This is a genomic window from Nocardia sp. NPDC041819, from assembly GCF_055590505.1.
Window position 1 is genome coordinate 972862 of sequence record NZ_JBVJAP010000001.1, and the last position, 458340, is coordinate 1431201.

Annotated in this window: 419 protein-coding genes and 3 pseudogenes (2 of these 422 cut by a window edge); 241 read left to right on the top strand and 181 right to left on the bottom strand. The window is 69.3% G+C overall.

The window, feature by feature from the left end; all coding sequences use genetic code 11:
- Positions 1-1202: the 3' end of a primosomal protein N' gene (locus ACZ6DL_RS04645; protein WP_466049563.1), read on the top strand. 1312 nt of this gene lie to the left of the window's left edge; 1202 of the gene's 2514 nt are visible here — the last part of the coding sequence; its start codon lies beyond the left edge, outside the window; its stop codon occupies positions 1200-1202.
- Between the two features lie 33 nt (positions 1203-1235).
- Here the strand turns inward: ACZ6DL_RS04645 and ACZ6DL_RS04650 are convergent, their stop codons facing one another.
- Positions 1236-2078, bottom strand: a complete 843-nt coding sequence (locus ACZ6DL_RS04650; protein WP_466048973.1) for an SDR family oxidoreductase — start codon at positions 2076-2078, stop codon at positions 1236-1238.
- Between the two features lie 73 nt (positions 2079-2151).
- Between ACZ6DL_RS04650 and ACZ6DL_RS04655 the strand changes: the two genes are divergently transcribed.
- The 5 genes from ACZ6DL_RS04655 to ACZ6DL_RS04675 all read left to right on the top strand — a co-directional run bounded on the left by ACZ6DL_RS04655 (position 2152) and on the right by ACZ6DL_RS04675 (position 6537).
- The gene (locus ACZ6DL_RS04655) at positions 2152-2730 is read left to right on the top strand and encodes a TetR/AcrR family transcriptional regulator (RefSeq protein ID WP_466048975.1); all 579 of its coding nucleotides are present in this window, start codon (positions 2152-2154) and stop codon (positions 2728-2730) included.
- 101 nt (positions 2731-2831) lie between these two features.
- On the top strand, positions 2832-3485 hold the full coding sequence (locus ACZ6DL_RS04660) for a PadR family transcriptional regulator (protein WP_466049565.1): 654 nt from the start codon (positions 2832-2834) through the stop codon (positions 3483-3485).
- A 60-nt stretch (positions 3486-3545) separates the two neighbouring features.
- Entirely contained in the window at positions 3546-4553 is a 1008-nt protein-coding gene (locus ACZ6DL_RS04665; protein ID WP_466048976.1) for an esterase/lipase family protein, read from the top strand.
- A gap of 182 nt (positions 4554-4735) precedes the next feature.
- On the top strand, positions 4736-5317 hold the full coding sequence (locus tag ACZ6DL_RS04670) for a TetR/AcrR family transcriptional regulator (protein WP_466048977.1): 582 nt from the start codon (positions 4736-4738) through the stop codon (positions 5315-5317).
- The gene (locus ACZ6DL_RS04675) at positions 5314-6537 is read left to right on the top strand and encodes an NADH:flavin oxidoreductase (RefSeq protein ID WP_466048979.1); all 1224 of its coding nucleotides are present in this window, start codon (positions 5314-5316) and stop codon (positions 6535-6537) included. The genes ACZ6DL_RS04670 and ACZ6DL_RS04675 overlap by 4 nt, the downstream gene beginning before the upstream one ends.
- Before the next feature lie 93 nt (positions 6538-6630).
- Here ACZ6DL_RS04675 and ACZ6DL_RS04680 read toward each other — a convergent pair whose 3' ends face one another.
- The gene (locus ACZ6DL_RS04680; RefSeq protein WP_466048980.1) at positions 6631-6801 is read right to left on the bottom strand and encodes a hypothetical protein; all 171 of its coding nucleotides are present in this window, start codon (positions 6799-6801) and stop codon (positions 6631-6633) included.
- Positions 6802-7119: 318 nt separating this feature from the next.
- On the opposite strand from ACZ6DL_RS04680, the gene mbp1 reads away from it, so the two are divergent.
- Positions 7120-7365 (top strand): microaggregate-binding protein 1, encoded by a 246-nt coding sequence (gene mbp1 / locus ACZ6DL_RS04685; RefSeq protein ID WP_063052300.1) that lies wholly within the window; start codon positions 7120-7122, stop codon positions 7363-7365.
- 153 nt (positions 7366-7518) lie between these two features.
- Here mbp1 and ACZ6DL_RS04690 read toward each other — a convergent pair whose 3' ends face one another.
- Both ACZ6DL_RS04690 and ACZ6DL_RS04695 read right to left on the bottom strand, forming a co-directional pair.
- Entirely contained in the window at positions 7519-7746 is a 228-nt protein-coding gene (locus tag ACZ6DL_RS04690) for a hypothetical protein (protein ID WP_466048982.1), read from the bottom strand.
- Positions 7747-8011: 265 nt separating this feature from the next.
- Positions 8012-9232 carry an acyl-CoA dehydrogenase family protein gene (locus ACZ6DL_RS04695; protein ID WP_466048983.1) on the bottom strand — a complete coding sequence of 407 codons (1221 nt, stop codon included), beginning with the start codon at positions 9230-9232 and terminating at the stop codon, positions 8012-8014.
- A 157-nt stretch (positions 9233-9389) separates the two neighbouring features.
- Here ACZ6DL_RS04695 and ACZ6DL_RS04700 point away from each other — a divergent pair, with 157 nt between their 5' ends.
- Together ACZ6DL_RS04700 and ACZ6DL_RS04705 are read left to right on the top strand one after the other, a co-directional pair.
- Positions 9390-10274, top strand: coding sequence for a TetR family transcriptional regulator (locus ACZ6DL_RS04700; RefSeq protein WP_466048985.1), 885 nt, complete (start codon positions 9390-9392; stop codon positions 10272-10274).
- A gap of 111 nt (positions 10275-10385) precedes the next feature.
- Positions 10386-11333: an alpha/beta fold hydrolase gene (locus ACZ6DL_RS04705; RefSeq protein WP_466048986.1), complete on the top strand. Its 948-nt coding sequence runs from the start codon at positions 10386-10388 to the stop codon at positions 11331-11333.
- A gap of 7 nt (positions 11334-11340) precedes the next feature.
- On the opposite strand, the gene ACZ6DL_RS04710 is transcribed toward ACZ6DL_RS04705, so the two are convergent.
- Positions 11341-12873: an acyl-CoA synthetase gene (locus ACZ6DL_RS04710; RefSeq protein ID WP_466048988.1), complete on the bottom strand. Its 1533-nt coding sequence runs from the start codon at positions 12871-12873 to the stop codon at positions 11341-11343.
- Between the two features lie 442 nt (positions 12874-13315).
- Here ACZ6DL_RS04710 and ACZ6DL_RS04715 point away from each other — a divergent pair, with 442 nt between their 5' ends.
- Complete coding sequence (locus tag ACZ6DL_RS04715) at positions 13316-14254, top strand: DUF1206 domain-containing protein (protein WP_466048990.1); 939 nt, start codon at positions 13316-13318, stop codon at positions 14252-14254.
- 28 nt (positions 14255-14282) lie between these two features.
- Here ACZ6DL_RS04715 and ACZ6DL_RS04720 read toward each other — a convergent pair whose 3' ends face one another.
- From ACZ6DL_RS04720 to ACZ6DL_RS04745, 6 genes are all read right to left on the bottom strand, one after another.
- Complete coding sequence (locus ACZ6DL_RS04720) at positions 14283-14765, bottom strand: DUF7161 family protein (protein ID WP_466048991.1); 483 nt, start codon at positions 14763-14765, stop codon at positions 14283-14285.
- Positions 14766-14791: 26 nt separating this feature from the next.
- Positions 14792-15007, bottom strand: a complete 216-nt coding sequence (locus ACZ6DL_RS04725; protein WP_466048993.1) for a hypothetical protein — start codon at positions 15005-15007, stop codon at positions 14792-14794.
- A gap of 306 nt (positions 15008-15313) precedes the next feature.
- Positions 15314-17056 (bottom strand): FAD-dependent oxidoreductase, encoded by a 1743-nt coding sequence (locus tag ACZ6DL_RS04730; protein ID WP_466048994.1) that lies wholly within the window; start codon positions 17054-17056, stop codon positions 15314-15316.
- Between the two features lie 50 nt (positions 17057-17106).
- Positions 17107-18564: a flavin-containing monooxygenase gene (locus ACZ6DL_RS04735; protein WP_466048995.1), complete on the bottom strand. Its 1458-nt coding sequence runs from the start codon at positions 18562-18564 to the stop codon at positions 17107-17109.
- Positions 18565-18663: 99 nt separating this feature from the next.
- Positions 18664-19704 (bottom strand): NAD(P)-dependent alcohol dehydrogenase, encoded by a 1041-nt coding sequence (locus ACZ6DL_RS04740; RefSeq protein ID WP_396978884.1) that lies wholly within the window; start codon positions 19702-19704, stop codon positions 18664-18666.
- 23 nt (positions 19705-19727) lie between these two features.
- Positions 19728-20084: a hypothetical protein gene (locus ACZ6DL_RS04745; protein WP_466048997.1), complete on the bottom strand. Its 357-nt coding sequence runs from the start codon at positions 20082-20084 to the stop codon at positions 19728-19730.
- Positions 20085-20415: 331 nt separating this feature from the next.
- Here ACZ6DL_RS04745 and ACZ6DL_RS04750 point away from each other — a divergent pair, with 331 nt between their 5' ends.
- On the top strand, positions 20416-20805 hold the full coding sequence (locus ACZ6DL_RS04750) for an RICIN domain-containing protein (protein WP_466048999.1): 390 nt from the start codon (positions 20416-20418) through the stop codon (positions 20803-20805).
- Positions 20806-20834: 29 nt separating this feature from the next.
- Here ACZ6DL_RS04750 and ACZ6DL_RS04755 read toward each other — a convergent pair whose 3' ends face one another.
- Positions 20835-21749, bottom strand: coding sequence for an SGNH/GDSL hydrolase family protein (locus ACZ6DL_RS04755; protein WP_466049001.1), 915 nt, complete (start codon positions 21747-21749; stop codon positions 20835-20837).
- Positions 21746-22162: a nuclear transport factor 2 family protein gene (locus ACZ6DL_RS04760; RefSeq protein ID WP_466049566.1), complete on the bottom strand. Its 417-nt coding sequence runs from the start codon at positions 22160-22162 to the stop codon at positions 21746-21748. The genes ACZ6DL_RS04755 and ACZ6DL_RS04760 overlap by 4 nt, the downstream gene beginning before the upstream one ends.
- A gap of 122 nt (positions 22163-22284) precedes the next feature.
- Between ACZ6DL_RS04760 and ACZ6DL_RS04765 the strand changes: the two genes are divergently transcribed.
- On the top strand, positions 22285-22848 hold the full coding sequence (locus ACZ6DL_RS04765; protein WP_466049003.1) for a PadR family transcriptional regulator: 564 nt from the start codon (positions 22285-22287) through the stop codon (positions 22846-22848).
- A 37-nt stretch (positions 22849-22885) separates the two neighbouring features.
- Here ACZ6DL_RS04765 and ACZ6DL_RS04770 read toward each other — a convergent pair whose 3' ends face one another.
- The 7 genes from ACZ6DL_RS04770 to ACZ6DL_RS04800 form a co-directional block, all read right to left on the bottom strand.
- A complete protein-coding gene (locus ACZ6DL_RS04770) occupies positions 22886-23863 on the bottom strand; it encodes an NAD-dependent epimerase/dehydratase family protein (RefSeq protein ID WP_466049005.1) in 978 nt (325 codons plus the stop codon).
- 39 nt (positions 23864-23902) lie between these two features.
- Positions 23903-24049, bottom strand: coding sequence for a hypothetical protein (locus ACZ6DL_RS04775; RefSeq protein ID WP_466049006.1), 147 nt, complete (start codon positions 24047-24049; stop codon positions 23903-23905).
- Positions 24050-24142: 93 nt separating this feature from the next.
- Complete coding sequence (locus tag ACZ6DL_RS04780; protein WP_466049008.1) at positions 24143-25525, bottom strand: ABC1 kinase family protein; 1383 nt, start codon at positions 25523-25525, stop codon at positions 24143-24145.
- Between the two features lie 95 nt (positions 25526-25620).
- Positions 25621-26886, bottom strand: a complete 1266-nt coding sequence (locus ACZ6DL_RS04785) for a PucR family transcriptional regulator (RefSeq protein WP_466049010.1) — start codon at positions 26884-26886, stop codon at positions 25621-25623.
- 409 nt (positions 26887-27295) lie between these two features.
- Positions 27296-27925 (bottom strand): TetR family transcriptional regulator, encoded by a 630-nt coding sequence (locus ACZ6DL_RS04790; RefSeq protein WP_466049011.1) that lies wholly within the window; start codon positions 27923-27925, stop codon positions 27296-27298.
- 185 nt (positions 27926-28110) lie between these two features.
- A complete protein-coding gene (locus ACZ6DL_RS04795) occupies positions 28111-28488 on the bottom strand; it encodes a VOC family protein (protein WP_063052280.1) in 378 nt (125 codons plus the stop codon).
- A gap of 250 nt (positions 28489-28738) precedes the next feature.
- Positions 28739-29464: a TetR/AcrR family transcriptional regulator gene (locus tag ACZ6DL_RS04800; RefSeq protein WP_466049013.1), complete on the bottom strand. Its 726-nt coding sequence runs from the start codon at positions 29462-29464 to the stop codon at positions 28739-28741.
- 82 nt (positions 29465-29546) lie between these two features.
- Here ACZ6DL_RS04800 and ACZ6DL_RS04805 point away from each other — a divergent pair, with 82 nt between their 5' ends.
- The 6 genes from ACZ6DL_RS04805 to ACZ6DL_RS04830 all read left to right on the top strand — a co-directional run bounded on the left by ACZ6DL_RS04805 (position 29547) and on the right by ACZ6DL_RS04830 (position 35126).
- The gene (locus tag ACZ6DL_RS04805; RefSeq protein ID WP_466049014.1) at positions 29547-30257 is read left to right on the top strand and encodes a DUF2306 domain-containing protein; all 711 of its coding nucleotides are present in this window, start codon (positions 29547-29549) and stop codon (positions 30255-30257) included.
- Positions 30254-31156, top strand: a complete 903-nt coding sequence (locus tag ACZ6DL_RS04810; protein ID WP_466049016.1) for a hypothetical protein — start codon at positions 30254-30256, stop codon at positions 31154-31156. The genes ACZ6DL_RS04805 and ACZ6DL_RS04810 overlap by 4 nt, the downstream gene beginning before the upstream one ends.
- 141 nt (positions 31157-31297) lie before the next feature.
- Positions 31298-32134 carry an NAD(P)H-binding protein gene (locus ACZ6DL_RS04815; protein ID WP_466049017.1) on the top strand — a complete coding sequence of 279 codons (837 nt, stop codon included), beginning with the start codon at positions 31298-31300 and terminating at the stop codon, positions 32132-32134.
- Positions 32135-32297: 163 nt separating this feature from the next.
- On the top strand, positions 32298-32723 hold the full coding sequence (locus ACZ6DL_RS04820; RefSeq protein ID WP_466049018.1) for a nuclear transport factor 2 family protein: 426 nt from the start codon (positions 32298-32300) through the stop codon (positions 32721-32723).
- A 39-nt stretch (positions 32724-32762) separates the two neighbouring features.
- A complete protein-coding gene (locus tag ACZ6DL_RS04825; RefSeq protein WP_466049020.1) occupies positions 32763-33635 on the top strand; it encodes an alpha/beta hydrolase in 873 nt (290 codons plus the stop codon).
- Between the two features lie 546 nt (positions 33636-34181).
- The gene (locus ACZ6DL_RS04830) at positions 34182-35126 is read left to right on the top strand and encodes an aminoglycoside phosphotransferase family protein (RefSeq protein ID WP_466049021.1); all 945 of its coding nucleotides are present in this window, start codon (positions 34182-34184) and stop codon (positions 35124-35126) included.
- 256 nt (positions 35127-35382) lie between these two features.
- Here the strand turns inward: ACZ6DL_RS04830 and ACZ6DL_RS04835 are convergent, their stop codons facing one another.
- Positions 35383-36399: a helix-turn-helix transcriptional regulator gene (locus ACZ6DL_RS04835; RefSeq protein ID WP_466049023.1), complete on the bottom strand. Its 1017-nt coding sequence runs from the start codon at positions 36397-36399 to the stop codon at positions 35383-35385.
- An 81-nt stretch (positions 36400-36480) separates the two neighbouring features.
- On the opposite strand from ACZ6DL_RS04835, the gene ACZ6DL_RS04840 reads away from it, so the two are divergent.
- From ACZ6DL_RS04840 to ACZ6DL_RS04855, 4 genes are all read left to right on the top strand, one after another.
- A complete protein-coding gene (locus tag ACZ6DL_RS04840) occupies positions 36481-37065 on the top strand; it encodes a VOC family protein (RefSeq protein WP_466049024.1) in 585 nt (194 codons plus the stop codon).
- 155 nt (positions 37066-37220) lie between these two features.
- A complete protein-coding gene (locus tag ACZ6DL_RS04845) occupies positions 37221-38216 on the top strand; it encodes an ATP-binding cassette domain-containing protein (RefSeq protein ID WP_466049025.1) in 996 nt (331 codons plus the stop codon).
- Positions 38213-38977, top strand: coding sequence for an ABC transporter permease (locus ACZ6DL_RS04850; RefSeq protein ID WP_466049027.1), 765 nt, complete (start codon positions 38213-38215; stop codon positions 38975-38977). The genes ACZ6DL_RS04845 and ACZ6DL_RS04850 overlap by 4 nt, the downstream gene beginning before the upstream one ends.
- A gap of 16 nt (positions 38978-38993) precedes the next feature.
- Positions 38994-39809, top strand: coding sequence for an NAD(P)H-binding protein (locus tag ACZ6DL_RS04855; RefSeq protein ID WP_466049029.1), 816 nt, complete (start codon positions 38994-38996; stop codon positions 39807-39809).
- A gap of 232 nt (positions 39810-40041) precedes the next feature.
- On the opposite strand, the gene ACZ6DL_RS04860 is transcribed toward ACZ6DL_RS04855, so the two are convergent.
- On the bottom strand, positions 40042-41217 hold the full coding sequence (locus ACZ6DL_RS04860; protein WP_466049030.1) for a hypothetical protein: 1176 nt from the start codon (positions 41215-41217) through the stop codon (positions 40042-40044).
- Between the two features lie 222 nt (positions 41218-41439).
- On the opposite strand from ACZ6DL_RS04860, the gene ACZ6DL_RS04865 reads away from it, so the two are divergent.
- From ACZ6DL_RS04865 to ACZ6DL_RS04880, 4 genes are all read left to right on the top strand, one after another.
- A complete protein-coding gene (locus ACZ6DL_RS04865; RefSeq protein WP_466049032.1) occupies positions 41440-41973 on the top strand; it encodes a hypothetical protein in 534 nt (177 codons plus the stop codon).
- Between the two features lie 523 nt (positions 41974-42496).
- Positions 42497-43063, top strand: a complete 567-nt coding sequence (gene def / locus ACZ6DL_RS04870; RefSeq protein WP_466049033.1) for a peptide deformylase — start codon at positions 42497-42499, stop codon at positions 43061-43063.
- On the top strand, positions 43063-43986 hold the full coding sequence (gene fmt, locus ACZ6DL_RS04875; protein WP_466049035.1) for a methionyl-tRNA formyltransferase: 924 nt from the start codon (positions 43063-43065) through the stop codon (positions 43984-43986). Before def ends, fmt begins: the two co-directional genes overlap by 1 nt.
- Positions 43987-44336: 350 nt before the next feature.
- Positions 44337-45635: an RsmB/NOP family class I SAM-dependent RNA methyltransferase gene (locus ACZ6DL_RS04880; protein ID WP_466049036.1), complete on the top strand. Its 1299-nt coding sequence runs from the start codon at positions 44337-44339 to the stop codon at positions 45633-45635.
- 122 nt (positions 45636-45757) lie between these two features.
- On the opposite strand, the gene ACZ6DL_RS04885 is transcribed toward ACZ6DL_RS04880, so the two are convergent.
- Together ACZ6DL_RS04885 and ACZ6DL_RS04890 are read right to left on the bottom strand one after the other, a co-directional pair.
- The gene (locus tag ACZ6DL_RS04885; protein ID WP_466049038.1) at positions 45758-46630 is read right to left on the bottom strand and encodes an RNA polymerase sigma factor SigF; all 873 of its coding nucleotides are present in this window, start codon (positions 46628-46630) and stop codon (positions 45758-45760) included.
- The gene (locus ACZ6DL_RS04890) at positions 46630-47052 is read right to left on the bottom strand and encodes an ATP-binding protein (protein ID WP_040867498.1); all 423 of its coding nucleotides are present in this window, start codon (positions 47050-47052) and stop codon (positions 46630-46632) included. The genes ACZ6DL_RS04885 and ACZ6DL_RS04890 overlap by 1 nt, the downstream gene beginning before the upstream one ends.
- Positions 47053-47148: 96 nt before the next feature.
- On the opposite strand from ACZ6DL_RS04890, the gene rpe reads away from it, so the two are divergent.
- A complete protein-coding gene (rpe, locus tag ACZ6DL_RS04895) occupies positions 47149-47805 on the top strand; it encodes a ribulose-phosphate 3-epimerase (protein ID WP_466049568.1) in 657 nt (218 codons plus the stop codon).
- A gap of 6 nt (positions 47806-47811) precedes the next feature.
- Here the strand turns inward: rpe and ACZ6DL_RS04900 are convergent, their stop codons facing one another.
- Positions 47812-48282, bottom strand: a complete 471-nt coding sequence (locus ACZ6DL_RS04900) for a hypothetical protein (protein ID WP_466049040.1) — start codon at positions 48280-48282, stop codon at positions 47812-47814.
- A 564-nt stretch (positions 48283-48846) separates the two neighbouring features.
- On the opposite strand from ACZ6DL_RS04900, the gene ACZ6DL_RS04905 reads away from it, so the two are divergent.
- The 5 genes from ACZ6DL_RS04905 to ACZ6DL_RS04925 all read left to right on the top strand — a co-directional run bounded on the left by ACZ6DL_RS04905 (position 48847) and on the right by ACZ6DL_RS04925 (position 53108).
- Positions 48847-49470 (top strand): riboflavin synthase, encoded by a 624-nt coding sequence (locus ACZ6DL_RS04905; protein ID WP_357115405.1) that lies wholly within the window; start codon positions 48847-48849, stop codon positions 49468-49470.
- Between the two features lie 784 nt (positions 49471-50254).
- Positions 50255-51499 (top strand): bifunctional 3,4-dihydroxy-2-butanone-4-phosphate synthase/GTP cyclohydrolase II, encoded by a 1245-nt coding sequence (locus tag ACZ6DL_RS04910; protein WP_062973658.1) that lies wholly within the window; start codon positions 50255-50257, stop codon positions 51497-51499.
- Between the two features lie 30 nt (positions 51500-51529).
- A complete protein-coding gene (gene ribH / locus ACZ6DL_RS04915) occupies positions 51530-52009 on the top strand; it encodes a 6,7-dimethyl-8-ribityllumazine synthase (protein WP_040867493.1) in 480 nt (159 codons plus the stop codon).
- 2 nt (positions 52010-52011) lie between these two features.
- Positions 52012-52512, top strand: coding sequence for a PH domain-containing protein (locus tag ACZ6DL_RS04920; RefSeq protein WP_466049042.1), 501 nt, complete (start codon positions 52012-52014; stop codon positions 52510-52512).
- 56 nt (positions 52513-52568) lie between these two features.
- Complete coding sequence (locus ACZ6DL_RS04925) at positions 52569-53108, top strand: GNAT family N-acetyltransferase (RefSeq protein ID WP_466049043.1); 540 nt, start codon at positions 52569-52571, stop codon at positions 53106-53108.
- Positions 53109-53215: 107 nt separating this feature from the next.
- On the opposite strand, the gene ACZ6DL_RS04930 is transcribed toward ACZ6DL_RS04925, so the two are convergent.
- Positions 53216-55168 (bottom strand): gamma-glutamyltransferase family protein, encoded by a 1953-nt coding sequence (locus ACZ6DL_RS04930; protein ID WP_466049045.1) that lies wholly within the window; start codon positions 55166-55168, stop codon positions 53216-53218.
- A gap of 150 nt (positions 55169-55318) precedes the next feature.
- Here ACZ6DL_RS04930 and ACZ6DL_RS04935 point away from each other — a divergent pair.
- The 10 genes and pseudogenes from ACZ6DL_RS04935 (at position 55319) to ACZ6DL_RS04980 (ending at position 65776) form a co-directional block, all read left to right on the top strand.
- Positions 55319-56007 (top strand): annotated as a pseudogene (locus ACZ6DL_RS04935) (HAD family hydrolase).
- Positions 56008-56146: 139 nt separating this feature from the next.
- Positions 56147-56575: a hypothetical protein gene (locus ACZ6DL_RS04940; protein ID WP_357954335.1), complete on the top strand. Its 429-nt coding sequence runs from the start codon at positions 56147-56149 to the stop codon at positions 56573-56575.
- Positions 56576-56629: 54 nt separating this feature from the next.
- Complete coding sequence (gene uvrC, locus ACZ6DL_RS04945; protein ID WP_466049046.1) at positions 56630-58639, top strand: excinuclease ABC subunit UvrC; 2010 nt, start codon at positions 56630-56632, stop codon at positions 58637-58639.
- Positions 58640-58752: 113 nt separating this feature from the next.
- Positions 58753-59733, top strand: a complete 981-nt coding sequence (gene rapZ / locus ACZ6DL_RS04950; RefSeq protein ID WP_040867487.1) for an RNase adapter RapZ — start codon at positions 58753-58755, stop codon at positions 59731-59733.
- Entirely contained in the window at positions 59730-60776 is a 1047-nt protein-coding gene (locus ACZ6DL_RS04955) for a gluconeogenesis factor YvcK family protein (protein ID WP_043693713.1), read from the top strand. The genes rapZ and ACZ6DL_RS04955 overlap by 4 nt, the downstream gene beginning before the upstream one ends.
- Positions 60767-61750: a DNA-binding protein WhiA gene (gene whiA, locus ACZ6DL_RS04960; protein WP_043693711.1), complete on the top strand. Its 984-nt coding sequence runs from the start codon at positions 60767-60769 to the stop codon at positions 61748-61750. Before ACZ6DL_RS04955 ends, whiA begins: the two co-directional genes overlap by 10 nt.
- A gap of 206 nt (positions 61751-61956) precedes the next feature.
- The gene (gene gap / locus ACZ6DL_RS04965) at positions 61957-62976 is read left to right on the top strand and encodes a type I glyceraldehyde-3-phosphate dehydrogenase (RefSeq protein ID WP_393229242.1); all 1020 of its coding nucleotides are present in this window, start codon (positions 61957-61959) and stop codon (positions 62974-62976) included.
- 5 nt (positions 62977-62981) lie between these two features.
- Positions 62982-64196, top strand: coding sequence for a phosphoglycerate kinase (locus tag ACZ6DL_RS04970; protein WP_466049048.1), 1215 nt, complete (start codon positions 62982-62984; stop codon positions 64194-64196).
- Between the two features lie 2 nt (positions 64197-64198).
- Positions 64199-64984: a triose-phosphate isomerase gene (tpiA, locus tag ACZ6DL_RS04975; RefSeq protein WP_357032150.1), complete on the top strand. Its 786-nt coding sequence runs from the start codon at positions 64199-64201 to the stop codon at positions 64982-64984.
- 144 nt (positions 64985-65128) lie between these two features.
- Complete coding sequence (locus tag ACZ6DL_RS04980; RefSeq protein ID WP_466049050.1) at positions 65129-65776, top strand: DUF1579 family protein; 648 nt, start codon at positions 65129-65131, stop codon at positions 65774-65776.
- A gap of 6 nt (positions 65777-65782) precedes the next feature.
- Here ACZ6DL_RS04980 and ACZ6DL_RS04985 read toward each other — a convergent pair whose 3' ends face one another.
- Positions 65783-66565 (bottom strand): META domain-containing protein, encoded by a 783-nt coding sequence (locus tag ACZ6DL_RS04985; RefSeq protein ID WP_466049051.1) that lies wholly within the window; start codon positions 66563-66565, stop codon positions 65783-65785.
- 288 nt (positions 66566-66853) lie between these two features.
- Between ACZ6DL_RS04985 and ACZ6DL_RS04990 the strand changes: the two genes are divergently transcribed.
- From ACZ6DL_RS04990 to secG, 3 genes are all read left to right on the top strand, one after another.
- Positions 66854-67798 carry a DMT family transporter gene (locus ACZ6DL_RS04990; RefSeq protein ID WP_466049053.1) on the top strand — a complete coding sequence of 315 codons (945 nt, stop codon included), beginning with the start codon at positions 66854-66856 and terminating at the stop codon, positions 67796-67798.
- Positions 67799-67808: 10 nt separating this feature from the next.
- On the top strand, positions 67809-69407 hold the full coding sequence (locus ACZ6DL_RS04995; RefSeq protein ID WP_466049054.1) for an MFS transporter: 1599 nt from the start codon (positions 67809-67811) through the stop codon (positions 69405-69407).
- A 71-nt stretch (positions 69408-69478) separates the two neighbouring features.
- Positions 69479-69712 carry a preprotein translocase subunit SecG gene (gene secG / locus ACZ6DL_RS05000; protein ID WP_039798855.1) on the top strand — a complete coding sequence of 78 codons (234 nt, stop codon included), beginning with the start codon at positions 69479-69481 and terminating at the stop codon, positions 69710-69712.
- Here secG and ACZ6DL_RS05005 read toward each other — a convergent pair.
- The gene (locus tag ACZ6DL_RS05005) at positions 69699-70835 is read right to left on the bottom strand and encodes a YbfB/YjiJ family MFS transporter (protein ID WP_466049055.1); all 1137 of its coding nucleotides are present in this window, start codon (positions 70833-70835) and stop codon (positions 69699-69701) included. The genes secG and ACZ6DL_RS05005 overlap by 14 nt on opposite strands.
- A gap of 69 nt (positions 70836-70904) precedes the next feature.
- Here ACZ6DL_RS05005 and ACZ6DL_RS05010 point away from each other — a divergent pair, with 69 nt between their 5' ends.
- On the top strand, positions 70905-71738 hold the full coding sequence (locus tag ACZ6DL_RS05010) for a LysR family transcriptional regulator (protein WP_466049057.1): 834 nt from the start codon (positions 70905-70907) through the stop codon (positions 71736-71738).
- Positions 71739-71744: 6 nt separating this feature from the next.
- Here ACZ6DL_RS05010 and ACZ6DL_RS05015 read toward each other — a convergent pair whose 3' ends face one another.
- A complete protein-coding gene (locus ACZ6DL_RS05015) occupies positions 71745-72593 on the bottom strand; it encodes an SDR family NAD(P)-dependent oxidoreductase (RefSeq protein ID WP_466049058.1) in 849 nt (282 codons plus the stop codon).
- Positions 72594-72689: 96 nt separating this feature from the next.
- Between ACZ6DL_RS05015 and ACZ6DL_RS05020 the strand changes: the two genes are divergently transcribed.
- Together ACZ6DL_RS05020 and ACZ6DL_RS05025 are read left to right on the top strand one after the other, a co-directional pair.
- Entirely contained in the window at positions 72690-73637 is a 948-nt protein-coding gene (locus tag ACZ6DL_RS05020) for an alpha/beta fold hydrolase (protein ID WP_466049569.1), read from the top strand.
- Positions 73638-73698: 61 nt separating this feature from the next.
- Positions 73699-74301 carry a DUF7691 family protein gene (locus ACZ6DL_RS05025; RefSeq protein WP_040867476.1) on the top strand — a complete coding sequence of 201 codons (603 nt, stop codon included), beginning with the start codon at positions 73699-73701 and terminating at the stop codon, positions 74299-74301.
- Positions 74302-74328: 27 nt separating this feature from the next.
- Here ACZ6DL_RS05025 and ACZ6DL_RS05030 read toward each other — a convergent pair whose 3' ends face one another.
- From ACZ6DL_RS05030 to tkt, 7 genes are all read right to left on the bottom strand, one after another.
- On the bottom strand, positions 74329-74808 hold the full coding sequence (locus ACZ6DL_RS05030) for an SRPBCC family protein (protein WP_062974903.1): 480 nt from the start codon (positions 74806-74808) through the stop codon (positions 74329-74331).
- 47 nt (positions 74809-74855) lie between these two features.
- Positions 74856-77159, bottom strand: a complete 2304-nt coding sequence (locus tag ACZ6DL_RS05035; protein ID WP_466049059.1) for a transketolase C-terminal domain-containing protein — start codon at positions 77157-77159, stop codon at positions 74856-74858.
- Between the two features lie 216 nt (positions 77160-77375).
- Positions 77376-78131 carry a 6-phosphogluconolactonase gene (gene pgl, locus ACZ6DL_RS05040; protein WP_357954313.1) on the bottom strand — a complete coding sequence of 252 codons (756 nt, stop codon included), beginning with the start codon at positions 78129-78131 and terminating at the stop codon, positions 77376-77378.
- The gene (gene opcA, locus ACZ6DL_RS05045) at positions 78124-79032 is read right to left on the bottom strand and encodes a glucose-6-phosphate dehydrogenase assembly protein OpcA (RefSeq protein ID WP_466049061.1); all 909 of its coding nucleotides are present in this window, start codon (positions 79030-79032) and stop codon (positions 78124-78126) included. The genes pgl and opcA overlap by 8 nt, the downstream gene beginning before the upstream one ends.
- On the bottom strand, positions 79029-80603 hold the full coding sequence (gene zwf, locus ACZ6DL_RS05050) for a glucose-6-phosphate dehydrogenase (protein ID WP_466049062.1): 1575 nt from the start codon (positions 80601-80603) through the stop codon (positions 79029-79031). Before zwf ends, opcA begins: the two co-directional genes overlap by 4 nt.
- A gap of 3 nt (positions 80604-80606) precedes the next feature.
- A complete protein-coding gene (tal, locus tag ACZ6DL_RS05055; RefSeq protein WP_466049063.1) occupies positions 80607-81743 on the bottom strand; it encodes a transaldolase in 1137 nt (378 codons plus the stop codon).
- Between the two features lie 6 nt (positions 81744-81749).
- Positions 81750-83891, bottom strand: a complete 2142-nt coding sequence (gene tkt / locus ACZ6DL_RS05060) for a transketolase (protein ID WP_466049065.1) — start codon at positions 83889-83891, stop codon at positions 81750-81752.
- 809 nt (positions 83892-84700) lie between these two features.
- Between tkt and ACZ6DL_RS05065 the strand changes: the two genes are divergently transcribed.
- Positions 84701-85690 (top strand): heme o synthase, encoded by a 990-nt coding sequence (locus ACZ6DL_RS05065; RefSeq protein ID WP_083863688.1) that lies wholly within the window; start codon positions 84701-84703, stop codon positions 85688-85690.
- On the opposite strand, the gene ACZ6DL_RS05070 is transcribed toward ACZ6DL_RS05065, so the two are convergent.
- Entirely contained in the window at positions 85683-87098 is a 1416-nt protein-coding gene (locus ACZ6DL_RS05070) for an FAD-dependent monooxygenase (protein ID WP_466049066.1), read from the bottom strand. The genes ACZ6DL_RS05065 and ACZ6DL_RS05070 overlap by 8 nt on opposite strands.
- Positions 87099-87182: 84 nt before the next feature.
- On the opposite strand from ACZ6DL_RS05070, the gene ACZ6DL_RS05075 reads away from it, so the two are divergent.
- Entirely contained in the window at positions 87183-87785 is a 603-nt protein-coding gene (locus ACZ6DL_RS05075; RefSeq protein ID WP_466049068.1) for a TetR/AcrR family transcriptional regulator, read from the top strand.
- Positions 87786-87827: 42 nt separating this feature from the next.
- Here ACZ6DL_RS05075 and ACZ6DL_RS05080 read toward each other — a convergent pair whose 3' ends face one another.
- Positions 87828-88793 carry a quinone oxidoreductase family protein gene (locus ACZ6DL_RS05080; protein WP_466049069.1) on the bottom strand — a complete coding sequence of 322 codons (966 nt, stop codon included), beginning with the start codon at positions 88791-88793 and terminating at the stop codon, positions 87828-87830.
- A 61-nt stretch (positions 88794-88854) separates the two neighbouring features.
- Here ACZ6DL_RS05080 and ACZ6DL_RS05085 point away from each other — a divergent pair, with 61 nt between their 5' ends.
- From ACZ6DL_RS05085 to ACZ6DL_RS05095, 3 genes are all read left to right on the top strand, one after another.
- Positions 88855-89205, top strand: a complete 351-nt coding sequence (locus tag ACZ6DL_RS05085; RefSeq protein WP_466049070.1) for a hypothetical protein — start codon at positions 88855-88857, stop codon at positions 89203-89205.
- Positions 89206-89208: 3 nt separating this feature from the next.
- Positions 89209-90012 carry a transporter substrate-binding domain-containing protein gene (locus tag ACZ6DL_RS05090; protein ID WP_466049072.1) on the top strand — a complete coding sequence of 268 codons (804 nt, stop codon included), beginning with the start codon at positions 89209-89211 and terminating at the stop codon, positions 90010-90012.
- 308 nt (positions 90013-90320) lie between these two features.
- Positions 90321-92546, top strand: coding sequence for a serine/threonine-protein kinase (locus ACZ6DL_RS05095; protein WP_466049073.1), 2226 nt, complete (start codon positions 90321-90323; stop codon positions 92544-92546).
- A gap of 12 nt (positions 92547-92558) precedes the next feature.
- Here the strand turns inward: ACZ6DL_RS05095 and pip are convergent, their stop codons facing one another.
- Entirely contained in the window at positions 92559-93548 is a 990-nt protein-coding gene (gene pip / locus ACZ6DL_RS05100; RefSeq protein ID WP_466049075.1) for a prolyl aminopeptidase, read from the bottom strand.
- On the opposite strand from pip, the gene ACZ6DL_RS05105 reads away from it, so the two are divergent.
- On the top strand, positions 93541-93762 hold the full coding sequence (locus tag ACZ6DL_RS05105; protein ID WP_466049076.1) for a hypothetical protein: 222 nt from the start codon (positions 93541-93543) through the stop codon (positions 93760-93762). The genes pip and ACZ6DL_RS05105 overlap by 8 nt on opposite strands.
- A 53-nt stretch (positions 93763-93815) precedes the next feature.
- Here the strand turns inward: ACZ6DL_RS05105 and ACZ6DL_RS05110 are convergent, their stop codons facing one another.
- The 5 genes from ACZ6DL_RS05110 to ACZ6DL_RS05130 form a co-directional block, all read right to left on the bottom strand.
- Positions 93816-94790, bottom strand: coding sequence for a COX15/CtaA family protein (locus ACZ6DL_RS05110; RefSeq protein ID WP_466049077.1), 975 nt, complete (start codon positions 94788-94790; stop codon positions 93816-93818).
- Between the two features lie 66 nt (positions 94791-94856).
- Positions 94857-95648: an ABC transporter permease gene (locus ACZ6DL_RS05115; RefSeq protein ID WP_466049079.1), complete on the bottom strand. Its 792-nt coding sequence runs from the start codon at positions 95646-95648 to the stop codon at positions 94857-94859.
- Positions 95645-96577 carry an ABC transporter ATP-binding protein gene (locus ACZ6DL_RS05120; protein WP_466049080.1) on the bottom strand — a complete coding sequence of 311 codons (933 nt, stop codon included), beginning with the start codon at positions 96575-96577 and terminating at the stop codon, positions 95645-95647. The genes ACZ6DL_RS05115 and ACZ6DL_RS05120 overlap by 4 nt, the downstream gene beginning before the upstream one ends.
- 64 nt (positions 96578-96641) lie before the next feature.
- Positions 96642-98351 (bottom strand): polyprenol phosphomannose-dependent alpha 1,6 mannosyltransferase MptB, encoded by a 1710-nt coding sequence (gene mptB / locus ACZ6DL_RS05125; protein ID WP_466049081.1) that lies wholly within the window; start codon positions 98349-98351, stop codon positions 96642-96644.
- 20 nt (positions 98352-98371) lie between these two features.
- On the bottom strand, positions 98372-99100 hold the full coding sequence (locus tag ACZ6DL_RS05130; RefSeq protein WP_466049083.1) for a TetR/AcrR family transcriptional regulator: 729 nt from the start codon (positions 99098-99100) through the stop codon (positions 98372-98374).
- A 68-nt stretch (positions 99101-99168) separates the two neighbouring features.
- On the opposite strand from ACZ6DL_RS05130, the gene ACZ6DL_RS05135 reads away from it, so the two are divergent.
- The 13 genes from ACZ6DL_RS05135 to ACZ6DL_RS05195 all read left to right on the top strand — a co-directional run bounded on the left by ACZ6DL_RS05135 (position 99169) and on the right by ACZ6DL_RS05195 (position 111660).
- Positions 99169-100029 (top strand): NmrA family NAD(P)-binding protein, encoded by an 861-nt coding sequence (locus ACZ6DL_RS05135; RefSeq protein ID WP_466049084.1) that lies wholly within the window; start codon positions 99169-99171, stop codon positions 100027-100029.
- A 195-nt stretch (positions 100030-100224) separates the two neighbouring features.
- A complete protein-coding gene (locus ACZ6DL_RS05140) occupies positions 100225-100917 on the top strand; it encodes a TetR/AcrR family transcriptional regulator (protein ID WP_466049086.1) in 693 nt (230 codons plus the stop codon).
- A 31-nt stretch (positions 100918-100948) separates the two neighbouring features.
- Positions 100949-101968 (top strand): zinc-dependent alcohol dehydrogenase, encoded by a 1020-nt coding sequence (locus ACZ6DL_RS05145; RefSeq protein ID WP_466049087.1) that lies wholly within the window; start codon positions 100949-100951, stop codon positions 101966-101968.
- A 304-nt stretch (positions 101969-102272) separates the two neighbouring features.
- Complete coding sequence (locus tag ACZ6DL_RS05150) at positions 102273-103082, top strand: helix-turn-helix transcriptional regulator (protein WP_393229338.1); 810 nt, start codon at positions 102273-102275, stop codon at positions 103080-103082.
- Complete coding sequence (gene sufB, locus ACZ6DL_RS05155) at positions 103079-104515, top strand: Fe-S cluster assembly protein SufB (protein WP_063053156.1); 1437 nt, start codon at positions 103079-103081, stop codon at positions 104513-104515. The genes ACZ6DL_RS05150 and sufB overlap by 4 nt, the downstream gene beginning before the upstream one ends.
- Positions 104515-105693: a Fe-S cluster assembly protein SufD gene (sufD, locus tag ACZ6DL_RS05160; protein ID WP_466049089.1), complete on the top strand. Its 1179-nt coding sequence runs from the start codon at positions 104515-104517 to the stop codon at positions 105691-105693. Before sufB ends, sufD begins: the two co-directional genes overlap by 1 nt.
- A gap of 37 nt (positions 105694-105730) precedes the next feature.
- The gene (gene sufC / locus ACZ6DL_RS05165; protein WP_466049091.1) at positions 105731-106507 is read left to right on the top strand and encodes a Fe-S cluster assembly ATPase SufC; all 777 of its coding nucleotides are present in this window, start codon (positions 105731-105733) and stop codon (positions 106505-106507) included.
- Position 106508: 1 nt separating this feature from the next.
- On the top strand, positions 106509-107762 hold the full coding sequence (locus tag ACZ6DL_RS05170) for a cysteine desulfurase (RefSeq protein ID WP_466049092.1): 1254 nt from the start codon (positions 106509-106511) through the stop codon (positions 107760-107762).
- Positions 107763-107765: 3 nt separating this feature from the next.
- Complete coding sequence (sufU, locus tag ACZ6DL_RS05175; protein WP_466049094.1) at positions 107766-108233, top strand: Fe-S cluster assembly sulfur transfer protein SufU; 468 nt, start codon at positions 107766-107768, stop codon at positions 108231-108233.
- Between the two features lie 27 nt (positions 108234-108260).
- The gene (locus ACZ6DL_RS05180) at positions 108261-108653 is read left to right on the top strand and encodes a metal-sulfur cluster assembly factor (RefSeq protein ID WP_051175312.1); all 393 of its coding nucleotides are present in this window, start codon (positions 108261-108263) and stop codon (positions 108651-108653) included.
- Positions 108654-108964: 311 nt separating this feature from the next.
- Entirely contained in the window at positions 108965-109393 is a 429-nt protein-coding gene (locus ACZ6DL_RS05185; RefSeq protein ID WP_393229356.1) for a DUF4189 domain-containing protein, read from the top strand.
- 196 nt (positions 109394-109589) lie between these two features.
- Entirely contained in the window at positions 109590-110918 is a 1329-nt protein-coding gene (locus ACZ6DL_RS05190) for an NAD(P)/FAD-dependent oxidoreductase (protein WP_466049096.1), read from the top strand.
- A 121-nt stretch (positions 110919-111039) separates the two neighbouring features.
- Positions 111040-111660 (top strand): hypothetical protein, encoded by a 621-nt coding sequence (locus ACZ6DL_RS05195; protein WP_466049097.1) that lies wholly within the window; start codon positions 111040-111042, stop codon positions 111658-111660.
- Positions 111661-111693: 33 nt separating this feature from the next.
- Here ACZ6DL_RS05195 and ku read toward each other — a convergent pair whose 3' ends face one another.
- Together ku and ACZ6DL_RS05205 are read right to left on the bottom strand one after the other, a co-directional pair.
- A complete protein-coding gene (gene ku / locus ACZ6DL_RS05200; RefSeq protein WP_466049099.1) occupies positions 111694-112668 on the bottom strand; it encodes a non-homologous end joining protein Ku in 975 nt (324 codons plus the stop codon).
- Between the two features lie 7 nt (positions 112669-112675).
- Positions 112676-113776, bottom strand: a complete 1101-nt coding sequence (locus ACZ6DL_RS05205) for a lycopene cyclase family protein (RefSeq protein ID WP_466049100.1) — start codon at positions 113774-113776, stop codon at positions 112676-112678.
- Positions 113777-114298: 522 nt separating this feature from the next.
- Here ACZ6DL_RS05205 and ACZ6DL_RS05210 point away from each other — a divergent pair.
- Positions 114299-116509 (top strand): MMPL family transporter, encoded by a 2211-nt coding sequence (locus ACZ6DL_RS05210; protein WP_466049101.1) that lies wholly within the window; start codon positions 114299-114301, stop codon positions 116507-116509.
- A 102-nt stretch (positions 116510-116611) separates the two neighbouring features.
- A complete protein-coding gene (locus ACZ6DL_RS05215; protein ID WP_466049103.1) occupies positions 116612-117415 on the top strand; it encodes a hypothetical protein in 804 nt (267 codons plus the stop codon).
- Between the two features lie 40 nt (positions 117416-117455).
- On the opposite strand, the gene ACZ6DL_RS05220 is transcribed toward ACZ6DL_RS05215, so the two are convergent.
- On the bottom strand, positions 117456-118220 hold the full coding sequence (locus tag ACZ6DL_RS05220) for an SDR family oxidoreductase (RefSeq protein WP_466049104.1): 765 nt from the start codon (positions 118218-118220) through the stop codon (positions 117456-117458).
- A gap of 167 nt (positions 118221-118387) precedes the next feature.
- On the opposite strand from ACZ6DL_RS05220, the gene ACZ6DL_RS05225 reads away from it, so the two are divergent.
- The gene (locus ACZ6DL_RS05225; protein ID WP_063053191.1) at positions 118388-120019 is read left to right on the top strand and encodes an ABC-F family ATP-binding cassette domain-containing protein; all 1632 of its coding nucleotides are present in this window, start codon (positions 118388-118390) and stop codon (positions 120017-120019) included.
- Between the two features lie 81 nt (positions 120020-120100).
- Positions 120101-120331 carry a helix-turn-helix domain-containing protein gene (locus ACZ6DL_RS05230; RefSeq protein ID WP_466049106.1) on the top strand — a complete coding sequence of 77 codons (231 nt, stop codon included), beginning with the start codon at positions 120101-120103 and terminating at the stop codon, positions 120329-120331.
- Positions 120332-120726: 395 nt separating this feature from the next.
- Here the strand turns inward: ACZ6DL_RS05230 and ACZ6DL_RS05235 are convergent, their stop codons facing one another.
- The 3 genes from ACZ6DL_RS05235 to ACZ6DL_RS05245 all read right to left on the bottom strand — a co-directional run bounded on the left by ACZ6DL_RS05235 (position 120727) and on the right by ACZ6DL_RS05245 (position 123005).
- Positions 120727-121656: an MvdC/MvdD family ATP grasp protein gene (locus ACZ6DL_RS05235; RefSeq protein WP_466049107.1), complete on the bottom strand. Its 930-nt coding sequence runs from the start codon at positions 121654-121656 to the stop codon at positions 120727-120729.
- A 44-nt stretch (positions 121657-121700) separates the two neighbouring features.
- Positions 121701-122156: a hypothetical protein gene (locus ACZ6DL_RS05240; RefSeq protein ID WP_466049108.1), complete on the bottom strand. Its 456-nt coding sequence runs from the start codon at positions 122154-122156 to the stop codon at positions 121701-121703.
- A gap of 342 nt (positions 122157-122498) precedes the next feature.
- Positions 122499-123005, bottom strand: coding sequence for a cupin domain-containing protein (locus ACZ6DL_RS05245; RefSeq protein ID WP_466049110.1), 507 nt, complete (start codon positions 123003-123005; stop codon positions 122499-122501).
- Positions 123006-123076: 71 nt separating this feature from the next.
- Between ACZ6DL_RS05245 and ACZ6DL_RS05250 the strand changes: the two genes are divergently transcribed.
- Positions 123077-123583: a MarR family winged helix-turn-helix transcriptional regulator gene (locus ACZ6DL_RS05250; RefSeq protein WP_466049111.1), complete on the top strand. Its 507-nt coding sequence runs from the start codon at positions 123077-123079 to the stop codon at positions 123581-123583.
- A 160-nt stretch (positions 123584-123743) separates the two neighbouring features.
- Positions 123744-124538 (top strand): hypothetical protein, encoded by a 795-nt coding sequence (locus tag ACZ6DL_RS05255; protein WP_466049113.1) that lies wholly within the window; start codon positions 123744-123746, stop codon positions 124536-124538.
- A gap of 76 nt (positions 124539-124614) precedes the next feature.
- On the opposite strand, the gene ACZ6DL_RS05260 is transcribed toward ACZ6DL_RS05255, so the two are convergent.
- Complete coding sequence (locus ACZ6DL_RS05260; protein ID WP_040867442.1) at positions 124615-125193, bottom strand: TetR/AcrR family transcriptional regulator; 579 nt, start codon at positions 125191-125193, stop codon at positions 124615-124617.
- Between the two features lie 292 nt (positions 125194-125485).
- The gene (locus ACZ6DL_RS05265) at positions 125486-128305 is read right to left on the bottom strand and encodes an aconitate hydratase (RefSeq protein ID WP_466049115.1); all 2820 of its coding nucleotides are present in this window, start codon (positions 128303-128305) and stop codon (positions 125486-125488) included.
- A gap of 285 nt (positions 128306-128590) precedes the next feature.
- Here ACZ6DL_RS05265 and ACZ6DL_RS05270 point away from each other — a divergent pair, with 285 nt between their 5' ends.
- The 10 genes from ACZ6DL_RS05270 (at position 128591) to ACZ6DL_RS05315 (ending at position 138199) form a co-directional block, all read left to right on the top strand.
- Entirely contained in the window at positions 128591-129163 is a 573-nt protein-coding gene (locus ACZ6DL_RS05270; RefSeq protein ID WP_466049116.1) for an Rv1476 family membrane protein, read from the top strand.
- Between the two features lie 380 nt (positions 129164-129543).
- Positions 129544-130962: an NlpC/P60 family protein gene (locus ACZ6DL_RS05275; RefSeq protein WP_466049118.1), complete on the top strand. Its 1419-nt coding sequence runs from the start codon at positions 129544-129546 to the stop codon at positions 130960-130962.
- A gap of 133 nt (positions 130963-131095) precedes the next feature.
- Entirely contained in the window at positions 131096-132271 is a 1176-nt protein-coding gene (moxR1, locus tag ACZ6DL_RS05280) for a chaperone MoxR1 (RefSeq protein ID WP_466049119.1), read from the top strand.
- Between the two features lie 32 nt (positions 132272-132303).
- The gene (locus ACZ6DL_RS05285) at positions 132304-133257 is read left to right on the top strand and encodes a DUF58 domain-containing protein (RefSeq protein WP_466049121.1); all 954 of its coding nucleotides are present in this window, start codon (positions 132304-132306) and stop codon (positions 133255-133257) included.
- Positions 133254-134255: a VWA domain-containing protein gene (locus ACZ6DL_RS05290; protein WP_040867404.1), complete on the top strand. Its 1002-nt coding sequence runs from the start codon at positions 133254-133256 to the stop codon at positions 134253-134255. The genes ACZ6DL_RS05285 and ACZ6DL_RS05290 overlap by 4 nt, the downstream gene beginning before the upstream one ends.
- 122 nt (positions 134256-134377) lie before the next feature.
- Positions 134378-134680 (top strand): peptidase inhibitor family I36 protein, encoded by a 303-nt coding sequence (locus ACZ6DL_RS05295; protein WP_168434205.1) that lies wholly within the window; start codon positions 134378-134380, stop codon positions 134678-134680.
- Between the two features lie 264 nt (positions 134681-134944).
- The gene (gene fabG1 / locus ACZ6DL_RS05300) at positions 134945-135661 is read left to right on the top strand and encodes a 3-oxoacyl-ACP reductase FabG1 (protein ID WP_040867402.1); all 717 of its coding nucleotides are present in this window, start codon (positions 134945-134947) and stop codon (positions 135659-135661) included.
- Positions 135662-135741: 80 nt separating this feature from the next.
- Complete coding sequence (gene inhA / locus ACZ6DL_RS05305; protein ID WP_466049122.1) at positions 135742-136578, top strand: NADH-dependent enoyl-ACP reductase InhA; 837 nt, start codon at positions 135742-135744, stop codon at positions 136576-136578.
- A 22-nt stretch (positions 136579-136600) separates the two neighbouring features.
- Positions 136601-137662, top strand: coding sequence for a ferrochelatase (locus tag ACZ6DL_RS05310; RefSeq protein WP_466049124.1), 1062 nt, complete (start codon positions 136601-136603; stop codon positions 137660-137662).
- Between the two features lie 69 nt (positions 137663-137731).
- Positions 137732-138199 (top strand): hypothetical protein, encoded by a 468-nt coding sequence (locus ACZ6DL_RS05315; RefSeq protein WP_466049125.1) that lies wholly within the window; start codon positions 137732-137734, stop codon positions 138197-138199.
- Between the two features lie 20 nt (positions 138200-138219).
- Here ACZ6DL_RS05315 and ACZ6DL_RS05320 read toward each other — a convergent pair whose 3' ends face one another.
- From ACZ6DL_RS05320 to ACZ6DL_RS05330, 3 genes are all read right to left on the bottom strand, one after another.
- Entirely contained in the window at positions 138220-138969 is a 750-nt protein-coding gene (locus ACZ6DL_RS05320) for a S1 family peptidase (RefSeq protein ID WP_466049127.1), read from the bottom strand.
- Positions 138970-138992: 23 nt separating this feature from the next.
- Entirely contained in the window at positions 138993-139808 is an 816-nt protein-coding gene (locus ACZ6DL_RS05325; protein WP_393229421.1) for a hypothetical protein, read from the bottom strand.
- A gap of 154 nt (positions 139809-139962) precedes the next feature.
- Positions 139963-140787 (bottom strand): DUF3097 domain-containing protein, encoded by an 825-nt coding sequence (locus tag ACZ6DL_RS05330; protein WP_466049128.1) that lies wholly within the window; start codon positions 140785-140787, stop codon positions 139963-139965.
- A 130-nt stretch (positions 140788-140917) separates the two neighbouring features.
- Between ACZ6DL_RS05330 and ACZ6DL_RS05335 the strand changes: the two genes are divergently transcribed.
- Positions 140918-141349, top strand: coding sequence for an NfeD family protein (locus ACZ6DL_RS05335; protein WP_062974793.1), 432 nt, complete (start codon positions 140918-140920; stop codon positions 141347-141349).
- Entirely contained in the window at positions 141349-142644 is a 1296-nt protein-coding gene (locus tag ACZ6DL_RS05340) for an SPFH domain-containing protein (RefSeq protein ID WP_466049129.1), read from the top strand. Before ACZ6DL_RS05335 ends, ACZ6DL_RS05340 begins: the two co-directional genes overlap by 1 nt.
- A 64-nt stretch (positions 142645-142708) precedes the next feature.
- Here ACZ6DL_RS05340 and ACZ6DL_RS05345 read toward each other — a convergent pair whose 3' ends face one another.
- The gene (locus ACZ6DL_RS05345) at positions 142709-143554 is read right to left on the bottom strand and encodes an SGNH/GDSL hydrolase family protein (RefSeq protein ID WP_466049131.1); all 846 of its coding nucleotides are present in this window, start codon (positions 143552-143554) and stop codon (positions 142709-142711) included.
- A 115-nt stretch (positions 143555-143669) separates the two neighbouring features.
- Here ACZ6DL_RS05345 and ACZ6DL_RS05350 point away from each other — a divergent pair, with 115 nt between their 5' ends.
- Positions 143670-144347: an O-methyltransferase gene (locus ACZ6DL_RS05350; RefSeq protein ID WP_466049132.1), complete on the top strand. Its 678-nt coding sequence runs from the start codon at positions 143670-143672 to the stop codon at positions 144345-144347.
- 10 nt (positions 144348-144357) lie between these two features.
- Here ACZ6DL_RS05350 and ACZ6DL_RS05355 read toward each other — a convergent pair whose 3' ends face one another.
- Both ACZ6DL_RS05355 and ACZ6DL_RS05360 read right to left on the bottom strand, forming a co-directional pair.
- Positions 144358-145350 (bottom strand): zinc-binding dehydrogenase, encoded by a 993-nt coding sequence (locus ACZ6DL_RS05355; RefSeq protein WP_466049134.1) that lies wholly within the window; start codon positions 145348-145350, stop codon positions 144358-144360.
- A 49-nt stretch (positions 145351-145399) separates the two neighbouring features.
- A complete protein-coding gene (locus ACZ6DL_RS05360) occupies positions 145400-146074 on the bottom strand; it encodes a TetR/AcrR family transcriptional regulator (RefSeq protein WP_466049135.1) in 675 nt (224 codons plus the stop codon).
- A 60-nt stretch (positions 146075-146134) separates the two neighbouring features.
- On the opposite strand from ACZ6DL_RS05360, the gene ACZ6DL_RS05365 reads away from it, so the two are divergent.
- Complete coding sequence (locus ACZ6DL_RS05365; RefSeq protein ID WP_466049136.1) at positions 146135-147607, top strand: MFS transporter; 1473 nt, start codon at positions 146135-146137, stop codon at positions 147605-147607.
- 15 nt (positions 147608-147622) lie between these two features.
- Here ACZ6DL_RS05365 and ACZ6DL_RS05370 read toward each other — a convergent pair whose 3' ends face one another.
- Complete coding sequence (locus ACZ6DL_RS05370; RefSeq protein WP_466049138.1) at positions 147623-148351, bottom strand: hypothetical protein; 729 nt, start codon at positions 148349-148351, stop codon at positions 147623-147625.
- Between the two features lie 165 nt (positions 148352-148516).
- On the opposite strand from ACZ6DL_RS05370, the gene ACZ6DL_RS05375 reads away from it, so the two are divergent.
- From ACZ6DL_RS05375 to ACZ6DL_RS05395, 5 genes are all read left to right on the top strand, one after another.
- Entirely contained in the window at positions 148517-148960 is a 444-nt protein-coding gene (locus tag ACZ6DL_RS05375; protein WP_466049139.1) for a DUF4440 domain-containing protein, read from the top strand.
- Between the two features lie 49 nt (positions 148961-149009).
- The gene (locus ACZ6DL_RS05380) at positions 149010-149879 is read left to right on the top strand and encodes an SDR family NAD(P)-dependent oxidoreductase (RefSeq protein ID WP_466049140.1); all 870 of its coding nucleotides are present in this window, start codon (positions 149010-149012) and stop codon (positions 149877-149879) included.
- A gap of 96 nt (positions 149880-149975) precedes the next feature.
- Complete coding sequence (locus ACZ6DL_RS05385; protein WP_466049571.1) at positions 149976-150596, top strand: urease accessory protein UreF; 621 nt, start codon at positions 149976-149978, stop codon at positions 150594-150596.
- Between the two features lie 25 nt (positions 150597-150621).
- Positions 150622-151335, top strand: a complete 714-nt coding sequence (ureG, locus tag ACZ6DL_RS05390) for an urease accessory protein UreG (protein ID WP_393229452.1) — start codon at positions 150622-150624, stop codon at positions 151333-151335.
- A gap of 9 nt (positions 151336-151344) precedes the next feature.
- Complete coding sequence (locus tag ACZ6DL_RS05395; protein ID WP_466049142.1) at positions 151345-151995, top strand: urease accessory protein UreD; 651 nt, start codon at positions 151345-151347, stop codon at positions 151993-151995.
- Positions 151996-152132: 137 nt separating this feature from the next.
- Here the strand turns inward: ACZ6DL_RS05395 and ACZ6DL_RS05400 are convergent, their stop codons facing one another.
- Together ACZ6DL_RS05400 and ACZ6DL_RS05405 are read right to left on the bottom strand one after the other, a co-directional pair.
- The gene (locus ACZ6DL_RS05400; protein ID WP_466049143.1) at positions 152133-153011 is read right to left on the bottom strand and encodes a hypothetical protein; all 879 of its coding nucleotides are present in this window, start codon (positions 153009-153011) and stop codon (positions 152133-152135) included.
- A gap of 87 nt (positions 153012-153098) precedes the next feature.
- Positions 153099-154532, bottom strand: a complete 1434-nt coding sequence (locus ACZ6DL_RS05405) for an NAD(P)/FAD-dependent oxidoreductase (protein ID WP_396978719.1) — start codon at positions 154530-154532, stop codon at positions 153099-153101.
- A gap of 219 nt (positions 154533-154751) precedes the next feature.
- Here ACZ6DL_RS05405 and ACZ6DL_RS05410 point away from each other — a divergent pair, with 219 nt between their 5' ends.
- On the top strand, positions 154752-156248 hold the full coding sequence (locus ACZ6DL_RS05410) for a cytochrome P450 (RefSeq protein ID WP_466049145.1): 1497 nt from the start codon (positions 154752-154754) through the stop codon (positions 156246-156248).
- 18 nt (positions 156249-156266) lie between these two features.
- On the opposite strand, the gene ACZ6DL_RS05415 is transcribed toward ACZ6DL_RS05410, so the two are convergent.
- Entirely contained in the window at positions 156267-157112 is an 846-nt protein-coding gene (locus ACZ6DL_RS05415) for a serine hydrolase (protein ID WP_466049146.1), read from the bottom strand.
- A 165-nt stretch (positions 157113-157277) separates the two neighbouring features.
- Positions 157278-157475 carry a hypothetical protein gene (locus ACZ6DL_RS05420; RefSeq protein ID WP_245660045.1) on the bottom strand — a complete coding sequence of 66 codons (198 nt, stop codon included), beginning with the start codon at positions 157473-157475 and terminating at the stop codon, positions 157278-157280.
- A 259-nt stretch (positions 157476-157734) separates the two neighbouring features.
- On the opposite strand from ACZ6DL_RS05420, the gene recC reads away from it, so the two are divergent.
- From recC to ACZ6DL_RS05465, 9 genes are all read left to right on the top strand, one after another.
- A complete protein-coding gene (recC, locus tag ACZ6DL_RS05425; protein ID WP_466049147.1) occupies positions 157735-161109 on the top strand; it encodes an exodeoxyribonuclease V subunit gamma in 3375 nt (1124 codons plus the stop codon).
- Between the two features lie 223 nt (positions 161110-161332).
- A complete protein-coding gene (locus ACZ6DL_RS05430; RefSeq protein ID WP_466049149.1) occupies positions 161333-164719 on the top strand; it encodes a UvrD-helicase domain-containing protein in 3387 nt (1128 codons plus the stop codon).
- Complete coding sequence (gene recD / locus ACZ6DL_RS05435; protein ID WP_466049150.1) at positions 164716-166614, top strand: exodeoxyribonuclease V subunit alpha; 1899 nt, start codon at positions 164716-164718, stop codon at positions 166612-166614. Before ACZ6DL_RS05430 ends, recD begins: the two co-directional genes overlap by 4 nt.
- A 46-nt stretch (positions 166615-166660) precedes the next feature.
- The gene (locus ACZ6DL_RS05440; protein WP_062976866.1) at positions 166661-167134 is read left to right on the top strand and encodes an RNA polymerase sigma factor; all 474 of its coding nucleotides are present in this window, start codon (positions 166661-166663) and stop codon (positions 167132-167134) included.
- Entirely contained in the window at positions 167134-167742 is a 609-nt protein-coding gene (locus ACZ6DL_RS05445; RefSeq protein ID WP_466049572.1) for a methylated-DNA--[protein]-cysteine S-methyltransferase, read from the top strand. Before ACZ6DL_RS05440 ends, ACZ6DL_RS05445 begins: the two co-directional genes overlap by 1 nt.
- Positions 167743-167864: 122 nt before the next feature.
- A complete protein-coding gene (locus ACZ6DL_RS05450) occupies positions 167865-168530 on the top strand; it encodes a 2OG-Fe(II) oxygenase (protein ID WP_466049574.1) in 666 nt (221 codons plus the stop codon).
- A gap of 6 nt (positions 168531-168536) precedes the next feature.
- Positions 168537-168794 carry an Ada metal-binding domain-containing protein gene (locus ACZ6DL_RS05455; protein WP_466049151.1) on the top strand — a complete coding sequence of 86 codons (258 nt, stop codon included), beginning with the start codon at positions 168537-168539 and terminating at the stop codon, positions 168792-168794.
- A gap of 173 nt (positions 168795-168967) precedes the next feature.
- Complete coding sequence (locus tag ACZ6DL_RS05460; RefSeq protein ID WP_466049153.1) at positions 168968-169981, top strand: alpha/beta hydrolase; 1014 nt, start codon at positions 168968-168970, stop codon at positions 169979-169981.
- Positions 169978-171396, top strand: a complete 1419-nt coding sequence (locus tag ACZ6DL_RS05465; protein WP_466049154.1) for an MFS transporter — start codon at positions 169978-169980, stop codon at positions 171394-171396. Before ACZ6DL_RS05460 ends, ACZ6DL_RS05465 begins: the two co-directional genes overlap by 4 nt.
- Here the strand turns inward: ACZ6DL_RS05465 and ACZ6DL_RS05470 are convergent.
- The gene (locus ACZ6DL_RS05470; protein WP_466049156.1) at positions 171329-173542 is read right to left on the bottom strand and encodes an MMPL family transporter; all 2214 of its coding nucleotides are present in this window, start codon (positions 173540-173542) and stop codon (positions 171329-171331) included. The two genes, ACZ6DL_RS05465 and ACZ6DL_RS05470, sit on opposite strands and share 68 nt — an antisense overlap.
- A 262-nt stretch (positions 173543-173804) precedes the next feature.
- Here ACZ6DL_RS05470 and ACZ6DL_RS05475 point away from each other — a divergent pair, with 262 nt between their 5' ends.
- The 3 genes from ACZ6DL_RS05475 to ACZ6DL_RS05485 are packed head-to-tail and all read left to right on the top strand — an operon-like array spanning position 173805 to position 182343.
- Entirely contained in the window at positions 173805-180224 is a 6420-nt protein-coding gene (locus ACZ6DL_RS05475) for a type I polyketide synthase (RefSeq protein WP_466049158.1), read from the top strand.
- Between the two features lie 28 nt (positions 180225-180252).
- On the top strand, positions 180253-181650 hold the full coding sequence (locus ACZ6DL_RS05480) for a condensation domain-containing protein (protein WP_466049159.1): 1398 nt from the start codon (positions 180253-180255) through the stop codon (positions 181648-181650).
- A 9-nt stretch (positions 181651-181659) separates the two neighbouring features.
- Positions 181660-182343: a DUF3108 domain-containing protein gene (locus ACZ6DL_RS05485; RefSeq protein WP_466049160.1), complete on the top strand. Its 684-nt coding sequence runs from the start codon at positions 181660-181662 to the stop codon at positions 182341-182343.
- A gap of 45 nt (positions 182344-182388) precedes the next feature.
- Here ACZ6DL_RS05485 and ACZ6DL_RS05490 read toward each other — a convergent pair whose 3' ends face one another.
- From ACZ6DL_RS05490 to ACZ6DL_RS05530, 9 genes are all read right to left on the bottom strand, one after another.
- Complete coding sequence (locus ACZ6DL_RS05490) at positions 182389-182601, bottom strand: hypothetical protein (protein ID WP_466049162.1); 213 nt, start codon at positions 182599-182601, stop codon at positions 182389-182391.
- An 80-nt stretch (positions 182602-182681) separates the two neighbouring features.
- Positions 182682-184799: an MMPL family transporter gene (locus tag ACZ6DL_RS05495; RefSeq protein ID WP_466049163.1), complete on the bottom strand. Its 2118-nt coding sequence runs from the start codon at positions 184797-184799 to the stop codon at positions 182682-182684.
- Positions 184796-185995, bottom strand: a complete 1200-nt coding sequence (locus tag ACZ6DL_RS05500; RefSeq protein ID WP_466049164.1) for a peptide synthetase — start codon at positions 185993-185995, stop codon at positions 184796-184798. Before ACZ6DL_RS05500 ends, ACZ6DL_RS05495 begins: the two co-directional genes overlap by 4 nt.
- Positions 185996-186021: 26 nt before the next feature.
- Complete coding sequence (locus ACZ6DL_RS05505; protein ID WP_466049165.1) at positions 186022-187068, bottom strand: NAD-dependent epimerase/dehydratase family protein; 1047 nt, start codon at positions 187066-187068, stop codon at positions 186022-186024.
- Complete coding sequence (locus ACZ6DL_RS05510) at positions 187065-187337, bottom strand: hypothetical protein (protein ID WP_466049167.1); 273 nt, start codon at positions 187335-187337, stop codon at positions 187065-187067. Before ACZ6DL_RS05510 ends, ACZ6DL_RS05505 begins: the two co-directional genes overlap by 4 nt.
- A 5-nt stretch (positions 187338-187342) precedes the next feature.
- A complete protein-coding gene (locus ACZ6DL_RS05515; protein WP_466049168.1) occupies positions 187343-189022 on the bottom strand; it encodes a fatty acid CoA ligase family protein in 1680 nt (559 codons plus the stop codon).
- On the bottom strand, positions 189019-189933 hold the full coding sequence (locus tag ACZ6DL_RS05520; protein ID WP_466049169.1) for a beta-ketoacyl-[acyl-carrier-protein] synthase family protein: 915 nt from the start codon (positions 189931-189933) through the stop codon (positions 189019-189021). Before ACZ6DL_RS05520 ends, ACZ6DL_RS05515 begins: the two co-directional genes overlap by 4 nt.
- Before the next feature lie 8 nt (positions 189934-189941).
- Positions 189942-190994, bottom strand: coding sequence for a 3-oxoacyl-ACP synthase III family protein (locus tag ACZ6DL_RS05525; protein WP_466049171.1), 1053 nt, complete (start codon positions 190992-190994; stop codon positions 189942-189944).
- Between the two features lie 480 nt (positions 190995-191474).
- Positions 191475-192137, bottom strand: a complete 663-nt coding sequence (locus ACZ6DL_RS05530; RefSeq protein WP_393229507.1) for a TetR/AcrR family transcriptional regulator — start codon at positions 192135-192137, stop codon at positions 191475-191477.
- Positions 192138-192240: 103 nt separating this feature from the next.
- On the opposite strand from ACZ6DL_RS05530, the gene ACZ6DL_RS05535 reads away from it, so the two are divergent.
- The 4 genes from ACZ6DL_RS05535 to ACZ6DL_RS05550 are packed head-to-tail and all read left to right on the top strand — an operon-like array spanning position 192241 to position 196606.
- Complete coding sequence (locus ACZ6DL_RS05535) at positions 192241-193116, top strand: metal-dependent hydrolase (RefSeq protein ID WP_391463115.1); 876 nt, start codon at positions 192241-192243, stop codon at positions 193114-193116.
- Positions 193113-194183, top strand: coding sequence for a PDR/VanB family oxidoreductase (locus ACZ6DL_RS05540; RefSeq protein WP_466049172.1), 1071 nt, complete (start codon positions 193113-193115; stop codon positions 194181-194183). The genes ACZ6DL_RS05535 and ACZ6DL_RS05540 overlap by 4 nt, the downstream gene beginning before the upstream one ends.
- Positions 194184-194219: 36 nt before the next feature.
- Positions 194220-195686, top strand: a complete 1467-nt coding sequence (locus ACZ6DL_RS05545; protein ID WP_466049174.1) for a flavin-containing monooxygenase — start codon at positions 194220-194222, stop codon at positions 195684-195686.
- The gene (locus ACZ6DL_RS05550; RefSeq protein WP_466049175.1) at positions 195683-196606 is read left to right on the top strand and encodes a short-chain dehydrogenase/reductase; all 924 of its coding nucleotides are present in this window, start codon (positions 195683-195685) and stop codon (positions 196604-196606) included. The genes ACZ6DL_RS05545 and ACZ6DL_RS05550 overlap by 4 nt, the downstream gene beginning before the upstream one ends.
- 15 nt (positions 196607-196621) lie before the next feature.
- Here ACZ6DL_RS05550 and ACZ6DL_RS05555 read toward each other — a convergent pair whose 3' ends face one another.
- Positions 196622-197305 carry a TetR/AcrR family transcriptional regulator gene (locus tag ACZ6DL_RS05555; protein WP_466049177.1) on the bottom strand — a complete coding sequence of 228 codons (684 nt, stop codon included), beginning with the start codon at positions 197303-197305 and terminating at the stop codon, positions 196622-196624.
- Positions 197306-197454: 149 nt separating this feature from the next.
- Here ACZ6DL_RS05555 and ACZ6DL_RS05560 point away from each other — a divergent pair, with 149 nt between their 5' ends.
- Both ACZ6DL_RS05560 and ACZ6DL_RS05565 read left to right on the top strand, forming a co-directional pair.
- Positions 197455-199026 carry a succinic semialdehyde dehydrogenase gene (locus tag ACZ6DL_RS05560; RefSeq protein WP_466049178.1) on the top strand — a complete coding sequence of 524 codons (1572 nt, stop codon included), beginning with the start codon at positions 197455-197457 and terminating at the stop codon, positions 199024-199026.
- 33 nt (positions 199027-199059) lie between these two features.
- Positions 199060-199890 carry an SDR family NAD(P)-dependent oxidoreductase gene (locus ACZ6DL_RS05565; RefSeq protein WP_466049180.1) on the top strand — a complete coding sequence of 277 codons (831 nt, stop codon included), beginning with the start codon at positions 199060-199062 and terminating at the stop codon, positions 199888-199890.
- A gap of 145 nt (positions 199891-200035) precedes the next feature.
- Here ACZ6DL_RS05565 and ACZ6DL_RS05570 read toward each other — a convergent pair whose 3' ends face one another.
- Complete coding sequence (locus ACZ6DL_RS05570; RefSeq protein WP_466049182.1) at positions 200036-200839, bottom strand: putative protein N(5)-glutamine methyltransferase; 804 nt, start codon at positions 200837-200839, stop codon at positions 200036-200038.
- Positions 200840-200932: 93 nt separating this feature from the next.
- Positions 200933-201802: a YdcF family protein gene (locus ACZ6DL_RS05575; RefSeq protein WP_393230969.1), complete on the bottom strand. Its 870-nt coding sequence runs from the start codon at positions 201800-201802 to the stop codon at positions 200933-200935.
- 485 nt (positions 201803-202287) lie between these two features.
- On the opposite strand from ACZ6DL_RS05575, the gene ACZ6DL_RS05580 reads away from it, so the two are divergent.
- Positions 202288-203151, top strand: a complete 864-nt coding sequence (locus ACZ6DL_RS05580; RefSeq protein ID WP_466049183.1) for a bifunctional 5,10-methylenetetrahydrofolate dehydrogenase/5,10-methenyltetrahydrofolate cyclohydrolase — start codon at positions 202288-202290, stop codon at positions 203149-203151.
- A gap of 9 nt (positions 203152-203160) precedes the next feature.
- On the opposite strand, the gene ACZ6DL_RS05585 is transcribed toward ACZ6DL_RS05580, so the two are convergent.
- The 4 genes from ACZ6DL_RS05585 to ACZ6DL_RS05600 form a co-directional block, all read right to left on the bottom strand.
- The gene (locus tag ACZ6DL_RS05585) at positions 203161-203904 is read right to left on the bottom strand and encodes a DUF8176 domain-containing protein (protein ID WP_466049185.1); all 744 of its coding nucleotides are present in this window, start codon (positions 203902-203904) and stop codon (positions 203161-203163) included.
- Between the two features lie 161 nt (positions 203905-204065).
- On the bottom strand, positions 204066-204713 hold the full coding sequence (locus tag ACZ6DL_RS05590) for a nucleotidyltransferase domain-containing protein (protein ID WP_466049186.1): 648 nt from the start codon (positions 204711-204713) through the stop codon (positions 204066-204068).
- Between the two features lie 56 nt (positions 204714-204769).
- Complete coding sequence (locus tag ACZ6DL_RS05595) at positions 204770-205519, bottom strand: L,D-transpeptidase (RefSeq protein ID WP_466049188.1); 750 nt, start codon at positions 205517-205519, stop codon at positions 204770-204772.
- A 196-nt stretch (positions 205520-205715) separates the two neighbouring features.
- Positions 205716-206150 carry a winged helix-turn-helix transcriptional regulator gene (locus ACZ6DL_RS05600; protein WP_466049190.1) on the bottom strand — a complete coding sequence of 145 codons (435 nt, stop codon included), beginning with the start codon at positions 206148-206150 and terminating at the stop codon, positions 205716-205718.
- A gap of 66 nt (positions 206151-206216) precedes the next feature.
- On the opposite strand from ACZ6DL_RS05600, the gene ACZ6DL_RS05605 reads away from it, so the two are divergent.
- The gene (locus ACZ6DL_RS05605) at positions 206217-207119 is read left to right on the top strand and encodes an NADP-dependent oxidoreductase (RefSeq protein WP_466049191.1); all 903 of its coding nucleotides are present in this window, start codon (positions 206217-206219) and stop codon (positions 207117-207119) included.
- Positions 207120-207146: 27 nt separating this feature from the next.
- On the opposite strand, the gene ACZ6DL_RS05610 is transcribed toward ACZ6DL_RS05605, so the two are convergent.
- Complete coding sequence (locus tag ACZ6DL_RS05610) at positions 207147-207806, bottom strand: cyclodeaminase/cyclohydrolase family protein (RefSeq protein WP_466049192.1); 660 nt, start codon at positions 207804-207806, stop codon at positions 207147-207149.
- Positions 207807-207953: 147 nt separating this feature from the next.
- Between ACZ6DL_RS05610 and ACZ6DL_RS05615 the strand changes: the two genes are divergently transcribed.
- Positions 207954-208991, top strand: a complete 1038-nt coding sequence (locus ACZ6DL_RS05615; protein WP_466049193.1) for an LLM class F420-dependent oxidoreductase — start codon at positions 207954-207956, stop codon at positions 208989-208991.
- 49 nt (positions 208992-209040) lie between these two features.
- On the opposite strand, the gene ACZ6DL_RS05620 is transcribed toward ACZ6DL_RS05615, so the two are convergent.
- Both ACZ6DL_RS05620 and ACZ6DL_RS05625 read right to left on the bottom strand, forming a co-directional pair.
- Positions 209041-209379: an STAS domain-containing protein gene (locus ACZ6DL_RS05620; protein ID WP_062972869.1), complete on the bottom strand. Its 339-nt coding sequence runs from the start codon at positions 209377-209379 to the stop codon at positions 209041-209043.
- Between the two features lie 488 nt (positions 209380-209867).
- Entirely contained in the window at positions 209868-211529 is a 1662-nt protein-coding gene (locus tag ACZ6DL_RS05625; protein ID WP_466049195.1) for an FAD/NAD(P)-binding protein, read from the bottom strand.
- Positions 211530-211735: 206 nt separating this feature from the next.
- On the opposite strand from ACZ6DL_RS05625, the gene ACZ6DL_RS05630 reads away from it, so the two are divergent.
- Both ACZ6DL_RS05630 and ACZ6DL_RS05635 read left to right on the top strand, forming a co-directional pair.
- Entirely contained in the window at positions 211736-212860 is a 1125-nt protein-coding gene (locus ACZ6DL_RS05630; RefSeq protein WP_466049196.1) for a LuxR C-terminal-related transcriptional regulator, read from the top strand.
- Between the two features lie 75 nt (positions 212861-212935).
- Positions 212936-213610, top strand: a complete 675-nt coding sequence (locus tag ACZ6DL_RS05635; protein WP_466049197.1) for a PAS and ANTAR domain-containing protein — start codon at positions 212936-212938, stop codon at positions 213608-213610.
- A gap of 213 nt (positions 213611-213823) precedes the next feature.
- Here ACZ6DL_RS05635 and ACZ6DL_RS05640 read toward each other — a convergent pair whose 3' ends face one another.
- The gene (locus ACZ6DL_RS05640) at positions 213824-214825 is read right to left on the bottom strand and encodes a helix-turn-helix transcriptional regulator (protein WP_466049199.1); all 1002 of its coding nucleotides are present in this window, start codon (positions 214823-214825) and stop codon (positions 213824-213826) included.
- A gap of 62 nt (positions 214826-214887) precedes the next feature.
- On the opposite strand from ACZ6DL_RS05640, the pseudogene ACZ6DL_RS05645 reads away from it, so the two are divergent.
- Positions 214888-215472, top strand: a pseudogene (locus ACZ6DL_RS05645) (DinB family protein); the annotation flags it as partial.
- A complete protein-coding gene (locus tag ACZ6DL_RS05650) occupies positions 215458-215856 on the top strand; it encodes a RidA family protein (protein WP_084499039.1) in 399 nt (132 codons plus the stop codon). The pseudogene ACZ6DL_RS05645 and the gene ACZ6DL_RS05650, both read left to right, overlap by 15 nt.
- A 171-nt stretch (positions 215857-216027) precedes the next feature.
- On the opposite strand, the gene ACZ6DL_RS05655 is transcribed toward ACZ6DL_RS05650, so the two are convergent.
- The 3 genes from ACZ6DL_RS05655 to ACZ6DL_RS05665 all read right to left on the bottom strand — a co-directional run bounded on the left by ACZ6DL_RS05655 (position 216028) and on the right by ACZ6DL_RS05665 (position 219577).
- Entirely contained in the window at positions 216028-217206 is a 1179-nt protein-coding gene (locus ACZ6DL_RS05655; RefSeq protein ID WP_466049200.1) for a DUF3089 domain-containing protein, read from the bottom strand.
- A gap of 143 nt (positions 217207-217349) precedes the next feature.
- On the bottom strand, positions 217350-218111 hold the full coding sequence (locus ACZ6DL_RS05660) for a MerR family transcriptional regulator (RefSeq protein WP_466049202.1): 762 nt from the start codon (positions 218109-218111) through the stop codon (positions 217350-217352).
- A gap of 41 nt (positions 218112-218152) precedes the next feature.
- Positions 218153-219577 (bottom strand): serine hydrolase domain-containing protein, encoded by a 1425-nt coding sequence (locus ACZ6DL_RS05665; RefSeq protein ID WP_466049203.1) that lies wholly within the window; start codon positions 219575-219577, stop codon positions 218153-218155.
- Positions 219578-219883: 306 nt separating this feature from the next.
- Between ACZ6DL_RS05665 and ACZ6DL_RS05670 the strand changes: the two genes are divergently transcribed.
- From ACZ6DL_RS05670 to ACZ6DL_RS05725, 12 genes are all read left to right on the top strand, one after another.
- A complete protein-coding gene (locus ACZ6DL_RS05670) occupies positions 219884-220108 on the top strand; it encodes a hypothetical protein (protein WP_040867268.1) in 225 nt (74 codons plus the stop codon).
- 2 nt (positions 220109-220110) lie between these two features.
- On the top strand, positions 220111-220296 hold the full coding sequence (locus ACZ6DL_RS05675; RefSeq protein WP_466049205.1) for a hypothetical protein: 186 nt from the start codon (positions 220111-220113) through the stop codon (positions 220294-220296).
- Positions 220297-220639: 343 nt separating this feature from the next.
- Positions 220640-221473 (top strand): MlaE family ABC transporter permease, encoded by an 834-nt coding sequence (locus ACZ6DL_RS05680; protein ID WP_040867357.1) that lies wholly within the window; start codon positions 220640-220642, stop codon positions 221471-221473.
- Positions 221474-221475: 2 nt separating this feature from the next.
- Entirely contained in the window at positions 221476-222339 is an 864-nt protein-coding gene (locus tag ACZ6DL_RS05685; RefSeq protein ID WP_466049206.1) for an ABC transporter permease, read from the top strand.
- Between the two features lie 8 nt (positions 222340-222347).
- Positions 222348-223799 (top strand): MlaD family protein, encoded by a 1452-nt coding sequence (locus ACZ6DL_RS05690; protein WP_466049208.1) that lies wholly within the window; start codon positions 222348-222350, stop codon positions 223797-223799.
- Positions 223796-224818 (top strand): MlaD family protein, encoded by a 1023-nt coding sequence (locus ACZ6DL_RS05695; protein WP_466049210.1) that lies wholly within the window; start codon positions 223796-223798, stop codon positions 224816-224818. The genes ACZ6DL_RS05690 and ACZ6DL_RS05695 overlap by 4 nt, the downstream gene beginning before the upstream one ends.
- A complete protein-coding gene (locus tag ACZ6DL_RS05700) occupies positions 224815-225828 on the top strand; it encodes an MlaD family protein (protein WP_466049211.1) in 1014 nt (337 codons plus the stop codon). Before ACZ6DL_RS05695 ends, ACZ6DL_RS05700 begins: the two co-directional genes overlap by 4 nt.
- A complete protein-coding gene (locus ACZ6DL_RS05705) occupies positions 225828-226928 on the top strand; it encodes an MCE family protein (RefSeq protein WP_466049213.1) in 1101 nt (366 codons plus the stop codon). Before ACZ6DL_RS05700 ends, ACZ6DL_RS05705 begins: the two co-directional genes overlap by 1 nt.
- Positions 226925-228046, top strand: coding sequence for an MCE family protein (locus tag ACZ6DL_RS05710; RefSeq protein WP_466049214.1), 1122 nt, complete (start codon positions 226925-226927; stop codon positions 228044-228046). The genes ACZ6DL_RS05705 and ACZ6DL_RS05710 overlap by 4 nt, the downstream gene beginning before the upstream one ends.
- A complete protein-coding gene (locus ACZ6DL_RS05715) occupies positions 228043-229221 on the top strand; it encodes an MCE family protein (RefSeq protein WP_466049215.1) in 1179 nt (392 codons plus the stop codon). The genes ACZ6DL_RS05710 and ACZ6DL_RS05715 overlap by 4 nt, the downstream gene beginning before the upstream one ends.
- Positions 229222-229230: 9 nt before the next feature.
- Positions 229231-229929, top strand: coding sequence for a hypothetical protein (locus ACZ6DL_RS05720; protein WP_466049217.1), 699 nt, complete (start codon positions 229231-229233; stop codon positions 229927-229929).
- A gap of 277 nt (positions 229930-230206) precedes the next feature.
- Positions 230207-231115, top strand: a complete 909-nt coding sequence (locus ACZ6DL_RS05725; protein ID WP_466049218.1) for an oxygenase MpaB family protein — start codon at positions 230207-230209, stop codon at positions 231113-231115.
- A 261-nt stretch (positions 231116-231376) separates the two neighbouring features.
- Here ACZ6DL_RS05725 and ACZ6DL_RS05730 read toward each other — a convergent pair whose 3' ends face one another.
- On the bottom strand, positions 231377-232327 hold the full coding sequence (locus ACZ6DL_RS05730) for a PAS and ANTAR domain-containing protein (protein WP_466049220.1): 951 nt from the start codon (positions 232325-232327) through the stop codon (positions 231377-231379).
- Between the two features lie 248 nt (positions 232328-232575).
- Between ACZ6DL_RS05730 and ACZ6DL_RS05735 the strand changes: the two genes are divergently transcribed.
- From ACZ6DL_RS05735 to ACZ6DL_RS05765, 7 genes are all read left to right on the top strand, one after another.
- Positions 232576-233904: an APC family permease gene (locus ACZ6DL_RS05735; protein ID WP_466049221.1), complete on the top strand. Its 1329-nt coding sequence runs from the start codon at positions 232576-232578 to the stop codon at positions 233902-233904.
- Positions 233905-234114: 210 nt separating this feature from the next.
- The gene (locus ACZ6DL_RS05740) at positions 234115-234660 is read left to right on the top strand and encodes a hypothetical protein (RefSeq protein ID WP_396978618.1); all 546 of its coding nucleotides are present in this window, start codon (positions 234115-234117) and stop codon (positions 234658-234660) included.
- 218 nt (positions 234661-234878) lie between these two features.
- Positions 234879-235895, top strand: coding sequence for a TIGR03617 family F420-dependent LLM class oxidoreductase (locus tag ACZ6DL_RS05745; protein ID WP_466049223.1), 1017 nt, complete (start codon positions 234879-234881; stop codon positions 235893-235895).
- A 118-nt stretch (positions 235896-236013) separates the two neighbouring features.
- Positions 236014-238326: an arylsulfatase gene (locus ACZ6DL_RS05750; protein WP_466049224.1), complete on the top strand. Its 2313-nt coding sequence runs from the start codon at positions 236014-236016 to the stop codon at positions 238324-238326.
- A gap of 478 nt (positions 238327-238804) precedes the next feature.
- Positions 238805-239182: a PepSY domain-containing protein gene (locus tag ACZ6DL_RS05755; protein WP_466049225.1), complete on the top strand. Its 378-nt coding sequence runs from the start codon at positions 238805-238807 to the stop codon at positions 239180-239182.
- A 33-nt stretch (positions 239183-239215) separates the two neighbouring features.
- Positions 239216-239926, top strand: coding sequence for a DUF8020 domain-containing protein (locus ACZ6DL_RS05760; RefSeq protein WP_466049227.1), 711 nt, complete (start codon positions 239216-239218; stop codon positions 239924-239926).
- A gap of 154 nt (positions 239927-240080) precedes the next feature.
- Positions 240081-241088 (top strand): DNA topoisomerase IB, encoded by a 1008-nt coding sequence (locus ACZ6DL_RS05765; RefSeq protein WP_466049228.1) that lies wholly within the window; start codon positions 240081-240083, stop codon positions 241086-241088.
- A gap of 14 nt (positions 241089-241102) precedes the next feature.
- Here the strand turns inward: ACZ6DL_RS05765 and ACZ6DL_RS05770 are convergent.
- Positions 241103-241376, bottom strand: a pseudogene (locus ACZ6DL_RS05770) (AI-2E family transporter); the annotation flags it as partial.
- On the opposite strand from ACZ6DL_RS05770, the gene ACZ6DL_RS05775 reads away from it, so the two are divergent.
- Positions 241306-241587: a hypothetical protein gene (locus ACZ6DL_RS05775; protein ID WP_466049594.1), complete on the top strand. Its 282-nt coding sequence runs from the start codon at positions 241306-241308 to the stop codon at positions 241585-241587. The pseudogene ACZ6DL_RS05770 and the gene ACZ6DL_RS05775 sit on opposite strands and share 71 nt — an antisense overlap.
- An 82-nt stretch (positions 241588-241669) precedes the next feature.
- On the top strand, positions 241670-242737 hold the full coding sequence (locus ACZ6DL_RS05780) for a DUF4185 domain-containing protein (RefSeq protein ID WP_466049229.1): 1068 nt from the start codon (positions 241670-241672) through the stop codon (positions 242735-242737).
- Here the strand turns inward: ACZ6DL_RS05780 and ACZ6DL_RS05785 are convergent.
- The 6 genes from ACZ6DL_RS05785 to mftR form a co-directional block, all read right to left on the bottom strand.
- Complete coding sequence (locus ACZ6DL_RS05785; RefSeq protein WP_466049231.1) at positions 242682-244976, bottom strand: SpoIIE family protein phosphatase; 2295 nt, start codon at positions 244974-244976, stop codon at positions 242682-242684. The genes ACZ6DL_RS05780 and ACZ6DL_RS05785 overlap by 56 nt on opposite strands.
- Entirely contained in the window at positions 244973-245602 is a 630-nt protein-coding gene (locus tag ACZ6DL_RS05790; RefSeq protein WP_466049233.1) for a SpoIIE family protein phosphatase, read from the bottom strand. The genes ACZ6DL_RS05785 and ACZ6DL_RS05790 overlap by 4 nt, the downstream gene beginning before the upstream one ends.
- Positions 245595-246008: an ATP-binding protein gene (locus ACZ6DL_RS05795; RefSeq protein WP_051020806.1), complete on the bottom strand. Its 414-nt coding sequence runs from the start codon at positions 246006-246008 to the stop codon at positions 245595-245597. The genes ACZ6DL_RS05790 and ACZ6DL_RS05795 overlap by 8 nt, the downstream gene beginning before the upstream one ends.
- Entirely contained in the window at positions 245998-246387 is a 390-nt protein-coding gene (locus ACZ6DL_RS05800) for an STAS domain-containing protein (protein WP_039798459.1), read from the bottom strand. The genes ACZ6DL_RS05795 and ACZ6DL_RS05800 overlap by 11 nt, the downstream gene beginning before the upstream one ends.
- Before the next feature lie 12 nt (positions 246388-246399).
- Positions 246400-247305 (bottom strand): STAS domain-containing protein, encoded by a 906-nt coding sequence (locus tag ACZ6DL_RS05805; RefSeq protein WP_039798458.1) that lies wholly within the window; start codon positions 247303-247305, stop codon positions 246400-246402.
- Positions 247306-247444: 139 nt separating this feature from the next.
- Complete coding sequence (gene mftR / locus ACZ6DL_RS05810) at positions 247445-248041, bottom strand: mycofactocin system transcriptional regulator (protein WP_040867243.1); 597 nt, start codon at positions 248039-248041, stop codon at positions 247445-247447.
- Between the two features lie 65 nt (positions 248042-248106).
- Between mftR and mftE the strand changes: the two genes are divergently transcribed.
- Both mftE and mftD read left to right on the top strand, forming a co-directional pair.
- A complete protein-coding gene (gene mftE, locus ACZ6DL_RS05815; protein WP_466049235.1) occupies positions 248107-248808 on the top strand; it encodes a mycofactocin biosynthesis peptidyl-dipeptidase MftE in 702 nt (233 codons plus the stop codon).
- Entirely contained in the window at positions 248805-250037 is a 1233-nt protein-coding gene (gene mftD, locus ACZ6DL_RS05820) for a pre-mycofactocin synthase MftD (RefSeq protein ID WP_466049236.1), read from the top strand. The genes mftE and mftD overlap by 4 nt, the downstream gene beginning before the upstream one ends.
- Before the next feature lie 4 nt (positions 250038-250041).
- Here mftD and ACZ6DL_RS05825 read toward each other — a convergent pair whose 3' ends face one another.
- Entirely contained in the window at positions 250042-250512 is a 471-nt protein-coding gene (locus tag ACZ6DL_RS05825) for a MarR family winged helix-turn-helix transcriptional regulator (RefSeq protein WP_040867239.1), read from the bottom strand.
- A 275-nt stretch (positions 250513-250787) separates the two neighbouring features.
- Between ACZ6DL_RS05825 and ACZ6DL_RS05830 the strand changes: the two genes are divergently transcribed.
- The 3 genes from ACZ6DL_RS05830 (at position 250788) to ACZ6DL_RS05840 (ending at position 254356) form a co-directional block, all read left to right on the top strand.
- Positions 250788-252464: a fumarate hydratase gene (locus ACZ6DL_RS05830; RefSeq protein ID WP_466049238.1), complete on the top strand. Its 1677-nt coding sequence runs from the start codon at positions 250788-250790 to the stop codon at positions 252462-252464.
- 138 nt (positions 252465-252602) lie between these two features.
- Positions 252603-253067 carry a hypothetical protein gene (locus ACZ6DL_RS05835; protein WP_051175285.1) on the top strand — a complete coding sequence of 155 codons (465 nt, stop codon included), beginning with the start codon at positions 252603-252605 and terminating at the stop codon, positions 253065-253067.
- 794 nt (positions 253068-253861) lie between these two features.
- Entirely contained in the window at positions 253862-254356 is a 495-nt protein-coding gene (locus tag ACZ6DL_RS05840; RefSeq protein WP_466049239.1) for a M15 family metallopeptidase, read from the top strand.
- A 96-nt stretch (positions 254357-254452) separates the two neighbouring features.
- On the opposite strand, the gene ACZ6DL_RS05845 is transcribed toward ACZ6DL_RS05840, so the two are convergent.
- Positions 254453-255223 (bottom strand): SDR family NAD(P)-dependent oxidoreductase, encoded by a 771-nt coding sequence (locus tag ACZ6DL_RS05845; RefSeq protein WP_466049241.1) that lies wholly within the window; start codon positions 255221-255223, stop codon positions 254453-254455.
- Between the two features lie 84 nt (positions 255224-255307).
- On the opposite strand from ACZ6DL_RS05845, the gene ACZ6DL_RS05850 reads away from it, so the two are divergent.
- Positions 255308-255622 carry an ArsR/SmtB family transcription factor gene (locus ACZ6DL_RS05850; RefSeq protein ID WP_357124079.1) on the top strand — a complete coding sequence of 105 codons (315 nt, stop codon included), beginning with the start codon at positions 255308-255310 and terminating at the stop codon, positions 255620-255622.
- Between the two features lie 27 nt (positions 255623-255649).
- Here ACZ6DL_RS05850 and ACZ6DL_RS05855 read toward each other — a convergent pair whose 3' ends face one another.
- The 4 genes from ACZ6DL_RS05855 to ACZ6DL_RS05870 form a co-directional block, all read right to left on the bottom strand.
- Entirely contained in the window at positions 255650-259840 is a 4191-nt protein-coding gene (locus tag ACZ6DL_RS05855; protein WP_466049242.1) for a TIGR02680 family protein, read from the bottom strand.
- A gap of 3 nt (positions 259841-259843) precedes the next feature.
- Entirely contained in the window at positions 259844-261262 is a 1419-nt protein-coding gene (locus ACZ6DL_RS05860) for a TIGR02678 family protein (RefSeq protein WP_466049244.1), read from the bottom strand.
- Positions 261262-262974 (bottom strand): TIGR02677 family protein, encoded by a 1713-nt coding sequence (locus ACZ6DL_RS05865; protein ID WP_466049245.1) that lies wholly within the window; start codon positions 262972-262974, stop codon positions 261262-261264. Before ACZ6DL_RS05865 ends, ACZ6DL_RS05860 begins: the two co-directional genes overlap by 1 nt.
- 107 nt (positions 262975-263081) lie before the next feature.
- Entirely contained in the window at positions 263082-264221 is a 1140-nt protein-coding gene (locus ACZ6DL_RS05870; protein ID WP_466049247.1) for an XRE family transcriptional regulator, read from the bottom strand.
- 331 nt (positions 264222-264552) lie between these two features.
- Between ACZ6DL_RS05870 and ACZ6DL_RS05875 the strand changes: the two genes are divergently transcribed.
- The gene (locus ACZ6DL_RS05875) at positions 264553-264858 is read left to right on the top strand and encodes a hypothetical protein (protein WP_083887588.1); all 306 of its coding nucleotides are present in this window, start codon (positions 264553-264555) and stop codon (positions 264856-264858) included.
- On the opposite strand, the gene ACZ6DL_RS05880 is transcribed toward ACZ6DL_RS05875, so the two are convergent.
- Together ACZ6DL_RS05880 and ACZ6DL_RS05885 are read right to left on the bottom strand one after the other, a co-directional pair.
- A complete protein-coding gene (locus tag ACZ6DL_RS05880; protein ID WP_466049248.1) occupies positions 264760-267348 on the bottom strand; it encodes an AMP-binding protein in 2589 nt (862 codons plus the stop codon). The genes ACZ6DL_RS05875 and ACZ6DL_RS05880 overlap by 99 nt on opposite strands.
- 102 nt (positions 267349-267450) lie before the next feature.
- Positions 267451-268335, bottom strand: a complete 885-nt coding sequence (locus ACZ6DL_RS05885; protein WP_039798445.1) for a PAC2 family protein — start codon at positions 268333-268335, stop codon at positions 267451-267453.
- Positions 268336-268500: 165 nt separating this feature from the next.
- On the opposite strand from ACZ6DL_RS05885, the gene metH reads away from it, so the two are divergent.
- From metH to ACZ6DL_RS05935, 10 genes are all read left to right on the top strand, one after another.
- A complete protein-coding gene (gene metH, locus ACZ6DL_RS05890; RefSeq protein ID WP_466049250.1) occupies positions 268501-272097 on the top strand; it encodes a methionine synthase in 3597 nt (1198 codons plus the stop codon).
- 350 nt (positions 272098-272447) lie between these two features.
- A complete protein-coding gene (locus tag ACZ6DL_RS05895; protein ID WP_466049252.1) occupies positions 272448-274259 on the top strand; it encodes a serine/threonine-protein kinase in 1812 nt (603 codons plus the stop codon).
- Between the two features lie 302 nt (positions 274260-274561).
- Positions 274562-275233, top strand: coding sequence for an HAD family hydrolase (locus tag ACZ6DL_RS05900; RefSeq protein WP_466049253.1), 672 nt, complete (start codon positions 274562-274564; stop codon positions 275231-275233).
- A gap of 159 nt (positions 275234-275392) precedes the next feature.
- Positions 275393-276256 (top strand): HalD/BesD family halogenase, encoded by an 864-nt coding sequence (locus ACZ6DL_RS05905; protein ID WP_466049255.1) that lies wholly within the window; start codon positions 275393-275395, stop codon positions 276254-276256.
- Between the two features lie 44 nt (positions 276257-276300).
- Entirely contained in the window at positions 276301-277137 is an 837-nt protein-coding gene (locus tag ACZ6DL_RS05910; protein WP_466049256.1) for a class I SAM-dependent methyltransferase, read from the top strand.
- The gene (locus ACZ6DL_RS05915) at positions 277134-278948 is read left to right on the top strand and encodes a choline/carnitine O-acyltransferase (RefSeq protein WP_466049257.1); all 1815 of its coding nucleotides are present in this window, start codon (positions 277134-277136) and stop codon (positions 278946-278948) included. The genes ACZ6DL_RS05910 and ACZ6DL_RS05915 overlap by 4 nt, the downstream gene beginning before the upstream one ends.
- 102 nt (positions 278949-279050) lie before the next feature.
- Positions 279051-279332 carry a phosphoribosyl-ATP diphosphatase gene (locus tag ACZ6DL_RS05920; RefSeq protein WP_174315390.1) on the top strand — a complete coding sequence of 94 codons (282 nt, stop codon included), beginning with the start codon at positions 279051-279053 and terminating at the stop codon, positions 279330-279332.
- Between the two features lie 44 nt (positions 279333-279376).
- Entirely contained in the window at positions 279377-280228 is an 852-nt protein-coding gene (hisG, locus tag ACZ6DL_RS05925) for an ATP phosphoribosyltransferase (RefSeq protein WP_040867212.1), read from the top strand.
- Positions 280229-280341: 113 nt separating this feature from the next.
- Positions 280342-280476, top strand: coding sequence for a hypothetical protein (locus ACZ6DL_RS05930; protein ID WP_466049259.1), 135 nt, complete (start codon positions 280342-280344; stop codon positions 280474-280476).
- Positions 280476-281675, top strand: a complete 1200-nt coding sequence (locus ACZ6DL_RS05935) for a YeiH family protein (RefSeq protein ID WP_466049260.1) — start codon at positions 280476-280478, stop codon at positions 281673-281675. Before ACZ6DL_RS05930 ends, ACZ6DL_RS05935 begins: the two co-directional genes overlap by 1 nt.
- Positions 281676-281730: 55 nt before the next feature.
- Here the strand turns inward: ACZ6DL_RS05935 and ACZ6DL_RS05940 are convergent, their stop codons facing one another.
- Entirely contained in the window at positions 281731-282642 is a 912-nt protein-coding gene (locus ACZ6DL_RS05940) for a RecB family exonuclease (RefSeq protein ID WP_466049261.1), read from the bottom strand.
- Between the two features lie 75 nt (positions 282643-282717).
- Here ACZ6DL_RS05940 and ACZ6DL_RS05945 point away from each other — a divergent pair, with 75 nt between their 5' ends.
- On the top strand, positions 282718-283551 hold the full coding sequence (locus ACZ6DL_RS05945) for a tRNA (adenine-N1)-methyltransferase (RefSeq protein WP_466049263.1): 834 nt from the start codon (positions 282718-282720) through the stop codon (positions 283549-283551).
- 40 nt (positions 283552-283591) lie between these two features.
- On the opposite strand, the gene ACZ6DL_RS05950 is transcribed toward ACZ6DL_RS05945, so the two are convergent.
- Complete coding sequence (locus ACZ6DL_RS05950; RefSeq protein WP_466049264.1) at positions 283592-284110, bottom strand: WKL family lipoprotein; 519 nt, start codon at positions 284108-284110, stop codon at positions 283592-283594.
- A 178-nt stretch (positions 284111-284288) separates the two neighbouring features.
- Here ACZ6DL_RS05950 and arc point away from each other — a divergent pair, with 178 nt between their 5' ends.
- Positions 284289-286049, top strand: coding sequence for a proteasome ATPase (arc, locus tag ACZ6DL_RS05955; RefSeq protein ID WP_062972891.1), 1761 nt, complete (start codon positions 284289-284291; stop codon positions 286047-286049).
- A gap of 81 nt (positions 286050-286130) precedes the next feature.
- On the opposite strand, the gene ACZ6DL_RS05960 is transcribed toward arc, so the two are convergent.
- Positions 286131-287141, bottom strand: a complete 1011-nt coding sequence (locus tag ACZ6DL_RS05960) for an RNA polymerase subunit sigma-70 (RefSeq protein WP_466049266.1) — start codon at positions 287139-287141, stop codon at positions 286131-286133.
- Between the two features lie 104 nt (positions 287142-287245).
- On the opposite strand from ACZ6DL_RS05960, the gene ACZ6DL_RS05965 reads away from it, so the two are divergent.
- Genes ACZ6DL_RS05965 through ACZ6DL_RS05975 form a run of 3 tightly spaced genes read left to right on the top strand, consistent with a single transcriptional unit; the run spans position 287246 to position 289800 of the window.
- A complete protein-coding gene (locus ACZ6DL_RS05965; RefSeq protein ID WP_396978562.1) occupies positions 287246-287611 on the top strand; it encodes a nuclear transport factor 2 family protein in 366 nt (121 codons plus the stop codon).
- A gap of 37 nt (positions 287612-287648) precedes the next feature.
- Entirely contained in the window at positions 287649-288284 is a 636-nt protein-coding gene (locus tag ACZ6DL_RS05970; protein WP_466049267.1) for a TetR/AcrR family transcriptional regulator, read from the top strand.
- The gene (locus ACZ6DL_RS05975) at positions 288277-289800 is read left to right on the top strand and encodes an ArnT family glycosyltransferase (RefSeq protein WP_466049269.1); all 1524 of its coding nucleotides are present in this window, start codon (positions 288277-288279) and stop codon (positions 289798-289800) included. Before ACZ6DL_RS05970 ends, ACZ6DL_RS05975 begins: the two co-directional genes overlap by 8 nt.
- Positions 289801-289810: 10 nt before the next feature.
- Here ACZ6DL_RS05975 and ACZ6DL_RS05980 read toward each other — a convergent pair whose 3' ends face one another.
- Positions 289811-291895 carry an acyltransferase family protein gene (locus ACZ6DL_RS05980; RefSeq protein ID WP_466049270.1) on the bottom strand — a complete coding sequence of 695 codons (2085 nt, stop codon included), beginning with the start codon at positions 291893-291895 and terminating at the stop codon, positions 289811-289813.
- Between the two features lie 225 nt (positions 291896-292120).
- Here ACZ6DL_RS05980 and ACZ6DL_RS05985 point away from each other — a divergent pair, with 225 nt between their 5' ends.
- Both ACZ6DL_RS05985 and ACZ6DL_RS05990 read left to right on the top strand, forming a co-directional pair.
- Entirely contained in the window at positions 292121-292603 is a 483-nt protein-coding gene (locus ACZ6DL_RS05985; RefSeq protein WP_466049272.1) for a cation:proton antiporter regulatory subunit, read from the top strand.
- A gap of 4 nt (positions 292604-292607) precedes the next feature.
- The gene (locus ACZ6DL_RS05990) at positions 292608-293789 is read left to right on the top strand and encodes a cation:proton antiporter (RefSeq protein WP_466049273.1); all 1182 of its coding nucleotides are present in this window, start codon (positions 292608-292610) and stop codon (positions 293787-293789) included.
- 59 nt (positions 293790-293848) lie between these two features.
- Here the strand turns inward: ACZ6DL_RS05990 and ACZ6DL_RS05995 are convergent, their stop codons facing one another.
- Entirely contained in the window at positions 293849-294580 is a 732-nt protein-coding gene (locus ACZ6DL_RS05995; RefSeq protein WP_357124156.1) for a peptidylprolyl isomerase, read from the bottom strand.
- A gap of 206 nt (positions 294581-294786) precedes the next feature.
- Here ACZ6DL_RS05995 and ACZ6DL_RS06000 point away from each other — a divergent pair, with 206 nt between their 5' ends.
- Genes ACZ6DL_RS06000 through ACZ6DL_RS06015 form a run of 4 tightly spaced genes read left to right on the top strand, consistent with a single transcriptional unit; the run spans position 294787 to position 299452 of the window.
- A complete protein-coding gene (locus ACZ6DL_RS06000; RefSeq protein WP_466049275.1) occupies positions 294787-295623 on the top strand; it encodes a nitrilase-related carbon-nitrogen hydrolase in 837 nt (278 codons plus the stop codon).
- Positions 295624-295637: 14 nt separating this feature from the next.
- A complete protein-coding gene (gene hydA / locus ACZ6DL_RS06005) occupies positions 295638-297059 on the top strand; it encodes a dihydropyrimidinase (protein WP_466049277.1) in 1422 nt (473 codons plus the stop codon).
- 34 nt (positions 297060-297093) lie between these two features.
- Entirely contained in the window at positions 297094-298140 is a 1047-nt protein-coding gene (locus ACZ6DL_RS06010) for a TIGR03842 family LLM class F420-dependent oxidoreductase (RefSeq protein ID WP_466049278.1), read from the top strand.
- Between the two features lies 1 nt (position 298141).
- Entirely contained in the window at positions 298142-299452 is a 1311-nt protein-coding gene (locus ACZ6DL_RS06015) for an aminotransferase class III-fold pyridoxal phosphate-dependent enzyme (RefSeq protein WP_466049280.1), read from the top strand.
- Between the two features lie 9 nt (positions 299453-299461).
- Here ACZ6DL_RS06015 and ACZ6DL_RS06020 read toward each other — a convergent pair whose 3' ends face one another.
- Positions 299462-299968: a nitroreductase/quinone reductase family protein gene (locus ACZ6DL_RS06020; RefSeq protein WP_466049281.1), complete on the bottom strand. Its 507-nt coding sequence runs from the start codon at positions 299966-299968 to the stop codon at positions 299462-299464.
- Between the two features lie 102 nt (positions 299969-300070).
- Here ACZ6DL_RS06020 and ACZ6DL_RS06025 point away from each other — a divergent pair, with 102 nt between their 5' ends.
- Both ACZ6DL_RS06025 and ACZ6DL_RS06030 read left to right on the top strand, forming a co-directional pair.
- Positions 300071-300439 carry an arsenate reductase family protein gene (locus ACZ6DL_RS06025; RefSeq protein WP_466049282.1) on the top strand — a complete coding sequence of 123 codons (369 nt, stop codon included), beginning with the start codon at positions 300071-300073 and terminating at the stop codon, positions 300437-300439.
- Positions 300440-300483: 44 nt separating this feature from the next.
- A complete protein-coding gene (locus tag ACZ6DL_RS06030) occupies positions 300484-301164 on the top strand; it encodes a TIGR00266 family protein (RefSeq protein ID WP_466049284.1) in 681 nt (226 codons plus the stop codon).
- A gap of 19 nt (positions 301165-301183) precedes the next feature.
- Here ACZ6DL_RS06030 and ACZ6DL_RS06035 read toward each other — a convergent pair whose 3' ends face one another.
- The gene (locus ACZ6DL_RS06035) at positions 301184-301753 is read right to left on the bottom strand and encodes an NUDIX hydrolase (protein WP_466049285.1); all 570 of its coding nucleotides are present in this window, start codon (positions 301751-301753) and stop codon (positions 301184-301186) included.
- A gap of 54 nt (positions 301754-301807) precedes the next feature.
- On the opposite strand from ACZ6DL_RS06035, the gene ACZ6DL_RS06040 reads away from it, so the two are divergent.
- Positions 301808-302188 carry a nitroreductase family deazaflavin-dependent oxidoreductase gene (locus tag ACZ6DL_RS06040; RefSeq protein ID WP_466049286.1) on the top strand — a complete coding sequence of 127 codons (381 nt, stop codon included), beginning with the start codon at positions 301808-301810 and terminating at the stop codon, positions 302186-302188.
- Positions 302189-302197: 9 nt separating this feature from the next.
- On the opposite strand, the gene ACZ6DL_RS06045 is transcribed toward ACZ6DL_RS06040, so the two are convergent.
- From ACZ6DL_RS06045 to ACZ6DL_RS06065, 5 genes are all read right to left on the bottom strand, one after another.
- On the bottom strand, positions 302198-303394 hold the full coding sequence (locus tag ACZ6DL_RS06045; RefSeq protein WP_466049288.1) for a L,D-transpeptidase: 1197 nt from the start codon (positions 303392-303394) through the stop codon (positions 302198-302200).
- 446 nt (positions 303395-303840) lie between these two features.
- Positions 303841-304635 carry an AraC family transcriptional regulator gene (locus tag ACZ6DL_RS06050; protein ID WP_466049576.1) on the bottom strand — a complete coding sequence of 265 codons (795 nt, stop codon included), beginning with the start codon at positions 304633-304635 and terminating at the stop codon, positions 303841-303843.
- A 222-nt stretch (positions 304636-304857) separates the two neighbouring features.
- On the bottom strand, positions 304858-305145 hold the full coding sequence (locus ACZ6DL_RS06055; protein ID WP_466049289.1) for a DUF427 domain-containing protein: 288 nt from the start codon (positions 305143-305145) through the stop codon (positions 304858-304860).
- A 66-nt stretch (positions 305146-305211) separates the two neighbouring features.
- Positions 305212-305763 (bottom strand): NUDIX hydrolase, encoded by a 552-nt coding sequence (locus tag ACZ6DL_RS06060; protein WP_466049290.1) that lies wholly within the window; start codon positions 305761-305763, stop codon positions 305212-305214.
- A 108-nt stretch (positions 305764-305871) separates the two neighbouring features.
- Positions 305872-307098, bottom strand: coding sequence for a DUF418 domain-containing protein (locus ACZ6DL_RS06065; protein ID WP_466049292.1), 1227 nt, complete (start codon positions 307096-307098; stop codon positions 305872-305874).
- A 121-nt stretch (positions 307099-307219) separates the two neighbouring features.
- Here ACZ6DL_RS06065 and dop point away from each other — a divergent pair, with 121 nt between their 5' ends.
- The 13 genes from dop to ACZ6DL_RS06130 all read left to right on the top strand — a co-directional run bounded on the left by dop (position 307220) and on the right by ACZ6DL_RS06130 (position 321172).
- Positions 307220-308719: a depupylase/deamidase Dop gene (gene dop, locus ACZ6DL_RS06070; protein WP_040867183.1), complete on the top strand. Its 1500-nt coding sequence runs from the start codon at positions 307220-307222 to the stop codon at positions 308717-308719.
- A gap of 637 nt (positions 308720-309356) precedes the next feature.
- Positions 309357-309551 (top strand): ubiquitin-like protein Pup, encoded by a 195-nt coding sequence (locus ACZ6DL_RS06075; protein ID WP_014986166.1) that lies wholly within the window; start codon positions 309357-309359, stop codon positions 309549-309551.
- Positions 309552-309616: 65 nt separating this feature from the next.
- Entirely contained in the window at positions 309617-310402 is a 786-nt protein-coding gene (prcB, locus tag ACZ6DL_RS06080; protein ID WP_466049293.1) for a proteasome subunit beta, read from the top strand.
- A 2-nt stretch (positions 310403-310404) separates the two neighbouring features.
- Positions 310405-311181, top strand: a complete 777-nt coding sequence (gene prcA / locus ACZ6DL_RS06085) for a proteasome subunit alpha (RefSeq protein ID WP_466049294.1) — start codon at positions 310405-310407, stop codon at positions 311179-311181.
- 219 nt (positions 311182-311400) lie between these two features.
- A complete protein-coding gene (gene pafA / locus ACZ6DL_RS06090) occupies positions 311401-312759 on the top strand; it encodes a Pup--protein ligase (RefSeq protein WP_174186519.1) in 1359 nt (452 codons plus the stop codon).
- A 21-nt stretch (positions 312760-312780) separates the two neighbouring features.
- Entirely contained in the window at positions 312781-313077 is a 297-nt protein-coding gene (locus tag ACZ6DL_RS06095) for a thiamine-binding protein (RefSeq protein ID WP_063053870.1), read from the top strand.
- A 119-nt stretch (positions 313078-313196) separates the two neighbouring features.
- Positions 313197-314192: a helix-turn-helix transcriptional regulator gene (locus ACZ6DL_RS06100; RefSeq protein WP_466049296.1), complete on the top strand. Its 996-nt coding sequence runs from the start codon at positions 313197-313199 to the stop codon at positions 314190-314192.
- Positions 314189-315166, top strand: coding sequence for a helix-turn-helix transcriptional regulator (locus ACZ6DL_RS06105; RefSeq protein ID WP_466049298.1), 978 nt, complete (start codon positions 314189-314191; stop codon positions 315164-315166). The genes ACZ6DL_RS06100 and ACZ6DL_RS06105 overlap by 4 nt, the downstream gene beginning before the upstream one ends.
- A 22-nt stretch (positions 315167-315188) precedes the next feature.
- A complete protein-coding gene (locus ACZ6DL_RS06110) occupies positions 315189-316238 on the top strand; it encodes a 2-dehydropantoate 2-reductase (protein ID WP_466049299.1) in 1050 nt (349 codons plus the stop codon).
- A 64-nt stretch (positions 316239-316302) separates the two neighbouring features.
- Positions 316303-316560: a Sec-independent protein translocase subunit TatA gene (tatA, locus tag ACZ6DL_RS06115; RefSeq protein ID WP_062972818.1), complete on the top strand. Its 258-nt coding sequence runs from the start codon at positions 316303-316305 to the stop codon at positions 316558-316560.
- 98 nt (positions 316561-316658) lie between these two features.
- Positions 316659-317612: a twin-arginine translocase subunit TatC gene (gene tatC / locus ACZ6DL_RS06120; protein ID WP_466049301.1), complete on the top strand. Its 954-nt coding sequence runs from the start codon at positions 316659-316661 to the stop codon at positions 317610-317612.
- 24 nt (positions 317613-317636) lie between these two features.
- On the top strand, positions 317637-320318 hold the full coding sequence (locus ACZ6DL_RS06125) for a DEAD/DEAH box helicase (RefSeq protein WP_466049577.1): 2682 nt from the start codon (positions 317637-317639) through the stop codon (positions 320316-320318).
- A gap of 161 nt (positions 320319-320479) precedes the next feature.
- Complete coding sequence (locus tag ACZ6DL_RS06130; RefSeq protein ID WP_466049302.1) at positions 320480-321172, top strand: DUF4333 domain-containing protein; 693 nt, start codon at positions 320480-320482, stop codon at positions 321170-321172.
- A 412-nt stretch (positions 321173-321584) separates the two neighbouring features.
- On the opposite strand, the gene ACZ6DL_RS06135 is transcribed toward ACZ6DL_RS06130, so the two are convergent.
- On the bottom strand, positions 321585-322550 hold the full coding sequence (locus ACZ6DL_RS06135; protein ID WP_466049303.1) for a 5'-3' exonuclease: 966 nt from the start codon (positions 322548-322550) through the stop codon (positions 321585-321587).
- An 84-nt stretch (positions 322551-322634) separates the two neighbouring features.
- Here ACZ6DL_RS06135 and ACZ6DL_RS06140 point away from each other — a divergent pair, with 84 nt between their 5' ends.
- Positions 322635-323762, top strand: coding sequence for a M24 family metallopeptidase (locus tag ACZ6DL_RS06140; RefSeq protein WP_466049305.1), 1128 nt, complete (start codon positions 322635-322637; stop codon positions 323760-323762).
- A 36-nt stretch (positions 323763-323798) separates the two neighbouring features.
- Here the strand turns inward: ACZ6DL_RS06140 and ACZ6DL_RS06145 are convergent, their stop codons facing one another.
- A complete protein-coding gene (locus tag ACZ6DL_RS06145) occupies positions 323799-324230 on the bottom strand; it encodes a PPOX class F420-dependent oxidoreductase (protein WP_466049306.1) in 432 nt (143 codons plus the stop codon).
- 101 nt (positions 324231-324331) lie between these two features.
- On the opposite strand from ACZ6DL_RS06145, the gene ACZ6DL_RS06150 reads away from it, so the two are divergent.
- The 4 genes from ACZ6DL_RS06150 (at position 324332) to ACZ6DL_RS06165 (ending at position 327791) form a co-directional block, all read left to right on the top strand.
- Positions 324332-325087 carry an SDR family NAD(P)-dependent oxidoreductase gene (locus tag ACZ6DL_RS06150; RefSeq protein WP_466049308.1) on the top strand — a complete coding sequence of 252 codons (756 nt, stop codon included), beginning with the start codon at positions 324332-324334 and terminating at the stop codon, positions 325085-325087.
- Positions 325084-326349 (top strand): precorrin-6y C5,15-methyltransferase (decarboxylating) subunit CbiE, encoded by a 1266-nt coding sequence (cbiE, locus tag ACZ6DL_RS06155; RefSeq protein ID WP_466049309.1) that lies wholly within the window; start codon positions 325084-325086, stop codon positions 326347-326349. The genes ACZ6DL_RS06150 and cbiE overlap by 4 nt, the downstream gene beginning before the upstream one ends.
- 78 nt (positions 326350-326427) lie before the next feature.
- Positions 326428-327045, top strand: coding sequence for a DUF8020 domain-containing protein (locus ACZ6DL_RS06160; RefSeq protein WP_466049311.1), 618 nt, complete (start codon positions 326428-326430; stop codon positions 327043-327045).
- Positions 327042-327791 carry a cobalt-precorrin-6A reductase gene (locus ACZ6DL_RS06165; protein WP_466049579.1) on the top strand — a complete coding sequence of 250 codons (750 nt, stop codon included), beginning with the start codon at positions 327042-327044 and terminating at the stop codon, positions 327789-327791. The genes ACZ6DL_RS06160 and ACZ6DL_RS06165 overlap by 4 nt, the downstream gene beginning before the upstream one ends.
- A gap of 16 nt (positions 327792-327807) precedes the next feature.
- Here ACZ6DL_RS06165 and ACZ6DL_RS06170 read toward each other — a convergent pair whose 3' ends face one another.
- The 5 genes from ACZ6DL_RS06170 to ACZ6DL_RS06190 all read right to left on the bottom strand — a co-directional run bounded on the left by ACZ6DL_RS06170 (position 327808) and on the right by ACZ6DL_RS06190 (position 331562).
- Positions 327808-328338, bottom strand: a complete 531-nt coding sequence (locus ACZ6DL_RS06170) for a PadR family transcriptional regulator (protein ID WP_466049312.1) — start codon at positions 328336-328338, stop codon at positions 327808-327810.
- 57 nt (positions 328339-328395) lie between these two features.
- Positions 328396-328791 (bottom strand): hypothetical protein, encoded by a 396-nt coding sequence (locus ACZ6DL_RS06175; protein WP_062972838.1) that lies wholly within the window; start codon positions 328789-328791, stop codon positions 328396-328398.
- A 32-nt stretch (positions 328792-328823) separates the two neighbouring features.
- Positions 328824-330392, bottom strand: a complete 1569-nt coding sequence (gene cobJ, locus ACZ6DL_RS06180; protein WP_466049314.1) for a precorrin-3B C(17)-methyltransferase — start codon at positions 330390-330392, stop codon at positions 328824-328826.
- Positions 330389-331024: a precorrin-8X methylmutase gene (locus ACZ6DL_RS06185; protein ID WP_466049316.1), complete on the bottom strand. Its 636-nt coding sequence runs from the start codon at positions 331022-331024 to the stop codon at positions 330389-330391. Before ACZ6DL_RS06185 ends, cobJ begins: the two co-directional genes overlap by 4 nt.
- Before the next feature lie 100 nt (positions 331025-331124).
- Positions 331125-331562, bottom strand: a complete 438-nt coding sequence (locus tag ACZ6DL_RS06190; RefSeq protein ID WP_040867149.1) for an Lrp/AsnC family transcriptional regulator — start codon at positions 331560-331562, stop codon at positions 331125-331127.
- A gap of 121 nt (positions 331563-331683) precedes the next feature.
- Here ACZ6DL_RS06190 and ddaH point away from each other — a divergent pair, with 121 nt between their 5' ends.
- On the top strand, positions 331684-332544 hold the full coding sequence (gene ddaH, locus ACZ6DL_RS06195; protein ID WP_466049317.1) for a dimethylargininase: 861 nt from the start codon (positions 331684-331686) through the stop codon (positions 332542-332544).
- A gap of 21 nt (positions 332545-332565) precedes the next feature.
- Here the strand turns inward: ddaH and cobG are convergent, their stop codons facing one another.
- The 3 genes from cobG to ACZ6DL_RS06210 all read right to left on the bottom strand — a co-directional run bounded on the left by cobG (position 332566) and on the right by ACZ6DL_RS06210 (position 335304).
- Positions 332566-333753, bottom strand: coding sequence for a precorrin-3B synthase (gene cobG, locus ACZ6DL_RS06200; protein WP_466049319.1), 1188 nt, complete (start codon positions 333751-333753; stop codon positions 332566-332568).
- Positions 333754-333801: 48 nt separating this feature from the next.
- On the bottom strand, positions 333802-334821 hold the full coding sequence (locus tag ACZ6DL_RS06205) for an alpha/beta hydrolase (protein ID WP_466049320.1): 1020 nt from the start codon (positions 334819-334821) through the stop codon (positions 333802-333804).
- Between the two features lie 117 nt (positions 334822-334938).
- Positions 334939-335304, bottom strand: a complete 366-nt coding sequence (locus tag ACZ6DL_RS06210; protein ID WP_466049322.1) for a hypothetical protein — start codon at positions 335302-335304, stop codon at positions 334939-334941.
- 263 nt (positions 335305-335567) lie between these two features.
- On the opposite strand from ACZ6DL_RS06210, the gene ACZ6DL_RS06215 reads away from it, so the two are divergent.
- From ACZ6DL_RS06215 to ACZ6DL_RS06225, 3 genes are all read left to right on the top strand, one after another.
- Complete coding sequence (locus tag ACZ6DL_RS06215; RefSeq protein WP_466049323.1) at positions 335568-336566, top strand: hypothetical protein; 999 nt, start codon at positions 335568-335570, stop codon at positions 336564-336566.
- A 122-nt stretch (positions 336567-336688) separates the two neighbouring features.
- Positions 336689-337489 (top strand): SAM-dependent methyltransferase, encoded by an 801-nt coding sequence (locus ACZ6DL_RS06220; RefSeq protein ID WP_466049325.1) that lies wholly within the window; start codon positions 336689-336691, stop codon positions 337487-337489.
- 9 nt (positions 337490-337498) lie between these two features.
- On the top strand, positions 337499-337939 hold the full coding sequence (locus ACZ6DL_RS06225) for a nuclear transport factor 2 family protein (RefSeq protein WP_393229839.1): 441 nt from the start codon (positions 337499-337501) through the stop codon (positions 337937-337939).
- A gap of 127 nt (positions 337940-338066) precedes the next feature.
- On the opposite strand, the gene ACZ6DL_RS06230 is transcribed toward ACZ6DL_RS06225, so the two are convergent.
- Complete coding sequence (locus ACZ6DL_RS06230) at positions 338067-339623, bottom strand: MFS transporter (protein WP_466049326.1); 1557 nt, start codon at positions 339621-339623, stop codon at positions 338067-338069.
- A 103-nt stretch (positions 339624-339726) separates the two neighbouring features.
- Here ACZ6DL_RS06230 and ACZ6DL_RS06235 point away from each other — a divergent pair, with 103 nt between their 5' ends.
- From ACZ6DL_RS06235 to ACZ6DL_RS06245, 3 genes are all read left to right on the top strand, one after another.
- On the top strand, positions 339727-340413 hold the full coding sequence (locus ACZ6DL_RS06235) for a TetR/AcrR family transcriptional regulator (protein ID WP_466049328.1): 687 nt from the start codon (positions 339727-339729) through the stop codon (positions 340411-340413).
- 132 nt (positions 340414-340545) lie between these two features.
- Positions 340546-344121, top strand: coding sequence for a cobaltochelatase subunit CobN (cobN, locus tag ACZ6DL_RS06240; protein ID WP_466049330.1), 3576 nt, complete (start codon positions 340546-340548; stop codon positions 344119-344121).
- 172 nt (positions 344122-344293) lie between these two features.
- A complete protein-coding gene (locus ACZ6DL_RS06245; RefSeq protein WP_466049331.1) occupies positions 344294-344818 on the top strand; it encodes a DUF8020 domain-containing protein in 525 nt (174 codons plus the stop codon).
- A 93-nt stretch (positions 344819-344911) separates the two neighbouring features.
- On the opposite strand, the gene ACZ6DL_RS06250 is transcribed toward ACZ6DL_RS06245, so the two are convergent.
- The 7 genes from ACZ6DL_RS06250 to ACZ6DL_RS06280 all read right to left on the bottom strand — a co-directional run bounded on the left by ACZ6DL_RS06250 (position 344912) and on the right by ACZ6DL_RS06280 (position 349887).
- Positions 344912-345871: a helix-turn-helix transcriptional regulator gene (locus ACZ6DL_RS06250; protein WP_466049333.1), complete on the bottom strand. Its 960-nt coding sequence runs from the start codon at positions 345869-345871 to the stop codon at positions 344912-344914.
- 49 nt (positions 345872-345920) lie between these two features.
- Complete coding sequence (locus tag ACZ6DL_RS06255; RefSeq protein ID WP_466049334.1) at positions 345921-347273, bottom strand: cytochrome P450; 1353 nt, start codon at positions 347271-347273, stop codon at positions 345921-345923.
- 116 nt (positions 347274-347389) lie between these two features.
- Entirely contained in the window at positions 347390-347758 is a 369-nt protein-coding gene (locus ACZ6DL_RS06260) for an STAS domain-containing protein (RefSeq protein WP_466049336.1), read from the bottom strand.
- Between the two features lie 337 nt (positions 347759-348095).
- Positions 348096-348353: a DUF4235 domain-containing protein gene (locus tag ACZ6DL_RS06265; protein WP_062972865.1), complete on the bottom strand. Its 258-nt coding sequence runs from the start codon at positions 348351-348353 to the stop codon at positions 348096-348098.
- Positions 348350-348745, bottom strand: coding sequence for a DUF3618 domain-containing protein (locus ACZ6DL_RS06270; RefSeq protein WP_466049337.1), 396 nt, complete (start codon positions 348743-348745; stop codon positions 348350-348352). The genes ACZ6DL_RS06265 and ACZ6DL_RS06270 overlap by 4 nt, the downstream gene beginning before the upstream one ends.
- The gene (locus ACZ6DL_RS06275) at positions 348742-349158 is read right to left on the bottom strand and encodes a phage holin family protein (protein WP_466049339.1); all 417 of its coding nucleotides are present in this window, start codon (positions 349156-349158) and stop codon (positions 348742-348744) included. Before ACZ6DL_RS06275 ends, ACZ6DL_RS06270 begins: the two co-directional genes overlap by 4 nt.
- A gap of 180 nt (positions 349159-349338) precedes the next feature.
- Positions 349339-349887, bottom strand: coding sequence for a TerD family protein (locus ACZ6DL_RS06280; RefSeq protein ID WP_466049340.1), 549 nt, complete (start codon positions 349885-349887; stop codon positions 349339-349341).
- A gap of 369 nt (positions 349888-350256) precedes the next feature.
- On the opposite strand from ACZ6DL_RS06280, the gene ACZ6DL_RS06285 reads away from it, so the two are divergent.
- On the top strand, positions 350257-350982 hold the full coding sequence (locus ACZ6DL_RS06285) for an anti-sigma factor (RefSeq protein ID WP_466049341.1): 726 nt from the start codon (positions 350257-350259) through the stop codon (positions 350980-350982).
- Between the two features lie 40 nt (positions 350983-351022).
- Here ACZ6DL_RS06285 and ACZ6DL_RS06290 read toward each other — a convergent pair whose 3' ends face one another.
- Positions 351023-352126, bottom strand: coding sequence for a glutamate--cysteine ligase 2 (locus ACZ6DL_RS06290; protein WP_466049343.1), 1104 nt, complete (start codon positions 352124-352126; stop codon positions 351023-351025).
- Positions 352127-352236: 110 nt separating this feature from the next.
- Here ACZ6DL_RS06290 and ACZ6DL_RS06295 point away from each other — a divergent pair, with 110 nt between their 5' ends.
- Positions 352237-353187, top strand: coding sequence for an FAD-dependent oxidoreductase (locus tag ACZ6DL_RS06295; protein ID WP_466049344.1), 951 nt, complete (start codon positions 352237-352239; stop codon positions 353185-353187).
- Between the two features lie 21 nt (positions 353188-353208).
- Here the strand turns inward: ACZ6DL_RS06295 and ACZ6DL_RS06300 are convergent, their stop codons facing one another.
- A complete protein-coding gene (locus tag ACZ6DL_RS06300; protein WP_466049346.1) occupies positions 353209-353586 on the bottom strand; it encodes a hypothetical protein in 378 nt (125 codons plus the stop codon).
- A gap of 208 nt (positions 353587-353794) precedes the next feature.
- Between ACZ6DL_RS06300 and ACZ6DL_RS06305 the strand changes: the two genes are divergently transcribed.
- Positions 353795-355066 carry a PucR family transcriptional regulator gene (locus ACZ6DL_RS06305; RefSeq protein ID WP_466049347.1) on the top strand — a complete coding sequence of 424 codons (1272 nt, stop codon included), beginning with the start codon at positions 353795-353797 and terminating at the stop codon, positions 355064-355066.
- On the opposite strand, the gene ACZ6DL_RS06310 is transcribed toward ACZ6DL_RS06305, so the two are convergent.
- On the bottom strand, positions 355000-355779 hold the full coding sequence (locus ACZ6DL_RS06310; protein WP_466049348.1) for a histone deacetylase: 780 nt from the start codon (positions 355777-355779) through the stop codon (positions 355000-355002). The genes ACZ6DL_RS06305 and ACZ6DL_RS06310 overlap by 67 nt on opposite strands.
- A gap of 124 nt (positions 355780-355903) precedes the next feature.
- On the opposite strand from ACZ6DL_RS06310, the gene ACZ6DL_RS06315 reads away from it, so the two are divergent.
- Positions 355904-357070 carry an epoxide hydrolase family protein gene (locus ACZ6DL_RS06315; RefSeq protein ID WP_466049350.1) on the top strand — a complete coding sequence of 389 codons (1167 nt, stop codon included), beginning with the start codon at positions 355904-355906 and terminating at the stop codon, positions 357068-357070.
- Between the two features lie 125 nt (positions 357071-357195).
- Positions 357196-357591, top strand: a complete 396-nt coding sequence (locus ACZ6DL_RS06320) for a PPOX class F420-dependent oxidoreductase (RefSeq protein WP_466049351.1) — start codon at positions 357196-357198, stop codon at positions 357589-357591.
- Here the strand turns inward: ACZ6DL_RS06320 and ACZ6DL_RS06325 are convergent.
- Positions 357588-357851: a helix-turn-helix domain-containing protein gene (locus tag ACZ6DL_RS06325; protein ID WP_062977824.1), complete on the bottom strand. Its 264-nt coding sequence runs from the start codon at positions 357849-357851 to the stop codon at positions 357588-357590. The two genes, ACZ6DL_RS06320 and ACZ6DL_RS06325, sit on opposite strands and share 4 nt — an antisense overlap.
- A 104-nt stretch (positions 357852-357955) precedes the next feature.
- On the opposite strand from ACZ6DL_RS06325, the gene map reads away from it, so the two are divergent.
- Positions 357956-358720, top strand: a complete 765-nt coding sequence (map, locus tag ACZ6DL_RS06330; RefSeq protein ID WP_466049353.1) for a type I methionyl aminopeptidase — start codon at positions 357956-357958, stop codon at positions 358718-358720.
- A 16-nt stretch (positions 358721-358736) separates the two neighbouring features.
- On the opposite strand, the gene ACZ6DL_RS06335 is transcribed toward map, so the two are convergent.
- Positions 358737-359453 carry a VOC family protein gene (locus ACZ6DL_RS06335; protein ID WP_466049355.1) on the bottom strand — a complete coding sequence of 239 codons (717 nt, stop codon included), beginning with the start codon at positions 359451-359453 and terminating at the stop codon, positions 358737-358739.
- Between the two features lie 115 nt (positions 359454-359568).
- Here ACZ6DL_RS06335 and ACZ6DL_RS06340 point away from each other — a divergent pair, with 115 nt between their 5' ends.
- Both ACZ6DL_RS06340 and ACZ6DL_RS06345 read left to right on the top strand, forming a co-directional pair.
- Positions 359569-360117 (top strand): PadR family transcriptional regulator, encoded by a 549-nt coding sequence (locus tag ACZ6DL_RS06340; RefSeq protein ID WP_466049356.1) that lies wholly within the window; start codon positions 359569-359571, stop codon positions 360115-360117.
- A 68-nt stretch (positions 360118-360185) separates the two neighbouring features.
- Positions 360186-360569 carry a PPOX class F420-dependent oxidoreductase gene (locus tag ACZ6DL_RS06345; RefSeq protein WP_466049358.1) on the top strand — a complete coding sequence of 128 codons (384 nt, stop codon included), beginning with the start codon at positions 360186-360188 and terminating at the stop codon, positions 360567-360569.
- A gap of 10 nt (positions 360570-360579) precedes the next feature.
- On the opposite strand, the gene ACZ6DL_RS06350 is transcribed toward ACZ6DL_RS06345, so the two are convergent.
- Positions 360580-361968, bottom strand: coding sequence for a metallopeptidase TldD-related protein (locus ACZ6DL_RS06350; protein WP_466049359.1), 1389 nt, complete (start codon positions 361966-361968; stop codon positions 360580-360582).
- Positions 361965-363488 (bottom strand): TldD/PmbA family protein, encoded by a 1524-nt coding sequence (locus tag ACZ6DL_RS06355; protein ID WP_466049581.1) that lies wholly within the window; start codon positions 363486-363488, stop codon positions 361965-361967. Before ACZ6DL_RS06355 ends, ACZ6DL_RS06350 begins: the two co-directional genes overlap by 4 nt.
- A gap of 180 nt (positions 363489-363668) precedes the next feature.
- Between ACZ6DL_RS06355 and ACZ6DL_RS06360 the strand changes: the two genes are divergently transcribed.
- Entirely contained in the window at positions 363669-364316 is a 648-nt protein-coding gene (locus ACZ6DL_RS06360) for a TetR/AcrR family transcriptional regulator (protein ID WP_245660173.1), read from the top strand.
- On the opposite strand, the gene ACZ6DL_RS06365 is transcribed toward ACZ6DL_RS06360, so the two are convergent.
- Positions 364317-365084 (bottom strand): TSUP family transporter, encoded by a 768-nt coding sequence (locus tag ACZ6DL_RS06365; RefSeq protein WP_466049582.1) that lies wholly within the window; start codon positions 365082-365084, stop codon positions 364317-364319.
- 251 nt (positions 365085-365335) lie between these two features.
- Here ACZ6DL_RS06365 and ACZ6DL_RS06370 point away from each other — a divergent pair, with 251 nt between their 5' ends.
- The 9 genes from ACZ6DL_RS06370 to ACZ6DL_RS06410 all read left to right on the top strand — a co-directional run bounded on the left by ACZ6DL_RS06370 (position 365336) and on the right by ACZ6DL_RS06410 (position 388286).
- On the top strand, positions 365336-366508 hold the full coding sequence (locus tag ACZ6DL_RS06370; RefSeq protein WP_466049361.1) for a sensor histidine kinase: 1173 nt from the start codon (positions 365336-365338) through the stop codon (positions 366506-366508).
- Between the two features lie 135 nt (positions 366509-366643).
- A complete protein-coding gene (locus tag ACZ6DL_RS06375) occupies positions 366644-367303 on the top strand; it encodes a response regulator (protein WP_043698749.1) in 660 nt (219 codons plus the stop codon).
- 92 nt (positions 367304-367395) lie between these two features.
- A complete protein-coding gene (locus ACZ6DL_RS06380) occupies positions 367396-367878 on the top strand; it encodes an FxsA family protein (RefSeq protein ID WP_466049364.1) in 483 nt (160 codons plus the stop codon).
- A 57-nt stretch (positions 367879-367935) separates the two neighbouring features.
- Positions 367936-368190, top strand: coding sequence for a ribbon-helix-helix protein, CopG family (locus ACZ6DL_RS06385; RefSeq protein ID WP_040870117.1), 255 nt, complete (start codon positions 367936-367938; stop codon positions 368188-368190).
- A 40-nt stretch (positions 368191-368230) separates the two neighbouring features.
- Positions 368231-369829 (top strand): amidohydrolase, encoded by a 1599-nt coding sequence (locus ACZ6DL_RS06390; protein WP_466049365.1) that lies wholly within the window; start codon positions 368231-368233, stop codon positions 369827-369829.
- Positions 369830-370753: 924 nt separating this feature from the next.
- The gene (lnt, locus tag ACZ6DL_RS06395; protein ID WP_466049584.1) at positions 370754-372403 is read left to right on the top strand and encodes an apolipoprotein N-acyltransferase; all 1650 of its coding nucleotides are present in this window, start codon (positions 370754-370756) and stop codon (positions 372401-372403) included.
- A 378-nt stretch (positions 372404-372781) separates the two neighbouring features.
- Complete coding sequence (locus tag ACZ6DL_RS06400) at positions 372782-386425, top strand: amino acid adenylation domain-containing protein (RefSeq protein ID WP_466049367.1); 13644 nt, start codon at positions 372782-372784, stop codon at positions 386423-386425.
- Complete coding sequence (locus tag ACZ6DL_RS06405; protein ID WP_466049368.1) at positions 386422-387414, top strand: ATP-binding cassette domain-containing protein; 993 nt, start codon at positions 386422-386424, stop codon at positions 387412-387414. Before ACZ6DL_RS06400 ends, ACZ6DL_RS06405 begins: the two co-directional genes overlap by 4 nt.
- 89 nt (positions 387415-387503) lie before the next feature.
- Positions 387504-388286: an ABC transporter permease gene (locus tag ACZ6DL_RS06410; protein WP_393230996.1), complete on the top strand. Its 783-nt coding sequence runs from the start codon at positions 387504-387506 to the stop codon at positions 388284-388286.
- 70 nt (positions 388287-388356) lie between these two features.
- Here the strand turns inward: ACZ6DL_RS06410 and ACZ6DL_RS06415 are convergent, their stop codons facing one another.
- Complete coding sequence (locus tag ACZ6DL_RS06415; protein ID WP_040779429.1) at positions 388357-388692, bottom strand: RNA polymerase-binding protein RbpA; 336 nt, start codon at positions 388690-388692, stop codon at positions 388357-388359.
- 246 nt (positions 388693-388938) lie between these two features.
- On the opposite strand from ACZ6DL_RS06415, the gene ACZ6DL_RS06420 reads away from it, so the two are divergent.
- Complete coding sequence (locus ACZ6DL_RS06420) at positions 388939-389259, top strand: hypothetical protein (protein WP_466049369.1); 321 nt, start codon at positions 388939-388941, stop codon at positions 389257-389259.
- Here the strand turns inward: ACZ6DL_RS06420 and ACZ6DL_RS06425 are convergent.
- Positions 389231-390313, bottom strand: a complete 1083-nt coding sequence (locus ACZ6DL_RS06425; RefSeq protein ID WP_466049371.1) for a hypothetical protein — start codon at positions 390311-390313, stop codon at positions 389231-389233. The genes ACZ6DL_RS06420 and ACZ6DL_RS06425 overlap by 29 nt on opposite strands.
- 254 nt (positions 390314-390567) lie before the next feature.
- Positions 390568-391278, bottom strand: a complete 711-nt coding sequence (locus ACZ6DL_RS06430; protein ID WP_393229916.1) for a M23 family metallopeptidase — start codon at positions 391276-391278, stop codon at positions 390568-390570.
- Positions 391279-391462: 184 nt separating this feature from the next.
- On the opposite strand from ACZ6DL_RS06430, the gene ACZ6DL_RS06435 reads away from it, so the two are divergent.
- Positions 391463-391783 (top strand): ArsR/SmtB family transcription factor, encoded by a 321-nt coding sequence (locus ACZ6DL_RS06435; protein WP_466049372.1) that lies wholly within the window; start codon positions 391463-391465, stop codon positions 391781-391783.
- Between the two features lie 57 nt (positions 391784-391840).
- On the opposite strand, the gene ACZ6DL_RS06440 is transcribed toward ACZ6DL_RS06435, so the two are convergent.
- On the bottom strand, positions 391841-392827 hold the full coding sequence (locus ACZ6DL_RS06440) for a glycosyltransferase family 9 protein (protein WP_466049373.1): 987 nt from the start codon (positions 392825-392827) through the stop codon (positions 391841-391843).
- A 213-nt stretch (positions 392828-393040) separates the two neighbouring features.
- On the opposite strand from ACZ6DL_RS06440, the gene ACZ6DL_RS06445 reads away from it, so the two are divergent.
- Positions 393041-393631, top strand: coding sequence for an HdeD family acid-resistance protein (locus ACZ6DL_RS06445; RefSeq protein WP_357129958.1), 591 nt, complete (start codon positions 393041-393043; stop codon positions 393629-393631).
- A 174-nt stretch (positions 393632-393805) separates the two neighbouring features.
- Positions 393806-394111: a hypothetical protein gene (locus ACZ6DL_RS06450; protein ID WP_040871783.1), complete on the top strand. Its 306-nt coding sequence runs from the start codon at positions 393806-393808 to the stop codon at positions 394109-394111.
- Between the two features lie 149 nt (positions 394112-394260).
- Here the strand turns inward: ACZ6DL_RS06450 and ACZ6DL_RS06455 are convergent, their stop codons facing one another.
- Positions 394261-394443, bottom strand: a complete 183-nt coding sequence (locus ACZ6DL_RS06455; RefSeq protein WP_466049375.1) for a hypothetical protein — start codon at positions 394441-394443, stop codon at positions 394261-394263.
- A 537-nt stretch (positions 394444-394980) separates the two neighbouring features.
- Here ACZ6DL_RS06455 and ACZ6DL_RS06460 point away from each other — a divergent pair.
- The 3 genes from ACZ6DL_RS06460 (at position 394981) to ACZ6DL_RS06470 (ending at position 397249) form a co-directional block, all read left to right on the top strand.
- Entirely contained in the window at positions 394981-395406 is a 426-nt protein-coding gene (locus tag ACZ6DL_RS06460) for a DUF4383 domain-containing protein (RefSeq protein WP_466049377.1), read from the top strand.
- A gap of 247 nt (positions 395407-395653) precedes the next feature.
- Positions 395654-396076 carry a hypothetical protein gene (locus ACZ6DL_RS06465; RefSeq protein ID WP_466049378.1) on the top strand — a complete coding sequence of 141 codons (423 nt, stop codon included), beginning with the start codon at positions 395654-395656 and terminating at the stop codon, positions 396074-396076.
- 327 nt (positions 396077-396403) lie between these two features.
- Positions 396404-397249, top strand: a complete 846-nt coding sequence (locus ACZ6DL_RS06470) for a patatin-like phospholipase family protein (protein WP_466049379.1) — start codon at positions 396404-396406, stop codon at positions 397247-397249.
- Between the two features lie 96 nt (positions 397250-397345).
- Here ACZ6DL_RS06470 and ACZ6DL_RS06475 read toward each other — a convergent pair whose 3' ends face one another.
- The 8 genes from ACZ6DL_RS06475 to ACZ6DL_RS06510 form a co-directional block, all read right to left on the bottom strand.
- Positions 397346-398782, bottom strand: coding sequence for an aldehyde dehydrogenase family protein (locus ACZ6DL_RS06475; RefSeq protein WP_466049381.1), 1437 nt, complete (start codon positions 398780-398782; stop codon positions 397346-397348).
- Positions 398783-398784: 2 nt separating this feature from the next.
- On the bottom strand, positions 398785-400491 hold the full coding sequence (locus ACZ6DL_RS06480) for a thiamine pyrophosphate-binding protein (protein ID WP_466049382.1): 1707 nt from the start codon (positions 400489-400491) through the stop codon (positions 398785-398787).
- Positions 400481-401407 (bottom strand): SDR family NAD(P)-dependent oxidoreductase, encoded by a 927-nt coding sequence (locus ACZ6DL_RS06485; RefSeq protein WP_466049383.1) that lies wholly within the window; start codon positions 401405-401407, stop codon positions 400481-400483. The genes ACZ6DL_RS06480 and ACZ6DL_RS06485 overlap by 11 nt, the downstream gene beginning before the upstream one ends.
- 41 nt (positions 401408-401448) lie before the next feature.
- Positions 401449-403278, bottom strand: a complete 1830-nt coding sequence (locus ACZ6DL_RS06490) for a flavin-containing monooxygenase (RefSeq protein WP_466049385.1) — start codon at positions 403276-403278, stop codon at positions 401449-401451.
- 56 nt (positions 403279-403334) lie between these two features.
- Entirely contained in the window at positions 403335-404711 is a 1377-nt protein-coding gene (locus ACZ6DL_RS06495; RefSeq protein WP_466049386.1) for an aromatic ring-hydroxylating oxygenase subunit alpha, read from the bottom strand.
- Positions 404712-404740: 29 nt separating this feature from the next.
- On the bottom strand, positions 404741-405601 hold the full coding sequence (locus tag ACZ6DL_RS06500) for an SDR family NAD(P)-dependent oxidoreductase (protein WP_466049388.1): 861 nt from the start codon (positions 405599-405601) through the stop codon (positions 404741-404743).
- Complete coding sequence (locus tag ACZ6DL_RS06505; protein ID WP_466049389.1) at positions 405591-407219, bottom strand: SMP-30/gluconolactonase/LRE family protein; 1629 nt, start codon at positions 407217-407219, stop codon at positions 405591-405593. The genes ACZ6DL_RS06500 and ACZ6DL_RS06505 overlap by 11 nt, the downstream gene beginning before the upstream one ends.
- Positions 407220-407681: 462 nt before the next feature.
- On the bottom strand, positions 407682-408488 hold the full coding sequence (locus tag ACZ6DL_RS06510; RefSeq protein WP_466049391.1) for a FadR/GntR family transcriptional regulator: 807 nt from the start codon (positions 408486-408488) through the stop codon (positions 407682-407684).
- Positions 408489-408609: 121 nt separating this feature from the next.
- On the opposite strand from ACZ6DL_RS06510, the gene ACZ6DL_RS06515 reads away from it, so the two are divergent.
- The 5 genes from ACZ6DL_RS06515 to ACZ6DL_RS06535 are packed head-to-tail and all read left to right on the top strand — an operon-like array spanning position 408610 to position 413854.
- Positions 408610-409779, top strand: coding sequence for an acyl-CoA dehydrogenase family protein (locus tag ACZ6DL_RS06515; protein ID WP_466049392.1), 1170 nt, complete (start codon positions 408610-408612; stop codon positions 409777-409779).
- A gap of 32 nt (positions 409780-409811) precedes the next feature.
- Positions 409812-410753: an acyl-CoA dehydrogenase family protein gene (locus tag ACZ6DL_RS06520; RefSeq protein WP_466049586.1), complete on the top strand. Its 942-nt coding sequence runs from the start codon at positions 409812-409814 to the stop codon at positions 410751-410753.
- A 4-nt stretch (positions 410754-410757) separates the two neighbouring features.
- Positions 410758-411534, top strand: coding sequence for an enoyl-CoA hydratase/isomerase family protein (locus ACZ6DL_RS06525; RefSeq protein ID WP_466049393.1), 777 nt, complete (start codon positions 410758-410760; stop codon positions 411532-411534).
- Positions 411531-412727, top strand: a complete 1197-nt coding sequence (locus tag ACZ6DL_RS06530) for an acyl-CoA dehydrogenase family protein (RefSeq protein WP_466049395.1) — start codon at positions 411531-411533, stop codon at positions 412725-412727. Before ACZ6DL_RS06525 ends, ACZ6DL_RS06530 begins: the two co-directional genes overlap by 4 nt.
- The gene (locus ACZ6DL_RS06535; RefSeq protein WP_466049396.1) at positions 412727-413854 is read left to right on the top strand and encodes an acyl-CoA dehydrogenase family protein; all 1128 of its coding nucleotides are present in this window, start codon (positions 412727-412729) and stop codon (positions 413852-413854) included. Before ACZ6DL_RS06530 ends, ACZ6DL_RS06535 begins: the two co-directional genes overlap by 1 nt.
- Before the next feature lie 37 nt (positions 413855-413891).
- On the opposite strand, the gene bfr is transcribed toward ACZ6DL_RS06535, so the two are convergent.
- The 7 genes from bfr to ACZ6DL_RS06570 form a co-directional block, all read right to left on the bottom strand.
- Positions 413892-414371 carry a bacterioferritin gene (bfr, locus tag ACZ6DL_RS06540; protein ID WP_393229963.1) on the bottom strand — a complete coding sequence of 160 codons (480 nt, stop codon included), beginning with the start codon at positions 414369-414371 and terminating at the stop codon, positions 413892-413894.
- A 58-nt stretch (positions 414372-414429) separates the two neighbouring features.
- Complete coding sequence (locus ACZ6DL_RS06545) at positions 414430-414621, bottom strand: (2Fe-2S)-binding protein (RefSeq protein WP_040871767.1); 192 nt, start codon at positions 414619-414621, stop codon at positions 414430-414432.
- 209 nt (positions 414622-414830) lie between these two features.
- On the bottom strand, positions 414831-416540 hold the full coding sequence (locus ACZ6DL_RS06550) for a class I adenylate-forming enzyme family protein (protein ID WP_466049398.1): 1710 nt from the start codon (positions 416538-416540) through the stop codon (positions 414831-414833).
- Between the two features lie 28 nt (positions 416541-416568).
- Positions 416569-417762, bottom strand: a complete 1194-nt coding sequence (locus ACZ6DL_RS06555; protein WP_466049399.1) for an FAS1-like dehydratase domain-containing protein — start codon at positions 417760-417762, stop codon at positions 416569-416571.
- Positions 417763-417775: 13 nt separating this feature from the next.
- Positions 417776-418759 (bottom strand): acrylyl-CoA reductase (NADPH), encoded by a 984-nt coding sequence (gene acuI / locus ACZ6DL_RS06560; protein ID WP_466049401.1) that lies wholly within the window; start codon positions 418757-418759, stop codon positions 417776-417778.
- Positions 418760-418906: 147 nt separating this feature from the next.
- Entirely contained in the window at positions 418907-419683 is a 777-nt protein-coding gene (locus ACZ6DL_RS06565) for an SDR family NAD(P)-dependent oxidoreductase (protein ID WP_466049402.1), read from the bottom strand.
- Complete coding sequence (locus ACZ6DL_RS06570) at positions 419680-421218, bottom strand: class I adenylate-forming enzyme family protein (RefSeq protein ID WP_466049404.1); 1539 nt, start codon at positions 421216-421218, stop codon at positions 419680-419682. Before ACZ6DL_RS06570 ends, ACZ6DL_RS06565 begins: the two co-directional genes overlap by 4 nt.
- Before the next feature lie 106 nt (positions 421219-421324).
- Between ACZ6DL_RS06570 and ACZ6DL_RS06575 the strand changes: the two genes are divergently transcribed.
- From ACZ6DL_RS06575 to ACZ6DL_RS06590, 4 genes are all read left to right on the top strand, one after another.
- Positions 421325-422500, top strand: coding sequence for a CaiB/BaiF CoA transferase family protein (locus tag ACZ6DL_RS06575; RefSeq protein WP_466049405.1), 1176 nt, complete (start codon positions 421325-421327; stop codon positions 422498-422500).
- Positions 422497-423768 carry an acetyl-CoA hydrolase/transferase family protein gene (locus tag ACZ6DL_RS06580; RefSeq protein WP_466049406.1) on the top strand — a complete coding sequence of 424 codons (1272 nt, stop codon included), beginning with the start codon at positions 422497-422499 and terminating at the stop codon, positions 423766-423768. Before ACZ6DL_RS06575 ends, ACZ6DL_RS06580 begins: the two co-directional genes overlap by 4 nt.
- On the top strand, positions 423768-424535 hold the full coding sequence (locus ACZ6DL_RS06585; protein ID WP_466049408.1) for an enoyl-CoA hydratase/isomerase family protein: 768 nt from the start codon (positions 423768-423770) through the stop codon (positions 424533-424535). The genes ACZ6DL_RS06580 and ACZ6DL_RS06585 overlap by 1 nt, the downstream gene beginning before the upstream one ends.
- A gap of 156 nt (positions 424536-424691) precedes the next feature.
- Complete coding sequence (locus tag ACZ6DL_RS06590) at positions 424692-425003, top strand: 2Fe-2S iron-sulfur cluster-binding protein (protein ID WP_466049410.1); 312 nt, start codon at positions 424692-424694, stop codon at positions 425001-425003.
- Between the two features lie 84 nt (positions 425004-425087).
- Here ACZ6DL_RS06590 and ACZ6DL_RS06595 read toward each other — a convergent pair whose 3' ends face one another.
- The 3 genes from ACZ6DL_RS06595 to ACZ6DL_RS06605 all read right to left on the bottom strand — a co-directional run bounded on the left by ACZ6DL_RS06595 (position 425088) and on the right by ACZ6DL_RS06605 (position 427882).
- A complete protein-coding gene (locus ACZ6DL_RS06595; RefSeq protein WP_466049411.1) occupies positions 425088-425384 on the bottom strand; it encodes a zinc-binding dehydrogenase in 297 nt (98 codons plus the stop codon).
- 79 nt (positions 425385-425463) lie between these two features.
- Positions 425464-426693, bottom strand: a complete 1230-nt coding sequence (locus tag ACZ6DL_RS06600) for an acyl-CoA dehydrogenase family protein (RefSeq protein ID WP_466049412.1) — start codon at positions 426691-426693, stop codon at positions 425464-425466.
- A gap of 34 nt (positions 426694-426727) precedes the next feature.
- Entirely contained in the window at positions 426728-427882 is a 1155-nt protein-coding gene (locus ACZ6DL_RS06605) for an acyl-CoA dehydrogenase family protein (RefSeq protein WP_466049414.1), read from the bottom strand.
- Positions 427883-428022: 140 nt separating this feature from the next.
- Between ACZ6DL_RS06605 and ACZ6DL_RS06610 the strand changes: the two genes are divergently transcribed.
- Together ACZ6DL_RS06610 and ACZ6DL_RS06615 are read left to right on the top strand one after the other, a co-directional pair.
- On the top strand, positions 428023-429324 hold the full coding sequence (locus ACZ6DL_RS06610) for a cytochrome P450 (protein WP_466049416.1): 1302 nt from the start codon (positions 428023-428025) through the stop codon (positions 429322-429324).
- Complete coding sequence (locus tag ACZ6DL_RS06615) at positions 429321-429509, top strand: ferredoxin (protein WP_466049417.1); 189 nt, start codon at positions 429321-429323, stop codon at positions 429507-429509. Before ACZ6DL_RS06610 ends, ACZ6DL_RS06615 begins: the two co-directional genes overlap by 4 nt.
- A 280-nt stretch (positions 429510-429789) precedes the next feature.
- On the opposite strand, the gene ACZ6DL_RS06620 is transcribed toward ACZ6DL_RS06615, so the two are convergent.
- The 9 genes from ACZ6DL_RS06620 to ACZ6DL_RS06660 all read right to left on the bottom strand — a co-directional run bounded on the left by ACZ6DL_RS06620 (position 429790) and on the right by ACZ6DL_RS06660 (position 437885).
- Positions 429790-430593 (bottom strand): NAD(P)-dependent oxidoreductase, encoded by an 804-nt coding sequence (locus tag ACZ6DL_RS06620; protein ID WP_466049419.1) that lies wholly within the window; start codon positions 430591-430593, stop codon positions 429790-429792.
- A gap of 1 nt (position 430594) precedes the next feature.
- Positions 430595-431413 carry an NAD(P)-dependent oxidoreductase gene (locus ACZ6DL_RS06625; RefSeq protein WP_466049420.1) on the bottom strand — a complete coding sequence of 273 codons (819 nt, stop codon included), beginning with the start codon at positions 431411-431413 and terminating at the stop codon, positions 430595-430597.
- Positions 431413-431934: a DoxX family protein gene (locus ACZ6DL_RS06630; protein ID WP_466049422.1), complete on the bottom strand. Its 522-nt coding sequence runs from the start codon at positions 431932-431934 to the stop codon at positions 431413-431415. The genes ACZ6DL_RS06625 and ACZ6DL_RS06630 overlap by 1 nt, the downstream gene beginning before the upstream one ends.
- Positions 431935-431938: 4 nt before the next feature.
- On the bottom strand, positions 431939-432898 hold the full coding sequence (locus ACZ6DL_RS06635; RefSeq protein ID WP_466049424.1) for an alpha/beta fold hydrolase: 960 nt from the start codon (positions 432896-432898) through the stop codon (positions 431939-431941).
- A gap of 16 nt (positions 432899-432914) precedes the next feature.
- Positions 432915-434600, bottom strand: a complete 1686-nt coding sequence (locus tag ACZ6DL_RS06640) for a thiolase C-terminal domain-containing protein (RefSeq protein ID WP_062967635.1) — start codon at positions 434598-434600, stop codon at positions 432915-432917.
- Between the two features lie 79 nt (positions 434601-434679).
- Positions 434680-436038 carry a cytochrome P450 gene (locus ACZ6DL_RS06645; RefSeq protein ID WP_466049426.1) on the bottom strand — a complete coding sequence of 453 codons (1359 nt, stop codon included), beginning with the start codon at positions 436036-436038 and terminating at the stop codon, positions 434680-434682.
- A 10-nt stretch (positions 436039-436048) separates the two neighbouring features.
- Complete coding sequence (locus ACZ6DL_RS06650; RefSeq protein WP_466049427.1) at positions 436049-436243, bottom strand: ferredoxin; 195 nt, start codon at positions 436241-436243, stop codon at positions 436049-436051.
- 14 nt (positions 436244-436257) lie between these two features.
- Positions 436258-437118, bottom strand: coding sequence for a mycofactocin-coupled SDR family oxidoreductase (locus tag ACZ6DL_RS06655; RefSeq protein WP_466049429.1), 861 nt, complete (start codon positions 437116-437118; stop codon positions 436258-436260).
- 59 nt (positions 437119-437177) lie between these two features.
- A complete protein-coding gene (locus ACZ6DL_RS06660) occupies positions 437178-437885 on the bottom strand; it encodes an SDR family NAD(P)-dependent oxidoreductase (RefSeq protein ID WP_466049430.1) in 708 nt (235 codons plus the stop codon).
- 302 nt (positions 437886-438187) lie between these two features.
- On the opposite strand from ACZ6DL_RS06660, the gene ACZ6DL_RS06665 reads away from it, so the two are divergent.
- Genes ACZ6DL_RS06665 through ACZ6DL_RS06680 form a run of 4 tightly spaced genes read left to right on the top strand, consistent with a single transcriptional unit; the run spans position 438188 to position 443238 of the window.
- Complete coding sequence (locus ACZ6DL_RS06665) at positions 438188-439654, top strand: aldehyde dehydrogenase family protein (RefSeq protein WP_466049432.1); 1467 nt, start codon at positions 438188-438190, stop codon at positions 439652-439654.
- 23 nt (positions 439655-439677) lie between these two features.
- A complete protein-coding gene (locus ACZ6DL_RS06670) occupies positions 439678-440886 on the top strand; it encodes a CaiB/BaiF CoA transferase family protein (RefSeq protein ID WP_466049588.1) in 1209 nt (402 codons plus the stop codon).
- A gap of 19 nt (positions 440887-440905) precedes the next feature.
- A complete protein-coding gene (locus ACZ6DL_RS06675) occupies positions 440906-442084 on the top strand; it encodes a Zn-ribbon domain-containing OB-fold protein (RefSeq protein ID WP_466049433.1) in 1179 nt (392 codons plus the stop codon).
- Entirely contained in the window at positions 442081-443238 is a 1158-nt protein-coding gene (locus tag ACZ6DL_RS06680) for a thiolase C-terminal domain-containing protein (RefSeq protein WP_466049434.1), read from the top strand. Before ACZ6DL_RS06675 ends, ACZ6DL_RS06680 begins: the two co-directional genes overlap by 4 nt.
- 70 nt (positions 443239-443308) lie before the next feature.
- On the opposite strand, the gene ACZ6DL_RS06685 is transcribed toward ACZ6DL_RS06680, so the two are convergent.
- The 7 genes from ACZ6DL_RS06685 to ACZ6DL_RS06715 form a co-directional block, all read right to left on the bottom strand.
- On the bottom strand, positions 443309-443605 hold the full coding sequence (locus ACZ6DL_RS06685) for an EthD domain-containing protein (RefSeq protein ID WP_466049436.1): 297 nt from the start codon (positions 443603-443605) through the stop codon (positions 443309-443311).
- A gap of 9 nt (positions 443606-443614) precedes the next feature.
- A complete protein-coding gene (locus tag ACZ6DL_RS06690; RefSeq protein WP_466049437.1) occupies positions 443615-444871 on the bottom strand; it encodes an amidohydrolase family protein in 1257 nt (418 codons plus the stop codon).
- Positions 444872-445149: 278 nt separating this feature from the next.
- On the bottom strand, positions 445150-446523 hold the full coding sequence (locus ACZ6DL_RS06695) for an amidohydrolase family protein (RefSeq protein WP_466049439.1): 1374 nt from the start codon (positions 446521-446523) through the stop codon (positions 445150-445152).
- A gap of 6 nt (positions 446524-446529) precedes the next feature.
- Complete coding sequence (locus tag ACZ6DL_RS06700) at positions 446530-446982, bottom strand: MaoC family dehydratase (RefSeq protein WP_062967614.1); 453 nt, start codon at positions 446980-446982, stop codon at positions 446530-446532.
- A 60-nt stretch (positions 446983-447042) separates the two neighbouring features.
- Positions 447043-448470 carry a FadD3 family acyl-CoA ligase gene (locus ACZ6DL_RS06705; protein ID WP_466049441.1) on the bottom strand — a complete coding sequence of 476 codons (1428 nt, stop codon included), beginning with the start codon at positions 448468-448470 and terminating at the stop codon, positions 447043-447045.
- On the bottom strand, positions 448467-449660 hold the full coding sequence (locus ACZ6DL_RS06710; protein ID WP_466049442.1) for an amidohydrolase family protein: 1194 nt from the start codon (positions 449658-449660) through the stop codon (positions 448467-448469). The genes ACZ6DL_RS06705 and ACZ6DL_RS06710 overlap by 4 nt, the downstream gene beginning before the upstream one ends.
- Before the next feature lie 38 nt (positions 449661-449698).
- Positions 449699-451258, bottom strand: a complete 1560-nt coding sequence (locus ACZ6DL_RS06715; RefSeq protein ID WP_466049443.1) for an AMP-binding protein — start codon at positions 451256-451258, stop codon at positions 449699-449701.
- A 92-nt stretch (positions 451259-451350) separates the two neighbouring features.
- Here ACZ6DL_RS06715 and ACZ6DL_RS06720 point away from each other — a divergent pair, with 92 nt between their 5' ends.
- Together ACZ6DL_RS06720 and ACZ6DL_RS06725 are read left to right on the top strand one after the other, a co-directional pair.
- Positions 451351-452073 (top strand): enoyl-CoA hydratase/isomerase family protein, encoded by a 723-nt coding sequence (locus ACZ6DL_RS06720; RefSeq protein WP_466049445.1) that lies wholly within the window; start codon positions 451351-451353, stop codon positions 452071-452073.
- A 328-nt stretch (positions 452074-452401) separates the two neighbouring features.
- The gene (locus ACZ6DL_RS06725; protein WP_466049447.1) at positions 452402-453004 is read left to right on the top strand and encodes a hypothetical protein; all 603 of its coding nucleotides are present in this window, start codon (positions 452402-452404) and stop codon (positions 453002-453004) included.
- 20 nt (positions 453005-453024) lie between these two features.
- Here the strand turns inward: ACZ6DL_RS06725 and ACZ6DL_RS06730 are convergent, their stop codons facing one another.
- Positions 453025-453633 (bottom strand): TetR/AcrR family transcriptional regulator, encoded by a 609-nt coding sequence (locus ACZ6DL_RS06730; RefSeq protein WP_466049449.1) that lies wholly within the window; start codon positions 453631-453633, stop codon positions 453025-453027.
- A 719-nt stretch (positions 453634-454352) separates the two neighbouring features.
- Between ACZ6DL_RS06730 and ACZ6DL_RS06735 the strand changes: the two genes are divergently transcribed.
- The 4 genes in view from ACZ6DL_RS06735 to ACZ6DL_RS06750 are tightly spaced (each overlapping or abutting the next) and all read left to right on the top strand, a layout consistent with a single transcriptional unit that may run on beyond the window.
- The gene (locus ACZ6DL_RS06735; RefSeq protein WP_466049450.1) at positions 454353-455243 is read left to right on the top strand and encodes an MlaE family ABC transporter permease; all 891 of its coding nucleotides are present in this window, start codon (positions 454353-454355) and stop codon (positions 455241-455243) included.
- Complete coding sequence (locus ACZ6DL_RS06740) at positions 455243-456097, top strand: ABC transporter permease (protein WP_393230061.1); 855 nt, start codon at positions 455243-455245, stop codon at positions 456095-456097. The genes ACZ6DL_RS06735 and ACZ6DL_RS06740 overlap by 1 nt, the downstream gene beginning before the upstream one ends.
- The gene (locus ACZ6DL_RS06745; RefSeq protein WP_466049452.1) at positions 456094-457362 is read left to right on the top strand and encodes an MlaD family protein; all 1269 of its coding nucleotides are present in this window, start codon (positions 456094-456096) and stop codon (positions 457360-457362) included. Before ACZ6DL_RS06740 ends, ACZ6DL_RS06745 begins: the two co-directional genes overlap by 4 nt.
- Positions 457359-458340 carry the 5' portion of an MlaD family protein gene (locus ACZ6DL_RS06750; protein ID WP_466049453.1) on the top strand. The gene runs 56 nt beyond the window's last position, so only the first 982 of its 1038 coding nucleotides appear in the window; it begins with the start codon at positions 457359-457361; its stop codon lies beyond the right edge, outside the window. The genes ACZ6DL_RS06745 and ACZ6DL_RS06750 overlap by 4 nt, the downstream gene beginning before the upstream one ends.

Sequence of the window (458340 nt, forward strand, 5' to 3'; positions counted from 1 at the left end):
GCGCACCGTATCCGCACACGCGTGAGGTGGCGATGTTGCGAGCGCACGAGACCGGTGCGGCATTCGTCGCGGCAGGTTTCGCGCGGACCGCGGAGATCCAGGCGGTGGTCGATTCCGGCTGGGCGCACGATCTGGTCGCCGATCGCGCGGTGCTGCGCAAGGCCGCGCCGCGAATCAGCGCCCCCGGTGACAGCGACGTCGCCCTGGAGCGTGATCCGGTCGCCCGTGCCGTCCGGATTCCCGGCGTCGCCTTCGCGGCCGCCCGTTCCGCGCTGAAGGAGGGGGCGCCGGTGCTGGTGCAGGTGCCACGGCGCGGGTATATTCCCGCGCTGGCCTGCGGGAAGTGCCGCACTCCGGCCCGATGCAGGCACTGCAACGGGCCGCTCGCGCTGCCGGAGACCCGCGGACCGGCAGCGGAAAGCGCCGCCGCCGCGCACAGCCCCGCTTGCCGTTGGTGTGGGATCACCGAGGCCGCGTTCCGTTGCACCACTTGTGGCTCGCGCGCGCTGCGGGCGGTGGTCATCGGGGCGGCGCGTACGGCGGAGGAACTCGGCCGCGCCTTTCCCGGCGTGCCGATCCGTGGCTCCGGCGGCGGCGCCGTGCTCGATACCGTGGAGCCGGGCCCGCAAGTGGTCGTCGCCACGGTAGGCGCCGAACCCTTGGTCCCCGGCGGGTATGGCGTCGCACTGTTGCTCGACGGCTGGGCCTTGCTGGGGCGCGCCGACCTGCGGGCCGCCGAGGACGCACTGCGCCGCTGGATGGCCGCCGCGACGCTGGTCCGCGCGCACGGCCAGGTCATCGTCGTGGCCGAACCTTCGATCCCCACCGTGCAGGCGCTGGTCCGGTGGGACCCGGTGGGCGCGGCGCGTGCGGAGGTCGCGGCCCGGGCCGAGGTCGGCTTCCCGCCCGCGGTCCGGCTCGCCGCGATCGACGGCACCGCCGAGAGCATCGCCGAACTGCTCTCGGCGGCGGATCTGCCCGCGACGGTCGACCGCCTCGGCCCGGTGCCGCTGCCGGACGGCGCTCGCAAGCCCTTCTCCGCCGAGGATTCGCCCGCCGAAGTCGAACGTTTGCTGCTGCGGGTCGAGCGCCGCTCCGGAGCGGCGCTCGCGGGTGCGCTGCGCGCGGCCCAGGCGATCCGCAGCACGCACCGCTCCGACGCCCCCCTTCGCGTGCAGATCGACCCGGTCGACATCGGCTGACGAAGCCACCGGCCATCCGTCCTGCCGTGCGCGTCAGGCGAAGGCCGCCCGATTGCGAACCGCCCACTCGGCGTACTTCGTGGCGGGCCGCCCCAGCACACGCGGCACATCGGGGCTGATCAGCTGTTCGGCGGGTGTCGGTTCGCCGAGGATCGTCAGCGTGTGCTCGACCACCGGTTCGGGCATGAAGTCGAGCATCGCCGAATGGGCTTGCGCCCGAGTCAACTCCATGAATCCGAGCGGCTCGCCCAGCGCCGCACCGAGTGCCTCGGCCTGGGCTCGCGGTGTGGCGAGTTCGGGTCCGGTCAGGGTGTAGACCTGGCCGGCGTGCCGTTCGTCGCGCAATGCCGCCGCCGCGACGGCGGCGATATCGGCCGGATCGATCGAGGGCAGGCCGATGTCGCCGAACGGCGCGGCGACCATACGCTGCGTGCGCACCGAATCCGCCCACGCGTAGGTATTGGAGAAGAACCCGCCCGGTCGCAGGAAGGTCCAGGCCAGGCCGGAGTCCCTGATCGCCTGCTCGTAGGCGACGAGCCGGGCATAGCCCGCCGCGCCGGGGCGGGTGGCTACCCCCTGCGAGGACACGAAGACGACGCGCCGCACGCCTCCGGCAGCGGCGACTTTCAGCACCTGTTCGGGCTCGGGGCCGGCCACCAACTGCTCACCGGTGATCAGGAGGAACAGGGTGTCGGCTCCCGAGAGGGCAGGGGAGAGGCTTTCCGGCTCGCCGAGGTCGGCCCGAACCGACCGGACGCCGTCGGGCAGCGAGAGGTCCACATGGCGGGCGACCGCTGTCACCTCCTCGCCCGCGTCCGACAGCGAGCGCACGAGGGGCGCGCCGATATTTCCGGTGGCTCCGGTGACCACGATCATCGTTACTCCTTAGTTAGTTGACTGACTAAAAACAACGTAGCCGGTCGTGGACGCGTTGTCTACAGTTAGTTGTGTGACTGACTCAGTGACGGAAACCAAGCCGAGTAAGCGGCAGCGGCTGGTCGAGGCGGCCGTGCGGGTGTTCTACCAGCAGGGCGTGGAGAAGACGACGATCGCCGACATCGCCCGCGCCGCCGACGTTCCGGTCGGCAACGTCTACTACTACTTCAAGACGAAAGACCAGCTCATCGGGGCGGCGATCGGCTCGCACGCGCACATTCTCGATGCCGTGATCGCCGCGAGCGACCGCCACGAGACGCCGTCGGAGCGGCTGAAGGCCCTGATCGCGGGCTGGGTCGCCGATCGTGAGCAGACTGTCCGGTACGGCTGCCCGTTCGGCACCTTGTCCTCGGAGTTGGACAAGCGTGGCGACGGATTGGACACCGCGGCCGCCGATGTGATGCGCGTGCTGGTGGATTGGGCCGAACGGCAGTTCGCCGCGATGGGCCGCGTCGACGCGAGGGAGCTCGCGATCGCCTATGTCGCGGCGTATCAAGGAATCTCGTTGCTCACGAACACCTTTCGCGATCCAGAACTCATGGTCACCGAGGGCGCGCGGCTGTCGCGCTGGATCGACTCGCTGGTGAGCTGACCTCCCCGACGGCCCGGTTCCGAAATCGGGGCTTGCGTTCGATGCATTGCCGATATATCGTCGATAGCATGAAACAAACACGAGAGCCTTGGGAGGCTGACATGGAATACCGAGAAGATCGAGAATTCGGCCGACGTGGCCGTGGGCCGCTGCCCGGGCCCGAGGGCTTCGAACACCGGCTGCGCTTCCGTCGCGGGGGACGTCACGGTTTCGGCCCCGAGTTCGGGCCGGGATTCGGTCCCGGTTTCGGCCCTGGCTTCGGCCCGCAATTCGGTCGCGGACGCGGCCGTGGCGGTCGCGGCAGGCGCGGTGACGTACGCGCCGCCGTGCTGCTGCTGCTCGCCGAGCAGCCCATGCACGGCTACGAACTCATCCAGCAGATCCGCGAGCGCAGCAACGACATCTGGAGGCCGAGCCCCGGTTCGATCTACCCCGCGCTCGCGCAACTGGAGGACGAGGGCCTTGTCCTCATCGAGAAGGTCGCCGGGCGCAAGACCGCCAAGCTCACCGAGACCGGTAACGCGTACGTCGCCGAGCACCGGGACGAGCTGGGCGATCCGTGGGCGGACGTGCAGCAGGACGTCGGCGCCCAGGCGATGGACCTGCGCGGACTCGTGGGGCAGCTGATGGGGGCGGTCGCGCAGGTCGCGGCGGCGGGTACCCCGCAGCAGGCGGCGCGTGCGGCGGAATTGCTCACCGAGACCCGCAAGTCCCTCTACCGCATCCTCGCCGAGGACGAGACCCCCGAGAAGTAGGGGAGGCGAAACACCCCGATACCGCGCGCATTTCGAGCCGATCGGAGCGATCATTGTGAGATGCGACAGTCGAGTCGAGCGAAAGCTTGGGGTAGTTCACACTTGCGTCGCGCCGTGCTGGCCCTGGTGGTCGCCGGCGCGGCCGCGCTGGGCCCGGGCGTGGCGTCGGCCGAGCCGCCCGGCCTCCGCCCGCCCGACGTGCCGACGTACCCCGCTCCGCCGCAGTCCGACCACCTCGCCGCCGCGTGGTATCAGAAAAGCCATCCGAGCGCGGTCCCGAGCGGCACCAACGACTTCGGATGCGTTCCCAGCGCCCGGCATCCCCATCCGTTGGTGCTCGCGCACGGAACCGACTCCACAGCGTATTCCGATTGGTCGGGGATAGCGCCGCGCCTGACCGCGGCCGGATTCTGCGTGTTCGCGCTGAACTACGGCGGCAAGCCGGGCGCGGACAGTTACGGTACCGAGGATCTGGTGCTCAGCGCCTATCAGGTCGGCGCGTTCGTCGATCAGGTGCTCGCGGCCACCGGCGCGGGCAAGGTCGATCTGATCGGATTCTCCCAGGGCGCCAATGTCACTCGGTACTACGCCAACAAGCTGGGTGGTGCGCCCAAGGTCGGCCAGTGGGTCGGCCTCGCTTCGCCCACCTACGGCGGTGTGATGTACGGGCTGGTGCCGGTGGCCCAGGCGATCCCCGGCGCTTTGCAGGCGTTCGCCCAGGTGACTTCGCTCGCCGCCGTGCAGCAGGCCGAGGGGTCGCCGATCATGCTCGATCTCAACGCGGGCGGCGATACGGTGGCCGGGGTTCGATACGTGACCATCGGCAGCCGCGTCGACGAGATGATCCAGCCGTTCGAGAACATCGCGCTGCGCGGGCCCGGCGCGCGGAACATCGCCCTGCAGGACCTGTGTCCCGCCGATCTCACCGGGCACTTCCACATGGTGTACGACCCGTTCGTGCAGGAATTGCTGCTCACCGTACTGGCTCCGGACAGTCCGGCGCCGGTGTGCCGGCCGGTCCCGCTCGGCACCGGCATTCCCGAGGTGATCATCGCGGGCAATTCCTGAGGAATCGGCGCGGGCCGTCTCGGTGTGCCCGTTTCGGCCGCAGTGAATGTCCTCGCCATCGACGGTGGCCGAACCGGCCGAGGGCGATGAGAGACCGATCGAGTCGGCCGCGCGACAAGTCCGATCAAACAATGTTTCAATCAGTGATTGAATCGGCGATGGGGACGTGCTTGACTCAGCGCATGCCGAAACAGGTCTCCGAGGCCGCGACCACCCGTGATCGCCTGCTGACAGCCGCCGAACGACTGCTGCTGGAGGGCCGCTACGACGAGGTGTCGGTTCGCGGGATCTGTGCGCAGGCCGGGGCCAACCCGGCGGCGGTGCACTACCACTTCGGTTCGAAGGACGCCCTCGTCGCCGCGTTGCTCGAGGAGCGGCTGGGGCCGGTGTGGGAGGACCGGTTGGCCGCTGTGACCAGCGGGCGCGGGTCGATCGCCGAGGTGGTCGATGCGGTGATCGGGCCGTTCGTCGCGTTGGCCGCCGATCCCGTGGGGCGGTTGCACCTGAGATTGCTGGCGCAATTCGTCCTCGGCAGGCAGGTGACCGAATGGCGGCAGCCATGGTTCCGGATCGATGCGTGGGTCAGCCTGTTGCCCGGTGTGAGCGAGCGTGAGAGCCGCCGCCGATGGATGTTGGCGTTCGACCTGCTCATCATGCGATTCGGCAGTGCGGAGCACCAGGAGATGTCGCGGGAGGCGGTGGCCACCCTCCGGGAATTCGTGGTGGCCGGATTGACCGCGCCGACAGGAGAGAAACAACGATGAACGACGTATTCGCACCGGCCCGGCTCGGACCGATCGCCCTGCGCAATCGGGTGATCAAGGCCGCGACCTTCGAAGGCCGCACTCCGGACGCTCTGGTGACCGATGAATTGATCGAGTTCCATCGCGAGGTCGCCGCCGGGGGCGTCGGGATGACGACGGTGGCGTATTGCGCTGTCGCTCCCGGTGGCCGGACCGACCGGCACCAGATCTGGATGCGTCCGGACGCGGTGCCGGGATTGCGGAGGCTCACCGAAGCCGTCCACGGTGCAGGCGCCGCGGTGAGTGCGCAGATCGGCCATGCGGGTCCGGTGGCCAACGCGGCGTCCAACCGGGCTCCGGCGCTGGCGCCGAGCCGGATGCTCAGCCCCCTCTCGATGCGCATGATGCGCAGTCCCGACGAGAACGGGATCCGTGAACTCGTGGCCGCTCATGCCGGCGCGGCGAAGCTGGCCGAAGCGTCCGGCTTCGATGCGGTGGAGATTCACTTCGGGCACAACTACCTGGTCAGCTCGTTCCTGAGCCCCAAGCTGAACCGCCGCACCGATCGTTACGGCGGAAGCTTGGCCAACCGGGCGCGGTTGGCGCGCGAGATCGCCGCCGCGGTACGGCAAGCGGTGGGCGGCCGGCTCGCGGTGACGGCGAAGCTGAATATGGAAGACGGAGTGCGGGGCGGGCTCACCGTGCCGGAGTCGGTGCAGGTCGCCGCGTGGCTGGAAGCCGACGGCACCCTGGACGCGCTGGAGCTGACGGCGGGCAGCTCGCTACTGAACCCGATGCTGCTGTTTCACGGTGCCGCCCCGCGGCGGTCGTTCGGCGATGTTCTCCCGGTGCCCGCGCGCTGGGGTTTCCGGATGGTCGGCAAGGCGTTCTTGAAGGAGTACCCGTACCAGGAGGCGTATCTGCTCGAGCGGGCGCGGCACTTCCGGCGAGAATTGACCATGCCCCTGGTTCTGCTCGGCGGCATCACGAATCTGGACACCATGCGGCTCGCGATGGCGGAAGGCTTCGAGTTCGTCGCCATGGGCCGTGCTCTGCTCCGGGAACCGAACCTGTTGCAGCGCATCCGATCGGACGCGACGACCCGGTCGGCCTGCGTGCACTGCAACGAGTGCATGCCCACGATCTACACGTGCACGCGCTGCGTGTTCCGTCCCGACCAGCCGCGGGAACCCGTCGAGCTGACGATGTCGGGCATCGGCGGCACCGAAGCACAGGTGTAGCGGTCAGCGGTCGATCCACACGGCGTCGGGCGGGCGGCGCGCGCTCCCGGCGGCCAGGGTGACGACGCGGCGCTTCTCGGTTCCGATGTTGTTTCAGAGCCCGGCGGTCATGGCGGCGGCTGATCCGTCCGGACCGGGCGCTGTCAGCGCGGCGACCAGCATCGCCGTCATCGCGATGTCCATGGCCAGGTGCGGGAACACCGTGACGACGAAGGCGTGACGCGCCGGCGCGGCCGCGCCCGGCGGGCGGAGCACGGCGACCACCACGACCACCGCGTCGAGCAGGAACAGACCGGCGAGAAGCCAGCCGATAGAAGCCGGTTCCGCTGCTCGGGCAGGCCTGGCTCGACGGCAGCTACTGGTTCCCGCTGCCGATTCCGGAGTACAACGACCGCGAACAGCGGCTCACGATGACCCGGTATCGGCAGGGCCCGAGCGAGACCACCCCGCTTCGCTGATGCCGCCCGCCCGCGACCAGGCACGACACGCGCGGCGCCGGTCTTTCTCGGCGAAGACGGTTCGAGGCCGGTCTCCCGGGTATGCGCGAGATGTCAGCTTGTTCCGATATTCCAGGAGGTTGTTGTGGCTGAACATGGAAGCGGTGCTCGTGAAGGCGTCGAAGGCGTCGTCGAAGATGTCAAGGGCAAGGTGAAGGAAGCGGCCGGTACCGTCACCGGTCACGAGGATCTGAAGGACGAGGGCCGCGCGCAGCAGGACAAGGCGGCCTCGCAGCGCGAGGCGGCAGGCAAGGAAGCCGCCGCCGAGAAGGCCAGGGCCGAGGCGGACGTCGACGAGGCTCGCCAGTCCGCGCATCAGCACGGACGGTAATCACCCGTCGGTTCGTCCGACCGCAGACACACCCCGCCGCCGTCAGCCGAGCTGGCGGCGGCGGGGTGTTCGCGGGTGGGTTGGTCATCGAGTCGGCATGCCGCACCGAGGGCGAAAATCGCGCCGGCTCGCGTTCGTGACCGAGCAGCGCTGTCAGGCGTATGGCTCGACGGTGCGCACGTACGCGAGGCCGCCGGCTCGCTCGGCTGTTTCCGGCGCCGCCGCGATGACTACCCGGTTGGCGCCGCCGTCTTCGATGATTTCGGCGCCGGCCTTCTTCAGCCAGTCGAAGAACGCCGACCGGATCGCCATGAGCGTCGCGTCGTCGCCGGGTTCTCCCGCATTCAGCGAGATGAGGTATCGGCGGTCTTGCGCTGGCATACGGCTCTCCGTTCGAACATCCCGAGACGTGGTCGGATCGGTGCGTTCGCCGCTCGTGGTGGCGAGGAACTCCGTTTCGGCGGAACCATGAAGTCCGCATGTTACGCGGTGAGCTGTGGCTGTGATGGCGCGCGCCGCCGAGCGGACCGGCTGATGCTCCGAAACGTATCCGGTCTGGCGTGGGGCTGAAAGACAGTGGATCCGCCTGCCATCCGCATCGGCGGCCGACGGGCGGACTTCGGGCCTCGTCCGGCGGCTCTGCGGATCAGTGCGAAGTGCTGGACCCGTCGGCCGCGGCCCGCCGGGCGGCACCGACGGCCCGCTTGGCGATAGCCCATCGGTGCACCTCGGAGGGCCCGTCGTAGATGCGGAAAGGCCGCACCTCGCGGGACAGGCGCGCCAGCGGCAGGTCGTCGGAGACGCCGAGACCGCCACACAATTGGATGCTCCGGTCGACGATGCGGAAGATCGCCTCGGCGGCGAACGTCTTCGCTATCGAGGTGGCGTTGCCCGCGTGCTCACCGCTGTCGAGTTCCCAGCAGGCGCGCACCAGCAGCGCGCGGGTGGCGGCGATGTCGATCTCGTTGTCGGCGATCATCTGTTGCGCCAGGCCGAGATCGCCGATGCGCGCACCGAAGCCTTCGCGCTGAGCGACGCGCGCGACGGCGATGTCGTGACCGCGCCGCGCCGCGCCGAGCCACCGCATCACGTGCGTCATGCGAGCGGGACCCAGTCGCACCTGGGCGTATTCGAAGCCGCGGTCGACAGCGCCGAGCACCGCTTCGTCGGGAACGAACATGTCCTCGAAGAAGACCTCGCAGTGGCCGCCGATCATGGCCCGGTCGAGCGTGGTGATATGCCTGCCCACACGCAGGCCGGGTGTGTCGGCAGGGACCAGGAACATGGTGGCCCCGCCGCGCTGGCCCGGTTCGCCGGAGGTGCGGGCCATCACGATGAAGAAGCCCGCGCCATCCGCGCCGGTGATGAAGTACTTGTGGCCGTTGATTCGCCAGCCGCTGTCGGCGCGGACGGCCCGGGTGGCCAGGGCCGCCGGATCGGAGCCCGCGCCGGGTGCGGGCTCCGTCATCGCGAAGGCGGAGCGCACCGCCCCGCGGGCGAGCGGCTCGAGGTAGCGCGACTTCTGCTCCGGGTCGGCGATGTGGGCGAGCATGTGCACATTGCCCTCGTCCGGCGCCGCGATGTTGAGCGCGGTCGGACCGAACAGCGAGTAGCCCGCTTCTTCGAACACCGGGGCGCGATCCGACATCGACAGCCCGTGACCGCCGTACTCGACGGGCGCGTGCGGCGCGAAGACGCCGGCTCGGCGCGCCTGCTCGTTCAGCGTGCCGCGCAGCTCGTCACCACCGGCGGCGGTGATGTCGCCGTGGTGTTCGTCCTCGATCGGCAGCACCGTCTCCCGCACGAACGCGCGGGTGCGTTCGGTCAGCGCCCGTACTTCGTCGGAATAGGTCAGATCGATCGGCATCGCGCATTCCTCCTCGACATCCGGAGCCTCGTCATCGGACCGAACGATCGCTCCATCTGAACACTGTCTCACTGGGTGCGATCGGTGTCAAAGTGCCCTGGTTAAGTGTTATCAGCGAGGGAGTGGTCAAAGATTTGGTTCAGTTATTCTGAACACCATGGAAGATGAGGGAACGTCGCCACACGAGGCGATCCGTCGTGCGCGCCGCGCCGCCGGCTTGTCGCTGCGCGAAGTGGCCCGCAGGCTCGAGGTGAGTCCCGCGACGCTCAGCGCCATGGAGACGGGAAAGACCGGAATCTCGGTTGCACGCCTGACCCGGTTGGCCGACGTGCTCGGTGTGCCGGTCACGCATCTGCTCGGTAACATGGCCTCCGTGTCCCGGCCGAGCTGCGACCGGACCGACACCGAGCCGGGGGCACACGGCGGCTGGCGGGACTTCGCTCCGCTGGACGTCGACCCGGTGCTGGCCGCCGCCCTCGCCTCGTTCGTCGAGATCGGCTATCACGGCACGACCGTGCGGGCTCTGGCCCGGCGGGCTGGCACCAGCGTTCCCGGCCTCTACCACCACTACCGCGACAAGCACGAGCTACTGGTGCGCATCCTCGACCTGACCATGGACGAACTGCACTGGCGCGTGCGCGCCGCCCGCGCGGAGGGCCGCGACAGCGTGCACCGGGTGCGCCTGATCGTCGAAGCCTTGGCCCTGTTCCACACCCACCGCCGCGACCTCGGGTTCATCGGCGCCAGCGAGATGCGCAGTCTGTCTCCGGGCGAACGCGTGCGTATCGCCCGTTCCCGCCGTGACATCCAGGCCATCCTGGACGACGCGATCACCGAGGCCCATGGCGAGGGCCGCATCGCCACTCCCGATATCCGGGCGGCGGGTCGAGCCATCGCCACCATGTGCACCGCCATCCCGCAGTGGTTTCGCGAGTCCGGCCCGGCGACGCCGGAGGAAGTGGCCGCACGGTACGGCGATTTCGCCCTGGGCGTGCTCGGGATCCATCCTGCGAACCAGCCGCATCGCTCCCGCCTCACCTAGGTGGCGATCGACACACCCTCGGGGACCGGACACCACCACTCGGGGGCCTGATGCCGGCGGCTGGGACGGCGGACAGTAAGACGTGTCACCGCCGGCGAACCGGAGCATCCCATGTCGATCCCCAGCACAATCCCCACCGCGGCGGAGCGGCGTGCCACGGTCCGGACCGAAGACGGCGTGGCCCTCGCGGTTCGCGAATACGGTCCGCGTGACGCGGATCTCACCGTCGTGTTGCTGCACGGACATTGCCTGCGCACCGAGTCCTGGACCTACGTTCGCGACGCCCTGCTGCGCAGGAACCCCGGCACGCGGGTCGTCTGCTACGACCACCGCGGTCACGGCGAGTCCGCCTCGGCGCCCCGGCAGACCTACAACCTCGAGCAGCTCGGCCGCGACCTGCGGGTGGTTCTCGATGCCGTGGCCCCCACCGGACCGGTCGTCCTCGTCGGTCACTCGATGGGCGGCATGACCGCGCTGACCTACGCCCGCCGCAACCCGCACGAGATCGGCACCCGCATCGTCGGCGTCGCGCTCCTCGCGACTGCTGCCGACGGGCTCGCCGACGCGGGCTTCGGCCGGCTGCTGCGCAACCCGGTCGTCTCCGTCTTCCAGGCGGCCGTCCGCCGTGCCCCGCGCCTGATGCACCACGCGAAGCTCGCGGCCTGCAAGCTCTTCGCCCCGATCATCCGCACCGCGGAATTCGGTGATGGCGAGGTGAGTTCTCGGGTGCTCACCCTGGCCAACGCGATGCGCAACGAGACACCGATCGTCACGATGGCGAGCTTCTTGAGCGACTTCATGGTCTACGACCGAACCGACGCGCTCCCGGTTCTCTCCCGTATCCCCACGTTGGTGCTGTGCGGCGCCGCCGACCTGATGACGCCGCCGTCGCATTCCGTCGCGATGGCCGCCGCCGTCGAGTACTCGGACTTCGTGATGATCGATGGCGCGGGTCACTCCGTGATCCTGGAGCAGCCCGGCCAGGTGGCCGAGGCCGTCGCACGCCTGATGGCCCGGGCCGGTGAGGTCGGCGCCGCCGACCTCACCTACGCCGCCTGAGCGACACTCACACGTACCGCCGGCGGAGTTTGCCCTTGACCAGCTTCCCTGTGGGGGTCCGGGGCAGGTCGTCGGCGAAATCGAAACTCTTCGGCACCTTGTAGTGGGCGATGCGCTCGCGCAGGTAGTCGCGCAGCTCTGCGGCGAGTTCCGGGCCCGGTTCGACGCCCGGCGCCGGCTGGACGACCGCCTTGACGGATTCGCCCATCTCCTCGTCGGGCACGCCGATCACCGCCACGTCGAGTACCCGGGGGTGCAGGGCGAGCGCGTCCTCGACCTCCTGCGGGTAGATGTTCACGCCACCGGAGATGATCATGAAGGCCTTGCGGTCGGTGAGGAACAGATAGCCCTCCTCGTCCACGTAGCCGATATCGCCGGTGGTGGTCCAGGTCGGGTGTTCGGGGTGGACCGCCTCCGCCGTCTTGGCGGGGTCGTTGTGATAGGCGAAGGGGATCTCGTCGCGTTCGAAATAGACGGTGCCGATCTCACCGGTGGGCAGTTCCGCGCCGTCGTCGCCGCACACCCGGATCGTCCCCAGACCGGCCCTGCCGACCGAGCCCGGCTTGCGCAACCACTGCTCGCTGTCGATGAAGGTGGCGCCGTTGGCCTCGGTCGAGGCGTAGTACTCGTGCAGGATCGGGCCCCACCAATCGATCATCGCCCGCTTCACGTCGACCGGACACGGTGCCGCCGCATGCACGGCGACCCGCAGGCTGGACACGTCGTAGCGGGCGCGGACCGCCTCGTCGAGCTTCAGCATCCGGACGAACATGGTCGGCACCCACTGGCTGTGCGTCACGCGGTAGCGCTCGATGGCGGCCAGCGCCTGCTCGGCGTCGAATTTCTCCATGATCACCAAAGTTCCGCCGAGCGCGTGGACCACGCCACCGAAGCGCAGCGGCGCGGCGTGATAGAGGGGGGCGGGGGAGAGGTAGACCGTCTCGGTGTCGAATCCGTAGAGCGGGCCGAAGATCGCGGTATAGGTGTCGCCGGGCGCATCGCCGACCTGCCGGTCCGGCAGGGGCTGCTTGATTCCCTTGGGCCGTCCGGTGGTACCCGAGGAATACAGCATGTCCGCGCCGCGCGGCTGGTCCGGCAGGGGTTCGGGCGAGGCCGCCGCCCGGGCGTCCTCATAGGACTTGTACCCCTGCACCGGGCCGCCGAAGGCGAGGCGGATATCGACCGAGGGGGTCTGCGCCACGATCTGCTCGGCGGCGTCGGCGAGACCAGCCGACACGATCAGCGCCCTGGCTCCGCAGTCGTTGACGATGTAGCTGATCTCGCTCGGCGACAGATGCCGGTTGACGGCGGTGATGTAAAGCCCGGTTCGCAATGCCGCCCAGTAGACCTCGTAGACTTTCGGGTCGTTCCCGGACAGCAGCGCGACATGATCACCTTTGCGCAACCCCGCGTCGTACAGGTGGCGGGCCAGCCGGACCGAGTTCTCCTCGAGTTCCCGATAGGTCAGCACTTCACCGCTCTCGGCGCGGACAACAGCCGGTTTGTCAGGGAATCGGTCGACGTGTGCGCCGGGGTACATGCGGCTCCTCAGTAGAACGGAGCGGTCGGTGCCCGACCGCCCGGCCTGCGCGGGCTCCCCGGATCCTCGGCCGCGCCGGCATCCCCGGTGTCCCGCAGAGCGGTTGCTCTGCCACCGTACGATAGCTGAAAGTAAACGGTGGTTCTGGTTTATTCGGCACAATTCCAGGCGTGCGCTCCGGGGTGGGGCGGCGGTAGCGCCGGAAAGGTCGGGACATGTCGAGCGGATGGACCGGTCGATTTCGGGCCGGAGAGGCGATGAGGAGATCGGCTGCGCTGGGACGCACCGCCTTTCGCGATCCGTCGACGCCGTGCAGGATTATCTGCCTGTCCCGAAGTGACCGCCCAGTCCTGAGCGGCGCTACGGTTTCACGCTTTTCGACGATGTTCGTCCGGTTATTCCACCCGAAGTGGGCAATACGGTCCATGGAGAGGTGAGAATCATGAGCTTGTTCCGAAGTGCTGACAGATATCGACGGCGCCGCACCCGCAGCGGGGGGTACGGCCGGTGGCGCAGCGGTTACGGAAGCGGCTGGCGCAGCCGGTACGGCGGCCGCCGGTGGCGTGACAGCAGGGGTCCGCGCAGGCACGCGGGCTCCGGGGGATTGGCGGGGGCCGCGCGTTTCGGCTTCATCGCCCGCGGAATCGCCTACATCGTCATCGGTATTCTCGCCTTCATGCTGGCGGTCGGCATGGCGCAACATGAGCCGACCGCGGGCGGGGCGCTCGCCGCGCTCGCCGGTAAACCGTTGGGATATCTCCTGCTGTGGATTCTTGCCCTCGGATTCGCCGCCCTGGCCGCGTGGCGGCTGGCGCAGGCTGCCGGCGCGCCCGCGGGGAGCCCGAGCGGACTTCGCCTGCGCGCGCTGGCCATCGGGCTGGTCTACGCCATAGCGTTCTTCGTCATCCTGCGGTTCGTCGTGGACGGCCGGACGCCGCAGCCCGGTGAGGCCGTCGCACGCGACGTGACCGCCCGGATCCTGGCCTGGGACGGTGGGCAAGTGGTCGTCCTGTTGATCGGCTTGGTCATCCTCGCCTTGGGCGTCCTGACCACCCTGCGCGGGCTTCGTCTGGCTTTCGTAGACGACCTGCGGATGGGCTGGATGACCCAGTCGTCCCGTGAAAGCGTGATCTGGCTGGGCCGGTTCGGCTATCTGGCACGGGGATTGATCGTCATGGGGATCGGGCTCGCCGCGGTGGTGGCAGCCGCGAACTACGAGCCGGCGAACGTCAAAGGCGTCGATGCGGTACTGCACGATTTCGCCGGCAGTACCCTCGGTCCTTGGCTGCTCATCCTGGTATCCCTCGGCTTGATGGCGTTCGGGGTCCTGTCGTTCCTGCAAGCGAAATACCGGCGGACCTACGGAGGGGTTCCGGTGTGAATCGGGCGAAAGTAGGCGGCGTCGTCGCCTACCGCCGCTCGGCTTCGATCTCCGAGGCAAGGGCGGATCGCTCGGCCTGTTGCCGAGCGAAGAGTTCAGCGCTGAAGGCAGTCCACGCGTCCTCTTGCTCCGGAGTCGGTTGTGCTGCGTGCACTTCGGATTCGACATCGGGGTGGGCGTCGAGGAACCGGGCGAACAGCGAACCCATCTCCCGGCTGTGCCTGCGATCGAGCTCGATTCGTCGCGGATCCATGCGCGGCCGGTCGTCGCAGAGCGCCAATTGGTCGTACACGACCAAGGCGACGCGGGTGGGGTCATCCTGGGGGTGCACGCGCAAGGTGTGATGGGGGTTCGGCTGGTCATCGATGATCACCACGGTGTCGGTACCGGAGGGAAGGTCCGCGGGCCAATCGATCTCGTCGGTGGCCTCCTCGACGAGCAACCGGGCGAGCCTTCCGCGCAGGCCAGTCTGGTTGTAGCGCAGTGGCGTAGGACCCCGATCTTCGCTCATGTGATGATCGCTCCCGATTCTGATGGCTACCGGTCGCTGCTCGCGGCGGCAGGGTAGGGGTCGGTGATCTCGCGCAGGCGATTCAGCGCTTGCCGCAGCTGCCGCATTCCCTGGGCGCCCAGATGCGCCGCCCATTCCCGCTCGACGCGTTCGGCCACCGAATTGGCGAAACCGGCCGCTCGCCCGCCGCGTTCGGTCAGGCACACGTCCTGATGGACAGCGTGGTCCCACGGGCAGGACATCGCCATCCCGCTCGGACGTACTCTCGACCTTCCCCCGCCGGCCGCCGCTATGGCTATCGCCCACGCGGTCACTCTCGGCAGGCCGGTGTTCGATCGCCGGCGGTTGCGCGGGATCCGCCTGCGCGCCACCGATATCGACTGGTCGTACGGCACCGGGCCCGAAGTCCACGGTCCGGTCACGGCATTGCTGTTGGCGGTCACAGGACGTATCGCGCGGCTGCGCGACCTGGCCGGTGCGGGTCTGGCGCGGTTGACCGAACGCCTCATCAGCGCCTTACCCGGATCACCCGTCCACGATTTCGGTGCTCAGCCGCGTTGGTCGCCGGCCGGTTCGGACCGGACGACCGGCCCTTTGATCTCGACGATCGGCAGCCGTAGCGCGGCAGGCGCATCGGCCGGGACCACCGGATTGCGGGGCGGCACCGGGGCGATGCGCCGGTAGGGCGCGCCGAGCTGCGGACGGGCATCCGGCTCACCCTTGTTCGGCCACAGAGCGGCGGCCCGTTCGGCCTGCGCGGTGATGGTGAGCGAAGGGTTCACACCGAGGTTGGCCGAGATGGTCGAGCCATCGATGACGTGCAGCCCCGAATATCCGTGCATCCGATGGTACGGATCCACGACGCCGGTCTCGGGGGAGTCTCCGATGACGCAACCGCCGATGAAATGCCCGGTCATCGGGATGTCGAACAGGGCGCTCCAGCCGGCGCCCGCGATGCCGTCGATCTTGTCGGCGACCCGGTGGGCCACCTCGTGCCCGGCCGGGAGCCAGGTCGGATTCGGTTCGCCCACACCCTGTCTGGTGGTCATCTTGCGACCGAACAGACCGCGTTTGGTGTAGGTGGTGATGGAGTTGTCGACCGATTGCATCACCAGCAGCCCGATCATCTGTTCCGACCAGCCGCGCGGGTTCTGCAGGTGCAGAGCGTCGCGGCCGAGCTTGCGCATCGTCCGCGCCCACAGGCGCAGCTTCGGGGTGTGCCCGTCCGGATCGATCATGGCGGTGCCGATCAGGCCGATGGCGTTGCTGCCCTTGCCGTAGCGCACCGGCTCGATGTGGGTGTCGTCGTCGGGGTGGATCGAGGAGGTGATCGCCACCCCTTTGGTGAAGTCGGAGTCCTTGCGGCGGCTGCGCACCGAGAGCAGTTCCTCGGAATTGGTGCGCGAGAGCTCGCCCAGGCGCGGGGAGATGTCCGGCAGCGAACCGCGGTCGCGCAGCCGGTGCAACAGTTTCTGAGTGCCCAGGGCGGCTGCGGCGAAGACGACTTGCTCGGCGGTGAACTTGCGGCGCGCCTTACGGACCCAGCGTCCGGTGCGGACAGTGGCGATTTCGTAGCCGCCGCCGGGCAGTGGACGCACATCGGTCACCGTGGTGAGCGCGTGTACCGTCGCCCCGGCCTGCTCGGCGAGATAGAGGTAGTTCTTGACCAAGGTGTTCTTGGCGTTGTGGCGGCAGCCGGTCATGCATTCGCCGCAGTGCGTGCAGGTGCTGCGGGCGGGGCCGACGCCGCCGAAGTACGGGTCGGGCACATCCTGACCGGGCCGTACGCCGTTGCCGCCGAACAGGACGCCGACCGGCGTGCTGCGGTAGGTCGAGCCGACGCCCATCTCCTCGGCGATCTCGGCCAGCACGCGGTCCGACGGCGTTGTCGCCGGGTTGGCCGTGACGCCCAGCATCCGCTTGGCCTGGTCGTAGTGCGGAGCGAGCTCGTCCTTCCAGTCGGTGATGTGCGCCCACTGGCGGTCCTGGTAGAACTTGTCCGGCGGCTCGTAGAGCGTGTTCGCGTAGACCAGCGAGCCACCGCCGACGCCCGCGCCCGCCATGATGAAGGTGTCCTTCAGCAGCGTCAGCCGCTGGATGCCGAAGCAACCGAGTCCAGGGGCCCACAGGTACTTGCGCGCGTCCCAGGAGGTTTCGGCGAACTCGTCGTCGGCGAAGCGCCTTCCCGCCTCGAGCACGCCGACCCGGTAACCCTTCTCGGTCAGTCGCAGTGCGGTCACGCTGCCGCCGAAGCCGGAACCGACGACCACCACGTCGTAGTCGAACGTCATCTGATCTCCACCAGTTGTCGAAGTTGTTGCCGCGGAAGGGGCGGGCCGGGTCAAGCGACTTTCCTCGTTTCGAAGTCCGCGGCGTCGAGCTTGCGAGTGCGCCACCGGTAGCTGGTGACGGTGCCCGGCCAGTTGTTGGTGATCCGCCCGGCCGCGTTGCGATACCAACTCGAGCAGAAGTTCCACGGCGTGCGGTCGAGACGCTGCTGCAGCAGGCGATCGAAGCGGGCTTCGACTTCGGGACGCACCTCGAGCACGTGGCCGGGGCGTTCGGCGAGACCTTGGACGGCCTGGCGGATGTAGCGGGCCTGCGATTCGATCATGTAGACGATCGAGCCGACACCGAGGTTGGTGTTCGGACCGTAGATCAGGAACAAGTTCGGATAACCGGGCATCGTGATGCCCTGATACGCCCGAGCGCCCTGCGACCACTCGTCGGCCAGCTTGCGCCCGCCCCGGCCCGAGATCCGCATGGGCCAGAGGAATTCGGTGCCCTTGAACCCGGTGCCGTAGATGACGGCGTCCACCTCGTGCAGCGCACCGTCGGCGGTGCGCACGCCCTCCGGGGTGATCTCGGTGATCGCGGTGGTCTCCACCGTCACGTTGGGCCGGGTGAGCGCGGGCAGGTAGTCGTTGGAGAACAGCGCCCGCTTGCAGCCGGCCGGATAGTCCGGGGTCAGCTCGGCCCGCAGACCCGGGTCCGCCACCTGACGCCGCAGATGCCGCAGGCCGATCCGCGTCACCAGCTTGCGGATGACCGGCACGTCGACGATGCCCAGGGAGAGGAACTCGCAGAACAGCCAGAACGCGAAGCGCTCGGTGAGGCGGGTGACCGGCAGCAGCCGGAAGGCGCGATGATGCCACGCTTTGTACTCGATGTCCGGCTTCGGCATGATCCACGCCGCCGAGCGCTGGAACAGCGTCAGATGCGCTACCGAGGGCGCGATCGCGGGCACGAACTGCACCGCGCTGGCGCCCGTGCCGATCACCGCCACCCGCTTGCCGGTCAGGTCGGCCTCGTGATCCCATTCGGCGGAATGGAAGGCCGTGCCGCGGAAGCTCTCCACACCGGGAATGTTCGGCAGCGCGGGCCGCGAGAGCTGCCCGACCGCGGAGATCAGCACATCGCAGGTCAGCTGGGCGCCGTCGGCGGTGCGCACGGTCCACCGGCCCGTGGCGTCGTCGAACTCGGCCTCGGTGACCTCGCTGCGGAAGCGGATCTTGGGCAGCAGGTCGTGATCGCGGGCGATGCCGCGCAGATAGGCGAGGATGTCGGGCTGCTGGGAGAATCGCTTCGGCCAGTCGGTGCGCGGCGCGTAGGAATAGGAATACAGCGGCGAGGGGATGTCGCAGCCCGCGCCCGGGTAGGTGTTCTCTCGCCAGACGCCGCCGACGTCCTCGGCCCGCTCCAGGATCGTGAAATCGTGCAGGCCCGCACGCCGCAGTTCCATCGCCATGCCGAGCCCGCCGAATCCGGTGCCGATGATGACGATCGAAGGTGTGCTCATGGCGACAACGCTATGACCTCGACAAAGACCTAGGCCAAACACCTGAGGTCAGAAAATCCACACTTTCGGCCACATCGTCGGCTGGCCCCGCCCTTCGGCTCATCCGTTGGGCAGGATCACCGCGCGCCCGGTGATCTTTCCCTCGTGCAACCGCTGGTAGGCCAGCGGCGCCTCGTCCATGGCGAAGGTCTCGACATGCACCTCGACCGCACCCGCTCGGGCGAGGTCGAGCACTTCGCGCAGTTCACCGCGACTGCCCCAGTACGGCGCCGTCACGCTGACCTCGAACGGCAACACCCCGAAACCGACCGCGACGGTCCCGCCCGCGATGCCGACGATCGTCACGTCACCTTCCATCGCGACGCACGCGGCGGCGGTGGCCGTCGTCGTCGTGGCGCCGACGAAGTCGAACACCGCGGTGGCGCCACGGCCATCGGTGAGTTCCCGGACCCGGTCGGCGGCCCGCTCGTCGGAGGCCACCGCCTCGTGGGCGCCGACGGATCGCGCGAGCTCGAGTTTGTCCGCGCTGACGTCCATCGCGATCACCCGGGCGGGGCTCATCACCCGCAGCAGTTGAATCGCGACGTGGCCCAGCCCGCCCGCGCCGATGACCACCGCCGTGGAGCCCGGCACGAGTTTCGGCAGCGACCGCTTGATGGCGTGATACGGCGTCAAGCCGGCATCGGTCAGCGGCACAGTCCGCACGGGGTCGAGCCCGTCGAGCGGCTCCAGATGGCGAGCGGCATCCACGAGCAGGTACTCGGCGATGGCGCCCGGAGCGCCCAATCCCGGCGGGAAGATGCCCAGTTCGGCCGCACGCAAACAGTAGTTCTCCTTGCCGGTCGCGCACGGCGGGCACATCCCGCAGCCCCACGGCCCGTAGACGGCGACCGAATCACCCACCGCCAAGCCGGTGACCCCGTCGCCGAGGGCGGCGACCGTTCCGGCGCCCTCGTGGCCCAGCGTCAGCGGCAACCGGTACGGGAACTCGCTCTCCGGCCAGGACATCACGGCGATATCGGAGTGGCACACTCCCGCCGCCGAGACCTTCAGCAGCACCTGCCCGGGACCGGGCTCCGGGTCGGGCACGGTGACCAGCTCGGGCGCGGACCCGATGGTCCGGTACTGCAGGGCCTTCATCGTGATACCTCCGTGGCCGTCACCTACAGGAAGGAACTCACGTTGTTCACCTGGTTCGATTGCGTGTAGCCGCTCTGCACGTACTCGCAGCTGAACCCGCCGGAACTGTCCCAGGTGATGGGCGTCGACTCGGTGCCGACGTTCGTTATCCAGAGGATGCAGATCTCGTGCCCGGCCTCGTATTCCGAGCTGGTCTGGCCGGGAGCGAGAATGAACAGCGATTTGGGCTTTTCCCATTCTTGCCGGAAGACCGAGACATACATATCCGTGTCGTTGTACAGCTTGTACCAGCCGGGCGAGCTTCGCTCGGCAGGCGCCCCCTCGGTCAGCGATGACAGAGGTACGGTCTTTCGCTTGGCGTCCATGCCGGTTCCGGTCATCGGTCGTCTCCCTTCGGATCGTGCACGCGGAGTCCGAGAAATCGGCGCGAACGTCGGTGGATGGCAGTGATTCTCGCGCCGCTTCGCAGCATATGAACGCGCAACGGGGGCTTCCCTCACCTTTTTCGGATGAAATAGCGCGCGATTTCGGATCGAGTGGCGGGAGACGACGGCGATCAGGTCACGGCTGATGGAATTCGCTCCGGCGTGGCGCCGATTCTGCTGTACTAGCTCCCGGCGATTCGCCTCGGACGACGACTACGAGATCAGCGCAGCGTCACCGGCGGTGTCGAGCTCGGTAGCGGTGCGCTCACACAGTGAGGACGAGACCATGGCTGAGAAGACTGCCACCACATATCAAATCATCAACTATGAAACCGGCCAAGCACTCGCGGTCGACGGCGGCGCGGAGAGTGTGACCATGCGACAGCGTGCCGCCGACGACGAGGCCCAACTGTGGACGTGCCCGGCCAATCCCGAAGAGGGCGACTTCGACATCGTCAACAAGAAAACCGGCGGGCATCTCGCGGCGAATCGTGCGAATGGGCGGTTGCTGTGCACCGACGAGCATTGGGGCTGGGATATGCCCGAGTTCCCCGAGATATCCCCGATCGCCACCAGTGACGACGAATTCGTCATCGGCGTCATCCAGAACAATCAACCGCAGTTGCTGATCAATCGAGAAAGCGAACGGGAGAAGTGGATATTCAGAAAAGTATGACCGGCGCGGTTTCGCCGCGCCGATCGCGGCTATTCCATCGAGTTCCGGTGGTCGAGAACCGGGCGTAACCGGGGGCGTTTGGCGGTGCGGCCGTCACCGGAGGACCGTCCGGTGACCCGGCGCCGTAGCCATGGGCCGAGAAAGGTCGCCGCCCAGCGCAGTTCGTACGCGGTAGCGGAGACCGGGCCTCGTGCCACCAGTGGTGGCCGCACGGGGCTGGTCCAGCCGTCGTCGGCGCCGGGCAGCCGCAGCGCGTGCGCCAGAGCGTCGGCAATGCGCTGATGCCCGAGCGGACTGTCGTGCAGCCGGTCGGGGCTCCACAGACGGGGATCGGTGACCACGGCGTGCCGCGCCGTTTCGGCGACGACGACGCCGTGGCTCGCGGCCGAGTCGCGGATGCGCAGGTTGAGCGCGGTGACGCGGTTGCTGAACGGCCGGGCGAGGGGGGTGATGCGCGCGATGTCGGGGAAGGTCACCGTGGCCACGACCGCGCCCTGCGCGGTGAGCGCGGCGAACATGGCGTCCAGGTGGCCTGCGACCTCGTCGGCGTCGAATCCCGGTCGCAGGAGGTCGTTGACACCGGCGATGACGGTGGCGAGGTCCGGTCGCAGGGCGAGTGCGGCATCGAGTTGTTCGGCGTGCACCTGCCGGGCGAGTTTGCCGCGGACCGCGAGATTGGCGTAGTGCAAATCGGGATTGTCCTGGGCGAGCCGTTCGGCGAGGCGGTCGGCCAAGCCGCGCACTCCGATCCGGTCGTCGCCGTCGCCGTCGCCGTCGCCGTCGCCGTCGCCGTCGCCGACGCCTTCGGTCTGGCTGTCGCCGAGAGCGACATACCGCGAGTAACCGCCGCGGGTCGCAGGTGTGCGATCGCAGGTACGCTGCAACGCCGCGGCGGTCGGCTCGGCACTGCCCGCGCCGGCCACCACGGCGTCGTAGTCGCTCATGCTCCGCTCGCCTCACCCTCGAGCTGTGCGATGGCTTCGGCCTTGATGCGTTCGAATTGCTCGCCCATCCGCGCGGCCAGGGCCTGTGCGGCCGAAAGCGGGCGCACCATGACGGTGAAGTCGTCGATCTTGCCGTCATCGTCGAAATGCAGGAAGTCGCAGCCGGTCAGCTGCTTCCCGTCGACGGTGGCCTCGAAGACGAACGCGTGATCGCGGCCGTCGGCATCGGCGATCTCGCGTACGTAGCGGAAGTCTTCGAAGACCCGGATCACCGCGCGCAGGATCGCGGCGGTGATGGCCTTGCCCGGATAGGGCTTGAACGCCACCGGACTGGTGAACACGACGTCGTCGGCCAGCAGTGCCTCGATGGCGGCCTCGTCGCGGGCCTCCACGGCTGCCCGGAAGGGATGCATGTGCACCTCTCATACTCAAGAAGTTGAATAGGTGTACTGAACAGTAGTTGCGGCTCACGCAGGATGTCCAGGGGTCGGAGGACAACTAATTGATTATTCGTATCCGGTGCTAGCCTGGGTGGATGGCGCTACGTAACGCGGTGTTGGCCGCCCTGTTGGAAGGCGAGGCGTCCGGCTACGACCTGGCCAAGGGGTTCGACGCTTCGGTGGCGAACTTCTGGATGGCCACGCCCCAGCAGCTGTACAAGGAACTGGAACGCATGGCGGCCGACGGTCTCATCGAGACCCGGATCGTTCACCAGGAGCGCCGCCCCAACAAGCGCCTGCACGCGATCACCCCCGCCGGGCGGGCGGCGCTGCACGAGTTCGTCGCCGAGCCCGCCAAACCGACCGCCATCCGCGACGAGATGATGGTGAAGGTCCAGGGCATGGACGTCGAGGACGCTGCGGCGGTGCGCGCCACGGTGGCCGAGCGCCTGGACTGGTCGAAGGCGAAGCTGGCGCGATACGAACGGCTGCGCACCCGGCTGCTGAACGGCCGCAGCGAACAGGCGTATCTCGCCGAGGCCGAACGAGTCGGCCCGTATCTCACCCTGCTGCGTGGCATCTCCTTCGAACAAGAGAACGTCCGCTGGGCGGAGTTCGCCCTGTCGGTGATCGACCGGCGGATGGCCGCGCACGCGTAGCGATCCGCGACGACGTCCGGACGCCGGACCGCGCGGCTCAGCGGGCGGCGGCGAGTGCCGCGAGGGTCTCCGCGGAGGTATGCGCGGGCTGCCAGCCGAGCTGCCGCTTCGCGCGGCTGGTGTCCATGACCACGGGAGTGCGGACGATGTGCAGCCATTCGAGCGTGGCGGGCATGAACGGGAGGCGGGCGAGGGCGGCGGACGCGGCGGTGGCGGCGACCGCGGGAACGCGCACCGGCCTGCCGCCCAGCGCGGCGACCACCTCGGACAGCGTGAGGGTGCCATCGCCCGCGATGTTGTAGGCGCCGGGCGGCGCCGCCGCAGTCGCGGCCAGCGCGATGGCGGCGGCCACGTCGTCGTGGTGGACGAGTTGCAGTGGGTGGCCCGGGTCGGGAATCACCGGTTTGAACAGCGGGTTCGAGCGGGCCAGAGTGCGCAGTGGGCCGGGAAGTTTCTCCCATGGCAGGTCGTGCAGAGCCGGCGCTTTCGGTCCGGCCACGATGCACGGCCGCAACACGAACACCTCGAGACCGGAGCCGGCGGTGATCTCGGCGAGCGCCGCCTCGCACGCGGCCTTCTGCTCGGAGTAGTAGTGCTCGGGCGAGCCATCGGGCGGCACGTCTTCTGTGATGGGGGAGGGATTACGCGGGTGGTAGCCGTAGGCGGCGACCGAGGACGTGTAGACCAGGCGGCGGACCCGCTCGGCGGCCACCGTCGCCTCGAAGACATTGCGGGTGCCCGCGAGATTCACCCGCGCGCTCTCCTCCCGCGAGCCCATGATCACGAACGCCAGATGGATCACCACGTCGGCATCCGCGACCAAGGCATCCATGGCGGCTCGGTCGAGGATGTCGCCCTGCCGGTACTCGGTCTTGGTCCAGCCGTGTGCCGCGGGGTCGAACGGCCGGCGGGCCATTCCGAGGATCCGGTCGACCGTCGGGTCGAGTTCGAGTGCGGAGACGGCGGAGATGCCGATCTCGCCGGTCGGCCCGGTGACGGCGACAGTGATACCCATGCGGTCGGAATTCCCCGGCCGCGGTGGGTGAAACCGTGCTCAGTCGGGTGGTTCGACGGTGCCCGCCTCTTCGTTCACGTCCTCGTTGTCGGGGGTTTCGCGGGTCTCCAGGTCCAGGTCGTCAGGGTGGGAAGTGTCGGTCTGGTCGCCCAGTTCGGGTGCGTTCTTGTTTCCGGGTTCGGTCACGCCCGTGGGCTACCCATCGGCGTGGACTTCACGCGGAGTGCGCGCGCATATCCGTTGGGTGCCGTACGCGGCGCGGGTCCAATGCCGTGGGGGTCACGCTCGGTGTTCCCGGTCGCGTTGCCACTGCTCGATCGCCTGGCCGATGTCGGTGGTGGCGGGCTCGTGGTAGAGCCACTCCCGCGCGAGTCGATGCCAATTGTTGGTGACGTGGAGCTGGCCGAGCGCGGCGAAGGTGAACAGGTCCGCGCGGCGGGAGAAGACGTGCTCGGCCGGGAGTAGTTGGTGGCGCATACCTTTGAACTCGGCGGCTCGCGGGTCGATGGCGAGGATGACCGCGCCGGTGGCGATCTCGGGGGTGACGGTGATCGGTTCGTCGAGCAGATGCCATCCCGCGGCGGCCCACACATAATCCAGGCATTCCTGTGTGGTGACTCCCGCGTCCGGGTCGATGATGCCGCGTCCGACCCAGGCGTCGTACAGGTCTCGTGCGCGGTGTTCACCGGCGGCCCGCAGACACGCGCGCTCGAAGTCCACGTGCACGGGGTCCATGTGGTCGTAGAGCCCGAAATCGACGAACGCCAGCCTGCCGTCGGCGGCGAGCAGGATGTTGCCCGGATGCGGGTCGCCGCAGAACTCGTTGTCGCGGAACAGCGCACTGATGTAGAAGCGGTAGATCAACTCGCCGAGGCGATCGCGATCGGCGGCTGGCAGTGATCGAATCCGCTGGAAATCACCGCCCTCGACGTACTCGGAGACGAGAACGCTTCGCGTGCAGTGCTCTTCGATGCTGTCGGGAACGGTGATGAAGGGGTGGTCGCGGTAGCGCATCGCTACCCGGTGCTGGGTCCGGGCCTCGCGGGGGTAGTCGAGTTCGTTGCCGATGTTGCGGGCGATCTCGTCCAGCACGGCGGTGTCGGCCGCGCTCGGCAGGACGGTTTTCCACAGCTTGCTGAGCACTTCCAGATTGCGCATGTCCGCGTGGATCGCCGCGTCCACCCCCGGGTATTGCACCTTGACCGCCACGGTGCGTCCGTCGTGTAACCGGGCCCGATACACCTGCCCGATCGACGCCGCGGCGATCGGTGTCTCGTCGAAGTCGGCGAACACGCGCCCCAACGGCCCGAGGTCGTCCTCGATCACCTGCTTCATCGCGGCGAACGGCACGACCGGCGCGCGATCCCGCAGTTCGGCGAGCTTGGTGCGAAACAGTTCACGGTGCGATTCGGGCACGAGGTCGACCTCGAGGACCGACAGCATCTGCCCCAGCTTCATCGCCGCGCCCTTCATGGCGCCGAGCACCGTGACGAGTTGCTGCGCCGTCTGCAACGTCGAGCGCTCGGCGAGAACCCGCCGGGCTTCCTCGGTTCTGCCGATCATCGACAGCCGGGTCCCGACCCCGCGTGCCGCCTGGCCGGCGGCCAGGCCGCCGAGGCGGCCACTTCTCGCCAGGCGACCTTTGGGTACCCGTCCGGCCACCGCATGCACCTCCATGAGCATTCGTGCCGCCGATGCCGCACGTCCGTATTCTTCGCAGCCCGACCGCCGCTCGCCGACCGGTGGCGGGTGCTTCTTCAGGCCGGGCGGCGGGTGCCGGCCGGTACCTCGCTCGGAAGGTCGCTGACGGCCGAGGCGATGAGCGCCGACCGCAGATACCACAGGCCTCTGCCGTCCGCGGGGTCGAAGCCGGTGAGCTGCGCGATGCGCCGCAGCCGGTAATCGACGGTGTTCGGATGAACATGCAGTCGCCGCGCGGTGCGCAAGCGGTGCATGCCCGTGTCGAGATGAGTCCGCAGGGTCTCCAACAGCTCCGGATGGTCCATCAGCGGGGCGAGGTGTGTGCGGAGCTGGTCTCGACCGACGCCGGGGCGGGTCAGTTGATAGTGCAGCGCCAGCTCGGGGAACCTGTACAACCCTGGTCCACGTCCCAGTTGTTGCACCGTGTCCAGCAGTTCGTGCGCTTGGACAGCCGCGGCGGAGACCTCGTCGGGACCGGCGCACACGACGCCGGCGGTGACCGGCACCTGCGCGGCGCCGGAAAGTGTCGCGACGACCTTGTCGAGGTCTATGTCGTCGCCGGGATCGCCGGGCCGGGTACCGGGAATGAGGATGGTTCCCCCGTCGACCGACAACAGCGACAGTGCTCGGTCATCGAACAGGCCCGCGAGAGCGGCCTGGAGGCGGCGGAGTTTGCGCCGCGCGACGACCTGGCTGTCGAGCCGGGGACGGGTTTCGTCGGGATGCGCGGGCACGGCGAGGGCGAGCACGAAATATTGGTCGGCGAGGGGTATTCCGCATTCGCGGGCCATCGCGGATGTCGCGTGCCCGCCCAGCAGCGCCGAGGTCAGGGTGTGCACCGCGGTGTGGTGTTCGGCGGCGATGGCCTTGTATTCGCGGACGTAGGCTTTGCTGACCGTCGACGTCAGTAGATTCAACAGCTCCACTACGGTCGCGGTGCCGGTGGAGATGTCGATGCGATGCGTGGATCCACGCTCGCCGAACAGCAGGCCGAGCCCGAACTTGAACCCCACGTGAACCGCGTGCAGGACGGCGTCGACCGGAATCCCCTCGCGCGCCCATCCGGCTGCGGCGACCTGCAAACAGTCGATGCGGTCCGGCACCGCCTGCCCGTCCAATCGCTGGATGGCCCACTGCATGCACGCACGGACCACCTCGGCGACGTCGGCGCCGACCGCGCCACCCGGCCGCGTGCGGCAGGGCGCCACCGTCTCGGCGACGTGTGCGACCACTTCGCGGGCGAGTCGGTGCACATCGTGCAGCGGCCGGATGACCGGCTGCCCTTCCGGATCGACCGCAGGGTGAGCGATGTCTTCGATCATCACGTGTGACCTCCTTGCCACCGCACATGCGCGGCCACGTCCAAGCTCGAACCGTCCCCGCAGGAGCAATCGTGCTGCGCCTCGGCGTTACCGGTTGTTCACCTCGTCATCAAACGGTAATCCGAGTCCTCGATCAGTTACTACTCCGCTTTCGTCGAGCCGACCGATGACCCCAAAACAGCTCTGAACAGGAGAAACTGGAATGCGGCTGCGGACTGGGGAGTGTTCCGGAGCTAAAGCATGGTGACCCGCTCACTTTTCTCACACCGCACGGAACGTCGTGGACAGCTCCGTTGTCCCATCGGTGATGGCGAAGTGCCGCCCCAGTGCGGTCCTCGAACGGCAGGCGACCGCGCAATGCCATATGCGGCAGTCGGTGAAAATCGTCGCCGTGCCGCGCAGGCATCTGTCACACGGCGGTAACCCTGGTTTCGGCCTCGAGCCAGGCGCCGATCATCCGTCCGGTCATCTCGATTGCCTCCGTGCGGGCATGACTGTCCACATCCAGGGCCGACGCGCGTAGGACCGCCGCGAAGCCGGTGTTGATGAAGACGAACGTCATCACGTCGTACTCGTGATCGTCTCCCGGGCCCAGAATTTGGATCAAAATCACCTTGACCAGCAGACGCAGCCGCGGCTCGAACTCCGGGATACCACTGCTGTAGAACTGCACTCCACCGACCAGCGCGCGAACCAATTGCGCGTTCGCGACCAGTTCCCCGGTGATCACCTGAAGGACATCGATGACGATCTGCTGGATCGATCTCTCCGACAAGTTGAACACCTGCTGCGTGAAGCGCCGCTCGATGGTCTCGAGCAGCCGCTCGAGCAACTCCTCGACCAGGACGGCGCGATCGGCGAAGTAGCGGTAGACCGTCCCGATGCTGACACCGGCCTCCGCCGCGATCCGGTTGGTCGAGGTATTGGCGATACCGCGCTCGCCGAACAACCGCGCGGCCGTATCGAGAATGTGCTCCCTGGTCGCCTTCGCACGCTCCTGCGTCGGACGACGGCGCTGACCGACAGTCTTCGGCGGCATCACGCTCTCCTGCTGATCATGAAAATGAGCAACGCTCATGTTACTGACCGTCAGCGCCTCCGTCGGCGTAACGACGAGGTGGATCCGCAATCTCCGCAATGCCACGCGGAATCCGATGCAGCCGCCGCCGCGACCCCGGCCGGGCGAAACGCAAAGCGCGGGGTCGCAACGATATCGGCGGCAGGTCACAGATATGGCCGGGTGATCATCTCGATTCCGTGCCCGGCGGGGTCGCGGAAATAGACTCCGCGTCCGCCGTGTTCGGTGTTGGTGGTGCCCGGCCGCTGGAAGAACGGGTCGGCCGCGTGCTCGATACCCCGCTCACGCAGCTTGCCGTAGGCCCGTTCGAACAGCTCGTCGTCGACGAGGAAGGCGTAGTGCTGCATCTGGATGTCCTCGACCGGTGGTTCGGCGAACTGCAGCAGCACCCCGTCCTCGCAGAGCAGGTTGGTGAACACTCCCCACGAGGGGGCTTCGGCGAACTCGAAGAGGTCGCGGAAGAACGCCGCGGACTCGTGGCGATCCTTCGCCGCGATGATGGTGTGGTTGAAGCGTGCGGGCATGATTTCTCCTGTCGTGAGCGATCTGTGCAGCGTGTGATCATCACGACGGAGGTGGGGCCCGCGCACCGGCGCGAGGTCCTCGATCGAATGGCTGGTTCGGGCCGTGGACGGCCCGAACGGCGCTCAGAAGAGCGCCGGGTAACCAATCCGTGTGTGGCGCAATGCCGTCCCGGTAGTCATCGCCGAACAGCGTAGCCCATCGGGCGAAGCCGGCCAAGCCTCCGGTTCCCCGGAAGGAGAGCGTGCGGGATCACTCGCGCAGGAGCGCGGCGATGCCGTCGAGCAGCGCCGCTAGCCCGAATGCGAACACTGATCCTGCCCCGGCGTCCGCGCCACGGTCGTCCGGCGAGCCCGCGGCGGCGACCGCCGCCAGGGCGGGAAACCGATCCGGCCCGCCGAATTCGACGAACACGGCCGGATCGAGCACCGGCCCGGTGTGGCCGGCCGTGTCGCGCCCGAGGCCGGGATCGATCTCGAGCCGGGTCACCCCACTGGTGAACGCGCTGACCGATAACAGCGCCTCGGTGACGACCGCCAGGGGCAACCCGCCGTCCAGGAGGGCGCGCATGGCGGCCTCGCCCCAGGCGGCTTCATTCGGTCCCATGAACCGATTGCCGGTGCCGACCACCAGCACCCACGGATGGCGCAGGTACAGCTCCCTGGTCGCGCCTGCCCATTGTCGCAGCGCCGCTCGCCAGTCGTCGGCAGGCAACCGGGGCGGGTCACCCATCACCGCGTCGAACATCAGCGAGACCAGGTCGTCCTTGCTGGGCACATGCCGGTACAGCGACATGGTCGCCGCGCCCAGCTGCTTGGCGACACGCTGCATCGACAGCGCCCCGATCCCATCCGCGTCCGCCACCTCCACGGCCGCGGCGACGATGCGGTGGAGGGTGAGAGCCGGTTTCGGCCCCCGGCCGGTCGGCCGGTGGCCCGACCACAGCAGCCGTGCCACCGGTGGCAGTTCATCGGTCACAGTCCCTCCTTATTGCGTATGGCATACGCTACGCGTAGCTTGTACGCAGTACTTGTCGTCTCGGCTTCCCGGATGGTCCACCATGAGTATTCCGACCCGCCAATCGCCTCCCCCCGTTCCCGCGCCGCCCCGCAGAACCTGGTGGCAACGACCGTGGACGGGACCGCTGCTGGTTCTGGTCTGCGCCTTCGTCGCGTTCTCTTTGCCGCCCTATCTCACCTTCGACCGCTCACTGTCCCGAGTCCCCGATCCTGGCTTCGCGCTGCACTACCCCCTGCTGGTGGCCCATGTCGTCTGCGGTTCGGTGGCGATCCTGGTCTGCGGCTTCCAGGTGTGGCCGTGGTTTCGCCGGACCTATCCCGGACTGCACCGCGGCTTGGGCCGCGTCTATGTCGTCGCCGGGGTACTGCCCGCCGGGCTGATCGGTCTGGTGATCGGGGCGACGAGCCCGTTCGGACCGGTCGCCCGGGTCAGCAACGTGATGCTGTCGGTCCTGTGGCTGCTCACTACGATCGCAGGCTGGCGGATGGCCCGCCGCCGTCGATTCGGCGACCACCGCCGGTGGATGATCCGTAGCTTCGCGCTGACCCTGTCGATCGTGCTCAACCGCGTCCTGGGGGCGATTCTCTTCCTCGTGTTGGATCCCCGCCTCGACACGACCTTCCACGGTGACGAGACACTGCTCGTCCAGACCATCGCAGGCATCGGCACCTGGCTGGGATGGACGCTGTCGCTGCTGATCGCGCAGTGGTGGCTGGAGCGGCGGCCCCGACCGGTGAGTCAGCCGCGATGACCCTGGACCGGTTGGGGCTGACCCCCGACCAGGAGCGGGTGTACCGGTTTCTGCTCCAAGAGCGCAACCGCACGGCGGCGCTCGCACCGGCCGATCACCTCGTGCTCGGTGAACTGCGGCAGCTGGGCCTGCTGAACGACGATCTGTCCGCGGTGTCTCCCGTCACGGCGGTGGACGTACTGGTCCGCAGGCGGCTGAGCGAGGCGCAGCGACAATTCGCCGAACTCGGCGCCGCCTGGGACGCCCTGCGGGAATGGGGGGAGGAACACCGCACCGGCAAGCCGGCGGGGACCGTCGAATTCTTGCCCGGCGGTGCGGAATCCGGGCGGCGCATCCAGCAACTGCTGGCCCGGCAACCGGATGAGTTGCTGTCGATCCAAGCCGATCCACGCCACAGCCCCTTCTGGCGCGTACGAGCTGGATACGAGCGTCAGCTCGCGGCCGGTCTGCGCAGCCGGGTGATCTTCCCGATCGATGCCATGGAAGATCCCGCCCAGGTGGCGCACGCCAGGCGCCGCCACTCCCTCGGCGATCTACACCGGGTGACCACCCAGCAGATCGGTCCCCTCGCGATCGTCAATCGCTCGGTGGTCTTCGTCGCGGCCGGGCCGGGCGAGGACGTGATACAGATCCGCCGTACCAGCCTGGCGCGGTTGCTCGTCGGCGTCTTCGACCGGATGTGGGCGCTCGCGCACGACGTCGCCGAACCACCTTTCTCACCAACGGAATTGCGTGTCCTGCACGCGCTGACCTGCCACGACACCGATGAATCGGCCGCGCGATCGATCAACATCTCGGTCCGCAAGTTCCGCGCGCATGTCGCGGCGGTGATGGACAGGCTCGGCGCCCGAACCCGGTTCCAGGCTGCCCTGCTCGTCAAGGAGAAGGGCTGGATCTGAGGCTGTGCAGCTTCCTGCACCCCGCGGTGCAGCGACTGCTCTTCAAGTGCGACGGTGCGCTGGGTGAAGCTGGGGTTCGCGGGGGCTATCCCCTGGTGGGGCCCGCGTGAGACGGGCTGTGGGTGGAATGAAGGAGGAGCAGTGATCCTGGTGACCGGTGCGACCGGAAATGTCGGCTCGGAAGTGGTGGCGGCGGTGCGCCGGGCCGGGCAGCCGGTGCGGGCGCTGGTGCGCGACATCGACGGCGTCGCGCTGCCGCCCGGAGTGACGGCGGTATCCGGCGACCTCGACGCGCCCGACACCATGTCCGAGGCTGTCGACGGGGCGCGGGCGATGTTCCTGCTGCCCGGCCACGCGAACCTGTCCGCACTGCTGGAACGAGCGAAATCGGCCGGGCTGCAACACGTTGTGTTGCTGTCGAGCGGATCGGCCGAGCTGGTGGATTCGGCCAATGTGGTCGCGCGCTCCATGGCCCGGTCCGAGCAGGCGGTGCGGGAGTCGGGGCTGGCGTGGACGTTCCTGCGGCCGCGCTCGTTCATGTCGAACGCGTTCCGCTGGCTGCCCCAGCTCGCGGCCGGTGACGTCGTCCGCGTGCGGTTCCCCCGGGTGCCGGTCGCGGCGATCGACCCGGCCGACATCGCCGCCGTCGCCGCGCGAGCGCTCACCGACGATGCGTTCGCTGACCGGATCCTGGACCTTACCGGCCCAGCGGCCCTGCGCCCCGCCGACCAGATCGCCATCCTCGCCGAAGTACTCGACCGTCCCCTGGTCTGCCGCGAACTGACCGACGACGAGACCCGCGCCGAACTCGCGGCCACCCTGCCCCCGGAGTACGCCGCGGCCTTCGCCGACTTCTATCTCGACGGCTCACTCGACGAGTCACAGGTCTACCCGACCGTCCGGGAGGTAACCGGACACGAACCGCGCACATTCACCGACTGGGCTGTCGCGCACACCGCCGCGTTCGCTACCGACTGAGGGAAGGATGTCGGACGGGGCCATTCAAACAATTCGCCGGTAGCGGCACCGCGGCCCTCCGCGTCAGGCCACCGAAGGTCGCCGCCCCGATTGCAGCTTCCTGCAGCACACTGTGCAGCCGGTGCTCTACCAGCCGGGCCGGCCGGACGGAGAAGCTGAGCGCATGGATCGTCTCGATGTCATCGACACCTGCACCCGCATGGCCTGGTACACCGATCACCGTGAATGGGACGCCCTCGCAGGCATATTCGCCGAGAAGGTGACGCTCGACTACACCAGTCTCAACGGCGGACAGGCGGTCACCCTGACACCCGGCCAGATCGTCGCCGCTTGGCGGGACACCTTGGGCGGCTTCGCTTCGACCCAGCACCTGCTGGTGAACCATCTGGTCGACATCGACGCAGACAGTGCGATCTGCACCGCGTCGTTCCAGGCGACCCACCGCAAGGCCGAGGCGTTCGGTGCGTCGCTGTGGACCCTGGGTGGCAGCTACCGGTTCGACCTCGTCCGGATCGAGGGCGCCTGGCGCATCCGCGGGGTGGTGATGACCGCCGTGTGGGGCGACGGCAACCGCGGACTCCTGCCCTGACCCACCCTGATCTCGTCGTACGGAAAGGAAGACGAACTGATGAAGGTCGAATTCGACAGCGCCGGTGTGAAACTCGTCGGCAACCTCTTTCTGCCGGACACAACGGGGCCGGTGCCCGGCGTGGTGGTCGCCGGAACCTGGACCAGCGTGAAGGAGATGATGGCCGACCGCTACGCCCGGAGGCTGGCCGAACGCCGCTATGCCGCACTGTCTTTCGATTTCACCGGGTTCGGTGAATCCGGCGGGAAACCGCGCGACGTCGAATCGCCGGACCGCAAGATCGCCGATATCGGTCACGCGGTGGACTTCCTGGCCGCGCACGCCGCGGTCGACGCGGACCGGATCGGCGCACTCGGGATCTGCGCGGCGGCGATGTATATGTCCGGCACCGCCGCCCACGATCCGCGCGTACGATCGCTGGCGCTGGTCGCGCCCTGGCTGCACGACGCCGCCGTCTGTGCGCAGGCCTACGGTGGCGCGGACGAGGTCGCGGCCAAGATCGCGGCGGGCCGCGCGGCACGGACGCGGTTCGAGGCCTCTGGTGCTATCGAGTACGTGCCGGTGGTCGGCAGCGCCGAGGACGGCGCCGCCATGCCCTATCGGATCGACTTCTATCTCGACCCGGCTCGCGGTGGGATTCCGGCCTGGCCCAATCGGTTCGCGGTCATGTCGTGGATCGATTGGCTCACCTACGACTCGATCGCCACCGCGCCGAAGATCACCCAGCCCACCGTCCTCGTGCACAGCGAGGACGCCGCGATACCCGAGGGCGCTCGCCGGTTCCACGCCGGGCTGGCCGGTCCGAAGGACTTCTTCTGGACGCAGGGCACCCAGTTCGACTTCTACGATCAGGAACCCCAGGTGACGGTCGCCGTCGACACGGTGGCGGCGCACTTCGGCCGGACGCTGTGACCTGCCTCCGGGCGGCGCCGCCCCATTTCTGAGCCGGCCGGGCCGGCGTGGCCCTACTGCTCGTCGAGGACGACTCGGAACCCACCGCATCCCGGTCAGGCCCGAGTGGTCGAGTGTCTCGCAGTTGCCGGGCGCACGGGCGTCGGTCGGATGCGGTCCGAGCCAAGTGTGGGCGGGATAGATTCGAATGGTCAACTGTTTGAGCGATCAGATGGTAGGCACGAATACCCCTGAACGAGCCCCGAACCGCCGCAGACCGGTTCGGGGCTTATTCGGATTCCGAAGCCCTTGCGGCTACCAGATCCAAGCCTATTTCGCCGCTGGATGAAACCGCCGCATACGCGCCGTGCGCTATCTGACCGAACTGGCGTCTTCCCAGACCGCACGGACGGCATCGGGATCGAGGATCAGCCCCCGTTCGGTGGCCGCTGTTGAGTGCATTACTCGATGGCTGCGCTATTCGTCGGGCTTTGACGTGCCGGGGTTCCGGAACGTGGTGATCGGCGCGTGGCAATTCTGTTGTGGTGCGGGCAGCCTGGACCAGCGGTGGAAATTGTGTTGCCGAGGGTGATGGTCGAGGTCGAGGATGACGTGGTGGGTGACGTTCCCTTCGATGGTCGCGCTGGGATCGACACCGTGCTGGTCGAGTGCCTGATCAGGACGCAGTTTCCGCAGTGGGGTGGTCTGCCGGTGTCGCCGGTGCCGGTGGACGGCTGGGACAACCGCACCTACCGATTGGACTCGGACATGTCGGTGCGGCTGCCGACCGCGGCAGCCTATGCGCCGGCGGTGGAGAAAGAGAGTGTCTGGTTGCCTCGACTGGCGCCGGTGCTGCCGATCGCGATTCCCACGGTGCTCGCCGTCGGGACTCCCGGGTGTGGATACGCGTTCTCGTGGTCGGTGCGTGACTGGCTGCCTGGCCACACCGCCGACAGGGCCGCCATCGCAGACATGACCGGATTCGCGATCGATGTCGCTGAGTTCATTCGTGCGCTGCAGCGATGCGATGTCAGCGGTGCCCCGTCGGCCGGCGCGCACAGCTTCTTCCGCGGTAGCCACCCAGCGCATTACGACGAGCAGACTCGACGTTGCCTGTGGACGTTGAGTGGACGCGTTGATGTTCGACGAGCTACCGAGATCTGGGATTCCGCTCTAGCGACGAAGTGGAACGAGACCCCGGTGTGGTTCCACGGTGACATCGCTGCTGGCAACCTCCTGATCTCCGGTGGGAAATTGACGGCGGTCATCGACTTCGGGACATGCGGTGTCGGCGACCCCGCATGCGATCTGGTCCTGGCCTGGACGATGCTGTCGGCGGACAGTCGCGCGACGTTCCGCCGGGTGCTCGGCCACGACGACGACACATGGGCGCGGGCGCGAGGCTGGGCCCTGTGGAAGGCCTTGCTCACTCTGACCGAGGCCGCCGACGACCCCGAGCGGGAGAGATCCAGTTCGCGGATCCTCGAGGAGATCCTGGCCGACGATCAGTAGCGGGCACCTGTAGATGTTGCGTCGCTGTCTTGCGGTTGCGTGGTTCCCTGTGGAAGTACAGCTTCCATCCGTTCTCCCGCAGGATCCAGATCGAGCTGCGTGCGGCTGTTCTTTCTGGACTGCGTGTTCTGTAGGGCAACAAGATCACGTTCGGTGCCAGGCGGGCCGCTACGAGGTTGTCGATCGTTGGGGGCACGGAGGTGTCTTGGCTCACTCCCGGGGCGAGGAGCACGGCGGGTAGCGCCGGTACCGAAGATCATCCGGAGTCCTGCGTCCGGTCGCCGATCGAAATGTCGCAGACGAGTCCGTTTCCGACCGCTCGCGTGGCGGCGAGGAGCCTGGATCCCCAGTCCTTCATAAGGTCGGTCGCTTCGGGTGGTCCGTGCACGATGAACGGTGCGCCGATCGAGACGAGGCAGAAGGCCGCCCAGTCCAGGGATTCGGCGGCGATATGGACCTCGCACGATCCGGGGTCGATGGCGGCGACGGTGCCGTAGTGGACGATTTCGGCTCTGACGCGTTCGGCGGAAGCCTGGATGGTGGCGTGCACCCGGTACCTCGACGGCATCGACCCGATCCGGTCGCGGACATACTCCACCGGATCGCCGCCGGGCAGGCGGCGGGGTGCGAATCGTGCGCCGGTGCGGCGTGGTTGCGCGATCCGGTCGATTCGGAAAGTGCGCCAGTCGGTGCGATCGAGATCCCAGGCCACCAGGTAGAGGCGGCTTTCGACATTGACGATCTGATGCGGTTGGACGGTGCGATGCGAAGTGGCCGCGTCGCTACCGCGGTAGGAGAACGAGACGGTATCGGCGTCCCGGCAGGCGAGCGCGAGTGTGGTCAACGCGGTGACATCGTCGATCCCGGCTCGGTGGTATCCATCACCGGCGGGGGTCGCGACGGTCCGCAGACTGTCGATCCGGCGACGGATACGAGTGGGAAGGACCTGGACGATCTTGGCCATAGCGCTCATCGCGGCTTCCGCGGAGGCGGGATGGACTCCGGTGGCGATCTCCTTCAGCCCCAGCACCGTCGCAGCGGCCTCCTCCTCACCCAGGACCAGTGGCGGCAGGCAGGCACCCGCACTGAGCTGGTAGCCACCGCCGGTTCCGCGCGTCGTGACGATCGGATAGCCGATCTCCTGGAGACCGAGCACATCACGCCGGACGGTCCGCTCACTGACATTGAGCCGGCGCGCGAGGTCGGCACCGGACCAGTGGCGACGGCTCTGCAGCAGACCGAGAAGCGCGAGGGTGCGAGTGCTGGTGGACACACCCCGAGGCTAGGCGCACTTGTGGCCATATCCTGTCCGCAACTGCGGCGAATCTGGGGGCACCAACCGAAAGGAGACAGTATGTCCACCACTCCCGCAGTTCCTCCGGCGCCCGCCGGATCCGCGACGGTCGACCCCTTCATCTGGACCGATGACGCGGCAGGTCTGATCGGCTTCCTGGTCGAGGTGTTCGGGGCGATCGAGGTCCCCGAGGCTCGGACCGCCGATACCGACGGCCTGATTCTGCATTCCGAACTGCGAATAGGCGATTCGACGCTCACGATCGCCGACCGCAAACCGGACTGGCCGTATATGCCGTCCTTCGTCCGCGTCTACGTCGACGATCCGGCCGCCACACTGAAACGAGCCGCCGCGCGTGGTGCGCGGATCGTGACCGAGCCGACGGATTTCTGGGGCGACGTACTCTCCCGCTTCGCCGACCCGTTCGGCCACCTGTGGTGGGTGTACAAGCACAATCCGGGTAACGCGTCCTGGGACGAAACCTCGACGGACGGCTCCGGTGAAGACAGTTGGGGGCAGGCGGATTCCACCGAGGACGGCGCGGGTGAGCAGTCCTGGGAGTCGTTCGCGACACCGGAGTTGACCGCCGTTCACTCCTCGCTCATGGAAGCGATGTCGTCGCTGCAGGATCCGCGTACCCGCTGACCCGCCGGGGATGCCCTGCGGCCCGCACTCGGACCGCAGGGCATCGGCCTCCGTACCTCCGGGAGAGATCATTCGATGCTCCCCGTTCGGCTTGTGGCCGTATATCGTCCGGAACCAGAGTTTGGATCGTCCTGTACCCCATCGAGAGGCAGGACGTGATCAACACCCGAAATTTGACCAGGACCTTCTACGGGCCCGGCGAATCAGCAGTCCGCGCGGTCGACGGCATCGATCTGACCGTCGCGCGGGAAGAAGTACTGGCTATCCTCGGTCCCAACGGGGCCGGTAAGACGACCTTGATGCGGATGCTCACGACGCTGCTGCCGCCCACCGGCGGATCCGCGGAGATCGGGGGCCACGACGTACAGCGCGAACCGGCCCAGGTGCGCCGGGTGATCGGATACGTCGGTCAGGGCAACAGCGCGGGACATACACAGCGCGCGATGGACGAGGTGGTGACCCAGGCCCGGATCCACGGACTGGACCGGAAATCGGCGCGGATCCGGGCGGGCGAGCTGTTCACCGCCCTGGGTCTCGACGGCCTCGGAAAACGGAAGTCCCAGGCCATGTCCGGCGGGCAGCGTCGCCGCCTGGATCTGGCGATGGGGTTGGTCCACCGGCCCGCGCTGTTGTTCCTCGACGAACCGACGACCGGCCTGGACCCGCACAACCGGGCCAACCTGTGGGACCACATCGCCCGCCTCCGGGCGGAATCGGGGATGACGATCGTGGTCACCACCCACTACCTCGACGAGGCCGACCAGATCGCCGACCGCGTGGTGATCGTGGATCACGGGCGCATCATCGCCGACGGTTCACCCGAGGCGCTGAAGAGCGAGCACGCGGGCGACAAGGTCACGCTCGAGGCGGGCGACCCGGCCCGGGCCGGCGAGCTGGCCACACTGGCGCGCCGGACCGAGTGCGTGAACCGGGTGACCCATACCGGCACTACCGTCGTCGCCTACGCAGCGAACGGCCCGAAAGCCGTACCGGCACTGGTCACCGCGGCTCATTCGCGCGGCATCGAGGTCGTTTCCGCCGCTACCAGGGTGCCCACCCTCGACGACGTCTTCCTCGAGCTCACCGGACGCAGTCTGCGCGACACCGGCACGGCCGAGCGCGGCAACCACGATCCGGAGGAGACCCGATGACCACCACTGAACCGCGTCGCAATATCGTCGCCGACACCCTGCTCGTCACCGTCCGAGAGCTACGCCCCGTGCTCGGCGATCCGTTCTCGGTAGTCTTCGGCCTGGTCCAACCCCTGTTCTTTCTCTTGCTGTTCGGACCACTACTGACTCGCGACGGGGAGTCGCCCTGGGCTTGGTTCGTTCCCGGAATCCTGGTCATGACCTCGTTGTTCGGTACCGCCGGCACCGGCTCCAACCTCCAGTTCGACCTCCAGAACGGCACCCACGAGCGCCTGCTCGTCACGCCACTGTCCCGGTCGGCCCTCTTCCTGGGCCGCGCGGTCAAGGAATTCCTCCCCCTGATCGCGCAGGCGACCCTGATCATCCTGGTGACCATCCCCTTGGGTCTGCGTCCGGATCCGCTCGGCGCGGTGCAGGGTCTGCTGCTGCTGGGTGTCCTCGGCCTGGGCATCGGCTCGCTCAGTTACGCACTGGCCATCGTCGTCCGGGAACAGGAGTGGGTTTTCTGGACCGTGCACCAGACGTTGTTGTTTCCCTCGATGATCCTGTCCGGCATGCTGCTGCCCCTCGAACAAGCCCCGGGATGGATGCACGCGCTCTCGGCGGTGAACCCACTGACCCACGTCGTGAACGCCGAACGCGAGCTGTTCGCCGGCCACCTCACCTCGGCCGACGTCGGCTGCGGCTGGCTGGCCGCGATCCTCACCGCGGCCATCGGTATCGCAGTGGGTCTGCGCGCACTGACCAAGAGCACCAGCTGACCAGGATAGGACCACCATGGAAATCCTCGTCTGCGGCGCCACCGGACATGTGGGCCGCCACCTCGTCGACGAGCTCCTCACCGATGGCCACCAGGTCCGGGCACTGACCCGCACCCCGCATTCCGCGGACCTGCCACCGGCCGCGCGGCGCGTGCAGGGCGACCTGACCGACGCCTCGACCCTGCACGACGCGTTCACCGGGGTCGACGCCGTCCACCTCATCACCTTCGGCGGAGACGACGGCGCGGATCTCGCCACCGGCCCCGATATCGTCGACCTCGCCCGGCGATGCGGAATCGGCCGCGCCACCGTCCTGGGCGGCTGGTCCCGGACAAGCGTCGAAGACGCGCTGTCGGGCAGCGGTATCGCCTGGACCCGCCTCGAACCCGTCGAGATCATGCTCAACACCCTCGACTGGCTCGACGAAATCCGCGAACACCGCACCGTCTCGGCTTTCGCCCAATGGCCCAGTGCCATGGTCCACGAAGCGGATATCGCGTCGGTCGCCCGCTGCGCGCTGACCCGAGACGGCCACGGCGGCAAAACCTACCGTCTCACCGGCCCCGAGGCACTGACCCCTGCACAACGCACCCGGATACTCGCCGACGCGATCGGAGTGCCGCTCACCCACCGGCAACTCACCGAAGCCCAGGAACGTGACCGTCTGGCCGGCCACGGGTTCGGCGACGACTACGTCGAATTCGGTCTCCGCTTGGCGGCCCACCCGCCCGACGCCGCGGACAAGGTCCTCGACACCGTAGCGACAGTGACCGGCCGATCGACCCGCACATTCGCACAATGGGCCACCGAGCACGCTCGCTTGTTCACCTAGCCAGGACATTCCGGGACCGGCGCCCGCCGCATGGCGCTGCCGGTCCCGGCCAGTTCGCCTGCACCGAGCACATGGCAGGTCAGTGAAGATGACCTGGCAGTCGTGAGTGGCCGCATACCCGAGGTCATCGGGTGGCAGGACAAGTCAGCCACCTCACCGCCGTGGCCTAGGCCGGCCTCACCCGACCCGCGCCGGTGGTCGGCCACGGAGAAGTTCCTGGCGAAGGCCGCGGCTATCCGGGCGGGAGCCGATCGGGGCTGTAAATCCTGATCCAGAGTCTCCATAGTCCCGAGTTATCGCCGATGTTGTTGTCGTTCATGGTCAGCGCGAGCGTCACCGCGCGCGCACCCTCCCATTGCACACAACCACCCTGAGCGCCGACCCAGTGATAGCCCGACTGTCCCTCCCACGTGCCGATCAATCCGTACTTGGGCAGATACGGGGCCGGCCAGTCCTGCGGCGCGGGGTTCTCCACTCCAGCGCCGTCGGGCCCGTAGCTGCCATCCCACGGCCACGAGCCGACCTTGATGGTCGGCCAGGTTTCGCCACTGTCGCCGGGCCTGGGCCCGTAGCCGGGCACGGGCGCCAGCGACCACGTTATATTCTGCGGGTCGACCCGGTAGGACTCGCCAGGAAACAGGGTCACGCGTACGGGTTCGAATCCGGAGTCGGCTCCGAAGTCTCGGGTGACCTCGCGTTCGGCGAGGTTCTTTTCCTTGCACCGCTCGAGCGCGTAGGCCGGGTCGTAGCCGCGGCGCTCGTAGTAGGCCGGGCATTGATCTCCAATACTCGTGCCGATCACCGGGCAGGGGGGTTTCGCCTCTGTGAAGGTGACCACGGTGACAACGAACCCTTCGGAGTTGTCGAACGGTTCGCTGTCGTTCACAGTAAGGTGGAAATCCTGTCGCACGCCGGTCGAATTCGCGTAGCAGGTCGGACCGATACCCATCAGCCGGAGATCGCCCTGCACCCCGCCGACGAGGCCGTAGCGCGAAACGCCCGGGGCGGGGAACTCCGCGCCCGCGGCCACACCGTCACCGTTCGGGCCGTAGCCCGAATCCCATGGCCATCGGGAGGTTTTGACCTTAGAGGTCGGCAATGCAGCGATTCGGATCGCCTCGCCGGGGCCCAGTGACGTGATGACGTTGTTCCACGAGTCGGTGCCGGTGACGACGCGGGTTTGGTCGGTGGTCCAGTAGTCGGGTTCGGGATATTGCTGGCAACGCTCCAGATGCGTGGCAGCCGAAGGGCCCGCGGGCGCGGCGGTCGCCGAAGGCGAAGCCGACGCCGCCGCCGCAATCAGCAACAGCATCACCGCGCACACTCGAGCACGTACCAGTGGTCGGCGTGTTGGTGTCCGGCAGTCAATTGCCTTATGCGAGAGCATTGCCACGAATTCCTTTGCCATGGACAACGTCTCCTCCACCATCCGTGTTCCGCTCCGAATGGTAGAGACACCACCTTCGAGGCGGCGTGAAAGCGCAAAACATACCGGCGACGCGCGAGCATTCGCGCACAGCGCAACAGAGGGGGTATCGGGCATGACGAGCCACCTTCCGGAAACGACTGATCTCCCACCAAGTCCTGGCCATTGACAACCGGCAGAGGTGATCGTTGAAATAGTCCAACGATGATCGAACCCGACCCCCAACTCGAAGAGAAACTCAACGCCGCTCACAGCCTTTATCCGATCGGCGACCATGTGACCGGAGTGGTCACGCTGGTCCCGCGACCCGGCGTCGTCGGTCTGTTCGTCGACTTGGGCCATCCACCCACCGGGTTCGTCGACATCCTGAATCTGCCGTTTTCCGCCGACCAATGGCCGGCTGTCGGCACTGTGACCGAGTTCGAGGTCCTTCAGCACACACGCGGCCAGGTTCGCCTCTGGCCTCTCGATCCCGCCTTCCGATCGAGCTCAACCAGGTTTCCCGTCATGAGCAAGGCCGAATGGTTCGCCGCCAAGAACCGCCACCCCGTCGGCTCCACAGTCACCGCCGAGATCACCGACGTCTTCCCCAGCAACCGCGAATACTCCGTCGCATTCGATGGCCTCTGGTCCGTCCTGTGCTGGTCCGGCACGCCACCCGTCGTCGGCACCACCGCACAGTTCACCGTCGACCGACATCTCGACGCGACCCGAAGAATTCGGCTGCGCAGCGCCTGACAAACCCAGCACCTCGTCATGGCTTGTGCCAGTCATGGTGCAGAGAAGCATCACGGAATCGGGCGCGGCGACGAAGAACTCCTCCAACCGCGGATACGCCATCACATGCTCGGCCAACCACACGCGGGTGTGATCACCATCCAGCTCACACGGGACGCGCAACGCTGCGGCGATACGGTGAGGATATCCCCGGTTTCGGCGCGGCTGCCGTGGGCCACGGGGTCGACTGACCGCCAGGCACGCGCGGGTGCGGTGTAGCAGCGGCGGACCCGGTACAGCGCCCACCGGAAGTGAGCGCGACGGTGCAGCTGTTGATCAGGCGGGATCGTGGATTTAGGTGAGAACCAGGCCAGGTGTCACCGGCAAGCCGTTGACCAGCGCGTTTCCGGGCGGCCGGGCGGAGGGATCGACACCCCGCCCGGACCGCATAGGAGTTCTACCAGCTTCCGGCCGGCGAATCGGGGATTTCCGGGTGTCTCACTAGAATGGGGCGACCGTATTCATCCGCTTTCGGGAGCCAGCCGTGACCATCCAGCCCGTTCGCCTGTTCGGCGATCCCATTCTGCGTGCCCGCGCCGCGGAGGTCACCGCGTTCGACCGCGATCTGCGGCAGCTGGTGACCGACCTGACCGAGACCATGCACGACGACGGCGGGGTCGGGATGGCCGCGCCGCAGATCGGGGTCGGGCTGCGCGTGTTCGTCTACGACACCGGCGACGCTTCGGGGCATCTGGTGAACCCGCAGTGGGAGGTTGTCGGCGACGAAGAGCAGGTCGGACCGGAAGGCTGCCTGTCGATCCCCGGCGTGCGCTACGACACGCGCCGGGCCTTGCGTGTGCGAGCGTCCGGTGTGGACGTCGACGGCGCGCCCGTCGCTTTCGAGGCGGAAGGCCTGCTCGCGCGGTGCGTGCAGCACGAGACCGATCATCTCGACGGGGTGCTGTTCATCGACCGTCTCGACCCGGCCCAGCGCAAGGAGGCGATGCGGGTGATCCGCGAATCCGATTGGTTCACAGCGGGATTGACGGTGCGTCCCGCGCGCTCGATGAGCGGCTCGGGCCGGCCCAACCCGTTCGGGGCCGGCCGCTGATGCGCGTCGTCTTCGCGGGCACCCCGGAACCGGCGGTTCCGTCGCTGCGGCGTCTACTGGAATCAGCGCGTCACGAGGTGATCGCCGTGGTGACGCGGCCGGACGCGGTCGCAGGGCGCGGCCGGAAAGTGACCAGGTCGCCGGTCGGTCAGCTGGCCGACGAACACGGCATCCCGGTGCTCACTCCGCGGCGTCCGTCGGAGCCGGAATTCCTGGCGCAGCTCACCGACTTGGCGCCGGACTGTTGCCCCGTCGTCGCCTACGGCGCGCTGCTGCCCGAGCCGGTGCTCGACATCCCGCGCTTCGGCTGGATCAACCTGCATTTCTCGCTGCTACCCGCCTGGCGGGGCGCGGCGCCGGTACAGGCGGCGATCGACGCGGGTGACGAGATCACCGGCGCCTCCACCTTTCAGATCGAGGCCGGGTTGGACACCGGTCCGGTCTTCGGCATGGTGACCGAGAAGATCACCGTCACCGATACCGCGGGCACCCTGCTGCAGCGATTGGCCGACAGCGGCTCCCGCCTGCTGGAAGCGACGCTCGACGGAGTGGAGGACGGGACCTTGCAGCCCGTCCCGCAGTCCACCGACGGCGTCTCGTACGCGCCCAAGGTCGGTGTCGAAGCCGGGCATGTGCGCTGGGACCAACCCGCCCTGGCCATCAGCAGGCGGATTCGCGCGGTCACTCCGGCTCCCGGCGCCTGGACCGAGGTGGGCGGCACGCGGCTGAAGCTGGGACCGGTCGAGCTGGTCGAGGAGGAGTTGCCGGAACGCGTCATCGAGGTGCGCAAGTCCGGCGTGTTCGTCGGCACCGCCACCACCGCGGTGCGGCTGGATCAGGTGCAGCCGCAGGGCAAGCGCATGATGGCCGCGCTCGACTGGGCGCGCGGCGCCCGCCTGCAGCCCGGCGCGGTGGTCGAATGACGCCGCGCGGCAATCGGCCCGGTGACGACAACGCCCGCGACCGGCGGCGCGACGACCGTGAGTCCGCGCCGAACCGTTCCGGCGAGGCCGGTCGGCCTCGTGCGCAGGGTGGCCCGCGGCAGGACCGCACCGGCGCGGGACGGTCACGAGCGGCCGATCCGCGGGCAGGCAGCGGGCGAGCCGAGGCGCGCGGTCGCGACGAACGGCGGGGCGCCGCGGGACAACGCGCGGCGACGGGCCGGTCGGATCGTTCCACCGCCGGGCGTCCGTCCTCGGGGTCCAGAGCCGCCGCAGGCAGGCGACCGCAGCGTAAAGAGCCCACCGATCCGCCGCGGTCGGCCGCGAGGGATGTGCTGCGAGCGGTTCGGGAGCGCGACGCCTACGCCAACCTCGTTCTGCCCGCGCTGCTGCGGGACCTGGGGTTGTCGGGCCGGGACGCGGCGTTGGCAACCGAACTCGCCTACGGCGCGTGCCGGTCGCTGGGCCTGCTCGACGCGGTGATCGCCGAGGGGGCGGGCCGGCCGATCGAGGAGATCGACGGACCGCTGCTGGACGTGCTCCGGCTCGGCGTCTACCAGCTGCTGCGCACCAGGATCGGTGCGCACGCCGCGGTGGACACCTCGGTGGCATTGGCGCGCTCCGAATTCGGCGCGGGCAAGGCGGGATTCGTCAACGCCGTGCTCCGGCGGGCGGGGGAGAAGACCCCTGAACAGTGGGTGGAGGCGCTCGCGCCCGCCGATCCGGTCGGCCGGCTGGCGTTCGAGTACGCGCACCCGGTCTGGATCGCGCAGGCGTTCGCCGACGCGCTGGGAGCGCGAGCGGGGGAGTTGCGCGAGGTGCTCGCCGCCGACGACGCTCGGCCACTGGTGCATCTCGTGGCCCGCCCGGGCGACATCACCGCGGAGGAACTCGCGCTGGTGACCGGCGGCGAGGAGGGCCGCTGGTCGCCGTACGCGGTCTACCTGGACGGCGGTGACCCGGGCAAGCTCGAGCCGGTGCGCGAGGGCATGGCGGCCGTACAGGACGAAGGCAGCCAGCTGGTGGCGCTGGCGCTGACCAGGGCCGAACTCCACGGACCGGACACCGGTCGCTGGCTGGACCTGTGTGCCGGACCGGGCGGCAAGGCCGCGCTGCTGGGGGCGATCGCCGCGATCGATGGCTTCCGGGTGGACGCGGTCGAGCCCGCCGCGCACCGTGCCGAACTGGTGCGCAAGGCCGTGCGCGACCTGCCGGTGGACATCCACGTCGCCGACGGCCGCGCCAGCGGACTGACCCCGGGCTATGACCGCATCCTGGTGGACGCCCCGTGCACCGGGCTCGGCGCGCTGCGCCGCAGGCCGGAGGCGCGCTGGCGGCGCACCCCCGCGGACGTCCGCGAACTGGTCGTCCTGCAGCGCGAATTACTCTCCGCCGCATGGGATTTGCTGCGCCCGGGTGGCGTCGTGGTGTACTCGACGTGCTCGCCGCATCTGCCGGAGACGGTGTCGATCGTCGCCGACGCGGTGCGCCGCCTCGGCGCCGAGCAACTCGACACCCGCGAACTGCTTCCCGGCGTCACCGATGTCGGGGACGGACCGGGGGCGCAGCTGTGGCCACACCGGCACGGCACCGACGCCATGTTCCTGGCCGCGTTGCGCAAGCCGCGCTGAGCGGCATGCCATTCGTTCGCGCCGGACGCGCGGAACCTGGCCGCGCACTCGGACCATGACGATGACCGGGCGGCACGTGGTGGTCATGGCTGCCGAACCCCCCGGAGGTGGAGGAGGCTATCTCATTCCCGGCTGGACTGTTCCCGCAGACGGGCAAGGGTCTTCGCCAGGATGCGCGACACGTGCATCTGGGAGATGCCCATCTGCTGCGCGATCTGGGTCTGGGTCATCGATTCGAAGAACCGCATCGTCAGGATGCGCCGTTCCCGCTCGGGCAGCCCGGCCAGCAGCGGCCGGATCGCGACGTACTCCTCGACCCGGTCGAACTGGGACTCCTCCTCGCCGAGGGTGTCCAGCAGCGAGGCGTCGGTGTCACGGCCGAGGGTGGCCGCGTCGATCGAGCTCGGCTGGTAGGCGTTGCCCGCGATGACCGCCTGGGTCACTTCGTCCGGATCGACGTCCAGCTCCGCGGCGATCTCCTTCGCCGTCGGTGAGCGGCCGAGGGTCTGGGAGAGACTGTCGATCGCCGCGCCGATGCGTAGGTGAGTCTCCTTGACCCGTCTCGGCACTCGCATCGCCCAGGTGTTGTCGCGGAAATACCGGCGGACCTCGCCCATGATGGTCGGCACCGCGAAAGACAGGAAATTCGAGCCGCGCTCCACGTCGAAACGATCCACCGCGTGCACCAAGCCGACCCGCGCCACCTGGGTCAGATCATCGAACGGCTCACCGCGCCCGCTGAACTTGCGGGCGATGTGGTCGGCGAGCGGAATGCAGCGGCTGATCAGCTCCGCGCGGAGCGCGGCGTGCCGCGCCGTCCCCTTCTCGCTGGCCGCGAGCTGCTCGAAGAGCAATCCGACGTCGTCGTAGCCGGGGACCGTTCCCGCCGCTTCCAGGGTTTCCTCGGCGTCGACGGCGTCGACGGCGTTCTCGGTGGTCAGCGTGTCTGCGTCCTCGTCGCGCTGTGCATCGAACACGGTTTCTTCGTCCGCCACTACGCCTTCCCCCGGACCCGACGGAACTCGACCGTTGTCGGATATCCGGAGATCGCCGCGTCGTACGAATCCTGGGTAGCATCCACCGCGTCGGTGAGGGTGCGCAGCACATGCCAGCCGAAGCTGCGCTGGTCGGGCAGTCCCGGCTTCTCCGCGATGCCCTCCACCCGGACGAGCAACTCGGTGTCACCGACGGTGAACCGGCAGTTCAGGCTCGTTTCCGGGGCGGCGACCGCGATCAGCGTCGAGCAGACCTCGTCGACGGCCAGCCGGATGTCGGCCACCTCGTCCAGCGTGAATTCGCTGAGTAGGACGAGGGTTTCGGCGAGCCCACGCACGATGGGCAGTTGTGTCACCGACGCCGCCACCCGAATCTCCACCGGGGTGCTGTAGAGCCCCTGTTCCGCCGAAATATTGATCACCCTATGCAGGCTACCCACTCCCGCGCTGGGCAACCCCGGCGACCGTTAGACTCCGGCGTTGTGTCCAACCCGACTTACCCGCGTCCGGCCGTTCCGATGATCGCCCCGTCCATTCTGTCCGCCGACTTCGCGCATCTCGCGGACGAAGCGAAGGCCGTCGCAGGCGCCGACTGGCTGCACGTGGATGTGATGGACGCGCACTTCGTGCCGAATCTCACCCTCGGCCTTCCGGTGGTCGAGAGCCTGCTGAGGGCGACCGAGATCCCACTGGACTGCCACCTGATGATCGAGGATCCGGGCCGCTGGGCGCCGCCGTACGCCGAGGCGGGCGCGCACAATGTGACCTTCCACGCCGAGGCGACCGACGATCCGATCGCGGTGGCGCGCGACATCCGCGCCGCGGGCGCCAAGGCGGGGCTCTCGGTGAAGCCCGGCACACCGATCGAGCCGTACCTGGAGATCCTGCGCGATTTCGACACCCTGCTGGTGATGAGCGTGGAACCGGGCTTCGGCGGGCAGTCGTTCATCCCGGAGGTGTTGCAGAAGGCGCGCATCGTGCGGAACCTGGTCGACTCCGGTGAGCTGCGGCTGCTGGTGGAGATCGATGGCGGCATCAACGCCGACACCATCGAGGCGGCCGCGGAGGCGGGAGTGGACTGCTTCGTCGCCGGTTCCGCGGTGTACAGCACCGCCGACCCCGGGGCCACCGTGCAGAAGTTGCGCGATCAGGCGGCCTCGGCGTGGGCGCGCTGATCGGGTCTATCCGGCCCGGGTCCGCCGTGCGGCGACCGCGCGGATCGTCTCGATCATCGCGCTGATCGACGGGCGGCGCGGCCCGGCCTCGGGCGACCGGATCCACACGCGGTAGCCGGTGCGCTCGTCCTCCGGTGAGGGCAGCACCACCTGGCTGCCCGCGCAGGCCACCGCCGCGTACAGGCGGAACAGTTCGGCCGAGACCGCCGGGCTGATCGCGTCGGGCCCGGCGGGTCCGGTGAGGAAGGTCCAGTGCCTGGCCCGCGGATGGTCGACGACCGGGCCTGCGATTCCGTCCTCGACGAGTTGTCGCAGTACCTGCTCGCCGAGTTCGGCGGGCATGGTGACGGCACCGTAGTCGACGCCGATGTGCAGGAGAATGCGATGCGAGCCGGGATCCATCGATGCGGGCAACTGGAATTCGCGCCGATACCGTGAGCAGCGAACTTCAGGCGTCGAATCGAGAAATGTGGTCACACCGCGCCCCTGGCTGTGTCCGACCCAATTTGTTCCACTGTGTTCTCCGGCTTTCTCGAGGAGTGGACATCGTGCGACAGGCTTCCCGGTCGTCCGCCGTATGACCTGGTAGAGCACCCCATCGAACTGTATGGGCGGAACAGTTGAACGCGAGAAGTCGGCCGCGTAACGATATCGCTTCCGCTCTCGTCGGAGCGCGAAATCTGCGTTATAAGCGTGTTTCTTTCGGGTATCGAGCAAGAATCGGCAAACTTCCCCTGGGGTAAATAAATGCGCGCGGTATGCCTGTTACCGCCGAATAATCATCGGATCCCGTGCTCCGCGGTGTTTCGCGGCCTATGTGGGCATATTTCGTTCCATATTCGATGGGACCGGCCGGTTCCGCGCGCCTCGGCCCGCCCGCCGGTCTGCTTACGGTGCGATCGGCGGTGCGCCGTTCCGCTCCGGAGCGCCGCTGTCTCCGGCCGCCCCCGCGTCATTAGGCTGAGTGGGCGCGGGAATATCGGCCGGCCCCCGCGCTGTTCCGCAACCGGACGACAACGACGCGACAGGGAGTCAGGGCACATGTTCACAGGCATCGTCGAGGAACTCGGCGAGATCGTCGCCAGCGAGCAGCTGACCGACGCCGCGCGGCTGACGATCAAGGGCAAGCTGGTGACCTCCGATGCCGGGCACGGTGATTCGATCGCGGTGAACGGGGTGTGCCTGACCGTCGTGGAGGTGACCGGCGGCGACTCGTTCACCGTCGACGTCATGGCCGAGACGCTCAACCGGTCGAGCATCGGCAAACTGGACGTCGGTGCCAAGGTGAATCTCGAGCGCGCCGCGGCGTTGAACAGCAGGCTCGGTGGGCATCTGGTCCAAGGCCATGTCGACGGCACCGGCACCGTGCTCTCGCGCACTCCCTCGGAGAACTGGGACGTGGTGCGGATCTCGCTGCCCGAGAACATCGCCCGCTACGTCGTGCAGAAAGGTTCGATCACCGTCGACGGCATCTCGCTCACCGTCTCCGGGCTCGGCGTCTCCGACGACCCCGCCGAAACCGGCAGCCGGGATTGGTTCGAGGTCTCCCTCATCCCCACCACCCTCTCGCTGACCAACCTGGGCTTCGCCACCGTCGGCACCACCGTGAACTTGGAGGTCGACGTGATCGCCAAGTACGTCGAACGCCTCCAGCAGCGCGGCTGACCGTGACCGCCCCGCTCGTCCCCGCCCATGCCGGACGAGGGCGCGCGGCGGCGAGCGCGCTCCTCCGGCGTCGGCTGCCGGGAAGCGCCGTGCGCGCGGGAGCGGTGATCACTGTCCGGCGCGGTCGCGCCTGCTTCATCCCCGTCGCCGCGGGCACCGAGACCGAGCGGGCATGGTCCGCGCCTCACCCCGCCTCCGAACGAGTCCGACGTCCGCGCTCCGATAGCCGCGAAAGGCCCCCAGTTCTCGGTGCGCACGGACACAAGGGAGACGCGGATCGGCTCACACTCGAGAAGCCCGAACCCCCGTCCCGTCGTAATAGCCTCCGCCGCTCGCCGCCCCACGAAGCGCCGGAATGCGGCGAACATGCGGGTTCGATGAAAGCGACTTTGCGGAACGAGATGAATCTCCCTCCGGTTTCCGCGCGAAGCAAGTCGGCCCAGCTCGCGGCCGAGGAGCCGTCGTACTGCCTACTCACTACCGTCGGCCCGCGCCGGCCCTCCGCCCACGAAGCGCCGGAATGCGGCGAACCTGCGGGTCCGGTGATAACGGCATCGAGTAACCGGCTCAACCACACTCCGGCTTTCGAGCGAAGCGAGACCGAGCATGCGCCGTTCGCGGCCCGGCTCGCGTTTGCGCGACCGCCGCGTCCGCGACGAAGTCGCCAGCGGCGGTCGCGCGAACGCGAGCCACAAAGGGGCCGCGAACACGCCGCGACGCAGTCGCGGCAGATCAAGCACAGTACTGTGGTGGGGCACCTATTTCGAGATGGAGCACAACAGACGTGACCAGGTTCGACAGCATCGAGCGCGCAGTCGCCGATATCGCCGCCGGTAAGGCGGTCGTCGTCGTCGACGACGAGGACCGCGAGAACGAGGGCGACCTCATCTTCGCGGCGGAGAAGGCCACCCCCGAGCTGGTCGCCTTCATGATCCGCTACACCTCCGGTTACATCTGTGTGCCGCTCACGGGTGACGATTGCGATCGGCTGGGCCTGCCGCCGATGTACGCGATGAACCAGGACAAGCACGGCACCGCCTACACCGTCTCGGTGGACGCGCGCGAGGGCGTCACGACCGGTATCTCCGGCGCCGACCGCGCCACCACGATGCGGCTGCTGGCCGACGCCGACGCCAAGGCCGACGATTTCACCCGCCCCGGCCACGTGGTGCCGTTGCGCGCCAAGGACGGTGGCGTGCTGCGCAGGCCCGGCCACACCGAGGCGGCCGTGGATCTGGCGCGCATGGCCGGTTTGCGTCCGGCGGGTGTGATCTGCGAGATCGTCAGTCAGAAGGACGAGGGCCACATGGCCCGCACCGAGGAGTTACGCGTCTTCGCCGACGAGCACGAGCTGGCGCTGATCTCGATCGCCGACATGATCGCGTGGCGGCGCAGGCACGAGAAGCACGTGGTGCGCGTCGCCGAGGCGCGCATCCCCACCGCGCACGGCGAGTTCATGGCCGTCGGCTATCAGAGCATCTACGACGAGGTCGAGCACGTCGCGCTGGTGCGCGGCGACATCAGCGACGGTGAGGACGTCCTGGTGCGGGTGCACTCGGAGTGCCTGACCGGCGACGTGTTCGGGTCGTTGCGCTGCGACTGCGGTCCGCAACTGGATGCCGCGTTGGAGATGGTCGCGGCCGAGGGGCGCGGCGTGGTGCTGTACATGCGCGGTCACGAAGGCCGCGGCATCGGCCTGATGCACAAGTTGCAGGCCTACCAGTTGCAGGATTCCGGCCACGATACGGTCGACGCGAATCTGGAGCTGGGGCTGCCTGCGGACGCGCGCGATTACGGCACCGGCGCGCAGATCCTGGTGGATCTGGGCCTTCGCTCGATGCGATTGCTCACCAACAACCCGGCCAAGCGGGTCGGCTTGGACGGCTATGGCCTGCGGATCACCGATCGGGTGCCGATGCCGTTGCGCGCGAACGCGGAAAACCTGCGCTACCTGCGCACCAAGCGGGACCGGATGGGGCACGACCTGATCGGCCTCGACGAACTCGATCTCGGCGAGACGGCGCACTGAACTGCGAGCAGACCGGAAAGGCGGACATCGATGAGCGGTACCGGGGTACCGACCTTCGCGCTGGCGGACGCCAAGGACCTCTCCTTGGGTATCGTCGCCTCGCGCTGGCACACCCAGATCTGCGACACCCTGGTGGCGAACGCCGAGCGGGTGGCCAAGGAGGCGGGTGTCCAGCAGATCACGGTGGTGCGCTGCGCCGGCGCGATGGAGTTGCCGGTGGTGGCTCAGGAGCTGGCCAGGTCGCACGACGCGGTGGTGGCGCTCGGTGTGGTGATCCGCGGTGACACTCCGCATTTCGAGTACGTCTGCGACGCGGTGACCGCTGGGCTCACCCGGGTTTCGCTGGACGAGGGCACGCCGGTCGCGAACGGGGTCCTCACCACCAACAACGAGCGGCAGGCCCTGGACCGGGCCGGACTGCCGGAATCCCAAGAGAACAAGGGCGAGCAGGCGGCTGCCGCGGCGCTGGACGCCGCGCTGACCCTGCGCGCCCTGCGACAGTCCGCCTGACGATGCCGGTCGTCCGTATCTTCCGCAGGAACGCGGGCTCGGCCCCGGTGGACGGCGACGGGGGCGAGTGGGAGTTCGAGGTGCGTCCCCGCCGTGCGGTGCGGACGGCCCGGATCGCGGCGGTGCTGATCGCGGCCACTTTCACCGTGGGCGGCGTCTGGCTGCGCAGCGGGTCGACCGGCGTCAACTTCCGGGTGGCCGATCAGATCGCGATGATCGGGATCGGCGTACTCGGCGCCGCCGCGGTGCTGCTGTTGACAAGGCCGCGGGTTCGCGTCGGCGCTCGCGGCGTATCGGTGCGAAACATCTTGGGGGACAACGATTTCCCCTGGGACTACATCCGCGGCGTGTCGTTCCCGGACCGGAAGGCCTGGGCGCGCCTGGAATTGGTCGACGACGACTACGTCCCGATGCTGGCGATCCGGTCGAACGACAAGGAGCACGCGGCCCGAGCCATGGCTCGGCTGCGTGAACTCGGCGCGAAGTATTCCGGGAGCAAGTGAGCTGGTGCGGCATTCAGCGCTCGCACGGGTTCGGAAGCTGGTCTAGCCTCGCCGGTATGGAGCCGGGTGCGTTCGTCCTCGCGGCGGCTTTCGCCGACGATCCGCTGATGACCTATTTCTGGCCGGGGTCGCCGCGGCGGCGCAAAGCCCTGCCGCTGTTCTGGGATTCGCGCATCGCTTCGCGCCGGAAGAACGGCCTGGTCGATCTCGCGCACGACGCGGAGGGCAATCTCGCCTGTGTGGCGCTGTGGGAACCGGCGGACGTGGTGGCGCCGACGGCGAAGCCGGTGACCTTGCTGCGAGCCTTGGGGCCGAGCGCGGCGCGCGCGCTGGCCGCCGGGCGGCGGATGGAGCGCGCACGCCCGGCCACGCCGCATCTGTACCTGGCCGCCATCGGGACGCTGCCCGGCGCGCAGGGCAGGGGATTGGCGAGCGCGTTGCTAGAGCGACGGCTGTCGGCGGCCGGGCAGGACGGCTTCCTCATCTCGAATACCCGCGGCACGGTGCCCTTCTATGAGCGATTCGGTTTCGAGCCGCAGGGTGAGCTGCCGCTCGGTCGGGGTCCGGTGGTGTATCCGATGATCCGGCGGAAGTAACCGCCCTATTCCGGCGGCCATGTCGATCCTCGTGAGCCGTGAGCCGTGAGCCGTGAGCCGCACGGGCTCGCCGGGACTCTTCCCAGCGAGCCCGGGACCGGGTCGATTCAGTGGGTGTCGCCGAGGACCGCGCCTTCGCGGCGCGGGTCCGCACCGCCGATCCAGCCGTCCGCGCTGTTGCGTTTGAGGGCGCTCAGGCCGCTGGACTGCGGTGCGACCGAGACCTGATGGCCCAGCTCCCGCAGCCGCACCACGAGCGGGTCGTGGTCGCCGTTGTCGGTGGCGTTGATCGCCGGATGCTCACCGCCGACACCGGTGGACGGGCCGTTCCCGGCGCCGAACGCGACCGCGGAGACCGCCTGCTGCGGATCCAGGCCCCAGTCGAACATGTTGACCAGCGTCTTCACCACGAATTGGATGATCACCGAGCCGCCTGGCGAGCCCGCGACATGGGTCAGCTCGCCGCGCGAGCCGTCGGGGGCCTTGCCGAAGATCAGCGTCGGGCTCATCGAGCTGCGCGGGCGCTTGCCCGGCTGCACCCGGTTGGCCATCGGCACGCCGTCGGCGCCCAGCGGATCGGCGTTGAAGTCGGTGAGCTGATTGTTCAGCACGAAGCCGTCGACCAGATGGAACGAACCGAACGCCGACTCCACGGTGGTGGTCATCGCCGCGGCGTTGCCGTACTTGTCGACCACCGAGATGTGGCTGGTGCCGTGCTCGGGCGGTTGCGGACCCACACCGAGCGGCACGGGGCCGAAGTCACCCGGCTGCGCGGTGCCCATGCTGCGGTTCGGGTCGATGAGCCCGGCGCGCTGCCGCAGATAGTCGCGATTCAGCAGGGTTTGCGCCGAATTGCCGGGCAGCGGCACGAAATCCGTGTCGGCCACGTACTTGTTGCGATCGGCGTAGGCGAGGCGTTCGGCCTCGGAGATGAGGTGTACGGCCTGCGGGTTCGGCTTGCCGCCGTTGCGGTCGATGTTGTCCGGCCGCATGGTGGCCAGGTCGAAGTTCTCCAGGATGCCCAGGGTCGCGGCGACGGCGATGCCGCCCGACGAGGGACTGGGCATGCCGCAGATCTCGTGCTCGCGATAGCCCGTGCACAGCGCGGTGCGCTTCTTCGCCTGGTAACCGGCCAAGTCCTCGGTCGTGATCAGGCCGGGGGTGCGCCCGCCGGAGGATCGGCCCGCGGCCGCGGCGATGTCCCGGGCGATGGCGCCCGTATAGAAGGCCTGCGCGCCCTCGGTGGCGACGGCGCCGAGCGTCTTTGCCATGGCGGGGTTGGTGAGGACGGTGCCCGCGGTCTTCGGACTGCCGCCCTGCTCGAGGAAGTATGCCTTGGCGTCCTCGTCCGCGGCGAGGTCCTTGGCCGATTCCGCGATCTGCCCCGCGAGGCGGGGACTGATCGGGAAACCCTGATCGGCCAGTCCGATGGCCGGGTCGAACAGCTCGCGCCACGCGGTCTTGCCGTGGTCGCGGTGCGCCAGCTCGAGCATCCGCAGCACACCGGGGACGCCGATGGATCGGCCACTGGCCCGCGCGTTCGGTTTGGGCTCGGTGCGGTCGGTGTCGCTGATCCAGCGCAGATAGTTCTCGGTGGCCGCCGCGGGTGCCACCTCGCGCCCGTCGTAGGCGTCCACGGTCTTGGTGTTCGCGTCGTAGTAGAGCAGGAACGCGCCGCCACCGATACCGGAGGCCTGCGGTTCGACCAAACCGAGCACCGTCTGTGCCGCGATCAGCGCGTCCGCCGCGGTGCCGCCGTCGCGGAGGACCTCGCAGGCGGCTTTGGTCGACACCGGATTCGCCGTCGACACCGCGAAGGTATGCGTGCGCACCGGCGTCATGTTCGTGCGATAGCCGCTCGCTATTTCTGGGTTGGTGCTGAGATCCTTGGTGCCACCGCCCGCCGGTCCCGCCGCGGTGGCCGTCACCGGCGTGCCGTTCGGAACCGTCTCGCACACCCCGCCCGCCTGGCTTTCGCCGGACGAACACGCGGTGGCCATTCCGACGGTGAGTGCGAACGCCGCCGCGGCGGCGACCCGACTTCCTCGCTTGTGCCCCATGCCCGGACTCTAACCCCAGGCACCGGCAGCCGCGCCGGTTTCCTTCCCACGGACGAAATCGCCGTGGCCGCAGCGTGTGTCGAGGTCGTCCCGGTGCGACCGTCCCGCGCGAACCGGCGGCGCGATGCGAGCGGTCGGTAGGCTGGCCGGGTGGCGATCGAGGCGGTGCTGTTCGACTTCTCCGGGACCTTGTTCCGCCTGGAGGCCGACGAATCCTGGTACGCGGATCTGACCCGGCCGGATGGACGGGCGTTCGACGTGGACGAGAAGGCCGAGATCATGCGGCGGATGACGGCGCCGGTCGACCACATCGCGGAATTCGACGAAGAGACGCAATACGCGTGGGACCACCGTGACCTGGACCCGGCACTGCATCGCAAGGTGATGATGAAGGTGCTGCGCACGTCGGGTGTGCCCACCGACGAGAGGCCGAACGGCTGTACGCCCGGTTGCTCGACCCGTTGGAGTGGACGCCGTACCCGGACAGCGAGGCCGTCCTCGATCTGTTGGCCGCACAAGGCGTTCCGGTCGCGGTGGTGAGCAACATCCCGTTCGACATCCGTCCGTCGTTCGCCGCGCGCGGCTGGGATCGGCTGGTCGCCACGTTCACCCTCTCCTTCGAGGTCGGCGCCATGAAGCCCGCCCCGGAGATCTTCCATGTCGCGCTGCGCGATCTGGGCGTGCCCGCCGAGGCGGCGCTGATGATCGGTGACAGCGCCGAGGCCGACGGCGGCGCCGAGGCGCTGGGCAGCCGATTCGCGCTGGTGGAGGCCCTGCCCACCGGGGAGCGCCCGGACGCGCTGCTGGCCGCGCTGCGGCGGCACGGTCTCGTGGACTGACGCTCGCGGTCGGTCCGCGCCGCCACCGTCTGGTTCATTTGCCGAACTCCGAGTTGCGCGGGATGTCACCGTGTTACGGTGCGATTCCGGCGTATTCGCAGGATGTGCCGGAGGGTTCGGTACCAACGGAGGTACGGCTGTGAGCTCGGCGTTCTCCGGTGAGGAGTCGTCCGTCGGCGTGGAAACCGCCATGCCGGAGGCGGTTCGGGATGTGCGGGAAGCCGTCGCCGGGATGGCGGGATTCGGACTCGCCTATCCCGTCCTGATGAATCTGACGCGCGGTGGCGACGCGGCCGCCACGGCGTCCACCCAGTTCTGCGTGGCGTGGGCACTGGGTCTGCTCGTGCTCGGATTCGCGGAGGGCGCGCCCGCCGTGCGCAAGCTGACGATCGGGCTGGCACTCCTGCAGGCGGTCGTCGGATGCTGGGCGATCAGGGACTCGGCGACCGTTCCGCCCGTCGTCGCCATCGTCGCGGCGGCGTATTCGCTCGCCACCTCGGCTGCCGTCGTGTACCTGCTGTGCCGCCCGGAAGCCAAGGCGTGGTTCGGGGTCCCGGGGTCCGGATAGTCACGCGCGGCCGCCGTCGGCCGGGCTGTCGGTCGCGGTCGATACGCTGGATGGGTGGCAGATCCAGCGACGTACCGGCCCGCGCCGGGCACGATTCCCGTCGAACCAGGTGTCTACAAATTCCGGGACGCCCATCGGCAGGTCATCTACGTCGGCAAGGCAAAGAGCCTGCGCAGCAGACTGAACTCGTATTTCGCCGACGTCGCCGGCCTGCATCCGCGCACCAGGCAGATGGTCACCACGGCCGCGAGCGTGGAATGGACGGTCGTCTCCACCGAGGTGGAGGCGTTGCAGCTGGAATACAACTGGATCAAGGAATTCGATCCCCGCTTCAACGTCCGCTACCGCGACGACAAGTCCTACCCGGTGCTCGCGGTCACCTTGAACGAGGAGTACCCGCGGCTGTTCGTCTACCGCGGCGCGCGCCGCAAAGGGGTGCGCTACTTCGGCCCGTTCGCGCATGCCTGGGCCATCCGCGAGACGCTCGATCTGCTGCTGCGGGTGTTTCCCGCGCGCACCTGCTCCAACGGGGTCTTCCGGCGGCACCACCAGATCGGGCGTCCCTGCCTGCTCGGCTATATCGACAAGTGCTCGGCGCCGTGCGTCGGGCGGGTGAGTGCCGAGGAGCACCGCGCCATCGTCGAGGACTTCTGCGACTTCCTCGCAGGCCGTACCGATCGGTTGGTCCGCGAACTGGAGCGCCGCATGCACGACGCCGCGGAAGACCTGGATTTCGAGGCCGCCGCCCGGCTGCGCGACGACGTGCAGGCGCTGCGCCGCGCGCTGGAGAAGCAGGCGGTGGTGCTGGGCACGGGCACCGACGCCGACGTCATCGCCTTCGCCGCCGACGAGCTGGAGGTGGCGGTGCAGGTCTTCCATGTGCGGGACGGCCGGGTGCGCGGCCAGCGCGGGTGGGTGGTCGACAAGTCGGGTGACGCGGTCGACGTCCCGGAGGCGGGCGGTGAGCTCGCCGCGCTGGTCGAGCAGTTCCTCACCCAGTTCTACGGCGAGCAGGTCACGGTGGCCGAGCAGTCCGCCGACGAGTTGCTCGCCACCGTGGTGCCCCGCGAAGTGCTCGTGCCCGAGCTGCCGGCCGATATCGAGCAGGTCCAGCAGTGGCTGTCCGGCCTGCGCGGCTCGGCGGTGAAGGTGCGGGTGCCCCAGCGCGGGGACAAGAAGGCGCTCGCCGAGACCGTGCAGCGCAACGCGATGGAGGCGCTGGCCCAGCACAAGCTCAAGCGGGCGGGCGATCTGACCTCGAGATCGCAAGCGCTGCAAGAGATCCAGGACGCCTTGGAACTCGACACCGCGCCGCTGCGTATCGAGTGCGTCGACGTCAGTCACGTGCAGGGGACCGACGTGGTCGCCTCGCTGGTGGTCTTCGAGGACGGTCTGGCCCGCAAGTCCGATTACCGCCACTACACGATCCGGGAAGCGGCGGGCGACGGCCGTTCCGATGACGTCGGCAGCATCGCCGAGGTGACCCGCCGCCGGTTCCTCAAGCTGCGCCGTGAGCGCGACATGATCGAGCAGGACGATCTCGCCGCGACCGGAAGCGACGACGACGCGCTCGACCTCACCTCCCGTCCGGGTATCGATCCCCGCACGGGCCGCCCGCGCAAGTTCTCCTATCCTCCCAATCTGTTCGTCGTCGACGGCGGCGCGCCCCAGGTCGCCGCGGCCGCCGAGGTGCTCGACGAGCTGGGCATCACCGATGTCGCGGTGATCGGCCTGGCCAAACGGCTCGAGGAGGTGTGGGTGCCCGGCGAGAGCGACCCGGTGATCCTGCCGCGCAACAGCGAGGCGCTCTACCTGCTGCAACGGGTGCGCGACGAGGCGCACCGCTTCGCGATCACCTTCCATCGCAGCAAGCGCTCACGCCGGATGACCGCCTCGGCCCTGGACTCGGTGCCGGGGCTCGGCACGGCGCGCCGGACCGCGCTGGTCACCCATTTCGGATCGGTCGCCAAGCTGAAGCAGGCCACGGTCGAGGAGATCACCGAGGTGCCCGGAATCGGGATGGCGACCGCGAAAGCGGTCCTTGCGGCGCTCGAGTCCGAATAGACAGTCGACAGTGCACCGGAAATTTCGGTATCGCGTACGTTGTGTGTCTGCGGCCGATACCTGAACCGGTGCGCGATGATCGGAAGGCACCCCAGACACGGATCCGGTAGGACATGACACGCGTCGAATCGAACAGCAGTGCGGGCAGTCCGCCGACGAGTGCGGGACGAGTGGCTTCGTCCGGCGCCGTCGGCGGAGCGAATCCGCAGGTCGAGGTCGTGATCGTGACCGGGCTCTCGGGCGCGGGCCGCGGCACAGCCGCCCGCGTACTCGAGGACCTCGGCTGGTACGTGGCCGACAACCTGCCGCCCGAGCTGTTCGGGCGGATGGTGGAACTCGGTGCGTCCGCGAAGCCGCCGATCCGCCGTCTCGCGCTGGTCATGGACGTGCGCAGCCGGTTCTTCACCGGCGATCTCTCGGTGGTCACCGAGCAGCTGCGGATCCTCGGCGTGCGCACCAGGGTCCTGTTCCTCGAGGCCTCCGACGACGTGCTGATCCGCCGCTTCGGCTTCGCCCGGCGCAGGCATCCGCTACAGAGCGAGAGCAAGGACGGCACGTTGTCGGCGGGTATCGCCGCCGAGCGGGTGCGGCTGTCCGCCGTGAAGGCCGCCGCCGACCTGGTGATCGACACCACCGAGCTGTCCATCCATCAGTTGCACCGCAAGATGGAGGAGGCCTACGGCGGCGGCGCGCCCAGCGCGTTGCAACTCACCGTGCAGTCGTTCGGCTTCAAGTACGGGGTTCCGCTGGACGCCGACATGGTGTTGGATGTGCGTTTTCTACCCAATCCGCATTGGATACCGGAGTTGCGGGAACACACCGGTCAGGAGACGGTGGTCAGCGAGTACGTGTTGTCGCGCCCCGGCGCGGACGATTATCTGCGTACCTGCCACCACCTGGTCGAGCTGACCACGAACGGTTACCGCCAAGAGGGGAAGCGATACATGACGGTCGCAGTGGGCTGCACCGGAGGCAAGCACCGGAGCGTCGCGATTGCCGAGGCACTGGGCGAGTTGATGAGTGAGGTCACCGGTGGGCCGGAGGAGTCCGCCGACGTGGTCCGGGTCGTCCATCGAGACCTGGGGCGCGAATGACCGGTTGGGAATCCAATCCCAGCATCGTCGCGCTGGGTGGTGGACATGGGCTGTACGCGACACTGACCGCGGTGCGGCGGCTGACCAGGAAGATCTGCGCGGTGGTCACCGTCGCCGACGACGGCGGCTCCTCGGGCCGGCTACGCGCCGAGCTGGGGGTGCTGCCGCCGGGGGATCTCCGGATGGCGCTTGCGGCCCTGGCCGCGGACGCCGACGGTGTCTGGACGCAGACCGTCCAGCATCGTTTCGGCGGCACCGGCGCGCTGGCCGGGCATTCCGTGGGCAATCTGATCCTGGCCGGGCTCACCGAGGTGCTCGGCGATCCGGTCGCCGCGCTCGACGAAGTCGCCCGCATGTTGCGCATCACCGGACGAGTGCTCCCCATGTCGCCGATCGCGCTGGACATCGAGGCGGATGTGTCTGGGCTGGAGGCGGATCCACGGGTGAGCCGTTGCATTCGCGGCCAAGTTGCCATCGCGACCACGCCGGGTAAGGTGCGGCGGGTGCGGCTGATTCCGTCCGACCCACCGGCCAGTCCGGAGGCGACCTCGGCGATCGAACACGCGGATGTCGTGGTGCTCGGGCCGGGATCGTGGTTCACCAGCGTGATTCCGCACGTCCTCGTTCCGGAGCTACGGGAAGCCCTGGTGTACACCAGGGCCCGGAAAGTCCTCGTGCTCAATCTCGCCGCGGAGCCGGGGGAGACCGCCGGGTTCTCCGCAGAGCGGCATTTGCATGTATTGTCCCAGCACGCACCGGAATTCGTCGTCGACGAGGTGCTGGTCGACTCCGGCTCGGTGCCGGAGGGTCGTGAACGGGAACATGTGGCCAGGGCTGCCGAACAGTTGCGGGCACGAGTAACGTTCTCCGATGTCGCCGAAGCGGGAACGGACCGGCATCACCCCGGAAAGCTTGCCGCCGCACTGGATCAACTGATCCGGCAACCTCGGCCGCAAATGGCAGGGCTTCGAGTCGAGGGACGGCACATGGGCCAGGATGTGCGTTCCGGGTTGGGTGGAAAGGAGCGCGTCCCGTGGCGATGACAGCCGATGTGAAAGACGAGCTGAGCAGGCTCACGGTGTCGCAGGTGAGTTCCCGCAAGGCGGAACTGTCCGCTCTGCTGCGTTTCGCGGGCGGCCTGCACATCGTCGGCGGCCGGGTGATCGTCGAGGCCGAGGTGGACATGGGGTCCATCGCGCGCAGGCTGCGCCGGGAGATCTTCGAGCTCTACGGTTACGGCTCCGACGTGCACGTGCTCGGCGCGGGCGGACTGCGCAAAACCTCCCGGTACGTGGTGCGCGTCTCCAAGGAGGGCGAGGCGCTGGCTCGGCAGACCGGTCTGCTCGACGTGCGGGGCCGTCCGGTGCGCGGCCTGCCCGCGCAGGTGGTCGGCGGCAGCATCGCCGATGCCGAAGCCGCTTGGCGCGGTGCGTTTCTCGCGCACGGCTCGCTCACCGAACCCGGACGCTCCTCGGCGCTCGAGGTCAGCTGCCCCGGACCCGAGGCGGCGCTGGCGCTGGTCGGCGCGGCCCGGCGGCTCGGCATCACGGCCAAGGCCCGCGAGGTGCGCGGCACCGACCGCGTGGTGGTGCGCGACGGTGAGGCGATCGGCGCGCTGCTGACCAGGATGGGCGCGCACGGCACCCGGATGGTCTGGGAGGAACGCAGGCTGCGCCGCGAAGTGCGCGCGACCGCGAATCGCCTGGCCAATTTCGACGACGCCAATCTGCGCCGCTCGGCGCGTGCCGCGGTCGCCGCCGCGGCGCGGGTGGAACGCGCGCTGGAGATCCTCAGCGACGATGTGCCCGATCATCTCGCCGCCGCGGGCCGGCTGCGCGTGCAGCACCGGCAGGCGTCGCTGGAGGAACTCGGCCAGCTCGCCGACCCGCCGATGACGAAAGACGCTGTCGCGGGCCGCATCCGGCGGCTGCTGTCGATGGCCGACCGGCGCGCCAAGGAACTGGGCGTTCCGGACACCGAATCGGCCGTCACGGCCGAACTGCTCGACGAAGCCTGAGCCCGCGCTCCGGACGTTCGCCGCGATCCCCGCGACTGGGCCAGTCGCGGGGATCGCGGCGTTTCGACTGCGGGAATCGTGTTGGTCGGGCGTCTGACCAGGCATCCCGTCTCGGCGAATGCCAGGTGCGTGTCGGCGAGGTCACGGCAGGACGTTAGTGTGAGTGGGCATCGGAATGATCCGCTGGAAAGTTGAGGAGCGATAACGTGACTGTCCGGGTAGGCATCAACGGCTTCGGTCGTATCGGACGTAACTTCTTCCGGGCGGTGGAGGCGCAGAAGGCGCTCGGCACCACCGACATCGAGATCGTCGCGGTCAACGACCTCACCGACAACGCGACCCTCGCGACCCTGCTCAAGTACGACTCGATCCTGGGCCGTCTGCCCCAGGACGTCTCGCTCGACGGCGACGACACCATCGTGGTGGGCGACCAGCGGATCAAGGCGCTGGCGATCAAGGAAGGCCCCGCCGCGCTGCCCTGGGGCGACCTGGGTGTCGACGTGGTGGTCGAGTCCACCGGCATCTTCACCGATGCCACCAAGGCCAAGGGTCACCTCGCCGCGGGCGCCAAGAAGGTCATCATCTCCGCCCCGGCCAAGGGCGAGGACATCACCATCGTCATGGGCGTCAACGACGACAAGTACGACGGCAGCCAGAACATCATCTCCAACGCGTCCTGCACCACCAACTGCCTGGGCCCGCTGGCCAAGGTGCTCAACGACGAGTTCGGCATCGAGCACGGCCTGATGACCACCATCCATGCCTACACCCAGGACCAGAACCTGCAGGACGGCCCGCACAGCGACCTGCGTCGCGCCCGCGCCGCCGCGCTGAACATCGTGCCCACCGGCACCGGCGCCGCGAAGGCCATCGGCCTGGTGCTGCCCGAGCTGCAGGGCAAGCTGGACGGCTACGCGCTGCGCGTGCCGGTCCCGACGGGCTCGGTCACCGACCTGACCGCGACGCTGCGCAAGTCGGCCTCGGTCGAGGAGATCAACGCCGCCTACAAGGCCGCCGCGGAAGGCCCGCTGAAGGGCATCCTGAAGTACAACACCGACCCGATCGTCTCCAGCGACATCGTCACCGACCCGGCCTCGTCGATCTACGACGCGCCGCTGACCAAGGTGATCGACAACCAGGTCAAGGTCGTGTCCTGGTACGACAACGAATGGGGCTACTCGAACCGTCTCGCCGATCTCATCGGCCTCGTCGGCAAGTCGCTCTGACGCGCATGGCTGTCAAGACACTCGCGGATCTGCTCGGCGAGGGCGTCGAGGGCCGGGGCGTGCTGGTGCGCTCCGACCTGAACGTCCCCCTCGACGACCAGGGACAGATCACCGATCCCGGCCGTATCATCGCCTCGGCGCCGACCATCAAGGCACTCGCCGAGGCAGGCGCCAAGGTTGTCGTCACCGCGCACCTCGGCCGCCCGAAGGGTGCACCGGACCCGAAGCTCTCGCTGGCGCCGGTGGCCGCCCGCCTCGCCGAGGAACTGGGCCGCAATGTCCAGCTCGCCGGTGACGTGGTGGGCCAGGACGCGCTCGCGCGGTCGGAGGGCCTCACCGACGGCGACGTGCTGCTGCTGGAGAACATCCGGTTCGACGCGCGCGAGACCAGCAAGGACGACGCCGACCGGGCCAAGCTGGCCGCGGCGCTGGTCGAGCTGGTCGGCGACGACGGCGCGTTCGTCTCCGACGGTTTCGGCGTGGTGCACCGCAAGCAGGCGTCGGTGTACGACGTCGCCGAACTGCTGCCGCACTACGCGGGCACGCTGGTCGCGGCCGAGGTCGAGGTGCTGGCCAAGCTGACCGAGAACCCGGACCGGCCGTACGCGGTGGTGCTCGGCGGTTCCAAGGTCTCCGACAAGCTGGCGGTCATCGAGGCGCTCGCGCCGAAGGTCGACACCCTGGTGATCGGCGGCGGCATGTGCTTCACCTTCCTTGCCGCACAGGGCCTTTCGGTGGGCGACTCGCTTCTGCAGGAGGAGATGGTGGACACCTGCAAGCAGCTGCTCGAGCAGTACGCCGACGTCATCCACCTGCCTCGCGACATCGTGGTGGCCGACAAGTTCGCCGCCGACGCGGAGTCGAAGGTGGTACCCGCGCACGAGATCCCGGACGGCTGGCTGGGTCTGGACGTGGGCCCGGACTCGGTGCACCGCTTCGCGGTCCTGCTGACCGAGGCGCGGACCGTCTTCTGGAACGGGCCGATGGGCGTGTTCGAGTTCGAGAAGTTCGCCGCGGGCACCCGCGGGGTCGCCGAGGCAATCGTGACCGCCACCGGCAAGGGCGCGTTCACCGTGGTCGGCGGCGGCGATTCGGCCGCGGCTGTGCGGGCGCTCGGCCTGCCGGAGGACGGCTTCTCGCACATCTCCACCGGTGGCGGCGCGTCGCTGGAGTACCTGGAGGGCAAAGAGCTCCCCGGCATCGCGGTGTTGGAGGACTGAGCATGGCACGTAAACCGCTCATCGCGGGCAACTGGAAGATGAACCTCAATCACCTCGAGGCCATCGCCCTGGTGCAGAAGATCGCGTTCGCGCTGCCGGAGAAGTACTTCGACAAGGTGGACGTCGCGGTGATCCCGCCGTTCGTCGACCTGCGCAGCGTGCAGACGCTGGTCGAAGGCGACAAACTCCTGCTCACCTACGGCGGCCAGGACGTCTCGGTGCACGAGGCGGGCGCCTACACCGGTGAGATCAGCGCGAGCATGCTCGCCAAGCTGGGCTGCACCTTCGTCGTGGTCGGGCACTCCGAGCGGCGGCAGTACCACAACGAGGACGACGCCACCGTGCTGGCCAAGGCCAAGCAGGCGTTGAAGCACGGGATCACCCCGATCGTGTGCATCGGCGAAGGCTTGAACGTCCGCGAGGCGGGAACGCACGTCGAGTACAACCTCGAGCAACTGCGCGGATCGCTGAAAGGCCTTTCGGCGGAGGAGATCTCGAAGATCGTCATCGCCTACGAGCCGGTGTGGGCGATCGGCACCGGCAAGGTCGCCACCCCCGCCGACGCGCAGGAGGTCTGCGGCGCGATTCGCGGGGAGCTGGAAAAGCTCGCCTCGCCGGAAGTCGCGGCAGAGGTGCGCGTGCTCTACGGCGGATCGGTGAACGCCAAGAACGTCGGAGAACTGGTCGCCCAGAGCGACATCGACGGCGCATTGGTGGGCGGCGCTTCGCTCAAGGGTGACGAATTCGCCACGCTCTCCGCGATCGCCGCGGGCGGCCCCCTGCCCTGACCCGGGTCCGACGCGCGACAGCCCGGTATCGCTTCCCGCGGTACCGGGCTGTGCCGTATACGCCGAGAGCGATCACGGATGCCGCGCGAGCGGGAATCGTGCGATGATGTCGCAGCTCTATCCCCCGGCACCGCAAGGATTTTCGTGTCTCTTCGCAAGATGTACACCGCACTTCCGGTCGCGCTGCTCGCGCTGGCCGCTCTTGTCGGTTGTTCCGACGACTCGTCCCGCGAGCACGCGGGGCACGACGCGGCATCGAGCACTGTTGCGGCGGCGGTCGACCCGGAGCGGCAGGACGCGGGGCATCGCAGACTGAATCAGCTCGTCGGGACGTGGAAGGGCGACAAATCCACCTTCGTCGCTGGTGGCACGGCGGACAACCCGGTCCGACGGGAGATCGTCTCGCACTGGGAATGGATCGCCGAGACCGGCAACAACTTCTTGCGGGAGGAAGCCGAGGACGTCCACGGCAGCAGCGCGTACTACCGGCTCGGGCTCCTCGGATTCGGACCGACCGACAACCGCTACGAATGGACGACCGTCGACAGCGTCACGCCGATGACCATGAGCTACAAGGGCGCCAAGGGGAGCGGCACCGACCCCGACATAGTGATGGCCGGTGAATTCACCGATCCGGGCGTGCTCGGCGCGCAGTTCGCAGGCAAGACGATCCCGATGCGCACGGTGATCCGGCTGGAGTCGGCCGACCGGGTGATCATGGAGATCTACTTCACGCCGCCCGGAGCGGCGGAGCTGGTCGCCGACCGCGTCGTGCTCACCAGGCAGAAGTAGCAGGCTTCACTGCGCGTGCAGGACCAGACCCGCGCCGTTGTCGTTGCGCAGGGTCAGCGTGTCGGCGTCCACCGTGGCGGTCGCCGTGCCGTCCAGGGTTCTCAACACGGCTTGCTCGACCTCCATCACCTCCGGCGAGCACAGCATCTTCGTGGTGGCGATCCGGAAGGTGATCCGGGTGCCGGACACCTGGGCGCCGCCGGTCATGCGATTGCACCCGGCGCCGCCGGAGACGCTGTCGTCCTCGGCGATGGTGAGCGTCGGCTGCGCCTCGTCGAGGGCGCGCGAACGGATCTGGCTGTTGTCCGTGATGAGCGCGGTGACCAGCCAAGGCGTGCCCACGATCGGTTTGTCCGGCTGGGCGACCTTCTTGTCGATCAAGCTCACCGTGCGGTCGGGGCTGTGCAGGGTGAGCCGCGAGTCGTCCAGCCGCCAAGTGGGCTGTGAGTTCAGCAGGCCGCTGAGCCACTCGTCGGCGCCGCGCCGATCGTCCTCGCAGGCCATCAGGGTGGTGGCCAGACCGGAGACGTGCAGCACCTGATCGTCCAAGGAGGCCGCGCCGGTGAACTTGTTGCATCCCGCGTCGGCCGCTACCCGGCCCTCGGTGAAGCTGATGGTCAGCGGCCCGCCGCCGGGAATCGGGGTGCCTTCGACGCCGGTGGAGAGAAATGTGCGGCCCATCGGGGTCGGCTCGTCGGCGCTGCGGTCGGGCTCACCGCTCGAACACGCCGCCACCGTGCAGAGGGCGAGCAAGACGAGCGGTCCTGATCGCGCGAAGAGTGCCGCCATGCGGCGATGTTACCGACGACCGGCCGCGCCACCGAGGTCGCGTCGGTCGCCACGGGCTGCCGGTGAACTCGCCCGCCGCCGGAATCAAGACTCATGGGATGACTCACTCGGCCCCGTATTAGTATCTGTGCCGTGCACCGGTGCTTCCCGATCACTCCGCCGCCCGCTTCCTGAGCGAGGTGTAGGCATCCAGCGCGCCGCCGAACGGGTGAGCGCGCTCCTTTCGGCAGCACTGTGCACCTCGCTTCCGCGACCCAATCCCTTCTTGTCGCAGGAGCGCGATCTCTCATGTCCTTCACTGTGTCCACTGCCGCCCGTCCCGGGCTGGTCTACCTCGTCGGCGCCGGTCTCCTATGGGGCACCGGCGGTCTGCTCGGCACGTTGGTGCACCGGGCCACCGGCTTGTCACCCGTCTCGGTGGCCACTTGCCGGCTCGCCGTCGGCGGGCTGCTCCTGGTAGTTCTGCTCGCGGGCACGCGGCGGCCGTGGCCGCGAGGCCCGTTGGCCTGGCGCCGGATCGGCGCGGTCGCCGTGCTCGCGGCGGCGTTCCAGGCGACCTACTTCGGCGCGGTCGCCGCCTCCTCGGTCAGCCTCGCGACATTGATCACGATCGGTATGTCGCCGGTGGTCGTCGCCGGGTTGGAGCATGTCACCGGACGCCACGCGGTGGACCGTCGCCGCGCGGCGACGATCGGCATCGCGGTGTGCGGACTGGCCTTGCTGGTCGGTACGCCGAGCGGTGCCCGCGGTGTGCACGGATTGCTGGTGGGCGCGGCGTTCGCGGCGGTGGCCGCCGCGGCCTTCGCGATGGTCACCGTCCTCAACGCCGTGCCGGTGCCCGGGCTCGACGCGATGACCACCACCGGCCTCGGGTTCACCGGAGGCGCGCTACTGCTGGCGCCACTCGCGGCCACGAGCGGGCTGGCGTTCGACCCGACGCCCGGCAGCATCGCGCTGGTCCTGGTGCTGGGGCTCGCGCCCACCGCGGTCGCCTATACGTTGTACTTCCGCGGCCTCTCGGACACCGGTCCGGGGATCGCCGCGGTACTTTCGCTGCTGGAACCGCTCACGGGAGCGGCGCTTGCGGCGGTGATCCTCGGCGAACGCCTCACGGCGGCGGGCCTGGCGGGAGCCGCGCTGCTGATCGTGGCGTTGCTGCTGGCCGCGACAGCGGCGCGTCCGGCGGTCCTGAGGCCGGACGCGGCGTCGGGGCGGGGGCAGCGCCGCGACTAAGCTTCGGCGAGTGACGATAGCCGCGACGACCCCGATTTCCACTTGGGCGCCGCTGCGTTCACCGGTGTACCGCGCGCTGTGGGTGGCGCAGCTGGTGTCGAATCTCGGCACCTGGATGCAGACCGTCGGCGCGCAGTGGATCATGGTCGACCAGCCCAACGCGGCGGCGCTGGTGTCGTTCGTGCAGACCGCCATCACGCTGCCGGTGATGCTGCTGGCCATCCCGTCCGGGGTGCTCGCCGATCTCGTGGACCGGCGCAGGCTGCTGCTCGGCGCCCAGTCCGCGATGGCGGCGCTGGCCGCGCTGCTCACCGTGTCGACCGCGACGGGTCACACCACCCCCGGCGTGCTGCTCACCTTGTTGTTCCTGCTCGGTTGCGGGCAGGCGCTGACCGCGCCGGCCTGGCAGGCGATCCAGCCCGAACTGGTCTCGCGCGAGCAGATCCCGGCGGCCTCCGCGTTGGGCAGCATGAACATCAATATCGGCAGGGCGGTCGGTCCCGCGCTGGCCGGCGCGCTGGTCTCGTTGTCCGGGCCGACGCTGGTGTTCGCGCTGAACGCCGTGTCGTTCGTGGGGATCGTCGCCGTCCTGACGGTCTGGCGCAGGCCGGCGATCGATCGGCGCCTGCCCACCGAGCGCCCGCTGGCGGCATTGCAGGCGGGCACCCGGTTCATCCGCGCGGCGCCCGCGATCCGCCGGGTGCTGCTGCGGTCGATCCTGTTCATCGCACCCGCGAGCGCGGTCTGGGCGCTGCTGCCGGTGATCGCGCGCGACCGGCTCGCGCTGTCGTCGTCCGGGTACGGCCTGATGCTCGGGGCGCTCGGCGTCGGCGCGGTGCTCGGCGCGGCGATGCTGTCCCGGTTGCGGGCATGGCTCACCCCGACGCAGCGGCTCACCATCGCCGCGATCCTGTTCGGGTCGGCGACGGCGGGCACCGCGCTGTTGCGCGTGGTGCCGGTGGTATTGGTGCTGCTGGTCTTCGCGGGACTGGCGTGGCTGCTGGCGATGTCCACGATGAACTCGACCATGCAGCTGCTGCTGCCCGCCTGGGTGCGTGCGCGCGGGTTGTCGGTGTATCTGCTGGTCTTCATGGGCGGCCAGGCGATCGGCTCGCTGGTCTGGGGCCTGGTCGCCGGCGCGATCGGCTCGGTACCCGCGCTGCTGTGGGCCACGGCGCTGCTCGCGTTCTGCGCGGTGAGCACGGTGTGGCTGCCCATCCGGAACGATCCCGAGGTGCTCGACCTGACGCCCTCGGCGTTCTGGCCGGAGCCGCAACTGGCGGTGGAACCCGATCCCGACGACGGTCCGGTGCTGATCCTGCGCAGCTACGACGTGCCGCCGGAAGACGTCGAGGAATTCCTCGCCGCCATGGCCTTCGTCGGCCGGTCCCGGCAGCGCACCGGCGCGATGGAATGGCGCCTGTATCGCGACGTCGGGGTGATCGATCGTTATGTCGAGGCGTTCGTCGTGCGGTCCTGGGCCGAGCACATGCACCAGCACCAGGTCCGGCTCACCGCGCAGGATCAGCTGCGGGAAGAGGCCGTCGCGAAGTTCGGCGCCGTCGAGGGGGAGCAGGTCACCCACCTCGTGGCGGTCGACCGGCGCTAGGGCGGTGCCCTGCGCGCGGCTGCCGAGTGCCTGATTCGGTGCGGTCGCCTCGACCGCATACACTGTCCGGCATGCGGATGTTCCTGGATATCCTCCTGATCATCACCAGCGTGCTGCTGGTGCTGCTGGTGCTGCTGCACCGCGCCAAGGGTGGAGGTCTGTCCAGCTTGTTCGGCGGCGGCGTGCAGTCCAGCCTGTCCGGGTCCACCGTCGTGGAGAAGAACCTCGACCGCGTCACCATCTTCACCGGCGTCATCTGGTTGATCGCCATTCTCGGCATCGGCCTCGAGATCAAGTTCGCCTGATCCCGGCGGTCACCACGCCCGCCGTGAGCGTCGCCGCGCCGAGCACGACCGCGGCGATGACGAACGCGGCGGGATAGGACGTCCCGAGCACCGGGGCCACCGCCACCGGCCCGAGGATCTGTCCCGCCCCGTACCCCGCGGTCAGCGGCGCCGCCGCGGCACCCTCGGTCAACTCGGCGCCGACTCGCATCGCGAGCATGACGATTCCGACGAACGTCCCGCCGAACAGCGCCGCGGCCGTCACAGCGGCCCAGATCGCACCGGATACGGCCGGGAGCACCGCCGAGACACACTGCGCCCCCAGCACGACGGGTAACAGGAGCGCCGGAGGCCGGCGCCGCGCGGCCCCGGCCCAGAGCACGGTCGAGACCGCCGCCGCCGCGCCGACGACGATCCACATCGCCGAACCGGTCACCGGCCCGCGTTCCGCGCTCACCGCCGCTACCAGGAAGGTGCCGATCACGATGTACCCGAGGCCTTCGAGGAAGTAGGCGACGAGCAGCGCACGCCAAGCGCGCAGGACCCGTGCCGCTCCGCGTGACACGCGCTGCCCCGGACGGATGTCGAGGCGCCGGACGGGAATCAGGAGCGCCGCGGTGAGCGCCGCGGAGATCAGCCATAGAGCCTGCCACGACACCACCGGCCGCAACGCGAGCACCAGCAGGCCGGTCCACGCGATGCCGAATCCGATGCCGCCGAAGACGATTCCCGCCGAGTGCCTGCCGCTGCCGGGTCGGCTCGCGAAACGCGCGCAGGCAACGAAGATCACCGCACTGGCCACGCCCGCGACCAGGCGCAGGAGGGCCGGCAGCAGGATCGGCCCCGGTGCCGCCATGAGCGCTTCGCTCGCGATCAACAGTCCTGCCGACGCCAGGAAGATCGTGCGGCGGCCGAGCTGGGGGCGCCAGGTCAGCAGCAGCGCGCCGAGCAGATAACCGGCGTAGTTCGCGGTCGCGATCAGGGCGCCGTCGTGCGCGGTGAGGCGCTGCGCGTCGACCATGAGCGGCAGCAAGGGGGTGTAGACGAAGCGCCCGACGCCCATCGCGGCCGCCAGGCCGGATGCCGCGGCCACCGCGGGTGCGAGGCCACGGCGCGGGGGCCCGGCGAGGACAACAGTGGTCACCGCTCGACCGTACGAGACCGGGGGCAGCGTGCGGAAATGCTTTCCACGCACGATGTATACGCTCGACGCATGGATATCGAGCTGCGGCACCTGCGGGCGTACCTGGCGCTGTGCGAGGAGGCGAACTACACCCGCGCCGCGACCCGGCTGCACCTGAGCCAACCCGCCTTGACCAGGACGATCCAGCAGTTGGAGCGGTTGGTCGACTGCCGGTTGGTGGAGCGCACGTCACGGCGATTCGCGCTCACCGCGGAGGGCGCGGAACTGCTGGCGCACGCCCGCCGCATCCTGGCCGATGTCGACGGCGTCGCCGCGGAACTGCGCTCGCGCGCCACGCTGGAGATCGGCTTCTCGTGGCTGCTGCCCGACGCGTGGTTCGCCGCGACCCGCCGCCGTTACGAAGAACACGGTGGCCGGATCACCCTGCGGCGCGTGGACGATCCGCTAACCGCACTCGGCGAGCGCACGGTCGACATCGCCATCTACCGCAAGGAGACTCGGCTGCCGCGTCACCTGGCGTCGCGGATCATCGCGACGGAACGGCGGGTGCTCGCGGTGGCCACCCATTCGCCGCTGGCGAACGCGCCCCACCTGTCCTGGTCCGATCTTGCCGATCGGCCACTGGTGGTCAACACCGTGTCCGGCACCACCGATGCGGCGTCCTGGCAGCCGGTCGACCCGGACCGCGCCGTCATCACCTGCACGAACTTCGACGAATGGATCGAATTGGTCGCGGCCGATCGCGGTATCGGTGTCGTACCCGATCTCGCGCGCACCAGGGCGCCGCATCCCGGCGTCGTTTATCGGGACATCCCCGACGCCCCGCCCTCGTACGTGTACGTGGCGTGGCGGGCCAGGCCGGTCCCGTCGCGCTCGGTGCAGCGGTTCCTCGGCGCGCTGTGAACGGAGTCAGTCGACGCGCGGGATGCGCCCGTCGATGTCGGTGAACCCGTAGTACTCGGCGAGATCGGCTACCGGCCAGGGCAACCCGGTGCGGGAGCGACGCCCGGCGTCGGTGGCGAGCGCGACGACGGCGCGGCCGGTGAAGCGCGGCGTCTGCGCGTCACCGAGGTCGAAGGTGCCCTCACCGGGCAGCGTGACCAGCCTGCGGCCATCGGCGCCTGCCGGAACCAGTTGCAGCAGTTCGGTGTCGACGATGCCCGGCCAGAGCGAGACCACGGTGACCTCGGTGCCCGCGAGATTGTGCGCCATGTCGGCGGTGAGCCGGTCCAGGGCGGATTTCGCGACGCCGTACACCGCGTTGTGCATGTACCTGCGCGCCCCTGGCGAGGAGATGTTGGCGATCAGCCCGCCCGATTCGATCAACAGCGGCGCGGCGAAATAGCTTGCCACGTAATGCGACCGGACGCCTACGTCGAACGACTCGTCCCACGCCGCGGGCGGCACCTCCCAGAACGGCTTGCCCAGCCATCGGGCCGCGGCGGGGGAGTTGTAGACGTTGTTCACCAGCACGTCCAGCCTGCCGTGCTCGGTGCGGATCAGCTCGAACAGCCGCTCGACCGCGTCGTCGTCGCGGTGGTCGCACACGAACGGGATGCCGACCCCGCCCGCGGCATCGATTTCCGCGGCTGTGGCGTGTACGGTGCCGGGTAGTCGTCCCTGCGCCGCCGTGCGGCCGGTGACGAACACCGTGGCACCCGCCGCGCCGAGTTCCAGCGCGATCCCTTTGCCGATGCCGCGGCTGGCGCCGGTGACCACCGCGATCTTGCCTTCGAGCCTCTCGGGTATTCCGCTCACGAAACCGGAACATTACCGTGAAACGATAACGTGTTCTAGGTTTTGGAGGCCCGAGTGGAGCTGACGCATCGGTTCGTGACGACCGGCGGGGTCCGTATGCACGTCGCCGAGCAGGGAACCGGGCAGCCGGTGGTCTTCTGTCACGGCTTTCCGCACACCTGGTACATCTGGCACCGCCAGCTTCCCGCGGTCGCCGCCGCCGGGTATCGAGCTCTCGCGCCGGACCTGCGCGGCTATGGTCGCACCGACGTCCCGGCCGACCCCGAGGCTTACACCAATCGCGCGGTCTGCGGTGATCTGCTCGCTCTGCTCGACGACATCGGCGCGGAGCAGGCGGTGTTCGTCGGCTTGGACTTCGGCGCGGCACTGGTGTGGGAACTGGCATTGCGCGCGCCGGAGCGCGTGCGCGGCGTGATCGTCTTGAACAATCCGTTCGCGCCACGTCCGCCGCGAGCTCCGTCGCAGCTGTGGGCGAAGGCTGCGGCTCGGCACTTCCTGCACCTGCACTACTTCCAGACTCCGGGCGTGGCGGATGCGGAACTCGGCGCGCGTCCCCGGGAGTTCCTGGCCCGCGTCTACTACGCGCTCAGCGCCGACTATCACTACCTGGACACCTGGCGCTTCCCGGCCGAGGGCACCGGCTATCTCGATGTGCTGCCGGAGGCGCCCGCGCTGCCGTGGAGCTGGCTGGGCGCGGACGAGCTGGACGTGCTCGCCCGAGATTTCGAACGCACCGGGTTCACCGGCGGATTGAACTGGTATCGCAGCCTGGACCGCAACTGGGAACTCACCGCCGAGTACGCGGACGCGAAAGTCGCTGTGCCCGCCTATTTCCTGTACGGCGACCGCGATCCCGACATGGAGGGCTTCAGTGGCCGCGACCCGCTGGCCACGCTGCGTGAGCACGTCGCCGACCTGCGGGCGGTCACCGAGATCAGGGACGCGGGCCACCTCGTACAGCTGGAGCGGACCGAGCAGGTGAACGCGTTGCTCACCGCTCATCTCGCCCACTTGGCCGCGCATCCGGCCCGGCTTCCGGCCTGAGGTGAAACGCCTTCGGGCTCAGCGATGTTCGTTGTCGGTGGGCACCGCTAATGTTCGGTGAATGAGTTATAGCCTGAGCATCTACGTCGTCGAACTGGACAGGGTCAAGGGCGCCATCGGGTCCCGGGACGACAAGCTCCGGCGGATGATCGGCGGCCGGTTCAAAGCCCAGCTGACCCACGACGACGACTGGTTCGCCGACGAGATCGCGGCCGGCGCGCCCACCCGTTACGAGGCGGTGCGCGCCGTCGTGGACGGCGGTCCGTTCGACCCGGCCTACGGTTTCCAGTACGGCTACGCGTACCAGACGATCTGCCAGTTCTACGGTCGCTTCGTGGACAACCGCTACTTCTCGGCGTTCCGGGGTCGCTGGCTCGACCACATCGACGACGGCCTGGCCACACTCGGCATCAAAGCGGTGAGCGTCCGCGCGTTCATGTACCACTCGCTGCCGCCTTCGCTGCCGCAGCCGGATGAATTGCCCGGTTACGGCGAATGGACGCCCGAGCAGTGCGCCGAAGCGCTCGTGCAGTGGGAGTCGACCACGCCGCCGCAGCGTGAGGAGGTGGACCACGAGGTTCTCGCCGCGATCGAGTCCTGCGTCGAGTGGATCCGGGAGGCGCAGGCGCGTCCCGGCTGGGGCATCGCCGGGTTCTTCTACTGAACCCTGCCCGGCGGGAGGCTCGGTGGTCTAGCGGTATTCCTCCGCCAGCTTCGGGTAGTCCGACCACCGGGGCAACGGTTGGAAATCGAGGTAGGCGGTGAGGCGGTCGAGCAGGTACTGCCAGCGCGGGCCGATCGCGCCCGCGTCGGCGGGGCACACGTGGCGGCGGGTCAGTTCCACGGTGGTGACCACGCCGACCTGGGTCATCCGGACTTCGAGCAGGCAGCCGTCGATGTGCACGACCAATTCGTGCGGCGCCTGGCAGTGGTCGACGCGGACCGCGACCGGGCCGGGGACCGGACCGTCGAACAACTCGATGGTGAGGTTGCCGTTGCCGCCGGAGACGGCCCCGAGCCAGCGGGCGAGCTGGCCGCGCTCGGTGGCCGCCGACCACACGTCCAGTACGGGCTTGTGGAACGACCGCAGGTAGTGCAGGAGCACCAGATCGCCGTCGGTCGTGTGCTCGTGCTCCGGCCGCACCTCGCCGAGCATGGACATCGTGGTCATCGCGAGTCCTTTCCGCTGCTGGTCACCGTCACCTCACTGTATTTCCACTATTCCCCGGTCGAATCGAATTCCGGGGAATGCCGGGTCCCGGCGCGCCGCGGTTCCACGCCGGTCGCGTCGCGTAGAAGCCGGAGGGCGGCGGCGTCGATGCGGTCTTCGTCGAGTAGCACCGTCGCGGCGGCCGGACCGAGCGGCACGAAACTGTCCTCGCTGGTCACACGCGCGAGCCTGCCGGTGAAGCCGGCGTCGATCAGCGCCGCGCACACCGCCTCCGACACACCGCCGCTGCGCCGTGTCTCGTCCGCGACGAGGACCCGCCCGGTGGCGCGCGCGTGCCGCAGCAGATCGTGCACCGGCAGGGGAGCGAGCCAGCGCAGATCGAGCACGCGCGCGCGGATGCCGAGCCGGGCCAAGCGCTGTGCCGCGCGCAGGCTCATCGGCACGCTGTTGGCGAAGCCGACCAGGGTCAGGTCGGCCCCGTCGCCGTAGACCCGAGCACGGCCGATCTCGACATGCTCGTCGGGCGACGGGCGGGCCAGCCAGCCGTCATCGCCCGGATGGTGCAGGTCGCGGGTGTGATACAGCGCGATGGGTTCGAGGTACAGGCACACTCTGCCGTCCACCCGTGCGGCCGACACGCACGTGCGCAGCATCGCGGCTGCGTCGTCGGCGCGGGACGGGGAGGCGAGCACGACGCCGGGGATGTCGCGCAGCGCGGCCACCGAGTTATCGTTGTGGAAATGGCCGCCGAAGCCCTTCTGGTAGGCGTATCCGGCGATCCGCACCACCATCGGATTCCGGTAGCGGCCGTCGGAGAAGAAGGACAGCGTGGCCGCTTCGCCGCGGATCTGATCGGCGGCGTTGTGCAGGTAGGCCAGGTACTGGATCTCCGGGATCGGCACGAATCCGGCCAGCGCCGAGCCCAGCGCGGTCCCGAGGACGCTCTGCTCGTCCAGCAGGGTGTCGAACACGCGGCGGGCGCCGAACCTCCTCCGCAAACCCTTGGTCACGCCGTATACGCCACCCTTGCGGCCGACGTCCTCCCCGAAGACGAGCACGTCGCGGTCGCGCGCCAGCAGGCTCGCGAGCGTGTCGTTGATCGCCTGCGCCAGGGTCACCGGATCACCCTGCGCGGCGCCGTTGCGACGATGCGGCGCATCGAGGTCGGCGATCGCGTGACCGGTCTCCGCATTTCCGCGGCTGCCGCGCCGGAGCACATCGGCGCGCACGAGCGCCGGACGGTAGGGGCCGATCGGGGCGGTCACGGCCGCCGCCGAGGCGAGTCTCGGCTCCGTGGAAACGAGTTCGGCGGTCGCGGCCACGCGGCGGCCCAGGTCGGCGTATCGGTCGAGCAGGTCGGCGGGGGTGGCTACGCCGGACTCGATCAGCAGCCGTGCGGTCGCCAGGACCGGATCGCGAGCGAGATCGGCGGCGATGTCGGCGGGACGGCGGTAGGCGGTTTCGACGTCCGAGCCCGCGTGACCGAGCAGCCGGACCGTCCGCAGATGCAAGAACGCGGGCGCGCGGCTACCCCGCACCCACCGGACGGCAGCGTCGGCGGTGGTCAGCGCGTCGAGTGCGGCGCAGCCGTCCGCGTGGAAGTAGGCCAGACCCGGGCGGTGGCCGTACGCCTGCTCGATCCAATCCGGGGGAGTGGGGACGCTGATCCCGATGCCGTTGTCCTCACAGACGAACAGGACCGGCATCGGAATCCCTTGCCCGGCCGTGTGAATCGCGGCATTGATCGCTCCGGCCGCGGTGGAGTGGTTGGCCGACGCGTCGCCGAAACTGCACAGCACCACCGCGTCGGCGGGCCAGGGACAGGCGACGCCGAGCCGTGCCGCGCGATCGATCGCGAACGCCAGACCTACCGCGCGGGGCAGATGTGACGCGATGGTCGAGGTCTGGGGGATGACGTGGGCGGCAGCGCTGCCGAATACCTTGTGCCGCCCACCGGAAATCGGGTCCGCCGCCGCGGCGACCACGCCGAGCAGCACGTCCCGGATCGGGTCGAGCCCGGGCACGCGCCGGGCCCGGTGCACGAAGAACGCTCCCGAGCGGTAGTGCAGCAGGGCGGGGTCGGTGATCCGCGCGGCGGCGGCCAGGGCGGCATTGCCCTCGTGACCGGACGACCCGATGCTGTAGAAACCGCGCCGGGCGCTGCCGAGGCGGCGTGCCGCGAGATCGAGATGCCTGCTCGTCGCTTGCGCGTCGAACAATTCCAGGCACGCCACGCCCGTGACCGCGACGCCGGGTGCGACCGGCTGATCCGCCGGACGCCCGGGTCGCGGGCGGAGTGCGGCGACGGCGGTGCGCCACCGTTCGTCCAGATCAACTGCCTGCTCGGTCACCGACCGATCATCTCGTAAACTTCGCTGTTCGGCTGGGTTATTCGGCGGTGTTCTTTCGGCTGCCGGGCATAGAGGCGGACAAATTTACGATATTTCCCGGCTCGGCAGCAGCGATGCTGCTGCCCGGTGAGGGCCGGATCAAGCCATGGCGCTCCGGCTCCTAAGGCGAGGCAGCCCGCGCGGACACGGCCACGCCGTCGGCCGGGTGTGGCCTGCTCAGCGCAGTGCGGACGCGGCCTCTTGATCGAGCAGCCAGGTGGTGGAGTCCAGACCGATCGCGCCGGCCGCGGGCACCTCCACCGGCTCCGCGCCGCCGATGGCCGCGGCGACCGCCTCGGCCTTGGCGGCGCCGCCGACCACCAGCACGACGTGGCGGCTGCGGCGGATCGCGGGCAGGGTGAGCGTCACCCGCACCGGCGGCGGCTTCGGCGAATTCGTCACGGCGACGACGAGTTCGTGCTCTTCCCGCACCGCGTCGGTGTGCGGGAACAGCGAATTGACGTGGCCCTCGCCGCCCATGCCGAGCAGGTGCAGATCGAACGCGCCGTGTTCGGCGAGATAGGCGTGCACCGTCGCGGAGTATTCGGCCGCCGCCTCCACCGGATCGGGGTACTCGCCGTCGGAGACAGCCACCGGATGCACCCGCGCCGGGTCGACCGGCACGTGGTCGAGCAGCGCCTGCCTGGCTTGCAGGTCGTTGCGCTCCGCGTCGTTCGCCGGCACGAAACGCTCGTCACCCCAGAACACCTCGACCCGGGACCAGTCGATGTCGCCGGGGGACTTGCGCACCAGCTCCAGCAGGGCGATGCCGGTTCCGCCGCCGGTCAGGACGACCGACGCGGAGCCCCGCTCGGCCTGCGCCGCGACGACGACCGAGACGAAGCGGGCCGCGGCGGCGGCCACCAGCGACTCGGTGTCGAGGTGCACCTCGACGGTGTCGCTGGGGAATGGCGAATCGGTGTGCTCACTCATAGATCACCTTCTCGATTCCGGCCAGCGCTTCCGCATAGGTCTCGTCGGCGTCCAGCCTGCGTAGGTCTTCGGCCAGGCAGTCGCGCGTCTCCCTGCGCGCCAGGGCGATCCGTTGCACCGGTTCACCGGTGCGGGTCAGCGTCGCGGTGCGGCCGGTCTGCGGGCGTTCGATCGCGATGGAGACGGTGGGGCGGTGCAATTCCACCTGCAGCGGGCCGGTGCGGCGGCGCACGGGGCAGTCCAGCCGGGCGGCCAGCCAGCCGGCCAGGATGTCCAGGGCGGGCTCGTCGCGCAGCCCGGACACCGTCACCGAATCCACCGTTTCGAACGGCGGCTCGTCCATCGCCGCGGCCAGCAGGGCACGCCAGTAGGTGATCCGGCTCCAGGCCAGGTCGGTGTCACCGCTGGCGTAGGACTGCAGCCGCTTCTTGATCGCCGCCTGCGGATCGGGCGCGAACGTGGCGTCGGTGATGCGGCGGCCCGCCAGGCGGCCCACCGAGTCCTTGGACGGGAACTCCGGCGCTCCGCGTGGCCACCAGGCGACCACCGGCGTGTCCGGCAGCAGGAACGGGGTGACGACGCTGCTCTCGTGGTTGACCAGTTCGCCTTGCAGCCGCAGCACGATGACCTCGGCCGCCCCCGCGTCGCCGCCCACGCGGATCTGCGCGTCCAGCCGGGTGGCGGCCTCCCGGTCACCGCGCGCCAGCACCACGACGCGACAGGGATGCTCGCGGCTGGCTTCGTTCGCCGCGTCGATCGCGTCCTCGGCCTCGGAGCTGTCGAGCGTGCACACCACCAGGGTGAGCACGCGACCAACGGTGATCACGCCGTTGCTCTCGCGCAACTTCACGATGCGCTTGGTGACCTCGCTGGTCTTGGTCTCGGGCATGTCGACGATCACGGGCGCCGCCATTCCCGCCCGGTGCGGGCGATCATCTCGTCGGCCGATGGCGGACCCCAGGTGCCCGCCTCGTACGGCTCCGGCCTGCCTTCGGCGGCCCAGTGCTCGAGCACCGGATCCAGGATCCGCCAGGACAATTCGACCTCCGCGTTCACCGGGAACAGCGACGGCACCCCGAGCAGCACGTCGAGGATCAGGCGTTCGTAGGCCTCGGGAGAGGACTCGGTGAACGCCTCGCCGTAGGTGAAGTCCATGTTGACGTCGCGCACCTCCATGCTGGAGCCGGGCACCTTCGAGCCGAACCGGGTGGTGATGCCCTCGTCCGGCTGTACCCGGATGACCAGCGCGTTCTGCCCGAGTTCCTCGGTCATGGTCTGGTCGAACGGCAGGTGCGGCGCCCGCTTGAAGATCACCGCGATCTCGGTGACCCTGCGGCCCAGCCGTTTTCCGGTGCGCAGGAAGAACGGGACACCCGCCCAGCGGCGGGTGTCGATCTGCAGCCTGATCGCGGCGTAGGTCTCGGTCTTCGAATTCGGATCGAAACCCTCCTCCTCCGCCAGGCCGACCACGTGCTCGCTGCCCTGCCACCCCTCGGTGTACTGGCCGCGCGCGGTGGTCTCGTCCAGTGGTTCGACGAGCTTGGTCGCGGAGAGCACCTTGATCTTCTCGGCCTGCAACTGCTTGGGCTCGAAGCTGATCGGCTCCTCCATGGCGGTGAGCGCCAGCAGTTGCAGCAGGTGGTTCTGGATCACGTCCCGGGCGGCGCCGATGCCGTCGTAGTAGCCCGCGCGACCGCCGAGGCCGATGTCCTCGGCCATCGTGATCTGCACGTGGTCGACGAAGTTGGCGTTCCAGATCGGCTCGTAGAGCTGGTTGGCGAAGCGCAGTGCCAGGATGTTCTGCACCGTCTCCTTGCCCAGGTAATGGTCGATGCGGAACACCCGCTCCTCGGGGAAAACCCCGTTGACCAGTGCGTTGAGCTCCTGCGCGCTGTGCAGGTCGTGCCCGAACGGCTTCTCGATCACCACCCGTCGCCAGGGTTTGCGCGCGGCGTCCGGCCCGGTCGTCTGCGCCAGGCCGTGCGCGCAGAGCTGATCGAGCACGACCGGGAACATGTTCGGCGGGATGGACAGGTAGAACGCGTGATTGCCGCCGGTGCCGCGTTCCTTGTCCAGCGTGGTCAAGGTGTCGGCGAGCCGGTCGAACGCCGCGTTGTCGTCGAAGCTGCCCTGGACGAACCGGATGCCCTCCGAGAGCTGATCCCAGACCTCCTGGCGGAAGGGGGTGCGCGCGTGCGCCTTCACCGCCTCCAGGACCACCTGGGCGAAATCCTCGTCGGCGTAGTCGCGGCGCGCGAAGCCGACCAGGCCGAAGGCCGGGGGCAGCAGCCCCCGGTTCGCCAAGTCGTAGATGGCCGGCATCAGCTTCTTCCGAGACAGGTCACCCGTGACGCCGAAGATGACCATGCTGCACGGTCCGGCGATGCGCGGCAGCCGTTTATCCCGTTTCTCACGCAGCGGGTTCTGCCATTCGACCGGCTCCGGCCGATCCGTGGGAGCTGCTCCGGCCATCGATCAGCCGTTCCCGGTCGACGCCGACTTCAGCTCGTCGGCGGTGGCGGAAAGCAACTCCTCCCAGGATTTCTCGAACTTGTCCACGCCCTCGCGCTCGAGCACCGCGAACACGTCGTCGAGATCGACGCCGACCGCGGCGAGCCGGTCGAAGACCTCCTTGGCCGCGGCGGCCTTGCCGCTGACGGCGTCACCGCGGATCACGCCGTGATCGGCCGCCGCCTGGAGCGTCTTCTCCGGCAGCGTGTTCACCGTGTTCGGCGCGACCAGTTCGGTGACGTACATCGTGTCGGAGTAGTCCGGGTTCTTGACACCGGTCGACGCCCACAGCGGACGCTGCCGATTCGCGCCGGACGCGGCCAGGTTCAGGAAGGTCGAGGTGTGCTTGCCGCCGTCGAACACGTCCTGGTATTCGGCGTAGGCCAAGTGGGCGTTGGCGATGCCGGCCTTGCCGCGCAGCGCGAGCGCCTCCTCGGTGCCGAGGGCCTCCAGCCGCTTGTCGATCTCGGTGTCCACCCGGGAGACGAAGAACGAGGCGACGGAATGGATCTTGGCCGGATCGTGGCCGGCGACCTTGGCCTTCTTCACGCCTTCCAGGTACGCGCCCATCACCGCGCGGTAGCGCTGGACCGAGAAGATCAGCGTGACGTTCACGCTGATGCCCTCCGCGATCACCGCGGTGATGGCGGACAGGCCCTCCTCGGTGGCCGGAATCTTGATGAACAGGTTGGGCCGGTCGACGATCTTCCACAGCTCGACCGCCTGCGCGACGGTCCGGTCGGCGTCGAACGCCAGGCGGGGGTCGACCTCGATGGAGACCCGGCCGTCCACGCCGTTGGTCGCCTCGAAGACCGGAGCGAACACGTCACAGGCAGCGCGGACGTCGTCGGTGGTGATGGTGCGGATCGCGGCGTCGGCGTCCGCGCCTTGCGCGGCAAGCTCTTTCAGCTGGCCGTCGTAGGCGTGCCCCTGGCTGAGCGCACCCTGGAAGATCGTCGGGTTGGTGGTGACCCCGACGACCGACCGGGTCTCGATCAGCTCGAGCAGGTTGCCGGACCGGATGCGGTCCCTGGACAGATCGTCGAGCCATACGGACACTCCCGCCGCCGACAGAGCGGCGAGATTCTCGTTCTGAGCCATGAGCGCTTATCCCTTCACGTTCTCGAGCGTGCGCTGCGCGGCGGCAACGACGGCTTCCGGAGTGAAGCCGAATTCGCGGAACAGGGTCTTGTAGTCGGCGGAGGCGCCGAAGTGCTCGATCGACACGATCTCGCCCGCGTCACCGGCGAACCGGTGCCACGGCATCGCGATACCGGCTTCGACGACGACGCGAGCGGCGACCGCGGGCGGGAGCACCTCGTCCCGGTAAGCCTTGTCCTGCGCGTCGAACCACTCCACGCACGGCATCGACACCACGCGGGTGGCGATGCCCTGCTCCTCCAGCGTAGTGCGGGCGGCGACCGCGAGCTGCAGCTCCGAGCCGGTGGCGATCAGGATCACTTGCGGTGTGCCCGTGGACGCCTCGGCCAGCACGTAACCGCCCTTCGACACACCCTCGAAACTGGTGCCCTCCAGGATCGGCAGATCCTGGCGGGTCAGCGCCAGCCCGGACGGGCCGTCCTGGTGCGGCGGCTCGGACACCGAGAAGTGCGATCGGTGCTCGCTGCTGTCGCGTTCGAGGATGGTGCGCCAGGCGTAGGTGGTCTCGTTGGCGTCGCCCGGACGGACCACGTTCAGCCCCGGGATGGCGCGCAGCGCGGCGAGATGCTCGATCGGCTGGTGCGTCGGGCCGTCCTCGCCGAGGCCGATGGAGTCGTGGGTCCAGACATAGATCGCGGGCACCCGCATCACCGCCGCCAGTCGGACGGCCGGACGCATGTAGTCGCTGAACACCAGGAAGGTGCCGCCGTACGGACGGGTCGGGCCGTGCAGCGCGATGCCGTTGAGGATCGCGCCCATCGCGTGCTCGCGGACGCCGAAGTGCAGGGTCCGGCCGTACGGGTCGGCCTTCCACATGCCGGTGGAGATCGACTCCGGCCCGAAGCTGGGCTGCTCGGGCATCGTGGTGTTGTTGGACTCGGCCAGGTCGGCCGAGCCGCCCCACAGCTCGGGCAGCACCGGCGCCAGCGCGGCGAGCACCTTGCCGGACGCCTTGCGGGTGGCCATGCCCTTCGGATCCGGTTCGTAGCTGGGCAGATTCGCGATCCAGTTGTCCGGCAGCCGCCGCTCGATCAGGCGGTCGAACAGCGCCTTGTTCTCCGGGTTGGCCGCGGCCCACGCGTCGAAGGACTTCTGCCACTGCGCATGCGCCGCGCGCCCGCGTTCGACGACCTTGCGGGTGTGCTCGATGACCGCGGGATCCACGTCGAAGCTCTTGTCCGGGTCGAAGCCGAGAATCTTCTTGGTGGCGGCCACCTCGTCGGCGCCCAGCGCCGCACCGTGCGCGGTACCGGTGTTCATCTTGCTGGGGGCGGGGTAGCCGATGATGGTGCGCAGCACGATGATCGAGGGCTTGCCGGTCTCGGCCTTGGCGGCCTCCAGCGCGGCCTCGATCGCGACGACGTCCTCGCCGCCCTCGACCACCTGCACGTGCCAGCCGTAGGCCTCGTAGCGCTTCGCGACGTCCTCGGTGAAGGCGATGGTGGTGTCGTCCTCGATGGAGATCTTGTTGTCGTCGTAGACCACGACGAGGTTGCCCAGCTGCTGGGTGCCCGCCAGCGACGACGCCTCGGAGGTGACGCCTTCCTCCAGGTCACCGTCGGAGGCGATGACGTAGACGAAGTGATCGAACGGGCTCGCGCCGGGCGCGGCGTCCGGGTCGAACAGGCCGCGCTCGCGGCGCGCCGCCATCGCCATGCCGACCGCCGAGGCCAGGCCCTGGCCGAGCGGGCCGGTGGTGATCTCGACGCCGTCGGTGTGCCGGAACTCGGGGTGGCCCGGGGTGAGCGAGCCCCACTTGCGCAGGTTCTTCAGGTCGTCCAGTTCCAGGCCGTAACCCGCCAGGTAGAGCTGGATGTACTGGGTGAGGCTGGAATGACCGCAGGACAGCACGAACCGGTCCCGGCCGACCCAGCTCGGATCGCTCGGGTCGATGCGCATGGTGCGCTGGTAGAGCGTGTACGCCAGCGGCGCCAGGCTCATCGCGGTACCGGGATGGCCGTTTCCGGCGTTCTGCACCGCCTCGGCGGCCAGGACCCGAATGGTGTCGACAGCCTTGGTGTCCAGATCCGTCCAGTCGTCCGGGTGGTTCGGCTGAGTGAGGGCGCGGATGTCGTCTGTGATCGACACGACCGAGGTTCTCCTGACATTGGTTCGTCGACGGCGGGTGGGTTCTGACGGCGATGATCGCGCGGCAGCTACGGCATGCTCACCGGGTATACCCAACTACCCTAGATGCGCCCGGTGACCGGCACACCATTAACCCTGTCTTGGTTTCGCGGGGCCCACCGCGCTGCGTGTTCGCAGGTGGGTGTTTCGTCGTCGGCGGTGTGTTCGCGGCCTTACAGGGCCGATATGCGAGCGGGGGACACGCGCCGGTGCGGCGAACGCGCTTCGCCCAGGTGGAGTACGAGGCGAGCCGTGAACCTCCTGGTGGGCCCGCGACCGGCGGTGAGGGAAGTATCGAGCAAGCGACTGCTTTGTGGCATTCGCGGTGACGGCGGAATGAGTTGCTGGGAATGGCCGGTTCGGGCGCGGCGTATTCGCCGCCCGGTTCCGGGGCCGCGGATTTTTCCCGCGCCTCCGGAACGATTTCCGCGCCGTACCGCCGGGCGAGCCGCTCGGGGGCGATTCGAGGGAAGGCGCGGCTGGACACGGCGGACGAGAGTCCTACCGGCGGGTCGCACGCCCTTGGTGAAGGCCGTCCTTCGGGTGCGGCACCGGCGGTACGGCCCGTCACATACGGGCGACGTTGCGCGGGGGCGAGGAAAGGGGCGGGGACGGCGGGGGTCTACCATCCTTTGTAGTAGTAGTCGCGCCGCACCGGTCGGCAGGGGCGCCGGGGCGGACGGAAGTCCGGCGCGGGCTCGTCCGTACCACCGGAACCAGCGCACTGCTGGTCCATGCCGGATGCGATGCACAGCGTGCGAGGAGAGACAGTGCGGATTGGGCAACGGCCGGGTGGCGATGGTGCGCACGGCTCCTCCGCGACGGCGCTGGCCGACCGGTTCACGGGTCCCGGCCTACCGTCCCGGCTGATGCGGCGGGCGCTGGCCTACATCGCGCTGACCAAGCCCAGGGTGATCGAGCTGCTGCTGGTCGCCACGATCCCGACCATGCTGCTCGCCGACCGCGGCACCGTCGACATCCGACTGATCCTCGCGACCCTGTTCGGCGGCTGGATGGGCGCGGCGAGCGCGAACACGCTCAACTGTGTCGCCGACGCCGACATCGACAAGGTCATGAAGCGCACCGCCAAGCGGCCGCTGGCCCGGGAGGCGGTGCCCACCCGCAACGCCTTCGTCTTCGGCGTCGTGCTCGGCCTCGGCTCCTTCGCCTGGCTGTGGTGGCAGGCCAACCTGCTCAGCGGCCTGCTCGTCGTCGCGACGATCCTGTTCTACGTCTTCGTCTACACGCTGGGCCTCAAGCGCCGCACCTCGCAGAACGTGGTGTGGGGCGGCGCGGCGGGCTGCATGCCCGCGCTGGTCGGCTGGTCGGCGGTGACCGGCGGCATCGGCTGGCCCGCCCTCGCGCTGTTCGGCGTCATCTTCTTCTGGACGCCGCCGCACACCTGGGCGCTGGCCATGCGCTACAAGGAGGACTACCGCGCGGCGGGCGTGCCGATGCTGCCGGTGGTCGCCACCGAGCGGACGGTCACCAAGCAGATCGTCGTCTACACCTGGCTGACCGTGCTCACCACCCTCGCCCTGGCGCCCGCCACCGGCGTGATCTACACGGCCGTGGCGCTGGTGGCCGGAGCGTGGTTCCTGCTCATGGCGCACCAGCTGTACGCGGGCGTACGGCGCGGCGAATCGGTGAAGCCGCTGCGGCTGTTCCTCCAGTCGAACAACTACCTGGCCGTGGTGTTCTGCGGCCTCGCGGTGGACTCGGTGCTCGGCTGGGACACCATCGGCAGCTTCTTCAGCTGATCGCGGCGATGTAGCCGTCCGGGCGGACGAGTACCCGGGTGCCCTCGACCGCGGCGTAGGCCGCGTGAGCGTGCCCGTCGACGTCCACCACGTGCGGTCCGGTCACCGGCGTGCCGGGGCGTACCACCGCGTACGCGTCCGGCCCCGCCTCCGCCGATGTGCCGAATGACAGCACCGTCGCGTGCGGCCCGCGGAACAGGTCGAACAATCGGACCGGCCGCCCCGCCTCGTCTTTCAGCGGCGCGTCCGGCGCCCGATCGCCGACCGCCAGCGCGTCGCGCACGGCCGGGTCGCGGTAGCTGATGTCGAGCTGCTGGGTCTCGGGCCCGCGCTCCATCGCGTCTTCCTCGCCGTCGACCAGCTTGTCCAGCAGTTCGGAACTCAGCCCCAGCACCTCGGCGGCGACGGTCCTGCGCTCGGCCTCGTAGCTGTCCAGGAGCGTGTCGTCACCGGCGAGCGAGGCGGCCAGTTTCCAGCCGAGGTTGTAGGCGTCCTGGATGCCGGTGTTCATGCCCTGGCCGCCGGTGGGCGGATGCGCGTGCGCCGCGTCGCCCGCGAGGAACACCCGGCCGTCGCGGAAACGCCGCGCGAGGCGGATGTTCGGCCGCCACACAGTCACCCAGGTCAGGTCGGTGAGGGTGACGTCGTCGCGTCCGCAGTAGCGGTCCACGTACTCCTGGAGCAGTTCGAGGCTCGGCTGCGCGTCGCCGGTCAACGGGGCGGCGAACTGGAACTGACGCCCACCGGGCAGCGGGGACAACGCGATGCCCCGCATCGGCTCGTCGGCGGCGGCGAACCAGTAGCCGAACTCGTGATCGAGCGCGTCGGCGCGCACGTCGCCCAGCAGCATCCGCAGCGATTCGTCGGTGCTGCCTTCGAACGGGATGCCGGCTGTCTTGCGCACGGTGCTCTTGCCGCCGTCCGCGCCCACCAGGTACGCGGCGCGCACGGTCTCCCGCGTGCCGTCGCGTTCCAGCGTCGCGGTGACGCCGTGATCGTCCTGCGTGAAGCCGGTCAGCGCGGTGCCGAGTTCCACCTGCACGCCGAATTCGGCGAGCCGGTCGCGCAGGATGGCCTCGGTGCGGGATTGACCGAGCACCCACAGGTTCGGGTAGGGGACGGCGGGGGTCGGCTCGACCGGCTCGCTCATCCTGCGCTCGGTGACGAACTCGCCGCCGAGGTGCACGCGCATCACCGGTGTCGGCATCCCTGCTGCCAGCACCGCGTCCAAGACCCCCAGGTCATCGAAGACTTCCAGGGTGCGCGGCTGGATGCCGTCGCCACGGGAGCCGGCGAAGAAAGCGGCCGCCTTGTCGACGATCCGGACCGGGATGCCCCGGCGGGCGAGATCGAGGGCGAGGGTGAGGCCGGTGGGTCCGGCGCCCGCGACGAGAACGAGCTGGGTCATGAGGTACTCCTGATGAATTCAGATTCAGTGAATGCAAATTCAGTTTCATGCTTGGTACGTTGCCTTGTCAAGGAGGTGAGGTGGGTGTCGCTGAGTCGCAAGGAGAAGTCGGCCGAGACCGAGCAGGCGTTGAAGGCCGCGGCGCTGCGCTTGTTCGCCGAGCGCGGCTACCTGAACACCAAGATCACCGACATCACGGCGACAGCGGGCCGGGCGGCCGGGTCGTTCTACAACCACTTCGCGAGCAAGGAGGAACTGCTTCAGGCCCTGCTGAACGACTTGGCCGCGGCGGGGGACGAGCGCGCGGAGGGGCCGGATCACAACCCGGATTTCAGCGATCCGGAGTCGGTGCGCTATCACGTCGCCGGGTACTGGACCTTCGCGCGGGAGCACGCGCCCGTGCTGCGCGCGGTGAATCAGGCCGCCCTGGTCAACGAGGAATTCGCGCGGATGGTCGCGCGCTTCGGCATTCAGCAGCGCGCGGACATCGCCGACCACGTGGAGGGCTTCGCCGAGCAGGGGTTGCGGCTGCCGAGCACCGCCGATGCCAGCCTGGCGATGATGTTCCTGCTCACCCAGAGCCTGCTGGCGGCGGTCGAGGAAGGAAACGTCGAATTGACCGACGAACAGGCCGTGGAAGGCCTGACCCGCTTCATCTATCGCGGTCTCACCGGCCGCGACTACTGATGGACCGATGGGCGACCCCTCGGATCGCCCACCGCCCGGAACTCACGGCAGCAGGACGATGGAACCGGTGGTCTTGCGGCCTTCCAGGTCGCGGTGTGCCCGTTCGGCGTCGGCGAGCGGATAGGTGGCGCCGATCCGGATGTTCAGCGTGCCCGTGGCGATGGCATCGAGGATGTCACCCGCGCGCCAGGTGAGTTCGGCGCGGTCGCGGGTGTAATGCGCCAGCGTGGGACGGGTGACGAACAGCGAACCGGCCGTGCTGAGCCGTTGCAGGTCGAACGGTGGCACCGGGCCGCTCGCGCCGCCGAACAAGGCGAGCGTGCCGCGCACGCGCAACGCGGCGAGGCTCGCCTCGAAGGTCGCCGCACCGACGCCGTCGTAGACCGCGGCCACGCCGACGCCGTCGGTGAGTTCGCGCACCCGCTGGGCGAGGTCGTCGCCGTAACGCAGCACCTCGGCGGCTCCTGCCGCGCTCGACAGCTTCTCCTTCTCGTCGGTGGACACCGTCGTGATCACTCGGATGCCGCGCGCGGTCAAGAGCTGGGTCAGGATGAGCCCGACGCCGCCCGCGCCCGCGTGTACCAGCACCGTCTCCCCGGGCTCGGGCCGGTAGATCGACTCGATGAGGTAGTGCGCGGTCATGCCCTGCAACAACGCCGACGCGGCCACGGGCGGGTCGACGCCGTCCGGCACCCGGATGGCGACGGCCGCGGGCACCGCCACCTTCGGGGCGTAGCTGCCCGGCGCGGCGGACCACGCCACCCGGTCACCGACCGCGAAGTCGGTCACGCTCGAGCCGACCTCGGCGACGACGCCGGTGCCCTCCGCGCCCGGGATGTAAGGGACGTCCTGGGGGTAGCGCCCGGTGCGGATGTAGGTGTCGATGAAATTGACGCCGATCGCCTGCGTCTCGACCAGCAGCTGGTCCGCACCGATCCGCGGATCGGGCACGTCGACGTACTTCAGGACCTCGGGACCACCGTGTTCGGAAACCTGAATGGCGCGCATGAGTTCCAGTTCTACACCCGAGCGGCGAGCATGCTGCCTACCGGTCGGTAAACTGCCTGCCATGAGTACCGAAACCGCCACGGCGCCGGCGAAGCTGCCGGGCGCCCTCGTGGAATCCGTCAAGGGATTCGTCGCCGACCACGGCGGATCCGCCACGGCCGTGCTCCAGCCCATCGGCCGCGCGGGCGTCCGCGTCACCTTGGTCGGCTCGGACGGCGTCCTCGGCGACCGGGTCGTCGCGGACCTGGACACCGCCAAGGCATTGATCGACACCATCGACGGCCTCACCGAGGCGGACGAATGGGATCGCGAACTCAGCTCGATCGTCACCCCGCGCAAGGGCCACTGGGCCAAGATGGCGGGCTGGGTCGCCAAGCAGTCTCGCTTTCCCAAGGCGCGCAACGAGAAGTGATCGGTGCGTAGCCGAGTGACGCTGCCCGGCCGCATCGGCGCGGTGCTCGTCGCCGGGTGGACAGCTCTTGTCGCAGCGGCGATTCCGGCGGCCGCGCAGCCATCGGAGACTTCGAACGTGCTGCGCGCCTGCACTCCCGGCGACTATCCGCCCTACTCGATCAGAGATGACGCGGGCGGCTACCGGGGTGTCGACGTCGACCTCGCGCGGGGGTTCGCCGCCCTGCTCGGCCGCCCGCTCGAGTTCGTGCCCGTGACCTGGGCGACGCTGAAGGCGGACTTCGCCGAACGGAACTGCGATCTCGCGGTCGGGGGCATCTCCGACCTGCCGTCGCGCCGGGAGTTCGCCGACTTCTCGATCACCTACGGGACCGACGGCAAGGCCCCGATCACCCATCGAGCGAACGGCGCGGCGTACTCGACCGTCGCGGAGATCAACCGTCCCGGTGTGCGCGTGATCGCCAATCGCGGTGGGACGAACGAGGAATTCGCGCGCAAGAACTTCCCCGAGGCGCAGCTCACTTTGTGGCCGGACAATCTGACGATCTTCGGCGAAGTCGAACAGGGCCGTGCCGACGTGTTCGTCACCGATTCGGTCGAGGGCCGCTACCGCGTGCGTCAGCACCCGGACCTGCAAGTGCTGCATCCCGAAGCGCCGTTCGACTCGTTCGGGAAGGTGCTGCTGGTGCGCAAGAACGATCCGGTCCTTGCGGCGCTGGTGGACGCCTACCTGGCGACCCGGCTCGCGACCGGCGCGGTGGACCGGTTGTTCGAGCAATGGATCGGGCCGAACGCCTCCGTCGGCTGAGTCCGCTCGCCGTCCGGGGAGCGCGCTGGACAGCGCCGAAGTCCCAGGGCTGGCCGACTTCCGGAAGCGTCCGGTGCGCTGACCGGACACTGTGGCGGTGGGGTGGGATGTCTGAAGCGAGCGATCGGCGAATCGTCGGCAATATGACCTGTTTGCCGCATCTCGCGCAGACGCAGCGCCCACCCCTCGCCGGGCGATACGCTTGAACAGGGCCCTTCAACTCAGGGAGCTGATATGGGAGACCTACGAGGCAGGACGCACCGTGCGTAGCCGCCGCATGAACGATCCTGGCTGATTTCGAGCTACCGATGCGTGAGCCGATCGACCTGGTCGATTCAGCCGAACGAACCCGCGCGGCGCTCGCCGCCGTCGTGGCGCAGTTCTCGGAGGCATGGGCGGCCGGCTCCCCGCCCGATCTGTCCGCTTACCTACCCGCCGAGCAAGCCGAGCGGCGCACGATCTTGATCGAACTGATCAAGGTCGACCTCGAGTTCCGCTGGCTGCGCTACCACTTTCCCAAGCGGCTCATCGACTACCGCGCGGAGTTCCCCGAACTGCGCAATGGTCCTTTCCCGGCCGATCTGGTCTACGAGGAATACCACGCCATGCGCCGCGGCGAGCAGGGCGGCGACACCACCGACCGCACCGCCACCGCCACCGCCGCGGAACTCGACCGGCTCACCAGCGACTACCGCAGCACGATGATCGCCCGCCCGAGTGCCCAGGTCGCGCTCGACGCCATCGACGTCGGCGACCAGGTCGACGATTTCGACCTCCTGATGCGGATCGGGGTGGGCGCGTTCGCCCAGGTGTATCTCGCTCGCCAGCAATCGATGCAGCGACTGGTCGCGGTCAAGATCTCGCACAACCACGGCAACGAGCCGCAGACGCTCGCCCAGCTGGACCACGAATACATCGTGCGCATCTTCGACCAGCGGCTCATCGCCGACGACGAGTTGAAGCTGCTCTACATGCAGTACCTGCCCGGAGGGACACTGCTCGACGTGCTGCGGCTGGCGCGCGCGACGCCGCCGCAGCGGCGTGGTGGGCAACTGCTGCTCGATGCCATCGACAAGGTGCTCGCCGACAAGGGCGAGGTCCGGCCCACCGAATCCGCCGTTCGGGCGCGGATCGCCGCACTGACCTGGCCGGAGACAGTCGCCTGGCTGGGCCGCCGACTCGCGGACGCCCTACAGCACGCGTCTGAACGAGGGGTGCTGCATCGCGACATCAAACCCGCAAACGTGCTGCTGAGCGCCGAGGGAAGCCCGAAGCTGGCCGACTTCAACGTCAGCTTCAGCAAACGCGTCAAGGGCACCAGTCCGCTGGCGTACTTCGGCGGATCGCTGGCGTACATGTCGCCCGAACAGCTCGAAGCCTGCCATCCCGGCCTCCCGGTGACCGCGGGGGAACTGGACACGCGCAGTGACATCTTCGCGCTGGCCGTCATGCTGTGGGAATTGCTCACCGGGCGTCGCCCCTTCGCGGACGAAACGTCCGCGGGCGATTCGCAGACGTCGCTGGCCCGCATGATCGAACTGCGGCACAGCCCCGTCGAGCCGGCTTTCCTGTCGGAGCTGCCGCCGGATTGCCCCATGGCGCTGCGCCGCGTGCTGCTGAAGTGCCTGTCGCCCGACCGTGCGGACCGCTATTCGTCCGGTGCGGAATTGGCGCAACAGCTCGACCTGTGCCTGGAGCAGCGGGCCCGCGATCTCGTCTATCCGCCGCCGGACAGCTGGCGCGTGCGACTTTCCCGCTGGCCCACCCCTGTCCTGTGGCTGTCTTCGCTGGTCGGTGTCGGCCTGGCCACGGTCTATATGGCTGTGCACGTGCAGGAATTGATCAGGGAGCGCCTGTCCGATGCCACCAATTGGCAGCTCAACATGGGTGTCTACATCTTCGTTCTCATCGCGGGCCCGCTGTCCATCCTCATCTACGCCTCCATGTCCCGTCATTTGCTCGCGGTGCCTCGCGGCTTGCGCGAGGGCAGACGCTATGACGAGGCACTGCTCGCGCGGGTGCGGTCGCGAACCCTGTTCTGGGGCGATATGTGTGCGCTGAACACCTTCCAGACCGGGATGACGGCGACCGTGACCGGGGTGTTCCTGTGCCTGTGGTTGACCGACCTTCCGGCACGGTTGGTGATCCACGCGGCGATGACCGTTTTCATGGCGGGCGTCATCTCCGTTGCCTACACATTCTTCCTGTCGACGTTCTACATCGTGCGCTGCGTCTATCCGATCTATCTGCGCTACACCCGCACGACGGTGGACGACTCCGGCTATATTCGCGCGCTGCGTCGAAGAACCACGGTCTATCTCGCGGTCACGGCCTCCGTGCCGCTGGTGGGAGTGCTGGCCGGATTCAGCCTCCTCGAACCCGAGGAACTCCCGCTGGTGCGCGATTCGGTCCTGGGATTGTGCGCGGTCGGCGGACTCGCGTTCGTCGCCGTGTACTGGTTGTACCGGACGCTCGACGCGGACCTGCGCGCGCTTCAGCGGGTGGTCAGGAGACCGGCGGCGAGCAACGGCTGATCGGCCGCGCGGCTAACCCTGTCCGGCGAACCGGGCGATCGCCCGCCGGATGGCCGCACCCATGGCGTGGCTGCCGGTGTGCCCGGAATCATCGATGACCTCGAGTTCCGCGTCGGGCCATGCCTGGGCCAGCTGCCAGGCGGTGTACAGCGGGGCACTCAGGTCGAGCCGGCCGTGGATCAGCACGCCGGGAATGCCCGTCAGCCGGTGCACGTCGCGCAGCAACTGGCCGTCCTCCAGCCAGGCCGCGTTGGCGAAGTAATGCGTGCAGATCCGAACGAACGCCATGCGCGCGGCGTCCGGCTTCGCGCTGTACTGCCCCGGGCTGCCGAGTTTTTCGTGCGCGATCACGGCGTCCTCCCATGCGCACCACCGCCGCGCCGCGGACTCTCGGGTGGCGGCGTCGGGACTTTCCACCAGCCGCCGGTAGGCCTCGACGAGATCGCCGTAGCGGTCGGCGAGCGGAACGCCGGTGCGGAAGGTCTCCCACTGCTCGGGCAGCAGCCGCGCGACGTCGCGGTAGAGCCAGTCGATCTCCTCTTGCCGGGTCATGGTGACTCCGGCCAGCACGATCTCGGCGACCCGCTCGGGATAGTGCTGCGCGTAGGCGAGTATCAGCGTCGCCCCCCAGGAACCGCCGTAGAGCAGCCACCGGTCGATCCCGAGGTGCTCGCGCAGCCGTTCCATGTCCGCGATCAGGTGATGCGTGGTGTTGTGCGTGAGGTCGACCGCGGGGTCGGAGGCGTGCGGCAGACTCTCCCCGCAGCCACGTTGATCGAACAGGACGATCCGGTGGATCGCCGGGTCGAAGCTCTTGCGCGATCCGCGGCGCCCGCCGCCACCGGGTCCGCCGTGCACCACCAGCGCCGGCTTGCCATTCGGGTTACCGCTGGTCTCCCAGTAGATCCGCTGGCCGTCCCCGACATCGAGCAGCCCGTGGGCATAGGGCTCGATATCGGGAAAGGGCTGCGGCGCATCGGATCGCGGATCGGGCGTGGACACGACCGATCACGCTACCGCCGAGCGTGGATCACCGCCCGGCGTCGCGAAATCGCCGAGAAAGCTTTCGCAAGAGCACGCGCGCGTGCGCTCCGATCGGCACTGTGTCGAAGTGACCCCTGCCGCGACGCCTGTGGTGTACACGGCCACCGCGCTCATCGACAAGGTGCGTGCTGAAGCTGCGTCGGCCTCGTGCGAACAGCAGGCAGCGCCCTGATGCAGAGTCGTTCACCTGCCGTGGCGTGACGACCAGGGTCGAGCGTGGGTCGCTCAGGCGGCCTGCGGCGCCGGGGCCGGTTTCGCAGCGGCGACCCGCTCCCGGGAGCGCAGCGAGGCCCACAGTGCGGCGGTGGCGGCGGTGCACGCCGCGGCCCCGCCCACGTGCACGACGACCAGCGCCGCGGGGACATCGGTGAAGTACTGCACGACACCGACCAGCGCCTGCGAGCACACCAGGGCGAGCAGCACGAACAGCCGGGTGCGCACGGCGGGTGCGATGCCGACCGCGAACAGGCCGAACGTCAGGCCGACCAGGAGCGCGAGATATCCGACCAGCAACTGCGAGTGCAGATGCACCAGGGTGACGATCTCGACCTGCAACCGCTCGACTTGGCGTTCGATGCTCTTGTCGCCCGCGTGCGGACCGGCTGCGGTCACCAGGGTGCCCGCGACCAGGACGGCGCTGAGCGCGACCCCGGCGAGCGCGGTGAGCCAGCGCAGCGGCGCGGGGGCGCGCACGGCCTCGATGCCGTCGTCGGGCTCGCCGATCTTCGCGTACAGCACCATCGCGAGCCACACCATCACCATGGATGCGAGCAGGTGGGTCGCCACGGTCCACCACAGCAATCCGGTGCGCACGGTGATGCCGCCGATGATCGCCTGCACGACGGTGCCGCCGGGCATCAGCCACGCGTACACCAGCACCTCGCGGCGGCGGCGCGCCCTGGTCACCGCGAGCACGACCGCGGCGGCGCACAGGGTGACCAGGAAGGTGAGCAGCCGGTTGGAGAACTCGACCGCCTGATGGATCGCCGGAACCTCCGACACCGCGACCGGGGTGAAGCTGCCGGGGAAACACTGCGGCCAGGTCGGGCAGCCCAGACCGGACGCGGTGACCCGCACGACGGCGCCGGTCACCGAGATGCCCGCTTGCGAGACGACAACCGCGAGCGCGATCAGTCGCTGCGCTCGCAGCGAGGGCAGTGGCAGCTTGTCGACGAGTCGCAAGAACGCGCGATACAGCACGTCGAAAATGGTAGCCGGGCCGGATCCGGCGGCTCCACCCGGTCTACTACATTTCGTCGTTGAGCCTCAGTGGAAGCGGAACAGACGGGTGGCCGCGACGCCCGACACCACGCCCCATACCGCGAGAACGGCGATCCCGAACCAATCGACACCGGTGTGCATCGCGGTTTCCAGCGCTTCGGCCAGCGCGCCGGACGGCACCAGCCGGGCGAGCACGCTCACCACGGCGGGCAGGTCGTCGGCGGCGAATACGATGCTGGCGACGCCGAGCATGACGAACCACAGGATGTTGGCCAGCGCGAGCACGACCTCGGCTTTCAGGGTGCCGCCCAGCAGCAGGCCCATCGCCGCGAAGGTCGCGGTGCCGAGCGCGATCACCGCCGCGCCCAGCAGCAGCCCGACGGGTTGCGGCCGCCAGCCCAGTGCGAAGCCGATGAGGCCGAGCAGGACGGCTTGCAGCACGACCACGATGAGCACGGCCGCGCTCTTGCCCGCGATGACGCCCCAGCGCGGCAGCGCCGTCGCGCCGAGCCGCTTGAGCGCGCCGTAGCGGCGGTCGAAGCCGACGGCGATGGCCTGACCGGTGAACGCGGTGGACATGACGGCCACCATCATCACCGCGGGCACGATCTTGTCCACCCGGTGCGAGCCGAGATCGCCGAACGGCAGCAGGCTCAGGCCGACCAGCAGGGTGATCGGAATGAACATGGTCAGCAGGAGTTGTTCGCCGTTGCGCAGCAACAGGATCAGCTCGAGCCTGGTCTGCGCGAACAGCATCGCGGCGCGGCTGCTCGGGCGCGGGCCGGGGGCGAAGGTGCCCGGCGTGAATCGGTTGGCGGTCGCGTCGTGCTCGCTCATCCGCGCAGGTCCCGTCCGGTCAGTTCGAGGAAGACGTCTTCGAGGCGGCGCTGATCGATCCGAATGTCGGTGGCCAGCACGTTCATTCGCGCGCACCACGCGGTGACGGTCGCGAGCACCTGCGGATTGATCTCGCCCTCCACCAGATAGGTGCCGGGCGTGGTCTCCCGGGGCGCGAACCCTTCGGGCAGGGCGTTCGCCAGCAGTGCCAGGTCCAGCTTGGGCGGCGCGCTGAACCGCAGCTGCCCCGCCGCTCCGTGCGCGGTGACCTCGGCGGGGGTGCCGGAGGCGACGATGCGGCCGTGGTCGATGATCACCAGCTGGTCGGCGAGTTGCTCGGCCTCGTCCATCATGTGCGTGGTCAGCACGACGGTCACCCCGTCGCGGCGCAGGGCGTCGATCAGCTCCCAGACGATCAGCCGGGCCTGGGCGTCCAGGCCCGCGGTCGGTTCGTCGAGGAACACGATCTCCGGTTTGCCCACCAGCGCGCAGGCGAGGGCGAGCCGCTGCTGCTGGCCGCCGGAGAGGCGGCGGTAGGGGGTGCGGCGGTTGTCCTGGAGGCCGAGCGTGCGCAGCAGCCAGTCCGGGTCGAGCGGATCCGCGGAGTAGGCGGCCACCAAGTCGAGCATTTCCCCCGCTCGCGCACCGGGATACGCGCCACCGCCTTGGAGCATGACGCCGATGCGGGGGCGCAGCCGTTCGGAATCGGCGACGGGGTCCAGGCCGAGCACGCGCACCGTGCCCGCGTCCGGCGCGGCGAATCCCTCGCACATCTCCACCGTCGTGGTCTTGCCCGCGCCGTTCGGGCCGAGCAGCGCGAGCACCCGCGCCGGTTCGACCTCGAACGTCAGGCCGTCCACGGCCGTGGTCTCGCCGTACCGCTTGACGACGGCGTCGACGCTGACCGCAGGTCCGGGAGCTGTGGTCACGACTCCGCCTCGCCGTTCGGCGCACCCGGTGATGCTGTGTAGATGGCTCCCTCGCCACGCTCGGTCACGATGTCACACCGTAGGAGGTGGGCACCTGTGACGGAGCCGACACCCCCGTCTGCCCGCGCCAGGGCAGCGAGTTGCGCGTGATCACGATGAACAGCACCCCGACGATCACGGTGGCGATCGCGGCGCCCACGATCTGGAACACCTCCAGATCGGCGCCGCGCGGCATCAGGATGACGCTCACGATCGCCGAGAACGCCACCGCCGGAACCCGGAACACCGGGCGGGTCGCCCAAGCCGCCATCGGCACGATCGCCCACAGCAGATACCAAGGCTGCACCACCGGGAACAGCAGCACGATCGCGCCGAGCGCCACGCCGAGCGCGCCGACCGGATGCAGCCGCCCGGTGCCGGTGGCGACCAGCATCCGGACGGTGAAGAAGCCCGCGACCACCGCCGCGATCGGGCGGGTGATGCTCAGCAGCGCGGTGGTGTGATCGCCGAGCCCGAGCAGCACACCGCCGAAGCCGGTGATGATGCCGAGCGCCGTCGGCAGCGACATCCAGCTGCGCACCGCGTTCGCGGTGTTCAGCGTGTAGATCCACCCGAAGCCCAGACCGCTCACCGAGCTGATGAAAAGCGTTGTGCCGATGGCGATGGCGCCGAGCATGGCCGCCGCGATGGCGACCGTGCGCAGCGAGGCGCCCCAGCGGCGCGCCAGAGCCATGCCGACGAACCCGAGCACGACGATCGAGGTGAACTTGATCGTCGATGACAAGGTGATGATCATCGCCCCGCTGATCAGCCATGCGTAGGCGCGGCCGTCGAACGGGTGGGTGTCCTCGATGCCGCGCAGACAGAACTCCAGGCCCGCCAGCATCAGGCCGAGCATCAGCGCGTCGTTGTGCACGCCGCCGACCAGATGGAACAGCACCAGCGGGTTGGCCGCGCCGAGCCACAGCGCGCTCACCGGCGCGACGCCGCAGCGCACCGAGAGCCGGGGCAGCGCCCAGACGATCAGCGCGACGCCGCCAAGCGCGAGGATCCGGTGCACCCACACGCCCGCGATGATGTTGTCACCGGTGAGTTCGGCGATGCCACGGCCGATCCAGAGGAACAGCGGACCGTAGGGCGCGGGGGTGTCGCGCCAGATGGTCGGCACGTTGTTGGTGAGGACGTTGTCGATCCCGAGTCCCGCGACCGGGCCTTCCTGATACGGGTCGATGCCGCGCGCGGCGATCTCGCTTTGTGCCAGATAGGAGTAGACGTCGTTGCTGAAGAGCGGGGGAGCGACGCTGAGCGGGATCAGCCACAGCAAGAGCGTGCGGTCCAGCTGCGAGCGGGTCAGCCGGTGGATCGGGGAGCCACCGATGCCGCCGATCGCGAATCGGCCCAGCAGCAGCCAGGCCAGCACGACCACGACGGTGCCGGTCATGCACATGGCCAGCGAGCCGGTATGGGCGCGGGCGAAGATGCCCAGCACGCGGACGCCGGAGGTCGGGTTCTGGTGCACCGGCTGCGCGCCGATGCCGAGCGCGCTGATCGCCATCAGCACCGTGCCCGTCGCGCCCATCAGGCGGATCCGGTCGAGCTGCGCCAGCTCCTTGCGGTCGAGACCGGGCACCTCCGACTCGTCGCTGTGCAGCACCGCGATGGTGTGATCGGCCGCGGGCACGTCGAGTCCGAGTGCCCGGCGCCCGACCGCCAGTGTCCTGCGCCGCGCGCCGTCCAGTACCGCCACGCAACGCAGCCTAGTTGGTGCGCGCATCCCGGTCTGTCGGGCCGATGTCAGCGGGGACGGGGAGTGTGGCCGGTGAGGTTCTCGTCGGTTCGTCCCAGCCATTCCGACAGCAGGGCGCGTTCGGCGTCGGTGAGCATAGGCAATTCCGGTGCGGCGGCTCGGAGTGCGGCCGCGGTGGCGTCGCGGGCGGAAAGTGGTGGGACGTCGGTCAGGATCGCGTGAGTCACCGCCTCGTACATCGCCTCGGCAAGCCCGAGGTCACGGTCGTGCGGGGGGACGGACAACAGGGCCAGGGCGGCCCCGGTCCCGGCGGCGTGGACGAGTTCGACGGCGCGGCGTTCGCCTACTCGGAGCCGACCGGCCGCCGCGACGCGATGCACCCGGGCGCGCAGCACCTGCAGCCCGGCGGCCGCGGCGGGTGAGGCGGTCCCGCGGTGGGGGTCGGTGAGCATCGAGAAAACCGCCGGATTCGTCAGTGCGAAGTCGATGTGCATGTCCCATCCGGCGCGAAGGTCGGCCACCGGGTCGTCCTGGTCGTCGGCACGGGCCTTGCCCGCCACGTAGGTCGCGAAGACGTGCTCGGCGACGGCATCGAGCAACGCGTCCTTGTCGTCGAAGAACCGGTAGATGGTCGGTGCCTGCATGCCCGCCGCATGCGCGACCGCGCGGGTGGTGACAGCGTGCGGGCCCTGTTCGCGCAACAGCCGCCCAGCCACCTCGATGATGCGCTCCCTGGTCTCGTGCCTGCTCGCGCTGCTCGACCTCGACTCTGCCATGCGCCCATCTTAATCGGTGCTAATATCGCCGTTGCTAACAACGATATTATCATCGTTAAGGAGTGGGAATGATCATCGTCACCGGGGGCACGGGACTGCTCGGCTCTCAGATCGTGGATCGGCTGCTCGAGCGGGTACCAGCCGCTCGGGTGGGCGTCAGCGTCCGCGATATCGACCGGGCAGGCGAGTTGGCCGCCCGCGGAGTGCGGGTGCGGCGCGGCGACTTCACCGACCCGTCATCCCTGGCCGAGGCATTCGAAGGCGCAAACCAAGTGCTGATCGTCTCGGCGAACCTGACCGGGGATGCGGCCGTCGCCGCGCACATCGCGGCGATCGACGCCGCACGCGCGGCCGGGGCCGGACGCATCCTTTACACCAGCCATCAGGCCGCCGCCGATGATTCGGTGTTCGAGCCCATGCCGGATCACGCCGCGACCGAGCGCTACCTGGCGGCGACGGGCATACCGTTCACCGCACTGCGCAACGGGTTCTACGCCGGCACGGTCCCGCTCTTGCTGGGCGCGGCGCTGGACACCGGTGAACTGATCGCACCGGCCGATGGCCCCGTCTCTTGGACCGCCCATGCCGACCTCGCCGAAGCGGCGGCGATCATCCTCGCCGACGAGGGCCGGTTCGATGGGCCGACCCCGCCCCTGACCGCACCGGAGGCCCTCGACCTCGCCGACATCGCCGCCATCCTCACCGAACAGAGCGGACGAACGATCCGCCGCGTCGTCGCCGAGGACTCCGAATGGGCCGCTTCCCTGGTCGCTCACGGAGTCCCCGAGGACCGGGCCGCCATGCTACTCGGCATGTTCCGGGCCGCCCGCCGCGGGGAGTTCGCCACTGCCACAGGCGAACTCGCAAGCCTTCTCCAGCGCCCCGCCATACCGGTCCGTTCGATTCTGCAGGCGACCAACACTCGCTGAGCACGACCTACGCGTGGCATGGACCGCGCAGAGTCAGTTGCACTTCTCGGGGACAAGGCGCTGTAGGCGCCCGCCGAATATGCGGCATCCCGGGAGTTCCGGATTCCCCGACTTGGTTCGCGTGACGATCCGTACCGCGTACGGACCCTGGTCGTTCCGACCGGACCTGCTCCGCTCGCGGGGCACAATCGACAGATGGTTTCGGAGTCCAGGCGGCGGATCGAGGTGGCCGCGTCCGGGCTGCTCGCGCGGCACGGGTATCACGGGTTCGGTCTGAAGGCGTTGAGCGAGGCGGCCGAACTGCCGTACGGCTCGATCTACCACCACTTTCCGGGAGGCAAGGAGGAGATCGCGGTCGCGGCGATCACCGGGACCGGCGTGCTGACCGGCCGGATGATCCGGCAGGCGCCCACCGATGTGTTCGCCACCTTGGCCACGCTGTTCGAATTCATGGTCGGCAAGCTCGCGGACTCGGAGTGGACCGACGGATGCCCGGTCGGGACGCCCGCGCTGGACGGTGGCAGTGACGTCGAGGCGGTGCGCTCGGCCTGCGTGCACGCCTTCGAGGCGATGGAGCAGGCCTTCGCCGGGCTGCTCGCCGAGCTCGGCCTCGGTGGGGAGGAGGCGGCCGAGCTGGCGACCACGGTGGTCGCCGCCTACGAGGGCGCCACAATCCTGGCCCGGATCCGGCAGACGGACGCGCCGCTGCGCACGGTGGCGAGGTCGATGGAGCGGCTGATCCGGTCGACTTTCGCGGCAGCGGGAATCGGCGGCCCCCCGCCCGCGCCGCGCCGAGGGGCGGCCACCACCGAGCCCGACACGGCCGCGCGGCCCGAAAAATTTCCGGAATCTCCCGCCCAGCAAGGCGATACGCGAAGGAATGCTTGACTAGAAAGAACGTTCTAGCGACACTCGGACGATGAAGCGTCTGATGCTGACCGGTCCTGGTGCGATGCGCTGGGAAGAACATCCCGAACCAGTGCTGAGCGGGCCCGGTCAGGCGCTGGTGCGGCCCGTCGCGCTGGCCACCTGTGACATCGACCCGGCCGTTCTGCGCGGAGCCTTCCCGCTGCCCGGTCCGTATCCGTTCGGGCACGAGGGAGTGGCAGAAGTCGTCGAGATCGGGCCGGAGGTACGCGGCGTCGCCGTCGGCGACCTGGTGGTGGTGCCGTTCCAGATCTCCTGCGGCGCCTGCCGGGCGTGCGCATGCGGGCGGACCGGGAACTGTGTGAGCCATCCGCGGCTGTCGTCGTTCGGCCTCGGCGCCATGGGCGGGCTGAACTGGGGCGGGCTGTGGGCCGACCTGGCGCTGGTGCCGCACGCGGATGCCATGCTGGTGCGCCTGCCCTCCGGCGTCGACCCGGCCGCGGTGGCCAGCGCGAGCGACAACATCCCGGACGCCTATCGCTCGGTCGGCCCGCAGCTGGCCGACGATCCGGCCGCCGAAGTGCTGGTCATCGGCGGCCCCGCCGCTCCGTCGATCGGTCTGTACGCCGCCGGGCTCGCCGTCGCCCTCGGCTCCGCCCGGGTGGTCTACCTCGACGACTCCGGCCGGCGACTGGACATCGCGAAGTCGCTCGGCGCGGAGGCGATCGAAGGGCCCCGGGACGCGCGGGTGGGGCGGTTCCCGATCGTCGTGGAGGCGGCGGGCGGGGCGAAAGCGTTGCGCGGGGCGATCGAGGCGACGGCGTACGACGGCTGGTGCACGAGCGTCAGCGTCCAAGCGCAGGATGTCGCGCTGCCGCTCTTCGGCATGTACACCCGCTGCTGCACCTTGCACACCGGCCGCGCGCACGCGCGGCCGGTCATTCCCGAGGTTCTCGATCTCGTGGCGACCGGTCGCTTCGATCCGTCGCTGGTCACCACCGCGACGGTCCCGTGGGAGGACTCGATGGAGGCGCTGCTGGAGACGCCGCTGAAATTGGTGGCCGTGCGCTGAACGTCTGTGACGAATCGCACTGCGGACCTTCGCGACCCCGGTGTCCGGTGGCGACGATCACGCCGCAGAGGCGGTCGCGGCGGTTCCGAGTTCGCGCGAACTCGCGCCGGCCGGTTCGATCAGCGTTTTCTCTGCGCAGGTCAGGCGGGAAAGACGGCTTCGGGCCCAGCGTCGCGCCGGTGGACACCTGTCCGGATGATCGGGCGTGACCCTCCGCCGGACCGGAATCCCCGCAGGTCGATCGCGCCGCTGACTCAGGGCACCCTTATTAGATTTCCGGAACGAATTCCGCCACACTGATGTTGTGAAAACCGTGGGTTTGCGGAGGAACGACGAAGGGACTGGTCGCCGGACCGGTGCCGGGTCGGTTGCTGCGCCCGCGGCGGTCGGCGGCGAAGGGCATACCCGAGCGGCCATCGTCCAGCTGCTGCTGGAGGAAGGACCGATCACCGCCACCGCCATCGGGAACAGGCTCGGCCTCGCCCCGGCGGGCGTGCGCAGGCATCTGGACGCCTTGATCGACTCCGGCCGAGCGCGAGCGACTCGATCGGCGCCCTGGCAGCAGAAGGGCCGGGGCCGCCCGGCCAAGCAGTACCAGCTCACCGCGGCCGGACGAGGCGACCTCGGCCACGCCTACGACGATTTGGCAGGGGCCGCGATCCGGCAGCTCGGGGAGATCGGCGGCGAACAGGCCATCACCGAGTTCGCCCGCAAACGAGCACGCACTATCGTGGCCGGGATCGAACCGGTCGGTGAGCACACCACCGAACAAACCGAGGCCAAGGCCGAGGAGATCGCCGAGGCGTTCACCGACGCCGGGTTCGCCGCCACCACCCGCAAGGTGGGCGCGGGCGTGCAGATCTGCCAGCACCACTGCCCCGTGGCACACGTCGCCGAGGAATTTCCTCAGCTGTGCGCGGCGGAGCTCGAGGCGTTCCGGGAGCTGCTCGGCACGCACGTGCAGCGGCTGGCCACGATCGCCAACGGCGACTGCGCGTGCACCACGCACGTGCCGCTGCTGGTCCTGCCCGCCGACCGGACCGGAACTTCAGCACCAACCGCTGCACAGCCCGCAGCGGTACGAACGAACGACTCCGGAAGGAGTGCCGAATGACGACGACCACCGACCAGGTGCAACCGCTCACCCAGGAAGAGACCATCGCCTCGCTGGGCAAATACGGTTACGGCTGGGCCGATTCGGATGTGGCCGGCGCCAGCGCGCAACGAGGTCTGTCCGACGCGGTTGTCCGCGACATCTCGGCGAAGAAGAACGAGCCCGAGTGGATGCTCGAGCAGCGACTCAAGGCGCTGCGCATCTTCGATCGCAAGCCGATGCCGCTGTGGGGATCGAACCTCGACGGCATCGATTTCGACAACATCAAGTACTTCGTGCGCTCCACCGAGAAGCAGGCCGCGTCCTGGGACGAGCTGCCCGAGGACATCAAGAACACCTACGACAAGCTGGGCATCCCCGAGGCCGAGAAGCAGCGGCTGGTCTCCGGTGTCGCCGCGCAGTACGAGTCCGAGGTCGTCTACCACCAGATCCGCGAGGACCTGGAGCAGCAGGGCGTCATCTTCCTCGACACCGACACGGCGTTGAAGGAGCACCCGGAGATCTTCCGGCAGTACTTCGGCACCGTGATCCCCGCGGGCGACAACAAGTTCTCCGCGCTGAACACCGCCGTCTGGTCGGGTGGGTCGTTCATCTACGTGCCGCCGGGCGTGCACGTCGACATCCCGCTGCAGGCCTACTTCCGGATCAACACCGAGAACATGGGCCAGTTCGAGCGGACCCTGATCATCGTCGACGAGGGCGCCTACGTGCACTACGTCGAGGGTTGCACCGCGCCGATCTACAAGTCCGACTCGCTGCACTCCGCGGTGGTGGAGATCATCGTGAAGAAGGGCGGCCGCTGCCGCTACACCACCATCCAGAACTGGTCGAACAACGTCTACAACTTGGTCACCAAGCGGGCCAAGGCCGAGGCGGGCGCGACCATGGAGTGGATCGACGGCAACATCGGTTCCAAGGTCACCATGAAGTACCCGGCGGTCTGGATGACCGGCGAGTACGCCAAGGGTGAGGTGCTCTCGGTGGCGTTCGCCGGCGAGGGCCAGCACCAGGACACCGGTGCGAAGATGCTCCATCTCGCGCCGCACACCTCCTCGACCATCGTGTCGAAGTCGGTGGCGCGCGGCGGAGGACGGGCCTCCTACCGCGGCCTGGTCCAGGTGAACAAGGGCGCGCACGGCTCGAAGTCGACGGTGAAGTGCGACGCGCTGCTGGTCGACACGATCAGCCGCTCGGACACCTACCCCTACGTCGACATCCGTGAGGACGACGTGACCATGGGTCACGAGGCGACCGTCTCGAAGGTCTCCGAGGACCAGCTGTTCTACCTGATGAGCCGCGGCCTCACCGAGGACGAGGCGATGGCGATGGTGGTGCGCGGCTTCGTCGAGCCGATCGCCAAGGAACTGCCGATGGAGTACGCCCTCGAGCTGAACCGCCTGATCGAACTGCAGATGGAAGGAGCCGTCGGCTGATGGCCGTGGAGAACATTGCCGAAGCCGCCGAAGCTCGCACCCCCGCGGTCAACAAGGGCGAAGTCTTCACCTCGTTCGACGTCAACGCCTTCGAGGTGCCTTCCGCCAAGGACGAGGCGTGGCGGTTCACGCCGCTGCGCCGCTTGCGCGGACTGCAGGACGGCACCGCGGTTCGCGACGGCCGCGCGACCGTCGAGATCGCCGCTGCCGAGGGCGTGACGGTCGAGACTGTCGACCGCACCGACGCGCGGCTCGGCGCGGGCGGCGTGCCGTCCGATCGCGTTGCCGCTCAGGCCTACTCGGGCTTCGAGCAGGCCACCGTGGTGTCGGTCGGCAAGGAGATCGAGGTCGCCGAGCCGGTGATCGTCACGATCACCGGTCCCGGCGAGGGCAAGACCGCCTACGGCCACCTGCAGATCCGCCTGGAACCCTTCGCCAAGGCCACCGTGGTCATCGACCAGCGCGGCAGCGGAACCTACGCGGAGAACATCGAATTCGTGCTCGGCGATTCGGCCAAGCTGACCGTGGTCGCGGTGCAGGACTGGGCCGACGACGCGGTGCACGCCACCGCGCACCACGCCAAGCTCGGCCGCGATGCCACCCTGCGGCACATCTCGGTCACTCTCGGCGGCGACCTGGTGCGCCTTACCGGCAACGTCCGCTACGACGGCCCCGGCGGTGACGCCGAACTGCTCGGCCTCTACTTCGCCGACGCGGGCCAGCATTTCGAGCAGCGGCTGCTGGTCGACCACGCGGTGCCGAACTGCAAGTCGAACGTGCTGTACAAGGGTGCGCTGCAAGGCGATCCGCACTCGCCGAAGGGCGACGCCCGCACGGTGTGGGTGGGCGACGTGCTCATCCGTGCCGCCGCCGAGGGCACCGACACCTTCGAAGTGAACCGCAACCTGGTGCTCACCGACGGGGCGCGGGCGGACTCGGTGCCGAACCTGGAGATCGAGACCGGCGAGATCGTCGGCGCCGGACATGCCTCCGCGACCGGCAGGTTCGACGACGAGCAGCTGTTCTACCTGCGCGCCCGCGGCATCCCGGAGGACGCCGCCCGCCGCCTGGTGGTGCGTGGTTTCTTCCACGAGATCATCCAGAAGATCGCGGTGCCCGAGATCCGGGAGCGGCTGGAGGCGGCCATCGAGGCCGAACTCGCCGCCATCGGCGCCTGATCAACGACCCCATACCTGGCAAAGGAATTCGAATTCGATGACCACCCTGGAAATCAAGGACCTGCACGCCGAGGTCGCCAACCCCGACGAGTCCGGCGAGCCGATCAAGATCCTCAAGGGCGTGAACCTCACGGTGAAGTCCGGTGAGACGCACGCCATCATGGGCCCGAACGGCTCCGGCAAGTCCACGCTGTCCTACGCGATCGCCGGTCACCCGAAGTACACCGTGACCTCCGGCTCGATCACCCTCGACGGCGAGGACGTGCTGATGATGTCGGTGGACGAGCGCGCGCGTGCGGGCCTGTTCCTCGCCATGCAGTACCCGGTCGAGGTTCCCGGCGTCTCGATGTCGAACTTCCTGCGCACCGCCGCCACCGCCGTGCGCGGCGAAGCGCCGAAGCTGCGGCACTGGGTCAAGGAGGTGAAGGAGTCGATGAGCGAACTGGAGATCGACGCCGCCTTCGCCGAGCGCAGCGTGAACGAGGGCTTCTCCGGCGGTGAGAAGAAGCGCCACGAGATCCTCCAGCTGGGCCTGCTCAAGCCGAAGATCGCCATCCTGGACGAGACCGACTCCGGCCTGGACGTCGACGCGCTGCGCGTCGTCTCCGAGGGCGTCAACCGCTACAAGGAGCGCGAGAACGGCGGTGTCCTGCTGATCACGCACTACACCCGCATCCTGCGCTACATCCAGCCGGAGTTCGTGCACGTGTTCGTCGGCGGCCGCATCGTCGCCGAGGGCGGCGCCGAACTCGCCGAGGAACTCGACGCCAACGGCTACGTTCGTTTCACTCAGACTGCAACCGCTGGAGCCTGACATGACCGCTACGGTCCGCACCCTCGACGTCGCCCGCATCCGGGCCGACTTCCCGATCCTGAACCGCACGGTCCGGGACGGGAAACCGTTGGTGTACTTGGACTCCGGCGCGACCGCGCAGCGGCCGATCGAGGTGCTCGAAGCCGAACGCGAGTTCCTGATCACCAGCAACTCCGCGGTGCACCGCGGGGCGCACCAGCTGGCCGAGGAGGCGACCGACGCCTACGAGGGCGCGCGGGCCGACATCGCGCGGTTCGTCGGCGTGGACGTGGGCGAGATCGTCTTCACCAAGAATGCCACCGAGTCGCTGAACCTGGTGACCTACGCGCTGGCCGACGACCGGTTCCCGCACCACGTGGGTCCCGGCGACGAGATCGTCATCACCGAGCTGGAACACCACGCGAATCTGGTGCCCTGGCAGGAACTGGCCCGCCGCACCGGCGCCACGCTGAAGTGGTACGGCGTGACCGAGGACGGCCGGATCGACCTGGACTCGCTGGAACTGTCGCCCGCCACCAAGGTGGTCGCGTTCACTCACCAGTCCAACGTCACCGGTGCGGTGGCGCCGGTCGAGGAGCTGGTGCGCCGCGCGAAGGCGGTGGGCGCGCTGGTCGTGCTCGACGCCTGCCAGTCGGTGCCGCACATGCCGGTGGACTTCCGCACGCTGGGCGTGGATTTCGCCGCGTTCTCCGGTCACAAGATGCTCGGTCCCTCCGGCGTCGGCGTGCTCTTCGGCCGCCGAGCGCTGCTCGAGGAGATGCCGCCGTTCATCACCGGCGGGTCCATGATCGAGACGGTCTTCATGGACCACAGCACCTACGCTCCGCCGCCGCAGCGCTTCGAGGCCGGGGTGCCGATGACCTCGCAGGTGGTCGGATTGGGCGCGGCGGTTCGATATCTCGAACGCATCGGCATGGACGCCGTCGCGGCGCACGAGCACACGCTCGTCGGCGCGGCGCTGGAGGGGCTGGCCGGGATCGGCGGCGTGCGCGTCATCGGACCCACCGAGAACGTCGACCGCGGCGGCGCCGTGGCGTTCGTCGTAGACGGCATCCACGCGCACGATGTCGGGCAGATCCTGGACGACGAGGGCGTCGCGATCCGGGTGGGTCACCATTGCGCGTGGCCACTGCACCGGCGTTTCGGCGTCGCCGCCACCGCGCGCGCCTCGTTCGCCGTCTACAACACCGTCGCCGAGGTGGACGCGCTGGTCGCCGCCGTGCGGAAGGCCCAGAGCTTCTTCGGAGTTGCATAAGACATGCGCATGGAGCAGATGTACCAGGAAGTGATCCTGGACCACTACAAGCACCCGCACCACCGGGGGCTGCGCGAGCCGTTCGGGGCCCAGGTACACCACGTTAACCCGACATGTGGCGACGAGGTGACGCTGCGCGTGCAGCTCGGCGACGACGGTGACATCGCCGACGTCTCCTACGACGGCCAGGGCTGCTCGATCAGCCAGGCCGCCACCTCGATCCTCACCGACCAGGTCATCGGGCTGCCGGTGCAACAGGCGCTGAAGGTGGTCGACTCCTACAGTGAGATGATCTCCAGCCGCGGCACCATCGAGGGCGACGAGGACGTGATCGGCGACGGCATCGCCTTGGCGGGCGTCTCGAAGTACCCCGCGCGGGTGAAGTGCGCGCTGCTCGGGTGGATGGCGTTCAAGGACGCCGTCCTCAGGATCGGCCCCGAGCAGCCCGCCGGCGCCGCGGAAGAGAACTGACCGTCCGATGCGAAACGGGGAAGCGTCATGACTGACACACCGGTTACCGACACGACCGAGCAGGCCGCGCCTGCCGCCGAGCTGTCCGAGCTGTCTGCGGAGGACATCAAGTTGCTCGAGGACATCGAAGAGGCGATGCGTGACGTGGTCGACCCGGAACTGGGCATCAACGTCGTCGATCTCGGCCTGGTCTACGGGTTGCGCGTCGAGGAGGACAACATCGCGGTCCTCGACATGACGCTGACCTCGGCAGCCTGCCCGCTGACCGACGTCATCGAAGACCAGTCCCGCAACGCCCTGGTGCGCAGCGGCCTGGTGGAAGACCTGAAGATCAACTGGGTCTGGATGCCGCCGTGGGGTCCGGACAAGATCACCGAGGACGGCCGCGAGCAGCTGCGCGCCCTCGGGTTCACGGTGTAATCGCCAGGACTGGTAGCAGCCGCCGAGCAGCGCCCCGACGGGGTGCTCCGGCGGCTGAGTCGTATCCGCCGCGCGGGCTTCGGCTGTGCCCGCCGATGCCTTCCCGGTCCCTCGTCAGCCCTTGGCGCACTTGGTCGCATCGACCGGGGCTCCGTTCGCGGTGGAGACGTCCGCCGGGATGGGGAGCCGTCCGATGCGCCGGGCGTCGGTGCCGCACACCCGCCCAGGGTGGGAAGTCCGCACTTCGACAAACCGCGTGTGCCCGACGATGATCTGAGCGCTGAGTCGTCCGGAACGGGGAGGATCATCACATGTCGCTGCCGCACAAGGCTGCCCTCGGGCTCGCGGCGGTCTCGGCCGCCACCTGCGCCGTCGTCGGCGCACCGGCGGGTGAAGCGCGCGCGGCGACCTACTATGGAGCGCTGGCGCTTTCGCCCAGCACCGGTGCCGTCGTTTCGGCGGTGGACTACGCGAGCGCCGCCGCCGCCGACACCGCGGCTCGCGCCCAATGCGGTGTGACCGACTGCCAGACGGTCGTGCAGTTCTGGAATGCCTGCGGGTCGGTCGTGCGCGGCGCCGACGGGAAGCACGGATGGGCATGGGGTCCCACCCGCGCCGAAGCCGAACGCCGGGCCATCGAGGTCCTCGGTCCCAGCGCTCCGCCCTTCCCGAGTCTCGGTAGCGCGATTCCTCGGCCCGCGAGCGTCCGATTGACCGCTTGTACGTCGACGGCCGGTTAGCTCACCGGCGCAGAACGCCGGTCGCCCACCCGGTTCCGCTGCGTGCATACCCCGCCGGTGGAGCGCCCGACAACGACGGACGAACCGTGCCATCGGCCGGCCTGAGCCGTCCTTCGCGGGCCGAGGGCCGGATCCCGCGGTTTCGGATCACTCTGGGCGGGAATCGCGTCGGGGAGCTGACGCCGAGGAGGTCTTCGTGCCGGATGGGAACACAGCGGGCCCGCAGCGGGTCGTGATCGTCGGAAGCGGGTTCGCGGGGTTCACCTGCGCCCAAAAGCTTTGCCGCATAGTGGCGAAAGCGAAACGGGACGTCGAAATCGTACTCGTCACACCCAATGACTACCTGCTCTATACGCCCTTGCTTCCGGATGTGGCGGGTGGACTGATCGATCCCCGGTTCGTCGCCATCTCGCTGGCCGATTCGCTGCCACGGGTCCGGCTGGTGGTCGCGAACGCTCGGTCGGTCGATCTGCAGAACAAGACGATCACGGTGGCCGGCGAGCATCATCCGCCGCGGCAGCTGTCCTGGGACCGGCTGGTGCTCACGCCCGGGTCGGTCACCCGCCTGTTCGACATCCCGGGCCTGGCGGAGCACGCGCGCGGGCTCAAGACCGTCGCCGAAGCGCTGTACCTGCGCGAGCAGTTGCTGCGCCAGCTCGAGCTCGCCGACGACGAGGAGGACCCCGAGGTACGGCGGGCGCGCCGCACCGTGGTCGTGGTGGGGGCGTCCTACGCGGGCACCGAACTGATCGCGCAGTTGCGCGCCCTCGCCGACGCCTACGCCGCGCGCCGCGGCTTCGACCCCGCCGAAGTGCGATTCCTTCTGCTCGATACGGCCCAGAGGGTGATGCCGGAGGTCGGCGAGCGGCTCAGCGACAAGGTGCTGCAAGTACTGCGGAAACGAGGCATCGAGATCCGGCTGGAGACCTCCCTGTCGAAACTCGACGAGAACTCGGTCGTGCTCACCGACGGAACGGTCGTCCCCACCCACACGGTCGCCTGGGTGACGGGTGTGACCGGCGCGCCGGTGCTCGGCACGCTCGGCCTGCCGCTGGAGAAGGGCCGCCTGGTCGTCGACGCGAAGCTGGGCGTGCCCGGCCATCCGGACGTGTTCGCGGGCGGTGACGCGGCCGCGGTGCCGGATCTGACCAAGCCCGGCCGGATCACCCCGCCCACGGCCCAGCACGCCACGCGGCAGGGCAAGGCACTCGCCAGGAACGTCGCCGCCAGCCTGGGTATCGGCACGGCCGCCGACTACAAGCATCGCGACCTGGGACTGGTCGTCGACCTCGGGCCGCGCTTCGCGGTCGCGAACCCGATGGGCCTGCGCCTGTCCGGTTTGCCCGCGAAGGCGGTGACCCGCGCCTATCACACCTTCGCCGTGCCGAGAGCGGTGAACCGCTGGGCGATCACGGTCTCCTACCTGACCATCGCGGTGACACCGCGGCCCCTCGCCTTGCTCGGACTGGTCAGCCACGAGGAAGCGAGCTTCGGCAGCAGTGAGGGCATCACCGGGCCTTCGTGAGCAGCAGGAGGCGCCTGAAAGTGCCTCCGCTATCACGCCTGGGATTCCTGCCCTGCCCGCCCGTCGCGTTGCTCGGATCAAACGCGTGCGCGAGACCGCGCACAGCGGAGATGATGCGGAGGTGGACGAGGTGACGTACCGGCGATCGCGAGTCGGGTTGCACGCGATCGCGGAGTTGTTGATCGCCGGGCCGCAGTTCCGAGAGTTCGGCACCATCCGGTTGGGGGTCGTGCGGGGAGGCTTCGGGGGAGTGCGGTGGCCGGTATCCGTGGTCGGGGACGAGCTGGTGTGGCCGGAAGGACGTGCGCGGCTGGCGGGGACCTTTCGGGAGGTCGCCAGGGCCGCGGGTTTCGAACCCGGGCCGCCGGAAGGGGTGTACGCGGCCACCGCGGGCGTCGATCCCGATGCGGTGATCGAGGTCGATCCCTCGGCAGCCGGGCTGATCGAAGACTGGCTGGCGCTGGGTGACAAGGCGTTGCGCTGCCTGGCGCCCGATGTGACACCGGTGCTGTGGCCGGAGCATTTCGACCTGGCGAGCACGATCGATGAGGTGAACTACGGGATCTCGCCGGGAGACGACGCCCATCCCGGCCCGTACGCCTACATCGGACCGTGGACCCCGCGAACCGGCGATTTCTGGAACGCGCCGTTCGGCGCACTCAGGCCGCGCGGCGCGGTGAACACCGTCGCGGCACTGCTGGAGTTCTTCGAAGAAGGCCGGCGGCGCGCGGCGCGGGACTGACTCGGCCCCTCGGTCGCCGCCTCGCTCCGAGACTCAGGCGCCTTTGCGAGCCGGAGCCTTCTTGGCCGCCTTCTTCGCGGGCGTCTTCTTCGCCGCGCTCTTGGAGGCCGTGCTCTTCGATGCGCTGCTCTTGCCCACGCTGCTCTTGGCTCCTGCGCTCTTGGCCGCGGCCTTCTTCGCGGTCTTCTTCGGCTCGGCCTCCGCCCCGTCACCGCCGGCCGTCCGGCGTCCACTGGCCTCCAGGCTGCGCTGCAGTGCGGCGACCAGATCCACCACCTCGGCGTCCATTCCGGCAGGCGCGAGCTCCGGCTGCTCGGGCACCTTGCCGGTGCCGCTGGCGATCGCCTCGTCGAGCAGGCGCTTCAGTTCGATCTGATACTCGTCGGTGAACTGCTCTTGATCGAAGTCGTCGGACATCGCCTCGACGAGCGTCTCGGCCATCTTGATCTCCTGCGGGCGCGGGTCGGCGACCCCGTCGAGGGATTCGAAGTCGACGGAGCGGACCTCATCGGGCCACAGCAGCGTCTGCAGCACCAGAATGCCGTCGCGCACGCGCAGCGCGGCCAGCCTGGTCTTCTGCCGCAGGGTGAAGTTCACCAGGGCGGTGCGTTCGACCTTCTCCAGCGTCCGCGCCAGCAGGACATAGGCCTTCGGTGTGCTGGAGTCCGGTTCCAGGTAATAACTCTTCTCGAACAGGATCGGGTCGATCTGCTCGGACGGCACGAACTGCAGCACCGGGATCTCGTGCTTCTCCGCCACGGGCAGTTTCGCGAAGTCCTCGTCGCTCAGGACGACTTTGTCGCCGTCCGGGGACTCGTAGGCCTTGTCGATCTCGGTGTACTGGACGGATTGGCCGCACACGGTGCAGACGCGGTCGTATTTGATCCGGCCTCCATCCTTGGCGTGCACCTGATGGAATCGGATGTCGTGGTCCTCGGTGGCGGTGTACACCTTCACCGGAACATTCACCAGCCCGAATGCGATCGAGCCCTTCCAGATCGATCTCATGTTCCCATCATGGCCGAAGCCCTTCGACCTCGCGAGCGAACCGGAAACCGAGTGTCGCAACCGCGACACGCCGACGTAGCCGTCCCGGCAGAGCCGCGAAGAGCGAACTCATCGCCGTGACCGTGCCCGCCAGGTCCGTGCGGCCGGACAGATACGCGCGCTGTGCGGCCGGGGGCAGCGTGAAGAACGTGTCGAAGAACAGCGGGAGGTCCTCCGGCGGCAGCGCGAGCAGCGCCCGCAGACCGGCGCTGCGCAACCGGTGGACGACGCGTGCGGTGGCCGGCCACACGTTCTGCCCCGCCGCCATCGCGTCGGCCGCGGCCAGCGTGGCGCCGACGCTGTAACCGGTCGCCGGGTGCAGGAAGCCGCCCGCCGCCCCGAATCCGCTCGGCCCCGGACGGCCTCCCTGGACGGGAAACCGGACGTGCTCCACGGGCTCCTCACCGGTGAGCCGGATGCCCCGCGCGCCGAGCCGGTGGCGCAAGCGGGCGCGCAGTTGCGCGCCCGTCAACGCGGGGCGGCCGGCCAGGCAGGTCTCCTCGAGCAGCATCCGCTCGTCGTCCAGCGGGACGGCGTAGAGGAACGAAGGCGGCGTGCCGGGGGCGGCGCCGTTGTCCGGCCGCCAGTCCATGAACAGCGGGTCGAGACCAGCGCAGCGTCCCGCGTCCACGATGACGCCGTAGGCGGTCTGCTCGGCTCGGGCGGGGGAGCGGGCGAGTCCGCGCGCGTCGATCACTCTGCTGCCGGTGATCGTCGCGCCGGAGGCCGAGGTGACGTGTTCGGGAGCGATGTCGACCGCGCGATCGGCGACGACGTGCGCATCGGACAGGTGCAGCGAGGTCTGCAATCGCGCGGTGTCCAGCACGACGTACGGGCGGTCCAGCCGGTGCGCGCGCGTTCCCCAGGCCAGCGGCTGGGACACCGTCGCCGCGACGACCTCCGGCGCCAGCCAATCCGGCAGTTCGTCGGCCCACGCCGCGTACGTGGCGGTCCACCTGCGCTCCGGCGCGGGATCCAGCACGGTGACCGTGAGCCCGCGCGCTACGGCGCGGTGTGCGAGGGCACGACCGGCGGGGCCGAGGCCGCACACGACCAAGTCGGGCCTCACTTCCCGGCCGTTCGGATTCGCGGGGCTGCGATGCGATGCATGGTCCGAGCCTCTCATCCGCTCGCTCGACAAGGGTGCGGCCACCGCATCGGCCGTGAGTCGGGATCTCGCGAGGCGGAATTCTTCGTGAACACCATCGCGGCGATCCGTCGGCGCCGCCTCCGCGTGGAACCGTGACCGGCCCGGATCGACCGCCGAAACGTGGTGGCGGCTGAATCACCAGCCGAGAGGTGGGCACGGGTACCGGCGAGCGCGACGGCCTCTCCGGTCGTGGGAGCCGAGCGGAGGCGGCGCAGCGCACAGCAGCGACTCGCGCCCACGGAATGTGTTCGCGCTCACCGTAGTTTGTCGCACGTTGCTAGGATGCCGGGGCGCTGGCGCACGCACCCGGCCCCGGTGCCGAGTGCGTGGTGTCGGCGCACCGGTGCGCCGCGGATGGCGCGCCGGCAGGTTGCCGACCGGCGACCGCCGGAGTTCGCAGAGCGAAAGCGGTTCGACCGGAACGAGTTAGGGGTAGACGCAGTGTTCGAACTGACCAGGCGGCGCAGCCGGTGGATCCTCGCTGTGTTCGTGGTGCTCGCACTGGCGATGGGCACGCTGAGCGCGACGCTGTTCGACAAGGTGCAGGGCGGCGGCTACATCGACCCCGGCAGCGAGTCGAGCCGGGCGACCGCGGTGCTGCGCGATACCTTCGGCCAGGCCACCCCGAATTTCGTGCTGCTGGTGCAGACTCGCCGGTCGGTGGACGACGACGCCGCGGCCACCGCGGCGACCAACCTGGTCACCGAGCTGAAGTCGGTGTCCGGCGTCGCGGGCGTCACGTCGTACTGGACCGACAAATCGCCCGCGCTGCGCAGCACCGACGGCACCAAAGGGCTGATCGTGGCCAGCATCCTCGGCGAGGAGGCCGAGGTCGACCAGCGGGTGGGTGACCTCGCCGACCGGTTCGGCGGCGCGCAGGGCCCGCTCGAGGTGCGGGTCGGCGGCTACGCGATGCTGCTGCACGAGACGGTGCAGCAGAGTGAGAAAGACGTAGTGCTCGGCGAATCGATCGCTTTCCCGGTCACGCTGATCGCACTGCTGCTGGTGTTCGGCGGTCTGGTCGCGGCCAGCCTGCCGCTGGTGGTCGCGATGATCACGGTGATGATCACCATGGGCGCGCTGTGGCTGATCGCGAGCGTCACCGACCTCGCGGCGACCGCGACCAACGTCGCCACGCTGCTGGGGCTCGGTCTGGCGATCGACTACAGCCTGCTGATGATCAGCCGCTATCGCGACGAACTGGTGGCCGGTCAGCAGCCCGGTGCCGCGGTGGCCGCGACCATGCGCTCGGCCGGCCGGACCGTCTTGTTCTCGGCCGTCACCGTCGCCGTCGCCTTGTCGGGCCTGCTGTTCTTCCCGTTGCTGGCCGTGCGGTCGATGGGTTACGCGGGTCTGGCCGTCGCGGTGATCGCCGCGACGGTGTCGCTGACCGTGCTGCCCGCGATCCTGTTCCTGCTCGGCGCCAAGATCGACAGCGGCCAGTTGTGGTGGTTCCTGCGCGCCGCCCGTCCCGCGCCCGGCGAGGGAGCCTGGCACCGCCTGGCGCGGTTCGTGATGATGCGACCCGTGCCCATCGGGCTCGCGGTGACCGCCCTGCTGCTCGTGCTGGGCGCGCCGTTCCTCGGTGTGCAGCTCGGCTTCCCCGACGAACGCTCCCTGCCGGATTCGATGAACAACCGCCAGGTCACCGAGATCATCCAGCGGGACTTCGCGGCCACCGAACAGAACGGGCTGTTCGCGGTACTGCCCGAAAGCGCCTACAGCGCCGCGGGATTGGACGCCTACGCCCGGGAGCTGTCGGAGATCGAGAACGTCCGCCGGGTCGACACGGCCACCGGCAGCTACAGCCACGGAGGTCTGCTCGCCGCGCCCACCGCCGCCCACGACGGTTTCCGCGCCGAGAACGCCGCCTATCTCTCGGTGATCCCGGACACCACCGACCCCACGGTGCTCGACCGGATCGCCGACGACGTGCGCGCGACGCCCGCCGCCTCGGAGGTGCTGGTCGGCGGCGTTGCCGCGGCCAACGCGGACGCGATCGGCGCGGTGGTCTCGGCGCTGCCGTACGCGCTGGCCTTCGTCGTGCTGATCATGGTGGTGGTGCTGTTCCTGCTGACCGGAAGCGTCGTGCTGCCGTTGCTGGCGGTGGTGCTCAGCTTCCTGAGCCTGACGGCCACCTTCGGCGCGCTGGTCTGGATCTTCCAGGACGGACACCTGTCGGGCCTGCTCGGATTCACCGTCACCGGCGATCTGCCGCCCACGGTTCCGGTCATGCTGTTCGGCGTGGCGTTCGGTCTGGCCATGGACTACCAGGTGTTCCTGCTGGCGCGCATCCGGGAGGAATACCAGCGCACCAGGTCCAACGCGCTGGCCGTCACTTCCGGACTGGAGCGGATCGGCCGGATCGTCACCGCTGCCGCGGTGCTGATCTCGCTGGTCTTCCTCGGTTTTCTCGCCTCCGACATCACCTTCATGAAGGCGTTCGGCATCGGCCTCCCGCTGGCCGTCCTGGTGGACGCGACCCTGGTGCGCGGCTTCCTGCTGCCCGCCGCGATGGAACTGCTCGGCCACTGGAACTGGTACGCGCCCGGCCCGCTGGGCAAACTGCACCGGCGGTTCGGCATCGACGAGGGGCCTGCCGCTGCGGCGGTCGCGGGACGGGAGGACTGGCTCCAGCCCGCGCGCCTCTGAGCCACGGCGACCGTACGAGCCCGATCGGGTAGGGTCTCTCCGGCAGCTCCGGGGAGGCCCACACAGGGTGGGACGGCTGCCGCGAGTGTGGAGGGCGACCCGATGACCTACCCGTCCGGTTCCGGATTCGGCGGCGGCCAAGGGGACTACGGGAAATCGGACCAGGCGCGGCAAGCGCCGGACTGGGGAAGCATGTCCCCGCCGAGCGCATACCCGATGCAAGCATGGGAGACGCCGCCGCGGCCGCCCGCGCCCGAGCGCCGAACCGGCGTGATCGTCGCGCTGGCCCTCGGCGTGGTCGCCGTGCTGGTGGCGGTCGGTGTCGGCGTATCGGCGAATTCACGCGTGCAGGGTCACGCGCAGGCCGCCGCGTCCGCCGAGGCGACCACCCGCGCTGGTGGCGTCACCAGCACGCTGCCCGCGGCTCCCGCCCCGGGCGGTACGCACCCTTCGTCGGGCAGGCTGAGCTACACCGAATTCGCGAAGGACTGGGACTTCCGGTTCGATCGCGTCGAGTTGCACGCCGACTGGGTCGACGGCCGTGACCATGCCGACTGCCACCCCATCGAGGTGGCGGGCAAGCTCACGAGCCTCGGCTGCGGCTACGCGGCGGAGCTGGTGTACCGCGCCGAAGGCGGCGCGCTCATGCTCACCCAGTTCGTCCTCGGCATGGCCGACCGGAGCCGGGCCGCCGCGGCGAAGGATCGGTTCACCGACGCGGACCTCACCCTGCGTCCCGGCACCTACATCAAGGGCTACGCCACCGGCAAGTGGAAGGATGGCAGCGAGAAGGAATTCGTGGTGGTGACGCTGGCGACGGCCACCGGCGCGGTCGACCCCGCGACCGTCGAGAAGTACCTGCGCTACCGGCACGCCGACACGATCGGCGCACTGGCCTTCCGGTAGCGCGGGTCGGCCCCGATGCGGAGGGCCGTCCCGCCTCGGGTCAGATCCCGCCGGTGGAGAGCAGTCCGCCGTCCACGCGCACCGTCTCGCCGGTGATCCAGGCCGCCTCGTCGGAGACCAGGAAGCCGATCAAGCGCGCCACGTCCTCCGGGCTGCCCAGTCGCTTCATCGGGTACACGCTCGCGGCGCGCTCTTCGTCCGACGAGTACAGCGCGTCGGCGAATTTCGTCTTGATCACGCCCGGCGCGACCGCGTTCACCCGGATCTTCGGCCCGAGCTGCCAGGCGAGTTCCCCGGTGAGATGGATCAGCGCGGACTTGGACGCACCGTAGGCGGCGATCACACCGGTCGAGCGGATACCCGCGACACTGGCCACGTTGACCACGGCGCCGCCGTGATCGCGCATCCACGCTCGGTACGCCTCCTGGATGTAGCCGAGCGCCGCGACCACGTTCACGTCGAAGATCTTGCGCACGGCGTCCAGGTCGGCCTCCATCAGGGAGCCGAAGACCGGGTTGATGCCGGTGTTGTTGATCAGGACATCCAGCGAACCGAACTCCGTGACCGCGCGCTCGACCGCGGCCGCCCGATCCTCGGCGACGCCCGAGTTGCCCGCCAAGGCCACGACCTGGCCCTGGTGGCCCAGCTCGCGCAACTCCGCGGCGGCCTCCTCCAGCGGTTCCTTCTTCCGCGCGGTGATCAGCACGTTCGCGCCGCGGCCGAGCAGCTCCGCCGCGACCGCCTTGCCGATGCCCCGGCTGGCCCCCGTGACCAGAGCGCTCTTGCCCAACAGATCGGTACTCATGGCATCGCACGGTAGCGCAGCCGATCGCATGAGCCGTTACCGCCGTCACATGCGGGGTGCTGGTATGGGGGAGCACCCCGCGGCCCGGGTAAAATCGGTGGTTCTTGTGCGCATCGGGTCGCACAATCGAGCACGCGCCCAGTCCCACGATCCGCAAGGAGAAGTTTGTGATCACCGCGACCGACCTGGAGGTCCGGGCCGGAGTCCGCACCCTGCTGTCCGCTCCCGGACCGGCGCTACGGGTACAGGCGGGCGACCGGATCGGGCTGGTCGGGCGCAACGGCGCGGGCAAGACCACCACGCTGCGCATCCTGGCCGGCGAGGGCGAGCCGTACGCCGGGAAGATTCTTCGCTCCAGCGACATCGGTTACCTGCCGCAGGACCCGCGCGAGGGCAACCTGGACGTGCTGGCCCGCGACCGGGTGCTGTCCGCGCGCGGCCTGGACACGCTGATCCGTGAGATGGAGAAGCAGCAGGCGCTGATGGCCGAGGTCGCCGACGACAAGGAACGCGAGAAGGCGGTCCGCAAGTACGGGCGGCTCGAGGAACGTTTCTCGGCTCTCGGCGGCTACGTCGCCGAGAGCGAGGCGGCGCGCATCTGCCACAGCCTCGGTCTGCCCGACCGGGTGCTCGGTCAGTCGTTGCGCACCCTGTCCGGTGGTCAGCGGCGTCGAATCGAATTGGCGCGCATCCTGTTCGCCGCTTCCGACGGCAGCGGCGGGCGTTCGGACACCATCCTGCTGCTGGACGAGCCGACCAACCACCTCGACGCCGACTCGATCACCTGGCTGCGTGGCTTCCTGCAGAATCACGACGGTGGCCTGATCGTCATCAGTCACGACGTGGAACTGCTCGCCGACGTGGTGAACAAGGTGTGGTTCCTGGACGCGGTGCGCGGCGAGGCCGACGTCTACAACATGGGCTGGAAGAAGTACCTGGACGCACGCGCCACCGACGAGCAGCGCAGGCGCCGCGAACGCGCGAACGCCGAGAAGAAGGCGAGCGCGCTGCGCGCCCAGGCCGCCAAGCTCGGCGCCAAGGCCACGAAAGCGACTGCGGCGCAGAACATGGCCAAACGCGCCGATCGCCTGCTGGCCGAACTCGACGACGTACGCGTCGCCGACAAGGTCGCCCGGATCAAGTTCCCCGAGCCCGCGGCTTGCGGCAAGACGCCGCTGATGGCCGAGAACCTGACCAAGGTCTACGGCTCGCTGGAGATCTTCACCGGCGTCGACCTGGCGATCGACCGCGGCAGCCGGGTGGTGGTCCTCGGGCTCAACGGCGCGGGTAAGACGACGCTGCTGCGTCTGCTGGCCGGAGTCGAGCAGCCAACGGCGGGCGGTTTGGTGCCCGGGCACGGGCTGAAGATCGGATATTTCGCCCAGGAGCACGACACCCTGGACGACAACGCCACCGTGTGGGAGAACATCCGCCACGCCGCCCCCGACGCGGGCGAGCAGGATCTGCGTGGCCTGCTCGGCGCGTTCATGTTCTCCGGTCCGCAGCTCGACCAGCCCGCGGGCACCCTCTCGGGCGGTGAGAAGACCCGTCTCGCGCTGGCCGGTCTGGTCTCCTCGGCGGCGAACGTGCTGCTGCTGGACGAGCCGACGAACAACCTCGACCCGGTGTCGCGCGAGCAGGTGCTCGACGCCCTGCGCACCTACGCGGGCGCTGTGGTGCTGGTGACCCACGACCCGGGCGCAGCGGAGGCGTTGTCTCCGGAACGCGTGATCCTGCTTCCGGACGGGACAGAAGACCATTGGTCGGCCGAATATCTGGAACTTATTCAGCTCGCGTGAGTTTCATCACAAGAACCCGTTGATCATGGCCTCCTGAGTGCTTAGCCTGGAAAGACGCTGCTCGGCGACTCGGAGGAAGCCATGAGCGACAGGCCACAAAGCAAGCCCACATTGGGTAAGGGCACACGCGTCACCGGGAAGTCCCGCGATCGCCTACAAACCCAGCTGAAGAAACAATACGAGGCGGGTGCGAGCATCCGGTCACTGGCGCGGTCCACCGGCCGCTCCTACGGCTTCATCCACAATGTGCTGGTGGAGTCGCATGTGCAGCTCCGCAGCCGGGGCGGAGCCAATCGCCGCAAGGGCCAATAGCGCCGTAACGGCGCGAGGGATTCGCGCCGCGAGGGCCGTCCGCACGTGGGGACACGTTGCCGACGGAAGCAACCGCGCGGTGTGGAGCCCTGCTGCCGCGGACCCTGGTCAGCTGGCCCGGCCACGGATCAGACGCGCTCGGAGCACTCGACCGGATCGACGTCGACGCCACCGAACCGGATGCTGTCTCGCCGAGCTGTTCGGCGGCGTCGAGACCCGGATCGTCGGTTCGCCAGGTGACGACCTTCCGGCCGGTATCGGTCGCAATCGCAACACAATCCGACGCCGGGTGATCCTTGTCGAGCCGGTGTCGTAGTACCGGCCCGCCATGGCTGGTTACCCGCTGGACCGGCACGGGCCTGTGCGAGTGCCCGCGCCCGGCGGGGAGGGCGAACTCAGTAGCCTGCCACCATGCCGTCGCCGTCCACCAGCAGGTTGGCCAGGCTGCGGAAGATCGGCAGACCCGTCTTGATCTCCAGATAGGCGAACTGGCCCTGCGGGTTGACCTCGAGGAAGAAGTACTCGCCGTCGCGGCCGAGCCGAATGTCGAGCACACCGAAGGACAATCCGAGCGCGCCCATCAGCGTGGCCAGTGACTTGCTCACCGAGGCGGGCAGGTGGTCGGGCACGAAATCGACCGACGTGTCCAGCCGGGAGTCGACCTTGCCGACGCCCGCCTGCGAGTCGATGCGCACCGTCCATTCGACGCCGTCCACCCAGACCACCCGCAGATCGCAGGTGGCGTCGATGTAGTCCTGGAAGGTGGTCGGCGCCGAACGGATCGCGTCCAGCCTGGCGAAATCGTCCTCGGAGATGATCCTGGTCTCGGCGAACTCCGCCCGGCTGGTGCCGGTGCGTTTGTAAACGACCGGGCCGGGCCTGGATTCGACGAAGCTGCGCGCCTCGTCCGGATCGTTGGTGATCAGCGTTTCCGGCACCGCGAACCCGGCCCGCAGCGCCGTTTCCAGTTGCACGATCTTGCGTCCCGCGGTCCGGTCGGCCCCCGGGTCGTTGACCCAGTAGGCAGGGATGGACCAGAGCAGTCCCTGGATGAACCCGTCGCACTCGGCCTGGCGAAAATCGTTGTCCGAGGCACGGACACCGGCGGGCACCTGCGCGGGGTGCGGGCGCCGCCACCACACCGACCGAACGTCGTCGAGGCCGATGACGTGCGACAGCGAGCGTGCGGTGCCGAGCCGGTCCAGCCGGAAGCTGCCGGACTCGCGGGGGAAATCACGCAGGTCGAGCTGGATCGGGCCGAGCCCGTAGTGGTCTCGCAGCGTCGCCGCCATCGCGGTGGCGTGTAGATCATCGGATTCGGACACGATCAGGACCGAACCACGCCGGCGTGCGGCCATCCGCCTGCCGCTCAGTCGAGACTGTCGCAGTTGATGCCGTCGTCGCTGCCGTTGATCGATTTGGTCTGGCAGTAGGTGAACGTCGCCCCGCCCGAGCCCGGGCAGTCCACGAGTTGCAGTCGGTCGGCCCAGGTTTCGGTGAGCTGACGCAGCTGCTCGTCACCGAGCGCCTCCGACGGCGACTCCGGAATGGTCATCGGCCGATCGACCAGGTCGATGCGCAGCCTGCGGGTGAAATCGGCGGTGGCGCCCGCGCGGATGTCGACCAGTACCGGACGGCCGTCCTGCTCGGTCCGCGGTGCCGCGGAATCGACCACGCGCAGGACATCGGACCGACTGAACGTCCACGTTCCCTCGGCGACGCGCACGCTGATCTGCCGGTCCGATTCCGCGACCAGCAAACCCTGGAGCGGAGGAACACGGTCATCCTTCGGCGTCGTCCCGGGAAGGTGGATTGCGTCGGTCATAGCCGGTTCTCCGATCTGCTCACGATTTGCCACGACCCCCAAGCGTGAGAGCGATCATATCGCGATGAGGGGCGCTGTCGGCTCGTATCGCGAGATTTCCCGGCCTGTGACAAACCGAATTCCGATTCATAACGGCCGAGTGCCGAAAGTTTTCCGGTAGGCTGGAAATACTTACAGCGCAATCATGGAGCTGTTCTCCCACGCCGCACGGCCGGTGTCCATAGCCCGATGGTGGCGGCTGTGCATTTGTACTTTCGCTCCCCTGGCCGGTCGGGTGCGACCGCTTCGTGAGCGAATCACGTGAATCCGCTCGCGCGCAGTCGGATCCAGGGACCCTGTCTGCTATCGGTCCCGATTCGCGTTGCGCTCCGCCCACCAGGCGGGCGCGTCGATGAAGTGGTTGTCGAACTCGTCTTGGGCGGCAGCGAGATCGGTCATCGTGGACTCGCCCGCGGCGATCCGTTCCAGTAGCCGGAAGTACTCGAAACGCTGCACGCCGGGGGTGAGCGCGATCAGGATCCGCGCCGTGCTGTCCGGTGTCGCGCCGAAGGCGTGCGGCATGAATTTCGGGACCACGATGGAACCGCCCGCGCCGACGGTGACGATGCGGTCGCCGGCCAGCAGTTGCAGTTCGCCCTCGGCGACGTAGAACAGCTCGTCGGAACGCGTGTGATAGTGCGGCGCCGCGCCGTCCGCGCCACGATCCATGTTCACCTCGAGCGTGCTCAGCCCGCCGCCGGCCTCCTCGGCGTCGATCAGCAGGCGCAAAGTAACTGACGTGGTGCGCAGGACTTCCGCGTCCTGCGGCTGCCGGATCGCGACGTCCTTGCGGGGAGCGGGGATGGTCATCGGAGTCTCCAACTAGTTCGGGGATTGATAATTCGCTACCGAACTATAACCTGCCGAATAAGATCCTGTCCATGACCGAGCAAAGAACGGACGCTGTGGACGCCATCGTGGCGCAGTGGGAGCGCGAACGGCCGGACCTCGATCTCGAGGCGATGGGGGTGGTGGGGCGCCTGGGCAGGCTGCTGGTGGTGGCCCAGCGTGAGATCGAGGCGGTGTTCGGCAAGCACGGACTGCAGCGCGGCGAGTTCGATGTGCTTGCCGCGCTGCGTCGTTCGGGCGAGCCGTTCGAACTCAACCCGTCGGTGCTCGCCGACACGCTGATGCTGTCCCGGGCGGGTATGACCGGACGGCTGGACCGGCTGGAATCGGCGGGGCTGGTACGGCGCGTCGCCGACGCGCAGGACCGCAGGGCAGTGCGCGTCGCCCTCACCGCGGCGGGGCGGGAACTGGTCGACACCGTGGTCACCGAGCACACCGCGAACGAGACCAGGATGCTGTCGGTACTCACCGCGGGGGAACGGACAGAACTGGACCGAATCGCGCGAATCCTGCTGACCAGTATGGAACCGAACGCGTAGTCGCGGTAGCTCGCGCACCCCTCGATTCGCCGAATCGCTTTCTACATGGGAGAACTCGGGCTGCGATGAGGTAGCCCGATACTCGTGTCCGCGGGGCGCCGCGGGTCTACCTTGAGATTCCGTGCCGAAGGGGTCGGTGCGGTTGTGCAAGGAGGCCACGATGATCGACATCATCACTCTCCGCGGCACCGGCGAGCCGCGCAACTCCGACGGAACGCCCGCGGGCATGCTGCACGACGTCACGAAACTACTGGACACCGGGAAGTTCAGCTGCTTCGAACCGGATTGGCCCGCATCGGTGGGTCCGGTGCCCGAGGCGTGGGGCCCTTCGCTGGAAACGTCGGTGCGGCTCGGCGTCGCCGCCGGGGTGAAGGCGATCCAGGACTCGCCGAATGTCTGCGGCCTGCTGAGTTATTCGCTCGGCGGTATCTGCGCCAGCCGGATACTGGAGGGCGTGCACGCGGGGAAGTACCAGAACACGAACGGCACGCCGCTGGAGATCGCTTTCGTGGTGAACATCGCCAACCCCCTGCGCCGTGCCGGGCAGTCGGTCGGGAATCTCTGCCCCGCGAACACATTCGGCCTGCACGGACAGCGTGGCGCGTGGCCCGCTTCCGTCGCGGTCCGCGAGTACGCCAACCCCGGCGACATCATCACCGCCTCACCGGGTAATTCGCCGTTGCGCGTCATCGACGTGGGCATCTCGCCGTTCTCCTTCGTGGAGGGCGCCCGCATCGGCGACGTCGCACCGCTGATCTTCGCCGAACTGCTCGAGATCCTGCTGCACGACCCGATCGGCAACCTCGACCGCTACACCGCGGCGGTCCGCGGCGTCGTCGGCTACCTCACCCCGTGGCCCTACGGCCAGCACGTCCTCTACAACCACCAGCACATGCCCGGGACGGACGTCCCGTGGACCACGCACGCCGCCGAGTACATCAATACGACGTACTGAGCCCTTGTCGTCAGCGCGGACGGTCCCCTCTGTCCGCGCTCGTCGTCACTGCCCGCGCCCGAGAATTCCTACCGGCCTAAAGACCCGGAGAGGCGGGGGAGCGGACCGACGCCTCGACGAGATCCAGAACGGCGGAGAGGTTCTCGTTGGTGTGCCCGGAGGCGATCCGGGCGATCAGCCCGTCGAGGACCAGATCGAGGTAGCCGAGCAGGACGTCGGTGGGCACGTCGTCGCGCAGTGCGCCCGCGGCCTTGCGGCGTTCCAGGCGGGCCAGGGTGGCGGCGGTGAGCTCGGCCGAACGCTGGGTCCAGCCCGCGCGGAATTCGGGATCGGTGCGCAGCCGCCGCGCGATCTCCAACCGCGTTCCGAGCCAGTTGAACTGCTCGGGATGGGCGAGCATGTCGCGCATCACCTGCACGATGCCCTGGTTGGCCGCGACGTCGGCCATGCGTTCGGCGTCCTCTTGGGCGAGGGCGAGAAACAGGGCGTCCTTGTCGCGGAAGTGGTGGAAGATGGCGCCCCTGGAGAGCCCGATCTCCTCCTCGAGGCGGCGCACGGTGGCGCCGTCGTAGCCGTATTCGGCGAAGCAGCGGCGTGCTCCGTCGAGAATCTGGCTGCGCCGGGCGGCGAGGTGATCGTCACTGACCTTGGGCATGGGATCCTCCAGCGGGGGATACACGGAACCCCGCGTCGGCGGTGCACCGACGCGGGGGTTCGCACAGTACGAGCGAGGCGAGTAGTGATCCGAACGGCCGTGACGGCGGTGTCCGGAGCACTGACTCGGCAACCTGGGTGCTCATCGATCGGCCGCCGCTCGCGCAATGGCGACTCCGCGAGGAGTGAGTGCTACGAGCGACGTTCGCGCCCGTCTCGTGTTCGCGTGCCGGAAGCGGATGCGCGGTGGGCGCGGGTCTCCGGCGCGCGAACACGAGACTTCGAGAGCGCGATCAGGCCTTGATCATGTTGCGCAGCACATACTGCAGGATGCCACCGTTGCGGTAGTAGTCCGCCTCACCGGGGGTGTCGATCCGCACCACCGCGTCGAAGGTGATCTTGTCACCGTTCTCCTTGGTGGCGGTGACCTTCAGGGTCTTCGGGGTGGCACCCTCGTTCAGCTGGGTGATGCCCTCGATGTCGAAGGTCTCGGTGCCGTCCAGCTTCAGCGACGCGGCCGACTCGCCCGCGGGGAACTGCAGCGGGATGACGCCCATGCCGATCAGGTTGGAGCGGTGGATGCGCTCGAACGACTCGGTGATGACGGCCTTCACGCCCAGCAGGCTGGTGCCCTTGGCCGCCCAGTCACGCGAGGAGCCCGAACCGTACTCCTTGCCGCCGAGCACAACCAGCGGAATGCCCGCGGCCTGGTAGTTCTGCGACGCGTCGTAGATGAACGCCTGCGGGCCGCCCTCCTGGGTGAAGTCGCGGGTGTAACCGCCCGAGACGTCATCGAGCAGCTGGTTGCGCAGCCGGATGTTGGCGAAGGTGCCGCGGATCATCACCTCGTGGTTACCGCGGCGCGAGCCGTAGGAGTTGTAGTCCTTGCGCTCGACGCCGTTGGCCTCCAGGTACTGGGCGGCCGGGGTGCCGGGCTTGATGTTGCCCGCCGGGGAGATGTGGTCGGTGGTGACCGAGTCGCCGAGCAGCGCGAGCACCCGGGCGCCCTTGATATCGGTGACCGGCTGCGGGGTCTGCGGCATGCCCTCGAAGTACGGAGGCTTGCGCACGTAGGTCGACTCGGCGTCCCACTCGAAGGTCTTGCCCTCCGGCGTGGGCAGGCCGCGCCAGCGCTCGTCACCCCGGAACACGTCCTTGTAGTCCTCGAGGAACATGTCGCGGCTGATGACCCGGTCGATGGTGTCCTGGATCTCCTGCGGCGCGGGCCAGATGTCCTTCAGGAAGACGTCGTTGCCCTCGGTGTCCTTGCCCAGCGGGTCGTTCTCGAAGTCGAAGTCCATGGTTCCCGCGAGCGCGTAGGCGATGACCAGCGGCGGGGAGGCCAGGTAGTTCATCTTCACATCGGGGGAGATGCGGCCTTCGAAGTTGCGGTTACCCGACAGCACCGCGGTGACGGTGAGGTCGTTGTCGTTGACCGCCTTGGAGATCTCCTCCGGCAGCGGGCCGGTGTTGCCGATGCAGGTGGCGCAACCGAAGGCGACCAGGTTGAAGCCCAGCTTGTCCAGGTACGGCCACAGGCCGGCCTTCTCGTAGTAGCCGTTGACGACCTGCGAACCCGGCGCCATGGAGGTCTTCACCCACGGCTTGCGGGCCAGGCCCTTCTCGACCGCGTTGCGCGCCAGCAGGGCCGCGCCGATCATGACCGACGGGTTCGAGGTGTTGGTGCAGGAGGTGATCGAGGCGACCACCACCGCGCCGTGATCGAGCACGAAGTCGCCGTACTCCGCGGTGGAGACCTTGACCGGCTTGCTCGGGCGGCCCTCCGCGCCGTTCGCGGCCGACGGCGTGAAATCGGAGCCGTCGTCGGCGAAGGACAGCACGGCCGGGTCGCTGGCCGGGAAGGACTCCTCGACGGCCTCGTCCAGCTTGCTGTGCGGGGTGTCGGCGGCGGGGCCGCTCTCCGCGTCGCTGGTGTAGTTGTGGATGTCCTTGCGGAACGCGATCTTCGACTCCGACAACAGGATCCGGTCCTGCGGCCGCTTCGGGCCCGCGATGGACGGCACCACGGTGCTCAGATCCAGTTCGAGGTACTCGGAGTATGCGGGCTCGGTGTCGGGATCGTGCCAGAGACCCTGCTCCTTGGCGTACGCCTCGACCAGCGCGACCTGCTCGTCGGAGCGGCCGGTCAGGCGCAGGTACTCGACGGTCACCTCGTCGATCGGGAAGATCGCTGCGGTGGAACCGAATTCGGGGCTCATGTTGCCGAGGGTGGCGCGGTTGGCCAGCGGCACCTCGGCCACACCCTTGCCGTAGAACTCGACGAACTTGCCGACCACGCCGTGCTTGCGCAGCATGTCGGTGACGGTGAGCACGACGTCGGTCGCGGTCACGCCGGGCTTGATCTCGCCGGTCAGCTTGAAGCCGACGACGCGCGGGATCAGCATCGAGACGGGCTGGCCGAGCATGGCCGCCTCGGCCTCGATGCCGCCGACGCCCCAGCCGAGCACGCCGAGGCCGTTGACCATGGTGGTGTGCGAGTCGGTGCCGACGCAGGTGTCGGGGTAGGCCTGGCCGTTGCGGACCATGACGACGCGGGCCAGGTGCTCGATGTTGACCTGGTGCACGATGCCGGTGCTGGGCGGGACGACCTTGAAGTCGTCGAACGCGGTCTGACCCCAGCGCAGGAACTGGTAGCGCTCACCGTTGCGCTGGTACTCGATGTCGACGTTGCGCTCGAAGGCGTCGGCCCGGCCGAAGACGTCGATGATGACGGAGTGGTCGATGACCATCTCGGCGGGAGCGAGCGGGTTCACCTTGTCCGGGTCGCCGCCGAGGGTGGCCACGGCCTCGCGCATCGTGGCCAGGTCGACGATGCAGGGCACGCCGGTGAAGTCCTGCATGATGACGCGGGCGGGCGTGAACTGGATCTCGGTGTTCGGCTGCGCCGAGGGATCCCAGCTCGCGATGGCGCGAATGTGATCGGCGGTGATGTTGGCGCCGTCTTCGGTGCGGAGGAGATTCTCCGCGAGGACCTTGAGTGCGTAGGGGAGTTTCTCGGTGCCGGGCACGGCGGAGAGGCGGAAGATCTCGTAGGAGTTGCTTCCCACCTCGAGGGTGCCCTTGGCGCCGAAAGTATCGATACTTGTCGTCACGTCAGCTCCACTCGTCTGTGAGGGCGGCCGCCGACGGGGCTGTGCCGGCGGCCGAGTCTTCGGAGGTGCCCCGGTGCCGCTGAGCGCCGGTTCCTCGCGCCTACGACCTTAACAGTACGCTTGTCCTGTGAAACACCAGGGGCCGGTTCCGCGTGCCGTGCGCGCGAAGTGCGACACTCCGTCGCGTACTGTGCTTTCGAGCCAGCAAGGGGGATCTTGCTCGACCTGCAGTGTTGGATGCCCGTCGCTTCGGTTGCCGATGCGGCTCGACAGACCGGATGGAAGATGACCGCCCCGCACAACTCGGTTTTCACCCCTATGGCCGCCGAATTGCCGCCGAATGTCACCACCGACACCGTGCGCTCGCTCAACGCCGATCTGGCCGACGATCACGTCGCGACGCTGACCGGGAAGGACAAGGCGGAACTGGCCACCATCGCCGCGGAGGCGCGATCGCAGGGAATCCCGCTGAGCATCGTGGTCGTCCCCGGCAATCCAGGACACGACTCGAGCCTACGGGACCTGGCCACCGAGGTGGGCAAGACGCAGCACGGCACTGTCGTCGTTTTCAGCGACGACTGGATCGGCACCTACAGCGACGCGATCAGCCGGGTGCGGCTGGAATGGGCCGAGGACGCGGCGAAGGGTACCCAGGGCAAGAGCGGGGAGGCCGCGAGCATCTTCGTCGCCCGCCTGGAGACGCCGGAGTCGATGTCCTGGACCGCGATCACCGGGACGCTGCTGGTGGGGACGGCGGCGGCCATCGCAGGGCTGTACTGGCTCAAGGTCCGGCGCGCGGCAAACGACGCCGAGCCGGTGCGAGTGGCGAGCGATCGGCGGGCTCCGCAGGGCGAGTAGTCCGAGGCTCGCCCGTTTCGGCTGCGCGATGTCGTCGTCGCCTGCTGTCTGCCTTGCCTGATTCTTCGCTGGATGCGAAGGCTGTCGCAGGTGGGTCTATGGGGATAACCAGCGCTTCCAGTTTCTATTCAGCTAATTTTCCGAACAGTTGGTTCGTTCTATCTGAATGAACCAACGTGCGCGTGTAGCAAATTTCTAGCAAATGAGAAACCGAGCCGCATAGTTGCGTGAATGTTGTTTCGTCGGTGACGCAAGTGTCTTACGGTTCGAATGGTCCCTGATGGGGAATAAGTGTTCCCAGAGGCCATCTGTCGACCACAGTGCGTCATGGTTCGCCTGATGCCCTCGAGGATTACCGGAATCCGGTCCTTGGAGGTGTGATGCGCAACAACGGCGCGCTGACCTACCGGCGCCGATTAACGATCGCTGCAGGGTTGCTGATCTCGGTCGCTGTAGTGGTCACGGCCGGGCCGGTCGTCGCCGTGCCGCCTCCTCCGCCAAATCCCAGCGACGGCCAGATCGCGCAGGCGGGCGCACAGGTCGACGCGGGGGTCGCCGAGGTAGGCACCCTGGTCAACCAGGTCGCCGTCGTCGATCACCAGCTGGGGCAGCTCGACGACGCCGTCGCGCGGCGTCGCGAGGACGTCAACAAGGCGCTGGTGGACCTGCAGGACGCGCGCGACGCCGCCGACGCGGCCGCCGTCGTGGTGGTGGACACCCAAGTCGCCTTGGCCGACGCCGGGGCCAGGGTCGGCCAGGCGCGACGCAACTTCGACCAGTTCGCCACCCAGGTCTATACCCGGCCGGGCTCCGACTCGATGGTCACCTACCTCGCCGCGGCCACGCCGGCGGTCGCGCTGGACCGGGCCCAGCTCCTCGACCTCGTCTCGAAGAACCGCCAGCAGGTGCTCGACGGTCTGCGCCGCGCACAGATCGATCAGGGCAACAAGAACTCCAGCGCCCGGCGGGCGAAGTCGGACGCCGACGCGGCCGCCGCCGTCGCCGCGGCGCGCAAGACCGACGCCGAGCACGCGGTCGCAGCGGCCAAGGCCGAACTCGACCGCCAGACCGCCCAGCGCGACGACCTGCTGCGGCAGCGCCAGGACGCCCAGGGCCGGCTGGATCAGGCGCGTCACAACGTCGCGGGGCTACAGGACCAGCGCGAGGCGTACCTGGCCTGGGACGCACTGCGCAGAGCGGAGGAGGCCGCGGTCCGCGCGGCCGCAGCGGCGGCCGCCGCCCGCGCGGCCGCCGACCGAGCGGCCCAGGATCGCGCGGCCGAACTGGGCGCGGGCAGGCGCCCGCACACCCAGTTGGAGGATTCGCCACCGGCGCGGCGCAGCGCGCCCCGGCCGGACGCGCCGTCGGTCGGGGGTTCGTCGGCGATCGAGATCGTGGTCGATCGGGCCATGTCCCAGCTGGGCGTCACCTACGCCTGGGGTGGTGGCGACGAGGACGGGCCCACGCTCGGCATCCGCGACGGCGGTGTGGCCGACCGCCACGGTGACTACGACAAGGTGGGCTTCGACTGCTCCGGGTTGATGGTCTACGCGTTCGCGGGCATCGGGGTCTCGCTGCCGCACTACAGCGGCTACCAGTACAACGCGGGCACCCGGGTGCCGGTCGATGACCGCGAACGCGGCGACATGCTGTTCTGGGGGCCGAACGGCAGTCAGCACGTGGCCCTGTATCTGGGCGACGGGAAGATGGTGGAGGCGCCGGAATCCGGCGACGTGGTCAAGGTGTCCCCGGTCCGGGAGGGCGGCATCATGCCGTTCGCGGTGCGCATAGTCTCCTGATATCGGACATTCCGGGTACTGTGCGTGGCCGCGGGGCCGCCGAATTCCCATTCTGTCGGGTCCGGTTGCGGCACAGGCGGTGATTACCTGGAATAGTTGTGGCAGCACGCACAGGACCAAGGCGAAAGCGGGGATGTTGGTGACTTCGACGGACGGTGTGAGCGGAGTGAACTCGGCGAAGGACACGCCGGCTTCCACGCCCAGCACCCTCGAGCGTGACGTCCAGACCCTGGAGAAGGCGATCTACGAGGTCAAGCGGGTGATCGTGGGCCAGGACCGCCTGGTCGAACGACTGCTCGTCGGTGTGCTCGCGCGCGGTCACGTCCTGCTCGAAGGCGTTCCCGGTATCGCGAAGACCCTCGCCGTGGAGACCTTCGCCAAGGTGGTCGGCGGTTCGTTCGCCCGGGTGCAGTTCACGCCCGACCTGGTGCCCACCGATCTCATCGGTACCCGCATCTACCGGCAGGGCCGCGAGCAGTTCGACACCGAGCTCGGCCCGGTCGTCGCGAACTTCGTGCTCGCCGACGAGATCAACCGCGCGCCCGCCAAGGTGCAGTCGGCGCTGCTCGAGGTGATGGCCGAGCGGCACGTGTCGATCGGTGGCAAGACCTACCCGATGCCGGACCCGTTCCTGGTCATGGCGACGCAGAACCCGATCGAGAGCGAGGGCGTGTACCCGCTGCCCGAGGCGCAGCGCGACCGCTTCCTGTTCAAGGTCGTCGTCGACTACCCCTCGGTGGAGGAGGAGCGCGAGATCATCTACCGGATGGGCGTCACCCCGCCGGAGGCGAGCCGCATCCTGGCGCCGGAGGACCTGATCCGCCTGCAGAAGGTCGCGGCCAATACCTTCGTGCACCACGCTCTGGTCGACTACGTGGTCCGGGTGATCGCGGCGACCCGCAAACCGGCCGAATTCGGCATGCAGGACGTGGCCAGCTGGATCTCCTACGGCGCCTCCCCGCGCGCCAGCCTCGGCATCATCGCCGCGGCCCGTGCGGTTGCGCTGATCCGCGGCCGCGATTACGTGGTGCCGCAGGACGTCGTCGAGGTGATCCCCGACGTGCTTCGCCATCGCCTGGTGCTGTCCTACGACGCGCTCGCCGACGAGATCAGCCCGGAGGACGTCATCAAGCGCGTTCTGCAGACGGTCGGCCTGCCGCAGGTCGCCCCGCAGGCCGTCGCGCCGAGCGCGCCTGCTGCACCGGCGCAGGGCGCCCCGCAGCAGCAGATTCCGCAGCCGCAGCAGGCCGTTCCCCAGCCGCCTAACGGGCAGCAGTCGCAGCCCGCGGGCACCCTCCCGCCGAAGTGACCTCGGCATCGGATCCGGTTGCGCCAGTGCCGATGTCGCCGTCCCACGCACCGCCGTCCTTCCACGCGGGCGAGCTGACCGACCCGAGGCTCACGGTCGCGCTCAAGACCCTCGAACTCACCGTGCGCCGCAGGCTCGACGGCGTGCTGCACGGCGATCACCTCGGTCTGATCCCCGGACCCGGCTCCGAGCCGGGCGAGGCGCGCGCCTATCAGCCCGGTGACGACGTGCGCCAGATGGATTGGTCGGTCACCGCCCGCACCACCCACCCGCACGTGCGGCAGATGATCGCCGACCGGGAGCTGGAGACCTGGATGGTGGTCGATCTGTCGGCCAGCCTCGACTTCGGCACCGCCGCCTGCCAGAAGCGTGACCTCGCCATCGCCGCCGCGGCCGCGATCACCCATCTGACCAGTGGTGGCGGCAACCGGATCGGCGCGGTCGTCGCCACCGGCGAACGGTTGACCCGGATCCCGGCGCGCGGCGGACGGGTGCACGCCCAGTCACTGCTGCGCAGCGTCGCGACCACCCCGCACGCGCGCGACGGTGTGCGCGGCGACCTGCGCGGCGGCATCGAATCGCTGCGCCGCCCGCAGCGCAAGCGCGGGCTCGCGGTGATCATCAGCGATTTCCTGGGCGACATCGATTGGCAGCGCTCGCTGCGCGCGATCTCGGCCAGGCACGATCTGCTCGCGGTCGAGGTGCTCGACCCGCGCGACCTGTCGCTGCCCGATATGGGCGACGTCGTGCTGCACGACCCGGAGACCGGGCGCACCCGCGAGTTCAGCGTGACCTCCACGCTGCGCGCCGATTTCGCGGCTGCCGCGCAGCGCCACCGTGAGCAGGTCGAACAGGCGCTGCGCAGCTGTGGCGCCCCGGTGCTCACCCTGCGAACCGACCGGGACTGGATCGCCGATGTGGTCCGGTTCGTGTCCACCCGGCGCCACAGCTTCGGCGCCCCGACCGGGCGGGTGCCACGTCAGTGAGTATTTCGCATTTCACCGCACAGATCTGGCTCGGATTTCTCGCCGTCATCGCGCTGATCGCGCTGGGCTACGTCCTGGTGCAGCGCACCCGGCGCAAGCACATGTTGAAGTTCACCAACATGGAGCTGCTGGAGAAGGTCGCTCCCTCGCGGCCGAGCCCGTTCCGCCATGTGGCCGTAGCGCTGTTGCTCGTCGGCCTGGTGTTCCTCACCGTCGCCGCCGCGGGACCGACCGCGGTCAAAAAGGTGCCGCGCAACCGCGCGACCGTCATGCTCGTGATGGACGTGTCGCTGTCGATGGAGGCGACCGACGTCGCCCCCAGCCGCATCCAGGTCGCCAAGCAGGCGGGCAAGGAGTTCGTCGACGGGTTGCCCGAGGGCGTGAACATCGGCTTCGTCACCTTCGCGGGCACCGCCTCGGTGATGGTCTCGCCGACGACCAACCACGAATCGGTCAAGGCCGCGATCGACAATGTCCGCCTCGCCGAGCGCACCGCCACCGGCGAAGGAATCCATACCGCCCTGCAGGCGATCCAAACGCTCGCCACGGTGCTCGGTGGCGGCCAGCAGCCGCCGCCCGCCCGGATCGTGCTCATGTCGGACGGCAAACAAACCGTTCCTAATTTCACCGACTTCGACAACCCGCGGCACGAGTACGTCGCGGCCCGGCTCGCCAAGAGCAAGAACATCCCGATCTCCACCATTTCCTTCGGCACCGCCTGGGGTGTCGTCGAGATTCCGCGCGAGGACGGTTCGCGCGATCGCGTGGAGGTCAAGGTGGACGACGACGCGATGCGGGAGATCGCGCGTTTGAGTGGTGGAGAGTTCTATACGGCGGCTTCCCTGGACGAGTTGACGAAGGTGTACAACACGCTCGAGGAGCAGATCGGATTCGAGCTGACTCGGGGCGACGCGAGCCGGCCCTGGCTGTTGCTCGGCCTCTTGCTCATCGCGACGGGAATCATCACAGGCCTGCTGTATCGGCAACGGCTTCCGTAATCGGAGCGGCGGAAAGACGTTGTCCGCCAACCGAAGCTTCGGTACGCTCAGGCTCGTATCAGTCTGGGGAGGGAGTTTCGATGCGTACTGTAATCGCGTCTGCGGCAGCCATTTTCACTGCGATGTTTCTCGTGGGGGCACCCGAGGCGGCCGCCGCGCCGTCGTGTCCGAACGGGAGCGTCTGTATGTGGACGGGGGCGAACTACACCGGCAGGATGCTCGAGTGGATTCCGGTGGTCGACTCGACCTCGTGTGTATTGACCTACCCGAAGGGCGGCGCCGCCCGTTCGGTGGTCAATCGCAGCGGTCAGTCGCTGACCTTCTGGGAAAGTTCGAACTGCAACGGTCGCCACACGAACGGCGCCACGTCGTTTTCCGATCTCGGATTCGACGCCTACTCGGTGCACTGGTGCAGGCAGTGCTGATTCGGTGATCGACCGAGTCCACGATCGGGCCGTGTGCGTGCGTTCCGCGCGCACACGGCCCGATTTTCGTGTGTGAACCCGCGGCGAAGCGCGACGACATCGGGGGATCGGATCGGGGCCCGACCAGCGCCGGGCGCGGATGTGCCGTCCGCCGGCGTCTCGAACGGGTGACATCGCACGAGCGCCGATGACGGAGCATGTGTCATCACCTCGAGCATCGATGCCCGCTCATGCGTGATCACCTCGACCAGGTAGGTTTAGCCCATGTCGAACACAACGTCACGTTCGGTCCTGGTGACCGGCGGTAACCGCGGCATCGGACTCGCGGTCGCGCAGCGTCTGCTTGCCGACGGTCACAAGGTGGCCGTCACGCATCGTGGGTCGGGGGTGCCCGACGGCCTGTTCGGTGTGAAATGCGATGTGACCGACAGCGAGTCGGTGGACCGCGCCTTCGCCGAGGTGGAGGCGCACCAAGGGCCGGTCGAGGTGCTCGTGGCCAACGCGGGTATCACCGACGACACGCTGCTCATGCGGATGAACGAGGAGCAGTTCACCCGCGTGCTCGACGCCAATCTGACCGGTGCGTTCCGGTGCGCCAAGCGGGCGAACCGCGCGATGTTGCGCGGGCGCTGGGGCCGGATGATCTTCCTCGGCTCGGTGGTCGGCATGAGCGGCCAAGCAGGACAGATCAACTACGCCTCGTCCAAGGCGGGTGTGATCGGCCTGGCCCGCTCGATCACCCGCGAACTCGGCTCGCGGTCGATCACCGCGAATGTCGTCGCCCCGGGCTTCATCGAGACCGACATGACCGCTGACCTTCCCGAAGACATGCGCGACATGGCCAAGAAGTTCATCCCCCTGCAGCGGCTCGGCCAGCCCGAGGACATCGCGGCCGTCGTCAGCTTCCTGGCTTCCGAGGATTCCGCCTACGTCTCCGGCGCGGTGATTCCCGTCGACGGCGGCATGGGCATGGGTCACTGACCACACCGAACGCGTAGCGCGGCCGAGCGCGGCCGCCCGCAGCCAATCCCACATACGAATTTCAGGAGAACCGAGAACTCATGGGCGGACTGCTCGAAGGCAAGACCATCCTGGTCACGGGCATCATCACCGATTCGTCGATCGCGTTCCACGCGGCGGCTGTCGCGCAGGAGCAGGGCGCGAAGGTGGTCATCACCGGCATCCCGGAGCGGCTGCGGCTGATCGACCGGATCGCCAAGCGCCTGCCCCAGGAGGTCCCGCCGGCCATCGGGCTCGACGTCACCAGCGAAGACGATCTCGCAGGCCTGGCCGACAAGCTGCGTGAACTGGCTCCGCAGGGCATCGACGGAGTGCTGCACTCGATCGCGTTCGCACCCCGCACCCTGATGGGGCCGGAGGCACGGCCGTTCCTGGAGGGGCCCGGTCCGGACGCGGCCAAGGCGTTCGAGATCTCGGCGTGGAGCTACGCCTCGCTGTCACGCGCGGTGCTGCCGGTGATGAACGAGGGCGGCTCGATCGTCGGCATGGACTTCGACCCGCGCACGGCGATGCCCTTCTACAACTGGATGGGTGTGGCGAAGGCGGCGCTGGAGTCGGTGAACCGGTACGTCGCGCGGGAGGTGGGCGCCGCCAAGAAGATCCGCTCCAACCTCATCGCCGCCGGTCCGATCAAGACGCTGGCCGCCAAGGCGATCGCGGGCACCGCGACCGACGACGCGGCCAAGCTCAACCAGCTCAACACCTATTGGGACGGCGCGTCGCCGATCGGCTGGGACGTCGACGACCCCACGGTGGTGGCGAAGTCGATCGTGGCGCTGCTGTCGGACTGGCTGCCGGGCACCACCGGCTCGATCATCTACGTCGACGGCGGAGCCAGCCACAACACCTGGTTCCCCGAGGACATGTCCATCAACTGAGCCGGATTCGAGGGGAGACACCGTGGTTCGGACCGCCGACGCGCTGCTGCTGCTGTCCTTCGGCGGTCCGGAGCGTCCCGAAGACGTGATGCCGTTCCTGGAGAACGTCACCCGGGGCAGGGGAGTGCCACGTGAGCGCCTCGAGGCGGTCGCCGAGCACTACCTGCACTTCGGCGGTGTCTCGCCGATCAACGCGCTCAATCGCGACATCATCGCGGCGGTCGCGGGCGAATTGTCCGCCGCCGGCCTGGAGCTGCCGGTGTACTTCGGCAACCGGAACTGGCACCCCATGGTGGAGGACACCGTGGCCCGGATGGCCGCGGACGGCGTCGGCTCCGCGCTGGTCTTCCCGACTTCGGCCTGGGGCGGCTACTCCGGCTGCCTGCAGTACCACGAGGACATCGTCCGTGCGCGTGCGGCATTCGGCGCGGGCGCGCCGGAACTGCTGAAGCTGCGCCAGTACTTCGATCACCCGCTGTTGATCGAGGCGTTCGCCGACGCCATCCGCGCGGCGCGCGATCAGCTCGCGGCCGGGCAGCGCGCCGCGGCGCGGCTGGTGTTCACCGCGCACTCGATCCCGGTATCGGCCGATGCCGCCGCGGGGCCGCCGGCCGACGGTGGGCGGCTCTACAGTCGTCAGGTCGCCGACGCGGCCCGGTTGTGCGCCGCGGCAACGGGTTTCACCGACTACGACGTCGTCTGGCAGTCTCGTTCCGGACCGCCGCAGGTGCCCTGGCTGGACCCGGATATCGCCGACCACCTGGACGATCTCGCGGCCAAGGGGGTCGAAGCCGTGGTCGTCTGCCCGGTGGGCTTCGTCTCCGATCATCTCGAAGTCATCTGGGACCTGGACAACGAGGCCGCGCAGAAAGCCGCCGAGCTCGGCATGGGCTTCGCCAGGGCCGCGACGCCGGGAACCGACCCGCGCTTCGCGAAGCTGATCGTCGAGCTGGTCTCCGAGCAGTTGCGCGGCATCGAACCCCGGCGGCTCGGGTCGGTGCCGGGCTACGGCTGCACACGCGACGGCGAACCGTGTGCCGTCGGCTGTTGCGCGGTTGCGCGCCGTCCCACGACTGGGAATTGAGGCGTCGCGGGCGCGATAGCATCGCCAGCGACCGATCGCCGAATCCGACTTCCTGGGGGGTATCTCTCGATGACCTATGCCGACGTGCTGACCAATGCCGCGCTGCTCGATCCGCACGCCTGGTCCGATGCGAACGTGTGGACTGTGGCGCTCGACGCCACGGAGGCCAGGCGCCGCGGCCGCAGCAGTGGCGGTGGTGGTTTCTCCATCGGTGGTCTGCTGCTGTGCATCGGGGTCGTCGCCGTGGTCATCGGACTCATCATCTGGCTGAGTAAGCGAGGCAAAGCGAACCAGTCCCAGCAGCAGCAGCAGTACCCGCAACAGCAGCAGTTCCAGCAACAGCAGTATCCGCCGGGGCAGCAGTACCCGCAGCCGTATCCTCCGCAGGATTTCTCGGGGCAACAGCAGTACGCGCCGCCGCAGCAGTACCAGCAGCCCTATCCGTCGCAACCGCAACAGCAGTATCAGCAGTACCCGCAGCAGCAGCCCTATCCGCCGCAGCAGCCGTACCAGCCGCCGCAACCGCCGCAGCGGTGAGCATCCCCGACTCGAACGAATCAGAAGTTCGGGGCGGCCAGGCGGGTGTAGACGGTGGGGAAGCCGGGGCGGGCCGCGCCGGTGCCCCAGGAGGTGAGACCGGCGAGACGTCCGTCGACGAGAATCGGTCCACCGCTGTCGTACTGTGCGGTGTCGGCGGTCGGGCTGCCCGCGCAGAGCATGGTGCGCGGGTCGAAGGCCGGACCATAGGCGGTGGCGCACTCCGCGTCGATGGACAGAGGAATGTTCGCGGCGTGCAACCGGGTGTTGGCCTCATCGGTTTCGAAGGTCGCGCCCCAGCCCAGGATGGTTGCGGTGCTGCCGGGAGCGGGTGCGGCGACGGTGATCGTCGGACCGGACTGCGGCTCGTCCAGGGTAAGGATCGCCACATCGTTCTGATAGGCGGTCGTCGTGTCGAGAACGGTGGCACGGAAATCCGGATGAATGCGAATATCCTTCACGTGCACCGTGTTTCCGGTGTGCTCGCGGAGGTCGTCGCGGCCGAAGGTGACGGTGAGCGTCTGCGCGAGCGGACTGGTCAGGGCCACGCAGTGCGCCGTGGTGATCACCTCGTCCGGAGCGACGAGTGCGCCGCCGCAGAACTGGCCGGAAGCGCGGGTGAGGAACAAGGGCGTGCCGATGGCGGCCAGCCACGGGTACTCCGCCGTCGTCGCATCGGTGCCGCCCACGATCGCCGCGGCCGGGGCGTGTAGCGCGAGACCGATGAGCACGGTGAGGGCGGCGGCGCGGCCACGGCGGGAAACTCGCATGTCACACCACCCGCGTCATGATCTCAGCGGCTCTCGCGCGCGGAGGCGTGCACGGCGACCAGGCGCGCGGCGCGGATCGCGTCCCACAGCGGTCGCAGCAGCGATTCCTGCGCGCCGATCGCGCTGGCGGACGTGGGCGCGGAAGCGGGCTCCCGCTGCGCCACCGTGAGGATGGCCGCCACATGATCGGCGGTGTCGAGAATGCGCCTGGCACGCAGCGGGATCGACTCGGGGTAGTCGTGGCGCGAGTAGTCGGCGAGTTCGGCTTCGATGAGTTCGCGCGGATCGGAGTCGACCGTGCCGAGCGACGTGGTGTGCAGTTTCATCAGCGCGTCGGCGGCGTCGCGGACCGCTTCGCGCATCGCGTATTCGGCCTCACCGAGTGACATGTCGGGGCCGGGAGCGGCGGGGATGGGGGTGCTGTAGACGGTCCACTGCAGCGTGTCGTCGTCGGACCACTGCGGGATGAGGCCGGTGCCTTCGGCGCCGGGTACGCCGATCAGAATGCCCTCCTCGGCCTCGACGGCGTCGGCGGCGAACGCCGTGCCGCTGGGAACTCCGCGCACGTCCCCCGGGACGGGCAGCACCAGCCGCAGTTGCGCCCCGGACTGGGCCATCGTCTCGCGAATCACCTTGAGCAGCGCCATGACTCCGCTTCCCGGCAGGTTGCCGTGCGCGGACCAGGGTAGATCGGTGCGGCCGCCGGTGAGCGGGTCGCCCGCCGCGATCGTGTGCTTGGGCGCCCACGCGTGCAAGGCGGCCAAAACGTCGTCGGGCGCGCTGCGGCCGGCCAGCCAGGAGCTCGCCCACACCGTCAGCGTCGCACTTGGAGAGCACATAATTATCGAGCATAAAGGGTGGGCGCTACCGGTGGGCATCCATGCGCGAGGGCATTCGTGAGCAGCGCGGAAACCGGGTCGCCGCGCTGCCCGCGACGAGCGGGTCCGCGCGGATACCGCTCGGCATCTGGTTCGGGCCCTGCTCCCGATCGCGCTAGTCCGGTTCGGTGACGAAATCGATGAGGCGCTCGACCGCGCCGATGAGCGGCGCCTCCAGATCGCGGAAGGAGCTCACCGCGTCGTACACCCGCCGCCAGCCGTCCTGCGGAGTGCCCCAGCGCAGCCGTTCGCAGACGCCGGTCTTCCAGTCCTCGTCGCGCGGCACCCGGGGCCACTGCGCGATGCCGAGGGTGGAAGGGCGCACCGCCTGCCAGACGTCGACGAACGGGTGACCGGTCACCAGGACGTGCGGCCCGAGTCCGGTGGTCAGCTGGGTCTCCTTCGATCCGGTCACCAAGTGGTCGACCAGCACGCCGACCCGCCTGCCCGGGCCCGGCCGGAATTCGGCCAGGCGCGCGGCCAGATTGTCCAGGCCTTCCAGCTGCTCCACGACGACGCCCTCGACGCGCAGATCGTGGCCCCACACCCGCTCGACGAGCGCGGCGTCGTGGACGCCCTCCACCCAGATCCGGCTGCCGCGGGCGATCCGGGCGCGCAGACCGTCGACCCTGGTGGAGCCGGAGGCGGAACGGCTCGGCGTCTTCGGCGGGGCGGCCGTCGGCCGCACCAGCGTCACGGGCTCGCCGTCGATGAGGAACGCGGCCTCGCGCAGCGCGAACAGGCGCACCGCACCGCGCGCGTCCTCCAGCTTGACGAACTCGCCGTCGTAGCTGCGATCGAATCCGACCACCGCGCCGCAGAATCCGGTGGCGGCGTCCTCGACGACCAGGTCGCGATCCGCGGGGACCGTCGGCACCACCCTCTTCTTCGATCGGGGATGTCCGGAGTAGATGTCGCCATACCTGTCACGCCCGCTCACCCGCTTGAAGCTAGCACCGCCGCTGTGGCTTTCGACGCACCCGGGTCACCGCGCGTTCGCGGCCGGAATTCATCGCGAGTACTCGCGAAGGTCGCGCCCGATATCATGATCGGCGCACTACAGTGGTCGTGTGGCCGCAATTTTTTGGCTGGTCGCGGGCGTTCTGCTCGCGGCGGCGGAGATGCTCACCGGCGATTTCACCCTGCTGATGCTCGGCGTCGCCGCGCTGGGCACGGCGGGTGTCAGCGCGGCGGCGGACACCTCGCTCGTGGTGGATGCCATCGTCTTCGCGGTGGTCTCGGCGGTGCTGTTCCTCGGCGTGCGGCCGATCATCCGGCGTCGCTTCGGAACTCCGCCGCCCACGCCGACGAACGTCGACGCGCTGCCGGGGAAAACCGCCCTGGTGCTCGAACAGGTCGCAGCGCACTCCGGCCAGGTGAAACTGGGCGGTGAAGTGTGGACCGCGCGGCCGATGGACACGACCGAAGTCTACGAACCGGGTACGACCGTGTATGTCATGAAGATCGACGGCGCGACCGCCGTCGTCTGGAAAGGGCCTTGATGCCTGTACTGATCGTTGCCGCCGTCCTCGTATTTTTGGTCGTGGTGGTGGTCTTCAAGTCGATCGCGCTGGTGCCGCAGGCCGAGGCCGCGGTGATCGAGCGACTGGGCCGGTATTCGCGTACCGTGTCCGGCCAGCTCACGTTTCTGGTGCCGTTCGCCGACCGGGTGCGCGCCAAGGTGGATCTGCGGGAGCGGGTGGTGTCGTTCCCGCCGCAGCCGGTGATCACCGAGGACAACCTGACCCTGCACATCGACACCGTGGTCTATTTCCAGGTGACCAGCCCGCAGGCGGCGGTCTACGAGATCAGCAACTACATCGCCGCCGTCGAGCAGCTGACCGTCACCACGCTGCGCAACGTCGTCGGTGGTATGACGCTCGAGCAGACCCTCACCTCCCGCGACTCGATCAACGGCCAGCTGCGCGGCGTGCTGGACGAGGCGACCGGGCGCTGGGGGCTGCGCGTCGCGCGGGTCGAGCTGAAGAGCATCGATCCGCCTCCGTCGATTCAGGAGTCGATGGAGAAGCAGATGAAGGCCGACCGGGAGAAGCGCGCCATGATCCTCACCGCGGAGGGCCAGCGCGAATCGCAGATCAAGACGGCCGAGGGCTCGAAGCAGGCGCAGATCCTGTCCGCCGAGGGCGCCAAGCAGTCGTCGATCCTGGCCGCCGAAGGCGAACGGCAGAGCCGCATCCTGCGGGCACAGGGTGAGCGCGCCGCCGCCTTCCTGCAGGCACAAGGCCAGGCCAAGGCCATCGAAAAAGTCTTCGCCGCCATCAAATCCGGCAAGCCGACGCCGGAACTGCTTGCCTACCAGTACCTGCAGACGCTGCCCATGGTCGCGCGCGGTGACGCCAACAAGGTGTGGCTGGTGCCCAGCGATTTCGGCAAAGCGCTGGAAGGGTTCGCCAAGAGCTTCGGCACCCAAGGCGAGGACGGTGTGTTCCGGTACGAACCGCCCGCCTCGGACGGCGCGGAAGCCAAGCCGGAGGACGACTCCGATGTCGCGGACTGGTTCGACACCGCACCCGACCCGACCATCGAGCGAGCCGTCCGGGCCGCCGAGGCGACGGCGCGGACTCCGGTCGAGGGGCTGACACCGACACCGACACCGCCTCCGCAGAGTTTCGAACCGTCGCCGCACCAGCCGGTCATCCCGCCGCAGGAGGCCTTCCCGCCCCAGCAGCAGCAGCCGCAACAACAACAACAGCAGCCGCCGCAGCAACCGCCGGCCCAGCGCCCGGACGACCCGCACGGCGGTCCTTGGCAGCCGCCGGAGAACTTCTCGAAATAACACCACCCGACCCGCCCCGGACTTCCCCCGGTCCGGGGCGGTCGTCTCGGTGCGGCCGAATCGTTCAGCGGGGCAGGCCGGTGGCACGGATCGCGGGGAGGATGACGTCGGCGACGCCACGCATGCCCTGCGGGGTGAGGTGGTAGGGGACGAGTGTTTCGGTGGCGATGACGGGATCGATCCAGCGGACACCGACGGGTGCGCACGCGTCACGGCCCGCCGAGGCGGCACGGGTGTCGACGTAGGTCGCGCCGTGCGCGGTGGCGACGCGGGCGACCACGGTGTCGAGACGATCGAAGGCCGCCTGGATGGGCGCGGCATCGGACGGTCGAAGACCGACCAGCTCCGGACAGCCACCGTCGCGTACATAGGTCGGCCAGCCGTCGACGACGATCGTCGCCTTCGGCGCCAGCTCCGAAACCTGTTGCAACGCGGCCGCATAGGGCGCGGCGATCGCGTCGATGGCTGCATCCCAGTCCGGACCGGCACACCCACCCGCGCCGGAGAGGCCGTAGACATGGCAGGCGACGATGTGCTCTGCCATCAAGGCGTCGTTGGCGCCGATGTGCACCGTGACCAACCTGGTGCCGGGACCGAGGGCCTCGAACTGCGGTGGAATGCCCGGCTGCTGCGCGGCGGCGAGATCCGGGATGCGCGCGGAGTTGCAGGTGCGGTCGTCGAGGCGCAGATCGAGCTCCCGGGCGATGAGCTTCGGTGTGTTCGCGGTCGAGCGGAGGCAGCGCGGCGGGGCGGTGATGTCGAAGTTCCGCACGCCCGTGGTGGCCGCCCCGGAATCGCCCAGCGCGACGTACTCGGCCCCGCCGCCGAGGGGGGCGGCCTCGGCGGAGGCGGTGGCGCCGAAGGCGATCGAGCAAGCGATGACCGCGACGGCCCGCGCAAGATTCGTCATGTCGGATCCTGTCCGTTCCGTTCGTCGGCGCGCTCCCGGGACATGTACGTCTCTGTGCCGAACGCTACCCGGCAAGGTGGGTACGCGGGCGGAATCGGGTGGCAGACTTCCAGGTATGACGACACCTGGATGGGCCGACGTGGACCGCTATCTCGTGGAGACGCTGGTGGCGGATCCCGATTCCGACGCGGCGCTGGCGGCGAACAAGGCGGCCGGCCTGCCCCCGATCGACGTGTCACCGCCGCAGGGGAAATTCCTGCATCTGCTGGCCAGGTCGGTTGGGGCACGGCGGGTGCTGGAGATCGGCACGCTCGGCGGATACAGCACGATCTGGCTCGCTCGCGCGGTCGGGCCCAAGGGCCGGGTGGTCACGCTGGAGTTCGCCGCTCAGCACGCCGATGTGGCGCGGGCGAACCTGGAGCGGGCGGGTGTGGGCGACCGGGTGGAGATCCGGATCGGCGCCGCGCTGGACAGCCTGCCCGTGCTCGCGGAGGAGGACCCGGACCCGTTCGACCTGGTGTTCATCGACGCTGACAAGGTGAACAACTCGAATTACGTGCTGTGGGCGCTGCGGCTGACCCGGCCCGGTTCGGTGATCATCGTCGACAACGTCGTGCGCGGCGGCGCGATCGCCGAGGAGCATTCCGAGGATCCGAACGCACAGGCCAGTCGCGAGCTGGTGGAGTTGCTCTCCGCCGAACCGAGCCTGGACGCGACCGTGGTCCAGACCGTCGGCGGCAAGGGCTGGGACGGCTTCGCCTATGCCGTGGTGAACGGCGACAGCGCCGAGTGAACCCGCTCGGCTAGGGCTCCAGCACCACCTTGCCGGTCGTCGCGCGAGTCTCCAGCGCGCGGTGCGCGGCGGCCGCGTCGGCGAGCGCGAAGCGATGGATCGCGGGGCGCAGCCGGCCTGCGGCCGCCTCGGCCATGGCGCGGTCCTCGAGCACGCGCAGATCGCCGCCTGCACGCGCCGACATCGGCGGGCCGATCACCATCTCCGAGGTGATGCCGCGTTCGGCCAGTTCCTCGGCGGAAAGCCGCACCGGTCCCTCCGCGGCCGACTTGCCCGACCAGCCGTAGACCAGATGCTGCCCGCCCGGTGCGAGCAGATCGATGCCGGTGCGGGCGACGTCGCCGCCCACGGAATCGAACAGCACGTTCGTCCCGTGGTCGCCGACGCGCGCGCGGACCCGCTCGGGCCAGTCCGGCGACAGATAGTCCACCGCCAGGTCGGCGCCGTTGCGGCGCACCCGATCCACTTTCGCGGGTCCACCGGCCAAGCCGACCACCGTGGCTCCGGCGTTCTTCGCGTACTGCACGAGCAAGGTGCCGATGCCGCCCGCCGCGGCCGTCACCAGCACGACGCTGCCGGGCTTCAGTTCGGTGAACTGGAGGATTCCCATGGTGGTCCGCCCGGTGCCGATCATCGCCACCGCCTGCGCCGCGTCCAGGTTCGCCGGGATCTCGTGCAGCCGGGCGGCGTCGGTGACGGCCAGTTCGGCGTATCCGCCGGGCACCGCGCCGAGATGGGCCACCACCTGCGCGCCCAGCAGGCTCGCGGCCACGCCCGCGCCCAGGCGGTCCACCGTGCCCGCGACTTCGCGCCCGGGGATGGTCGGCAGCTCGGGCGCGGGAAACGGCCCGGCCTCGCCCCTGCGCAGCGTTGTATCGACCAGATGCACACCGGCGGCGGCCACCGCGATGCGGACCTGGCCGGGGCCCGGCATGGGATCGGGTACGAGGTCGTAGCGCAAGTTCTCGGCCGGGCCGAAGGCATGGAGGCGAATGGCGTGCACGGTGGCTCCTTGATCGTGAGGTGGTCGCCGGCCAGCCTGCAACATCAACTCAGGTCGAGGTCAACCGATCGCGGCGCGCGGCCCTGGCCTCGAATCCGTCGCAGAGCGCCTCGAGTCCGTCGTAGAGCAGTTCCTCCTGCGTCAAGTGGCGCACACCGCTGCCGGCCAGATCGGTCAGGGCGGAGGGGATCGAATCCTGCGCCGTGCCGTTCAACAGCGTCCGCAGCCCGTTGTCCCCGCCGGGGTCCATGCCTTTGCGTGCCATCAAATCCGCGCTGATCTCCGGCAGCGTCGCTCCGGAGATGTGATTCCACACCGAGAAGGACATGCCGGTCGCCTCGCGGGTGGACACGCCGAGTTCCAGGAAGCCGTCCACCAACCAGGCCAGGCAGGCCAGACTCTGCGGCCCGAAGCTGTAGCGCGGTGTGGCGAAGGTGAGCAGCACCCACGGATGCCGCCGGTACAGGGCCCAGTCGATCTCGGCGGCGATGCGAACCCGGTCGCGCCAGGTCCACCGCTGTCCTTCGGGAGAGGGGTACGGATTGCGCCGGGCCACTTCGTCGGTCATCAGCGCGAGCAGTTCGTCTTTGTTCGCGACGTGGCGATACAACGACATGGCGCCGACCCCGAGCCGTTCGGCGATGCGCCGCATGGACAGCGCGTCCAAGCCTTCGGCGTCGGCGAGCTCGATCGCGGTATCGACTATGGCGGCGCGGTGCAGCATGCGTACACTGTACCCGGAGTCATGCGTACGACGTACGCGCCAGCGAGAGGATGTTCGGCGATGACAGACGTGCAGCCGGTGCGGACCGCACCGTCCACGACCGGCTCGCGCCGCGCCTGGCTTGGCCTCGCGGTGCTGCTGCTGCCGGTGCTGCTGGTGTCGATGGACATCTCGGTGCTGTTCCTCGCGATGCCGATCCTGACGCTCGACCTGGACCCGTCGGCGGACCAGCAGCTGTGGATCCTGGACATCTACGGCTTCCTGATCGCGGGACTGCTCATCACCATGGGCAATCTCGGTGACCGGATCGGGCGGCGCAACATCTTGCTGGTGGGCGCCGCGGTCTTCGGCATCGCGTCGGTGATCGCCGCGTTCGCGCCCAGCGCGGGCGTGCTGATCGCGGCGCGAGCACTGATGGGCATCGGCGGCGCGACGCTGCTGCCGTCCAGCCTGGCGCTGATCTCGAGCCTGTTCCCGGATGCGCGGGAGCGAGCCGCCGCGATCGGCGTCTGGACGGCGTTCTTCGCCGGAGGCTCTGCCGTCGGGCCGATCATCGGTGGCGTACTGCTGCACCACTTCTGGTGGGGTTCGGTGTTCCTCATCAACATCCCGGTGCTGCTGGTGCTGCTCGCCTTCGGTCCGTTCGTCCTGCCCGAACACCGGGCGGGTGTGCGGGGCCCGCTGGACCTACCGAGCGTCGCCCTGTCGATCGGCGGCATCCTGCCGGTGGTGTACGGCATCAAACACGCCGCGACCGAAGGCATCGACGCGCGGGCGATCGTCGTCGCGCTGGTCGGCGTGGTGATCCTGACGGTGTTCGTGCGCAGGCAGCGCCGGCTCGACGAACCTCTGCTCGACCTGCGATTGTTCGCCCGGCCCCAGTTCTCGGTGGCCATCGGCGCCAGTCTGACCGGGATGATGTCGCTGGCCGGGCTGAGCTATCTGACCAGCGTCTACCTGCAGTCGGTGACCGGGCGGACGCCGCTGGCCGCGGCGGTGCTCGGCATTCCGATGGCGATCGCCGTTTTCGTCTGCTCGGTGGGCGGCGCCCGGGTCGGACATCGCTTCGGCGCTCGTGCCACCTTCGTGTTCGCCTTGCTGGCCTCCGCGGCGGGCAACCTGATGCTGCTCGGTGTAGGCGCGCACGACGGGCTGGGGTGGTATCTGGCCGGGTCCACGATCGCCGGAATCGGCTACGGTCTGGCGTTCACCTTGGTGTCCGAGGTGTCGGTGTCCTCGGTGCCGCCGGAGCGGGCCGGGTCGGCGGTCGGCATCTCGGAGACCAGTTTCGAGCTGGGCAACGCGCTGGGCTTGGCGCTGCTCGGGTCGCTCGCGGCGCTGATCTTCCGGTCCGGGGGCGACTACGCGGGGACGCTCGGCGAGACCATCCAGCAGGCCGCCGGTGACGCGGCGCTGGTGGAGGCGGCGCGCGGCTCCTTCGTCGACGGCATGCACGTCGCGGTGGCCGTCGGTGCGACGGCGCTCACCGCGATGGCGTTGATCGCGCGGTTCGCCTCGCCCGGACCGCGCTGAGCCGCGTGGCCGGGATCAGCGGCCGAACACCGCCGCCACGACCTCGGCCGCCCAGCGGTTCATCGGCCGGACGATCGTGCCGTGCACCCATCGGACCGGACGCACCACCAGCGCGTGCCAGACAACAGCGAAGGCGGCGAACGTCGGGCGCAGCACAAAGCGGTACACCGCCCGGCACGGCATCACCACGAGCACGCTCACGATGCGAGCGGCCACCTTCCACCCGTACCGCGCGGTCGCGCGCACCACATTCCACAGCGGGCGGAGCACCCAACGCCATAACCGAGACAGGGGCCAGACGATCAGCCATTCGACGGTGTAGCGGCACACCCAGGCGACGGCGTAGACGATCGGGGACACCACCCACCGCAGCAGCCAAGCCCCAGCTGGGCGAATCACCCTGCGCCACAGGAAGATCTCCACAGCTCGCCGCAGCGGCCGCAGCAGGTAATCCAGCAGGAGGGAGGCCAACGGCGTGAGCACCAAGCCCCACAGCAGATGCTGGAGCACCCAGCCCCACAAGAAGTCCTTCGCGAAGATCCACGCGGGCCGCAGCATCCAGTGCCAGATCAGTTCGGCTAGCGGAACCAGCAGATGCCGTGCGACGTACACGAGCGCCGCTCCGGTGACGCGGCCCAGCAGGCGAATACCCTCCCACAGCAGGCGGATCGGGACCAGCACCACGATCGCCAGCCCGCGTGCGATCCATTGGGCGATCGAGACCTGCGTGTCCGGCGTCGACACGACGTTCCCCCTCGACTGATATGCCGGAGCGCGGCCCCGGCGAAAGATTCTCCGTAGAACCTACATTCGAGCACACTGCTGCTACCGGGCGCGTGAGTAGAAATGCTCGAGCGCACCGGCGCGCCGTCCGGGAGCCGTACGTCGCCCGTGATAAAATTAAATGTCATGTTTTCGCATGATCCCGCGCTCGGCAGTCGCCCCTCCGGGCTCGACATCGAGATGGTCCAGGCATTCTTGCGCCGCTATGACGACTGTGTCTCCGCATCCGACTTCGACGCGCTGCCCGGCTTTTTCGACCCGCAGATCCTGGTCGTCACACCCTCGACGAGCCGGTGCGTCACCCGCGAAGAATTCCTCGCCGCCGCCCGCGCCCGTGTCCGCGGGCTGACGGCTTCGCGCGCAACGCTGGTCACCCAGTCCACCGTCGAACTCGGCGGCCACTACTGGCTCACCTCGGCGCACTGGAGGATGACCCTCGATGACGCCGCCGCCCTCGAGCTCTCCAGCGATTTCCTGGTCCGGCGTACCGATGGCGGCCTGAGCATCGCCGCCTACCTCACCCGCCAGGACTTGCCGCAGCTCATACGGGACAGGTCCCGCACGGACTGATCGCCCGAACGGCAGGTGGCCGCCCTGATCGACGCCTACAGTCGGTTTCGTGAACCACGCCAGGGCCTCGAGCAACGGCAGGCCGATCACCGAACGAGTGGCGACGCGGCTGCTGTACCCCACGTCACGGCCGCGCGAGCAGGCGTTGCGCGCCGCGGTGGGCGGCAAGATCGTGCTGGTCACCGGTTCCTCGCATGGCATAGGCAAGGCCAGTGCGCGCAAGCTGGCCGCGGCGGGCGCGATCGTCCTGCTCGTGGCCCGCTCCGGTGACGAACTCGACCGGCTGGCCGCGGAGATCACCGCCGCTGGCGGTGTCGCGCACGCCTACCCCACCGATCTGACGGACATGGAGGCCGTCGAACGGCTCGGCCGCAGGCTCCTCGACGAGCACGGCCGCCTCGACGTGGTGATCAACAACGCGGGCAAATCGATCCGCCGCCCGATCGCGGAGTCCTATGACCGTTTCCACGATTTCACCCGCACCATCGATGTGAACTACCTCGGCCCGGTGCGCCTGCTGCTCACGCTGCTGCCCGCCATGCGCGCCGGCGGAGCGGGCCATATCGTCAATGTGTCCACCTGGGGCGTGCGCATGCCGCCCGCGCCGCGCTGGGCGGCCTACGGCGCCTCGAAATCCGCCTTCGACGTCTGGTTGCGCAGTGTCGCGGCCGAGGTGGCCCGCGATGGTGTCACCACCACCTCGATCTACCTGCCGCTCGTGCACACCAGGATGAGCGCGCCCACCGACTTCAGCCGTGTCCCCGGGCTGACCGTGGACGAGGCCGCCGACCTGGTCTGCCACGCGGTGACCGCCAAGCCGCGGGAGATCGCCCCGTGGTGGTCGGCCCCGGTGCAGGCGTGGACCGACCTGACCCGCGGCCGCGCCCAGCGCCTCATGGAACGCGCCTTCCGCCGCTGATCCGTGACGACCGGGACGTCCGCTCGGCCCGCCGGGACATAGGATCGACCGGTGCGTGCATCCACTGCGACCGGTCCGGCTGCGTCCGGCCTGACGATGGTGCTCGCGCTCGCCGACTCCCGGCTGCCGATCGGCGGTCACGTGCACTCCGGCGGGGTGGAAGAAGCCGTCGCGTCCGGCTCGGTCCGCGACGCCGCGACGGTGGAGCTGTATCTGCGCCGCCGGATCCGGACGGCGGGACTGGTGGCCGCTTCGCTTGCCGCGGCGGTGTGCGCGGGCGAACTGGATCCGGCGCGCGCCGAGGCGGAAGCCGACGCGCGCACACCGGCCCCCGCTGCGCGGGCCGCATCGCGCGCGCAGGGCCGTGGCCTGTTGCGCCTGGCGAAACAGCTCTGGCCCGGACACGATTGGTCGCCGCTGGGCACCACGCCGCATCTGTCCACGGTCTTCGGCATGGCAGGCGCGGCTGCCTCGGTGCCGCCCCGGGAAATCGCGGGCGTGGTCGTCTACACGACCCTGACCGGCGCCGCCACCGCCGCTCAGCGGCTGCTGGCATTGGATCCCGCCGCGATCGCCGCGTGCACGATCCGGCTGGCAGGCCTGTGCGACCGCGTCGCCGCCGAGGCCGTGACCGGTCTAGCCGCGATGTCCGATCCGCTGCAGGACGTGCTCGCCGAGCGCCATCGGCAACGCGACATGCCCCTGTTCGCGAGCTGAAGCCCAGGAAGAAGGAGACCGCGCCATGCCCCCGCATCTGATCGACGGTGAGCCGCACGACCACGGTCACGATCGGCCGAAACGGACCCGCACGCCCGGAGAGGCGCTTCGCATCGGCATCGGCGGCCCGGTCGGTTCGGGCAAGACCGCGCTGGTGGCCGCGCTGTGCAGGCAGTTGCGCGACGAACTGTCGCTGGCGGTGCTGACCAACGACATCTACACCACCGAGGACGCCGATTTCCTGCGCAGGCACGCGGTCCTGCCGGACGAGCGGATCACCGCCGTGCAGACCGGCGGTTGTCCGCACACCGCCATTCGCGACGACATCACCGCCAACCTCGACGCGATCGAGGACCTGGTCGCCGCCAACCCGCCGCTGGATCTGATCCTGGTCGAATCCGGCGGCGACAACCTGACCGCGACCTTCTCCTCCGGCCTGATCGACGTGCAGATCTTCGTGGTGGACGTGGCGGGCGGCGACAAGGTTCCGCGCAAGGGCGGCCCCGGCGTGACCTTCTCGGACCTGCTGGTGGTCAACAAGACCGACCTGGCGCCGCTGGTCGGCGCTGATCTCGGCGTGATGGAGCGCGACGCGGCGCGGGTGCGCGCGGACCGGCCGACGGTGCTCGTCTCGCTCACCGAGGATCCCGCGGCGACACCGGTGCTGGCCTGGGTGCGCGAGCAGCTGCGCGCGGTCGCCGAGCGGGACCGCGCGGACGAATCCGCCGCCGCGCACTGAGCGCCGCCGGTGCGCACCGAATTACGAATAGTCGCCCACCCGGCGGCCCTTCCGGAGATCCATGCGAGCGGCGGGTTGTCGGCCCGCCGCACGGGCCCGCGAACGGTCCATCTGATCGGCACCGCCGCCACACCGCTGGGCGGGGACGAACTCGACATCGCGATCGTGGTCGCGCCCGGCGCAGAACTGGTGGTGCGCTCCGTCGCGGCGACTCTCGCGCTACCGGGCGCGGCGACGCTGCTGTCGTCCGGACGCTGGCACCTGGAGGTCGGTAGCGGGGGAGCGCTGGATTTCGATCCCGAGCCGATGATCGTCGCCGGTGGCGCGCGCCACCACACGGTCACCACGATTCGGTTGGCCTCCGGTGCCCGGCTGCGCATGCGCGAACGTGTCCAGGTCGGCCGCGCGGGCGAGGACGGCGGCGAGTGGCAAGGAGACCTGATCGCCGACGTGGACGACGTGCCGCTACTGCGCCACCGGTTGGCGCTGGGCGCGGGCACACCGGCCGACGACGCGCTGTCCGCGCCTCGGGCTCTGGAGAGCGAACTCGTCTATCCGGACGAACGCGCCGCGGCGACGACCGGTTTGACGCAGTCCCGGCTGCCGCTGGCGGCGGGTGGCAGCTTGTTCACCCGTACCGGGGCGCTGCTGAACGTCTGATGAACAGACCGTGCAGTCTGTCGATTTCGTCTCGGACAGGTGTAGCCCACCCGAGACATGGAGAAAGAAGGGGTGGGAGCCCGACAGCGTCGTCGGGCTCCCACCCTTTCGGCTCGCTCCTCGGAACTGTCATCCGATCAGCCGTTGGCCGTATCCGCGGTCTCCGAAGCCGGCTCGGCGACCTCCGGAACCGGCTCCGTGGCCTCCGGAGCCGGCTCGGTGGCCTCCGCCCCCGGCGCAGGCGCGCTGAGTGCCCGCGGAGGCGCGCTGAGTGCGTGTACCGCCCCGAGACCCGCGCCGATGCCCGCGCCGATGGCGGACAGCGGGGCGGCCATCAGGGCCGCACCATAAGCGGCGCCGACCGGGCCCGCGGCGAGGCCGATCGGCGCGAACGGCAGACCGATGGCCAGGCCGAGGCCCCCGCCCATGGCCGCCCCGAACAACGCGAACGGGCTGGCGAACACGAAGCCCGCCGCCGCGCCGATCGCGGCGGCGCCCATGGTCTGCCCGGCGACGCGGTCGGACCTCGTGCGCTCCATCCCGATCGAATCGAGGAACGTCGCCATATTGGCCTCGGCCATCGCGGAGCTGTCGTTGATCTGGATCGCCTGCTCCCGGTAGAGCCACTCCGGTGCGTCGACCTGCACGTCACCGAAGCGCAATTTGCCCGAAGGCGGCGCGATCGGCGGCACCGGGGCGACCGGAACGGGAGCGTGCAGCCCTTCCACCGGAGCCAGGTACTGGTGATCCGGCAACGGACGTGCCCACTGCAACGAACTCAGGACGTCGTCCGGGATTCGCAGACCCTCGTACGGGCGCACGTTCGGCGCCTCGGCCGCGGGCCACTGGGCCTGCTCGGTGGAATCCGTTCTGGTCACCGGAGCGGGGTGATCGGGCTCCGCGTTCGCCGTACCGGTTCCCACCAGCGCGAGAACGAGAGGAACCGTCCCCGCGGCGACGATGGAGCCGAGCTTCGGCCGATGCGGTGCGGGTGCTCGGTGCTTGCCTGTGCCCATAGATCACCTTTCATCCGAAGGAGACGTCGACGCCTCACATTCGGATCTGTCGGCGACCTGGATTGGTCGAGCGCGCGACTACACCGGTCAGCCGGCCTTGGCGTCGGTGTGCGCCTTGTCCACGGCGACCCGGCTGTTGGTGGAGGTGCCGAGGGCGGCGGCCAATTGTTCGGCGTCCTCGTCGTCGCCGTTGCTGATCGCCTCCAAGGCCAGCCGGGCGAAGACCCACTGTTCGGTGGCCGCCATCTGACCGCGACTGCGGCCGAGGAAGGTGACGAACCACTGGATGACGGTGATGATCCTGCTGCGGTAGCCGACCAAGTAGTACAGGTGCAGCGCCAGCCAGGCCAGCCACGCGATGAACCCGCCGAACTCGAGCTTGCCCACCTGGCAGACGGCGCTGAACCGCGAGATGGTGGCCATGCTGCCCTTGTTGAAGTACTTGAACGGCTTGCGCTCCTGCGGCGTCTGGCCCTTCAGGCCCGCTTTGATCTGCTTGGCGGCGTAGGTCGCGCCCTGGATGGCGCCCTGCGCCTGGCCGGGGACATTCGGCACCGACATCAGATCGCCGACCACGAAGACGTTCGGGTGGCCTTTGACGGTCAGGTCCGGTTCGACCACGACGCGGCCCGCCCGGTCGACCTCCGTGCCGTCGGACTGGTCGGCGATCATCTTGCCCAGCGGGCTGGCCTGCACACCCGCCGACCAGACCTTGCACGCCGACTCGATGCGGCGGATCGTGCCGTCGGAGTCCTTCACCGTGACGCCGAACGCGTCGACATCGATCACCATGGCGTTGAGCTGGATCTCGACGCCCATCTTCTCCAGTCGTCGTTCGGCCTTGCCGCCGAGCTTCGGCCCCATCGGCCCGAGCACCGCGCCGGCGCCCTCGATGAGCACGACCCGCGCGTCGCGTGGATCGATGTTGTGGAAGGTGCCCTCCAAAGTGCGGTCGGACAGCTCGGCGATCTGCCCGGCCAGCTCGACGCCGGTCGGTCCGGCGCCGACGATGACGAAGGTCAGCAGCCGGTCGCGCTCCTCCTGGGTGGTCGCGAGTTCGGCCTGTTCGAACGCGCCGAGGATCCGGCCGCGTAGCTCCAGCGCGTCGTCGATGGTCTTCATGCCCGGTGCGTAGGTGGCGAACCGGTCGTTGCCGAAGTAGGACTGCTGGGCGCCGGTCGCGACGATCAAGCTGTCGAACGGCGTGACCGTGTCCTGGTCGAGCAGGCGCGAGGTCACGGTGTTGTGGGTCAGGTCGATATCGGTGACCTCGCCGAGGAGCACCTGCGCGTTCTTCTGCTTGCGCAGCACCAGCCGGGTGGCGGGCGCGATCTCGCCGACCGAAAGGATGCCGGTGGCCACCTGGTAGAGCAAGGGCTGGAACAGGTGGGTCGAGGTCTTCGAGATCAGCGTGATGTCGACGTCGGCGCGCTTGAGGTGTTTGGTGCCGAACAGGCCGCCGAAGCCCGAGCCGATCACCACCACCCGGTGCCGGCCGTTCTCGACAGTCTGAGTGCTCATCGTGCTGCTCCTCGATGGACCTTGGGGGTCGTCCCCGGCGGCGATTCCTGACAGCTAAACCGTAGCCGCCGCGCCGGGCAGCGTCACGGCGAGATCCCCGTTCCTGGCGTGTTGCTCCCCGCCGCCGGGCCGGGGCGGGGAGGATCGGCGCGAGGCGAATCGGCCGAGCGGACGAGGTCGAGAGCCTAGGATGGTAACTGTCGTCCAGGGAGGATTGCCATGGTCGCCGGTGACCGTGCGGTCGGCCGAAAGCGCAGCGTGCAGGCCGATTCGGAGAACATCGCGCTGATCGAGGTCCCGCACGGCCATCTGATCGACCGGGCGCTCGGACTGCTGCCGGAACGACGCCAGGTGCTGGCCACCCCGCCGAGGGGCAGCGACGCCCAGCCGGTGCGCGGCGATGCCGGACTGCCCTACCTGGGCCGGGCATTGCACTACATGCGCTGGGGTCCGGCCGAGATGATGGAGCGCTACCGCCGGTACGGACCCGTATCCCTGAACAGCTCGCTCGGCGTGGACCGGGTGCTGGTCGCGGGACCCGACGCGCTGGACGAAGTGCTCGGCCACCGCCGCCGCGACTTCGGCCAGGGCTGGGACTACTTCATCGGCCCGTTCTTCCGCCGTGGCCTGCTGCTGCTGGAATTCGACGAGCACAAATTCCACCGCCGGATCATGCAGCAGGCGTTCACCAGGGACCGGCTCGAGGCGCACCTGGCCGCGCTGACCCCGGTGGTGCGGGAGAGCATCGCACGCTGGGTGCCACGCGAGCGCGACGCCGAACGCACGGTGCGGCTGTATCCGACGATCAAGGAGCTGACCCTCGACATCGCGGGCGAGAGCTTCATGGCCGCCGACGTCGGGCCCCGGCGCAGGCAGTTGATCGACGCGTTCGTCGACTGCACCCACGCGGGACTCTCCATCATCCGGCACTCGGTACCAGGCGGCCACTGGCGGGCCGGATTGCGCGGCAGGAGAGTGCTCGAGGACTACTTCACCGCGATGCTGCCGCAGAAGCGCCGCGCGGAATCGGCGGACTTCTTCTCGGGGCTGTGCCACGCCCGCAGCGAAGACGGCGGCGTCTTCGGTGACGCGGACGTGGTCAACCACATGATCTTCTTGATCATGGCGGCGCACGACACCACCACGACGACCGCCACCGCCGTGGCCTACTACCTGGGCAAGCACCCCGACTGGCAGCAGCGGGTGCGCGCCGAAGTGCTGGACATGGACGCGCGCCTCGGCGACGCGGCGCCCGCCATCGCGGACCTGGAGGCGCTGCGCGACCTGGATCTGGTGGTCCGGGAGAGCCTGCGGCTGATGCCGCCGGTTCCCGGATTGTCGCGCCGCGCCGTGCGCGACACCGAGATCGCGGGTCACTACATCCCGGCCGGCGCCCCCGTCGACCTCGCCTACCAGGTGAATCACCTGCTGCCCGAACTGTGGACCCGGCCCGAGCGCTTCGATCCGGAACGGTTCGGCGAACAGCGGCGCGAGGACAAGTCGCACCGCCTGGCCTGGATGCCGTTCGGAGCGGGCGCGCACAAGTGCATCGGGATGCACTTCGGCACCTTCGAGGTGAAGACGGTGACCGCCGCCCTGGTGCGCGAATACGAGTGGCGGATCCCCGACGAATACCGCATGCCCTGGGGATTCACCACGATTCCCTTCCCCAGGGACGGTGCGCCGATGACGTTGCGCAGGCGCGCGGCCGCCTGAGCGACCGGACCGGCCGGGTCAGCGGCCTGCGAGCAGGATCTTCGCGAGCTCGGTATCGGTCTCGGCACCCTCGGTGTAGCCGCCCGCGTCACCCAGCGAGCTCATGATGGCCAGCGTGTAGCGCTCGCCCGGTCCCGCGAAACCGACCGAGTTGACCACCCAGCCGCCTTGTTCGGCCGACCAGCCGTTCTTGAGCCCGGGACGCATGCTCGCGCCCGCGCCCCATACGCCCCAGTGCTGGTTGGAGTCCACCGCGCGCATCCGGTCGACCAGGTAGTTGCGGTCGTCGGGGTGCATGTGGTTGAGGATGTGGTCCATCAGCCGGTCGAGGTCGGCGGCGGTGCACTTCTGGAACGACCAGTCCGGGAACAGCGCGGTGTTGGTGGGCTGCGGAACCAGCGAGCTCATCCCGTTGGCGCGGAAGGCGTTGTTGAACGCCATCCGGTCGATCCCCGAGTACTTGGTCCAGAGCAGGTCGGCGGCGCCGTCGTTGGAGGTGGCGAGCATTCCCTCCATCAGCCCGCGATCCTCGGGGGTCAGGTTGATGGCGCCGACGCGCGCCCGGTTGAGCAGGTCGGCGGCGATCGCGAGCTTGATGGTGGACGCGGTCCAGACCGCGTTCTCGGCGTTGGCGTTGGCGTAGACGCCGCCGGAGACCCGGTCGCGCAGGACGTAGCCGGTGACACCGGGCCTGCTGTTGAGGTAGGCGTCGGCTTTGGCGATGCGGCTGCTCAGATCGCAGTCGAAGCCGGGCAGGCAGCCCTGCGTGTGCGCGAGCGGCGTCGCGCCCGCGATCGGGAGCGCGGCGGGCAGGCTCGGGGCGATGATCGCCGCGGCGGCGAGGAGACAGGCGGAGGCGGCCACGCGGGGAACGGTTCGGGTGGCGGGGGACGGGTAACGCACGAGGGACCACGATCGCACATCCCGGGTCCGGACGCACGTCTTGAGCTGGGGTCCAGGGTGTGCTATCGCCCGGTCCGGGTGCTTGCGCCGCAGTGTAATTCGCCCATCACCGCTGGCCAGGGCACGTCAGCGGAAGGCGGCGCGCAGTTCTTCGACGGTGCGTCCGTTGAGCCGGTAGCAGTGCTCGAACGCCTCGGTGTGCCGATCCCGGGGCCAGGAGTGTAGGACGACGGTGCGCCCGTAGTGGCGGGAGTTGACGAGCTCCCAGCGGTCACCGATCCGGCGGACCGTGAATCCGCCTCTCGGGACCAGGGGAATCACCATCGCATCCATGAACGCGAACCAGCCTTTCGGTGCAGCTCTCTCGTTCCGCCCCGGTGCAACTCTTACCTCCCCGGTGCAGCACTGTCGCACATCGCCGCGGCGGTCCCCTCGTGACACGGCGGAGTAATCCGTTCTCGTGTGGTCTATTTCACTGGCGTCCGGATGGGGGCGGTGCAGTTGCGCGTCGGTCGCTGGGCGTATAAACGTGCACGAAGTCCGAGGCCAGCGCAGCCGGACACCATCGATCGAGAGGGCGCAGATGCCGCTGCACATCCACCGTGCCGAGCGCGCCGACGTGCTCGCCCGGGTGCTCGCGGGGGTGCTGGCCTCGCCGCAGGCGGATCCCTTCGCTGCCGAGGTGGTCGCGGTACCCGCGAAAGGCGTGGAGCGCTGGCTGACGCAGACGCTCTCGGGGGTGCTCGGCGCGGACGGCTCGGGCGACGGCGTGTGCGCGAACGTCGCGTTTCCCTCGCCCGCGGCGCTGGTCGCCGAAGTGCTGGCCGCGGCGAGCGAGGTCGCGCCCACGGAGGACCCGTGGGCGCAGGAGCGGGCGGTGTGGTCACTGCTGCGGGTGATCGATGCGTCGCTGTCCGAGCCGTGGTGCGCGGTTCTGGCCAGGCACCTCGGCGCACGCGGCACCGCGGCCGGTGAGCACCGGGCCGGTCGGCGCTATGCGACCGCGGCCCGGATCGCCGCGCTGTTCGACAGCTATGCCGCCCAGCGGCCCGCGTTGATCACCGAGTGGGCGGCGGGCTCGGACACCGACGGGACGGGCACCCCGATGCCCGACGACCTGCTCTGGCAGCCGATGCTGTGGCGCGGGCTGCGCGCCGCGATCGGGGCGCCGAGTCCGGCCGAGCGGCTCGAAACCGCCTGCGCGCGGTTGCGGGCCCGGCCGGATCTGGTCGCGCTGCCACCGCGGCTGTCGTTGTTCGGCGTGACCCGGTTGCCCAGCGACCAGCTCGCCGTCTTGGCGGCGCTGGCCGCGGGCCGCGACGTCCACCTGTGGCTGGTGCATCCCAGCCCGGTCCTTTGGTCGGCGCTGAGCGAGCTGCCGACCGCCCGCACCCGGGCCGAGGACCGCAGCGTCACGGCGGTCGCCCACCCGCTGCTGGCCGGACTGGCCCGCGACGTGCGGGAGTTGCAGCAGCGGCTGGCCGTACCCGCCGCCACCGGCTCCGACACCTATCACCCGAGCATCTCCGATCGATCCGAAGACGGTGTCGCGGAGAACGATTCGCCCGCGACACTGCTGCGTGCGCTGCAACGGGGCATCCGGGACGACCGGTGGCCGCCGGTGCCGGGGAAAGCCGCCGCCGACGGCACCGTGCAGGTGCACGCGTGTCACGGCCCCGCACGGCAGGTCGAGGTGCTGCGGGAATGCCTGCTCGGGCTGTTCGCGGCCGACGAGACACTGGAGCCGCGGGACGTGCTGATCATGTGCCCGGAGGTGGAGGCGTACGCGCCGCTGGTGCGCGCGGCGTTCGGGCAGCGCACCTCGGGGACGCCGGAGGCGCAGGCCGACTCGGAACATCCGGCGCACCGGCTGCGGGTGCGCCTGGCCGATCGGGGACGCGGTGTGACCAATCCGCTGCTCGCGGTGATCGCAGCGCTGCTCGAGCTGGCCGACGGCCGGGTGACGGTGACCCAGGTGCTCGACCTCGCGGCCGCCGAGACCGTCCGGCGCCGTTGCGGATTCGACGACGACGATATCGAACGACTGCGCGAGTGGGCGGCCGAATCCGGAGCGCGGTGGGGCATCGGGCAGCGGCAGCGCCAAGCGTTCGGCCTCGCCGATTTCGCGCAGAACACGCTCAACAGCGCGGTGGACCGGATCCTGCTCGGTGTCACCGCGGGCGAGACCTCGGACGATTGGCTGGATCTCGCACTGCCCTTGGACGACGTGGACAGCAACGACGTCGACCTGGCCGGCCGCTTCGCGGAGTTCATCGACCGGCTCGCGGTGTGCCTGCGTGACCTGCGCGGCCCCCGGCCCGCGCACGAATGGGCGGCGGCGCTGGGGCGTGCGCTGGATCTGCTGACCGACGTACCGGACGCGCAGGCATGGGTGCGCACCGAGGCCAGGCAGGAACTCGCCGCCGCCACCGACCACGCGGGCGAGGTGTCGTTGCGGCTGGCCGATGTCGGTGTGCTGCTGCGTTCGCGGCTGGCCGCGCGTCCCACCAGGGCCAATTTCCGCACCGGTGAGCTGACCGTCTGCACGATGGTGCCGATGCGGTCGGTGCCGCACCGGGTGGTGGTACTGCTCGGCCTCGACGACGAGATGTTCCCCCGCGCGAGCGCGGCGGACGGTGACGACGTGCTGGCCCGCGAACCGCTGCTCGGCGAACGGGATCCGCGCAGCGAGGACCGGCAGATGCTGCTGGACGCGATCCTCGCGGCGCGGGACGCACTGCTGGTGTTTCACACCGGCGCCGATCCGGTCAGTGGGGCGCACCGCCCGCCCGCCGTTCCGGTCGCCGAGTTGCTGGACGCGTTGCGCGCTCATGCCGGCGCCGCGGCGATGCCGGGGGTGGTGACGCGGCATCCACTGCAGTCCTTCGATCGCCGGAATTTCCGGGCCGATCAGCCGTTCAGCTTCGACACCGCGGCCTTGGCCGGCGCGTGCGCGGCCGACGGACCCGCACAACCGCGGCCCGCGTTCCTGCCCGCGCCGCTGCCCGCCGCCGACGCGGCGGATGTCGCGCTGGCTGATCTGATCTCGTTCGCCGAGCACCCGGTGCGTGCCTTCCTGTGGCAGCGTCTCGGCCTGCGGGTGCCCGAGCACGAGGAGGACATCGCCGACCGGCTGCCCATCGAACTCGACGGCCTGGCCAAGTGGGAGCTGGGCGAACGCCTGCTCGCGGCCCGCCTGACCGGCGCGGACGCGGCCGGGTTGCGGGCGGCGGAGTGGCGGCGCGGCACCCTGCCGCCCTTCGGATTCGGCGCCGCCGTGCTCGACGAGGTCGAGCACACCGTGGACCGGCTGGTGCGCGCCGCGCAGGCGGACTACGCGGGCCAGGCGCGCGCGGTGGACATCGCGGTCGATCTGGGCAACGGACGACGGCTCACCGGCACCGTGCCCGAAGTGCGCGGCGACACCCTGGTCCGCACCACCTTTTCCCGCTTGGCTCCCAAACACCGGATCGCGGCGTGGGTTTCGCTGCTCGCGCTGACCGTCACGGAGGATCGGTCCTGGCGGGCCGTGAGCACCGGCCGCGGCCAGTTCGGCCGTCCTGCCTGGCGCTGCGAGCTCACCGCGCCCGACGTGCCGGTGGCCGGGGAGATCTTGCGTCAGCTCGTCGCGCTGCGCGACGCGGGCCTGACCGAACCGCTGCCGGTCGCGCCCGCCGCGTCCGCGGTCTACGCCGAGCGCCGGCTCCGTGGCGCGAGCACCGACGACGCGATCGCCGCCGCGGAGCGCGAATTCAACGGCGGCCCCAACGGCCCGGGGCCGTTCGGCGATCACACCGACCGTCACCTGCGCTACGTCTGGGGTCCGGCGCCCCGGCTGGAGGACCTCATGGCCGCGCCCGCCGCCGCGGGCGAGCCGGGGGAGAGCACCCGCTTCGGTGCGCTTGCCCGGCGGATGTGGGCCCCGCTGCTGGCCGCGGAAAACCAGGGCCAGCCGTGACAGAACACGCGGCGGCCGGGCGCCCGCGACGGTTCGGCGCCATGCGGCGCCGAACGCCGGAATACACCGCCCCGGCGCGTGTCGGTCGCGGGTGGACGCACGGGCGCGCGGCAGAATGTCAGCTCGGACAATCGCTTCGGGACCGTGCGGCGCGGCAGGCCGCCGGGGCGAGCGCGAAGGCCGCGGACCGCGTGACCACCGGCCGAGCAGGAGGGAGGCACGCATGACCGTGCAGGAAACCTCCTTCGACGCGGCGGCTTTCGACGCCGACGCGTTCGAGCCGTACGGGCCGCTGCCCACCGGGACGACCGTGCTGGAGGCCAGCGCGGGCACCGGCAAGACGCACGCCATCGTCGGTCTGGCGGTGCGCTACGTCGCGGAGGCCGGGATCGACATATCCCAGTTGCTGCTGGTGACATTCAGCCGTGCGGCGACCCAGGAGCTGCGGGAACGCACGCGCGACCGATTCGTCGCCGTGGCCGCCGGATTGGCCGACCCGGCAGCGGCCCGCGCGCACGCCGACGAGCTGGTCCGCCATCTCGCGCAGGCCGGGGAAGACGAGGTCCGGCTGCGGCAGCGGCGGTTGCTGACCGCCCTGTCGGATTTCGACGCCGGCACCATCGCCACCACACACAGCTTCTGCCAGCGCATGCTCGACGAACTCGGGCTCGCGGGCGAGCACGACCCGGGCACCAGGCTGGTGGAGACCGTCGACGACCTCGTCGGCACCGTCGTCGACGATCTGTATCTGCACCGCTATGCCCGCGCCGAACCACCGTTCTCGGTCAAGGAGGGCCGCACGCTGGCGCTGGCCGCGGTGCGCGACCGGCACGCCGCGCTGGTGCCCGACGGCGCGGCCGGTGAGCGCGTGGCGTTCGCGCGGGCCGTGCGCGCCGAGACCGAGCGCCGCAAGCGACTGGCCGGGCTGCGCGACTTCGACGATCTGCTGGTGCTGCTGCACGAGGTGCTCGCCGATCCGGAGCACGGCCCGCGCGCGTGCCGCCGTATCCGCGCGCGCTACCGGGTCGCCTTGGTCGACGAGTTCCAGGACACCGACCCTCTGCAATGGGACATTCTGCGCAGGTCGTTCCACGGGCACGCCACCCTGGTGCTGGTCGGCGATCCCAAACAGGCGATCTACGCCTTCCGCGGCGCGGAGGTGCTCAGCTACCTGGACGCGGTCGCGCACGCAGACATCCGTCGTGAACTCACCACGAACTGGCGCAGCGACGCGGGACTGCTCGCCGCCCTGGACCATCTGCACGGCGGTGCGGCGCTGGGGCACGAGGAGATCCGCGTGTATCCGGTCGCCCCGACCAGGGGGTGGTCGCGGCTGTCGGGACCCGGTGAACTCACCACGCCGATGCGCGTGCGGTGCCTGCCGCGCACCGGCGCGGGACCGCTGAACAAATCCGGCTTCCCGGCCGTCGGGCGGATGCGCGCCGAGGTCGCCGCCGATCTCGCCGCGGATATCGTCCGTCTGCTCGAATCCGGCGTATTCCTGGATGCCAAAGCGGAAATCGCCTCTCCCGGCGAAGAGTCGGTCGCTCCCGGGGAGACGGCGCGCAGGCCGATCGGACCCGGCGACATCGCGGTGCTGGTGCGCACCCGCTCGCAGATCGACGTGGTGCGCGCCGCGCTGGACCGCGCGGGCGTCGCCTCCGTGCTGGCCGGCGGCATCAGCGTCTTCGCCACCAGCAGCGCCACCGACTGGCTGTGGGTGCTGCGGGCGCTGGAACAGCCGCATCGCGGCGACCGGGTGCGGCTGGCCGCGTGCACGCCGCTGTTCGGCGTGACAGCGGCCGAGATCGATAGCGGCGGAGCGGATCTGGTCGGCCGGGTCAGTGCCCAGTTGCGCGAGGCGGCGCGATTGTTCGCCCGCGCGGGATTCGCGGCCGTGTTCGAGAAGATCTCCACCGAAGCGGGCCTTGCGCAGCGGCTGCTGGCGGTCGAGAACGGGGAGCGGCAGCTCACCGACCTGCGGCATATCGCGCAACTGCTCGATCAGGTCGCGCTCACCGATGGCCTCGGGCTGACCGCGCTGACGCGGTGGCTGGCCGACCGGGTGCGCGATCCCGCCTCCGGCGCCGTCGCCGACCGCAGCCGCAGGCTCGACCGGGACGCCGCCGCCGTCCAGATCGCCACCGTGCACGCGAGCAAGGGGCTCGAATTCCCCGTCGTCTACCTGCCGTTCGCCTGGGACAGCGCCAAGAATCCCTATCCGGCGACGTTGCTGTTCCATGCCGACGACGGCACCCGCGTGCTGGACGTCGGCGGTCCGGATGCCCCGGGATACGCCGAACGCAAGGCACGCAGCGAGGCCGAGGAGGCCGGAGAGGAACTGCGGCTGCTGTACGTCGCGCTGACGCGGGCCATGTGCCAGATCGTCGCGTGGTGGGCCCCCGCGATCTCCACCGCGGCGTCGCCGCTGCACCGGATGGTCTTCGGCCGCGCCGATCGGGACGCCGTCGTGGCCAACCGCGCCGCGGTGCCCGCGGATGCCGTTGCCGCGCAGTCTCTTTCGGCATGGGCGCAGACCGCGGGAGCGGCGATCTCGGTGACGGCGGTCGGCGGGACCGGCGACGTCGAGATCCGGCGCGCGCGCACCGCACCAGGGCAGGGCGCATTGGCCGCCGCGCGCTTCGACCGGGTGCTGGACCAGCAGTGGCGGCGCACCTCGTACTCGGCGTTGACCGCGTCCGCACACGGGGCCGCGCCGGTGGAACCCGACAGCGAACCGGAGGATCCGCGCGGGCCGGGCGACGAGCCCGCGGGCACCTCCCTGCTCGGCGCGGAGCCGGCACCGGCGGGCGCGGCGTCGCTGATGAACGCGCTGCCTTACGGCGCGGAGTTCGGCACGTTGGTGCACGGCGTCCTGGAGCGGATCGACACCGGCCGCCCGGATCTGGCGGCCGAGGTGCGCGACCGGTGCCGCGAGGCGGTGGGCGAGCTGATGGCCGAGATGGATCCGGATGTGCTGGCCACCGCACTGCTGGCGGTGCTGCGCACCCCACTCGACGGCGGCTGCCTGGCCGACATCGCCCCCCGCGACCGCCTCAGCGAACTCGAGTTCGAATTGCCACTGGCGGGCGGGGATCGCGTCGGCGCGGGCTCGGCGACGCTGCGGCATATCGCGGGCTTGCTGCGCGAGCATCTCCCGGCGGACGACGACATGCTCCCGTACGCCGACTTGGCGGCGGCGCTGGAGGACATCCCGCTGCGCGGCTACCTGACCGGCAGCATCGACGCCGTGCTGCGCGTCGCGAGCGGCGCGGAGCCGCGATTCGTCGTCGTCGACTACAAGACCAACCGGCTGGGCACCGGCGATCTCACCGTCGCGCATTACACCCGCGACCGCATGGCCGCCGAGATGCTGCGTTCGCACTATCCGCTGCAAGCGCTGCTGTATTCGGTGGCGTTGCACCGGTATCTGCGCTGGCGGTTGCCCGGCTACGACCCCGCCCGGCACCTCGGCGGGGTTCGATACCTGTTCGTGCGCGGCATGATCGGACCGGAGACCCCCGCCGGATGCGGTGTCTTCGACTGGCACCCACCCGCCGCTCTCGTCGTCGCGCTGTCGGCGCTGCTGGCCGGGGAGGCGGCGCAGTGACCTCGATCCAGGTGGCGCAGCGGGGAACCGGGCTGCTGCGCACGTTCAACGAGGCGGGCGTGCTGTCGGCGGCCGACGTGCACGTGGCGCTGCGGTTGGGCCGACTGGGCCGGGAATCGTCGGAGCCGGTGCTGTTCGCCGCCGCGCTGGCCGTGCGCGCGGTGCGTTCCGGCTCGGTGTGCCTGGAATTGCACCGGATGCGGGAGATCGGCGTCGACGCCGACGAGACCTGGGACGCGGGCGTCGATCCGGCGACGCTGCCGTGGCCGGACATCCCGGCGGTGGTCGCCGCGCTGCGGGTGAGCCCGCTGGTGCTCGGCGGGCCCGCGGGCCCGTTGCGTCCGCTGCGGCTGGTCGAATCCCAGGGGGCGGGCGATTCCGGCCCGCTGCTCTACCTCGACCGCTACTACCGGCAGGAGCAGACGATCCGGCGGGTACTCACCGAGCGCTCCGCGCACCATCCGGTGGTCGATCCGCACATCGTGCGACGCGAGCTGGACCGGTTGTTCGACGCGCAGGCCGGTACCGCGCCGGACCGCCAGCGGCTGGCCGCCGCGCTCGCCGCGACGCACTGGACCACCGTGGTGGCCGGCGGACCGGGCACCGGCAAGACCCACACCATCGCGCGGATCATCGCCTTGCTGTCCGCGCACCGCGCCGCCGAGCCGAAGCTGCCCGCCCTGCGCATCGCGCTGGCCGCCCCGACCGGCAAAGCGGCCGCGCGCCTCCAGGAAGCCGTGCGCGAGCAAGCCGTCTCGCTCGGACTGCCCGAACTCACCGCCGCCACCCTGCACCGGCTGCTCGGCTGGCAGCGGGGACGCAGCACCCGGTTCAAGCACCACGAGTTCAACCGGCTGCCCTACGACGTTTTCGTGGTCGACGAGACCTCGATGGTCTCCTTGACCATGATGAGCAGGTTGCTCGCCGCGCTGCGCCCGGACACCCGCCTGATCCTGGTGGGCGATCCGGACCAGCTCGCCTCGGTCGACGCCGGCGCGGTACTGGCCGACCTGGTCGCCGGACCGGTCGCCGCCACTCCGAATCCCGTCCTCGACGAGATCCTCGGACCGGAGACGACCGCCGATCACGCCGAGGCGTTGACCACGCTGGAGCGCACCCGCCTGCGCGGCGGCATCGTCCGGCTGACCAGGGGCCGCAGGTTCGGTGGCCGGATCGCCGACCTGGCGGTGGCGGTGCGCGCGGGGGACGCGGACACCGCGCTCGAGCTGTTGCGGGCGGGCGGCGACGAATTGTCGCTCGGCGTGCCCGACGAGCTGACCGCGGTGCGCGCCGACGTGGTGCGTGCCGCGGGCGCGGTCACCGCCGCCGCGCTCGACGGCGACGCGGCGGGCGCGTTGAGCGCGCTCGAATCGCATCGCGTGTTGTGCGCGCACCGGCAGGGGCCGTTCGGCGTCGAGCGCTGGGACCGGATGGCCGCGGAGTGGGCCGCCGCCGGGGGAGTGGGCCCCGATGCCCACCAAGGGCCGTGGTATCCAGGACAACCGCTGCTGGTCACCGCGAACGATCACGAGGCGCGGATCTACAACGGCGACACCGGCGTCGTCGTGCGCATGCCCGACGGTTCGCTGCGTGCGGCGCTGCAACGCGGCAGCGAACCGTATCTGGTGCATCCCACGCAGTTCCCCGCGGTGGTCACCGTGTTCGCCATGACGATTCACCGCAGTCAGGGCAGCCAGTACGACACCGTGTCCGTCGTCCTGCCAGAGCCCGAATCGACCCTGCTGACCCGGGAATTGCTGTACACCGCGATCACCAGGGCGCGCAGGCACGTCCGGATCATCGGCACCGACGAGTCCATCCGCGCGGGTATCGCGCGGCGGGTGCTGCGCGCCAGCGGGCTGTCGCGCCGGGAGGGAGAATCCGGGCACCGATGACGGAATCTCACGTTCCCGGCGCCCGCGGCGTCTACCCGGTGTGAGCCTGCCCCCGTTCGAGGAAATAGTGGCCGAATACGGCCCCATGGTGTTGCGCGTCTGCCGGGCGGTGCTCGGCCCGTCCGACGCGGCAGACGCCTGGTCGGAAACGTTTCTCTCGGCGCTGCGCGCGTTTCCCGGTCTCCCCTCGGAGACGAACATCGAGGCATGGCTGGTGACCATCGCGCATCGCCGCGCGATCGACGTCGGGCGAGCGCTCACACGTGCGCCCGTCCCGGCCGAGTCGTTGCCGGAACGTCCCGCCACCGCCCCGGGACCCGCCGACTACGACCCCGACCTCTGGGCCGCCCTGCGGGCGCTGCCCACCAAGCAGCGCCAGGCGGTCGCCTATCACTACCTGGCCGGGCTTCCGCACGCGGAGATCGCCGAACTGCTCGGCAACTCGCCCGACGCCGCCCGCCGCGCCGCCGCGGACGGCCTGAAGACCCTGCGCAAGCTCTACCCGAAGGATGAAGCATGATGGCCACCCTCGACCGCGGCGACGGGTTGTCGCGCGCCCTGACCCCCGACGCCGACCTGCTCGCCACCCTGCACGCGCGACTGACCGCCGACGCCGAAGCGGAGGGCCTGCTCGATGTCGCCTACCGCCTGCTGGACACCCCCGTCGGGACGTTGCTGCTGGCCGCGACGACCGCCGGACTCGTCCGCGTCGCCTACCCCACCGAAGACCACGACACGGTGCTCGCCACGCTGGCCGCCCGGATCAGCCCCCGGATTCTCGCGGCGCCCGCCCGGCTGGACGCCGCGGCGCGGCAGATCGAGGAGTACTTCGCGGGCAGCCGAACGCATTTCGACCTGCCGCTGGATCTGCGGCTGGCCGCGGGATTCCGTCGTCAGGTGATCGAGCACCTGCCCGCCATCGGCTACGGACAGCGCGCGAGCTACGGCGCGGTGGCCGCCGCGGTCGGCAACCCGCGTGCGGTGCGCGCGGTCGGCTCCGCCTGCGCCCGCAATCCGCTGCCGGTGGTGATCCCGTGCCACCGGGTGGTGCGCGGCGACGGGTCCATCGGACAGTACGTCGGCGGCATCACCGCCAAGCACGCACTGCTGAGCATGGAGGCGGCGTGAGCGCGCGCCGCGGCGGCGCGAACCGGGACGGTCACCATCCCGCGGACCTCACACCGCCCGCAGAGCTCGCGGAATCCGGTGCTTCCCCGGCCGAGCGCGTCGAGGCCCAGCCGTGGCGGGCGCTGCTCGAAGAAATCGACGCCCACGGCTGCGCGGCGACCGGACCGATCCTCACCCCGGCCGAGTGCGCCGAGTTCACCACCATGTGGGACGACCTCGCCCGCTTCCGTTCCACGGTCGACATGGCACGTTACCGATTCGGCGAAGGCACCTACCGGTACTTCGCGAATCCGATGCCCGAGCCGATCATGGCATTGCGAGCGGCCTTCTACCGAAGACTGCTGCCGGCGGCGCGATCCTGGGCCGAGCGGTTCGGCGACCCGGCTGTGTGGCCGGACGACTTCGCGGACTGGCTCGACACCTGCCACGCCGCGGGCCAGACGAAGCCGACCCCGATCCTGTTGCGCTACCGCCGCGGGGACTGGAACGCCTTGCACCGGGATCTCTACGGCGAACACGTCTTCCCGCTGCAGGTCGTCATCGGCTTGGATCGACCCGGGATCGACTACAGCGGTGGGGAATTCGTGCTCGTGGAGCAGCGGCCGCGCGCACAGTCGAAAGCGACCGTCTCCGTGCTCGAACAGGGACACGCGCTGATCTTCACCACTCGTGAGCGGCCGACGCGATCCAGCCGAGGGTGGTCCCGCGCCCCGATGCGCCACGGCGTCAGCCGTGTGCGCGGCGGCCTGCGGCACACATTGGGCCTCGTGCTGCACGACGCGCGGTAGCCGCCGGTGTACACGTTGCTCGGCGACGACGGCCTGGCGTATCCCAGCGCAGTGCCGGGACGGTACGGCGGTCATCGCCGCAGCCGGATCTACGGTCGCCTCGACTGCCCGTCCGCCCTGCGGGCCCTCGGTCGTGGAGGCTACCGGCGGCACCGCGTCTTCTTCGCCACCGAGCTCGACGCGCTGGCCGCGGGCTATCGCCCCTGCGCCGTTTGTCTCCCCGAGCGATACGCCGTGTGGAAAGCACCGCACCCGTCTCGATGAGGGGGGCAGCGCAGGGCGGCAATGGCCGCACGCCCGAATTTTGGGAATATTCGGAAATGGCCGCCGAGCGGAATTGGTAAGAGACACAGGATCGCTCGAACATCTAGCGGCCCGGCCGGGCGATGTTATTGACTGCGAATTCGAGCCCTCCTACTCGGGGCCAGGAGTCCGACATGCCCGAATATTTGCAGCGAACAGGCGCGGCGCTCGCCGCGGTCCTCACTTTGGCCGGTGCGTTGATCGCGGGCGCGCGGCCGGTCGGTGCCGACCCGCCGCAGGGCGTCGTGGCGGCAGACGCCTCGCGAATAGTGGAAACGCGTTTCGAATCCGACCGGCAATCGGAACTAGAGGTGTATTCGGCGGCGATGAACAGCACCACGCGGATTCATCTGCTGCGCGCGGCCGATCCGGATGAGCCCGCGCCGACGTTCTATCTCCTCAACGGCGCCGACGGCGGCGCGGACAAGAATTGGCTGGAGGGCACGGATCTCGTCGATTTCTTTCGCGACAAGCAGGTGAACGTCGTCATCCCCTTCGGCGGCGCGGGCAGCTACTTCACCGACTGGCGCAGCGACGACCCGGTCCTGGGCAGGCAGCGCTGGTCCACCTTCCTGACCGAGGAGCTGCCGCCGCTCATCGACGCCACGTTCAACGGCTCCGGAGCGAACGCCATCGCCGGCATCTCGATGGGCGGGACCTCGGTGTTCCAATTGGCCATGGCCGCACCGGGTCTGTACCGCGCGATCGGTTCCTACAGCGGCTGCGTGCGCACCAGCGATCCCGCGGGCCAGGCGATGGTCCAAGCGGTGGTCACCCAGCAGCGCGGCAACGTCGTCAACATGTGGGGGCCGCCGAGCGATCCCGCGTGGCGCGCGAATGATCCGTACCTGCACGCGGACCGGCTGCGCGGCCTCGCCATCTACGTCTCCACGGGAACCGGGCAGCCCGGGTCGATGGACACTCTGGACGGCGTGCACGGCGACATCGCGCACCTGCTCTATCAGCTGTTGTTCGGAGCCCCGCTGGAGGCGGTGGCGAATCTGTGCACGCATCAGTTGCAGGACCGGCTGCGCCAGCTGGGCGTCGCGGCGACCTTCGATTTCCGGCCGAACGGCACGCACTCCTGGGGTTACTGGCAACAGGACCTGCACAATTCGTGGCCGCTGATCGAAGCGGCGATTCGATGACCCGCAAAGAGGCGGCGGTGGCGCTCGGCTCGTTCGGGGCGTGCCTGATCTCGGTCTTCATGCAGATGATCGATGTGACGATCGTCAACACCGCCCTTCCGGTCGTCACGGCGGAGCTGCGGGCGACGCGGTCCGAACAGCTGTGGGTGGTGGCCGGTTACTCGCTGGCGTTCGCCTGCGTGCTGCTCACCGCCGCGCGCGTCGGCGCGATCGCCGGGCGCCGCCGCATGTTCCTGTGGTCGGCGGCGGCCTTCACGGCGGCCTCGGTGTGGTGCGGGATGTCCTCCAGCGCGACGGAACTGGTGATCGCCCGGATCGTCCAGGGTGTGGCGGGGGCGGGAATGGCGGCGCAGACCATCGCCATCATCACCGCGAGCTTCCGGCGCGAGCACCATCAGTACGCCTTCGCGGTGTACGGCGCGACGGCCGGTTTCGCCGGAATGCTCGGCCCGATCCTGGGCGGCGCGCTGATCACCCTCGATCCGTTCGGGCTCGGCTGGCACGCGATCTTCCTGATGAATCTGCCGCTGGGCGTGGTGGCGATGGCGCTGGCCGCGGGGTACCTGCGGTTGGGTCCGGCGACGGATCGGGACCCGCTGGATCTGCGCGGGACCGTGGTGGCCACCGCGGCGCTGTTCGCGCTGCTGTTCGCGCTGTCGGACAGTCAACAGGCGGGCTGGCGTCCGTCGCACGGGATGTACATCGCGGGCGCGCTGGTGCTCGGCGCGGTGTTCGTGGCCCACGAGCGCGCGACGCGCCGCCGCGGCGGCCGCGCGCTGGTGCGGCTGGACCTGTTCTCCGACCGGGGGTTCGCGGTCGGATCGGCGCTGGTGACGATCTTCTTCGGCCTGTTCACCGCGTTCGTGTTCACCGTTTCGATCCTGCTGCAGGACGTGCTGCGGTTCTCCGCGCTGCGAACCGGTCTGGCGATGACACCGTTCGCCATCGGCGCGGGCGCGGGCGCGGTGCTGTCGCCGATATTGGTGAGCCGCTGGGGGATCCGGGCGCTGGCCACCGGAATCGCCGTCTTCGGCACGTGCGTCGTGGTGGGGGTCGGATACCTGTACGTGGAATCAGGGGTGGTGAACTTGCCGTTGGTGGCCGGACCGGTATTCCTCGCGGGCTTCGGGGTCGGGGTGTTCGGGGTGCCGCTTCAGCCGCTGATGCTGGCGGATCTGGACGATCGGGCCATGGGTGAGGCGTCGGGTTTGCTTCCCACCATCGAACAGATCGGCAATTCGGTCGGACTGGCGGTGCTCAGCGCGCTGTTCTTCCGCGCGCACACGTTGTCGGGCAGCATGATCATGCTCTCGGCCATCGCCGCCGCTGCCCTCGGCCTCGCCGTGCTCACGCTGGCGCTGCCGGACCGCGCGCGGGCGGCCGCGAGTCCGTGGAGCTGGTCGACCGCGAACTGAGCGCTTCCCCGCGCAGCACGCCGCGTCGCAGCCAGGACGGAGCCCACCAGCAGGCGTCGCCGAGCAAGCGCATGATCGCGGGCACCAGCAGCATGCGCAGGATCGTCGCGTCGATGAACAGCGCCGTGACCATGCCGAAGGCGATGTACTGCATCATGACCAGATCCGACAGCGCGAAGGCTCCGGTCACCACCAGCAGGATCAAGGCGGCGGCGGTGATGATCCAGCCCGTGCGGGCGATGCCGGCGCGTACCGCCTCGGTGGTGGTCGCGCCCGCCGCCCGCGCCTCCACGATGCGGGCGAGCAGGAAGACCTCGTAATCGGTCGACAAGCCGTAGATCACCGCGACGATCAGCACCAGCACCAGCACCATGATCGGCTGCGGGGTGAAGTCGAGCAGACCCGCGCCGTGGCCCTCGACGAAGATCCAGGTGAGTATGCCGAGCGTGGAGCCGAGCCCGAGCAGATTCAGCACCGCGGCTTTGAGCGGAAGCACCACCGAGCCGAAGGCCAGCACCATCAGCACGGTGGTGACGAGGAAGACGAGCGCGATCATCAGCGGCATCCGGCGCAGCAGCGCGTCGACGCTGTCGCGCTGCTTCGCGGGCTGCCCGCCGATCAGCACTGTCGTGCCCTTCGGCACCGGCATGGAGCGCAGATAGTCGATGGTCGCGTTCGCGTCGTGCGCGTCACGCAGCACCGTCGAGGTGGTGAAGACGTTCGGATGCCCTGGTCCCTGCACCGCGCGCGGGAACGGCGCGATGAGGCCCGGGGCCCGGCCCGCCTGGGCCACCACCCCGTCGACGTCGCTGGTGTCGTGGGTGATCAGCACCAGGTCGACCGGGTTCATCTGGCGCAGCGGGAAGACCTGATCGAAGTGCTGCTGCGCCGTGCGGGCCGGATGCTGCGGCGGCAGGAAGCGCTCGGAGATGCCGCCGAAGGCCACCTCACGCACCGGGGCGATGAGCACCACCAGGACGGCCACCAGCCCAACCGCCACCGCCAGCGGCCTGCGCATCACCCAGCCGGCGACACGGCCCCACGGATTGTCCCGCTCGCGGTCGCTCGCCCGGCGCGCGTGGAAGCGGTTGAAGCCCAGCCGATCCACGCGCCCGCCGAGCACGGCCAGCATGGCGGGCAGCACCGTGATCGAGATCAGCGCCGCCAAGGTGACCGTCACCATCGCGCCGAAGGCGAACGAGCGCAGGAAGCCCTGCGGGAACAGCAGAATGGCCCCCGCCGCGACGACAACGATGATCGCGGAGAACACGACGGTTCGTCCGGCGGTCGCGACCGTGCGCTGTACCGCCGCGGGCACCTCGTGACCGTCGGCCAGCTCCTCGCGGAATCGGCTCACGATGAACAGGCCGTAGTCGATGGCCAGGCCGAGACCGATCATCGAGACCACCGGCGAGACGAAGGAGTTCACCTCGGTCACGGTGGTCAGGGCGCGGATGATCCCCCACGCCCCCAGCACCGTCAGCCCACCGACGACGAGCGGGAGCGCGGCCGCCACCACGCCGCCGAACAGGAAGAACAACAGCACCGCCACGGCGGGAACGGCGAACAGCTCCATCCGGCGCTGGTCGTGGGCCATGGTGTCGTTGAGTGCGGCAGCGACGGGCTGCCCGCCGGCGACCTCCATGTCGATGCCCGGTATCGGGAACTCGCCGGCGACCGTTCGATAGTTGCGCATCACCACCGTGTCGTTGCCGCCGCGAATGGCGACGGAGGCGAAGGCGTAGTCGCGGTCGGGGGAGCCGAAGACATTCGGTAGGTCGAGTCCGGTGTCGGTGGGCCAGTAGCTGGCATTGATCTTGGTGATCTGGTCCGGAAAGCGTTGCGGCAGGCTGTTCAAGTGGCCGACGACCGTGGCGGCGAAATCGGGGTCATCGATCGTCTTGCCCGCCGGGGCGTGGAACAGCAAGAGCACGTCGGCGATGTGGTCGTGGCCGAATGCCTCGTCTTTGAGCCGAGCCGCGCGCGCCGATTCCGAGGTCGGATCGTCCCACCCGCTGACGCTGAGGTGATCGCCGAGGCCGAGGCCGTACACACCGAGGGCGAGCAGCCCGGCGACCAGGACCCCGATGACCGTGAATCGCCGCCGGACGAGCGTATCGGTCCAGCGCGTGAACTCGGCGAACAATGCCGCCTCCTAATCGATGACATCGCATTTCGACGCGGGTTCGAACGGGTGAAAACCTAGCAATATCAATGTCTTTCGCCAGCGCGGAAGTCATAGTTTCGAGATGCCACAAATGGTTCGGCGGGTGAATTGTGAACTGTCCCTGAGTCCGCGACGGTGGGTGTGGTGGCCGTTACGCTGAGGCCGTCGTCAGCTGCGCACACGCTAATTCGTGAATCGCCGAAAAAATGGCGGTCAACTTGATCCGACCCGGAGGATATGCATGTCGGATATCGCAATCGTCGGCATCGGCTGCAGGTTTGCAGGCGGAATCGACTCGCCCGACACCTTTTGGGAATTCGTCCTGGACAAACGCGACGGTGTGGTCGAGATGCCGGCCGATCGCTGGGATTACCGCCGCTACTACGACCCGGAGCCACGCACGCCGGGACGCAGTTACACCAAGCGCGCGGCATTCATGACGATCGATCCGTGGGAGTTCGACCCGGACTTCTTCGGCATCTCCGCTCGCGAGGCGACCGTGCTGGATCCGCAGCAGCGGCTGATGCTCGAAGTGACCTGGGAGGCGCTCGACGACGCCGGGATCGCGCGGCACGCGGCGGGCCGCTCGATCGGCGTCTACGTCGGCGGGTTCGTGGTGGACCAGTCGGTGATCGGCGTGGTCGGCCCTGCCCTGTTCCACACCGACATGCACACCCCGGCCAGCGCGTCCTACACGATGCTGTCCAACCGGATCGCCTACGCCCTCAATCTGGTCGGTCCCGCGCTCACGGTCGACACCGCGTGCTCGTCGTCACTGGTCGCCTTTCATCTCGCCTGTCAGGCGCTGGAGAACGGCGACTGCGAGGTGGCGCTCGCGGGTGGCGTGAACGTCATGCTGCAGCCGGAGACCTTCGTCCTGATGTGCAAGGGCGGCTTCTTGGCCGCGGATGGCCGCTGCAAATCCTTCGACGCCTCGGCCGACGGCTACGGACGCGGCGAGGGCGCGGGCATGGTGGCGCTGAAGAAACTCGACGACGCGGTCCGCGACGGCGACCGGATCTACGCGGTGGTCAAGGCGACCGGCTCCAATCAGGACGGCCGCACCACGGCGATCACCGTGCCCAACGCCGAATCCCAGGAGAACCTGGCCCGTTCGGTGTGCGTGCGCGCGGGACTGGCGCCGAACGAGATCACCTACGTCGAGGCGCACGGCACCGGCACATTGGTGGGCGATCCGGTCGAGTTGCGCGCGCTCGGGCGGGTGTTCGGCGCGCCTGCCGGGCGCACGCGCTCGCTGGGCGTCGGCTCGGTCAAGTCGACACTCGGTCACACCGAGGCCGCGGCCGGTGTCGCGAGCGTGATCAAAGCGGCGCTGGCCATCCACCATCGCACCATCCCGCCGCAGGGCTGGCTCGACAAACCCAATCCCGACATCCCGTTCGACGAACTCGGACTGCACGTCCAGCTGGAAGCGGAGGAACTGCCCGAGGACGCCGAGCCGATGACGATCGCGGTCAACGGCTTCGGCTACGGCGGCACCAACGCCCACACCATCCTGCGGGAGTTCCGCCGGGAACCCAGCGCAACCAACGCGCCCGCACGGCATCTCGGTGTGCTGCCGATCTCGGCCCGCAGCACCGGCGCGGCACGTGCGCTGGCAGGGCGGTTCGCGGATCTGATCACCGCGGGCGCCGATCCCGGCCGGCTGGCCGAGGCCGCCTGGACCCGCATGGCACACCATCAGTACCGCACGGGCATGCTCGTCGGCGAGACCGCCGATCTGGTACGGGATCTCCACCTGTTCGCCGCGGGCGAGGGGCGCGACGCCGCGCGGACGATCGCGGCGCGGACGGCGGAACCGGTGTTCGTGTTCTCGGGCATGGGTCCGCAGTGGTGGGGGATGGCCCGCGAATTACTGAGCGGTGAGAGCGTTTTCGCCGATACAGCCGCGGCGATCGACACGGAGTTCCGCGAGATCGCCGGCTGGTCGATCATCGAGGAACTGCTGCGACCCGAGGAGGAGTCCCGGGTCGCCAGGACCGAAGTGGCGCAACCGGCCAACTTCCTCGTCCAGGTGGCGCTGGTGCGGGAGCTGGCGGAGTACGGCATCCGTCCCGCGGCCGTGGTGGGGCACAGCGTCGGTGAGGTGTCGGCGGCCTACGTGAGCGGCATGCTGTCGCTGCGCGACGCGGTCCTGGTGGCCTATCACCGCGCCCGGCTGCAGGCGACCACCGCGGCCTCGGGTGGGATGCTCGCGGTCGGAATGTCGCCCGAACAGGCCCGCGGACTCGTCGGCGACGACCCGCGGGTGGACATCGCCGCGATCAACAGCGCGAGCTCACTGACCTTGTCCGGCGAAATCGACCGCTTGGACGAGATCGCCGAAAAGCTCACCGAGGACGGTATCTTCGCCCGCCGGTTGCGTGTCGAGGTGCCGTACCACAGCCGGTTGATGGACCCCATCCTCGACGAGCTGCGCGCGGCGCTGGCCGGGCTCGAGCCGAAGGCGCCGATCGTGCCGCTGTACTCGTCGGTCACCGGCGAACGGGTGACCGGCCCCGACTGGAACGCCGAGTACTGGTGCGCGAACGTACGAGAGCCCGTCCGGTTCGCCGACGCGGTCACCGAGCTGATCGCCGCGGACAGCCGGGTCTTCCTGGAGGTGGGCCCGCACCCGGTGCTGTCGGGCAACATCCGCGAGACTCTGCTGGGCGCGGACGTCAACGGCACGACGGTGCCGACACTGGATCGCAAGCAGCCGGATTCGGAGAGCCTGCGCCGCACCCTCATCGGTCTCTACGCCGCGGGCGTGCTCGACCTCGACGAGCTGTTCCCCGCCAGGGACCCCGCCACGCCGCACGTGCCACTGCCGCGTTATCCCTGGCAGCGGACCCGGCTGCATTCGGCGCTGCCGCTGTTCGAGCAGGCGCGCCTGGGCAGCCCCGGCACCTACGCCATGCTCGGCGATCCGGACGTCGAGGGCAGGCCGGACTGGTTGCTTCAGGTCGGCACCGAGCTGCTGCCGTGGCTGGCCGACCACGTCGTCAACGGCATCAAGATCATGCCGGGCGCGGCGTACCTGGACGCCGCGCTGAGCGCCACGGCCTCCCGTCTCGGCGTCGAACGCGTGGCGCTGGAACAGGTTCGGTTCGTGGCCCCGCTCATCATGGGCGCGCCGGACGTGCCGCTGGTGGCGCTGACCGTCGAGGAGGTCAGCGGCCGCTTCCTGATCCGATCGCGTTCGGCGACGGGAACGGCCTGGACGGTGCACGCTTTCGGCCGCACGCTGACCGGCAGCCACAAGCCCACGAAGGTCACGGTTCCCACCCTGGATGTCGGGCTCGACGTCGACCCGCAGATGTTCTACACCGGCCTGGCCGCGGCGGGGCTGCAGTACGGTCCGGCCTTCCGACGCGTCACCTCCGTGCGTGTCGGCGCGGACGCGGTGGTCGCCACTGTCGACGGCACCATCGCCGCGGACTCCGGACACCTCGCCCACCCCGCGGTGGTCGACGCCGCGATGCAGTCCGCGGCCCTGCTGTTCGCGGACGCCAGGATCGATGAAGGCACGCTGGTTCCGGTCGGTGTCGCGGCGGTGCGGCTGGTCGCACCGCTACCCGAGCGGATCACCGTGGTCGCGCGCCGCGATCCGCGGGCCAGGCTGCGCGCCGACGTGGATCTGCTCGACGACGAACACAACCTCGTGATGCGATTGAGCGGCTTACAGATCGGTGCGCTCGCGCCGGGCCAGGATCCGCTGCATCGGATGGTCGACTTCTACTACGCCGAGACGCTGGAACGACGCGATCCGCTCGATCCCGATGCGCTGCCGAAGGACTCGGTGACCACCGTGATCGTCGCGCTGGGCGGCAACTGCCGTCGTGCGGGGCAACTGGCCGCCGCCCTCCCCGGCTCCCGGCTCTACGTGGCAGGCGTCGCGGGCCGCGAACTCGCCGCCGACCTGGCCGCGACGCTGGCGGCAGCCAAGGCGGAGTGCACCGACCGGCTGCACGTCTGCGTGGTCGCGGGGACCGTCGAGGACGATGTCGCCGATCTGTGGACCCTGGAGCGGATCGCGGTGGCCCTCGACGAGTTCGTCCACCCCGAGATCGCCGACGAGGGACCCAAGAGCGTCTTCGGTGAGGGATGGTGTCATGCCACCCTGGTGACCGAACAGGCGTTCGCGCTGCCCGGCAGCCCGATCCCGCCGAATTCGAATCATGCCGCGCTGGCCGGCGCTCGCCGGGTGCTGCTCAACGAGCAGTCGGCGCTGCGCTGGCGGCTGATCGACGTGGAACCCGACACCGAGATCACCGATCTGATCGGGGAGCTGGCCGTACCGGGCGCGTTCTGGAACGACAACCTCGACGAGGTCGTCCTGCGCGCGGGCGAGCGCTGGGCTCCGTTGGTGACCAAGCCGCTGCAGGAGCGCCTCGACACCCTCGACACCGCCGAACCGCTGACCGACCCGGAGGCCAACTTCGCGCTGGAGCTGCCCCGGACCCGGATGCTGTCGGCGTTGGCCTGGCGGCAGTGCCCGCGGCGCGAGCCGGGGCCGGGGCAGGTCGAGGTCCGGATGAAGATCATCGGTCTGAACTACAAAGATCCGCTCAAGGTCATCGGCCTGCTCGGCGAGCGCGAGCTCGCGCCCACCTATTTCGGCACCGTGCCCGGCATGGAAGGTGTCGGCGAGGTGGTGCGCGTCGGCGACGGGATCACCGATCTCGCCGTGGGCGAGCTGGTCGCGATCGCGGCCAAGGGCATGATGCAGCGCTACGTCGTCGTCGACCGGCAGCTGACCATTCCGCTGCCGCCCGACGCCGATCCCGGATACTGCACCAGCACCATCGCCTTCGGCACGGCCGAGTACGCGCTGCTGGATCTGGCCCGGCTGGAGCCGGGCGAGACGGTGCTGATCCACGGCGCCGCGGGCGGTGTCGGCACGGCCGCGATCCAGGTGGCCAAGGACCGCGGGGCACGCATCATCGGCACCGCGAGCACCGACGAGCGCCGCGCCCACGTGCTCGCCCTCGGCGCCGATCACGCGATCGACTCGCGCTCGCTGAACTTCGTCGACGACGTCCTGGAGCTGACCGGCGGCAAGGGCGTCGAGGTCGTGCTCAGCAGCGCGCCGGGGGAGATCCTGCGCCAGAACTTCAACGCCGTCGCGGAATTCGGGCGCATCGTCGAGGTCGGCAAGGCCGACATCTACACCGGCGGACTGCTCGAGATGGCCAACTTCGACAAGAACGTGGCGTACTTCTCGATGGATCTGGACCGCCTGGTCGCCGTCGACGCGCAGCGGCTGACCCGGCTGCTGCAGCGGGTCTACGAGAAGGTGCTCGCGGGCACCTACCAGCCGCTGCCGTACAAGCTGCTGGAAACCGACGAGGTGGGCAAGGCCTTCGAGGAGACCATTCGCTCGACCGGCCTGGCCCGGATCGCGTTGCGCATGGATTCGCCAACGCCGACGGTGCGGCCCTACCTGCCCGAAATCCAGATCGACAGCACCGCGACCTATCTCGTCACCGGCGGGTTCGGTGGATTCGGGATGGCCATCGGGCGCTGGCTGGTGCTGCGCGGGGCGCGGCGGCTGGTCCTGCTCGGCCGCGGCGGCGCGAGCACCGAGGAAGCACGAAGGCAGCTCGAGGCGTGGCGCACCGTCGGCGTCGACGTGGTCGAGGAGCGTGCCGACGTGACCGACCCGGAGGCTGTCGCCACGATCGTCGCGCGGTCCCACAGCGCCGAGCATCCGCTGCGCGGAGTCTTCCACGCCGCGGGAGCCGTGGCCGACAACCGTTTGGCGGCGATGCGATTCGAGGAGCTGGCCAAGGTGTACCGCCCGAAGGTGCACGGCGCCCGGGTGCTGCATCGAGCCGTGGCCGATGCCGGGATCCGGTTGGACATGTTCGTGCTGTGCTCCTCGGGCGGTTCGATGTACGGCATCTACGGCCAGTACAACTACTGCGCGGCCAATGTGGCGGTGGAGTCGCTGGCCGAGGAATGGTCCAGGGCGGGCGAGCGGGCGCTGTGCGTCGGCTGGGGTCACCTGTCGGGTGCGACAGGCGGCATGGCCGCCGACGAGACGGCCCTCAAGTACCTCGATCTGGTGGGCTTCGATCCGATCGACATGGCCGACGCGACTGCCTATCTGGAGCAGACGCTGCGGCTGGGCGACGCTCGCGCGGCGATCATCCCGACCGACTGGGCCAAGCTGACCGGTACTTTCCCGCAGCTGACCCGGACGGGCCGCACGATCGCGCTGGCCCAGTCCTCCGCCAAGGACACCTCCGAACTGGCCCGGTTGCGGGCCGAGGTGGCCGCGATCGAGGAGAACAAACGCGGGGCCTTCGTCGCCCGCAAGATGGCCGAGGAACTCGCCGTCGTCATGGGTGTGCCGGTCGAGTCCATCGACATGACCGTTCCGGTGCCCGAACTCGGGCTGGATTCGCTGATGGCGGTGGAACTCGGCGCGCGGGTCACCAAGACCCTCGGCATCGACCTGATGTCGCTGCAGATGGGCCGATCGTTCAGCCTGGAGCAGGCAGGCCCGAAGGTGGCGGAGCTGATCCTGGCCGCGGATTCCGGTCAGGCGCAGCCGGTTGCCGACCTCGTTCCGTCGATGGCGGGACCGGCGCCGTCCAACGGCGCCGCGGCCGAACCGGTGCCCGCGTTGGCGGGGGCCGAGGCCAGGCCGTGACCGACCGTCGTCGAAACGAGGTGGCATCGTGGTCGGTTTCGGGCTGATCGATGAGTGGGAGCCGGGGCCCGGCAGGCTGGTCAGCTGGGCGGCGTCACCGGAGTCGGTGGCGCGCGCCCGGCGGGCGCCGGTGCACCCGGCCCCGCCCTCGCACCAGCAGGAGCAGTATCTGCGGCTGGCCGATCGGCACGCCCAGGCGGACTTCCGGTACTCGGGACTGTGCCTGGTGACGGCGGAGATCCCGGCAGGCGGCCTCGACCTGGCCGCGATGACGCGGGCGGTGAACGCGTTCCTGTTGCGCCACGACACCTTTCGGACCTGGTTCCGGATCGACTCCGCGGGCACGATCGAGCGTCACCTCGTGCCCGCGCAGGACGTCGAGTTCGTCCCGATCGACTACGGCCGCGTCGACGAGGCCCGGGCCATCCGCGATCACGTCCAGAAGACGACGCCGGGACCCTTCGACTGGGACTGCTTCAGCTTCGGCGCGATCGAACGCGAGGAATCGACCACGGTCTACCTGGCGGTCGATCATCTGCACACGGACGGATTCGGCCAGTACCTGTCCGGATTCGACCTCGCGCTGCTGTATGTGCGCGAAGTGTGGGAAGACGTGGGCATGCTGGCCCCCGCGGCCAGCTACCTCGACTACTGCACCGCCGAGCGGGAGTACACGAGCCGGATGACGCTCGCCTCGCCCGGCGTGCGCAAGTGGCTGGAGCTCATCCGCGGCAACGACGGCGAACTGCCGTCGTTCCCCTTGGATCTGGGCAAGCGCACCGAGGTGTACAACCGTAGCGCGCACCGCACGATCACCCTGTTCGACGAGCACACCGCGCTGCGGTTCGAGCGGGTCTGCCGCGCCAACGGCGCGGAATTCGTCGGTGGCATCTTCGCCGCGGCGGCGCTGGCCGAGCGCGAGCTCATCGACAGCGACTATTACTTCGGCATGACGCCGGTCAGTACCCGCAGCAGCGCCGCGGAACGCGCGTCGGTCGGCTGGTACGTGACGCTGCTGCCGGTGGCCTTTCCGATCGGCGCCACCACCACCTTCGCGCGCGCCGCGACCATCGCGCAGCACGCCTACGAGAACGGCCTGCGCCTGGCCCCCACCTCGTTCCAGCGCGTGGTGGAACTGCTGCCCGCCGACTCCGATCTGGACCTGAAACCGGGCTGGTCCACGCCGATGATCTCGTATGTGGACACCCGGGAGCTGCTCGGCAACGAGTTGTTCGACCTGGGTTCGTGCGGGCTGTACGCCAATCGTGCCGCCTCCGAACAGGTGCTGATCTGGATCAACCGGTTCGCGTCGGAGACCACGCTGAGCGTCATCTACCCGGACACCCCGGTGGCGCACGGCTCCGTCGAACGCTATGTCGCCACCCTTCGGCGCGTGTTCGCGGCGGCGGCCGAGGACACACTGTGAGGAGAACAGGTGCACAGCGCATTTCGTGACCCCGGAATTCCCGACGGAGAGAAGTCCGTCTACATCGCCACCATCGCCGACCGGGCGCCGAAGCTCGACCTGGTCAGCGTGGTCGCTCACGACGGCGACGGCTACCGCTCGATCGTCGAGGCCGGCCTGGGAAACGGGAATTTCGCGATGACCATCGAGCAGCGGTTCCTGCGCTCGGGAGACCGGCTCCGGGCCGAGTACTACCGCGCCGAAACACGCTCGGGCACCACGGTGGTCAGTCGTGAGGAAGCCAACTTCCTCGACACCGTCCATCTGCAGTTCGGTGGCGGGATCGCGCCCTTTCCCGCCGATGTGATGCCGCTCGCCGGTGGCCTGACCCTGCTGCGCGGCCTGGACTTCGCCGAGGGCGCCGAGGAGTGCGTGGATCTGTGGCTGGCGTTCTCGGTGCACATCCCGCTCGGCGCCAAAGTGGAGCAGCGCACCGTCGTCGAGGTACCGGCCGGGCGCATCAGCTGCTGGCAGGTCCGGCTGCGGCCGCGGTTGTCCGGACTGAACATGATGCTGGAGAAGGTGCTCGCCGGATTCCTGCCACCCGCGGTGGCGCATTTCGACGCGGCCCCGCCCCATCGCCTGGTCCGCCTCGGCTTCCCGACCGGCCCGATGCCCTGGGATCCTCGCGGCCTGCTGGAACTTGTTGCCTAGCAACCTGTCGAGGCGCGGCCGAAAGAGAAACGAAGAGCCGCGGTGTCAGCTGATCTGGGTGCCCGACCAACCGAAACCGAAGCTGTGGCCCTCGGAGGAGCAGGACAGGGCGCCTCGTCCACCCCCGGTGCGGCGGGCGCCGCCGTTGGTGAGGGTGCCCGCGATCGGCGGACTGCCCGCGACACCGTGCGATCCGGTGAGTCCGAAGGTGGAGTCACAGGAGGGCTGCGGGGTGCGCGCACCGAGCCGCAGGCCCACAGCGGCGGGGTGCTGTGCCCCTTCGCGGGCCGCGTGAAGTATGCGTCGTGCCCGGTCGGCGAGACCCGATCAGCACCGAGTCATCTCGTGGCCGACGTACGTTCCGGAATGCGGGCGACGGTGGCCGTCACGACGTGGCGGGGGCGGCCGGGCGACCACCAGTTGGCGGGCCCCATCAGCTGGACCAGGGCGGGCACCAGGAGCATACGGACGAGGGTGGCGTCCACGACCAGGGCAATGATCATGCCGAGACCCAGGAAGCGCATGGGGGTCAAGGGGGACAAAGTGAACGCTCCGGTGACGATCACCAGCAGGGTCGCGGCGGCGGTGATCACGCGAGCGGTCTTGACCGTGCCCGCCCGCACCGACGCGGCGGTGTCGGCGCCCGCGTCGTGCGCTTCGACCATGCGCGACAGCAGGAACACCTCGTAGTCGGTGGAGAGCCCGAAGACGACCGCGATGATCAGCACCAGCATGCCCGCGGTGATCGGGCCGGTGCTCACGCCGAGCACGCCGGACAGATGCCCGCCGCAGAAGATCCAGGTGAGCACGCCGAAGGTGGCGGCGAGGCTCAGGAACGCCAGGGCGACCGCCTTGAGCGGCAGCACGATCGAGCGGAACGCGGCCGACAGCAGCGCCATCGTCGCGCCGACCATGACGAGGATCATCCACGGCATCGCGGCGACGATGGAGCGCACGCTGTCCACGGTGGCAGCGGTGTCGCCGCCGACCCACAGCACGGTGCCGTCCGGGGGACTCACCGCGCGCAGGGCGCGGACCGAGGCACTCGCCGCTTCGGTGCGGTCGGTGTCGCGCAGGAAGGCGTGGAAGACGACGAAGTCCTCGGCGCGACCCACCTGGACGACCTGCCGCACACCGTCGATCTCGCTCAGCGCCGCCGCGACCGTGTCCACGGCGGCAGACTGCGGCGGCCCGTCCGTGCCGTGCAGCACGGCGGTGGCCCCGCTGCCCGCCGCGGGAAACTGCGCGGTGAGTTCCTCGACGGCGACGCGCATGGGGCTGTCCGCGGGCAGCGCGCGATGGTCGATGTCGCCCAGTCGCAGCCCGGCCAGCGGCGCCGCGAAGACCAGGAGGACGGCGCCGACGGCCATGGTCACCAGGGTGGGCCGCCGCAGCACGCGATCGACCAGGCCGCCCCAGAACCGGTCGCTGCGATCGCTCGCTCGCCCGGCGCCGATACGCGCGCCGAACAGGGCCAGCAGTGCGGGCAGCACGGTGAGCGAGAGCCCGGCGGCCAGCGCCACCGCCGTGATCGCGCCGACGCCCAACGACCGCAGCACCGCCTGCGGGAAGACGAACATCCCCGCGAACGCGCAGACCAGCAGCAGCGCCGAGAACGCGATCGTGCGCCCGGCGGTCGCGTAGGTGCGCGTGATCGCGGCGCCCGCGTCGTGCCCGTCCGCGACCTCCTCGCGGAACCGGGTGACCAGGAACAGCCCGTAGTCGATGGCCATCCCGAGCCCCAGCAGCGAGGCGATGTTCATCGCGAACGTGCTCACCTCGGTGAGTTCGGCGAGCACGCGGATGGCGCCCATCGCGCCCAGCACGGTCAGGCCACCGACCACGACCGGGAAGGACGCGGCGACGAGCCCGCCGAACACCAGCACCAGGATGAGCAGCGTCAGCGGCAGCGAGATCGATTCCGCCCGCAGCAGATCGTGCTGGGACTGCGCGTTGATCTCCGTGGAGACCGCGCTGTAGCCGGACAGATCGGTCGCGACACCCGGGACGCGCAGTTGCGGTTCGATGTCCGGATACACGCTGACGCGCTGGTTGGCGTCACCGGCCAGATATACGACGGCCAGTGCGTGCCGGTCGTCCGCGGAGCGCAGGAACTGCTTGCGTGCGATTCCGGCGTTCCAATAGGTTTCGATCGGCCGTTGCAGCAGCGCCGGGTCGATCCGCGCCAGCGATTCCCGCACCCGGGGGCCGATGTCGTCGAGCGTCTGGCCCTGCGGCGCGGTGTACCGCACCACCACGTCCGGATTCTGCGGTCCGAAATGCTCGCTCACGAGCCGGTCCACGTGCGCGGATTCGCTGCCGGGATCGATGAACCCGGCCGCCGTCACCTTCTCGGATGCTCCGATGCCGAGCAGACCGGCCAGCAGCATCACCCCGGTCACGACGGCGAGCACCCCCCGCGGCCGGGCGAGCACGAGCCGGGCGAGGGCGGTCATCTCACGGCCGCATCGTGCGGGGCCGACTCGGCTTCCAACCGCGCGGCGATCTTGTCCAGCAGCGCCTCCAGCCGGGGCTCGATGCCCGCGCCGTTGCGGCAGGACACGGTCAGCTCCAGCTTTCCGCGCGACTCGACCATGGCGAACAGCAGCGGCATCGCGCCGCTGTGCTGGGGCAGCAACCGCATGGTCGTCGGCGTCCAGCCGGGCACGGCCATCTCGTCGAGATCGACGCTGCCCATGTGGGAGATGGTGGCCGACACCATGTTCCGGTTCAGCCGTGCCCCGAGCCAGTTGCTGCCGCGCAGCACGCCGCGGATGACGGGGGCCGGGAACTTCGACAGCTTGCCGTTGTCCAACTGGTTCAGTTCGCTTCTCTCCCGCAACCCGGCGCGCATCCGGCCGCTGATCGTCGCCCAGTCCTCGCCGGGCGCCACGTCGAGAAACAGAGGCAATGCCAGGTTCCCGGTCGAGCGCAGCTCGGGAACGTGCCTGCGCAGATCGACCGGAATCATGAAGCGCGACCGGGCCCCCGACTCCGCGGCCAGGACCGCCGCCACCCGTGCGACGATGCCCTTGCCGGTCGCCTCGATCGTGCGGTGGCGCAGCAGCCAGCGTGGGGCCGCCGGATCCTGGCGGCCGTGGCCGGTCGGCGCCCGGAACGTGGGCAGCACCCGGGTCGGTTTGCCCGGCGCGCCCACCCGCGCCACCAGTTCGGCGTCGGCGACCGGGTCGGCCGCGCCGACGGGCGGAAGGCCGCGCAGTGCGCGGAAGACGTCGTCCACCCATATCCGCAGGCCCATGCCGTCCATCGCGCCGTGAAAGGCGCGGAACACGACGGTGGTCCGGTCACCGGTCAGCAGCAGCACCTCGGTGGTCCGCTCCGGGGTGGGACCGATCGGGCTGTCGAGTACCGCGTCGTGTTCGAGCGCGTCGTAGTTCAGCGACCATCCCGGCACGACGCGCACCGTGGCGGCCAGACCGCTGTCCACCCAGTCGCCGCCGTCGCGGACCAAGCGGGCGCCGGGGTCGGCCGCCGAGGCCACGTCGACGGCCCGTTGCAGGGCGGCCGGGTCGAGGCTGCCGTCACCGTGTACGGCGATATGCATGACGAACGGCGGAGTCACCCGCCGTGTGGCGAAGTAGAGGCGTTCGGTGGGTGTGATCTTCCGGCGGAAGACGGGAGCGTTGCTCATGCTGATCTCCGGTACCGAGGTGGCGCTCAGCGCAGATTGCGGGTGAGTTCGACCGCTCCGCCCTGGGCGGGCAGCCAGGCGAGGAACGCGGCCAGTCCGCTGTCGCGGTCCACCACCGGCCGGTAGCCGAAATCGCGTGCGGCGGCGGTGGTGTCGTAGGTGGCGCTGCGGGTCATCAGGGCGACGGCGTAGCGCGAGAGCGGCGGCGACCAGCGCGTCGCGACGGCAGGGATGCGCCAGATCGTCTCGATGACGCGCACCGCCGCTTCGATCACCCTCGGATGGGGTTTCCTGGTCGGCGGCTGGTACCCCAGCCGAACGGCGACCTCGCCGAGGAATCCCCACACGTCGGTCCGCTCGGCGTCGGCGACGAAATACGCCTTGCCGCCGACCGCGTCCGACGCGGCCGCCTTCACACAGGCGTCGACGATGTTGTCGACGTGACACAGCGAGGCGTAGACGGTGCGGCCGAAGGACAGGTCCGGCAGCGTTCCCGCACCGGCCCGGCCGAGCAACCGCACGATGGGACCGGACCGGTCGCCGGCTCCCCAGATCGCGCGGGGGCGCAGCGCGCAGGTGCGGAACCCTTCGGTGTCGGCGGCCAGTACCGCCCGCTCGGCCGCGGCTTTGGTCTCCGAGTACAGGTTCAGGTAGCGCCGGGGATAGGGCACTGATTCGTCGACGTCGATCTGATCGCTGCCGTGGTAGTCCATCAGCGCGCTCGGACTCGAGATGAACACGAATCGCCCCGCCCCGCCGCGCCGGGCCGCTTCGAGCAATCGCTCGGTGGCCCGGACGTTCTCGTTCCAGAACTGCTGCCGGGTACCGCGCTCGTCCACCCGGGCCGCGCTGTGGAACACGATGTCGACCCCACGGGTCGCTCGTTCGAGCGAGGCGGGATCGGTCAGGTCGCCGTAGACCAGCTGGATCTTGTCGACGTCGGCGCCGAGGTCGGTCAGATCGCTGGTGCGCCGCACCAGGATCGACACGTGATGCTCGCCGTCGCGCACCAGCCTGCGTACCAACGCGCCGCCCAGGAATCCGGACGCACCGGTCACCAGAACTTTGCTCATTGCCGTTCCTCCTTGCCGGGCTGGGTTCGCCACCAGGTCAAGCCGAAGACCTGCGTCAGGACCGCCGTCTCGAACCGGCCGCGTCCGGAACCCTCGGCGGCGCGCAGGGCCACCGGGATCTGCGCCGCGTGCACGACGACGCTCAGGAACGCGTCGATCCACCAGGCGGCGCGCAGGATCCGGCCGTCCGGGACGCGGCCGGTCGCGGCGGCGAGGGCGCCGCAGGCCAGATACAGCCACCCCAGGACGGGAACCGCCCGCAATGCCATCGTTTTCATCGTCGGTTGTCCGTTCCGAGCCGCTCGGCCGCCCAGATCGTGAGCTGTTCGCGCCCGATCTTCGCGTTGTGCCGGATGTCCACCGGGAACGACGGGTGAATCAGGAAGTCGTCGATGGTCCTGGTGAGGTCGAACCGCGCCCCGTGGGCCCGCAGCGCGGCCTCGACGACCTGCGCGTCCGCGCCCGGCTTCGGCTCCACGCAGAGCACCGGTCGCTGCGCTCCGCGCGCCCCGACCCCGACCAGCGCCGTGCGGGCCACGCCCGCCACGGTGTTGAAGACTTGTTCGACCTGGACGGTGAACATCGGACCGCGCGCCGTGACCACCCGCTGACTCTTGCGTCCGCAGAACCAGATCCGTCCTTGATCGTCGATCCACGCGAGATCGCCGGTGCGGTGCCAGATCCGGTCGCCGTCGGCGATCTTGCCCAGCATGTTCGCCTGCTCCGGCCAGTAGTACCTGGCGCTGACATTCGGCCCGGCGACCACGAGTTCACCGATCCCGCCGGTGTCCTCCAGCCCGCCCGCGAGCTCTTCGGCCCGGCTCCACGTCGGGATGGCGTCGTCGGTGATGGCGACGATGCGCGCCTGCACCTGGTGGGAGGGCCTGCCGAGGCAGGTTCCCGCCCCGCGGTGCGCCCGTTCGACCAACCCGTCCAGCAGTTCCCTGGACTCGATGGTGGACATCGGCAGTGCCTCGGTGGACCCGTATCCGGCGACGACCTTCGCGTCCTCGCCGAGCACCGCGCGCAGTCCGGCGACGCACCAGTCCGGCACCGGCGCGCCACCGGAATAGATGCTGTCGAGCGTGTTCAGCTCGGCCGGCCGGGTGCGCAGGTGTTCCAGCAGCGGGATCAGCACCGCCGGGGAGGCGAACATGGTTCGCACGCCGAACTTCTGGATCGCGTCGACGACATGTGCGGGATCGGTCGCGCCGACCTTGCTCGGGATGAGCGGCGGCAATACGCAGCGCGAACCCAGGAGCAGATCCAGCACACCGACCAGCGGGAGAGTGATCAGCGAGGCCTCCGGCGCCACCTCGCCGCGCGCCACGTGCACCTGCTCCACCATCGCGGCCAGATTGCCGTGCGTGAGCTGCACGGCCTTGGCTGGTCCGGTGCTGCCGGTGGTGAACGCGATGAACAGCAGGTCGTCCTCGGTGGCCGGTCGGCCCGCGGTGACCGAGCCGGCGGGCGTGCGGCCCCAGTCCCGCAGCGACTCGCCTCGCCAGAACCACCGCCTGCCGACGGTGACGGCGGTGTGGACGCCGCGGAAGCCGCGCCGGAACAGCACGCGCAGCGCGTGCGCCTGCGGGATGCCGATGAACGCCTCGGCGTCCACGGCGCGCAGGCAGCGCAACATCTTTCGCACGCCCATCCCCGGGTCGATCACCACGGCCACCGCGCCGATCTTGAGCAGCCCGAACATGATCGCGTACAGCTCCGGGCTCGGCAGCACCAGCACGATGGTGCGTGTCCCGGTGCCGACACCCGACGCCGCGAGCCGCTGGGCGATCGTCTCCGACCACGCGTCCAGTTCGCGATAGGTCAGGTGCCGGTAGGCCGGCAGGCCATCGGGGCCGACCCCGTCCGCGTAGCGCACGGCCACCCGGGTGGGGTCGGTGCGGACGACCGCACGAAACCGATCGATGGCCTGCCAGTAGGTTCCCGTCGTCACGCAGGCGCCCCGGCGAAGACGGGCAACCGGTAGAGCACCGCCGCCGCCGAAGGACCGGCCCCCGCCGCGACGAACAGCACCTCGCGGTGCTCGGCGAGGGCGTCGTCCGCGACCGCCAGGTCGTAGGCCGCGGTGAGTGCCGCGGTGTGCGGGTCGCCGTCGCGCAGGTCCGGAGTGCGCACCGCGCGCCGATCGATGCCGAGGGCGGCGGCCAGCCTCTTCGGGAACTCCGGGCTCGGCGTCGACGCGATCAACGCGATCCGCTCGAACGAGGCGTGCCCGGATTCGGCGAGCGCTTGCCGCGCGGCGTCGACGGCCACCTCGAGCAGTCGGTCCTCGAAGCCGGGCTCCCGTTCCACGGTCATCGCGCCGCGACCGGTGTTGCCCATGGTCGAGACGTCGACGTAGGCCTCCACGGCGGGCGTACCCTCCCCGGCGACGGTGTGCACCCGGCCGAAGCCGGTCGGCTCGTCGGTGCGCTCGAGCAGTAGCGCCGCGCCGCAGGTGGCGTACGGGAACCGTTCGTCGCCGACCGAGCGAAGCAGCGACGGGTGGGTGTCGCCCGAGACGATCAGCACGTGCTCGGCACTGCCGGTCTCCAGGACGGAGGTGGCCACCTGGATCGCGTTGAGCACGCTGACCGCCCCGTTCATCAGGTCGAACGAGAAGGTGCGCGGGTCGTCCTTGGCGTATTCGAGCCCGATACCCGCTGCCTTCTGGATCAGCGCCGACACCGCCGGTTCGACGGTGTTGGAATCCCGGAAGATGCCCGCGTTGATCAGCAGCCCGACCTGTTCGGGAAGGATCCCGGCACGCTCGAGGCTCCGCTTCGCCGCGCGGGCGCTGTGCTCGACGATGCTGTTGGTGTCGCCGCCCCGGCTGACGCCGGTGGACTTGATGCGTACGCTCATGACCTACCTCAGACCTTCAGCGACGAGATGGTGGTGGACAGGAACCCGGTGACGATGCCGGAGGCCGCGGGCACCAGCAGCAACTTCGATCCCGCGGGGATGTTCTGCTCGCCGAGCTGATCGTGCAGAACGATGAAATGCGAAGTGGTGGAGGTGTTCCCGTACTTCTCGATGACCCGCAGATCCGGCGGCATCGGGCTGCCGAACTCGCGCTCGGCGATCGCGTTCATCCACGGGATGGCCGCGGCGCCGAACTGGTGGTGGATCACGTAGTCGAACTTCTCGTCGGCGAAGGTCCTGCCCTGCGCCGCGAGGAATTTCCGCTGGGTATTGGTACCGAGCAGGAAGCGGTCCTCGTTGTGCATCCGGCGGTTGTCGGTGTACATCGCGATGCCCTGCGTCTTGCCGCTCGGCATGCCCAGACACAGCTGCGCGTATTCCGCCGCGGTCATCATCTCGATGTAGTGGATCATGTCGTTTTCGTCGACCGCCTGGTCCAGCACGATCGCACAGCCGGAATCGCCGACGGACAGCGAAGCGAATTGCGGATCGTATTTCTGGGAAATCTCCGCGATCGCGGTCTCGGCGATCGGAGTAATGGCCTCACCGCTGACCACCAGGCCGTTTCGAACGGCGCCGGACCGAATCATTCGGTCCAGGATGTAGGTGCCGGTGAGCATTCCGGCGCAGGCGTTCGTGATATCGAATGTAATGGCGTTCTTGGCTCCGATAAGGCGACTTATCGAACCCGCGAACGATGGCTCCATGTATACCCGGGTCGCGTGCTTGCTTCGGGTGATCGAGGCGGAGATGACGACGTCGATCTCCTCCGGAGCGTACTTCGACCTGGACAAACAGTCCTCTACCGCCTTGACGGCCAGCGTGAACGAGTCCTCGTGACTTTCCGGCCTGGTATCGCGTACCCGGCGTTCGCGGACGCCGGTGATTTTCTCCAGATCGAACGAAGGCGGTTCTTTCAGCCCGGAAAGCAATTCCGCGGTGGTGACAACTCGGGAAGGCAGATAGGCGCCGATGGATTCGAAGCGAGAATGGGGAGACACGAGCGCTCCTGAAATCGTGGAGAGATACGGTTCCGGATCGACTCTGATCGTCGGTGCGATGAACACTACCCGACGGTAACAACGAATGACTACAGCCATTTCGCATCGCCGTCTGAGACGGAAATCACGGCCAGCAGTACATGTTTCGTGAGGTATCACCAACCGGTGACCGGCTGGCTATGGCTTGCCAGTATGGCTATTCGACCTGCTGATTCGGTTTGTCACCGCATTTCGGGTTCGACGCGGTGCGCGTCGCGCGACGCTCGCGGCGGCGCCGCTTTCGGAATGGCTATCGATCGGCTATTGCCGGATGGTGGCGGTTCGTGAGTCGTCGGCACGAGGTCTCTCTCGCCGGATGTGAGTGACTTCACTGTGCGCCGCGCCTTCGGTGCGGATCGCCTGTCGCTCGATTTGACTTCACGCCGAACAGGTTGTGGCAGAAGGGAAGTCGGGTGGCGCGGTGATCGGCGCGAGGCGGAATCAGGCTTCGGTGCTCAACGCGGAGCGCGCGGTGGCGATTCGCTCGATGACGTCGGCGGCGTGCGCGTCGAAACGTTCACGGGAGACGGGGATTTCGCCGTCGAGCCAGGGCCGGTAGAGGTAGGCCAGTGCGCCGAAGATGGCGCTGGCGTTGAGCGCGTAGTCGTGCTCGTCGGGCACCGGCTGGCTGTAGTCGCCCGCGCTGATGGTCAACGCGATCGGCGCGGTGAACAAGCCGATGAGTTCGTTGGCGCGCGGCATGAGCACGGGGGTGGCCTGCGATTCGATGAACATGATCCGGCCGCGGCGGCGGTCGGCCAGGAGATAGTCGGTGAAGACGCCGACCATGTGGCGGAACATCGCGTCGCGTTCGATGGGCGCGTTGGGCAGCTCGTCGAGCAGCCGGTCGCGCGCGCCGAGGACGACGGTGTCCAGCACGGTGGTCAGCAACGCGTCCAGGTTCGGGAAGCTCTCGTAGAAGTAGCGCTCGGTGAGTCCGGCCTGCCTGCACACCCCGCGCATCGACGTCTCGGCCGCGCCTACGGTCGCCATCAGCTCCGTGCACGCCTCGACCAGCTGTTCCCGGCGCGCGGCGACGCGATCGGCGGGCGATTGCCCGCGCCAGCGGCGCATGCCCGGAATCGACCCGTCGGCTTGGTCCATAGCGTCATCCTCTCATAGGACCGAATTGACATCATGTGATGTTGACAGCACCTGATGTCACCAATACATTGCGAAGACACCGATCGATGACGAGGGGTGCGAGATGGGTTCTGCCGTATACGCCGACCAGACACACGCCATCAACGCGCGCGCGGTGGAATTCGACTTCGCCACGGTGCCGATGCATTACATCCCCGGCGAGGCGATGGCCACCCACATCATCAACGTGATGCACCTGGTGCTCCCCGAGGGTGAGCGCGCGATGGCGCAGGCGCTGGCCGAGGCGTTACCCCTGATCGACGACGAGCGGTTACGCGAGGAAGTCCGCGGCTTCATCGGCCAGGAATCCATGCATGCCAGTTCACACGAGAAGGCGCGCGAGCAATTGGAGCGGCTCGGCCTGGACGTCGGCCCGATGGTCGATCGCGTGAGCTGGCTGGTCGACCGCATCCTCGGCGACCACGGATTGACCGGCCGGGCCAAGCGCGAGTGGCTGTGCGAGCGGCTGGCGTTGTTCGCGGGCATGGAGCACTACACCGCGGTCATCGGGGAGTGGCTGCTCACCAACGACACCCTCGAAGCCAAGGGCATGCACCCGGCGATGCTGGATCTGATCCGCTGGCACGGCGCCGAGGAGGTCGAGCACCGCAGCGTCGTCTACGACGCGTACATGCACGTCGACGGCGGGTACGCGCGCAAGGCGCGGCAGGCGCTCATCGCGAGCGCGGGATTGCTCGTCCTGTTCGTCGTCTCCGGGGGCTACCTGTTCCACAAGGACCCGTCGCAGCACAAAGGACGATTCTGGCCGCTCCAGCTGGCCGGTGCGTCGGTGCGCGGCGTGGTGCCCAGCTTCACGACGTTCTTCACCGAGATTCCGCGTTACCTGCGGCCGGGCTTCCACCCGTCGCAACTCGGCCCGATGGACAACGCGCTGCGTTACCTCGCGCAGTCGCCCGCGGCGCGGGCGGCGAACGCGTGACCGCCGTGGGGGAGCGGTTCCAGCCCGGGGCCGCGCTGCGGTTGATCGGCTCGGCGGCCGACGCCTACAAGCGTCTGTTCGTCGAAAGCGACGCCGCGCAATTGCTTTCGCGCCCTGATCCGGTCCGCCGCACCGGCTACGAATTCGAGGTGGTCGTCGACCGGATCGGGCACGAGGCCGACGGGGTGGTGAGCTTGTGGCTGCGCCACCCCGAGGGCGGTCCACTGCCCGCGTGGACGCCGGGCGCGCATCTGGACGTCTTCTTGCCGTCCGGCCGGCAGCGACAGTATTCGCTCACCAACGACCCCGCCGACCGCGGGTTCTACCGCATCGCGGTGCGCCACATCGCCGACGGCGAGGGCGGATCCACGGAGATCCACCGAGATCTGCGGGCCGGTGACCGGCTGTGCGTGCGCGGTCCGCGCAACGCGTTCCCGCTCGTCGAGGCGCCGTGTTATCTGTTCGTCGCGGGCGGCATCGGGATCACGCCGATCCTGCCCATGGTCGCCGCGGCCGAACGCGCGGCGGTGCCCTGGCGGTTGATGTACCTGGGCCGGTCCCGCTCGCGCATGCCGTTCCTGTACGACCTGGCCCGGTACACCGGCGGCGACGTGGTGGTGCGGCCGGACGACGAGTACGGCGTGCCCGACGCGCGGATGATCTTCGAGCAGACGCCGCCCGGCGCCGCGGTATACGTGTGCGGGCCGCCGCCGCTGGCCGAGGCCGCGCGTGCGGTGCTCGCACTGCACGATCCGACGGCCTCGCTGCACACCGAGCGCTTCTCGCCGCTGCCCGTGCGCGACGGCGAGCCGTTCCGGATCAGGTTGCATCGCAGCGGGTTCGACGTGGAGGTCGCGGCCGACGAGTCCGCGCTCAGCGCGATCCGGCGTGTACTGCCCGGCGTGGCCTACTCCTGTCAGCAGGGATTCTGCGGCACCTGCAAGACACGGGTGCTCACGGGCGCGGTGGACCACCGGGACCGGTCGCTGCTCGAATCCGAGCGCGCGGAGACGATGCTGACCTGCGTCTCCCGGGCGCGCGGCGGCGAACTCGAACTGGATCTGTGAGCTCGGCGGGCTACGCGCCCGCAGCGGAAGGAAGACATGGCTGCGCATCCGGAACACGTGCCAGTCGCGGTGATCGGGGCCGGGATAGCCGGGATCGGTCTGGCGGTCGCGCTGCGCGAAGCGGGCGTCGATGATTTCGTGCTGCTCGAGCGCGCGGATGACCTGGGTGGCACCTGGCGGGCGAACACCTATCCGGGCTGCGCCTGCGACGTGCCCTCCCAGCTGTACTCGTACTCCTTCGCGCCCAATCCGAACTGGTCGCGCACCTACGGCACGCAGCGGGAGATCCTCGCCTACCTCCGGTCGGTCGCGACGCGCCACGACGTGGTGCGGCACATGCGGTTCGGCGTCGAATTGCTCGAGGCGCGCTGGGACGACGCGGCCACCCTGTGGCGGCTACGTACCGGTCGCGGGGACCTGACCGCGGCGGTGCTGGTTTCCGCCGTCGGGCCGTTCAGCGAGGCGCGGATCCCGCGGGTGCCGGGCGCGGACACCTTCGAAGGGACGCAATTCCATTCGCTGCACTGGGATCACGAACACGATCTCACCGGCGAGCGCGTCGCGGTGATCGGCACAGGCGCGTCGGCCGTGCAGTTCATCCCGGAGATCCAGCCCTTGGTGGGCAAGCTGACCGTGTTCCAGCGTTCGGCGCCGTGGATCGTCTCGCGCCTGGATCGCCGCACGCTGCCCGCCGAACGCGCGCTGCTGCGCCGGGTCCCCGCGCTCGGCAAAGCGATCCGCGGTCTCTTCTACACCGGCATCGAAGGCTTCGGTCTGGTCGGCTTCGTGGACAAGCGGTTCCGGCATCCGTACGAGGCGCTGGGCAGACTCCAGCTGCTGCGCCAGGTGCGCGATCCGCAGCTGCGTCGCAAACTCACCCCCGATTACGTGATCGGTTGCAAGCGGGCGATCTTCTCCGACGCCTACTATCCGGCCCTGACCCGGCCGAACGTCGAAGTGGTCACCGAGGGCATCCGGGAGATCCGCGCCCGGTCGATCGTCACCGCCGACGGCGCGGAGCACGCGGTGGACACGATCATCTGGGGCACCGGATTCGGCGTTCCCCCCGCGGTTTTCGATCGGATCCACGGGCTCGGCGGTCGCTCCATCGGGGACCGCTACCGCGAGCGTCCGAGCAGCTACCTCGGTGCGGCCATGGCGGGCTTCCCGAACTTCTTCTGCACGCTGGGGCCGTTCGGGGCGGCGGGCAATCAGTCCGCGATCTATATGATCGAGGCGCAGGTGCGCTATATCGTCGATGCCGTGACCACCATGCGTGCGCGGAACATCCAGCGGATCGATGTGCGCGAGGAGGTGCAGCGAGCCTTCCTCGACGAGGTGACCGAGCGCAGTCGCGACACCGCCTGGCTGACCGGCGGTTGCCGCAGCTACTACCAGACCGCCGAGGGCGGCAACGCCGGTCTGTACCCGAACTGGAGTTTCGAATACCGGCGGCGCACAAGCCGTTTTGATCCGCAGTCCTACCAGTTGCGGGCCGGGTGAGCATCGTGGTCGTCGACCTGCTGCGTCAGCTGCTGTCCCCCCCTGCCGAGCACCGGCTCGATGTGCGCGACCGGGTGGTGGTGATCACCGGTGCGGGCACCGGAATCGGCCGCGCGCTCGCCGAAAAGCTCTACGCCTCTGGCGCTTCGGTGGCGCTGATCGACATCGACCAGGCCGCCGCCGCTGCCGTCGGGCGATCGATGGGGGAGCGCGCGCTGGTCGTGCGCGCGGACGTCTCCGATCGAATCGGGATGCGCGAAGCCATCTCCCGGGTGCGCGAGCGTTTCGGCCGGATCGATGTGGTGGTGGCCAACGCGGGGGTGGCGCCCGAGCCCGCCACGATCCGGACGATGAACCCCGGAGACTTCGATCGGGTCATCGGCATCAATGTGACCGGGGTGTTCAACACAGTGCATCCCGCGCTGGAGGACATCGTCGCCGCGAAAGGGCACGTCGTCGTGGTCTCCTCGGCCGCGGCGTTCGCGCCCGGCATGGCCGGTTCGCCCTACATGGTGAGCAAAGCCGCGGTGGAGCAGTTCGGGCGGGCGCTGCGGGTCGAACTCGCCGCGGTGGGCGCGACGGCGGGCGTGGCGTACTTCGGCATCGTCGACACCGCGATGACGCACGGCACGCTGGACGAGGACGAGCTGGGCGCCGACCTGGGCGCGTTGCTGCCGTGGCCGCTCAACCTGCGCATCACCGTGCGCGACGCGGCGGAATCCATCGCCGACGGCATCGCCCGGCGCGCGGCGCGCACCATCGCGCCGCCGCAGTGGGAGCCCTACGCGTTGTTCCGCGGCGTGATCAACGTGGTGCTGGACAGCAGGCTGGCGCGGGACCCGCGCGTGCACGAACTGATCCACCGGGTCGAACAGCGCGTCATCGACGTCGATCATCCCGTCACCCCGCTTCCGCGCTGACGCGCGCGGGCCGGACTACGGCGCGGCGGGAAAGATCGCGGGCAGCGTCAGCGCGTACTCCAGATCGACGCGCGTGCCGAGCGTCGTGAGCAGCACGCGGATCATCGTCAGGCGCGCCGCCGCGACGGTGTCCGCGTCCGGTTCGGCGCCGGGCGCGGCGCCCGCGGAGATCCGGTAGACCACGTACTCGCACAGGTGCAGCGCCGCGTCCAGGTCGAGCGGGCTCGGCACCGGCCTGCCCAGCTCGGCGAACGTCTCGCGCACCAGATCGCGGATGTCGTCGAGCGCGCGCTCGCGGTACGCCGACACCGGCGAGCCCGGGTCGTGCAGCTCGGCGAACAGCGGCCGCAGCATGGGGCCGTGCCCGCGCGCCCAGTCGAGGTAGGCGTCGATCAGCCGGATACCCAGCTCGACCGGCTCGTCGGTGCCCGCCAGCGCCGCGCGGATGCCGCCGACCAACCCCTCGTTGGAGCTGTCGAGCACCGCGAGCAGCGGTTCGTTCGCGTTGCCGAAGTAGCGGTAGAAGGTCGGCCTGGCCAGTCCCGCCTGCTCGATGATCTGCGCGACGCTCAGCCCACGGGAACCCGTGCGGGTGAACACTTCCGCCGTCGCGAGCACGATCCGGGCGCGGACCTCCTCGGCCTGCTCCTGAGTCTGCGGCGGCCTGCCGCGCCGCGCGGCCGTCGGCTCAGCCTGCATAGTGCCGCCTCACAACGCGGCCCCCGGGATCCCTGTGCGCCACGACGAACAGCTTGACACGAGGTGTGACATAGATATTAATCTAACACCACTGTTCATTTAATGGGGCGCGTCCGCGGCGCGGTCCACCGTCCTCGAGAGGGCCGACCATGACGACCGCCTCCCAACCGGCCACCGCCGACGCGCTGTCCCCGGCACTGGTGCAGCCGTTGCTCGCGCACGCCGTCGCCGGGGGCGCGCCCGCCGTCGAAGTGTTCGCACCCGCGACCGGCGCGAAGATCGTCGATCTGCCGCAGTCCTCCGCCGACGACATCGAGACCGCGTTCGCGACCGCCCGCGAAGCCCAGCGCCAGTGGGCGCGACGTCCGGTGCGGGAACGGATCGCGGTGCTGCGCCGATTCCACGACATCGTGCTGGCCGAGCAGGACGCCATCCTCGACATCGTGCAGACCGAGACCGGCAAGGCACGGGCCCACGCCTTCGACGAGGTCGGCGACGTGGCCGTGAACGCCAGGTACTACGCCTCGGTGGCGGCCCGGCTGCTGGCCACGCGCAAACCGCGCGGGGTGCTTCCCGTGCTCACCCAGGTCGACGTGCGGCATCGGCCCAAGGGCGTGGTCGCGGTCATCTCGCCGTGGAACTATCCGCTGGCGCTGGCCGCCTCCGACGCGCTGCCCGCCCTCGTCGCGGGCAACGCGGTGGTGGCGCGTCCGGACAACCAGACCGCGCTCACCGCGCTGTGGGCCATTGATGCCGCCGTGCGCGCCGGATTGCCGCGCGGGCTCTGGCAGGCGGTGCTCGGCCGCGGATCGGTGATCGGCGGCGAGGTGATCGCCCGTGCCGACTACGTCGACTACACCGGCTCCAGCGCGACCGGACGGACCATCGCCCGGCAGGCGGGCGAGCGCCTGATCGGCTACTCGCTCGAACTCGGCGGCAAGAACCCGCTGCTGGTGCTCGCCGACGCGGACGTCTCACGCGCCGCGAAGATCGCCATCCGGGCCTGCTTCGCCTCGGCGGGACAGCTGTGCGAGTCGATGGAACGCATCTACGTGCACGACAGCGTCTACGACCGCTTCGTCACCGAATTCGTCGGGCACGTCGAGGCCATCCGGCTCGGCGGCGGTCTGGACTACCACAGCGACATGGGATCGCTGACCTTCCAGCGCCAGCTCGACACGGTCGTCGCGCATGTCGACGACGCGGTGGCCAAGGGCGCCACGGTGCTGGCGGGCGGTCGCGCGCGTCCGGACCTCGGACCGTATTTCTACGAGCCCACCGTGCTGGCGGGCGTGCGGCCGGGCATGACGGTGCACCGCGAGGAGACCTTCGGCCCCGTGGTCTCGATCTACCGCGTGAGCAGTGACGAGGAAGCCGTCGAACAGGCCAACGACACCGCCTACGGCCTCAACGCCAGTGTCTGGACCAAGGACACCGCCCGCGGTCGCGCGGTGGCGGCGCGGATCGAGGCCGGCTCGGTGAACGTCAACGAGGGCTTCATCGCCGCCTGGGGCAGCGCCGACGCGCCGTCCGGTGGACTCGGCATCTCCGGCACCGGACGCAGGCACGGTCCCGAGGGCCTGCTCAAGTACATCGACACCCAGACCATCGCGGTGCAGCGAGTCGTGCCGATCGCTCCGCTGCCCGGCATGTCCGAAGCGCTCTGGGCCAAGACGATGACGCTGTATTTCGGCGTCATGAAAGCGCTTCGGCAGAAGTAACTCGCACGACTCACGGATCAGGAAGCGGTACGGATGAAACTGGACACGGTGGCGGGCAAGAGGGTCCTGGTCACGGGGGCCGCGATGGGCTTGGGCAAGCTGTTCGCCGAGCGGGCGGTGCGCGAAGGCGCCGCGGCGGTGGTGCTGTGGGACATCAACGAGGCCGCGCTGAAGGACACCGCCGCCGAGCTGACCGGCCGCGGCAGCGCCGTTCATCACTTCGTGGTGGACGTGGCCTCGCCCGAGGCGATCACCGAGGCGGCGGCCGGCGTGCGCGAGCAGGTCGGCGGCATCGACATCCTGGTCAACAACGCCGGGATCGTGCGCGGCAACAGCTACTTCTGGGAAACGCAGAACCGCGCCGACATCGACAAGACCATGGCGATCAACTCGCTCGCCCCGATGTACGTCACGCTCGAGTTCCTGCCCGCCATGGTCGTCGGAACCGGCGAGGCGCGGGTGCTGACCATCGCCTCCTCGGCGGGCCTGGTGTCCAACCCGCGCATGAGCGTGTACGCCGCCTCCAAGTGGGCGGCGCTGGGCTGGTCGGACTCGGTGCGCATCGAACTGGAACAGGCCGGCCACGAGCACGTCAAGATCACCACGGTCTGCCCGACCTACATCGACACCGGAATGTTCGAGGGCGCCAAGGGCTTCCTGTTCACCCCGATCCTGGACCAGGACAAGGTGGTCGACACCTCGTGGCGGGAGATGAAGAACGGCGCCCCGCTGGTCGTGCTGCCGTGGACCTCGCGGCTGAACAAGGCGATCTCCGGCCTGCTGCCGATCAAGCTGCGTGACCTGTTCCTCGACACGGTCGGCGTCTACCACTCCATGGACCAGTTCACCGGTCGCGAGAAGTAGAGCGCGGCGCGTTCGCCCCGGCGTCCGGAAATCACAGCGGCTTCACAGCGGGGCATGTCGGCACGGCCACCGAGCGGCGCGGTGAACTCCCAGGCCGCACCGCTGGAATGGTGTACGGCGCTTCCTCGACGGGTGGGCGCGGTGGTCAGCGTGCACGGGTGCCGATGACCACGGTCGCGTAGTGCTCTTCGGATGCCGCGACCCGGCCCGCGAGACCGTTCTCCGCCAGCACGGCGAGCGCGGTCGGCGCTTGATCCTCGCTGGACTCCACGAGCAGATGCCCGCCCGGAGACAGCCAATCGGCGGCCTCGGCCGCGACCCGGCGCAAGACGTCCAAGCCGTCCGGGCCGCCGTCGAGGGCGGTGCGCGGTTCGTGGTCGCGGGCCTCCGGCGGCATCCGCGCGATCATCTCCGAGGGCACGTACGGGGTGTTGCAGAGCAGGATGTCGATACAACCGCGCAATTCCCCGGGCAAGGGCTCGAAGAGATCCCCTTCGTAGACCGGTGCGCCGAGCGGGGTGAGATTCCGGCGGGCGCACTCGACCGCGATCGGATCGATGTCGGCGGCCGCCAGCGTGACCGGACGACCTTCGTCGGCGGCGGTCCGAGCCGCCGCCAGCCCGAGCGCGCCGGAGCCGCAGCACAGATCGACCACCACCGGATGACCCGTCCGGGCGTGGATCAGCTCGACCGCGCGGTCGACGAGGAACGCGGTGCGCTGCCGGGGCACGAAGACGCCGGGAGACACCGCCACCCGCAGCCCGTGGAACTCCGCCCAGCCGAGCAGGTGCTCCAGCGGGCTACCGGCGACGCGCTGGGCGACGAGCGATTCCAGCGCAACGCCGGTCTCCGCGGCGGCGGCCGTGAGCAGTCGCGCCTCGTCCTCGGCGAACACGCAGCCCGCCGCCCGGAGCCGGGCGACCACATCGGAATTTCCGGCTGACGTCACCGGGCCATCCTGCCGCGCCCACGCGGGACGCCGCCAACGAATTTCCCCGGCGATCGGGACCGGCGCTCGGCGCGAATCCCGACCTGCCGGTAATCAGCGTGCCGTGCTGAGCTGGAAGGTACGCGTGGCGTCGAGATAGATGCCGCGCTGGCCCGGCTTGCCGGGCGGCGGCAGCTGCGAGACCAGTTGTTCGAGCGAGGTCGTCGCGCCGACGACCCGGGTACCCGCGACGACGAAATCGGCGACGGCACGGCGGATGTGGTTCGGCGAGGTGACCACGATCGCGCTCGTCGCACCGACATCCCGCAGCAGCCTCGTGCTGAACAGCGCGTTCTGCACGGTCGAGCCCGCGCGGCTCTCCACGTGGATGCGCGCGGGCGCTACGCCGTGGGCGACCAGCCAGTCGCGCATGGCCTCGGCCTCGGTGATGCCGTTCTGCGGATTCCCGCCGGTGACGACGATCGGCGACAGCGGAGCGGCGATGGACTGCAACCACGCCGCGGTGAGCCGGTTCACCAGTTCGGGGCGCAGCGCACCATCCGGCAACAGGCCGTAGCCGAGCACGACGATGCCGGTTTGCGGCCCCGCCAGCGCGGGCAGCGGGTTCGGCAGCGTGCCCACCGCGGCGCGCACGGCGCCGAGCACGTTGTCGGTGCCCTGTGCCAAGCCCGGATCGACCACGTGCAGCCGTGCCATGGCGTCCACGAACGCGGGCAGGTCACCGGCGTAGTCGGACCAGATCGCCTGCAGGGCGAGCGCTTCGGCGTCGGCGGGGTCGGCACCGATCAGATTGCGCAGGTCGGCACGGCCCGCGGCGTCGTCGCCGTTGGTGAAGTGGCGCTGGGCGGAGTTGTACAGGGCGTCGGTCTCCGGCGCGGCGTGCGCGGGGACACCGGCCAGGCCGGTGAGCGAGAACGCGGCGAACGACGCCGCGACGAGAAGTTTCCACTGCCTCGAGATCATCACTACAGTCGTCACCTTTCCGCTGTGGAACGGGTTGGCACGTGCTAGCAGTTAGCTGGGGCAAACACGAAATACCATACGGGCGAACTCTTCGTCCAACCGGCAATTTGCGAACGGGCTCCCGCGATGTCGCCCCCGGTGCGCGTGCCGGGGGTGAAACCGGGGCGTTGGTTCGTTTTCGAGGCAGGATCGCGGCGGCCTCTCTCGGATCCGAAGGCATTCGAAACTACTCGAATCACAGTCGCGCACTGGGGAAGTGCCGGGGCGGCTGTCCACTGGCGTCGTCGGCGGCGCGGCGGTGCCGCCACGCCTGCGACCGGCGTGCCGTGGTCGGCGACTGCCGTCCGGCTGCGTGCGCCGTTCGGCCTCGCTGTGGTCGCATGGCCTGATCAAGTCAGGCTCGCCGTGCGATTGCCCCGAGTTTGCACTGCCGGACCCGGGCGGGGGAGGAACGCGCCCGGCCGCGCCCGTTAGGCTGTGTCAACGTGGATACCGTTTCGCTGTCCGGCAAGGAACTCGCCGCCGCCATCAACGACGACACCAAGGCCCGCGCCGCCGCGCTCACCGACGGCGGCGCCGCCCCGCGCCTCGCCCTGGTGGTGGCGAACGACGACCCGGCGAGCACCTGGTATGTGAACTCGCTCCGCAAGGCGGCCGAGCGACTCGGAATAGCCTGCGACACGGTCGATCTCGGTCCCGAGGCGAGCGCTGCGGAGATCCGCGCCGAGCTCACCGCGCGCGGTACGGATTCGGCGACCGACGCGATAATGCTGCAGACGCCCCTCCCGGCGGGTGTCACGCTCGACGACGTGAGTTCCGCGATCGTCGCGTCCAAGGACGTCGACGGCGTCAGCCCCCTGTCGCTCGGCCTGCTCGCGGCCGGGCTGGACGGTTTCGTCCCCGCTACCTCCGAGGCCGTCGTCGAACTGCTCCAACACCATGAGATCCCGCTGACCGGCCGGCACGTCGCGGTCGTCGGCCGCTCGAACGTCGTCGGGAAGCCGCTGGCGCAGCTGCTGCTGGCGAAAGACGCGACCGTCACGGTGTGCCATTCCCGCACCGCCGACCTCGCCGCCGTCACCGCCACCGCCGACGTCGTCGTCGCCGCGGCGGGCCGCATCGGCCTGATCTCCGGCGAGCACGTCCGGGAGGGTGCGGTGGTCATCGATGTCGGCACCAACGAGGCTCCCGACGGCAAGATCGTCGGCGATGTCGACGTCGAATCGGTGCGTGGCAAGGCAGCCGGGCTCAGCCCCGTCCCCGGCGGCGTGGGCCCGGTCACCACGGCCCTGCTGATGCGCCACGTCGTCACCGCCGCCGAATCCGGCCGACCGAGCGGCTCCGCGTGAGGAGCCGCCTCACCCCCGGGCGATGGCGCTGATGAGCGTGCGGCTGCCGTCCTTGGTGGTAGTGACGACCTGCGGGTTGTAGGTGACCGGCTGCTGCCCGGGGCGATGTTCGGTGACCACCACGGTGTACTGACCCGCGAACGCGCCGGGAGTGATCGCCACGCAGTGGGTGGTGCCGGCGGGGATGCTGTCGATGCCGCGCTGGATGGCGTCGGCGGCCTGTACCGCGGCGTCCGCGGTGGTGGTGGCGCGGACCTGCTCGCCGGACCGGTCCACGTAATAGGCGTGCTGGAAGGCGAAGATCACCGCGGGACCGGAATCGAAGCCGCCCACGCCATTGCCCTGGATCCGGTTGCCGACCCGCTCGGCCGGGCACTGAGCGACCGGCGCCGCCGGAGCGGTGGCCTGCGCGGGCGGGACCGGCGCCGCGGCCTGCCGGTCGGAGCCGCCGGTCCCGAACTGTAGGAAGGCCGCGAAGCCGAGCGCGGCGACGCCGAGCGTGCCGAGCAGTGGTACCACCCACCGTCGCGTCTTACGCGGCGCGGGAGAGCGGTCGATCAGTCCCGCGAATTGATCTTCGTACTCGTCCGGACCGGGCGCCTGCGTGTGCACGGGTTCGGTGGGCTGCGCCTGGTCCTGCGGCCGATCCACCCACGTGGCCCACTCGCCGCGGTACTCCTCCCCGGCCGGCGCCTGCCCGGGCACCCCGGTGCCATACGGATTTCCCCGGTCGTAGCCGGGTCGCGCGCTCATCTCCGGTCGATCCATCGCCCCGCCCTTCATCAGGTCCCCGTCAGATTAACCGCATCGCCACGACGCGGGAACGCCCTGCCGCGTTCACAATTGAGCCGTCCGCCAACCGGAGGATACCGGCGGGTCTCCCACGCGGCCTCGAGGTGGCCGGTGGGCGGGTGTCACTTCAGCAGAGCCAGCCATTCGTGTTCGGGATAGTGGTCGGAGACGTAGGCCCGCACCACGGCGCGCTGGGCGGCGCTCAACTTCGGCCAGGTCCGTTCGAGGTCGACGCGGTCTTTCGGCCGGGCCTGTTTCACTTTGAAGATCAGCACGAACTCGGGGTTCAGGTAGCGGATGCCGTCGTCCGCGATCCAGGTCACCTCGTCGAGGGGTGCGACCATGGTCCGATCGCGCCGGTTGACCCAGGAGCCCCGCTGTCCGGGATTCAGCAGGAGGTCGATCAGCCATGGAGACCGTGCGTTCGCCCGCAGCCAGACCTGGTCGGCGCTGTCGGGCAAGGCGGGGAAGCGGTCATCGACGGGGCGAATGCCGTCCGGGCCCGCGGACCAGATGTGCAAGCGGCCTCGTGCCGCGGTGCGCAGAGCGGGCAGATCGGCACGGAACATCGACGCGTCGACATCACTGTGCTCGCGCCGCGTTCCGGTCCATGCGTCGATCGCCCACCCGCCCGCGATCCACCACGGGGCGTCGATGTCGCCGAGGACCTCGCCCACATCGCGCGGCGTGACGAGAGCCCATGGGCCCCAGAGGTCTTGGAACTCGGCTTCCTTCGCGTCACGCGGTGGTGGGATCGGAAACTCGCGCAAAGGATGGCCCTCCCCTCGGGTATGTCGCTAGGACGCTACCCGGCGGAGGGCACCGCTCACCAGTGCGTGACGACCGGATCGCCGACGCCGATCGTGCGATAGACCCATTCGGCGTCGTCGCGGGAGAGGTTGATGCAGCCGTGGCTGACGTTCGCATAACCCTGCTGGTCCACCGACCACGGCGCCGAGTGGATGAAAACGCCTCCCCACGTGAGCCTCTCGGCGAACTCGCCGTTGATGACGTAGCCCTCCGGCGAACTCAGCGGGATGCCGATGGTGCGGGAGTCGAACACGACGGAACGGAACTTCTCCAGCACCGGCCAGGTGCCGGCCGGTGTTTCGTACCCCGGCTTGCCCATCGAGGCCGGCATCGTGCGGACGACGGTGCCGCCGACGGTGACCGTGAAAGTATGCGCCGACATGTTCGCCTCACCGAAAACACCTGCGTTGGTGCGGAATTCCGTGCGCGCACCACCGACCGAGACGAGGACGGTGGCCTCGGCGGGCAGGAACCCGCTCGGCGTCCACACGGCTTCGCGATCGTCGGTCCACGCGAATGTGCCCGGCAACGGCCGGGTCGTTCTGATGTCGATGGATTGTTCCGTCTTCGCGCGATCCGTGACAGGTGCGGCGAACCGAATGGTCACGGGATGAGCCACGCCCACCACCTGGCCGTTCGAGGGTCCGATCGCTGCCACCGGAGGCGTCGGCCGCACGATCATCGTCGCGGCCGCCGCACCCGACCCGAACGCGGCCAGTGCCACGATCACGGTCGCGAGGAACAGGTACCGAATGGCGCTCCTCATGGCGTCCACCCCTTCGAGCTGGTGTGGTAGGCAAGGAACATTTTAGGCCCCCATGATCAACTCGGCCACGGATAGAACCGGTCCATGGTCCGGTTGTGATCGGGGGCAGGCCCACCAATGATCGCGTACCCCACGCCGCCCGTTCGAAACGGCAGCGAGTCGCTCGGGGTGCTGCGCGCGGAGTCCGGCGATCCGGTCAGCGCGTGAGCCCGAGCGGCAGCGGTTGCGGTTCGACTGCGGCTCGCGCGTCGAATTCCGCTCGCGCGGCCAGGATTCGGTCCTGATGCTCGACGGCCCAGACGCCCATGGCGTGACTGATCGCACCGATGCTCGCACCGAGTTCGGTGAGCGAATACTCCACTCGGGGCGGCACCGTGGGGTAGACCGCCCGGCGCACGAGGCCCTCCCGCTCCAAGTTGCGCAGGGTTCGGGTGAGCATCTTCTGCGTGATGCCGTCGAGGCGTCGGCGCAGTTCGTTGAAGCGGATCGGCCCCGCGTGGGAGCGCAGGACGCTCAGCACCAGCATCACCCATTTGTCGGCGAGGACGGCCAGCACTTCCCGCGCGGGGCAGTGATGCAGGTAACTCTCGACCAGGCTGCCGGTCTCCGGCCGGTCACATGCGGTATCCATGGGGAACCTCGGTATCAAGAAGGTGCCTTCTTCCCGAAAGGTACCAGGTGGCCACAGAATCGGTCCATGCTCGCAATCACGCAGTACGCGTTCGGTGGCCCGGAAGTCCTCGAGGTGGTAGAGGTGGATCGGCCGCGACCCGGCCCGGGGGAGGTGCTGGTACGGGTCGCGGCGACCAGCGTCAACGCAGCCGACTGGAAGGTGCGCGCCGGACTGATCGGGAAGCTCGGCGATCCACCGCTGACGCTGGGACTCGATGTGGCGGGTGTCGTCGAGGAACTCGGTGCCGGGGTGGACAGGTTCGCGATCGGCGCTTCCGTGTACGGGATGGTGTTCGGCGGAGCGAACGCGGAATACGTGGTGGCGCAGGCACAAACGCTGGCGGCGGCGCCGAGGAACATCGATCTGGTACACGCGGCGGCACTACCGACGGCGGCGCTGACCGCCTGGCAGGCGCTGGCCGCGCTCGGTGCCGGGGAGCGCGTGCTGGTGCACGCGGCCGCGGGAGGCGTCGGGCATCTGGCGGTGCAGATCGCCAGGCACCGCGGAGCGCATGTGATCGGCACCGCGCGTGCGGTCAACCACGAGTACCTGCGCGGTCTCGGCGCCGACGAGGTGATCGACTACACCGCGGTCGATTTCGGCGCCGCGGTGCGCGACGTCGACATCGTGCTGGATCTGGTCGGCGGTGCGTACGGGTCCCGCTCCCTTCTGGTGCTGCGTCCCGACGGCAGGTTGATCGACACCCAGGGTTCGGACGCGGAAGCAGACCCGCGTTACGAGCGGTTCTATGTCGAACCCTCTGCGGTCTCACTGCGCGAGATCACCACGATGGTCGAGCGCGGTCACCTCCGTGCGACGATCGACCAGGTGCTGCCGCTCTCGGACGCCGCGAAGGCGCACGAACTCGGTGAATCGGGACGGGTGCGCGGCAAGGTCGTACTGGTCGCCTGGAATCCGCCCGCCTGAACGGGCGGCCCCTGCGCGATCGCGCGTCTACCGGCGGACGGCGTGCACCACGTCGGCGTGCAGGGCGTCCGCCCGCGCGGTCAGCTCCTCGATCCGCATCAGGACCGCGGCGAACCGGTCACCGTCGGCGGCGGGCAGCGATGCCACGTTGATCTCGATGTTGAGCTGCGAGGTGGTCGCGGCGGCGCGGCAGGCGTCGGCGGCCGCGCCGATATCGGTGACGACGTTCGGATTCCCGATCGGGAACAGCTCCGCGGCCAGTGACAGCACCTCGTCGGCCTCGTCGACGACCTCGGCGGGCACGCGGGCGGCCTCGATCAGCGCGGCATTGATCGCCGCGGTGCGTGCGGCGAGGTCCTCCGGGGTGTCCTTGGGCAGCTTGTAGGCGGCGCCGACGGCCGTGAATGCGGCGGCGTCGGCGGCGGCCAGCGCGAGCGCGCGCTCGCGGGCGGCGTCGGCCGCTTCGATGATCCGGTCGATCACCGGCCGGTTCTCGGCGTCCTTGGCCCGAGTGGTGTAGCGCGCGACCATCGCGACGAGCGCGGCGCCCTGCGCGGCGTGCAACGCCGCCACCGCGCCGCCGCCCGGTGCGGGAATCTTGGCGGCCAGATCGCCCAGGTACTGCGCGAGGGTGACCTCGCCGGAGGACGGCGCAGTTTCCGTGGACGACGAGCTGGGCTGCGACACGTGCGTATTGCCTTTCGTTCTACGGCGAGGAAGGACTACGAGTAGACGCTACCCCGTGGCGCCGCCGCCTCGGGCGTGACCACGCCTTGCCGGGCTCGCACCCGGCCGGTGCGCGGCCGGGACGTACCCGCCGTTATGTTGAGTGCTATGCGGATCGGATTGAGCATCAACTACTCGGGGGGCTTCAAAGAGGCGGCGGCCGAAGTCGCCGACCTCGAGCGGGCGGGCCTGGACATCGTGTTCGTGCCCGAGGCGTACTCGTTCGACGCGGTGAGCGCGCTCGGTTACCTGGCCGCCAAGACCACCACCCTGCAGCTGGCCTCCGGCATCCTGCAGCTCTACACGCGCACACCGAGCCTGACCGCCATGACCGCGGCGGGCCTGGACTTCGTCTCCGACGGACGCTACGTGCTCGGGCTGGGCGCGTCGGGCCCGCAGGTTATCGAGGGCTTCCACGGCGTGCCCTACGACGCGCCGATCGGCCGCACCCGCGAACTGGTGGAGATCTGCCGGAAGGTCTGGCGGCGCGAGCGCCTGGAATATCAGGGCAAGTACTACCAGATCCCGCTGCCCGCCGACCGGGGCACCGGCCTCGGTAAGCCGCTCAAGCTGATCAACCACCCGGTGCGCGAGCGCATTCCGGTGCTGCTGGCCGCGCTCGGCCCGAAGAACGTGGAACTGGCCGCCGAGATCGCCGAGGGGTGGCAACCGATCTTCTTCCTGCCGGAGAAGGCGAAGGAGGTGTGGGCGGACTCGCTCACCGCCGGTCTCGCCAAGCGCGATCCGGTCCTCGGCGACCTGGACGTCTACGCAGGCCCGGCGCTGGCCATCGGGGACAACGTCGACCCGCTGCTGGAGTTCGTGAAGCCGCATCTGGCGCTTTACATCGGCGGCATGGGCGCCAAGGGCAAGAACTTCTACCACACCCTGGCCACGAAATACGGCTACGGCGCCGAGGCCGACCGCATCCAGGAGCTGTACCTGGCGGGGGAGAAGGAGGCCGCGACCAAGGCCGTGCCGGACCAGCTGGTCCGGGACATCTCCCTGGTCGGCCCGGCCGGCTACGTCAAGGAGCGGATCGCGGCCTTCAGGGAGGCGGGCGTCACGGTCCTCAACGTGGTGCCGATGGCGGCCACCGCCGGCGAGCGCGTCAAGCTGATCGAACAGTTGCGCGAACTGGTCTGAGACAAGGCGCTGCCGCCGTCGACGGGTGCGACGGCGGCAGCGGCGGGGGTCATCTCTGGCGGAGCGCCGCCAGCGCGGCGTCCAGCGTCGAATGCAGCGCGAACACCTGATCCAGGCTGGTCATCTTCAGCTGCCTGCTGGTCGCCGGGCCCTCCGCGACAACCGCGATCGAGGTGGTCGAGCCCGCGCGCTGGTGGGCTGCCACGAGCGTCGCCATGCCCGCCGAGGCGAGGAAGCTGACCGAGGTGAGGTCGATGATCAGGGCCGCGGGCTTGCCGCTGAGAATGGCATCGATCGCGTTCTCCAGCGCGGGGGCTGTCGCCAGATCGACCTCGCCGGCCACCGTCAGCACCGTCGCGCCGTCGTGCGCCGCGACCGTGGTGGTCATCGTGTCCGCGAGGGGATACGCGTCTCCGGAAGTGTTGGTCACAACATCACAACACACAAATCGCGGCAGATTCGCAACCTTTGAGTGTTCATGGAGCTAACGATACCCCGTTGGCCGACCGGCCCGCCCGAGCAGGAGTCGGCCCCGCAGCGGCCGTCGATGGCGGTGCGCGAGCGGATGGGCCGGTGAACGGCGAGACCGCTTCGGCCATCGATGCCCGGACATCGGTGCGGGTGGCCGAACCACGGCTGGAGCTGCCGTCGATGTGCCCGGTGGTGGGCGAGCGCGACGCCGAACTCGCGTCCGATCGAGGTCGGCTTGGTGTGCCCGATCCAGAGTGCACTCACTCTCAGGGCTTGCGCCTTCGCTTCGGAGTCCGGCAAGGGTGGCGGCTCTGGCTCGAGTCCACGAGCCCGGTGTAGACCCGCCTGCGCTCCGCAATCGGTTCGCCAAGATCCGTCCCGCATTCGAGGCTCGGGCGCGGCCGATCATGCGACGGAGGGAATCGTCAGGTGGTTCGCGAGAATCGAGGCTTCGGCGGCGAGGCCGGGGGGATTGGTGGCGATGAACATCGAGTCCGCGGCCAGGTTGCCGAGGGCGTGCCAGGTGGGGTCGGGGTGGTCGCCGACGAGGAGGCGGCGGGTGCCGGACTCGATGCGCAGACCGCCGGTCGGCGCGAGTTCCGCTGCGCCGGTGGCGATCAGTGCGCCGAGGAGCGGTTCGGTCTCCTGCGGTGTGGTGTAGGCGGGTGGGTTGACGGCGTTGAAGACCATGTCGGCGGGCCGGTCGGTGCCGTCGAACACTGTGAAACCACCGCCGGGCCGGGCCGCCGGCTTCGTGAAACCCGGTCGCAGCCGTAACTGCCCGGAATCCAGCAAACGCAGGATGATTCGCGCGTTGTGCGGCACCATCGGGGAGCTGAGACTGCTGATGGTCCGGAAATACCTCTCGCGCAGCATCGTCCGGTCGTGCTCGGCGAGCACGGGCCAGAGGATCGGACCCATGCTCCGGATCGCCATGGTCAGCAGGCGGCGGCCCTGGTGCGGTGAATCGACCGCGTCCAATTGGCGGCGCAGGCGGGTGGCCGGTTCCTCGGTCTCGGTTTCCAGGATCTCGGTGGCGAAGGATTCGAAATCCTGCCCCAGTTCCGCCAGTTCGGCGCGCATGAGTTCGACCAGCCGGATGATGGGGACCGTGCCCTGCCCGGCCAGTTCCAGCGCCCGGGATGGCGTGAGGTGCTTCGGCGCCAGGGGCAACGGCCGCTGCTGGACGTACGGCAGCACGCCGCTGCGGGAAAGGAAGCTGATCGGCCCGGCATGGCCGTGGGCCGTCAGTGCCGCGGCGATGTCGACCGCGGTCAGTCCGCTGCCGATGATCGCGACGTGCGCGCTGGACGCCACATCGGCCGTTGTGGTCGCCAGCGGGTAGGGCTCATTCACATATCCGGGTGCGCCGGCCAATCCGTAATGGTCGCGGGGACGGCCGCTTCCGACACACAGGACGGCGCGGTCCACCGGATGGCTACCGCCGTCGTCGGTGTGCAGCACAGCGCCGCTCTCGCGGGTGAAGCCGGTAACCCGGGCGTTCACCACGCTCACTCGACCGCCGCGGGCGCGCAACCGCGAGATCGCGGCATGCGCGGTCTGCTCCAGATACGCGCCGTAGACACCACGCGGGACGAGGGGAACGCCGAGACCTTCATCGAGGTACTGCTCCAGATCGTCACCGCGCCACCTCCGCTCGACGACGCGCGCGGAGGATGCCTCGACCAGGCCGTCACCGACGTGTCGAGCGGCGTCCTCGTTCGAGTCGAACCGCGAGGGGCCGGCGCGCTCGGTCCGTATAGGGTGTTCGCGGTGCGGCTCCTCCCCGACGAGGGGCGCGCCGGGACGCTCGTCGAGGCGCCCTGCCCCGTTGCCGCGGTCGCGCAGCCAGCGCTCGTAGTGGGCGCGGTCGTCGGCGCGTACCGACATCAGGGCGGGCGGGGCGTTCACCCGCACCGCCTCCAGGTCCGGCTGGTACGGGCGACCGCGCCATATGGCGGGGGAGCCGTCGAACACGGTGATGCTGCCGGGCGCCCGGTCGGCGGCGGCGAGTGCGTCGAGCAACGCGACCGCCGCGGCGCCCGCGCCGATGATGCCGATACGCATGGTTGTGCCTTCTTTCATCGAGGTGCGCAGTGCGCACGGCTGCGGCCTCGTGGCCTTTGCGTGCCGCCTTTGCCGTGCGCTGACCAGCCTCGGCCGCCCCGGCCCGTACCGGCATCCCGCGATCGAGGGAATTTCGCCTCGGGCCTGCGGCTTATCCCTCATATGCGGGATGGCGGGTGAACGGGCACGACAGCAGGATGACGAAGATGACCACGCCAACTCGGCGCGCCGTCGACGCGCTGTGCACCGGCATCGCGCAAGCGCCCGACGCGCACGCGCTGTTCGCCGAGACCTCCGGCCGGTTGCGTCGGATCACACCGTTCGACGCCGCTGTCTGGGTGGCCACCGATCCGATCAACGGGCTGACCACCGCGCCGGTGCGCGTGGAGAACCTGCACGAGGGCGGCTGCGGAACCTATTGGGAATCAGAGCTTTTCGCCGAGCATGTGAACCTCTTCCGCGATCTGGCGCTGGCCTCGGTGCCGGTGGCGGGGTTGCGGGAGGTGACCGGCGACCGGCCCACCCTCAGCCCGCTGTACCGAAGCTTCATGTGCCCGCGCGGTTTCGAGGACGAACTGCGTGCCGTGCTGCGAGTCGACGGGCAGCCGTGGGGGCAGCTGAGCCTGTTCCGGGAGCGCGGCCGCACGCCGTTCCGGGCCGCCGATATCGAGGTGGTCCACGCGCTGTCGACACCCATGGCCCGGCGGCTGCGCAGCTTCGCGCGGTCGTCGGAGCTACCGTGTGCGCCCCTCGCCGACGCGCCCGGCATGCTGCTGTTCGACCAGACCGGCGGGCTGGTGTCACTGAATGACGAGGCTCGTCACCTGCTCGCCCAGATGCCGCCCGGGCCGACGACGCCGACCGCCACCGGCATCGCGCTACCGCTGCCGGTCTGGATCCTCAGCACCGCGGGCCGGGCCCGATCGACCGGTGAGAACTCCCGCATCCGCATCCGCATCCGCTCCAGCACCGGCCGCTGGCTGGTCTGCCACGCCTCCTGCCTGCGCGACGCCGACGGGCGTCCCGGGATGACCGCGATGGTGATCGCACCGGCCAAACCCTCCGAGGTCATGTCCCTGGTGGTCGCCGCCTACGAGTTGACCCCCCGCGAACTGGAGGTCACCGAATTGATCGCCCGTGGCCTGGCCACCAGCGATGTCGCCGCTCAGCTCTTCCTATCCGCGCACACCGTCCGCGACCACGTGAAGGCCGTCTTCGAGAAGGTGGGCGTCGCCAGCCGCGGCGAACTCGTCGCCAAACTCTTCACCGACCACTACGAACCCCTCGCCGCCCGCGACACCGTTCGTGTGCTGGACGCTGGGGCGAGGTAGACGTGCCTGAGCGTTCGCCCGTCCGGCGCGCGAGATTTCTCATCCCCGGCGCCCGAGGGAGGGAATGATCGAGTGGTGACGAAGACGGCGCATCCTGGCAGCGGAAGCCAGGCGGAGACCGCCGACGGCGAGCGGCAGGAGCTGGAGACCATCGGAAGCTTCCGATTCTGGTTCGCCGACCACCGTTGGGAGTGGTCGGATCAGGTCGCGAGGTTGCACGGGTACGCGCCGGGGACGGTGGAGCCGACCACGGAACTGCTGCTGGCGCACAAGCATCCGGACGACCGCGCCACGGTCGCGGAGACGCTGGCCACGGCGGTGCGGACCGGTGAGCCGTTCTGCAGCAGGCACCGCATCATCGATGTGGCAGGCCAGGTGCATCACGTGCTGGTGGTGGGGGATCGATTGCACGACTCGACCGGCGCGACCGTGGGAACCACCGGCTATTACGTGGATCTGACCGGCCGGCTGGACGAGAACCGGCAGGAAGTGCTGAAGGAGACGCTGCCGGAGGTCGTGGCCGCACGGGAGGTCATCGAGCAGGCCAAAGGCGTCCTGATGTTCATCTACGGCATCAACGCCGAGCAGGCGTTCGGGGTGTTGCAGTGGCGCTCCCAGGAGACCAACACCAAACTGCGCGATCTGGCGGCCAAACTCGTCGCCGCGGTCGTCGCGCAGGGCGGCGGGCCGGTTCAGCAGCGCACCCGGTTCGATCATCTGCTGCTGACCGTCCACGAACGACCCGACTGAATCCGTGCGGTCCGGCGTGCAGATTCATCCGCGCCGGCTCGGCTGCAGCCCGACAGCATCCCGTTGACGGCCGTGCGAAGGTCGAGCGCCGGAGCGTGTCGATACCCCGCCCCCTCTTCGGCGGTCCGCTTCCCCGCGCTTTGTCGCCGGTGGGCAATAGGGCCCGCTGTGCTCGTTCGACCGGAGAGCGCAGGCGGCGCCCCGCGAGCCGGTTCACGACTCCTCGACCTCCGGCGGCGGTGCGATCGCCGCCCCGGCCGAGAGCAGCCGCTGCGCCAGCGCGCGACTGCGCCGCCCGAGTTCGGGAGGGTCGAGGATCTCGAAGTCGTGCCCCAGCAAGAGCATGTGCACGAGCACGATGTCGAGGCTGTCGTCGGCGCCGCTGAGCACTTCACAGAGTTCGCTGCCGCGTGGTCGCACCACCGCCGCCGACGCGGGGATCTGCGCGCGCACCGTGTCGGCGCGGGCGTGCACCAGGAAGCGGGCGCGATGCGGGTAGACCCGGCTCGCCACCCCTTCCTGCACGTAGGCCGCCGCCTCGGGCGCCGTGCGGGGGCGGAAACGCCACGTCCGTGCGCACACATCGGTCATCCGGTCCACGCGGAAGCTGCGCCAGTCGTCGCGATCGAGGTCGAAGGCCAGCAGGTACCAGCGGCGGTCGGAGGCGACCAGGCGGTAGGGCTCCACCCGCCGCCGTCGCATCTCGCTCCCGGCGGGGTAGTCGAAGCCCGCCTCCACCTCGTCGCGACAGGCTCTGGCCAGGGTCATGAGCACGCCGGGGTCGACCGGGGCGCGGCCTCCGCCGAAGGACTCCACCGCACCGGAGAGCGCGCGCACCTCGTGCCGCAACCGGGTGGGCAGGACCCGGTCGAGCTTGGCCAGCGCTCGGAGTGCGGCGGCATCGGCGCCCGCGACCGCGCCACCCGCGCCGACCAGCAGCGACACTGCCGTCACGATCGCTTCCTCGTCGTCTAGAAGCAGCGGCGGGAGGTCCTGCCCCCGGCCGAGCCGGTAACCGCCGCCGACACCTTGGTCGGCATGCACCAGGTAGCCGAGCGTGCGCAAGCGCTCGACATCGCGCCGGATCGTGCGCGCTGTGACGCCGAGCCGGTCGGCGAGTTCGGGCCCGGTCCAGACCTCGCGTTGCTGGAGCAACCCGAGCAGCGTCAGCACCCGCTCGGTCGTGCCCCGCTCGTCACCGCTCGCCGCCTCCATGCCGCTCAGCCTGCCAGAAATAGCGGACCGATTCTGTCCGCTGGGCATGTCAGGGTGGCGGCATGGACGCAGACGAACTCGACTGGAACAAGACGTTGCGCGAACAGTGGGAGTTCCACTGGACCCGGCAGCTCCGGCCCCGGCTCCAGGGCCTCACCGACGACGAGTATTTCTGGTCGCCGGTGCCGGACGCCTGGAGCGTGCGGCCGCGCGGCACTTCGACGGCGCCCGTGCAGGCCGGTGCGGGCGATTTCACGATCGACTTCGCCCTTCCCGAGCCGGTTCCCGCGCCGTTCACCACCATCGCCTGGCGACTCGGTCACGTCATCGTCGGCGTGCTCGCCGCGCGCAACGCGGCCCACTTCGGCGCGCAGGCGGCGTCGTACGAGACATGGGAGTACGCAGGCGACGCGGCCACCGCGCTCGACCAGCTCGAGGCCCAGATCGACACCTGGCTGGCCGGGGTGAGCAGTCTTGGACAGGCCGCCCTCCGGGAGCCGATCGGCGCGAAGGAGCCCTTTCCCGAGTTGCCCATGGCCGACCTGGTGCTGCACATCCACCGCGAGCTGATCCACCACCTGTCCGAGGTCTGCCTGCTGCGCGACCTCTACACCCACACCGGCCCCGCCACCATGAGGAGACCCGTGACCACGACGCATCTCGACCCCGAGGAACTGCACCGGAACCCGGCCTTCACGCAGGGCGTGATCGCACCCGCCGCCCGGACGCTGTATGTCGGCGGCCAGCTCGGCACCGACAGCACCGGAGAACTGCTCGACGGCATCGAAGCGCAAACCGTCCAGGCGATGCGCAACGTGCTGACCGTGCTCGCCGCCGCGAACACCGGTCCCGAGCACGTCGTCAAACTCACCATCTACCTGGTCGACGGAGTCGATGCCCAGGTGGGATACGCGGCGTCGCGATCGGTGTGGGGCGATCACCGCACCGCCATCACGGTCGTGTCCACCGCGGGACACGCCCGCCCCGGCGCACTCGTCGAAATCGACGCGATAGCGACAATCCCCGAATAGGACGGACTGCGAGTCGAGCCTGTGGCACCTGTCCGGCGGCACGCGGTGCGACCAGGGCCGGTGGGCGATCGGCGTCGCTCCGGACGGTGTGCGCCAGAACGGTGTCCCCGCCGACCCGCAACGGCTTTTCGCGCTCTTCCGGAGGTTTGCCGGCGGTCGCAGCTCGTACGTTCAGCGATGCCCGGCGCGATGGGCGCTGCTCTGGGACGCCACGATGCGAACCAGATCGCCGAGCGCGATCTCCACGTCGGTGAGGTGCAGACCCCAGGTCGCGTCCGGGACGGGGTACAGCTCGGGGCTGCCCGGTTCGGGAGTCGCCATCAGCGCCGTCGCGGCGTCGTCGCGCACGCACTGGAGCCGGTACTTCTCGGCGGGGACCAGCCACGGCGTCGGCGCGACGACGGCGGACGGCCCGTGGCGAAGCGCCACTTCGACGCCGAGCGGGCTGGGCACCGGATTGCTGCGGAGCACGGTCGCCGCGGTACGAGATTCGTTGCGGCTCAACGAGGCCGGATTGGTGCAGGCGATCTCGTAGCCGGGGCCGTACGGTCGTGGCAGCGGCTCCGGGGTCATCGGGTTGCGGCCGAATCGGCTGTCCGGCGGCGGGGTCGCGCCGAAGGTCTGCCAGGCGAGCACGCATCGCGTCTGCTCCTCGCCGCGGCACAGCGGCAGATACCGGAAGTCGCCGCCCACGTCACCGTGTTCGGGCACCACCACGTTGCCACCCAGCAGGATCGCCGACAGGATCCGGTCTCGTACCGCCTGCTGCGGTTCGATCTCCTCGCGGATCAGTTGGCGCAGCATGCGCGCGCCCTGCGAATGCCCGATCAGCACGACCGGCCGCCCGCTCTCGCGCTCCGCGAGGAACTGCCGCCACGCCCGCAGGACGTCTTCGTAGGCGATCCGCGACATCTGCGCGCGCTGCTCGGGGGTGTAGGTCCGCTCCGTCGCCAAGGCGGTCAGGGTCCGCTGCCGGTACACCGGCGCGAATACCTGACAGACCTGGGAGAATCGGGCCGCCTGCTGCTCGGCGACTGCCCGTACCTCCGGCGTCACGACGGTATCGGAGTTGGGCGTCGGCTCCGATGACACCGTCGGATACACATAGAAGCAGTCCACCCCCGGATCCTCGGCAGGCGCCGGGTCCTCGCGCACATCGGGTCGGCCCGCCTGGCGCACGGTCGTCGCCGTACTCCCCGCGCAGGGATCATCCACCCGATCCGGCCTGCACAACCACACGACACCGGCGTCATCGACGGTGTCTGCCGCCGCGCTCACCGACGACCCCGCCGCCAGTCCGACTCCGCACACGACGGCCGCGACCGCCCGCTGCCACCGACTGTCCCGCATCCCGCACACCTCACTGCTTCCGCGCCCGACCACGAGCGCCGGTCCGCGACACCGCGACCGGTGTTTCGGCGCTCTCGTCGGCGTCAGCCTAACGGCGATCGCACGCGACGGGACCTCGATCGCTCCGCGCGGTTACCGCCGCCTCAGCGGTCTCGAGGGGCGGATGTGCCGCCTCGGACTCCGGCCTCGTCTTTCATGAGCTGGGCGAGGCGGTCCCAAGCCGGTGACGAAGCTCCGGGGAGGGACTGCGCGGCCAATCGGGCCATGGCCGGGTCGGCGACGGGGCGGCTCTCGGATCGGCTGTGGTACTCGGCGAACCAGTTCCGGGTACGGGCCGCGAGGCCGGGGAGGCGGGGATCGTTCGGTGACCAGTCGTAGGCGGCGTCGTGATCGAGATAGAGGGCGCGGAACCCGGAATCGGCGATCAGCTCGCGTTTTTCGGTGATCCACCCGGCGGCGTCGTCGGGGGCGGCTGTTTGCATGAGGATCCAGCCGTCGCGTTCCAGCTGAACCTGGCGCTCGCTGACACCGAGGGCACGCAGGTCGTCGAGATACTCGGCGGCTTCCGGGGAGACGAACAGCCGGTCGCCGCCACGCAACTGGGCGAGTTGGTCACGGGTTCGCCGCAACTGCGCGATGCGGTCTTCGAGGTTGCGGTCGATCTCCGCGACGACTGCGGTGAGCGCGTCCGGATCGGCGGCGAGGAGTCCCTTGATCCGGGCGAGCGGCACGCCCGCATCGGCCAGGATCCTGATCTTCACCAGAACTATGGCGTCGCGGGCGGTGTAGCGCCGGTAACCGGACGAGTCGCGGTCCGGCTCGGCGAGCAGACCGCGCTCGTGATAGTGGCGGACGGCTTTGATGGTCACTCCGGCGTATTTCGCGAGCCGGCCGATCGTGATCATGCCCCACATCCTTCCACCGGGCGCCGATGCGCCGGGAACGGTCAGACCCTGCGGGTCAGGCGACCGCCGCCGTTGCGGAAACGCGCTCGGCCGTCGCGCACGTCGTGGTAGGAGACGAGCAGCAGGCGCAGGTAGCCGTCGAACGTCTCGATGGGGTATCCGGCGGGCGCGAACAGGCCGGGCCGGATCGGCACGTAGCGCTGCGCAGGGGCGGAGGTCCTACCGCCGGCGAACTCGGTGAAGATCCGCTCCTGCGATTCGTCCGCCGGTTCGTAGGTCACCCGCTCCTCGAGCTGACCTTCGACGACGCTCACGTCGACGCGCAGCTGATCGGAACGGTAGGTACCCACGTAGGGAGTCAGATCGATGTCCCGCGCCGATTCGGTGATCAGGGCGGGGATCCGGACGCGCAGATGTTCGCTCAGCAGCCATCGCAGGATCTGATCGTGCAGCATGATCGCGCCCGGTGTATTGCCGTAAGCGGTGAACACCAGGTCGTATTCGGGCACGACGCACAGGATGGACACGCCGCCCGGCGACGCGCCCGACATCGCCAGGACGGTCGTGTCACCGAATGGGTACCGCACCCACCCCAGGCCCATGGGCGGGACGTTCGGGGTGGCCATGTCGTGCGCGACCCGCTGCATCGACGCGGTCGACTCGGGCGACAGGACGCGCGCGCCGGAGGGGGACACACCGCCCGCCGAGTGGGTGCGCCCGAAGGCGAGCAGGTCGGCGACGGTGCCGATCGGCGTGCCACCGGCAGGCCCCCAGGTGTCGGGCAGCATGAACATGCCGGTGGGTCTGGCCGCCATGGTGTCCGGGTCCGGGAAGTGGCCGACAGCGGTGCTGCGCAGGATGGCCCGCTCGGCCGAGGTCGTGGAGTTCTCCATGCCGACGGGTGCGTAGATGTCGCGCTCGAGCAGGTCGGGGAAGGACAGGCCGGTCACCACTTCCAGCAGGCGGCCCGCCACGATCATGCCGCCGTTGGAGTAGCTGAGCTGCTCGCCGGGTTCGAACAGGATGCCGCAATTGCTCGCGAGGCCGTCGACGTAGGTCTTCAGGGCGTCGCGTCCTTCGGCATCCGGGAAGAACAAGTCGGCATCGATGCCGTTGGTGTGCGAGATCAGATGCCGCACCAGGATCTTGTCCGCCGCGCCCGGCGCGGTCAGGGCGAATTCGGGTAGATAACGCACCACCGGCGTGCCGAGGTCGAGAAGTCCGCGCTCGAGCTGCTGGAGGACCAGCGTTGTGGTCAGGACCTTGGTCACCGAGCCGAAGAGGAAGCCCGTGTCTTCGAGCATCGGTGCGCCGGTGGCGATGTTCGCGGTGCCGTGGGCGACGACGATCTGCTCGCCCGCGTGGTAGACGCCGGCGACGAATCCGGGCACATGGTTCGCCGCGCAGAAGTCCGCGGCCTGTTCGCGGATCCGGGTTTCGACGGTGCGCAGTGTGTTGCTGTTCATGCCGACCACCGTCCAACCTTGCCCCTGGGGCAAGGTCAAGGCCGGAGGGTGAAGTCCGGCTCGAACCATCGGAACCGATGACGCCGCACCGGTGGTGAGGCCCTTCGGCCGTCTGTCCGGGAGGCCCGGACCGCGCGATTGCTAGGGAGAATCGTCATCAACATAGTGGGCGCGATCGGCCGACGTCGAGGTCCTATTTCCTGCTCGAATCCGGCACTTAGGCGCCTGATTGCTGGAAATACTTCCGTTCCAATGAGAATTGTGACTAACATAGCTGCGGATCGAAGCGAAAGGATGCATCGACGCATGCTCAAGAGACTCGACCGGATACTCGGTTACGAGATGAAGGTCTCCGAGTTCCTCGGCACCCTCATCATCATCGGCGTTCCCTACGGGGTGGCGGGGGTGATCTGGACGCTCACCCACACCGGCCATCTCCGCGATATGCACGGCATCGACCTGGTGATGTCGTTCCTGGGATCCATCGTGTGCTGGCCGGTGCTCACCTTCTCGAATGTGTGCATGACCTGATGATGGCTGTGGTGTGGCTCATCGACGTTCTCGTGATCGTGGTGAAGATCCTCGGTGGGCGGATGAAGGTGAATCCCGTCCTTCGTGCCGGGATGTGGGTGGCTGTGCTCAGCCTCTTCCTGGCCGGCTGTGCGGTGCTCGTCGCACTGGTGGTGCTACTGCAGCGGTGGTTGGAGGGCCTCGCGTAGCGCGTCACCCGCCTGGTCCATCGGTGGACTAGTAGGAATGTACGATTACTTACCGTCTCGCGGAGGCCCGCTGTGAAGTGGGCATCTGCCTATGAGTCGGGCATACGCTCAGTTCAGGCCGGTGTCATTCGACTGGGCGTCGGCCCGGCGGATACCCGGGGCGGTAGTGGATCACGGAAGAAATAGTCAATCACTTATCCCTTGTATGACGTCTGTGCGGTGTGTAACACTTCACACGCTCCGCGCCATCGAGGGGGCGGCCGCTGGTGCGGCGGACGAGAATCGAAAGGAACGGCCACCAGTGACTGCCTCGCTGCGATCGCCTGCCGACAAGCCACCGCCACTGGAACCGGGCGAGATCGAGAAGTTGGTTGCCGGCGCTTCGGGATTGTGGCGACGCCACCCTCAACGCTCGCTGGAAACGCTGGGCCGTCAAGTCACGCTCGGCCGCGAAGCGATTGTCCAACTGTTCGTTTCGCTGGTCCGGGGACGATTTCCCTACCAGGAGTTCATCAAGCAGTGCGCGTTCATGGCCGGGGTGTCGGCGGCGCCGACGGTGTTCGTGGCCATTCCGATCGCCGTCGTGGTCTCCATCCAGGTCGGCGCTCTGGTGAATCAAGTGGGCGCCACGACATTCATCGGCGCGGTCGCGGGATTGGGCATCATCCGCCAAGGCGCGCCGTTGGTGTCGGCATTGATGGTCGCCGGTGCGGTCGGCTCGGCCATCTGTGCCGATCTGGGATCGCGCACCATCCGGGAAGAGATCGACGCGATGATGGTGATGGGGGTCGACCCGGTACGCCGCCTGGTCGCGCCCCGGCTCGCCGCGGCGGTACTGGTGAGCGTCTTGCTCTGCGGGTTCGTCGTCTTCGTCGGCTTCGCGACCGCCTATATGTTCAATGTGTACGCCCAATCCGGCACGCCGGGTTCGTTCATCAGCTCGTTCGCCTCCTTCGCGGTGGCGGACGACCTGATCATCGCCCTGGTGAAGGCCGCGATCTTCGGCGTGCTGACCGCGGTGATCGCCTGTGACATCGGTCTGCACGCGCACGGTGGTCCAGGCGGTGTCGCCAACGCGGTGAACTCGGCGGTGGTCAGTTCCGCGCTGATGCTGTTCGCCACCAACATCATTCTCACCCAGCTGTACAACACGTTGTTTCCGGCGAAGGTGGTGTGAGGGTGGCGAGCAGCTACACACCCCCGGCGCTGAAACCGCTGCGCACCGTCGGACGAGCCGCGCTGGCGCCGGTGCACGCCAATCAGCGCCTGGGGCACCAGGCCATCACATTCTTCCAGGCGCTCGCCGCCATCCCGTTCGTCCTGCGGCACTACCGCCGTGAGGTGACGCGGCTGACGGCCGATATCGGCTGGGGCAACGGCTCGCTCATCGTGGGCGGCGGCACGATCGGCGTCGTCGTCATCTTGTGCGCGTTCGGCGGGATCATCGTCGGCATGGAGTCGTTCACGGCGCTGAACCTCCTCACGATGTCGCCGCTCACCGGCGCGATCTCCGGCTTCGCCACCACCAGGGAACTCGCGCCCATTCTGGCGACCTTGGCCTTCGCGATTCAAGCGGGATGCAGATTCACCGCCCAACTCGGCTCCATGCGGATCTCCGAGGAAATCGATGCGCTGGAGTCCATCGCCATCCGCCCGCTTCCCTACCTGATCAGCACGCGCATGATCGCCTCCACCCTGACCATCATCCCGCTGTACAGCATCGGTCTCGCGACCGCCTACCTGGCCACCAAGATCACGGTGCTGTTCCTGGGCGGAACGGCGGCCGGTACCTACGATCACTACTTCTTCGAGTTCCTCATCGGCACGGACGTCTTCTTCTCCCTGCTCAAAGTGGTGGTGTTCGTGATGCTGTCGACGTTCATCCAGTGCTACTACGGCTATGTCGCCACCGGTGGCCCGGAAGGTGTCGGGGTCGCGGCCGGTCGTGCCATCAAGATGGTGATCGTCGTGATGGTGTTCGCCAATCTCTTCCTGACATTGACCATCTGGGGTATCGATCCCGGATTCCGGATCTCGGGGTAAGGCCGACAATGATTCTGGACCCCAGTGGCCGCGGACCGAGCGCAAAGCAGTTGACCCTCGCCGGGCTGGCGGTGCTGACCACGGTCGCGGTTCTGCTGTACCTGCTGGCGCTGCGCTACACCGGCTACTTCGAGGACAAGGTGCCGGTGACCATCGTGCTCACCAGTACCGGCGACGGCTTGCCGGGCCGGGCGGACGTCAAGTTCCGCGGCATGGTCGTTGGCCGGGTGGCCGCGGTGGACGTGGTGGCCCGTGGCGCCCGGCAGCAGGCGAGCGTGGATCTGAAGCCCGGTGTGGCCGAGACCATTCCGGTGAATGTGACCGCCCGGGTGATTCCGAACAATCTGTTCGGCGTCACGGCGATCGAACTCGTCGACAACGGGCCGGAACCGAAGACGCTGCGCGCCGGTGCGACCATTCCGGAGGACACCGGCAGCGAGACGGTGGCGTTGCAGACCACGTTGAACGTGCTGCGCAACGTGCTCGACAACATCCAGCCCGAGAAGCTCGGCCGCGTGCTGGCCACCCTCTCGGCGGCGCTGGATCCCTCGGCGCGCGTACCCGGCTCGACGATAGAGCGCCTGGACAACTGGCTGACCGAGATCAGGGCGACCCCTGGCGTCGACGCGCTGTTCGGGGATCTCGGGCGAGCGTCGATCGCATTGAGCCAGTCGGCTCCCGAACTGGTCGGGGTGCTGTCGGAGTCGGTGACCACCGCGCGGACGCTGGCCGAACGGCGAGCGAAACTCATCGACCTGCTGGCCACCGGAAACGCGACGGTCGAAACGGTCAATGCGCTGTTCGCGCGTAATCCCGACGCGGGCAAGTTCCTCGTCGCCGGACTGGACGATCTGTTCGGTGGTCTGGCCAAGGATCCGGAAGCCATTCCCTACACCGCCGCGAACCTCAACGTGGCACTGCAACGGCTGGCCACCACGTTCCACTTCGGCCCGGCCAGACAGATGGTGTGGAAGATGGATGTCTCGTTCACGCCCTTCCAGCAGTACACGGCGAAGGACTGCCCGCACTACGGCGACCAGTACGGTCCCCGCTGCGGCGGAGCCTCCGTCCCGGAGGTGGCGCCGGAGCAGAACTACCCGCCGCAATTGATACCGAAGTGGCTCGATGCGGCAGGGCCCGCACCGGTACCGGCCGCGCCCGCACCACTGGGTGCCATGGGGCTGGTGCTTCCGAGCCTGCCCGCGATTCCCGGTCTTCCCTTCATTCCGGGTCTGCCGTCCATTCCGGGTCTCTCGCCGATGCCGAGTGCCGTCGCACCGCCGGAGCCCGGCACGCAGGATCCCGGCACCACCGCGAAGCCGATCGCGCTGCGCGGATCCGATGCCGTGGCGGCGATCGTCGGAGCACGGCCGACCGTGGCGCAGTACCTGCTGCTGAGTCCGGTGCTGGCCGGCGGATCGGTCTCCGTAGCCGCCGACGACGAAGGGGCGGGTAAATGAAATCAGCCAAGGCCCTCGCGGGATTCAGTGTGTTCGCGGTGGTCGCCGTCGCGCTCACCTTCACCATCTGGTCCACCTTGCAGCGGTCGGTCGACGGCGACACCCATCGCTATTCGGCGATCTTCTCCGATGTGCTGGGGCTGCGCGTCGGCGACGACGTACGCATGGCAGGCGTGCGGGTCGGCCGCGTGGACAAGATCGATTTCACCGACGGCTACCGCGCCCAGGTCGACTTCCGGATCGATGAACGCCAGCATCTCACCACCACGACCAAGGCGCTGGTGCGCTACCAGAACCTGATCGGGCAGCGCTATATCGCCCTGGCGCCGGGCAAGGAGGCGGGCACCGTGGTCGCGCCGGGGACCCGGATTCCCCTGGAGCGAACCGAGCCGTCGTTCGACGTGTCCGCGCTCCTGTCCGGATTCGAACCGCTGTTCAGCGTGCTGCAACCGGACCAGGTCAACTCCCTGTCCGAAACGTTGATCCAGGCCCTCCAGGGCAATCAGGTGTCCCTCGGCAACCTGATCGTGCAGGCATCCCAGCTCGCGGGCACCTTCGGGCAGCGCGACAAGATCCTGGGGGAGGTCCTGGGCAATCTGAGCTCGGTGATCGGTGGTCTCGCGCATCGCAGCGGCGAGCTCGAGACCCTGCTCACGCAGGCCAGGGCGCTGGTGGAGGCCCTCTACTCGCAAGGAGAGAGTCTCAAGCACTCGGTCGACCGGGTAGCCGACACGACCGACGCCCTGACCGGGCTGATCATGCAGGTCAAGCCCGGCCTGGCGAAGGCGCAGAACGACGCCACGACGGGTGTCGCGTTGCTGCTGCTCAACGGCGCCTCGCTGGATCGCGCCGCGGTCGAACTGCCCGCCGTCCTCAACGGCGTCGCCCGCTTCACCAGCAACGGCGCCTACGGAAACGCCTACCTGTGCAGCCTGGACGTGTCTCTGTGGGGTGTGCTGTTGCCTCCCGGACTGTTCTCCCAGGTGGGCGGCAACTCGCATTCGGAGGTGTGCCGATGATCAAAAGCATTCCAGCGCCGGGATTCCTGCGGAATCGATATCTGCGGCTCGGCCTGATCGCGGCGGCCACGGTGGCGGCGCTGCTGATCGGATCGAGTGTCTTGACTCAGGCCCGGCTGGGAGACAAGACCGTCCACGTCGAATTCGCCCAGGCCGCCGGTCTCCGTCCCGGCGCGACGGTCGACGTATCCGGAATCGAGGTCGGCCAGGTGCACTCCGTTCGCCTCGAGGGCACCAAGGTCCTGGTGGATCTGAAGATCCGCCGCGATCTTCGCTTGGGGCCGGACGCGCGCGCGGCCATCAAGATGTCGACGATCCTCGGCCGGTTGCATGTGGACCTGGTGCCGGGCGATGGAAAAGGACTTCCCGGCAACCGCATTCGGATCGAGAACACCTCGGTGCCCTACAACCTGAGCAAGGTCATCCAGGACCCGAAATACAAGAACTCGTTCGAGCGCATCGAGCGCATCGATCCGCAGAAGCTCCGTCAGGCGCTGGATCTGGTCGATCAGCAGATGGGGGAAACCCCGCAGCTGGCCGTGCAGGCGCTCGACAGTATCGGTGCGCTCGCCAAGGTCGTCACCGATCGCAGGGACGAGGTGGATTCCCTGCTGAAGAGCATGGACCAGGTGTCCCAGCTCGTCTCCGACAACCAGAACAGCGTGCTGCTGTTGCTCACCCGCGGAGAAGCGATCGGCAATGCCGTGCGGCAACGGCAGGATCTGCTGAGGCAATTGCTCGACAATGTCGCGGCGCTGTCGAGATTGCTGCAGCAGATGGGTCTGGAGAACAACGGGCAGCTCGCGCCACTGATCCACGATCTGAACACCATGTCGGAGGGCCTGGAGAAGAACCGCGACAACCTGGACCGCCTCTACGAGAACATGCCCATCGCCCTGCGGCAGTTCAACAACGCCGTCGGCAACGGCCCGTACGGCGACGTGTGGGCGCCATGGTTCTTCCCGGACAACTGGCTGTGTTTCGCTCGAGCCGTACAGGGGTGCAACTGATGAGAACACGACGATTCGCCCAGATCGGCGGGCTGATCGTGGCCGCGCTGGTCACCGCGAGTTGCGCGCTGATACCGGACAGCCTGACCTCGCTGCCCAGGCAGTACCTCGGCGAGCACGTGCGCATCAGCGCCGACTTCGAGAATGTCGCCGGGCTCTACGCGGGCAACGAGGTCGCGGTGCTGGGTGTTCCGGTCGGCCGGGTCGACACCGTGGCGGCCAAGGGCAGCTACGTCCAGGTCACCATGAGCTTGGAGAAGGGAACGAAGATCCCGGCCGATGCCATCGCCGCCCTGGTGTCGCCGCAGCTGATCACCAACCGCCATGTCGAGCTCGCGCCCGCCTACGGCGGCGACGGACCGATCCTGGCCGACGGCGCGCACATCCCGCTGGCCAGGACTCGGACACCGGTCGAGCTCGACCGCATCCTGGAGAACTTCGACCAGCTCGGCGCGGCCCTGAAGGGTGACAACGAGAACGGCCCCATGGCAAGCCGGGTCCTGTTCCCGCTCCTGGACGGCAGCGGCGACCGACTGCGCGAGACATTGGACGCACTGTCCTCGGCCTTCGAGGTGACCTTCGCCAACAAGGACCAGATTTCGAACACCATCATCAAACTCAACGAGATCACCCAGATCATCGCCCAGAACGACCAGACCGTGCGCGATTTCAGCGGCCGCCTCACCGAGCTGGTGCAGCTGATGGGTGACCAGGCGCCCGGCCTGCAGGCGGTACTGCAACAGCTGGACCAGTTCGTCACCAACACCGGCAGCCTGGTGGGCGAGAACTCCGATCAGCTCGCCGGTGCGCTGGAGCGATTCACGACGATCACCGAGCAGATGCGCGCCAACGCCCGCGGACTCACCGAGATCGTCGACGTCGGACCACTGCTGTTCGAGAACCTGTCCAACTCCGTCAGCCGGGAGCACCAAGCGCTGCGCCTGCACGCGCTGACCGACAAGGTCCTGCTCGACAACGAAGTCGTGTCGCAGTTCTGCGAGCGGATCCAGATGCGCCTCGACGGCTGCCGTACCGGGAAGATCCAGGACTTCGGGCCCGACTTCGGCCTCACCGCAGCACTTCTGGGGATCACGAAATGATCGGCACGCATGGGCTTCGACGCACCGCGATGGCGGCAGCGCTGGTCGCGACGGTGAGCACGGCGACCGGCTGCACCGTGACGGTGTCCAGTCTGCCGATGCCCAAACCCGGCATCGGCGCCCCGGGCTACACGATTCGCGCGGCATTCCGTGACGCGCTCAACCTGCCCGATCACGCGCACGTGAAGATCGGTGGGACCGACATCGGAGTCGTCACCGCGATCAACACGACCAACTTCATTGCGGAGGTGGAAATGCTGATCAGGGAGGACATCGAACTCCCGCGGGGCACCACCGCCGAACTGCGTCAGGCGACGCCGCTCGGAGACATCTTCGTCGCCATGACATTGCCCGCGGCGGCAGCGGATGGCGCGAATCTGCACGCCGGTGACATCATCGGCACGGAGCACACCTCGGCTGCCGCGTCCGTCGAGCAGCTGATGATGTCGGTCTCGATGCTCATCAACGGCGGGGGCATCAATCAGGCCGCGAAGATCACCTCCGAGATGGATTCGATGTTCGCCGGTCGCGCCACGCAGCTGGCGCACTTGATCAGCGAGATGACCGCCGTCATCGCCGCGCTGAACGAGCGAACCGGAGACATCGACAACACCCTGACCGGCCTCAACGTGCTGACCGGCGAATTGGCCGGACGGAAAGCCGAACTGGGCGCCGCCGCCGACACGTTTCCGGCGTTGTTGGCGCTGTTCGCCGAGAACAACCAGTCCATCGTCGACCTGCTCGACAAAGTGTCGACGACGATGACCGCGCTCGGCGACTTCACCGAGACCACCGGCCCCCAAGCCGTCAGCCTCTTCGACAGCATCCAGCGATTGATGTCGGGTTTCACCCAGATGGGTGACGACCTGAGGGGAACCTTGGACGGCCTGCACACCCTGTACCCGTCGTTGATGGCGAGCCTGGACGGTCCCGCCTTGGCTGTCGCCGCGACGGTGTCCTATCTCAGTGTCGGCGCCTTGACCGATCCCAGCGGAAGCAGGTTGCCCGAGGTCGGCGACGTGCCCGCGTTCATCGGCAGTTTGGCGCAGGTCATCGAGAAGGTGATCGGACGGGTCACCAGTCCTCCGCAACAGCCGCGGCAAGGGGGAGAACGATGAATCCTCCTCTGTGGCAGTGGCTGGTGCGGCACCGCGTCGCGCTCGCCAACCTGGGATTGGTCGTGGTGCTGGTTCTCGGCGCGGTCTACCTCGGCGCGGAAGTCCTGCGGATCAATCCCCTGCCGAGCAACTACGCGGTGACGGTGGAACTCCAGTCGTCGGGCGGATTGTCGGCAGGCAACGACGTCACCTTCCGCGGCACCAGAGTGGGAAAGGTGCGCGAGGTGAAAGTCGCGGGCAGCGGCGTCGCGGCCGTCGCCGAGATCGACTCCTCGGCGAAGATCCCGGTGGGCGGCACGGTCGCCGTCGGCCGGTTGTCGGCGGCGGGCGAGCAGTACCTGGACTTCCGCCCGGACTCCGATACCGGTCCTTACCTCACCGACGGGGCGTTGGTGGAACGCTCCCAGACCACCGTCCCGGTGACGGTGCAGTCGGTGCTCACCAACCTCAGCGGCTTCATCGGCGGCATGAACCCGGACCGGCTGACCATCATCGTCGACGAACTCGACAAGGCCTTGGCAGGCGGTCCCGACCAACTGCGGAACATGGTGTCGGGCATCAGCCGTGCCATGGCCGGGTTGACCGAACTGCTTCCGCAGACACGGCAATTGATCGAGAACCTCGAGGTGATCGCGGAGACGACCTCGCATGCGCAGCCGGACCTCGCGACACTCACGCGCACGGGCGGTGTGCTGTTCGAGCAGCTGACCGCGGCCGACCGAGAGGTGCGTCACCTCCTGGACGAAGGGCCGGTCCAGCTCCGTACCCTCGGCGGTTTCGTCTCCCGCACCCAGGACCCCCTCACCGACCTGGTCACGAACTTCGTCGCGATCACCAAGGCCGCCAAGCTGCGCGCACCGGCCATCTCGGCCCTGTTCCCGGCGCTGCGGGTCGGCTCGGAGGCGCTGGGCATACCCGCCCACGACAACGCCTTCTACACGCTGGTCGACATCTGGCCGCGCCCCACCTGCGAGTACGACACCATTCCCGTCGTGCCCACGGACAAGATGTCCGACACCCGGATCCGGCTCTACAACTACTGCGTCACCAGCGATCCCGCCCTGCAGGTACGCGGTTCGGCGAATGCGCCACGTCCCGACATCCCGGACAACGGGTCGACCCGACCGCCCGGCGTCACCGGCGACGAGCTGTCGCGCCCCGTCCCCGGCAACTAGGAGATCCCGATGAAGAGTGAAGACGCCGAGCCGACCGCCGAAGCCGAGTCGCGCGCGAGCCGATCGGAGGAGCGCGATGCCGAGCCGGTGAAAGCCGGCTCCGAGGACACGACCGCTGAGCGGGTGGACGGCGGCACGGAATCCGAAACGGGCGCCGCGGCGTCCGCCGGTCGTTGGAATCGACTGCGCCGTCTGCCGATCGGGCGTCCGGGGTCGATCGCGCTGCGCTCGGCTGCCGCGATCCTCGTGGGAGTGTCGGTGGCCTGCGCCTGCTATTGGTACATCCAGAACGACAACAGCGAGGACCTGCTGGCGGCGCAGGAGGACGCGCGCGCCGCGGCCTGCCGTTACGCGCCCGTCCTGGCCAACTACGACTCGAAGAACCTCGACGCCTACTTCGCCGCTGTCGGTGACGGCGCCACCGGTGACTGGAAGAAACAGTTCGAGTCCACCAGCGCCGAACTACGTGAGGTTCTCGGCCAAGGCCAGGTCACCTCGGCCACGCGCGACGTGCAGTGCGCGATCCGCGCCGGTGACGAGCACTCCGCGGAAGCGATCGTGATCATCGGCCAGACCATCACCAGTCTGGGCACCAAGGGCAAGCCCGCCCCGGGACAGCTCTCGATGGTGATGCGCCTGGAGAAGGTCGGCGACCGGTGGTTGGTGAACAAGGTCAACTCGCCGTTGGCCTTGCCGCCGCAGCCCTGACCGCGGGGCCGGGCTCGGGTGGAACCCGGCTTCGCGATGTGACCGCAGAGGTGAACCGGACCGTTGCCCGATCCGTTCACAACAAGAACAATCAACCACATCTACTCGTAGAGCTTCGGACAAATAGCTGTACAAGCTGGTGGTTTACTGTTGATACTTGCCACCAAATCGGTAGAATGATCAGTAACATAAATGCTAGGTCCGGTGTTCGGCTGGGGTCGGTGCGACTGATTCACCTGGTCGCGCGACGTGTGAACGCAGATGGAAGGACATCCCGATGACCGCAGTGGCTCCTCGATCCGATCGCGACTACGGTGTGCCGCTGACCAAGGATCGCACCCGGATCGGTATCAGCGTCACGCATCAACCGTTCACCAAGCGGCCCCTCGCGCTCACCGACGCTCTGGACTTCTGGTCCTTCGCAGGCGCCGCGGCGAACGTCGTCATGCAGATGGCCCGGCCGGGTGTGGGTTACGGTGTGGCCGAGAGCAAAGTGGAATCCGGATCGCTGATGAAGCATCCGTGGAAACGCGCGCGTACGACGACGCAATATCTCGCCGTCGCCATCCTCGGCACCGACGAGGAGCGTAAGGCCTATCGCGAAGCGGTGAATGTGGCGCACCGGCAAGTGCGATCGGCGCCGGGAGCGCCGGTCAAGTACAACGCCTTCGACCGCAACCTCCAATTGTGGGTGGCCGCTTGTCTTTACATCGGCTTCGAGGACACCTACCAGCTGTTGCACGGAAGAATGAACGACGAGCAGGCCGAAGCGTTCTATGCCTCATCCTCGACCCTGGGCACCACCCTGCAGGTGACGGAGGACATGTGGCCCGCCACCAGAGCCGAATTCGACGAATATTGGAACACCGCGTGCGAGCAGGTCGTGCTGGACGACTATGTCCGGGACTACCTCGGGAACTTGCTCGAGCTGCGCATGATCCACTGGTATCTACGGCTGCCTTTCCGCAACCTGCTCCGGTTTCTCACCATCGGATTCCTGGCCCCGATCTTCCGGGAACAACTGCGGGTGGAATGGACCGCCGCCGACCAGCGGCGCTTCGAGAACTTGTTCGTGTTCGTGTCCTTCGTCAACCGCTTCATTCCGCGCTTCCTCCGCCACGGCGGATCGCACGGGCTGATGGTCGACCTGCGACGGCGCATCCGCAAGCAGAAGAACCTCATCTGAGGCCGGGGAGCTAAACCATTCGGCCGCTGCGGGACTCGGATTTGGCGATATCGCGTGCTACCCGGTACATTCGTGTGGTCAAGCTACCGAGCGATCGGTGGATAGGCACGAATACCCCCGAGCGAGCCCCGAACCGATGCAGACCGGTGCGGGGCTCGGTTGGTTGACACGGACTGTTGGTTCATACAGGCTTCGGGCAATTCGGGCCTGCGCACGCTTTCGTAGCGGCCTGCTCCGGCGCCGTTGTCCGAGGTCGAAAAATCAGTCCGGCGGTTCTTGCGCCTCATCGGTGGTCAGTTCCGGGGCTATCTCCCGGGTCGCCATTCCACCGTGGCGGTCCTGATCGGTCGGGCCCGGCCTGCCTCCTTTGGGCTCGCCGCTGTTCTGGTCGTCCTTGTCTTTCTCACGTGCCATGGAAAACCCCTTTCCGTGTTGCTTCGATCTACCCGCCCCGGTCAACTTCAATCGGGCGGGGTGGTTATGACCGGCGCGATCATGTCGGCGGTGGTCTCGGATCGGGCGTTCATGCACGGTGAGCAGCACGTGGTCGAAGCGGGTACGCGTCTGCACCCCGGCGCCACCGAAGTCGATCAGCGCGGCAACCAGCTGCTCGGCCACCACGCGCAATTTCGTATTCGTCTCCTGCGAGCGCCAGGTCAGCACGCGGAACGCCTGATCGGCCGAGATCCCGTACACCAGCATCAGGGCGCCCTTGGCCTGCTCGATCACTTCACGAGCGGCCACCATTTCCGGCAGGGTCTCGTCGATGACTTCCTGGCGTTCCTCGTCGACGGTGTCGGTGACATCGATATAGAACCCGGCCGTACCGACCACCGCACCGGTGGAATCACGCATCTGATCTCCCACCACCAGCACGTGGTGCACGATTCCCGCGGTATCGATGATGCGGTGGCGGCCGCTGAACGGCAGCCCGGTTTGCACCGCTGTCGCCAGGGTGTCGGCGACCTCGGCTCGATCGTCGGGATGTTTGTGGGCCAAGAGCAATTCCGTGGTCGGGGTCACCTCACCCGGCGCGTAACCATGTAGGGCCGCGACCTCGTCCGACCAAGTCCAGCGTTGATCGGCGAACCAGAATTGGAAACTGCCCGTTCTCTTCGAGATCGGGACCGTCGGCGCCGGTCCCGATGGCGCGTTGTTCGTCACCGAATCGGTTTTCCCCGGTGCGGAATCGGTATGCGCCACAACCGGCACGGCAGCGCGTGAACCGTCTCACGAGCCACACTCGCGCGTCGATCACGCGCATTCGGCGTGACGCTCGTCGCGGAATCATCGTGCAGCCGTGCCGATTCGAATGCGCCTGCGCTCACCACGGCGCTCTTGGTGTCGCGGCGGGAGGGATCTGTTCGATCTGCCCCGGCGCAACAACGGTGTGAGGATCATCGCGACGGGGCGCCGTCAGCGGGAGCTTCAGCGCCGGTAACGCGGGTATCCGCCGCTCTGTGGTGGATTCTTTGCGACGGGCGGTCAGCACGCGCCTGCTGTTCTTCTTCATCCTCGGTGACATCCTGGGTGCGGGCGTCTACGTGCTGGTCGGGGCCATCGCACGGGAGTCCGGAGGTGCGATCTGGTTGCCGCTGCTGGTGGCGCTCGGTCTCGCCTGCCTCACCGCCGGTTCGTACGCCGAGTTGGCGACCAAGTATCCGAAGGCGGGCGGCTCGGCCCATTACGCGGGCCGTGCGCTCGGGCCTGCGGCCGGGTCGCTCGTCGGGTTCTGCATGCTCGCGGCGGGCGTCGTGTCGGTGGCGGCGCTGAGCAGGGCGTTCGCCGCGGATTATTTGCGCGCCTTGGTGAGTCTGCCCACCGCGCTCGTCGTGGTGGTGTTCCTCACCGGGTTGGCACTGCTCAACGTCTCCGGGATCAAACAGTCGCTGGGCGCCAACGTCGCCGCCACGTTGGTCGAACTCGGCGGGCTCGTGCTGGTCATCGGGCTCGGCGCGTGGGTGATGGTTCGGGGGGACGCCGATCCGGGCCGGCTCACCGAGGTGGGGACAGCGGAGCAGGGGGTTGTCGGCGCGACTCTCGCGGGTGCCGTCCTGGCCTTCTACTCGTTCGTCGGGTTCGAGACCTCGGTGAATCTGGCGGAGGAAGTCGCCGACCCGCGCAGGTCCTATCCACGCGCGCTCTTCGGCGCGTTGCTCACCGCCGGTGGCGTGTACTTGCTGATCGGGGTGGTGGCCGGTGCCGCGGTGCCCACCGACCGGCTGGCGAACTCGAGCGGTCCGCTGCTCGAGGTGGTGCGCCTGGCCGGAGGCGTACCGGACAAGGTGTTCGCGGTGGTCGCGTTGGTGGCCGTGGCGAACGGCGCCCTGCTGACCGGCATAATGTCCTCGCGATTGGCCTATGGCATGGCTCGCGAGGGCCTGCTTCCGCGGGCGCTGGGCCGGATCCTGCCGGGCCGCCGGACGCCGTGGGTGGCGATCGGCGTCACGGCGGCGGTATCGTTGCTGCTCGCGCTGACCGGGGAGGTGGCCTCGCTCGCGGAGACGCTGGTGTTGTTGCTGCTCGTCGTTTTCGCGGCGGTCAATGTGTCCGTGCTGATCCTGCGGCGCGAGGGCGACGAAGCGGAGCACTTCCGGGTGCCCGTCGTCGTGCCTTGCCTCGGGCTGGCCTCCTGTCTGTTCCTGTTCACCCGGATCGACGGTGAGGTGTGGTTACGGGGTGGCCTCCTGATCGGTATCGGCGTGCTGTTCGCGGCCGTGAACGCGATTCGGGCCCGCCGCTCCGAACCGAACGGTCGTGAGGCCTTCCCGGCCCGGCGCGGGGCATGATGATTCGCGGCGACATGACCATGTCCTTGCACGCACCATGAGCCCGGTGGTACACAAAATCTGTGAGTACCTAGGTAGATTTTCTTACGATCACAATCGGTGGCCAGGCGTCGGGCCTGGACGCCATCGCCACGGCGCCATGGGCGCCGATCGCAGTACGGAGATCGGATCGGCAATCCCCACCCGCACCCATCCCGGAGGTTCCCACGCATGACCTATCCAGCGCACGGCGGCTCCTTGCTCGGCAGCAGAGTCCACGGATACACCCCACGTCGGGACAACCCGTTCCCGGCGGCGCATCGCGTCCTCGCCGTACCGGACCGTCCCAGCGAATGGCAGCCGGGAATGCTCTGGTGGGATGCGAGCACAGTGCGGGTGACCTACCCGCGGCCGGAGGCATCCGGACACTGGAATACCGTGCCGCACCTGGTGTTACCGGTCGAAAACGGACGCCTGGCCTTCCGGATCTCCTCGCATTCGATTGAGGCCGGGCACCTGGCACGCGACCGCCGGGTCATCGTGCAGGCGGGTGACTGGCACGGCGAGCCGGCTCTCGGGTCGCGCCAGCACCAAGGTATGGCCGAAATGCTGCGGACCGGACCGCTGGTGGACCAGGTGCGGACCGGCATGGACACCAAATACGGAAGACGGGTCGGCTTGGCGCGCCTCGCGCACAGACTGGCCATGGGCGCGGCTCCCTATGGAGACATCGTGGTCGTGGTCACGCTGCGCGAGAACCGGCTCCCCGGTCTGTGACAGCGCTCGAACCCGCCGTGGCATCGCGGGATATCGGGCTCGCGAGGACTCCGCGGCCCGGGAATCCCGGGAGACCGGCGCCGGTCGGTCCATAGCCCGGTCCGCGGCGCGCGGCGGCGGATTCCCGTCGGACTGGACACGTGCACGGAGTCCTGTCCATACGATGGGGTCGTCGTGCCGCGGAAGGCGTGGCGCGCCGATGACCGACGGAGGTCGAAGTGAAGGTCCATCTACAGGTCACCGGAGCGCCACGGCAGGTCGCGACCGACGCGCGGGAGCTGGCCGAGACCGGGGCCGACGGCCTGTTCACCTTCGAGGGCCCACACGACGTGTTCTTCCCCCTCGTCGTCGCGGCCGGCGCGACGTCGCTGGAATTGATGACGAACGTGGCGATCGCCGGGCCGCGCAGCCCGATGCACCTGGCGCACGCGGCCTACGACCTGCAGGTCTACAGTGAGGGGCGGTTCCGGCTGGGGTTGGGCTCACAGATCCGCGCCCACATCGAAAAGCGCTACGGCAGCACGTGGGGCGCGCCCGCGGAACGTACCGCGGAGAGCGTGGCGGCGGTGCGGGCCATCTTCGCCGCGTGGGAAGGCCGGGCGCCGTTGAACTTCCGCGGCAAGTACTACACGCACACTTTGCTGCCGCCCACGTTCGATCCCGGACCGAACCCCTTCGGTCCTCCGCCGGTGCTGATGGGCGCGCTCGGACCGGTGATGACCCGCAAGGCCGCCGAGGTCGCCGACGGACTGCTGGTGATGCCGTTCAACAGCGAACGTCACTTCACCGAGCGCACCCTGCCCGCCGTCGCCGATGGCCTGCGCCGGTCCGGCCGGACCTCGGACGGGTTCCCGGTGATCGCGCAGGTGATGGTCGCACTCGGACGCACGGAGGAAGCGCTGACCGCCGCGATGGGCGGGGTGGGCTCCCTGATCGCGTTCTACGGGTCCACCCCCGCCTATCGTCCCGTGCTCGAGGTCGAGGGCTGGGAACAATTGCACTCCACGCTCAACGCACTGTCCAAGACAGGCGGTTTCGCCGAGATGCGGGCGCTGGTGACCGACGAGATGGTGCGCACGATCGGGGTGGCGGGCACACCGGAAGAGTGCGCCGCGCAGATCCGCACCCGCTTCGGCGCCGAAATCGAGGAGGTGTGCTGCTATTTCCCGGGATACGCGCCGAACGCGGCGGATGTGGCCGATCTGGTCGAAGCCTTGCACGACCGGAAGGACTGACGCGCGCCGTTAGGGTCGAGGAGCGAAGTTAGCAACACCGGACCATCGCGGTCACCCGTTCGGCGCACGGTGCGCGAAAGCGTGGTGAGCCGGGCGCCGGGTCGCTTTGACTGCACAGATGCCTGTTCCACCCCATGCTCGCGGCTACGAAGACTTCGGCGGCTCGGTCGGTCGCACCGCTACCGATTCGACGCCGGATTGGCGCTATCCGCCCACCGCCCCCGAGGGCGCTCCGAACATCGTCGTGGTGCTGATCGATGACATGGGATACAGCGATATCGGCCCGTTCGGCTCCGAGATCGAGACGCCGACGCTGGACCGGTTGGCGGCGAACGGTCTTCGGTTGACCAACTACCACACCACCCCGCTGTGCTCGCCGTCGCGCGCGTCGCTGCTCACCGGCATCAACGCCCACCGCGCCGGGTTCGGCTTCGTCGCCAACGCCGACCCCGGCTACCCGGGTCTTCGCCTGGAGCTGGCGGACGATGTACTGACGCTGCCGGAGATCCTGCGCAGCAACGGCTACGCCACCTACGCGGTCGGCAAATGGCACCTGGTGCGCGACGCCACGATGAATCCCGCCGCCCACCGGGATTCCTGGCCGACGCAGCGCGGCTTCGACCGGTACTACGGCTCGCTCGAGGGACTCAACTCCTTCTACTACCCGAATCAGTTGGTCTCGGACTCCTCGGTCGTCGATATCGAGGAGTACCCGAAGGGGTATTACCTCACCGACGATCTGACCGACAAGGCCATCGCCTACATCAAGGACCTGCGCGCGCACGACGCCGCCAAACCGTTCTTCCTGTACTTCGCCCACGTCGCCATGCATGGTCCGCTGCAGGCCAAGCCCGCGGATCTGGCCAAATATCGCGGCCGCTACGCGAAGGGATGGGACGAACTACGCCGGAGCCGGTTCGCCGCGCAACTCGCCCAGGGCCTCTTCCCCGCCGGGACGCAGCAGAAACCGCGCAATACCGAACCGGGATACGAGGCGGCGGAGTGGGATTCGCTGACTCCCGCGCAGCAGCGGCGATTCGCCCGGTACATGGAGGTGTACGCGGGCATGGTCGACAGCATCGATCAGAGCCTCGGGCGCATCGTCGGCACGCTCGAGGAACTCGGCGAACTCGACAACACCATCGTGGTCTTCACCTCGGACAACGGCGGCACCGCCGAGGGCGGGCCGGAGGGCACCCGCACCTACTTCGCGGAGTTCGCCCACATCACCGATCCGGACTGGGTCGGCGACGTGCCGCACGATGAGGAACTGATCGGCACCGCGAAGCTGGGCGTCCACTACCCGCGCGGATGGGGGCAGGCGTCCAATACGCCGTTCCGCTTCTACAAGGGCCAGACCTTCGCGGGCGGCGTGCGCGTGCCATTCCTGATCTCCTGGCCGAAAGGACTGCCGCGCGACGACGACGACAACGGTATCCGGCACGAGTACACCTACGTCACCGACCTCGCGCCGACATTGCTGGAGCTGGCCGGGTTGCGGCGGCCCAGCGTGCGCAACGGTCTGCCCGCGAAACAGTTCGACGGCGTATCGGCCGTGGCGACGCTGCGTGACCCACGGGCGGTGTCCGGACACACCGAGCAGTACTCGGAGATGGTCGGGAACCGCGGGTTCTACCGGGACGGGTGGAAACTGCTGTCGCTGTACGAGCCGGGAACCGATATCGACGAGCCGGAGTGGCAGCTGTTCGACGTCCGCACCGATCCGACGGAACTGCACGATCTGTCCGGGCGATTCCCGGAGAAGGTCGCGGAGCTGGCCGCCGCATGGGACGAATCCGCCTGGGCGAACACGGTGTTCCCGCTGGTCACGCGCCAGGATCTGGCCCGGCGGCGGCCGGAGGAGGAGAGCTTCTCGGCCCCCGTCCGGCTGCTGCCGGGCACGCCGACCCTGGAACGGTATCGCGCACAGCGACTGATCGCCTATCGAGACTTCGTCATCGACGCGGAACTCGCCGGCTACGCGTCCGGTGACGAAGGCGTTCTCGTCGCGCACGGTGATCCGCTGGGCGGTTATGTGCTCTACCTCGAGGACGGCCGGGTGACGTTCGGGCTCAACAGCTACGGCCGCTACGACAGCGTCACCACGCGACCACTTGCCGCCGGGGCGCGGCACATCACCGTGCGCGCCACGGTGCGACCACGGCTGCGGTGGGATTTCACCGTCGAGATCGACGGCGTCCAGGTCGCACGGCTGCTCGATCAGGTCCAGTTGGTCGGCATGTCGCCGTGGACCGGAATCTCCGTCGGCGTCGACGCGCGTGGCCCGGTGGCATGGGATCTGCGCGAACGCCGCGGTACCTTCCGCTACACCGGCGCATTGCGCGCGATCACGTACACCCCGGGGCCGATCCAGGTGCCGCGCCGGACCATCGAAGCGGTCGAGCGGGAGGCGGAGTTCGTCGCCGAGTGAATGCCGGACCGTGCATCCCGGTGCCGGTCGGCGGTCCGCTCGGTCGGCCTTGCCGAACAGGCCCGTTGCACGGGCCAGCCCTCCCGGCCCGGCATCTCGGGCTCGACGCCACCTGAACCCCGGGCTGTCACGACGCGGCACCCGATGCCGCGGCCGCCCGGTACCTCGCGCGAAGGCGATTCGGGAAGGTGGGTGCAGTCGGAGGGGATCGAGCGCACCCACCCTCGCGCCTCGGCGTCGGCTGAGCAGCGGGCACGGCCGACGCGGGCTGCGCCGGGACTGACCGACGGAGACGAATGCGAAAACCCCCGGAAACCCCGACCCGAGACCGACCTTAACGCCGCCGGTCCGGCAATGGTGTGAAAACCGCAATTCGCCGTTCCTGAAACGGATTTCAGGTGACTTCAGGCTGCCTTAAGCCGCTGCCTGCGAAGGTGATCCGCATCTTCGGATCACAACTCGCATAGGAGGTTTCAGGATGAAGGCCACTGTTCGCCGGGCACTGTCCGGTCGGCGCGGACTCCTCGCAGGCGCCGTTGTCGCCGCTGTCCTCGTCGGTGGGCCCGTGGCGCTGTACGCCGCCACCGATGATCAGGGGCCCGGCAGGCACCGCGTCGCCGCCTATCTGTCCGATCACGACTGGGAACTCACCGCGGCTCCCGCGATCGGCAGGCAGCAAGCCGTCGACAAGGCGCTCCAAGCCGTGCCCGGCGGCACCGTGGTCTCCGCCGAACTCGACGCCGAGGGGCCGACGACGGTGTGGGAGGTCGAACTCCGCACGCCCGACGGCATCGAGCACGAGGTGACGATCGACGCGACCAGCGGGGCCGTCCTCGGCACCGTGAAACAGGACTGACGGCAGCACAGCGAAGAACGAGGAGCCCCAGACATGGTTTTGCGCAAGATCGCCACGGCATCGACGCTCGCAGTCGCGATTGCCTGCGTCTCGGCCGGACATGCCGTCGCCGCGGCTCCGGACGCCGGTTCGGAAGTCGTCAACTACACCGCCACCACCTCCGCCGAGGGCGTGGTCGTCCAGATCGACTCGGGCTCCTTGCAGGCCGAGAACGGGGTCTTCGCGATCGAGGCGACCGACGGCACACTACTGGCGGGCACGCCCCTGGAGTTCCGTGTCGACGATTTCGTCTTCCCGATCGCGGCCGACATCAGCGGCCGGACCGCAACGCTCACACCACTGTTCGACCTCGAGCACGCGAAATACCGGCCCGTCGCCCTTCCATTCGAGGACTCGGCACACTGGAGGACGCCGTACGAGCGCGAAGTCGCGGCCTTCACCCGGCTGAAGGACACCATCGCGACGGGTGCCGCGATCGGCACCGTCGTCGGCGGCCTGGGCGGCGGCCTCGTCGGATGTGTGCTCGGTGGCATCGCGGGCGCCACGGTCGCGGCCGCGACGATCGTGGGTATGTTCGGTCCGTTCATTCCGGCCGCCGCCGTCGGCTGCCTCGGCGGCATCCTGGCAGTCGGCGCCCTCGGCACGCTCGCCGGACAACTGTTCATCACCGCGCCCGTCGCCGTCGCCGCCCTCGTCCAGTACTTCACCACGGTCAACCAGCCCTTCGTCCCCCCGGCCAAGTAGGTCTCCGGCTGTACGCACCCTCGAATATCGTGCCGCGCCAGGTCGAACTGCCGGGACCTGGCGCCTCGGGCTGTTTCGCCGCTCGGAGACCGGGCAGCTATGAGATATGAGCACACAACCCGCTGCACCCGGCCCCGAGCACCACGGTGACTGAATGCGATTGCGCCGTAGCCGACCGTATGACGGCGGAGTCGAACGTGTCCGGCGCGGACGCGGGTTCGGCTACCGCACCGCGCAAGGTGAACCCGTCGACGACGCGACACTGGAGCGCATTCGCGGGCTGGTGATCCCGCCGGCCTGGCGGAAGGTGTGGATCTGCCCGCACGAGAACGGGCACATCCAGGCCGTCGGTGTCGATGCGGCGGGCCGGCGCCAGTACCTCTACCACGAGCAGTGGCGCAAAGAGCGCGACGAGGAGAAGTTCGACCGGGTCTTGGCGCTGGCCGGGCGGTTGCCGGAGATCCGCGCACAGGTGGGGGAGGATCTCGCGCTGCGTGGCACGGTCCGGCGGCGGGTCGAGGCGGTGGCCATCGATCTGGTGGATCGCGGAGTGTTCCGGGTCGGGGGCGAGGAGTACGCCGAAGAGAACGGCACCCGGGGTGTCGCGACGCTACTGCGTGAACAGGTCCGGGTATCCGGAGAGCGGATGCTTTTCGATTACGTCGCCAAGGGTGGAATCCGGCGACGAGTGAGTGTCCGGGATCCGTCGCTCGCCAAAGCCGTTCGGTCCCTCCTGCGCAGCGGGTCGGACTCCGACCGGCTGTTGGTGTACCGGGAGGGCGGCCGATACGGCGAATTGCGCGCCGACGACATCAACGCGCGTTTCCGGGAACTCGCCGCGTGCGATTGCAGCGTCAAAGACCTGCGCACCTGGCAGGCCACCGTGCTGGCCGCGGCCGCGTTCGGTTCGATCGACCCCCCGGAGGGCGGCCGGGCGCGCAAACGCGCGGTACGGGAGGTCATGGACGAGGTGGCCGCCGCGCTCGGTAACACGCCCGCGGTGGCCCAGGCGTCCTATGTCGATCCACGGGTCGTGACTGCCTTCGAGAACGGCACGACAGTCGCCGCGGCACTGCGGCGCGCCAACCGCGCCGATTCCGCCGATGCGCAGCGGGCGATCATCGACAGCGCCGTCATTCGCATGCTCCGTCGGATGCGGTGAGACCCCGCGCCCGATCAGCGCTCGTCGAGCGAGGGCAGCACGGTCTCGCGCATGATCAGCAACACGGCCGCGGCGACGGGAATCGCCGGCAGGGCGCCGATGATGCCCAGGAGCGCGCCCCCGAGCAGCACCGCCACCACGGTGACGAGCGTGGGCACGTGCGCCGCGCGGCCGATGATGCGCGGCATCAGAACGTAGTCCTCGACTAGGCAACGCGATGAAGAACACCACGGTCGCCACCACGACCGGCAGGGACACGGTCGCCACGACGAGCGCGACGATCACACCGCCGGGCGCCCACACGTCCCGCGAATCCGTTACCGGCGAACACCGTGCATCTTCGATCCGGCGATCGGCAATGGATCTCTCCCACCCGAGGCATCAGGCGCGATGCGGTGGCGAACTGCCGAAACACAAGCTGCGCAGTCGGTTTCCCCATTTCCTTTCGGCCTCAACCGGCCGAAGCAGCAACATCGTAGCCATCGGCGGCCGATACTGAGGGGGTAGCCCGTCCACACCTCGTGGTGATTCCTACGAGCCGATCTGGTAAGCGACGCTCCGAGAATCGACAGGATCCGGCGATGCCCAAGATCAAGAATTTGAATCCGCTCCCGATGGCAGATATCGGCGGCTCGGATCTCTTCATCCCCTTCCGTATGCCGAGTGGCGAAATCGGATACGTCCTCGGCGACAGCTTCTCCGGCACCGAACCGAGAGTCGGAGGCCCGAATTGGCGTTCGCCGATGCTGTTGCGCAGCGATACGCACGATATGTCCTGGCCGATCGAATTCCGGTCGGCGGCGCGGGACGCCCGGCAACTCTGGGATTACGTGCACGACAATCCGCAATACTCCACGATCCTGCCCTGCGACGCGATAACGATCGGCGGCCGAATCTATCTGTGGGTGATGGTCACCCAGGGATTGGCGAACGAGCGATGGTGCGAGATCCGTTATTCCGACGACAACGCGGAGAGCTGGACCGATACCGGGGTCCGGTGGTCGGCCAGCGCCTACGGCGGCAAACGCACCATGATCTCCTGGGAACGCGGCGGCGACGGCTACGTCTACATCATCTCCACCGGTGGGCTCGCGCGGAACAAGAACATGCTGTTGTGGCGAGTTCGCGAAACCCATGCCACGCTGGTCGACCCGGCGGCCTGGCAGGGCTGGGGCTGGAACGGGCAGGACTGGGGCTGGGGCCGGGATCCGGGCGCCGACCCGCGCTTCGGGATCCTGGCCGACGGCACGAAGCTCGGCGAGATCGGATTACGGCGCATCCAGGGGAATTGGGTGATGTCCGGGTTCGACGCCGGAGCCTACGGCGCGTTCGTCAAGGTCGCCGCGAGGATCACCGACAACTGGCGCACCGCCTTGACCTATCGTCCGGTCAAAGGGTCCTTCTGGGCGCCGGGCGGCCCGGATATCGTGCCACGTCTGTACGGATGCTATGTCCATCCGGACAGCAGATTCGACGGCGCGTTCGGGATGATCGTGAGCGAATGGGCGGAATCCGGTATCCCGTACCGGGGCATGCAATTCCGGATATACGGAGTGCGGCCCGCAGTTCCCATCCAATTTGCGGCGCGCACCGTCAGCCGGGAACTCGGCGGTTCGTCCCGCGCAGCGGATTGGCCACCGGGAACGTGATCGCGGGCAGCGTCACCGACATCCGCACGGTCGTGCCCGATTCCGAATGGTCGATATCGAGTTCCTCGGTGAGCGCGCGCATCATATCGATGCCGCGGCCACGATAGCCGGGATCGGATGCCCGCGGCTTCCAACTGCCGGTGTCGGCGACCACGATGACGACGGTGTCGATGTCGCAGGTGGCCGACATCCGCACCCGACCGGCGTCGTTGTTGTTGCGATAGGCGTGCTCGATGCTGTTGCTGCACGCCTCGTTCGCCGCGGCGACCAGGTCGGCGGCCAGGTCGTGCGGCACTGCCGCGGCGGCCAGCCACCCCTTCAGTGTGCGCCGCAGCACAGCGAGTTCGTCCGCGCGCGCGGGTACGTCCAGCCGCAGCGGCGCGGGCGGCTGGCGGTAGACCACCATGGCGACGTCGTCGTCGTAGCCCGCGGCGGGCCGCAGGCGAGAGAGCACGGCGTCGGCCACCTCACGGGGTAGGCGTCCCGAGGTGTCGGCGAGCACCGCGGCGATCTTGGCGAATCCCTCGTCGATGTCCACGCCGCGCTGTTCGACCAAGCCATCGGTGAACAACACCAAGGTGGAACCGGGCGTCAGCGCCGTGGTGGCCTCCGGCCTGCGCGGCGTATCGAACGTCGCCAGCGGCACCGCGCGCCCGCCTTCCAGCATCCGGCCGGTCTTGCCCACGTCGGCGAGGATCGGTGGCATGTGACCGGCGTTGCTGTAGCGGACCAGTCCGCGCACCGGGTCAAGCACGGCGGCGCACACCGTGGTGCACATGGCGCCGGGGATGCGCGCGGCGACGGTGTCGAGTTCCGCGAGCAACTGCGCCGGTCCCGCGCCGCGCAGCAGCAGCGCACGGGCAGCGGTCCGCAATTGGCCCATCACGACCGCGGCCGACAGGCCACGCCCGACGCAGTCGCCGACCACCACGCCGATGGTGCCGTCGCGCAGCGGCACCACGTCGTACCAGTCGCCGCCGATCTCCAGCGGCGGCAGAGCGGGCTCGTAGTGCACCGAGAACCGCGGCGGCAGATCGATCGGGCCGAGCATGGCGCGCTGCAGGGTCAGCGAGGTTGCGCGGGCCTGGTCGAAGTTGCGCGCCCGCTGGACAGCGAGACTGAGATGGCCGATCAACAGGGAGAACAGCGTCCAGTCCGCGGCGCTGATCGCCCGGGGCGCGGCGAAGCGCAACCACATCGCCGCGTCGCCGGTCTCGCCCAGCGGCGCGACGATGCCCTCGGAACTCGGCGCCCCTTCCGGAATGGCCAGCAGGCTGCGCGGCGGCCTGCGCCTGGCCCGATCCAGCAGTGCGCGCGACCGGTCGTCGAGGGAGGCGGCGCCGTCGTGCGACGCGCCGTCGGCGCCCACCCCGGAGACGTACACCTCCGGTACGGCGTTGCGGCTCGGCCACACGGCCACCACGGCGGTCTCCGCGCCCACCGTCCGGCGCACCTCGTCGAGCCCCACGGCGAGCACCTCGACCACACTGGTGGCCGCGCCGACGGCGGTGGCGAGCCGGGATGCGGCTTGGTCGCGCGCCTGCGCGTCGTGTTCGGCTGTGATGTCGCGCAACGTGCCGACGAAGATCCGCTCGTGGTCCTCCGGCTTGATCAGCGCGCTGGTGCTCACCGCGAGCCACACATTCCGGCCGTCGCGGTGGCGGATCGGGATGACGAAGCGCTGCGCCTCGGTACCGAGGTCGGGGTAGCGCGGACCCTCCGGGCTCGACCACGGATGCGGCAGCGCGTAGGGGAGGCCCGCGGCGCCGTAGCCGGTCAAGGCGCCGAAAGCGGTGTTGACCTCGATGATCGTGCCCTGCGCGTCGGCGACGAAGAAGCCGTCCTGTAGCGATTCCACCAAGGCGGTACGGAACGCGTCGCGTCCGGCGAGATCATCGGCGCGGGAACGCTGCTGCTCGTAGCGGCGGGTGCCGTCGAGGTAGCCGCGGGTGGCGATGTCCAGCGGAACGAGGGTCTGCAAGAGGAATTCCAGCGCGGTCTCCGGCAGGCGGGCCCCGGATTCGCCCCCCTCGGCGGAACTGTCCTTCTGCCGCTGTTGCTCCACGTCCTGGACCACCCGGAAGTGGTTCTCGGTGAGATCGAGCAGGCTGATGCCTTCGACCAGGGCGCGCCTGCCCAGTTCGTACCCCTCGGCGAGGCCGGCTTGGGTTTGCGAATCCATGTGCCGCCGTAGCGCGTCGGCGTAGGCGTCCAGAAAGTCGGCCAGCAGGGCGCTCATCTGGCCGCCCCTGCCGCACCGCGGTGCCGCGCCGCGAGCACCAGCGCGTCGTCGGTGTCTTTGGCGTGCCGGGCGAGCATGTCGGCGGTGATGTCGGCGGTGGACTTGGAAAGGTCGATGTCGGCGGCTTCGGTGACGATGCCGTCGGTGGACATCAGCAGCAGGTCACCGGGGCGGACCGCGACGGTCTGCGGTTGGAGGGTCGCCGGAAGGCGATAGCCGACGATGCCCGCGGTCAGCAGGACGGTCGCGTGCACCCGCAGGCCCGCCGGACCCGCGGTCAGCACCTGGGATTCGACATTGCCGACGCCGAGCCAGCGCACCCTGTCACCCTCGTCGAACAGGGCCAGCGAGATCGCCGCCCCCCGAGTGTCGGCCATCGCTCGGTGGCACAGCACCATCAGCACGTCCAACGGTTCGGCGCGGTTCTCCGACAGCACTCGGGTGGCGCGATCGGCCGCGTCCGCCGCGGCGGCGCCGTGCCCGAGTCCGTCGAGGACCGCGAACAGGACGGTACCGCCGCCGGTGTCGAGGACGACGCCGCGGTCACCGGAGACCTGTTGACCGGGCAGTGCGCGACCGGCCACCGCCCACTCGATCCGGCCGATGAACCCGTCGTCATGCACCGTTCGGTACCCACTTCCACATTTCCACCAGCGTGCCGCGACCCGGCGCCGAATCCACGGTCAGCCGGTCCATCAACCGCCGGGCGCCGGGAAGGCCGAGCCCGAGCCCGCGTCCGGTGGAGTAGCCGTCCTCCAGAGCCCGGGCGATGTCGATGATTCCGGGACCCTGATCCTCGGCCTGCACCACCAGGGCTTGACGTCCCTCCCGGTCGTCGACGAGCAAGCGGATCTCCCCGCTGCCCGCGTAACTGGTGATGTTGCGGGCGATCTCGGAGATCGCCGTGGAGATCATCGTGCGGTCGGTCAGGGTGAATCCGAGCTTTGCTGCCAGTTCGCGTCCGGCTTGACGTGCGGTCACGATGTCCCCGGACACCCTGACCGCGATCACCACGTTCTCAGCGGCCACTGTCACGACCGTCTCGCTGGCGACGGGCTGGGATCTTTCGGTCCAACCAGGCGAGTCCCTCTTCCAGATCGAGGGCGGTGTGCATGTCCTCGAAGGTGAGGCCGAGTTGCACCATGGCGAACGCGACTTCGGGTTGCAGACCGACGATCACCGTTTCGGCGCCGCGCAGCTGCGTCATGTGCGCGATGGTACGCAACGATCTCGCGGCGAACGAATCCATGACGTCGATGGCGGTGACGTCGACGATGATGCCGTGTGCCCGATATTTGCTGACCTGTTTCATCAGGTCGTCCTGCAGGCGCTCGGTATCGGCATCGGTCAGTGCGGACTGAACCGACGCGATGAGGTACGTACCCTGTTTGAGAATCGGAACCGGCATGGGGGCGCCTGATCAGCGGCCGTCGCGTTCGGTAACCCGTTCGGTGACGCGGGAAACCTCGTAGCCCAGCAGCCGTTCCGCTTCTTCGATGCCTCCCTGCAGGTCGCCGACCGCGTTCATCTTCGACAGGTCCAGACCGATGGTGACCAGGGTGAGCGCGATCTCCGAGGACAAACCGGTGATGATCACGTTCGCGCCCATCAGGCCGGACGCGTCGACGGTCTGCACCAAGTGGTTGGCCACGGTGGAGTCGATCTGGGGCACACCGGTGATATCGATGACGACCACTTTCGCCCGGTTGGCGCGAATGGCGCGCAGCAGCTGCTCGGTGAGCTGGCGGGCCCGCTGGCTGTCCAGCACGCCGATGATGGGAAGGATCAGCAGCTGCTCACGCACCTGCAGCACCGGCGTGGACAGCTCGCGGATGGCTTCCTGCTGCTGACGGATGACGCGCTCGCGCTCCTGCACGAAGGACACGGTCACGGTGTTGGCGATGCGGTTGGCGGCCGGTTCGTAAGCGTCGAGCACCTTGTTCAGCAGTTCGAAGTCCGACTGGTACTTCTCGAACAGGCTGCGTGCGAGCACGTCGCGCAGCAGCAGCACGATGCCGATGACCTCGTCGGTCTCGACGCCTCTCGGGATGATGCGTTCGGACAGGTCACGCGCGTAGGCCTGCAGCGCTTCCACGCTACCGGTCTCGAGCACGTCGACGTAGCCGTCGTAGATCGATGTCGCCTCGGAGAAGATCTCCTCCGGGGTCATGGCGGTGAGCAGCTGGGCGTCGGCGATGCGGCGGGCCCACTCTTCACGCAGCGCGGTGCGGTTCTGTCGCAGGTGCTCGACGAGCTGCGGCAGCAATTGATCGATCGGTCCCGCGGTCAGGGAATCCGCCGAAAGGCTCATGGACACCTCGGACATGGAAACTCCTGCCCCTTTCGACGGTTGAGTCGGGAAGTTCGTGCGTTCGGCGCTAGCCGATTCCGAGCCTAGTCATACCCCACCCGAGTCACCCGCGAAACCTGCCGGTTGTTCGCCTGATGTTCGAGCACGGCGGACCTCACGGCACCGTAGCGAACCCGCGTTCCAGCGCTGCGAGCGCCTCGTCCAAATACACCGTGAGGTCGGCGTCCGCGCGGGCGAGCCACGCGTCGAAGGCGGCGCGCGCCGCCGCGAGTGTGGTGCGTCCGACGGCGAGCGGGATGAGCCCGTCCTCCGGTTCGCCCAGTCGCCGAGCGGCGAAGGCGCTGACGGTGCGCTCCCAGGTGTCGTAGTGCGCTCCGGCGGTGGCCGACAGAGCGGGGACGGTGGCCGCCAGATGCATGCGGGTGCGCAGTTCGGGGACGTCCTCGGCGCGGTATTGGTTGGCGCTCACCACGACTCGGCGCACGGCGGTCATCATCGGAACGTCGTCCGGCACCGTCGCGAAGGCGGCGCGCAGCGCCGCGACCTCGTCGTCGAACTGCCACCAGAGCACCTCCGCCTTGGTGGGGAAGTAGCGGAAGAAGGTGCGTCCGCTGATGCCCGCCGCGGCGGCGATCTGTTCGACGGTGGTCTCGTCGAAGCCCTGTTCGGTGAACAGCCGCATGGCGATCACTTCGAGTTCGCGTTTGGTGGTGCCCCGTGGGCGGCCGCGCGCGGCCCGGTTCTCCAGCATCGTCTGATTGTGCTCGGCCGCCTCGACCCCTTGATTATGTCAGTGACTGACGATAATCTCGCGGCATGTTGGCGGATCTCACTTGGCCCGAGGCGGGCGCGCGCGCCTCGGCGGGTGCGATCCTGGCCGTCGCGGTCGGCGCGACCGAGCAGCACGGCCCGCATCTGCCGCTGTCCACCGACACCGACGTCGCCGCCGCGTTGTGCGCGCGGCTGGCCGCGGCGCGGACCGACGTGCTCGTCGGACCGGCGATCCCGTACGGCGCCAGCGGCGAGCACGCGGGTTTTCCCGGCACGCTGTCGATCGGGCAGGCGGCGCTGGAACTGCTGATCGTCGAGCTGTGCCGCTCGGCGACCGACACCTTCGACCGGATCCTGCTGGTCAATTGGCACGGCGGCAACATCGAACCGCTGCGCCGGGCGAAGGATCTGCTGCGCACCGAGTCCCGCGACGTGCGCGTATACCTGCCGCGCTTCGACGGCGACCCGCACGCGGGCCGGTCGGAGACGGCGCTGCAACTGGCCCTGGCGCCCGAGCGCGTGCGCGGTGACCGCGCGGTGGCGGGGGACACCCGTCTGCTGAGCGAACTGCTGCCGCTGCTGCGCACCGGCGGAGTGCGCGCGGTGAGCGCCAACGGTGTGCTCGGTGACCCGGCGGGTGCGACCGCCGCCGAGGGCGCGGCCCTGCTCGAGCACCTGAGCACCGATCTGCTCGACCGAACCCGGCTCTGGTGGCCGGAGAACTCCCCGGAAAGGACCGGAACATGAACCCGTGGTTCGAGACCGTCGCCGAAGCGCAGCGGCGGGCGAAGAAGCGCCTGCCGAAGTCGGTGTACGGCGCGTTGATCGCAGGCTCCGAGCGCGGACAGACCATCGAGGACAATCAGCGGGCCTTCGCCGAACTGGGTTTCGCGCCGCACGTGGCCGGGCCGATCGGCGAGCGCGATCAGTCGACGACGGTGCTGGGGCAGCGGATTTCGATGCCGGTGCTGATCTCGCCGACGGGTGTGCAGGCGGTGCACCCCGACGGTGAGGTCGCCGTCGCCAGGGCGGCCGCGGCGCGGGGCATCGCGATGGGCTTGAGCTCGTTCGCCAGCAAGCCGATCGAAGAGGTGATCGCGGCCAATCCGGCCACGTTCTTCCAGTTGTACTGGTGCGGCGGCAAGGACGAGATCCTGCAGCGGATGGACCGGGCGAAGCGGGCCGGGGCGGTCGGGTTGATCCTGACGCTGGACTGGTCGTTCTCGCACGGGCGGGACTGGGGCAGCCCGGTCATCCCGGAGAAGCTGGATTTGCGCACGATGCTGAAGTTCGCGCCCCAGACCCTGGCGCGTCCCCGCTGGCTGGCGACCTATGCGCGGTCGGGCAGCATTCCGGACCTGACCGCGCCGAACATGGCCATCGGTGGCGCCGCGGCGCCGGGCTTCTTCGGCGCCTACGGTGAGTGGATGGGCACACCCGCGCCGGATTGGTCCGATGTGCGGTGGATCTGCGAGCAGTGGGAGGGTCCGGTGCTGCTCAAGGGCGTCATGCGGGTCGACGACGCGCTGCGCGCGGTCGACGCGGGTGTGGCGGCGATCTCGGTGTCCAACCACGGCGGCAACAATCTCGACGGCACCCCGGCCGCGATCCGCGCGCTGCCGGTGCTGGCGGACGCGGTGGGCTCGCAGGTCGAGGTGCTGCTCGACGGCGGCATCCGGCGGGGCAGCGACGTGGTGAAGGCCGTTGCGCTGGGTGCGCGGGCGGTGCTGATCGGGCGCGCCTACCTGTGGGGGCTGGCCGCCAACGGGCAGGCCGGTGTGGAGAACGTGCTGGACATCCTGCGCGGCGGCATCGATTCGGCGCTGCTGGGTCTGCGCAAGGCGCGCGTCACCGAACTGGATCGCTCGGACGTGGTGGTGCCCCCCGGTTTCGAGCGCGCGCTCGGGCTGCCCGAAACCACCGCCGCGGCAAGCGCTCCGGCCGATCACGCGGACACGGCGGGCACACCCGCCTGAGCGGTCAGCTCTCTGCCGCCGATCGGCGGTGATGCGCGAGCAAGGTGTCGTAGATATCGGCCAAGGCGGTCAGCTGCTGGCGGTCGAGGATGTCGATCATGTGCCTGCGCACGCTCTGTACGTGCGCGGGCGCCGCGCCGGTCAGCACTTCGGCGCCGCGCGGAGTGAGCTTGGCGGCGGTGCGGCGGGCGTCGTCGGGGATCGGCTCGCGCACGACCAGCTCCCGCTTCTCCATCCGGGTGATCTGGTGGGAGAGCCTGCTCTGTGACCATTCGAGTGCGGCCGCGAGGTCGGCGAAGGTGAGCCGATGGTCCGGCGACTCGGCCAGATAGGCCAGGACCGAGTACTCGACGTAGGTGAGGTCGGACTCCTTGGTGGAATCCCGCCCGACCGCCGCGGCGATGAGGTCGCGGGTGCGCACGAAACCCAGCCAGGCGCGCATCTCGACGTCATCGAGCCAATGGGGATCGGTCACGATAGCGCTCCAAACTCTGCTGTGTCCCGAGATCGTGGCGCGTCGCGACAGGCGGCGCGCGAACGGTCTGCGCGCGTCCGGACTCGGGCGCCCGGGCGCTTTCTCACCAGACGAGAGGTAGCATCACCGGGGTTGAACGTGCAACCTTTTCGGGCAACTGTCCGAGATAGGGTTGCCTAACCAGCAGTGGGGTGCGAGGTGGTGACTAGGCTCGCGGTGCTCGTGACCAGCCCGGCCGTTCATGGCATCCGGGCCCATGCAAAGGAGTGCGACTGGTGACCGCGCCGGACTTCCGTTATTCAGACCTGCTGCCCATCGGCGCGGACGACACCCCCTACCGGCTGCTCACCACCGAAGGCGTCAGCACGTTCGAGCACAACGGGCGCACCTTCCTGCAGGTGGAACCGGAGGCGCTGCGGCTGCTCACCGAGACCGCGATGCACGACATCAGTCACTTCCTGCGCCCGGCGCATCTGGGTCAGCTGCGCAAGATCATCGACGATCCCGAGTCGAGCGGCAACGACCGCTTCGTCGCGCTCGATCTGCTCAAGAACGTCAACATCTCCGCGGGCGGCATCCTGCCCATGTGCCAGGACACCGGCACCGCGATCGTGATGGGCAAGAAGTCCGAGGGCGTGCTGACCGGCGCCGACGACGCGGAATGGATCAGCCGGGGCGTGTTCGACGCCTACACCAAGCTGAACCTGCGTTACTCGCAGCTGGCGCCGATCACCATGTGGGACGAGAAGAACACCGGTTCCAACCTGCCCGCACAGGTCGAGCTGTACTCCACCGCAGGCGATCCGGCGAACCCCGCCTACAAGTTCCTGTTCATGGCCAAGGGCGGCGGGTCGGCGAACAAGTCGTTCCTGTACCAGGAGACCAAGGCCATCCTGAACCCCACGCGGATGCTGGAGTTCCTGGACGAGAAGATCCGCTCGCTGGGCACCGCGGCCTGCCCGCCGTACCACCTCGCGGTCGTGATCGGCGGCACCAGCGCCGAGTTCGCCTTGAAGACCGCGAAATACGCCTCCGCGCACTACCTGGACAGCCTGCCCACCGAGGGGTCGCTGTCCGCGCACGCCTTCCGCGATCTGGAACTGGAGGAGGAGGTCTTCAAGCTGACCCAGTCCTTCGGGATCGGCGCGCAGTTCGGCGGCAAGTACTTCTGCCACGACGTGCGCGTCGTTCGCCTGCCCCGGCACGGCGCCAGCTGCCCGGTCGCCATCGCGGTGTCCTGCTCGGCGGACCGGCAGGCGCTGGCCAAGATCACCGCCGATGGCGTGTTCCTGGAACAGCTCGAGCGCGAGCCCGCGCAGTACCTGCCCGAACAGACCGATGCCATCCTGGGCGGCGACGTGGTGCGCATCGACCTGAACCGGCCGATGGACGAGATCCGCGCCGAATTGTCCAAATACCCGGTCAAGACCAGGCTTTCGCTGAGTGGTCCGCTGGTCGTCGCCCGCGACATCGCGCATGCCAAGATCAAGGAGCGGCTCGACGCGGGCGAGCGGATGCCGGACTATCTGCGCGACATGGCCGTCTACTACGCGGGCCCGGCCAAGACGCCGGAGGGCTACGCGTCCGGTTCCTTCGGCCCGACCACCGCGGGCCGGATGGACTCCTACGTCGACCAGTTCCAGGCCGCGGGCGGCTCGTTCGTCATGCTGGCCAAGGGCAACCGGTCCGCGCAGGTCACCAAGGCGTGCAAGGAGCACGGCGGCTTCTACCTCGGTTCGATCGGCGGACCGGCCGCCCGGCTGGCACTGGACTGCATCAAGTCGGTCGAGGTGCTCGAGTACCCCGAACTGGGCATGGAAGCCGTCTGGAAGATCGAGGTCGAGGACTTCCCGGCGTTCATCGTCGTCGACGACAAGGGCAACGACTTCTTCGCCGAGACGCAGAAGCCGATCGCGCTGCGCGTGCGTACCCGCTCGAAAGAGCGCGTCTGAGGTCTCCCTCGACCCGCATGCGGCAGGACGCGGACACGCCGATGTCCTGCCGATCACCGGGTTCTCGGCATCGCCGCAGCGGGCACGCTTAGCGAAGTACACCGTTGATTCCGGCACCGATGCAGGTCGAGGAGAGCTATGAGCACGTCCAGACCAGTACCGACGGCGTTGTGTATCACCGAGTCGGCCGCCCTCCGGTTGGCCGATCGCGCTGCCCGAGAGGGAACCAGCTGTACCGCATTGCTCGACCGGCTGATCCGTGAGGGCGTCGACCAACTCGAACACCCCGGGATCGTCTTCCGCGGTCCGCTCGACGATCGCCGCGCCGCGCTCGCCGCGGGCCCGGAGATCTGGGAAGTCGTTGCGCGCCTGCGCGAATTGGGCGGCCCTGCGGAACGCCGGATCGCCGTGCTCAGCGCGAAGTCGAACCTGAACACGGGCAAGATCAGGCTCGCGCTCGCGTACGCGCGGGCGCACGACGGCGAGATCCTGGAACGGATCGCGCGCAACAGGCAAGCGGCGGAATCGATTCGCCGAGGACGCGCGCGGATGGGCGCGCCGCCGTGGCGTTCGAGCGCGCTGAACAGTCCGCCGTACGCGTAGTTCGGCCGGATTGTCCGAGGCACTCGGTCTCCACATAGCTGGGGATGGAATGTGAAATTCCCGACATCTGGATAACCCACCGATTCGCGGGCGGCTGACGACAGGAGTCGACAGCCGCCCGCACTTGTGTTTGCGACGCAGTGGAGTTCGCCGCGCGCGGGCTGTCGGCGACCGCGCGGAGTGCGTTGCCGTGTGGTCGAGTTCAACGCCGGGCGAGGCGCGACATACGGGCCGAAAGGGACACATCGCTTCGCGAAAGTTCTTTTCAACGGCCGGAACTCGACGACCCGCCCACCACGAGACGGCGCAAATCACTCGAAACTCCCACGGATCCCGGCATTTCGGGTGTGGTAGCTCTGCTGGAGCGGATGTGATCCACAGCACTGGAATAGATTGTGGACAGTGCGTCTTCCAAGCCGGGCGAAATGTTTGCTCACCGAGGGTAATTGGGCGCATAACGGACATATCAGATCACTATTATCCCAAGGTGTGGAGTTTTCTGTGGAATTCGCTGAGAGTTGTCCACACGGTGGCCGCGTCCTGTGGAGCGGACTCGCGGGGGAGTGCGGGCTCCTCGTGTCGGGCCGCGTACTCGCAGAAGTACGCTGACCGCCGCGAAGAGGCATCCTTGGCCACGGCGGGAAATGCCGCGGACCCACCCTCGAGCCGCGGCGCTCGATACGGTCCTCGCTCGTGCCGCACGAGGCCGTCCCTGTGATCGGGGCATATCCGGCATAGGTGACCGCAGGCGATAGCATCGGCGCATGGTGCTTGGGATCGCTGGTCGGAGTCGGATGCTGGTCGGTCTATCGGTGGCGCTACCCGCGCTGGTCGCGACCGGTGCGCAGGCGGGGCAGGCGCAGGCCGACGCCGCCGCGGTCATCGAGCAGCGGGGGTCGGTCGGGTCGGCGGCCGGGACCGACGGGCTCGATCCCCCGCTGGCGCTCGCGTACACCCTCGCCGAACGCGAGGCGCACGCGCAGGGTGTGCCCCTGTCCATCACGTCCGGATACCGGACGCCCGCCGAGCAGCAGGCGCTGTGGGAGGACGGTGTGGCGACCTACGGTCCGGACGCCGCGCGCCGGTGGGTGCTGCCGCCGGAGGAGTCCACCCACGTCTCCGGGCAAGCGATCGATGTCGGTCCGCAGCAGGGCGCGCGGTGGCTCGAGGTGAACGGCTACCGATGGGGGCTGTGCCGGACGTTCGAGAACGAGTATTGGCACTTCGAGTTGCAGACGGCGCCCGGCGCGCCGTGCCCGCCCATGCTGCCCGACGCCAGCGTGCGGTAACCGGCGAGGTTCACGTCGGCCACCGTGCCGGCCTGGGCTGCCCGCCGATGATGCGGGTCCGCGGGCGCGCCGATACCGCCCGGCCGGCCGAGCGTGCTAGACCATCGGCTCGGGCGCGGCGGTGATCAGGCCTCCATCGACGAGCAGGTCCTGCCCGTTGATATACGACGCCTCGCCGGACGCGAGGAAGGCGACGGCGTCGGCCACGTTCTCGGCGGTGCCGACGCGACCCGCCGCCACCGTGGCACTGATCGCGGCCTGCGCCTCGGCGGAGACGTTCGCGCGGAACGACGGCGTCGCGATGTAGCCGGGACTGACGGAATTCACCCGGATGCCTCGTGGCGCCAGTTCGGCGGCGAGGCTGCGCGCCAAATTGTGCACGGCCGCCTTGGTCGCCGAGTAGAGGGACGCGCCCGGTACCCCGCGATGCAGCGCCCAGGAGGCGTTGACGACGATCGCCCCGTGCTCCGCCATCAGGGGGAGGGTCTTCTGGATGGTGAAGAACACCCCTTTGAAGTTGGTGTCCACCACGCGGTCGAACTCGGCTTCGGTGATGGTCTCGGTCGGCTGGAACGCCGCGATGCCCGCGTTCGCGAAGACGACGTCCAGCCGTCCGTGCCGTTGCGCCACGGCCGAGACGAGCGTGTCGAGATCGCCGAGGTCGGCCGCGTCGCCGGCCACCGCGAGAACGCGGTCGGCGCCACCGAGCTCCGCGGCCGCCGCGTCGAGGCGGCCCTTGTCGCGGCCGGTGATGACCACGTGCGCGCCTTCGGCGAGCAGGCGTCGTGCGGTGGCCAGGCCCATGCCGCTCGATCCACCGGTGATCAAGGCGATCTTGCCGTCGAAGCGATCGATACCGGCGCCCATGAGAACCTCCCAGAGATAATCTAATTGTACGAATACTCACGTACAGTTCGACTGTATGTCAACTGTCGCGCTAACCTGGTTGGCGTGATCGCGGCACATCCCGAGCGAGCGCAGATCCAGCTGACGAATGTGCTCACCGCCCTGGGCAACCCGCTGCGGCTGCGGGTGGTGCGGATACTGGCCGACGGCGGCGAGCACACCTGCGGCTCGGTGCTGCCGGACGTCGCCAAGTCGAACCTGACCCACCACTGGCGAGTGCTGCGCGATGCCGGAGTGATCTGGCAGCGGCCCTCCGGCCGGGAACTGCTGCTGTCGCTGCGTCGGGATGACCTGGACGCCCGCTTTCCCGGCCTGCTGGACACCTTGCTCGACGCCGCCCGCCGCGAAACAACGGCCTGATCGCCGCCGCTCGGTGATCCCGGACGGCTAAGTCACCGGCGTGAGTTCCAGGCCGCCTTCGATCGTGGTGGGTACCCGGCGGCGATCGGGCGAGCCGAGCGCGGCGGTGAGGTCGGTTCCGTCGTTTTCGGCGAGCAGGTCGCCGCTGTCCCACACCAGCAAGGTCGCGCTGACGGTGTTCTCGGCCGCCGCGTGCGCCAAGTCGTAGTGCGCGCACGCCGGGACGTGCGGATAGGTGATCCACAGGTCGTAGCCGGTCATGAAGAGATCGAGGTCGAATTGCACGCTCAACCCCAGCAATTCACTGCGGCCGTTGTCGTCGACGCCCGCGAACGCCTCGTCCAGCGCCAGCAGGCGCGGGGCCTGCGGGTCGGCCGAATCGAGCATGACGTGCGCCGCGGCGAACAGCGGCAGGTGCAACGACACCGACTGCTCCCCGCCCGAGAGCGCGCTGTGCCTGGCCACGGTGAGTTTGTCCTCGCTGCCGTCGGCGGAGATCAACGTGAACGAGAACACCCGCCAGGTGCGGTAATCCAGCGTCGCGGCCAGGATCTCGGGGTAGGAGCGTTCCGGGTGTGCGGCCCGCGCGGCCCGGATCTCGGCGGCGAAGTGCGCCCGGATCGCCGCCAGGTCCTCCGCCGTCAGCGCCGAGGCATCCCGGTCCAGCAGCTTGCACATCGCCCGCGCCACGTCGGACAGGCTGTCGGCGAGCACCCAGTGCACGCCGATGGTGTTGCCCGAGGACATCCGCCGCTGCTTCATCTCCGCGCCCATTCTGGCGATGAGATCGCGTGCGTCGCTCGTGCGTTCGTGGATCTGCTGGGCCAGGCCGGTCAGCAGAGCATCCTCCAGGATGCGGCGCTCGGCGTCGGTCAGCAGAAGTTCCTGGTCACGGCGCGCGGCGTCGATGCGGGTGGCGAAGTCGGCCAGCGCGGAGACCCCGTGCTCGTCGTGCACCTGGACGACGGTGAGGCCGTCGGCGGCGTCCCATTGCAGCCGGTAATCGCGGCCCGAACCGGCGAGCGCGGCGTCGAATTCCTGCAACGCCGCGGTCACCGCCGTGCGCGTGGACTTGCGCGTCGCCTCGCCCGCGCGCACCGAGGCCGTCGCCGCGGTGAGACTGTCGAACAGCGCGTGGACTTCGTCGGGCAGGACGCGCGGTGCCGCCTCCGGTCCCGCCGTCGAGATCCGGTACAGCAGTTGCTCGGGCGTCGACCACGCCGCGTCGCTGCTGGGCCAGCGGCCCTCGGGCGCCGCGCCGAGCAACCTCAGCAGGTCCGGCTGAGCGTAGGGCGCGAGAGCTCGAACCTCCGCCAGCACCTCGGTGAGCGCGGTGGCGAGAGACTCGTGCGCGGTCCGGTAGGCGGCCTCGGCGTCGCCGACCGCCTCGATGGCCTGGTTGGCGGCCTTGCGGGCGGCTTTCTGCTCGGACTTGGTCGCCTCGATCCGCTGCCGGGCCTGTTCCAGTTCGCGGTCGATATCGGCCGCGCCCGCGCCGAGGGCATCGCGCAGGGTCTCCAGCTTGCGCAGTTGTTCCTGGTAGCCGGTGCGCGCGGCCTCGGCCTCTTCCGTGAACGCCTCGGCCAGGTCGGCGGCCTCGGTCAAGCGGTCGGCGGCCTCGCGTTCGCGCTCCCGTTCCCGTTCGTGGTCGCCGCGCAGCCGCAGCAGTGCCGTGCCCGTGTTCTCGAAGTGCCGGATGGCGGCGGCGAGGGCGTCGATCTCCTGGGCCGTGCGCGGCGTGCGGTGGGTGGTGGCGGCGGCGCGCAGCTTCTTGTCCGCGGCGGACAATTCCGCGACCGCTCGATCGAGATCGCGCTCGGCGTGGGCGGCGGCCTCCGCCCGTGATCGCAGTACGCCTGCGGCCTCGGATACCGCGCGCAAGGCCGTGGTCACCGTGGTCGGGCGCGGAAGCGCCCTGGCGGCGGCGGAGATTCGCGCGATTTCGGCGGTGGCGGCGGCCTCCTGCTGTTCGGCGGCGCGCCGGTCCTCGTCCGCGGCGGCCACAGCCGCGGCCAACTCGGCCGAGCGGAGCTCGCGGCGCCTGGCCCGCGCGGTGGCGCCGATGAATTCGGCGTCGGTCTTGCGGTGCCTGCCGATCTGCACGCCTTGCCGGAACGCGCCGTCCGCTCCGATCGTCACCGGTCCGCTCGGCTCGCCCGCGCCCTCGTGCAGGCCGATGGAGGCGAGCACGTCGGCGACGACCTGCCGCGGCACCGTCATGGTGTCGGAATCGTCTTCTATGACCAGCACGTCGGCGAGTGTGCGACCGTTCGGGCGCTCCGGCGCGGGCAGCGGTACCAGGAACTGATCGGAGTCGTAGCCCGGCGGCAGCTCGGCCTCCGGGCAAACCCAGGCGTCCAGCAGATTCGCGGCGTGCAGTGCGGCCTCGATGCCCGCCGCGGACTCGGGCGTCACGCCGTCCGCGAAGCGCACCAGCCGCCACAGCGGGGCGCCGGGCCGGTCGCCGGTCCGGCCGCGGCGGCCCGCGAATGCCGGTGGCGCGTCGTCTCGCCGGGCCGTCACCCGCTCGTGTTCGGCGCTCAGCTCACCGCCGCGCGCCGCCGCAGCGGCCACGCGGGCGCGTGCGTCCTGGCGGCGGCCGCGAATCTCCTCCAGCAGCGGCTCGGTGCGCTCGGTCAGCACCTCGCCGATGGTCGGCGCATCCGAACCGGCCTCGGCCAGAGCCGAGTTCAGCGCCTCGAAAAGACCGGCGCGCACCGGGGTGTAGACCTCGTTGTGCTCGTCCCACCAGGCGCGCAACGCGGCCGCGGCCTCGGAGCGAGTCAACGCGACCTTCGCCTCGGCGTGCGCGACCTCCGCCGCGGCCGCGTCACGCAGCTCGTTCGCGCGCTCGGACAGCCGCTCGGCCCTGGTGCGTTCGGCGGCGGCGGTCTCCATCGCCCCCACCGCCTTGCGGACCGCGCGCACGTCGGCGTCGCGTTCCTCGGCGTGCCCGCGCACCGCCGCGGTGAGCTGCTCGGCCCGGATCGATTCCGGCAGCGGCGCCCACGCGATCCCCGCCTCCTGCGCGGCGGCGCGCAAGTCGTCCTCGCCGCGGGCGAGCGCGGCCGCGGCGGTGCGCACCGCGGTGCGCGCGCGCTCGGCCTCCACGGTCCGCTGGTCCAGGGTCTGGCGGGCCTTGAGCGCCTTGTCGGCGTGCACACCCGCCGAGGTCTCCAGGCGCCGCACCGCGTCGGCCAGGTCGTCGAGTTGCTGTTTGCCCTCGTAGGCGCTGGAGCGCTGAAGGTTCTCCCGATCGGCGAGGGCCTGCTCGTAGGCGCGGTCGGCGTCCTCGGCGCGGGCCTCGGCGGCGGCGCGCTCGGTGTCCCTGCGCTCACGCAGGGCCGTGGCGGCGAACAGCGCCGTACTGGCGTGGGTCACCGCGTCCAGCCGCACGCGGACCTGGTCGACGTCGGTCTTCGCTTGAACGGCAAGGTATTTGCGGTACACCTCGACGAAGGCCCGCGTCGCGGTGTCGGCGTGCACCAAGCCCTCCAGGGTGCGCCCGACCTCCTCCATATCGCTGAACGACCGGGCGGCGTCCAGGATCAGCTGCTCGTCGAGCGGGCGCAGGCCGTCGGTGAGCGCCTGCGACAGCCCCCGCGGGTCCAGGTTCTTGGCCAGCTGCGGGCGGCGGAGCGTGAGGATCAGATTGATCAGCTGGTCGTAGCGCTGCGTGCCGAGACCGAACATGCGCGCGTCGATGGCGTTGCGATAGTCCACCGGCCGGTCGACGATCGAGTCGGTGCCGATCTGCTCGGCGAGTTGTTTACGGGTGAACGGCCGGTCGTCGGGACCGATCAGGGAGAAGTCGACGCCGACCCGTCCGTCGGCGACGAAATACCAGCGGGTCACCTTGTCCGAGGAACGGGTGGCGCGCATGCCGATGCCGACGGTGACCGCCTCGGGGTCCTCCCAGCGACCGCGCGCGAATTCCATCCAGACATAGGAATAGGCCGAGTCCTGCTTGCGGTAGAGCAGATTCGACTTCATCGTGCGTTCCTCGCCGGCGAACGGATTGAGCCTGCGCGGCTCGATCCGGCCGTCCAGCACGAACGGGAACAGCACCTCCAGCGCTTTGGTCTTGCCCGACCCGTTCGGCCCGCGCAACACCAATCTGCCGTCGGCGAAACAGAACTCCTGGTCGCGGTAGTCCCACAGATTGACGATCCCGGCGCGGGTCGGGGTGAACCGCACTCCGCCGTGAATGAGCGACATCCCTCAGTTCCCTTCCGTGCCGGTACCGTCGGGCCCGTAGGTGTCGGCCGCGGTGACGAACAGTTCCGCGGCCCGCTTGGTGCGGACCGTCACGACCGCGCCACGGTAGCGGGCCAGGGCAGGCAGCACGAGCAGTCCCTCCTCGATCGTCCGGACCAGCCGTAGTCGTTCCAGCAGGGCCACCACCTCTGTGGTGAGGCGCGCGACGTCGGCCTGCCACTGCGCGGCGAAGGTCGTGCCGTACCGGTCGGCCAGTGCCTGCACCGTCTCGCGCAGCCAGGTCCGCTCGATCAGCGGATAGCCGGGCGTGGGCCGGTCCTCCTCCTGGATGTCATCCGGGGGATCGAGATCGTCGGCGGGCGCCGCCGGTGCGCGCGTCTCGGCCAGCGGTGCGAACACCGTGGATTCGGGGATGGCTTCATCGAGCTGGTCGGCCAGGGTCGCATCCGGCTCCGCGACGGCGTGGTGTCGCGGCAACGGGTGGTCGATATCCAATACCCGGTCGGCGATCTCACCGGCCAGCAGTAAGGCGACCTGCGCGAGCGTACCGGTCCCCGGGAAGCGGACGTCCGACAGCCGCCCCGAGGTGTCGATCAGCGCGACCCCCTCGGCACGGCGTTCGGCGCGCAGCCCGGTGAACAGCTCGACCTCCGCCACCAGCCGCTCTTGGGCGAGGGCGGGGCGCTCGTCGGGCGCGAGGTCCTCGGCGTACACCACCGGTTGTTCGACCAGCGCCCTGCGCACCCGGCGCGCGATCTCGGCGCCGGTCGTCCCGGGGGCGGAAACGGTGGTGCCCGTGGCCTCCTCGCCGAGGAGCCCACGCACGCTGTGCAGATGCTGCAATGCCCGCGGCGGCCGGAACAACGCGAAGACCACCGGCCGGTCGATGTCGTAGAGCGCCTCACCGGCATCCGGATCACTGGCCCACCCGCCCGCGTCACCGTCGGCCAAGGCGAGCGCGCCACGCGCGGTCAGCCAGCCCACCGCGTCGACGAACGCGTCGCGGTCGGCGGCCCGGTCGGTGGCCAGCTCCAGGCCGTCCACCCGGCTCGCGTAGGCCGCGACCTGATCGGCCAGCTCCGACAACGTGATCTGGTCCCCGGCCCGCCCCAGTGCGGCGAGCGCGAGGGCCAGGTAGGCGTAGCGGCGGCGGTCGAAGACGCGCTCGGCGGGCGTGCGCGCGGGCCTGCCCGCGTCGAGGCGGTCCAGTATCGGGAAGACGCGTGCCGTCGTCTCGGTGACTTCGAGCCGATAGCCGAACAATTCGGCGAGGTCCTCGCGCAGCTCGGTGGCCCAGCGCCGGATCAGCGGCAGCGCGATCCGGTCCGGATAGGTGCGGGTCACCAGGTGGTTGGCCAGGATGACCCGGGCCGCGCGTTGATAATTGTCCAGCGCGAGTGCATCGATGGTGCGTCCGTGCATCAGCGGCGCTCCCCGCGCGGGCGCGACCGTGCTCCGGTCGTCTGCTCGATCTTCAGCGCCCGGTTGTTCAGCCGCAGCAGCCCGCGGGTGGTGCGCACGACGGTCGGGCCGTCGTGCTCGGACACCGTCAGGGTGACGCCGCTGTCGGAACCGGTGGTGCCCGCCACCCGGCCGCGCACCGGAACCCACGCGGTCGACGCGGCGTCCAGCAACCGCAGCAGCACTTCGGTTTCCCGTTCGTCCAGCACCCGTTCGTGCACGTCGCCGGAAGCCAGTGACCGGGCGGCCTCGGCGCGGGCACGCTGCGCGTCCAATTGTGCCTCGCGCAGGCGCCGGATACCGGCGTCGTTGCGGTGGATGCGGGCGGGCGCACCCGCCGAGGGCGGGCGCCCGGTCTCGGCGAGCGTGCGTGAGATCTCCAACGGCGGTGCGTCCCACCAGGACCGGATCGCCGGGATCACGTCGGCGTCCGGGTGTTCCATCGCCAGGTGGCGCGGCTTGCCCAGTCCGAACACCGCGTCGAACAGCGCGTGGGCGCTGTCCGCGCTCGGCGCCGCGGTGAACCAGCCCGCCAGATGCCGTAGCGCCGACTCCCGGCTGACCCCGCCGCGCCGCGTCTCGGTGACCCGGCGCAGCAACGACAGCACCGCGGCGATGGCGCTCATGGTGGCCTCGCGCAGCCGCTCGGCCTCCGTGGTGCCCGCAGGCTCTCCGCCGCCGGACGCGACGAACCAGGTCCGCAGTCCGTCCCACCTGGCCTGCCAATCCGACCGGCGTTCCTCGATGCCCAGCAGCACTCGTTCGTCGCAACGGGCCGCGCGGACGATCAGGTCCTCGACGCCGGTCTCCTCGATCTCGGCGATCGCCGCCGCCAGCCGCGGGGTGAACCGGGCCAGGTCGAGGCTGAACTCACGCATGTGCGCCAGCAGCGCGTCCTTGTGCGCGAGAAACGATTCGGGGGTGATCTCGGTGGTGCGCACCAGGTCGCCGAGCCCCAGATAGAAGTGCGCAGCGCGGGCGGCCAGGTCGGACAGCGCGGTGTCGAGGCGGCGCAGCGTGCGGTAGACGCGTTCGGCGTCACCCGCCCGGTTGGCCTCGGCCAAGGTGTGCAGATCGGCCAGCAATTCCGGCAGGACCAAGCGCGACAGCGAGGCCTCGTCGAGGCGCGCGCTGAGCACACCGGCGACCGCCCGGTATGCCTGGAATCCCGCCTGGGAGAACTGGTATACGTAATGCCGGTTGCGGTATTCGGCCAGCGTCGCGGCGCGGGTTCCGTCGTAACTGCGCTCCAGCACGCCCCACTGGTGCAGCTGGTCGAGCAGCGGGCCGATCTCGGCGGCCGTCAGGCGTGGGCCCGCCGCCGGGCCGCTGGTCTCCGGGGCTCGGTTCGGCGCGTCGCTCTCCGGTTCCGGATGGCCACCTTCGCGCGGGCCCGCGGACCTTCGCGATTCCCCGGCGTGCTCCGCACCACCGGCCGTCGCGACCGGTTGGTTCGTAGCCACCAGATCGGGCGTGCGCAGCGAATTTCCGTTGCGTCCGATCCACTCCGCGACGTCGTCGGCATGCAGCAGCACCACGTACGCCGCGCGCGCACTGTCGAACGCGCGCAGCACCCGCAGGTAGTCGGCGCGCCGCTCGGCGGTAGCGAAGGAGAACAGCCGCAGCCGATCGTCCCAGCGGGTATCGGCACAGCTGTCAGCGGAGTCGGTCACCGGGAACAGGGTAGTAGCGGGCCGATCGCCGCCCGCACGACGTTCCGGTGTCCGGCGTGGCCGCGTCCGGTTCGGCACCGTTCGCCGCGGTCGCGGAGCGGGCCGGCTCATTCGACGGACATCGAACGCATCTGGTCCAGATACGCGCGCGTGCGCGGGTCGCCGGGGAAACGCTCGATGATCTCGCGCGCGACTTCGCCCGCGATCCACATCAGCGAGGGCAGGGAGCGCCTGCTGCCCGCGAACGCGCGCATGCCCTCGGCCACCGCCAGCTCCAGGTCGCGGTCGCGCACCGCGACCACGGCCAGCGTCAGGTGCGCCTCGGAGACCCGCATCGGGTTGCGCACCGAGCCGTCGGGCCGGGTGGCGTTGCGAATCACTTCGCGCGCGTAGCTTTCGGCGAGCCGATCCTCGCCCGCGACCCGGCAGCAGTCCATCGCGTAGAAATCGAACTTGTTCGCATCGATCACGAAGTGGTTGTCCAGATTCGCCGGATGTTCGAGTCGCTCCAAGATAGCTCGGCCCTCGTCCAGCGCGGTCTCCACCTCGCGCGTATTGCCGAGCCTGGCCCAGGCTTTGGCGCGCTGGGCGGCGAGCTGGACGCCGACGCGCAGGTGCTGGCTTACTTCCAGCGACGGCTGAACGGCCTCGATGACGCCGCGGTAGTTACCCTGGGTCAGCGCGAACCACGCGGTCATTTCCGCCGTCCACGCGGCGATCTCGACGTTCTCCGCCTCCTGCGCCAGCGATTGAGCGGCGCGGCGGGTCGCCTCGGCGGCGGTGCGCCGGCCGAGGTCGTAGTCCACGCAGCCGACCAGCAGCGCGACCCATCCGGCGAGAACGAGGATTTCGCGGTGCTGGGCCAGGGTCAGGCGACCGTCCAGCAACGAGGTGATCCTGCGCAGCCACGCCGTGCCCTCGGCGTGCAGGTCGTGCGGGTCGGCGTAGGAGTATTCGCAGCACAGGCGTTCGGCGGTGATGCGGATGGCCTCCAGCGTCACCGAGGACACATCGGACATCCGCAGTCGTCCGATGAACTCGAGCGTGTCCATGCCCGTCGCCGAGAGCAATTCGTCGTCCCGGTTCGGTCTGGTCTTGGGGAAGAACGCCGCCTGCACCGTGTCGAAGGTGGCGGCGATGATGGGCGCGTAGAAGTCGTCGGGGCGTGATTCGCCCGATTCCCAACGGCGCCAATTGCGTAGGAGAGTACTGTCGGTCGGCAGGTTGTGCGAAGACTTTCCACGCATTACGCGAACAGCGTCGGCTTGCGACCACCCCCTCGCGTCACGCTCGGAGCGCATTCGGACAGCCCAGACGGGTCGATCGTCGGTAGCGGCCACGTCTGTAGTATCGCACCAGTTAACGTTTGGTGGCCCCAAGAGGGCAGGCAGATGTCCGTGTGTTGACAGCTACATTCGCGCCGCCGCATTGTGCATGCTGGTCATGGCGCCAGAAGTTAGCCAGCCCCTCCTGTAAGAGCAACTGCAAGTACATCTGCTCTTGCACGAAGCGCAAATACCCCGTAAAACGGGTGGATCCACATAAGAGAACAGCGATCCCAATCCAACGGAGGTTCGGGTGGAAGCGTTGATCTATGGATACTTGCGTGACGATCTGGCCGATGGCCATAGCAAGGAGCTCGAGGCCGCGATGAGCAGCCTCGCCCGCGAGGAAGGGCTGTGCTTCGCCGCAACATTCCATGAATCGACCGGCGGCGACGGGACGGCTTTCGCCGAACTCACGGCGGAACTCAAGCGCGCGGACGCGCATCATGTGGTGGTTCCCTCACTCGATCACTTTGCCGGTCAGACGATTCCGCGCGACATCCTGATCGCCAAACTGGCCCAGGAGGCGGCGGCGCGGGTATGGACCGTGGAGAGCTGACCGCCGCGACCGAATTGACCGATACCGCACCGATCCCCAGCGTCGCAGCCAGGTAACCGCACCGGTCGCTACCACACCCGCTGCCAGGGAAGCGAGCAGCCCCGCGAGCCGGTGCTGTTCGAACAGCGGGTACACCTGCCAGTGCAGCAGATAGACGAACAGCGATCCGTCGGCCAGCACCGCCGCGCAGACGGCGAGGACGGCGGGAACCCGGACCGCGGACAACCACACCAGTGCGAGCAAGCCCGCCATGATCAGTCGCTCCCGCTCGGGAACGCCGAAATATCCGGGCACCGCCATCAGTACGACGGCACTCACCGTCATCCGCTGCCACATCGACGTCGCCTTCGCCGCCGCCCAGCCGAGCGCGAAGAGCCACACCGCCAGCGGAGAGAACGGGATGTCCTTGGGCGAATACAGACCGAACGCCTGGTATCGGAACACGAGACATATCGCGACCAGCGCCATCGCGAACCAGAACGGCTCGGTGCGTTGCCATCGGTCCACCACGGGCATCCGGATCAGCAGCGCGGCGGCCAGCATGAAGTACACGAGCACTTCGAGAAACCACAGGTGCCCGGCGGTGGCGCTGTCGTGCGGGCCGAGAATCTTGTTCAGCAACAGGACATTCTGCCACCCGTAGTAGTCGCTGAAGGGCAGCGTCAGCGCGACCCAGAGCGCCGTGGGCACCGCGATGGAGCCCGCGGCGCGCAGCGTGTGCCGCAAGCGGGTGGCGGGTGGCGCCGCGGTCACGGCGAACCGTGCGAAGTTGAATCCGGCCACACCGAGCAGCACGTGCGCCGCGCCCCACCGCACGAACACTCCGGCGTGCGCGCTCACGATCAGCACGATGCCGATCGCGCGCAGCAGCGTTCCGGTGTCGAGCGCCCGTCCGAACCTGCTGCGGCCCTCCGGTATCCGCTCCAAGTCCGCCACGGAGGTGTTCGGCCAGTCGGTGGGCAGGCCGCCGAGTGTTCGCTCCAGTCGTGCCGCGGTGCTCACGTAGGTCAGCGAATTGCCGCCGAGATCGACGAACGTACTGTCCGCGTGGATCCGTGCGGGGTCGATGCCCAGGGTGGTGGCGTAGAGGGTGCGGATGTCACGCACCTGCGGCACGGATCCGGCCAGCCGGCGGATCGCGGGATAGTCGGGTTTGCCATTCGGTAGCCGGGGCATTCGCTCGACCGGGCGGATCCGGATGGCGGCGGCGGGCAGGCCGGACAGGCGCGCGGCGATTTCGGTCGGATCGGACCGAGGAGTCTCCACCGCGACGACCAAGTGCGTGTCGTCGTCGGCGCAACACGCCGTGAAACCGGCCGCCGCCAGCCCGGATTCGAGCCGTTCCAGATCGATGCGCAATCCGAAGATCTTGGCGAAGCGGCTGCGCCTGCCGACCACCTGATACAAGCCCTCCGGTGTGCGCCGGGCCAGGTCGCCGGTGCGCAGGGCGTCGAGCGTGCGGCCGAGTGCGAGGTCTGCGGCCGACTTCGCGTAGCCCATCATCACATTGGCGCCGCGATAGACCAGTTCGCGCGGTTCGTCCCCCTCGTCGGCTTCCTCGATCGGCTCGAGGGTGAATTCGCCGCCGGGGATCGGTATCCCGATGCAGTCGGGATGCGCGCTCGCCAGATGTGCGGGCAGGTACGCCATCCGGGCGGTGGCCTCGGTCTGGCCGTACATGACGACGAAGTCCCAGCCGTTCGCCCGGCCGAGTTCGGCGTATTCGCGCACTCGCCGCGGTGCCAGCCTGCCGCCCGCCTGGGTGACGTAGCGCAGGTGCGGCAGGGTCATGCGAGCGAAACCGATGCGGTCGAGCAAATCGATGGTGTATGGAACCGCGGCGAAAGATGTTGCGCGACACTTCCGGAACGCGCGCCAGAAGTCCGTATCCAGCACCGACCGGTCGGTGAGTAGAAGGCTCGCCCCGCGCCACAGATGACTGTGCACCACCGACAGGCCGTAGCAGTAGAACATCGGCAGGGTGGTGGCCGCGCAGTCCTCCGGGCCGATAGCCAGGTACTCGGCGATGGCCGCGGCGTTGGCGCGCAGGTTCCTCGCCGAGAGCCGGACGAGCTTGGGCGACCCGGTGGACCCCGAGGTGCTCAGCAGCAGCGCGAGATCCGGATGCAGTCGATGCGCCGAGCGCTCCCGCACCACGCGGGCGCGGCCTCCTTCGATGAGGACGTCCGGATCGTAGGCGTCCCGCAACTCCGCAGTGATCTGCTCGGTGAGCAACACGACGCAGCCGGCGCTGAGCGCTCCGAGATACGCGACGAGCGAGGCGAGGTCATTGCGCGCGGCGAGCGCGACGAGGCGGCGGGCCGGGCCCAGCTCGGCCGCGTAACCCTCGACCAGCGCCGCGAGCCGAGCGTAAGTGACCTGCCGCGCGGATTCGGGCATGGTGCCGTCCGTGTCCGCGCGGTCGGGGCACCGGACGGCGATCCGCTCGTCGAAGGTGCGCAGACGCTCGACGATCGGATGGACGGTCACCGGCGAAAGTGTAGGAGGCGGCCGTTCCCCGGCCCGAAGGTGGCCCCCTGGCGAACTTCCGGTGAACGGCCGTCCGTCCCGAACGCGCCGCCGCGCCGCCGATCAGAGACCGAAGCTGCCCGGACCTCGTCTGCGCAGGTACTTCTCGAATTCCGCCGCGATGGCGTCGCCGTCGATCTTGGCCATCGCCTCGTTCACGTCGACCGCCGCGTCCCCGCGCTCCTCCAGCGAGCGCACGTACTCGCTGATCTCCTCGTCGCCCACGGTCATCTCGTTGACCGCGGTCTCCCAGTCCTCCGCCTGCTTGGGCAGCTCACCCAGCGGCACCTCGATGTCGAGCACGTCCTCCACCCGGTGCAGCAGCGCGATGGTCGCCTTCGGATTGGGCGGCTGGGAGACGTAGTGCGGTACGGCGGCCCAGAACGACACCGCCGGGACGCCCGCCTTCACGCACTGGTCCTGCAGCACGCCGGTGATCCCGGTGGGGCCCTCGTAGCGGGTCTGTTCCAGGTTGAACCGCTCGGCCGCCTCCTTGCTGTAGGCCGAGCCGGTCACCGGCACCGGCCGGGTATGCGGAGTGTCCGCCAGCAACGCGCCGAGAATGACCACCGTCTGCACCCCGAGCTGCTCGATGAACTCCAGCAGGTCGCCGCAGAAGCTGCGCCAGCGCATGTTCGGTTCGATGCCGCGCAGCAGCACCACGTCGCGGTCGCTTCCGGGCGGCGAGCAGACCGACAGCATCGTCGACGGCCACTGGATTTCCCTGGTCACTCCGTCCACTTGACGCACGGTCGGCCGGTTGACCTGATAGTCGTAGTAGTCCTCGGAGTCGAGTTCGGCCAACGGTTCGGCGTCCCAGATCAGTTCCAGATGCTCGACGGCGCCGCTGGCCGCGTCACCGGCGTCGTTCCACCCCTCGAAGGCGGCGACCAGTACCGGATCCCGCAACGTCGGCAGTTCCGGATCGGGAGTTTCACTGGCGTTCACTCGGTCAGCCTACGGCGTGCGGCGATATGGCGTGTCGTATGACGGCCGGACCGGGTGGCGTGTTTCCGCGAGCGAGCGGCGGCGTCGCGCCGGGCGTGTGGTCCAGGCCACCGAGCCTCGACGCGGTGGCCTGGAACGTCCCCCCTGCCCACTACGCTGGAGCGCATGTCTGCGTCCATCCCCGCCGAGTTCGACACCACGCTACTCGACACGCTGCGCCGCCGTGTCGTCATCGGCGACGGTGCGATGGGCACCATGCTGCAAGCGGCTGATCTGACCCTGGACGATTTCCGCGGGTTGGAGGGCTGTAACGAGATCCTCAACGACACCCGCCCCGACGTCCTGCGCGACATCCACCGCGCCTATTTCGAAGCGGGCGCCGACGCGGTCGAGACCAACACCTTCGGCTGCAATCTGCCCAACCTCGCCGACTACGACATCGCCGACCGGATCCGCGACCTGTCCGAGCGCGGCACCAGGCTGGCCCGCGAGGTCGCCGACGAGATGGGTCCGTCCGCCGACGGTACGCCACGGTACGTGCTCGGTTCGATGGGGCCGGGCACCAAGCTGCCCACGCTCGGTCACGCCCCGTTCGCCGCGCTGCGCGCCGCCTACACCGAGGCCGCCCTCGGCATGCTGGACGGCGGCGCCGACGCCATCCTCATCGAGACCTGCCAGGACCTGCTCCAGGTGAAGGCGGCGGTGACCGGCAGCAGGCGCGCGATGGCGAAGCTGGGCCGCCGGATCCCGATCATCACCCACGTCACGGTGGAGACCACCGGCACGATGCTGGTGGGCAGCGAGATCGGCGCGGCGCTGACGGCGCTGGAGCCGCTCGGCATCGACATGATCGGCCTGAACTGCGCGACCGGCCCGGACGAGATGAGCGAACACCTGCGCCACCTGTCCCGGCACGCGCAGGTGCCGGTCTCGGTGATGCCGAACGCCGGGCTGCCGGTGCTCGGCGCCCACGGGGCGGAGTATCCGCTCACGCCAGAGGAGCTCGCGGTCGCGCTGCGCGGGTTCGTCACCGAGTTCGGGCTTGCCCTGGTCGGCGGCTGCTGCGGGACAACGCCCGAGCACATCCGTCAGGTCACCGCCGCGGTACGCGAGGTCGAACGGGCCCTGCCGCCGATCGCCGAGCGGCGCGCGCCGGTGCACGAGCCGAGCGTGTCCAGCATGTACACCGCGGTGCCGTTCGAACAGGACGCCTCGGTCCTGATGATCGGCGAGCGCACGAACGCCAACGGCTCCAAGGCCTTCCGCGACGCCATGCTGGCCGAGGACTGGCAGAAGTGCCTGGACATCGCCAAGGACCAGACCCGCGACGGCGCGCACATGCTCGATCTGTGCGTCGACTACGTCGGCCGGGACGGCACCCGCGACATGAGGGAGCTGGCCGCCCGGCTGGCCACCGCCTCGACGCTGCCGATCATGCTCGACTCCACCGAGGCCCCGGTGTTGCAGGCCGGGCTGGAACATCTCGGCGGGCGTTGCGCGGTCAACTCGGTGAACTACGAGGACGGCGCCGGCCCCGACTCGCGTTTCCAGCAGACCATGCGGCTGGTCGCCGAGCACGGCGCCGCGGTGGTGGCGCTGACCATCGACGAGGAGGGCCAGGCCCGCACCGCGGCGAAGAAGGTGGAGATCGCCGAGCGGTTGATCGCCGACATCACCGGCAACTGGGGGCTGTCGGAGAGCGACATCATCATCGACACACTCACCTTCACCCTCGGCACCGGCCAGGAGGAGTCGCGCCGCGACGGGCTGGAGACCATCGAGGCCATCCGCGAGCTCAAGCGCCGCCATCCCCAGGTGCAGACCACCCTGGGTCTGTCCAACATCTCTTTCGGTCTCAACCCGGCGGCCCGGCAGGTGCTCAACTCGGTCTTCATGCACGAATGCGTCGAGGCCGGTCTGGACTCCGCGATCGTGCACGCCTCGAAGATCCTCCCCATCAGCCGGATCCCGGACGAGCAGCGCGAAACCGCGCTGGATCTGGTGTACGACCGCCGCGCCGAGGACTACGACCCGCTGCAGAAACTGATGGCGCTGTTCGAAGGCGTCTCCACCTCATCGTCGAAGGCGTCGCGGGCGGAGGAACTGGCCGCGCTGCCGCTGTTCGAGCGGCTGGAGCGGCGGATCGTCGACGGTGAACGAGCGGGGATGGAGGCCGACCTCGACGCGGCCATGACCGAGGTGCCGCCGCTGCAGATCATCAACGAGACCTTGCTCGCCGGGATGAAGACGGTCGGTGAGCTGTTCGGCTCCGGTCAGATGCAGCTGCCGTTCGTGTTGCAGTCCGCCGAGGTGATGAAGGCCGCCGTCGCGTACCTGGAGCCGCATATGGAGGCCACCGACGACAGCGGCAAGGGCCGCATCGTGCTGGCCACCGTCAAGGGCGACGTGCACGACATCGGCAAGAACCTGGTGGACATCATCCTGTCGAACAACGGCTACGAGGTGGTCAATCTCGGCATCAAGCAGCCGATCGCCACCATCCTGGACGCGGCGGTGGACAAGAAGGCCGACGTCATCGGCATGTCCGGCCTGCTGGTGAAGTCGACGGTGGTGATGAAGGAGAACCTCGAGGAACTCAACGCCAAGGGCGTTGCCGAGCAGTTCCCCGTGCTGCTCGGCGGCGCGGCCCTCACCCGGTCGTACGTGGAGAACGATCTCACCGCGGTGTACGAGGGCGACGTGCACTACGCGCGCGACGCGTTCGAGGGCCTGCGGCTGATGGACGACATCATGACCCGCAAGCGCGGCGGCGAAGCGGACCCGGACAGCCCGGAAGCCGTCGCCGAGCGGGAGCGCGCCGCCGAGCGCAAAGCGCGCCACGAGCGCTCCAAGCGGATCGCCGCGGAGCGCCGGGCGGCCGAGGTGCCCGTCGTGGTGCCCGAACGCTCCGACGTCGCGGCCGACCTGCCGGTGCCGGTGCCGCCGTTCTGGGGCACGCGGCTGGTGAAAGGTCTTGCCCTGCACGAGTACGCGGGTCTGCTGGACGAGCGGGCGCTGTTCCTGGGCCAGTGGGGCCTGCGCGGGCAGCGGAGCGGCGACGGACCGAGCTACGAGGAACTGGTGGAAACCGAGGGCAGGCCGCGCCTGCGCGCCTGGCTGGACCGGTTGAGCACCGAAGGCGTGTTGCAGCACGCCGCGGTGGTGTACGGCTACTTCCCCGCGGTGTCCGAAGGCGACGACGTCATCGTGCTCACCGAACCGGAGCCCGACGCGCCGGAACGGTACCGGTTCACCTTCCCGCGTCAGCAGCGCGACCGTTTCCTGTGCATCGCCGACTTCATCCGTTCCCGGGACTACGCCCGCGCCACCGGTCAGGTCGACGTCCTGCCGTTCCAGCTGGTCACCATGGGTCAGCCGATCGCCGACTTCGCCAACGAGCTGTTCGCGGGCGACAGCTACCGCGACTACCTGGAGGTGCACGGCATCGGCGTCCAGCTCACCGAGGCGCTCGCCGAGTACTGGCACCGGCGCATCCGCGAGGAACTGGTGCTCGACGGTCACGCGGTCGCCGAGTCCGACCCGGCGGACGTGCTGGAGTACTTCAAGCTCGGTTACCGCGGCGCGCGTTACTCCTTCGGCTACGGTGCCTGCCCCGACCTGGAGGACCGCGCCAAGCTGGTCGACCTGCTCGAGGCCGATCGTATCGGCGTGGTGCTGTCGGAGGAGCTGCAGCTGCATCCGGAGCAGTCCACCGACGCGTTCGTGCTGCTGCATCCGGAGGCGAAGTACTTCAACGCGTAGGCGTGCGACGCACCGCGAGCCATAGCGAAATGCTCTCGCTCCAAGGGCCTTTGCTACCTGGCCGGATGTCGATTCTCGCGCGAATCGGGTGCGCGTCGGCGCGTCATGGCGCGCGGGCGCGCGGTGTTGACCTGGGCGATCGCCCAGGCCCGCGCCGGGAGGTGGATGTCTGTCGGGTGGATGTGCCATTGTCGAAGGCGTTGTAACTGCATCCGGGGCAGTCGGCGGATGCGTTCGCTTCCCTGCTCAGTGGTGCGAAGCACCTCGGTGCGTACGCCTTCGGAGTTCTTGGCGGGCTTACGCGCGGAGTGCGAAACGGCTAGGCGCGTGAGTAGGAGAGGTACACCACCATGACGGCGGATCGATTGATCGCGGGACGGTACCGGCTCACGGATCCGATCGGCACCGGCGCCATGGGTGTGGTCTGGCGAGCGACCGATGTCCGGTTGCAGCGCGCCGTCGCGGTCAAACAGGTGTTGCTCGGTCCCGGGCTGTCCGGGTCGGCGGCGCTGGAGGCGAAGCGACGTGCCATGCGGGAGGGGCGGATCGCCGCCCGGCTGCACCATCCGAATGCCATCACCGTGTTCGACGTGGCCGAGGAGGACGGCCAGCCCTGGTTGGTCATGGAGTACATGGACGCGCCGAGCCTGGCGACCAAACTGTCGGGCAATCGCACGCTGCCGCCGATCGAGGTCGCCGAGATCGGCGCGCAAGCGGCGAGCGCCTTGGCCGCCGCGCACGACGCGGGGATCATGCACCGGGACGTGAAGCCGGCGAACCTGCTGGTCGCCGACGACGGCACGGTCAAGATCACCGATTTCGGCATATCCCGCGCGGTCGGCGACGTGACGGTCACGGCCACCGGCTTCCTCGCCGGGACGCCGGCCTATCTGTCGCCGGAGGTGGCGCGCGGCGAGGATCCGGAACCGGCTTCCGACGTCTTCGCCCTCGGTTCGACGCTGTACGCGGCGGTGCAGGGCACCCCGCCCTTCGGCGAGGGCGACAACCCGCTCGCCCTGCTGCACGCGGTCGCGCGAGGGGAGATCCCGCCTCCCGAGGCCGCGGGCCCGCTGGGGCCGGTGCTGATGTACCTGCTCGCTCCGTCCGTCGCCGACCGCCCGACCATGCGGGAGGCGAAAGCGGTCCTCGAAGCCGTTGCGGCGGGCCGGGATCCACAATTGCCCGTGTCGGTGACCAAAGTGATTCCCGCCCCCGCCACGGCGACGACCGTCCTGCCCGGCCGAGCCGCTGCCGTATCGCCGGAGCAGCCGGTGGACGACGAGGTCACCGCTGTCGTGCCCTTCGCCGGGCCGAGTCCGTTCCCGCCGCAATCGGTCACGCCGCCGCCGGCGCCGAGGCGGCCAGGGCGGGCGGCGACGTTGCCGGGCGTTCTGCGGGGCAGGCAGCGCGGCCGGTTGATCGCCGTGGAAGTCGCGGCGGTGGTCGGGGTGCTGATCCTGGTCGCCATCATCGCGACGCTGACCACCGTCGACAGCGAGGGCGGCGACGCGGCGACGTCGTCGGCAGTGCCTCCGGCCGCCGGAGCGCCCGAGAACGCGCCGTCGACGGCCGACGCGGCCGGACCGGAGCCGCGACAGGCCCCGGCCCAAGCTCCCGCCCAACCCCCGGCTCAGGCGTCCTCCTCCCCGGCGGCCGCTCCCGTGCCCGGGCCGGCGACCACTTCCGCGGGAGCGCCGCCGCCCCCGCCCGCACCCGGAACCGCCCCGCCCGCGCAGATGACGAATCCCGCGCCGAGCACCACCCCGCCGCCCGGCACCACACCCCAGCCCACCACGTCGAGCCCCGCCCCGACGACCACCGGCCCCACCGCCACCGCGACGACCGCCCCGTCCGGGCCCCCGACGCCCGACCGGATCGCCTCGTTCATCCAGGGCTATTACGGCATGCTGCCCGCCAACGTCTCCGGCGCCTGGACACAGCTCGCCCCTGGATACCAGTCGAAGACCGGTTACGACTCCTACGTGAACTTCTGGGGCTCCATCCGCTCGGTGAGCGTGGGCTCGGTCACGCAGAACGGTGCGAACCGGGCGGTGGTCGCGCTGACCTATACCCTGAAGAACGGCACGACGACCTCCGAGAACCGATGGATCGAGGTCGTCGGGGACAGTGCCAAGCTGCAGATCGCCGCGTCGGGCACCTAGACCGGTTCCTCATCGCGGTCGGCGCCCGCTGTGGGCGACTTCGGCGTGACCGCGCCGATCGGGCGCTGCCTCGGCCCTTGTTCGGGCTCGGCGTGGAGGCGCGCCTGACGGTGCGCTTCGGGCGGCTGCTTCCGCCTCACGCGGCGCGATGGACGAACGCTGGGCAGCACCCGGTGCATCCGGCTGCACGGGTGAGGGGCTTCGCCCGGCGGTACGGTTCGTGGGCCCACTTCGCGGTGGGGCGCGGACGGCCCGCCGAGCCGTGCCGATGACATCGACGAGATCTAGGAGAAGGACCGAACGTGACAGCGCGACTGGCCGGAGTGCTCTGGGACATGGACGGCACGCTGCTGGACTCGGAGAAACTCTGGGACGTCGCGGTGCGTGAACTGGCCCGCGAGCACGGCCGCGAGATGACCGACGCGATCCGGCACGCGCTGATCGGGGCGTCGGGCCCGAACGCTCTGCGGATCATGTTCACCGGCCTCGGCATCGCGCCCACGCCCGACTCGCTGCGGGCGGCGGGGGAGTTCCTGGAGCGGCGGGTGACCGAACTGATGACCGGCCCCATCCCGTGGCGGCCGGGTGCGAAGGACGCACTGGCCATGGTTCGCGCGGCGGGGTTGTCCAGTGCGCTCGTCACCAATACCAAGCGGTCGCTCACGGAATTCGGTCTGGACACCCTGGGACGCGACTTCTTCGACGTCTCGGTCTGCGGCGACGAGGTGGCGCACGGCAAGCCGGAGCCGGATGTCTACCTGCGCGCCGCCGAACTGCTCGGACTCGGTCCGGAACACTGTGTGGCGGTGGAGGACTCGCCCACCGGCGCCCGGGCGGCGCAGGCCGCGGGCTGTGCGCTGATGGTGGTCCCGTGCGAGATCCCGGTGCCGCACACACCGGGGCGGGTGTTCCGGGATTCGCTGATCGGGCTGACCGTCGCGGATCTCGAACACGCTCTGCGCGTACGCCGTTGAGCTGTTCGTGCGATCGACCGCCGCGCCGCCGCGGGCCGACGTAAACCGAGAGTTACTGTGCCGCAACGGGAGTGCGCGCAGATAGTAGGTGTGACCGTGATCACCGGCAATCTCGCCGAATCCCGGGCGTGTCGGCGACGGGTCCACCAAAATGACGCCATGGCAGCGTTGGGCGTACTCGACGAGATCGTAGATATCGCACAGTATCCCCTGGCGGATCCGGACGGGCCCACGCTGCGGGGAGCGGTCCGGCGCGCCCGTGCCGATCTGGCCGACACCGGCTGCACCGTGTTGCGCGGGTTCGTCCGCCCGGAACTCACCGAGACCCTGCGGACGCAGGGTGAGCTGATGGCTCCGCACGCGCACTACGAGGTCGAGCGGGTCAACGCCTACAACATTCCCCTGGACGCCGAACTGCCGGAGAATCATCCGGGCCGGATCGTGCTGGAGCGGGGTAACGCCTTCGTGCCGCGCGACCGCATCCCCGCCGACGCGCTGATCCACCGGCTCTACACCGACGAGCTGTTCCAGCGGTTCGTCGCCGACTGCTTCGGATTGGCCGAATTGCACGAGTTCGCCGATCCGCTCGCCGGCCTGTGCCTCAACGTCGTCGCGCCGGGGATGTCGCATCCCTGGCATTTCGACACGAACGAATTCACCGTCTCGATGCTGACCCAGCCCGCCGAGGACGGTGGCGTCTTCGAGTACTGCCCCGCTATCCGCACACCCGAGGCGGAAAACCTCGACGACGTCCGCGCCGTGCTGACCGGCAACGGCGAGCGTTTCGTCCAGCGGCTCGAACTGCGCCCTGGCGACCTGCAGCTGTTCCAGGGTCGCTTCTCGTTGCACCGCGTCTCACCCGTGGGCGGTGCGCGCCAGCGCCATTCGGCCATTTTCGCCTACACCGATCGTCCCGGAATGGTCGGCACGGTGGAACGTACCCGGCAGTTGTTCGGCCGCGTGCTTCCCGACCACCTAGCCGCCGCGGCCGCTGCCGTGCGGGGCGATCGACTGCTCGACTGAGCCGAACGGCTCGACTGACCGAGCTCGACCCGAGAGGACCGACAGTGCCAGTGCCGTTACACACGACCGGGAAAGCGTCTTTCGACGACATCTACGACCGCCCCGATCCGCGCGCGTACTACGCGCGTATGTCCGATCTGGACTACCGCATTCCGGAACTGGCGAAACCGTTCTTCCAGCAGCAGATTCGGGAGTTCCGCGCCTCCGCGCGGGTCGCCGTGCCGACCGTGCTCGACATCGGCTGCTCCTACGGCGTGAACGCGGCGCTGTTGCGTTTCGAGACCACGATCGGCGAACTGGCCGAGCACTACGCCGTGGCCGACATCGATCGGGCCGGTCTGATCCGGCGCGACCTGGCCCGCGTCGCGGCGCGGGCCGTGGCGGACGACGTGCGTTTCCTCGGCATGGACGCGTCCCGCCCCGCCCTCGACTACGCGCGGGAGGCCGGGCTCCTGCACGACGTGGTGCACGCCGATCTGGAGTCCGGCGAACCGACCGACGAACAGCGCGCCCTGCTGGCGACCGCCGATCTGGTCGTCTCCACCGGCTGTATCGGCTACGTCACCGAGAAGACCTTGACTCGTGTGGCCACCGCGCACCCGCGCAGGCGGCCGTGGATGGCACACTTCGTATTGCGCATGTTCGACTTCGCACCGATCGAGGCGGAACTCGCCGCGCTCGGCTACCGGACCGAGCAGGCGCCGGGGTTGTACGAGCAACGCAGGTTCGCCTCACCGGCCGAGCAGGCGCAGGTGCTGAACACCCTGTCCGTCAACGGAATCGACACGACCGGCCGGGAAGACCGGGGATGGTTGTATGCCAACCTGTACGTGTCCAGGCCGCTGCCGAAACATCACGCCGACACCGAGGACTCGCATTGACCGAACGCACCTTCGCCGCCGACGACCACCTGCCCCGGGTGCCCCTGCCGACGCTGGAGGACAGCTGTGGGCGGTTCCTGCAGTGGTGCGAACCGCTGCTGACCGCCGACGAACTCGCCGCCACCCGGGCGGCGGTCGACGACCTGCTGCGACCCGGCGGGCCGGGGCGCACGCTGCACGCGGCGCTCGCGGAGTACGACGCGACGCCCGGGGTCGGCAGCTGGCTGGACCTGTTCTGGCCGTCGCGGTACCTGGGCAGGCGGGACCGGATCGCCCTCAACGCGAACTTCTTCTTCCTGTTCCGGGACGACACCGCCCTGGCCGCCTCCACCGCCGCCACCCAGGTGGACCGCGCGGCGGGCATCATCTCCGCCGCCGTGGACTACAAGCTGGCGCTGGACCAGGAGACCGTCCCGCCGGTGACCCAGCGCGGACAGCAGCTGTCCATGTGGCAGAACAAGTACCTGTTCTCCGAGACCAGGATCCCCGGCGTGGAGCAGGACACCGTGCGGGTCCCCTACAGCGAGGAATGGCCGGGCCCCTCGCAGGCCCGGCACATCGTGGTGTTCTTCCACGGCAGCCCGTTCCGGATGGACGTGATCGGACCGGACGGAGCGCCGTACTCGCCGGAGGATCTCGCCGACGGGTTGCGCGCGGTACTGAAAGCGGGTGCCCGCCCGGCCCGCACCGACAGCGCCGTCGGGCAGCTCACCACCAAGGCCCGCGCGGAGTGGGCGCAGAGCAGGCAGCGGCTGCTGGCCGAACCGGCGAACGCCGCGGCGCTGGACACCATCGAGACCGCGCTGTTCGCCGTCTGCCTGGAGGACTTCGCCCCGCGCGACGAACTGCACGCCTGCGACGAGCTGCTGCACGGTGACAGTGCGAACCGGTGGTTCGACAAATCGGTGTCCTTCATCGTCTTCGACGACGGCCAGGCGGGCATCAACGTCGAACACTGCGGACTCGACGGCACCACGATCCTCTCGTTCGTGGACGCCCTGCTGGAGACCCCGGTGCAGGAACACGCCACGCGCTCCGGCGCGCAGGCGCAGGGACTTCCCGCGGTGGAGCCGATCGAGTTCGTGCTGGACGAGGCGCAGCGCGGCGATATCGCGGCGGCGGGCGCCGCCTTCGCCCGGTACGCCGCGGAGAACGCCACCCAGACGCTGTCGTTCCCGGACTTCGGCACCACCGCGGCCAAGGCGTTGGGCATCTCACCGGACGCGTTCGCGCAACTGAGCTACCAGCTGGCCCATCGGCGCAGCAAGGGGCTGACCGGCGCCACCTACGAGTCCATCGCGACCAGGCAGTACCGCAACGGCCGCACCGAGGCCATGCGGGTGGTCACCCCGGAGATGATCGCCTTCGTGGACGCGATGCAGGACCCGGACGCGGGCGCCGAGGCCCGGCTCGCCGCGGCGCGGACGGCGGCCGCCGCGCACGTGGAACGGGCCAAGCAGTGCCAGACCGGGGCCGCCCCCGAGCAGCACCTGTGGGAACTGCAGTGGATCCAGCGCCGTCGCGGCGCGGAGCTGGGCGTCACCGACCCGATCCCGCTCTACGACAGCCCGGGCTGGACGATCATGCGCGACGACTACTTGAGCACCAGCTCGGCGCCGTCGGTCAACATCCGCTACTTCGGTTTCGGCTCCACCAGCTCCCGGTGCATCGGCATCGCCTACGTCCTGCTGCCGGACCGCTGGAATCTTTATCTGGCCACCCCGAAGCCGGTCGCCGACCAGATGTACGCCTTCGCCGACCACCTTCGCACGGCGGTCGCCGATCTGCAGGCGTTGCTCGCCGCGAACTAGGCGCCCTCCGCCCGGTTCCTCCGCACCCCGCCCGGGGCGGGGGAGCCGGGCGGTCGCCGTTCCCAGCCATCGTGGGCCGGAGCAACGGGCCCGCATCCGGGTCTGAAACAATGGCTCATCGTGAAGAACTTCGAATCCCTGTTCGCCGAGCTGCAGGATCGTGCGGTCAACCGCCCCGAGGGGTCCGGAACCGTTGCCGCGCTGGACGCCGGCGTGCATACCCAGGGTAAGAAGGTGCTCGAGGAGGCCGGTGAGGTGTGGCTGGCCGCCGAACACGAGAGCGACGAGTCGCTCGCCGAGGAGATCTCCCAGCTGCTGTATTGGGTGCAGGTGCTGATGGTGGGCCGCGGGCTGAAGCTCGAGGACGTGTACCGACATCTGTGACGGCCGTCCGACACCCCGTTTCTCCTCCCGAAAGGACTCCTCCCATGCTGCGCGTCGCAGTTCCCAACAAAGGCGCCCTGTCCGAATCCGCCGTCTCGATCCTCGCGGAAGCGGGCTACCGCAAGCGCACCGATTCGCGTGATCTGACCGTTCTCGACCCGGCCAATCAGGTCGAGTTCTTCTTCCTGCGGCCCAAGGACATCGCCATCTACGTCGGCTCCGGAGAACTCGATCTCGGGATCACCGGACGTGACCTCGCGCTGGATTCCGGCGCGCCGGTGCAGGAACGACTCGCCCTCGGGTTCGGCCGCTCCACCTTCCGCTACGCCGCCCCCGCCGGGCGGGAGTGGAAGGTCGAGGACCTCTACGACAAGCGGATCGCCACCTCCTACCCGAACCTGGTGCTGAGCGATCTGCGCCGCCGGGGCATCGAGGCCGAGGTGATCCGCCTCGACGGCGCGGTGGAGATCTCCATCCAGCTCGGCGTCGCCGACGCGATCGCCGATGTCGTCGGCTCGGGGCGCACGCTGCGCCAGCACAATCTGGTGGCCTTCGGTGAATCGCTGTGCGATTCGGAGGGTGTGCTGGTCGAACGCAAGGACGCCGACCAGGGCGACCGGGCGCGCAACCAGCTCGTCGCCCGGATCCAGGGCGTGGTCTTCGCCCAGCAGTACGTCATGCTGGACTACGACTGCCCGAAGGAACTGCTCGACGAGGCGTTCGTCATCACCCCTGGGCTGGAGTCGCCCACCGTCGCGCCGCTGGCCGATACCGGCTGGATGGCCGTGCGGGCGCTCGTTCCGCGCAAACAGAGCAATGAGCTGATGGACCAGCTGGCCGATCTGGGCGCCAAAGCCATCCTGGCCACCGACATACGCTCCTGCCGCGCATTCTGATCGCCGGATGCGTCCGATACGCCTGATCCGCTCAGGCTGAGCGCAATCGGTGTGCGCTGTGACCGCGTGTTGCTACCGTGCGGCCTCTCGATGAGGAAACGCAAGGAGTCCCCGTGGCACAGTCACCACCCGAGGAGCAGTCGGGCAGCACCTTCACCTGGAACGAGGATTGGCTGGCGGCCATCGCCGGGCTGGTGCTGATCGCGCTGGTCCTGCTCGGCGTGATTCCGGATCGGTTGGTGCCGTGATGGCCGCGACCGGCGCCGAAGCGGCGAAGGATCCGAAAGCGCCCACCGGCGACGGGCTCGGCCCGGACCCGGTGCGGGCCGAGGTCCCGTCCTCGGAAACCGAAGCGGTGCAGGCGGTGTCCCGTCCGTCGGCCGCGGCCATCGCGGCCGGTGTCGCGGTTGTCGTCGTGTTGGGTGCGCTCACCCGATACTTCGAGACGCACGTTCCGCGGTGGGCGGTGGACACTCCGTTCCAGCGGGTCGCCAAGTCGATCGAATACCCGGTGTACGCCATCGCACTCGGCTTGATCGGCAACCTCGTATTGACGAAACTCGCCCTGCGCGATCGGCTTTCGGCGGGCTTCCGCACCGAGTTCTTCATCAAGACCGGCGTGGTGCTGCTCGGCGCGTCGATCAACCTGAAGATCCTCGTCACCGCCGCGGGCCCGTCGATCGTGCAAGCGCTGCTGCTGATCACGGCCGTGTTCGGGTTCACATGGTGGCTGGGCGGGCGGCTCGGCCTGGACGACAAGCTGCGCGCGCTGCTGTCCTCGGCGGTGTCGATCTGTGGTGTCAGCGCGGCCATCGCCGCGGCGGGCGCGGTGCAGGCGCGGCGCGAGCAGATCGCCTACGCGGCGTCGCTGGTGATCGTCTTCGCCCTGCCCTCGATCTTCCTGCTGCCCTGGCTGGCGGAGGTGCTCGGGTTGCCGGACGCGGTCGCGGGCGCCTGGATCGGCGGCAACATCGACACCACCGCGGCGGTCGCGGCCTCGGGCGCGATCGCGGGGGAGCAGGCACTGCAGATCGCCACGATCGTGAAGACCACGCAGAACGCATTGATCGGCGTCGTCGCGATCGCGCTGACCGCGTACTTCACGCTGCGCGTCGAGCGCGTGCCCGGCGCGGTGCGGCCCTCGGCGCGCCAGTTCTGGGAGCGGTTCCCGAAGTTCGTGCTCGGCTTCATCGCCGCCTCGATCATCGGCACGCTGTACCTGCAATCGGCGGACAAGAAGTCGGGCGCGGCGCACATCGCGATCGTCAACGATCTGCGCACCTGGTTCCTGATCTTCGCGTTCGTCTCCATCGGCTTGGAGTTCTCGCTGCGCGGACTGCGCGAAGCGGGCTGGCGGCCGGTCGTGGTGTTCGGATCGGCGGCGGTCGTGAATCTCGCGGTGGGGCTGGGGCTTTCGGTGCTGTTGTTCCACGACTTCACCGCCTGAGGCGACTCGCGAGCGATCCGAGCCGCCCGCCGCGTGCCCGGCCCGGGCCGCGGGATCAGTCCGAGACGGCTTCGGCCAGGGTCTCGTCCGGGGACTCGGCCGCGCCGCCGCTCGGCCAGCCGGGGTAGGGGGGTGGCGTGCCGCCGAACGCCGGGCACAAGGGCTTGTAGTCGCAGTACGAGCACATCCGGCCGGTGTTCGGCGGGAAGTCGCCGGTGCGGCCCGCCTCCAAGATGGCCGCCCACAGCGCGGAGAGCGTGCGCTCGAAGCGCAGCAACTCCTGCTCATCGGGGGCGTAGGTGAGGATCTGCTCGTCGGCCAGGTAGATCAGCCGTAGCTGGGCGGGCACCAGGCCGCGGGTGCGCAGGACCACCAGCGCGTAGAACTTCAGCTGGAACAGCGCCTTGGTCTCGTGCGTCGGCCCCGGTACGCGACCGGTCTTGTAATCGACGACGCGCAGGGCGCCGTTCGGCGCGATGTCGATCCGGTCGACGAAGCCGCGCAGCAGCGCGCCGTCGGCGAGTTCGACCTCCACCCGCGCCTCGCGCGATTCCGGGTCGAAACGCGTCGGATCCTCCAGCCGGTAGTAGCGGCGCACCAGTGCGCGCACCTCGCCGAGGAAGACGTCGAGCCGCTCGCCGGCGATGAGCTCCGCGACCTCCGGCTGCTCGGCGAGCACCCGCGCCCACGCCGCGGGGACCAGGGCCTCGGCGCGCTCGGGCACGCGCTCGGCCGCGGGCAGCCCGTAGAGATCCTCCAGCACGGCGTGGACCACCGTGCCGCGCACCGCGTGCACCGACGGCTGCTCAGGTATCCGATCGATCGCCCGGAACCGGTATTTCAGCGGACACTGCTTGAAATCCATTGCCCGGGAAGGCGACAGCGCGGGCCGGGCGCGGCTCGCCGTCGCGTCGGGCTCGGAGGTCCGCGCGTCGTCGGCAGGGGGCGTGGACACGGGCGAGCACATACCTGGCAGGCTATCCGGCGGTACCGACACGCCGGTGCCGGACAGCACGGATTCCAACCAGCGGAACGGAGATTCATGACGGCCAGACGGACCGGGCCATTCACCATCGGTGACCGGGTGCAGCTGACCGATGCCAAGGGGCGCCTGTACACGGTGGTCTTGGAGCCGGGCAAGGAGTTCCACACCCATCGCGGCGGGATCAAGCACGACAGCCTGATCGGCGCCGACGAGGGCAGCGTGGTGCACTCCACCAACGGCACACCCTACCTCGCGCTGCGTCCGCTGCTGATCGACTACGTGCTGTCCATGCCGCGCGGGGCCGCGGTGATCTACCCCAAGGACGCCGCGCAGATCGTGCACGAGGGCGACGTGTTCCCCGGGGCCCGCGTGCTCGAGGCAGGCGCGGGGTCCGGTGCGCTGACCTGCTCGCTACTGCGGGCGGTCGGGCCGCAGGGGCAGGTGGTGTCCTACGAGATCCGCGCCGACCACGCCGAGCACGCGGTCCGCAACGTGGAGACGTTCTTCGGCGAGCGCCCGGCGAACTGGTCGCTGACCGTCGGCGACGTGGCCGACTACACCGGAGAGCCGGTCGACCGCGCCGTGCTGGACATGCTCGCGCCGTGGGACGCGCTACCGACGGTGTCGAAGGCGCTGGTGCCCGGCGGCGTGCTGATCGTCTACGTGGCCACCGTGACGCAGTTGTCCAAGGTGGTCGAAGCGCTGCGCGAGCAGGAGTGCTGGACCGAGCCGCGCTCCTGGGAGTCGCTGGTGCGCCCGTGGCACGTGGTCGGCCTGGCCGTGCGGCCCGAACATCGCATGCAGGGTCACACCGCCTTCCTGGTCAGCGCCCGCAGGCTAGCCGAGGGCACCGTCACGCCCAAGCCGCAGCGCAGGCCGTCGAAGGGCTGAGCGCGGCAGGGCGGCGACGGGGGTGATCGGCGCCCCGGACTCAGACCGGGACGCAGGGCGCCTGCGCGAAGCCGAGCAGCAGACAGCCGCTCGCATCCGACAGCTTCCAGGTGCCGTCGACATTTTCCCAGGTCAACGGGACGGCCGGGGCGGCGCCGTGCGGCGAGCTGATGGTCACCTGCGCGTTCGCGGTGTGGCCCTGGGTGGTGAGGTCGGCGACGGCGAAGGTCAGCGTGTAGCCCTGCAGGCCGGCGTTCATCTGGTCGATGTTCGCGGTGCGCTTGTCACCGTTGACGATCAGCTTGGACTTCTCCGCGGTGGGTACATTCGGATCGGCGAGCTTGACCAGCATCGCCTGCAAAGTCTCGGCGGTCGGCGCGCCGGTCGCATGGTCGCCGTGATCATGGGTACCCGACGCGGCGGCGCTGACGGTGGCGGAGGTCGCCGCGCTGGTGGAAGAGTCGTCGTCGGAGCCGCACGCCGTCAACGCGCCGGAGATCGCCAGCGCCGCGGCGGCGGTGGCAAGGGAAACACGCAGGGTTCTCGCGGGAAGGAGCATGGTGGCAACCTTTCGGCTCGGGCGGCGAGCAGGCTCGCCGGGGTCGGGTTAGGGCAGGCTAACATGGTGGTCCGGCCGCCGATCGCGGCCCAGATGTGATCACCACGAAACCATGTCGGAAAGCGAGAACGGGTCGCGCCCGGTAGCGTTGATAGACCGGGACTGGGAGGAGCAGCACATGAGCCCCATCGAGAATTCGGATTCGGCGGCCTGGAGAGAGCTCGAGGCGGTACGCGCCGAAGCGGCTGCACTCCGAAGGCAACTCGCCGACTCGCCGGATCGCACACGGGAATTGGAAGCCCGCATCGATTCGCTGACCATTCGCAACACGAAGCTGATGGACACCCTCAAGGAAGCGCGCCAGCAGTTGGTGGCCCTTCGCGAGGAGGTCGATCGGCTGGGTCAGCCGCCGAGCGGATACGGCATTCTGATCGGTGTGTACGACGATCAGACGGTCGACGTGTTCACTTCGGGTCGCAAGATGCGGTTGACGTGTTCACCGAACATCGAGACCTCGACGCTCGAATACGGTCAGACCGTCCGTCTCAACGAGGCGCTCACGGTCGTCGAGGCCGGGCACTACGACGCGGTCGGCGAGATCGGCACCCTCCGGGAGATCCTCGACGACGGACGTCGCGCCTTGGTCGTCGGCCATGCCGACGAGGAGCGCGTGGTGTGGCTGGCCGGCCCGCTGGCGAAGGTCGCCGAGATGGACGACCTGGACGACCCCGATTCCCCCATTCGCAAGCTGCGGCCGGGCGACTCGCTCCTGGTGGACACGAAAGCCGGATTCGCCTTCGAGCGCATCCCCAAGGCCGAGGTCGAGGACCTCGTGCTGGAAGAGGTGCCCGACGTCGACTACGGCGACATCGGTGGTCTCGGCAGGCAGATCGAGCAGATCCGCGACGCGGTGGAGCTGCCATTCCTGCACAAGGACCTCTTCCGCGAGTACGCGCTGCGTCCGCCGAAGGGCGTGCTGCTCTACGGTCCCCCCGGTTGCGGCAAGACGCTCATCGCCAAGGCGGTGGCCAACTCGCTGGCCAAGAAGATCGCCGAGGCGCGCGGTGAGGATGCCAAGGAAGCCAAGTCCTACTTCCTGAACATCAAGGGCCCCGAGCTGCTGAACAAGTTCGTGGGCGAGACCGAGCGCCACATCCGGATCATCTTCCAGCGGGCTCGCGAGAAGGCGTCCGAGGGCACGCCGGTGATCGTGTTCTTCGACGAGATGGACTCGATCTTCCGCACCCGCGGCTCGGGCGTCTCCTCGGACGTCGAGACCACGGTGGTGCCCCAGCTGCTGTCGGAGATCGATGGTGTCGAGGGCTTGGAGAACGTCATCGTGATCGGCGCCTCCAACCGTGAGGACATGATCGATCCGGCGATCCTGCGGCCGGGCCGCCTGGACGTGAAGATCAAGATCGAGCGTCCCGACGCGGAGTCGGCGCAGGACATCTTCTCGAAGTACCTCACCGAGCATCTGCCGCTGCACGACGACGACTTGGCCGAGTTCGGCGGCGACAAGAACCTGTGCATCCGCGCGATGATCGAACGGGTCGTCGACCGGATGTACGCCGAGAGCGAGGACAACCGCTTCCTGGAAGTCACCTACGCCAACGGTGACAAAGAGGTCCTGTACTTCAAGGACTTCAACTCCGGCGCCATGATCCAGAACATCGTGGACCGCTCCAAGAAGTACGCCATCAAGGCGGTGCTCGACACCGGCAACCCCGGTCTGCGCATCCAGCATCTCTACGATTCGATCGTGGACGAGTTCTCCGAGAACGAGGACCTGCCCAACACCACGAATCCGGATGACTGGGCACGCATCTCGGGCAAGAAGGGTGAGCGGATCGTGTACATCCGCACGCTGGTCACCGGCAAGAACGCCAGCGCCAGCCGCGCCATCGACACCGAGTCGAACACCGGTCAGTACCTGTAAGGTTCCGCCGGACCACGAAGGGCCGCGTCTCTCCGGAGGCGCGGTCCTTTCGCCGTTCGTGCCGGAGCGCAATCGCGCCGGTCACGCGGGCGGCGGGCCGGCCGGCAAGTGGTCGGGCAGGCCGAACCGCGGATAGAGAGCGTCGAGGTGGAAACGGGTGATCCTGCCGATGCGGTTGCCCGCGGGGGTGAGCACGATCAGGCCGGCCGGAGTCGCCACCGGTCGCAGTGCGTCGTCGAGGTATGCGCCGAACGCGGGCAGGCCGTTGGCGCCCGTCGGCACCAGGTGGACGCGGCGCGCGCCACTGTAGGCGAAGGAAGCGGACAGGAATTCCGCGATAGCGGCCGGGCCTTGATACTCGTGCGGCGCGGGCGGCATCGAAAGCCACGCGTCGTCGGTGAGCAGCGCGATCACGCCGTCGACGTCGCCCGAGAGGTATGCCGAGGCGAAGCGGCGTGCGAGATCGTGTTCGTCGGGAGCGGCTCGGCGCGGGACTGTTCGACCCCGATGCCGGTCGAGCGACGCCCGCGCGCGTTGCAGCTGTCCCTTGACCACGGTAGGCGTGAAGCCGAGGAGGTCGGCCACCTCGGCGACGGGGAAACCGAGAACATCGCGCAGCACCAGGATCGCGGCTTGGCGCGGCGAGAGTCGCTGCAACCCCGTGACGAAGGCCAGCTCGACCGCTTCGGTGGCCGTGTAGCGGGCCTCCGGACCGGGCGCGGGGTCGGCGATGTCCAGCTTGCTGTCGGGGTATGGCTGCAACCAGCGCACCTCGTCCCGGCGCGTGGGTTCGGGCGGCGAGAACGGTGGCACCGGCTCGGGCGGCATTCGGCGACGGGCGTCGCGCAGCGCGTTGAGGCATCGGTTGGTGGCGATGCGATACAGCCACGAGCGCAGCGATGACCGCTGCTGGAACCCCGGCAGGCCGCGCCAAGCCGCCAGTAAGGTCTCTTGCACCATGTCCTCGGCATCGGTCAACGAGCCGAGCAGGCGGTAGCAGTGCAGTTCCAGTTCGCGCCGGTACGGGTCGGTGAGGATCCGAAACGCCGACTCGTCGCCCGCGCATGCCCGCTCCAGGGTCGTCTGCTGCACGCCGTCGATGGTGCCAGTTCGTCGTCGGACGTTCCATCGGGTCGGTTTCGGGTGTCACTACCTACAGCACGGCGAAGCGCCGATGCTCACCGGAAGGAGACACAATGTCGGAACCCCTCGCTCTGCGGACCTCGCTGGCGTTCTATCGCGCCTGGACCGGACATGATTTCGGCAACGCCATGACCTACGTCGCCGACGACATCATCTGTGACGCACCGGCCGGGCGGATCGCGGGCGCCGCTGCGTTCCGCGATTTCCTCGAACCGTTCAGCCGGATCCTCACCGACTCGACCTTGCTCGCGTCGTTCGGCGATGACCGCACCGCGCTGCTGATGTACGACACCGTGACCGTTCCGGTTCCGAACGCGCCCGGCGCGGAGTGGCACACGGTGGTCGATGGACGGATCACCTATGTCCGGATCATCTTCGACCGGGCGCCGTTCGACGCGGTCCGGGCCGCCGCGCGCTAGTCCGGAGGGGGTAGGTCGCTCGTGCTAAAATTTGGCCATGCGGCCAGAAATTGGTACGGGCGGCCAACGCAAGTCGTTCATCGAGGAGGCGCGGCGCAGGCAGATCATCGCCGCGGCGGTGGAGGTGATCTCCGACCTCGGGTACGCCAACGCCTCGCTGGCGCGGATCGCCGAGCACGCGGGCATCTCCAAAGGCGTCATCTCCTACCACTTCGCGGGCAAGGATGAGTTGATGACGCAGCTGGTGATCCAGCTGTACGTCTCGGCCGCGGAGTACATCGCGCCACGGGTGGGCGCGGCGGCAGGCGCGCGCGAGAGCCTGCTGGCCTACCTCGCGGCGAACCTCGGCTTCATCGAAGCGAACACGACCTACGTGGCCGCGCTGGTGGAGGTCGTGACGAATTTGCGCGACGCGGAGGGCAGACCGAAGTTCGCCTCCGCCGACGGGGAACGCGACATCATCGCACCGCTGGTCGACATCATGACCGAAGGGCAGCGCACCGGAGAGTTCGGCGAGTTCGATCCGCTGTTGATGGCCAAGTCGATCCGCGACGCCATCGACGGTGCGGCCGGGCGCGCCGTGCGAGAGCCGGATTTCGCGATGGACGCCTACTCGGCTCATCTGCGCAGGTTGTTCGACACGGCGACGCGGAAGGCGGGCGGGCATGACTGAAGGGCTGGATCCGCCACGGCGACAGGCGGATTCCGGCGAACCGCTGCCGCCGTTCGCCTTCGGCGGAGTCGGCGCTGTGACGGCGCTCGGCACGCTGGCACTGCTGGCCTCGATCGGGCGGTATGGATTCTTCGGCGACGAGCTGTATTTCGTCGCCGCGGGCCGCAGGCTCGTAGTCAGCTATGCCGATCAGGGGCCCTTGCTGCCCGCGATCGCCCGGATGATGGATCTGCTCGCCCCGGATTCCTTGACGGCGCTGCGTCTTCCGGCCGTATTCGTCACCGTGGCGGCGGTGGTGGTCACCGCCCAGATCGCCAGGGAGTTCGGAGGCGGCCGCGCGGCGCAGGTGCTGGCCACGGCCGCCTACGCCACCTCGCCGTTCCTGCTGGTACAGGGCGATCAACTGGCCACCAACACGATCGACACGGCGCTGTGGGTGGTGGTGAGCTGGCTGGTGGTCCGTTGGGTCCGCACCCGCCGCGACGGCCTGCTGGTCGCCGCGGCACTGGTCACCGCGGTGGACATGCAGGTCAAGTGGCTGATTCCGTTCTTCTGGATCGCACTCGCGACCGGGGTGGTGATCTACGGACCACGTGAGCTGCTGCGCCGCCCCGCGCTGTGGTGCGGCGCGGTCGTCGTCGTGCTGACCGCGGCGCCGAGCCTGGTGTGGCAGGCGGCGCACGGGTGGCCGCAGTTGCGAATGGGTGGGACGGTCGCCGCGGAGCAGGCCACGATCGGCGGGCGCTCCGTCTGGCTGCCGCTGGCACTCGCCGCCGCCGGTCTGCTCGGCGGCCTGCTGCTGGTCTACGGGATGTGGACGCTGCTGCGGACGGAGGCCTGGCGTCCCTATCGGTTCCTCGGACTGCTGCCGATAGTGCTGAGCGTGGCCTTCGTCGCGACGAACGGCCGTCCGTATTACGCGGCGGGCTGCTACGGAGTGCTGATCGCGGCGGGGGCGGTGCGGTGGACCGAGAACCGGCACCGCGCGCGCACGATCGTCACCGTGCCGTTGCTCGCACTGTCCGTCGCCCTGGTGGTGTTCTCCCTCCCACTGCGAGCCCAGAGCGATATCGAACCGGTCGACACGCAAGCCCAGGCGGGCCTGGAAATCGCGCTCTACGGACGATTCGGCTGGTCGGAACTCGCGGCCGGGACCGCGGCGGCCTACCGCGCGCTGCCCGAGCCGGAACGAGCGTCGGCCGTGGTGATCGCCGATTCGTATTGGCAGGCAAGCGCTTTGGACATCGATCGCGCCGTGTACGGCCTGCCCGCCGTCTACAGCCCGAATCGTGGCTTCGCTTACTTCGGCACCCCGCCGGACACGGCCGCGACGGTGCTGTGGGTGGGCGGCGCCGAGACCGACGTGCGCGCGCACTGTGCCGAGGTCACCGCCGCGGGGCAGATCGACGCCCGGCTCGGGTACCCCGGTGTCACCCGGGGCGTCACCATCTGGCACTGTGCGCAACCGCGTGCGCCGTGGTCGCGTGCCTGGCCGGACATGTTGCGGCTGAACTGATCGCCGCGGTTCACCACCAGCCGAGGATCGGTGACAAGCGCCTGCCGAGTTCCGGTGCGAGCGAGCGCGAATAGCTGGCGGTGAGGTGGTGCTCGTCGTGATAGATGAGGATGTTGCCCTCGATGACCGCGCAGACGTCGCGTTCACACAGCGCGTCGGACAGATCCACCGGGAACAGGTTGGGGAACGAGGCGGCGAACTCCAGCGCCGGGTTGGCGGCATTCAGCGCGGCCGCGCGCGGCATGCCGCAGCTGATCCGGTCGCCCTGTTGGGCGAGGCAGTCGATGGCTCGATACCGCACCCCGTCGCGGCGCAGCCATGGTGTGTCGCGGATGGCGATCACGTTGAGTCCACGGTCGGCCAGCCGGGCCCAGACGTCCAGGTAGTCGCCCGGAGTCTCGTCGCCGTCGCCGTCTCGCGGCCGGGTCGCCGTCGTGAAGACCCACTCCGGGCGTTCGACGGCCAAACGGTCGATCACCTCCACCGACCAGTCGCGGCAATCCGGATTCGCTTCGCCCTTGTACATCGGTTCCGCCGCCACCGTCAGCGGGCAGCCCATCTTCAGAAATACCTCGACCCGGAAGGCGTGTTCGCGAGCGAGCAGGTCGAGGGCGGGTACCCAGTGTTCGGCGTGCGAGCTGCCCACCACTGCGACGGTCCGCTCCGCGTGGGCATCCCCGTAGGTGCAGGTGATGACGTCGCGGGTGTCCCAGTCCGCGATGCAGCCGTCGCGAGACGGGTAGGCGGCGTCCGCAGGCGCTTCGTACATGGTCGGACGCATCGGCGCCTCGGGCGTGCTCGCGCCGTCGACCAGCGCCTCCGCGCCGGGATAGTGCACCGGTTCCAGCGCCGTCACCGCCCGCGGCGGATTGGCTCTGGTCGCCACCTGCTCGCCTACCGACACCGCGAGCACCGCGATGCCCAGCGCCGCGACCAGCCGGCCGGTGTGGCGGGGGCGGACGGGTGTCTCGCGCGCCGAGCGGCCGGACCGCATCCGCAGCGGCTCCTCGACGAACCGGTTCGTCAGGTAGGCGAGTACCAGCGACGCGCCGATCACCCCCAGGCCGACGCCGAGTCCGGCGGTCGCGGCTCCGGTCCGCGCCAGCACGAAGATCAGGATCGGCCAATGCCACAGGTACAACGCGTAGGACAGTTCGCCGAGACGGACCGCGGCCGACGCGCCGAGCAGCCGGTTGGGCAGCGGTTGCTCGGCGGCGGTCAGGCCGCCGCCCGCGAGGATCAGCGCCAGCGTGGCACCGACCGGCACCAGCGCGGCGGGACCGGGAAACCGGTCGGCGCCGTCGATCAGCCATCCGCAAGCGAGCACCGTGACCGCACCGAGGACGGCCGCCGCGACCCGCACAGGGCGCGGCGGTTTCAGCCAGGGCGCCACGATCGCGAGCAGGCCGCCGGCCGACAACTCCCAGGCGCGGGCGAAGCTGTCGTAATAATTCCAGCCCTGCTGCACCGCGGTGCCGTGCGCGGCGTAGACGAACGAGGCCACCGTGCCCGCGGCGAGCAGGACGGCCAACACGGGGCGCAGCGCCCCGGGGCGGGCGAAACGCAGGCAGAGGGCCGCCGCCGACGCGACGATTAGGATGGCGAGCAGGTAGAACTGCATCTGCACGGCCATCGACCACAGGTGCTGGAGCGGGCTCACCGACGGATCGGCGGCCAGATAGTCCGACCAGGACAGCGCCAGATACCAGTTCTGGTAGTACAGCAGCGACGCCAGCGTCTGCGCCGCCATCTCGCCCCACTGGGTGAACGGACGCAGCAGCACGGTCGCCGCGACCACGGCTGCCAGTAGCGTCACCAGCGCGGGCAGCAATCTGCGGGCGAGCCTGCCCGCGGTGTGGAGGACGCGGACGGTGCCGGTGGATTCCGCCCCGCGCAACAGCGAGCCGGTGAAGAAGAAGCCGGACAGCACCAGGAACACGTCCACGCCGCCCGAGACCCGCCCGAACCAGATGTGGAACGCCACGACCAGCGCTATCGCCACGCCGCGCAACCCGTCCAGATCGTGCCGGTATCCGCCGGCGCCCCCGTGCTGCCCCGCCGGGGCGACCGCACCCGGCCGGAGGAGCCGGTTCACCGCTCGGGCGACCGTCACCGGACTCGCACGGCACGGTCGCCGCGGCGACGGAATGCGACGGCACGGCAACGGGACGATGTACGGGACACGTCATCTCTCTTACCACGGCCGGTGAACCATGGTCCAACTCACGGGGCCGGTCTATCGTGCGGAAACAGGCCCTTGATACGGACAATTCGGGCACCCGTAGATCGGCCGCCCTCGGCCGGTCGTTAGGGTGGAATCGTGAACGTTGAGGTGACACCCCTGCCGGGTATCGGTGTACGCAAGGATTTTCCGCTGGCCGATACACGACGCCGGATAGGAGTGATCGACCATCGCGACGGCACGATGGACCTCATCGTGAGCAAGCCGGACGACCCCGACGAGACCGAACAGGTACCGCTGACAGCGAAGGAGGCGGCGGTGCTGGCCAGCCTGCTCGGTGCGCCGCAACTGGTCGAGCAGCTGCGCGAGGAACACCGGGAGTTCACCGGGCTGACCACCCGCCAGCTGTCCATCCCGGACCGGTCCCGCTTCGACGGTCGCATGCTGGGCGAGACCCAGATACGTACCCGGACCAAGGCGTCCATCGTCGCGGTGGTGCGCAGCGGGCAGCCCATTCCCTCCCCGGGACCGGACTTCACCTTCACCGCGGGGGACGTGCTGGTCGTCGTCGGCACCGCGGAGGGCCTGGAGGCCGCCGCCAAGATCCTGTTAGACGGCTGAGCGCATGGTGGCACACGAGACCGCGCTCGCGCTGATCCAGCTGGGCGCGGTATTTTTCGGCCTCGGCCTGCTCGGACGGATCGCCGCGCGCATCGGCATGTCGCCCATCCCGCTGTACCTGATCGGCGGGCTGGTGTTCGGCACCGGCGGCCTGGTCGAGTTGCGGCAGGTGGACGACTTCATCCACCTCGCCAGTGAGATCGGCGTCGTCCTGCTGCTGTTGCTGCTCGGCCTGGAATACAGCGCGCCCGAACTTGTCACCGGCATGCGCCGATCGTGGGCCGCGGGCGTGCTGGACCTCGTGCTCAACGCGACGCCGGGTGTGCTCGTCGCGTTCGGGCTGGGCTGGGGGTTCACCGGCGCCATCGCCATGGCCGGCGTCACCTACATCTCGTCCTCGGGCATCGTCGCGAAGGTGCTCAACGATCTGGGCAGGCTCGGTAACCGCGAAACGCCGGTGGTTCTGTCCATCCTGGTGTTCGAGGACCTGGTGATGGCCGGATACCTGCCCGTGCTGACGGCGGTACTGGCCGGTGTGGGCTTCGTCGCCGGACTGAAGACGCTGGGCATCGCCCTGGCGGCGGTCACCGTCGTGCTGATCGTCGCGCTGCGCTACGGCCGCTACGTCTCCGCGATCGTCGACAGTGCCGACCGCGAGATCTTCCTGTTGAAGCTGCTCGGATCCGCGCTTCTGGTGGCGGGCGCTGCCTCCGCGGTCCAGGTATCCGCGGCGGTGGGCGCCTTCCTGCTGGGCATCGCGATCTCGGACTCGACCGCGCACAACGCGACCAAACTGCTGGAACCCCTGCGCGATCTGTTCGCCGCGCTGTTCTTCGTGCTGTTCGGCTTGAGCACCGACCCGGCGAGCATTCCGCCGGTGCTGGGCTGGGCTTGCCTGCTGGCGCTCGTCACCACGGCCAGCAAGATCGCCACCGGCTGGTGGGCGGCCAAGCGGGCCGGTGCGGGCCGCCTAGGCCGGGCGCGCGCGGGCACCGCGCTGGTCGCCCACGGCGAGTTCTCCATCGTCATCGCGGGACTCGCCGTCGCCGCGGGCGCGGTCCCCGCCGAATTCGCCGCCCTGGCCACCACCTACGTGCTGTTGATGGCGGTTCTAGGTCCGATCGCCAGCCGCTTCGTCGAGCCGGTCATGGCGCTGGTGCTGCGGCGGCGTGCCGCCGTGTCCTGACCGGCAGCGGGCTGAACCCGCGGTGGCGACGCCGGAGCGCACCGCCACCGCGGCGGGATTCAGTTCCGTCCGGCGGCGACGGAATTCAGCACGACCTCGACGGCAGGCTCGCCGTCGGAGGAGCCGTCCTTGACGCCCGCGGCGGCGATGGACGACAGAACATCCATGCCCGCGGTGACCCGTCCGAACGGGGTGTAGCTCGGCGGCAGCGGCGCGTCGCGGTAGACCAGGAAGAACTGGCTGCCGTTGGTGCCGGGCCCGGCGTTCGCCATGGCGACCGTACCGGCCGGGTAGGTGGCCCCCGCCAGGTTCTCGTCGGGGAAGAAGTAACCGGGCCCGCCCATGCCGGTCGCGGTCGGGTCACCGCACTGCAGGACGTAGATGCCTTCGGTGGTCATCCGGTGGCACTTCGTGTGGTCGAAGAACTGCTCACCGGCCAGGAAGACGAACGAGTTGACCGTGCGTGGCGCGTGTGCCGCGTCCAGCGCGATGGTCACGGTGCCACAGCTGGTGGTCAGCGTCGCCGTGTATCCGGCGTTGGCATCGATGGTCATGCCGGGTTCGGCGGGCCACTGCTTGCCGTTCGGCTGACCGGCGGCCGGTGCGCCGCAGCCGGCCGGGCCTTGCTCGCGCGCCGGCGCGGGGGTCGCCGAGACGACACCCGTCGCGGACGCCACCAGCGTCACGCCGACGGCGAGTACCCCGAGGATCCGCAGCGATCGCCACGGTAGGCTCCGGCGCCCCGCGCGCCGGCCGTTGACGAGTTCTCGCGCTTGCACTTCGCTGCTCACCGCTGAAAAGCTCCTTCACTCGGGGTTGCGCACCGGACGATGCAGCGCGAATCATTCCATCTCCCCCGCAGTGGTGGGGGAGTACGGCTCGATTTCCGCCCGCCCGGTCGGAGAACAGGGCCTGCGATGGCCGCAGATCGGCCACAAAAATGTTTCCGGCAACTTGTTGGACAACAGAATTAGTTCCCGGTGACGTATAACAAAGCATGGGAATCGTTCGAGCGGCGCTGGTCCAAACGAACTGGACCGGCGACAAAGAGTCGATGCTGAAGGCGCACGAGGCGTACGCGCGCCGGGCGGCCGCGGAGGGGGCCGCGGTGATCTGCTTCCAAGAGCTGTTCTACGGGCCTTATTTCTGCCAGCAGCAGGACACGGGGTTCTACGACTACGCCGAATCCGTCCCGGGGCCGACCACGGAGCGATTCGCCGCGCTGGCGAAGGAATTGCGCCTGGTGATGATCCTGCCGGTGTACGAGCAGGAACAGCCGGGCCTGCTGTACAACACGGCCGCGGTGCTCGACGCCGACGGCAGCTATCTCGGTAAGTACCGCAAACACCACCTGCCGCACGTGCACGGGTTCTGGGAGAAGTTCTACTTCCGCCCGGGCAACCTCGGCTGGCCGGTGTTCGACACCGCGGTCGGCAGAGTCGGCGTGTACATCTGCTACGACCGGCACTTCCCGGAGGGCTGGCGCGCGCTTGCCCTGTCCGGGGCGGAGATCGTGTTCAACCCATCGGCCACCTCGCGGGGCCTGTCCGGCTACCTCTGGAAACTGGAACAACCGGCGGCAGCGGTGGCCAACGAGTATTTCATCGGCGCCATCAACCGCGTCGGCGTCGAGGAGTACGGCGACGACGATTTCTACGGAACCAGCTACTTCGTCGACCCGGAAGGCAAGTTCGTCGGTGACGTCGCCTCCGACACCGACCCCGAGCTGGTCGTCCGCGATCTGGACATGGACCTGATCAAGGTGGTGCGCGATCGCTGGGCCTTCTACCGCGACCGCCGCCCCGACGCCTACGGGCCGCTGGTGGCCCCCTGAGACCGGGGAACGACATGGCGCGCACTTTCATCCACGGCGGCACGGTCGTCTCCGCCACCGGATCGCAGCCGCTCGACGTGCTCGTCGAGGGCGAGACCATCGTCGCCGTCCTCCAGCCGGGCTCCGCCGCGCTTGGCGCGGATCTCGCCGCCTCCGCCGATCGGGTGCTCGACGCGACCGGCAGATACGTCATCCCCGGAGGTGTGGACGGCCACACCCACATGCAGATGCCCTTCGGCGGGACCCAGGCCTCCGACACCTTCGAGACCGGCACCCGCGCCGCCGCGTGGGGCGGCACCACCACCATCGTCGACTTCGTCGTGCAGAAGCCGGGGGAGCGGGTGCAGGACACCCTGGCCGCCTGGCATGCGAAGGCCGCCGGACAGTGCGCGATCGACTACGGCTTCCATCAGATCATCGGTCAGGTCGACGACGAGTCCTTGAAGGGGATGAGCGAATTGGTGGCCGAAGGTGTCACCAGCTTCAAACTCTTCATGGCCTACCCGGGTGTCTTCTACTCCACCGACGGCCAGATACTGCGCGCCATGCAGTCCGCGGCCGAGCTGGGTGCGCTGTTGATGATGCACGCCGAGAACGGGATCGCCATCGATGTGCTGGTCGAGCAGGCGCTCGCGCGCGGGCAGACCGCGCCGTACTTCCACGGCACGACCAGACCGTGGCAGCTGGAGGAGGAGGCCACCCACCGCGCGATCATGCTGGCCGAGCTGACGGGCGTACCGCTGTACGTGGTGCATGTGTCGGCCGAGCAGGCGCTGGCCCAGATCGCCGCCGCCCGCGACGCCGGACGCAACGTCTTCGGCGAGACCTGCCCGCAGTACCTGTACCTCTCGCTCGAAGACCAGCTGGGCGCAGCGGGTTTCGAGGGCGCGAAGTGGGTGTGCTCGACACCGCTGCGATCGAAGGCCGAGGGGCATCAGGACGAGCTGTGGCGCTATCTGCGCACCGGTGACGTCACGACCGTGGGCACCGACCACTGCCCGTTCTGCATGAAGGACCAGAAGGAGCTGGGTCTCGGCGACTTCAGCAAGATCCCCAACGGCATCGGCGGCGTCGAGCATCGGATGGACCTGATGTTCCAGGGCGTCCGGAGCGGGCGGATCTCGCTGGAACGCTGGGTCGAGGTCTGCTGCACCGCGCCGGCCCGGATGTTCGGCATGTACCCGCGCAAAGGAGTGATCAGCCCGGGGGCGGACGCCGACATCGTCATCTACGACCCCGACGGCCACACCAGCATCGGTCTCGGCAAGACCCACCACATGAACATGGACTACTCGGCCTACGAGGGATTCGAGATCGACGGCCACGTCGACACGGTGCTGTCCCGGGGCCGGGTGGTCGTGGACGGCGGCGGCTATCTCGGTCGCGCGGGACACGGCCGGTTCGTCAAGCGTGACCTCTCGCAGAACCTGATCTGACGCGCCTTTCGATCCTCGAAACGGAGAGTGCCGCATGGACATCGGTCTGGTGCTGCAATGCACGCCCCCGGCCTCGCGGGTGATCGAACTGGCGAGGCTCGCGGAGACGTACGGGTTCTCCCACGTCTGGACCTTCGACTCGCATCTGCTCTGGCAGGAGCCGTACGTCATCTACAGCCAGATCCTGGCCGCCACCCGCAAGGTGATGGTCGGTCCGATGGTGACCAACCCGGCCACCCGGGATTGGACGGTGACCGCGTCGACCTTTGCCACGCTCAACGAGATGTTCGGCAACCGCACACTGTGCGGGATCGGCCGCGGTGACTCGGCGGTGCGCACGCAAGGCGGGAAACCCGCCACCCTGGCAACGCTGCGGCAAGCGGTGGAGGTGATCCGGGAGCTGGGCAACGGGCGCAGCGCGCGAATCGATGACACGGTGGTCCGGCTGCCGTGGGCGGCCGACTCGCGGCTGGAGGTATGGGTAGCGGGCTACGGGCCACGTGCTCTCGACTTGACCGGCGCGGTCGCGGACGGCTTCATTCTGCAGCTGGCCGACCCGGACATCACCGCCTGGACCATCGGGCGGGTGCGCGCGGCGGCCGAGCGCGCGGGCCGGGACCCGGCGACGGTGCGGATCTGCGTCGCCGCGCCTGCTTACGTCACCGACGGGACGGACGCGGCGCTGGCGCACGCGCGCCGGCAGTGCCGATGGTTCGGCGGGATGGTCGGCAACCACGTGGCGGAGATCGTCGCGAGATACGGGACGACGGGCGATATTCCGGCCGCCCTCACCGACTACGTCGAAGGCAGGCGAGGTTACGACTACAACCAGCACGGACGCGCGGACAACGTGCACGCCGAGTTCGTACCCGACGCCATCGTGGACCGCTTCTGCCTGCTGGGCACGCCCGACGACCAGCTGTCCCGGTTGCGCGGCCTCGCGGAGCTCGGCGTGGACCAATTCGCCGTCTATCTCCAGCACGACGCGAAAACCGCGACCCTCCAGGCGTACGGTGAATCGGTGCTGCCTCGTCTCGCTCCCCTCGTGACCGCTACCCAGTCCACCGAAGGGAGCGACTAGCGTGGTCGATCATGTCTTCTATCCCTGGAGCGCACAGGCCGAGTTGAACCCGGCTCCCATCACCGGGGCGTTCGGCTCCTACTTCTGGGACGACACGGGCAAGCGCTACCTGGACTTCTCCTCACAGCTGGTCAACGTGAACATCGGTCACCAGCACCCGGACATCGTCGCCGCGATCGTCGCCCAGGCACAGCGGTTGGCGACCATCTCGCCGACCGTCGCCAACGACGTACGCAGTGAACTGGCCCGGCTGATCGTCGAGCGGGCTCCGGGCGAGCTGAACCGGATCCTGTTCACCACGGGCGGCGCGGAGGCCGTCGAACACGCGGTGCGCCTGGCGCGAAGCTACACCGGGCGCACGAAGATGCTCGCGGCCTACCGCTCCTACCACGGCGGCACGGGGGTGGCGATCGGCCTCACCGGGGAACCGCGGCGCTGGGGCGCGGAGCCGACCAACGTCGACGTGGTGCGATTCTTCGGGCCCTACCCGTATCGATCGCCCTGGGGCACGGCCGGTCCCGAAGAGGAGACGGCCGCCGCGCTGGCGCACCTGCGGCAGGTGATCGAGCTGGAGGGTCCGCAGCACATCGCCGGGCTGATCCTGGAGACGGTGGTGGGCACCAACGGTGTGCTCGTCCCGCCGCCCGGTTACCTCGCGGGCGTGCGAGCGCTGTGCGACGAGTTCGGCATCGTCTACATCGCCGACGAGGTGATGGTCGGGTTCGGCCGGGTGGGTGAGTGGTTCGCGGTGCAGGCGTTCGGTGTCGAGCCGGACATCATCACCTTCGCCAAAGGGGTGAACTCCGGCTATGTCCCGCTCGGGGGCGTACTCATGGCCGAACGCATCGCGCAGCGCTACGACCATGTGACGTATCCGGGCGGCCTCACCTACGCGGGGCATCCTTTGGCCTGCGCGGCCGGCGTCGCTTCGATCGCGGTGTTCGAGCGTGAGGGAATTCTGGATCACGTGCGTTCGGTGGGCGCCGATGTGCTCGGAAAAGGCCTGCGTGAGCTGGCGGCTCGTCATCCGAGCGTCGGCGAGGTCCGTGGACTGGGGTTCTTCTGGGCGCTCGAGCTGGTTCGGGATCAGCGCAGCGGGGAACCGCTGATCCCGTTCGCGGCGACGGGCGCGGACGCCGAACCGATGCTCGCGGTCACCGCGGCGGCCAAGGCGCGCGGACTGTGGCCGTTCAACGCGGGCAACCGTTTCCAGATCGCGCCGCCGCTCACCACGACGGCCGACGAACTGCGCACCGGCCTGGAGATCGTCGACGAAGTGCTCGACGTCGCCGACGGTTACGTCCGGAACTGACCCGCCCGCTCAGTGCGGCGTCAGTTCCACCACCACGCCGCCGTGCTGCCAGGTCTGGTAGATGTCGGCCTTGGCGGGGGAACCGTCGGCCTCGAAGCCGATGCCGTTGTATTTCGCGTTCTGCTTGTTGTCCCGTGCGACGATCTCGTAGAGCCGGAGCACGTCGGCCTCGGCGGTGTGGACGACCGGGACGAAGGTGCGCGGTTCGCCGCCGAAGGAACCCCGCACGGGATCACCCGCCCGCAGGTTCTTCACCCACGGACGCAGGGCGGTGCCGATCAGCAGGCTGTCACCGTGCCGGGTGTAGGCCAGCGGCACATCGTAGACCTTCCCGGACTTGCGTCCGACGACGTGCAGGACCATCAGCCGTTTGCCGACGACGCCGGATATGCCGGGCACGCGCAGCAGCGTCCGCACGACCCGATTCATCAGGACCTGGTACGACGGGATGGGTTCGGGACCGGACGTGGTCGGTGTGCCGTAAGGGTTTTCGGACGACGATGCGTGCTCACTCATGCTCCCAGTATCGGAGTACGCGCCGCACTTCGCGGGACGACGTCCGAGATCCGCGATTGGGCACCGGATGGCGGCGGTGGGCGCTCTCGGTACCCTCCGTGTATGACTTCCGGGCGAACAGAGATCTGGCACAACCCGCGGTGCAGCAAGAGCCGCAACGCCACCGCGTTCCTGGACGAGGCCGGTGTCGACTACACCGTGCGGAAGTATCTGGACCAGCCGCCGACTGCCGCCGAGCTGCGTGAGGTGCTGCGGCGGCTGGGCGCCGAGCCGTGGGACATCACCCGCACCGGCGAGCAGACCGCCAAGGATCTCGGCATGGCGAGCTGGGCGCGGACCGCCGCCGACCGCGACCGCTGGATCGAAGCACTGGTGGAACATCCGGGACTGATCCAGCGACCGATCGTGCTGACCGCCGACGGCGGGGCGGCCGTGGCCCGCGACGACGCCGCGCTGCGCGACCTGCTCTGACGGCCGTGCCCGCGGGGCAGGCCCCAGCGGTAGGGTCGGCGGGCATGAAGGTACAACTGCGCCACAGCCCGGCCGCCGCCATCGCGCGCTGCTTCCTCGCGGGTGGCGAGCCGATGCGGGTCGAGAGCGGCGCCATGGTGGCCCATTCGGCGGGAGTCACGTTGCAGGCCAAGGCCGAGGGCGGCATCCTGGCCGGGTTGAAGCGGTCGATGCTGGCCGGGGAATCGTTCTTCGTCTCGACGTTCACCGCGCCGCCGCAGGGCGGCTGGGTCGACGTGGCGCCCGCGCTTCCCGGTGACGTGCTCAATCTGCAGATCGCTCCGGACCGGCCGTTCTTCATCAGCCGCGGGGGCTGGATCGCCAACTCGCACGGCGTGCAGGTGGAGAGCAAGTGGGGCGGTTTCGCCAATCTGTTCGGCGGCGAAGGCGGGTTCGGCCTGCGCGCGCACGGCGAAGGCGAGATCGTGGTGGGCGTGTTCGGTGCGATCGATGTGATCGACTTGCAGCCGGGCGAGCCGATCACGATCGACACCGGGCATGTGGTCGCCTACGACCTGGCGATGAATTTCACCATCCGGCGGGCGGTTTCGGGTCGATCGATCCAGTCGTTGAAGTCCGGCGAGGGCTTCGTCTTCGACTTCACCGGCCCCGGCCGGGTGCTGCTGCAGACACGTAATCCCGGCGCGTTCGCCGCCTGGGCCGGGTCGGCCGCGTCGCCCAGCTGATCACGGCGTCGTGCTGCCGCTACTCGGCGCTCACCAGCAGGTCCCCGATCAGCAGGCGGGTGTCGGGGACGAACGGCCAGTCCGGGTCGGCCAGGCGCGCGCGCAACTCGGCGTCGGTCCACCACCATCCATCGGCGATCTCGTCGGGTTGGTGACGGACGGGGCCGTCGTAGCGCAGTTCGTACGCGTACAGGTGGCATCGCATCGGCCGGCCGTCCCATTCGCCGTCCCAGGAGACCCGCGCCAGCGGCTCCGGGGACAGCTGGGCGGGGTCCGGCGTCACACCCAATTCCTCGGCCAATTCGCGCAGGGCGGTCTCGCGCGGCGCTTCGCCCGGCGCGACCACACCACCGGCCAGGCAATCGTGCATGCCCGCGAAAACGAGCTTGGTGTCGGTGCGACGGTGCACGTAGACGCGCTCGCCGTCACCGGACCGCAGGAGCACACCGGCGCTGGCGTGCCACAATCCCTCGCGATAGACCGTGTCCCGCTCGGCCTCGCCGACCGGGTTGCCCGCCCGGTCGTAGATCGCGATCGACTCGGCCCTCGGATCTCCGGCGTAGGGCGACGCACGATGCGGAGCGGACATGGGGTCGAGAGTAACGTGAACACCGCACGCCACAGGGAGAGAGGATCGCCGCCCATGGTGCTTCCACACGCACTGGCGAATTTCAACCGGCATGTCACCAATCCGACCGCGGGCCTGGTCGCGGGCCGCGCCCCCGGCTTCGGCATCGTGCTGCACAAGGGCCGGAAATCGGGACGGTCCTATCGCACTCCGGTCATGGTCTTCGAGCAGGACGGCGCGTACCGGATCGCGCTGACGTACGGCCGGAATGTCGACTGGGTCAAGAACATCAGCGCGGCGGGCACATTCGCGCTGGAAACCCGCGGTCACGTCGTCGAACTGACCGATCCGGTGATGCGGCGCGACCCCTCCGCGGCATGGGCGCCGGTGGGGGTCCGGCAGGTGCTGAAGACGATCTCGGCGGACTATTACGTCGAGTCCCGTCCGGTGGCGTGAAGGCCGCCGTCAGGCGGGGGCGCCACCGCGGAGCCAGTCGGTCCACGGGATGCTCCAATCGCCGTTGTGCCAGATGTCGAGGGGGTCGCCGCCGGTGTTGCGGACCTCGACGACATCGCCGGGGATGACGAAGTCGTAGAACCACGCGGCGTCGGCAGGGGAGATGTTCAGGCAGCCGTGTGAGACGTTGGTGTTGCCTTGGGCCCACATGCTCGCGGCCAATTCGTGCACGAAGATTCCGTCGTGGCTGATGCGGACCGCGTGGTTGATGCTCGTGCGGTAGCCGAGCGCGGAGCCGGTGGGCAGGCCGTAGCTGGCGGAGTCCATGATGACCGGATCGTTCTGGTCCAGCACGGTGTAGATGCCCGGACGAGTCCAGAACGACATGACTCTGCCGCCGACGACCGCGGTGCCGCCCATACCCATCGAGGTGGGCATGGTGCGCACCAGGTTTCCGTTGTCGAAGACCTCGATTTGTTTGGTGTCGTCGTCGGCGATCGCGACGTGCGCGGGCCCGATATTCAACGAAACCCGTTGATCGCGCGCGCCGTAGCGGCCATCGCCGAGCGCGCGGCCGAAGAGTTCGGCCGCGATCGTGATCCTGGTGCCCGGTGCGTGATAGTGCTCCGGCCGCCAGTGCGCGTTCTGATCGTCGAGCCAGTACCACGCACCGGCGACGGCAGGCTCGGTGATGACCTTCAGGTGGCGTTCCACGGCGGCCCGGTCCACGGGTTCGTCGAAATGGGCGACGAGCACGAAACCAACTCCGTAGCTGTCGTTTTCGGTCAGCTCGACGAGATTGGCGGAGCGCAGGGAGACATCGATGAGTTGTCGCGGTGCCACCGTGGTGCAGGTTGTGGTCGCGGTGATGTCGCCGGTTTCACCGTGAGCGACGGCTTTCGCGGTGTAGGTGTGACCGTAGCCGAGTGGTTCGGCGGTGGTCCAGGACCGATGATCGGGTGCCGGTACGCCCGGCAGCGATCTGCCCGTTTCATCGGTCCATTCGACCGACCGCAGCGTCCCGTCGGTGACGGTGATCGTGCCGGGACTGCGCGCTTCGACATCGTGGGCGCCGGGTGCGGGATCGAACCGGATTGTGGCGGGTACGGGAGGTGGCGCGAGTTCTCGCGTCCACCCCCATCCGGCCAAGGCGAGGCCACCCGCACCGGCGAAGCCGATCAGCAGCCGACGACGTCCCAATGCCACCGTCTATCTCCCTTCTCCGGGGTGCTGGGCCGACCTCTGTCCGCCAGCATGCGGCAGCTGAGCGTCGCCAGGGGCACCGACGCCCAGCATCTCCACCGATCCGCCGCACAACCGATACCGTTCCTCGATCGATCCGGGTTCTCGTAAGACGCTCGACGGTGATCTGCCAGAACCTGCATCAGATGTGCGCGCTGACTCCGCTCACCGGCGGCCTGCCCGGCCACCTCGGGCATCCCCTATTGCGAGCCCACTGCCCTCGGCCACGTCGCAGCACCACGCCGGCGGCGCCCCACGGGTGGGCGACTCCGCCTCATTACCGGTGACGGCAGCAGCTGGTCGAGTGCCGGTGTCGAGGCGGTGGCTGCTGGATCGTCGCATCGGCCGACGCAACGGAGAAGGACGACAGGCGGGTAGGGCGAGCGCGAGCCGATCGCCGGGCGGAAGAGTTACGCGTCCGGGGCCGGTTCGTCGATGTGGCTCAGTACCGAGGGCGGCAGCCCGAAAGTCCGGCGGCAGGTGCGGGTGAGGTCCGCGCCGTCGGAGAAACCCGCGGCGTGCGCGGCGGTCGTGAGGTCGTCCCCGGCCAGTGCGCGGGTCCGCGCGATGTGCAGTCGCAACCAGACGATGTAGCGGCGCAACGGGATTCCCATCTGCTCGGTGAACAGATGGGAGAGCCGGGGCGCCGGAATGCCGAGTTGGCGAGCGACGTCCGAGCCGCGCACCGAGCCCGTGCGCACCAGAGCGGGCAGCAGCTGCAGGGCCGCCGTGATCACCGCGTGCCGCTCGCCCGCGCCGGACGCTCCGTCCTGCGGCAGCAGTTCGTCGACGACGGCGGCGACCTGCGCGGTCAGATCACCGCTTCCGGCCGTGATGCCCAGGGTGTCGGTGCTGTCGGCCCAGCCGTTGAGATGGGCCCTGCGGTCCGCCGCCGCACCGGCGGCGGTCTCGGGATCGAGGTAGACGGCCGTGCCGTGTGCGGCGCCCACGTCGATGCGGTGGGGTGCGTCGGTCGGCACGATGACGTGGGTGCCCTGCCTGCGGACGCCGCTGCCGTCCACCACTACGATCGGAGTGCTCGCGGCGACGATCTGCACCGCGTGGTGCGCGTGCAACTCCGTCGGAGCGATCGATCCGGCGAAGGCCAGGACCCCGGGCCGCAGCAGCGCGGCACCCGCCTGCGATGGTTCGTCCGCTGCGCCCACAGGCGACATCGAGAAGCCGTTGGTGACCAGAGCCTTCATCATGGGATGCTCCCGGCTGAGACACTCGCGCTGAATCCTGGGATGAGCGTATCGGTTTCGCGCGGGCGGTATTCCCGATTCCTCCGATTACCGCCCGCCGCCGGGATCGGGCCTGCGGTGTCGCCGACCGGCCCATCGATCACCGCCCGGACGGCCTCACGACCGGATTCCGGCATCGATCATGAGTTCGCTACTCGATTGCTCGCAGCGAAAGTCCGCCGGTCAGTTGTCGGTCACCTCGACGCCGCGCCAGAACGCGACATAGTCCTTGATCTGTGCCGCCTTGGTCTTCGGCTCCGCGTAGTACCAGGCGGCATCGGTATTGGAGTCTCCGTCGACCACCACCGTGTAGTAGCTGGCGGTGCCCTTCCACGGGCAGTAGGTGTGCGTGTCGGAGGGCTGGAAGAACTCCGGCCGGATGGAGTCCGGGGGGAAGTAGTGGTTTCCCTCGATGAGGATGGTGTCGTTGCTGGTCGCCAGGACGCGGCCGTGCCAAGTTGCCGTTGCCATCCTTCGATTCTGCCCCGATCCCGTGTGTGGTGCGGCGTCCGAACAGGCCGGGCCGCTTCCGGGCGGTCACACCGGACGACCGGGCCGCAACGCGGGCCGGTGCAGCTCGACGGCCAACGCCACGAGTTCGCTCAGGTGCTCGCCGTCGGATTCGGCCCGCCGCATCGCCTCGGCGACCGGGAAAGTGCGCACCTCGAGGATCTGCTCGGCGTCGTCGGGATTGGTCGGCGCGGAATCGAGCACCACGTCGGCGGCGCACCAGAGCCACGCCTTGTGCGGATGGGGCTGCCACTCGCGATGCGGCGCGGCGCTGTTGCTCGTCGCGTGGTGGGCGCCGAACCATGCGATCGGGCCGACCGGGCGCGCTCCCGCCTCCTCGAGCAGTTCGCGGCGTACACACGCGTCGACCGACTCGCCGCGTTCCCTGGTGCCGCCGGGAATCAGCCAGACGTCGCGATCGTCGCGGCACAGGACGATCTCGTCACCGACGAAGCAGACCACGTGGATGTTGGTGACCAGTTCGTCGGACGGGAGCGTGGTGGAGAACCGCACATCCAGATCACCCCATGCCCAGTGGGCCGGGGTATGCAGCAAGGGGTAGCGATCGGCGAGCGTCACAGTAAGACGGTAACGACAGCCGAGCGCCGTGTCCGGCCCTCTCGTCCGCGCCCCGGTGCGACAAGCCCGGCGGCGCAGCCGAGTTCGGCGACGAGCCGGTCGGCATGGTCAGGCCCGGGGGCGTTCGCGACGAACTCGGCGTTCCCGGGCCAGCGTCCGGTAGCTCACGTTCCAGAACCACTCCACCGGCCCTCGCTCGAAGTGGCGTAACCACAGGTGCGCTCCACTCGCGATGATCACCGCCACCAGCAGGTAGACACCGATGGTGAACGGGACACGGTCGCCGGGTGAGACGCGGGTGGCGAGTCCGAAGCCCCAGCCGTAGCAGAGCATCGATGCCACCAGGTTCTGCAGGATGTAGCAGCTGAGCGCGGTGCGGCCGATCTCGGTGAGGCGCCGCCCGGCGAACCCGGCCACAGGATGCCGCAGGTACCACTCGGCGACCGCCGCCAGAATGCCGAGACCGACGAACGGGGCGCTGCCGTAACGAGTGAACAGGATGAGGTCGCCGCCGCCGATGAGGCCGACAGCCGAGTCGATCGGCGCCGCCACGCCGAACCCGAGGATCATCAGCCGCTTCCGGATCCGCCCGCCTTCCGGGCCGAACACCCCGGCCCGAAACAGCCGGGCGCCGGTCAGGAACAGCGCGACCGACATCGCGAAGACGAAGACCGCCTCCACCCGGAACAGCCCGGCGTGGCCGAGCCGGAACATCGCGAGATCCCAGAACGAGCCCTCCGCGTACGGATTCGGGTCCAGCGTGGGACGTGCGGCCGCATCCCGGCGCGGTGCGAACACCAGAGCCAGCGCGATCAGCGTCAACAGCGACGCGTGCACGGCCGCCGCGCCGACCACCCAGCGCCGCTGCGCACGCTCGCCGGTGGCGAGCACGAACGCGACGACGAGGCCGGTCACCGCGTAACCCATCAGGACGTCGAACTCGGCGACGAGGACGAAATTGAGCAGACCGTCCAGCAGCAGTAGTCCCGCGCGCCAGGGGTACTTGCCCGGCCAGCGGCGCCCGGCCGTCGTCGCGGAGCGCTGCTGGATGGCCAGGCCGATGCCGAACATGACGGTGAGCAGCCCGAGGAACTTGCCCTGCGCCGCCTGTTGGAGCACGCGCTCTGTCCACGTCCATCCGCCGGCCTGCCCGCCCAGGTCGTGCAGGTAGCCGACCAACCCCCGCGGGTTGGTCATGATCCAGATGTTGGTGGCGAGGGTGCCCAGAATCGCGATCCCGCGTAGCACGTCCAATGCGACGAGCCGGGTGCGCGCGGGCGCCGATCGGCGCTGTTCGGTGGCCTCCGCGCGGCGGTCGGCGATCGATTCGGACATGTCCCGACTATCGCGCCGACCTGCACCGGGACGAGTCCTCCGGAAGTACCACCTGCGGTATGACATTGGACTCCGCCGGTCGCGACGGGTTGCGACGGGTGCGTCGCATAGGCTCGACAGCATGCAGCGCATCATCGGAATAGAGGTCGAATACGGCATCTCGACCCCGACCGAGCCGTCGGCCAACCCGATCCTCACCTCGACCCAGGCGGTCTTGGCCTACGCCGCGGCGGAGGGCGTGCCGCGCGCGAAGCGCACCCGCTGGGACTACGAGGTGGAGTCGCCGCTGCGCGACGCGCGCGGATTCGACCTGAGCCGGATGAACGGGCCCGCGCCGGTGATCGACGCCGACGAGGTGGGTGCCGCCAACATGATCCTCACCAACGGCGCCCGGCTCTACGTCGACCACGCCCACCCGGAATACTCCGCGCCCGAGGTCACCGACCCGCTCGACGCGGTGATCTGGGACAAGGCGGGCGAGCGGGTGATGGAGGCCGCCGCGCGGCACGCCTCGAGCGTGCCGGGAGCCCCACGGCTGCAGCTGTACAAGAACAACGTCGACGGCAAGGGCGCCTCCTACGGCACCCACGAGAACTACCTGATGAGCCGGGACACCCCGTTCAACCAGATCATCGTCGGGCTCACCCCGTTCTTCGTGTCCCGGCAGGTGGTGTGCGGCTCCGGCCGGGTCGGCATCGGCCAATCCGGCGACCACGCGGGCTTCCAGCTGTCCCAGCGCTCGGACTACATCGAGGTCGAGGTCGGCCTGGAGACCACGCTCAAGCGGGGCATCATCAACACCCGCGACGAACCACACGCCGATGCCGACAAGTACCGCAGACTGCACGTCATCATCGGGGACGCCAACCTGGCCGAGATGTCGACCTACCTCAAGGTCGGCACCACCGCCCTGGTCCTCGACCTGATCGAGGCGGGCGAGGACCTATCGGACCTGCAATTGGCGCGCCCGGTCACCGCGGTCCACACGATCAGTCACGACCCCACGCTGCGGGCAACCGTCGCGCTCGCCGACGGCCGCGAGCTGACCGGCCTCGCGTTGCAGCGCGTCTACCTGGACCGGGTGGTGAAATTCGTCGATCGCACCGGCAACGACGACAAGCGCGTCCAGGACATCATCGAGAACTGGGCGATGGTGCTCGACCTGCTCGAACGCGATCCGATGGAATGCGCCAACCTGCTCGACTGGCCCGCCAAGCTGCGCCTGCTCGAGGGTATGCGCAGCCGGGAGGGTCTCGGCTGGGCGGCCCCCAAGCTGCACCTGATGGACCTGCAGTACTCCGACGTGCGCCTGGACAAGGGCCTCTACAACCGTCTGGTCGCCCGCGGCTCGATGAAGCGCCTGATCAACGAGCAACAGGTCCTCGACGCCATGACCAACCCGCCCACCGACACCCGCGCCTACTTCCGCGGCGAATGCCTGCGCCGCTTCGGCGCCGACATCGCGGCGGCCAGCTGGGACTCGGTGATCTTCGACCTGGGCGGCGACTCCCTGGTCCGCATCCCCACCCTGGAACCGCGCCGCGGCACCAAGGCCCACGTCGGCAAGCTCCTCGACGGCGTGACCACGGCCGCCGACCTGGTCGAACAGCTCACGACGTAGTCTTCGGCAGCGCGTGTCCCGGCCGTCCCACGGGTCGGCCGGGCTACGCGTGTTCGGCGACGCCGGGGACGTTCCGGATATCGGCGATGCTACCGAGGGCGTAGACAAGGCGTCGTACTCGACCGCGGGCCCCGCGTCGGGCGGTCGCGCTACCGGGTGCCCGCTCGCGAATGTTCGGCGGACGCGTTGCCCGCGCACCAGCAAGGGCTGCGAGACACAGGTGCTCGGCCTGTTCGCCGGTCGGTGTGAAGTTGTGGTCGCGGTCGCAGTCCGGCAGGTTCGACGCCGTCGCGCTGAGATTCGATGGCCGACCGATTCGCTACCGCCCGACGCCACCGCACCAGCTCGGCCGCAGGCTTCGAGCGAAGCGAGACCGAGCCTGTTCCGTTCGGGGGCTCGCGTCCGAGTGGCCGCTCGGGCGCGCCATGAGGGCGCCGCGAACACGCAGCGCCGCAGGTGCTGCGAAGCGAATACCGGCCGTGCACCCGCCGCGCCCGCGCGGCCGAGGAGACAGCAAAATAGGCACACTGTCGGTGCTGGTAGGTAGTGTTGAGGAACGAGCACGGACAATGCTCATGATCGGGATCGTGCTCACGATGGGTCCCGGTCATGGTGAGGACAGAGGAGGTCGGCTGCCATGGCACAAGAGCAGACCAAGCGCGCCGGGGGTGGCGACGAGGACGAGGGCCCGGACGGTGTGGATGCCGCCGGTCAGGAGCGCCGCGAGAAGCTGGCGGAGGAAACCGACGACCTGCTCGACGAGATCGATGACGTACTCGAGGAGAACGCCGAGGACTTCGTCCGTGCGTATGTGCAGAAAGGTGGCCAGTGACAGTCGGTGACCCCTCGCGTCTCCACCTGGGGTACGCCCTCTCTTCCTTCTCCGAATATCTCCGCATGCATGCTCCGGACCTGTTGCCTTCCAGCAGGTTCGGACAGGGTGCCGCCGGAATCTCCGGCGGCACTTCCGCGAAGGAGATCGCCCCGCACGGCACCACCATCGTCGCGGTGAGTTATCGCGGCGGTGTGCTGATCGCCGGCGACCGGCGCGCCACGCAGGGGAATCTGCTGGCCAGCCGGGATATCGAAAAGGTCTTCATCACCGACAGCTATTCCGCGGCAGGCATCGCGGGCACGGCGGGCATGGCGGTGGAGATGGTGCGGATCTTCGCGGTGGAGCTGGAGCACTACGAGAAGTTGGAGGGTGTATCGCTGACCTTCGACGGCAAGGCCAACAAGCTGTCGAAGATGGTGCGCGAGAATTTGCCCGCGGCCCTGCAGGGTCTGGCGGTGGTGCCGATGCTGGTCGGCTACGACCTGGGCGCCACCGATCCGGACAAGGCGGGTCGCATCGTGTCGTTCGATGTGGTGGGTGGACGCAGCGAGGAGCGTTTCGGGTACGCCGCGGTCGGTTCCGGCTCGGTGTTCGCGAAGTCCGCGCTGAAGAAGTTGTACGCCAAGGGAATCGATCAGGAGCGCGCGCTGCGCATCGCCGTCGAGTCGCTGTTCGACGCGGCCGACGACGACACCGCGACGGGCGGTCCGGATCTGGTGCGCGGCATCTTCCCGACGGCGATCGTGATCGATGAGGAGGGTGCGGTCGAGGTGACCGAGTCGCGGCTCGCGGAGATCACTCGCGGAATCGTCGCCGACCGCGAGGCCGCCGAAGAAGGGATCGCCTGAGCATGACGTTGCCGTACTACGCGTCGGCCGAGCAGATCATGCGCGACAAGACCGAACTCGCCCGCAAGGGCATCGGTCGGGGGCGCAGCGTCGTGGTGCTGACGTATGACAAGGGTGTGCTGTTCGTCGCGGAGAATCCGTCCGCGACGCTGCACAAGGTGAGTGAGCTCTACGACCGGATCGGGTTCGCCGCGGTCGGCAAGTACAACGAGTTCGAGAATCTGCGCCGGGGCGGCATCTTGCAGGCCGACATCCGCGGGTATCAGTACGACCGGCGCGATGTCACCGGCCGGGCACTGGCCAACGCCTATGCGCAGACCCTCGGCACGATCTTCACCGATCAGCTCAAGCCCTACGAGGTGGAGATCTGTGTGGCGGAGGTGGGCTATCCGGAGCAGGCGCCGCAGTCGGTGCTGTACCGGATCACCTTCGACGGGTCGATCGTGGACGAGCGGGAGTTCGTGGTGATGGGCGGCACGACCGAGCCGATCGTCACCGCCTTGAAGTCGTCCTACCAGCCGGGTCTGGACCTGGCCTCCGCGGTCGGCGTCGCGGTGCGCGCGCTGCAGGCGGGCGTGCCGGAGGGCACGGAGAAGGAGAAGCGGGTCCTGGGCGTCAACACGCTCGAGGTCGCGACCTTGGAGCAGGCGCGTCCGCGCCGGGCGTTCCGGCGGGTCGCGGATGCCGCGCTGGAGCGGCTGCTCAGCCCGGCGGAGGCGACCGAGGCGTCCGAGAAGGAAGCGGAGCCCTCGGCGAAGGACACCCCGCCGGCGGAGTGATCCGCCCGGGCCGACGAGCTCGGCGGCCCGCGAACGACACCTCGTTCGCGGGCCGCGTCGGCATGTCCGCAGCCGGTGTCGAGGTGGGCATCCTTCGGCCGAAGCGGCGTTTCGTCCGGGCAAATTCCGACAAAGCGGGCCAAATCGTTGTGAAGACGTATGCATACGGGTTGTTCGGTGCACCCCGCAAGTCCCGCACATGGCTGTAGTGTCGATGGTGTGCAGCGACGAATTATGGGGATCGAGACCGAGTTCGGTGTGACATGCACCTTCCACGGTCACCGTCGACTGTCCCCCGACGAGGTGGCCCGGTATCTGTTCCGCCGGGTGGTGTCCTGGGGCCGTAGCTCGAACGTGTTCCTCCGCAACGGTGCTCGGCTCTACCTCGATGTCGGGTCCCACCCGGAGTACGCGACCGCGGAGTGCGACAACCTGGCGCAACTGGTGACCCACGACCGTGCGGGCGAGCGGGTCCTCGAAGAGTTGCTGATCGACGCCGAGCAACGGCTGGCCGAAGAAGGCATCGGCGGCGACATCTACCTGTTCAAGAACAACACCGACTCCGCGGGCAACTCCTACGGCTGCCACGAGAACTTCCTGGTGGTTCGCGCCGGCGAATTCTCCCGGATCTCGGATGTGCTGCTGCCGTTCCTGGTCACCCGCCAGCTGATCTGCGGCGCGGGCAAGGTGCTGCAGACGCCGAAGGCGGCGACGTTCTGCCTGTCGCAGCGCGCCGAGCACATCTGGGAGGGCGTCTCCTCGGCGACCACCCGCTCGCGGCCGATCATCAACACCCGCGACGAGCCGCATGCCGACGCGGAGAAGTACCGCCGCCTGCACGTGATCGTGGGCGACTCCAACATGTCCGAGACCACCACCATGCTCAAGGTCGGCACGGCTGCCCTGGTGCTGGAGATGATCGAGGCGGGCGTCTCGTTCCGCGACTTCGCCCTGGACAATCCGATCCGCGCGATCCGCGAGGTCAGCCACGACCTGACCGGTCGCCGTCCGGTGCGCCTGGCCGGTGGACGGCAGGCCAGCGCCCTGGACATCCAGCGCGAGTACTACGCCCGCGCCGTGGAGCATCTGCGCAATCGGGACCGCGATCCCCAGATCGACCAGGTGGTCGACCTGTGGGGCCGCACCCTGGACGCGGTCGAGGCGCAGGACTTCGCGAAGGTGGACACCGAGATCGATTGGGTGATCAAGCGCAAGCTGTTCCAGCGCTATCAGGACCGGTACGGCATGGAGCTGTCCGATCCCAAGATCGCCCAGCTGGATCTGGCCTACCACGACATCAAGCGCGGGCGCGGCGTCTTCGACCTGCTGCAGCGCAAGGGTCTGGCCAAGCGCGTCACCGAGGACGAGGCCGTGGACGCGGCGGTGGACACCCCGCCGCAGACCACCAGGGCCAAGTTGCGCGGTGACTTCATCACCGCCGCGCAGGAGGCGGGCCGCGACTTCACCGTCGACTGGGTGCACCTCAAGCTGAACGACCAGGCGCAGCGCACCGTGCTGTGCAAGGACCCGTTCCGCTCGGTGGACGAGCGCGTCGATCGCCTGATCGCGTCCATGTGACCGGGCGGGCATGATCGAGGCATGATCATCGCCTTCTCCGTCACACCGCTCGGGACCGGCGTCGACGTCGGGCGCGCGGTCGCCGAAGCGGTCCGCGTGGTGCGCGCCAGCGGACTGCCCAACCACACCGATGCCATGTTCACCACCGTCGAGGGCGAGTGGGACGAGGTGATGGCCGTGGTGAAACAGGCGACCGATGCCATCCTCGCCGTAGCGCCGCGGTGCAGCCTGGTGCTGAAGGCCGATATCCGGCCAGGCGTGACCGATGCGATCAGCGCCAAGGTCGAAAAGGTCGAGCGATACCTCGCCGAGGGCTGACAGCGTTTTCGGCCGGCACACTGTCCCTGACGCTGCGAACTGTCGACGTCGCGGCCGAAACAACGCCGAATCGCGCGCCGCCGCGCGGTGGCGCGGGTGCGCAGATTACCCTCTATCGGGTGGCGATATCCAAGGTCGAGCGGCTGATGAATCTGGTCATCGCGCTGCTGTCGACCCGGCAGTTCCTGACCGCTGAGCGGATCCGGGACAGTGTGGCCGGATACGAGGACTCCGCCAGTGACGAAGCGTTCAGCCGGATGTTCGAGCGGGACAAGAACGAACTGCGCGATCTGGGCATTCCGCTGGAAGTCGGCCCGGTGAGCCGGTACTCGACGATCGAGGGCTACCGGATCAATCGCGACGCCTATGAGCTACCCGATATCGACCTGACCGACCAGGAGGCCGCCGCGGTCGCCGTGGCCGTGCAGATGTGGGAATCGCCCGAGCTGGCCGCCGCCGCGGAGGGTGCGCTGCTCAAGCTGCGCGCCGCGGGCATTCACGTGGAGACCGACGTCGCGGTGGCCTCGGTGCCCGCCGTTCCCGCTCGCACCCGAGGCTCGGAACCGGTGCTCGGGAAACTCCTGGCCGCGATCGATGCCGGTCAGGCGGTGCGGTTCGAGCACCGCGGCGCGATCAACGCCCCCTATCTGATGCGCGATGTGGAGCCGTGGGGTGTCGTCACCCATCGCGGCCGCTGGTACTTGGTCGGGCACGACCGCGACCGGGACGCGGTGCGCAGCTTCCGGCTGTCGCGCATCGGCGACGAGGTGACCGCGTACGGCGCCCGCAATGTGGTCCGCAAGCCCGCGGGCGTGGATCTGCGTGCCATCGTCGACCAGGTCACCAGCACCTCGCCGGTCAGCGGGTCGGCCACGGTATGGGTCGCCGAGGGCCGGGGACGTGAGCTGCGCAGGATCGGGCAGGTCGTCGGCGAGCGCAACGTGGGCGGCCGCGCGGGTTCGGTGGTGGAGCTGCCGGTGCGATCGCGCGACTGGCTCGCCCGGCTCATCACCGGACTCGGCCCGGACGCGGTGGTGCTGGCTCCCGAGTCGCTCCGCGCCGATGTCATCGCGCGGTTGCGTTCGGTGTTCGACCGGACGGAGGTGCGGGCATGAGCTCGCGTCTCTCGGTGCGGCTTTCCCGGCTGCTGAACATGATCCCGTACTTCATCGCCCACCCCGGCATCAGCGCCGCCGAGGCCGCCGCCGACCTGGGCGTCACCACCAAGCAACTGATGAGCGACCTCAACCAGCTCTGGATGTGCGGCCTGCCCGGCTACGGTCCGGGTGACCTGATCGACCTGTCGTTCTCCGAGGAGAGCATCGAGGTCACCTTCTCCGCAGGCATCGACCGGCCGTTGCGGCTGACCTCCACCGAAGCGACCGCGCTGCTGGTCGCGCTGCGCTCGATCGTCGACATGCCAGGCATGGTGGACCCCACCGCGGCGCACGCGGCCATCGCGAAGATCGAATCGGCGATCGCGGGTGGCGCGTCCACCGACGCCGACGGGCGATTCCCGACCCCGCCGCAGGAGGCGCCCACGGTGGCGGCCGTGCGATCGGCGCTGGCGCTCGGCCGGGCGCTGCGGCTGGTGTACTACTCCGCCAGCCGCGACGTGGTGTCCGAACGCATCGTCGACCCGATTCGCATCGTTCTCGTGGACGACAACAGCTACCTGCAAGCGTGGTGCAGGCAGGCCGAGGGAGTGCGGCTGTTCCGCTTCGACCGCATCGAGGCCGCGGCCGAGTTGGACGAACTCGCCCGGCCGCCGAAGCATGCCACCGAGGCGACGGCCGGGCTGGACCTGTTCCAGGACGATCCGGCGGTTCCCTCAGCGCGTTTACGAATCCACGCCGACTACGCCTGGGTTCTCGATCAGTACCCGATGCACCGGCTGGCGGTGCATCCCGACGGCAGCTTGGAGGCGACCATGCGGTTCGCCACGCTGGACTGGATGGCCCGCCTGCTGCTCGGTTTCGGGGCGGGCGTCACCGTCCTCGGGCCACCGGAGCTGGTCGCGGCGGTGCGTGAGCGGTCCAACGCCGCGCTGGCCGCCTACGAGGAAGCCGGATTCCTGGGGGCTCGATGAGAAACGAAGAGGCCCTACCGGCATGAACAGTCGTGTGCTGGTGGTAGGCGCGGGCAGCATCGGCAACTTCGTCGGCGGCAAACTCGGCGTGGCGGGCGCGGAGGTCACCCTGGTCGGCCGCAGACGGGTGCTCGACGAACTCGGCTCGTCCGGGCTCCGGCTCACCGACCTCGACGGCGGTGACGAGGCGTTACCCGCGGACCGATTCCACCGCGCCACCGAACCGGATGACGTCGGATCGGCCGATCTGGTGCTTGTCACGGTGAAATCGGCGGCGACAGCGGCGGCGGTGCGCGATCTCGCGGGCAAGATCAGGCCGGGCACCGTGGTGCTCAGCCTGCAGAACGGTATCGGCAACGACTCGGTGATCCGCGAGATCCTGCCGCATTGCGTGGTGCTGGCAGGCATGGTGATGTTCAATGTCGTGCACCATCCCGGCGGCCGTTTCCATCGGGGCACCGAGGGCGGGCTCGCGGTGCGGGACGACCCGGCGCTGGCGCCGTACCTGGATGTGTTCGAGCGGGCGGGACTCGGCTTGCGGCGGTATCCCGACCTGCGCCCGGTGCAATGGGCGAAGCTCCTGCTCAACCTCAACAACCCGATCAACGCGCTGTCGGGGCGCCCGCTGCGGGAGGAACTCGCCGAGCGGGACTACCGCCGCTGTCTCGCGCTGACCCAGCGCGAAGCGCTCGCGGTGATGAACAAGGCGCGAATTCGCCCCGCCCGGCTGACTCCGCTGCCGCCCCGGGTGATGGCCACGCTGCTGACCGTCCCCGACGGCTTGTTCCAGCGGGTGGCCGGACAGGTGCTGGCCATCGATCCGATGGCGCGTTCGTCCATGGCGGACGATCTGGAGCTGGGCCGAAAGACCGAAATCTCCTGGCTGTGCGGTGAAATCGTGGGACTGGGCGCGATGGTCGGGATGCCTACACCGGTGAATCAGCGGCTGATCGAATTGATCGTCGCCGCCGAGCAGGGCGGCAGGCGCGCGTGGACCGGCCGGGAATTGCTCGGCCAGTTGCGGGCCGCCGCGGCGGGCGCCGTGCCCGGACGCGGGGCGAACGAGCGGTGACGGCAGCGTTCGCGCACGTCACGGTCCGGTAGCATCGAGGCATCACAGTCTTGGGAGGTAGATCATGGGCAGTCTGAGCATCTGGCACTGGCTGATCATTGCGGTGGTTTTCGTGATGTTCTTCGGCGCGAAGCGGATGCCCGACGCGGCCCGCAGCCTGGGCCGGTCGTTGCGCATCTTCAAGAGCGAGGTCAGCCAGATGCAGCACGAGAGCAACGCGTCCGACAGCGGCGCGCCGGCTCAGCAGCCCGCACCGCAGCTGCCCGCCGCGCAGCAGTCGCCGCAGGCCACCGAGCCCCGTACCGAGCCGAAGTCGGTCTGAGCGGATCCGCTCGCGCCGGAGTGAGGAACAGCTCACTCCGGACTCAGTGCTGTTGCCGAGCTGAGCGAGGCACGTGAACCCAGGGGCGATCACCAACCATGCGAATCCCGTTCGATCCGCGGCATAGCAAGCGCAGGACGAATCCCGACGGCACGATGTCGTTGGTCGAGCATCTGCAGGAGCTGCGGTACCGGTTGCTGGTGTCGATCGCGGCGGTGATCGCGACGACGGTACTGGGGTTCCTGTGGTACGGGCACGGGTTCCTGGGGGTGGAAAGCCTGGGCGAGATCCTGCGCGGGCCGTATTGTTCGCTGCCCGCCTCGGCCCGAGCGACGTTGAGCCAGGACGGGGCGTGCCGTCTGCTGGCGACCGCGCCGTTCGAGCAGTTCACGTTGCGATTGAAGGTCGGCATGACCGCGGGCGTCGTGCTGGCGGCGCCGATCTGGCTGTACCAGCTGTGGGCGTTCATCACCCCCGGGCTGTATGCCAAGGAACGCAAATACGCGATCGGGTTCGTGTCCTCGGGCACGGTGTTGTTCGCCGCGGGGGCGGTGCTGGCCTATGTGGTGATCGCGCACGCGTTGAGCTTCCTGCTGACCATCGGCGACAACGTGCAGATCACGGCGCTGAGCGGGTCGCAGTATTTCAGTTTCATCCTGCAGTTGCTGATCATCTTCGGGGTCAGTTTCGAGACGCCGTTGCTGATCGTCGGGTTGAACCTCGTGGGAGTGCTGACCTATCAGCGGCTCAAGGCGTGGCGGCGCGGGATCACCTTCGGTTTGTTCGTGTTCGCGGCGATCGTGACGCCGCAGGATCCCTTCTCGATGCTGGCGCTGGCCTTGGCGCTGACGGTGTTGTTCGAAGTGGCGATCCAGTTCTCCCGGATCAACGATCGCCGCAGGGCGCGCAAGGAGCGCGAGGGCCTTGGTGCGTTGTCCGACGAGGAGGCCTCCGATCTGGGCGCCCCGGAGCCGATCGATCCGGCCGAGTCGCTCACCACCCCCGCGGAGAAATCCACACGACCGGTGTCGGACTACTCCGATACGCTCTGACGAGTGACAGATGACCGGTCGCAGATGGGCGAGTTGGCCGTATTTTCCGCCGAGCTGAAGTTCCGGCTGGATCCCTTTCAGCGTGCTGCCTGTGCGGCGCTCGAGGAAGGCCACAGCGTCTTGGTCTGCGCGCCGACGGGCGCGGGCAAGACGGTCGTGGGCGAGTTCGCCGTTCACCTGGCGCTGGCGGCCGGTGGGAAGTGCTTCTACACGACGCCCATCAAGGCGCTGTCGAACCAGAAGTTCGCCGACCTCACCGAGCGCTACGGCCGTGACAGCGTCGGACTGCTGACCGGCGACCAATCGATCAACCCGGGCGCTCCGGTGGTCGTGATGACCACCGAGGTGCTGCGCAACATGCTCTACGCCTCCTCGGACGCGCTGCGCGGACTGTCCTACGTCGTGATGGACGAGGTGCACTACCTCGCCGACCGGTTCCGCGGCGCCGTGTGGGAAGAGGTCATCCTGCACCTGCCTCCGGACGTGCGGCTGGTCAGCCTTTCGGCCACGGTGAGCAATGCCGAGGAGTTCGGCGCCTGGATGGAAACCGTGCGCGGCGACACCGCGGTGGTGGTCGACGAGACCAGGCCTGTGCCGCTGTGGCAGCACGTCATGGTGGGGCGGCGGATGTTCGACCTGTTCGACACCAAATCCACCGAACAGAAGGTGCTCGTCGACGAAGACCTGGTGCGGTTCATCCGCCACCGCGAGGCCGCCGACCGGATGAACAGCTGGGGCCCCCAGCGCAACGGTCGCGGCGGCCCGCGCCGGGATTTCCGTCCGCTGCCGCGGCCGGAGGTGCTCGCCAAACTGGACGAAGAGGGCCTGCTGCCCGCGATCACGTTCATCTTCAGCCGCGCGGGTTGCGACGGCGCGCTCGCGCAGTGCCTGCGTTCGCGGCTCGACCTGAGCCGTCCGGAGGAGCGCGACGAGGTCGACGCGATCATCGACAAGCACACCGGCGATCTGCCCAAGACCGATCTCGAGGTGCTCGGTTACTGGGAGTGGCGCGAGGCGCTGCACCGCGGCCTGGCCGCGCATCACGCCGGGATGCTGCCCGCGTTCCGCCACACCGTCGAGGAACTGTTCGTCAACGGGCTGGTGCGGGCCGTCTTCGCCACCGAGACGCTGGCCCTCGGCATCAACATGCCCGCGCGCACCGTCGTGCTGGAGCGGCTGGTCAAGTTCAACGGTGAATCGCACGCCGAACTCACGCCCGGCGAGTACACCCAGCTGACCGGGCGCGCGGGGCGGCGCGGCATCGACGTCGAAGGCCACGCGGTGGTGCTGTGGCAGCCCGAGGTGGACACCAGCGCGGTCGCCGGTCTCGCCTCGACGCGCACCTACCCCCTGCGCAGTTCCTTCCGGCCGGGCTACAACATGTCGATCAACCTCATCGACCGGATGGGCGCCGACGAATCACGCGCCCTGCTGGAGCGGTCGTTCGCCCAGTTCCAGGCGGACCGGTCGGTGGTCGGGCTGGTGCGCGGCATCGAGCGCAACGAGGCGGCGCTGCGCAAGCTGCGCGACCAGATCGGCGGCGCGGAAGGGGGGTTCCTGGAGTACCTGTCGCTGCGCGACCGGATCAAGCAGCGCGAGCGGCAGCTGACCCAGCAGAGCCGCGCCGACCGGCGAGGCGCCGCGGTGGACGCGCTCGGCGCGCTGCGGCGTGGCGACGTGGTGGCGATTCCCTCCGGCCGCCGCGCCGGGCTCGCGGTGATCCTGGAGCCGGACGCGACCCCCGGCGATCCGCGGCCGCTCGTGCTCACCGAGGACAAGTGGGCCGGCCGGGTGTCGGTCGCCGACTTCCCGGTGCCCGCCGAGGCGCTCGGGCACATGCGGCTACCGCGCCGGGTGGATCACCGGACCGCGCGCATCCGCCGCGATCTGGCTTCCGCGCTGCGCAGCACGGGGATCTCGGTGCCGGGCAGGCCGCGGCGCGGCAGGCAGTCCGCCGCTGCCGACGACCGGGAACTGGCCACGTTGCGCCGCAGCCTGCGCGCGCATCCGGCCCACTCGCGGCCCGATCGCGAGCAACTGGCCCGCGTGGGTGAGCGCTACAACCGGCTGCTGCGCGAGACGGAGGCGATGCGCCAGAAGGTTGCCGCGACCACCAATTCGCTGGCGCGCACCTTCGATCGCATCCTCGGCCTGTTGGAGGAACGCGGATTCGTGCAGGAGAGCGAGGTGACTCCGGACGGACGCAGGCTGGCTCGCCTCTACGCCGAAAGCGACCTGCTGGTCGCCGAATGCCTCAGGAAGGGGCTGTGGCGTGGCCTCGGCCCGGCCGAACTGGCCGGTGTGGTGTCGGTCCTGGTGTACGAATCCCGCCAGGAGGGTGGCTATCTCGGCGCGAGCGGTCCGACGGCGCCGATCCGGCGGGCGGTCGGCGCGACCATCGGGGTCTGGTCCGAACTGCGATCCGACGAGGCGCGGCACAAACTGCCCCCGACCAGGGAGCCCGATCTGGGTTTCGTCGACGGCGTCTACAAATGGGCGCGGGGCGATGGATTGGCCGAGTCTTTGCTCGCCAGCGGTGACCAGGGCGCCCCGCTGTCGGCCGGTGATTTCGTGCGCTGGTGCAGGCAGGTGATCGATCTGCTCGACCAGATCCACGGCACCGCCGATGATCCCGAGGTCGCGGCCACCGCGGCCAAGGCGGTGCGGGCGATCCGCCGGGGCGTCGTGGCGGTGGACGCCGCCTGAGCGGCCTGAGCGTCGGGCGCGGCGGCGGCAATAACAACACGGCGGATTCGATTGTGATTTGATTTCTTTCGCGTACCGACCGTGGCGGAATAGTCGTGTCATGCGACGAGGCCCACGCGGGGGGCTACCGTGTGTACAACGATGCGAGTGGAGGCAAGCAGATGAGCGGCCCGTACGGACCGAACGACCCCGGGGAGGGACGCAACGATCCCACCCAGCAGTGGAGTGGACAGCAGGCGCCGGGCGGAGCCGGTCCCACACAGCAGTGGGGTGGTCAGCCGCAGACCCCGGCCTCCGCCCAGCCGACCCAGCACTGGGGTGAGCAGCAGCAACCGCAGCAGCAGTGGGGTCAGCCGCAGCAGCAACAGTGGGGCCAGCAGCCGCAGCAGCAACAGTGGGGTCAGCAGCCCGCACAGGGCCAGCCGCAATGGGGCCAGCCGCAGCAGGACTGGGGCCAGCAGGGGCAGCAGCCGCAGTGGGGGCAGGCGCAGCAGCCCCAGCCGCAGTGGGGCGCTCCCGGCCAGCAGCCGCCGCAGCAGGGCGGCAAGGGTAAAGGCCTGATCATCGGTCTGTCGCTGCTCGGCGTCGCGGTGGTCGGCGCGATCGTCGCACTCGTGCTCGTGCTGACCGCGAAGGACCAACTGGACCAGGCCGCGGTGCAGGACGGCGTGAAGAAGGTGCTGTCGGACTCCTACGGCATCCAGGACATCAGCGACGTCTCCTGCCCGTCCGGACAGGAAGTCAAGGTCGACGCCACCTTCGAATGCAGCGTGAAGGTCAGCGGCGAGGCCAAGAAGGTGAACATCAAGATCACCAAGGACGACGGCACCTATGAGGTCGGCCGCCCCAGCTAGGGTGCCGGTTTGTCCAGCGCTTGCGGCGCTGGGCGTTCGCGGCCCTTGGTGGCTCGCGTCCGAGCGACCGCCGCTTGCTCCTTCGCTGGTACGCGGCGGCTACTCGGACGAGAGCCGGGCTGTGTTGGTTTGCGAGCGCCCGCGGCACCGGGCGTTCGCGGCCCCTTCTTGCTCGTATCCGAGCGACCCGCCGCCTGCTCCTTCGTCGCCTGCGCGGCGGCCACTCGGACGCGAGCCGGGCCGCGAACCGCGCATGCTCGGTCTCGCTTCTCTCGAAACCTGTCGGGTGTGATCGCGCCGGGGTCGCCTCTCGGACCGTGAGCCGGGCCGCGAACGGCGCCTGCTCGGAGCTTCGCTCGGTCGGGCCGGAGTTGTCGTGCGTAATGCGGTGGGGCTTCCGCGTCTCCCGGATTCAGCTGGGGCGGGCCGCGAGGGCGGTGATCAAGCGCGTGACCGGGCTCTCGGCGTTGTAGGCGGTGGCCAACGCGCGCAGCCGGTCCGGGTCGGCGGGTTCGGCGGGGAGAGCGTCACTGCGGGACAGGGTGACCTCGGCGTCGCGGACCACTCGCACCACCGGCGCGGCGGCCTTCAGGTAGTCCTCGGCGGCGCGCAGCCGGGCGCGCACGCTCTGGGACACGTCGGCATCCGGGTCCTCGACAGCCGCGACCAGCGCTTCGAGGGAACCGAAACGGGAGATCAGCATCGAGGCGGATTTCTCGCCGATGCCCGCCACCCCCGGCAGGCCGTCGGAGGCGTCGCCGCGCAGCGTGGCCATGTCGGCATAGGCCGGGCCCGCGTTTCGCAGCGGTACGCCGTATTTCGCCGACACCTCGGCCGGGCCGAAGAGTTCCGCCTTGGCCAGTCCCCGTCCGGCGTAGAGCACCCGCACCTGGGGCGTCGGCTCGTCTCGTACCAGTTGCAACAGGTCGCGGTCGCCGCTGACCACGATCACCTCGTCGGTGCGCTCCCGGGTGGCCAAGGTGCCCAGCACGTCGTCGGCCTCCAGGCCTTCCGCGCCGCCGGTCGCGATGCCCGCCGCGGCGAGCACCTCCAGGATCATGTCCACCTGCGGGGTGAGCGTGTCCGGAACGGTTTCGGCGCCGGGTGGGGCGTCCGGTGAGGTATCCAACCGGTGTGCCTTGTAGGACGGCACCAGCTCGACCCGATACGCCGGGCGCCAGTCCAGATCCAGGCACACCACCAGCCTGCTCGGTGCGAACTTGGTGATCAGCGACGCCACCATGTCGGTGAAGCCGCGCAACGCGTTCACCGACCGCCCGTCGGGCGCGGTGATCTTGTCGGGGATGGCGTGGAACGCGCGGAACCACAGACTGGCGCCGTCCAACAGCAACAGGGGCCCACCGGCAGCAGAGGTCACGGGCCGAGGCTACTCGCCTGCACCGACAGCGCCCGGGCGAAGTTCGGCGTTCCTCCCACGCGCCCGGCAGGTAACGTCGGACGAATGAGCTCGCATACGGAATCGAGGTTCGCGGCGGACGTCTACGGTGCCCGGCTGGAGCGGGCAGTGGAGTTGATGCGGGCCGCCCATCTCGACGCTCTGCTGATCACCCCCGGGCCGGACCTGCGCTATCTGGTCGGCTCGGCGGCCGAGTCGTTCGAGCGGCTGACCTGTCTGGTGATCCCGGCGGACGGGGCCACGCCGTCGGTCGTGATCCCGAAACTGGAGCTGGCGTCGCTCGAGGGCTCCGCGGCGGGTGAACTGGGCCTGCAAGTGCTGGACTGGGTCGACGGCACGAACCCGTACGGCTTGGTGAAGTCCGCGCTGCACGTCGGCTCCCGGGTGGCCGTGGCCGATGTGATGCCCGCGCTGCATCTGCTGCCGCTGGCCGAGTCGTTCACCGGTCTGCCGGTATCGGCCACCCCCGTGCTGCGCGAACTGCGCATGATCAAGGACCCGGCCGAGGTGGACGCCTTGCGCCGGGCCGGCGCCGCGATTGACCGGGTGCACGCTCGGATGGGGGAGTTCTTGCAGGTGGGGCGCACCGAGGCAGAGGTCGGCCGCGATATCGAAGCCGCGATCCTCGCCGAGGGGCATACCGAGGCGGCGTTCGTCATCGTGGGCAGCGGTCCGCACGGCGCTGACCCCCATCACGGCGTGTCCGAACGCCGGATCGAGGCCGGGGACGTGGTGGTCGTCGATATCGGCGGCCCGGTCGAGCCCGGCTACTATTCCGACTCCACCCGTACCTACGTCCTGGGCGAACCCGACCCGGAGGTGGTGGCCCGGTACGCCGAACTGGAAAGCGCCCAGGCGGCGGCGGTGGCGGCCGTCCGTCCCGGCGTCACCGCGGCCGCGGTGGACGCCGCGGCGCGAAACCCGTTGACCGAAGCCGGTTTCGGGCCCGCTTTCGTGCACCGCACCGGCCACGGCATCGGCCTGTCGGTGCACGAGGAGCCCTACATCGTCGCGGGCAACGACCTCGTCCTGCGGCCCGGCATGGCATTCAGCGTCGAGCCCGGCATCTACTTCCGCGGCGAGTGGGGCGCGCGCATCGAGGACATCGTGGTGGTCACCGACGAGGGCGGCGAATCCCTGAACAAGCGGCCGCACGGCCTCGCGGTCCTGTGATCGACGGCTGAAGGCTCAGCCCTCGCGGCGAAGGTGCTAGGCGCCTGCGCCGTTCCCGTCGGCGGCCGGTGCGACGAGCGTGCTGCTGGACAGGACGCGCCGGACCTGGATGGCGATCACCACACGCGTCGGGTTCTCCCGCGGCACGCGATAGCGGCCCGCGTACCGCTCGACCGCCTCGGTGACGTCGTCCGGGGCGTCGAGCACGGTGGCCGGGCCCTCCAACGTGATCCACCGGATCCCGTCGACCTGACTGACCGCCGCGTATCCGGAGCGGCGCACGTTGCGCACCTTCACCGACCCGTCGTTGGTGATCACGCGCGCGATCCCGGCGTCCTGATCCCAGGTGAACCCCACCGCCACCACATGGGGCGTTCCGTCCGCACGCAAGGTCGTCAGCGTGGCGAGATGCCGTTCGGCGACGAACTCGAGGGCGGCGGGCGACAACTCAGCAGTACTCGTCGGCATCCCCCGACCGTAGCCGTCGGCACACGTCGGCGCCGCACCAGCCCGGCCCGGGACAGGTGAGCGATGACGGGCCGCACCCATGGCAATGAAAGACTGACCCCATGGGAACGCGTGGATTGGCCGACGGCACGGTACTGCTGCTGGGCGGTCGCAGCGAGATCGGCCTCGAAGTGGCGCGGCGGCTGGCGCCCGGGCGCGCGGTGGTTCTGGCGGCCCGGCGCAGCGGTGAGCTGGACGCGCAGCGGGCGCAGATCGCCGCGGCGGGGGCGAGCGAAGTGCACGCCGTCGAATTCGACGCCGACGATGTGGCGACTCATCCTGCGCTGCTGGAGAAGATCGCCGCCGAGCACGGGCCGATCGGCATCGCGGTGCTCGCCTTCGGCGTGCTCGGCGATCAGCAACGCGCCGAGCGGGATCCCGCGCACGCGGCGGCGATCCTGCACACCGACTTCGTCGCCCAGGCGAGTGTTCTCACCACACTGGCGAACCTGATGCGCGCGCGGGGGGCGGGTCAGCTCGTCGTGTTCAGTTCGGTCGCGGGCGTGCGCGTCCGGCGAGCCAACTACGTCTACGGGTCGGCCAAGGCGGGACTCGACGGATTCGCTTCCGGTCTCGCGGATGCCCTGCACGGCAGCGGGGTTCGGTTGCTGCTGGTCAGGCCCGGGTTCGTCATCGGGCGGATGACCGAGGGAATGTCTCCGGCGCCGTTCTCCAGTACTCCCGATCAGGTCGCCGGCGCGGTGGTCGCGGGTTTGCGCCGCGGCGCGAGCCGGGTCTGGGTACCCCGGATGCTGCAACCGGTGTTCTTCGCGATGCGTATGCTGCCGCAACCGATCTGGCGTCGGATGCCGCGGTGAGCGCCACGCCCGCGTCGTGGACCGGCGCGCCGATCGCGGTCGTCGGCATCGGCGCCGACGGCTGGGACGGTCTCGGTCGCGCCGCGCGGGAGGCGGTCGGCGACGCCGAATTCCTGTTCGGTTCCGCGCGTCAGCTCGCACTCGTGCCGCCCACCGTGGCGGCGCGGCGGATGACCTGGCCGTCTCCCTTGCTGCCCGCGCTGCCCGGCCTGTTCGAACGGCATTCCGGCGCGCGATTGTGCGTCCTGGCCAGCGGCGATCCCATGTTCTACGGGATCGGCGCCACCCTGGCCCGGCTGCTGGGCCCGCAGGCGCTGCGGGTGCTGCCCCAGCCGTCTTCGGCTTCGCTGGCCTGCGCCAGGCTGGGATGGGCGCTGGCCGAAACGCCGGTGGTCAGCGTGGTCGGGCGTCCGCTGGCGACGGTGCTGCCCGAGTTGGCCGACCGCAGGCGGCTGCTGGTGCTCAGCGCCGACGAGCACACGCCGCAAGGCTTGGCGCAGTTGCTGGGCCGGAACGGTTTCGGCGGTTCCGAGCTGACGGTCCTCGAGCAACTGGGCGGTTCCGCCGAACGGCACCGCGCCGGAATCGCGAAGCAGTGGGAACATCCGCCGGGCGACCCGTTGAACATCGTGGCGATCACCTGCGCATCCGACCCGGACCAGCCGCGTGCCACGCGCCTGCCCGGGCTGCCGGACGAGTTTTTCGGGGGCGACGGACAGCTCACCAAGCACGAGATCCGGGCGCTGACACTGGCGGCGCTGGCGCCCGCCCCTGGCGAGCTGCTCTGGGATGTGGGCGGCGGTTCGGGCAGTATCGCCATCGAATGGTGCCGGGCGCATCCGGGCAACCGGGCCGTCGCGTTCGAACGGCTCGAGCGCAGGCGGCGGCAGATCTCCGGCAACGCGGACGCTCTGGGCGTGCCGCACATCCTGGTGCGCGGCGAGGTGTGTGCCGAACTCGCCGCCGACAGCGAGATCATTGCTCCCGACGCCATTTTCGTGGGTGGGGGTCTGACTCAGGATGGCCTGCTCGAGACATGCTGGGCGCAGTTGCGCCCACACGGCAGGCTCGTCGCGAACGCGGTGACCGCCGAATCGGAATCGCTGCTGCTCAGCTGGTCAAGTGCCCAGGGCGGCGTCTTGCGGAAGTTCCAGATCTATCGCGGGGAGCCCCTGGGGTCTTTCACCGCTTGGCGCCCGCAGCTTCCCGTCACGCAGTGGTCGGTGGTGAAAACCGCGGCGGCGTTCCCCGCAGAGGGGTGAACACGTTACCGGTCACGCGGTAGGGTCGGGGCCGAGTTCCGGTCACGACCGGAAATCCGATTCCTGTTGGGGAGATAGATGAGATACAAGAAGTTCGCCGCTACCGCATTGCTGGCCGTCGCCGCCACCGGCGTCACCGCCGGTACCTCCTACGCCGCTCCCACGCCGCCCGCGGCGCAGGAACAATCCACGGCCGCGCCCACCGTCACGGGCACGGACCAGGGCGTCGGCTACGCGTTGCAGCTCGCCGACGCGGGCAAGTCGGTCGTCACCAGTGTGACCGGCGGCGCGTTCAGCGTCGACACCGACAACCGGTCGGTCACCCTGAAGAACTCCGCGGGCGAGACCGTCACCAGCATTCCGCTCACCGCGACGGCCAAGGGCCAAGAGGTCAACATCGCGGCGGCCGTCGCCGACGAGGGCAGGCAGCTGACGCTGACCCCGCAGGTCGCGCCGACCGCGAACGCGCCGGTCGCCGCCGAGTTCATCGGCGCGCAGGAGTGGTTCTTCGCCGAGCTGCAGCGCGCCTCGCTCGGCGCTCTGGTCGGCGGCCTGATCGGCGCCGCCATCGGCATCGTCTTCTTCGGTGTCGGCATCCTGCCCGGCGCGGTGCTCGGCGCGCTGATCGGTCTGGCCGTCGCGGGCGGGCCGTCGCTGCTGAACGCGGGTATCGCCTACTTCAGCGGCCAGCCCTGAGAGTTCTGATTCTGGGCGGCACCCGGGAAGCGCGGGAGCTGGCCCATATCGCTTCCGGCGAGCGAGGATTCGACATCGTCTCCTCGCTCGCCGGTCGTGTGCGCGCACCCTTGCTACCGGAGGGCGCGGTCCGCGTCGGCGGTTTCGGCGGCGCCGAGGGACTGCGCGCCTGGCTCGCGGCCGACGAGACGGCCGCGATCGTCGACGCCACCCATCCGTTCGCGGCGGCCATCAGCGCCAACGCGGCGGCGGCCGCGCATGCCTCCGGTGTGCCGCTGGTGCACCTGCGGCGACCCAGATGGGTGGAGCGGCCGGGGGACCGGTGGGTGCGGGTACCCGATCTCCCCGCCGCGGCGAGGGAAGTGGCCGCTCTCGGCGAGCGAGTCTTCCTGACCATCGGCAGGCAAGGCGTCGACGTGTTCGCGGGATCGGTCCGGCAATGGTTCCTCATCCGCGCCATCGACCCGCCCGAAGGCGCGCTGCCGCCGCGGCACGAAGTGCTCCTCGCCCGTGGACCCTTCGCGGTGGAGGACGAATCGCGGCTGCTCGCCGAGCACCGGATCGACGTGCTCGTCACCAAGGACAGCGGCGGTGAGCAGACCGAAGCCAAACTCGCCGCCGCTCGCGCGGCCGGAATTCCGGTCGTCGTCGTGGACCGCCCGCCGCTGCCCGAGGGCACGCCGGTCGTGGAATCACCCGAGCAGGCGCTGAATTGGTTGCGCGACAGGCGAACCCGGCGCTCATGAGGCGGTCTCGCACCGCTCAGTCGCCGAGCAGTTCCGGCAGATGGTCGAACCACTCCAGCACCGCCCGCTCGTAGCGGATCCCGAAGTCCAGTGTGGCGCGGGCGAACGTGGGCTTTCCCGCTGGATCTTCGGCGAGGTACCGCGTGAGCCGCGCCTGATGGATCTCGCGGTTGGCCGCGACGATGCCGTCGAGCCGGCGGCGATCGAGATGCTCACCGAAGGAGAGCGTCAGCAGCAACGGCACCCGGATGGTCTCCCCGCCGGGATCGCGGGCGACCCACTCCAGGAACGCTTCGCGCCCCGCGTCGGTGATGCGATAGGGCGTGCGTTCCCTGGCTCCGGTCTCGCCCTTCTCGACGAGTCCCGCCGCGTCCATCGTGGCGAGTTCCCGGTAGACCTGGCTCTGCGTGATCGTCCAGAAGTCGCCGATCCGGTCCTGGGCCTGGGTTACCAGATCCCATCCCGACATGGGCCCTTCGTGCAGAAATCCGAGCAACGACGCCGCCGTCGAGTTCAGTGGTTTGCGCTTGGTCGCGGTGTTGGTCAACGACTGCTCCCTTCGCTCTCAACATTCCATAGTGGAATGTTACCGGAACGGGGCGGGTCAGGCGTCGCCGGTCAACTTGTCGAGCCGGGCGAGCACCTGTGCCATGCCCTGCTCCAGTCGCGCCTGTCCCTGTTCGAGCTGCGCCTGGCCGTGGGCCAGCGCGGTCTGGCCCTGTTCCAGCCGGATCTGTCCTTGTTCGAGCACGGTGACCCTGCGGTTGAGTTCACCCACATTCTCGCGCAGGTTCCCGACATCCCGGCGAAGCTCGCCGACGGCTTCCCCGACGGTTTCCGCGCGCCGGTCGATCCGGCCGATGCCGTCGAGCGCCTTCCTGGTCAGCGCCGCGAGTTCGTTGAGGACCTCGCCCTGCTCGTCGAGCGCTTGTTCGCTCGCGGTGGCCCTGGCCTCCAAGGCGCGGGCGCGCAGCGTCAGCTCCGGCAGTGTCGCGGCCAAGGTCCCTCCGATCGTCGGTGCGTCTGGCGATCTTACGCGCCGCCGACCGCCGCGTCGTGCGCGCGATCGTAGCGGCGGGAGGTGTAGACCCGTGTGCCCGCGTCGGTCTCGCGCGCCATGGTGGTGGACGCGCCGATGATCAGCAGCGTGCGCATGTCCACCTCGTCGGGGTCGAGGTCGCCGAGCGATACCACCCGGACGGATTCGGTGGGTCCGCCGACGTCGCGCCCGACGACGACGGGCGTGTCCGGCTTGCGATGCTCCAGCAGCAGGTCCCGCATCGCGCCCACCTGCCAGGTGCGTTGCGAGGACGCCGGGTTGTAGACCGCGATCGCCATATCGGCCGCCGCGACGGCGGAAAGCCGCTGCGCCACGACCTCCCACGGCTTGAGCCGGTCGGAGAGCGAGATCATCGCGTAGTCGTGGCCGAGCGGCGCGCCCACCCGGCTGGCCACCGCGTTCGCCGCGGTGAGACCGGGCAGCACCCGGACCGGCACCCCGCTCCACTGCGGATCGCCGGATTCCTCCAGCACCGCCGCCGCCATCGCGAACACGCCGGGATCTCCCGAGGAGACGACCGCGACCCGCGCGCCGCGCTTGGCCAGATCCAGGGCCATGGCCGCGCGCTCGGACTCGACCCGGTTGTCGCTGGCGTGCCGGCGCTGCCCCGGGCGCTCGGGCACCCGGTTCAAGTAGGTGGTGTAGCCGACCAGATCGGTGGCGTCCGCCAGCGCCGCGCGCACCTCGTCGGTGGTCCACTCCGGCGCGCCGGGACCGAGTCCCACCACCACGACCTCACCGACGCCCTCGGTCGTCTCCGCGTCGGCGACCCGCTGCGCCGCGGCCGTCTCCGCTTCGAGGCGCGGCAGCGGCGTGGTCGGTTCGGGGCCCGGCACGAGGGCGATGGCGAAGTAGGGCACCTCCGCGTCGTCGACCGCGCCCGCGTGCAGCACGCGCTGCTGGGTGGTGCTCGCGCGCTCGACGTAGTACGCGCCGGTGAGCCGTCCGGAATCCGAAAGCGCTCGGCGCACACCGGGATAGGTGCGTCCCAGTTTCATGATCGCGGCCGCGTCGGTCGTGCGCAGCCGCCGGGTGAGCTCGTCGACCGGCATGGTGCCGGGCAGCACGGTGAGTACCTGCTCGCCCTCGACCAGCGGGGTTCCCAGCGCTGCCGACGCCGCGCTCACGGAGGTGATCCCGGGGATGATCTCGGCGTCGAACCGGTCGGCCAGCCGCCGGTGCATGTGCATATACGAGCTGTAGAACAGCGGGTCGCCCGCGGCGAGCAGCGCGACCGACCGGCCCGCGGCGAGGTGCCCGGCCAGCCGCTCGGCGGCCTGTTCGTAGAACTCGTCGATCGCGCCCTGGTAACCGCCGGGATGATCGGTGGTCTCGGTGGTCACCGGGTAGACGAGATGCTCCTCCAGTTGACCGGGGCGCATGTACGGCGCCGCGATGCGGCGGGAGATGCTGCGGCCGTGGCGCGCGCTGTGGAACGCGACGACGTCGGCCGCGCCGATCACGGTGGCCGCTTTGACCGTCACCAATTCGGGATCACCCGGTCCGAGCCCGACGCCCCACAGCTTGCCCGGAGTGGTCATTCCTGTTCGCTCGCAATCGCGTTCAACGCGGACGCGGTGATGGCGCTGCCGCCGCGCCTGCCGCGCACCGTGAGGTATTCGACGCCGCCGAAATCGATCAGCGCGTCTTTGGATTCGGCCGCACCGATGAATCCGACCGGGATGCCGAGCACGGCGGCGGGCCGGGGCGCTCCCGCGGCGAGCAGGTCGAGCAGATGGAACAGCGCCGTGGGCGCGTTGCCGATCGCGACGACGGCGCCGTCGAGACGGTCGCGCCACAGGTCGAGCGCGGCGGCGGAGCGGGTTGTGCCCTTGGCCGCGGCCAGCTCCGGCACGCGCGGATCGGCGAGGGTGCAGACGACCTCGTTGTCCGCGGGCAGTCGTTTCCTGGTCACACCCGAGGCCACCATGGTCGCGTCACAGAGAATCGGCGCCCCCGCGCGCAGCGCCGCCCGCGCCGAGGCGACCACACCGGGGGAGTAGGCGATATCCGCGGCGAGATCCACCTGACCGCAGCCGTGGATCATCCGTACGACCACCTGTGCCACATCCGGCGGGAAACCGCTGAGATCGGCCTCGGCGCGGATCGTCGCGAACGAGCGACGGTAGATCTCGGCCCCGTCGGTCAGATAGCTGGCACGTACGTCGGACATGCGGTCCACCCTATGGGGGCGGGTCCGGACAGATCGGTCCGGGTCGGGCGCTCCGCATTCCGGTACCGCCACCGGCTACCGGCGCGCGGGCGCCGCCGGATCAGGTTCGCGGGCGCTCCAGAATCCGGGACATGACGATGGCGCTGCGGGTACGCCCGACCCGAGCGTTCTCCCGGATCCGTTCCACGGTCACCTCGATCTCGGCCATGTCGGTGGCCATCACGTGCACCAGCGCGTCGGCCTCGCCCGCGATCGTCCAGACACCGACCACCTGCGGGATCGGTTCCAGACTGCGTTTGAGTTCGGCCGGGGAGATGTTGTCGCGGTAGTACACCTCGACGTACGCCTCGGTCTTCCAGCCCAGCGCCGCGGGATTGACCAGCGCGGTGAACCCGGTGATCTGTTTGGCCGCGACCAGGCGGTCGACCCGCCGTTTCACCGCGGGCGCGGACAATCCGACCGCGCCACCGATCTCCTGGAACGAAGCGCGGGCGTTCTTCAGCAGTTGCGCGAGAATCCGCCGATCGAGGTCGTCCACATCACACCTTCTCGCTATGGAAGCAATGATTCGCTGTTTTCAGGCCGATATGCGCAACGAATCGTCATTTCTGGCGCAATGCTAGGCCCTCTACCGTCGAATCAGCCGAAAACCCACGCTCATGCCGGGAGTTCCGTTGACCTCTGTAGCCACCCTCCCTGTCGAGTCCGCCGCCCGCCGTTCGTCGCCGCGCCGGTTCGTGATGTGCCGTCCCGATCACTTCGAGGTCGCCTACGTCATCAATCCCTGGATGAATCCCGCCGAGCCCGTCGACCGCGCGCTGGCGCTGACGCAGTGGGAGACGTTGCGCGCCACCTACGCCGAACACGGACACACCGTGGAGGTGGTGCCCGGCATCGCGGGCCTGCCCGACATGGTGTTCGCCGCCAACGGCGGACTGATCGTCGGCGACCGGGCCATGTCGGCCCGCTTCACCCACCCGGAGCGTGCCGCGGAAGGCCCGGCCTACCACGCCTGGTTCGCCGGATACGGCTTGCCGAATCTGGTGGCCGCCGCGGAATGCAACGAAGGCGAAGGTGACTTCCTCCTGGTCGGTGATCGGCTGTTGGCCGGAACGGGCTTCCGCAGCTCGCTCGCCGCGCACGAGGAGGTGTCGCGCCACTTCGGGCTGCCCGTGGTGTCGCTGGAACTGGTCGATCCGCGCTTCTACCACCTGGACACGGTGCTGCTCCCGCTGGACGCCGAAACCATCGCCTACTACCCGCCCGCCTTCAGCCCGGCGGCGCGCGCGGTGCTCGCCGCGCTCTATCCCGACGCGATCGTGGCCACCGACGCGGACGCCGCGGTGCTCGGGTTGAACGGAGTCTGCGATGGTTTCCACGTCTTCCTCAGCAGCGCGGCCACCGACCTGAGCGAAGCCCTGCGCGCCCGGGGCTACCATCCGGTGGGGATCGAGATGTCCGAGTTGCTGAAGGCAGGCGGCTCGGTCAAGTGCTGCACGCTCGAGATCCACGGCAGGTGACCGGCAGGTGCCGCCGGAGAGTCACTCGACGCGATAACCCTCGTCGGTCGCGACGATGTCGGTGACCTCGCCCTGCGGGCGGCCGCACCGGCGGTCGCACCCCGACCAGTGCTGACGCCCGGCCACGGTGACCTCGGTCGCGGACATCGTCCGCGGGCCGTCGGCCGGATCGGCCGACCCGGGCAGCACCCGTCCGGTGTCGACCGCGTCGGCCGCGTCGGCCCGGACGTCGGTATGCGACTTCGCGCAGCCGGGCTGTCCGGCGCAGGCGCTGACCAGCAGCCACGGCGAGTCGGCGTCGAAGATCAAACCCATCGGCGCCAGCACGCGCACCACCTGTTCGGCGGCCCACTCCGCCAGGTCGGTGATCACCAGGCTGCGCCACGGCGTGACGAAGATCGGTCGCTCCACCGCGGCGAGGAACTCGGCGGTGCGGGCGGGCAGCGAGCCGAGGCGCACGCCCGCGCCGAGCCCCACCGATCCGTTGTCCTGCTCCAGCCATCCGATCGGTACGCGATGTCCGGTGGAGAATTCGAGTCTTTCGGCGGTCGGGGACAAGCCGAGGCGATCGACGACGCGTTCGGCGCCGTGTTCGATCTCGTGCAGTCGCCAGCGGCCCGCGTCGTCGCCGCGCAGGTCCAGGAACGCGTGCGCGGCGGCGAGCGCGACGTCCACCGCGTCGGCGGCGCGCAGCCGCAGGCCGCTGTCGCCGCCTGCCAGCAGCAGGGCGAACTCGTCGGTCCCGGTCGCGTGTACTCCGATGTCGGGGCCGAGCCCACTGACATCTCCGCGTCCGTCGTCGAGGGTGAACAGCACCCGGCCGGGCAGGCCGGCCAGCCGCGGCGACGCGAGCAGGCCGGTGTCCAGCGCGGGAACCAGGGGGCGCACGTCCGCGAGGCCGCCGATCCGGCCGGACAGCGGCGAGGCGATGATGTTGCGCACCCGTTCGTGCGTGGTGCTCGGCAGAAGGCCCGCGGCCGCGAGCCGGTCGGTCAGCGTCCCGGCGTCGCGCACCCGGCGTAATTGGACATTGCCCCGGGAGGTGAGCTCGATGTTCCCGTCCGCCAGGTCGAGCGCGGCCTCGGCCAGCGCCTGCACCTGGGCGGGATCCAGGCGACCGCCGGGCACGCGGATTCGTGCCAGCGGCCCGTCGGCGGCCTCGTGCAGCCGCAGCACGCCCGGGCAGGAGTCAGGAGCGCGTCGTGTCATAGCGCATCCAGCCTACGGACGCGCGAGCCCGGCACAGCGAACGGCCGGTCACCCGCCGATCGAACGCACCCAATCGATGACGGCGGCTCGATACTCCGCGGTGTTGCGCGCGAGATTCACCGAGTGCCCGCTGCCGGGCAGTACGTACGTGCGCAGTCGTGCCGCCGGGCCGAAGAACGGCGCTTCGGTGGCGCGCAAGGTCTCGGCATCCGCGCAGACGGCGTAGCCGGGGCCGCAGGAGAGCCGGTCCAGGCTGCCGTTGACGACCAGCACAGGGACGTCGATGAAGTTGGTCATCGGCGGGAGGGTGGAGGTCAAACCGTCGGGATACTCCGTGGGCGAGAAGACTTCCTTGGTCGCTTCGTCGACGGCGAGTACTTCGGGATCGGCCGTCTCGGGGGCGAAGAAGTCGCCCGCGCGGGTACCGGGCCGAGTGGTCAGGTAGCCGGGGTCGTAGCCGCCCCCGGCGAAGCGCGGATCCTCGGCGGCTTGGTGGTAGGTCGAGATCACGCCGAGGACTTCGGGCACGTTGAGTGCGTGGGAGAAGCCGGTGAGCAGGACGCCGTCGACGTCCTGGTACGTGGTCGCCTCCAGGACGTCGATGCCCGAGCTGAGCGAATGGCCTCCGGTGATGACCTTGCCGAAGGGCGGTGCGCCCGCGAGTCCCCGGCGCAGGGCCTGCACGATGTCGTGCAGAGCGCGAGCGGAAACCGTCGCCGTGACCTGCGTGCTCGGCGGCCTGGTGCTCGCACCGTTGCCGAGCCGATCGACCACCAGCGTCGCGATGCCCGCAGCGTTCATCGCGCGCCGGAAGTTGTAGGTCTCCGGCGCGTAGGGGAAATCCCAGTAGGTGTGGTTGTAGTTGGAGCCCGCGATCAGCACCATGACGGTATCGGTGGCGCCCGCGGCGGGAGTGCACAAGGAACCGGCCATTTCCCCGAGCGGCACGGGAAGGGAGACCGCTTCGCAGCCGCCCGGCGCGGTGTCGTCTGCGTGGGCGGTACCGGGTGTCAGGCAGAGCAGTATTGCGGCCGCGGACGCGACGATCGACCGTAGCGAGGTTCGCACGCGACGCAGGCTATGTCCGAATGTCATGGCGCGCAATACCTGTCGCCGACGATTCGTTCTTTTACCCGAAGGAAGTGACAACAGCCGTTGCGGCAATGAATTTCGGGACTCGAGCAGTCAATCGCCCACCGGCGGAACGAGTGTGGCGAAGTCTAATTCGGCTGCTCCGTCGTCGACCGCTCCGGCGACGACCTCGAACGAGCGGGCGTCGAGGGCGGTGCACCCCAGCGCGGCGAGACTGGCGAACCGGTACTCACTGTCGGCTTCGCGCATCGCGTTGTCGAGGTCTTCGCGCGTGTCGTAGATCGTGATCGAGAAGACGGTGTTGTCCTGCCGATCGAGGAAGAAGAAGATCTGCCGGGCGCCGTGATCGGCCATGGCATGCGGCACGATCTCGTGTTGGAGGAACGGCGCCGTCGTCTCCATCGTCTCCGGGTCGATGGGGCAGGCGGCCTTCATCATGCGGGCGTAGAGCTTATTCATGGCCGAATGCCTTCCGGGCCGGAGCCGGTCATGCCTGGTGCCTATCGGCGAATGACGATACCGCACACAATATTCGGTGGCTATCGCATAGTTGATGCCGCACGCGTGCACCCGGCCGCGCCCGATATCGCGTCGGGAGCGCGGATGTCCGGGACGACGCGGTGAACGAGGAGCGTGGGAACATGGATGCGACGAGACAAAGGGCGGGTACGCGAACGGTTCACTTCGTCGGAAGCTTTCCGGCCGACAGCACGGACGTCGCGATGAAGGCCATGCTGGACAGCGCGGGGGCGCGGCTGCGTACCCTGCCGACCGGGGAGACGCGGCGCTACGAGTTCTACATCCAGCCGATCATCGAAGACCTGGTCACCCAGGGTGTCCTGGCGGTGAAGAAGCCGGGGACGTGGCGGTCGAGCCGGGACCGGACGATTCATCGCGTCGCTCGCGGCGCCGAGTTGCGCGGGGACATCATGGATCTCGGATATCTCCGGGAGGCCGAGGACGCACTGCCGATTTTCCGCGAACTGCGTGGCGTGCGCGAGTTGCCCGGCCTCGCGCTCCAGATCGGCATGCCGACCGATTTCACCTTGACGTTCATCGCCATGGGAGCCGCCGGTCTGCGGCGCCATCGCCGAGCCTTCTTCGACGCCACCGTGCGCGAGATCGCGGCCATCCGCGCGCTCGCCGGTGACGACGTCGTCGTGCAGTTGGAGGCCACCGCGGAACTGGTGCTCACGGCCAGGGCGCAGCCGTCGCACCGGCTGGTCGATCGGGCGCTGGGGCTGGGCGAGGGAATCGCCGCGCTGGCCGCGGCCGCTCCCGAGGGGACCCGTTTCGGGGTGCACCTTTGCCTCGGCAGCCTGCGCAACAAAGCCCGGGGAAAGTTGCGTGATGCCCGTCCGCTGGTCGATTTGGCCAATTCCGTCGTCCGGCATTGGCCGCGGGGGCGCATCCTGCAATTCGTGCACGGCCCGGTCGCCGCGGGCGACATACCGCCGTCGGCCGATCCGGAATTCTATGCGCCGCTGGCGGATCTGGCTTTGGCGGCGGGCACCGATTTCTATGCCGGGTTGGTGCACGATGTTCCTACCGAGGCACAGCAGTTGGAGACCTTGCGAACCTTGGAGAATGCGCTGGGCCGCCCGGTCGACGGAGTCGCCTGCGCGTGCGGTCTGGGCCGTCGCCCCCGCCCGGCGGCGGACGTTCTCATGGCGAGGGCCGAGGTGCTCGCGACGGCGACCGGGTTCGGAAAGCAACGGTAATTCACTCTCCCACAGCGCTTTCGACCGGCAAATGTTCGCTGCGCCGGAACGAACGGCGGCGCCGGGAAGGGGCAATTCGTCGCGAACCCGACCGGCGTGATCGAAGAGGTACGGTGTGCGGCATGGAGCGAGCACCGCGTGGCGTCGATCCGAATCTGCCGAATTCCGCCCGGGTATACGACTATCTGCTGGGCGGCAAAGACAACTACGAGGTCGACCGGGTGGTCGCGCACCGCATGCTGTCCATCGCGCCGGACACCCGCACGTTGGCCTGGTTCAGTCGGAAGTTCCTGGTGCGGGCGGTCGAGCTGGCCGCCGAGGCGGGGATCCGGCAGTTCATCGATCTCGGCGCGGGTATCCCGACCTCACCGAACGTGCACGAGGTCGCCCGCAAGGTCGATCCGTCGGCGCGGGTGGCGTACGTCGATTTCGACCCGGTCGTGTACGCGCACTGCGGCGCCCTGCTCGCCGGGGCCGAGGGGGTCACGGCCATGCTGGGCGACGTGCGCAGGCCGGACGACATTGTCGACCGGCTGCGCGACGAAGGGGTGATCGACTTCGGCGAACCGGTGGCGATCACGCTCGTCGGGGTCCTGCACTTCGTGATGGACGACGAGGACCCGGCCGGGATCGTCGCCCGCCTCGGTGCGGCCATGGCGCCGGGAAGCCACCTGGCGTTCACCCACGGCTCCGCCGACAGCGATCCGGACTTCATCACGCAGTCGTCGTCGGATACCGCCAACTCCTCGGCCCAGGTGGTCTACCGGTCTCCGGCCGTGGTGGAATCGTTGTTCCAGGGCTTCGAAATCATCGGTCCCGGTGTGGTTCCGCTGCAACAGTGGCTCGACGACGATCTTCCGGACACCGGACTGGTGCTGCTGGGCGGGATGGTCCGCAAGACCTCGCACGCACGCGCCGACTAAGGTCGCCGTATGTCCGAAATCTCCACGCTCGCCGACCGGCTCGCCATCATCGATGTGATCACCAAAATGTTCGTGTACACCGATCAGAAGCGCTGGGAAGACTTGTCGGCCGAGGTCTTCACGCCGAGCGTGGATTTCGACGGCGGGTTCGGCGGGCCGGTCGGGGAGCGGGCCGCCGCCGACATCATCGCGGATTGGCGCACCGGCCTCGCCGACCTCGACGGCGTGCACCACCAGTCGGGCAACCATCTCATCGATCTGGACGGTGACACGGCGCGCGTGCACGCGGACGCCATCGCGGTGCACGTCAAGAACGCCGCGGTCGAGGGCAAGACCCGCACCTTCGTCGGCAGCTACTCCCTCGGCGTCGAACGCACGGCGGACGGGTGGCGAGTCAACCGATTCCACTACCACCTCAAGGTGATCGACGGGAACGCGGACCTGGTGTAGGTCCGGTGTGTGCGCCGGGGGACCGTTCGGCGCCCCGGATCGGGTTCGCGCAATCGTCTCGCGTGCCGTTGTCACATCGGCGACGGTGTCGTTGTGTTCGGTCGTGCCGCGGCGGCATCGTGAGCTGTCACCGCGGCGTCGTCGGTTGCGCTTCCGGCCGCGCGGCCGCGGGTTTCGCTTCCGCGCGCGACCGTCCCGGCGCCCACACACCGATCGGTATCGCGGCGACGAGGGTGAGAATACCCAGCGCCAGCGCGGATTGCTGGACGCCGTAGACGAAGGCGGACTCGGCGAACTCGGCCAGGGGCGCGGCTTGCGGGCCCACCCGCTCGGTGACCTGGAGCGCCGCGGCCAGTGAGTCGCCGACCGGTTCGCGAATCTGTTCGGGCACCTGCGGCAAGGCGGGCGCGATGCGGGTGCTGTACCCGGCGGCCAGGATGCTGCCCGCGATGGCGATGCCGACCGCCGCGCCCACTTCGCGTGCCGCGTCGTTCACCGCGGCGGCGACGCTGTGTTTCTCCACCGGGGTGCCCGCGAGAATCGCGGCCGTCGCGGGTGCGGTGCACAGTCCGGTACCGCTGCTCATGATCAGGAACGGCCAGAGCAGATCGACGTAGGTGCTGTCGACGTCGAGGCCGGAGAGCGCGATGAGCGCGATCCCGATGATCACCAGCCCGCCGGCCACGGGTAGCCGCAGTCCGGTCCGTTCGGCCAGCCGGGGCGCCACCGCGGAGATCGCCACCATCGGCACGACCATCGGCGCCATCGCCAGCGCCGACATCAGGGGCCCGTACCTGAGGATCAGCTGCAGGAACTGGACCATCAGCAGGAAGGTTCCGAAGCACACGAGGAACTGGAGGGTCACCGCCGCGGTCCCGGAACCGAAGCCGCGATGGGTGAACAGGCGCACATCCAGCAGCGGGTGCGCCACCCGTGTCTCCACCACCACGAACGCCACCGCCGCCGGCACCGCGACGACGGCCGTGCCGATCACCAGCGGATCCAGCCAGCCGCGCTCGGGCGCCGCGATCGCGGCCACCACCAGCGATCCGACGGCCGCGGCCGAGGTGAGCGCGCCCCACAGGTCCACCGCGGGACGTGCCCGGTCGACCGATTCCGGCAGCGTGAACCCCGCGATCATCAGGAGCACGCCCGCGATGCACATGGCGAGCAGGATCGACACCCACGACCACTGCTCGAGCAGCAGGCCCGACCCGAGGATGCCCAGCACCGCTCCCGCGCCGGCCACACCCGCCCACAGCCCGACGGCATTGCTCCGCCGTGACTCGGGAAATCCGGCGGTGATCAGCGACAGCGTCGAGGGCATGACCAGAGCAGCCCCCACACCGGCCACCGTCCGGCCCGCGATCAACCAGCCGGGCGTATCGAGCAGGACGGGCGTCGCCGAGGCCGCCGCGAACACGAACAGCCCGATGATCAGCACGGCGCGCCGCCCGTACCGGTCGCCGAGCGCGCCCGCCGGAAGAACGAGGCAGGCCAGCGCCAGGGTGTACCCATCGATGACCCAGGTGAGCTGCTGCTGACTGGCTCCGGTGGCGGCGGCGATCTCCGGTAGCGCGGTGTACAAAGCCGCCATCGACGCGACGACCAGGGCCACGGTGGCACACGAGATCGTCAACATCCAGCGCTGAGCGACTGACAAACGTCTCGCGGTGGACTCCATGGCGCCTCCCGGCAGAACGGAACTGTCAGTATCGCTACGCTACTATCAGTAGCATAAGTGGGCGGGGTGGCGATAGGCGTCGCGAAGGAGGAATGTTCGACCCATGACCGGTGCCGCAGAACCGCCCCCGCACCACCCTGACCCCGGTGACGAGGTCGATCCGCGCAAGCTGCGCTCCCGGGCCAGGCTGCTCGACGCCGCGACGGCGCTGTTGAAATCCGGTGGGCTGGAAGCGGTCACCGTCGAAGCGGTGACGACCATGTCCAAGGTCGCGCGCACCACGCTGTACCGGCATTTCGACAACGCCGTGCAGTTGCGCGCCGCCACGCTCGAGCGGCTGCTTCCTCCGGTCATCGAGGCGCCGCCGGATGGTCCGCTGCGGCAACGGCTCACCGAATTGCTCAGCAGGCAGGCCGCGGTCGTCAACGAGGCCCCGTTGCAGATGTCCACGCTGGCGTGGCTGGCCACCGGCGAGCGCGGCGCGTCCGATGCGGGTCCGGCGTTCACCTCGCTGCGCCAGCGGCTCATCGAGCAGTACCGCAAGCCGTTCGATCAGCTGTTCGGCGACCCGGAGGTGCGCGCCCAACTCGGCGAATTCGACGTGACGCTGGCGCTGACCCAGCTCGTCGGCCCGATCGTCTTCGCCAGGCTGGTCGGACTCGCGCCGACCACCCCGGCCGAATGCGAGCGGCTCGTCGACGACTTCCTGGCCGCGCGGTCGAGCGACCGCGAACGCCGGACGGTGCAGCGGGGCGGACGCGTGGACGAGCCCGGCCCGAACGGCAGGTAGCATCGGCGTGCTCGGCGGACGACGAGGAAACCGGTGGAAGTCCGGTGCGGTCGCGCCACTGTAGAAAGCCAGACCCTCCCCGGCGAGCAGCGAACCCCCGATGGGCGCGTCACCCGAGGAAGGCTGCCACCCGTGATTGTGTTGTTGTCCACGTCCGACACCGATCTGCTCAGTGCCCGCGCCAGCGGCGCCGACTACCGCTGGGGGAATCCGGCTCGCCTGTTGGTCGACGACCTGCCCGGCCTGCTCGACGGCGCCGATCTGGTGATCGTGCGCATCCTCGGTGGCAAGCGGGCCTGGGAGGACGGGCTGGAGGCGCTGCGCGCGAGCGGGATCCCGCTCGTCGCGCTCGGCGGCGAGATCGCCCCGGACGCCGAGCTGATGGAGTGCTCCACCGTGCCGGGTGGTGTCGCGGCCGACGCGCACAACTACCTCGCCGCCGGCGGCCCGGAGAACCTGCGCCAGCTGCACAATTTCCTGTCCGACACCGTGCTGCTGACCGGCCACGGTTTCGAACCCCCGATCCAGTTGCCCAGCTGGGGCGAACTGGACCGGGTCGCCGCCGGGCAGGCCGACGGTCCGACAGTGGCGGTGATCTACTACCGCGCTCAGCATCTGGCGGGCAACACCGCCTACGTCGACGCGCTGTGCACCGCGATCGAACAGGCGGGCGCGCGGGCGCTGCCGCTGTACTGCGCGTCGCTGCGCACCCCCGAACCCGAGTTGATCGCGACCCTGCGCCGCGCCGACGCGCTGGTGGTGACGGTGCTGGCCGCAGGCGGCACCAAGCCCGCCACCGCGTCGGCGGGCGGCGAGGACGAGGCTTGGGATGTCGGCGCGCTCGCCGACCTGGACGTGCCCATCCTGCAAGGGCTGTGCCTGACCACCGGCCGCGCGCAGTGGGAGGCCAACGACGACGGGCTGTCACCGCTGGATGTCGCCACCCAGGTCGCTGTGCCGGAATTCGACGGACGGATCATCACGGTCCCGTTCTCGTTCAAGGAATTCGACGCCGACGGCCTGTCCACCTACGTCCCCGATCCCGAGCGCGCCGCCCGGGTCGCGGGCATCGCGACACGCTACGCGCGGCTGCGCCACATCCCCGCCGCGCGCAAGCGCATCGCGGTCATGTTGTCGGCCTACCCGACCAAGCACGCCCGCATCGGCAACGCCGTCGGCCTGGACACCCCGGCCAGCGCCATCCGCCTGCTCACCGAAATGCGTGCCGCCGGTTACGATCTCGGCGCACCCGGCGAGATCCCCGGCCTGGACGAGCGGGACGGCGACGCCCTCATCCACGCCCTGATCGCGGCGGGCGGCCAGGATCCCGACTGGCTGACCGCCGAACAGCTCGAGGGCAACCCGATCCGCATCGGCGCGGCCACCTACGCGGCCTGGTTCGACACCCTGCCCGGCGGCCTGCGCGACGCCGTCGTGGAGGCGTGGGGCCCGCCGCCGGGCGAACTCTACGTCGACCGCTCGTCCGACCCGGGCGGGGAGATCGTCATCGCCGCGCTGCGTTTCGGCAATGTCGCGCTCATGGTGCAGCCGCCGCGTGGTTTCGGCGAGAACCCCGTCGCGATCTACCACGACCCCGATCTGCCACCCAGCCACCACTACCTGGCGGCCTACCGGTGGCTCGGATCGCCCGACGGTTTCGGCGCGGACGCGATGGTGCACCTGGGCAAGCACGGGAACCTGGAGTGGCTGCCGGGCAAAACGCTGGGCATGTCGGCCTCATGCGGAACCGACGCCGCCCTCGGCGACTTGCCGCTGATCTATCCGTTCCTGGTGAACGACCCCGGTGAGGGCACCCAGGCCAAGCGGCGCGCGCACGCCACCCTGGTGGATCACCTGATCCCGCCGATGGCCCGGGCCGAAAGCTACGGCGACATCTCACGTCTGGAGCAGTTGCTCGACGAGCACGCCAACATCTCCGCGCTGGACCCGGCTAAGCTGCCCGCCATCCGCCAGCAGATCTGGACGCTGATGCGCGCCGCGAAGATGGACCACGACCTCGGCCTCACCGAGCGCCCGGACGAGGACTCCTTCGACGACATGCTGCTGCACGTCGACGGCTGGCTGTGCGAGATCAAGGACGTGCAGATCCGCGACGGCCTGCACATCCTGGGACAAGCCCCGGCGGGGGAGAGTGAACTCGATCTGGTGCTGGCCATGCTGCGCGCGCGCCAGCTGTGGGGCGGCGAGCGCACCGTGCCCGGTCTGCGCGAAGCCCTCGGCCTGGACGAGTCGGGCGGGGAGGCGCGCGAGCGCGTTGACGCCGTGGAGGACCGCGCCCGCGCGCTGGTCGCGGCGTTGCAGGCGGCGGACTGGTCGCCCGAGGCGGTGGACGGCATCACCGACGACCCCGAGGTGCGCCGGGTGCTGCGGTTCGCGGCCACCGAGGTGGTGCCGCGCCTGCGGCAGACCGGCGTGGAGATCGAGCGGGTGCTGCACGCGCTCGACGGCGGGTTCATCCCGGCGGGCCCGAGCGGTTCGCCGTTGCGCGGCCTGATCAACGTCCTGCCGACCGGACGCAATTTCTACTCGGTCGATCCCAAGGCCGTGCCGTCCCGGCTGGCCTGGGAGACCGGGCAGGCCATGGCGGAATCCCTGCTGGAGCGCTACCGCGCCGATCACGGCGAGTACCCGCGGTCAGTGGGCCTGTCGATCTGGGGCACCTCCGCCATGCGCACCTCCGGCGACGACATCGCCGAAGTCCTCGCGCTGCTGGGCGTCCGGCCGGTCTGGGACGAGGCGAGCCGCCGCGTCAGCACGCTCGAGGTGATCTCGCTCGCCGAACTCGGCCGTCCCCGCATCGACGTGACGGTGCGCATCAGCGGCTTCTTCCGCGACGCGTTCCCGCACGTGCTCGCCCTGCTCGACGATGCGGTCCGCCTGGTCGCCGACCTGGACGAGCCGGGCGAGGCGAACTACGTGCGGGCGCATGCCCAGGCCGATCTCGCCGAACACGGCGACCGGCGGCGCGCCACCACCCGCATCTTCGGCTCCAAGCCCGGCACCTACGGGGCCGGCCTGTTGCAGCTGATCGATTCGAAGAGCTGGCGCACCGACGACGATCTCGCGCAGGTGTACACCACCTGGGGCGGCTACGCCTACGGACGCGACCTCGACGGCGCGCCCGCCGCCGAGGACATGCGCGGCGCGTACCGGCGGATCGCCGTGGCGGCCAAGAACACCGACACCCGCGAGCACGACATCGCCGACTCCGACGACTATTTCCAGTTCCACGGCGGCATGGTCGCGACGGTGCGCGCGCTGACGGGCAAGAACCCGGAGGCCTACATCGGCGACAGTACCCGCCCGGACGCGGTGCGCACCCGGACGCTGTCCGAGGAGACTGCGCGGGTGTTCCGGGCCCGGGTGGTGAACCCCCGGTGGCTCGAGGCGATGCGCAGGCACGGCTACAAGGGCGCGTTCGAAATGGCGGCGACCGTCGACTACCTGTTCGGCTATGACGCCACCACCAACGTGGTAGCCGATTGGATGTACGAGAAGCTCTCGGAGAGCTACGTTTTCGACGAGGTGAACCGGAAGTTCATGGAGCAGTCCAATCCTTGGGCGCTGCACGCCATTGCCGAGCGGCTGCTGGAGGCGGCCGAGCGCAAACTGTGGGAACACCCCGAACCGGACACGCTCGATCGACTGCGGCAGGTCTACTTGGAGACCGAAGGGGAGCTGGAGTAGCAGGACCCACCTTCCCATCATCTCCTGGATGACCGCCGAACAGCTTGGCGGGCAAGACATTTCGGACATTCTCAAGTGCCGGAAATGGTGATGTCCAACGCCTATAATCGCTAGTGTTCCACGGCTGTACCCAGGTAACGACAGATCGAATCTGCTGAGGATGGGAAGGCTCATGAAGTTCAGAGAATTGGTTGCGACCACGCTGCTGACCATTGCCGCCACCGGCGTGACCGCGGCGACGGCGTACGGGCAGGCCGAGATCTACGACCCCGTGGTGAGCGGGAACGAGAGCGGTGTCTCCTACACCACGTCCGTCGCGCCGGACCGGACGAGCGCTGTGGTCACACTCGACTCCGGTACGTTCGCCCGCACGCCGGGGGGGATCGCGGTGCTGGGGCCCGACGGGTCGGTCGTGACCACGGTGCCCACGACCATGGTGTCCATGTTCGGACAGCAGGTCGAAGTGGCGCCCGACATCGATGCGGCCGGAACGACCTTGACCTTGAGCCCCATCGGAGCCGCCATCCCGGAACCGGGCGCGCCGCAGTTCATCGGTGACGCGGGGTCCACATTGGGTGGGGTGGCGATCGGCTGTGCCATCGGGGCGCTGGTCGGTCTCGTGTTCTTCATCGTCGGGGTCTTCCCCGGTTGCGTGGTCGGCGGCCTCATCGGTGCCGCCGCGGGCGCCAGCCGGTAGTGCGGGACTGATTCGCGGGGCGCTGTCGGCCGCGCTCGGTGCCCCGGCATCGAGCGCGGCCGTTTCGTCTGTGCGAAAGCTCGCGATCCCACGTCATTTCCGCCCGGCCGCCCGCCGGAAACGGTCGGCCGTGGCGACCAGGTGTTCGGCGAGCGCGGGGGAGTCGAGCACCTCGAACTCGACATCGGCGAGGCCGAGATACCACGTCAGCATCCGAGGGGAATCCGAACCCACCAGCGCCACACAGTGTTCCGGCCCGTCCGGTATCACCTCCACCGCCGCGGGCAGCCGGGCCCGGATCACTTCCGCCGGGGCGGCCATGCGGACCCGGGCACGGTAGCGCCCCGTGGCGGCGCCCACGCCGCGCTGCACTCGCTCGGCGATCTCCTCCTCGGAGACGGCGCGGGGCGCGAATCGTGGTCCGTACGGAACCTTCGGCGCGATCCGGTCGACGCGGAAGGTGCGCCAGTCGCCGCGCCCCACATCCCACGCGACCAGATACCAGCGACCCCACCAGTGCACCATCCGGTGCGGCTCGACATCCCGGCTGGAGGGTGCGCCGCCATGGCTTTCGTAGTCGAAGCGCAATCGCTCGCTCGCCCTGATCGCGTCCGCGACCGCGGTGAGCACCGCCGCGTCCACGGTGGATTGTCCGTCGCCGGACACGTGCACGGTGGCCGCGGTCAGCGTGTCGACGCGGTGCCGCAATCGGGACGGCAACACTTGCCGCAGTTTCGTCAGGGCCCGCACCGACGTCTCCTCGATGCCGGTGACCGCTCCGTTGGCGGCGGTGACCAGCCCGACCGCCACCGCCACGGCTTCCTCGTCGTCCAGCAGCAGCGGTGGCAGCGCCGATCCGGCCCCGAGCCGGTAACCCCCGGCGACGCCCGGCGTGGCATGCACGGGGTACCCGAGCGTCCGCAGGCGCTCGATGTCGGTGCGCACGGTCCGGGTGGAGACGCCGAGCCGTTCGGCCAGCGCGGGCCCGGTCCAGTCGCGCCGCAGTTGCAGCAGCGACAGCAGCCGCAACAGGCGTGCGGAGGTTTCCAGCATGGCTCGATCATGGCAGCTGTCGCGGAAGCGAGCCTTTCGCGACAGACGATCAGCCGGCCTGCGTCATGCACGGCTCGACGGTGAAGTCGAGCCCGAAATTGTTCAAGGTCACCGGCAGCGGAGCGTCCGGGTTCGGCCGGGGCGTGGACCGCAGCCGGAAGTCGGCGGAGGTCAACAGGTGCGCGAGCAGCGCGCTGGTGACGAACAGCACCAGGTTGCGGCCCGGGCAGTCGGCGGGGCCCGCGCTGAACGGCACCAACTGGGGGTACTGCTCCGCACGGCCGTCGAGCCAGATCTCCGGGACGAACTGGTCGGCGAACGGCAGCAGCTCGGCGTCCCGGTGGAACGCCGCGACCGCGATCATCAGTGCCGCGCCCGCCGCGATGGTGAAGCGCTCGTCGCCGTCGCGCCATTGGGTATCGGCGGTGATGTCGCGCAGCAACATGGGCGTGGTCGGCCACAGCCGTACCGACTCGAGCACGCAGGCGCGCAGATAGCCGCGCAGGTCGACGCGGTCCGGGTCGACGGCATCCGCCAGCGCGCGAGCGTGGTGCTCGGGATGGGTGCTCAGCACCGCCAGCGCCCGGCTCATCGCGATGCCCGCCGCGTCGAAGGCGAACAACCAATGCGGTATCTGCCCCACCGGATCGGTCGCCCCGCCCGCGGGCACCGCGGCGAGTGCCCCGGCGAGGCTGTCCGGGGGAGCGGACTCGACGTGACGGTAGAGCCGATTGGTGAACTGATCGCGCTGCCTGCGATGCGCGGGCGCCAGGAACGACCAATTGCCCGCCGAGCGCAGCCGGGACAGCTCGTCGGTGAGCACCGTGTCGTCGCGGCCCCGCTCACCGAGCACGATCCGTCGCACCAGCCGCCACCACCGCGTGGTGAACTGCCGCGCGTCCAGGTGACCGCGGTGCAGGGCGGACACGATCATCTCGCGTGCCTCCTCCGCGATGGCCTCGGCGAACGGCCCCGCCAGGCGGTGCAGCGGCTCGGCGGACTCCAGCGCCGCCTCGTTCACGGCCCGGCGCTGATCGCGGATCGGGCCTTCGGACAGCAGGACACCGTGCGGCTGGAACTGGCGCAGTGCGGCGCGCTTCTCGCGATTGGCCGGGTGAAACGGCGTCGGCGCGTCGGACAGGACCCGCCCGACGTCCTGCGGGTCGAGAACGACCACGATCCGGCGCCCCGGCACCACCAGCTCAACCGGACCCGCACCGAACTCCCGCCGCAGCTGCCGCACGCGCTCGATCGCCCGCGAATCGGCCCCGGTGCGTTCGAGCAGGCCCAGTACCGGCCGACGTCGCGCGATGACCCCCGAGGCGACCGAGGCGAATCCGAGATCCGCCAGTGCCGCCACCGCGGGCACTCCCACCAGTCGGTGTTCGCGGTTGTCTGCCATACGGCCTCCTCCCGGTGCGCTCAGATCGGCACGGTGCCGACGACCGGGCAGATACCCGGCGAGGCGGGGTCGAAACCGTGGCGGGGTCCGAGCGGCACCGATGCGGTGCCGGAGGCTCAGCTGGGGGCTTGGGTCTCGTCGACTGCCAGCGCGGCCTCGACGGAGTCGAATACCGTGAGCAGACGGTCCAGCGCGGTGACCTCGATCGGCCTGCGCGCCGCGTCGCTGGGGACCACACGCAAGCCACCGGAACCGGTGGCCTCCGAGGCCGCCAGCAGGACGCTCAGCCCGGCCGAGCCGAGGAACCCGACGTTCGACATGTCCACCACGACCGCGGCCGGTGTGTCGCGCAGCGCCTCGTCGAGCGCCGATTGCAAGCGTGGCGCGGACGCCATGTCGATCTCGCCGTGCACGGTGACGACCACCGTGCCCTTCGCCGACCGCACCTCGACCTCCAGCGCCCGGGGCGCGCTTTCGGAACTCACAATCCACCTCCCGTGCCGGCCACGCGTCCTCGGCAGTACGCCACGTCGACCTCCGCTCAGGTTCGCATCTCTTGCGCAGTCGGACACGGCGCAGAGAGCGAGCATTCCGCGGCCAACTTACCCCATCGCGCTCCGGTGCGATCACCCTGTGCGCCGCGTCCCGCCTCAGACCGGGGCGGTATCAGGGGCAGGAGGGCGCTGCCGCGCGGCTACGGAAATCGTCCCCGTGCACAACGAATGCCGCCGCCGTGAGTTCGGGCACCTGAAAGAGTGTCCGAACTCACGGCGGCGGCAGCGGTTTCGAGCGGCGGCGGACTGCCGCTCCGGCACGGTGGCGCTATTCCGGCCAAGTGCCGGTGAGCGATTCGTAACCGCTCGCGCCCGCACGATCGATCGCGGCCTTGACCAGGCCGAACACCGCGCCCTGCAAGGCCGCGGCGAACAGCACCTCGCGCCAGGAATGGTCTCGCGCGGTGGAGGACGGGGCCTGGTCCTCACCGGTGATCCGCGTCCACACCTTGGTGAACACCGCGTTCGCGGCCAGGCCGCCGAGCACGCTGATCACCAGGCCGAGCGGTTTGTAGAGCGTCTTCATCGCCGCCTCCGCACGATCTGCCACACCACCGCCGCGATCACCGCCGCGCCGAGGGCCGCCGGGATCGGGTGGGCGCGCAACGCGCCACCGGCCTGCCTGCCGCGCGCGGCGACCGGCTCGGGCGCCGCCGCCGCCACCCGGTGGGCGAGATCCGCGGCGCCCGTGCGGGCCTGCTGCGCCTTGTCCGCGACGGCGAGCGCCGCCTCGGACGCCACGTGCTGGGTCGCCTCGACAGCCTCGTGCGCCTTCTCCTTGCTCCGCGCGGGCACGTCGAGTTTGTGGCCCAGCTCTTCGACCGTCCTGCCCAATTCCGCTCTGGCCTCGTCGCGGTCGCGCCGCAAGGCCGCGACGTCGTCGGTGGGCTGCCCGGCCCGGGGTCGGCTGTCGCTCATCCCCGCCTCCTGTCCTTGATCACCTCGATGTCCTCGCGCACGCCCTCGACCGCTTCCTGCGGTATCGGCGGCGCCGCGTGCTCCACGCTCTTCTTCCCGGACAGCCCGAGGACCGCCGCGACCACGAGCAGCGCGCCCGCGACGATGAGCGCGGACGCCCAGCCCGGCAGGACCTCGGCGAGGCCGAGCACCGCCGCGGCGACCAACGCCGCGCCGCCGTAGAACGCCAGCAGCGCCGCGACCCCCGCCAAGCCGGCGCCGAGCCCGAACCGCTTGCCCTTCTCCCGCATCTCGACACGGGCGAGCTGCAGTTCGTCGCGGATGAGCCGGGACACCTGTGCGGTGGCGTCCTCCACCAGTTCGGTGACCGACCGAGCGTTCGCGGGCGGCCGAATCTGTGTCGTCTCGGTCATGAGACCTCCTTCGGCATGTCACACCTCCTCCACCGCGACTACCCGCGCGACCGGATTCCAATCGGACATCGGGCCGGTCGGACGCGGCTCGGGTAACGACGCGCGGGGCGGGACGGCCCGCGATCGCCGGGCGCCGACGGTCTCCGAAGCGATTGCGGTGCAAACGAAATCGCTGGGAGGTCACTCGATGTGGGCGCCGATCTGCGGAACGGCATCGACCGGGTGCCGCGCTTGCAAGCCCGCGCCGATGCCCTCGAAGTGCCAGCCGTCACCGGCGCGACGCACTCGACCGAGCACCATGCCGGTGTGCGAACCGCCGCCGGTCAGCTCGTGGCGGGCGAGCTGGGTACCCGCCGCGGTGTCGATCACCCGGCAGTAGGCGTTCGCGATCCGATCGAGCGTCCGGCCGGTGTAGCTGGTGATGAGGAACAGCACGGTGGTGACGTGCGGGGAGAGGCGCGACAGGTCCACGCTGATGACCTCGTCGTCGCCCTCCCCTTCTCCGGTGAGACTGTCGCCGTGCAGGCGGACGGCCCCGTCCGTCGAGGTGAGCTGCTCGTGATACACCACGTCGACGAGCCGGTCCGCGGCGAAGAGCAGGGCCGCGACGTTGAGATCGATCTCCTTGCGCCGGCCGAGCAAGCGCGAACGGGTAGCGGGGTCCCAGCCCAGCGCCACGGTGACGTGCTCGAGCGGGACGTCGCGTTCATCGCGGAGCACGGTGAGCATCGGTATTCTCCTCTGCGTCGGAAAGCGGTCGGGTTCCGCCGTCGAGCGTGGACGTGCCCGGGTCGTAGCGCGCGGCCCTCCGTGCGCCCGGCAACGCCATGACCGAGACGATAGGGACGATTCCGGCGGACGTGCAGCGTACCCGTGTTCGCGCCGGATATGGCGAGAATCCAATCCGCGAGGCCGTTCGCCGCGAAGTCAAGGCATGCGGGTTGGCACAGGGCAGGTGCGCCGAAACCGCGGCGCGGGTCCCACCACGCGCGGTCGTTCGCCTGCGGAGTTCGGAGACGGTTCGCGTGCGGAGATAGCGGCGAGCGCTCTACGGGTGAATGGAGCGCACCCACGGCTACCGACCGGAGGTGAGCGGCGATGACCGGTACCGAGACCTCGCGCGCGGATCTGCTCGACCTGGCGTACCCCTACGCGATGGACGCGGTCGCCGAGATCGAGCGCAGGCGCATCGAAAACCGGCTCGCGAAGACCGATTCCGGCACGGCCGCGGCGTTCGCGGCGGCGGTGCACGGGATCCGGGAGACCCTGGCGGCACTGAGCGCGACCGCCGCGGTGAATCCACCACCGACCCTGGAGTCGAAGATCCTCGGGGCGATCGACGACTCGCGTCCCGGCGCGCGGCGCCGTCGCGAATTCCTCGCCCGCCGCCGCCTCGCACAGTTGGTGGTGGCCGCCGCGGTGGCCGTCGCGGCCGGGGCGGGCGTCGTGGTGGTCACCGAGCGGATCGCGGGGTCGCATGCCGCGGCGGTCACGGCCGACCAGGTCTCGAGACAACCGGACGCGCGTTCCCGGGTGATCGAACTGTCCGTCGGCGGCACGCTGACAGTGCGCACCTCCGACCGCCTCGGCGCGGCCGCGGTCACCTTCGACGCGGTACCCGCGCCACCGCCCGGCCGGGCATATCAGCTCTGGGTCGTGTCGTCCGCGGGTACGCCGCGCTCGGCGGGCGTGTTGACCGGCGTGCCGCCGGCGGGCGTGGCGACCGGATTCGATCCCGCGGACATCGTCGCCGTCACGATCGAACCCGCGAAAGGATCGCCGCGCCCGACCTCGCCACAGATCGCCGCCGTCACACTGGGCTGAGCGTCTTCGAGTCGCCGGAGCCTGCCCGAGACGCCCCTGGCTAATCGCACCCTTCGAGGGTCGCGCGCGCGACCTCCTCGACGACGTCATCGATCTCGCCGCGCACCCGTAGCGCCGCGACCTGCCGATGCGCGCCGTTGCCGCGCGCGAGCAGGTGTGCGAACGCCTCGTCGACGAACTGCCGGTCGCCTGCCTCGTCCAGCGCGGGGGCCACGTGCTCGATCAGCCGGAACAGCAGGTCGCGCGCCGGCGCCACATTGCTGTCATAGGGATCGACACCGTCGCCGTCCAATCCCGAACGGGCGGCTTTCCAATACGCCGCCCGCAGCACTTCGGCGGGGACCGGCGGTGCGATCTGCCCCGCGGCCAACGATTTCCGCGCCGTGACGACGATGGCGCGCACCAGCGCCGCCAGGAGCGCGGTCTCCTCGACCGTGGCGGGGATGTCGCTCACCCGCACTTCGACGGTCGGGAACGAGACCGACGGACGAACGTCCCAGTAGACCATCTGCTTGTCCAGGATGCTGCCGCTGTTGAGCATCATCGCGACCATCGCCTCGTAGTCACGGGCGGACTCGAAATACGGCGGTGGCCCCGCGCTGGGCCAGCGCCGCCACAGGATGCTGCGCCAGCTGGCGAATCCGGTTTCGGTGCCGCGGTAGATGGCCGAATTCGCGGTCATCGCCAGCAGCTGCGGCAGCCACGGCCGCAGGTGGTTGCTGACCTGGACCGCTGTTTCGGCGTCGGGGACGCCGACGTGCACATGGCAGCCCGACAGTCCCTGTTCGTGGGCGAGCATGCCGAAGTTCTCGGCGATGCGCTGGTAGCGCGGCGTATCGGTGACGGGGAAGTCGTGCGGGACGGTGGGCGGGATGCCGACGGCGAGCAGGCGTGCGTCGTTGCGCTCGGCGCAGGCGGCGATATCGCGGCGCAATTCCCGCAACTGCCGGTGCAGTGCGCCGATATCGGTGTGGACCGCCGTACTGGTCTCCACCTGACAGCGCGTCAGCTCGAGTTGCAGGTCGACCCCGATCTCCTCGGCGGTGCGCGCCACTTCCACGTTGCGTGCCAGCGGCGCGCCGGTACGGGGGTCGACAAGCAGGAACTCTTCTTCTACGCCGACTGTCAGGCGCCCATCGTCCATGTGCGGGCAATACCCAGGGTCGCCCCGGCTAGTCAGCCGAAACGCACGGCTCCCCACGGGCGGTGCTGCGGCAACAGCCCCCGCGGGCGGGAGTCGATAATGTCGCCCTCATGCGGATCGTCGTCCTCGGCTCGGGCATCACGGGCCTGTCCACCGCGGCCGAACTGCTCCGGGCGCGGCACGAGGTCGTCGTCGTCAGCGCGGAGCCGATCACGGCGACGACGTCTTTCCTGGCCGCCGCGGTCTGGTTTCCGACCGCCGCCGGCCCCGCCGATCGTGTGCGGGCCTGGGGCGAGATCACTTTCGAGCACTTGGCGGGTTTGGCTGCCGCTGGCGCGCCGGGTGTGCGGATGTGCTCGTCGATGGCGCTGTATCGCGACGAACCCCCGATACCGGCGTGGTCGCGATCGGTGCGCTCGTTCCGGTCGGCCGATCGTGCCGAACTGCCGCCGGGCTACCGATTCGGGTTCCGTTTCGAAGTTCCCTTGGTGGAGATGCCGACCTATTTGCCCTTCCTCAGCGCGCAAGTGGACGCGGCGGGCGCGCGTCGCGTGCCGCGCACTGTGCGACGGCTCGACGAGCTCGCCGACCTGTCGCCGGACGTCGTGATCAACTGTGCGGGCCTGCGGGCCGCCGAGCTGGTCGGCGACCGGGAGGCGTATCCGATCCGCGGTCAGATCGTGCGGGTCGCGAATCCCGGACTGTCCGTCTCGGTCCGCGACGAGGCGCATCCGCTCGGCCGTGCCTACGTCCATCCGCGCGCGAACGACTGCGTGCTGGGCGGGTCCCTGGACATCGGCGAGTGGGACACGGCGCCGGCTCCCGACCTCACTCGATCGATTCTGCGGCGCTGCCGCGATCTGGTTCCCGCTCTCGCGGGCAGCGAAGTGCTGGAAACCGTGGTGGGACTGCGCCCCGGTCGCCGGGAAGTCCGCGTGGAACTCGACACCGCCGCGCTGCCCGGCACGCCCGTCGTCCACAACTACGGCCACGGCGGCTCCGGCATCACCATCGGGTACGGATGCGCGCTGGAGAGCGCGGCGCTCGTCGCCGCGCTGTGAGCGGACCGTGACCCGGTCGGATCAGTTGGCGTAACTGCGCGCCACGACCGAGTTCAGCGCCTCGAGGAATTCGCTGAGAACGCCGGGTTCGACCTGGTCACGCGGGGTGCGTCGCTCGGGCGAATCGGCTACGGGCCCGGCGAGGCCCGCATCGACGCTGTCGCGCAGAACGGCGTGCACCGCTTCGATCGGGATGCCCGCCTGGGCGCACCGGGCGGTCGCGTGCTCGAACCGGCCCAGGGCGAGATTTCCGGCTGCCTCGGCCGCGTCGACCAGCACGAGGGCCAACTCCAGACCCATTCGAATCAGCGCGTCGGGACCACCGCGACGGGTGCCACGATCGGATCTCGCGGACACCTCGGCGATGTCCCGATCTTTTTCGTGCGGGCCGATATTCATGGCCCTCCCTCCGCCCGGCGACCCTGCTGCTACCGACGTTACGACGGGGATCGAAAGAATTCGACCGCGCGAATACGACTTGTGAGGCTTCACAGACGCGCACCGCGCGGTTCGGGTGGTGTCCCCAACCGGGGCCGCGACCCTCGGCACGTCGACCCGGTCAAGTTACCGTGGAGTACTTTCCGTGATCGGGGACTGAAGGAGTCACATGTCCATCACCGATTCGGCAGGCCCGGATCTGACCCTCTCGGGCCGCCCGGCCAGTTCTTCACTGCGGGACGTGCGCAATCTGTCTCGCAAAATGGTCGGCCACTTCATCGAGACCGTCGCGCACTGCCGGACCCTCCCCGGCGAGGCGCTCAACGGCGACATCACCAACATCACCCGCCTGTGCCTGGAACTGGCCGTCAGCATGCTCGACGGCAGCGACATCCCGGAGAAGACCCTGCTGCTGCGCAACGCCGCGGCGGGCTGGGCGCGTGAGGGCATCCCGATCGACACCATCCACCACGCCGTGCACGAAGGGTTCAAGCTCGGCTTCGACCTGATCGTCGCGAACGCGACCGCCGCGGACTTCGACAGCCTCAAGGACATCAGCCGCCGCCTGCTGGAGATCCTGGACACCATCACCTCGACCGTCTCGCGCGCGTATGTGACCGAGTTGCGCGCGGTGGTGGGCGAGCATCACACGGCGGCGCACACCCTCGCCTCGGCCCTGCTCGGCGGACACCCCACCTTTACCATGGCCCGCGAGTGCGGCATCCAGATCGCCGACTCGTATTCCGTTCTCGCGCTGGCGATTCCACCCCATCCGGACGAACGCAATCCGCAACTCGACGGTGCGGTGGTGGCGCGGCGGAAGCTGCGCAGGGTGCAATCCGAACTCGCGACCCGCTGCGGGGAGGCGGTGCTGTCGCTGCTGAGCGTGGACGGCGGCACCGTCCTGCTGCCGTCCGCCTCGCCCGAGGACAAGGCGCTCGACGACCTGGTGGAGGGGCTCGGCCGTGCGGCCCAGGTGCCGATCGTCGCGACAGTGATCGCCGCGGCGCCGGTCGAGGTGCCGACGGCCGCCGACCGCGCCCACGAGCTGCTCGACATGGTGCAGCGGCTGCGCTGGAGACGCGGGCTGTTCCGATTCGACGACCTGGCGCTGGAATACCAGCTCACCCGGCCGGGCCCCGGCTTGGAAACCCTCCGGACGCTGCTCGATCCGCTCGACGAGCACCCCGAACTCCTCGAAACGCTCAAACGGCATATCGGCACGAACCTGAATCGTCAGCGCACCGCGCGATCGCTGCACATCCACACCAACACCGTGGACTACCGGCTCAAGCGCATCGGTCAGCTCACCGGATTCGACCCCGCTCAGGCCTCCGGGGTCTGGTATCTGCGCGCCGCGTTGGTCGCCCGCAGCTACCGGGACAACGAGGACGAGTCGCCGGTCGGGGATTGGACCCGGGCGGCCGCGGTCTCCTCGTAGGTTCGCCGCCGCGGCTCCTTCGCGCCGATCAGTTCGTGAACCGCTTCGGGCGTCCATCGCCGGTCGGCGCCGGGACGAGTGGCGAGATAGCCCGCGGTCGCCCGGCGGGACCAGCCGTGCGCGGCACGCAGACCCGCGGCCAGGTGCCGCAGGTAGGCGGCGGCGGGCGGATTGCCCCGCACGTCGCGACAACGCCACGGTGCGGTGAAGGTGAGCACCGGGTGTCCGCTATGTGTTCCCGTGCAGACCAGAGTCTCGTACCGGCCGGGACCGAGCGTTGTCGTCCCCGTCTCGAGCACCTCGGTCAAGCTCAGCTCCGTGCCAGGGGCGCGATACATCTCCTGCGCCACGATGTCGGAGAACTGGGCGGTGGTGAGCAGGTGGGCGCGCACGGCCATCTCGCCGGGGCAGCCCGGGTCGTAGAAGGCGCGGCCGCCGGTCCAGGTCAGCGATTCGGTGGCGAAATACAGCACGCCCGGCAGCAGGAGGGGGATCGAGCGGATCGGGTCGGCGTGCTCGCGGCAGCCGGGCAGGGTGAGCGCTCCTCCCTCCGGCCTGCCGCCGCGAAGGTAGGTGCGCAGCCTGGTCAGGCTCATATTGGAGCCGTACGCGGCGTACCAGACCAGGTCGCCGCGCGAGCGGCGCCGATCCGCGTCCGATGCCGCTCGGAGTGTCGCCGAGCCGGCTGTGCCCTCGAGATGCCGCGCCATCATGACACCCATTCTCGGCTCTTCGCCGTACCCGCACAGCGCCCGCGGCGCCCGACCGGAAGCCGGTGCGACAAAGTCGGCAGATTGCGGAAGCAAGTCTTCCGCAATGGCCGCGACAGTAGCTCTCATGACGAATACGAAGCAGATCCGGCCTTTCCGCATCGACATTCCCCAGGCCGACCTCGACGACTTGCGGGAGCGGCTCGGCCGGGCGCGCTCGCCGTACGTGGTGCCGGGCACCGAGGGGGACTGGGACCGCGGGATCGCGCCGAACTACCTGCGCGAACTGGCGCAGTACTGGCGTGACGAATTCGATTGGCGCGCGCAGGAGGCGCGGTTGAACGCCCACCCCCAGTTCACCACCGAGATCGACGGGCAGGCCATCCACTTCTTCCATGTGCGCTCGCCCGAGCCGGACGCGATTCCGCTGCTGATCACCCACGGCTACCCCGGATCGGTGGTGGAATTCCTGGAGCTGATCGGCCCGCTGACCGATCCGCGGGCGCACGGCGGTGACCCGGCGGATGCCTTCCACGCGGTGATCCCCTCGCTGCCCGGGTTCGGGTTCTCCACGCCGCTGGCCTCGACGGGGTGGGAGCTGGCGCGCACGACGGAGGCGTTCGCGGAGCTGATGAGCAGGTTGGGTTACGAGAAGTTCCTGGCGCAGGGCGGCGACATCGGCGCGGGCGTCACCGGCCGCCTGGCCGCCACCCATCCGGAGCGGGTGATCGCGACGCATGTGAACAGCGACCCGGGCACACTCGGGCTGGTGGGCGAGCAACTGCCGATGCCGGACGGGCTCACCGGCGACGAGCTCGCCGCCATCGATGCCGAACGGGAGAAGTGGGCCCAGCAGAAGGGATACCTGACGCTGCAGACCACTCAGCCGAACGCCATAGCGGCCGCCCTGACCGATTCGCCCATCGCGCAGCTCGGCTGGATCGCGGAGAAGTTCCAAGCCTGGACCGACCCGGCACGGCCGGTGGGTGAGGCGGTGGATCGTGACCTGCTACTGACCAATGTCAGCATCTACTGGTTCACCCGCAGCGGGGCGTCGGCGGCACAATTCCTCTGGGAGAACGCGCATTCCGGGATGGACTGGGTGATGCCATCCGGGGTGCCGCAGGGATGGGCGGTGTTCGGCACGCACCCGTTGATGCGCCGGGTGATGAATCCGGAGGGGCATATCGAGCATTTCACCGAATACAGCGAGGGCGGGCACTTCGCCGCGGCGGAGCAACCGGAGCTGTTCGTGGCCGATGTCCGCGCCTTCTTCCGCAAGCATCGCGGGTAGCGGTCGAGAGGGCGGCGGAGCGAGCGCGTCGCCGCCCACGTCCGTCGGGGCTACGTGCGAACGCGTAATGGCGAACCGTTCTCCGGTCGGATGTCCGCGCGGGTGTTCGGGAATACCGTTTCCCTATGACGTGGAACGAGATGAGCCAGAGCAAGTTCGTCCTGCTGACCACCTTCAAGAAGGACGGGACGCCGGTCGGCACGCCCGTGTGGGTGGCTCCGGAGGGGGGCCGGATCGTCGTCTGGACCAATCCGAAGACCTGGAAGGTCAAGCGGATCCGCCGCAATCCCGACGTCACGCTGCAGGTCTGCGACGGGCGCGGCCGCCCGACCGCGGAGGAGGTCTTGCCGGGCAGCGCCCGCATCCTCGACGCGGACGGCACGCAACGGGTCCGGGACCTGGTAGCGAGCAAATACGGCCTCATCGGCCGGCTCGCGATTCGCGGCCACAAGCTGCTGCGCGGCGCGGACGCGTCCGTCGGCATCGCGATCGATCCGAGGACGGCAGGCGATCTGCCCTAGGCGGATTCGGCGAGCCCCGCCGAGCGCCAGATGTCCGCGAGATCGTCGAGCGGGACCGCGAGCGCCTGCCCCAACGCGACGACGGTGCCGAAGGCCGGAGAGGGCAGCCGGCCGGACTCGATCTTGCGCAGCGTCTCCGGGGAGATCCCGGCCGCCCGCGCGACCTCGGTGAGTTCGCGGTCCGCGCGAGCGGCGCGCAAGGCGGCGCCGAGGCGGCGGCCTGCCTCGATCTGCGCGGGAGTCAATGGGAGCCGGACCATGGGCTCAGGCTACGGACGGCCTGTGAGCACTGCAAGCGACCCGATTGGTATTAAAATACCGGCACGGCTATCGTGGTATTAAAATACCGATGTACGGAGGATCGATGGTCGAGTTGAAGAGCCCCGCGGAGATCGCGCGAATGCGAGTGGCAGGGCGTTTCGTCGCCGGCGTGCTCGCCGAGTTGCGTGAGCGCGCGCGGGTGGGAGTGAATCTGCTCGACCTGGAAGCCCACGTCCGCGAGCGCATCCGCGAACGCGGCGCGCAGTCCTGCTACTGGGACTACGCGCCCTCGTTCGGGCGCGGGCCGTTCCGCAACACCGTCTGTCTGTCGGTGAACGACGCTGTGCTGCACGGACTTCCGTTCGACTACACGCTGCGCGACGGCGACGTGCTGAGTATGGACCTCGCGGTCGGGATCGATGGCTGGGTCGCGGACGCGGCGACCACGGTGGTGACCGGTTCCGCCGCGGACGAGGACGTGCGGCTGGTGCGGGCCACCGAGGAGGCGCTGTCCGCGGCGATCGTTGCCGCGGTGCCCGGCAACCACATCGGCGATATCTCCGCCGCCATCGCCGCGGTGGCGCGTGCGCACGGCTACCCGGTGAACACCGAGTTCGGCGGACACGGCCTCGGCCGCACCATGCACGAGGACCCGCATGTGCCGAACGCGGGCAGGCCCGGGCGCGGCTATCGGCTGCGGCCCGGACTCACCATCGCGATCGAACCGTGGTTCGCGCGCACGACCGACCGCATCGTCACCGATCCCGATGGCTGGACCATCCGCTCGGCGGACGGCTCACGGACCGCCCACTCCGAACACACCATCGCGATCACCCCGGACGGACCGGAGGTGCTGACCGCGGCGTGAGTGCGCCGACCGGCGGCTATGCCTCCGACAGCCAGGCCGTCAGGTCGTCGGAGGCGCGCAGCTCCCCGGCGATGGACGCGCGTTCCGCGGCGGACAGTTCCATCGCGCGCAACCCGTCGCGGAACTGCTCGGCGCGACCCGGTTCTCCGATCGCGACGGCCAGTTCGGCGAGCGCCGCCAGCGCCCGGGCCACATCCAGCCGCGGCGCCTCGGCCCGGAACCGGCCGAGACCGACTTCGAGCACGCGGAACGCGGCCTTGTCGTCGGTCTTGAAATCACGCAGGATGCGGGCGTTGTCCAGCACTCTGGCCAGCCCGTCCAGCTTCTTCGATCCGCCGTATTCCACTTCCGGGGGTTCGTCGCGCTGGATGTAGATCACCTGATTGCCCGCCGGATCGACCACGGTGAACCGGGACTGGCCCGGCCGGAAGCGGGTGATCCGGGGCAGCCCCTTCGCGGGTACCTTGCCGTAGCGGGTGCGCAGCGCCGCGCTGAATGCCCGATGCCTGCTCGCGACGTCGTCGACCATGACGAGACAGCCCGCGCGTTGGGTGGGGACGTCGCCGTCCTTGGGTGCGGGCACGAAGTGCAGGGCGCAGCCGTGGTCCTCCACCGCGCCGTAGACGTAGGGGCGGGTCTGCTCGTGCGTCACCGTGTAACCCAGCGTTTTGTAGAAATCCAGCGTGCTGGACAGATCGTCGGTCCAGAGCTGCGGTACCGCCGTGTCGGCCATGAAATCCTCCCGATTACCTGCGGTAGTCAATTTTGACTAGCAGAGGGTAGGCCCCTGTACGCCGGGAAGTCAAACTTGACTACCATGCGGTTCGGGGAGGCGAAAGGAGTTCACGATGTCGGTGGTGCGCCTGCTGGTGCTGGGGGTGATGCGCCTGCGTCAGCCCGTGCACGGGTACGCCCTGCGCCAGGAACTGCTGTCCTGGCGCGCCGAGACCTGGACGAATGTCAAGCCCGGCTCGATCTATCACGCGCTGAAACAGCTCACGCGGGAGGGGAAGCTCAGCGCGTTCGCGACCGAGAACAGCGACCAGGGCCCCGGGCGCACGCTGTTCGAACTGACCGAATCGGGCGAGGCCGAATTCCGCAAGCTGATGGACGAGGCACTGATCAGCGTCGACATGGAGGAACTCGGGGCGGGCATCGCCTTCATGGACGCGCTGCCCAGGGCGCACGTCATCGCGAAGCTGCGCGAACAGAGCCGCCGCAGTGCGGCGGTGCGCGCCGATCTACTGGCCATGATCCCGGACTTCCCCGGGCGATACGAAGCACCGCACGCGACCGATCTGCTGGAACTGTGGAGCGGCGTGTTCGCGAACCTGTCGACGTGGACCGAGGGCGTGCTGGCGCGCCTGGAAGCGGGGGAGTACCGGATGCCGGAATAGGTCGTCGGCGAGCAGGCCGCCTTTCCCGCCCAACTCCCCCCGCCGGGATGCGGGATACGCTGCCCCGCATGACGAATTCGCTGGACGCCGTCGCCGAAGCCGACTACGTGCTGCTGACCACCTTCCGTAAGGACGGAACTCCCGTCGGCACCGCGGTGTGGGCGGTGCCCGAGGACGGCAAACTGTACGTCTGGACCGTCACCGACAGCTGGAAGGTCAAGCGCTTGCGCCGCAATCCGGCGGTCACCCTGCAAGCGTGCAACGCCACCGGCAAGCCGCGCGGTGCGGTGATCGAAGGGACCGGACGACTGCTCGACGCCGAGGGCACCGAACGGGTGCGCAAACTGCTGCGCCGCAAGTACTGGCTCACCGGGCCGCTGGTCATCCTCGGCAGCAACCTGCGGCGCGGCAAGTCCGGCACCATCGGCATCGAGATCACCCCCGCTGCCTGACCCGCGCCGATCAGGTCGCCTGGCTGACCGACGACATGTGGAAGTCGGGAATCCGCAAGGGCGGCATGGCGGTCCGGGTGAACCAGTCCTTCCATTCGCGCGGCAGCGTGAGTTCGGTCGCGCCCGCCTCGCTCACCCGCCGGAGCAGGTCCAGTGGGCTCTCGTTGAACCGGAAGTTGTTCACCGCGGCGGTGACCTCGCCGTTCTCGACGAGGTACACCCCGTCCCGGGTGAGTCCGGTGAGCAGCAGCGTCGCCGGGTCGACCTCGCGGATGTACCACAGCGTGGTCAGCAGCAGACCGCGCTCGGTGCGCGCGATCATGTCATCGATCGTGGCTTCCGAACCGCCGGTGAGCAGCAGGTTCTCGCCGGGAACCGTGGCGGGGGCGTCGAACTCGGCGGCGCTGGCGCGCGGATAGATCAGCGCGGAGATCACGCCGTCGCGCAGCCAGTCGACGCGCTCGGCGGGCAAGCCGTTGTCGAACACCGACATCGATTCCGACGACGCGGTCGCCGCCACGAACGGACGGTATTCCAGGCCGGGAGCGTGCGGGTCGGAGTAGAGGGTGAGCGGGATATCGCTCAGGCGCTCGCCGACCCGGGTCCCGCCCGCCCGCGCGAACGCCGTGTGGCCCTCCTGCGCGCCCCGGCCCTCCATCGACCAGGCCAGATAGATCATCAGATCGGCGACGGTGGAGGGCGGAAGCAACGTCTCGTAGCGGCCCGCGGGCAACTCGACCTTGCGCTTGGCCCAGTCCAGGCGGCGGGACAGGTCCGTGAGCAGGCCGGATATGTCGACGTCGGTGAAGTCCGCGGTGCCGACCCCTACCCACGCGCTGGCCAGATCCGCGCCTTCGCCGCGCTTTCCGTTGATCTCCACCGAACCGGTCGGCTGCACGAAGCGGCGGCGGATGCCGGTCGAAGTGCCCAGCCACGTGGTGTGCATCTGATGGTGGGCGAAGCCGTAGAGCCGGTCGGCGCTGTCGAATCCGGCGGCCAGGCCCTCGGCCAGATCGGTGAACACCTCGATGCCGGTGCCACCCGCCGAGGCGGTCCAGTCGTCGTCGGCGGCGTCCGGCTCGAGCAGCGGCATCGCGTCTCGGGCGGGCTCGGCGTCGCGCGCCGCCGCCTCACTCGCCCGCACCACGGCCTCGATATCGCCGGGATCGACACTGGTCGAGGCGATCGTGCCGACCCGGGCGAGGGTGGGTCCCTCGCGGAACACCGAGATCACCGCCCAGTGCCGCGACACCGACGACCCGTTGGTGGTCATGGAGTTCCCGGCCCAGCGCAGCGACGCCTCGTGCTCGTCGCGGACGATCACGATCGCCTCGTCGGCGCGCGACAGCGCCAGCGCCCGCTCCACGGTCGCGCTCGCGGGGAACAGATCGTCGCTCACTGGCCGGCCTCCGTCCGGGTGTTGAGAATGTTCACGCCGCGCACCAGGATCGACGGGCAGCCGTGGCTGACGGCGGCGACCTGGCCTGGCTGCGCTTTGCCACAGTTGAACGCGCCTCCGAGCTGCCAGGTGGACGGTCCGCCGACGGCTTCCATCGCACCCCAGAACTCGGTGGTGGTGGCCTGGTAGGCGACGTCGCGCACCTGGCCTTCCAGCTTCCCGCCGCGGATGCGGAAGAACCGCTGGCCGGTGAACTGGAAGTTGTAGCGCTGCATATCGATCGACCACGACTTGTCGCCGACGATGTAGAGACCGTCGTCCACCCGCGAGATCAACTCCTCGGTGCTGGTGTCGCGGTCCGGATCGGGTTGCAGCGAGACGTTGGCCATCCGCTGGATCGGCACGTGATGCGCCGAGTCCGCGTACGAGCAGCCGTTGGACCGCCGCAGACCCAGGCGCGGCGCGAAGACCCGGTCCAGTTGATAACCGACCAGGACGCCGTCGCGGACCAGGTCCCAGCGCTGTCCCGCGACGCCCTCGTCGTCGTAGCCGACGCTGGCCAGCCCGTGCGATTCGGTGCGGTCGCCGGTCACGTGCATGATCGGGGTGCCGTAGCGCAGCGACCCGAGCTTGTCGGGCGTGGCGAAGGAGGTGCCCGCGTAGGCGGATTCGTAGCCGATGGCGCGGTCGTACTCGGTGGCGTGACCGATCGATTCGTGAATCGTCAGCCACAGGTTGGTCGGATCGATGACCAGATCGGTCGGCCCGGCCTGCACGCTGGGCGCTTTCACCTTCTCGGCCAGCCACTCCGGGATACGCGCGAGTTCGCCGTCCCAGTCCCACACGCCGTCGGCGCCGCTGACGTATTCCCATCCGCGGCCCACCGGCGCGGCCAGCGTGCGCATCGTCTCGAACACTCCCGCCGAGGTGTCCACCGTGATCGCCTCGAGGCTCGGGTGCAGCCGCACCCGCTGCTGGGTGATCGACGAGCCCGCGGTGTCGGCGTAGAAGGTCTGCTCCTTGACCTGCAGCACGCTCGCGGTGACGTGGTCCACCCCGTCGGCGTGCGACAGCCGCTCCGAATATTCCTGCAGCAGTGCCAGCTTCTCGCCGGTCGGTACGGTGAACGGGTCGATGTCGTAGGCCGAGACCCAGCGCGCGTCGGCGTAGCGCGGCTCGTCGGCCAACTCGACGCGTTCGCGATTGAGCGCCCGCAACGTGGTCGCGACGGTGACCGCGGTACGCGCCACCTCGGCGGCGGTGTCGGGTGTCAGCGCGGCGTGCGAGGCGAAACCCCAGGTGCCGTCGACGATCACCCGCACGGCCAAGCCGATTCGGGTGCTGTCGGTGACCGCCTCGACCCGGCCGTCGCGCAAGCGGATCGACTGGGTGACCAGGCGATGCACCCGCAGGTCGGCGTGTTCGGCGCCGGCTGCCGTCGCCGCGGCCAGGGCGGCGTCGGCGAGCGCGGCCAGCGGCAGGTCGAGGAACTCGGCGTCCACGTCTCTGGAAGTCGCGATGCTCACCCGCACCAACCTAGCCGGTGGCGCCGCGCGTGCGTACCGGCGCGGTGATCACACGCCGTGCGAGAATGCATCGCGTGCCGGTTCGCACGGAATGCGCCGCTGCCGCAGGGCGAACGGCGCGCGCGACACTCGTACCTCCGGCGTGTTGCTCGCCGGATGCCGTACTGTGCCCGCGTGCCGCCATCCGCCCTTCGTGACCGCAAACGCGAACGTACCCGCCGAGCCATCCTGGAAGCCGCAGCCGAGCTGTTCGAGACCAGAGGCTACGAGGAGACCACGGTGGCCGACATCGCCGCCGCGGCGGACGTCGGCACCCGCACGTTCTTCAACTATTTCGCCAGCAAGGAAGAGCTGCTCTTCCCGGAATCCGACCAGCGGGTGCGCGCCGCGGTGGCGGCCATCGCCAGCCGGCGACCGGGGGAACGCCCGGTGGAGGTCTTGCTGCGCGCCTTGCGTGCCGCCGGTGACAACCCCGGCGAGCATCTCGTCGACGACCTCTATGCCCGGATCGGCGCGCTGCGCGCCCAGGTGTCACGGACCGTACCCGCGGTGAGCGGCCGCGCCGCGCACGCCCAACTGGTCACCCAGCGCGAGATCGCCAGACAGTTGCACAAGGCGTTTCCCGCCGAACTCGACGAGGTCGGCGCCGCCGCCCTGGTCGGCGCGGTCGTCGGCGCGGTGTCGGGTGCGCTGACCGTGCTGTTCCAGCAGCCGGTGGCCGGTGTCGAGGACGCCGAGCGCCTGCAGCGCAGGATTCACGAGACGACATCGCGGGTGCTGCAACCCTGGCTCGCCACCCAGCGCGCCGAACCGGTGGGCTGATCAGCCGAACTGCTGCCAGCCCAAGCGGATCACCATCCCGATCACCACCACCAGCAGCACGACGCGCACGAACTCGGCGCCCTTGCGCAGCGCCATGCGCGCGCCGACCACGGCACCGAGAACGTTCGCCACGGCCATTCCCGCGCCGAGCGCCCACAGAATGTGCCCCGTGGCCCCGAAGAAGATCAGCGCTCCGGCGTTGGAGCCGCAGTTGATCACCTTCGCCATGGCGGCGGCCCGCACGAACTCGGTTCCGAGCAGGGTCGCGAAGGTGATGATCAGGAACGTGCCGGTGCCGGGACCGAGTAGACCGTCGTAGAAGCCGATCAACCCCGCCGCCAGCGCCACCGTGAGCACGATCTTGCGCCGGGTGGGCGGATGAGTGGCCAAGGTGACGCCGATCGACGGACGCAGCGTCACGAACACGGCGACGCCGACCAGCACCACCATCACGATCGGGACGAACAGTGCGCGGTCGATCAGCGAGACCGCCGCGGCGCCCACCGCGGCCGCCGCCGCGGCGATCGCCGCGGCGGGCAGCAGCACCCGCCAGCGCATCGGCACCTTGCGCGCGAAGGTCAGCACCGAGGCGCTCGTCCCGGCGACCGCGGCGAGCTTGTTGGTGCCCAGCGCGGTCTGCGGCGCGATCCCGGGGGCCACCACGAACAACGTCGGCAGCACGATCAGCCCGCCGCCACCCACCACCGCGTCCACCCAGCCCGCGGCCGTCGCCGCCGTCAACAGAACCGCCCAGTCTCCGATCTCCACACCGGTAGACAACCAGACCCCGGCCTGACCGGGTGTTCCGCCTGCCATCGGTTTCCCGATCCGGACCGGACGCGCGTCGCCCTGGGAGAGATCGGCGCGCGTGCGGCCGCGATATCGTGCGCGGGCACCCTCGGACGCCTCTAGGCCAGGTCTCGACGGCCGTGTCGCGCCGGAAATCGCGCCCACCGTCCGCGACGGAGCCCGGCGCCGGGCCCGCCTGCCTTCCAGCCGGGCGCATCTAGGCTGATCGCGTGCGTCGTTTCAGTCTGTGGCTCCGGGGCAAGCCCGTCGTGGCCGATTCGGTGCTCGCGGCGGTCTTCGTGCTGCTCGAGATCATCGGCGTGGGTAACGCGCACAACAAGCTCGCCTACCTGGCCATCGGGGTGCTGCTCCCGCTGCCGCTCACCCTGCGCCGGGTGTACCCCCGGGCCATGGCGGCCACCACCTTGGCACTGTCGTTGACGGCGACGCTGGTGGGCTTCCTGTCCGAGGACGACGCCGACCACATCGCGATGCTGTCGCACGGCATCATGCTCTACACCCTGGTCGCCTACGTCGGCCGGCGGGACGGACTGTGGTACGGGCTCGGCCTGGCGGTGGATCTCGCACTCTCGATCGTGGCGATCGGGAAACCCTCCGGTTCCGACAGTGTGTTCACCATCATGTTCTACGCCTTGTGCTGGACGCTCGCGGAGTTCATCGGCGCGCGGCACGCCTACGACGCCGAGGTGGCGGCCCGGCTCGCGGTCGCCGACTACGACCGGGAGCGTCGCGCGCACGACGCCGTCGCGGCCGAACGCACCCGCATCGCGCGGGAACTGCACGATGTGGTGGCCCACGCGGTGAGCGTGATCATCGTGCAGGCCGACGGCGCGAGATACGCGTTGCGCCGCGACCCGGACGCCGCCGAACAGGCGCTCTCCACCATCGCGGGCACCGGCCGCGAAGCATTGCGCGAACTGCGCAGAACCGTGGCTCTGCTGCGCACCGAGCACGCTCCCGACCAGTTGCCCCAGCACGGCACCGCGGGAATCGCCAAGGTCGTGGAGATGATGCGGGGCACCGGTCTGGCCGTGGAGCTCGAGCTGACCGGCGAACTCGACGACATCGCCCCCGAGGTCAGCCTCGGCGTGCATCGCATCGTGCAGGAATCGCTGACCAACACGCTGCGGCATGCCGGGCCGCACCCGAAGGCGTGGGTGCGGGTCCGCCGCACCGACGCCGACGTGCTGATCGACGTCACCGACACCGGCGGGGTCCCGCTGCACGAATCGGGCACGCGCATCGAGGGCAGCGGGCTCGGCTTGGTCGGGATGCGCGAACGCGTCGCCGTGCTCGGCGGCAGCCTGGAAGCGGGCCGCGACGCCGACGGAGCCTGGCGCGTGCGCGCCGGCATCCCGCTGCGACCGGTCGCTACGGAGTGAGCCGGGCCACCGGATTCTTCCGCGACGCGTAGAGCGCTGCGCCGCATCGGGTTTCGGCCCCCAGGCCGGGTGCGCGCGAGCCGTCGCGGCACAGGTCGCCCGGCGCGCCGAAGCGGTCACGTTACATTGGGCAACGTGCCGATCACCGTGCTCGTCGTCGATGACCAGGAACTCATGCGGATGGGATTGAAGATGGTGCTCGGCGCGCACCCCGACATCGAAGTGATCGGCGAGGCGGCCAACGGCGCGGCCGCGGTCGCCAGAGCGGCGGAACTGCGCCCCGATGTGGTGCTGATGGACGTGCGGATGCCGGTAGTGGACGGGGTCGTCGCCACCACCCGCATCGTGGAGGCAGGGCACGGCAGCCGGGTGCTGGTGATGACGACCTTCGACCTCGACGAGCACGCGCTCGGCGCGCTTCGGGCCGGGGCGAGCGGATTCCTGTTGAAGGACACCCCGCCGGAGGATCTCGTCTCGGCCATCCGCAGCGTCGCCGCCGGTGACGCCGTGGTCTCGCCCAAGGTCACCAAACGTCTACTGGACCGGCTCATCGCGGAGAACCCGGCACGGACCCGCGACCCGGGCGTGCTCGACGTGCTCACCGCCCGCGAGCGCGAGGTGCTAGAGCAGATAGCGGCCGGACGCTCCAACGCCGAGATCGCCGAACAGTTGTACCTGTCGGAGGCGACGGTCAAGACGCATGTCGGCCGGGTGCTCACCAAACTCGGTCTGCGCGACCGGGTTCAGGCGGTCGTGCTGGCCTACGAGACGGGGCTGGTGCGGCCGGGCGGCTGATGCGAGGCGGATCTCAGCGCCTTATCAGGCGGATCGGGGAGAAAAACCCGGGTGCGGAACGTTGACCGGGTAGATCGTCCGAAAGGATCGCCATGCCCGCCCTGTTGTTCGTGCTGTACGCCGTCGTCGAAGTCGCCGCCCTGGTCGCGGCCGGTCAGCTGATCGGCGTGCTGCCGACCATCCTGGTGCTGATCGCCGGATCGGCCGCGGGCCTGCTGCTGGTCGGCTCCCAAGGGCGGAGGGTTTTCGAGCAGTTCCGCCGGGCCGCGCGGGGGGAAGTGGCGCCCGGGACCGCCGTGGCCGATGGCGCCCTGGTCGCGGCGGGCGGGGTGCTGATGTTCGTGCCCGGCCTGGTCACCTCGCTGTTCGGCCTGCTCCTGCTGCTGCCTCCCACACGAGTCCTGGTGCGCCCCCTGGTGATGGCCTTCGCCGCGCGCCGCTTCCGCAGGCTCGTCGCGGCCGCGCCCTATCGCGGCGTGGTCGTCGACGGAGGCGAAGTGGTCGACGGCGCCGTCATGGGGCAGTGGTACGACGACGGCCAGGGCAACGCACGCCGCGCGATCACCTCGGCCTGAGCGTCGGAGTCGGCGTACCCGGTTCCCTGTCGCGCCGCGAAGGGCTATCGTGGCGCGATGGCCACCGAGCAACTCACCGTAACGGTGAGCGAGGAGCTGGCTGCCGCGGTCAAACGAGCGGCGGCCGCTGCGGGACAGTCGATTTCCGGATTCACGGCCGCGGCGCTGCGGCTGGAGCTGATCGCCGTGGAGGCGGGCTGCCTGCCCCCGGCGGCCGCGGCAACCGGCGGTGCGCCGCCGGAATACGCGGAAGTGATGGCGGTGCTGGCGCAGCCGGAGGATCTGGCGCGCCACCCCCTGCTGAACGGCTGACCGAAACCGCCGGATCGGGCATACGGCAGACTGGTGCCTCGTGAGTACCCAGTTGCTGATCGGCGGCCGTTTCTACAGTGCCAGTTCACCCGACGCCACGGCGATGGCGGTGAGTGACGGCACCGTCGTCTGGCTGGGCGCCGAGCAACCGGGTCGCGCGCTGCACCCGGAGGCCGAGATCATCGACCTCGACGGCGCCTTCGTCGCGCCCGCGTTCGTCGATCCGCACGTGCACGTCACCGCGCTGGGCCTGAAACCGACCGGGCTCGACCTCTCGGCCACCCGGTCGCTCGAGCACTGCCTGCGGTCGCTGCGCGAGTTCGCCGAGGCACACCCCGACGGCGCGATCCTGGGCGACGGCTGGGACGAGACCACCTGGCCGGAGGGACGGCCGCCCACCGTCGAGGAACTCGATACGGCGGCGGGTACGGGCAGGCACGTCTACCTCTCACGGGTGGACGCGCACTCCGCGGTGGCGTCCTCGGCGTTGCTGGACGCGCTGCCCGAACTGTCCGCGACCGACGGATTCACCCGTGGCGAGCCCGTGCGCGCCGCCGCCCATCACGCGGTGCGCGCCGCCGCGCTCGCGAATCTCACCCGGGCGCAACGGGATCGAGCGCGCGCCGCGGCACTCGACCATGCCGCCGCGCGCGGTGTCGTCGCGGTCCACGAGTGCGCGGGCCCGGAGATCGCAGGCCGCGCCGACGTGCGCGAACTGCTCGAATTCGAACACGGTGTCCAGGTCCGGGCCTATTGGGGCGAGGCGGTGGGCAGCGCCGAGCAGGCCCGCGCCCTGATCGACGAACTCGGGGTGCACGCCCTCGGCGGTGACCTGTTCGTCGACGGCTCCCTCGGTTCGCACACCGCATGGCTGCGTGCGCCTTATGCCGACGAATCCGGCTGCGGCCGAAGCTATCTCGACGCCGAGGCGATCGCCGCCCACGTCCGCGCCTGCACCGTAGCCGGTATCCAGGCCGGATTCCACGCGATCGGCGACGCCGCCATGGACGCCGTCCTCGCCGGTGTCGAACGGGTGGTCGCCGAACTCGGCGTCCCGGCGGTCGCGGCGCTCGGGCATCGCGTCGAACACGCCGAGCTCGTCGACGGCGAGCACATCGCCGGCCTGGCGCGCTGGGGTGTGATCGCCAGTGTGCAACCGGGATTCGACGCCGCGTGGGGTGGGCCGGAGGGCATGTACGCCGCGCGACTCGGCGCCGAGCGCGCAGCGGCGTCGAACCCGTTCGCCGCCATGGCCTCCGCGGGCGTCGCCCTGGCGATCGGCTCCGACGCCCCGGTGACCGCGCTCGACCCGTGGGCGGCGGTGCGTGCCGCGGCTGCTCACCGCACCCCCGGCCACGGCCTGTCGCCGCGCGCCGCGTTCGCAGCGGCCACCCGCGGCGCTTGGCGCGCGGGCGGCGTCCGCGACGGGGTGGCGGGCACCCTGGTACCCGGCGCGCCCGCTTCCTACGCGATCTGGGATACCGGTGAACTCGTCGTCGCCGCGGCCGCCGATTCGGTACAGCGCTGGTCCACCGACCCGCGGTCGCGAGTGCCGGGGTTGCCCGCGCTCGAACCGGACGCACCGCTGCCCACGTGCCTGCGTACCGTGCACCGGGGAGTGACGATCTATGCGCGATGAGCGCGCGGCCGCGGAGCCCGCCACGGCTCCCGGCCATTCGGTGCCCGGCCTTCGGGTACGCGAACTCGGCCGGACATTCCCATCTCGCTTACCCTCTACCGGCCCCAGGTCGGCCGAACGGCGGACGCCGTACCTCCAGCCGACGACCGCAGGGCAGCCGGCGTCCAGCCCGGAGCATGCGTTGAGGACAGTCCCAGAAGATGGAGCCCGCCGTGCGGAGTGCGTTTGCCGAAGAGCGGTAACCGGGTTTCTCACTCCTGATCGCCGGGCAGCGGGATGCCTACGCTCGATGACCCGGCGGAACTCGGGCCGCCACCTGCCCGCCGCGGAGCGATACCGCACCGGCACGGGGACCGGTATGGCACTGAGTGCCAGATGGGTGGGGTCGCGGAAGAGCGGCGGTGCGAGCGCGGACGGGACTGCGAGGCAGCGGCCTCGCACGTTCGAGTGGCGAGTTCACCCGGCGCGAATTCGGCCTACCGGTTCGCTGGTTCCGGCCGGGAGTCGCCGGCTTGCCCGGGGAAGTGCGACCGGGAAGCCGACATCGTGGCAGCGACGGTTAACGATCCGGTGGCGGGTGACGATTCTCAGGTGGACGCCCGATCGCCCGGATACGGTCGCGGCTCGCGTGGTTCTGCGCCGCGCTCGGGTCGAGCCGGACGTGCGGCGTGAGATCGCCGCCGGACCGGCTCGGCCCGACCGGTGCGCCGAGGGCTGCCCGGCCGGGCTGCTTGTGGCGACCTCGAGGTTCCGTGTGACGAACGCCACATCATCCCATCGGTGGGGGTTTGCCGAGCGGCGATCCCTCGGTGGGGTGCGTTTTGCGTTGTGCCGGAAGGTCCAACGGCGGTCGGCGGCTGACCGGCGGTCGCCGATCCGATGGCGGGCAGTGGCCCAGTGATGGTGCGAGAGCGAGCGCTCGGGATGGGGCGGGAGGTGTCCGCGGTGTTACGCGGGCATCCGGTGACGGCGCGCTCGGTGGCGGCGATCGTGGCGGGACTGCTGTTGTTCGGCAGTTTTCCGCCCAGGCCGTGGTGGTTTCTCGCACCGCTCGGCGTTGCGATACTCACCCTCGCCGTACGCGGCGACGGTCGGCTGCGGGCGGGCTTCGGCTACGGATTCCTGGCCGGACTGGCGTTTTTCGTGCCGCTGCTACCGTGGACCGGCATTTACGTCGGGCCGCTGCCGTGGCTGGCGCTGTCCCTCGCCTGCGCCCTGTACCTGGGCGTCTTCGGCCTGCTCGGCCGGCTCGTCGGTACGTCGCCCTGCTGGCCGCTGTGGGTGGCATCGGCATGGACGGCGGCCGAATGGGGCAGATCCAGCTTCCCGTTCGGCGGGTTCCCGTGGGGGCGTTTGGCGTTCGGCCAAGCCGACGGTTGGTTCCTGTCGCTGGCAGCGGTCGGTGGCGCCCCGCTGGTCGGGTTCGCGGTGGCGCTCACCGGAACCGCTACGGCGGCGTTGGTCTCCTTGTTCCAGTCCTCGCTTACCCCCGAAGGCAGGCGCGAAACCGGCGCTACCGAGACCGGTCCGCTCGGACCGGGCGCCGCGCGCGGGCCCGCGACCCGACTCGGATACGCCGCGGTGATTCTCACTTTGCTCGTCATGCCGCTCACCGGTTTGCTGCTGCGATCCGCGCTGCCCGATCCGGACGTCGGCGTCCGAAAGGTCACCGTCGCGGCGATCCAGGGCAGCGTGCCGCGCCTGGGGCTGGACTTCAACGCGCAACGGCGAGCCGTGCTGGACAACCACGTCCGGCGCACCGAAGAACTGGCCGACGAAGTGGCGGCAGGCCGCGCGCCGCGCCCCGATGTGGTGATCTGGCCGGAGAACTCCTCCGACATAGATCCGCTGCGCAATGCCGACGCCGCCGCCCTGATCACCGCGGCCTCCGAGCGGATCGGCGCGCCCATCCTGGTCGGTGCCGTGCTGATCAACCAGGACCGGACGACGACCAACTCGGTGATGGTGTGGAACGGCGCGGCGGGCCCGGGTGAGCGCCACGACAAGAAGATCATCCAGCCCTTCGGGGAATACCTGCCGATGCGGAGTTTTTTCCGGCTTTTCTCCGAATACGCCGATCGGGCCGGATATTTCGTACCGGGAAATGGTGATGGAGTTGTGCACGCGGCGGGTATCGACATCGGTGTCGCGACGTGCTACGAAGTGGCCTTCGACCGGTCGTTCGAGGACGCGTTGCGCGCAGGTGCGCAGTTGCTCACCGTGCCGACGAACAACGCGACCTTCGGCGACAGCGAGATGACTTATCAGCAACTGGCCATGTCGCGCATCCGTGCCGTCGAGCACGGCCGAGCGCTGGTCGTCGCGGCCACCTCGGGGGTGAGCGCCATTATCAGCGCCGACGGCGCTATCCGGCAGGAAACCGCGTTATTCGTGCCCGCCGCTTTGGTCGCGGAGCTTCCGTTGCGTGACGACACCACTCTCGCAACACGAATAGGGCCAGCCCCGGAGCGGATTTTCGTTATTCTGACGGCTGCCGCCGCGCTGGCCGCGGTCGCTCGGCGGCGAGCTGCGCGCAGGGCCCGGCCGACGCCCGGTCTTGTCGGCGAACGCTAAATTTTCCCCGCCGACCGGACGTTAACCGTACATTCGGTATGTTCTTGCCCCCATTGTCCCGGAAGTGAAGGTGCGTAATTAAGTTGCGCACTGTTCGCCAGGCAACGGAGGCGCTCGCCGGGGTACCATCGAACGGTCTGGTCAGGGCCCGTTTTGCTTCGGATCGACCTAGTTGAGTCGCAATGTTTGCGGAAATGTAACCAACCAAAGTGGCCTTCTGCCAAGGACGTTGGATGTGACACAAATCCAAAACGTCGGCAATCCGGTCGATGCGACGCTCCGAATCATAGGGCGTGGATCACGTCCTACAGCTGGCGCGCGCGCTTGCTGGGGTGGTGCTCGGGGAGTTGCGTCAACAGCGGCAGAACGGAGTGATTGATGAGTTCATTGGCCACGGATCGCGTCGACCAATGTTCATCCGGCGAGTTCTCTGCACAACCGTTTGCTCTGTCACCCGCACAGACCGCGCTCTGGTACGCGCAGCGCATTCGCCCCGACGTACCGTTGACGATCTCCCAGTACGTCGAGATACACGGCGACCTGGACGAGGGTCGGCTGCTGTACGCGATCGAGCGATTCGGTGCGGAGACCCAGGTGGGTCAAGTTCGCATGGTGGAGATAGATGGCACTCCGTATCAAATCGTCGATCCGGTGCACCGGCCGGGCTGGGTCCGCATCGACCTGCGTGGCGAGGCCGATCCGTACGCGGCGGCGCTGCGCTGGATGCACGAGCACACGAGTTCGCCCATCGACCTGGAACGCGACCCGCTGACCTCCAACGCGGTTCTGCGGATCGGAGACTCCGACTACCTCTGGTACTCGTTCGCCCATCACATCGTCATCGACGGCTACGGCGCGATGAACGCGCTCACCCGCACGGCGGAGATCTACACCGCGCTGGAGAACCGGACCGAGCCGGTCGCCTCCCGGGCGACCCCCCTCGCCGAGATCTACGCCGACGAGGCGCGCTACCACGACTCCAGCCGTTTCCAGAACGATCGCGAGTACTGGCTCGGGCAGCTGTCGGGCGTGGGCGAGCCGGTGAGCCTGGGTGGCGCCCGCCTTGGCACCACCACCCACGACGCGGGCCGCAGGCTGGCCACCGCCGTGCTGAATGACGACCACCATGCCGCGATCGAGGCGGCGACCAGCGCGTGGAACACCACCGACTCGGCGGTGTTCGTCGCCGCGCTGGCCGCGTACGTGCGGTCGGTGACGGGCAACTCGGACGTGGTCCTGAGCCTGCCGGTCTCGGCGCGCACCACGGTGTCGCTGCGCCGCTCGGCGGGCGTGATCTCCAACGTCGTGCCGATCCGGCTGCGATTCGACGAGGCGACCACGATCGGCGACCTGGTGAAGGCGGCCGAGCTGCAGATCACCGGCGCTTTACGTCATCAGCGCTACCGCCACGACGACATCCGGCGCGACAGCGGCTACTCCCGTGACGCGCGCGGATTCTTCGGCCCGATGGTCAACCTGATGCTGTTCCACGACGAACTGCGTTTCGGCAGCCTGGTCGGTTCCATGCACGTGCTGGCCACCGGCCCGGTGGAGGACCTCTCGGTCAACGTCTACAACGGCGCGGGCGGCCGCCTGCACGTCGACTTCGAAGCCAACCCCCGCCTCTACGGCGAGGCAGAAGTGAGCGTGCACCATGCGCGCTACCTGGACTTCCTCGGCCGGTTCCTGGCCGCCGATCCGATGTCGGCCGCCGAGTCCCTCGGCGCGATCACGCACGCCGAGCGGGAACAGGTCCTGCACGGCTGGAACGCCACCACGGCGCCCCGGCAGGACGGCACGCTCGCGAGCCTCTTCGCCGAGCGCGTCGCGTCGGACCCGGACACGGTCGCGCTCGAGTTCGGTGACGAGGCGCTGACCTACGCCGCACTCGACGCCCGCGCCAACCGCCTGGCCCGGCTGCTCATCGCGCGCGGCGCCGGACCCGATACGACGGTCGGTCTGTGCTTGCGCCGCAGCCTCGACCTGGTGGTCGGCATGTACGCCATCGTCAAGGCGGGAGCGGCGTACCTGCCGCTGGACACCGAGCATCCGGCCGAGCGGATCGGGCAGATCGTGCGTCAGGCCGAACCGCTGTGCGTGCTCACGGCGGCCCGCGACGATGTCGAACTGCCCGCGACCGTCACCCGGCTGGAGATCGACACCGCCCGGGTCTCCGGATTCGACGACGCGCCGATCACCGACGCCGACCGCAATGGCACACTGCGTCCCGATCACCTCGCCTACGTCATCTTCACCTCGGGATCCACCGGAAAACCCAAGGGCGTCGGCGTAACTCATGCCGCGATCGTCAACCGGCTGCGCTGGATGCAGCACGAGTATCCGCTCACCTCCGGTGACGCGGTGCTACAGAAGACCCCGGCCACCTTCGACGTCTCGGTGTGGGAATTCTTCTGGCCCTTGCAGATCGGCGCTCGATTGGTGATCGCCGCCCCGGACGGGCACCGCGACCCGGCGTACCTCGCCCGGACCATCTCCGAAAAACGAATCACGACAGCGCATTTCGTGCCGTCCATGCTATCGGTGTTCGTCACCGAGGCAGATCTGAGCGGCTGTGCCTGCCTGCACCGGGTGTTCTGCAGCGGTGAGGCGCTGCCCGCCGCCACCGTGCGGGAGTTCTACGCGGCCTTACCGGCCGCCGAACTGCACAATCTGTACGGCCCGACCGAGGCCGCCGTGGACGTCACCTACTGGGCGTGCCCGCCCGACGCGAGCGTCGTGCCGATCGGCTCGCCGGTGTGGAACACCGAGACCTATGTGCTGGACGACCGGTTGCGGCCCGTCCCGCCCGGCGTGGTCGGCGAACTGTATCTCGCCGGAGTCCAGCTGGCCCGCGGCTACCTGAGGCAACCGTGGCTGACCGCGGACCGCTTCGTGGCCGATCCGTTCACCCCGGGTGCCAGGATGTACCGCACCGGTGACCTGGCGCGCTGGCAGATCGGCCGCTCCGGCGGCGAGCCCGGTGTGCTGGAATATCTGGGCCGCAGCGACTTCCAGGTCAAGATCCGTGGCCTGCGCATCGAGCTCGGCGAGATCGAGGCCGCACTGCTCGACGACCCGAAGGTGGCTCGCGCGGTGTGCGTGGCGCACACCGGACGCACCGGTGACGAGCTGGTCGCCTACGTGGTCGCGGCGAAGCACGAGGACGACGACGCTCCGCTGGACACGGCGGCGCTGCTGACCGCGCTGCGGCACACGCTGCCCGGGTACATGGTGCCCTCCGCGCTGATGGAACTCGACGAGCTGCCGCTGAGCGCCAACGGCAAGATCGATCGCAAAGCGCTGCCCGCTCCCGCGCCGAGTGTGCGGTCGATCCGGCCGATCGCCGAGCCGCGCACCGAGGTGGAGCGGGTCCTCGCGGGCATCTTCGCGGAGGTGCTCGACACCGAGGTCGGCGTCGAGGACAACTTCTTCGATCTGGGCGGCAACTCGCTCATCGCCGCGCGAGCGGTGTCCAGGATCAACGCCGCGCTCGGCACCGCGCTGACCATCCGGGATCTGTTCGAGGCCGCGACGATCGACGCGCTCACCCGTCGCTTCGCCACGCAGACCGCCGACGTCTCCTCGCCGCGGCTGGCGCCCGCCGAACGACCGGAGCGGATCCCGCTGTCGCAGGCGCAGCAGCGGCTGTGGATCCTGAACCGGTTCTCCGAGCATGCCGCCGCGTACAACATGCCGCTGGCGGTGGCGGTGGATGGACCGCTGGATGTGGCCGCACTGCGGGCGGGCCTGGTGGACGTCATCGAACGGCACGAGAGCCTGCGCACCACCTTCCCGGAGTCGCCGGACGGGCCCTACCAGCTGATCCACCCGGCCGAGGCGATCCCGCTGACGCTCGACCCGATCGATGCGGCCGAAGCCGATGTGGCGGAGCTGGCGACCGAATTCGCCGGGTACGGCTTCGATCTGCGCCGTCAGGCCCCGATCCGGGTGGCGCTCTACCGCACCGGCCCGCAGCGGCACGTCTTCCTCATCGTGTTGCATCACATCTGCGGCGACGGGTGGTCCATCGCACCGCTGGCCAAGGACCTGATGACGGCGGTGGCCGCGCGCGCGAACGGTGTCGCGCCGCAGTGGACGCAACTGCCGGTGCAGTATGCCGATTTCGCGCTCTGGCAGCGCGAACTGCTCGGCGACGAGTCGGACCCGGGCAGCGCGCTCAGCAGGCAGCTCACCCACTGGCGCTCGGCGCTGGCCGGCCTGCCCGAGCAGCTCGACCTGCCGCTGGATCGCCCGCGCCCGCTACGCAGATCGACCGTCGGCGGCCGGGTCGAGTTCGCCATCCCGGCCGAGATCCGCCGGGGCGCGATCGAACTCGCGGCCAGCCGGGGCGTGAGCATGTTCATGGTGCTGCACGCGGCGCTGGCGACGTTGCTGTCGCGGCTGTGCGCGAGCGATGACATCGCGATCGGCACCCCGATCGCGGGCCGCTCCGATCCGGCGCTCGACGACCTGGTCGGCATGTTCGTCAACACCCTCGTCCTGCGCACCGCCGTCGACCCGGCGGTCGGATTCGACCGCATGCTCGACGTGGTGCGCGAGACCGATCTCAACGCCTTCGCCAATGCCGATGTGCCGTTCGAGCGGCTTGTCGAGGTGGTCAACCCGGAGCGTTCCCCGTCGCGGCACCCCTTGTTCCAGGTGATGCTGTCCTACGACCACGCGCCGGACCTGCGGATCGATCTGCCCGGGGTGCGCGCCGAGGTGCTGCCGATCGCTTCGGACGTCGCCAAGTTCGATCTGCAGCTGGTCGTCCACGACGATTCGGGCGACGGCCCGCTGTCGGCCGAATTCGGCTATACCACCGATGTTTTCGACCAATCCACGGTGCAGTCGTTCGCCCGCCGGTTCATCGCGGTGCTGGCGGGCGGCGTGGCGGCTCCGGAGCTTCCGGTGGGCGACCTGCCGATCCTGGACCGCAGGGAAACCGAGAACCTCGTGCCCATCGCGGGCGCGCCTGCCGAGCCGCCGATCACCTTGGCCACCTTGCTCACCGCCACCGCGCGCCGGCTGCCGGACGCGGTGGCGGTGCGCTACCTCGGCGCCGACACCACCTACCGCGAACTCGACGAGCGCTCGAACACGCTGGCGCGCGCTCTGATCCAGCACGGCGCCGGGCCCGAGACGGTCGTCGCGATCGCACTGCCGCGCGGTCTCGACGCGATCACCGCGATCTGGGCCGTCGCCAAAACCGGTGCGGCCTATGTGCCCGTCGACCCGAACTACCCGAGTGAGCGCATCGCGCACATGATCGGTGACTCCGGCGCGATGCTCGGCCTGACCGACCCCGATTGCCTGGCTGCCCTGCCCGCCTGGCCCTCGCGAGGCAAACACCGCAAGGGTCAGGTCGACTGGCTGGTCCTCGGCTCCGGCGAACTGACCGCAGAGTCGTCGGGCCGCCCGGCGGACCCGATCACCGACGACGAGCGCCACCACCCGATGCGGGTGAGCCACCCGGCCTACCTCATCTACACCTCCGGGTCCACCGGCATGCCGAAAGCGGTCGTGGTGACCCACGCGGGCATCGCGTCCCTCGCCGCCGAGCAGAACTACCTGTTCGGCATCTCGGACGCGGCGCGTACGCTGCACTTCTCCTCGCCCAGTTTCGACGCCTCGGTGCTGGAGATGCTGCTCGGCTTCGCCGCGGGCGCCACGATGGTGATCGCCCCCTCGGGCATGTACGGCGGCGCCGAGCTGGCCACACTGCTGCGCGATGAGCGGGTCACCCACGCCTTCGTCACTCCCGCCGCGCTGGCCACCGTGCCGAACGAGGGGCTCGACGAGCTGGAGACGGTCATCGTCGGCGGTGACGCCTGCTCGGAGGAACTCGTCGAGACCTGGACCGCCGGGCATCGCATGCACAATATGTACGGTCCCTCGGAGGCCACCGTCGCGGCGACGGCGAGCGGGCCGATGGAGCCGGGCCGCCCGGTGCCGCTCGGGTCGCCCGTCCGCGGCATGCGACTGTTCGTGCTGGACAACCGTTTGCACCCGGTGCCGCCGGGCACGCCGGGCGAGCTGTACGTGTCGGGTCCCGGTGTCGCTCGCGGCTACCACGGACGTTTCGCCCTGACCGCGCAGCGGTTCGTGGCCAACCCGCACGGCAGGCGGGGGGAGCGGATGTATCGGACCGGGGATCTGGTCGTCGTGGAGCGGACGGGGCGGCTGCGGTTCCTCGGACGCGCGGACGACCAGATCAAGATCCGCGGCTTCCGCATCGAACTGCGCGAGATCGACAACGTGCTGCGCCTGCATCCGGGCATCCGGTTCGCGCTCACCGTGGTGCACACCGACGAGCAAGGTCAGGTACGGCTGGCGTCGTATGTCACGGCCGACCGGCCGGTCGAGACGCGGGCGGTGCTGGAGACCGCGCGCAGGCAGCTGCCCGGCTACATGGTGCCCGCCTCGGTGGCGGTGCTCGACGAGATCCCGGTCACCCCCGCGGGCAAGCTGGATCGAAAGGCGTTGCCCGCGCCGGTGTTCGCGGCCGCGGGAACCTCCCGCCCGCCGAGCACCGCACTGGAGCTGGGCGTGGCGGGCGTGTTCGGCGGGGTGCTCGGACGCCCGGTCCTCGGAGCCGAGGACAGCTTCTTCGATCTCGGCGGCAACTCGCTGCTGGCCACCCGGCTCGCCGCCGCGCTGCACGCGGAGTTCGGTGTGGAGCTGCCGGTGCGGTCGGTCTTCGAGGCGCCCACGGTCGCCGGGATCGCCGGGCAACTGGATCGAGCGCCCCGGACGCAGCGGCCGGCGCTGGCGGTGCGGACACCGCGTCCGGGACGTATCCCATTGTCGCTGCCGCAGCAGCGTTTGTGGTTCCTCAACCGATTCGCGCCCGAATCGAGTTCCTACAACATCGCTTTCGTGATCCGCGTCGCCGGTGATCTCGACGTGCCCGCACTGCGCGAAGCGCTCGCCGATGTGCTGCGGAGGCACGAGGTGCTGCGCACCGTCTTCCCGGAGGACGCCGAAGGCGCCCAGCAGGTGGTCCTGCCGGTCGAGCGCGCACTGCCGGAGGTGGCGGTCACCGACATCGACGATTCCGGCGCGAAGGCCGCGCTGGAAGCGCTGGCGCACACCGGGTTCGACCTCACCGGTGAGCCGCCCCTGCGGCTGTCGCTGCTGCGCACCTCGCCCGAGCGCTACCTGCTCGGTGTCGTGCTGCACCACATCGCCGCCGACGGCTGGTCGCTCGGCCCGCTGACCGGGGACCTGGCCGCCGCCTATGCGGCACGGCACGAGGGCGAGGCGCCGTCGTGGACGCCGCTTCCGGTGCAGTACGCCGACTTCGGACTCTGGCAGCGTGCCTGCCTCGGTGAGGAGAGCGATCCGGACAGCGCCGCGGCGACCCAACTGGAGTACTGGCGCACCGCGCTGGCCGACCTCCCCGATCAGCTGCCGCTGCCGTATGACCGGCCGCGGCCCGCTGAGCCGACCCAGCAGGCCGGGACGGTGCGTTTCACGGTGCCGGAACAGGTGCAGCGCGAGCTCGCCGCGCTGGCCCGCGAGCGCGGCGTGAGCAAGTTCATGGTGCTGCGTTCGGCATTCGCGGTGCTGTTGCGCTGCGTCACCGGTGGTCGCGACATCGTGATCGGCACCCCCGTGGCGGGGCGCACCGACACCAAGCTCGACCGATTGGTCGGCATGTTCGTGAATACGTTGGTGCTGCGCTCCGACGTGGATCCGGACCGCAGCTTCACCGACCTGCTGCGCGCGGATCGGGACACCGAGCTGGCCGCGCTGGCGCATGCCGACATCCCGTTCGAGCGCATCGTGGACGAATTCGGCGCCGAAGCCCGCTCCTCGGGCAGGCACCCGCTGTTCCAGGTCGCACTGAGCGTGCAGGACGGTCCGGCGCCGACGCTGGAACTGCCCGGTCTCGCACTGCGCGCGGAGCCGCTGGACATCGCGTCCGCGAAGTTCGATCTGGAGCTGCGCGTCGCGAACGACACCGGCCGACCGGGTTCTATCGCGGGCGAGGCGGACAGCGTTTTCGAATTCGTCTACGCCGCCGAGCTTTTCGACGCGATGACGATCGAGACGCTGGCGGACCGATTCTTGCGCGTGCTCACCGCCGTCACCGGCGATCCGCGCGTGCTGATCCGCGACGTCGACGCGCGCACCGACCACGAGCGCCGTACCCTCGCCCCCGCGCGGGGCGGCCAGGCGGCCCCGCCGTGCACGCTGGCCGAGTACTTCACCGCCACCGCGCGGCGGTATCCACACCACACGGCGCTGTGCGCGGGCACGACGTCACTCACCTATGCCGAGCTCGACCGGCGCTCGAATCGTTTGGCGCGCGCGCTGATCGCGCGCGGGCTCGGTCCGGGGACGCGGGTGGCGCTCGGGCTCATCCGCTCGATCGACTCGGTGGTGACGATGCTGGCGGCGGCGAAGTCCGGCGCGGCGTTCGTCCCGGTCGACCCGAAGTACCCCGCCGACCGCATCCGGCACATGCTCACCGACTCCGGTTGCGCGACCGGCGTCGCGATCACCGCGCATGTGGAGCACCTGCGCGAGGGCGCCCCGGCAGGGCGCGACATCGAGTGGTTGCTGCTGGACCGCCCCGAGTTCGCCGCCGAACTCGAAGGCCACGACGACGCGCCGATTGACGACCACGAGCGTTCGCGCGCCATCCAGGTGGCCGATCTGGCCTATCTGATCTACACCTCGGGGTCGACCGGAACGCCGAAGGGCGTCGCGGTGACCCACAGCGGTCTGGCCAACCTGGCCGACGAGATCCGCGACCGCATCGGCGTCGACGAGCATTCCCGCACACTGCACTTCGCGACGCCGAGTTTCGACGCGGCGATCCTGGACCTGCTGATCGCACTGGGGTCGGGCGCGGCGATGGTGATCTGCCCGACCGACATCTACGGCGGTGACGAGCTGGCCGCGCTGATGGAACGCGAGCGCGTCTCGCACGGCTTCATGACCCCGGCCGCGCTGGCAACGATCGACCACGAACGCTGGCCGCTGCCGCACATGCGGGCGCTCATGGTCGGCGGCGAGGCGGTGGCGCCGGACCTGGTGACGCGCTGGGCGCCGGGACGGGTGATGTGCGATGTGTACGGGCCCACCGAGACCACGGTGGTCATCACCATCTCCGGCCCGATGCGCGCCGGTGATCCGATCACCATCGGCACCCTGGTGCGGGGCGCCCGGGCATCGGTGCTCGACGAGCGGCTGCGCCCGGTACCGGTCGGCGTCCCCGGCGAGCTGTACCTCTCGGGGCATGGCGTCGCGCGTGGGTACTTCGATCGATTCGGCCTCACCGCGACACGTTTCGTGGCCGATCCGCACGGCCCCGCCGGCGCCAGGATGTACCGGACCGGTGACGTGGTGCGCTGGAACGCCTCGGGCGAGCTGGTCTACCTCGGGCGCAGCGACCATCAGGTGAAGCTGCGCGGTTTCCGTGTCGAACTCGGCGAGATCACCGCCGCGCTCGGCGAACACCCGTCGGTGCGATTCGCGCACACCGAGGTGCGCCGCATCGCGGGCGCCGACCGGATCATCGCCTTCGTCCAGCCCGCCGACCGCGCGGCCGGGGTGGACACCGAAGCGCTGCGCGCCTTCGTCGCGCGCAGGCTGCCCACGCACATGGTGCCCTCCGGTGTCACCGTGCTGGACACCATCCCGCTCACCCCCGTCGGGAAGCTGGACGTCAGCGCACTGCCCGAACCGCAGTCCGTCGGCGATTCGACCGGTCGTGCGCCCCGGACCGACGCGGAGCGCTTGGTCGCCGCCGTGATGGGCGAGTTGATCGGGGCCGAGGGCGTGCACGCCGACGACAACTTCTTCGACATCGGCGGCAACTCGTTGCTGGCGACCCAGCTCGTCGCGCGGCTGGCCGCCGCGACGAACGTGCGGCTCGCCGTGCGCGCCGTGTTCGCCACGCCGACGGTCGCCGGACTCGCCGAGCTGCTGGACACGGGTGCCGCGTCCGACGCGGACCGCCCCGCGCTGGTGCGCAGGGAACGCCCGCAGCGCATACCGCTGTCGGCCGCGCAGCGGCGGCTGTGGTTCCTCAACCGGTTCAACGCGGGCGGGTCGAGCGCGGAACAGTCGGCGGGCGCCTACAACATTCCGCTCGTGCTGCGCATGACCGGCGATCTGAATGTCGGCGCGCTGGTCTCGGCGCTGCGTGCGGTACAGGTCAGGCACGAAACCCTGCGCACGGTGTTCCCGGAGACCGACGGCGCGCCCGCCCAGGTCGTGCTCGACCCGGCGGAAGCGGCGATCCCGCTGGTGCGGGTGACCGCGCGTCCGGAGGAGATCGAGACCGCCGTACGGCGTTTCGTCGCACCGGGATTCGATCTGGCCACCACTGTGCCGATCCGCGCGGCGCTGATCTCGGTGCCGACCGGCGCCGACGAACCGGCGCAGCATGTTCTCGTCGTGGTCGTGCACCACATCGCGATGGACGGCTGGTCGCTCGAGCCGATGGCCGCCGACGTCGCGGTGGCCTATCGGGCGGCCTGCGGCGGCGACGCGCCGGACTTGCCGGAGCCGGAGGTGCAGTACGCCGACTACACACTGTGGCAGCAGGACGTGCTCGGCAGCGAGGACGACCCGGACTCGGCGGTGAGCGCGCAGCTGGCCTACTGGCGTCAGGCCCTGGACGGCATCCCCGAGTTGCTCACCGTGCCCGCCGACCGCCCGCGCCCGCCCGCTCCGTCCTACCGGGGCGGCACCGTCGACTGCGCGGTGGACCCGGTCACCCACCGCGAGCTGCAGACGATCGCGGGAAGCAACAACGTCAGCCTGTTCATGGTCCTGCACGCCGCGCTCGCGGTGCTGTTGCACCGGATGACCACCACCGACGACATCACCGTCGGCACCCCGATCGCGGGCCGCGGTCATCCCGCGCTGGACCGGCTGGTCGGCATGTTCGTCAACACGCTCGTGCTGCGCACACGGATCGACCCGGGCGCCCGGTTCACCGACTTGCTGCACGCGGTGCGCGAAGCCGACCTGGACGCCTTCGCCCACGCGGACCTGCCGTTCGAGCGTCTCGTGGAGGTGCTCAATCCGGCCAGGTCCCAGGCGCACCATCCGATGTTCCAGGTGATGCTCTCGGTCCGCAACGAGCCGGTCGGCGGACTGGACCTGCCGGGGATGCGCATCGAGGCCGCCGATATCGACACCGGGATCGCGAAGTTCGATCTCCAGTTCACCCTGACCGAAACGCAGACCGCGCACCGAGATCCGGCAGGCATCACGGTGTCAGTGAACTACGCGCGGGATCTGTTCGACGAACCGACCGCCCAGCGGCTCGGCAAGCGCCTCGCCCGGCTGCTCGCCGCGATCGCCGCGAACCCGACCACCCCGGTGGGCGATCTGGAGCTGCTCGACCCCGCCGAGTGGTCGGGGCTGGCTCCGGTACGCGGAGGGAAACCGGACCGGCCGATCACCTTCCCCGAGGTCTTCGAGCAGGCCGCGAGCGTCGATCGCGCCGCCGTCGCCCTGGTCTCCGACGGTACCGAGGTGACCTACGACGCCCTGGATCGCTGGACCAACCGGCTGGCGCGGGTGCTCATCGCCCGTGGCGTCGGCCCGGAAACCCTGGTGGCGCTCGGTATCCCGCGATCGATCGAGTCGGTGGCGACGGTGCTCGCGGTGGCCAAGGCCGGGGCGGCGTTCGTGCCGGTCGACCCGTTGTACCCGCAGCAGCGCATCACGCACATGCTGTCGGATTCCGGTGCGGCGCTGGGTATCACGCTGGCGGGTTACCGCGGCGAGTTGCCCGAGGGCATGGAGTGGATCGTGCTCGACGATCCGGCCTTCCGTGCGCGGGTGCTCGACGCGCCGGACGCGCCGATCGCCGACACCGAGCGCCTCGCTCCTCTGCGAATCGACAACCCGGCGTACGTGATCTACACCTCCGGCTCCACCGGCACACCGAAGGGCGTGATGGTCACGCACGGCGGATTGTCGAACTTCGCCGCCGAGACCGCCCACCGGTTCGACGTCCAGCCGGGATGCCGCGTGCTGCACTTCGCCACCCCGAGCTTCGACGCCGCGATGCTCGATCTGCTGCTGTCCCTCGGCGGCGCGGCGACCCTGGTGATCACGCCCGGCGGCGTGGTCGGCGGCGACGATCTGCGGCAGGTGTTCGCCGCGGAACGGATCACCCACGCGTTCATCACCACCTCCGCCCTCGGCACGGTCGACCCCACCGGGCTGCGCGAGTTGCAGCACGTGCTGGTCGGCGGTGAAGCGCTGCCGCCGGACCTGGTGACCAGGTGGGCGCCCGGCCGCAGCCTGTACAACGTCTACGGCCCGACCGAGACCACCATCGTCACGGTCATCTCCCAGCCGATGACACCCGGCGAGCCGATCACCATCGGCGGACCCATCCGTGGCGTGAACGCGGCGATCCTGGACGCGCGGCTGCATCCGGCTCCGCTGGGGGTGACCGGTGAACTGCACCTGGCCGGTGACGCGCTGGCCCGCGGCTACCTGAACCGTCCGGGATTGACCGCCCAGCGGTTCGTCGCCAATCCGTTCGGCAAGCCGGGGGAGCGGATGTACCGTACCGGCGATCTGGTGCGCTGGTGGGCCGGGTCGCGCGACCACGGGGCGGCGGTGGATGCCGCGCCGGAGATCGAGTACGTCGGCCGCACCGACCATCAGGTCAAGATCCGCGGCTTCCGCATCGAACTCGGGGAGGTCGACGCCGCGCTCGCCCGTCATGGCGCGGTGGCGTTCTCGACCACCATCGGGCATCGCACCCCGGCCGGCGCGACGGCGCTGGTGTCGTATGTGAAGGCGCGTGACGGGGTGACGCTCACCGCGGCCGAGTTGACCGGGCACCTGGCCGGATTGATGCCGAACTACATGGTCCCGCAGTCGATCATGTTGCTCGACGAGGTGCCGCTCAGCCCGGTGGGCAAGCTGGATCGCGCGAAGCTGCCGGAGCCGGTGTTCACCGCGGGCGAGGGCTACCGCGCACCGTCCACCCCCGCGGAGGAGGCGCTGTGCGCGGCCTTCGCCGAGGTACTCGGTGTGGAGTCGGTGGGCGTCGACGACGGCTTCTTCGAACTCGGCGGCAACTCGCTGCTGGCCACGAAAGTGGTCGCGCACGTGCGAGAGACCGGCATCGATCTGCCGGTGCAGTTGATGTTCGGCGACGCGACGCCCGCGGCGATCGCGGCGCGGCTGGACGGGGCGGACGCGTCCTCTGGCAGCGCGGTGGCGGCGATGCTCGCGCCGGTGCTGCCGATCCGGCCGAGCACCGCGGCGAGTCAGGCGCCGCTGTTCTGCGTGCATCCGGCGATCGGATTGGCATGGTGCTACTCGGGGTTGCTCGCGCACCTCCCTGCGGACCGGCCGGTCTACGGCTTGCAGGCTCCGCACGTCGCGGGGGAGGACAGCTACGAGTCGATCGCCGAGGCCGCGGGTCACTACGTGGCCGCGATCAAGCAGATCCAACCGGAGGGTCCCTACCACTTGCTCGGCTGGTCGCTCGGCGGACTGATCGCCCACGAGATGGCGGTGCAGCTGCAAGAGGCGGGCGAGGAGGTCGCCTTGCTGTCGATGATGGACAGCTACCGGCTGTCCGACGAATTGCTCGCGCACGCGACCCCGAGCGTCGCCGAGATCGTCGGAGAATTCGGCAACGACGACCTCGATGGCGAGATCGATCCGGACATGAGCCTGCGGGACGCGGCCGAACTGCTGCGCGCCCGGTCCGGGCCGTTCGCGGCGCTGACCGTGGAGCATCTGGAGCGGCTCTACGCGGGATACGAGAACGGCACCGTGCTCGCGCACAGCTTCCGGCCCCGGCCGTTCGACGGCGACTTGTTGTTCTTCACCGCGGGCGACGACCCGGTCAACCGGACCGACCCCGACCGACGCGCCGACGCATGGCAGCCGCACGTCACCGGTGCCGTCCATGACCACGAGCTGCGCTGCGCGCACTCCGCGATGACCACGCCTGACGCGCTGGCGGTGATCGGGCCGGTGCTGCGGAGGTGGCTGGAGACGAAGGAGACGCCCAGGTGAGCTTCGCGGTGGAGGTAACCGGCCTGGTGAAGAACTACGGCCGGGTCCGCGTGCTGGACGAGGTCGACCTACGAATCCCCACCGGCACCGTGATGGGCCTGCTCGGCCCGAACGGCGCGGGTAAGACGACGACCGTGCGGATCGTCACCACGCTGCTGAAACCGTCCGCCGGGTCGGTGCGGGTAGCGGGGATCGACGTGCTGCGCGATCCCGCGGCGGCGCGCAAACGGATCGGCCTGTCCGGCCAGTACGCCGCCGTCGACGGCAACCTGTCCGGCTACGAGAACCTGCGCATGGTGGCCCGGCTGTACGGGATGTCGCCACGCCAGGCGTCGGCCCGTGCCACCGAACTGCTCGGCGTCCTCGGGCTCGACTACGCCGCGCACCGCAGGGCCGGAACCTACTCCGGTGGCATGGCCCGGCGGCTCGACCTCGCCGGTGCGCTGGTCGCCCGGCCCGCCGTGGTGGTGCTGGACGAGCCGACCACCGGTCTGGACCCGCGCGGCAGGCTGGACATGTGGCGGGTGATCGGCGAGCTCGTCGACGACGGGACCACGGTGCTGCTCACCACGCAGTATCTCGAAGAGGCCGACCTGCTGGCCGACCGCATCACCGTCATCGATCACGGGCGGGTCATCGCCCGCGGCTCGGCCGACGAGCTGAAGACCTCGATCGGTGGCGACCGCCTCACCGTCACCCTGGCCGCCGGGCAGGCCGCCGAGCCCGCGCTGGTCGTCCTGGCGCAGATCGGCGTCGGCGAGCCCGGCCACGAGGCGGGCACCGACGAGGTGTCGGTGGTGGTCGGCGACGGTTCGCGCACCATGGTGGAGGCGCTGCGCAGGCTCGACGACGCGGGTGTCTGCGTGGTCGACGCGAATGTGCACCGGCCCAGCCTCGATGACGTATTCCTTTCCCTCACCGGCAAACCGGGCGGCGCGCCCGCCGCGGAACCGGAGACCGACGACGTACAAGAGGAGATCATGTCGTGAGCACGGCAATGGTGGGGGAGGCCACCCCGCAGGCGGAGCCGGAGCCGAGCAACGCCGCCGCGCAGCCGACTTCCGCCCCGCGCCTGCGGCTGTTCCGGGACAGCGCGATCGTCGCCCACCGCAATCTGCTGACCATCCTGCGCGTGCCCACGCTGCTGGTGACCGCGACGATCCAGCCGCTGATGTTCGTGTTCCTGTTCGCCTACATCTTCGGCGCCTCACTGGGCGGGGGCCAGTACCGGGAATTCCTGCTCGCAGGCATCTTCACCCAGACGGTCGCGTTCAACGCCGCGTTCACCACGGTCGGACTGGCCGGGGACCTACAGAAGGGCATCATCGACCGGATGCGGGCGCTGCCGATGTCGCGGCTGGCCGTGCTGATGGGCCGCACGCTGTCGGACCTCGTGGTGAACATTTTGAGCCTGGCGGTGATGGTCGGATGCGGGTACGTGGTCGGCTGGCGCATTCACGGCAGCGTCACCGATGCCGTGCTGGCATTCGCGGTGATCCTGCTGTTCGCGTTCGCGATGTCCTGGATCGGCGCGCTGACCGGCTTGCTGTCACCGACCGTCGAGGTGGCGCAGAGCGCCGGGCTGATCTGGCTGTTCCCGCTGACGTTCATCTCCTCGGCGTTCATCTCGGCCGAGACGCTGCCCGGCCCGCTGCGCGCGATCGCCGAGTGGAATCCGATCACCGCGGTCTCGGCGGCGGGACGCAAGCTGTTCGACAACGACTCGCCGCCCACGTTCGTCCCGCCCACCGGCTGGGCCGCCGACCACTGCGTCGAATACGCGGTGGCCTGCTCTGTGGCGATCCTCGTGGTCGCCGTGCCGCTGGCGCTGCTGCGCTACCGCAAGGTGGCCAGTCGCTGACCGGCGTGTGAGACACGAACGGCCGCCGCATCCGACGATGCGGCGGCCGTTTTCCGTGAAGCGCGGACCGTCAGGCGCGGCGGCGGGTCTTGAGCAGTTCGAGGCGCTCCTTGAGCAACTCCTCGAGCTCCTCCTTGCTGCGGCGCTCCAGCAGCATGTCCCAGTGCGTGCGCGGCGGCTTGACCTTCTTGGTCTCCTGGCTGGTGCCCTCGATCAGGACGCCCTCCTGGCCGTTGCGGCACAGCCAGGTCGGCGGGATCTCGGCGTCGTCGGCGAAGGGAACGTCGAATTCCTCGCCGTTGTCGGTCCGGTACCGGGCGATCCGACGCGGAGCCAGGTCGTGGTCGCGATCGGTCTCGTAGCTCACCGCTCCGAGCCGACTGCCTCGGAGTACGCGATCTGCCATGGTGTGCCTCTCCCTGTGTGCTCGAGTCTTCGTGCGCTGCGACCGTGTCCGCACGAGTGCGCGGGGGCACCCGCCGGACCTTACGTACAACGATCGGGCCTGCGCCGATAGTTCCCGACGCGGCCGCGGTGAACCGTTCCATTGTAGTGCCCGCGTCGCGCGGGCCTCGCCACGCCCGATGCCGGGTGATTCGCGGCGGGGGTCGCTGAGCGGATCGTGGGTGGCAAGCGATTAGTGTTCTGCGTCATGTCGCGCCGCTTGTCCTGCCAGTGGTGTGGGCGGGAGATCGTGGAATCGGAGGCCGGCCGCCGTCGCCGGTACTGCCGCCAGTCCTGTCGCCAACGCGCCTACGAACACCGCAACAGCTTGAAGGGAACCGGAATTCCCGACGACGCGGTTGTGCTCAGTGCCCAGGAGGCCGCCGACCTGGCCGATCGCTGGTTCGCGGCCCGCTGCGCCGCCGAGGACGTCGCCACCGCCATCGGGGAGGGCGCGTCGCCCGAGGAGCTGGCCGCGCTCGGCCGGACGCTGGTCGCGCTCACCCGTGACGCGGAACGTCTGCGCTGACCGGCCCCGCTGCCGTGCGGCGGTGTGCCGCGCCGGTGTCTCGGTGGCGGAGATACACCCCGCCGAGCAATGCTCCGACGGTCGCGGCGAGCCCGCCTGCCGCAAGCCAGGTGACCGTGTCCGGGTGGACCAGGGACTGCGCGCGCATCGCCTGCCAGAAGACCAGGGCCAGCAGACCGGCGTACCCGGCCGCGAGCACACCCACGACGGCCGCGCGGGCGCGTTCCGGACGCAGCCAGCGGTAGCGCGGCGCGAGCCAGGTGAGGGTGACGGCCACCACCAGCAGCACCTGGATGCCGTGCAGTCCGACGAAGTGCGGAACGCGCAGGTCACCGCCGACGGTGCTCCAGTGCGTGATCGGCATGCCGCCCATGGCGTCACGCGGCGCGAGATCGCCCGGATCGGCGACGACCGTGTGCCCGGCGGCCAATTCGACGATCCGCCCGGCACTGTCGCGCACGAGCTGCTTTCCGGTGAAACCCATCAGGTAGCCCAGCGCCATGCCGACGACGGCCAGCGCCAGGCCTGCGTGGATGGCCCGTGCCGTCGGGCGGTCCGCCAAACGCTGCCAGGCCAGGATCAGCACGATGAGCAGGTTGGCGAGGAACAGGCCGGGCACGCCGGAGGCGAATACCACCTGACCGATCGAGTTCACCGGGTCGTCCTCGGTGTTGAAGTGGCTGAATGTGCCGCGGGCCGCCTGCAATACGATGAAGCCGACGTCGATGAACCCGGTCACCGCGAACACCGTGCCGAGCCACCAGGTGGCGCGGCTCCCCTTGTGCGGCAACGACAGCAGCCACGCCAGGGTGAGGCTGTAGAGGAAGAACGCGAGGCCGAACTTCATCGGCTTGAGCCAGACCGACTCGCCGAGCAGTTCGCGGTCGTCGACCAGCATCGCCGCGAGGGAGAGCAAGACGAGCGCCGCCATCGCGGCCACCGTGCCGAGCAGCGGTCGATGCAGCCGCGCGCCCATCGCCGCCTTCGTGCTCGGACGTGACCGCGGCGCTGACGACCCGTCCTGGGCCACGGCGAGGAAACGTGTTGTGGACATGGACCGAAAGTAGGAATCGCGCACGCTGTGTGGCGTCCCGCCGCGGCGCTATTCGCGTGTAGTACTTCGGTACCGGGACGCTTTGGCGGGCGCTACCACAGGGGCGGCGGGACCAAGTGCCGCAGCGGGTCTGGAGGGCGAGAGGAAAAGAATCGGGCCGCGAACGCGTCGTTGCGTTCGCGGCCCGTCGCGGGCGACGGCCCTGTCGCCGAATTCATTCGCGAGCCCCTCATGTCCCGCGAGAAAGATCGGGATCAGTCCTCGGGGGCATGCCCCACGTCGATGCCGCGCTCGGCCAGCCAGGGCTGCGGATCGATCTTCACGCCGTCGGGCAGATGGACTTCGTAGTGCAGGTGCGGGCCGGTGGAGTTGCCCCGGTTGCCGACCGTCGCGATGACGTCGCCCGCGCGGACCGGCTGGCCGACGTCGACGAGGATGTCGTTGACGTGGCCGTAGACGCCGACGGTGCCGTCGTCCTGTTGCACCCGCACCCACAGACCGAAGCCGGAGGCGGGGCCTGCCTCGATCACGACGCCGTCGGTGACCGTGGCGATCGGCGCGCCGAGCGGGTCACCGAAATCCAGGCCGGCGTGCATCGCGCCCCAGCGAGCGCCGAAATTCGAGGTGAGCACACCGGCTACGGGGCGGACGGTCTTCGGGCGGGTGAACTCCTGCGCGACGCGGTTCGGGTCCCAGGGCACCGGCGCTGCCTGCGGCGCGGGGTTGTCGGGCGGGGTGAAGAGGGCGAACTGCGCTGTGCCCTCGGCCGGGCGGATCTCGCCCGACGCGATCTTCCCGGCGACGAGCCGGGCGGACGCGTCGGTGTCCGGGTCCTGCTGTGCTGCGGCGATGATGCCGAAGGAGGCGGTGACGACCGCGGAGGCGGCGACCACTCGGGTGACGGTGCGGTCGCGGCGTAACCGGGTCACGCCGCGACGGATCGGTAACGGAAAGGTCACGGGCATGGAGTCGAACGTACGGTAGCTGCCGCACCGGTCCGCTATCTTGTGGCAACCATCACCGGCGATAAAAGCCCAGCTCGATGGTCACGGTGCGGTAACGACATATGGGCGTTGCCCATGCGAGCTGGGGATATGACGCCTTTCCCAGGAGTTGACCGGTGAAACGCCGGACGCCCACACTGTGTGAGTGGCGACTAATGGAGTCCAGGCCTTGACCGCGCTCGCGGACCCGACTCGGCGCGCGATCTTCGAGGCCTTGCCGCAGGCCGCGCGCTCGGTCGGTGAACTCGCGCACGAAGTCGGTGTGACGAGTTCGGCGGTCTCCCAGCATCTGCGTGTGCTGCGCGATGCGCGGTTGGTCATGATGCGGCCGGAAGGCAACCGGCGGCTGTATTCGCTGGACCCGCGCGGCCTCGCCGACGCCCGCGACTACCTGGAGCAGTTCTGGCCGAGTGCGCTCGCTTCCTATTCCACGGCGCTCAGGACGGCCGCGACGGCGGAGGCCTGACCGCGGAGGAACCGGGCGCGGCGATCGGCTCCCCGAATGGCGTCGGGGCGGCGGCGGTCAGCCGACGCGTCGATACACCGCCTTACGGCGGTCGGAGCCCGTGCCGGGCCAGTTGCGCTTGCTCAGTTGCTTGTCGACGGCATTGATCACTTCGGTGACCCCGATCTGCAACAGACCCGGGTCGGGGGCGTCGGCGTCCGGGTCGCCGACGTGGCCGGTCCACAGCACCGCGTGCCGGCCGAGCAGGTGCGCGGGCGGACCGGCCCGCCGGGGCGGGGTGGGGCCGAACAGCAGGACGGTGCGGGTACCGAACGCCGTGGCCAGGCCTACGACCCCGGTGTCCCCGCAGATCACCAGGGCGGCCTCGGCGACGGTGGCGGCCAGATCGATGAGGTTCTGCTCTCCGGCGAGCACCCGGCCGACGGGCAGCCCCGCCCGGGCGGCGATGCCCAGCGCGAGCTGGCGTTCGTACTCGTCGCCGGTGATGACCACTTCGCGCCCGAGCATCAACAGGTGCCGGACCACCGCGGCGAAACGATCGGGCGGCCAGCGGCGGGCCGGTGCGCCCGCGCCGACGTGCACGACCACACAGTCGCGGCGGCTGGTCGTCGACACCGGTGGAACCAGTCCGAGATTGCGGCGATCCGCTCCGATGCCGCCGTACTCCAGCAGATGACACCAGCGGTCCACCTCGTGCATGTCGGGTTCCCATTCCGGGCCGGACAGCTCGGGGAACGCGGCGTTGCGAAAGGAGAGGATGCGTCCGGGCCGGGTCTTGGACAGCGCGACGATGCTTTCGGCGCTCGCGCCGTGCAGGTTGACCGCCAACTCGGGGGGAGGTGCGTCCCAACGAAGGTTGCCCGGATCGGTGGTGGGCGCCAGTGCGTCGACCGAGGCGATCAGATCGACGATCGGCTTCAGTCGCTGCGGGGCCGCCAAAACGATGCGATCGTGCGGTTTGGCCCGGCGCAGTGCGCGGAGAGCCGGGACTGCGGTGAGTAAGTCACCCAGCCCACGCGCCTGCAACACGAGCAGAACCGCCACCCTCTTCTCCTAGCCACCCGAGTCTCACCGAACCCCGACCCACCCGTTCACCCCCGGGGGTGCCAACGAAGAGTCACTCAAAGATGACTACCCGACCGCGTGGGCGGCGAAACGTGAACTCCGGGCAACGCCGCGGTACCGGCTGATCCAGCATGTTGCGGCCCACTGGGCAAATGGTCAGAAAACGCGAGGGGTGAGCTATAGCATCAATGCATGACGACAAACAGCGTGGTAGAGGGTCCCCTGCAGTCTCTTGCCCGCCGTGCGTGGCAAACCATTCTGCTCACCGGCATTCTGGCGGTGATCCTCGGCATCCTGATCCTGGCCTGGCCGGGCATCACCCTGCTGGCGGCAGGCGTCATTTTCGGCGTCTACCTCGTGGTCACCGGTTTCCTGCAGCTGATCGCGGCTTTCGGAGCACCTGGCGGCGCCGGCCTGCGGGTGCTGTCGTTCATCATCGGGGTGCTGTCCATCGTGGTCGGTGTCTTCTGCTTCCGGGACGAATTGGCCTCGATCCTGCTGCTCGGGTTGTGGATCGGCATCGGCTGGCTGTTCCGCGGGATCGCGCTGCTGGTAGCCGCGATCTCCGAACCCGGTATGCCGGGGCGCTGGTGGCAGGTGTTCTTCGGCGTCGTGACCGCGGCCGCCGGCGTCGTACTGATCGTCTGGCCGGTGCGGTCGGTGGCCACGCTGGCCGTCCTGGCGGGAGTGTGGCTGATCATCCTCGGCATCATGGAGATCATCGTGGCGTTCGGGGTTCGCAAGGACACCGCGGCGGTCGGCGCCGCGCACGCCGCCGCCTGATCGCCGAAACGCTCGGCCGGGTGCCTACCTGCGCCCGGCCGGGCGCTGTCGCGTCTCCGGGCGTCTCGACCAGCACGGTTCCGTCCCGCTGGAACTCGTGACAGAATCACAGGCGCATTTTCACGCGACGTCGGCTTCGGGGTTGGTCGACATCGAAAAGAACTGGAGGCACGAATGATTCGTACTGCTGGGTTTGTCGGTGCGCTGGCCCTGGCGGGGGCCGCGGCCATGCTGTCGGCGGGGACGGCGCAGGCCGCGGTCGGAACGCTGTCGATCAACGGTGAGCTGCACGCGGATCCGGTGGGCTGCTTGAACACCGACGGTACCTTCTACACCACGTTCCAGATCACCGTCGTCAACAGCACCGATCGTGCCGTCACGCTGTACTCCGGCCGGGACTGCACCGGCTCCGTGGTCGGCGAACTGCCGGTGGAGAAGATCGGCTACCTGCCCAAGGGTGGCAGCGTCTCCGTCAGCTGACGAATGACCGAGGTGGCGGCCGAGGCGTGACACCGCCTCGGCCGCTTCCTGCTGTTCCGACCCGGCCGCGCGAACACCGCCTCGCCGCCTGATCGCCCGAACTCGCGGACGGCGCCGATCCGGTGTCCCGGATCGGCGCCGTGTGCCGTTCAGCGCGTGCGCGGCCAATCGCTTGCGCTCGGCACCGGGGACTCCGCGGTCGCCTGCACCGGAATCGACGCGGTGGCGGTCGCGCGGCGACGGCCGCGCGGATCCCACACCATCGCCGTTGCCGCTGTGCCCAACAGGACGGCGACGATCATCGCCACAACGCACCACACCAACACTGCCATGCCTCCCGGGCATCACCCATCCGGCTGACAGACTGCGTTGGCTTACCAAGGCGGACAGTTGTTTTCGAATCGTGCACAGTATCGCCCGAGCGAGTGGCCTGCGCGAGTCGGCGGTGGCCGCCGCGCGCCGCGACCGAAGCCGCCATCGACGTCTGCCCGGCCCCTCGCACCAGCGCGGAAGCCGGTTCCTCCGTGCGGCACGGCTCCGGTGTAGTCGGCGCAGGAGACAAGGATCACGGCGCGCCACTGGTGATCTGGTATGTGGGCCGGGTCTCGGTCGCCCGGTGTCGCACCCGTTCGCTGCGCGGCGCGGATTTCCACCATCGGCTCGGCGACCGTGGCGCCGCCAGGTCCGTCCGGGCCGTCGACCACCACGTGCGCCGACTGGCGTGCAGCCTGCCTGTTTGCCCACTTCCCCCTGGGGTAGCACGGGGACGAAGGTACCCACTACCGGCGGAAAGGGTCGGCTCGGCGATGTCTACTACTTCCCCACCAGGCGCGACAACGGATCGGCGGTCTCCTGTTCAGGTCGCCGCCATGGCCGTAGGAGCGGTATTCCTCCTGGTCGGCATCCTCGGATTCATTCCGGGGATCACCACCGACTACAGCGAACTCGACTGGGCGGGACATCACTCCCAGGCTCAGTTGCTCGGTTTGTTCAGCGTGTCCGTGCTGCACAACGTGGTCCATCTGGCTTTCGGGCTCGCCGGAGTGCTGGCCGCACGCACCGCCGCATCGGCGCGCGCGTACCTCATCGGCGGCGGTGTCGTCTATCTGATCCTGTGGCTGTACGGACTCGTCGTGAACCCCGACAGCGACGCCAACTTCGTGCCGCTCGACACGGCCGACAACTGGCTGCACTTCGTGCTGGGCGCCGCCATGATCGCGCTGGGAGTGATCTTGGCGCGGCGGCCCGCGACCCAAGCGCCCGGAGCGGGCAGGCAGTCCGGGATTCTGGAATAGAGCGCGCCCGACCCAGCCCGATCGAGCCGCCCGCGCCGGGATCACAGAAGGCGGTGGAGCGGGAGACCGCCGCTGGGAGATTGCCGCCGAGCCAAGGGATCTCGGGGTCCGGCCACGAGCCCGGCAATGTCGGAGGGGCGGCGATACGCTCTGCCGGAGGCCGTGTCCGGCCCGGAAAAAAGTTGCACTTGCCGCACGCCGCACATGTTGACATCAGCTGCTGTAGACAACATATGATGTCAATACCTTGCTCAGCCCGTTCCTCGATGCGCCGACGCCGCTCGAGCTGTGGGAGTGCAGGCGCTTCGACCACTTCAGCAACGACCGCGCCGAGGGAGTACCGATGAGGGCCAAACCACCCGCGCTGGGATATCTCCGCAAGGACGTCTCGGGCGTGTCCCAGGATTGGGACGAAGCGCAGATGCGGAGTTTGGCGAAGCGGCTGGGTTACGAGCTGTGCAAGACCGTGACCTTCGGCGCCGGTACCGACGCACCGGTCGATCGCCTGGTCGAAGCCGCACGCAGCTTCGGTGTCGACGCGGTCATCGCACCGGGGCTGCAGCACTTCGGCAACGCGGTACCGGCCGAACTCGTCGAGGTGTGCGACCTGATCACGGTCACGCCCCAGCAGACGTACTCCCGCTCGGCGTTGTCGCGCATCTGGGCATAGATCGTCCGGCGCCGGCGAGCCTTCTCCGCCGACGGGCAGGCCTGCGCCGATAGCGATGCGGGTCGCGACCCGAGGTGGCGCAGATCGGTGCGTCGATGATCCGGGCTTCCCGGCCGTGCGACGAGCGGGCCGCGTCGTCGTCGAGGTGGTCCAGGCGCCAGGGTACGTACGGTATTCCGGTGGCGGACGACGGGACAGGCGCCGGGTGCGCGAGTCGGCGTCACGGTCTCGTCGGGTCGGTCACCGGCGCTCATGCGCAGACCTAGTAGTGAATGCGGCCGATCGAGCGCAGGCGGTCGTCGCGACCAGGGCGGCTAGGCTGGCGGTATGTCGGAAACGCTGTCACCCAACGGATTCTCGGTCGCGCTCGTGCTCGGTGGAGGTGGTTCGGTCGGTTTGGCGTGGTTGGCGGGATTGGCTACCGGGCTGCGGGACAGCGGGATCGACTTGGCGCTGGCGGACCGGTTCGTCGGCACCTCGGCCGGGGCGGTGGTCGGCGCTGTCCTGGCCGACGGCGGTGATCCGGCGCGTTTGCTGCGTCCGCCGTCGACGTCGACCTCGGCACCGGTGCAGGCGGATCCGGCGCGGATGGCGGAGATATTCGCCGTCCTGCGCGCCCCCGGACAGGATCCCGCCCAGGCACGCCGCCGGGCGGGTGAGCTGGCGCTGGCCGCGCAGGTGGGTGATCCGGACGAGCACGTCGCGCGCATGGGCGGGCTGGCCGGTGTGGCGCAGTGGCCCGCGCGTGACCTCGTCATCACCGCGGTCGACATCACCACCGGCGAGTTGCGCGCGTGGACCAGGGACGGCGCGGCGTCGTTGCCCGCCGCGCTGGCGTCGAGCACCGCGGTTCCGGGTGTCTTCCCGCCGATTCCGATCGACGGCCGCCACTACATCGACGGCGGGTTGCGCTCCCCGGTGAACGCGGACCTGGCCGCGGGCGCGGACGTCGTGGTGATCGCCGAGCCCTTGGCGCACATGTTCCCGCGCATTCCCAGCGATCGCGAATTGGGTTCGGCCACAGAGGTATCCATAGTGCCCGACGACGACGCCATCGCCGCATTCGGACTCGACGTGTTCGACCCGGCCGTGCTGGCCCCCGCCCATGCGGCCGGTGTGCGCCAGTCCGCCGAGGCGGCGCTGCGACTGAAGGACGTCTGGCCGAACCCCTGACAGACTGCCGAGCCGGCTTCAGCACCAGTACGACAGCGCCCAGCACGGCCACATGCGTCCACCATCCCAGCCACCCGCCCCCTCCCGCGCGCTCCGCTACGACCCGGCTTCTTCCGGTGCGTACCCGAGGATGCCCTTGATCTCCAGGTAGTCGTCGAATCCGAATTCGCCCCACTCGCGGCCGTTTCCGCTCTTGCGGTAGCCGCCGAAGGGGGCGTGGAAGTCGAAGGCGTCGTTGATGGTGATCCAGCCCGACCGGATGCGGCGGGCTACGGAGCGGGCCTGGTTCAGATCGGAGCCCGCGACATTGCCCGCGAGTCCGTACTCGGTGTCGTTGGCGATCTCGACGGCGTGGTCGACGCTGTCGTAGCCCAGGATGGCCAGCACCGGGCCGAAGATCTCCTCGCGGGCTATGGTCATGTCGTTGGTGACGTTCGCGAACACGGTGGGCCGCACGTAGTAGCCCTTGGTGAGTCCGTCGGGGCGGCCGGGGCCGCCCACCACCAGCGTGGCTCCCTCGTCGATGCCCTTATGGATGAACGCCTGGATCTTGTCGAACTGCGCACCGGAGACGACGGGGCCCAGCGCGGCATCCCCGGTGGGGTCGCCCACGCTGAGCTGGGCAGCGGCTCGGCGCGCGGTGTCGATGGCCTCGTCCATGCGGGCACGGGGAACCAGCATGCGCGACAGCGCGCTGCAGGTCTGGCCGGAGTTCATCATCATCGGCCCGATCGCGGCGGCGACATTATCGGTGAAGTCCGCGTCGTCGAGCACGATGTTCGCGCTTTTGCCGCCCAGCTCCTGGGTGACCCGCTTGACGCTGGGCGCGGCATTGCGCGCGATCTCGATGCCCGCGCGGGTGGAGCCGGTGAAGGAGATCAGATCCACGTCCGGATGCGCCGACAGCGGCACCCCGACGCTGGGACCGTCGCCCTGGACCAGATTGAAGACGCCGGCGGGAACGCCTGCGGCATCGAGGATCTCGGCGAAGATCTGCCCGGTGAACGGCGAGCGTTCCGACGGCTTGAGCACCGTCGTGCAGCCGGTGGCGAGGGCGGGGAACACCTTCACGGCGATCAGGCTCATCGGCCAGTTCCAGGGCGTGATGAGGCCGCATACGCCGATGGGCTCCTTGACGACCAGGGTGGCGCCGCGCCGCTGCTCGAAGGCGAAATTCTCCAGGACTTCGATGGCGGTCGACAGGTGCCCGGCCCCGAGATCCACCTGGAATCCGCAGGCCAGCGCGCTCGGTGCGCCCATCTCCTCGGTCAGCGCAGCGGCGAGGTCACCCGCGCGTTTGCCGTACTCCGCGCCGATGGCGCGCAGCAACGCGATCCGTTCCGGCACCGAGGACGCCGACCAGGCGGCAAACGCCTCGCGGGCGGCCGAGACCGCACGGTCCACGTCCGCGGCCGACCCGTTGGCGACCATGCCGCACACCGCTTCGGTCGCCGGGTTCACGACGTCGAAGGACCGCGCCCCGGCCGGGTCGACCCAGGCGCCGTCGATGTAGAACTGGGAATACTCGCGCATGACTACTGTGTCCCTTCCGCGTACCAGGTGCGGAACTCGTCGTAACTCGGCATCTCCTCCGAGTTCGCCTTCGGATCGACGGCGACGTGGATGACGCCCGGTCTGCCGCTGGCGTACGCCCGTTTGATGGCGGGGGCGATGTCCTGGTCGTGGTCGACGAATTCGCCGTAGCAGCCGAAGCCCTCGGCGACCTTGTCCAGGCGGGTGTCGGTGCTCCAGTGCGTACCGGTCTCCAGCGAGCCAGGCCCGAAGAGCCCCTTGTAGACCCCGACTTCGAGGCCCCACGCGTAGTCCACGGCCACCACGCAGACCAGCGGAAGGTTCAGCCGCGCCGCGGTCTCCAGTTCGCCGATGTGGAACAGGAACGACGAGTCGCCGGTGACCAGCATGACCGGCCGCTTCCTGCCCTCGGCCACCGAGGCTCCGATGGCGTAGGGCAATCCGGTACCGAGGTGCCCGAAGTTCTGGTTCCAGATCACGTCGTGCGGCTTGGCCTGCGAATAGGTCCAGCCGAAGATCGTGGTGGCGCCACCGTCGCGGACCATGATGCCGTCGGAGGGGAACACGTCGGTCGCCTCGACGACGAGTCGCGCGGGGTGTACCGGGGACCGCCCCGACGGCGCGGTTTCGGACAGTTCGGCGAGCCGGGCGGCGTCCTGCTCGATCCAGCCCGCGAGCTCGGGCGACGGCGTGCGAGGCGTGTCCTTCAGCGCCTCGACCAGCTGCGGGACGATCGCGCGCAGGTCACCGACGAGCGGTACATCGATGGGGCGATTGACCCCGATGGCCTCGGGATTCTGTTCCACCAGAATCCATTTCCGGTTCGCCTCGTTGGCCGGCCAGTGCCGGCCCACCCCGTAGTGCACGGGTTCACCGATTTCGGTGCCGACGGCCAGGCACAGATCCGATCGCACCACCGCATCGATGGACGACGGCGAGAAGCCGTAAGGGAAGGTGCGGTCCTCGAGTCCCTCGATATACGACGTACCGCCGGAGGTCTGGATAACCGGGCAGGCCATCAGCTCGGCGAGCGCGCGAACCGAGTTCCCGGCGCGCGTGGTGTGCACGCCGTGCCCGACGAGCAGGACCGGCTGTCGCGCCGCGCGGATCAGCCGCGCCGCCTCCTCGATCCGGTCCTGGCCCGCGGTCTGGCCGACGAGCCGATACCGGCTGGGCGGCAATGGTTCCGGAACGTCGAGTTCCTCTTGGATGATGTGCTTGGGCCACTCGATGTAGACCGGCCCGGGTGTTCCGGTGAGTGCCCGGCGCAAGCCCTCGCGAATGATCTCGTCGGTCTGGTCGGCGTATTCGATGCTGGCGTGGTACTTCACCGACGGTGCGAAGAGTTCTGCCTGCTTGACGAATTGGATACGCCCGCGCCGCACCCGCTGCTCGGTGATCCGGGCGCGCTGCCCGCCGAGGAAGATCACCGGCGAATTCTCGACCTTCGCGCACATCATCGCGCCCGCCAGATTGGCGACGCCCGGTCCGAGGGTGCCGATGCACACCGCGGCCTTACCGGTCATCCGCGACACCGCCTCGGCCATGAAACCGGCCGATTCCTCGTGATGCGGCGCGACGACATTCCAGCCGCGTTCCTCGGCGAGGTGGAACATGTGCACGAAATTGGGGTCGGGAATACCGAATATCGTATTGATGCCCTCGGCTTCGAAGAGCTGAAGAATACGTTCGTAGACCTTAACGGGCATGCTGTCCTGCTTCCGTGGCTGACTCGAAACTCTTCCTGATGTGATCGCTGTGCCCCGAGGGAACGGCAGGCAGAATCCAGGAGCCGGTCGTATCGCGGATCGCGTCGATCTGCTCGCCGATCTCTTCGACCGTCCACGAGGGGCGGTAGACCCCAGGGGTCTCGGCGATGTAGGCCCTGGCCACCCGCCCGGCGACCGACACCAGCATCTCGCCGGTGATCGAGCAGGACTCGTGGGCGAGCCAGCCGACGGCCGGTGCCGTCAGTTCCGGTCCCATGGGCGGATAGGACGAGATGTCGAGTCCGTCGGCCAGTCGCGTCACCGCGGCGGGCACGATGACGTTGCCGAGAATGCCGAATTCGGCTCCCTCCAGGGCGATCACATTCGACAGGCCGATCATGCCCGCCTTCGACACGGCGTAGTTGGCCACGCCCTTGTTGCCGTACAGCCCGCCGATGGACGAGGTGAGCACCACGCGGCCGTAACCGGCGTCGGCCATGACCGGGAACGCGGGCCGGACGACGTGGAACGCGCCGCGCAGGTGCACGTCGAGCACCGCGTCGAAATCCTCGTAGCTCAGTTGCCGCAGCGAACCGTAACGGACGTTGCCCGCGTTGTGCACGAGGATGTCCAGGCGGCCATACCGGTCGAGCGCCGTGTCGATGATCGCGCGCCCGCCCTCGGCCGTGGCCACCGACTCGGTGCAGGCGACGGCGGTGCCGCCCGCCGCTTCGATCTCGGCGACCACCTCCGCGGCCGGGTTCGCCTCGACGCTGTCGCCGCGTACGCTGCTGCCGAGGTCGTTGACCACCACCTTCGCCCCCTTGGCGGCGAGCAGCAGGGCGTAAGCGCGGCCCAATCCCCTTCCGGCGCCGGTGATCACGGCTACGCGATCGTCGAATCTGAGTTCTGGCAAGGTGGTCCTCTCACAGGTGCTTCGTGATGGCGGGGGACTCGTCATTCGCCCAGGACGAGACCCTCCAACCGGCCGGTGTCCCGCCAGTCCCGCAGCAGGTCCTCGAGCACGTAGAAGCCACCCCAGAAGGGATCACCGAGGAACGACCGCCCGTTCGGCTCGCCCTCGCTGTTGTAGTAGCCCGGGGTGCATTCCCGGACGAAGTTGCTGTTGTCGAACGAATTGGCCCGGATGGTCGCGATCCACGCCTCCTCGGCCTCCGCGCTGGGCTCCACCGTGGTGGACCCCCGGGCCAGGGCTTCGGAGATGATGTAGGCGATGTGATCGGCCTGCTGCTCGAACATCCGCGTGGTGGAGGCGGTCACCCCGCCCTGGACGAACCCGGTCGCGAAGTGGTTCGGGAACCCGTGCGACATGATCCCGTGCAGGGTGCGGAATCCCGCGCTCCAGTGCTGGTAGAGCGACCGGCCGCCTCGCCCGGCGAACGGCTGGATGGCGAGCCTGCGGTCGATGTCGCTGCTGATCTCGAAACCGCTGGCGAAGACGATGCAGTCGACCTCGTATTCGACACCGTGCGCGACGATGCCCTTCGCCGTGATGCGCTCCACCCCTTTGGTGTCCGAGACGTCGATGAGCGTGACGTTCGGTCGGTTGAACGCCGGCAGGTAGTTGTCGCTGAAGCCCGGTCGTTTGCACAGGTGCCGGTAGTACGGCTTGAGCGCCTCGGCCGTCGCCTCGTCCGTCACGATCTCCTCGACGCGGCGGCGCACACGCTCCATCGCGCGGTAGTCCTCGGCCTCCTTGAGTTCCATGACCTTCAGCGGATTCGTCGCCAGTTCGGCCCAGCCGCCGGTAGCGTCCAGGTGGGCGGCCACATTGCGGGCGACCTCGGTCCAGCCGTCGCAGATCAGGTCCGGCTCACCCGGGGAGTAGAACGCGTAGGCGGCGTTGTGGAAATTCCGCTGCCGCTCCTCCCGCCAGCCCGGCCGCAGCGAGTTCACCCATCCGGGGTCGGTCGTGGTGTTGCCGCGCTCGAAGATGTAGGACGGCGTCCGCTGGAACACGTACAGGTGTCCGGCGCCTTCGGCCAGATGCGGGATCGTCCCGATACCACTGGCGCCGGTGCCGATGATGGCCACCTTCTTGTCGCCGAGCTTGTCCAGGCCGCCCTTCAGCGTGCCGCCGGTGTAGGTGTAGTCCCAGCGCGCGGTGTGGAACGTGTGGCCCTGGAACTGCGTGATGCCTGGGATGCCGGGGAGTTTCGGCCGGTTGTACGGACCCTGGCACATCACGATGAACCGGGCGCGGATGTCGTCGCCCCGGTTGGTCGCGATCCGCCACCGTCCGATCTGCTCGTCCCATTCCAGCGATCGGATCAGCGTGTGGAAGATCGCCTTCTCGTACAGGCCGAAGTGCTTGCCGATGCGCTGGGCGTGTTCGTAGCACTCGTCGCCGAAGGAGAACTTCTCTTTCGGCATGTAGCCGGTCTCCTCGAGCAACGGCAGATAGCAGTAGCTGTCCGAGTCGACCTGGATGCCGGGGTAGCGATTCCAGTACCAGACCCCGCCGAAGTCACCGCCCAATTCGATGATCCGGAAATCGTCCACACCGGCCTGCCGCAACCGGTGCGCGGCGATGAGACCCGCGAAACCGCCACCGAGAATCGCCACCTCGAGCTCATCGGTGATCTCGTCTCGCGGCTCGACCGGCGTGTACGGATCCTCTTCGTAGTAATCCGCGAATTCGCCCTCGGTCAGCAGATATTGCTTCTGTCCCTCGGGCCGCAGGCGCTTGTCGCGTTCGGCGAGATATTTCGCGCGGAGGGCATCCCGATCGACATCGGGCGTAACCGTGGGCTTGCACTCTTGCATTCGGATTCCTGGATCTCTAACTCGGTCATCGGTGGCGGACCGGCGGGTCCCGCTCGTCAGGTCAGATCGCGCGGCTCGCCGGTACCCATGTACTCGGCGAGGTTGCGGTGCAGATTCACCACGCTGCGCTCGCGATAGGGGTTGGGTTTCGGCCCGGAGAAGCCGCGGCTCTTCATGCCCTGCTGGACCGCGGCCATATTGGCGAAGTCCTGCGGTAGGACGGTCCGCCAGCCGGGGTCGCCGACGGGGGTGTACTCCCACTCGGTCCGCGGCTCCTGGCCGGGCGGGAAGAGTTCGAACACAGCGGCCTCGAAGATGCACTTGTCCGGGTCGCAGCCGTAGGGCCGGAACCGGTAGCACAGCATGTTGTTCAGTGCGTGGCCGATCTGGAAGTTGGGGAAGATCTGCCACGCGGTGCCCGCCCTGGCGACGATCTCGGGGTCGACCTTCGGCCAGACCACGCCGCGTGCCTCGTCCTCCGACCGCGCGGTGTCGAGCCAGTAGCGCAGTACTTCGCCGGCCGGGGTGCCCTCGGGCAGTTCGTCGACCAGCCGATTGGCGACGTCGACCAGCGTGCGGGTGGTATTGGTATTGGCGTTCTCCCAGGTGAAGTTCTGTAGCGTGGCGGTGGAGACGCGCGCGTCCGGACCGCTGCCGACGCGCACTTTGGCCTGGTTCTCCTCCATGCCCTTGGGAGCGTCGTAGCCGATATTGCTGTGCTTGCCCTGCGCCCGCGACCATCCGAGGAAAGTGCCGAAGTTCATGAACTCCGGGTGGGTGTAGGGCACGTGGTAGGTCTCCATGAACGCCTCGAAGGCGACCTTCCAGTTGCAGTCGAAGGTCAGCCACCGCCGCCAGCGGTAGCGCATGTTCTCCAGTTCGAAGTGTTCGAGCAGACCGGCCGCGGGCTCGAGGTACTCCCGCAGCGGTTCCGCGCCGGGGTCCATATTGATCCAGATCCAACCGCCCCAGGTGTCGACCCGCACCCGGTTCAGCCCGTCGTTGCGCTCGGTGAGACCGCAGGACCAATCCTCGCGCTCGGCCGCGAAGGTGTTGCGGCCCTCCAGGTCGTAACGCCACCCGTGGAAACCGCACACGAACTGTTTGCGACTGCCGCGGGCGTCGTGCGCGCCATCCGGGGTGTCGATCAGTTTGCGGCCGCGGTGCGCGCACACGTTGTGGTAGGCCCGGATGGTGTCCGGTGCGGTGCGCACGACGATGATCGAATCGTCGAGGATCTCGTAGGTGAGGAAGTCGCCGACCCGGGGAATCTCCTCGACCCGTTCGACCTGTTGCCACACCTTGGCCCAGAGCTTGTCGCCCTCGGCGCGTGCGTATTCCTCCGAGATGTACGCCTCGACGCCGATCGTCATCGGCGTCGACAACGGTTCGGCGGTCGCGGAAGTCGTTGCCCCGTTTGTCGTTTCGCTCATGACTTGCTCCTGGTGATCACTCGGGTGCGTCAGCGGGTGATGGATGCGCGGAAGTTTTCGTCCTCGAGGAACAGCGAGGTGTGGTCATCCCCGAGATGGGTCCACCTGAGGTTCAGGCCGCCGTCCACCAGCAGGGTTTGGCCCGTGACGTAGGTCGACAGATCCGACAGCAGGAACAGGATCGGGCCCGCCTGCTCCTCCGGTCGCCCGCGTCTGCCCATGGCGATGGCCCGGCGGTCGCGCTGGGGATCGTCGTCGACGTAGGTGCGGGAGGCCGGTGTCTCGGTGACGCCCGGCGCGATGGCGTTCACCCGGATGCCGTCCTGGGCCAGCTCCACCGCCAAGGTCCGGGTTGCCGCGACCAGCGCCGCCTTCGCGGTGCCGTAGGCGATATGGAACGGTGCGGTGTTCATGCCGCTGATCGAGGAGAGCGAGACCAGCGAACCGGGCCTGCCTTGTGATTTGAGCTCCGCGGCCACCGCCTGGCTCATGAAGAACATCGTCTCCAGGTTCTGGGCGAACAACGCCCGCCAGTCTTCCCGGGTCACCCGGGTGGCGGGCATCCAGGTGCGCACCGCGGCGCCGCCCGCCACATTGACCAGTCCGTGCAACTCGCCGGGCGCCGAGCGGGCGTGCTCGAGCACGGTCGCGACACCCTCCTCGGTGCCGACGTCGGCCGCGACGGAATGTACGGAAAGCCCTTCCGCAGCAAGGGGTTCGACATGCTCGGCGAGGTTCTCCTTCGAGCGGCTCACCCCGATCACGGTGGCGCCTGCTCTGGCGATCAGGCGTGTGACGGCGGTGCCGATGCCGCCGCCGCCCGCGCCCGCGACGATGACGACGCGCCCGGTCAGTCCGAAGAAGTCGTGTGTGAGGCCGTCATCGGTCATGGCCGGGCCATGCCTTCCCGCGCAGCGCCAGCACACTGCCCTCGGCGTCGGCGGAGAGATAGATCGTGCCGTCCGGTCCGGCGGCGAGCCCCGCGAACGGGCCCATGGGTCCGGAGAACGGGGGAGTGCCGCGCAAGGGTTTGGCGACGACGCCGGGCGGCGCGCCGACCGGGAGGTTCGCGGCGAGCGTCTGCCGCGCCTTGGTCTCGAGATCGACGCGGACCAAGGCTTGCAAACCGGCGTCGAGGACCAGTAATTGTCTGCCGCGCACCAGGATTCCCTGCGGCGTCTCCAGTCCGTCCACCACGGTGTCGACTCCGGCGCCGCTGATCGAGACGATCCGCCCGGCTCCGGATTCGGAGATCAGGGGCGTGCCGTCCGGGCCGAACGCGACACCCATCGGGGCGTTCAGCCCGGAGGCCAGCACGTCGACCTGGCCGGACCGGATCGACAGCACCCGGCCCGCGCCGAGTTCCGCGGCCACGATCATCCCGTTCGCGATTGCCGCGACCCCGTAGAGCTGATCGAACCCGTCGGCGACGATCTCGGGCTCCTCGTCCGTGCCCGGGCGGTAGTACGCGATCTGCCCGGTGGAGGTGGCGCACAGGAACTCGCCCGATCCGACGGCGCTGACGCCGCGTACATAGCCGGGGTTGCCCGCGCTGAAAAGGGAGGCGACCGTGTGCAATCTGCCATCACGCCACACGTAGAAGAAGGTGCCGTCGGCGACGTAGAGATTGCCGTCGTGGCCGACGGTCAGGTCCAGCGGCCACAGCAGGCCGCCTTCCAGGACCGGCCGGGTCCGGCCGCCGGTGAGAATCTCGGTGATCTCGCCGGAGAAGTTCGAGACGAACAGGCGGTCGCCGACGAAGGTGCAGTTGTCCAATCCGGGATCCAGGCTCGCCAGCACCTGACGGTCCCCGGTGCGTGGGTTGATTCGCAGCACCTCGCCGGTCTGCACCTGGGTGGAGACGATGAACCCCGCGGAGTCGAACTTGACCGAGTCGGGCACGCCGAGGTCACCGGCGACTCGTTCGGGCGCACCTCCGTCGGGATCGATCCGCCAGATGTCGTTGGTCCCCATGACCGGGTAGTAGAGGAGACCATCGGGGCCGACCTCCATGGCATTGGGCATCGGCAGGTTGTCTCGCAGGATACGCGGCGCGCCACCGTCCAGCGGCAGCTCCATGAGGCGACCGCCGATCCGGCATTCGTTGACGAACAACCGGCCGTTGTGCACCGTGATGCCGTTGGCGCCCGGCAGATCGTCGCGGATCACGCGGGTGCGCCCGTCGGCACCGCGCACACTGACCCGCGCGTCCATGTACTCCGTGGCGATGAGATTGCTCTCGGGATCGAAGGCCAGGTCGTCGGGGGCGATGATGTCGCTGCCCTTGGCGCTGATGGTCTCGAGGTCGCCGGTGGCGACGTCGAGTGCGCTGATCTGGCTGCCCGCCACCTGGGCGACGTAGATCCGGCCGTCGGCACCCGTCCGCAGGCCGTTCGCGCCGAACAGTCGGCTCGGCGGGGCGAGTCGTCGAACGCTCCACCCCTCGGCGAGGGTTATCGGTGTGGTGGTGCTGTAGCGCGCCCCTCGAGTCAAGGCGGGGCCTCCCATGCGATGAGAAAGTCGATATCCACTGACACAGCCCGGCCCGGCGGTCCGGGCGACGGGAATCCGGCACCCACGGGGGCGGGCCGTGTGTCGTGGGCCACGCTACTTCAATCCTCGTAAGGATAGCAATACTTGATCGGTTGACTACCTCTGAGTAGATTCGCACCAGGGTCGTCGAGCGTCATCGGAGCGTCGCCGCCGAGCGCTCGCTACGACCACGTCAGGGCTGATGGCACTGTGCGCCACGATTTTCCGCTCGAGGGACAGCCCCGGCGGTGGGTTCGGCTGGCGGATGGACGTTCTGCGGCCGACCGGACAGGGTGCTGGCGATAGCCGGAATCGCGCAACCCAATTTTCACACTACGGAAATGCCATTATCGTACAGCGAGCAGGGTGATGCGCAACCGACTTGCTCTTGCCCGGGCGGAGGTGGGGTGACGTGCGCGAGACGGCGGCTCGGCGAACTCAGATCTGCGAGCGCAGACCCGACTGGAGCGCCAGCCGCGCACCGGCGGACGAAGCGTTCACCACTCCGTCGTCGAACCGCTGCAACACGATTGTCTGGGTGGCGGCGAGATGGGTGCGGTACAGGCGTTCGGCTTCGGCGGCCCGTCCCTCCGCGATCTCGCGGGTGATGCGGCGATGGGTGCGCACGGCTTCGGTCGACTCGGCCTCGGAGGGGTATTCCCCGCGCCGGGTCAGCGCCTCCGCCCACGCCTCCTCCTGTGCCGACCACAGCGTGACCAGCGTGCTCACGACATAGCGAATGGTCAGGTTCGGGGTGAACGAGACGATGAGGTCGTGGAATTCGCGAGCGGTGTGGGTGAAGGCGACGCCGTCGTCGATGAGCTCGGCCGACTTCTCGACGTTCTCCGTGAGCGCGGGGACGACGGTTTCGGCGCGGTCGGGCCGCTCGGCGCAGGCGGCCGCGCACTGCGGTTCCAGCGTGCGCAGGCCCGCGGCGAGGTCGCCGAGGGTGACGCGCGCACCTTGCAGGGCCAGGCCGAGGTGATACGCCGCCGACGTCTCGTCGGGCCGGTGCACTTCGGCGCCGCCCACATTGCCCCGGCGGACGGTGACGAGACCCTCGGTCTCCAGGATGCGCAGCGCCTCGCGGATCGAGGGGTAGCTCACCCCGAAGTCCTGGACCAGCTGATCCTGGGTGGGAAGCCGATAGTTCTCGTCGCCGGCCAGGATCCGGGTGCGCAGCTCCGCGGCGACGGTCTCCGCGATACGACGCTGCGGGACCCGGCCGCGTTTGGCGGCCGTCACGCGGTCCACCTCTGGTTGGTCCTCACCGGGCACGCCTTTCCGTCATGGCGGCAGTGTAGTCATCGTGAGATGACCATACAAATATTGCTATCCTTATGAGGATTGAAGTACTGTGCGCCACATGGACTTCGCTATGGGTGAGGCCGCCACCCGCCTCCGGGGTGAACTACGGCGGCTGATTGCCGAAGAGGTCCCCGCCGACTACCTCGGCGCGTTCACCGACGACCCGGCCGATCTGGCTGTCGCTCAGCGTTTCTGCCGGGTCCTGGCCGAGCGGGGCCTGCTGTGCGCGGCCTGGCCCGCCGGGTTCGGTGGCCGCGGCGTCTCGGTGTGGGAGCAGACCGTGGTCCGCGAGGAGATGTGGGCGCACCACGAACCTCGCGGGGCGCAGTACATGGGCGTCAACTGGGTGGGCCCGACCATCATGCGGCACGGCACGGCGGAACAGCAGCACAAGCACCTGCCGCCGATCGCGCGCGGTGAGACGATCTGGTGCCAGGGCTTCAGCGAGCCGGACTCCGGGTCCGACCTGGCTTCCTTGCGGACCACCGCTCGCCGCGACGGCGAGGGCTGGCGTATCTCCGGCCAGAAGATCTGGACCTCCTACGCCACCATGGCGCAGTGGTGTTTCCTGCTCGCGCGCACCGCGACCAGGGCGCGGAAACAGCAAGGGCTCACCGTCTTCCTGGTGCCGATGTCCGATCCGGGGATCGAGGTCCGGCCGATCCGGTCCATGCTCGGCCCGCACCACCTCAACGAGGTCTTCTTCGACGGGGTGCGCGTGACGGAAGCCGATGTGCTCGGTCGGGTCGACGAGGGCTGGTCGGTGGTGCGGGAGGTGCTCGCGTTCGAACGCGTCGGCATCGCCCGCTACGCGCGCTGTGAGCGGCTGTTGCAGGCCGCGCCCGATGTTCTCGGCCCGCGGTGGGAGACGGTTCCGGCCGAATTGCGCGGTCGCTGGGCCCGCATGCTCACCCGGGCGCGGCGGGCGCGGCTACTGGCGTATCAGGTGGTCGCGATGCAGAGCGCCGGGCGGGTCGCACCGGGTGACGCCGCGGCCTACCGCATCGCGGTGACCCGGCTCGATCAGGAAAGCGCGAGTGTTCTGGCCGAACTCGCCGCGTTCGCGGGCTCGGAAGACGAGCACGGGCACCGGTTCCGGCGCGCGGTGGACGACCATTGGCGATACGCGAATGCCGCCACGGTCGCCTCCGGCAGTATCGAGATGCAGAAGATCCTGCTGGCGCGCTCGTTGCTGAGTGGGCCACGCCGGGCGGGGGAGGCCGCATGACCGCCGCGTCGTTCCCGGCGGGCGGCCGGGCGATGACCATCGAACTGTGCGCCGAGGCAATGGAATACGGCAAGCAGGCCGTGCGCGCGTTGCGCGCGGCAGGCGGCGACGAGCTGGTGCGGTGGGCCGAGCGCGAGCCTGCGCGCCGCGCGCACGTCGCGCCGGTGCTCGGCGAACTCGGCGCGTGGGAGCTGGAGCCCCGGCACGATCCGGTCGAACTGGAAGCGGCCGCGGCGCTGTGCCGCAGCGCCGGCTACTGGGCCGCGCCCTATCCGGTCGCGGAGCGGCTGGCCCGCCCCGTCGACTTGGACGTCGACGGGTTGGTGGTGGTGTCGGATGACGAGCCCGCCGCGGCGGTCGCGCATCTCGACCTGCGCTGGGCGGCGGTGACCTTGGACGGTTCCCGAGGCTCGGTGGTGGTGCGACCACCCCGTGCGTCCACGCGTGAGTCGGCGTTCGTGACGGGGCTGGAGGTGTCGCCGGTGGACACCGGCGGCGGCGCCGACCTGGCGTTGGCGCTGGTGCTGCCGTGCTGGACCCTGCTCGGCATGCTCGACCGCGCCGTCGAACTCACCCGGGCCCACGTGCTGGTCCGGGAGCAGTTCGGCAAACCGCTGGCCGAGTTCCAGTCGGTGCAGTTCCAGTTGACCGACGCCGAGGTGGAACGGCGCGGCGTGGATATGCTCGCCCGCTACGCGCTGTGGAGCATCCAGGCCGAGCGCGGCGATGCGCTGATCGACGCGCTGGCTCTGCGTTCCGCGACCCTCGAGGCGACCGAGGCCGTGTTCCGCGTCGCCCACCAATTGCACGGCGCCCTCGGCTTCTGCGACGAGTCGCCGCTGTCCTGGCTGTCGCGTTACAGCCTGCCGTTGCGCCGACTTCCGCTCGGCTCGGTCGCCACCGAGGAGTTGCTGGCCCGGTTGGCCGGCCGCCGCGGTCTGACCGGTTTGTTCTCCGATCCGGGGGAAGGGTGACGCCATGCGCTACGACCTGCCCGATGTGCTGAGCGTGGCCTCCGAAGGGCCCGTGCGTATCGTCGTCATCAACCGCCCCGACGCGCTCAACGCGGTGAACGCGGAGTTGCACCGAGCGCTGGCCGGGGTGTGGCGGCAGTTGGCCGCGGACCGGGAGGCCGCAGTCGTGATCCTCACCGGTTCCGGCCGAGCCTTCAGCGCGGGTGGCGACCTGGACTGGATCAGCTCCTTCCTGGACGACCCGGTCGCGCGGGACGAGAGCATTCGCGAAGGCGCCCAGATCATCGAGGAGATGCTGCGCTTCCCGTTGCCGGTGATCGCCGCGGTGAACGGCGCGGCGATGGGGCTCGGCGCCGGCCTGGCGGTGTTGTGCGACGTCGTGCTGATGTCGGATCGGGCCTACCTGGCCGACCCGCACGTGGCGGTCGGGCTGGTCGCCGGGGACGGCGGCGCCGCGTTCTGGCCGCTGCTCACCCCGATCCTGCGGACGCGGGAATATCTGTACACCGGCGACCGGATCGATGCCGCCACCGCCGTCGAGGTCGGACTGGCTTCGCGGGTCGTCGCCGCGGACGAATTGCTCGACGAGGCCAGGAAACTGGCCGTCCGGTTGGCCGCCCTGCCGCCGGAGGCGCTGCGTAGCACGAAACGGGTGGTGAACATGTACCTGTCCCAGGCGCTCGGTGGTCCGATGCAAGCCGGTTTCGCCGCCGAGGTGGTCACCATGCGGTCACCGGAACACCGGGACCGGCTGCTGGCGTTGCGACAGCGGGCACGGTGAACGGGCACGACCTCGACGGGTTCCGCGGCGAGGTCCGGGACTGGTGCCGCGCGCACGTGCCTGCCGATTGGCGGCGGTCGCAGACCGGCCCCACGGACGTGGAATTCGTCCGTTTCCAGCACGAGTGGTTCCAGCAGCTCCGCCGTGCGGGATACGCGGTGCCGCATTGGCCGCGCGAATACGGCGGCGGCATGTCCCTCCCGCAACAGATCGTGCTGTATCAGGAACTCGCCGCCCACGACGCGCCGCGACTGGTGCTGGCCTTCGTGGCCGTTCACCATGCGGCCGCGACGTTGCTGGCGGCGGGGACCGACGAGCAGCGCCGGCGGCATCTCCCCGCGATCCTGGACGGCGAGATCTGGGTACAAGGCTTCTCCGAACCCGGCGCCGGATCCGATCTGGCGGCATTGCGGACCAGCGCCCGCCGAGACGGTGACGGCTATGTCGTGACCGGGCAGAAAGTGTGGGCCAGCGGTGCGCAATACGCGGACTGGTGCCTGCTGCTGGCCCGTACCGACCCGGGCGCCCCGAAGCGGCGCGGCATCTCCTACTTCCTGCTGGACATGCGCAGCCCCGGCATCCAGGTGCGCCCGATCCGGCAGGCCACCGGGGAATCGCACTTCTGCGAGATCTTCCTGGACGAGGTGCGGATCCCGGCGGACGGGCTGGTCGGCGCGGAACACGCCGGTTGGCAGGTGGCGCAGCAGACGCTCGGCGCCGAGCGTGGCCTGACCATGCTGGAGCTGGCCGAACGGCTCGGCAACGCCGGATTCCGATGGCTCCTCGAAGCGTGCCGGCGAGCCGATCCCGGTGGGCGGCGCGCGGTCGACGACGCGGTGGTGGCCGATCGGCTGGCCGCGCTGGAGATCGAGATCTTCGGATTGCGTGCATTGTGCCGCGACCTGGTGGAGCGGCACGAGGCGGGTGTCGCGGGCCCGGCCGACGCTTCGGTGGTGAAGCTGTACTACAGCGAATTGTTGCAGCGGGTGACGGATTTCGGCACGGAGGTCGGGGGACTGGCCACGCACACGACGCTGCGCAAACCGATGTCCAGCGGCTGGGAGTCGGGCGCCTGGGTGCTCGACTTCGTCGGCTCCTGGGAATGGACGATTCCGGGTGGGACCAGCGAAATCCAGCGCACCATCATCGCGGAGCGCGGACTCGGCCTGCCCCGGGAACCGACGGAAACATGATGAGCGACGAATTCGCCGAGATCCACGACGATTTGCGCGCGGTGGCGCGCGACCTGCTCGGCGAAGCCGATTCCGAGTCGGCGGTCGACTGGTCGCCGATCGCTCGATCCGGGTGGCTCGGTCTGGAGGCGCCCGCCGACTTCGACGGTGCCGGAGCGACTTTCGCCGAGGTCGCCGTGGTGCTCCGAGAAGTGGGCCGGGCGGTCGCCCGTAGTGCCTACCCGTCGGTGGCGGTGCTCGCCGTCGGCGCGCTCGCCTTGCTGGAGCCGAATCCGCGACGGGACGAGCTGTTTCGCGGCACCGTCGCCGGTGCGGTGGTCCCGGTTGTCGCGCTTGCGGGGGAGCGGCGGGCCGGCGCCGAGTCGTCAGGTGCGGTCTCCGCAAACGCCGATCGCACGCTCGTGGAATCGCCGTTCCGGCTGGTGACCGGTACCGGCGGCCTGCGTCTGCACGGTTGCGCCGACTTCGTGCTCGACGCGCCCGGCGCGGACCGGCTGCTCGTTCCCGCCCGCGAGCCCGGCGGCGAGATCGTGCTCGCGGTAGTCGAATCCGGTGCGCCAGGGTCGGTCGTCACCGCGCGACCGGTGGTCGACGCGACCCGCAGCCTCGGGCGCGTAACGGCCGACGACGTCGCGGTGACGCCGGCGGCGGTGTGGCGATTCCGTGGCGACGGAGAGCGCGCCCTGCGGCGGTTGTACGACCGGGCGGCGGTCGCGATGGCCTGCGACAGCCTCGGACTGAGCGAGGCCATGCTCGAGGCCACCGTCGGCTACGCCGAGGTGCGCGAGCAGTTCGGCCGTCCGATCGGTTCCTTCCAGGCCGTCAAACACGCCTGCGCGGACATGCTGGTGCAGGTCACGGTGGCCCGGCAGGTGGTAGCGGCCGCTGTCCGGGCCCAGGCGACGTCGGCGCCGGACGCGGGCGACGTGGCGTCGATGGCCAAGGCGTTGAGCACCGAGACGGCGGTGCGGGTGGCGGGGAAGGCCATGCAACTGCACGGCGGCATGGGCTACACCTGGGACAGCGGGATCCACGCCTACCTGAAGCGGGCCACGCTCGATCGTTCCCTCTTCGGGACGCCCGCCGAGCATCGGAAACGACTGGCCCGGCGATACGCCTCGGCGTAGCGCCGGGCAGCCGTTCGCAGGCGCCCCGGATACCGGGTCAGTGCTCCGGGGTCTCGGTGAAGCGCTGGAGGTACAGCGGCTCGCCCAGCTTCTCCACCAGGTCGAGTTCGGTCTCCAGGTAGTCGACGTGCTGCTCTTCGTCTTCGAGGATGTGCTCGAAGATGCGAGCCGAGGTCACGTCGCCGCGCGACCGCATCAACTCGATGCCCCGGCGAAGCCGTTCGACCGCTTCCAGCTCGATCTGCAGGTCGGCTCGCAATTGCTCCGGCACGCTCTGCCCGATGCGCAACGGATTGAGCTTCTGGTAGTTCGGCAGGCCGTCCAGGAAGAGGATCCGGTCGGTGAGGAGTTCGGCATGCTTCATCTCATCGATGGACTCGTGCCGAGTGTGCCGCGCCAGCTTGGTAAAGCCCCAGTTCTCCTGCATCTTGGCGTGCAGGAAGTACTGGTTGATCGCCGTGAGTTCGGCCGTCAGTTGCTCGTTGAGCAACGCCACGATGTCCTTGTCGCCGTCCATAGCTGCGATCGTGGCACAGATTGTGCGCAGCGGCAGGCAGACCGCCTGGTGTGTCGGATCAGGCGGCCGAGGGTTGCGCTTCGGTCGTCGCGCGGGCGCGGCCGATGACCTCGGCCAATCGCGCCGTGCAACTGCCGCAGCCGGGCTTCCAGCCGCAGGCGTTCTTCACTTGGCGGACACTGTCGGCCCCGGCTGCGACGCAGGTGTGCACGTCACCTTCGGACAGCGCGTTACAGATGCACACGTACATGAAGCCTCACAGCCAGGGTCACCGTTTCACTGAGGTTAGCCTCGACTAACGAGGTAAGCCTCCCCTAATGTATAGCATCCGGGACCGGCCGTGTGAAGCCCGGTGGGTGCGGTGTCGCCGTACCGGGTGTCGCCGGGCGGAGCGACCCGGGGACTGTCGGCGCGGCACCGGACGCGCTGCACGGGAGAAGCCTCGGCAGGCCCGTGGCGCTAGCTGTCGGCCAGCCGTTCGACCGCCAGCTGCCGCAGGTCACTGGACTTGATCTTCGCACTGCCGGTGAGTGCGATGTCCTCCTCGGCGAACAACAGCACCTGTCGCGGCACCTTGTAGCTGGCCAGCCGCTCGCGCAGGAACGCGCGGACCGCGGCGCCGTCCACGGTCGCGTCCGTGTGCGGCACCACACACGCCACCACGACCTCGCCGAGCGTCTCGTGCGGTACGCCGACGGTGCGCGCGACCTTGACACCAGGGAAGCCGGCCAACGCCTCGTCGACCTCCAGCGGGGAGACATTCGCGCCGCCGGTCTTGATGATGTCGGTCAACCGCCCCTCCCAGTACAGCCGGTCCGCGTCATCGAGGTAGCCGCCGTCGCCGGTGTGGAAGTAGCCGTCGCCGTCGAGCGTCTCGTCCAATGCGGTGCCGAGATAGCCGAGCATGAGCGTCGGCCCTTTGACGCAGATCTCGCCGCGCTCGCCGCGCGCCGCGACCGCGCCGGTGAGCGGGTCGACGATCTTGACGGTGTTGCCGGGCAACGGCTTGCCGCTGCTGCCCGCGATTTCGTCCTCGGGTGTATCGGCCGGAAAACAGGTGGTGATGGTGAAGGTTTCGGTGTTGCCGTAGGCGTGCCCGGGCTCGGTCCAGGTGGTCGACACGCGAGGGTGCCGCGCCGCGGGCGTCTTCACGTCCACGAATCGCAGGCTGCTCAGGTCGGTCGTCGACCAGTTGGGCGCGCCTTCCAGTTGCGCCCACTGGTGCGGCCACGCGACCGGGAAGTTCACTCGCTCGGCCCGCATCAACTCCAGCGCCTCGGCGGCGTCGAAGGTCGATTGCAGCACCAGGCTGCCGCCCGCGGCCAGGGTGGCGCCGAGCGCTTGGCCGAAGTTGCCGGACCAGAAGAAGCCGTTGGCGGTCCAGCAGCGCACGTGGTCGTCCGGGCCGAATCCGAACATGCGCCGGAACCGCCACATCTGGATGGCGACGCCGCGGTGCGCGCTGCGGATGCCTTTCGGCTTGCTGGTGGTTCCCGACGAGAAGAACAGCACAGCGGTATCCGCCGGTCGCACCGTGGCGGCCGTCGCCTCGATCAGTGCCTGTGCTTCCGAGTGCCCGCGAGCCAGGAACGTGTGCCAGGAGTCGATCGCCGCATCGGGCACCGGTTCGCCGACCATCGCGAGATGACGTAGGAACGGGTAGGCCGTCGAGCGCAGAGCGCCCGGCGCGGCGGTGCCGACGGCGGGTTCCAGTCCGGTCAGCACGTCGGCGAAATCCTTGTTCGCCACAGACCTTTCGAACAGCAGCATCGACACACCGGACAGCCGCAGCAGGTGGTCGAGTTCCGCGGGGCTGGAAAAGGTGCTGAGGGCGACGGCCACTCCGCCGGCCAGTGACACGCCGAAGACGGCCGAGAGCCACTCCGGCCGGTTCGTCATCAGCACGCCGACCCGGCCGTCCTTGCCGATCCCGCAGGCGCGCAGAGCGCGCGCCACTTCGGTGGCGCGCTCCCACAACTCGGCATAGGTCCAGCGGACGACGCCGGCGCCGGTGTGCGCGACGAGCGCCTCGCGGTCGCCGTACCCGCGGGTGACTTCGCGCAGGAAGCCGGGCAGGGTGAGCGGTCCCAGACCCGGCTCTTCGGACAGCGGCGGTCCGGAGGCGATCGCCACGGCAGGCGCGAGGACGTCGTCGGTGTCGGTGGGCATCGCCTCTCCCGTTTCTTTCCGGTGGCCGTCAGTACGGAAGCTCGACCTCGGCCGTGCAGTCCACCAGCACGCCGAAGTCCTGATTGGTCAGCCGCAGTTTCACCTGCACCAGCGGTACGCCCCAGACCGAATCCGCCTCCTTGCAGATGATCTCGGCGTCGAAGTAGGTCACGTCGCCCTCGAAAGCGGGCAGGCGGAAGTCCGCCTTGCTGTGGCGGAGGATGCCGTCGTGCCCGGCCCAGTACGAGAGGTAGTCGGTGCACCAGGCGCCCATGGTGGCGCCGTAGCCGTAGGCCCGCGCCATCCCGACCTCGCCCGCCTTGTCGGCGTCGATGTGCCCGCGGGAGGGGCCGACGTACAGGCCGTCGCGCTTGCGCGGGTCGATGCGCGCGCCCTCTTCGTCGAAGGCGAACCCTTCGGTCCAGCCCGGATCCTGGTAAACCCAGGGATCATCGATGCCCGCCGGCGCGGTCCAGTGAAATGTGCCCCAGATGTTGAACAAGAAGGCGCGGTACTCGGTGGTGAAGCTCGCGATGGTGTGCGGGCCGATCACCCGGCGCGGCAGCCGATCCCCGACCTTCACTTCGTCGAAGTGCGGTGAGACCCCGGCGCGGTTGGTCAGGATCCACTCGTGCCGCAGCGACTCGATTTCGGCCAGTTCGGCGGCGGCCCAGGTCCGCACCCCGCCGAGTTGGTTGTCGTACATGCCCCGCTTGTTGGCCTCCGACGCCAGATACCGGATGGCGGTGGACCTTTCGCGGGCGACCAGTACGCCATGCTGATTGCGGTGGACGGTGTCGCCGCGGGAGAACATCGTCGGCCCGGCGAACTTCGTCTCCACCACCTTGTAGTCGTGGAATCGCCGGTCCTGGAACAAGGTGTCGCCGGGGCGCACCGGGCAGCCGTAGAACCACCATTCCTCGCCGCCGAAGATCAGGTGGCTGCCGGGGATGTGGCCGACGCAGGCCGGCTGTGCGCCGTGCCCGTAATCCAAAGCGACCGCGATGGATTGGGGTGCCACGATGCCGCCGTATCGCGATTCGCGAGCGAATTCCTGATCCCAGTGCAGCGGATTCGGATAGTCCATCGCCATCACCCAGCGGCGGATGTCGGAGGAACTGCACGGGTCCCACAGTTGGCCGCCGCCCACCGGCTTGCCGACCCGGTGGTCGACGTCGGACAGATCGAGTTCCACAGTCGATTTCATCGATTTCCTGGTCACGGGATGCTCCTGATCAACGATTCACGTCGACGACGATCCGGCCGCGTACGGCGCCGTCGACGAGCCGGCCGGCCGCGGTGGCGGCCTCGCCGAGGGGGATCTCCTGGGCGATGCTGTCCAGGGCGGCCGGGTCCAGGTCACGGGCGAGCCGCGCCCAGGCGTCGAGGCGCCGCTGCTTGGGCGCCATCACGCTGTCGATGCCGAACAACGTGACCCCGCGCAGGATGAACGGGGCGACCGTGGCGGGGAAGTCCATCCCCTGGGCCAGGCCGCAGGCGGCCACCGCACCGCCGTACCGGGTCTGGGCGCACACATTGGCCAGCGTGTGACTGCCGACGGTGTCGACCACACCTGCCCAGCGCTCCTTCTGCAGCGGCTTGCCGCGCTCGGCCAGTTCGGCGCGATCCACCACGGTGCCCGCGCCCAGTTGCCGGAGGTAGGCGGTCTCGGCGGTCTTGCCGGTGGCGGCCGCGACGGCGAACCCGGCTCTGCTCAGCAGCGCGATCGCGATGCTGCCCACGCCGCCGGTCGCGCCGGTCACCAGGATCTCGCCTCGGTCGGGCCGAACGCCGTGGCGCAGCAGCGCTTCGACGCACAGGCTCGCGGTGTATCCGGCGGTGCCGATCGCCATCGCTTGTCGCGCGGTGAACTCGGCGGGCCGGGGCACCAGCCAGTCGCCGTTCACGCGGGCCCGCTGCGCGAGGCCGCCCCAGTGCGATTCTCCGACGCCCCAGCCGTTGAGGATCACGTCGTCGCCCACCGACCAATCCGCGTGGCTGCTCTCGGTGACGACGCCGGCGAAGTCGATGCCGGGCACCATCGGGAACGCGCGGACGACGGGAGACTCTCCGGTGATCGCCAGGGCGTCTTTGTAATTGAGGGTGGAGTGGGCGACCTCGACGGTGACATTCCCCTCTGGCAGCGTCGCTTCGTCCACGTTCGTCAGCGTGACCTTCGGTCCCGCCTCGCCTTTCTCGATCAGAACTGCGGCAAACATGCGGAAGAGTTCCCTTCCTAGAACGGGTGGGCCATCTGAACGTGAATATAAGTTTCCAATTTGGAGAATAATATTCTCTGATGGCGTTGTCATGCTTTCACCGTGAGATTCGGGTGTCAACGTGGAATCACTGTTCGCGCCGTTCGCTCACCGAGCGGTCCAGCCGCCGTCGACGACGACGGTCTGGCCGGTGACGTACCGGGCGGCGTCACCGGCCAGCCAGACGACGGCTCCGACGATGTCCTCGGCCTCCGCCTCGGTCGGCAGGGGAGTGTTACGGCGCAGGTAAGCGGCGCCGCGCTCGTCGTCATAGAGGGTGTCGGTGATCTCGCTGCGGAAGAAGCCGGGCGCGACGGTGTTCACCCGGATCGAATACCGCGCCCATTGCACGGCGAGTTCGGCGGTGAGCCCGGACAGCCCCGCCTTGCTCGCGGCGTAGGACGCCTGCGGGATGCCGGGCACGCCGACCCGGCCGCTGATGGAGGAGACATTGACGATCGAGCCGCGACCCACCGCGCGCATGTGCGGGAACACCGCTCGAGCGAGCAGGAACGGCGCCACCAGGTTGAGTTCCAGGGTCCGGCGCACGGCGTCGAGCGGCTCGGATTCGGCGCGCTCGGTGGTGAACCGGTTTCCGGCCGCGTTGACCAGGATCTCCGGCGGTCCCAGGCCGTCGGCCACCGTGGTGACCACGGCGCCGATGCCCTGCGGCTGGGTCAGGTCGCACACCACGGGGAGCCCGTCGATGCGCCCGGCGAGCTCGGTCAGCCGGTCGGCGCGCCGGGCCGCGACCGCGACGCGGGCCCCGAGCGAGGCCAGCGTTTCCGCGACCGCGGCGCCGAGCCCGGAGGACGCTCCGGTCACGATCGCCACCCGGCCGTCGAGGTCGAACAGGCGCGGGGCGCGCGCGGACCGCGTGGTCACGGCTGCTCCCGCGTCGTGTGCCGCGCGGCGGTCGCCAGTTCGGTGAGCCGCGTTCGCTCGATCTTGCCCATGGCGTTCACCGGCAGCGCATCCACCCGGCTCCAGAACTCCGGCACCTTGTATCCGGCCAGTTCGCGTCGGCACAATCGCGCCAGGGCGTCGAGATCCACCGTGGGATCGGCGCTTTCGATCACCGCCGCGACCCTCTGGCCGAGCCGCTCGTCCGGCACCGGGCACACCGCGACCTTGGCCACGCCGGGGTGCGTCGCGATGACCCGCTCCACCTCCTGCGGGTAGACGTTCGCTCCGCCCCGGATGATGACCATCTTCTTGCGGTCCAGGATCGACAGCCTGCCTTCGGTGTCGACGGTGCCGACATCGCCGGTGGGGAGCGGACCGGGTCGCGGCGGTCGCACTCCATCGCGCTCCCGGTAGCCCAGCATCGGCGTCCACCATCGGGCCCACGGGCCGGTGGCGGCCGCCTTCAGCCGCAGCTCGCCGAGCGAACCGGGCGGTAGCCTGCGGCCGTCGTCGTCGTAGGCGGCGACGTCGTAGTGCGGCAGCACCCGGCCGCTGGCGCCGGGGAACCATTCGTTGCCGGGGGGGTCGATCGAGACCACCGTCGGCGCCTCGGTGAGACCGTAGGTGGCGCGGGGCACCGGCCCGTGCGCGTCGGCGAAGGCCGCGCGCACCGAGTCGGGCGTGTCGCTGCCGCCGCTCCAGACTTCGCGCAACGAGCCGAGATCGAGCCCCGGCCTGCGCGCGAGGTCGTAGAGCTGCGCGGGTGCGCCGTTCCAGACCGTGACGCGATGCTCGGCGATCCATTCGGCAACCCCGTCGGCGTCGCGGCGGTCCATGACGACCGAGCAGCCGCGGGCCTGCGCGGTGAGCAGGGTGGACAGGACCATCAGATTGAGGATCGTCAGCGGGAAGCTGTCGCCCTTGCGCAGATCGGGCCCCCAGCCTCGAGTGGCCGTCAGCACGGCGCCGGGCAGCAGTAGGTTGCGCTGGCTGTGCACCACGGCCTTCGGCTGTCCGGAGGTGCCGCTGGTGAAGGCGATTCCGGCCGGGGCATCGATGTCGTGCTCCACCTGTGGCGCGGGTGCCGCGCGATCCAGCAGTGCCGCCCAATGATCGGGGTCGACCGTACCGGGCGAGTCCACCCGGCAGCGGGATCCGGCGAGTACGACTGCCGGTTCGCACAGGTCGTGCAGGTGCTGCTGTTCGGTCGCGGTCAGCGCCTCGCCGATGCCCGCCCACACCGCACCGATGCGTTGCGCGCCGTGGAAGGCGGCGACGATGTCCAGATCGTTGGGGAGGCAGGCCGCGACGCGATCGCCGGGGCGCACGCCGAGCGCCCAGAGGGCGCCGGCGGCGCGGTGTGCGTGATCGTCGAGTTCGACGTAGGTCCACGCGCCGGAAGCGGCCTCCACCGCCGTGGCGTCGGGGTGGGAGCCGAGCGCGGCGTCCAGTACCTCGGCGATCGGGCGGAGGGCATGCCGAGGGGGTGGGGCGTCGGCGTTGAAATCGTCCACAGCATCCTTGATATCACTATCCTTGCAAAGATTCATCAGATAGGCTCACGGCCGCTGGTCGGATGGTGATCCAGCGGCGGTGGAGGGTGGTGAAAGAGGCGTGGCGATGGAACATCGTGGTCCGCTCGTGGGAGTCCGGGTCGTCGATCTGACGGCGATGGTCATGGGCCCGTACTGCACGCAGATCATGGCCGACATGGGCGCGGACGTGATCAAGATCGAGCCGCCGGACGGGGACAACACCCGCTACATCTCGGTGGGCCCGGAGCGGGGGATGGGCGGCGTCTTCGTCAACGTCAACCGGGGCAAGCGCAGCGTGGTGCTGGACCTGCGATCCGAGGACGGCAAGCGATCGTTGCGCGAGCTCGCCGCAGAGGCCGACGTGTTCATCCACTCGATGCGCGCCTCCGCGATCGCCCGGCTCGGCTTCGCTTACGACGAGGTGGCCGCGCTCAATCCTTCGATCGTCTACACCAATTGCTACGGTTACGGCCGCCGTGGCCGGGATGCCGGCCGTACCGCTTACGACGACACGATTCAGGCCGAGTGCGGACTGCCCTTCGTGCAGGAGCGGCTCACCGGCGCCGCCGGGTACGTCGGCACCATCATGGCCGACAAGATCGCCGGGATGACCGCGCTGTACGCGACCACGATGGCGCTGTACCACCGGGAACGCACCGGGCAGGGGCAAGAAGTCGAGGTCGCGATGTTCGAGACGATGGCCGCGTTCATGCTGGTGGAGCACGCCAACGGGGCCATGTTCGATCCCCCGCTGGGCCCCGCGGCCTATCCGCGCGCGGTGACGCCGAACCGCAAGCCCTATCGCACCGCGGACGGCTACCTGTCCGCGCTGGTCTACAACGACAAGCAGTGGTCGGCATTCGTCGAGGCGGTGCGCCCGCCGTGGGCCGGGCCGGAGTTCGCCACGCTGGAGCGGCGCGCGGCCAGGATCGACATCGTCTACGCCCTTCTCGCCGAAACGTTCCGTGAGCGGACCACGGTCGAATGGCTGGAACTGCTGCGCTCGCTGGACATTCCGGCCGCACCGGTGCGGACGCTGGACGAACTGTTCGACAATCCGCATCTCGCCGACACGGACTTCTTCGAAACCGTGGATTCACCATATGGATCGGTCCGTTTTCCTGGTCCGCCAACATGGTTCTCCCGCACTCCTGGAAGCATCGCGGGACCGGCACCCAGGCTCGGCGCCGACACCGCCGAGGTGCTCGGCCGGTTGCGGCACGCCGCCGACGACCGGCCGAACGGCCGGGTCCAGCGGTGACCGCGCTGCTCGAGGCCGCCGACCTGGACCTGAGCACGATCCTGCGGGCCGGTGACCGCATCGTGGTCGGGCAGGCGTGCGGCGAGCCGGCCACCTTGATCGAGGCGCTCATCGCACAGGGCGGCGCCATCGGCGGGGTATCGGCGTTCATCGCGACGAGCTTCTCCGGTCTGTTCACCCCGGCGGCGACCGATGCCTTCACCTTGTCCAGCATGGGCGCGATCGGCGCGCTGCGATCGCTGACCGAGGAGCATCGGCTCGGCATCGTCCCCTGCCACGTCAGCCGGGTGGGGCCGATGATCGAAGCCGGAATCCTCGGCTGCGATGTGGCTTTCGTGCAGGTGAGTCCGGCCGACGAACACGGCGACCACAGCTTCGGCCTGGTCAGCGACCATGTGGGCGCGGCGGTGGCGGCGGCGCGCGCCGTGGTCGCCGAGGTCAACGACCAAGTGCCTTTCACGCTGGGCGAACGGCTGTCCAGCGCTCGGATCGACTACGCGGTGCGGGTTTCCCGGCCGCCGGTTCAGGTGCCACCCGCCCGGATCGGGCCGGTCGATGAAGCGATCGCCGCGCACGCGGCGGCCTATATCGAGGACGGCGCGGTGCTGCAGATCGGGGTCGGCGCCGTACCCGACGCCGTGGTGCGCCTGCTGCGCGACCGCACCGATCTCGGCGTGCATTCGGGGATGATCGGCGACGGGTTGGTCGATCTGGTCGAGTCGGGCGCGATCACCAACGCGCGCAAAGCCATTGATCGCGGGGTATCGGTCACCGGCGCGCTCGTCGGCACCGAACGGCTGTACCGGTTCGCCGACCGCAATGCGGCGATCCGGATGTGCGCGACCGACTACACCCACGACGCGGGCGTGCTCGCGCGACTGGAACGGCTGGTCACCATCAACTCCGCCATGGAGGTCGACCTGACCGGACAGGTGAACGCCGAACAGAGCGGTGCGTCCTATCTCGGTGGCACAGGGGGCCAGGTGGACTTCGTCCGGGCAGGCGCTCGTTCGCCCGGGGGTCACGCGATCATCGCGCTGCCCTCCACTGCCAAAGGCGGGACGGTCAGCCGGATCACCGCGGCACTGTCCGGGCCGGTCACCACCGCGCGCAGCGACGTGGACGTGATCGTCACCGAATTCGGCGCCGCCGAACTCGCCGGGCGGACGCTGGCCGAGCGCACCCGCAGACTGATCGCCGTGGCGCATCCCGATTTCCGCGACGAACTGGAGCGGGCGGCGCGCGTCGTCCAGCGGAGAGGTTTCTGATGTCCGACGCCGTTGTCTTCGACGCCCGCTCCGACGGGATCGTGATCATCACGCTGAATCGGCCGGAACGGCGCAATTGCCTGGCCCGGGACGTGCGGGAGGGGCTGTTCGACGCCTGGGACCGATTCGAGCGCGATCCCGCGTTGCGCGTCGCGATCCTGACCGGCGCGGGACCGAAAGCGTTCTGCGCGGGAGGGGATCTCGAGGAGATGGTGGCGACCGGTATGACGGTGCCGCCGCGCGAGATGTACCCGCTGCCGTACGACACCATCGAGCTGTCCAAGCCCACTATCGCGGCGGTCAACGGCGCGGCCTTCGCCGGGGGCTGGATGATCGCCCAGGCATGCGATCTGTGTGTCGCGAGCACTGCGGCGACCTTCGCGGTCACCGAGGTCAAGGTGGGTCGCAGTTCGCCGTGGGCCGCGCCGCTGATCCACATGATCCCGCAGCGGATCATGATGGAGCTGCTGCTGACCGGAAAGCCGATCGATGCGCGGCGGGCCTACGAGATCGGACTGGTGAACCGGCTGGCCGAACCCGCGGATTTGCTGGACGCGGCGCTCGAGCTGGCCGCCGAGATCCTCGTGGGCGCCCCGCTGTCGGTGCGGGCCGCGCGGGAGACGGTCATGCTCGCGACCGAGATGGGCCGCTCGGCCGCGTTGCGAGCCGCCCGGCACGCCTCGGTGCGCTGCTACACGAGCGAGGACGCGCAAGAGGGTCCTCGCGCGTTCGCCGAGAAGCGCAGCCCGCGCTGGACGGGCAGCTGACTCGGTCCCCCTGCGCGGCCCTCCTCTTGACCCAGCCGGAAGAACCATGCTACGCATGTGCACAGCATGCTGAGCGAGTGCTCAATCTACGCCCCGGCGGCGCCGGTCGGCGCGACATCGGCGTTGTGCGATCCCCATTGATCAGGAGTGTGCGTCATGGCCGTATCCCCACTGTCCGAGTCGCCGAAGACGGCCACCTGCGTGGCGACCGTCCTGTTGGACGGCGCGCGGTCCACCATCGACGTGCGCGCCGCCGAGACCGTGCTGGAAGCCGCGAAGCGAGCCGGGCTCAACCCGCCGTTCGCCTGTGAGGAGGGCAATTGCGGCACCTGTATGGCGCGGCTCGTCGCGGGCCGCGTCGAGATGCGGGTGAACGACGCGTTGACCGACGAGGACGTGGCCGATGGTTACGTGCTCACCTGTCAGTCCGTTCCGCAGACCCCGTCGGTGACAGTCGATTACGCATGATCCGTGCCGAGGCGCGACTTCTATCGCAGCGCAACGATTGCGGTCGGTCCGCCGGATCCGGCGTCCGTCCACCGGCTGACCGTCCTACAGGTCGACCGGCACCTTGCCGATCGCGCGGCCGTCGGCAACATGCCGCAGCGCGGCCGCCGCTTGTTCGAGCGAGTATGCCGCGCCGATGTGCGGACGGATGTGGCCACCGGCCGGCAGAGCCGCGAGTCCCTCCTCGTTGCGGCGGTATTCGGCGGGATCGAGATCTCGGAACTGGAAACCACCAGCTGTACGCCCTTGATCAGCACAACGTTCAGCGGGATGCGCGGGATGACGCCGGGGTCGATCCGTCCTTAGTCGTCGTGCGGCATGCGTAGTGGTGCGTGATCGCACCAGCCTTCCCGGGGCCGGGGAGGTCCCGCCGTCGGGGTGATCGTCGCCGTCGCACCCCGACGGTATCGCTTCGCGCGGGTCATCGGCCGTGCTTGACCTGGTTGAACGGGACGTCGCGATCGGCGGCGAACTCGCGGGGCATGCCGAGTACGCGCTCGCTGATGACGTTGCGCGCCATCTCGGTGCTGCCGCCCGCCAGGCTCCACGCCGAGCGGAACAGGTAGTCGAGGCCGACCTCGGTCGTGTCGGCCGCGTCGCCTGGGCTGTGGGTGGCCGCGGTGGGCCCGGCGATGCGTACCGCGAGATCCGTTTGCAGCCAGGCATTCTCGGCGGTGAACAGTCGGGTGATGGCGCCGGCGGAGGGGGGCAGCTCGCCGCAGGCGATCGCCCGCGAGATGTGCGCGATGAGCTGGTCGCGTACCACGTTCATGGCCCGCGCCTCGCCGATGTCCTCCCTGGTGCGCGGGTCGTTCCACTGGCCGGTGGCGCGGGCGAGCTCGAGCAACCGGTCGGCCTCGCCGCCCAGATGCGGGCGGGCGCCGCTGGTGTACGGCGAGGTGCCGCCCAGTGCGGCCCGCTCGTGGTAGAGCAGCCGGGACGCGGCGTCCCAGCCACCGTCCACCTGGCCGAGCACCGCCTCCTCGGGTAGCGCGACGTCGTCGAAGAACTCCTGGCAGAACTCGGTCGAGCCGGTCACCTGTTTGATCCGCTGGACCGTCACGCCTTCGGCGCGCACCGGCACCAGGAACATGGTGAGCCCGCGGTGCTTGGTGACATCCCAGTTGGTTCGAGCCAGGCACAGGCCGTAGTCGGCGGCGTAGGCGCCGGAGCTCCAGATCTTGGATCCGTTGAGAATCCAGCGATCGCCGTCGCGCTCCGCGCGGGTGGTGAGCCCGGCCAGATCCGACCCGCCGCGCGGCTCGGACAGGAACTGCGCCAGGATCTCCTCGCCGCGCAGCACGGCGGGCAGGTGCGCGCGCTTCTGCTCCTCGGTGCCGAGATCGAGCAGGCTCGCCGCGCAGATGGCCAGCGTCGGCACGTTCAGCAGCAGCGGCATCTCGTAGGGAAGCGATTCCTCGGTGAACGCCCGCTGGTGGGCGGTGGTGAGGCCGAGTCCGCCGTACTCCGCGGGGAAGCAGATCCCGGCGAAGCCGCCGTCGTGGAGAATCCGTTGCAGTTGCCGGGCGCGGTCCCACGCCTCCTCGGTGTCGGATTTGTATTCCGCGGCGGAAGCCGGGTGCAGGTTGTCGCGCAACCAGGTCCGCGCACGTGCGCGGAAGTCTCCGACGGGCTCCAGATCCGTGGTCATAGCGTCGTTGCCTTTCAAGCGAGTTCGATTCGGTTCACGCGGCTGCCGTGTCGAGCAGATCGGTGATGTGGCGCCGGTGCTCTTCGGGAGTGCCGTAGAGAGCGCGGCCCAGGGTGATGCGGCGCAGATACAGGTGCAGGTCGTGTTCCCAGGTGACGCCGATGCCGCCGTGCAGTTGCACACAGTCCTGGGCGATCACGGGGGCCTTGGCTCCCACGTACGACTTCGCGATGCTGATCGCCTCCTGCGCGCTCGCCGGGTCGTCGTCCCAGGCCGCCGCGGCGGCGGTCGCGGTGGCTCGGCACGCTTCCAGCCACGTCTTGTTGTCGGCCATCCGGTGCTTGAGCGCCTGGTAGGAGGCCAGTTGCCTGCCGAAGGTGTAGCGGTCGAACAACCAGGTCAACGTCGCGGCCAGCGCGGTGTCGGTGGCACCGACCATCTCGGCGGCGGTGAGCGCGGCCGCCGTGCGCGCCTGCGCTCGGATCGCGTCGGCGGCGCCCGCGCCCACCTGCACGGCGTCGGCGGGCACCGGGACGTCCTCGAACGTCACACGCGCGGTGCGGCGGACGAGATCCAGGGTCCACGCCGGTGTGACGCTCACGCCCGGGGTGTCCGCGGGCACCAGCAGCTGAACCGGGCCGTCGGCGCTCTCGGCGGTCACCAGGAACAGGTCCGCCTGGTCGGCCGACTCCACGCGGTCTTTCACACCGTCGAGCCGGTAACCGCGGCCGTCGGGTTCGGCCCTGGTGCACGCGGCCCGGCCGGTGGCGCCGGAGCCGGGGGAGAGCGCGTCGAAGCCTCGGCCCGGTTCGTAGACCGCCCACGTGGCGATCGTCTCGCCTGCGGCGATGGCGGTGAGGGCCTCGGCGAAACGACTCGCCTCCGAGGTGAGCCCGGCCAGGACCGCGTTGGTCGTGACGAACGGCCCGGGCGCGCAGGCGCGACCCAGTTCTTCGGCCACCGAGGCGAGCTCGGTCATCGGCCGCCCGGAAACCGTTCCGCCGCCGAATTCTTCGGGCACCAGCATGGCCGTCCATCCCAGTTCCGCGCCGCGCCGCCACCAGGTCCGGTCGAATCCTGTTCCGGACGCGCCGAGCGCTCGCACGGTACCCACCGGGACGGTGGCCGCGAGGAAATCACGGGTGGTCGACTGGAAAAACCGCTGATCGGCGGCGGGTTCGAGGCTCATGGTTCCGGTCCTTCGGTTGACGCGCAGCGGTGGATATGGAAATCTCATACTCACAGATGAGAGGCTTATTCTCAATCACGGAAGTCGACCGGCAAATCGCGCCGTTGGCGATGCCGGCCGGGCGTCGAAGGGATCGTCGAGTGGTGAAAAACTTCCAGGATCTGGACTTCTTCCTCGGGCAGGAGCTGGTCGCCGATCCGTATCCGTACTTCGACGCGCTGCGCGAGCAGTGCCCGGTGACGCGCGAGAAGCACCACGACGTGATGATGGTGACCGGTTACGAGGAGGCGCTCGAGGTCTACAACGACGTCGAACGGTTCTCCTCCTGCATCTCGGTCACCGGTCCGTTCCCCGGATTCCCGGTACCGCTGGAGGGGGCGACCGACGTCGACGCCCTCATCGCCGAGCATCGGGACACACTGCCGATGAGCGACCAGCTGCCGACCCTCGACCCGCCGGTGCACACCGATCACCGCGCCTTGCTGATGCGGTTGATCACCCCGAAACGCCTGAAGGAGAACGAGCAGGCGATGTGGGCGATCGCCGACCGGATGCTCGATCGGTACCTGGCCGAGGGCAAGGGGGACTGCATGCGCGAATTCGCGGGCCCCTTCACGCTCTACGTGATCGCCGACCTGCTGGGTGTCCCCGAGGGCGATCAGGAGGCGTTCCTGCAGGCGCTGCAACGCGATCCGCACCGCGAAGGCTCCAGCGTCGGCAGCACCGCGGGGGAGAACATGTCGCACAACCCCATCGAATTCCTCTACGCCAAGTTCTCCGACTACGTCGCGGACCGCAGGACCAACCCGCGGGACGACGTGCTGACCAGCATGGCCACCGCGACGTTTCCGGACGGGCGTGAGCCCGAGGTGCTCGATGTGGTCCGGGTGGCGGCGAACCTCTTCTCGGCGGGTCAGGAGACCACCGTCCGGCTGCTCAGTTCGGCGCTGAAGATACTGGCCGAGCGCCCGGACATCCAGCAGTACCTGCGCGAGGACCGTAGCCGCATCCAGAACTTCATCGAGGAGTGCCTCCGGATGGAGAGCCCGGTCAAGGGCGATTTCCGGCTGGCCAAGGTGTCCACGACGGTCGGCGGGACCGAGGTGCCCGCGGGCACGGTACTGATGGTGGTCAACGGCGCCGCGAACCGGGACCCGCGCCGATTCGACGACCCCACCACCTTCGCGGCGGAACGCTCCAATGCCCGCTCGCACTTGGCTTTCGGGCGCGGAGTGCACACCTGCCCTGGTGCGCCGCTGGCGCGGGCCGAAGCGCGGGTCGCCATCGAACGGCTGCTCGAGCGCACCACCGGCTTCCGGATCGACGAGAGCGTGCACGGCCCCGAGGGCGCGCGCGACTACCGCTATCTGCCGACGTTCATCCTGCGCGGGCTCACCTCGCTGCATCTGGAGTTCGACGTCGCGGAGGGCGGGGCCCGATGAAGGTCGCCGTCGACGAGGATCGCTGCCGGGGGCACGGCGTGTGTCTCGGCCTGTGCCCGGAGGTGTTCTCCTTGACCGACGACGGCTACGCCGAAGCCACCGTCGCCGACGTACCCGCGCACCTCGAGGCGCAGGTGCACGAAGCGGTGCGGTCCTGTCCCGAACAGGCGATCGTCATCGAGTGAGCGTGGTGAGCACGCGGATCCCGCACCTGAGATATCGGCGGCGCGCAGCGGCTGAGACGAGTTGCCCGGGCCAAGAGGCCTGTTCGGCACGTGAGAGATAGGCAGGCGGTGCGGGATCAGAGGTCGCGGCCTGCGATCGCACCGGGAAATCCAGCGTACGGGCCGACGGGAGTGCAGCGCGCAGTGGTGGTGCCGCCGCCGCGGCAAGGTAGCCCCTGGCAGCGATGTTTCCGCCGCACCGCCTTCTCGGCACCGCACTGCGGGGGTATCGGCTCGCTGATCAGTTGCGGTCGGTCGCGGGTATGCCCGCGTCGATGGCGGCGTCCAAGATCCCCAGTGCACCGCCCGATTCGGCGACGAGCGCGCGAACCACCGCCACATCCTTGCGGAGGAACTCGCCCACCGAGGCGCGGAATACCTCGACCGCGCCCTTCCCCGCGACGCTGCTGACGGCGCGGCCACCGCTGCTGGCGTGCGGTAGGGCGGCGAGCAGGGTGGCCTCGTCCATACCGAGTTGGCCGCCGAGCCGGACCGCAGCGGCGACCAGCCCGATCTGCGCCGCGAACAGCGCGTTGTTCACCAGCTTCACCCGCTGCCCCGCGCCGAGCGGCCCGACGTGCAGGACCCGGTCGGCGTAAGCCGCCACCACGGGCCGTGCCCGGCGCACCGCCTCGTCGGTACCGCCGAGAAAGACGGTGAGCTCACCGGTCGCGATGCTGTGCGGTCCACCGCTCACCGGTGCGTCCACCACCTCGACAGTCGGGGCCGCCGCCGCGATTTCGGTCACCGTCGCCGGACTGCCGGTCGTGTGCACGATCAGCACGGCCGCGCGCGGCAGCTCCCGCAGCAGGCTGCCGCCGAGGCATACCTCGCGGACCTGATCGTCGGTGAATACGCACACCACCACGGCCTCCGCGGCGTCGGCGGCCTCGGCGACGGTCGCGACCGGCTCGGCCCCGATCTCGGCGAGGGCCGCGCGCGATGCGGCGGATCGCCCGACCGCCCGGACGGTGTGCCCGGCCGAGACCAGCCGCCCGATCATCGGGCGGCCCATCCGCCCGGCTCCCACGAAGCCGATCCGCACGTCAGCGCTGCCGGTCCATCAGCGCGAGGGTGGCGTCGGCAGCGCCGAGCACGATTCCCGGAGTCACTCCCGCCGCGTCGGCCAAACCGGCGACCAAGCCGACGTCCTTGCGGAGCAGATCGCCGGCATGTGCGGCCAGCCGATCCAAGGTGCCACCCGCCGAGACGATGCGGCCCAGCGCGAAACTGTTCGCGGTGCCGTGCGTGATCACTTCGCCCAGCCTCTCAGGGCTGATGCCGAGTTCCCGGCCGAGCGCGAGCGTGCTGGCGGCGGTGGCGAGATTGGCGGTGAACAACAGGTTGTTCAGCAGCTTGGTGGCCTGGCCGGAGCCCAGCTCGCCCAGGTGGACGATCGGGTTCGCGTAGGTCTCGAACACAGGGCGGCCGCGCTCGACGGCCTCGGTGGCGCCGCCTGCCATGACCAGCAGCCTGCCCTCCGCCGCCGCGGGCCCTCCGCCGCTGACCGGCGCGTCGATCACCGTGACCCGCTGCGGCGCAGCGAGATCGGCCAACTCCCGGCAGGTGTCCGGGTGCACGGTGGAGTGCACGGCGATGATCGACCCCGGCGTGAGGCCCGCCAGGACGCCGTCTTGCCCGGTGACCACCTCGCGCACGTCGGCGTCGCCGACCACGCACAGACAGACCAGATCGCTGCGCGCGGCCAGGGCGGCGGGGGATTCGGCCGTCGCGGCCGCCGTGCCCGCGAACGGCTCCAGCGAAGCGGGGCGGCGCGCCCACAAGGTGGTCGGGTAGCCGCCTTCGATGATGCGGCGCGCCATCGGCGCGCCCTGACTGCCCAGTCCGATGAACCCGACACGCATCAGCGCACCTCCTCGGTGACGATCCCCGGCCCGCGAGCGGGCCGGTAGAAGGCGGTCAGCAGTCCCGCCGTCGCCGGCACCGCCACACCGAGTGCGACGGCGCCACCGGCCCAGCCGGTGATCTCGACGCCCGCCGCGTGGTCGAGCGACAGCCACCCGGGCCCGAGCAGGCCCAGCGCCAGCGCGACCACGGCCAGCACGAGGACGTACTCGTAGCCTTCCTCGAAGACGAAGAATCCGTTGGCGCGGTGCGCCAGCAGTCCGGCGACGAGCATGACCGAGATGATCGCCGCGGCGGCGAACGGCGTGAGCAGCCCGAGCACGAGCAGTGTGCCCGCGCCGATCTCGGTGACCACGCTCAGCCAGGCGTGTAGCACGCCGTTGCGCAGCCCCAGCCCGCTGAACCACCGCGCCGTCCCGGCGATCCGGCCGCCGCCGATCCAGTGATTGACGCCGTGCGCGATCATGGTGACTCCCACCACCAGCCGCAACAGCAGCAGCGCGACATCGGTGACCTCCATGGCCTCACCTTTCTGGTCGCGCGTGCGCGCGTCCGTCCAATTGGATTGCGGGACCGGTGAATTCGCCGGTGCGGGCCGCGACGACGCATTCTTCGGCGAAGGCGAGCGCCTTGAGGTGGTATGCCGCCGCCGTGTAGCCCAGGCTGGTGTTGTGCCCGGTGTTGGGTTGTTGATTGAGCACCACCCGCGGCGCCGCGCCGAACAGCGCCGCGATGGCGGTCAGTTCCTCGATGTCGTTGCGCCACACCGTTTCGTGATCGCCCGCGGTGAATCGCACCGGGACCCGCACCTGCCCGGCCAAGCGCGGGAAATCCCGATCGGCCCAGTTGGTGACGATGGTGGCCTCCAGCCGAGGGCCGGGGACGGCGATCGAGGCGCCGCCCACCACGTCGGGGGGATACAACCGCCGCGGTCGCCACAGCAGCGCGCCGAGTCCGGGGGGCCGGGTGCCTTCCGGCCGCGGGCTCCACAGCACTTTCTGGACTTCCGGATGGTGTGTGCGGCCGGTGCCCGCCAACTCGAGGCCGAGCAGCTCGCGGCCGCGTTCGTCACCGGCCATGCGCAGGGCCAGTTCGCATCCCGCCGAGTGCGCCAGCAGGAAGACGCCCGCACCGCGTGGACGGCCGGCGAGCTGCGCTTCGACGGCCCCGAACATCAGATCGACGCGGCGCTGCGGCGGGAGGAGTTCGTCAGCAAACGGACCCGAGGCGCCGTATCCGGGCCGGTCCAGCGCCAGCACGGTGTAACCCAGCCGCCGGCCGAGCCGCAGGAGGGAAAGCTCGGGATGCCCGGGGCAGTCGAAGTACGCCGAGGTGGTGGCGCCACCGTGCAGGGCGACCACTACCGCGCGGGGCGCGGGCGCCTCGGCCAGCAACCCCGACACCGGGATGCCGTCGACATCGGCGACCACGGGTAGCGGTGCGGTGTCGTCGAGGCGGCCGAGGTCGGATTCGGTGAGTGTCATGGCGTGCCCATCACGATCAGGGCTCGGAGCGCAGCAGCATGGCGCCGCCGGGCGTCAGGCCGCCGCTGGAGACGACCGCGACCCGGGCACCCGCCACCTGCCGCTGCCCGCCCGCGCCGCGCAGCTGCACGACCGCCTCGTGCAGGAGGCCCATGCCGTGCGTGCGGCCGTGGGAGAGCTGGCCGCCGTGCGTGTTGACCGGGATCATGCCGTCGCGGGCGATGTTCTTGCCCCCGTCGAGGAAGTCCTTGGCCTCGCCGATCCCGCAGAAACCGAGCGCCTCGATCCAGGACAGGCAGTTGAAGCTGAATCCGTCGTAGAGTTCGGCGACGTCCACGTCCTCGGGACGCAGCGTGGTGCGCGTCCACAGGTGCGCGGCCGGGCCGAGCACCTGGGGTTCGTGGGTGAGCGTGCTCTGGTCCCACTCGACGCGCTCGACGATCTGGGTGCCGACCGCCTCCACCAGCACCGGCGGACCGGGCAGATCGCGTGCGGCGTCGAGCGCCGAGACGATCACCGCCACCGCGCCGTCGCAGGGCACGTCGCAGTCGTAGAGCCCGAACGGGGAGGTGATCGGCCGCGCGGAGAGGTAGTCGTCCATGGTCATCGGGTCGCGGTAGACCGCCGTCGGCTCGAGTTCGGCGTTGGCGCGCTGGTTGAGCGCGATCCAGCCCAGCGTCTCGCGGGTGGTGCCGTAGCGGTGGAAGTGACGCTGGGCGTTCTGGGCCAGCGTGTGCGCGGCGGAGATCGCGCCGAACGGCGTCAGCCAGCTCGTGGTGCGGCCGCCGGACGGCGGGATCCTGCCCGCTTTGGTCAACTCGTTGAAGGTCGACTCCCACACGGTGCGGAAGCACAGCACGTGCCGGGCCAGCCCGGCGGCCACCGCCGTCATCGCCGCGATCACCGACCCGCCCGGCCCGAAGGTCTCGACGCCGCCGTTGTGCCAGCTCGGGCGCAGGCCGAGCGCGGCTTCCAGGGCGGTGACCCCGCCCTCGCCGAAGCCGCCGAGATTCCCGCCGCCCGGATAGGACGCCAGGCCGTCGATGTCGTCGAGCGTCAGGCCCGCGTCGGCGACCGCGCGTTCGCACGCCTCGATCGTCAGCGCCAGCGGCGGCACCATGAGCCTGCGCCCGATCCGGGACATCCCGATCCCGGTGAGCGCGACCTTCTCCTCGAACTTCTCCTGCCGCAGCATCGGCCGCACGTGTTCGGCGAAACGCTCCGGCTCGATCTCGTCCACCGGCAGCGGCGCGGGCTCGGATTGCTCGGCGGCGGGCCGGAACAGCGGCAGCCACACGTCGGCGTCCTGCTGGAAGACCACCTCCATCCGCATGCCGAGGGTCAGGTCGTCCGGATCGGCGTCGACGATGTTGGTGGTCAGCCGGACGCGCGGATCCTCGACCAGCGCCACCTGCGCCACCACGTACGGCGGCCGCAGGCCGGGCACGGCGAAGCGGTGGTTCACCGTGAAGCTCGCCAGGGTGGCCGCACCGGAGACTTCCCGCACGCCGAGATCGTGTCCGCGGCAGTACCGGCACACCGGCTGCGGCGGGTGGATCAACGCCGCGCAGGATCGGCACTCCTGGACGCGCAGCGTGCCGTCGGCGCCCGAGGTCCAGAAGAACTCGGTGTCCAGGCCGAGCAGCGGCAGCGGCCGTCCCGACGGCTCGGCCGTCGCGGGGGTCTGCTCCGTGTCTGCCACAGCGCCTCCTCGTAGTCGTCGCAGCCGGTAGCCGCGTGTGTCCGGTCGGCCACACGCGGCGGGGTCGGTCCGGTTCCGGTCAGATCTGTGCCGCGCCTCTGCGGACGGTCACCGGCTCGGCGAGCCGCTGCTCGTCGCAGACTCGCTGCAGCTTCGCCAGGGTCTGCTCGAGCCCGGGACCGAGCCGGGGGCCCGGGGTGAACTCGGTGGGCAGGTGGCGCATGCCCTGGATCACCGCGATCGTGTCGTAATGCACGGTCTGCTCCGGGATGCACCGGAAGTCCGGCATCCGGTCCAGCACGGCCACCAGCATCCGCTTGAACACCGTGCGGGCGACATTGGAACCGATGCAGCGGTGGATGCCGAGGCCGAAACTGTAGTGCCGGTTGCCTTTCCGGTCCAGGATCAGCTGCTCCGGATTCTCGAACACCGCCGGGTCGCGGTTGGCCATAGCCCACGACAACCAGAGGCGATCACCTTCTCGCAAGGAGGCTCCCGCCACCTCGCAGTCCTCCGCGACGGTGCGCGCGTCGCCGGGAGCCGGGGTGTAGTAGCGCAGGAACTCCTCGGTGGCCGAGTCGAGCAGCAGATCCCTTTCCCTGCCGAGGGTTTCGCGTTCACCCGGATTCTGCGACAACCATTCCAGGGCGTGCGCGGTGAGCGCGGTGGTGGTGTCGAAACCGCCGCCGATGAGCAGGCTGAGCATGCCCAGGATCTCCATGTCCGGCAGCGGACCCCCGTTGACCTGCGCGGAGGCGACCGCGTGGATCAGCCCGGGCCGGGGATTCTCCCGGATCTCGGCGAGATTGGTGAGCAGGTCCAGCCCCATCGTGCGGTGCATCTCCGCGACGCGTGGGTAATCCGGCGAGTCCGGCGGCGTATAGACCGCGGCGTGCACCGGTTCGTTGTAAATGGTCCACTTCCGCAAGGGAACACCCAGCATGCCGAGGGTCAGCACGGCGGGAACGACATTCGCCAGGTCGTCGACGAAATCGATGCGGCCGCTCTCGATCTTCTCGTCGATGGCCGCGCGCACCACCTCGTCCACGAACGGCACCCAACGTCGGACCGCGGCCGGGGAGAGGTACGGGTTGAGCGCCGAACGCAGTTCCCGGTGCTCGGGTTCGTCCATCTCCAGGATGCCGCCGCGGATGCCGCGTGCGCGCGGCGCGGGCGGAATGGAGATTCCCCGGTAGCCCTTGCGAACGCCCTGCGGGTCGTGATCGTTGGATATGTGCGGGCAGCGCGCGAGTTCGAACACCTCCCTGTTGCCCGCGGCCACCCAGTGACCGTCGTAGGTGTCGGTCCAAGCGAGCGGGCACTCGCTCTGCATCGCCTCGGTGATCGCCTGGAAGTTCTCCCGATATTCGGGAGCGTAGCGGTCGAAATGGAACCGGGGTTGCTTGCGTTCGGTATCGGTGACGTTCTCCACGGTCATGGCGCAGCTCCTACTCGGCGATCGAGATCGCGCGTTCCGGGCAGGAATGCACCGCCTCGCGGACCCGATCGAGCTGGTTCGCGGGAACCGATTCGCCGATCGGGGAGGAGTGGCCGTCGATCTCACTGAGTTCGAACGATTGCGGGGCGATCATCGCGCACAGCGTGTGCCCTTGGCAGCGCTGCTGATCGACTCGGACCTTCACGGTTTGTCTTCCTCTCAGACGTGGTAGTCGTACCACTTCAGGTAGCCGCCCGCGTCGACGCGCAACTGCGTGCCGGTGATGTAGCGCGCCTCGTCGGAGGCCAGGAACAGCACCGCGTCGCTGATGTCCTCCGGCTCGACGTAGGGGGTCGACATGGCCTGCTGCACGTGGAAGGCGGGCTCGGCGTCCGCGCGGGTGGGATGCTCCAGGTCGGGGCGGAAGGACCGGTACATCGGTTCGCTCTGCAGCATCGGGGTGTTGCAGTTGGTGGGGTGGATGACGTTGGCGCGGATGTTCTGCGGCGCGATGTGCAACGCGAGCGCGTGAACATACTGCGCGAGGCCGCGTTTGGCGACCACGTAGGCGATCCCGCCGGGATCCTTGCCCGGCTGGTCCACTTTGGACACGTCCATCAGCGCGGCCACCGAGCCGGTGGCGATGATCGACCCGCCCGCGCCCAGATGGGGCAGCGCGACCTGGATGGTATTGATGACGCCGACCAGGTTGGTGTCGATCACGTCGGACCAGGCCTGCCACTGCGGCGTGCCCTTCATGCCCGCGATGCCCGCCTGGGCGATGACGATGTCCAGCCGGCCGAACTCGGCGATACCGCGTTCCAGCACGGCGCGCAGCTGTCCGGCCTCGCGCACGTCGGCCGGTTCGGCGACGATGCGGCGGCCGGTCTTCTCGACCAGCCGCGCGGTCTCGTCCAGATCCTCCTGGCGCGACAGCGCGTACCCGATCGTGTCGATGTCGCGGCAGATATCCACCGCGATGATGTCGGCACCTTCCTGCGCCAGCCGTACCGCATGGCTGCGGCCTTGGCCACGAGCGGCTCCGGTGACGAAGGCGACCTTGCCCTCTACGCGTCCCACGGCAGTCCTTTCGTTCTTGCTTGTCGTGCTGACCCGATGCGCTTGCTGCGCAACGGGTCTCAGGTATTGCGTCCGCCGTTGACGCCGATGATCTGGCCGGTGATGTAACCGGCCTCCTCGGAGATGAGGAACGCGCAGGCGGCGGCGATGTCCTCGGGTGTGCCGACCCGGCGGACCGGGGTCCGCTGGATGTGGTCCTCGACGGAGCCGCCGAGCCGGCGCGCCTCCTCGTTCTTGCGCAGCATCGGGGTGTCGATGAACCCCGGCGGCACCGCGTTCACGGTGATGCCGGACGGGCCCAGCTCCAGCGCCAGCGCTTTGGTCAGGCCGTTGACCGCCGACTTGGCCGAGACGTAGTGCGTCATGAATGGCTGGCCCGAATGCGTGCTCGAGGAGGAGATGTTGACGATGCGCCCCCACCCGGCCGCCAGCATGTCCGGCAGCACCGCTTGGACGCAGTGGAAGACGCCGTTGAGATTGACGTCGATCACCCGCTGCCATTCGGCGAACGAGATGTTCTGGAAGCGCTTGAAGCCGTCGATGCCCGCGGCGTTCACCAGCACGGTGACCGGGCCCAGCTTCGCCCGGATGGCGGTCAGCGCGTCGGCGATCTGCTCCGGTTCGGTGACGTCGGCCCGGTAGGCGAAGTCGTCTTCGGCGGGCGGATTGAGGTCGAGGGACGCGACGTGGAATCCGGTGCTGCGCAACCGCTGTGCGATGCCGAGCCCGATGCCGGACGCCCCTCCGGTGACCACGGCCGTCTTCACGCGTGCGACCCCTCTCCGGTGATCGCGCCGATCGGCGACCGGCGTGCGCGCGGCCGCGTCGAGACCGGGATCCGTGTTGTCGTGTCCACCACAAGAATCTCCCTTCCGATTGCGAGAACCGTACTCTCGTTCAGTTCTCGGACGCAAGAGTCGCGCCGCAGCCGGTGCTCGCTTCCCCCTCCGGGTCGGAGGTGGGATTTTCGAGCCTGTGCAGCTAGGTGATTGTTGCTGCATTCCGCTACCGCGAGTGTTAAATTCTCCAATACTGAGAATCTAATTTCCACTTCCGGCGAGGAGACAGGATGTCAACGCAGGAACAGGCGAGAGCGGTGGCACGGCGGCTGCTGATCGACGGGCAGCTGGTCGAGACCGGGCGCACCCTCGCGTCGCTCGATCCCGCGACCGGCGCGGTGTACGGCTACGCGCCGGAAGCCGGTGTGGCCGAGGCGGACGCGGCCGTCGCGGCGGCGCGGCGGGCCTTCGACACCACCGACTGGGCGACGAACCACGAGTTCCGGGCGCACTGTCTGAACCAGCTGTACCAGGCGTTGCGCGACAACGTGGAGGAGCTGCGGGAACTGACCATCGCCGAAGTCGGGGCGACGCGCACGCTGACCCACGGCAACCAGCTCGAGGTCCCGTTCGAGATCGTGCGCTACTACGCCGGACTCCTGGCGGACTACGCCTGGAGCGAGGATCTCGGCGTGGTCGAGATCCGCGGTCAGCAGCACCGGCGCTGGGTCGAGCTGGAAGCCGCGGGCGTGGTGGCAGCCATCGCCGCCTACAACTACCCGCATCAGCTGGCGCTGGCCAAGCTCGCGCCCTCCCTCGCCGCCGGATGCACCGTGGTGCTCAAGGGCGCGCCCGATACTCCGCTGGCCACCTTGGCGCTGGGCGAGATCATCGCCCGGCACACCGACATCCCGCCCGGCGTGGTGAACGTCCTGGCCTCCTCCGATATCGAGGTCGGCAAGCGGATGACCACCCACCCGGACGTCGACGTCGTCACCTTCACCGGGTCCACGCCGGTGGGGCGCCAGATCATGGCCGCCGCCAGCGGCACCTTGAAAAAGGTGTTCCTGGAGTTGGGCGGCAAATCGGCGATGATCCTGCTCGACGACGCCGACTACACCAAAGCCGCACTGTTCGCGGCGTTCAGCGTGGTCACCCATGCCGGGCAGGGCTGCGCGCTGACCACGCGCGTGCTGGTGCCGCGCCGGGCCCACGACAAGGTCGCCGAGCTGATCGCGGCCAATTTCGCCCACGTCACCTGGGGCGACCCCGGTGATCCCAAAACCTATATGGGCCCGTTGATCAGCGAACGCCAGCGGGACAAGGTGCACGGCATGGTGCAGCGTGCGGTGCAGGGCGGCGCCACGCTCGTGACCGGCGGCGAGAAACTGAATCCGGGCTACTTCTACAAGCCCACCCTGCTGGCGAACGTCGACCCGGACAGTGAGATCGCGCAGGAGGAGGTGTTCGGCCCGGTGCTGACCCTCATCCCCTACACCGACGACCAGGACGCGATACGGATCGCGAACAACTCCATCTACGGCCTGTCCGGCGCGGTGTTCAGCGCCGACGCCGAACGGTCGAAGGCGGTGGCGCGGCGCGTCCGCACCGGCACGTTGAGCATCAACGGCGGCAACTACTTCCATCCCGACGCGCCCTTCGGCGGATACAAGCAGTCCGGCATCGGCCGGGAGATGGGTCGCGTCGGCCTCGAGGAGTTCCTGGAGCGCAAGACCCTCGCGGAGGTGGTCGCGTGAGCGAGCCCGAGCGAGGTGACGCGGTGAGCAAGCCGCTGGAGGGCATCCGGGTGCTCGAGGTCGCGATGTACGGTTTCGTCCCGTCGGCGGGCGCGGTGCTCTCCGACTGGGGGGCCGACGTCGTGAAGGTCGAGCACGCCGTCACCGGTGACCCGCAGCGCGGACTGCGGCAGGTGGGGGCGTTCAAGATCGAGGGCGACCCCAATCCCAATGTGGAGCATGCCAACCGGGGCAAGCGCAGCATCGGGGTGGACATGTCGGTGGCCGAGGGCCGGGAGGTGATCTACGACCTGGCCCGGCGGGCGGACGTGTTCCTGACCAGCTTCCTGCCGCAGGCGCGCACCAAGTTCGGCATCGACGTGGAGGACATCCGCGCGGTGAACCCGGATATCGTCTACGCGCGGGGCAGCGCGCTGGGCCCGCGCGGCGTCGAATCCGGCCGCGGCGGCTACGACATGACCGCGTTCTGGTGCCGGGGCGGTATCGCGGCCACCATCACCCCGCCGGGCTCGCAGGGCATGATCCAACCGCCCGGCCCGGCGTTCGGCGACACCATCTCCGGTACCAATCTCGCCGGCGGGATCGCCGCCGCCCTGCTGAAACGCGAACGGACCGGGCAACCTTCGGTGGTCGACGTCTCGCTGCTCGGCAGCGGACTGTGGGCGATGGGGCACACCGTCGCGTTGTCGGCCAGCCAGGACAAACCGCTGGTGGCCCCGGTGCCCGGCGCCCACGGCGCGCCGACCAATCCGCTGTCGGGGCTCTACGCCACCGCCGATGATCGCTATCTGTCGTTCGTCATGCTGCAACCGGCCAAGTTCTGGGCGGACGTCTGCAGGCATATCGACCGCCCGGAACTGGCCGATGACCCGCGCTTCGCCGACGCGGCGCAGATCGCGGCGCACACCGCCGAGGCGGTGCAGATCCTGCGCGAGGTGATCGAGCAACGCACGCTGGCCGAGTGGAGCGAGCGCTTCGCCACCCTGGCCGGGCCGTGGGCTCCGGTGCAGGACTCGTGGCAGGTGACGCAGGACGCGCAGATCAGGGCGAACGAATATCTGCTTCCGGCAGGGGAGTTGGAACTGGTGTCCAGTCCGGTGCAGTTCGACGTCGGCGCGCCGGAACTGCGGCCCGGGCCCGAATTCGCCGCCCAGACCGAGGAGATCCTGCTCGAACTCGGCCTGGATTGGGATCGCATCATCGCGCTCAAGACCGCCGGCGCGGTGGCCTAGGCGCGGGAAAGAGGGACCGATGCCGTACATCGCATCGCTGGGCACGTATCTGCCCTGCTGGGGTAGCCAGCGCAGCCGGATCGCGGGCGACGACGAGGACGCCGTCACCCTGGCGGTGGAGGCCGGGCGATCCGCCGTCGGTTCCGGCGAGCCGGTGGAACGCGTCGTGCTGGTCAGCCGTGATCTGCCGCTGGTGGAGAGCAGCAACGCCGCCGTCCTGCTGGCCGGCCTGGGATTGGATCCCGAACTGGAGGTCATCGAGCGGCTCGGCGGCGCCCCGGCGGCGCTGGACGCTTTGAGTTCGGCGCGCCCGCGCACCCTGGTCATCGGTGTCGACCTGGAACCGGCGGGCGCGGTGGCGGCCTGGGTGTCCGACCGCGAAGGCCTTCAGGTGCGCACCGCGGCGCGCGTCACGCGCAGCCTGCCGGTGCGTACCCGCAACGCCCTCGGCGCGGTGCACGACTACGGCGATCCCCGGCTGCTGCACGAAAGGGGTCTGGTCGCCTCGCTTTCGGCGGCGTGGCTGGACACGCCGGTGGCGGTGGCGGGCGTCGATCACAAGCATGCGGCGGCGCTGTGCCTGGCCGCACCGCCGCGATTGCCGACGCTGGGCGCCGGCGCCGGACTGTTCGCGCTCGCCGCGATGGCCGACTGGGGCCGAGCCGGCTTGCTGGTCGGCGTGGAGCAGGCCAACCTGAGCGGGGTCATGGTGGTGCCGGGCGCTGCCCGGGTGCGGCGCAACGAACCGCCCGCGCGGGCGGTTCCGGAGGTCGTCGCCCTGCCCGGTGCGGACCTGCCGATATCGCTGGCCGCCTACGAGCGCGCGTTCGAGGCGAAGGTCCGCTGGGAGGCGGGCAGGCACGGTGACAGCGCGGAGCTGGACTTCCCGCCCCGCTACCGGGTGGGCCGGGACGGCAGTCTCAGTACCGGCTACACCCTGGTGCCGCTGCCGCGGACCGGCAGCGTCTACGCCGAGACGACGGTGCGGATCCCGGTGCCCGGGCTGAATAGCCCGTACTCGCTGGTGATCGTGGAACTCGACGACGTCGGCGTCCGGGCGCTGGCCAAGGTCACCGGAGCCGACCCGGGCACGGTGACCATCGGTGATCGCGGGCGCATGGTCCTGCGCCGGGTCGCGGTGCGCTCCGGCGTGCCGGATTACGGATACGCGTTCGAACCGGAACCGGAGGCGGTATGAGGAAAGTGGCCATTGTCGGCGCTGGGATGACGCCCTTCGCCGAACATTTCGCGCTCGGCATCCAAGACCTGCTGCTCATGGCGTTCGCCGACTGCGCAGCCTCGGTCGACAAGGGCCTGCGCACGACGGATCTACAGGCCGCCTGGTTCGGCGCCATAGGCACCACCGGCGGCTTCCCCGCAGGCGTGCTGGCCGATGCGCTGGACCTGCCGGACCTGCCCGTGACGCACATCGACAACTCCTGCGCCACCGGTCACGACGCGGTCCGCAACGCGCTGTTCGCCATCTCCTCCGGCGCGGTCGACGTCGCGCTCGTGATCGGCGCCGACAAGCTGCGCGAGACGGCGCAGAAGGATCTGCTGCGCGAGTGGGAGAACTCGACCAGGGACAACGCCTGGGACTACCAGCTCGGCCTGTTCGCGCCGGCGGGTTTCGCGTTGCACGTCAATCGGTATCTGTACGAGTCCTCAGCGACCCGGGAGCACTTGGCGATGGTCGCGGTGAAGAACCATCGGCACGGCGCGCGCAACCCCAAGGCGCGCCTGCGGTTCGAGATCACGCTGGAGCAGGCGCTGACCGCGCCGATCGTGGCCGATCCATTCGGCGTGTACGACTGCGTGCCGCAGAGCGACGGCGCCGCGGCTCTGGTGCTCGCCGCCGAGGACGTCGTGGACCGCTACACCGACAGCCCGGTGTGGATCCGCGGCGTCGGCCTCGGCCTGGACTCGGTGATGCATCAGCACAAGCGGGACATGACCACCTTCCCCGCGACGGTGCGGGCGGCGCGCGCGGCGTTCGCGATGGCCGGGCTCGCCTCGGCCGACATCGACGTCGCCGAGGTGCACGATTTCTTCACCGGCATCGAGCTGATCAGCTACGAGGACCTCGGTTTCGCCGAGCGGTTCGAGGCGCACAAGCTGGTGGAGGCCGGAGCGACGACGGTCGGCGGCGCCCTGCCGGTCAATCCCAGTGGCGGACTGAAGACGAAGGGTCACCCGCCCGGCGCGACCGGCGTCGCGCAGTGCGTGGAGCTGTTCGAGCAATTGCGCGGCACCGCCGTCAACCAGGTGGACGGCGCGCGAATCGGTCTGGCGCACAACCTCGGCGGGCCGACGGCGGTGTCGGCGGTGACGATCCTGGAGGGGCCGCGCTGAGGCCCGGTCCTGGCAGCGGACAGCCCCGGTGCGGACGGTCTCGACCGTCGTGCACCGAGGCTGTCCCCGCTCAGATCTGTTCCCAGACGGTGATTCTCGTCCGGGTGGGGTCGGCCGCCGGAGTGAGCGCCATGCGTCCGTCGGCGGCGCGCTCGCCGAGTTCGGCCAGCACGGTGTGGACATCGCCGTCGATGTCGTACACGGCGAGGTAGCAGGCCTCACCGGCGTCGCCACGAATCAAGCGGTGGCGAGCGCAGGAGAGGACGCCGGGGACGGCGAGCATCTGGGGGATGTGCGTCCCGGCGTACCACTCGTTGTATTCGGCGTCCATTCCGTCCCGCGGAGTGGAGAAGACCAGCAGCCGCACTCCGCCGCCTCAGCTCGCGCGCTGGGCATACGCCGCGGCGTATTCCTTGCGCGACCTGGTCGAGGTGTCGACGTCGGTCGCGTTCGCCCGCAACGCCCCCACCGTCGCCCGCTCCCTCGGGATGTGCGCGAACGGATCCCAGTTGAAGTGGCGGGTGGCGTTCTGCCAGGTGATCTTGTGGATGTCGGTGTCGTCGGCGCCCGCGGCCCGCAGCTCACCCAGCACGAACTCGGGAGCGTCCGGCCAGACCGAGTCCGAGTGCGGGTAGTCGCATTCCCAGGCGATGTTGTCGATGCCGATGTCGTGGCGGAACTTCAGCGCGGTCTTGTCGGTCACGTAGCAGGCGAGCACGTGCTCCCGGAACACCTCGCTGGGCAGCTTGCCGCCGAAGTCGCGGCGCAGCCAGCGCTGGTTGGTGTAGTGCCGGTCGGAGCGGTCCAGGAAGAACGGGATCCAGCCGACGCCGCCTTCGGACAGCGCGACCTTCAGCTTCGGATAGCTGCGAAAGGCGGTGCCCCACAACAGATCCTGGGCGGCGATCAGCGAGATGCTCGGCGCCAGCACCATCAGGTTGTCGATGGGGGCGTCCTGCGCCAGCCGCAATACACCGAAGCCTTGGCCGATGTGCAGGTTCATCACCGTCTCGTGGTCCGACAGCGCCTGGAACACCGGCGCCCAGTAGTCGAGATCGTGGTAGCTGGGCAGGCCGTCGATGTGCGGCAGCTCCGGCATGGTCACCGAGTGGCAGCCCCTCGCCGCCAGCCGCTCGATCTCGGCCACCGCCAGGGCCGGATCCCACATGGGCAGGATGCCGATCGGGATGAACCGGCCCGGGTAGGCGCCCGCCCAGTCCTCGATGTGCCAGTCGTTGTATGCCGAGATCATCGCGACGGTGATCTCGTCCTGTCCGCCGCGGCTGAGGTGGCCCGCGCTGAAGCCGGTGAACGTGGGGAAACACATGGAGGCGAGGACGCCGTTGGCGTCCATGTCGCGCACACGGGCGTGCACGTCGTAGACCGCGGGCCGCATCTCGGCGTATCCGGCGGGGTCCCTGCCCCACTCCTCGGCAGGCCAGGTGACGACGGCGTTCAGACCGGCCACGCCGGTGGGCCGGTCCCGGTACACCCACCGGTCGATGCCGTTCTCGTCGACGACGACCTTCGGGGCGAATTCGGCCCACTTCTTCGGAACGTGGTTGTCGAACATCTCGAGCGGCTCGACCACATGGTCGTCGATGCTCACCAGGATCATGTCGTCGATGTTCACGGGACTCCTCGCTGATCGCGCGCTGCGCCGGGCTGCGCTCCGGCAGTTCGAGACGATAAATCTTCGAAGAAGAGAATGTCACTCTCGTAGCTCTATTAGACGATACACCTAGGGTCGGGCCGGGTCGACAGGGCGGGGACGTCATCCCGGTGTTTCGTCGACCATCGACGGCTACATACACTGGGGAGTGAATTCTCCACGAGTGAGAATTATGTTTTCACATGAATCGGGGGACACGCCGACCATCGGCACGGTGACCCCGGTACCGCTGGAGCGCGCTAACCGATCGCCACATACACCGCTGTGCCGTCCACCACGGTGGCCGCGACGAGTTCACGGTCCGGCACACCGATCTCTCTCGGCGGCACGCGCAGCAGGGTCAGATCCGCGACCTCCCCGGCGGCGACGGCGCGCGGCACGGTGGGCCGCGCGGGATGCCCGGAGAACAAGGCGAGCGCGGCGGGCAGCGAGATCCGCTCGGCGGGATCGCGTTCGACGGCCGCGCGCACCACCCGCCACGGGTCGGCGTCACCGAACGGGGCGTCGGTTCCGGCCGCCACCGGGACCCCGGCGGTCAGCAGGGAGCCCAGCCGCCACAGGTCGCATCGGTCCTCGGCCGCCACGTCGCGGGCGTACTGCTCGGCGCGCTCGACCGGGAAATGCGGTTGCGTCACCACCGGAACGCGCTCGCGGCGCAACCATTCCATGAGATCGGCGGGCACCATGGCGCCGTGCTCGATCCGGTCACCGGCGAGCAGCCCCGCCTCGTCGAGGGCGGCGATGGTCAAGATCAGCTGCACTCGGGTCACGCAGTGCACCGCGACGGGCCTGCCGGCCGCGTGTGCTGCCCGGATGCGCGCTTCGAAATCCGGCAACGAGGGGAGTGCGGTGTCGTCGAGCAGGATCTTGGTGGGTCCCAGCGAGAATCGCTGCTGCCCGGGATCGGTCACGCCGGGCGGTGCCATGCAGTGCACCCGCTGCCGGATCGCTCCGGCCGTCACCGCCTCGGCCAAGGCGGTGACGTCCTCCTGCGACAGTTCCGGAGTGGCATCGGTATAACCGGTGACGCCCGCGGCCGCGGCCTGGGCGCTGATCAGCGCGGGATCGGCGGAGGTGGGCGGGACCCGCGCGCCGAGCCAGGAATCCAGTCGCCACAGGCGCCCGTTCGCCTCGCCCCGCCGGTCGCGCTCCACCCCCGGCAGCGCGCAGCCGTGTACCCCGGTCTCCCGGCAGCCGCGGGAGTTCAGCACCCAGAGGGCGCCGGATCGGTGCTGGATCCGCACCGGCCGATCCGGGCCCAGGCGGTCGAGCACCGTCCGGTCGAGCGGCCCAGCGACACTGTCGTGGTAGCCGACGCCGCGAATCCACTGTCCCGCCGGTAGTTCGGCGTCCGCCCGGCTCAGCGCCGCGGCGAAGGCGGCGGCATCCCGGACGTGCGGCGGGCCGACCGGCACCGACCCGGCCTGCGCGGCGAGCGCCCGCAGATGGAGGTGATGATCGTGCAGTCCGGGCAGCAACCAGCCGCCGCGGGCATCCAGATCGTCCTCGCCGGGCAGCGGCCGCAATCCGGTGCCGCATTCGACGATGCGCCCACCGCGCCAGCGCACGTCGGTGTGCGGGCTGGCGGACAGCGTGGCGTTACGAATCAGCATGGCCGCTCAGGCCAGGTACCGGACCAGATGCTCGGCGACGCAGGCCGGCTTGTCCGCGCCCTCGGCGATGATCGTCACGGTGCGTTCGGCCTGCACCCCGCCGGGCACATCGGTGACGGCGGTGAGCGTGACGGTGCCGCGCACCCGGCTGCCGACCCGGACCGGGCTGATGAAGCGCACCTTGTTCAGCCCGTAGTTGATCGCCATCCGGGCCGAGCGCACCGACATCAGCTGCTGGCTGATCGGCGCGAGCAGCGCGAGGGTGAGGAACCCGTGGGCGATGGTGGCCCCGTACGGGCCGTCCGCGGCGCGGCCGGGATCGACGTGAATCCACTGGTGGTCGCCGGTGGCCTCGGCGAACAGGTCGATGCGCCGCTGGTCGATCTCGAGCCACTCGCCGGGCCCGAGCACGGAGCCCACCGCGGCGCGCAGGGCGTCGAAATCATGGAACTCGGTCATGCGGGATCCTCTCTGCGGTCGGCGCCTGCACGATATCCGGCGCGCGGGCCGCCGGGTCAGCTACCGCAGTTGGTCCTTCATCACCTTGCCGGTCGCGTTCAGCGGCAGGGCGCGCAGGAAACGCACCGAGCGCGGAACCTTGTAGCCCGCCATCCGGTCCCGGCTCCAGGCGATCAACTCGTCCTCGGTGACGGGGTTTCTCGTCACCACGAAGGCTCGGCCGACCTGCCCGAGCCGTTCGTCCGGCACGCCGACGACGGCGGCCTGCGCGACCGCGGGATGTTCCAGCAGGAACCCCTCGATCTCGGCGGGATAGGCGTTGAACCCACCGACGATGAACATGTCCTTCTTGCGGCCGACGATGCGCAACCTGCCGTCGGTGTCGAGGCTGCCCAGATCGCCGGTGTGCAACCAGCCCTCGGCGTCGATCGCCTCGGCCGTCGCCTCCGGATCGTCCAGGTAGCCCTGCATCACGCTGTAACCGCGGACGAGGATCTCGCCGTCTTCGGCGATCCGGATCCGCACACCGTCGCAAGGCTTCCCGACCGTCGTCGCGATCTGCTCGAAGGTGTCCCCGGGCCTGGAGGCGGTCGCGGTGCCCGCCTCGGTCAGCCCGTATCCGGTCATGATCGACTGGAACGGGAGTTCCTCGCGCACCCGGCGGATGAGTTCGACCGGAATGTCGGCCGCCCCGGTGACGGCCGCGCGCAGCGAGGACAGATCATGCTCGCCCGCGGCCTCCAGCAAGGAGTGGTAGAGGGTCGGCGGCCCGGGCAGCATCGTGATCCGCTCCCGGGCCACCAACTCCAGCACCCGATCGACGTCGAACACCGGCACCGGAAGGATCGTCGCGCCGCGGATGAGCGAAGCGACCAGACCCGCTTTGTATCCGAAGGTGTGGAAGAACGGGTTGACGATGAGATAACGGTCGCCTTCCCGCAGATCGGCAAGATCGCACCACTCCGCGTACAGGCGCAACGTCTGGGCGTGATTCATCATCACTCCCTTGGGACGCCCGGTGGTGCCGGAGGTGTAGACGACGTCGGCGATGTCGGTGCCGGCGACGTTCCGCTCGAAGGGTGCGCCCCCGTCCAGGAAATCCGACTTCACATCGATCACGGGCACATCGGTGGCGCCGGTGTAGTCGGCGCCGAGGAACCCCTGCTGGACCAGCACCGCCTTGGCGCCGCTGCGCCGGATGATGTCGCCCGCCTCCGCGGCCTTGAGGCGCGTGCTCACCGGCACCACGACGCCGCCGGCGGTGAGCAGGCCGAACGCGGCGACGATCCATTGCGCCGAGTTCGGCGCCCAGATCGCCGCGCGGTCGCCTTTCTCGATCCCCGCCGCGGCGAAGGCGCCCGCGGCCCGGCGCACCCGCTCGGCGAGTTCGGTGAAGCCCCACCGCAGGTCCCCGTCGACGACCGCTTCGGCGTCGCCGAAGCGGTCCGCCGCGTCGAGGACCAGCTCGGGGAGGGTCTGCCAGGTCATACCTTCAGCAGCCGCGCCAGGTTGCCGCCCATGATCTTCGCCTGATCCTCCAGCGGCATGTCCTTGATCTCGTTGATGTAGCGCGCAGGCTCGGCCAGGCCCTCCGGGTGCGGCCAATCGGAGCCGAAGAGCACGTGATCGGCGCCGATCGTGTTCGACAGCCTTTGCAGGTCCTCCTCCCAGAACGGGCTGACATAGAGGCTGCGCCTGAGGGTCTCCACCGGATCCTGGAAGCCGAAGCCCTCCGGCGCCTTCTTGTAGACGTCCGACAGCTGTTGCAGCAGCGGTTCCAGCCAGGAGGAGCCGTTCTCGATGACGGCGACCTTCAGTTCCGGGAAGCGGTTCAGCGCGCCGTGGCAGACCCAGGACGCGACGGCGTCGGTAACCGGCCGCCACTGGTTGGTCATCGCGAAGGTGTTGGTCTTGAACGGCAGCATCTCCAGGCTGTTGCCATCCCACTCGGCATCGAAGCGCGAATAGCCGCTGTCCGAGGAGTGCATGGTGACCAGCACATCGTGCTCGACGACCCGCTTCCAGAACGGGTCGAACTCGGGCAGCGCGAACGACCGCATGCCGCGCAGGCCGGGTACCGGGGCCGGACGCACCAGGATCGCCTTGGCGCCGTGCTCGACGACCCAGTCCAGTTCCGCGATCGCCTTCTCGACGATCGGCAGACTGACCACCGGGACGGTGAAGATGCGGCCGGAGTGCACGTAATTGCCGTCTTGGCCCCAGGTTTCGAGCATCCACTGGTTCAGTGAGTGGATCACCGCGTGGATCAGGTCCGGATGGTGGCGCATCCGCTCCTCGACCAGGCTGGCCAGGGTCGGGAACATCAGCGCGCGTTGCAATTGCAGCGCGTCCATGACCTTCAGGCGCTCCACCGGATCGCGAAAGGCCTCGATCGCGCGCATCGGCTCACCGAAGATCTCGCGCCTGCTCTTGCCCTCGGGGTTGCCGTGCTTGAAGTACTCCTCCATGGCGCCGGGCCGGGCCACGACGTCGAAGGTGGGATTGGGGATGTATTCGCTGATCTGGCCGAGCACCGCGATCTTGGTGCGGCCCTTGATCTCGACGTACTGGATGGTGCCCTCGTACTCCTTGGGCAGGTACCTGGTGAGGGCGTCTTTGGTCTCGTACAGGTGGTTGTCGGCGTCGAAGAGCTGGTAGGGCAGCTCGACTTCAGTCATGGAAGCCTCCTTTTCGATTAAGGAGAATGTTATTCTCTTCAGGGTTGTACCGCAACGCCCTCGACCCGGGCGGCCGCCAGATTCGCGCGGACGACGAACTTCTGGATCTTTCCGCTCGCGGTGCGGGGGAAGTCGTCGACGACGTGCACTTCCTCCGGCCACTTCTGCTTGGCCAGTCCGGCGCCGCCGAAGTGCGCTCGCAGTTCGTCGAGGTGCGGCGTGGCCCGCCCCGGCCGCAGGCGCAACACCGCGGCGGTGCGCTCGCCGAGCCGGGCGTCGGGCACGGCGACCGCCACCGCCTCGGTCACGCCGGGCAGGGTGAGCAGTACCTCTTCGACCTCGAGCGCGCTGATGTTCTCGCCGCCGCGGATGATCATGTCGGACTTGCGGTCGGTGATCGTCAGGTAACCGTCCGCGTCCAGCACGCCGATGTCGCCGGTGTGGTACCAGCCGTCGTCGTCGAAGGCCGCCGCGGTGAGCTCCGGATCGGTGTAGCCGAGGCACAGATCCGGTCCGCGGCTGAGGATTTCGCCGTCCTCGGCCAGTCGCACCTCCGCGCCGGCCAGCGGGGCGCCGTCGGTGAACAGCCGTTTCGCCTCGGGGGCGGTCGGGTGCGATCCGGTGATCGAGGGGTGTTCGGTGCTGCCGTAGGAGCGGTACACGGTGATACCGGTCCGCGCCAGACGGGTGGTGATCGCGGCGGGCACCGCCGCGCCGCCCAGCCCCGCGTAGCGCAGCTGGGGCAGATGCTCGGGCGTGTAGTCCGGATGATCGAGCAGGCTGGTGACGTAGTAGGGCACGCCGCCGCCCACCGTGAGGTGTTCGGTGCGCATCAACTCGAGCACTCTGCCCGGATCCCAGACATCGATCAGGTTGATCGGCACCCGGTCGAGCACCGGGATGAGGAAGGCGTTCACCATGCCGATGAAGTGGCCGACAGGCGCTCCGGTGAGCTGGTCGCCACGGTCGGCGGGGTACATCCCGGCCAGTTGCCTGGTCTCGTGGCCCAGCGTCCGATGGCTGTGCACCACGCCTTTCGGGGCGCGGGTGGTGCCGGAGGTGAACGCGATCAGCGCGGGCCCCGAGGGGTCGGCCGGAAGGGTCCCCGGCATGGGCGCCGGGTCGAGCAGCTCCTCGAAATCCTCGCCCACCACGCCGACGATCTGGACCGCGTCGCGCAGGCCGGGGGCGAACTCGGTGTTGCCGAACCGATCGGTGGTCACGAAGACCTTCGGCCGGACCGTCGCCAGGATGTAGCCGACTTCCCTGCGCCGGTAGAAGTGGACGATCGGCACCACCGTCGTGCCGAGGAAGGCCGACGCCCAGAACACCGCCGCCGCCTCCATCCAGTTCGGCAGCTGGAAGGCGACCACGTCGCCGGGACCTACGCCGCGGCGGCGCAACCCGGCGGCCAGCCTGCGGGCGATCTGCTCGACATCGCCGAACGTCCCCGACCACGGCCGCACCGCGGAGTGGATGCGAAACGCGGTGCCGGGCGCGGCGACCAGTCCGCCTGCCAAGAGGTCACCGATCGTCTCGGAGGTCCACCAACCCTCCTCCTGGTAACGCTGGACCAGGTCGACGGGGATCTTGCGCATCGTCGAACTCCTGTCTCGTGGCGGAGCGCCGTGCGAGTGCGTCTATAGTTCTCTCGATAAGAGAATCACATTTCCCTGTAGGAGAACAAGCAATGATCGAGTTCGAGCTGGACGCGGGATTGGCGGTCGTCACCATCAATCGCCCGCACGCCCGCAACGCCATCGCGCCCGGAACGATGGACGAACTGGAGAAGGCGATCGACGCCGCCGCCGACGCCGCCGCCCGCGCACTGGTCATCACCGGGGCGGGGGATCGCGCTTTCGTCTCCGGCGGGGATCTGAAGGAGCTCGCCGCGCTGCGCACCGAAGAGCAGGCCGCGGCCATGGCCCGGCGGATGCGCGGCATCTGCGACCGGCTGGCCGCGTTCCCCGGCCCGGTGATCGCCGCACTCAACGGGCACGCGCTCGGGGGCGGCGCCGAGGTGGCGGTGGCGGCGGACATCCGGATCGCGGCCGACGACATCAAGATCGGGTTCAACCAGGTGTCGCTGGCGATCATGCCCGCGTGGGGTGGCGCCGAGCGGCTGACCCGGCTGGTCGGGCCGGGGCGGGCGCTGCTGCTCGCCGGTTCGGGCGCCATCCTCGACGCGGCGTCCGCCGAACGAGTCGGCTTGGTGGACAAGGTGCTGCCGCGTGCCGGATTCGACAAGGGCTGGCGGGCCGTGGCCCGGTCCCTGGCGAGCGTGCCTGCCGCTGCGATCAAACGGGTGATCGGCGGTGTCCCCGCGGAGGAGGCTGTCACGGAGTTCGCCCGGCTCTGGGTGGCCGACGAGCACTGGCGAGCTGCCGATCGAGTGATGAATCGCGTCAAGTGATTTCAGGTCACGCGCCGGTGGGTGACGCACGGCCGTGAGCCGCCCCGGACGCAGGTGTGATGTAAATCACATAGTGCAAATTTGGAAGGTGATTATCACAGTGGGAAGAACCGATTTACGGTGTGTTCGGTAGGTTTCCGGTGGAGCGGCACGGGCTCCGTCATCAGCCCTGGCGCGCCGTCCGCTCCGGCTTCGACCGTTCGGCTCGACGTGCGGGCGCCGCCGAGCACGGCTTCGCCGATTCCGGTGTCGGCGAGACCGCGTGTGCTCGCGCGAGTCGCGGTCGGACCTGCCCTGAACTGCACGTTCGATTACGGGATGGGTAACCATGGTCAGACGATCCGTCGATTCCATCGACCGAGGTGTTCGGGAACTCCACTCCGTCGCACGCTGGCGAGCCCATGCGCGGCGGCATCCGCTGCGCTACCGCTTGGCGGTCGTGGCGCCGAGTGCGACCGAGGTGATCCGTCACGCGGGCGGCTGGCTGTTCGACCGCACCACCGCCGGGTGGGAGGTGACAGTTCTGGTCGCCGACCACGCGAACGTGCGTCCGCTGCGGATTCTCGGCGCCACGGTGCTCGACCTGGAACAGTCGCTGACCACGCCGGTGCACGACACCTGGCCGACGGCCGTCGCCGTGGCCGCGCAGACCTACCGGTCCGACGGCCGGGTGCGCGCCGGGGTGCTCGACTGCCTCGATCGCGGCCTCACCGAAGTCGCGTTGTGGGGCGTGGACCTGCCCGCCGAACTGGAGCACCGGGTCGATCACATGCAGCATCGGATGAGTGTGGCGGCGCGGGCTTTCAAGTCGTGCGCCCTCACGGCGGCGGGGCTGCCCGCCGAGGCCGTGGGCGTGAGCGAGGCGTTCCGGACCGGTGAACTCCGGCCGCCGGCCTACCGCTGCGAGGTGGACCTGGTTCCGGCACGCTGAACCCGGCCGGTCGCCGCCGGTCAGGCGATGCCCGGCCCGGTGTCGCCGCGCTCGCCCTCTAGCCTGTCGATCTCGCGCTCGACCAGCTCGAAGGCTTCGGCGTGGCCGCCGGACATGCCGAGCGCCCGCTCCAGCACGACCACGCGGGAAACGCTCGTCATCAGCACCGCCATGGCCGCGGGTGGAAAGCGCGTGGTATCGAATTCGTATTCGTTCAGAATTCGCTGCAAAACCTCGGTCTGGATGCTGCGGAAACGCTCCGCGTAGCCGGCCACCGCCTCTCGTATCGCGGGCCGATGATTGGACAGTCCGACGAATTCCATGGTGAAGCGCACCGCCGTCGCGTCGGTGCTGAAATCCCACAGCGCGCGCAGTGGTTTTTCCGTTTTCATCATCTCTGCCTGGAGTTCGAGTCCTTGCTCCGCGCGGCGCCGGAAGATTTCGAGCAGCAGTTCGTCCATGGATCGGAAGTAGTAGTGCACCAGTTGCGGTTTGAGTCCGGCGCGCTCGGCCACCCGGCGGGAGGTCACCGCCGCCCATCCCTCTTCCAGCAGCAGCCGTTCGGCGGCGTCGATCAGGACGCCGCGATTCTTGGCGTCGGGTGCTCCGATCCTGCGGGACGATGGCATCCACCGGCCTCCTTCGGGAATATTCGGTCATCGGATCAATTCGTATCGTAGTACCGGGAGCCGGTTCTATTGACGCATTGTCCCCCGTCGTGCTATGCATGTGCACAGCAGGGTGCTGAGCACCCGCTCGGCACCGCGAATCCGCGCAGGTCGATCCGGCTGCGGTGTACCGATGCCGTGTTGTGTGAGACAGGTGGACGCAGGGTAGTCAGGAGGCTCGTAACGGGGTCACGGTGAGCGGCGGTCGATCGGGGCGCCGATTCCGTGGCATGCGCGCATATCGTCGCGCGTCGACTCGAGTAAAACAATACGTTTTCGGAAACAAATTGCCGTTTCCGCGGAACTTTGACGATTCGAGTGGTGGGGACGCTCCGCCACTCCATTTGTGCTTTCATCATCCTGCCGTTCATCGGTTTTTCGTGCTCGATCGAGTCGCCACAGTCCGTTCGTCCCGCTATTGACTCGTGATGTAACGGCACGCACAATAGCGATGTGACGCTTCGTCGCCGGAGTGAACTCGGGGCGAAATTCGAGTCGGACAGCCGAGCCGACATCCCGGGAACATATTCTCGACGCTCCGGAAGCGTGGCAGTCACTGGACCGTTCGAATGTCCGGCCATTCCTCGTACCGCAGTGCGGGGAGCTCGCGTGGAATAAACCTGTTCCGGATGTACTCGCGCGCTCGTCCACGGATGCCGGCCCGAAGAGTTTCGAGATCGATGATGATTTCCCGCGAGACCGACGCGCGCGAGAACACGCGTGCGGCCGCCGACAGCGGCGCCTCGTCGGCGACCCGGGAGATCACCGCGTGGTTTCGGGGCTATCTGCGCCGTCATCCCGTCACTGCCCTGGAAACCGTCGGCGGCCAGTTCGTGTTGGGCGTGCGCGCACTGCAATACCTGTGCGTGGACATCGTGACCGGACGGTTCGCGTTCGCCGAGTTCGTCCGGCAAGCCGCGTTCATGGCCTCGGCGGCCGTGCTGCCGACGATCTTCGTGTCGTTGCCGATCGGGGTGACGCTGTCGATCCAGTTCGGCCTGCTGGCCGGGCAGGTCGGCGCCACCTCGCTGGCGGGGGCGGCGAGCGGCCTGGCGGTCATCCGGCAAGGGGCGCCGATGGTGGCCGCGCTGCTCATGGCCGCCGCCGTCGGCTCGGCCATTTGCGCGGATCTCGGCTCCCGGAAGATCCGGGACGAACTGGACGCCATGGAGGTGATGGGGGTGTCGGTGGTGCGGCGGCTGGTCGTCCCGCGCCTGGCCGCCGCGGTGGTCGTGGGCGTGTCGCTGACCGGTGTCGTCTGCTTCGTCGGCTTCCTGGCCGGATACCTGTTCAACGTCTTCGTCCAGAGCGGGGCGCCCGGTAGTTTCGTGACGACCTTCGCGTCGTTCGCGACGGTGAGCGACCTGGTGCTGACACTGTTCAAAGCCGTCGTCTACGGCGCCATCGTGGCCGTCGTCGCGTGCGAGAAGGGACTGTCCGCCAAGGGCGGCCCCGCCGGCGTGGCCAACTCGGTCAACTCGACCGTGGTGGCCTCGATCCTGCTGTTGATGACCGTGAACGTCGGCGTCACCCAGCTGTCGATGATCCTGCTGCCCCGGCAGGGGTTGTGATGGCCGCGCCGTACCGCCCGCCGGGGACCCGCGTCGCGCTGCGCGGGCTCGCTCGGCTGGGTACCGCTGTCATGCGGCTCGGGCACATGATGACGTTCTTCCTGCGGGCACTGTTCTCGATACCGGTCATGCTGCGCCACTACCGAACCGAGTTCGTGCGCATCCTCTCCGATGTCACGTGGGGCAACGGTTCGATCGTCGTCGGTGGGGGCACGGCAGGCGTCATCATCGTGCTGGGCGCCGCCGGTGGGGCCATCGTGGGCCTGGAAGGCTACAACGCCTTGCATCTGCTCGGAATGGAGCCGACGGTCGGGTTGATCGCCTCGACCGCCTCCACGCGGGAACTGGCTCCGATCATGGCCTCGCTGGCGTTCGCGGCCCAGGCGGGTTGCCGGTTCACCGCGCAGTTGGGCGCCATGGGCATCGCCGAGGAGATCGAGGCGATGGAGTCGATGGGCATTCGCTCGATCCCGTATCTGGTCAGCACCCGGATCCTGGCCTCGGTACTAGCGATGATCCCGCTGTATGTGGTGTGCCTCGCGGTGAATTATCTCGCGGTGCGCGTGGTGGTCGGGCTGTCCGGAGGGCTGTCCGCGGGGACCTACGAGCACTACTTCCAACTGGTGCTCAACGGACCGGACATCGTCTACTCGCTGCTCAAGGCGGTCGTCTTCGTGATCCTCACCTCGACCGTCCAGTGCTACTACGGCTTCTACGCCGCCGGTGGCCCGCAAGGGGTCGGCATCGCCGCCGGGCGGGCGATGCGCGCGGCGATCTCGCTGATGATCGTCGTCAATTTGCTGCTCACCGTTGCGCTCTGGGGCATCGGCGCCAGCGCGAGGCTCGGAGGATGACCATGTCGATCCTGTTCGAGAAGGACGGGCGCGGCCCCTCGGTGATCTCGCTGCTCGTGCGCGGGCTGATCCTCGTCGTGGTCACCACGGCGGTCGTGACGGTGCTGCTGATGAAATCCACCGGCCGCTTCGACGACAAGGTGGAGGTGACCGCCGTGCTGGAACAACTCGGCGACGGGCTGCCCGCCCGGTCGGACGTGAAGTTCCGCGGCATGCTGGTCGGCACCGTGGCCGAGGTCTCGCCTGCCGCCGGCGGTCCCAACCGGGTGCGGCTGCTCCTGAATCCCGCGGCCGCGGCCGGGATCCCGCGAACGGTGACCGCGCGGGTGGTCCCGAGCAATGTCTTCGCCGTGTCGTCGGTCCAGTTGGTGGAGAACGGTCCCGGCTCCGCGCTGCCCCCGCATGCCGAAATCCGCCAGGATCGCAGTCTGTCGACGGTGCAGCTGCAGACCGCCCTCACCAAACTGCGCGAGATCATCGCGAGCGCGGCGCGGATCGGCGCGAGCAACACCGTGGGCGTGCTGGCCGCGGTGGCGACGGCGACCGACCGCCGTGGCGCCGACATCGTCGCGGCCGGCGCGCAACTCGAGCGCATCACCAGGGAATTCGACGCGCTGCTCACCGCGGACGGCGGGCCGCCGACGCTGACCGTGCTGGCCGGCGCCGTGCGCGCCCTGAACGCCTCCGCGCCCGATCTGCTGGACGCGCTGCACCACGCTGTCCTGCCCATGCGAACCTTCGCCGAGCAGAACCAGCAACTCGTCGGGCTGTTGTCGGCAGGTGGCACGACCCTGTCCTCGGTCGGTGACACGCTGGACCGGCGCACCGACCAGATGGTCACCGTGGTGAATCAGATGGGTCCGGTGCTCGACGTCTTCGCCGACGGCTCACCGGCTTTCGGGCCGATCGTGGTCCGGATCAAGAAGCTGTCCGACCTGTGGTTCACCGAGTTCTGGAACCAGGACAGCCCGCGCGGGCGCGGCAAGTTCCAGTTCCGGTTCACCCCGCACACGCCCTACACCAGGGCCGACTGCCCCCGCTACGGCGAATTGGCCGGAGCCAGTTGCAGCACCGCCCCCACCGCGGCCCCCACCCAGGAACTGCCACCGGCCATGGATCCGCGCACCTACCCGTCCCCACCGGATCTGCCGCCGGACCTCCAGGAGCTGATCCGCCGCGTCCTGAGCGGAGAAGCCGACGGCGCGGAATCACTGCTCGCGCCGTTGCTGGGTGACGGTCCCTTCCCCGGCGGAGGTGCCCGATGAGCTATCGCCGCTCCCTGATCGGCGTCAGCCTTTTCGTGGCCGCCGCCGTCGCACTGCTGTGGGTCACCTTCGTGACGTTGGATCGCGGAATCGACGGCGGGACCAATCCGTACTCGGCGGTGTTCAGCGACGTCAGCGGCTTACGGGTGGGCGACGACGTCCGGATGGCCGGGGTCAGGGTCGGTCGCGTCGACAAGATCGAGCTGGACGGCACGCGAGCCCGGGTGCGGTTCCGGGTCGAGGACGCCCAGAGGCTGTCCGGCAACACCAAGGCGTCGATCACCTACCAGAACGTCATCGGCCAGCGGTACCTCGGCCTCTCGCCTGCCGATTTCGGTGACCCGTCTCCGCTGCGGCCGGGCGGGGAGATCCGGCTCGAGCACACCGAACCCTCCTTCGACATCTCCGCGCTGCTCAACGGATTCGAGCCGCTGTTCGGCGGACTCGACCCCGCCCAGGTCGACAATGTGACCGGTGCCCTGATCAGGGCGTTGCAGGGGGACAACGCGTCGGTGGTGCTGCTGATCGAGCAGGTCTCGACACTGGCTCGGTCGCTCGCCGGACCGGATCAGGTACTGGGCGCGGTCATCACCAACCTGAACCAGGTGGTGGGTGATCTCGCGGTGCACAGCGGGGAGGTGAGTGCGCTCATCACGCGATCGCGCGCGGTCATCGACGGCCTGGCACTGCACCGCGACGAACTGCTCGGCACGCTGAGCACCGCGGCGACCGTGACCGACCGGATGGCGGGCGTGGTCGCGGGCGTGCAACCGGAACTCGACGAAATGCTCTATCGCGAACCGGGTTTCACCCGGCACTTCATGGACAACAAGGAAACCTTCGCCTACCTGGGCTTCAACCTGCCCGCCCTGATGAAGGGCCTGGCCAGGGTGAGCCAAGAAGGCGCTTATCTCGACACCTATCTGTGCAACTTCGGCGTCGACCTGATCCCGAGCCTCGCCACGCTCGTGCCCACGA

Coding starts and splice junctions, on each gene's coding strand:
- ACZ6DL_RS04650 (WP_466048973.1), bottom strand. CDS start 2,078: ATGATCGTGGTCACCGGAGCCACCGGAAATATCGGCGCGCCCCTCGTG.
- ACZ6DL_RS04660 (WP_466049565.1), top strand. CDS start 2,832: ATGGAATACCGAGAAGATCGAGAATTCGGCCGACGTGGCCGTGGGCCG.
- ACZ6DL_RS04665 (WP_466048976.1), top strand. CDS start 3,546: ATGCGACAGTCGAGTCGAGCGAAAGCTTGGGGTAGTTCACACTTGCGT.
- ACZ6DL_RS04670 (WP_466048977.1), top strand. CDS start 4,736: ATGCCGAAACAGGTCTCCGAGGCCGCGACCACCCGTGATCGCCTGCTG.
- ACZ6DL_RS04675 (WP_466048979.1), top strand. CDS start 5,314: ATGAACGACGTATTCGCACCGGCCCGGCTCGGACCGATCGCCCTGCGC.
- ACZ6DL_RS04690 (WP_466048982.1), bottom strand. CDS start 7,746: ATGCCAGCGCAAGACCGCCGATACCTCATCTCGCTGAATGCGGGAGAA.
- ACZ6DL_RS04695 (WP_466048983.1), bottom strand. CDS start 9,232: ATGCCGATCGATCTGACCTATTCCGACGAAGTACGGGCGCTGACCGAA.
- ACZ6DL_RS04700 (WP_466048985.1), top strand. CDS start 9,390: ATGGAAGATGAGGGAACGTCGCCACACGAGGCGATCCGTCGTGCGCGC.
- ACZ6DL_RS04705 (WP_466048986.1), top strand. CDS start 10,386: ATGTCGATCCCCAGCACAATCCCCACCGCGGCGGAGCGGCGTGCCACG.
- ACZ6DL_RS04710 (WP_466048988.1), bottom strand. CDS start 12,873: ATGTACCCCGGCGCACACGTCGACCGATTCCCTGACAAACCGGCTGTT.
- ACZ6DL_RS04715 (WP_466048990.1), top strand. CDS start 13,316: ATGAGCTTGTTCCGAAGTGCTGACAGATATCGACGGCGCCGCACCCGC.
- ACZ6DL_RS04720 (WP_466048991.1), bottom strand. CDS start 14,765: ATGAGCGAAGATCGGGGTCCTACGCCACTGCGCTACAACCAGACTGGC.
- ACZ6DL_RS04725 (WP_466048993.1), bottom strand. CDS start 15,007: ATGTCCTGCCCGTGGGACCACGCTGTCCATCAGGACGTGTGCCTGACC.
- ACZ6DL_RS04730 (WP_466048994.1), bottom strand. CDS start 17,056: ATGACGTTCGACTACGACGTGGTGGTCGTCGGTTCCGGCTTCGGCGGC.
- ACZ6DL_RS04735 (WP_466048995.1), bottom strand. CDS start 18,564: ATGAGCACACCTTCGATCGTCATCATCGGCACCGGATTCGGCGGGCTC.
- ACZ6DL_RS04740 (WP_396978884.1), bottom strand. CDS start 19,704: ATGAAGGCCCTGCAGTACCGGACCATCGGGTCCGCGCCCGAGCTGGTC.
- ACZ6DL_RS04745 (WP_466048997.1), bottom strand. CDS start 20,084: ATGACCGGAACCGGCATGGACGCCAAGCGAAAGACCGTACCTCTGTCA.
- ACZ6DL_RS04750 (WP_466048999.1), top strand. CDS start 20,416: ATGGCTGAGAAGACTGCCACCACATATCAAATCATCAACTATGAAACC.
- ACZ6DL_RS04755 (WP_466049001.1), bottom strand. CDS start 21,749: ATGAGCGACTACGACGCCGTGGTGGCCGGCGCGGGCAGTGCCGAGCCG.
- ACZ6DL_RS04760 (WP_466049566.1), bottom strand. CDS start 22,162: ATGCATCCCTTCCGGGCAGCCGTGGAGGCCCGCGACGAGGCCGCCATC.
- ACZ6DL_RS04765 (WP_466049003.1), top strand. CDS start 22,285: ATGGCGCTACGTAACGCGGTGTTGGCCGCCCTGTTGGAAGGCGAGGCG.
- ACZ6DL_RS04770 (WP_466049005.1), bottom strand. CDS start 23,863: ATGGGTATCACTGTCGCCGTCACCGGGCCGACCGGCGAGATCGGCATC.
- ACZ6DL_RS04785 (WP_466049010.1), bottom strand. CDS start 26,886: ATGATCGAAGACATCGCTCACCCTGCGGTCGATCCGGAAGGGCAGCCG.
- ACZ6DL_RS04790 (WP_466049011.1), bottom strand. CDS start 27,925: ATGCCGCCGAAGACTGTCGGTCAGCGCCGTCGTCCGACGCAGGAGCGT.
- ACZ6DL_RS04795 (WP_063052280.1), bottom strand. CDS start 28,488: ATGCCCGCACGCTTCAACCACACCATCATCGCGGCGAAGGATCGCCAC.
- ACZ6DL_RS04805 (WP_466049014.1), top strand. CDS start 29,547: ATGAGTATTCCGACCCGCCAATCGCCTCCCCCCGTTCCCGCGCCGCCC.
- ACZ6DL_RS04810 (WP_466049016.1), top strand. CDS start 30,254: ATGACCCTGGACCGGTTGGGGCTGACCCCCGACCAGGAGCGGGTGTAC.
- ACZ6DL_RS04820 (WP_466049018.1), top strand. CDS start 32,298: ATGGATCGTCTCGATGTCATCGACACCTGCACCCGCATGGCCTGGTAC.
- ACZ6DL_RS04825 (WP_466049020.1), top strand. CDS start 32,763: ATGAAGGTCGAATTCGACAGCGCCGGTGTGAAACTCGTCGGCAACCTC.
- ACZ6DL_RS04840 (WP_466049024.1), top strand. CDS start 36,481: ATGTCCACCACTCCCGCAGTTCCTCCGGCGCCCGCCGGATCCGCGACG.
- ACZ6DL_RS04850 (WP_466049027.1), top strand. CDS start 38,213: ATGACCACCACTGAACCGCGTCGCAATATCGTCGCCGACACCCTGCTC.
- ACZ6DL_RS04855 (WP_466049029.1), top strand. CDS start 38,994: ATGGAAATCCTCGTCTGCGGCGCCACCGGACATGTGGGCCGCCACCTC.
- ACZ6DL_RS04860 (WP_466049030.1), bottom strand. CDS start 41,217: ATGGCAAAGGAATTCGTGGCAATGCTCTCGCATAAGGCAATTGACTGC.
- ACZ6DL_RS04865 (WP_466049032.1), top strand. CDS start 41,440: ATGATCGAACCCGACCCCCAACTCGAAGAGAAACTCAACGCCGCTCAC.
- fmt (WP_466049035.1), top strand. CDS start 43,063: ATGCGCGTCGTCTTCGCGGGCACCCCGGAACCGGCGGTTCCGTCGCTG.
- rpe (WP_466049568.1), top strand. CDS start 47,149: ATGATCGCCCCGTCCATTCTGTCCGCCGACTTCGCGCATCTCGCGGAC.
- ACZ6DL_RS04905 (WP_357115405.1), top strand. CDS start 48,847: ATGTTCACAGGCATCGTCGAGGAACTCGGCGAGATCGTCGCCAGCGAG.
- ribH (WP_040867493.1), top strand. CDS start 51,530: ATGAGCGGTACCGGGGTACCGACCTTCGCGCTGGCGGACGCCAAGGAC.
- ACZ6DL_RS04920 (WP_466049042.1), top strand. CDS start 52,012: ATGCCGGTCGTCCGTATCTTCCGCAGGAACGCGGGCTCGGCCCCGGTG.
- ACZ6DL_RS04925 (WP_466049043.1), top strand. CDS start 52,569: ATGGAGCCGGGTGCGTTCGTCCTCGCGGCGGCTTTCGCCGACGATCCG.
- ACZ6DL_RS04930 (WP_466049045.1), bottom strand. CDS start 55,168: ATGGGGCACAAGCGAGGAAGTCGGGTCGCCGCCGCGGCGGCGTTCGCA.
- rapZ (WP_040867487.1), top strand. CDS start 58,753: ATGACACGCGTCGAATCGAACAGCAGTGCGGGCAGTCCGCCGACGAGT.
- ACZ6DL_RS04955 (WP_043693713.1), top strand. CDS start 59,730: ATGACCGGTTGGGAATCCAATCCCAGCATCGTCGCGCTGGGTGGTGGA.
- ACZ6DL_RS04970 (WP_466049048.1), top strand. CDS start 62,982: ATGGCTGTCAAGACACTCGCGGATCTGCTCGGCGAGGGCGTCGAGGGC.
- tpiA (WP_357032150.1), top strand. CDS start 64,199: ATGGCACGTAAACCGCTCATCGCGGGCAACTGGAAGATGAACCTCAAT.
- ACZ6DL_RS04985 (WP_466049051.1), bottom strand. CDS start 66,565: ATGGCGGCACTCTTCGCGCGATCAGGACCGCTCGTCTTGCTCGCCCTC.
- ACZ6DL_RS04990 (WP_466049053.1), top strand. CDS start 66,854: ATGTCCTTCACTGTGTCCACTGCCGCCCGTCCCGGGCTGGTCTACCTC.
- secG (WP_039798855.1), top strand. CDS start 69,479: ATGCGGATGTTCCTGGATATCCTCCTGATCATCACCAGCGTGCTGCTG.
- ACZ6DL_RS05010 (WP_466049057.1), top strand. CDS start 70,905: ATGGATATCGAGCTGCGGCACCTGCGGGCGTACCTGGCGCTGTGCGAG.
- ACZ6DL_RS05020 (WP_466049569.1), top strand. CDS start 72,690: ATGCACGTCGCCGAGCAGGGAACCGGGCAGCCGGTGGTCTTCTGTCAC.
- ACZ6DL_RS05025 (WP_040867476.1), top strand. CDS start 73,699: ATGAGTTATAGCCTGAGCATCTACGTCGTCGAACTGGACAGGGTCAAG.
- ACZ6DL_RS05030 (WP_062974903.1), bottom strand. CDS start 74,808: ATGACCACGATGTCCATGCTCGGCGAGGTGCGGCCGGAGCACGAGCAC.
- pgl (WP_357954313.1), bottom strand. CDS start 78,131: ATGAGTGAGCACACCGATTCGCCATTCCCCAGCGACACCGTCGAGGTG.
- zwf (WP_466049062.1), bottom strand. CDS start 80,603: ATGGCCGGAGCAGCTCCCACGGATCGGCCGGAGCCGGTCGAATGGCAG.
- tal (WP_466049063.1), bottom strand. CDS start 81,743: ATGGCTCAGAACGAGAATCTCGCCGCTCTGTCGGCGGCGGGAGTGTCC.
- ACZ6DL_RS05070 (WP_466049066.1), bottom strand. CDS start 87,098: ATGACCCAGCTCGTTCTCGTCGCGGGCGCCGGACCCACCGGCCTCACC.
- ACZ6DL_RS05080 (WP_466049069.1), bottom strand. CDS start 88,793: ATGCGCGCCATTCAGGTTTCCGAACACGGTGGTCCCGAGGTCCTGAAG.
- ACZ6DL_RS05085 (WP_466049070.1), top strand. CDS start 88,855: ATGAGTACCGAAACCGCCACGGCGCCGGCGAAGCTGCCGGGCGCCCTC.
- ACZ6DL_RS05095 (WP_466049073.1), top strand. CDS start 90,321: ATGCGTGAGCCGATCGACCTGGTCGATTCAGCCGAACGAACCCGCGCG.
- ACZ6DL_RS05115 (WP_466049079.1), bottom strand. CDS start 95,648: ATGAGCGAGCACGACGCGACCGCCAACCGATTCACGCCGGGCACCTTC.
- mptB (WP_466049081.1), bottom strand. CDS start 98,351: ATGCGCGCACCAACTAGGCTGCGTTGCGTGGCGGTACTGGACGGCGCG.
- ACZ6DL_RS05130 (WP_466049083.1), bottom strand. CDS start 99,100: ATGGCAGAGTCGAGGTCGAGCAGCGCGAGCAGGCACGAGACCAGGGAG.
- ACZ6DL_RS05135 (WP_466049084.1), top strand. CDS start 99,169: ATGATCATCGTCACCGGGGGCACGGGACTGCTCGGCTCTCAGATCGTG.
- ACZ6DL_RS05140 (WP_466049086.1), top strand. CDS start 100,225: ATGGTTTCGGAGTCCAGGCGGCGGATCGAGGTGGCCGCGTCCGGGCTG.
- ACZ6DL_RS05145 (WP_466049087.1), top strand. CDS start 100,949: ATGAAGCGTCTGATGCTGACCGGTCCTGGTGCGATGCGCTGGGAAGAA.
- sufB (WP_063053156.1), top strand. CDS start 103,079: ATGACGACGACCACCGACCAGGTGCAACCGCTCACCCAGGAAGAGACC.
- sufD (WP_466049089.1), top strand. CDS start 104,515: ATGGCCGTGGAGAACATTGCCGAAGCCGCCGAAGCTCGCACCCCCGCG.
- sufC (WP_466049091.1), top strand. CDS start 105,731: ATGACCACCCTGGAAATCAAGGACCTGCACGCCGAGGTCGCCAACCCC.
- ACZ6DL_RS05170 (WP_466049092.1), top strand. CDS start 106,509: ATGACCGCTACGGTCCGCACCCTCGACGTCGCCCGCATCCGGGCCGAC.
- sufU (WP_466049094.1), top strand. CDS start 107,766: ATGCGCATGGAGCAGATGTACCAGGAAGTGATCCTGGACCACTACAAG.
- ACZ6DL_RS05180 (WP_051175312.1), top strand. CDS start 108,261: ATGACTGACACACCGGTTACCGACACGACCGAGCAGGCCGCGCCTGCC.
- ACZ6DL_RS05185 (WP_393229356.1), top strand. CDS start 108,965: ATGTCGCTGCCGCACAAGGCTGCCCTCGGGCTCGCGGCGGTCTCGGCC.
- ku (WP_466049099.1), bottom strand. CDS start 112,668: ATGAGATCGATCTGGAAGGGCTCGATCGCATTCGGGCTGGTGAATGTT.
- ACZ6DL_RS05215 (WP_466049103.1), top strand. CDS start 116,612: ATGACCTACCCGTCCGGTTCCGGATTCGGCGGCGGCCAAGGGGACTAC.
- ACZ6DL_RS05220 (WP_466049104.1), bottom strand. CDS start 118,220: ATGAGTACCGATCTGTTGGGCAAGAGCGCTCTGGTCACGGGGGCCAGC.
- ACZ6DL_RS05230 (WP_466049106.1), top strand. CDS start 120,101: ATGAGCGACAGGCCACAAAGCAAGCCCACATTGGGTAAGGGCACACGC.
- ACZ6DL_RS05240 (WP_466049108.1), bottom strand. CDS start 122,156: ATGACCGACGCAATCCACCTTCCCGGGACGACGCCGAAGGATGACCGT.
- ACZ6DL_RS05245 (WP_466049110.1), bottom strand. CDS start 123,005: ATGACCATCCCCGCTCCCCGCAAGGACGTCGCGATCCGGCAGCCGCAG.
- ACZ6DL_RS05250 (WP_466049111.1), top strand. CDS start 123,077: ATGACCGAGCAAAGAACGGACGCTGTGGACGCCATCGTGGCGCAGTGG.
- ACZ6DL_RS05255 (WP_466049113.1), top strand. CDS start 123,744: ATGATCGACATCATCACTCTCCGCGGCACCGGCGAGCCGCGCAACTCC.
- ACZ6DL_RS05260 (WP_040867442.1), bottom strand. CDS start 125,193: ATGCCCAAGGTCAGTGACGATCACCTCGCCGCCCGGCGCAGCCAGATT.
- ACZ6DL_RS05270 (WP_466049116.1), top strand. CDS start 128,591: ATGACCGCCCCGCACAACTCGGTTTTCACCCCTATGGCCGCCGAATTG.
- ACZ6DL_RS05275 (WP_466049118.1), top strand. CDS start 129,544: ATGCGCAACAACGGCGCGCTGACCTACCGGCGCCGATTAACGATCGCT.
- moxR1 (WP_466049119.1), top strand. CDS start 131,096: ATGTTGGTGACTTCGACGGACGGTGTGAGCGGAGTGAACTCGGCGAAG.
- ACZ6DL_RS05285 (WP_466049121.1), top strand. CDS start 132,304: ATGTCGCCGTCCCACGCACCGCCGTCCTTCCACGCGGGCGAGCTGACC.
- ACZ6DL_RS05295 (WP_168434205.1), top strand. CDS start 134,378: ATGTTTCTCGTGGGGGCACCCGAGGCGGCCGCCGCGCCGTCGTGTCCG.
- fabG1 (WP_040867402.1), top strand. CDS start 134,945: ATGTCGAACACAACGTCACGTTCGGTCCTGGTGACCGGCGGTAACCGC.
- inhA (WP_466049122.1), top strand. CDS start 135,742: ATGGGCGGACTGCTCGAAGGCAAGACCATCCTGGTCACGGGCATCATC.
- ACZ6DL_RS05315 (WP_466049125.1), top strand. CDS start 137,732: ATGACCTATGCCGACGTGCTGACCAATGCCGCGCTGCTCGATCCGCAC.
- ACZ6DL_RS05320 (WP_466049127.1), bottom strand. CDS start 138,969: ATGCGAGTTTCCCGCCGTGGCCGCGCCGCCGCCCTCACCGTGCTCATC.
- ACZ6DL_RS05325 (WP_393229421.1), bottom strand. CDS start 139,808: ATGTGCTCTCCAAGTGCGACGCTGACGGTGTGGGCGAGCTCCTGGCTG.
- ACZ6DL_RS05340 (WP_466049129.1), top strand. CDS start 141,349: ATGCCTGTACTGATCGTTGCCGCCGTCCTCGTATTTTTGGTCGTGGTG.
- ACZ6DL_RS05345 (WP_466049131.1), bottom strand. CDS start 143,554: ATGACGAATCTTGCGCGGGCCGTCGCGGTCATCGCTTGCTCGATCGCC.
- ACZ6DL_RS05350 (WP_466049132.1), top strand. CDS start 143,670: ATGACGACACCTGGATGGGCCGACGTGGACCGCTATCTCGTGGAGACG.
- ACZ6DL_RS05360 (WP_466049135.1), bottom strand. CDS start 146,074: ATGCTGCACCGCGCCGCCATAGTCGATACCGCGATCGAGCTCGCCGAC.
- ACZ6DL_RS05365 (WP_466049136.1), top strand. CDS start 146,135: ATGACAGACGTGCAGCCGGTGCGGACCGCACCGTCCACGACCGGCTCG.
- ACZ6DL_RS05375 (WP_466049139.1), top strand. CDS start 148,517: ATGTTTTCGCATGATCCCGCGCTCGGCAGTCGCCCCTCCGGGCTCGAC.
- ACZ6DL_RS05385 (WP_466049571.1), top strand. CDS start 149,976: ATGGTGCTCGCGCTCGCCGACTCCCGGCTGCCGATCGGCGGTCACGTG.
- ureG (WP_393229452.1), top strand. CDS start 150,622: ATGCCCCCGCATCTGATCGACGGTGAGCCGCACGACCACGGTCACGAT.
- ACZ6DL_RS05400 (WP_466049143.1), bottom strand. CDS start 153,011: ATGGGCACAGGCAAGCACCGAGCACCCGCACCGCATCGGCCGAAGCTC.
- ACZ6DL_RS05405 (WP_396978719.1), bottom strand. CDS start 154,532: ATGAGCACTCAGACTGTCGAGAACGGCCGGCACCGGGTGGTGGTGATC.
- ACZ6DL_RS05410 (WP_466049145.1), top strand. CDS start 154,752: ATGGTCGCCGGTGACCGTGCGGTCGGCCGAAAGCGCAGCGTGCAGGCC.
- ACZ6DL_RS05420 (WP_245660045.1), bottom strand. CDS start 157,475: ATGGTGATTCCCCTGGTCCCGAGAGGCGGATTCACGGTCCGCCGGATC.
- recC (WP_466049147.1), top strand. CDS start 157,735: ATGCCGCTGCACATCCACCGTGCCGAGCGCGCCGACGTGCTCGCCCGG.
- ACZ6DL_RS05430 (WP_466049149.1), top strand. CDS start 161,333: ATGACCGTGCAGGAAACCTCCTTCGACGCGGCGGCTTTCGACGCCGAC.
- ACZ6DL_RS05445 (WP_466049572.1), top strand. CDS start 167,134: ATGGCCACCCTCGACCGCGGCGACGGGTTGTCGCGCGCCCTGACCCCC.
- ACZ6DL_RS05460 (WP_466049153.1), top strand. CDS start 168,968: ATGCCCGAATATTTGCAGCGAACAGGCGCGGCGCTCGCCGCGGTCCTC.
- ACZ6DL_RS05465 (WP_466049154.1), top strand. CDS start 169,978: ATGACCCGCAAAGAGGCGGCGGTGGCGCTCGGCTCGTTCGGGGCGTGC.
- ACZ6DL_RS05475 (WP_466049158.1), top strand. CDS start 173,805: ATGTCGGATATCGCAATCGTCGGCATCGGCTGCAGGTTTGCAGGCGGA.
- ACZ6DL_RS05495 (WP_466049163.1), bottom strand. CDS start 184,799: ATGACCGCCCTCGCCCGGCTCGTGCTCGCCCGGCCGCGGGGGGTGCTC.
- ACZ6DL_RS05500 (WP_466049164.1), bottom strand. CDS start 185,995: ATGAGCAACGCTCCCGTCTTCCGCCGGAAGATCACACCCACCGAACGC.
- ACZ6DL_RS05505 (WP_466049165.1), bottom strand. CDS start 187,068: ATGAGCAAAGTTCTGGTGACCGGTGCGTCCGGATTCCTGGGCGGCGCG.
- ACZ6DL_RS05510 (WP_466049167.1), bottom strand. CDS start 187,337: ATGGCATTGCGGGCGGTTCCCGTCCTGGGGTGGCTGTATCTGGCCTGC.
- ACZ6DL_RS05520 (WP_466049169.1), bottom strand. CDS start 189,933: ATGAGCGTACGCATCAAGTCCACCGGCGTCAGCCGGGGCGGCGACACC.
- ACZ6DL_RS05530 (WP_393229507.1), bottom strand. CDS start 192,137: ATGGACCAAGCCGACGGGTCGATTCCGGGCATGCGCCGCTGGCGCGGG.
- ACZ6DL_RS05535 (WP_391463115.1), top strand. CDS start 192,241: ATGGGTTCTGCCGTATACGCCGACCAGACACACGCCATCAACGCGCGC.
- ACZ6DL_RS05545 (WP_466049174.1), top strand. CDS start 194,220: ATGGCTGCGCATCCGGAACACGTGCCAGTCGCGGTGATCGGGGCCGGG.
- ACZ6DL_RS05555 (WP_466049177.1), bottom strand. CDS start 197,305: ATGCAGGCTGAGCCGACGGCCGCGCGGCGCGGCAGGCCGCCGCAGACT.
- ACZ6DL_RS05560 (WP_466049178.1), top strand. CDS start 197,455: ATGACGACCGCCTCCCAACCGGCCACCGCCGACGCGCTGTCCCCGGCA.
- ACZ6DL_RS05565 (WP_466049180.1), top strand. CDS start 199,060: ATGAAACTGGACACGGTGGCGGGCAAGAGGGTCCTGGTCACGGGGGCC.
- ACZ6DL_RS05575 (WP_393230969.1), bottom strand. CDS start 201,802: ATGATCTCGAGGCAGTGGAAACTTCTCGTCGCGGCGTCGTTCGCCGCG.
- ACZ6DL_RS05585 (WP_466049185.1), bottom strand. CDS start 203,904: ATGAGCGCGCGACCCGGCTACGACCGGGGAAATCCGTATGGCACCGGG.
- ACZ6DL_RS05595 (WP_466049188.1), bottom strand. CDS start 205,519: ATGAGGAGCGCCATTCGGTACCTGTTCCTCGCGACCGTGATCGTGGCA.
- ACZ6DL_RS05600 (WP_466049190.1), bottom strand. CDS start 206,150: ATGGATACCGCATGTGACCGGCCGGAGACCGGCAGCCTGGTCGAGAGT.
- ACZ6DL_RS05605 (WP_466049191.1), top strand. CDS start 206,217: ATGCTCGCAATCACGCAGTACGCGTTCGGTGGCCCGGAAGTCCTCGAG.
- ACZ6DL_RS05615 (WP_466049193.1), top strand. CDS start 207,954: ATGCGGATCGGATTGAGCATCAACTACTCGGGGGGCTTCAAAGAGGCG.
- ACZ6DL_RS05620 (WP_062972869.1), bottom strand. CDS start 209,379: ATGACCACCACGGTCGCGGCGCACGACGGCGCGACGGTGCTGACGGTG.
- ACZ6DL_RS05625 (WP_466049195.1), bottom strand. CDS start 211,529: ATGCGTATCGGCATCATCGGCGCGGGCGCCGCGGCGGTCGCGTTGCTC.
- ACZ6DL_RS05630 (WP_466049196.1), top strand. CDS start 211,736: ATGACCACGCCAACTCGGCGCGCCGTCGACGCGCTGTGCACCGGCATC.
- ACZ6DL_RS05640 (WP_466049199.1), bottom strand. CDS start 214,825: ATGGAGGCGGCGAGCGGTGACGAGCGGGGCACGACCGAGCGGGTGCTG.
- ACZ6DL_RS05650 (WP_084499039.1), top strand. CDS start 215,458: ATGAGGAGACCCGTGACCACGACGCATCTCGACCCCGAGGAACTGCAC.
- ACZ6DL_RS05655 (WP_466049200.1), bottom strand. CDS start 217,206: ATGCGGGACAGTCGGTGGCAGCGGGCGGTCGCGGCCGTCGTGTGCGGA.
- ACZ6DL_RS05660 (WP_466049202.1), bottom strand. CDS start 218,111: ATGATCACGATCGGCCGGCTCGCGAAATACGCCGGAGTGACCATCAAA.
- ACZ6DL_RS05665 (WP_466049203.1), bottom strand. CDS start 219,577: ATGAACAGCAACACACTGCGCACCGTCGAAACCCGGATCCGCGAACAG.
- ACZ6DL_RS05670 (WP_040867268.1), top strand. CDS start 219,884: ATGCTCAAGAGACTCGACCGGATACTCGGTTACGAGATGAAGGTCTCC.
- ACZ6DL_RS05675 (WP_466049205.1), top strand. CDS start 220,111: ATGGCTGTGGTGTGGCTCATCGACGTTCTCGTGATCGTGGTGAAGATC.
- ACZ6DL_RS05690 (WP_466049208.1), top strand. CDS start 222,348: ATGATTCTGGACCCCAGTGGCCGCGGACCGAGCGCAAAGCAGTTGACC.
- ACZ6DL_RS05695 (WP_466049210.1), top strand. CDS start 223,796: ATGAAATCAGCCAAGGCCCTCGCGGGATTCAGTGTGTTCGCGGTGGTC.
- ACZ6DL_RS05700 (WP_466049211.1), top strand. CDS start 224,815: ATGATCAAAAGCATTCCAGCGCCGGGATTCCTGCGGAATCGATATCTG.
- ACZ6DL_RS05705 (WP_466049213.1), top strand. CDS start 225,828: ATGAGAACACGACGATTCGCCCAGATCGGCGGGCTGATCGTGGCCGCG.
- ACZ6DL_RS05710 (WP_466049214.1), top strand. CDS start 226,925: ATGATCGGCACGCATGGGCTTCGACGCACCGCGATGGCGGCAGCGCTG.
- ACZ6DL_RS05715 (WP_466049215.1), top strand. CDS start 228,043: ATGAATCCTCCTCTGTGGCAGTGGCTGGTGCGGCACCGCGTCGCGCTC.
- ACZ6DL_RS05720 (WP_466049217.1), top strand. CDS start 229,231: ATGAAGAGTGAAGACGCCGAGCCGACCGCCGAAGCCGAGTCGCGCGCG.
- ACZ6DL_RS05725 (WP_466049218.1), top strand. CDS start 230,207: ATGACCGCAGTGGCTCCTCGATCCGATCGCGACTACGGTGTGCCGCTG.
- ACZ6DL_RS05740 (WP_396978618.1), top strand. CDS start 234,115: ATGACCTATCCAGCGCACGGCGGCTCCTTGCTCGGCAGCAGAGTCCAC.
- ACZ6DL_RS05750 (WP_466049224.1), top strand. CDS start 236,014: ATGCCTGTTCCACCCCATGCTCGCGGCTACGAAGACTTCGGCGGCTCG.
- ACZ6DL_RS05755 (WP_466049225.1), top strand. CDS start 238,805: ATGAAGGCCACTGTTCGCCGGGCACTGTCCGGTCGGCGCGGACTCCTC.
- ACZ6DL_RS05760 (WP_466049227.1), top strand. CDS start 239,216: ATGGTTTTGCGCAAGATCGCCACGGCATCGACGCTCGCAGTCGCGATT.
- ACZ6DL_RS05765 (WP_466049228.1), top strand. CDS start 240,081: ATGCGATTGCGCCGTAGCCGACCGTATGACGGCGGAGTCGAACGTGTC.
- ACZ6DL_RS05775 (WP_466049594.1), top strand. CDS start 241,306: ATGAAGAACACCACGGTCGCCACCACGACCGGCAGGGACACGGTCGCC.
- ACZ6DL_RS05780 (WP_466049229.1), top strand. CDS start 241,670: ATGCCCAAGATCAAGAATTTGAATCCGCTCCCGATGGCAGATATCGGC.
- ACZ6DL_RS05785 (WP_466049231.1), bottom strand. CDS start 244,976: ATGAGCGCCCTGCTGGCCGACTTTCTGGACGCCTACGCCGACGCGCTA.
- ACZ6DL_RS05800 (WP_039798459.1), bottom strand. CDS start 246,387: ATGCCGGTTCCGATTCTCAAACAGGGTACGTACCTCATCGCGTCGGTT.
- ACZ6DL_RS05805 (WP_039798458.1), bottom strand. CDS start 247,305: ATGTCCGAGGTGTCCATGAGCCTTTCGGCGGATTCCCTGACCGCGGGA.
- mftR (WP_040867243.1), bottom strand. CDS start 248,041: ATGCTGGAGAACCGGGCCGCGCGCGGCCGCCCACGGGGCACCACCAAA.
- mftE (WP_466049235.1), top strand. CDS start 248,107: ATGTTGGCGGATCTCACTTGGCCCGAGGCGGGCGCGCGCGCCTCGGCG.
- mftD (WP_466049236.1), top strand. CDS start 248,805: ATGAACCCGTGGTTCGAGACCGTCGCCGAAGCGCAGCGGCGGGCGAAG.
- ACZ6DL_RS05835 (WP_051175285.1), top strand. CDS start 252,603: ATGAGCACGTCCAGACCAGTACCGACGGCGTTGTGTATCACCGAGTCG.
- ACZ6DL_RS05840 (WP_466049239.1), top strand. CDS start 253,862: ATGCTGGTCGGTCTATCGGTGGCGCTACCCGCGCTGGTCGCGACCGGT.
- ACZ6DL_RS05845 (WP_466049241.1), bottom strand. CDS start 255,223: ATGGGCGCCGGTATCGATCGCTTCGACGGCAAGATCGCCTTGATCACC.
- ACZ6DL_RS05855 (WP_466049242.1), bottom strand. CDS start 259,840: ATGTCGCTCATTCACGGCGGAGTGCGGTTCACCCCGACCCGCGCCGGG.
- ACZ6DL_RS05860 (WP_466049244.1), bottom strand. CDS start 261,262: ATGCACGGACGCACCATCGATGCACTCGCGCTGGACAATTATCAACGC.
- ACZ6DL_RS05870 (WP_466049247.1), bottom strand. CDS start 264,221: ATGCGTGGAAAGTCTTCGCACAACCTGCCGACCGACAGTACTCTCCTA.
- metH (WP_466049250.1), top strand. CDS start 268,501: ATGTCTGCGTCCATCCCCGCCGAGTTCGACACCACGCTACTCGACACG.
- ACZ6DL_RS05895 (WP_466049252.1), top strand. CDS start 272,448: ATGACGGCGGATCGATTGATCGCGGGACGGTACCGGCTCACGGATCCG.
- ACZ6DL_RS05905 (WP_466049255.1), top strand. CDS start 275,393: ATGGCAGCGTTGGGCGTACTCGACGAGATCGTAGATATCGCACAGTAT.
- hisG (WP_040867212.1), top strand. CDS start 279,377: ATGCTGCGCGTCGCAGTTCCCAACAAAGGCGCCCTGTCCGAATCCGCC.
- ACZ6DL_RS05935 (WP_466049260.1), top strand. CDS start 280,476: ATGGCCGCGACCGGCGCCGAAGCGGCGAAGGATCCGAAAGCGCCCACC.
- ACZ6DL_RS05940 (WP_466049261.1), bottom strand. CDS start 282,642: ATGTGCTCGCCCGTGTCCACGCCCCCTGCCGACGACGCGCGGACCTCC.
- ACZ6DL_RS05945 (WP_466049263.1), top strand. CDS start 282,718: ATGACGGCCAGACGGACCGGGCCATTCACCATCGGTGACCGGGTGCAG.
- ACZ6DL_RS05950 (WP_466049264.1), bottom strand. CDS start 284,110: ATGCTCCTTCCCGCGAGAACCCTGCGTGTTTCCCTTGCCACCGCCGCC.
- arc (WP_062972891.1), top strand. CDS start 284,289: ATGAGCCCCATCGAGAATTCGGATTCGGCGGCCTGGAGAGAGCTCGAG.
- ACZ6DL_RS05965 (WP_396978562.1), top strand. CDS start 287,246: ATGTCGGAACCCCTCGCTCTGCGGACCTCGCTGGCGTTCTATCGCGCC.
- ACZ6DL_RS05970 (WP_466049267.1), top strand. CDS start 287,649: ATGCGGCCAGAAATTGGTACGGGCGGCCAACGCAAGTCGTTCATCGAG.
- ACZ6DL_RS05975 (WP_466049269.1), top strand. CDS start 288,277: ATGACTGAAGGGCTGGATCCGCCACGGCGACAGGCGGATTCCGGCGAA.
- ACZ6DL_RS05990 (WP_466049273.1), top strand. CDS start 292,608: ATGGTGGCACACGAGACCGCGCTCGCGCTGATCCAGCTGGGCGCGGTA.
- ACZ6DL_RS06000 (WP_466049275.1), top strand. CDS start 294,787: ATGGGAATCGTTCGAGCGGCGCTGGTCCAAACGAACTGGACCGGCGAC.
- hydA (WP_466049277.1), top strand. CDS start 295,638: ATGGCGCGCACTTTCATCCACGGCGGCACGGTCGTCTCCGCCACCGGA.
- ACZ6DL_RS06010 (WP_466049278.1), top strand. CDS start 297,094: ATGGACATCGGTCTGGTGCTGCAATGCACGCCCCCGGCCTCGCGGGTG.
- ACZ6DL_RS06020 (WP_466049281.1), bottom strand. CDS start 299,968: ATGAGTGAGCACGCATCGTCGTCCGAAAACCCTTACGGCACACCGACC.
- ACZ6DL_RS06025 (WP_466049282.1), top strand. CDS start 300,071: ATGACTTCCGGGCGAACAGAGATCTGGCACAACCCGCGGTGCAGCAAG.
- ACZ6DL_RS06030 (WP_466049284.1), top strand. CDS start 300,484: ATGAAGGTACAACTGCGCCACAGCCCGGCCGCCGCCATCGCGCGCTGC.
- ACZ6DL_RS06035 (WP_466049285.1), bottom strand. CDS start 301,753: ATGTCCGCTCCGCATCGTGCGTCGCCCTACGCCGGAGATCCGAGGGCC.
- ACZ6DL_RS06040 (WP_466049286.1), top strand. CDS start 301,808: ATGGTGCTTCCACACGCACTGGCGAATTTCAACCGGCATGTCACCAAT.
- ACZ6DL_RS06050 (WP_466049576.1), bottom strand. CDS start 304,635: ATGAAGGCTCTGGTCACCAACGGCTTCTCGATGTCGCCTGTGGGCGCA.
- ACZ6DL_RS06055 (WP_466049289.1), bottom strand. CDS start 305,145: ATGGCAACGGCAACTTGGCACGGCCGCGTCCTGGCGACCAGCAACGAC.
- ACZ6DL_RS06065 (WP_466049292.1), bottom strand. CDS start 307,098: ATGTCCGAATCGATCGCCGACCGCCGCGCGGAGGCCACCGAACAGCGC.
- dop (WP_040867183.1), top strand. CDS start 307,220: ATGCAGCGCATCATCGGAATAGAGGTCGAATACGGCATCTCGACCCCG.
- ACZ6DL_RS06075 (WP_014986166.1), top strand. CDS start 309,357: ATGGCACAAGAGCAGACCAAGCGCGCCGGGGGTGGCGACGAGGACGAG.
- prcB (WP_466049293.1), top strand. CDS start 309,617: ATGCATGCTCCGGACCTGTTGCCTTCCAGCAGGTTCGGACAGGGTGCC.
- prcA (WP_466049294.1), top strand. CDS start 310,405: ATGACGTTGCCGTACTACGCGTCGGCCGAGCAGATCATGCGCGACAAG.
- ACZ6DL_RS06095 (WP_063053870.1), top strand. CDS start 312,781: ATGATCATCGCCTTCTCCGTCACACCGCTCGGGACCGGCGTCGACGTC.
- ACZ6DL_RS06105 (WP_466049298.1), top strand. CDS start 314,189: ATGAGCTCGCGTCTCTCGGTGCGGCTTTCCCGGCTGCTGAACATGATC.
- ACZ6DL_RS06110 (WP_466049299.1), top strand. CDS start 315,189: ATGAACAGTCGTGTGCTGGTGGTAGGCGCGGGCAGCATCGGCAACTTC.
- tatA (WP_062972818.1), top strand. CDS start 316,303: ATGGGCAGTCTGAGCATCTGGCACTGGCTGATCATTGCGGTGGTTTTC.
- tatC (WP_466049301.1), top strand. CDS start 316,659: ATGCGAATCCCGTTCGATCCGCGGCATAGCAAGCGCAGGACGAATCCC.
- ACZ6DL_RS06125 (WP_466049577.1), top strand. CDS start 317,637: ATGGGCGAGTTGGCCGTATTTTCCGCCGAGCTGAAGTTCCGGCTGGAT.
- ACZ6DL_RS06130 (WP_466049302.1), top strand. CDS start 320,480: ATGAGCGGCCCGTACGGACCGAACGACCCCGGGGAGGGACGCAACGAT.
- ACZ6DL_RS06140 (WP_466049305.1), top strand. CDS start 322,635: ATGAGCTCGCATACGGAATCGAGGTTCGCGGCGGACGTCTACGGTGCC.
- ACZ6DL_RS06145 (WP_466049306.1), bottom strand. CDS start 324,230: ATGCCGACGAGTACTGCTGAGTTGTCGCCCGCCGCCCTCGAGTTCGTC.
- ACZ6DL_RS06150 (WP_466049308.1), top strand. CDS start 324,332: ATGGGAACGCGTGGATTGGCCGACGGCACGGTACTGCTGCTGGGCGGT.
- ACZ6DL_RS06160 (WP_466049311.1), top strand. CDS start 326,428: ATGAGATACAAGAAGTTCGCCGCTACCGCATTGCTGGCCGTCGCCGCC.
- cobJ (WP_466049314.1), bottom strand. CDS start 330,392: ATGACCACTCCGGGCAAGCTGTGGGGCGTCGGGCTCGGACCGGGTGAT.
- ACZ6DL_RS06185 (WP_466049316.1), bottom strand. CDS start 331,024: ATGTCCGACGTACGTGCCAGCTATCTGACCGACGGGGCCGAGATCTAC.
- ddaH (WP_466049317.1), top strand. CDS start 331,684: ATGCCGGGAGTTCCGTTGACCTCTGTAGCCACCCTCCCTGTCGAGTCC.
- cobG (WP_466049319.1), bottom strand. CDS start 333,753: ATGACACGACGCGCTCCTGACTCCTGCCCGGGCGTGCTGCGGCTGCAC.
- ACZ6DL_RS06210 (WP_466049322.1), bottom strand. CDS start 335,304: ATGAATAAGCTCTACGCCCGCATGATGAAGGCCGCCTGCCCCATCGAC.
- ACZ6DL_RS06215 (WP_466049323.1), top strand. CDS start 335,568: ATGAAGGCCATGCTGGACAGCGCGGGGGCGCGGCTGCGTACCCTGCCG.
- ACZ6DL_RS06220 (WP_466049325.1), top strand. CDS start 336,689: ATGGAGCGAGCACCGCGTGGCGTCGATCCGAATCTGCCGAATTCCGCC.
- ACZ6DL_RS06225 (WP_393229839.1), top strand. CDS start 337,499: ATGTCCGAAATCTCCACGCTCGCCGACCGGCTCGCCATCATCGATGTG.
- ACZ6DL_RS06230 (WP_466049326.1), bottom strand. CDS start 339,623: ATGGAGTCCACCGCGAGACGTTTGTCAGTCGCTCAGCGCTGGATGTTG.
- ACZ6DL_RS06235 (WP_466049328.1), top strand. CDS start 339,727: ATGACCGGTGCCGCAGAACCGCCCCCGCACCACCCTGACCCCGGTGAC.
- ACZ6DL_RS06245 (WP_466049331.1), top strand. CDS start 344,294: ATGAAGTTCAGAGAATTGGTTGCGACCACGCTGCTGACCATTGCCGCC.
- ACZ6DL_RS06250 (WP_466049333.1), bottom strand. CDS start 345,871: ATGCTGGAAACCTCCGCACGCCTGTTGCGGCTGCTGTCGCTGCTGCAA.
- ACZ6DL_RS06255 (WP_466049334.1), bottom strand. CDS start 347,273: ATGGCAGACAACCGCGAACACCGACTGGTGGGAGTGCCCGCGGTGGCG.
- ACZ6DL_RS06265 (WP_062972865.1), bottom strand. CDS start 348,353: ATGAAGACGCTCTACAAACCGCTCGGCCTGGTGATCAGCGTGCTCGGC.
- ACZ6DL_RS06270 (WP_466049337.1), bottom strand. CDS start 348,745: ATGAGCGACAGCCGACCCCGGGCCGGGCAGCCCACCGACGACGTCGCG.
- ACZ6DL_RS06275 (WP_466049339.1), bottom strand. CDS start 349,158: ATGACCGAGACGACACAGATTCGGCCGCCCGCGAACGCTCGGTCGGTC.
- ACZ6DL_RS06280 (WP_466049340.1), bottom strand. CDS start 349,887: ATGCTCACCGTGCTCCGCGATGAACGCGACGTCCCGCTCGAGCACGTC.
- ACZ6DL_RS06285 (WP_466049341.1), top strand. CDS start 350,257: ATGACCGGTACCGAGACCTCGCGCGCGGATCTGCTCGACCTGGCGTAC.
- ACZ6DL_RS06290 (WP_466049343.1), bottom strand. CDS start 352,126: ATGGACGATGGGCGCCTGACAGTCGGCGTAGAAGAAGAGTTCCTGCTT.
- ACZ6DL_RS06295 (WP_466049344.1), top strand. CDS start 352,237: ATGCGGATCGTCGTCCTCGGCTCGGGCATCACGGGCCTGTCCACCGCG.
- ACZ6DL_RS06300 (WP_466049346.1), bottom strand. CDS start 353,586: ATGAATATCGGCCCGCACGAAAAAGATCGGGACATCGCCGAGGTGTCC.
- ACZ6DL_RS06305 (WP_466049347.1), top strand. CDS start 353,795: ATGTCCATCACCGATTCGGCAGGCCCGGATCTGACCCTCTCGGGCCGC.
- ACZ6DL_RS06310 (WP_466049348.1), bottom strand. CDS start 355,779: ATGATGGCGCGGCATCTCGAGGGCACAGCCGGCTCGGCGACACTCCGA.
- ACZ6DL_RS06315 (WP_466049350.1), top strand. CDS start 355,904: ATGACGAATACGAAGCAGATCCGGCCTTTCCGCATCGACATTCCCCAG.
- ACZ6DL_RS06320 (WP_466049351.1), top strand. CDS start 357,196: ATGACGTGGAACGAGATGAGCCAGAGCAAGTTCGTCCTGCTGACCACC.
- ACZ6DL_RS06325 (WP_062977824.1), bottom strand. CDS start 357,851: ATGGTCCGGCTCCCATTGACTCCCGCGCAGATCGAGGCAGGCCGCCGC.
- map (WP_466049353.1), top strand. CDS start 357,956: ATGGTCGAGTTGAAGAGCCCCGCGGAGATCGCGCGAATGCGAGTGGCA.
- ACZ6DL_RS06335 (WP_466049355.1), bottom strand. CDS start 359,453: ATGGCCGACACGGCGGTACCGCAGCTCTGGACCGACGATCTGTCCAGC.
- ACZ6DL_RS06340 (WP_466049356.1), top strand. CDS start 359,569: ATGTCGGTGGTGCGCCTGCTGGTGCTGGGGGTGATGCGCCTGCGTCAG.
- ACZ6DL_RS06345 (WP_466049358.1), top strand. CDS start 360,186: ATGACGAATTCGCTGGACGCCGTCGCCGAAGCCGACTACGTGCTGCTG.
- ACZ6DL_RS06380 (WP_466049364.1), top strand. CDS start 367,396: ATGCCCGCCCTGTTGTTCGTGCTGTACGCCGTCGTCGAAGTCGCCGCC.
- ACZ6DL_RS06385 (WP_040870117.1), top strand. CDS start 367,936: ATGGCCACCGAGCAACTCACCGTAACGGTGAGCGAGGAGCTGGCTGCC.
- lnt (WP_466049584.1), top strand. CDS start 370,754: ATGGGGCGGGAGGTGTCCGCGGTGTTACGCGGGCATCCGGTGACGGCG.
- ACZ6DL_RS06400 (WP_466049367.1), top strand. CDS start 372,782: ATGAGTTCATTGGCCACGGATCGCGTCGACCAATGTTCATCCGGCGAG.
- ACZ6DL_RS06415 (WP_040779429.1), bottom strand. CDS start 388,692: ATGGCAGATCGCGTACTCCGAGGCAGTCGGCTCGGAGCGGTGAGCTAC.
- ACZ6DL_RS06420 (WP_466049369.1), top strand. CDS start 388,939: ATGTCGCGCCGCTTGTCCTGCCAGTGGTGTGGGCGGGAGATCGTGGAA.
- ACZ6DL_RS06425 (WP_466049371.1), bottom strand. CDS start 390,313: ATGTCCACAACACGTTTCCTCGCCGTGGCCCAGGACGGGTCGTCAGCG.
- ACZ6DL_RS06430 (WP_393229916.1), bottom strand. CDS start 391,278: ATGCCCGTGACCTTTCCGTTACCGATCCGTCGCGGCGTGACCCGGTTA.
- ACZ6DL_RS06445 (WP_357129958.1), top strand. CDS start 393,041: ATGACGACAAACAGCGTGGTAGAGGGTCCCCTGCAGTCTCTTGCCCGC.
- ACZ6DL_RS06450 (WP_040871783.1), top strand. CDS start 393,806: ATGATTCGTACTGCTGGGTTTGTCGGTGCGCTGGCCCTGGCGGGGGCC.
- ACZ6DL_RS06455 (WP_466049375.1), bottom strand. CDS start 394,443: ATGGCAGTGTTGGTGTGGTGCGTTGTGGCGATGATCGTCGCCGTCCTG.
- ACZ6DL_RS06460 (WP_466049377.1), top strand. CDS start 394,981: ATGGCCGTAGGAGCGGTATTCCTCCTGGTCGGCATCCTCGGATTCATT.
- ACZ6DL_RS06470 (WP_466049379.1), top strand. CDS start 396,404: ATGTCGGAAACGCTGTCACCCAACGGATTCTCGGTCGCGCTCGTGCTC.
- ACZ6DL_RS06475 (WP_466049381.1), bottom strand. CDS start 398,782: ATGCGCGAGTATTCCCAGTTCTACATCGACGGCGCCTGGGTCGACCCG.
- ACZ6DL_RS06480 (WP_466049382.1), bottom strand. CDS start 400,491: ATGCCCGTTAAGGTCTACGAACGTATTCTTCAGCTCTTCGAAGCCGAG.
- ACZ6DL_RS06490 (WP_466049385.1), bottom strand. CDS start 403,278: ATGCAAGAGTGCAAGCCCACGGTTACGCCCGATGTCGATCGGGATGCC.
- ACZ6DL_RS06495 (WP_466049386.1), bottom strand. CDS start 404,711: ATGAGCGAAACGACAAACGGGGCAACGACTTCCGCGACCGCCGAACCG.
- ACZ6DL_RS06500 (WP_466049388.1), bottom strand. CDS start 405,601: ATGACCGATGACGGCCTCACACACGACTTCTTCGGACTGACCGGGCGC.
- ACZ6DL_RS06505 (WP_466049389.1), bottom strand. CDS start 407,219: ATGGGAGGCCCCGCCTTGACTCGAGGGGCGCGCTACAGCACCACCACA.
- ACZ6DL_RS06515 (WP_466049392.1), top strand. CDS start 408,610: ATGGACTTCGCTATGGGTGAGGCCGCCACCCGCCTCCGGGGTGAACTA.
- ACZ6DL_RS06520 (WP_466049586.1), top strand. CDS start 409,812: ATGACCATCGAACTGTGCGCCGAGGCAATGGAATACGGCAAGCAGGCC.
- ACZ6DL_RS06525 (WP_466049393.1), top strand. CDS start 410,758: ATGCGCTACGACCTGCCCGATGTGCTGAGCGTGGCCTCCGAAGGGCCC.
- ACZ6DL_RS06535 (WP_466049396.1), top strand. CDS start 412,727: ATGAGCGACGAATTCGCCGAGATCCACGACGATTTGCGCGCGGTGGCG.
- bfr (WP_393229963.1), bottom strand. CDS start 414,371: ATGGACGGCGACAAGGACATCGTGGCGTTGCTCAACGAGCAACTGACG.
- ACZ6DL_RS06545 (WP_040871767.1), bottom strand. CDS start 414,621: ATGTACGTGTGCATCTGTAACGCGCTGTCCGAAGGTGACGTGCACACC.
- ACZ6DL_RS06550 (WP_466049398.1), bottom strand. CDS start 416,540: ATGCCCACCGACACCGACGACGTCCTCGCGCCTGCCGTGGCGATCGCC.
- acuI (WP_466049401.1), bottom strand. CDS start 418,759: ATGTTTGCCGCAGTTCTGATCGAGAAAGGCGAGGCGGGACCGAAGGTC.
- ACZ6DL_RS06575 (WP_466049405.1), top strand. CDS start 421,325: ATGGAACATCGTGGTCCGCTCGTGGGAGTCCGGGTCGTCGATCTGACG.
- ACZ6DL_RS06585 (WP_466049408.1), top strand. CDS start 423,768: ATGTCCGACGCCGTTGTCTTCGACGCCCGCTCCGACGGGATCGTGATC.
- ACZ6DL_RS06590 (WP_466049410.1), top strand. CDS start 424,692: ATGGCCGTATCCCCACTGTCCGAGTCGCCGAAGACGGCCACCTGCGTG.
- ACZ6DL_RS06600 (WP_466049412.1), bottom strand. CDS start 426,693: ATGACCACGGATCTGGAGCCCGTCGGAGACTTCCGCGCACGTGCGCGG.
- ACZ6DL_RS06605 (WP_466049414.1), bottom strand. CDS start 427,882: ATGAGCCTCGAACCCGCCGCCGATCAGCGGTTTTTCCAGTCGACCACC.
- ACZ6DL_RS06615 (WP_466049417.1), top strand. CDS start 429,321: ATGAAGGTCGCCGTCGACGAGGATCGCTGCCGGGGGCACGGCGTGTGT.
- ACZ6DL_RS06625 (WP_466049420.1), bottom strand. CDS start 431,413: ATGCGTGTCGGGTTCATCGGACTGGGCAGTCAGGGCGCGCCGATGGCG.
- ACZ6DL_RS06630 (WP_466049422.1), bottom strand. CDS start 431,934: ATGGAGGTCACCGATGTCGCGCTGCTGCTGTTGCGGCTGGTGGTGGGA.
- ACZ6DL_RS06635 (WP_466049424.1), bottom strand. CDS start 432,898: ATGACACTCACCGAATCCGACCTCGGCCGCCTCGACGACACCGCACCG.
- ACZ6DL_RS06645 (WP_466049426.1), bottom strand. CDS start 436,038: ATGACCGTGGAGAACGTCACCGATACCGAACGCAAGCAACCCCGGTTC.
- ACZ6DL_RS06665 (WP_466049432.1), top strand. CDS start 438,188: ATGTCAACGCAGGAACAGGCGAGAGCGGTGGCACGGCGGCTGCTGATC.
- ACZ6DL_RS06675 (WP_466049433.1), top strand. CDS start 440,906: ATGCCGTACATCGCATCGCTGGGCACGTATCTGCCCTGCTGGGGTAGC.
- ACZ6DL_RS06680 (WP_466049434.1), top strand. CDS start 442,081: ATGAGGAAAGTGGCCATTGTCGGCGCTGGGATGACGCCCTTCGCCGAA.
- ACZ6DL_RS06695 (WP_466049439.1), bottom strand. CDS start 446,523: ATGCTGATTCGTAACGCCACGCTGTCCGCCAGCCCGCACACCGACGTG.
- ACZ6DL_RS06700 (WP_062967614.1), bottom strand. CDS start 446,982: ATGACCGAGTTCCATGATTTCGACGCCCTGCGCGCCGCGGTGGGCTCC.
- ACZ6DL_RS06705 (WP_466049441.1), bottom strand. CDS start 448,470: ATGACCTGGCAGACCCTCCCCGAGCTGGTCCTCGACGCGGCGGACCGC.
- ACZ6DL_RS06710 (WP_466049442.1), bottom strand. CDS start 449,660: ATGACTGAAGTCGAGCTGCCCTACCAGCTCTTCGACGCCGACAACCAC.
- ACZ6DL_RS06715 (WP_466049443.1), bottom strand. CDS start 451,258: ATGCGCAAGATCCCCGTCGACCTGGTCCAGCGTTACCAGGAGGAGGGT.
- ACZ6DL_RS06720 (WP_466049445.1), top strand. CDS start 451,351: ATGATCGAGTTCGAGCTGGACGCGGGATTGGCGGTCGTCACCATCAAT.
- ACZ6DL_RS06725 (WP_466049447.1), top strand. CDS start 452,402: ATGGTCAGACGATCCGTCGATTCCATCGACCGAGGTGTTCGGGAACTC.
- ACZ6DL_RS06730 (WP_466049449.1), bottom strand. CDS start 453,633: ATGCCATCGTCCCGCAGGATCGGAGCACCCGACGCCAAGAATCGCGGC.
- ACZ6DL_RS06735 (WP_466049450.1), top strand. CDS start 454,353: ATGATGATTTCCCGCGAGACCGACGCGCGCGAGAACACGCGTGCGGCC.
- ACZ6DL_RS06740 (WP_393230061.1), top strand. CDS start 455,243: ATGGCCGCGCCGTACCGCCCGCCGGGGACCCGCGTCGCGCTGCGCGGG.
- ACZ6DL_RS06745 (WP_466049452.1), top strand. CDS start 456,094: ATGACCATGTCGATCCTGTTCGAGAAGGACGGGCGCGGCCCCTCGGTG.